This is a genomic window from Sphingomonas sp. VDB2, assembly GCF_047946695.1.
Taxonomy (GTDB): domain Bacteria; phylum Pseudomonadota; class Alphaproteobacteria; order Sphingomonadales; family Sphingomonadaceae; genus Sphingobium; species Sphingobium bisphenolicum.
In genome coordinates, this window is the sequence record NZ_CP159616.1 from 117,844 (window position 1) to 579,216 (window position 461,373).

Genomic DNA, 461,373 nt, shown 5'->3' on the forward strand with positions numbered 1-461,373 from the left:
ATACCGATTTCGGCTTCAACCTGGCGCCTGCCAACACCAACCTGGCCAGTTACAAGTCGGAATCCAAGGCCTTGTTCGCTCAGGTCAACTACAGCCTGACCGAACGGCTGCGGGTGACGGGTGGATTCCGCTATACGTGGGACAAGCGTTCGATCAACCGCATGGGCTATATCGGCGGGATACCGGGCTTTTCCGGTTCGTTTCTCTCCAACGGCCAGCTGGTCACGCTCCCTGCTACAGGACTATGCGCCGTGGGGGCCAATGCGAATCTGGTAGCCCCTGGCCCTGATTGTATTGACCCCGTCACCGCCAAGTTTGATTATCCCGCCTGGCTGGCCAGCGTGGACTATGATCTGGGAGATGGAAAACTCGTCTATGTAAAGACAGGCGGCGCTGCATTGGCCGGTGGTCTCAATTCGCGACCCACTCCGCCTGATGCCAGTTCCTTTGCGCCGGAAAAGGTCAAGGACGCCGAAATCGGTTTCAAGGGCGACTTTTTCGACCGGCATCTGCGAACCAATTTTGCGGGTTTCTACATTTGGCGGGATGGCGCGCAGAATGTCGTCAATGCGCTGGTTGGCGCCAATCTAACGCAGTTCGTCCAGAATGCTGGAGACGTGAAAGCCTATGGCGTCGAGTTTGAAAGCACCCTCATTCCTTGGCAGGGCATGGAAATCAGCGGCGCCATATCCTGGCTGAAAGCCAAATATGCTGCGGGATCGTTCACGGCGGCAGGGCTGGGCGGCACAGTGGATCGCAGTGGTGAAGTCGTGCCGCGCGCGCCGCGATGGACATGGAATGTCGGCGCAACGCAGCGTTTCCCCGTCAAGGGCGGCGAAATCGCGGTACATGCCGATTATGCCTACACATCTGCCGTTTATCAGGACTATGCCACCGCGGATTTGACGACGCCTGGGCTTAACGACGGCGTCAACGACGCGGCGGAGCGTGCGGCGGCGATCAGCTTCATCGATACCCAGAACAGCTTCAGTCGGCTCAAGGCCTATGGGGTGCTGAACGGGAGCGTGAACTTCAAGCTCGACGGCGGAATGGAGTTCACCCTTTGGGGCCGCAACCTGACGCGAGAGAAATATTATAACGCGATCTTCAACGGCTATGGGACTTTCGGCACCGCGATCGGCTTTACCGCAGCGCCGCGCACATGGGGCGCAACGGTTTCCTATCGTTTCTGACATAGGGTCATGGGTGAGGTGGCGTCGTCCACTTCACCCATAGACTGGATCCGGCCTGCATGGACGATCCTATCTTTCGTCAGGGGTTCCATCGCTGATTTACCGCATAACTGGCCGTTCACGAGGCGGACGGTCATGCCGTGTTTCAACGTTCAAGGTCGAAAAATGGATATCAGTCAATCGGTGGACAGTGGCGACAAGGCTATGATCATATTGCAAAGCTTGGTCTGCTATTTGCGTGAAAAGAACATTCTTTCACGATGCGATATCGAGGAATTGTGCGAGCGCGTCGAGGCGCGCGAAAAGGAATTTCCCTGCGATCAGCACCAGGCTGCGGCAGCGGCGAAGGATATGCGCGACCTGGGCGAATATTGCGGGAAGCGGTATGGCGGGAAGCGGCGTCGCTGCCTTTAGGTCGCTGCTCGACGGGTCATGATGGGGTTCTGCATTACGCGATTTTACCAAACGGCCGCCCGCAGATCGAAATAGCGGAATCGGGGGCTGCGATCATCGTCAATCGTCCGCTTTGCCTGTGTTTGTTGTGCAACATTCGGGGAATGGATGGGGGAGGCATATAGGAAAGGAATATGTCTCGTGCGCGACATATGTCGTCCCGGCGATAGTCGTGGCGGGGGCATGGGATGCGCTGTTGGCTTAGCCTTCGTCACAGTGGATAAAAATGAAATAGGATGAGTGATGCGCAATCCGTCAATAATGGATGCCGGTCCGCAAGCGATACCGGAAAACGCATCGCTTTCCGCCGATGGGCGATCGCTGCTTTCGTGGACAATTGTCGCGCTGTTTCTGCTCAACTGCCTCAACTATATTGACCGCCTGTTATTCTCGGTCGCCCAGGAAATGATCAAGGTCGATCTCCATCTTAGCGATTTCCAACTGGGCCTGATTGGCGGACCCGCGTTCGCCATACTGTACACCGTTTTCAGTTTCCCGATCGCGCGGGCTGCAGACCGCGGTCGACGGGTGGGGATCATCGCCATTTCGCTGACATTGTGGAGCGCAATGACGGCCTTTTGCGGAATTGCGGCCAATTTCGTCCAGATGCTCATCGGGCGCGCCGCCGTCAGCATTGGCGAAGCGGGATGCACGCCAGCCTCGCATTCTTTGATCTCCGACGCATTCCCCGCGCAACGTCGAGCGACTGCCATCGCCATCTTTGCGGTTGCCGGTCCCTTTGGCGCAATCGTCGCAGCGGTGGGCGGAGGCGCTCTGATTGCCGCTTATGGTTGGCGCACGGCTTTCGTCATCTGCGGGATGGCCGGTATCGTCATGGCCCTGCTGTTCCGCACCACCGTAGCGGAACCGCCGCGCAGCCAAAACCGACCGCACCATTCCGCGTCGTTCGTCGACACGGTCCGCCAGTTGCTGGCCCGGCGCAGCTTCGCCCTGGTGGCTATAGCGGGGGGCATCGCCGGGATCGGCTCCTACGCCAATCAACAATATATGGTATCCTTCCTCATGCGTGGGCATGGTCTGTCCCTCGCCAATGCGTCGGCGTTGATGGGGCTGGTGATTGGTGGCGTCGGCATCGTCTGCACGCTGCTGGGCGGCCCGATGATGGATCTGGGCGCGCGTCGCTACCCCCGGATCAAAGCCTGGCTGCCTTCCTTCGGCTTGCTCTGGTGCGGGGCGCTATATGCCGTCGCATTTCAGCTTCCGACGGTTGGGCTTGCGGTGGCGTTGATGGTGCTCGGGTCCATGGGGCAGCATTTCTACATGCCCGCCATGTATGCCCACGGACAGGATGTGGCCCCCCCGCATATGCGCGCCATGGCCTCCGCCATGATTATCGCCACAAGTTCCATATTGGGCTATGGATTGGGCCCACCGCTGATCGGTCTTGCCAGCGATATATTGGGGGAAAGCGCGCGGGTGTCGGCAGGCCTCAGCCTGGCCGATTGCGCCAAGCGGGCAGTCGCGGCCTGCGAGGCGGCAAGCGCACAGGGGTTGCGCCTGTCGCTCAGCCTGGGATCCTGCTTCTTCATCCTGGCCGCCGGTCTGTTTGCATGGGCGAGCCGATGGATAGTCGCGGACGTGCACGATGATGATCGGCACTGACTTGCCATTCGCGATCTACAGGGAAATAATGATCCTGCACCTTAGGATCGAACCGAGATTCGATCGGGGGCGAGGAGGTTGAGGATGCGACCTGAAGCCGACCTTGGTCTGCCGCTCTGTGCCCCGCACACTGCGTCGCACTTCCATGTCGAACGGCGGTTCCATACGAATGGCATTTTCGCCGATATCCGTCACTTCGGATGGACCCAGAGCAGCCGATCTGTTTTTCGACCCGATTCCTACTATCTGGATTTTTCCATCGGCCCGCGTTGCCCCACGGCGCGTTTCTTCAACAGCGAACGCCAACTGGCGGATCCGCCAGGCGACGTCGTCTTTCTGCCCAAGGGCGGCGCATTTGCGACCCTGAGCGAACCGGGCGAGCACAGCCTGCTGTGCCTGACATTTGAAAATGATCGGGCGATGCAACTGTTCGAGGATGACAGCGTCGCCGATCTGGCGGCATGTCAGGATGTTCAGATCGGTCGGGTGCGCCAGGGCCTTGCCCGGCTGGTGGAGGAATTGCGCAATCCGGGCTTTGGACAGGATATATTGCTCGAAAGCATGGCGCTGATGCTCGTCGTCGAACTGTGCCGGCATTTTCGCCACGCCCAATATGATGACCGCAGCGGACATGGACAGATGCCCGGCTGGCGCTTGCGTCGCATCAAGGATAAAATAGAGGCCGATCTGGCTGAGATGCTTTCGGTCGCCGATCTGGCTGCCGAAATTCGCACCAGCCCACGTCACTTGATCCGGACTTTCCGGGCCACCACCGGCATCACGTTGACCGATTATATCGCCAGCCGCCGGATCGCGCGTGCGCAAGACCTGCTTGTCCGTGACGAGGCGATGATCAAGGTGATCGCCGGCAATTGCGGCTTCCAAAGCGCTGCCGCTTTCTCGGCCGCCTTCCGGAAGGCGACCGGCATGACACCTCGAGAATATCGCGAAGAGCGTGGTGCATCGCGTTGAACCAGTTCTACGTTGGATAGCCTATCCGATATGATGTGAAGCAGCGTGCTTCATGTCCGCCTGACGATGTTTGGGCGTTCCGGCTGTAGGCATCGGCATTGCGGGAAATGCCCCGCCGCCGTCACAATCCGTCCCATCAAGAAGGACGGATTTTCTCATGAGCAGCTATCTCGATCGACTGATCGCCGATCCTACCAGTTTCCACGACGCGCCCTATGCACAGGCCTTCACGCTCAGTCGCGAAGAGATCGACCGGCTGCATCTGGAAGGCGCGCGCAAGCGCTTTGCCGAATTGCGGCCCGGCCTGTCCGTGCTGGACAAGCTGGCGCGCGAGCAGGGTATCGACGCGATCAAGACGATCGACGATCTGGCGCCGCTGCTGTTTCCGCACACCGTCTACAAATCCTATCCGATCAGCTATCTGGAGCGCAGCCGCTTCGACAAGCTGACCAAATGGCTCGCCGGCCTGACGACCAGCGACATTTCCCATGTCGACGCCAGCGGGGTCGAGACGATCGACGACTGGATCGACCTGCTCGACGCGGAAACCGACCTGACCGTCCAGCACACGTCCGGCACTACCGGTAAGCTGAGCTTCGTCCCTCGCAGCAAGAAACAGTGGCGAGAGACGATCGTCCATTCCGGGGTCATCATCCGCGACTGGTGGCCGGACCGGGGGCCAGACATCGTCAAGGACGGGATGCCAATCATCATTCCGGGCTATCGCTATGGCGCTGCCGCGATGCAGCGCGGCAACGGCATCCAGGTCGACCTCTATGCAAAGGGCGAAGAAAACACTCTGTTCCTTTACCCCAACGCCCGGTTCAGCGCGGACATCGCCTCGCTGGGCGGTCGCCTGCGCGCGGCGGAGGCGCGGGGCGAGGCCGGCATGGTCGACATTCCGCCGGTCCTGCTGGAACGGCGGGAGGCGCTGCTGGAACTGGAGCGTCGCCGGCCCGACGACCTCAAGCATTTCTTCAGCGAGGCCCAGCGCCGCTTCGGCGGGCGCGACGTCTATGTGACGGCGATGTGGGCGATCCTCTACGACTGGGCCGAGGAGGGGCTGAAACGCGGTCTCAAGAATGTCTTCGGCAAGGGCAGCGTGCTGCTGACCGGCGGCGGCAAGAAGGGCAAGGAACTGCCCGACGACTGGCGCGAGCGCGTGATCGAATTTCTGGGTTTCGATACGATCTATGAAATGTATGCCACGTCCGAGCAGATGGGTCTGTCGATGATGTGCGAGCATGGCCATTATCACGTCCCACCCATCCAAATCCCCTTCCTGCTCGATCCGGCGACCGGAAAGCCCCTGCCGCGCAAGGACGGCCTGACCGGCCGCTATGCCTCGTTCGACCTGATGCCCAACACCTATTGGGCCGGACTGGTGACGGGGGATGAGATCACTTTGGCAGGCTGGGAAAAGCCCTGCGCCTGCGGCCGCACTGGGCCGCACGTCATTCCGCCGGTGCGCCGCTACAGCGAGCAGGAAGGCGGCGATGACCGCATCGTCTGCGCCGGCGCGCCCGAAGCGCATGACCGCGCCCTCGAATTTCTTGCCGAACTGTCGATGTGAGTAGAGCGATGACCGATCCATTCCGTGTGCCCCTGATCATCCGGGGCCAGATTATCGATGATGCCGACGTCGACTATGGTGGCCGCCGGGGCGGCGTCAGCTTCTCGGCGCCCGACATCGCCAAACATGTGGCGCGCCTGCCGCTGCGCACGCCTTCGGCCATGGCCGATCTCTATGCGCTGAGCTTTGACGAGATACTCGATTTCCTCGTCGCGCTGGGGCAGCGGCTCGATTTTGGTCAGAACCGGCATTTGCAGGAAGCGTTTCGCCTGTCCTGCCAGACCTCCGGCCTGTCCGAGAGCATATTGCGCGTCCATTTCCAGCATATCGGCGCGGCCTTCGATCGCACCGAAATGCGCCGGATGATGGAACGCTCCTGCGGCGTCGATTATCTGGAAGGCTGGGTCGATCAGGGGGCCGGCAGATTTCCGGGCCTGACCGCCCGCACCCGCGCCTTCGGCGCGCGGACGGTCCATGTCATCGCCGGAAATGCGCCTATCGTGTCGATCCTGACGGTGATCCGCAATGCGCTGACCCGGTCGGACGCGATCATCAAGTTGCCGTCCAACGATCCGCTGACGGCCGCTGCGTTGGTGCGAACCATGGTCGAGATGGACCCCGATCATCCGCTGTCGAAACATGTCTCCGTCGCCTATTGGAAGGGCGGCGACGATCAGGTGGAATTGGCGATATACGATCCGCGCGGCGTCGAGAAGATCGTCGCCTGGGGCGGGTTCGATTCGGTCAAGCATATCACCCGCTATCTGCAACCGGGCATCGACCTCATCACCCAGGATCCCAAGCTGTCGGGGACGATCATCGGTCGCGAAGCCTTCGCCGATGACGCGACGCTGGGGCAGGTGGCGCGTCGTCTGGCGCTCGACATCGGCGCGCAGAATCAGGAAGGCTGCGTGTCCGCGCGGGTCATCTATGTCGAATGCGGCACGGATGACGTCGGGCTGGAACGGGCCAACCGATTGGGGCAGATGACCTTCGACGCGCTCCAGCGCCTGCCCGATCATCTGAGCACGCCGCACAAGGCGTTCGACGGCGCGCTTAAAGCCGAGATCGACGGCATCCGCCTCAATGACGAGGATTATCACATCTTCGGTGGTCGGACCAACGAGGGGGCGGTGATCGTCAGTCAGGAAGAATATCCGGTCGATTTCTCCCGCGCTCTCGCCTGCCGCGTGGGCAATATCGTGCCCATCGACAGCAGGGAAACGGCCGTCAGCGCAGTCAACGCCTATACCCAGACGATCGGCATCTTTCCCGAAAGCCTCAAGGACGAACTGCGCGACCGTCTCGCCTTTCAGGGCGCGCAGCGGATCGTGTCGCTGGGCGGTGCGGCGACGATGCAGCATAATATGGAACGGCAGGATGCGATCGAGCCGGTCCGCCGTATGCTGAAATGGGTGACGGAAGAACAGGCATCGGGCGAGATGCTGGCCGCGCTCGCGGGCTGAGAGGAGCCAGGGACATGGTGGAAGCTGATCTGGTGATCCGTGGCGGCACGATCGTCGATGGGCAGGGCGGTGAGCCGTTCGAGGCGGACATCGCCATCATGGATGGCCGGATCGCGGCGATCGGTGCCGATGTCGGGCGGGGCCGCGAGGAGATCGATGCCTGCGACATGCTCGTCACGCCCGGCTTCGTCGACGTCCATACCCATTATGACGGGCAGGTCACCTGGTCGGACAGCCTGGTGCCGTCCGCCGACCATGGCGTCACCACCGTCGTCATCGGCAATTGCGGCGTCGGCTTCGCCCCGTGCCGGCCGGACGATCGCGAGGCGCTGGTCAATGTCATGGAGGGGGTGGAGGACATTCCCGAAGCGGTGATGGCGAAGGGCCTGCCCTGTTGGGGTGGACGGCTCCCAACGGCATCGCAATGTGCCAGAGTGAGTGCGTTGCAAGACTCAATCAAGGGAGCCGCCCGTGGAGCAAATTACCCGCATAGGCATGGATACGTCAAAGAACGTTTTTCAACTGCATGGCGTCGATGCAGCGGAGAAGGCAGTGCTGCGCAAGAAGTTGACGCGCCGGGAAATGGTTCGGTTTTTCGAAAAGCTGCCACCCACCGTCGTCGCTATCGAGGCATGCGGCAGTTCACATCATTGGGCTCGTCTTCTCGGATCGCTCGGGCATGACGTAAGGTTGATCGCGCCGCAATTAGCGAAGCCCTACGTCAAGCGCGGCAAGAACGACGCGGCGGATGCCGAAGCTCTCTGCGAAGCGGTGAGCCGCCCAACAATGCGCTTCGTTCCAGTAAAGACTGCAGAACAACAGGCGGCGCTCATGTTGGTCGGGGTGCGCGAAAGGCTCATCCAGAAGCGCACCCAGCTCGTCAACGCTATACGAGGGTATGGCGCGGAGTTCGGCATCACTGCGGCGACGGGTGCATGTCGCGTCGTACCGCTTCTCGAGCGCATCGCGGCAGATGAAACGATACCCGAATTGGCGCGCGAACTTTTTGCCCTGCAGGGAAAGGAATATGCGCAGCTCCAGTGCGAGATCGAACGGATCGACGCGAAGCTGATGGAATGGCATCGCAACGACGAATGTAGTCAGCGACTGGCCAAAATTCCCGGCGTTGGGCCTATCGGCGCGACCTTGCTCATGATGAAAACGCCCGATCCGCATCTATTCAAATCCGGTCGGGATTTTGCGGCATGGATGGGCCTGACCCCTAAAGATCACTCGACCGCCGGCAAGACAAGACACGGCGTTATCACTCGCGCTGGTGATGAGCTTCTCAGAAGCACGCTCGTGGTCGGAGCTACCGCAGTCGTTCAGCACGCCCGCAATGGGCGAGGTAGGAATCTCACACCATGGCTTATCGGCTTGATTGGACGAAAATCACCTAAGCTCGTTGCGGTTGCCGTTGCTAACAAAGCCGCACGTGTCGCGTGGAAACTCATGGTGAGCGGCGAGCGATACCAATGCGTCGCGCCGCCCGCCCTTACTGCGGTAGCAGCATAAGAATTAGCCAGGAGCGATGAGCAGAATATCAATGCTATCGTACTGAGCTGATCCGTGATCTTGCATGAAGAGAGCAGATGGTGCGATCGATCGATCCGAGGCGTGTGACACTCCGTCAGTTCCAGTGGCCATCACAGGCCGCTGCCGTGTTGGGAACACACACCGCGGAAACCATCTTGGCCAGCGGTCACGTGCGACCGCACCGAAAGGCCGGACATATGGAAGCAAGCGATCCGATCAAATTTTCCGTTCAGCCCTTGCAAGAGGGAGCCGTCCACATATGGAACTGGGAGAGCTTCCCCGACTATCTGAAATCACTGGAAGCGCGCGCCTGGGACGCCGATGTCGGCGCCTATATTCCCCATTCGCCCCTGCGGGTCTATGCGATGGGCCAGCGCGGGCTGGACCGCGAACCGGCGACCGCGGCGGATGTCGCGCGGATGGCGGAGCTGGTGGCGGAAGGGATGGCGGCCGGCGCTCTCGGTTTCGCGACGTCGCGGTCGCTGGTGCATCGCCGCGGTGACGGCGCCTTCATCCCTTCTTTCCAGGCGGACAGCGACGAACTGGTGGCGATCGCCCGATCGGTCGGGGATGCCGGGCGCGGCGTGCTGCAGATGATCCCCAATCTCGACACCGCCGACTGGGCCAGCGATTTAGAATTGATGAAGCGCATGACCAGCGCCTCGGGCCGTCCGCTGACCTATTCGCTGGCTCAATGGTCGACCGATCCGCAGGGCTGGCGGCGGACCATGGATGCGCTGGCCGAGCATAATCGCAGCGGTGCGGGGCCGGTGCTGGCGCAGGTATTCCCCCGGCCGATGGGCGCAATGTGCGGCCTGTCGACATCGGCCAACGCGTTCAGCCATTGTGCGAGCTATCGCGCGATCGCGGACCGGCCGTTGGCGGAAAAGGTCGCCATCATGCGCGATCCCGCTTTTCGCGCGCGACTGATCGCGGAGGAGCCGGACGAGACGCCGACGCCGCTGCATCGCTTGCTGCGCACCTGGGGCAATATCTATCCGCTCGGCGCCGAGCCGGACTATGAACCTTCACCCGACCAGAGCATCGCCGCGCTGGCCGCAAAGCGCGGCGTTAGTCCGGTCGAGCTGGTCTATGACCTGATGCTGGAACAGGACGGGCATGCGCTGATCCTGATGCCATTTTCCAACTATGCGGAAAAGTCGCTGGACCCTGCGCTCGCAATGATGCGCGATCCCTACAGCATCGTGGGACTGGGTGATGGCGGCGCGCATTATGGCATCATCTGCGATGCCAGCTATCCGACGACGATGCTGGCCTACTGGACCCGCGATCGGGCTGGCGAGCAACTGACGATCCCGGCGGCGGTCAAGGCGCTGAGCGCGGACAATGCCGATTTTCTGGGTCTGCGCGACCGGGGACAGCTGAAACCGGGGTTGAAGGCCGACATCAACCTGATCGATCATGGCGCGCTGCGCCTGCATACCCCCCATGTCGTGCATGACCTGCCCGGCGGCGGGCGTCGCCTGGCGCAGCAGGCCACCGGCTATCGCGCCACGATGGTCAGCGGGATCATCACCCGGCGGGACGGCGCCGATACCGGCGCGCGTCCCGGAAGGCTGATCCGCGCCGCCTGATCAGGCGCGCGGCCGGATGTTCGTGCCGCCCGTCAGTCCGTGGCGGATGAAGGGTGAGGCAAGGAAATCATGCGGAAAGCCGAGCGGTGTACGGCTCACTGCATCCAGCCGTTCCAGTTGCGCGGGCTCCAGCGTGACGCCAAGCGCGGCGACATTGTCCGCATATTGGCGCATCGTCCGTGCACCCAGCAGCGGCGATACGACTGCTGGATTGGCAAGGGTCCAGGCGATCGCCACTTGCGCCGAGGTGACGCCCATCTCGTCGGCGACGCCCTTGACCGCGTCCGCAATGGCCACCACGCGCGCATCGATGCGGCCTCCCGCTTCGAGCAGAGCACCGCGACCGCCAGTCTCGCCGGCTTGGGCGCTGCCGCCGGTCGCATATTTGCCCGACAACATGCCGCTCGCCAGCGGCGACCAGGGCATGACGCCGATACCCAGCGCCTTGGCGGCGGGGATGAGGTCGCGCTCGGCCGTGCGCTCCACCAGATTATATTCGGACTGCAAGGCCACCAGCTGGCTCCAGCCACGCAATTCCGCCATGGTCTGCAACCGGGCCATCTGCCAGGCGGGGGTGTCCGACAGGCCAAGATAGAGGATCTTGCCCTGTCTCACGAGGTCGTCGAACGCGCGCAATATCTCGTCTGCGGGCGTGGTGTCGTCCCAGACATGGAGGAAGAACAGGTCGATCCGATCCGTCTTCAGCCGCTTGAGGCTCGCTTCCACCGTTTGCACCATATTGCGGCGGCTGTTGCCGGCGGCATTGGGGTTGCCGACCGAATGAGTCAGCGAATATTTGGTGGAAAGGACCAGCCGTTCGCGCTTCGCCTCCGCGAACTTGCCCGTCAATATCTCCGACGCGCCGTCGGCATAATAGCCCGCCGTGTCGATAAAATTGCCGCCCTGATCGACATAGCTGTCGAAGATGCGGCGGGATTCCTGTTCGTCGGCGCCCCATTCTTCGCCAAAGGTCATGGTTCCCAGCGCCAGCGGCGAAACGCGCAGGCCCGAGCGGCCAAGCAAGCGATAGCTGTCGAGCGACAGCGGCTGAGTAGTCGTCTGTGTCATGATCTGGTTCAATCTTTCGCTGCTTCCGTTACGACCCAGTGCATCATCTCGTGCACGGGCCATCCCCCGTCGTGCGGCAGGCCGCCGAACTTTCCGGTGTTGATGTTGCCGAGGCCGACGATGCGCTGGGCGCCCGCCGAGGAAAGCCTGTCGCGCACCTCGGCAATGCGGAAGGGGGGATAGACCCCGACCGACTGGGTCGCGACGGTAACATGCTGGATCGCATCGGCCAGCCGGTCCACTGCGACGACGTTGACGAGCTTGCCGCCCGGATTGAACGACACCGGTTCGCTGGAGCGGATGACCATGCCCCGGCCATCGGGACGTCCGAACAGGCGGTAGATGGGCTCCAGATTGCCCAGCATGTCCAGTTCGTCGATCAGCATGGCGGGCGGCAGCGGGCCGTCGGGACCGGAGCCATAGCGGATGTCCTGGCCCATCGCCTCCACCAGCGCTTCGCAATAGCGGTCGACCTCTTCGTCCGATCCCTCGATGAACTGGAAGCGGGCGCAACTGCACGCATCCTGGTTGAAGGCGATGATGTCGGCTGCGCTCCTCTCGGCGATGGTCGCGAGGGGCACGCCGTCGAACGCTTCGCGACCGATCAGCGAGATGGACACCTTAGGATCGAAGGACATGATCTCGAAGCCCGGTGCGGCATATTGCATGGCATGGCGTACCGCCGCCTCGCCGCCCCAGACCGCGAGCTTGTCGAAATATTGCGAGCGCAGGATGTGATTTTCGATGCTGACATCGCCGCCGCGCCAATAGGCGGCGGAGAAGGAGCGCGTCACAGGATGGTTGGGGCCGACATCCGCCATCGTCCGTAGCAGGGCGGTCGCCGTGAACATGTCGTTGGACGGCATCTTCAGCAGGTGGACGCCCTTGCTGATCGCCCCTCGCACGATCGTGACCGGCGGCACGATCGGGGCGTTGCCGGCCAGAACATGCACCATCCGCGGCGGGAAGGCGCGGATGTCGAAGGCCGTGCCCTGAATATCGCGCCGCGCCCAGCCATCCAGCACGTCGAGCGATCCCAGCGACTGTTCGGCTTCCGCCTCGAGCGCCTCGCGGGTGAAGAACCAGGCGATATCGCGGTAGCAATTCTCCAGGATGCGGGCGCCCAGACTGTTGCAGCGCAGATTATAGGCCGCGGCTTCCTGGAGATGGATGTTCCGGTCGAAATCGAGCGCCTTGCCGACTTCGACGAGAAAATCCACGATCTCTGCAAGCGGCGTGTCGAAGGCGGGACCGGGCTGGCTTCGCGGCCAGATCAGCGAGTCCAGATCGATCGACGGGGTCATGACCGTCGAGCCGCTGGCCCGCGAACGATGCTCCACGGCGGCGTCGAGTTGGACCACGCCCTTGATCACATGGGGAACGAGCAACCGGTCATTATCGGCGATGATTTCATGCAGCATGTCTGTCTCCTGTCGCTCAGGCCGCGACGGGCTGAGGTGCGGTGATCGATCCGCGCACATAGGAATTGATCGATCCGGCGCAGCTCAGCTTGTCCTCGCCCTCCTCCAGATCGGCGTAACGGGCGATCGCGTGAACCACCGGTGTTTTTACGCCCTCCAGGCCGGAGCCGAACTCCACCTGCACCTTGTCGCCGGAGATGATGCCGCCCCAGCGGCCGTCGGCCAATATGTCGAAAAATGCCATGCGGCCTTCGACCCGACCGATATCCCTGGTCGTGCCCAGCAGCGTTTCGCCCGGCTTGTCGAGGATGAGGGGGATGATCCATGGCGGCACCGCATAGGATTGGGTCGGCTGGATTTTGGCGCAGAAGCCGCTCATTTCGACCATGGCATAGGAACTGGTGATGCGGTCCGGTGTGACGCCGAAAAAGCCCATAATCTGTTCCTTATAGTCGGCCGGCACAGCCGCCCCCTTGGTGCCGCCGCCAAAGCTCATCAGCGTGTCGGGATGGAAATCGCCGTCCTTGATCCCGCGCGCGCGCAGGGCCTGCACGATCTGCCAGGCGACGCCATACATGACGCCGATATACAGCGGGCGATCCCGGCGGCTGACGAGCAGGTCCATCCAGGCGTCGAACTCGCCGGCCCGCGTCTGCTGGCGCGCCTCGACCTCCGCCTCATAGGCGGCGACCTCGCCGGGACCGACCTTGCCCGCCGCCAGCAGGCGGCGTAGCTGCGCGGGGCGCATGGCGTCGAAGGCGCGCATCGGATAGTCGCTCAGGCGATGAAATTCGCCCGGCGCGGCCCAGCGCGGGAAATGGACGTTGCAGAAGTCGATCATCTTGTGGGTGCCGCGCGGCGGCATCATGGTGAAGACCGAGCGGCCATGATCGGGGACATAGGCCGGTGTCGACAGGTCGGCGGCCGCCAGACAGGCGGCGAGCGACAGGTCGCGGTCCTGCGTCGACTGGTTGAGGAAGGAGGATTTGCCCGAGGTCCCGCTCGACGCGAAGACATGGTGGCCCGCCGCCCTGGCGCGGTCCAGCCATTCGTCGATGTCGCGCACATCCGCAACGTCGATATTGTCGGTGGCATGGCTGCTCAGCGTGCCGAGCCACATGTTCATATGCTTCCACTGACCATTGTCGACGAAGGCCTCGGGATAGCTTTTATAATTGGTGTGGGCGAACAGGAGCGGGACGAGGTCGGCCAGGCTGTCGATGCTGTCGATACCGGCTTCTTTCGCCCGCTTGTCGAGAACCCTGATCTGCTGGCGGCGCTCCACGAAGCGCTCGCGCGCCGCTTCCAGTTGCAATTCGGCCAGATCGTCCGGGGCATTACGGAAAGGATCGGGCGACCGGGCAAGGGCGATCAATTCGTCAACGGCGCTCATCAGTGAAAACTCCTCTCAGCTTTGCCGGGAAGTATAGGCGACGCCCGATATTTGGCCGCTCGATTCACTGTTATGGGAAGGACATACTATTCTCAGCATGACCTTTCTGCCCGATGACGTACCGCTCCCCGTCAAAATCAGGCTGCTATCTTTCGGCAGGGCAGAAGGCCGACTCCCCGCGCCATGATGCCCGCGCAACACAGGAGCAGGGGGTGACATGCCCGGTCCACTGGACGAAGCATTGGCGTTTTTTCGGGAAAGCAGCGGCGCACGCGAAGATATGCTGTCCGCCATGGAGCGCCGGTTCACGGTGGATACGCGCTGGGAAAATGTCGGCGTGGCGACGACCGTCGGGATCGATCAGGCAAGGGCGTTCGTCGAGGGCTTTCTGGGCCGGATTCCTTTCGAACGCTGCGCGGTCGTGGTCCATCATGCGGCGGCCGCGGGCAATGTCGTCCTGACCGAGCGCAGCGATATTTTTTACGGGCCGGACGGGCAGGAAATATTCTCGCTGCGGCTGATGGGCACGCTGGAAATGGACGGCCCCCATATCGTCGCCTGGCGCGACTATTTCGACACAAGCGGTTTTTAAAAGGGGATGGCATGACCGATCGCAAGGCTGTCTGGGCGCAGATCGTCCCGATGCCGGGGGCCAATCTGTCGGCGCTGGCGCAGAGCTACGAAGCAGCGGGTGTGGAAGGGGTATGGGCGCCCCAGATGTTCGGCGCGCCCTTCACGACGCTGGCCGCCGTCGCGCCCGCTACGCAGCGCATCAAGCTGGGGACCGGCATTGCGCTGGCCTTTGTGCGCAGTCCGCTGGAGACAGCGTGCAGCGCCATCGATCTGGACCTCATCAGCAATGGTCGGGTGGTGCTGGGGCTGGGATCCAGCGCGCAGAGCCAGATCGAGGGATCGTTCGGCAGCGCCTATGGCAAGCCGCTCGCCCATATGCGCGAGATCGTGGGCATGATCCGCGCGATCGTGGCGCGCGGGCATACGGGCGAACTCACCGAATTGGCGGGCGACTATCACCGGCTCGACCTTTCGCACTTCCGCCTGCTGCACAAACCGGCGCGCGGCGACATTCCCATCGTCCTGCCGGCGGTGTTCCAGAAGGCCTGTGCGCAGGCGGCGGAAATTGCCGATGGGCTGCTGGGACATCCGCTTTGGAACGATGCCTGGATCGAGCGGGAAGTGGCCGCCCATGTGAAGGCTGGGCTGGATCGGGCCGGGCGCGCGCGCAAGGATTTCTCGCTCAACATTTCGATCTTCACCGCGATTTCCGACGACAGGTACGAGGCGATCGAGGATTGCCGGGGGACCGTGGCCTATTATAGCCAGTCACCGCAATATCTGCGCTATTTCGAGGAAATCGGTTTCGGCCGCGAGGCCTCGGCGATCCAGGCCGCTTTTGCGCAGGGCGACATGGCGGGCATGGCGACGGCTTGCACCGACGAGATGGTGGAAAGCATCGCCGTGGTCGGTACGGCGGACGAGGTGCGGGGGCGGGTCGCGCGGCGCGCCGCCCTGGCCGATGCGATCACGCCGGTGATCCCGCATTATGGCCTGTCGCCCGAAAAGAGCGCGATCTACACGCAGCGCATTGCGGAGACATTCTATGGCTGATCCCACTGCTGTCGCGGCCATGGCGGGGGACGGACTCTACAACCGGCATTCGGGCCTGCAACAGGCCAATCTGCAATCCGCGCTCCCGCTGCTGGAGGATGCGGCGCGGGCCGTCGGCGACGGTTCGGCTGGTCCTGTCACTATCGTCGACTATGGCGCGTCGCAGGGGCGCAATTCGATGGCGCCGATGGCGACGGCCATCGATCTGGTGCGCGCGCATGACGCGCGGCGGCCGGTGCAGGTCGTGCATACGGACTTGCCCTCCAACGACTTCACGTCGCTATTCGGCCTGCTGGACCGGGACCCGGCCAGCTATCTGAACGGCCGGCAGGGCGTCTTTCCGTCCGCCATCGGCCGGTCCTATTTCGATACGATATTGCCACCCGCCAGCGTGGATCTCGGCTGGTCCTCCAACGCGCTGCACTGGATGAGCCGCAACCCGGTCGACGTCGCCGATCATGGCTGGGCGATCTTCAGCCGATCCGCGCAGGCGCGGGCCGCCGTCGAGGCGGTGCTGGCGGATGACTGGCTGGCCTTCCTGAAGGCGCGCACCGTCGAATTGCGACCGGGAGGGCGCCTGATCTGCCAGTTCATGGGCCGGGGCGCCGACAGCCACGGATTCGAATGGATGGCCGGAAACTTCTGGCAATCGATCGTCGCCATGGAAGGCGAAGGACTGTTCAGCGCCGACGAGACGCTGAGGATGACGGCGCCCTCGGCGGGGCGTTCGATCGATCAGATACGCGCCCCTTTCGATGCCGGGTTGGTGCCAGAGCTGGAACTGGAGCATCTCGCAGCGATCCCATCCCCCGACCCCTATTGGGACGCCTATCAGCGGAGTGGCGACGCGGCCGAACTGGGGCGACAATGGGCGACCATGATGGGCGCGGCCAACGGTCCTAACTTCCTGGCACGGGTCGATGCATCTCGTGATCGGGACGCCTTGCTGGCCAGTCTGGTCCAACGGGTCGCAGACCGGGTCGAGGCCGATCCGCAGCGCAGCCGTGCCTTCATCCTGATCCTGTCGATCCGGAAGGCGGTTTGAGGCGCGACGGGTGCCGATCAAAGCGGCGGGATCGCCCCCCCCGTCAATGAACCATAAGTGAGAGGACGCTGCATGACCCGACTGGCCGACAAAATCTGCATCATCACCGGCAGCGGGAGCGGCATCGGACGCGCCAGCGCGCTGATGTTCGCGCGGGAAGGAGCGACGGTGATCGTTGCGGACATCCGCGCCGAAGCTGCCGAGACGACCGCACAGGCCGTTGCCGAGGCCGGCGGATCGGCGCGCGCGATGACCGTCGATGTCGGCGAACAGGCCGATCTGGAGAAGATGGTCAGCCAGACGATCGCCGACTTCGGTCGCATCGACGTACTCTTCAACAACGCCCTGTACGTCAACCAGGACCACGCCATGCGCGACATGGATTTCCTGGCCTTCGACCCCGACATCTTCCTCGCCAATCTGAGGGTGAATGTATTGGGCGCGGTTCTGGCGAGCAAGCTTGCCATCCCGCATATGCTGGAGCGCGGCACGGGGTCGATCATCTCCACCTCGTCCGGCAGCTCCATGGGCGGGGATATCACCGCCTACAGCTATGGATCGTCCAAGGCCGCGCTCAACTGGTTCGTGCAGGCGATCGCCGCCACCTATGGCAAGCGGGGCATTCGCAGCAATGCGATCCTACCCGGTCCGACGCAGACGCCGGCCAAGTTGCAATGGTCCACGCCCGAGATGGACCGGCTGTTTCTGGAGGTGCTCAACACCCCCTTCATCGGCGAGCCGGAAGACATTGCTGCCATGGCGCTGTTTCTGGCGTCCGACGAGTCCCGCTACGTCAACGGCATGTTGTATCCCGTCGATGGCGGTCAGAGCTGCACCGTGCCGTTCATCGGCGTGACGCGGGCACTGTCTGCCGGATGAGTGGCAAAATCAGGCAAGATAGCACAGGAAGAGGAGAGAATGATGGGCGTCGAACTGGAACGGAAGGTGCGGGAATTTTGCGATGCCTGGGGCAACGGCAGCGACGCCAGCAGACCGGACGTCGAAAAGATTCTGTCGATGATGGCGGAGGAGGCCGAATGGCAGCTCTGGGTTCCCGGCGGTCCCGTCGTGAAGGGCAAGACGGCGTTGCGCGAAGAGATCGAGCGACAAATGGCCTTCGCCACCAACAACAAATGCAATGAGGTGAATATTCTCTCCAACGACCGGATGGTGATGCAGGAGCGGTCGGATACCGCCATCATCATGGGACGGCCCTGTCCGCACCAGATGGTCGCCATCTACGAGTTCGACGATGACGGGCTGATTGCGCGCTGGCGCGAATATCTCGATATGGCCGACCTCACGCGCAAGATGGGCATAGACGAGGCCGCCGCCGGCGGGACGCAAGTGCCGGCCTGATTGCCTCAGGCGCGGAACAGGGCGATCAGGATCAGGCAGGTCAGGATCGCCCAGCTCTGAAATCCCCAGAGCAGCCAGCGCGGCGCGTGCCGCAACTCCATGAACTCGCGCCCGACGAGCAGAACCTTCGTGAAGGCGATGACGAGGATGGCGGAGCGCAGCAGAAAGGCATTGCCCAACGCCATCGTCTCGAACGACAGAAAGGTCGCGGCGATCAGCATCGCCCAGACCCATGTGATGCGGCTACGCCAGATCATGGCCATGAAACAGCTTTCCTAGAGCAGGTAGAGGAGGGCGAAGAGGATGATCCAGAGCAGGTCCACCAGATGCCAGAAGGCGCCGCTGCCCTCGATCAGGGCGACGCCGCCCTGCATCCGGCCGGACCGGTCGAAGCGTGACAGGGTGAAGCACAACACGCCCAGCCCGATCAGCACATGCACCAGATGGATGCCCGTAAACATATAATAATAGATCGAAAAACTGTTGCTGTTGAGCGTGAAGCCCTGCGCGATCTTGGCCGAATATTCGAACGCCTTGACGACCACGAAGCCGCTGCCGAGCAGGATCGCCCCCAGCAGCAACCGGCGCGCCCTGTCGTCGCCCCGGCGGACCGCCGCAACGGCCTGCGCGACGAAGCAGCTGCTGGTCAGCAGCAGCAGCGTGTTGAGCAGGCCCAGGCGCCGGTCGAGCAGCGCCTGCGCACTTTCGAACAGCGCCAGTTCCTGCTGCCGGGCGAGCGCATAGGTGACGAAGAAGACGGCAAAGACGATGAGATCGCCGCCAATGAACACCCATACGCCTTCCTCACCCGGCACATGGCCGCGCGGAGGCGAAGCGGCGGCTTGCGACGCCGCCATCATTCGCCGCCCAGCGCGTCGCGCTTGATCGCGCCGAGCATGGCGACAATCATCAGGTTGAACCAGATACCGAACACGACGGCAGGCATCCAGAAGGCCAGGGCGCCATTCCAGGCGAAGGGGCCGGTCTTGAACAGGCCAATCGCCAGCCCGGGCAGCAGCAGCACACCGGTCCACAGGTTCATATAGCCCAGCCAGCGCGGCAGGATGGGTTGCGCGCGGCGATCGCCCAGAATGACGAAGCCGGTCAGAAGATTCTGCACGAAAGCGGGCACGGCCGGCATGACGAACAGCAGAAAGGCGATATCGCTCAGCGCGCTGACGACGGCGTCCGGCCGGTCGAGCCGATAGGCGGCCGCCGTGAAGATCAATCCGGCGAAGAACAGCGTGACGAAGCCGAAGGCCACGACCATCACGAAGGCCCAGGTCAAAGGCGAAACCGGGCCTTCGATCTTCTTCATGAAGGTGGCGACCGCCGCGAGGAAAGGGAAGAACAGCACCGAGGAAGAGGCGATCAGGATGGCGCCCGCCAATATGCCGATCTGGTGGCTGCGATAATAGGCTGCGACCTCTGCGGCGGGCATGGACGGATCCAGCGGCGGGAACATGTGCGCGACCGGCCATATGCCGACGAACATCATTGTCCCGGCTATTGCGCCCATATAGGTGCATAGCTTCATCGTCATGCTCTTGGTCGTCATGCGCTCTCCCCCTCCACTTTCTTGTGCGAGCGAAGATTGTGGAGCGATCGCGACGAGGCCACCCGCCCATGGATAGGGTTCCTGACGGCGGTCCCACCTGCACAAGGGCAATCCACGGCCATGGACCTGGAAGCATCGGAGAGGGTGATGAGCGATATCGAAGCGAACAAGGCGGTGGCCCGCCGCTATATGCGGGCCGTGGAAGAGGGCGATGTCGAGATGATCGAGGCGCTTCAGCATCCCGATTGCCAGTGGTGGATATTGGGCCATGGTGATATGAGCCGGGCCGACTTCATCGCCAGCGTGAAGGGCGGCTTGCTGAGCGCCCAGAAGCGCACGGCCGAGGTGATCGCGATCACCGCCGAAGGGGACCGGGTTGCGGTGGAAGTCCAGGGCGAGATGGTGTTTCCGGACCGGGTCTATCGCAACGCATATCATAATCTGCTGATCATCCGGGACGGACAGATCATTTCGGGCAAGGAATATATGGACACCCGCGCCGTGGCCGAGGCTTTTTCGGCCGGGGAGCGCGCGCAGTGACAAATGCCGCGCCGCTCAACAATTATGATGATGCCGCGGTCGGCCGGATTACCGCCTTTGTCGAACAACTGACCGGCGGCAAGGTCGTCGGGCTTGAACGCCTCGTCCGCTGGCGTCCCTCCTGGTTCGTCGAGGTCGAAACGGAAGGGGCGGTTCGCCGCCTGCACCTGCGCGGCGACCGGGGCGGCGATGTGTCGATCTTCCCCAACCTCAAGCGCGAGGCGGACGTTATCGCCGTGCTGCACGGCCATGGGCTGCCGGTGCCGGAGATTTACGGCTATCTCGCCGATCCGCCCTGCATCGTGATGGAGGCGATCGAAGGGACGCGCGATTTTTCGGCGCTCGATGCCGCCACGAAAAGCGCTATCGGCCGAGTTTATATGCGGGCGGTGGCTGCGATGCACCGGTTGCCGGTGGAACCCTTTATGGCTGCCGGCGTGCATCGGCCCGAGGGCGCCGAGGCGATCGCGCTGGTCGGTCTCGACGCCTATATGCCGCATTACCGGCGCACCAAGAGCCGGCCCGAGCCGTTGCTGGAATTCGTCATCGGCTGGCTGCGCCGCAATGTGCCCCGGCACCGTGATCGCGCCAGCTTCATCCAGTTCGATTCCGGGCAATATCTGGTCGATCAGGGCGCGATGACCAAGCTCTATGATTTCGAATTTTCCATGATCGGCGATCCGCTGGTCGACATCGCTACCATGGGGATGCGCAACAGCTATGAACCGTTGGGCGCACCGCTGCCGGAACTGGTGCGCTATTATGAGGAAGCGACGGGCGAGCCGGTCGATCATGACGCGGTGGTGTTCCACGTCCTGCAATTTTCCCTGCTCGGCACGATGCAGTTCACCGGGACGGTCGGCAAGCCATGCCCCGGCGATCCGCATTCGGTCTATCTCATGTTCGATCTTGCGCTGCGCCGCTCCATCCTGCTGGCACTGTCGCACCTGACCGGCGATCCGCTGCCCGACCTGCCGCCGCTGGAGCAGCGCAGGGGCGACAATGCACCGCTGCTTGCCAAGCTGGTCGATACGCTTGGAACGCTGCCGGTAACGGGGGAGGCGGCGGAAGCGCACAAGGCGCAGGTCGCCGAACTGATCGAATGGGTGCAGCGCGCCGACGACCATGGGGCGGAGATGATCGCGCGCAACATTGCGGATGTCTCCGCGCTTCTCGGCCGCCGCTTCGACCGCTGGGCCGATGCCGCCGAAGCGCTGGAGGCGCATATCCTCAAAGCGGGTCCGGAGGAGGACGCCGTGCTCATAACGCTGCTTGCGACCATCGAGGAGCGGCGGCTGCAACTGTTCGGGCCGACGAAGCTGGGCGAGGCGGCGTGTCATGTCGTCCTGCCGGCGACTCGTCCGGACTGACGGGCACCGCGCTCTTGGTGTCGGACAGGTTACGTTCCTGTCTGTCATGCCGATAATGTGGACAGGAGAGGGATATGAGTGACAGAATAGTGCTGGTGACGGGCGCGACGCGCGGGCTGGGACGCGGCATGGCGCGGGGTCTGGCTTCTCGGGGCCATGTGGTGGCGGTCACCGGGCGCGACCAGGCGCAACTTGCCGCAGTCGTGGAGGAAATCGAACAGGCTGGCGGCAAGGGCATCGCGCTGCTGTGCGATCATCGGGATGATGACGCGGTCGAAAGGGCGTTCGCACATCTGGCGGAGCGGACGGACGGCAGGCTGGACCTGCTCGTCAACAATGCCGCCGCTGTCTACGGACCGGAACTGGTCGCGCCGGGCGGCTTCTGGGAAAAGCCGCTGAGGCTCGCGGACATGATCGCGGTCGGCCTGCGCTCCAGCTATGTCGCGGCCTATCATGCCGCGCCGTTGATGGTGGCGGCGGGCAGGGGGCTGATCGCCAGCATTTCCTTCTATGGCGCGGTATCCTATTTCCACGGGCCAGCCTATGGCGCGGCCAAGGCGGGAACGGACAAGATGACCGCCGACATGGCGGTCGATCTCGCGCCGCACGGCGTGTCCGTCGTATCCTTCTGGCCGGGCTTCATCCTCACCGACGCGGTGAAAGCCATGCCGCCTGAAATGATCCCCGAAGAGTTGCGCGCCGCCATGCCCCATTGGGAAACGCCGGAATTTTCGGGCCTTGTCCTAGACCGCCTCGCACAGGACCCGGAACTTCCCGCCTTGTCGGGCCAGGCGCTGATCGGCGCGGAACTGGGGGAGCGCTACGGTATACGGGATACGGACGGCAAGCAGCCCCTGTCCTATCGGGCGACGATGGGCGCGCCGACGCCCTTTATGTCGCCCGTCCGGCACGGCTGAGAGGATAGCAAGAGAGGAGAGGCAAAAGAGATGATCGATGCCGTGCTGGTCGTTCTGACCAAAGCCGTTCCGGGCCGGGAGGCCGATATGGAGGATTGGTACAGCAACATCCATATTCGCGATGCGCTGCGTTTCCGGGGATCGGTCACGGCGCAGCGTTTCCGACTCGCCGGGAAGCAGCCCTGCACGCTCGAAGGCTTCGACTGGCAGTATCTCGCTCTCTACGATGTCTTCGATCCGGTGCGCTTCAGTCGCGAGCATCTGGACAATGCGCTGACGTCGCGGATGCAGGTGTCGGACGCCATTGATGATGGCGTTCTGTATGACTTTCACTATTATCCGCTGTTCTTTCAGGACAATGATCCGGATGCCGCGCATTCTGGCGGCGTCATCCTGGAGGAATTGAACCCGCCTGCGGACTGCGACGACCGTTTCAGAACATTGTATGCGGAAAGCTATTTCCGTGAAGCCGCTGCCCGACCCGGCGTCAAATCGGCCGCTTTCCTGACCTTTCGCACCTTTGGTCAGATGATCCCGGTGACGCCCGACTATCGCTATGTCGCGATCTACAAGATCAACGATCCGGCGGCGGCGCATGAAGCATGGCGAGGGGCCGACGCCCTGCTGGCGAACAGCGGCCTGTTGCAACCGGATGGGCTGCGTATAACCCAATGGGATTGCGTGACACCGCGTCTCACCAAGGACGATGTGCAGCATCCGACCGCCGCTGGCCTGGCGGAGGAGGAGCGCGCCCGCGCCCATATGGGCGACCGGGTCCGCACCGGCGGCGCGGAAAAGCTGGCGATGGCCTGATCCGTCAGGCGGTCGGGGGGCGATCGACAATGGCGCGCATCCGGCGATAGGCCGGGCGCGCCGCCATCCGCCCGACATAGGCGGCGATGTTTGGATGCCCCTCCACGTCGACGGACATGAACAGGCGCGTGGTGGTGAAGGGAAAGGTCATCATGATGTCGGCCGCTGTGAATCGGTCGCCCGCCAAATAGGGGGCATGCGCCAGCCGGTCATTGACCAGTGTCAGCAAGCGCGCCGCATGAGACCGGCCTGCGACGCGGGAAGGGTGATCCTGCGCGATGCCTGCGCGTTCAGCCATGATCTCTGTCACCAACGCCGGCATCAGGGAGGATTCGGCGAAATGGAACCAGAAAAGATAGTCCGCATAGTCCGCGTCGCCGGGATCGGCGCGGAGCGCACCGTTCGCCTGCGTCGTGGCGAGATAGTCCATAACCGCCCCGCTTTCGGCGATGCGTTGTCCGTCGGCCTCGATCACGGGTGACGAACCCAGCGGATGCAAGGCCTTGTAGGCCGGTTCCGCCGCGAGCGTTTCCAGCCGTGCAAAGAAGCGAATGTCATAGGGACACTCCATTTCCTCCATCAGCCAGACAGCACGTTCGGAGCGCGACCGGTCGAGTTGAAAGATGGTGACGCTCATGAAGGGCTCTCCGCTTGAGGAGCGCCATAGATGCGCTGCTTATCAATTCCACCAAACCTATCTTTATCTAGGTATGTCCGGACGCCTGCCGTGGCAGCGATCCGACGCGGCGGAAGTCCGGCTGCCCCCGCGCCCATGAGAAACAGGAGAGAAATGTCCATGACGGATCTATCGGGACGCGTCGCTATCGTCACCGGATCGGGCGCCAATATCGGGGAAGCCTGCGCGCGAGCTCTGGCAAAGGCCGGCGCGACGGTAATCCTGGCGGATATAGCGGCCGAACGGGCAGAGGCCGTCGCGCGGTCGATCCAGGCATCGGGCGGGCAGGCCCAGGGGATGGCGCTCGACCTTGCGCAGGAGGACAGCATCACGGCGCTGGTTGCAGATGTGATGCGGGAACATCAGCGCATCGACATCCTCCACAACAATGCCGCCGACACGCGGCTGGAGCAGATGGCGGCCGATGGCTCGCTTCTCGATCTCGACGCCGCAACCTGGGATCGCGCCTTCCATGTCAATGCGCGGGGCACGATGCTGATGATCAAGGCGGTCGCGCCGCACATGATTGCGGGCGGCGGTGGCTCCATCATCAACACCTCGACCGGCGTAGCGCTGACCGGCGACATCAACAATCCGTCCTATTCCGCGTCGAAGGCCGCCGTGAACGCGCTGACCCGCAATGCGGCGGTGCAGTTCGGCCGGTTCAACATCCGGGTCAATGCGGTCGCGCCGGGCCTCGTGCTGTCCCCACTTGCCCGTGAGATGATGACCCCCGATCAGATCGCCATGGTCCAGCGGCATGTCCTTCTGCCGCGCGAGAGCGTGCCGGAGGATATTGCCGGTGCGGTGCTGTTCCTGGCATCGGATGGCGCGGCCTTCATTACTGGTCAGGTGATCGGCGTGGATGGCGGAATCGTTCACCACACGCCCTATGTCGCCGATATGCTGGAAGGCATGAGCAGGGCGCACTGAGCGGATAGAAAGCGCGATGGGCATCTTCACGCATGTCTGCCTTGGCAGCGACGATCTGGCACGATCCGCCCGTTTCTACGATGCAGTGCTTGCGCCGCTGGGGATCGTCAATCTCGGTCCGTTTCTGGATCAGGGCATCGGTTATGGGCGACGGGTGCCCGAATTGCTGATCCTGCGCCCACTCCAGGGCCCGGCAGCATGCGGCAATGGTGCGACATTGGGATTGAAGGCGCCGGATCGCCGTGCGGTCGATGACTTTCATCGCGCGGGTTTGGCGGCGGGCGGGGAAGATGCCGGACTGCCGGGCCCCCGTGGAGCGGTGCCCCACGCCTATGGCGCCTATCTGCTGGACCCCGACGGTAACAAGATCTGCGCCTATTGTTTCGATCCGCCCTAGGCGGCTAGGTATCGCTGGTCGGCGCCCAGCGTTTGTCAGGTGGATAGAAGGAGGCGGAATGGTGGAATCTTTGGACGGTCGCGTGGCGATCGTGACGGGCGCGGCGCAGGGCATCGGGCTGGAGGTCGCGACCGTGCTGGCGGAAAGGGGCGCGACCGTGATGCTCGCCGACATCTTGGCCGATCGGGTGGAGGCGGCGGCGGATTCGCTGCGCGGCAAGGGGCTCAGGGCCGAGGCGGAGACGTTCGACCTGACCGACGAGGACAGCGTTTCCGCCGCTGTCGCGCGGATCGCAAGCAGGCATGGCCGGATCGACATCATCCATAATAATGCCGCCTATCAGACGGTCGAGCAGCGCGGGCTCGACCGGGATGTCGTCCATCTCGACACCGGCGCCTGGGACAAGGCCTTTGCCGTCAATGCGCGAGGTCCGATGCTGCTGTGCAAACATGCGTTGCCGGTCATGATCGCGGGCGGCGGCGGATCGCTCATCCATTCCGCGTCCGGTTTCGGCCTGTTGGGGGAAATGACGCTGACGGCCTATGGCGCGTCCAAGGCGGCGCTCATAAACCTCAGTCGCTTCCTCGCGACCCAATATGGCAAGCAGGGCATCCGGTCCAATGTCATCGCCATCGGCTTCGTCCTCAGCGACACAGCCGTCGAGACGACGCCGCAGGTGGTCAAGGACGTGCTGCTCGACCATCATCTCAACCCGGAGCTGGGCAGCCCGCGCGACATCGCCCATGTCGTCGCCTTCCTGGCGTCGAACGAGTCCCGTTTCATCAACGGCGCGATGATCCCGGTGGACGGCGGCTTTACCGCGCACCAGCCCACGATGGTCGATTTCCAGCGGCTGTTTGCGGCATCGGGGAGCAATCAGCTATAGCTGGTCAACGCGCTGTCAAAACAGTGCGTCGACCAGCTTCGCGGTTTCGAGATCCTCATAGGCGGTGGTCAGTCGCAGATGGTTCATGACGTTGATCTCCCAGCCATAGTTGACGACCGGGGTGGTCAGCCAGCCGATATAGACGCCCCATATCAGGGTCCGCCGATATTCGTCCCAGGCGCTGTCGAAGGCGGGCGGGCGCGCGACGCCTTCCTGTCCCAGGCGGTCCAGATAATAGCCCAGAAGATCGCGCTCATGCGCTCGCCGGTCCGCGACGGAAAGGCCGGTGGTCACGATATAGTTGACGTCGTGCATCGCATAGCCGCGCACCATGAGCTGCCAGTCAAGTAGGCCGGCCGTGCCGTCGGGCAGGCGATAGCTGTTGCCAAGATGCGTGTCGCCATGCAGCAGCGTCTGGGGCAGGGTAGATTGATGTCGCTGCACCGCCTGTACGCCTGCCAACAGCCTGTCCGGCGTGGTGCGCAGCCGCTGCACCATTTCCCGCTTGAAATTCTCGGTCTCGACCTCATGCGCGATATAGGCGGGCGCGAGTTCGTTCATCATCGTTGCGACCGCGCCTTCGACATGGGTTTCGACCCAGGCCAGATCCGCGCTGAACCGGGGCGACTGCCAGAAGCGGGCGTGCAGCCGGGCCAGTTGATCCAGCAAGGCCCGCACATCGTCCGGCCCGGTCCGCACGGTCGTATTGGGGAAGGTCGCTCCCCGCACGCCCAGATCTTCGAGCAGCAGGCCGAAATGCGTGGTGGCGGCATCAAAGTCGCCGCCGAAACAGCGCGGCGCTTCCATCGCGAGTTCCGGTCGGATGCCCCGGTAGAAGGCCACTTCATTGGCGTAGAAGGGGGCCATGATCTCATCGACCGCCCGGGTCAGTTTGAGCACCAGACGGGTGGGCAGGTCCGGGGACGTGTCATCGCGATAATCGACCTCGATCGCCACGCGACCCGCCGTCGACACCATCTGCTCGCCATAGGTCTTGGCGTCGATGATGCGCAAGGCGGTGACGGTCGCCCCCTTGCTCGCCGTGGCCAGTAGCTGGTTGATATAAGCGACCGTGATTCCGTCCGTGGATGTGGGATGTTTCAAGACCATAAGCATACTCATCGGGACAGAGGGCGATCAGCTTGCCGGGACTGTGACAGTGACGACCCTATCCAATTGCAGGTTCCGTGAACCGTGACGTGGCCAGTGTGACGGAAAATGAGCCTGCGGGCTTCTGAGACAGGAGAGAGCTATGCGTGAAGCTGCGTTGGAATTGCTCAACCGGACGATGGACGAGCAGTTGAAGCGATCCGAGCATCCCAGCGATTTTCCGGCCCTTCCACCGATTCCCGCCGGCCGCTACACCGACCCGCGTTTCGAGGCGCTGGAGAAGGACAGGCTTTGGAACCGCACCTGGCTGCTGGCCGGCATTGCATCGGACCTGCCCACGCCGGGTTCATACCGGCTGTTTCAGCATCTGGACCGCTCGGTCATTCTCTCCCATGGCAAGGATGGCCGGATCCGGGCCTTTCACAACGCCTGCCGGCACCGCGGTTCTCCGCTCCTGCTCGAACCGCAGGGGCGCGCCATGCGCTTCATTTGCCCATATCATGCCTGGGGCTACGACCTTGAAGGCACGCTCAAATCAGTCCCCAGCCAGCATGATTTCGCTTGCCTCGACAAGGCGGAAAACGGCCTGATCGAAGTGCAGTGCGATACCTATCGCGGCTTCGTCTTCATCAATTTCGATGATGATGCAGAACCGCTGCGGGACTTCCTGGGGGAATTCGTGGCGCTAACCGAAGGGTATCCGCTCGAACGCATGGTGGTGAAAGATCATTTCTTCGTCGAAATGGCGTGCAACTGGAAGATCGCCTATCACAACTTCCTAGAAATCTACCATGTGAACACGGTTCATCCCACGACGCTGGCGCCACATCTGGATTCGCGCAGTTTCGTGATAGCGCTTTACGAAGGTGGTCACATGCGGTTCGGGACCCGGAAGAAGGGCGGGGAGTCGCTGTTCAAGACGCCGCCGGTCAAACCGGACGACATCGCGCCGGTTTTCCTGGAAAATACGGTTGCGCTGCCGACCTTCCCCAACACATTTTTCTCGCTCGATCCGGTGGGATTCAACCTGCAATGTTTCTGGCCGATGGGGTCCGACCGGTCTGTCATGGAAGTGCGCCAGATGGGATGGGCGACCGACAGCGAGGAGGACAAGCTCTACTGGCAGGAGATGCGTGCGGCGACCGAGCATATCTTGTCCGAAGATCTGTGCCTGTTCGAAAATATCCAGCAGTCGCTGCGCAACGGGACGATCCCGTCGATCTGGGCGGGCTATCAGGAGCGCGCGCTTTACTGGTTCGAGGAAGAAATCGATCGGCGCATCGGGCCGGACCGGGTGCCGGCGGACTTGCGCGTTCAGCCGCGTATCGCGTCCTTCATGGCGCCGCGCAGCGCATGATCGCGCCGGTCGAGGCGGGGCAGCAGCGTTAGAATCGATCGCCCCCTGCCGCGACCCGTGCGCGGCAGGGGGCCATGACCGTCATTCACCCAGCAGTTTCCAGCTACCCAGGTCCTCGCCAGCAGCGAAGAACCGCTCGTTCATCGGCAGGCCGTTCTGGCCCCAATGGTCCATGTTCGCCACCCAGGCCTGGATCCCATACATCACCCAGCGCGGCACCTGTTCGTTCCAGATGGTGTCGAGATCGATGATGTTGGTCGCGCCTTCCCTGATCAGGCAGTCGCGATAATGGGCGATCAGGTCGCGATGATTTTGGCGGCGCTCCTCGATCGTCAGCGATCCGACGGTGAAATAGGTGAGGTCGCGCCATGGCCGGCCGCGCCGGCCCAACTGCCAGTCCACCCACATGCGCTCGCCATCGGGCTGGATATAGGTGTTGCCCTGGTGGCAGTCGCCCAGGATGATGCAATAGGGGGCGTCAAAGGCGCGTTCGAATGTGACCAGCCGGTCATAGGCGCGCTCGACCCGTCGCGCGTCGTCCAGATAATGTCTGGGCGCGATGGCGCGGAAATTGGGGTCTTTCAGATTTTCCTCGATCCAGTGCCACATGATGCGGACCTGGTCATAGTCGACCGGCACCGCCATGGATGTCGGTAGCCAGGGCGCAGCTTCGGGCGTGATCACAGGACTTTCCCACAGGCCGGCATGCAGCTTTGCCAGGTCCGCCAGCGCTGACGCGACACCGTCGACACCGGCATGTTGGGTCGAGTGGCCGAACTTGCCGCCCCGATCGATGAGATCCTCCAGCACGATGACGCCCCGCGCCGATCCGTCATCGTCCCAGTCTGCATAATAGCAGGTGGCCGTGTTGGCGGTGAGCTTGTTCGTCAGGAAATGGTAGAAGCGCGCTTCGAGCGCATGGATGTCGACATCGTCGAACATGCCCGACCAGTTCGACTTGATGCACAGATTGCGGGGCAGCCCGGCCGCCTGTCCGGCCTCGTTCCAGTCCACCGCGACACGCAATTTCGTGGTGTGGCTGTCGAACAGCTGCACGACCTCCATCGATTGCGCGACGACGCCCGGATATTTGTGGGCCAGCAACGATCCCAGCCACGCGGCGTCCGGCGTAAACCGGCCATGAGGCAGGGACACGGTGCGGGCGGGATAGGGGCGGGGAACAAGATGCCGGTCGATGACGGCAGGGGTGGCGACGGCGGGCTCGCTCATGCACTATCCTCTCTCTCTTGTGGGCTGCGTCGCCGTCCTGCATCGGTGCAGTCATCCGGCACGATCCCGATACGAGGGCGATTTTGATCGACGGAAGACAAATCGAGCCTGCCGCGCGATAGGTCGATTGCGAGAGGCGCTACCCTTGCATCGCGCTGAAGCAGGCCCGCAATTCTTCGACGAACAGCGCCGGCTGCTCGAAGGCCGCGAAATGGCCACCGGCGTCCAGCTCGTTCCAGTGAACGAGGCGCGGGTAGCTGCGTTTGGCCCAGCGCCGCGATGGCCGGAAAATCTCCTGCGCGAAGATGCTGACGCCGACCGGAAGGTCCAGCTTGCGCGCCTGAAAGGCATTGGCGCTTTCCCAATAAAGCCGCGCGGACGACGCGCCGCTGTTGGTGAACCAGTAGAGGCTGATGACGTCCAGTATTTCGTCTCGCGTCAGGGCATCTTCCGGTACGCCCCGATTATCGGTCCACGCCTGGAACTTCTCGTAGATCCAGGCGGCTTGCGCCACCGGCGAGTCCGCCAGCCCATAGCCGATCGTCTGCGGTCGGGTGCCCTGCAGCTTGGCGTAGCCGGAATCATGCTCCTGATAATATTGCATGCGCTCGACCGTTTTGGCCTCGGCGGGGGTGAGGTCGGCGAAATCGCTTTCCTCCGGAAAGACGAGCGGCATGTTGAGATGGACGCCGATACATTCGGGTGGGGCGGCCATGGCGATGGCGGTCGTGACCGCCGCGCCCCAATCGCCGCCCTGTGCGGCGAAGCGGTCATAGCCAAGGCGCCGCATGAGCTGGATCCAGCTCTGCGCGATCGTCTCGACGCCCCAGCCCGTGGCCGTCGGCTTGCCCGAAAAGCCGTAGCCCGGCAGCGAGGGGACGACGAGATGGAAGGCCGGCGCGTCCGTCGCGCCATGGGCGGCGGGATCGGTCAGCGGTTCGATCACCTTCAGAAACTCCAGCACCGATCCCGGCCAGCCGTGGGTCAGGATCAGCGGCAGCGCATCCGGTCGGGGACTGCGCACATGGATGAAGTGAATGGACAGGCCATCGATCGCGGTGGTGAACTGGGGCAGGGCATTGAGCGTCGCCTCACACCGCCGCCAGTCATAGCCGTCCGCCCAATAGTCGCACAGATCGCGCAGCGCCGTGAGCGGGACGCCCTGGCTCCAGTCTCCAACCGTCTGCGGTTCGGGCCAGCGGGTGCTGCGCAACCGGAGGCGCAGATCGTCCAGTGCCTCCTGCGGAACTTCGGCGCGAAAGGCGGTGATGGCGTCGGTCATCCGATCATCTCGTCATCAAAATTGGACGCCGAGCGCGGCGACCGTGCCCAAATCCTCGCCCGCGACGAAAATACGCTCGACAATGTGCATGCCCTTCTGGCCCCATTCGTCCATGTTCGCGATCCACGCCTGCATCGCATAGGGCGGCCAGCGGCGATAATATTCCCATAGCGTGTCGTCGTCCGGGACGCCGAGCGCCCCCGTTTCGACCAGGCAGTTCCGATAATGGCGCAGCAATTCCCGGTCATGGGCGCGCCGTTCCTCGATCGTGAGGGCGCCCAGTACGAAATAGGTGAAGTCGCGGATCGGCCGTCCCTTGCGGACGAGCTGCCAGTCGAGCCAAACGCGCTCGCCATCGGGGCGGACATAGCTGTTGCCCTGATGGCTGTCGCCATGGACGAGGCACCATGGCCCCTGTTCCTTGGTCTGCGCGAAATCGATCAGGGCATTGTAGACGCTATGCAGGCGCGAGAGATCGCCCTTGATCCAGCCCGGCAGGAAGGCCTGATAGTCGGGCTTGGCATGGTTCTGCTCGGCAAAGCCGTACATCATGGTCAGTTGCTGCGTGTCCACCGGCGTCGCCATGGAGACGGGTAGCCAGTCAGCCGCGTGAAGGACGGGGCTGTCCCAGAAGGCGCCATGAATGCGGGCGAGGCTGGCGACCGCGCGCGCCGCTTCCTCCACGCCCATATGGTCGGTGCTGATGCCGAAATGACCGCCCTCAATGGACAAATCCTCCATCACGACCAGCCCCTGACCGCTGTCGGAGCGTGGATCCCATGCCTCGAAATAGGATCGCGGGGCGGGGAAGGCGACGTGGCGGCGGAAATCCTCATAGAAACGCGCTTCGAGACGGCAGATGCCTTGGCTGTCGAACTGCGCCCAATTGGCCTTGAGGCAGACATTGTCGGGAATGCCCGCTGCCTTGCCCACATCGTTGAGGGCCAGCTTCACCTGATATTTGGTGGTGTGGCTGTTGCGGAGGAACACCTGCTCCATCCCCTCGACCACGATGCCGGGATAGCGCGGCTGCATGATCTGCGTCAGCCATTGCGCCGTCACATCGTCCAGATGGGCGGGGATGCCGACGGGATTGGGTTTGCTCGACATCGCTTATTTGATCTTCTTGAGTTCACGCAGCGCGCGGTTGGCGGCGATCCGCCCGGCGATGCCGGATACGCCCCCGCCCGGATGCGCGCCCGCGCCGCCGATCAGGAAGCCGGGGAAGGGCGGCTTGGGGCCGCCGAAACCGGTGGCGGGGCGATGGACGCCCGAACGCAGCGCGCCGAAATCGACATGGGTCACGCAGCCATTGGTGACGTTGAGCCGCTTCTCGCGTTCCCGCGCGGTCTCGACGAAGCGGCCGACTTCCGTATCCAGACCGTCGTAAAATTCACCCAGATGGGTGATGACGGAGGCCATTGTCCGGTCCTTGAGCGCAGGCGACCAGCCCTCCCGCGCGTCCACGGCGACGCCGGGCAGATAGACATAGGCGAGCGATCCGCCCGGAGGCGCCTGCGTCGGGTCGGAATTGGACAAGGGGCTGAGCGACATGGCGTGCCGATCGGGAATGTCGCCGCGCCGCGCCATGGCGAAGGATTCGCGCACCTCCTCCGGCGTGCCGATCAGGCCGACCGCCTTGTTGAGATCGGCGTCGTCATGCCGCAGATCCTGATGCTTCTTGAGGCTGAGCGGCCCCGACATGGCGATATTCGCGAGGAAGGGCGCGGCGTTCGACCGGTTCGCCGGCGCATGTTCGATCCGCTGGGTCAACGCCCGCGGCACGCCGCCGGGCGTCGTGAGGCGCATGGCCGTGCGGGGATCGCAGGTCGCGATGACCATCTTCGCGCGGATGACCCGGCCGTCCTCCAGTCGCACGCCCTTCGCCGCGCCGTCATCGACGATGATCTCGGCGACGGGCGCATTGAGTTCGATCGTCGCGCCGGACGCCTCAATGCTGCGCGCGAGCGCGTCGGAGAAGGATTGCAGGCTGCCGATGGGCTTGCCGGTGCCATATTTGTGGGTGACGGCGAAGATCATATAGGCGGCGGCATTGCCGTCGTCATCGACCGGGCCTGCGCCTGCCGCGATGCCCAGCAGCAGGGCGATCGTCGCAGGATGCTCGAACCGTTCGCAGGCGATCTGGTCGGCCGTCGCCTTTGACATGGCGATCAGTTCGTCCTTCAGCCGGACATTGCGGACCGCGCTGCCGATCATCTTCGACAGGTTCTTGACGTCCGGCCGCCCCGGCTCGGCCATCATCAGCGGAAAGCCGATGTCCATCATGACGTTCAGTGTCTTCATGAAGTCCAGATATGCTTTACCGTCATTGCGGTTGATGCGGGCAATATCCTCCGCCGTGCGATGATAGTCGTAGAAGAGCGCGATCGAGCTGCCGTCGGGATGGAGATAGGCGTAGGTCGGATCGGGATCGACCGTGCGCAGGCCATATTTGGGCAGGTCGAAATCTTCGATGATGCCCGATTTGCGGGCGAACAGCAGTTCGACCGCGCAGGGCGTCACCAGATGCTCGGGCGCTTCGGGGATCATATAGCCCGAGCTGGTCATGCCGCCGACCTTGGCCAGACGCTCGACCACGACGACCTTCTTGCCGGCCTTGGCCAGATATCCGGCGGCAGCCATGCCATTATGTCCTGCGCCGATGACGACGACGTCGACCTGATCCGTCATTTCCTCTTCCCCTTGTTTGTGCCCGGTCAGCCGTTCGCGGCGGCGGTATAGGCCTTGCCCCATTCGGCCAGCGCGACCAGGCGGGTCTTTCGATCGGCCTGGATCTGCGGGATTTTCTCTTCGTCCGGGCCATCGGGAACGATCACCAACGGTTCCTTGCCTAGGCTGGCGAGAGCGAGCGCGCAGACATCGGCCGGATCATAGGCCATGGAATAATCCATCCCCAGCCCTTCGGTCGCGCGGCGCAGGGTCGGCGTATCCATGATCGGGGCGGCGACGCCGACGATATCGACATTCTGCCCATCCAGTTCGGCCCAGAGCGATTCGACGAAATTGAGTTCGAACGCCTTGGTCGCGGAATACATGACCAGCCAGGGCTGCCCGCCAAGGCCTGCGCCGGACGACATGACGATAACGCCACCCTTGCCGCGCTTGAGGAAGCGATTGCCAAAGCCATGCACTGCTTCCAGCACATTGGCCGCATTCATGGTGAGCAGCCGGAGCGAGCGATCAACGGGTTCGCCGAAGAAACTATTGCCCGCGCCGTCCGCGCCAGCATTGGAAATATAAAGGCCAATGTCGAGATCGGCAGTCGCCTCGACCAGCCGGCCTCCTGCGCCCTGTTCAGTGAGGTCGGCGGTGATGGCCCGATATTCGATGCCATGTTCGGTTGCCAGCCGCTGGCCGAGCGCATCGAGCGCCTCCTGCCGGCGCGAGACCAGCACCAGATGGATGCCCATGGCGGCGAGTTGCTCCGCATAGCAGGCGCCGGTGCCTTCGGATGCGCCGGCGATGATGGCCCAGGGGCCATATTTGTCGGCGAAAACGGCGCGGTCGAAGGGCGGAAGGTCGATTTTACGCATCGGTGCAAGTCCTCTCTTGGAGCCGGCCTTATCGGCGCTGTCGGCGATTGCGCGGACCCTAGAAGAGGAGCGCTCGCCGACAGCCTATCGGGAGGCAGGGCGTGTCGAAACGATAATGCAGCGATCCGCAGGAAGGTGGGGCGGGCAGGCGCGCCCGGATCATGCTTGCCACATAATGACAATAACGTCATTATATTTGGAAATAGTGAGGAGGGATGATTCGGATGCGATCTGAAACGGTAGAAAAGCACCCGGCGCACAAGCAGCCTGTGGCCTTCGTTGCCGATCCCATAGGTGTCGCGTCGTCGTTGCTGCCCTTGCTGGAGCACCATGCCGCCGCCTGCGAGCGGGAGCGGCGGATCGTTCCTCCGGTGATGGAGGCGCTTCGCGCGTCCGGCCTGTTCCATATCACGGCGCCCGAACGGGCCGGTGGGCCGGGACACAGGCTGACCACCCATATCGCGACCGTCGCCGAACTGGCCAAGGGCTGCGTCGGCACCGCCTGGGCCTATGGTCTGCTGTCCGGGATTACTGGAACGGCGTTCGCGCTGCCGCCGGCCATGACGGAGCGGCTGTTCCAGACCGGCGAGGAACTGTTTTGCAGCGCCTCTGCGCCTTCGGGCAAAGCCGTTGCGGTGTCGGACGGCTATCGCGTGTCGGGGCGCTGGGGCTATGGATCGGGGTGCCTGCATGCCGATTGGGCGCTGAACGGCGTCATGGTCGATACGGATCGGGGTGTTGAACCCGCTTTGGCATTTCTGGATCTGCGCGACCCGGCCTGCTCGATCGAGGACAATTGGCATGTTGCGGGCATGGCCGGTTCCGGCAGCAACATGATCGTCGCGCAGGATCTGTTCGTGCCGGACGAACTCATCCTCTGGACGTCGCGCACGCCGCCTGCCGAGGCTATCCTGGCGATGGAGGGGCTGGAGCCGCGCGACCGCTGGCCGATGGAGCCGCTTTTTCCGCTGGGTGTGCTCGCGCCGATGCTGGGCGCGGCGACGGCGCTGCTCGAAGGCGTGGTGCAGGCGATGCCCAGGCGACAGGTGGTGGGCTGGACCTATGGCGGGCAGAGCGGTTCGGAGGCGTTGGTCGGCATGACTGGCCGCGCCGCGATGGAGATCGATTCGGCCTGGCTGCATGTGCGCCGGGCCGCCGGGATGCTGGACGAAACCGCGCAACGCCGCGTACTCACAGGCTTCGACAAGGCGCAAATCCAGGCCGATTGCGGCTATGCGATGGAATTGCTGCGCGCGGCAGGCAACCGGTTGATGGACGTCGCCGGGCCGGGCGCCTTCGCCCTTTCCAGCCCCCTGCAGCGGATCTGGCGCGATCTGAGCGTCGGCACCCGCCACAATGCGCTGAACGGGCAACTTTCGCTGGAGCTTTATGGCCGGGCGATCACCGGCCTGCCATCCAATATCGCCCTGCTGCCCGACATCATGCCAGCACCGATCTGGGCGGAACCGAAATGACAGGAGAAGGAGATATCATGACACAACCGACCACGCAGGAAATCGCGACATTCCTGAAGACCCAGGCCGACATGTTCAGCGAGGGCCGTATCGACGATTTCATGGCGGCGTTCCGCGCGATCGCGCCGGGCGGATTCAAGGTGCAGGATCCGGCCACCGGCCCGGTTCAGGAAGGCTGGGACAAGCTGGAGGCCCTGTGCGCGCAATATGTCGGGTGGAAGCTGTTCGTCGAGGATGTGAAGGTGAGCGGCAACGAAGCGGTCATCTATGTCCGCAACGAAGGCGAATATGACGGGCATCCTGTATGCGTATACAGCATCGAACATTATATATTCGGGGAGGATGGCAGCCTGCTTGCGCGCTATTTCCACCCGATGCAATAGGGAGGCGATGTTCGACGCCGCGCCTGCTCCCTCCGCTGTCGATCCGCGCACGGCTGCGGCGGCGATCAGGCGCGCCCGGATGCGCGATCGGCTGCTCGACGCCGTGCTCGACCTCTATCAGCCGGGGCAGGGCAGCGGCAGTCTGGTGATCGATGATGTGATCCGCGCGGCGGATGTATCGCGCGGCAGCTTCTACAAATATTTCGACTCCCTCGACGCTGCGGTGAATGAACTGGGCGAACGGATGACGGCGGACCTGATCGCCGATTTCCGCAGGCTGTTCGACGATGTGGCGGACCCGCTGGTCCGGGCGGTCGGCGGCGCGGCGATGGCGATGGCGCGGGCCTGGCATGATCCGCGCTGGGGCGGTTTTACCTGCCGTGTCGACTATGTCGATTATTTCGCGCGAGCGAGCATGTTCGACCTGTTGGTGCGCGACGCGCTGGAGGCAGCACGGGACGGCGGGCAGATGACATTCCGGTCGCTCGACGTGGCGGTGGACCTGATCGTCGGCATGACGATCGAGGCGCGGCGGCGCCTGATGCTCCGCTCGGTTGAGCCGCGTACCTATATCGACGAGATGATCGAGCGCACCTTCGCCGGTCTGGGTGCGGACCCAGCCGCCATCGAAGCGGCGGGAGCGCAGACATGGGATATGATGATAAGGGCCGCACCCGGCCTTGGCTGGTGGCGGAACGGGGAGGGGTTCGGCTTACAGTCGGACCCGGACTGAAATCGGGTAGCGTTGGCTCCCGGAAAGGCCGGCGCCCTAGAGCCGGGTCCAGCAGGGCGTTCCGGCCTTGTCCAGCGGACCGCAGTTGGCAATGCGTGTCGCGCCGTTGGACGCGATCAGGACCAGCCAGTCGCCGCTATCCTCGCAGCGTAGCGCCCAAGCCGCGTTAGGGCCGATATCCCCCCTGAACAGGGACTTCGACGTGCGCGTGCATGTTTGCCCCGCGTCATGCATGAGTTTGGCGAAGGCGACGCTACGGCCGGCCGCATCCTGGGTTTCGATAGCGTTGCTGTAGATGTTACGGCTGCTGCCCTGTCGCGTGATTTCGGCATAGGCGATCCTGCCGAGCAATAGAGCCGCGATGATCGATGTGGGTATCAAGGTCCACAGCATCGCGCGGCGAGCATTGCCGCCAGCATGGCCGCAAGCGCGACACGATCCGCCATAGCCGTCCTGTGGCATTTTACATTTCGGGCATTTCATGCGGCCGCTCTATAGCGGTTCGCCAACTCGGCACCCTATCCTTGGAGAGGAACGCATCGTTCCATTCTGTTCCATTCTATAGAATATGGAATCGCAGGATACACTATCCATCGCTTATTGGGGATCGGCCCTTGATCGGCTTGATTCGCCAGAGATTTTGCAATCTCCCGCGACGCGGCGCCAGGCCGTGGCGGCGGCGTTAAGATCAAGGATCGTGGCGGGCGTCATTCCGCCCGGCACGCTGCTGCGGGAAACGGCGCTGGCACAGGATTTGAATGTAAGCGCGACGCCGGTCAGGGAAGCGCTGGCCATGCTGGCCGCCGAAGGGTTGGTCGAAGTCGAAACCCACCGGCTGAAGCGGGCGACGCCGATCGACCTTCATGTGACCCGTGATCTGATCCGCGTGCAGGCCGAACTGTGGCGACTGGGCTACAACTGGGGCATGGCCCGCATCGGCGCGACGGAGATCGCGGCGCTGGAACGGGCGATAGCGCGCTATCGGGCCGCAGTGGAAAGCGGCGAATATATGGCCGCGGTCATGGCCGGCCTCGATTTCCATACGATTTTCATCAAGGCATCCGAGAGCCGCGAACTGTTGCGCTCGACACTTGATCGGCGCGGGCTGATCGCCCGCTTCATTTTTCTGCACGGCATCGCCACCCTCCGCGAAAACGGTCTCCGCCAGCATGAAGCGATATTGCAAGCCTTTCTGGCGGGCGATCGGGACGGCGTACTGGCCTGCTTGGACCGGATGGCAGCGCGCCTGATTGGCCTGTGCGACAGCCAGGCAGGGTCAGACGGCAATCAAGACCAACACCAAAAGGACTGACAATGGATTTCGAACTGCCCGAAGAATATCGTTCCTTCCGCGACATGGTGCGCCGTTGGATCGACAAGGAAGTGCCCAAGGAATGGGCGCGTGCGCTCGAAAAGGACGAGCATAATTATCCCTTTACCCTTTGGGACAAGTTCACCGAAGCCGGATTCCACGGCGTTGGCATAGCCGAGGAATATGACGGGCAGGGCGGCGACGTGGTCATGCAGATGCTGCTGGCGCGGGAACTGGCACGCTCGCTGGGCGGGCTGGCATGGATATGGGGTATCACCAGCTTTGCCGGGTCCAAATCCATCGGGCTTTATGGGTCGGCCGAACAGAAGGCAAAATATCTGCCGCTGATCGCGACGGGCCAGTTGAAGGCCGCGATCGCCTTTACCGAGCCGGGCGGCGGCACGGACTTGCTGGGGGCGATGGCCACCACTGCAGACCGGGTCGATGGCGGGTGGAAACTCAATGGCGAGAAGATCTGGTCCTCCTCCGCCCATGTAGCCGATTATCTGCTGGTGATCGCGCGCAGCGACAGGACCGTCGAGAAGAAGCATCAGGGTCTGACCCTCTTCTGGGTGCCGACGAAGACCCCGGGTGTGAAGATCACACCGCTGGCCAAACTGGGTATGCGGTCGATGGGCAGTTGCTCCGTTCATTTCGAGGATGCGTTCGTCGCGGACGATCATGTTCTGGGTGAGCCCGACAAGGCCTGGTATATGTTGCTGCCTACGCTCAACAATGAGCGCATCATGGTCGGCGCTTTCTGCCTGGGCGTCATCGACGGCGTGCTGGAAGACGCGCTCGACTATATGAAACAGCGCAAAGCCTTTGGCGGGATCATCGGCCGCTTCCAGAGCTTGCAACATTATGTCGCTGACATCGCGACCATGCAGAAGACGACCGAACTGATGCTGCATTGCTGCGCCGACAAGCAGAGCCGGGGCGAGACTGTCGGCGTCGAGGCCAATATGCTCAAGCTCATGGCGTCCGAAAACGCCAATGCCGCGGCCGATATGGGTATCCAGATATTGGGCGGCATGGGTTATTCGGCGGAAACCGACATGCAGCGCTACTGGCGCGACAGCCGCCTGTGGCGCATCGGTCCCATCACCAACGAAATGGTGCGCAATGGCATCGCGGAGAGTTTGGGCCTGCCGCGATCCTTCTGAAAGACAGGTGATTGGCGGGTGGACGTGTCCCAATGTCCACCCGACATTCCCAGTAATAATTCACGGTCAAAGGTTCAAGGAGAGTAAGTGCGATGATGTTTCCGGAGCAGCCGATCCCCGATCATGTGCCGCCCGAGCTGGTGAGCAAGGATTTTCCCTTCATCTTCGGCGTGACGACGGCAAAGGACCCGTTCGACGAGCTGGCGATGCAGGTGCATGAGGGACCTGACATCATCTATGCCGCCCATGCCTATCCCGGCGGAACCGGCGCCTGGGTGCCACGGCGCATGGCGCATCTGCGCGAAATCTATCTCGACACCGATCATTTTTCCTCAACCGACTTTTCGCCTTTCTCCAAGCTGGTGGGGGGAAACTGGATCAATTCCCCAGCGGAACTCGATCCGCCCGCTCACGGCCCGTTCCGCCAGATGGTCAATCCGGCCTTCACGCCCAAGGCGATGGCGGCCCTGGAGGACAAGATCCGGCACTATGCGGTGGAATATATCGACGCTTTTGCCCCGCGCGGCGAGTGCGAGTTCATGGGCGATTTCGCCTTTGAATTTCCGATTAAGGTGTTCATGGAACTCATGGGCCTGCCGCATGACCGGATGAGCGAGTTCATGGCGTGGGAAATGAACCTGCTCCACAATCACGACCTGTCCAAGATTGCGGAGGCGACCCGCAGCGTGCTCGCCTATCTGGGCGGAGAGATCGAAGACAGGCGGGCCAATCCGCGCAACGACCTCATCAGTTTTGGCGTGCAGGGGCAAATCAATGGCCGGGCGTTGACCGACGACGAACTGCTGGGCTTCATGTTCAACCTGTTCATTGGCGGGCTGGATACGGTTTCGACCAATATGGGCTTGCACTTCCGCCATCTGGGCAGCCACGCCGAGGATCAGGCCTATCTGCGCGCCAATCCGTCGGAAATCCCGCACGCCATAGACGAGCTGATGCGGGCCTATGGCGCGGTGACCACCTTCAGAACCTGCAAGAAGGAAACGGAAGTGGCCGGCATCCGCTTCATGCCCGGCGACAAGGTGGCGATGTCGACCACGCTCGCCGGTCGCGATCCGGCCGAGTTCGACGCGCCTGCCGAGGTTCGGCTGAACCGGCGACCGCGGCATGTCGGCTTTGGCTTCGGCATCCATACCTGCGTCGGCATGCATCTGGCGCGGCGCGAGCTGCGGATCGCGATGGAGGAATTTCTCGCGCGCATTCCCGACTTCCGCATCGCACCGGGCCATCAGGTGGAATGCCATCTTGGGATGATCCAGCCGGTCGCCCTGCCTTTGGTCTGGACGCCCGCAAGCTGAACGGCGGGAGGCGTTCGCCTTGTGGCGGACGCCTCGCCCCGCATCACAGGTCGAGGCAGGCCTCTTCGAAATCGAGCCGGGGGTTGCGCGGAAAAAGCCCGGCCGGGTCGCCATAGCCGATATTACACAGGAAATTGCTCTTCCACCGGCCGTTCGGGAAAAATTCCGCATCGGTGCCGCCCTGGTCGAAGCCCGACATCGGCCCGCAATCCAGGCCCAGCGCCCGGGCCGCCATGATCAGATAGGCGCCCTGGAGTGTCGAAGAACGCGCCACGGTGTCCGCGATCAGCGCGTCTTTGCCCTCGAACGTGCCGCGCATGTCGCGCGACGGGAAAAGCTTGCCGTAAAATTCGTAGAAGCGCGTGTCGCCCGCGATGATCACGGTGCAGGGGGCCTGCATCACCTTGTCTATATTGCCCGCGCTCAGATGCGGTTTGAGGCGCGCCTTGGCCGCGGCGGAACGAACGAAGACGAAGCGGCCCGGATTGCTGTTCGCCGTCGTCGGACCCCATTTGGCGAGATCGTACAGGCTTCGGACGGTTTCGTCCGTCACCGGCCGATGGCTCCATTGGTTATGGGTTCGGGCGTCGCGGAACAGCAGGTCCAGCATGGCGTCTTTGGCAATATCGGTCGTGTCGGGCATGATCGCTCTCCTATTCTGTGGCGGCTTCGCCTATACCCCGTTCATTCCAGCCACCGGCTTCGCGTGCAAGGATATCGTCGGCCTCTTCGCCCAGCTTCGCCATGTCGGCACTTTCCCATATGCGATGGTCGCCGGAGGCGTAGGCGCGTCCATTATCCCGATACAGCAGCGCATCGACTATGTTCGCACGCAGCTTGTCGATGCGGCGGACGACACGGCCGGGCGTGCCCATGACAAGCGAATGCGGCGGGATCACGCTGTCGGGCGGCAGGAAACTATGTCCGGCGATGATGGATCCGCGCCCTATGACGCAGCGCTCCATGATAGTTGCGCCGATGCCGATCAGGCAGGCGGGCCCTATGGTGCAGCCATGGACCACTGCGCGGTGGCCGATCGTGCAATAGTCGCCGATGATCGTGGGATCATCCCAGCCGATATGGACCATCGCATGATCCTGTACACTGGCGCAGCGCCCGATCGAGACATGCGCTCGTTCGGAACGCACGACGGCATAGGGCCAGAGGCTGCAATCGTCGCCCAGCCGTACATCGCCGAACAGGCGGACGGTGGGGTCTATATAGACGGGAATGCCCATGGGATCAGCAGGTGATGACAATCTTGCCATGGGGACTGCCGGCCTGCGCTGCCCAGGCGTCGGCGGCATCCGCAAAGGCATAGCGGCATGTGTCGACGGTCAAACCCTGCGTCATCGCCATGGCGACCAGCCGGTCATAGGCGGCGCGGCGCTCGCTGGCCGGGCGTTGCCCGGTGCCGACGCCGACATGGCTGCGAAAGACGAGATCGCGCAGGGACAGCGTGACCGTTGGCCCGGCCTGCACGCCGATGCTCATCATGCGCGCGCCGGGTCGGGTAGCGCGCATCGCCGCTTGCGCGGGTGGGCCATAGATGATGTCCAGAACGACATCATAGCCGCCTTGCGAAACCGCCTGCAGCGTCGCCTCGTCATCGCCTTCGCCCAGCAGGGCGATCGCATCGGCATGACCGGCGGCCTGCATCGCCTCCAGCCGGTCGCGGCTGCGCGCCGCCGCCACGACGCGGCCCGCGCCCAGCAGCCGCGCGACCTGCGCGCCGATCTGCCCGACCGGCCCGGTCGCGCCGAGAATGAGGACGGACTCGCCCTTGGCGATCCGCGCCTCTTCCAGCGGGATCAGCGCGCCGGTGCCGGAGATGGCGAGGGCGATCAACTGGTCGTCCGAAAGGCCGTCGGGGGCAGGCCAGATTTCCTCTTCCGCCACCAGCGTGCGTTCCGCGATCGCGCCGAAGGGCGCTCTGCTATGGCCGAAATAGACGCGGCTGCCGTCATCCAGCCGGCCGACCCCCTCGCCGCCCGGCACATAAGGCGCATCGACGGGGCCGAAAAAGCCCTTCGCGCGCATGAGATCCGTCGGGCCGATTCCCGCGGCCGCAACGTCAACGACGCGATAGCCGGGCTGCGTAGCAGGCTCGGGATGATCGGCCAGCGCGAAGCCGCCATCGCTGTCGATCAGGGCGGCCCGCATGGTGTTCCCCCTTTTAACTGTCCTGAATGCGGCAGGGCCGCGAAAAGGGGAGGGCCACCCGCTCGTCCGGGGCGACCCTCCCTTCGCCCTCAATAGGCACCCGGCGGCGAGATCGGATCGGCCCCGGCCAGGTTGCGGCCATAGATTTCATAGCCAATGGTGGGGATATTCTGGATGTGCCGCAGCGCCATGGAAATGTCGCGCCAGTAGCGGTTGATCGGCTTGTCCAGTGCGAAGCCCGACGAACCGGCCTGGAACATAAGCGACTCGCTGGCGCCATGAACCAGTTCGATCATCTGCGCGCCGCCTGCGCGCTGCTTCGCCTTTTCCGCAAGCGTGAACTCTTCGCCCAGACCGACGCGATCCAGCTTGGCAGTCAGGTCGAACAGGATCAGCTTGGCGGTGTCGATCATTGCCGCCGCTTCGCCCAGATCGCGCATATAGGCGCCTGACTTGATGCGCGGGCCGATAATCGTCGTCAGCACCGGCTTCTTGGGGGCTTCGGCGGTGACGATCTCCAGCATGGCCTCGACCGCGCCGATCAGTTGGGCGATGCCTGTGGTGCGGACGACGGGCACGGCGGGCAACAGGTCGGAGGGGGCGCCGAAATGGCGCTTGGTCCGGTCGATCTGACCGGCGCGCTCATCCATCAGCACCATCTGGGCTTCGGGAATGAAGACATCCTTGGCGATCGCCGTGTCGGACCCGGTGCCCTGCATACCGGACACGAACCAGGTGTCCTGGATGGTCATGCTGTCCATCGGCAGATAGCACATGCTGATGCCGGGGACGACGGGGCCGTCATAGCCCTCCAGCACCACACCCTGCTGCGCCCAGTTCGACTGCCGCGACCCGGACATATAGGGCCAAGTGCCGTTGATGATCCAGCCGCCGTCGACCTTGCGGGCCTTGCCGGGCGGGTTGTAGGCGCCACAGACCGGCTGCGGTCCGTCGCCGAACACAGCCTCCTGCACGCCGTCGGGTGCAAGGCTGGTGATCCAGCTCGTGCCGTTGATGATCTGGATGACCCAACTGATCGCCGGATCGCCCTTGGCGATTTCCATCTGCACGCGGCAGAAATCCGTGGGGGACAGGCCCATGCCGCCCAGCCGTTGCGGCAGCAGCATGCGCAGGAACCCCTCTTCCTTCAGCATCTTGTCGACGGCGGGCGTAGGGCTGCGCCGTTTTTCGCCCTCGGGCGCTTCGCCCTGCAGGAACGCGCGGAAATTGCGTGCCTTTTCCACCATCGCGTCGGCGACGGCCTTTTCGGCGAAGCCGCACTGGATCTCATTGTCCACCTTGGGGGCAGTAGCCATCAGTTCATCCTTTCTTATGGTCGCTATGGTGTCCGGCGATCTGTAAAGCCCAGTCGCACAAACGATCCGGCGCGCTGTTCCAGATCGCCAGCCACTCCGCGGTGGCGGGAATGATAAGGGTGCTCAGTTGCAGGCGAACCATCGTGTCGCAAAACGCATCGCGGTTGATTCGATGACCAATGAGGTTATCGAAATGATCGAACACGGGTTCGAGCGCATGCTGGACAGCGGCTTTATGCCGGCCGAAATGGCTGCGCAGGAAATTGAGATGGAAGGCGGGTTCGACCTCGAAAATGCCTTCGGGCGAGCGCTCGATCGTGAAGCGGCCGTAAAAGCGCATCACCGCGCGGAAGCGCTCGATCGGTTCGGCAATGCCTTCCCCCGATTCCACAATGCCCTTTTCGAAACTGCTGCACACATATTCGCTGAAGGCCGCCAGCACTTCCTCCTTGGAGGCGAAGTAACGGTAGAGCGTACCGCGCGACACGCCACTGCTCTCGCTGATGTCGCTCATCGACAGTCGGCGCGCACCGATGGAATTGATCGCGCGCAACGTGCCGTCCATGATCTTCTGGACGCTGCCCGACTGATCCGTGGCGGCAATTTCGTTCCAGTCGGCGTGCGGCATCAGCTTCATGTCTGAGCTTCCATTTCTGCCAGATTATGCGGAACGCTTACATAGCCCGGCAGATGCTGACCGCCATCCACATTGATCAGCTCGCCATTGACGAAGCGCGACATCTCCGACGCCAGGAACAGGACGACGGGGCCAATGTCCTTCTCCGGATCGCCCGCGCGCTTGAGCGGATTGCTGGCGGTCGCCATTTCGAGAAAGCCGGGAACGTTTTCGGCGAGTTCCGCGAACACCTGTCCCATGCCGGTCGGTGCGATGGCGTTGGTGCGGATGTTGAAGCGGCCCCATTCGACCGCCGCGGTCCGGGTCAGCCCCAGGATTGCGCCCTTGTTCATATTATAATCGGCGTGGAGCCAGGCGCCGGTCTGGGCGTCGATCGAATAGAAGTTGATGATCGAACCGCCGCCGCGCGCCTTCATATGCGGGAAGGCGGCGCGCATGGCCCACCAGCTGCCCCAGGTGCCGATCTCGAGCGTCCGCTGGAGCATCTCGTCCGTCTTCTGTTCGAGGAGGACGTTGGGCGAAAGCTGCGACGCATTGTTGACCAATATGTCCAGCCCGCCAAATTCGCCGACGGCGCGCTCGATCATCGCCTCCACTTCGGTCTTGACGCCCATGTCCGCGGACATGCCGACGGCGCGGACGCCGAAGCTGTGCGTGATGTCCGCCGCGACCGCTTCAGCGGCAGCGCCATCCCGGCCTGTGATCAGGAGATGGGCGCCTGCCTCGGCAAGGCAGCGGGAAATACCGTAACCCAGACCCTTCGCGCCGCCCGTGACGATTGCGACCTTGTCCTTCACCAATCCCGTCACGCTACCGCTCCTGTCATCTGCTCGCTCAGGGCACGGTCCATGTCCATGCGGTCCTGGCAATAGTCTTTCGTGAAAACATAGCCGCGGATCGCCCCGTCGGCGTCGTGATAAAGATATTTCAGCCCGCGCTCGTCATTGGCGACTTCCTGCCATTGCCCGTCTACGCCGACAGGCGCGGGCAGCAGGACGACGGGATAGGCGGTGGTCTTCACCTGCACCGACAGCGGCGGAAAGCGGATGTCCGTAGGCGTGCCCAGCGCGCTGGGCGCGATGGCGCGTGCGGCCGCCATGATCGGGGTGACATAGGCGGCAAGTCCCTGCGGATATTCGGCGCAATCGCCGATCGCATAGATGGCGGGGTCGCTGGTGCGGCCGGTCTGGTCGACCTTGATGCCGCGCGCGACCTCCAGCCCGGCCTCCTGCGCAAGCGCGATATGCGGACGCAGCCCGACGGCGGACAGGACCGCCGCCGCCTCGATCACCAGGCCGTCGTCCAGTTCGGCCCGGATGCCGCTTTCGCCCTTATGGATGGCCAGCACCTTGCGGCCCAGATGCCATTCCACGCCCTTTTCGGCCAGCGCGTCGCGGATCATCTGGCCAACGCCCGGCGGCACGAGCTGGGCGAGGGGGTGACCAAGCATATCGACGACCACCGGCTGATAGCCGCTTGCCGACAGATCGTTGGCGAATTCGGTGCCGACAAGGCCCCCGCCCATCACCAGCACGCGGGCGCCGTCCGGCAATTTTTCGCGGAACTCGCGATAGTTGTCGAGGTTGTTGACTGCGAGCGCACGATGCGCGGCATCGCCGTCGATCGGCGGGCGAACCGGATCGGCACCCAGCGCCAGCACCAGCCGATCGTAGAAGATCGGCCCGCCAGTGGTGAGAACGGCCTTGTCCTCCCGATCGATCGCTTCGACGATGCGGCCGGCGCGCAGGTCGAGCTTTAGCTGCGCGACCATCTTTTCCGCCGGCGTGGTGATCAGCGTATCGGCCACCTTGCCCTTGGCGAGCGCGGTGGACAATGCCGGCTTGGAATAGAAATGGCCGTCATCCTGCGTGACCAGCGTCAGCCGGGCGTCCGGCGCAAGCTTACGGAGCTCGCGCAGGACGCCATAGCCGGCGAGGCCGCTACCGACGACCACGATATGCGGGGTTCCCGTCACCAGAAAGGGTCCGTTCAGAGGAAGATGGCGAAGTTGGACATGCCCAGCGTCGACTGGTCGACGATGATCTCCCGGCGCGCCAGCTTGTACGCGCCGTCGACCAGCCGCCAGACGTCGCGGCGTTCGGCGCTGATGGTCTCATTCTCGGGATTGTCCATGCGGCTGCGCTCGACATAGAGGTAGCTCACCACCTCATATTCGCCGGCGGTCTCGCTTTCGGCGACGCGGACGTTGGTGACGAAGCGGCGCGTGCGCGAAGGCGGATCCTCGGCCCAGGCGCTCTTCGCCAGGCGGCCGGTCCGCATCAGGATGGAGCCGTAATTCTCGTCGAAATGCTTCATCGTGCGCACCACGTCCCGGTCCTTGTTGGGACCGTTTCGCGTCAGGCGCAGGGGGGCGGTGTAGATGAGATCCTGTTCGAGATAGGCCACCCAGTCGTCGAACCGGCGCTCGTCGAGGGCGGCGGCTTCGTCATAGAGGGTTTCGAGCAGGCGGTTATAGACTTCCGAGCCGAGCGGCACGCGCTTGGTGGAGACAAGGCCGCGCATGACGCTGGTTTTGTCGATGGCGGCGGTCGCGTAGTTCACCATGATATCTGTCCTCTCTCGTCGCGTCGGCTCAGGCGTCGGCCATCATGTTGTAATAGGCCATCCACCACGCCCATTGCGTATCGTCCTTGGTGAAACCGGGATAGAGATCGCCGCCGCCGACCCAGCCTTCGGGACGCTCATGGCCATGCAGCGCCTGATATTTGAGCGTGATCGTCTTGCTCATATGGCCACGCGAATTGCGCATGATCTGCGGCCAGGTGTCGGCATCGTCCTGCTCGATCGTGCCCGACGTGCCGGTCGACCAGATGGCGTTCTGGAGCATGTCGCGCTTCACATCTTCCGGCGCATCCTTTTCCGCGAAGATGAAATTCACGAACTCCACCTTGTCGGGTCCCTTGGGCACATAGGTGTGCAGCGACAGGGCGCCCGACGCGCCGCCATCCATGCGGGGCGCGAAGATGAACGCGATCAGGATATTGGGGAACATGCCGCCGACCTGGGGCGGAATGTTGGCCAACTGCTTGACCTGGTCCTCCGACAGATTCTTGAACAGCTGCGGGATCAGATCCTTGGTGATGCCCGGCGGCGGCAGCAGGTTGAGCCGCTCTTCGGTCGATTTACCCTCGAAGCTGACGTCGGCGAACATCTTGAAGGTCTGGGCCGCCTCCAGGCAACGCAGCGTGTGGCCCTGCGGCACCGAGAGGTCGACGCCGTACATGCCCGGCGCAGTGTCGTAGATCGACTCCGCCGTGCCGCCCATGATGCCGCCTTCCATCAGCGAACGGTGCAGGGTGAGGGTATGGAAACCATCCGACCCGGACTGTTCGCCCGGAATCTTCCAGTTGCACGGCAGCACGAAGCGCTGCGGCGGGCCAAGCATCTCAAGGCCATTGTCAGTACGACAGAAAAGCTGGTCGAGATAGAATTTAGCGTCGCCCAGATAATCCTCGAACGACAGATCCTTGTTCCAGGTGGCGAAGATCAGGCCGCCATAGAGGTGGACGCGAGCTTTTTTGAGCCCCAACTCGTCCTTGGACCGCTTGTTGCCGTGCATCTGCTCCTTTTCGATCGGCGCGCCTATGAAGCTGCCGTCCGCGCGGAAGGCCCAGCCATGGTAGATGCAGCGATGGGCGTGGGCATTCCCCGCTTCGGCCGTGCAGACCTTCATGCCGCGATGGGGGCAGACGTTCAGCATGACGTGGATTTCGCCGCTACGGTCGCGCGAGACGATCACATTGTCTTCGGCCATGTCGCGCATGACATAGTCGCCGGCCTTGGGAATTTCCGACTCATGGCCAAGGAGGAGCCAGGTCCGGGCGAACACGCGCTCCATCTCCAGCTCATACAGCTCCTTGTCATTCATCACGCGCAGCGACACTTCGTTCATGTCGCGGTTGATGAGGTCGTCAAGCGTCGTTCCGTCGCTCAGCGTCAGCCCGGCATTGTGCAGCATCTTGCTCTCCTGGAGATTTCCTTGATTGAGTCGAGTTATACATATTGAACTAAATCTGTTCAAGCTGTAATGTGATCGAAATAGGAAGGAGAGGCCGGATGAGCCAGAAACTGAAAGTGGTGATCGATAAGGCGGCGTGCTGCGGCTATGGCGTGTGCGCCGAAATTTGCCCCGAAGTGTACAAGCTTGACGCCAATGGCATCGTGTATGTTGACGACGAAATCGTCCCTGAGGGACTGGAGGAGCAGGCCAGGGAAGGCGCCGAGGCCTGCCCGCAGTCCGCTCTTGCCGTCGAAGCCGCCTGAGTCGATCCGACCATGTGCGGGGCCGGGGTGTGGATGTCCTGTCACAGGATAGGTTTTCGGCCCCCCTCCCCTGACGCACGGTCTTTTGACAGGCAGAGGAGAGGATTGCTTTGATGGGGCAGGCCGAGATTTTATATACGCCGTTCACGATGGGCGGGTTGCATCTGCGTAACCGGTTCGTAATGGCGCCGATGACCCGCAATTTCTCGCCCGGCGGAATCCCCTCGGACGGCGTGGCGGGCTATTATCGTCGGAGGGCCGAAGCCGATGTGGGCCTGATCATTACAGAGGGCGTGGGTGTGGACCATCCCTCGGCCGTGGGACGCGAAACCATGGGCGGCGGCGCTTCGCCTGTCCTGCATGGCGACGAAGCGCTGGCGCGCTGGCGCGACATCGTGGCCGGCGTACATGCGGCGGGCGGCCTCATCATCCCCCAGCTATGGCATCAGGGCGTCATTCGTGTGCCCGGTACGGGCTATCATCCCGAAGCGCCCTCGGCCCGCCCTTCGGGCATATGGGGGCCGACCGACAAGGCCATGGTCGCGCCCGATTATCTGGAACAGGTGCGCACGCCCACCGCGCCGCTGACCGATAGCGAGATCGGCGACCTGATCGCCGCCTTCGCCCGCAGCGCGGCCAATGCGAAGGCGGTGGGCTTCGACGGCTTGGCTCTGCATGGCGCGCATGGCTATCTGATCGACAGTTTCCTGTGGCGCGATACCAATATGCGGGACGATCGCTGGGGCGGCGGGATTGCCGAGAGGGCGCGCTTCGCGGTCGAACTGGTGCGGGCGATCCGGGCTGCCACCGCACCCGACTTTCCGGTCATTTTCCGCTTCTCCCAGTGGAAGCTGCAGGATTATGACGCGCGCAACGCGGAGACGCCCGCCGAACTGGAAGCGATGCTGACCCCGCTCGTCGATGCAGGTGTCGATATATTCGACGCCAGCACCCGCATTTTCACCGCGCCAGCCTTCGAGGGTTCCGACATGGGGCTGGCGGGTTGGATCAGGAAGCTGACTGGCAAGCCGACCATCGCGGTCGGCGGCGTGGGCCTCAGCAAGGATCTGCAATCTTCCTTCGCGCAGCCCACCGTCATGACCGACAATCTGGCGCTGGTGGCCGACAGGATGGCGCGGGACGAATTCGACCTGATCGCGGTCGGCCGCGCCCTCCTGATGGACGCGCAATGGGTGGCGAAGATGCGCGATGGCGGCGCCATCAATCCGTTCCGGCTGGACGCCTACGCCACGCTTGATTGATCACAGGGCGCTCCGGCTCCGGCCGGGGCGTCAATGGCTGTCGGCCGCGGCATAGACCTGGATGCGCGCGATGTTGGTGCGTTCGGATTGCCGCGCGATGGTGGCAACGGCGTCGGCGATGTCGCGGGGTTGCATCGGCGGGATGAAGCTGTCCCAGGACGGCTGCCCCCTAGCCTTCATATCCTCGAAAATCTCGGTGCTGGTCGTGCCAGGCGCGACGATCCCCACCTTGACGCCCGATCCCGCAAGCTCGACGCGCAAGCAATCGGTAAAGGCCTCCAGCGCACGCTTGAGGCCGCCATAGACGCCCACGCCGGGGACGGTGATGTTCGCGCCGATGCTGGATATGTTGATGATCTGCCCTCTGCCCGCCGCCTTCATCGTTCGCGCGAAAAGGGTGCTGGCGCGCACCACCGCCTCATAGTTGATCGCGATCATGGGACGGAGCTGGTCGAGGTCGAATGCATCGATCGATGCGGCATGCAGCATACCGGCATTGTTGACGAGGATATCGGCGCGGCCGAAGCGGTCGAGGACGAAATCGTGCAGCCTTTGCGGCGCGGCCGGATCCGCCATGTCCGCCGCGAAGGCCGTGCTGCCACGCCCCAGTTCTTCGGCCAGTGCGGTCAGGCGGTCGGCTCGGCGAGCGACCAGCACCAGCGTCGCCCCCGCTTCGGCAAGCGCACGGGCGCTGGCCGCGCCGATGCCCGACGAAGCGCCGGTGACGATGGCGATTTGCCCTTCCAGATTGTCCATGACGTGGTGTCCTCTTCCCAGATCAGACGAGACGGATGAGCCGCTTGCCGTCATTTTCGCCGCGATAAAGACCGGCGAGCGCGTCGGGGCAGGCCTCGATCCCGTCCAGTATGTCCTCGCGCCATGTCAGGCGGCCCTGCGCGATCCATGTTCGCAATTGGGCCGTCGCTTCGGCATAGTGATCGACATGGTCGAAGATGACGAAGCCCTCCATGCGGGCGCGCTTGACCAGTAGATGCCGTTCGACGCGCGGCCCCATCGGCCAAGGGTCCCAACGGTCGATCGATGCCGTCCCGCACACGATGACGCGTCCGCGCTGGGCCAGGTGGGGCAGAACAGAATCGCTTATCGCACCGGCGACATTGTCGAAATATATGTCGATGCCTTCGGGCGCATGCTCGGCGATCGCCGCGCCTATGTCGTCGGTGCGATAATCGATGGCGCGGTCATAGCCATAGTCCTCCACGCAGCGCCGGACCTTGTCGGGGCCGCCGGCTATGCCGATCGTGCGGCAGCCAAGGATGCGGGCGATCTGGCCGACGGCCGAACCGACGGCGCCGGCCGCCGTGGATACCGCGATGGTCTCGCCCGCGCGGGGCTGGCCGGATAGTGTGAGCGCCAGATAGGCCGTCATGCCGTTAATGCCCAGAATGCCGAGCGATGCCCGCATCTCGGCCGCGGTGGTGCGCTGGACGACCTGATCGGTCGCGACGCAGGCATAGTCCTGCCAGCCGAACCAGCCGGACACATGCTCGCCGACCACATAGCCGGGATGTGCAGAGGCCACCACCTTCCCCGACGCAAGGCTGCGCATGACCGAACCAATGGCGACGGGCGTGGCATAATTGCCCGCATCGGCGATCCAGCCGCGCATGGCGGGTTCGACCGAGAGATAATGATTGCGCACCAGAATCTGGCCCGGCGCGGGCTGTCGGACCGGCGCACGCCCGATCGCGAAATTTTCCGCCTGCGCGATTCCCATCGGACGCGACGTCAACAGGACCTGGCGGTTGAACTCAGCCATCCAGCCCTGCCTTGACCATGGTGAATTTCCGACGGGAAATCTTCCAGCCGTCCGATGTGCGAACCAGGCAATCGTCATAATAGCCGGTCGCACGATGGGTCACGCCGCCTTGGGCCGCCTCCGGCAATATGGCATCGACATAGCTGCGCGCGTGGACCTGGTCACCACGCTTTTCTATCACGATATTGGTGATGCGGTGCAATGTCGGGCCCATGTGGCGGTGGGCATCAGCCATATATTCTGCAATCTCGCGGGGGCCGCGCCAATGTCCGAAACTGCCATAATCGGTCTCGCAATCCTGGGCGAAGCAGGTCCGAAAAAGCGGCCAGTCCCGTGTGTCGATACCGGTGGCGTAACGTAGCAGCACATGTTTGATCGCCCGTTCATCATCGACACCGACAGGCAAGCGTCTCACCAGGCTGCAATGTGCAGGCATGTTCTTCCTCCCCTTGTTGTCCGGAGAAACATAAAGCCGCGCCGCCCAATCTTGCCCGCCAAAGGATAGGATCGGGCGGCCTCTTCCCGCTATTTGTCGCCTTTGCCGGGCTGGCGCGAGACGTAGGCGCCCCGCCGCAGGTTATTGCTTGGGCAGGGCATAGGCGATCAGCGCGTCGCTCGCGCCTGACAGCATGGCACCGTGTCCGCCCGCCGCGATCACCACGAACTGGCGTCCGCTGGCATTCGACCAATAGGTCGTCGGAGAGGCGTTGCCGCCTGCCGGCAAGCGCCCCTTCCACAGCAGCCGACCGGTCGTCGTTTCATAGGCGCGGAACATATGTTCCTGCGTCGCGCCGATGAAGGTGAGGCCGCTCGCGGTCGCTACCGATCCGCCGATATTGGGCACGCCCATGGGGATCGGCACGAAGGTGGGCAGCGCCAGCGGGCCGCTGTCGCGCGAGGTGCCGAATAGGCGGCTCCACACCAGCTTGCCGGTCCTGAGGTCAACCGCGTTGATGCGGCCATAGGGGGGCTGCTGGCAAGGAATGGCGAGCGGAGAGAGGAATGGCGCGATATGGGCGGCATAGGCCACCCCCATCTGGGCGACCGGCCCGCCGACATCGCTCATATGGGCGGCGTTCATCGGCCTGATGCCCTGGCGGTCCGCGACGGCGCGAGGGATCAGACGGTTATAGTTGCCGACCTGATTGTTGTTTACGATCATCAGGCCGCGCCGGGGATCTACCGATACGCCGCCCCAGTCGACGCCGCCCAGATAGCCAGGCCAGGTGAGAGTGGGATGCTCGGTCGACAGCGGCGTCATGTCGCCGTCGAAGCGGGCCTGTCGGAAGCGGATGCGGCACATCGCCTGATCGATCGGCGTCAGGCCCCACATGCCCTTTTCCGTCGGACGCGGACCGCCGAAACTGGGCATGCCGACCGAGTAGGGCTGGGTCTTCGACAGGCGTTCGCCGGGCACGGTCCCTTGCGGGACGGGGCGCTCCTCCACCGGCAGGATGGGCTTGCCGGTCGCGCGGTCGAGGAAGAATATCTCCCCGCGCTTGGTCGGCTGGAGCAGGCCGCGCACGCCGCCGGGGAGGTCGACCAGCGTGGGCTGGGCGGGCACGTCATAGTCCCACAGGTCATGATGGGTCGTCTGGAAGGACCAGCGCACCGAACCGCTTTCTGCGTCGATGGCCAGAACGGCGCTGGAATAGCGATCGTCATTGGCGGTGCGATGTCCGCCGAAATAGTCGGGTGTCGCGTTCCCCGTGGGCACATAGACGAGGCCCAGCCTGTCGTCCGAACTCATCGGTGCCCAGCTATTGGGCGTGCCGGGCGTGAAGATGCCGCCGGGCGGTGGCGGGCCGTGATCGTCGGGGCGGCCGATGTCGAAGGCCCAGGAAAAATCACCCGTGACGGCATCGAATGCCCGGATGACACCGGAAGGCTCTCTGATTTTCTGACCGTCCATGACCCAGCCGCCCAGAACGAGGCGGCCGCGCACGAGAGCGGGGGGCGAGGTCACGAAATAATAGCCCTTGTCGACCGTGCCCAGTCCCGCTTTCAGATCCACTTGACCGCCCTGTCCGAAGCCGGGGCACAGCCTGCCGGTGGCGGCATCGAGCGCGATCAGCCGGGCGTCGAGCGTCGCGGTGTAGATGCGCTCGGCGCAATAGCCATGGGCCTGCGGGACGCGATAATAGGTGACGCCACGGCAGACGAGGCCATAGACGCCAGCGAGGTCGGTCTTTGGCTGGTGCCGCCATAATTGCCGGCCCGTTTCGGGATCGAGCGCGATTACGTCATTATTGCCCGCGCACAGGAAAAGGCGATTCCCCACTTTGAGCGGATTGACCTGAAAGGCGGTGCCCTGTTTGCCATCGGTCAGTTTGCCGGTGTGGTAGGTCCATGCCCTTTCCAGGTTGCCGACATTGGCGGGCGTGATTTGCGCCAGTGGCGAGTAGCGCGACCCGCCCCGGTCGTTGCCATAGGCGACCCAGTCGCCATCGACTGCCCGTGCAGGCCCGGCGCCCCAGACCGCGCCGGGCGCTGGCGGCGAACGATCCGTCCAGAAAGCGCTGCCGACTGCGCCTATGACGAGCAGTAGAAGACTGGGCCAGAGAACGCGGGCGCCAGGCAGGGGACGGCCAAGCCCGACATGCTGCCGATAAAAGGGAGTAGCCATGTAGAGGCCCATGGCGACGGGCATGGCCAACCGGGGCGCCAGCGCCCAGCCGTCCAGCCCCACTTCCCAGAGTGACCAGCCCAGATTGGCCACGAGAAAGGCCCAGAAGAGGGTGGTCGAGAGTGGCGAACGGCGCCAGCCGAGAAACGCGGTGACCGTCATGACGAGGCCGGACACGCAATACCAGATCGATCCGCCGAGCAGCGCGAGTTGTCCGCCCAGCCAGAGCAGCGACAGGCCCGAGAGAAGCAGAAGCAGGACGAAAAACATGTTCAGAAAGCGGCGCATCGGGCTCCCCCTCAGAATCCGGAAAGGTTTGGCAGGTAATCAGGCGGGCAATTGGGCCGCGAGCCAGTCCGGCACATTGATGCGGTAGCAGTTCTGCTCATAGAGGCGGCTGATCTTCCAGCCTTGCGCTGTGCGGACGAATTCATGATGGTACCAAAGGCCGAAAACCAAGGTATCGGTCGTTTCGCCATTGCTGACCGTCATCGGGTTATAGCAGGCGGTTTTGGTCTGCGCCCGGTCGCCCGCGATCTGATATTGGGTGGTGGACACGGCATGTTGAAAGGCCAGGATCGGCGTCAGGCTTGCCGAGAGGAATGCCTTGATTTCCGCAAGGCTACCGACGACGCCCACCATTTCGGAATAGTCGATCACGGCATCGTCAGTAAAATAGCGGTCCAGCGCGTCCCAGTCGCGCGTATCCACCGCATAGCAATAGCCCACGATCAGGTCCTGAATTTCGAACCGATCCGACATTTCCTGCAGGGTCATTGTCATTGGCCTCTCCTCCGTCTCACGACATTCTATAGAATGTCTGCTGGCACAGTGTTGGAGGCGCGCCGCCTTCCATTAGGTAGGTGTCGAGCGCGGTGGCTATGGGGAAGAAACCACAGCCCTCGGGACCGATCCCGCGGACCGTTTTTGATCAAGGAGACTATTATGGGCCTCGCCCCGTTCACGGAAGCCGATTTCGTCCTGTCCAAGGAGAAGCGGGCGGACATCACAGCCGGGCTGACCGAGCGGCAGGCGTTCATGGTCAATCACTGGATGGACCTGCATGAAGTCATCAATCGCGGCGATTGGGATGGAATGGACGCATTCTTCAATACCGACACGATGACCTACGACAATCCCAACCGGCCCGACCTTGGCACCTATCATGTGTGGAAGACCTCGCCGCAGGGCCTCTACAAGACCTTCCCGCCCAGCATCTATCGCACGCTGAAGGCCTGGGGCCGCGGCGAGGACGAGATTTGCGTGCTGTGCCATCATCATGGCAAGCACAGCGGCGGTCCCTATATGGGCGTTCAGCCCACCGGTAACGACCTCAACGTCCTCTGGTTCTCGTGGCTGCGTTTCCGGGGCGACAAGATCGATCACATCTATTCGATCTCCGACGTGCTGACGATGCTGAAGGATCTGGAAGTCATCAACGTTCCCCAACCCGTCGATCCCTATAAGTGACCGACAGGCCGAGCCGGCGCAGCGATGGTGCGCCGGTTCGGCGAAGGGGGACGGCGGTGTTTGGGCCGGAAGGAATGGCAAGGGCATGAAGCGCGCAGTCGAACTGAAGATCGATGTCAGCGAGGCGGCGGCTCTCGGCATGGCCGCCCATCTGGCGATTACGGTTCATCTTCCGGATAGGACGGAATTGGCCCATCCCACGACCGTCTGCTTCGCTTTTCCCGGCGGGGGCTATTGCCGACGCTATTACAGCTTCGACATGCCGGATGGGTCGGGCGGCGGGGAAGCGGGTTTCCATTGCGAACGCGGATGGATTTTCGTCGCCTGCGATCATCTGGGATTTGGCGATTTGACGATTCCCGACGGCAATGTCCTTAATCTCGACAACGTCGCGGCCGCCAACGACGCCATGGTGCGCGAGGTCATGGCCCGGCTGGAAGCGGGCACGCTCGTCGACGGACTGGCCCCGATCGTCGACGCCACATGCCTTGGCATCGGCCAGTCGATGGGCGGATGCTTCACGGTCGTCGCGCAGGGCAGTCACCAGACATTCCATGGCATCGGCGTGCTGGGCTATAGCGGCGTCCATACCGTCGTGCCGACCCGGCCGGGACAGCCGCCTGCCGCATGGCCCTGGATTTCGCGCCGCTCATCGCTCGATGCGCCGCATGTCCTGAACGCGGCGGCGCTGGCGCAGGCGCCGGGCTTGACTCTGGGCGACGCTGAAGTGCTCCAGGCGGCGGCAAGGGCTGGCGAGCATCCCTTCCAATGGTCCTTCCACCATGATGACGAGCCTGAAGATATCGTCACGCTCGACATGATGGCGTCCGCTGGGCTGGTCGATCCGCTACCCGAATGGCGTTCGGCGACCACGCCGCCCTGTGGCGTCTACATGGTGGCGCCGGGCGCGGTGGCGCTCGAAGCAGCGGTCGTACGCGTCCCCGTGCTGATCGCCATGGGCGAGCGCGACGTTGTCCCCGATCCCTTGGGCGAGCCTCGGGCCTATAAGAGCGCGGAAGATATCCAGCTCTTCATATGTCCCCGCATGGCGCACATGCATAATTTCGCGCCGACCCGCGTCCGCTTCTGGGAGCGCATTCACAATTGGGGCGATGGCGTTGCGGCGCAGCGGCGGATGGGGTGAGCGCAGCCGTCGACTTCAGAGGCTGAAGCCGCCATCGACGATCAAGGTCTGCCCGGTTATATATTGCGCCTTGTCCGAAGCCAGGAAGGCCACGGCCTCGGCAATATCCTCGCCGCGGCCGAAGCGTTGCAGGGCGATGCGTTTGCGTTGCGTTTCCCAGATGTCCGGCGAATAGAGCGAGGTGAGGAACTCGGCGCCAAGCCCGGCGTCGATGATGCCAGGAGCGACCATGTTCGCCCTGATGCCGTAACGGCCTTCCTCCTTGGCGATGGCGCGGCCCAGTGCTTCCATTCCGGCCTTGGGTACGGAGGACAGGGCGTCGCCGGGCGGGAAGCAATAATTTGCGACCGAAACGACGGTGACGAAATTGCCGAAACCCTGGGCACGGAAATAGGGCAGGGTGGCCGACACGATACGGGTCAAGCCCATCAGTTCGATCTCGATGACTTCGCGCCATTGCTCTTCGCTGATCTGGCTGACGAAGGGTTGGGCTATATCGACCCCGCTGGCGAAGACCATCGTGCCGACGGCGCCGAATTGCTCGACCGTCTCGCGGATGCCATCCGCTATCGATGCGCGATCGGAAAGATCGCAGGCCACCGGAAATGCTTTGCAGGCGCTGTTCGGCAGTTCGGTGGCTACCGCCAGCGCCTTTTCCCGGCTGGATCGGTAGCCGATGGCGATTTGATCCCATTCGGTCGACAAGCGTCGGCAGATCGCGCTGCCCAGTCCGCCGGTTCCGCCGACAACGAAGGCCGCGCCTTTCGTCATAGCGGCAGATGACGGGCCAGGTGGTGGAGCAGACGATCGGCAAAGGCGTCATTGCGGTCGCCGGTGAACATATGGCCGACGCCGTGGGCTATCTCGACCTCCAGTTGCGGGGCGAGCGCCCGAAACTGCCGGACGCTTTCGTCCGAGACGATCTCGCTCAGTTCCGCTTTGACGACGACGAGTGGCGACCGCGCGCGGCGCGCTGCGGCGATGAGCGCTTCTCCTTCCGAAGGGGGGTGCAGAAATTCCGGCGCCGTCGTGCGGGGATCCCAGTGCCAGAACAGCCGTCCATCTGCTTCGCGCATCGATTTGGCGAGGCCCGACACGTCGGGCAGGCGGGGCTGTCCGAGATGGGCATGCAGCGCATCGGCCGCTGCTTCCAGCGACGCGAAACCGGAGTCGCTGGCGCGGAAGAAGTCACGAATGTCATCAACGCCGTCATCCACCATATAGGGCGCGACGTCGGCGAGCATGATGAGGCGCACCAGATCGGCATGGCGCGACCCGCCGACCAGCGCGGATTGGCCGCCACGCGAGGCTCCTACCAGCGCGATCGGTCTGTCGAAGGCCCGGATAATGGACTCGACGTCGCGACCATAGGCTTCCAGCAGATAGTCGCCGTCGGCGGCCCATCCGCTGTCGCCATGGCCGCGCAGATCGAAGGTCAGGCCGTAATAGCCGGCCTGAGCCACCCGCCTGGCAGACCCGGCCCAGGACCGACGGCTCTGGCCGCCGCCATGGAAGAAGCAGACGGGCGGCGCGGCAGGGTCGCCATAGGCATCCGCAACCATCTCCAGACCGTCACCCGGCAGGATTGTCCTTATGGGGATCACCACGCCGGGCGCCTGCATTACTCGGCGGCGACCGGCGGGACGATGTCGGCGAAGGAGGGATGCTCGCCTGGGCCCTTGTAGGCAAACTTGCCGGGCGCATGGTGCCACTTGCCATCGTTGCGGCTCTCATAGGGCGAGGCGACCTCGATCAGCGCGCCATGCGTGCTCTTGTGGCCGACCCAGCTCCATTTCTGCCAGGTCATGTCCGGATCGTTGAACGTCTGGCCACCGCCGGGCAGGTGCAGCCCTTCGGCCCGCAGCTTTTCCATCGCGCCCGGCACATCGTCGGTCGCATAGCAGAGGTGATGGACATGTTCGCCGACCTTTTCGAGGCGATCGCCCATGGGCGTGCCCGGGGCCGGCTGAATGAACTGGATTTCCGTGCCGCCATTGTTGACGAAGGTCGCCCACTTCATGCCGGCGTCGTCGCCGCTGGAAAATTCGTCATATTTCACGAGACGTTCTTCCAGCGAGGCCGGATCGAGCACGCGCAGGATCTTGGTCCAATCCTCGATCGCCTTGTCCAGATCGCGCACGACCATGCACACATGGGCAAAAGGTCCGCTAGGCATTGATATTCTCCTCTGATTTTTTAGATTTCAACCGTCGCCGTGCCGGAATTGACCGTGCCGCGGCCATCGACATCCAGCGAGAATTCGCAGGTCACGGCATTGCCTTCGATCGCCGCGATCTTGCCCGTCACCACTGCCCGGTCGCCGCCATAGACGTTGTCCAGAAAGCGCGAATCCATCGCTTTGATCCGCCCGCCGGGAAAAGCGCGCATCAGCATGTTCATCATATAGGCGACGTTGATCGGACCCTGGTTGATGACCCGGTCGCCCAGTCCCTTCGCCTTCACAACCTCGACATCGAGATGAATGGGATTGGGATCGGCAAGGAACACGGCCCATTGCTGCATGGCTTGTGGGCTGACGCTCTCGATCGTGAAGGGCGGCAGCATGTCTCCGACGGCATGGCTCATGCGGCGAACTCCTTGCGGGGCAATACCCACACATTATCGGTTTCCAGCACCTGCGTGCCATCGAGCAGGTGCAGGCGCAGGCGATAGGTCAGCACGTCCATGACGCCCAGCTTGCGGCTGCGCTTGCGGACGAGGCTGAGTATCTCTCCCGTCACTCTGTAGTTTTCGCCCACCTTCAGTGACACATCGAACCGCACGCCGCTGCTGCCCATCATCGGGCCATCCTCGACATCGAATTCGCACGCTTCGCAGACGCCCGCCACCGTCTTGCCCATCGCGACCTGGGTGGCGATATAATAATAGATGGGATGTGCGCTGCCATCGGCGGCCGGCTCGATCCCGGTCGACCGGCATAGCGCGGCATTCTCCTCCGCAGTGATGGTGAAGACCTTGTCCCCGTCCAGCGATGTGCCGGCGGCGTCGGGGGCAGGGGGTAGATCGTCGAGATCGCTCATCGCTTATAACCCTTAGAAGGAACGCGGCAGGCCGAGGCTTTCGGCAATCGTGTTGCGCACCATCTCGTTGCTGATCGGCGTCATCCGCAAGATGCGGTGATCGCGCCAGTAACGCTGCATGTCGGTCTCCGCCGAATAGCCCATGCCGCCCAATATCTGGATGCCGAGGTCCGCGGCCTTCACCGCATTTTCGGTCGCGACCATCTTGAGCATGTTCGCCTCGACGCCGCACGGCATCCCGTTGGCCTGCATCCAGGCGACATTGTTGAGCAGCAATTCGGTCGTTTTCTGCCAGGTCGCGATGTCCGCGACATAATGCTGCAGGATCTGGAAGCGGCCAATGATGCCGCCGAACGCCTTGCGTTGCAGCATATATTCCAGCGCGTCTTCCAGCACGCCGTCGATCGCGCCCAGGCATTGCGCGCCGACCATGATCCGCTCATTATTGAGCGTGGGCAGCATCGCGTACCAGGCCTGTCCGGGTTCCCCAAGCACATCCTCGTCGGGGACGAAGACATCCTCATAATGGACCTCGCAGGAGCCCATGGCGCGCATGCCGAGCTTGGGCAGAAGCGAGGCGGTGATGCCGGGCGATTTGGCGTCGACAAAGAACATGGTGAGGCCATGATGCTTCTTTTCGGCATTTTTATCGGTGCGGGCGAGGACGAGCAGCCTGTCGGCCGCCTTGGCGCCGGTCGTCCACATCTTGGCGCCGTTCAGCTTCCAGCCGCCCTCCACCTTTTCGGCGTGGGTCTTCATCGCGCCCAGAACGTCGGTGCCGCCGTCGGGTTCGGTCATGGACAGCGAAACGCGCAACTTGCCCTGCGCCATGGGGCGCAGCCAGCGATTTTTCTGTTCCTCCGTGCCGACCGCGCCGATCGTCTTCGCGCCGCCGAAGGAGGTGAGGCCCCATACCCACAGCAGGCCGCCGGCCGTCCGCGCGAATTCACGGGCGAAGATCATCTGCATCATGACGTCGCCGCCCAGCCCGTCATATTCCTCGGGAATGCCTATCCCGAAAAATCCCTGTTCGGCGATCTTGTCCCACAAAGCATAGGGATAATTTTCTTCGTCGGCCTCCAGCGCGCGCATCCAGTCCTTGGGCGCTTCCGCATCGACCCAGCGGCGGACGATATCCCTGAACGCCTGCTGTTCCTCGGTGAGTGAAAAATCCATCGTCGTTCCCGTTAGTGGTGCCGCCGACTAAGCGCCCGTGCGACGCATTGCGAACCTATCCAACTATAGGGGAAGCCGTCGGCGCAAGCTGGGCTACCCGTCGGCCACTATCTTCAGCCGATCGGGAAAGGCGCGTGTTCGATAGGGTCGCCTTTCCCGTCGACGATGTGGATGGATATGCTCGGCATCACGCGTCGCCCGCGCCCGGTAGAGGAATAGTTGCTCATGGTGCCGCCGATAGCGACGACCATGAAGCGGACTCACATCAGATAGATAATCCACCTTCGACCGGGATGACCGATCCGGTGACATAGGCGCCCGCGCGCGAAGCGAGATAGATGGCTGCGCCCGCCAGATCCTCCGGCGTGCCGACGCGGCCGCGGGGCACCATTGATTCCACCATCTTGCGCATCTCGTCGGATGTGATGACGGTCATTTCGGATTCGAAGAATCCGGGCGCAATGACGTTGACGGTGATGTTGTCGCGGCCCAAGCGTTTGGCGAGGCCCTTCGCCATCCAGTGAATGGCGCTCTTCGACGCCTGATAGGCGTAGTTTTCCTTGGGGCCTACCTTGAGCGCGCCAACCGAACCGATGTTGATGATCGACGCGGGGCGTCCCGCCGTGCCGCCCGCGCGGAGCATAGGCAGGAATTTCCGAAGCGTGAAAAAGGGGGCCTTGAGGTTCAGGTCGATGACCGGATCCCATTCGTCCTCGCCATAATCATCGATGGGCGCGTCTGCCATCGTCCCGGCGTTGTTGACGAGGATATGCACGGCCTGCTCCCGCGCGGACACCGCAGCAACCAGAGCATCGATCCCGGCGAGCGTCGACAGATCCGCGACAAGGCCGATGCAGCGACCGCCGGTCGTGGCGGAAATCTCTGCCGCCGCTGCCGTCACCTTGGCCTCGGTCCGTGCGCAGATATAGACTTGGGCGCCCGCTGCGGCCAGGCCGGTCGCGATATGGCGGCCGATGCCGGCCGACCCACCGGTGACGACCGCGACACGGTCCTGTACCGAGAACAGCTCAGCCGCATTCATGCCAGGACTCCCGCGCCGGAGATTTTGAGAATGAGGTCGGTCGTGCCTTCCGGGTCGCCCACCAGCAAGGCGTGATCGCCCGGATGGTCATGGATGGTCCAGCCCAGTTCGCGCGCCCGGTCGTGCATCGCCGTCATCACCGTAACGGCGGCCGCGATATAGTCGACGGGACGGTTGATCGTCTCGGCTCCCACGGGGATGACGCAGGCGGTCGCCTTCATCGGCTGATCCGACAGATTATCGAGCAGCCATTTTTCCCGTGCCGGGTCCATGAGATGGGGGTGGTCCTTGGCCGCGGCGCGCTGCATTTCGTGCACGCCCGACCCGACTGGGCCTTCGCCCGCCTCAAGCATCGCATCCAACGCGGCGAGCTGGTCTTCGGGCACATAGCCCATGAGGGATGCGATCCGTTCCCCCGACCGGGGCACGATGGCGTCAAGATAGATGATGGAGGCGATCCGGTCGCCCACCTCGGCGATCACGCCGGGCGCGACCGTGCCGGCATAGCTGTGCGCCACCAGCACGACGTCGCGCAGATCTTCATACTGGAAGACATTGACAATATCGCGCACATGGGTCGCATTGCCGACATTGCGGCCGATCAGATGCTCACGCTCGCCAAAGCCGGTGAAGGTCGGCGTGTAGACCTTGTGGCCCTTGGCCTCCAGAATTTCGCGGACATATTTCCATGTCCAGCCGCCCATGCCGCCGCCATGGAGAAGTAGGAATGTGGTCATGACGATCAGGCCTCCGCCGGTTCTGTGTTCTGGATGAATTCGGGGAATGGGTCGGGTCCCCACAGGAACATGCTGTCCTCCGGCGCATGGTTGGCGGCCGGCCAGTCGACATCATGCGGGATGAAGTCGATATCGGCCGAATATTCGCTGAAGCTGCCCCACGGATCGCGCACATAATAGAAATAATTGGCGCCCAGCACATGCTGGCCTAAACCCCAGTTCGGGCCATAGCCCGCGCGCGCCATGGTCGCGCCGCCCAGGCCCACTTCCATTACCGAGCCCACGTCCCAGCTATTGTGATGCATGCCCCGTCGATCGGACAGGACGAGGGCCAGCAGATGATGATCGCTGCCATGAGCGCCGTGGAGGAAGGCGACGGCCGGTTCGCTCTTGTCGGACAGGCGCAGGCCGAGCGTCTTTTCATAGAAGTCGATCGCTGCATTCACGTCGGTCGTGAAGATCGCGAAATGCGAAAGGCGGCGAGGGTGAACCTTTGGCGCCTTGCTGTTGGGGATCGCGCCGGATTGGCCCGGCGCCGCGCTGACGAAGGTGAACTCGCTCTTTTCCGACGGCGTCGCCTTGTCGGCAACGCGGACATTGATCGGCAGGCCATCGAAGCCCGCGAACCAGATGCCGTCGGCCTCCGCGCCTTCGGGCGCTTCGATCCGGGTGACGCCGCAGCCGTCGAGATGGGCGGCGAAGGCATCCGCCTCGTCGGGATAGACGCCAAAGCTCAGATAGCGCAGCCGCTTGGCGTCGCCGCCCTGGCTCAGCACCGCCCAGCGATGCGGATTGTCGACCGCATAAAGTTCCAGCGTGTCATTCTGCTCGCGGACGTCGAGCCCGAAGAGCGTGTAGAATGTCCGCGCGGCTTCCAGATCGGGCACTTCGACCGCGAAATGATCGATGGAATGGACGCCCAAACTATTGGTGCGACGTCCCGACGGGCTGTTCTGGTTCATCCTTCCCTCCTTGGCTGGCCGGGCACCGACGGAGCGGCGCCCGGCCTGTCGATCATGCTGCCTTGATGGGGTTCACCAACAGGCCGATTTTTTCGATTTCCACTTCGCACACATCGCCATCCTTCATGAACAGCGGTGGCTTGCGGGCAAGGCCGATGCCCGACGGGGTGCCCATAACCAGAACGTCGCCCGCTTCCAATGTGAAGCAGGTGGAGAGGAGGGCGACCGTGTCGACGACATCGAACACCATGTCCGAGGTGTTCGCGCTCTGCACCACCTGGCCGTTGAGGCGGGTTTCGATCTTGAGGCCGGCGCCACCCGCAGGCAGTTCATCGGCCGTGACCAGCCAGGGGCCGAAGGCGCCGGTGTCGTCGAAATTCTTGCCGACCGTCCACTGCGGCGTCTTGAGCTGATAGTCGCGGATCGAACCGTCGTTGAACACCGAATAGGCGACGATATGCGACAGCGCGTCGTCCTTGCTGATATCCTTGCCACCCTTGCCGACGACCGCGACCATTTCCGCTTCATAATCGAGTTGATCGGAACAGTTCGGCTTGATGATCGGCGCGCCATGGCCGATGAGGCTCGAATTGAAACGGCCGAATACCGTCGGGAATTCGGGTACGGTAAATCCGCCCTCAGCCGCGTGATCCTTATAGTTGAGACCCAGGCACAGTATCTTGGGCGCCTTGACGAGGGGCGGGAGGAAAGTGAGGTCTTCAATCTGCACGTCCTCGCCCTCTGCGCTGACTTTCGCGCCGGCGTCCGTCAGGGCGCTGCCGCCGCTGGCGATCAGCGCATCCAGATCATAGAGGGCAGCGTCGCCGAACAGCGCCTTGACGCCTGCGCCCGTGTCCACTGCCACACCGACCGCGCCATTCTTCGTTACCTTGGCCAACCGCATATGCAAACCTCCTGAGAATCTGTCCCACCGACTGAGCCTACGGCATGGGAGTGAATGAAATATATTTCAAGTTACAAAATACATTTTGTCGAATTGCCACGTGTGGCGAAGCTGATATAGTTGCTTTGATGATCAAGAAGCTGAGCCTGACCGAACGCGCCTACCGGCAATTGCGCGACGATCTTCTGACCTGTCGGCTGGTGCCCGGCGCGAAAATCAACATCAAGGATATCACGGAAACGCAGGGCTTCAGTCTCGGGGCGGTGCGCGAAGCCCTGTCGCGGCTCACGTCCGAGGGGTTTGTGACGCAGGATGATGCGCGGGGTTTTCGGGTGACGCCGATATCGATCGGTGACCTGACCGATCTGGTCAGGGTCCGCAGCGAGATTGAAGGGCAATGCCTCCGGCGCGCCATCGAGAAGGGCGGCCTGGACTGGGAAGCCTCGATCGTCAGCGCGGCCCACAGGTTGAGCAAGACCCCGACCCGCGACCCGCGGGAAGCTGCCCGTCTGAACGAGGATTATGCCGCCGCCCACGCGGCCTTCCACCACGCGCTGGTCGTGGCGTGCGACAGTCCATGGCTGCTCAAGATGCGCGACTGGCTCTATGCCCAGTCGGAGCGCTACCGTTATCTCACCGTACCCTTGGCCCATAGCGACCGGGATCTGGTTCATGAACATGCGCAGATCGTCGACGCGGCGCTGGCGCGGGACGCCGACCGCGCCGTGACGCTGCTGACGGCCCATTTGATGGCCACGGCGCAGTTGCTGATCGACCCGCAAAATGCGCGGAGCGGGACCGATGCCGAATGGACGGCTGGCGTGGATCGGGCCCCGTGATGCCATATCAGCTCTGCCGATTCTGACCGGTGCCACCGCCGCTGGCGGGCATCAGCATGTTGCTCATGCCGCCATCGACCAGCAGGTCGACGCCGCTGATATGGCCGGCATGGGGACCGATCAGGAACAGAATCGCCTGCGCGACATCCTCGGCCACGCCGAGCTTGCGCAGGGGAATATTGGCTTCCCGCTGATCCCGCCGCGACTGGTCCTTATATCCTGCAGCCGTCATCGGCGTGTAGGTGGGGCCGGGCGACACCGTATTGCATCGGATACCATCCGGACCCCATTCGATACTGAGCTGGCGTATCATCATCAGCAAGGCGGCCTTGCTGGATGAATAGAAGCCAAGCCCGGGCGTAGGCTGGGTGGCCGACATGGACGCGGTCGCGACGAAAGCACCCTTGCTCTTCCTGAGGTGAGGATGCGCCGCCTTGCCCAGCAGCCAGGAGGAGCGCGTGTTGATGGCGAAGATGCGATCGAAATCGCCAATCGGCAGTTCGACCAGCGCGCCGCCCATGATGATGCCGGCATTGCTGATGACGGCGTCGATGCCGTCCATATGCGCGAGCGCCGCAGCCACGATCCGGTCGCCGCAATCCGGTTCGGCCAGATCGACCACGCAGGTCGCGGCGGCGGGGCCGACCGCATCGGCCACCACCTGAAGATTGGCCGCGTCGCGATCCGCGAGCAGCATCTTGTGTTCGCCCGGAATCACGGACCCGGCCGCCAGCAGTTCGGCGCAGGCCCTGCCGATGCCGCTTGCAGCACCCGTGATGATCACCCGCATATTACTCTCCCTAAATTTCCATGGCGTCGACGCGCCATGCTTCAGTCTTTCAGGCCCAGTTCGTCCATCAACGCGCCGCGCAGCTTGAACTTCTGGATCTTCGATGCAGACATCGGCCATTCGTCGATGAAACGGATATGCCGCGGAACCTTGAAGGAAGCGAGGCGCTGGCGGGTGAAGGCGATGAGTTCCTCCGCTTCGACCTCGACCTCGCCTTCGCGTTCGACATAGGCGGCTGGAATTTCCGCCAGCCGCTCGTCCGGCAGCCCGACGACCTGCGCCAGGCGAACCGCCGGATGGGTGGCCAGCACTGCCTCGACCTCGGCGGCGGCGACGTTTTCCCCGCCCACTTTCAGCATATCCTTGAACCGGCCATGGAACATGACATGGCCCTGTTCGTCGATCGAGCCGATATCAGCGCTATGATACCAGCCTTCGGCGTCCAGCGCCTCCGCCGTCTTTTCCGGGTCCTTGTAATAGCCGTCGAACAGATTGTAGCCACGAATGAGAATTTCGCCGCGTTCGTTCACGCCCTTTTCCGCGCCGGTTTCGGGATCGACGATCTTCATCTCTATGCCGGCCAGGGGAAAGCCCAGCTTCTTGAAGCCCATTTCCGGGTCCATCGCATAGCCGCCGGTGGTGACGATGCCGGTCGCCTCGGTCATGCCCATGGTGCCCACCTGCAGCATGTTCGGGGCCTTTTCCCGATAGGCCTCGCCCACGCGATCCGGCATGAAGGCGAAGCAGCTATTTTGCAGGCGCACCGACGACATGTCGGTCTTGGTCCAGTCGGGATGGGTGATCATGGCCTGATGGAAGGTGACGAAGGGCAGGAACATCATCGTCACGCCTTCATCCTCGATCTGCCGCAGACTCTCCCCGGCATCGAAATGCGGCTGGCCGACGAAGGTGCCGCCCACGTCCATCGCGCCCAGCATGCAGAGCATGGCGGCGATATGGAACAGCGGCAGCGGCGACCAGGCGCGCTCGTCGGGCTGGAAAGACCAGCGATAGCGGGCGAGATTCGATGCCTCCCGGGTGACGGCCTCATGGCTGAGCAGGCACCCCTTGGGATTGGCCGACGTCCCCGACGTATAGAGGATCATCGCGGTGTCGCGGACCCTGACGGTCAGGCGGGACGCGTGAATTTCCGCTTCCTCCACCTGCTGCACTGCCGCTTCGAAGGTCGCCTGATCGACGAAACCGGGGATAGAACGGCCGCCCAGCATGATGATCCGCTTGAGCATGGGCGCGTCGGCAAGCGTAAGGGCAGAGGAATCGGCGGCTTTGGGCAGGTCGGGGAAAGCCTCCACCAGCCGGCGACCGAAATCGATGTGCTCGCTAACCATGTCATTGGTGATGATCGCCGCCAGATCGGCATTTTGCGCGACATAGGCCATTTCCGGCGCCTTGTATCGCGCGTTCATCAGCACCGAGACGGCGCCGCACATCGCATTGGCGAACAGGGTTTCGACAAATTCGATGCTGGACGGCAACAGGATGCCGACATGGTCGCCGCGCCGGATGCCCAGCGCCTTCAGGCCGCGCGCGCGTTTCAGGACGCTTTGTACGACGTCGTCATATGTCTTGCGTTCTCCCGGGAATACCAATGCTTCCTTGTCGGATGCCTTGTCCCACCCTTTGAGAAGCAGATCGCCCAGGGTGGTTGCAGAAATACGGAATGGGGCGCAATCTTCGCCTTGTGTGACCACGGATGTCCGCTCCTAAAAATGCCGGTCAGCTCTTGATGGCGATCAGATTGCAGCCATCGCCTCTGTCTGCGCCTTTCGTTGGATAGGTGCAGCTTTGCCTTCCGGCTCCAAGAGCAAGGACAGAGATTTTGTATCACTGGTCGGGAATTCACGATGGAAGCCTATGTCTACGATCATGTCCGGACGCCGCGCGGCAAGGGCCGCCCCGATGGCGCGCTGCACGAGATCACCTCTGTCGAAATGGCGACGCAACTGCTGAAGGCGCTGCAGAGCCGGAACGATCTCGACACCGGGTTGCTCGACGATGTGATCATCGGCATGGCCCAGCCGGTCGGTGAACAGGGCGGCGTGCTGGCGCGCGCAGCAGTGTTGCAGGCGGGCTATGCGCAGACGGTCGCGGGCCAGCAGATCCATCGTTTCTGTGCCACCGGTCTTGACGCGGTCAGCCTGATCGCGGCGCAGGTCCATTCCGGCATGATCCAGGCCGGCATCGGCGGCGGCGTCGAGTCGATGAGCCGCACGGTCATGGGTTATGATTCGGGCGCCTGGACGTCCGATCCGTCGGTTGCCTTCAGCAATTATTACGCGCCGCAGGGCATCGGCGCCGACCTCATCGCGACGCTGGACGGCTACACGCGCGAGGATGTCGACAATTTCGCCGTCGAAAGCCAGCGCAAGGCTGCCCATGCCTGGGAACAGGGCTATTTCAAAAATGCGATCGTGCCGGTCAAGGATGTGCTGGGCGACGTGGTGCTCGACCATGACGAGCATATGCGCCCCGGCACCACGGTGGAGAGCCTGGCCAAGCTTAAGCCCGCCTTCGAAGGTTTCGGCAAGGCCGGGTTCGAAGCGGTGGCGAAGGCCAAATATCCCGAAATCGAAGAGCTGACCTATGTCCACCATGGCGGCAACAGCTCGGGCATCGTCGACGGCGCGGGGCTGGTTCTGGTCGGATCGAAGGAATTTGGGGAAAAGGCCGGGCTCAAGCCGCGCGGCCGCATCCGGTCCTACGCCAATATCGGGTCGGAACCCACGATCATGCTGACGGCTCCGGCGGCGGTGTCGCGCAAGGCGCTCAAGGCAGCCGGCATGACCGAGAAGGACATCGATCTCTGGGAACTGAACGAAGCCTTCGCCAGCGTGGTGATGCGCTTCCAGCGGGAACTGAACGTCCCCGACGACAAGATCAACGTCAATGGCGGCGCGATCGCGATGGGCCATCCCTTGGGCGCCACCGGCGCCATGATCCTGGGCACCGTACTGGACGAATTGGAGCGGCGGGACGCGGAAACCGGCCTCATCACCCTGTGCGCGGCCAATGGCCTGGGCACGGCGGCCATCATCGAGCGCGTCTGAGCGCATACCGAACTATAGAGCGGGACATCCCATGAAGACTATGCGACTGGAAAAGGCCGAAGACGGCTTTGCTATCCTGACCCTCGACGCCGAAGGCTCGATGAACGTCGTCAACGATGCTTTCATCGCCGATATGGAAGTGGCGACGAAGCAGATCATCGAGGACGACGGCATCAAGGGCGTCATCCTGACGTCCGGCAAGAAGACCTTCATGGCCGGCGCGGATCTCAAGCAACTGGTGAACGGGTTCGGCACACTGACGCCGCAGGAGGCCTATGCCTTTGCGAAGCGCGCGACCGACATGCATCGCGCCATCGAGCGATCGGGCAAGCCTTGGGTGGCGGCGATCAACGGCCTGGCGCTGGGCGGCGGTTTCGAACTGGCGCTCGCCTGTCATCGCCGCATTCTGGTGGATGATGCCAAGGCGCAGGTCGGCCTGCCCGAAGTCAATGTCGGCCTGCTGCCCGGATCGGGCGGCACGGTGCGGCTGGGCATCATCGCGGGCATGAAGACCGCGCTCGACCTGCTGCTGTCGGGCCGGTCGGTCGGGGCGCAGGAAGCACTCAAGCTCAAGATCGTGGATGAAGTCGCTCCGGCGGACAAGCTGATCGACGCAGCCAAGAGCTGGCTCGCCACCGGCCCCGATCCGGTCAAGCCCTGGGACGTGAAGGGGTGGACGCCGCCGCAGAAAAAGGGCCTGACCGTGCCCGAAGATTCCGGCGCCTACATGATGTATACCGGCGGCCTCGCCAAGGTCGGCTACAACCAGCCCGCACCCGCCGCGATCCTGAACGCGGTCTTCCACGGTATGCAACTGCCCTTCGACAAGGCGCTCGCGGTCGAGGGCAAATATTTCGCCAAGCTGCTGACCGATCCGGTCGCGCGCAACATTATCCGCACCACCTTCATTTCGAAGCAGGCGGCCGAAAAGGGGGCGCGTCGCCCCGAAGGCTTTCCCAAGTTCGAAGCCAGGAAGGTCGGGGTGCTGGGCGCCGGCATGATGGGCGCGGGCATCGCGTTCGTGTCGGCCAATGCGGGCATCGACATCGTGCTGATCGACCGCGACGTCCCGACGGCGCAGAAGGGCAAGGACTATTCGGCCAAGGTGCTGGGCAAGCTGGTTGAGAAGGGCAAGCTGACGCAGGACAAGGCGGACGCCGTCCTCGCCCGCATCACCCCGACCGACGACTTCGGGCTGCTCGATGGCTGCGACATGGTGGTCGAAGCTGTGTTCGAGGATACGGCGATCAAGGCGCAAACCACGAAGAAGGCTGAAGCGGTGCTGCCGACGCAGGCCATTTTCGCCTCGAATACTTCGACCCTGCCGATCTCGCAGCTCGCCCAGGCGTCGCGGAGCCCGGACCAGTTCATCGGTCTGCACTTCTTTTCGCCGGTCGACCGCATGGGTCTGGTCGAGGTCATCATGGGCCAGCAGACCAGCAGGGAAACGCTGGCCAAGGGGCTCGACTTCATCGCCCAGTTGCGCAAGACGCCGATCGTCGTCAATGACAGCCGTGGCTTCTACACGAGCCGCGTGTTCCAGATGCTGATCCACGAAGGCGCTGCCATGCTGGCAGAGGGCGTGCCCCCCGCGGTGATCGAAAACGCCGCCAAGGCGGTGGGGATGCCGGTCGGGCCGCTCGCGCTGCTGGACGAACTGACCCTCGACTTGCCGCTCAAGATCGTCGACCAGGCGATCGCCGAGGAAGGCGACAAATATACGCCGCCGGCCGGCACTGCCGTGATGCGCCGCATGAAGGACGAGATCGGTCGGTCCAGCCGGAAGGCGGGCGGCGCCTTCTACGACTATCCCGAAGGCGGCAAGAAGCATTTGTGGAAGGGGCTGGCCGATCATTTCCCGGTCAAGCAGGACTGGGATGTCGAAGAGCTGAAGAAGCGCTATCTCTATGCGCAGGCGATGGAAACCGCCCGTTGCCTGGAGGAAAATGTGCTTGAAACACCGCAGGATGCCGATCTGGGCGCAATCTATGGTTGGGGCTTCCCGGCATGGACCGGCGGGACGATCAGCTACATCGACACGATCGGCCTCAAGACGTTCGTCGAGGAATCCGACCGGCTCGCGCAACTTTATGGCCCGCGCTTCCTGCCATCGGCATGGTTGCGCGACAAGGCCGCCAAGGGCGAGGATTTCTATGCGCCTGCGAGCGAAAGCACGGTCAAGGAGCCGATGCCGGCATGAAGCGCCTGATCTTCGAGCCGGAACATGAGCAGTTCCGCGACTCTGTCGTCAAGTTCATGACGGCGGAGGTGGGTGCCCATGCCGAGCGCTTTCGCGAACAGGGCATGGTCGATCGGGAGCTGTTCCTGAAAGCCGGTGAGCAGGGCCTGCTCTGCACCTGGGCGGACGAGAAATATGGCGGAGCCGGGATCGACGATTTCCGCTTCGAACAGATCATCATCGAGGAGAATATGCGCCACGGCGACATAGGCTTCTACATCAACCTGCATAATGATCTGGTCGCGCCTTATATCGCCAAGCTCGGCACCGACGAGCAGAAGAACCGCTGGATGCCTGGCATCGTGAGTGGCGAGAAGATTCTGGCCGTCGCGATGACCGAACCGTCGACCGGCAGCGATCTCGCTGGCATGCGCACCAGTGCGGTGGACAAGGGCGACCATTGGCTGCTGAACGGGGCCAAGACCTATATTTCCAATGGTATCCTGGGCGACCTGATTGTGGTTGCCGCGCGAACCGATCCCAATAGCCGCCACGGTCTGGGCCTCATGGTCGTCGAGCGCGGGATGGAAGGCTTCGAGCGCGGGCGCAAACTGGCGAAGATGGGCCTGAAGGCGCAGGACACGGCCGAACTTTTCTTCAACGACGTCAAGGTGCCTAAGGAGAATGTGCTGGGCGATCCGACCCAGGGATTCAAATATCTGGCGCGCTTCCTGGCGCAGGAGCGGCTGGTCGCGGCCATCGGCTTCATGGCGACGGCGCAGACCGCGTTCGACATCACGCTCGATTATGTGAAGGAACGCCGGGCGTTCGGAAAGCCGATCGGCGCGTTCCAGAACACCCGCTTCAAGATGGCGTCGATGCGGGCCGAACTGGATGCGCTCCAGACCTATGTTGACCAGTGCGTGATGCTGCTCAATGCAGGCGAACTGACCCCCGAAGATGCGTCCGCCGCCAAACTGCTGACCAGCGAGTTGGAAGGCCGGGTGATGGACGAATGCGTACAGCTCCATGGTGGTGCCGGCTATATGGAAGAATATCGCATCAGCCGCATGTATACCGACGCGCGCATCAGCCGCATTTTCGCCGGAACGTCGGAAATCATGCGCGAAATCATCGGTCGCGGACTGGGCCTGGACGAGCGCAAGCTGTCCTGACCGCCAACCGGGGATGAGTCGAATGCTTGACGTCGAACGATTGCGGGGCTTCCGGGTGCCGGAGGCACAGGATGTCTGCGATCCGCGCGGGGCGATTCTCTATGCGCTGGGTGTTGGCGCTGGTTTGGGCGCCATAGATGAGCAGAATTTGATTTTCGAACGCGATCAGGTCGTGTTGCCGACCATGGCGCTGATTTTGGGGACACCCGGCTTCTGGCCCATGGCGCCGGAACTGGGCTGGGACTGGCCGCGCATTCTGCATGGCGAACAGACGCTGAAATTGTTCCGGCCGCTCGAACTGGGCCAGTTGGTCAACGGCCGGATCGAGATAGTCGGTCTCGCGGACAAGGGGGCAGGCAAGTCTGCGCTCGTGCGGGCAAAACGCGTGATCACTACGCCGACGGACCGGCCGATCGCCGAGATGGAGGAAGTGTGGGTCTTGCGTGGCGCGGGCGGTTTTGGCGGGCCGCGTGATCTTCACGGACCAGCGCCGGTCGTCATGCCGGATGTGCAGGCGGATGCATCTCTCGACCTGCCGACAGCCTCCAACCAGGCGATGCTCTATCGTCTGACCGGCGATCGCAACCCTCTGCATATCGATCGGGGCACGGCGCAGGCGGCGGGTTTCGATCGGCCTATACTGCATGGCCTCGCCACCATGGGGCTGGCGGCGCGCGCGCTGGTCCATCTGTGCTGTGACGGCGATCCGGGTTTGTTGACGGATATGCGGGTGCGTTTTACCGCGCCGGTCTGGCCGGGCGAAACGGTTCGGACGGAAATCTGGCGCAGGGGTGACACCATATCGTTTCGGGCGAGCGTGCCTGACAGGAACAGCATTGTCATCGATGGCGGCGAGGCCCGCATCGGTGGTTTCAAGGAAGAACGGGACGCATTGACGTGAAGATATTGGATGGCAAGGTCGCACTGGTGTCCGGTTCCGGGCGAGGTATCGGGAAGGCTATTGCGCTGAAACTGGCTAGTGCCGGCGCCCATGTCGTGGTGAACGACCTGGACGAGGATGTGGCAAAGGCGACGGCGAGCGAAATCGAAAGTCTGGGCGTCCGCGCCGTGGTGTGTGTGGGCGATGTGACGGAGGCCGATTTCGGCGACAAGTTCGTGGGAGCGGCGGTCGCCAATTTCGGCACGATCGACATCATCGTCAACAATGCGGGCTATGCCTGGGATTCGGTGCTTCAGAAGACGAGCGACGAACAGTGGATGGCCATGCTCGACGTGCATCTCAATGCCCCTTTCCGCATTTTGCGCGCCGCGCAGCCGGTGATCGCAGCCGCGGCCAAGAAGGAAATCGCGGAACATGGTCGGGCCACACGCCGGACGGTCATCAATATATCGTCCGTGGCGGGTCTTGGCGGCAATGCCGGTCAGGCCGGCTATGCGGCGGGCAAGGCGGGGATCGTCGGTCTCACCAAGACGGTGATGAAGGAATGGGGGCGCTATAATGTCACCGTCAACGCCGTGGCTTTCGGCGCGATCATGACCCGCATGACCGCAGGCGAGGCGGGCAGTTCGACCATCAGCGTCAAGGGGCGGGACATCAAGGCCGGCGTCAGCGACGAAATATTGGAAGCCATGGAAAAGGGCATTCCGCTGGGCCGCGCCGGCACGCCGGAGGAAGCGGCGGGCGCCGTCTATCTGCTGTGCCTGCCCGAAGCCGATTATATCACCGGCGAGGTCATCGTCGCGGGCGGGGGCTGGAAACTCTGACGACAGGATAGGCGGGTCTTGGCGCCCGCCTTCGGTCAGGCGGGCCAGCCAGGCGTGCGGCCCTGCATGGCCTGGAAGATCGGGCGCATGGGATCAGGTACGGATCCGGCGCCGATGCCGGTGCCGAAATTGATCCCCCGCCGCTCATATATCCGCCATCCCTCGGCCGTGCGCCGCAGCCTGTCCTCATAGCCGCCCACGGCCAGAAGGTCGGTCGGGCGCAGCGGGTCGGCATCGGGGATATCGAACCACTGCCAGGCCATGACGCGGCTGGCTGCGCGCGCTTCGTCGCCGTTCACCTCTATCACCAGGTTGGTAATGTTGTGCGAACAGCCCATCAAAGCGCCCTGATAACCGATGCACTGGGCATGGATGGCCTCGCGCCCCACGGAACGCGCGCTGCCAAAGTCGATCGATCCGTCGTCCGTGAACACTTCCTCCGCGATGCGATGAAACTGCATCGAATCGACCAGATGGGCATAGCGATAGAGGCATTCCTCGATCGCGATACGATCCGATAGCATGGCGAGGTCGATCGTCATGGCAGATACACGCCTTTGCTGCTCGCAAGAGCAGTCGTGATGTCCCACAATCGTTCCGCCTCCTGCGTGGGGAGGTCGAAGGGGGCCGGTGTGAAACTCTTGGGATTTTTGAAGATGGCCGCTTGCATGGCCGGGGGTGCTTCGTCGAGCAGCAGTCGGGTGGCGTTGACGGCTGATTTCTCGGCCGTGGTGCCAAACCGGCCCATGATCCGCATGATGAGGGGCATTGCGGGGTCAAGCATGGCTTTCGTCCGAGTGGATCCCACGCCGGTCGCATAAAGTCCGATCTGTCGGTCCGCCCAGCGTCGCGATGCCTCGTCCAGGAACAGGAATCCCTGAACATGGGTTGTCAGGATCGCTTTGAAAAAGCTCCATTTACGCCGCTCGAACTGCAGGTCGTCGAGATCGGGCGCCGCCATCCGATATGGAACGGCGCCAGCCAGATGAATGATGCGCCCGTCACCCGATGCGGCCAGCGCATCGGCGCACAAGCGATTGACGATAGCGCGTGCGAGATATTGGAGAGCGAATGCAAACTCCAACCCGTCGGTCGTCACGGTCTTGCCCGAAAATGCGCTCATCGCGCTATGCATCAGGCCGTGAATGGCGGGACGCCAGAGTTTGATGCCTTGCGCCGCGGCTGCGGCGCCCGCGATCGTCGAGAGATCAGCCTTCAGAAAGGCCGCGTCTCGCGCGCCTGCGTCCAGCATCGCGTCGACCGCGGCCGCGCCGCGGTCGTCGTTTCGTGCGACGAGGAGGATCGACGAACCGTGCCGCGCTACGTTCAGCGCCGCGGCGCGACCTATGCCGTCCGTGCCGCCGACGAAAACGAAATTGCCGCTTCTCGCCATTACTGAACTTTTCCCCTCAGCCGCAACCGACTACCCCGCCGTCAACCGGGATTTCCGCGCCGGTGACATAGGCGCCCGCGCGCGAACACAGGAATATGACGATGCCGGCGATATCGTCCGGCGACCCCAGCCGTTTGAGCGGAATATGCGCCAGCAGGCCGGGATCGACCTGATCCTCGTCCCGCATATGCGCCGTCATCTTCGTCGGGAAGAAGCCGGGAATGACCGCGTTGACGGTGATGTTGCGTTCGGCGAGATCGCCGGCCAGATCGCGCGTCATCATATGGACCGCAGCCTTGCTCGCGGCATAACTGTATGCGCTGAGCCGCGCCGTCTTCATCCCCGCGACCGAACCGATGTTGATGACCCGGGACGGATCGCCGGGCGTTCCGGCCGCGCTGAGTTCGGGCAGAAGTTCCCGGACCATGGTGAAAGGCGTCTGGACATTCACCGCCATCACGCCGGGCCAGGCCTTGTCGGGGAAGCTGTCGATCGGCCCGCCCCAGGTCTTGCCCGCATTGTTGATCAATATATGGCATTCGCCAACGGCATCGCGATAACGCGCGACGAGGTCGACCGCCGCCTCGGGCGTCGACAGGTCGGCGGGGAAGGGGATGCACGATCCCAGCGTGGCCATCTCCCGGGCGGCCTCTTCGCAGATGTCGGCCTTGCGCGATGTGATGGCTACCGTCGCCCCGGCCCGCAGCAGACCTTCGGCAATCATGCGGCCCAGACCTTGCGCGCCGCCGGTGACCAGCGCCTTCTTGCCGGCCAGGCTGAACAGATCGCTCACATCGTCACCACGACTTTGCCGAACTTATGCTGGTCGCGCAGATGCAGAAGGGCCTCTTTCGCCTGGGCAAGCGGATAGGTCGCCTCGATCACCGGCTTGATGGCATGTTGCTCGGCAAAGGCGAGCATTTCCTTGAAGTCCTGCGGATCGCCGACCTGGCTGCCGACGATGCTCGCGCTCTTCAGGAAGATGTCGGTGGCGTTGAACTTGATCTCGTTGCCGGCGGTAGACCCGTAGATGACGATCCGCGCGCCCGGATTGATGGCGCGCACATAATTGGCGAAGCTGGGCGAGGGCGCCCCGTCCAGCACCACGTCGATGCCGCCGGTCAGCTTGCCGACCTGCTTGCGCCAGTCGGGATCGGTGTAGAGCAGGCCGCCCTTGGCCCCCATCGCCACGGCGCGATCGATCACGTCCTGATTTTCGCCGGTGACGTAGACATTGGCGCCCTTGGCGACCGCGAAAGCCAAGCCGAAGGTTGCTACGCCGCCGCCCACGCCACTGATCAGCAGCGTCTCTCCTGCTTCCAGCCGCCCCTTGAACATCAGCGCGCGCCAGGATGTCAGTGCCGTCAGCGGCATGGCGCCGGCTTCCTCGAAGCTCATGAAGGCCGGCTTGGGCGCCAGATTGTCGACCGGCACGCAGATATATTCGGCGATCGTGCCGGCGAAGGGCATGCCGAGCAGGCCGAAATCGGCGGCCGGCGCATGGCGGTTGGGGCCCCAGTTGCGCGCGGGATACAGCACGACCTCATCGCCCTCGCTGACCCCGGTCACGCCATCGCCGATCATGTCGACGACACCCGCACCGTCGCAGCCAAGCGTGGTTGGCACGGTCATGCCGGGATATTGCCCATGGGTGATGAACAGTTCGCGATGGTTGATCGATGCCGCCCGCAGCGCAACGCGTACCTCTCCAGGACCGGGCACCGGCGTGTCGACGTCCGCCACCACGACGGATTCGGGGCCGTCGGTCCGTTCGAGATAAAGGGCCTTCATGGTCAACCTTTCCTAATATCCTGCTCGGTGCCGCAGTCTGTATGGCAACGCTGGTTGCATAGCGACCTTGGCTTGTTCGGTGCGAAGCTGGACATTTTTCTACCTCACTGGGAACCTATCTGCCGATAGGAAAAAGGGATTGCGTTATAGATTCATCGCGCAGAATATATTTCGCATAACAGAACGAATCGCGCCAAGCGCGCGTCAGGAGAGAACAGCATGACCGTTGTGCCCACAGCTATCTTGCCGCCACGATCGACTCATATGCCGATCCGGCGGGCTGCATTGGCGGCGCTGACGGAAAGAGTGGCGCAGTCGCGAATGACCGCGGTATCCGCACCAGCCGGCAGCGGGAAAACGACCGCGATGCTGTTCTGGGCCGATGAACTCAGGGCGCAGGGACGCCCCGTTCTCTGGCTTGCGGCCAGGGCAGGAATAGAAAGCAAGCGGTCGTTCCTCCAGGCGCTCAAGGCCGCGGGCCTGTCTGCTGGTCTGCCGTGGGATAATTTGGACAGCGACGCTTCCGACGCAAACTGGCTATCCGTCCTCGCGACGATGGGCAGCGTAAAACCGGTTATCATCGTTGACGACGCGCAATTTCTGGCGAAGCCGGTTCTGGAATTTTTGGCTCAGTTGTCATCAAGCGCGCGCGATGCATTGACCATCATCATCGCCGCGCGCGGCACGGTCGGTCTGTCACTGGCGCGTATGCGAGCGCTCGGATTTCTGGTCGAAGTGGGGGTCGCAGATCTGTCTTTCACCTTGGCGGAAGCGACGGAGTTGGTCACGCGGTCCATCGGAACGCCGGTGGACTCGCGCGACCTTCAGGATATTGTGGGCGATACCCAAGGCTGGGTTTCCGGTATCGTCATCGCGTGCGACATCTATCGTCGGCCCAGCGACAGCGCGGCCAAGCTCCGGCTGACGGGCCTGCGCCCCGAATTCGCCGAATATTTTCATGACGAAGTGGTGAGTTTGCAGCCGGACGACGTCCGCCGCTTCCTCGTAGACACGTCGATCCTCGACGAACTGACGCCTTCTGCCTGCGCCGCGGTAACCGGCGACGAAAATGCGCGCGCGATGCTGGACCATGTCTTTCGCGAAGGTCTGTTTCTGAACGCGATTGATCAGGAACATAGCCGTTATGCCTATCACCGGCTGTTCCGCGAAATGGTGCTGGGCCGGCTCATTGATCGGGCGCCCGACCGCGCTGCCGTCATGCATCGGCGGGCGAGCGAATATTTTGCCGAAACCGGCCAGCTTGCCCTGGCGATCGAACATGCGCGGCTGAGCGGGGACAAGGCGTTCCTTGCAGACCAGCTGGATCGTCTGGCTGAAGGACTGACCTATTCGGGCTATCTCTATCGCATCGACGAACTGGGCGCGGAACTGCCCTGGCCGATCCTGGCCGAACGACCTAACCTGCTCTTGGCTCTGGCTTGGAGGCGCATCCGCCAACTGGCCTTTTCATCGGCCGACAGACTGATTTCCGCCGCGCGGCAGGCCTGTGACGCGAAGCGCGAGGCGCAGTCCCTGCCCGCGCACGAAATCGAGCAACTGGACCTGCTGATTCGCCATCGCTTCGTCATGCTCGCGGCGGCGCGCGACGACATGATCAGGGTCGAGGCCGATTCCGAGCCGCTGCTCGCCGAACTCGCCGACAGCCATGCCTATCTCAGTTGCACCTTGCTGGCGCAGCTCATGTCGGCGCGGCGCGAGCTGTATCATTTCCAGGATATGCTCAAGCTGGAGGCGGAAACCAGCCGTGCTCTGTCGCGTCCCGGCTCCGCCTTCGCCTCCATCGCCCTGAAGGCTTCGGTCGCGCCGACCATGATGGCGCAGGGAAAGATTCCCTTGGCGCAACGCTTTCTGGAAGAGGCCTTCGCGTTAGCGGTTGAAATCCATGGCGCAGGTTCCGGTCTGGCCGCGCTCCCGGCGCTGCCGCTGGCCGAGTTGCTCTATGATGCGGGCGATCTTGAACAGGCGTCGCAACTGGCGGAACAATATCTGCCAGTCGTGCGGCAATGGGGATTTTCCGATCAGATGGCATCGGGCTATCTGGTCAGCGCGCGGCTGTGGGCGGCGAGGGGCGATCTGCCCAGCGCGCTGTCGACGCTTAACGATGCGCATCTCGTGGCGATCGAATGTGGGCTTGATCGCCTGCGCTCCTTCATCGTGGCCGAGGAAGTGCGGCTTTTGATCAAGGCGGGGCAGATCGACGAGGCGGAGCAGCATTTTCTGGCGGGCGATCCGCAACTGGACGGTGAACCCATTCCGACCCTGCACCCAACGCGGCGCAATGAGAATATCGCGATCGCATGGCTCAGGATCGAGATGCAGCGCCATCGGCTGGGCCGGGCGCGCAAGGTCGCCTATCGGTGGCTGGAATTCGTCAAGCGCGCGGGAGCGATCCGGTCCGCGGTGATCTTCGAATTGTTGCTGGCGGAAATCGCGGTGCTTCAAGGTAACCGGTCCGAAGCGCGCAGGGCCGTTCGCGCTGCCGTAGAGATGGCCGAACCGGCCGGTTGGGTGCGGGTCTTCGTCGATGAAGGAGAGGTCATCGCGTCTCTCATCATCGAAGCCTATTCGCAGGGTCCTGAACTGGAAACGCCGGCCGATCGCTTCGCCGTTCGCCTTGTGTCGATGCTGCGGCGGGGGCCGCAGATCGAAGCGGATGAAGAGGATGACGATGATTTCGGCCTGACCGGGCGCCTGGCCAATCGGGAGGTCGACATTTTGACGATGGTGAGTGGAGGCCTGCGCAACCGGGAAATCGGCGATCGTCTCGGCCTGACCGAAGGTACGGTCAAATGGTATATGCAGCAAATCTACGACAAGCTGGGCGTGCGCCGTCGGCCGCAGGCGGTGCTGCGGGCGCGGCAGCTCGGCATTTTGCCCTGAAGCGCGCGCCGCTTCCTATCGAAGGATAGATTGCACCGATCGCGCAACCTGCGACCGGCGCAATCTGCGCGAAAGGAACTATCATGGCAAAACGCAAGGTCATCATCAGCTGCGCGATTACAGGCGCAATCCACACGCCCTCCATGTCGCCCTATCTGCCGGTGACGGCGGAAGAGATTGCGGAATCGGCGGTCGGCGCGGCGGAGGCGGGCGCCGCCATTATCCATCTGCATGCGCGCAATCCCGTCGATGGGCGGCCGGACCAGAATCCCGACCTGTTCGAACCCTTCCTCAAGGTCATCAAGCAGCGTACCGACGCCGTGTTGAACCTGACGACCGGCGGGCACCCCTCCATGACGGTGCAGGAACGCATCCGTCCCGCCCAGACTTTCGCGCCCGAAGTAGCCAGCCTCAATATGGGAACGATGGGCTTCGGCCTGTTTCCGATGCTGGACCGGTTCAAGACGTTCAAGCATGAGTGGGAGCCGCTGGCGCTCGAAGCGTCGCGCGATCTGGTGTTCAAGAACACCTATGCCGATATCGAACATCTGCTGACCACCTTGTCGCCACTGGGCACGCGTTTCGAATTCGAATGCTATGACACCAGCCATCTCTACAATCTGAAATATTTTCTCGATCGCGGCCTCGTAAAGGCGCCGCTGTTCATCCAGACATGCTTCGGCATATTGGGCGGCATCGGCAGCCATCCCGACGATATCATGCATATGAAGCGGACGGCCGATCGGCTGTTCGGCGACCAATATGAGTGGTCCGTGCTGGGAGCGGGCGCGCGCCAGATGAGCATCGTCGCCATGGCGGCGTCGATGGGCGGCAACGTCCGCATTGGTCTGGAAGATTCGCTGTGGGGCGGTCCGGGGCGGCTGGCCGAGACCAATGCGGAGCAGGTGAAGACCGCGCGGCAGATCGTTGAGGGCATGGGGCTTGAAATCGCCACGCCGGACGAGGCGCGCGCCATGCTGGACCTCAAGGGCGCAGACCGGACGAATATCTGATGACGAAAAAAAGCGGGCCGCTGGCCGGTGTTCGCCTGCTGGAGATCGACGCGATCGGCCCAGTGCCGCTCGCGGCGATGCTGTTGGCCGATATGGGCGCCGAGATCGTCCGCATCGCCCGGCCGCCATCGGCCACGGCGGGGGATTGGGACGATGTCGGTGGTGACATCCTGCACCGCAGCCGGGCCGTGGCCTATCTCGATCTCAAACAGGAGGCTGATCGCGAACAGCTGCTCGCACTGGTCGAGCGGGCGGACGGGCTGATCGAGGGATATAGGCCCGGCGTCATGGAACGGCTTGGCGTCGGTCCCGATGTCTGCTTGGCGCGCAATCCACGGTTCGTGTTCGGACGCATGACGGGCTGGGGCCAGTCGGGGCCGCTGGCGCTGAGGGCCGGCCATGACATCAACTATCTGTCGATCACCGGCGCGCTCCACGCGATGGGAGAGAAGCAGGGAACGCCGCCAGTGCCGCTCAATCTGGTGGGCGATTATGGCGGCGGCGCGATGTTCCTGATCTTTGGCCTGTTGAGCGCACTGCTGGCGGCGCAACGGACAGGCCGGGGGCAGGTCGTCGACGCCTGCATCACCGACGGCGTCGCATCGTTGATGAGCCTTTTCTACGCATGGCAGCCGAAGGGTCTGTGGGACGATGCGCCGGGCTCCAACCTGCTGGACGGCGCGGCGCCCTTCTATCGCTGTTATGAATGCGCCGATGGGCGGCATGTCGCGGTGGGATGCCTGGAACCGAAATTCTTTGCCCAGATGGTGGACGGACTGGGTCTTTCCGACCGGCGCTACGACCAGAACGACCGTAAAGGCTGGCCCGCGATGCAGGCTGAATTGGCCGCGGCATTTCTGAAGAAGAAACGGGATGAGTGGGCCGCTCTGTTTGCCGCGAGCGACGCCTGCGTGACGCCCGTTCTGTCAATGGAGGAAGCGCCACGGCACGCGCATAATGAAGCACGGGGGACTTTCATCCAGCGCGATGGCATAGCCCAGCCTGCTCCTGCGCCCCGGCTGTCCCTTGACACCGGCACCATTGGCGAGCCGTCGGTCGCAACCGTTGCGGATTTGATCGCGGCTTGGTCTTAAGGTGCGGATCGCGCCAGAACGAAGACGTTCACCTCCGTAAAAACCTGCTCTGGATCAGGGCAGGAGGTCTGCCGGGGCACTTGGCCGTGTCGAACGGCAAGGCCGCAGCGCCGTGACTGGTCGCGGCGCTGCGGCGCAAATGCAACACCGGGATCAATTATGTTTGATCCGGCCAAACCCTGTCGAACGATAGGTGGTAAATGGCGGCCAATGCCGATTTTGCCGCAAGCGATCATGCCTGCGCGCAGCGCGGGCCATACCGATAAATGGACTAAATGAGAGGATTTTTATGCGATTGACCGCACTGAAGTTGGCATTGGTTGCGAGCACCGCAGCAATGGCATTTCCCTCATGGGCGCAGTCCGTCGCTTCGACCGCGCCGCAGGTGGATGATGCGAATGCTGGCGACATAGTTGTCACGGCTCGTCGCCGGGAAGAACGACTGCAGGACGTTTCGGTTTCCATTTCCGCTTTCTCGTCAGAGGCGCTGGAACGCAGCACCGTCCAGACGGTAAGCGACGTCAAGACGATCGCGCCCGGCTTCACCTTCTCGTCCGAAGGGGGTAAGGACAATGTGGCGCTGACCCTGCGCGGCATCGGTCAATTGCCCCTGGGCGAAGTGACGCCAGGCGTCGTCATCTATCTCAACGATACTCCCTTGCCGTCGGTCGGCTCGAACGTGCCGACCTACGACATCGGCAGCATTCAGGTGCTGAAGGGGCCGCAGGGCACATTGTTCGGCCGCAACACATTGGGCGGCGCGGTCGTGATCGGCAGCCAGAAGCCGAGCTACAACTTCGAAGGCTATGTCGAGGGCACCTATGGCCGCTTCGATTATCGCGAACTGGAAGGCGCGGTGAATATTCCGATCATCGAGGACAAGGTCGCCTTCCGCGCTGCGGGCCAGATCCGTCGTCAGGATCCCCGTACCGTCGCGTTCGATGGCGGCCCCGGATTCGACAATATCCATCAGGACGCCTATCGTCTCTCGCTGCTGGTCGAACCGTTCGAGGGCCTCAAGAGCACCACCATCTATGAATATTTCAAGGGTGATGAACTCGCCGGCGGCCTTTATCTGCTGCGCGAGAATTTCCCCTTTGCTGCGCTGGGTCTGGGCGTCGTCGAACCACAGGTACAGGCGGCTTTGCAGGCACAGAAAGCCAATCGCCGCGGTTCGTTCGACGGCGGCATCGATGGTGGCGCGGCCTATCGCAAGACCACGTCGATCACCAATGATACGTCCTTCAGTTTCGGCGATCTGACGCTGCGCAACATTTTCGGTTACCGGAAAAATTACAGCTATCAGTTGATCAACACCGGCGGGCTGCCGCAACTGCAAATCCCCACGGGTCTGCCGGCTCCCGCGCCATCGGCCGTGCCGTTCACCTTGTTCACGGCGTCTTCCGTGCTGGACCGGCAATATCTGACGAACGAAACCCAGTTGCTGGGTGATTTTGGCTCCTTCAACTTCATTGTTGGCACTTTCTACAATAATGACAAACCTGACGGTGCCAGCGGATCGCAGTTCACGGCATTTTCCGTGGGCGGTGTCCCTGCACCTGCGGTGACGTCGCATGTCCGCAACAAGAACTGGGCGGTCTATGGCCAGATTGGTTATGAATTCACCGATAAGCTGAAGCTCAATCTGGGCGCGCGCTATAGCTGGGACAAGGTGTCGGCCTGCGGCGGCACAATCGGCACGACCTATGTCGACGAATCCACCTGCCTCAGCACGGCAGCCCTGGGTCTCGCGGACGGCGTCGGCACCGTATCCAACAAGGGCGAGGAGCCGAGCTGGACCATCGGCCTCGACTATAAGGCGACCCCGGACTGGCTGCTCTATATCGTGTCGCGGCGCGGCTATCGCGGCGTCAATGTGAACACGCCACTATTCGAAACGCCGTTCACCACCGGCGGCACGGATCCGGCCTGCGTGGCGACCGGTGGCGTCTGCGCGGACCTTCGTCCTTTCCAGAAGACCGGGGAGGAAACGATCACCGACGTCGAAATCGGCTCCAAATATGACTATCATGTCGGATCGGCGCGCGGGCGCCTCAATATCGCCGCCTATTACAGCAAATATAAAAATGCGCTTCAGTTCCTGAATACGCAGACGACCGTCCCCAACGGCACGCCGGATTCGCCGACCAACGGGTCGCTGGCCGCCAATGTCGCCGATCTGCGGATCTGGGGCGTCGAATTGGAAGCCTCCATCAGCCCCGTGCGCAGCCTTACCGTCGGTTTCAATGCCGCCTATACCAATGTGAAGGTGGAAAGCCTGACCGTTCCTGCAGGCCTGCCTTCGACGATCGTGCTGGGCGAGGGCCAGATCAACAAATATTCGCCCAGCTTTTCCGGCACCGCCAGCGTGAGCTGGACCCTGCCGATCCGCCCGGCTGACGGCGACGTGGTGGTCAACGCCGACCTGTTCATGACCGACGATTTTGGCGGTCAGAACGGCGAAAAGCTGCCGGGTTACCAGTTGGCCAACGCGCGTTTGGACTGGCGCGGGATCGGCGGCACGGGCCTTGATCTTGGCATTTATGTGAAGAACCTTTTCAACGAGAAATATTTCTCGGCTTCCAGCGTTCTTCTGCCGTCCTTCCCAACCAGTTCGGTTTATGCCGGCGATCCGCGGACCTGGGGCATCATGGCAAAATATACGTTCTGATGCGGCCATGGGACGGGGAAGGTGCGCGATCTGCGCGCCTTCCCCTCTACAAGGACAGGTTTGCAGCGAGACGGCAGGGCGTAGGAAGTTCCCGAGAGGATGACCATGAAGCTCGGCATATGCAGTATGTGGGGGGACCGGCTGGAAAGATTTCGCGAAGAGGTCCGTCTTGCCGCCGATCTCGGTTTTGAGCTGATCAGCGTAGGCGATTCGCCGGCGGGTTGGCACGAACTCTATGTGTCGCTGACCCTCGCCGCGCTTGACGCCCCGAAAGCGACTTTGGCGCCACTGGTCACCTCGCCCTTCATGCGGCACCCGCTGGTGACGGCCTCCGCCCTGAGCACGATCGACGATCTCTCCGGTGGGCGCGTGGCGCTGGGCCTGGCGACTGGCGGCAGCACGGTTATGGCGATCGGGCGGCCGCCCGCCACGCAACGAGAAATCCGCATGGAACTGGCGGCGCTGCGCGATCTGTTCGCCGGACGGCCCACGCATATGGACGGGGCGCAGATCAAGCCGCTGCGCTTCGCCCGCCCGATTCCCATCTATTATTCCGCCTTCGGTCCCAAGGCGTTGGCGCTGGCGGGCGAGCAGGCCGACGGCGTCATATTGTTCGCGGGCGAACGCCATCTCGACGCGCTCAAGGACCGGATCGATACCGTCCGGGCCGCGGCGCAGGCGTCCGGGCGCGATCCCCTGTCGATCGATATCTGGGTCGTTTCCTTCGCCTCGATCCGTCCCACACGGGCCGAGGCTATCGAGGATCTCAAGGCGTTCATCGTCGTCAATGGCATGGCCTTTCGCACGCCCGAAACCCTGGCGCGTGTCCCGACGCAGTTTCGTGGAAAGATCGATGCGTTGCACGCGCGCTATGATCCGACCGAACATGTGGTCGTGGGCGGCAGGAATGTGGCCCTGATGGAGGAATTGGGTCTGACCGAGTTTCTGGCGGACTTCGATACGCTGGCCGGGCCGGTCGATGCGGCCGTGGATATGCTGCGGCGCATCGAGGCGATGGGTGTCTCGACCTTCATCGCGGCCTTGCCTGGGCACGCTGCGCCGCTAGAAACCATTCGCGGGCTTGCCCGAGCGCGGAGCATGATGTGACACTGGATCTACTGCATCTGAGCGAAGACGAAGCAGCGGGCATCGCGGCAGTGCTGCGATCCCGGTCGCTTGGCGACATGATGGAGGCGGCGGAGGCGATGACGGTGGCGGCGCATGGCCGTCGCGTGACCTACTCCCGCAAGGTTTTCATTCCACTCACCAAATTATGCCGCGACGTGTGCCACTATTGCACTTTTGCTACCACGCCGGCCCGCGCGGGTGACGCCTATCTCAGTCGGGACGAGGTTCTGGCCATCGCCCGCGCCGGCGCGGCGGCTGGCTGCCGGGAAGCCCTCTTCACGCTCGGCGATCGACCCGAGGCCCGCTATGCCGCTGCGCGCGAGGCTCTTGCGGGGCTTGGGCATGACTCGACCCTGTCCTATCTGGCCGAAATGGCGGAGACGGTGTTCCGTGAGACCGGCTTGCTGCCGCATCTCAATCCCGGCCTGATGGACAGCGAGGACTATGCGCAGTTACGGCCGCATGCCGCTTCCATGGGCATCATGCTGGAAAGCAACTCGGATCGCCTGTGCGCGCGGGGCGGCCCGCATTTCGGCTCGCCCGATAAGCAGCCGGCCCTGCGATTGGCCGCCATCGAGGACGCCGGACGGGCGCGCGTGCCGTTCACGACCGGCCTGCTGATCGGCATCGGCGAAACCCGCGACGATCAGGTGGAGGCGCTGGTCGCCATTCGCGATCTGCATCGCCGCTACGGCCATGTTCAGGAAGTCATCATCCAGAATTTCCGGGCAAAGCCGGGAACGCGCATGGCGGATCATGCCGAACCGTCGCTCGACGATCATCTCTGGGCCATCGCCGCCGCGCGGATCATCCTGGGGCCGGAGATGACGATCCAGGCGCCGCCCAATCTCCACGACCGCGTCGATCTGGCGCCGCTGATCCGGGCCGGCGTCAATGACTGGGGCGGGGTGTCGCCCGTGACGCCCGACCATGTAAACCCGGAGGCGCCCTGGCCGCATCTGGAGATATTGGAAGAGGCCACCCGGTCCGCAGGCCGCCTATTGATGCAGCGGCTCGCCATCGGCCCGCGCTATGCCCTTGCCGCGCGCGATTGGGCGGCGCCGGCCATCGCCACGCAAATCCTGCGCGCCATCGACGGACGGGGATTGCCCAAGGTCGATGACTGGTTCGCGGGGCATGGCGATCCCGCGCCCGACACCATGGTGGTGGAACCGATTCTCGCCTCCCGATCGATCCTGTCGATCCTTGATGCCGCGGAGGAAGGCGAACGGCTGAGCGAAGCGGACATCGTCACCCTGTTCGATGCCGAGCAGGATGATTTCGCCGCCATTGTCGATCGGGCCGACCGGTTGCGGCGGCAGGCCGTCGGCGACACGCTGACCTATGCGGTCAACCGCAATATCAACTATACCAATATCTGCCTCTATAAATGCGGCTTCTGCGCCTTTTCCAAGGGCAGCACCAAGGCGATGCGCGGGCCTGCCTACAGGCTGGACATGGAAGAGGTTGGACGCCGCGCGGCAGAGGCCTGGGTCCGCGGCGCGACCGAAGTCTGCCTGCAGGGCGGGATTCATCCCGACTATGACGGGCATACCTATCTCAATGTCCTCAAGACGGTGCGCGAGGCTGCGCCGGATATTCATATCCATGCCTTTTCGCCGCTCGAAGTGACGCATGGCGCCCGCACGCTCGGCCTGCCGCTGGAGGATTATCTGGCGCGGCTGAAGGAAGCGGGGCTCTCCACGCTGCCCGGTACGGCGGCGGAGATACTGGACCCCGAAGTTCGCGATATCATCTGCCCGGACAAGGTGACGGCGGACGAATGGATCGAGGTGATGCGCGTTGCGCATGGCGTCGGCCTGCGCAGCACGGCCACGATCATGTTCGGCCATGTCGAGGAATATAAGCATTGGGCGCGCCATCTGATCCGCATTCGCGGATTGCAGGAAGAGACCGGCGGCTTCACCGAATTCGTGCCGCTGCCCTTCGTCCATATGGAATCGCCGATCTGGCGCAAAGGGCTGGCGCGATCGGGGCCCAGCTATCGCGAAGCGGTGCTGATGCACGCCGTGGCGCGCATCGTGCTGCATCCCGTGATCCCCAATATCCAGGTGTCCTGGGTGAAGATGGGACCGGAGGGAGCCGCGGCGATTCTGAAGGCGGGTGCCAACGATATGGGCGGCACGCTGATGGATGAATCGATCACCCGGGCCGCCGGTGGCGTCAACGGGCAGGAATTCGGCCCCAGGGAAATGCAGGCCCTGGCGGTATCCGTCGGGCGACCTGTGCGCCAACGCACCACGCTTTACGAGCCGGTGCGCGCGCGTCGCGCCGTCTTGGCTGAACCATCGTGACCGATCTGTATCATTGATCGCCCGCTCAATTGAAGGACAATATATGACTCTTCCCGCCATTGCCGTCGTCGGCGGCACCGGTAATCTGGGCGCTGCGATCGCCTGGCGGCTGGCGCGTGCCGGCTATCCCGTGACGATCGGATCGCGGAACGCGGAAAGCGCGGAAAAGGCCGCCGCTGAATTGGGGCATGGCTTGCGGGCCGGCGCCAATGTGGATGTCGTCGCGCATGCGGACATCATCATCGTGACGGTGCCCTTTGCCGCGCAAGAGGCGACGCTTCGCGACATCGCGCCGCATGTCGTCGGCAAATTGGTCGTGGATACGACCGTTCCGCTCGTTCCACCCAAGGTGATGCGGGTCCAGTTGCCGGATGAAGGCTCCGCCGCCCAAAAGGCGCAGGCGGTGCTGGGAGAGGGCGTGACGCTCGTGTCCGCGTTCCACAATGTCGCCGCGCACAAGCTGGCCAGGGACATCGATGTCGGCTGCGACGTGCTGGTCTTCGGCGACGACAAGGATGCGCGCGGTCGCATCGTGGCGCTGGCCGATGCCATGGGATTGAGGGGGCTTCACGGCGGCGCGCTGGTAAACTCGGCGGCCGCCGAAGCGCTCACGTCGATCCTGATTTTCATGAACAAGACCTATAAGGTTGACGGCGCGGGCATTCGTATCACAGGAGATTTGATCCCGCCCGAGGCTTGAGGTGTATTCGATGATCGAGATCGTACCGTTGACCGGAATTGGAGAGGTCAGACCGGGCGATGATCTGGCGGACATTCTGCATGTGGCGCTTGATCGGTGCGGTATTGAACCCCGCGTCGGCGACCTTCTGGTCGTGACGCAAAAGATCGTGTCCAAGGCAGAGGGACGTTTCGTGTCGCTGGCTGATGTGGAGCCGGGGGAAGAGGCGCGGCGCCTGGCGGATATCACGCGCAAAGATGCGCGGCTGGTGCAACTGGTGCTGGACGAATCTAGCGCCATCCTGCGTGCCGTGCCGCACGTCCTGATCGCGCGGCACCGGCTGGGTCATGTCATGGCGAATGCCGGGATCGATCGTTCCAACATCGGGGCGGGGGAGGGCGATCGCGCCTTGCTCCTGCCGGTCGATCCCGATGGAACGGCGTCGCATCTGCACGCCCGACTGGGCCTGCCCGTCGTCATCTCGGACAGTTTTGGCAGACCCTGGCGGATGGGTGTGGTGGCGGTCGCCATCGGCGCTGCCGGATTGCCGGCGTTGCAGGATCGCAGGGGCGAACTGGATCGCGATGGGCGGACGCTCGAAGTCACGCAGGTCGCTCTGGCCGATATCGTCGCGACGGCCGCCTGCCTCGCCACCGGAGAAGGCGCGGAAGGCATACCGGCGGCTCTTGTGCGGGGCTGCCCGTTGACCGGCCCGGAACGTCCCGCCGCCGATCTGGTGCGTCCCGTTCATGAAGATCTGTTCGCATGAAGCGCGTCGTTGTTCTCACCGGCGGCGTGGGCGGCGCGAAGCTGGTTCTGGGCCTTTCACGCCTCATCGCGGGCGACGGGCTGACAGCGATCGTCAACACCGGGGATGACTTCCGGCATCTGGGGCTGCATATATCGCCTGACATCGACACCCTGCTCTATACGCTGTCCGGCAAGGCGAACGGCGCGCAGGGCTGGGGGCGGGAAGGCGAAAGCTGGGGCTTCATGGCGGCCCTGCGCGAATTGGGCGGGGATGACTGGTTTCAACTCGGCGATGGCGACCTGGCGCTGCATGTGGCGCGGACCCATGCCCTGGCACAGGGGCAGACCCTGTCGCAGATCACCGCGCGATTTGCCGACCGGTTGGGCATAGCGACCCGGATATTGCCCATGAGCGACCAGACAGTAGCCACGATATTGGCTACGGACCAGGGACGGCTTGAGTTTCAACGCTATTTCGTCGAACAGCGTTGCGCGCCGGCCGTGCGACACATCATGTTCGTGGGCGCTGCGCACGCCGTTCCCGCCCCCGGCGTCATCGAGGCGATCCAGTCGGCCGACGCTGTATTACTGGCCCCATCCAACCCATTTCTCAGTATCGATCCGTTGCTTGCGGTGCCCGGTATGCGCTCGGCGATCGAACAGGCCAAGGCGCCCGTCATCGCCGTATCTCCGCTCGTCGGCGGCACGGCGGTCAAAGGCCCGACCGCCAAGCTGATGCAGGAATTGGGCATGGCGGTCGATAATGACAGCATCGCACGGCATTATGCCGGGCTGATCGACGGTATCTTGATCGATAGCGGAGACCGTTGCGAGGCGCCGGACATCGTCGTTGGGCGTTGCGCGACCCTGATGACGACCCTGGATGACAAGATACGCGTGGCGCAGGCGGCGCTCGATCTCGCGATCGCCCTTCGTCCGTGACGGACTGGGCTGCTCTCGTCCCTTTGAAACAGGGAGTGGAAAGTAAATCGCGGCTTCGGGACGCGCTGGAACCAGCCGAGCGCATGGCGCTGGCGTCGGCGATGGCCGCACGGGTCATGACCTGCCTGTCCAAAGCGGATGCGATCAATTCCCTATATTTGCTTGCGCCGACGGTCGTGCCTGAATGGCCGTCGCATTGGTTGCCCGACAGCGGCAGAGGCCTCAATCCAGAGTTGGAGGGCGCGCGCGCACAATTGGGCAACCGCCCCTTGCTCGTGATCCATGCCGATTTGCCGCATCTCACGGTGGAAGATGTCCAGGTCTTGCTGGCGGCCGCAGACGACTGCGGCTGTGCCTTCGCGCCGGATCGGCACGGACGCGGTACAAATGCGGTGGCAATCCGGGATGCCAACCCTTTCCGCTTCGTTTTCGGTGAGGATAGTCTGATGTCCCACAGACAGCAGCGTCCGGCAGCGGCGATCGTGGAACGGGCCGGCCTTGGCTTCGATGTCGATACGCCTGCCGATTTGGCTGAGCTTCATGATATGTTCTCGGCAAGGCAAGACTGAAATCTTGACCTGCGCTTTCCTTCCCAAGGAAAGGTGTGGTCGAAACGATCCCCGCCATTCTGCCCGCCAATCTGAAAATCAGGGAGGATCGGTCGATGAAACTGAACGTGGGCGTGCCCAACAGCATGCATGTTGCGGCGATGACGCAAGCTTGGGAATATAGCCTGACCGGGGACGACATCGGACAGGCGATGGCGATGGCCGATCAGCTTGGCTTTAACAAGTGCATGTTGGGCGAACATTTCATCATTCCGCAGGAGCATATCGGCCTGTCGGGCGACCATTATGTCCATGGCACGGTTGCCCTCTCCTTCCTGGCCGGCCGCACCAAGACGATGAAATTGAGCTCCTCGGTGTCGATCCTGCCGCTACAGAGCCCGATCGTCCAGGCCAAGGCCTGGTCGACGCTCGACTGGCTGAGCGGCGGTCGCGCCACGGCACTGTTCGGCGTCGGCTGGCTGAAGGAAGAGTTCGACATGCTGAATGTCGACTTTCACCAGCGTGGACGCATGGCCGATGAATATATCGCCGCGATCATCGAATTGTGGACGTCGGAAAAGCCCGAATTTGAAGGCGAGTTCGTTCAGTTCAGGAATGTCGGTTTCGCGCCCAAGCCGGTGCAGCAACCCCGCTTGCCGATCTGGCTCGGGGGAGACGCCGAACCGGTGCTCCGCCGCGTGGCGAAATTTGGCGACGGCTGGTCGCCCTTCCGCACGCCGCCGGAGAAATTTCCCGAATGCCTCGACTTCATCCGTTCGCAGCCCGAATATGACGGACGGCCGATCGACCTGTTCTTTGCGCTGGAAATGCTCAATGTCGGTGCGCATCATGAGATCATGGACGACCCGCGCGCGCCCGGAACGCGGGATGCGCAAAAGGTCATTGATCAGGTGGGCTGGCTGAAGGAACTGGGGGTCAATGAAACCATCGTTCCGCTGCCGCCGGGCATATCCGGGCTGACCGAATATCTCGATCGGCTCCAGTGGGTGGCAGAGGAAATCATGCCCAAAATCTGAAACCTGCCGGGGGAAAGGCGCGGGCGGCTGCGATTTTCCCCCATGGATATCGAAAGAAGGATCGGGAGGACGTGATGGCCCAATATGATGTTGTGGTGGTAGGGTCGGGCGCGGCCGGCATGACGGCGGCGATCAGGGCCGCGTCTGCCGGGCTGTCGGTTCTCGTGCTGGAAAAGGCGGAACATTTCGGCGGCACCACATCGGTTTCGGGCGGCGGCATCTGGATCCCCGACAGCCCGCAGGCCAGGGCGGCGGGTGTCGAGGACAGCCGCGCCGTGGCGCGCCAATATGTACTGGACGTGATCGGACCGACGGCCGACCCCGCGCTGATCGACGCCTATCTCGATGCGGGTCCGGAAATGGTGGAATGGCTGGACAAGAACAGCCAGGTGCATTTCCTGCTCTCGCCGCCCAGCAGCGACTGGTATCCGGAAATCGCTGGAGCGTCCGATCATGGCCGTCTGCTGTCGCCGCAGGAGTATGACGGCAAGAAGCTGGGCGATCATTTCGCCGAGCTGCGTCCCGCACGCGAGGAGTTCAACGCGCCGGGTGGCTTCATGATCGATCTGTTCGATCTTCCCTATCTGGCGGACATGCCCTCGCCCAAGTCGCTGTTCCATTTCGGCAAGCTGGCCGCGAAGTTCGGCCTGGACAAGGTGCGTCGCTATCCGCGCGGCACGCGGCTGACCATGGGGAATGCGCTGGCGGCGCGGCTGATCCGGTCGGCTATCGATGCCGGTGTCACGCTGCGCAAGGACGCGGCCGTCGACCGGCTGTTGGTGAAGGCCGGCCGCGTGACCGGCGTGCGCGTCAATGGTGAGGATATTGCGGCCAAGCTGGGCGTCCTGCTGGCGTCGGGCGGCTTTTCCGCCAGCGAGCAATTGCGCAAGGCCTATATCCCCTATGCCGAGGAGCATGTCTCGATCCTGCCCTATGAAAATACCGGCGACGGGATGAATATGGGGCTGGAGGCCGGCGCGTCGCTGGACGGCGAAAACCTGGTCAACGCCGTCTGGGCCGTGGTGTCGAAGATGACGCGGCCGGATGGCTATGTCGCGCGCTACGCCCATCTGATCGACATGTCGAAGCCCGGCTGCATCGCGGTCGATGCGAAGGGCGAGCGGTTCGGGAATGAAGCCTCTGTCCATTTCGTGGAGGCCATGCATAAGAGCGGCACCGTGCCCGCCCACATCATCGGCGACGCCGCCTTCATCAAGAAATATGGCATGGGCATGGTCTATCCCGGCGGTGGCGGCCTGAAGAAACTGATCGCGGCGGGCTATGTCATAGAGGCGCCCAGCCTGCGCGAACTGGCCGGCAAGATCGGGGTCGATGCTGACGGGCTGATGGCCACGGTTGCGAAAATGAACCGCTATGCCGAAACCGGCAAGGATCCCGACTTCGGCAAGGGCGACACGCAGATCGACATCGAGATCGGCGATCCCAAACATAAGCCCAACCCATGCCTGGGCCGGGTGGAAACCGCGCCCTTCTACGCCATCAAAATCTATCCGGGCGACGGATCGACGACCGTGGGCCTCAAGATCGACGCGCAGTGCCGCGTGATCGGCACCGATGGCGCGCCGGTGGAGGGATTGTTCGCAGCAGGGCTTGACGCCAATTCCATCTGGCGCGGCAAATCACCGGCCCATGGCTGCAATGTCGGCCCGGCCATGGTGACTGGCTTCATCGCGGGCAAAGCCATGGCCGAGACACTCGTACCGGCCTGACACTTTTTGGGTGGGGCGAAACGGCGGAAGCCGGGATCAGGGATAATCCCCGATCCCGGCTTCCGCCGTTTCAACGCTTGAGATCGCCGCTGGCTGCTATGCCGGTTCGGCAACCATGCCCGCGCGCGCCCGGGCGGTCGCCACCAGTTTGAACAGGCCCGCATTATAGTCGGTCAGTTGCTCCATGGTCAGGTCTCGATAGGGCGTCATCGGACAGAGCGAGTCCACCACGTCCCAGAAGGGCTCGATCTTTTCGAGCACTTCGTCCACTGGCCCGCAGGTCACGAAGGCCTCGACCATCTCGTCGGAGACATTACCGATAACCTTGCCGATGTCGCCATGCTCGCCCAGGCTGAGCTGGCAGGCGCGCGCCTGATCGCCAAAGCCGATTGCCTCGAAGAAGGGCTCATATTCCTTGTAGCCGGAATAGGCCGCGACGGTGGCGCGGCTGTCGTCGATCGCCTTCTGCTTGTCGTCATTGACCGCGATCCACGGCCAGGCGTTGATTTCGATATCCTCGCGCTTGCGGCCATATTTGGCGAGCGTGTCGGTGATGAAGGGCAGCCGGCTCCTGGTATAGGCGGCCGACCATAGGGCATGGACCATCAGGCCGTCACCGACCTCCAGCGCCAGCGCGGTCATCTTGTCCTGCAGCGCGGCGATCCAGATCGGAATCTCTTCCCGCACCGGGGGGGCGGTCAGCATCATCTCCTCGAAATCGGCGGAGAAATATTCCCCCGTGACCGGATCGAGTCCTTTATGCGCGTTGGCGATGACATAGCGGATGACCTTCACGCTTTCGCGCAGGTGGGACAGCAGTTTGCGTTCCGGCTCCCCATACATGCCCGTGACGCAGCTCTTGATGCTGGAACCCAGTCCCAGCACGAAGCGGCCGCCGGAAATACGATCTACGTCCATCGCCGCATAGGCGGTCTCGACCGGACTGCGCGTTCCGGCGATGGCGACGCCCGTCCCTACTTTCAGGCTGCTGGTCAGCGCGGCCGTGGCGGCCATCGGTACGAAGGGCGGCCCGTAGATCTGCAGCGAAAAGCAGCCTTCGAAGCCCGCCTGTTCCATCTGCTGGCCGATACCCGCCATGGCGGGGGCGGGCAGGGTAGGCATGACGGCCCACCAGCGGCGTTCGCCGCCGACAGCATTGACCAGCTTGGACATGGCGTCTCCGAAAAAGAAAAAAGAGCGGACGTTGCCGTCCGCCCATGGGGAAGATCAGAACTGGAACAGTTCCTTGCGCAGACCGATGATGTCGCTGCAATCGGCGCTGACATTGTCGCGATAGGCGAAATCGCCCTTATCCTGCCGATCCGCCAGCTCCATCATCGCCATACGATAGCGCTGCCCGGCCTGGTCGAACTTGCTGTGCAAATCCTTGCGGTCGGTATGGCGCATGTAGCGCGGGCTTTGCGGGGACGTCATATAGCTGTCCTGCCGCGACACCTTGTAGCCCGCCTTGGGCATGACATGGCGGAACATCAGGCCCGCATTGGACGTGTTCATGACCATTTCCATCCGCGTGCGGTCCCGCGTTTCGGGCGTGCAGGGGTGGAACAGCGGGACATCGTCGCCGGGGCTGAACCGGCCATAGGCGATGGCGCAGTGCGAGCGCAGATAGATGCGGATCACCTGCCGCACATTCTGGGTCGGCTGCTTGATACCGCTGAAGAACTTCATCACCGGGGCGACCGACTTGTTGACGCAGGTGCGGACCATCGTGACGGTCTCGCTGTCGTAGAAGGTTTCCACGGTTTCGCTGTCCGACCGTTCGTCGCCGACGACGTCGGCGTGCAGGAAGTCGGCATGGGTCAGGTCGATCAGGTTTTCCAGGCTGATCGGCGCCGAGCTTTCGAAGCGGACGGTCGCGGTCATGTGGCGCGGCAGGCCGCCCTTGGGCGGGAGGAAGGGCAGGCTGGGCAAATGGCGGGGATCGGCGGCCAGCGGATTGCCGAACCATACCCAGACGACGCCATAATGCTCCATCACCGGATAGCGGCCCTGGGCGTTGGTGAACTCGCTTTTGTCACGGGCGATCCGCTCGTTGGGATGGAACTCGCTCGCCACGGCCACGCCATTGTCGCGCCACAGGAAGATGGGGTGCGAATAGATGGCGCGACGGACGGGCTTGCCGGTCACGGAATAATCATGCGCTACCGGAAACCAGCTATCGCGCATCACCAGATTATGCGGCACCCAACGGTTGATGGCGTTTAGCGCGATCGGGCTGCCACCCGATGGCGCGGTGGAGTTATCGTCGTGCGAGACGGGACGATCGGCGGTTTCGAGCATCTTCAAATCCTCCTTCAGGCCGCTACGGTCTGATCATGGGTCGCGGGCGTGGTTTCCAGCATCACCTTGCGCAAATCCTCGCCATGCAGCGAGACGGTGGGCTTGGTGGCGCGCAATTTCGATCCGTCGACCGATGCGAGCACCGACAGCGGATTGATCCCGCGCAGCACGGCGCCGCGCACGCCCGGATGGCGCACGCCCAGCTCGGCGCGCCAGCGTACCGCCGTCACGCCCCGCGCCGAGGGCACGGGCGAAAGAACGGCATGGAGCAGGTCGTTGAACTGGTCGTCGCGCAGCGTCAGTTGCGTTTCGCCGGTCAGCGGATGGGTGCGCGTCAGCAGGGTGAGCGGAAATTCGGCCACGAAATGCGACGGCCAGTGCAGTGGATGCCACTGGCAGTTGCGCTCCATCACCAGCAGGCCGTCTTCCTCGTGCAGTTCCGACATCAGATAGGGGCTGAAGCGGACGCCGCGGATCGACAGGATCAGGCCGGGATCGTCATAGAGCGCGTTCAGATATTCCTGATGGCTGCAACTGACATTGACCGTGCCGACATAGGTATATTTCGGGTCGGCGCTGAGCGGCGCCTGCGCCTTGGGATTGAGGCAGACCCGCACGAATCCGGCCTGTTCGGTCACGGCAAAGGCATTGGCCTTGTAGATCGGCGGGAATTTCTGCTGATCCTTCATGTTCGGGATTTCCTTGAGGCGCCCCGTCTCGCCGTCATAGCTCCAGCCATGATAGCCGCACTGGATCAGGCCATTATCGCGGATGCAGCCGAGCGACAGCGGCGCGCGACGATGCGGGCAGCGATCCTCAAGCGCGCGGGCGATGCCCTGATTGTCGCGCCACAGCACGACCGGCTGATCGCCGATATCGACGGACAGGGGCTTTTGAGAGGTCACTTCCTCGGACCGTGCGACAGCCCACCAAAGATCAGAATCGAAACTCATAGCGCTATCCACTCTCCTTTCGATTAAATTGACGGATGACAATTTATATGTCAACGTCTTTTCGCTATGGATTTGCTGATGCTCGATCGCCCCCAGCGCACACGCGGCCGCCCCGCGCTCAATGCCGTCGAGGCCGTGGACGAGGACAAGTTGCTGGGTCTGGCCTTCGCGACTTTCGCGGAACGCGGATATGAGGGCACGACGCTGCGTGATCTGTCGAAGCGGCTGGGTGTCAGCCACAATCTCCTGAATGTCCGGTTTGGCCGGAAGGAGGATTTGTGGATACGTGCGGTCGACTGGCGTATGGCGCAGGCCTCCCCCTTCGTCGAAGCCGCCTTTGACGAACCGGCCGATCCGGAAGTGCGGCTGCGCCACCTGATCCAGCGTTTCTGCCTCTGGGCGACGAACAATGGCGACATCGTGTCGCTGACCAATGTGGAAGGCTGTCGTTCGACCTGGCGGCTTGACCATATCGTCGAACATTTCGTGCTGCCGTTCCAGCGGCGGCTCGACGGCCTGCTCGACGCGGTGCGGCTCCAGCGGCCGGTGCATGGCTTGTCGACGGCCGCATTGATGGCGCTGCTGGTGCAGGGGGTCGGCTATTATTTCTGCGCCGTGCCGATGCAGGAACGGCTGGGGGCCGGGCGGGAAGTGGATGATATCCATGCCGCCGAACATGCGGACAGGCTGGCCGCCTTCCTGCTCGCTGCCCTTCTTCCGCCGGTCGCCTGACCAGAGCGAAAGAAGGGCAGTAGCACATCTGCTTACTTGTAGGGATCGACCGGCTGGGGGACTTCCACCACGCCGATGTCCTTCAGCATGGTCAGTACGTCGGAAATGCTGAAGATGCTGACGATCTTGTCGTCCTTGAACTTGACGATCGAGAACCAGTTGACCTGAAACGCGTTGCCGGTCGGCTGCACGCCCATATAGGGTCCGCCGACATGCTTGCAGTAGTGGGTGGCGTAGATCCAGATTTCATCCTCGCCCTTGCCGACCGCGTCGATCGTCTTGTAGGCGGCGGGGAAGAAGGTCTTGTAGAGCGCGACCGGCGACGTCTTCCACTGTTCATAGGTGCCCAGATCCGGCCGGTTGGGGTTGCCGTACCGGAAATCGGGATGAAAAAACCGATCCATGCCGTCAAAATCACCGGCATTCAGGGTTTCCTGCAGGTCGGTCCAATGCTTGACCATCTGCTTCTGCTTGTCTGTCAGTACGGTCGAACCCGACACGTCCAGCTGTTCACGAATATCTTCTTTCCAGGCCACGATAGTCCTCTCTCATACATTCAGGATTGATATTATGCTCAGTCTTCAGGAGCGATGGTGATCGTGAGGCCCGAAAGGGCTTCCGTCATCATGACCTGACAGGACAGGCGCGAATAGTCGTTGCGGTGCGGCGATCCATCCAGCAGATCGTTTTCGTCGTCCGATACCGGGGGCAGGGAAGCAGCGAAGGCCGGGTCGACATAGACATGGCAGGTCGCGCAGGAACAGCAGCCGCCACAAAGCGCCAGCAACTCATCGAAACCGGAATCGCGTATGGCTTCCATGACCGAGCTATCGGCGGATGCATTGATCGTCTGCTGTGCGCCGTCACGGGTAATGACATTCAGTTCGGGCATGACATTCCTCTGCTGGAATCGGAAGCGATGGCCCCTCCTAATCGGGGGAAGCTCGTTTCCCGCCTGTCGAAAGGCAGGTCGTGAACGCTGCTATTTCACCTCGACCTGCACCGGGAACCGATCGAAATAGAAAGCGAAGGGACGGCGCAATTCCTCGCCGGTCACATGGAAATCGCGTTCCAGATCGTAGACGATCTTGCCTTTGGTCTGCTCGCCATGCTCGGCCAGATAGTCGTGCAGATCGGCCAGAGCCTCATCGGTCAGCGGGATATCGGCAATGCGATAAATCTCCTTCAGGATCGGATCGGGATTTCTGATCCAGTCATGGAAATAGACGTCGATCGTCTGGTCGGGGGGCAGGATGTCGCGATCCCGCACGCAGGCGCGGAGCAGCTTCTCATAGCGGTCGGGCCAGTAGCCGAGCGGTTCCTGGATATCGACCGTCTTGCGCAACATGCGCGCCGCATAGCTGTACATGGTGAGCTGTGACCGGATCGACCCGACCGGATCGCGATGGGTCAGGACGAAGGTGGCATCGGGAAAAGTCTTATGGAGGGCGGGCAACTGCTCCATATGCTGCGGGCATTTGATGACCCAGCGGTTCGGTCCGTTCAGGAAGGTCAGGACCTGAAGCCCCTTCTTCAGATAGGCATAGGTGCCCGACTGGTCGTGGCTCAGATAATAGTCGCGCCAGCGCGGCACATGCGCGAGCCACTCGATCAGATAGGAGGAGAAGTCGACCGCCTGAAGCTCGATATCCTCGCTGATATGATCGGGCGAAAACTCGTGCATGATCGCCATATAGGGCAGGATGGATTCCATCATGCGCCAGCCCTGTTCTGCCTTGGTCCAGCGCGGATTGCTGTCCTGGTCGGTCGGAGTTTCGTCCGGGGCGGGAACCGGCGCGATCGCTTCCCACCAGGGCAGGGACCGGAACCGGCGATCGGCCGACAGCAGGCCGAGCAGATGCGTCGTGCCCGATCGGGGAAGGCCCGCGACGATGATCGGCCGGTCGATCTGGATCTCCAATATCTCCGGATGGCGCTTCACCATGTCCTCGATCCGCAGGCGCGTCGCGGCAAAGCGGATCATCATCTGGAACAGATTGGCGCGCGTGACCGCAGAAGCGTTGGCATCCTCGTCCACCGCCTGGCACCAGACGGCCAGCCGCTCGCGAAAATCCTCCGCGCCGAAATCCGACAGCCCGGTCTGCGCCTGCGCCGCGGCCAGGATGACCTCCGGCTTCAGGATTATCTGACCCGCCGCCGCTTCGGCCCCGGCCATCACCTGCTTCTGGACATCGGTCAGCACGGGGTGATGCAGGTCGGTAATGTCGATGATGTTACGGCGCGCGGCCTCTTCCTGCACGGCACTGCCCATGTCGCTCTCCTTTTATCGATGCGCCATCTAAAAGCACGGACCCTTTCTTCCGCAAGGTGCGCAGCCATCGCCGCTGCGCCAAATGCTCCGCAAAAGCGCCATGCCATGCAGCGATGGCATCGCGGCGGGCGAAACTGTTCGGAGAGGTTGGATGAACGCTGTTTCCCAGGTCTATGATCTGCCCGTCACGCCGGCCATGGAATGCACGGTCCGGGGTCGGATCGCGCTGCCCGGCGTCGTGATGGAATTGCATCATTACCGCTTCCGCGGCCAGCAGGGCGGGGTCTTTTCGTCGCCGCGCAGCTTTCTCGATCTCGCGCTATCCCCTCGGCCGGGTCGTCCCTGCGGCGGCTATGGCGGGATGAAGGAGGGGAGGGCCAGCGCTCTGGGCGACGTACTGTTCGTCCCGGCCCGAAGCGAACTGCATACCGAGTGGGGCGAGGGCGAACAGACATCCATATGCTGCGGCTTCGACGGGATGGGCTTCGATCATGACGGGCCGGACCTGTCGAAAGACGCCTTGCAGGCTTCGCTCGACGTGCGCAGCCCAGCCGTGCGCGAGGCGCTGCGCCGCATTGCCGGCGAGATTGCGCAACCCGGCTTTTGCAGCGAGATGCTGACGCAAGCGATATGGCTCCAGGCCGCGATCGAATTGCAGCGCTATCTGCACGGTTCGGCGCGCGATGGCGGAACGGGCGTCGGCGGCATGACGCGAACCCAGCTTCAACGCATCGGCGATCGTGTCGAGCAGCCGGGCAAACCCCCGACCGTCGCCGAGCTGGCGGCGGAATGCGGCCTGTCCACCCGGCATTTCTTCCGACAGTTCAAGATCGCCACGGGGCAGACGCTCACCCGCTATGTCGCCGACCGCAAGATCGACCGCGCAAAGCAGTTGCTGCGCCAGGCCCGTCCGGCGATCAAGGTCATCGCCTGGGATTGCGGCTTCGACAGCGCGGCCGCCTTTTCCGCCGCCTTCCGCAAGGCCACCGGACTGACGCCCCGGCAATTTCGCGAGGGCGCGATGCATTGAAGCCAGGGCCGTTTCGCGATGGCATTGGCACGATCGCGAAACTGGGGCCGCTTGTCCATCGGTCCGGTCGCCAGCAATGTTGCGCCAAAGCGCCGCCGCCGTTCGAGCGGCCATCGGGAGAATGGACGTGCCGGAAAATCTGTTCGATCTGAGTGGCAAGGTGGCGCTGGTCACGGGCGCCAACTCGGGCCTCGGCTTTGGCTTTGCCCGCGGCCTTGCCCGTGCCGGCAGCGACGTCATCCTCTGGGGTCGGCGCACCGACAAGAATGAAGAGGCGGCGGCGGCGTTGCGCGCATATGGGGTGCGGGTCTTCGCCGATGTCGTCGACGTGTCCAGCGAGCCTGCGATCGTCGCCGGCTTCGCCCGTGCGCTCGATGCCATGGGCCGGGTCGACACGGTCGTCGCCAATGCCGGCATCGCCAGTCGGGTGCCGTTCACGGATATGGACGTCGCCACCTATCGCAAGCTGATCGACGTCAATCTCGACGGCGCCGTCTTCACCCTGCGGGAGGGCGCGCGGCACATGAAGGCCCGTGCGGAAGCCGGCGACCCGGGTGGTTCGCTGATTATCTGCGGCAGCGGCTCGATCTTCCAGGGCGTGCCGACCATGGCCCATTACGGCATCGCCAAGGGCGCGCTCAACGCCCTCGCCAAGGCGCTGGCGGCCGAACTGGGCCCGATCGGCGTGCGTTGCAACGTCATCGCGCCGGGTTTCATCGAAACCGAAATGACATTTGCCGATCCGGAGGTCGGCAGGATGATCGCGGACGTGGTCGCCGCGAAGGCTCCGCTCGGGCGGGCGGGCAAGCCGGCCGACCTGGAGGGCGCCGTCGTCTATCTCGCGAGCGATATGGCGGCCTACCATACCGGCGACACGCTGGTCGTGGACGGGGGAAAGATGTCCGCCAACTGACCGAGCGGCAGGTGCCGCGCTGGGCATTTACGGCCTGACTGTCGATTTTAGCAGGAGATACGCATGTTCGCCCGGCCCAACAGCCATCATTGTCAGGTCGCCTATGTCACCAACGATCTCGACGCGGCGATGGCCGCGCTCAAGGACGCCTATGACACGCCCGGCTTCTTCGAATTGTCGAACATCCAGCCCGGCGAAGACCCGACCGGCAAGCCGGTGCTGAAGATCGCGCTGGCGGTGGTCGGCGGCGTCGAGGTCGAACTGATCGAACCGGTGGGCGACACGGCCCCCTTGTTCAGCGATTCTCTGCCCGAGGGCGACGAGCTGGCCATTCGCTTTCATCATGTCGCGACCCGGATAGACGGACCGCTAGAGCATTGGGACGCCCATGTCGCATCGCTCGACCTGACCCGGCACCCGGTCGTGTTCGAAGGCGCGCTGGGCGACGCGCTGCGCTATATCTACACCGACGAACGCGCGACGCTGGGCCATTATGTCGAGCACGTCTGGATGGCGCCCGACCTTCTGGCGCAGATGCGCGCCGTCGTTCCCGCCTATCCGCCCGTAAAGGACTGACTGCATGACCATAGCCCTGTCCCGCCTCAATTTCCGCGACATAGGCGGCCTGCCGACCGTGGGGGGTGGACAGGTCCGCTCCGGCATCCTGTTCCGGTCCGAAGGCCCGGCCAGTTTCTTCGAGGATCATCATGCGGAACTGTCGGACCTGGGCTTTCGCTCGGTGGCGGACCTTCGATCGACGATCGAAAGGGACGCGGCGCCGCATGGCTGGTGCGGCCCGGACTGCCGGATGCTCGACCTTGACATGAACACCGACCTGCGCGCGCAGGGGGAGGACATGTGGCTCTCGCTCGGTCGCGAGCCGACCGCCGCGCGCGCCGTCGCGGTGATGTCGCATAATTACGGCCTCATGCCGCAGGCCTTTCTGCCGCATCTGTCGCGGATGGTCGATGCGCTGCTGGCGCAGGACACGCCGATGCTGGTCCATTGCACCGCCGGTAAGGACCGGACTGGCGTCGTCGTCGCCCTGTTCCTCGACTTGCTCGCCGTGCCGCGTCCCGCGATCATGGAAGATTATCACAAGTCCGACATATTCGGCCAGAATCTGCGCGTGTCGGGGCATCTCAAGCGCGATCTGCAAAAGACCTTCGGCTTCGTGCCGCCCGACGACATGGTGGCCATCCTGATCGGCGTGCAGGATGATTTCCTCCTGAGCGCGCTCGCTATGGTCGCGACGCGCTGGGGCGGCATCGAGGGCTATTTCGAGGCGGCAGGCATCGACGCGGAACGGCGTGCTGCGCTGAAACAATTGCTTGCCACAGACTAGGCGGGAAATCTGCGCGGGCGTGTCCGCCACCCTGGCCGGGCTTCTGCTGCCGGGCGGGATCGCCGGGGCGTCCGCCGTCAACCGGAAGAAAATGGTGGAGAATGAGATGAGCGACAACGGCATTTTCGAATGGGAAGAGCTGCTCGACCAGCTTCGCCCGCTGGGCCAGTTGATGCGCGACCGTATCCCGGAAAGGCTGCGCAGCGACCCGCGCGTCATGCAGGAATCGATGCGGCTGCTGCTGTCGGGCGTGCTGCGGACCACTAACGACGCGATCATGCATGATCGCAGTCACCCGATCTTCGTCCCCGAACTCAATATCTGCCAGAATATCTTTCAGCCCAATGCCGACACCATCTACAAGGCGGCGCTGATCGAAAAGGGCGGCACGTATCGCATTAGGGGCGATCGCGGCACGACGCGGATGATGATCCTGGCCCAGCTCGGCCCGGACACGCTGCGCACCGGCCAGCATCATCCCGCGCAGGACGCCAATGATTTCAACGATCTGCATATCGGTGCCGACGGGGCCTTCGATGTCATCCTCTCGCCGACCCGGCCCGCCGGCTATGAGGGCGACTGGTGGGAACTGAAACCCGCGACCGAGAAGCTGATGATCCGCATCGTCGCCTGCGATTGGGGCGTCGAGCGGGAGCCGCGCTTCGGCATCGTGCGCCTGGACGCCGATCACGCCGCCAAAGGGCGCCCCACGCTGGCGCAACTGGCGCATCGTTTCGCCGAAATTCCCGCAACGGCGACCGTCTGTGCGCTGGCCTTCCCTGACAAGGTGCAGAAGCTGCGCGACGAAGGGCTGGTCAATACGCTCAAGGTCGTCGACTTCTCTCAGATGACGGGTCTTGCCCGGCAGTCCTATTATGAGGGTGCCTATGAACTGGCGGATGACGAGGCGCTGATTACCGAGGTGCAGATACCGAAGGAAGTCGACTACTGGTCGCTGATCCTGACCAACGAACTCTATGAGACGACCGACTGGTATCACAACCAGTCCAGCCTCAATGCGGCGCAGGCCGTGCTCGATGGCGATGGTTATTTCCGCGCCGTCATTTCCGCGCGCGATCCGGGCGTTCACAACTGGCTCGACACGTCGGGCTATGCCAGCGGCGCGGTGCAGGGGCGCTGGTTCAACACCGACGAGCGGCCAACCCCGACGATGAAGAAGGTCAAGCTGGCCGACGTGCGCAGCCATCTGCCCGCCGACACCGTGCTGGTGACACCGGACGCGCGCGCGCAGGCGATCCGCGAACGCACTCTGCGCGCGCACACGCGCATCATCTGGTGACGGAGGGAACGATGAGCGACGAACTGGCCAGGCTGCTCGACTATGAGGCGATCCGCAACGTGAAGGCGCGCTATTGCCGCTTTCTCGACACCAAGGACTGGGATGGCTTTCTCTCTCTGTTCACGCCGGATGCGGTGCTGGACGTCCAGGAGGATACCGGCAATCCTCCGATGAGCGGGCACGCCGCCATATTGGAACAGGTGCGCTCCGCGGTCATCGATGCGCGCTCGGCGCATCAGATCCACTCGTCGGAGATCGACCTGCGCGGCGACGAGGCGGAGATGATCACGGCGATGCAGGACCGGGTCGTCTGGGCGCCGGGCAAATGCCCTATCCCCGGCGGCCAGTCGATCACCGGTTTCGGCCACTATACCGAACGCTATGTGCGCCGGGACGGGCAGTGGAAAATCGCCGCGCTCAAGCTCACGCGCCTCTATGTCGAAGTGCATCCCGGACCTGTCGTTTGACAGGTTGCCAATGGTCCTCCCAACGGCAATGCAGTGGCATATATTTGAGAGGATATGGGAATGACGGAAGCGGTGGAACCGGGCGCACAGGCACTTTTCGACAAGTTCGGCACCTATATTCTGCCCGGCCGCGTCAACGATCCGCGTCGCGGCATAGACGAAGCGAAGGAGGCAGAGCGCATCGGCCTTGGCTGCGTGTGGATTTCCGAACGCTATGCGCTGAAGGAACCGGCGGTGCTGGCGGGCGCTGTGGCCGAGGCTACGTCGAAGATCCGCATCACCGGCACTATGTACGCGACGATGCGCCATCCGCTCGTCACCGCCAGCGTCGCCGACATGATGCAGGCGATGAGCGGGGAGCGGTTCCGCCTGATGTTCGCGCGGGCGGTGCCGGCCTATATGAAAATGCTCGGTTCGCCGCCGATCACCATGGAGCGACTGGCCGACCTGATCTCGATCTGCCGACGCCTCTGGGCGGGCGAGAAGGTCGATTATGAGGGCGTGCTGGGCAAATTCCCCGCCATAAGCCTGACCGATCGCCATGGCGGCACGCCCCCGCCGATCATTTTCACCGCGATCGGGCCCAAGAGCCTGGAATTTGCCGGCGAACATTGCGATGGCGTGCTGCTGCATCCCTTCGTGTCGGCGCAGGGGGTGAAGAACAGCGCGAAGATCGTCCGTGACGCGGCGGAAAAGGCCGGGCGCGATCCCATGTCCGTGCGCATCTATCACAACATCATCGTGGCTCCGGACCTGCCCAAGGAGGAGGAAGAGGCCGTCGTCGGCGGCCGCGCCATCACCTATTTCGAACTGCCCGGCTTTGGCGACCTGATCGTCGACATCAACGGCTGGGACAAGAAGGTGCTGGAGGATATCCGCGCTCATCCCAAGATTGCAGGCCTCAACGGCAAGCCGGCTGATCAGGCCTATACGCGGCAGGAACTGGTCGATGTCAGTCGCCTCATTCCGCAGCAATGGCTGGACGAGGGCGCTGCGGTAGGAACCGCGGCCCAATGCGCCGACCAGTTGATGGCCTTTCTGAACGCCGGCGCCGATGAAATCCTGCTTCACGGCTCGTCGCCCAAGGATATGGGGCCGCTCACCACCGAACTGAAGCGCGCTCTGGCGGGGAAGGGGCTGTAAATCATGGAATTGTTGACCCCCGATCGCATCACCGTCCAGTTGCAGGACTGGCTGGCGGCCGAAAAGCCCGACTGGCGCGACATCCGCGTTCGTCCGCTCGATGTGACGCTGGGCGCGGGCTTTTCTGCCGACATCTTCTTCGTCGACGTCGATTATGTCGATCCGGCTGGTCCCCAGAGCCAGACGCTCGTGGTCCGCCGTCAGCCGATGGATCTGGAAGTGGTGTTCGGCAGCAGTCTCGCGCTGCAAGGCAAGATGATGGCGGCGCTCGATGCGCGCGGCGATCTGCCCGTCCCGCCATGGATCGGCATGCATCTCGATCCCGATATTCTCGGCCTGCCTTTCCTCGTGATGGGCAAGGTGGAAGGGGAATGCGCCAAGCAGAAGCCCAACTATAATGTCGAAGGCTGGCTGGTCGAGATGACCCCGGCGCAGCGGCGGCAAAGCTTCACGAACGCCATCAACGCCTTTGCCAGCCTGGCGACGATCGACTGGCGCGATGGCTTTGACTTTCTCGCTCAGCCGGAAAATGGGCGACCGGGTCTGGATCAATATGTCGGCGCGCTCGAAGCGTGGCACAAGGCGGCCGGACGGGGTCGCGCGATGCCCATCGTGGATGCAGCCATGGCCTATGTGCGCGCCAACATGCCGACCGATGCGGGGGTGAATGTGCTGTGGGGCGATCCCACGCCGTCGAACGTGATGTTTTCCGCCGACGGCCAGGTCAACGCGCTGATCGACTGGGAACTTGCGGCGCTGGGACCGACGGAGCTTGACCTCGCCTGGTGGCTCTATTTCGACGATTTGTTCGGCCGCCGCTTCGGCATCACCCGGCTGGAAGGCCTGCCGAGCAAGGACGAGACGATCGCTATCTGGGAAGCTGCGAGCGGCCAGAAGGCCGGACATCTCGACTATTATGACATCGTCGCGGCGCTCCGGATGGCGCTCGTGGCCGTGGGCGCTTTCGACCGACAGGTCGGCATCGGCAATATCCCTGCCACCAACAAATCGCTCAACGACAATTTCATGACCCTCTATCTGGCGGAAAAGCTGGGGTTGCCCATCCCTGAACTCGGACCCGATTTCGTGGCCTTCATGAAGAATCTGACGCCGGTGGAAGACAAGGCGGCCTGAAGCGGCACGCACCGTGCAAAAATGCATTGCTCGCTTGACCAACGCCTCATCCAATAAATATACAGTGTGGAATAATAAAATGGAGAGGTGAGTCATGCGACATCGGACGGTCGAGGGGCATCGATGAACGGCGCTGTCGCAGAGCGCGTGCCGCTTGCCGCCGATGCGCTGATCGCGGAGGCGCGCGCCGCGACCGGACTGTCGGACTTCGGGCCGGACCTGTCCTTCATGACCGGCTTTCGTCGCCTGGTCGACGCGGTCGAAGCGATGGACCCGCCCGCCCAGTTGCGCGAGACCGCGCATCACAAGATCGTCGGCCTGCTCGCGACCCGGCTGCGCTTTGCCGAAGACGAACGGCTGCATCCGGACATCGTCGCGCAGGCTGTGGGCGACCCGTTGATCGTCTGCGGCCTGCCGCGCACCGGGACGACCATCACTTACGACCTGCTCTGCCTCGATCCGGCTGCCCGCGCGCCGCGCGAATGGGAGTGGTATATCCCCTGGCCGGCCCCGGAAGAGGCGAGTTTCGACAGCGATCCGCGCATCGCGCAGGTGCAGGCCATCTATGAAAACTGGCTGAAGCACGCGCCGCAACTGGCCGATATCCAGCGTATGGACTGCACCCAGCCAGGCGAGTGCAACCATGGCATGATGCTGCATTTCGCCAGTACCAATTTCCCGGCGGAACTGGGCGTTCCCGCCTTCGCCCGCTGGTTGCAGGACGTCGTGCCGGAAGGGCAATATCGCACGCACAAACGGATGCTCCAGCATTTCCAGTGGAAAGGGCCCAAGGGCCGCTGGACGCTGAAATCGCCGCAGCATCTCATGGATCTGCCGGGTCTGGTGGAGGCCTATCCGGGCGCGATGCTGGTGTGGACGCATCGCGACCCGGTGCTGACCCTGTCTTCGCTGTCCAGCATGATCGCCGGCTTCCTGGCGGCTGTGGGCGGCGCCAATGATCTGAAGGCGATCGGCCGGTCCGTGGTCGATACCTGGTGTGCTGGGATGGCTCGAGCAACCCAGGCGCGCGCAAGTGATCCGGCGATCGAGGACCGCATCCTCGACCTCGCCCATCGCGATATCGTCGTCGATCCGATGGCGACGATCGGGCGCATCTACGACCGCTTCGGCCTGCCCTTCACCGATGCGCATCGCGCCCGCATCGCCGCCTTCCTGACCGACAATCCCGCCGCCAGCCGCCTCGGCAAGCACCGGCACAGCCCCGACCAGTTCGGCATCGATCCGGGCGAGGTGCATGAACGGCTCGCCGGCTATTATGCGCGCTACGGCCATCTGTTCGACCGCGCCTGACCCCGATCTTTGGGAGTATCCAGCATGAGTGTTCTCGATCGTTTCCGCCTGGACGGGCGCACCGCCATCCTGACCGGGGTAGGGCCGGGCGTGGGCGAACATGTCGCCAGGGCCTATGCCGAACTGGGGGCCAATGTGGTTCTCTCCGCCCGCTCGCAGGACCGGCTCGACCGGATCGCGGCAGAGATCAATGCGGCCGGTGGCGGCCGGGCGATCGCCATCGCCGCCGATGCGGGCGAGAAGGCCGATCTGGAACGGCTGGTGGCGGGCGCGCGCGAAGCCTTCGGTCCGATCCATATCCTGTTCAACAATGCGGCGGCGGGCGTGGTCTATGCCGCCGATGGCGGGCTCTGGGCGAACACGGACGAGGTCTGGAAGACGGCGATGGACGTCAACGTCATGGCGACCTGGCGCCTGACCGAATTGACCGAGGCCGATATGAAGGCACATGGCAAGGGCAGCATCATTTCGGTCCAGAGCTGCGGTGGCTTCACGCCGATCCCGCCTGCCGTCGCCTATGGCGTGTCGAAGGCGGCGCTGCTCTTCCTGGTGCGTGAGTTGGCCAAGACGCAGGCGCCGCACACGCGGATCAACTGCCTGTGTGTCGGATCGATGAGCCCGGACGGGCGGGAGGCCGATATCCACAAGGGGTTGGGCCTCGCCGAGCGCAACGCGATCAAGCGCTTCGGCGCGGCGGACGAGGCGGTTGGGGCGGCGATATTGCTGGCGGGAGACGGCTCCAGCTACACGACCGGCAGCACCATCTTCACCGAAGGTGGCCGGGTGGGGACGATTTCATGACCCCTAACCCCCTCTGGACCGACGATCAGGCGGCGGCGGAAAAGCTGGCGCTGCGCCTGATCGAACGGGCCGACATCCGTACCGCGCGCGAAGAAGCGCGCCGCCTGCTGCTCGCCGACCCGATCGCGGGCACGCTCGATGGAAGGCTGGGGCTGGATCGGGCGCTCGATCAGTGGGTGCTGGGCCTCGCCATGCGCGAAGCTAATGGCGATCCCGCCGATCCTAGGGTCGTCTGGAATATCAGCAACGCCCCGCGGCGCTGGTTCGGCCATATCTATGCGGGCGCGGCGGTCGCGATCGACAATCCCGATAATTTCAACCGCGAAATTCCGATCGATGGCGATGGGCATTATGCCGTCGATATCCGTTTTTCCGCCGATCCGCCGCAGTTCAGCATCGTTGCCGAGGTCGAGCCGCCGCATCATGCGGGACTTGGCCGCAATCTGGGCGCGTTGACACTCCAGCAGCTTGCGCCCTTCTGCGACGCCGACGGGCGGGTGACGGTGACGGTCGGCCCGCAAGAGGGCGGCGCGACCCATTTGCGGACCGAACCGGGCGCACGGATTCAGGTTTATACCCGCGACAGCCAGCGCGACTGGCGTCAGGTGCCGGCGCAGGTCGGCGTCCGTCGCCTCGATCCGCCAGCCGACCCGCGCCCACGCGACGAGGAGGATATCGCCCGCACCGTCATTACCGACCTGCCGGCCTGGGTCGCCTTCTGGTCTGGGTTCAAGAATGATTTTCTCGGTCATCCCGAACCCAACCGGCTGATCGGACCCAATGGCCGCGATGGGGGCTGGGGCTATCTGGCCGGCGGCCGCTTCGCCCTGGGGGAAGGGCAGGGGCTGCTGCTGACGATCGATCCGGCGGGCAGCTATTATACCGGCATCCAGATCGCCGATCCGTGGACCATCTCGCCCGATCCGATGCTGCGTCTGGTGAGCCTCAACAGCGCCCAGGTCACGCCAGCGGCCGACGGCACGATCAGCTATGTGGTGGCGGGCGTCGATCCGGGCGTGGCCAACTGGATCGACACGGCGGGCCTTGAAGAAGGCTGGGTGTTGCTGCGCTGGCAGGGCGTACCCGAAGGCGCCGATCCCGCCCGCTTCATCCGCGACGTACGCGTCGTCGATCTGGCCGCCATTGACCGCGACGTGGACGCAACTGTTCCGCGGATCGATCTCGCCGCGCGCGGACAGCAGTTGCGCGACCGCGCCCGCCTGCATGGCCTGCGAACCCATGCCGCGACCTGGGGAGACGCATGATGCAGCCCAAGGGCTCGATACTGGAATTGTGCCAGGTGGTGCGTGACATGGAACGCGCCCTGGATCACTGGACGCGGGTGATGGGCGCGGGGCCGTTTTTCGTCTTCGACGTGCCCGTGCTGCCGGGTCAGATCTATCGTGGCGAACCGACGCAGGTAGCGATGAAGGTCGCCTTCGGCTTTTCCGGCGGATTGCTGATCGAACTGCTTCAGCAGACCAACGATGGTCCTTCGGTCTTCACCGAAATGCTCGACCGTCATGGCGACGGCTATCATCATGTCATGCTGCGCATCCCTTATGATGAGGGTGTGGAGCGGCTGTTCGGCGAAGGCTATGCCATGGCCTTCAGCGGCCAGATGCCGTCTGGCGAACGTTTCGCGCTGTTCGACACCCGTGCAGGGAATGGCGGCTATGTCGAACTGATGGAGATTTCGCCCGCGATGGAGGCGTCGCTCAGCCGGATGCACGCTGCCCATCGCGCCTGGGACGGGATCGACCGCCCCGTCCGGTCCATCGCAGACCTCGGCTGAGTCTGAAGCTCAGGCCGTGCCCGCGACGGCGCGGATTGCGCTCAGCAACATGTCGGTCGCGCGGGTGAAGGCGGCTTCCACCACATCGCGCTGCATCGCCAGCCGGTCGTCATTGTCGGTCAGGCTTTCCGCAACCACGACATTGCCCAGCACGATGACGGAAAAGATCACCAGCATTTCGTCACTTTGCGGTTGCGTCAGCCCGGCCTCGGCCAGCGCCGCGAAGATGGCGCGGCGGATCGCCAGCGCATTGGGCTGCTCAAGCCGGTTGGCACTGCGCGACAGAATGAAGGCGGCGGAGCCTGGGAAATCCCGATAAGCCATATGCACCGCGCGGGCGATGCTGCGCAGGCGGCTTTCCCAGTCGGGCGCCGATAGATCAGGCATCCGGCCGCGCAGGATTTCGTCGGTCAGCAGACCGAGCATTTCCTCCTTGTCACGGACATGATGGTAGAGCAATCGCGGCGACACGCCCAGACGCCGTGCGACCGGGCGGATATTGAGCGCCTCGATCCCGCCCGACCGCGCCATGTCCAGCAGCGTCGCGACCAGTCGCGCGCGATCAAGCGCCGGCCCTTCGCACTGCGGCGGCCGGCCGCGCCGCGAAATCCGTGCAGGCGGTTGCTGATCTGCCCTCATGCGTCCGCTTTAAGCGCAGGATCGGCACTGGTCCATGCCCCACAGTCCTGCAAGACCGTGGGGCAAGGGATTACAGCTTCTTCAGTTCGGCATTCGACAGACTGGTCGTCACGCCCTTCTCACCCGCGCTCAGCGTGGCGGCGGGAATGGCGATGAACTTGCCGCGATAGATGACGCGAACGGCGGACACCGCTCCGTCGGCCGCGGTGACGACGCGATCGACCTTGCCGATCTTGGTCCCGTCGGCGGAGTAGATCGCCTCGTTGCGATCCACCGCAGGCGCCTGGGCAAACGCAGGCGCGGTCAGGCCCAGAGCAGTGAGCGCGATGATGATCGTCTTCATATGCTGAAATTCCTTTGTCGAAGATGGCGATCTGTTGGCGCAGTCCCTAGATGGTTTCAAGAGAAAACCGATACACATAGAAAAGAATCTGTTCTATCTGTCCTATATGCAGAATGAAAACAGCCGGATGGCGGTGGGAGGGGCGATGAAGGGCGGAGAGGGGTTTCGGCCGCGAGATAGATGGTTCCTGCTGCTGCTGGGCGCGATCTACATGTTCAATTTCATCGATCGCACGATCATCGCCGTGGTTGGCGAAGCGATTCGCCACGACCTGCGCCTGAGTGATCTCCAGCTCGGTATGCTCGGTGGGCTCGCCTTCTCGATCTTCTATGCCGTACTGGGTATCCCGCTGGCGCGACTCGCCGAGCGCTACAGCCGGGTGCGGATCATCGCCATGGTGACCATGCTTTGGTCGCTGATGACGGCGCTGTCCGGTGCGGCGGGAAGTTATGTCCAGCTCCTGCTCTGCCGCATGGGTGTCGGCGTCGGCGAAGCAGGCTTCACCCCGGCGCTCGTTTCGATGATTTCCGACCGGTTCGATGCCGGGCGCCGCGCGGTCGTCTTTTCGCTGATTGCGATGGGGGTGCCGCTGGGCGGCGCCATCGCCGCGATTGCGGGCGGCGCGGTGGCGCAGGCATTCGGCTGGCGGCTTGCGCTCGTGGCGGTTGGCGTACCCGGCCTGTTGCTGGCGCTGCTGCTGCTTGCGACCATTCCCGAACCTGAACGGAAAGATGCCGGGCAGAGTGCGGATACGCCCCCCTTCGCCATGGTGCTGCGGCGGCTCGCCCGTTCGCCTTCCTTCCTGCACCTGACCTTCGGCAGCGGCTTCGTCGGGCTGGTGGGGTTCGGTACCAACCTGTTCCTCATTCCGTTGCTGGTCCGCCGCTTCGATCTCCCGCTGGCGCAGGCGGGTCTGGTGTTCGCGCTGTCGTTCAGTCTCGCAACGATGGTGGGACAAGTCAGCGGCGGCTATCTGATCGGACGGCTGATCCGGCGGGACATACGCTGGGGTGGCTGGGCGCCCGCGATCGCGGTGGGGCTGGCTCTGCCCCTCTATCTGCTGGCGATCCATCAATCGGACTGGCGGTGGCTGGTCGCCTTTCTCTTCGTCGCGACAACATTGCTCTATGCGTTTACGCCCGCGATCATGACCATCACGCAGTCGCTGGTTGAACCCCGTATGCGGGCGTCCGCCGCCGCGCTTCACTCCTTCGGCCAGACCGTCGCCGGGCTGGGGCTGGGATCGGTGGTGCTGGGCTATCTCAGTGATCGCCTCGCTGTCTTTCTCTACAAGGGCAATTATGCCGCCGACTGCCTCGTTTCGGGCCAGGCATTGCCGCCCGCCGCCTGTCTCTCGGCGGCGGCGAGCGGTCTGCAACTGAGTATGCAATTGTCGGCATTCGTGCTCCTGATCGCAGTCCTCCATTATAGCTTGGCTGCCAAAAATCTGCCGCTGGAGGCAAATGCATCGTGAAGGACGGTAAAGCTGTCGCGGTTCGGCCACGCAGCGCCGGACGGGATGACGCCGCGGCCCAGGCTATGCCACCCTTGCGGCCTGGCTATGACAGGACCGCGAGCAAGCGGCGGAAAGGATGATGAGGATGGGAAGAGCAGGGGTTATCGGCCTGGGGCAGATCGGCGCGGGCGTCGCCATATGCCTTGCGCGGACACAGCAATTGGCTGCGGTCTACGACATTCGCGCCGATGCCGCCGACGCGCTGGAGGGCGTGCCGCCCGTCGTCGCCAATCCGGCGGAACTGGCTGCGCAGTCCGACGTCGTCATTATCGCCGTCGTCAACGCAAAGCAGACGATCGATGTGCTGTCAGGCCCCGACGGCGTGCTTGCGCGCGCGCGGTCGGGCATGATCGTGGTGCTGGTGGCGACCGTCTCGATCGAGGATCTGGACGCCATTCGCGCCCTGACCGACGCGGCGGGCGTGGAACTGGTGGATTGCGGCGTGACGGGTGGCCCCAAATCCCGCGAACACGGCCTCGTCTGCCTCGTCGGCGGTACGGATGAAACCGTTGCGAAGGTGCGCCCGGTTCTGGACGGCTTCGCCAAGCTGGTGGCGCATATGGGTGGCCCCGGCGCGGGCATGGCGGCGAAGATCGCCCGCAACGTCATCGTCTTCGGCTGCCTGCGCGCCGGTTATGAAGCGTCCGTATTGTGCCGCAATGCCGGGGTGGATGTTCGCCAGCTTGCGCATGTGATCGACGCCAGTTCGGACAGCGTGGGTGGCCCGCTGATGCTGGCGGTGCGCGACGATCCCTCGTCCAGCGAGCAGGAAGCGGCAGTGCGTGAATATACCCGCGGCCTGATGGTCAAGGATCTGGATGCCGCCATCGATCTGGCGCGCAGCTACGGCATCGCGCTGCCCTTGGTCGAATTGACGCGCCGAACCGATCAGACGGTCGTGGGCCTGGAAAATGTAATGGGAGAAAAGGCATGAGCATCGACGAAGCGCAGTGGCAGAAGGGACTGGAAGTCTTCGACAAGGTTTACGGACCGGGATCGTCGGAAATGACCCTCCCTTATCGCGAATCGTCCTTCAACCAGGAAATCGTGGGCAACCAGTTCGCCAATCTGTGGGCGAGCGACATCTTCTCGATGCGGGAGAAGCGCCTGCTGGTTCTGGGCGCCACGGCCATGCTGGGCCGCGCCGATCTCGTCGAGATCCAGATGAACGGCGCGCTCATCAACGACGAATTCACCGACGAGGAGCTGGATTTCCTGCCGCTCTTCGTGCTCTTCTACGCCGGGGCTGGCAATACCACCACCGTATTTCGGGGGATCGAAGCCGCCAAGGCGCGACGCAAGGAACGCAACGCCGCGAAGTGATGGGGCGTGCAGGATGAAGGGCGGCCTGGTCGAAAGACCGGGCCGCCCTTTTCTTATGCTTCGCCGCTACCCCCGGCGCGCCGGATCGCCCGCGACGCCAGCAGCAGCAATATGCCCCCGGCGAATGTGAACAGCATGGCGGTGCCGATTCCCCAGGCGACGCCGGCCGTACCCCCGACAAAGTCGCTGACCACGCCGATCAGATAGGTGCCCGCGCCCACGCCGATCAGGTTCGCGCCCAACTGCACCAGCGATACCGCCAGGCCCCGCAGGCGCGGCCCGGCGATCGTCACGATGACGGCATAGATCGGGCCGTTATAGGACGCGCTGAGGAAGCCGCAGGCCATCAGCAGCGCCAGCATCAGATCGACGTCGTGGAACAGAACCGTGCCCACCCCGGTCACGGCCGTCAGCAAGGGGATCACCGCGCCGAACAGCGATGTCCTTGCCGGATCGAAGCCGCCCCGTCGCCGGTTGACGAGATCGATCACCCACCCCGCGAGGAATCCGCCCAGAGAACCAAGGCCGCCATAGGCGATGGCGATGAGGATGCCCGCCTTCGCGATGGGCATACCGTGGACCCGGATCAGGAAAGTGGTGAGCCATGTGCTCATGCCGTAGATGCCCGCCGCGATCAGGACGATGGCGAAGATGCAGTATAGCAGTCCCGGCCGCGCCGCGAGCAGGCGGATGCGTTGCAGCAGCGTCAGCGTTTCTTCCTGCTGCGGGGCCGGCCCGTCATGCGCGCCGCGCACGGGTTCCCTGACCGTGAGCAGCAGCAGCGGCGCCAGCAGCAGCCCCGGCACGCCGGCGGCGACGAAGGCCCAGCGCCACCCTGCGCTCTGCACGATCGCGCCGCCCACGATGAACGCGATGGCGAGGCCGATGCCTGAACTCAGATACCAGATGCCGATGGCGGTCGCGCGCCGGTCTTCACCGAAATAGTCGCTCAGCAGAGACATGCCGGTCGGGGATCCTCCTGCTTCCGCGGTCCCCACGGCGGCGCGGCCGATGACCAACGTCCAGAACCCTGTCGCCAGGCTGCACAAGGCGGTCGCGCCGCTCCACAGCGTCAACGCGGCCGCCATCAGGTTGCGGCGGTTCCAGCTATCCACGGCCACGCCGAAGGGCAGGGCGGCGAGCGCGAAGAATATGCCGTAGGCGAAACCCGCCAATATCCCCAACTGTCCGTCCGAAAGTGCAAATTCATGCCCGACCGGCGCCAGCACAAGTCCGATGATGGCGCGATCAATGCCATGGCAGGTCTGCGCCAGCGTCAATATCCCCAGCACATACCAGGGATAATGGCCGATGGCGGCTGGTTTGTCCGAGAGCGCTCTCATGGCGTCCGCGGCTGCAAGAGCGGTGCGATGGACATTGAGCGCCTCCTGTTTGTGGGTATCGAACCGGGCGCATGGCGAATGTCTCGCCTATGGTCCCATGCCGCGCCTCGATCGGGCGCAGCCAGGGATGTGCCCGCACATGGAGCCTTGACCACCTATCCGAAGATAGAAGTAAAAGCGCATGGTGCGCCTATTTCGGGGGCATCGAGAGAATAGAACCTGGCAGAGGTAGAGATGTTTCGTCCGGAGAGCGATTGGACCGGCCAAGGTAGGGCTGGCGTCCAGAATTTCTACATCGAAGCGGCGGCAAGCGTGCGTGACGCGCATGTGGATGTGCGGCATTTCGACTGGGTCCAGCCCAGCAGCGGCATTTTCAGCCCGGAAAAACATTATCTGGATTATTCGCTCGACGGTCAACCGCGGCGCAGCATGGTCAGTATGGGCCGCCCGGACCGGCGCGCCGCATCGGGGGACATCCTCTACATGCCGCCCCACCGCCAATATTTCGGCGAGCCGGCGCTTCAGGAGCGGCATCTCGTCTGCGTGGCGCTTGGGGAAGAATTTCTGGAGGAATTGTTCGACGGGGAGCAGCCGCTGAGCAAGGTGGAGCCGTGCGCAGACATTCAGAATATCTCTATGCGCCGGCTTTTTGCGGGGCTGGCGGCGGAATTGCGGACGCCGGGATTTGCCAGCCAGACGCTCGTTGAATCGATGCTCATGGGCCTTGCGGTCGAATTGGCCCGGCACATGGTTCCGCGCGAACGGGGCTGCCTGCATTCGCGTAGCCCGCGCCAGGTCCAGAACATCATCGACTATGTGATGGACAATCTCTCTGCGCCTCTTGGCGTCGCCGATATCGCGCGCGACTGCAACATGAGCGTGCGTCACGTCGCCCGCGTTTTCAAGGAAGGGACCGGCGTCAGCCTCGGCGAATTTGTTGCGCGCAGCCGGATCGCCTTGGCAAAGGAACTGCTGCACAATGACGGCGCCCGCATCAAGGAAATCAGCTGGCGATGCGGCTTCAATAGCACGTCGGCCTTTTCTGCCGCTTTTCGATCCGCGACGGGCCAAACGCCCAAGGCTTTCCGGTCGACATCACCGCAGGTCCACTGATCGGGCGAGCTGGAAAATATCGATGAGCGGCCAAATTCTATCGCCGCGCAGTCAATCGTTGACCGGCCACTATGGCGCCGATCGGCTCCAAGTTAGACGGGCTTCTTATGTGCAAATCGAAGCAAGATAAAATGATGGGGAGGAAGATATGAGCAAGAAGGCCGTCACTCTGGGTGCGATCGGCATGGGTGCGCTCGTCGCCGCCATGGCGCAGCCCGCTTATGCGCAGCAGCCGCAATCGGGTGCCAGCGAGGGCATTCAGGATATCGTCGTCACAGCACGGCGCACGGAAGAAAGTCTTCAGACGACCCCGATCGCCGTCACGGCGCTTACTCCCGAGGCCTTGGCGACGGCCAAGGTGGAAAATGTCGTCGATCTTCAGCGCACCGCACCTGGCCTGGTCATCGGCCGCGGTTCCGCGGGCGGCGACGGTATCGTCTTCGTCGCCATCCGCGGCCAGGGCAATCTCCAGCCTATTCTCGCCAACGATCCGGCGGTCGCCACTTATATTGACGGGATTTACATCCCACGGCCCTCGACGGGCATGACTGACATTCAGGACGTGCAGCGGCTCGAGGTGCTGCGTGGACCACAGGGTACGCTCTTTGGCCGCAACACGACCGGCGGCGCGATCAACATCGTCACCAACGATCCCAACGACCAGCTCAGCGGCACTTTCAAGGCGGAGTTTGGCAATTACAGCACGCTGGGTGCGCAGGCCAATATCAATGTGCCGCTCGCAGAAGGCCTCGCGGTCCGCCTGAGCGGTGCGATCAACGAGCGGGACGGCTATGGCGACAATCTCGCCACCAACCGCGATTTTTCCGACAACAACAGCAAATTCTTGCGCGGCAAGCTCAAATATGAAGGCAATGGCTGGGACCTGACCCTTTCGGGCGACTGGAACCGCCAGTCCAACCATGGTCAGCAGATCGCGCTCTGGGCCTTCAATCCGGCGATCGTCCCCGCCGCCTTCCAGCCGGGCCTCACGGCCGGTCTGCTGACCAAGGATCATTGGTGGGGCAACACCGCGACCGGGACATCGACCCCGGCCACCATCGGCGCGCTCACCCCGGAGGCGCAGGCCCTCTATGGCGTGAAGCCATTCAATACGCTGGAAGTATATGGCTTTTCCGGCACGCTCAACGTCGAGCTGGGCGGCCTGAACTTCAAGTCGATCACGGGCTATCGTCACTCGATGAACTATGGCCAGAACGACACCGATGGCACCGCCGTCCCGCTGCTGGCGACCTTTGCGGGGTCTGGCTCCTATTATGTTTCCCAGGAATTCCAGCTCTCCGGGAACATCACCGACAGTCTCAGCTTCATTACGGGCGCCTATGCCGGCAAGGAAAGCGGCTATGAATTCAGCCGGTCGCAGATTTTCGGCGGATTGATCCGCGATTCCAATGCCGATGTCACCAACAAGACCTTCGGCCTGTTCGCCCAGGCCTATTATGAACTGACCCCGACGCTGCGCGCGGTCGGTGGCTTCCGCTACACGTGGGACACGCGCGACAGCGTGCTGCACAATGCGCAGGTATATGGCCTGCCCTATGACGTCGCCGTGGCGGGCACGCCGACCGGCATCAACTGCACCGTTACACCGACTGAACCGGTAACGGCCACCACCTGCAACCAGGAGCAGAATGCCAAGTTCAACTATCCGGCCTGGAACCTGGGCCTGGACTGGCAGGCGAGCGACAATCTCTTCCTCTATGTGGCGACCCGCGGCGCGGCCAAGGCCGGCGGCTGGAACCTGCGCGCCGGCGGCCTGCCTGCCTTCTCTCCCGAAAAGGTGAAGGACGTCGAGGCCGGTTTGAAGGTCGATCTGTTCGATCGCCGCCTGCGCTTCAACACGGCGATCTTCCACACCTGGAAGGATGACAATCAGGCGATCGTCAACAGCTTCGTGACCGGCATCGGCGTTACCCAATATATCCAGAACAACGGCAAGGTCCGCATCTGGGGCATGGAAAATGAAATCACGGCCGTGCCTTGGGAAGGCATGACGCTCAGCGTCAATGGCTCGCTGCAAAACGGCAAATATGTGAAGGGTAGCTTCAGCGAAATCCAGGTGGTGGCCGGCAGCGGCTGCACCAACAGCGCCGGGGTCGTCAATGGCTGCGTCGTCGACCTGAGCGGCTTGCCGCTGCTGCAATTGCCCAAGAAACAGCTGAACGTCAGCGCCACGCAGAAATTCCCGGTGGGTGGCGGCACGCTCGCCGTCACTGGCGCCTATTCCTATGTCGGGGGCCAGCATTTCGATGCGGTCCGGGCGGCGCAACAGGCCTCGGCGGCGACCAAGGCCGCCTATGAGACGGAAAACCGCCTCGGCTTCGTGCCCGGCTATGGCATTTTCAACGGGCGTATCGCGTTCCAGCTTGAAAATCCCAATGTCGAAGTGGCGGTCTATGGCCGCAACATCACGAACAAGAAATATCTGCTGCGCCGTTTCCCCGATCTCTATCGGACATTGGGCATCGCCGCCGCCTATGTTGGCCAGCCGGCCACCTATGGCGTTGAAACGACGTTTAAATTCTGATCGGCCAAGCGGCTGGCGGGATGAACTGCAATCCATGCAGCTTTCTCTCGCCAGCCCATCACCGGGGATGCGCGCATGATGACGAGGTTGGTAGACAGGGTAGCGATCGTCACGGGCGGCGGCGGCGGTATCGGCGCCGCGGTCGCGCGACGCCTGGTCGCGGAGGGCGCGCGCGTCGTGATCGCCGACCTGTTCGAGGCTGCTGCCGTCCGCGCAGCGGAACCGCTGGGCGATAAAGCGTTGCCGGTCCAATTCGATGCCGCCGATCCGCAGTCGGTGAAGGCGATGGTGGATCGCACCATCGGCCATTTCGGCAGGCTGGATATCCTGCACAATAATGCGGCGATGACCGATCCGGACAAAAGCCCGCAGGACACCACGGCCGTCGATATCCCGATCGGCATCTGGCGCGAGATTCTCGACGTCAATCTCACCGGCTATCTGCTCGGATGCAAATATGCCATCCCGCATATGGTCGCGGGCGGCGGCGGTTCGATCATCAACACCGCATCCAATTCGGGCAGTGCGGGGGATCTGGCGCGCATCGCCTATGGTTCCTCGAAGGCGGCGATCATCGGGCTCACCAAATATGTGGCGACCCAGCATGGGCGGCAGAATATCCGCTGCAACAGCATCGCGCCGGGCGTCGTGCTGACCGAAGCCCTCGAAAAGACCGTGCCGGGGCTGAAGGACATCATCCAGCGGCACATATTGACGCCGGAATTCGGTACGCCGGATGATATCGCGGCGCTGGTCGCCTTCCTGGCTTCGGACGAAGCGCGCTACATCACGGGTGAAAATATCTCGATTTCGGGCGGTGGCCTCGTCCACCAGCCCCATTATGCCGATCTGCTGGCCTTCATGCAGGCGAAGGACTGAGCCATGTCCAGCGCCTGCACGTCGGAACATGGAAGGTTAGTGGGCGGTCCGATGAAAATAGCGGATCGTCAGCCGGCCATCGGCGGCCTTGTAGGTTTCGAGACTGGGCAGAGTGACAATGCCATCTTTGGTTTGCAGGCGGTTGGCGACGTAAGCGGCGCCCTCGGTGCCGTTGACGATCACCTCCAGCGGTTCCGTCGTGCATTTGCCGCCATATTCCGCCCACATGTCGGCCATCGCTGCGTCGCCGTCCACGGCAGGCGAACCGACATATTCGATCGTAAACCCCTCTGGCCCCAACGCCCGGAAAAGGCGATCGAGTTCGTCGCGCTTCCCTTCGTTCCACAGCCGGTAATTGTCCCGGATCGCCTGTTCCAGATCCAGCACGTCTGCCTCGCTCATGTGCATCGCCTCCTGTCATTGCGGATCGTCCGCATGGTCGCCAGTCTCGGACGGACGGCCACGACCGCACCTGTCTTTGGCAAGGGTGGAATTTATCTCTTTTTGCTTCGGAGACTATGATGACCCAAGTCGCACAACAGCCCCTGCCGGATCATGTGCCACCTGAACTGGCGATGGCGCTGCCGCTCTTTTCGCGGAAGGTCATCTATGACAACCCGCAGGAAGTGCTGATCCCCGCGATGCATGCGGACCTGCCGCCGATCACCTATGTGACCAACATCTTCCCGGGCGATCAGCCCGGCTGGCTGCTCAAAAATGCCGAGGATGTGCAGGCGATGCTGCGCGACGCCGACAATTTCACCAAGAATGGCATGGGCAAATGGGCGCAGAATATCGGCGAAAATTGGCTGGTCATTCCGACCGAGGCCGATCCGCCAGTCCACACCGGCTATCGCAAGGCGCTGAACAGCCATTTCGCGCCGCAGAAGATGTTCGCGATGAAGGAACAGGTGCGCGAGCGCGCGCAGGCCTTGATCAATGCCTTCAAGGATCGCGGGCAGTGCGATTTCATCGATGAGTTTTCGGAAAAATTCCCGATCTACATCGTCCTCGATCTGCTGGGTCTGCCGCAGGAAAGAATGACGCAATTCCTTAAATGGGAAAAGGAAATGCTCCATTCCAACGACTGGCAGGTGCGCGGCAACGCCGTGCGCTGCGTGAAGGATTATCTGCTCGAAGAGATCGAGGCACGGCGCCAGCAGCCGCGCGACGACTATATCAGCAAGGTGCTGACCTTCGAGGTCGATGGCCGTTTGTGGAATGACGACGAGGTGTTCGGCCATTGCTTCAACCTGTATATCGGCGGCCTCGACACGGTTACGTCCCTGCTCGGCAACATCTTCAACTATCTGGCGTCGCATCCGGACAAGCAAAACGAATTGCGCGCTGACCCGTCGCTGATCGTCCTGGCGGTTGAGGAATTCCTGCGCGCCTTCGCGCCGGTTACGGCCTTCCGTATCGCCACCAAGGTCATCGAGATTCAGGGGCAGACGATCATGCCCGGGGATTATGTGGCGTTCAGTTCCCCCGTGGTTGGCCGCGATCCGGCTTTCTACGAGGATCCCCAGGCGATCCGCTTCGATCGCAAGGCGCCGCATATGTCGCTGGGCAGCGGCATCCACAAATGCCTGGGCATGCATCTGGCACGGCTGGAATTGCAGATCGCGGTCGAGGAATTCGTCAAGGCCATACCGGAGTTCCGGATCAAGGACGGTTTCCGGGTGCCCTATTATGTCGGCAATATCCTGCATGTGCCGGACCTCCACCTGCAATGGGGCTGAACAGGCCCGGCGCCTAACCGTCTGAAACTGGGATATGGAGCGGGTGTCCGATGATGCCGGGCATCCGCTCGGGCACACCGCCCGTTTTCGGCCGAAAGGCGAGGGGCCGAGCCGCCAGCCATGGCGCTCCTGCAATGGTTTGGCAGTCAGGCAGACCCCGTTTGGGATTTACGAAGGACGTTCGGAGTGATTAGCTCGCTCGCGAACTTGGAGAAGGCCTCAGGGATATTTCATGACGGATAATATCAGGAAAATTGGCTTCATCGGTCTCGGCAGCATGGGTGGCGATCAGGCGCGGGAATTGGCCAAATTGCCGCTCGACCTGACCGTTTACGACCTGTTTCCCGATGCGCTGGCGAAATTTGAAGGCCGCGCGAAGCTCGCCGCCTCCATGGCGGCGGTCGGCGTGGATGCCGACGCCGTAGGCATTTGCGTGCGCGACGATACGCAGGTGCTGGAATGCGTGGATGCGCTGCTGCCCGTGATGAAGCGGGGCGCGACCCTGCTCATTCACAGTACGATCAAGCCGAAGACCGCGCAGCAGATCGCCGAACGCGCCGCCTCCGTGGGTGTAGACGTCATCGATGCGCCGGTCACGCGCACCGAAATGACCAAGGACGGTCCGTTCGTCTTCTGCATGACCGGCGGCGATGAAGCCGTCGCCGCGCGCGTGCAGACCGTGCTCGACGCCTTTTCGACCAACAGGATGCATATCGGCCCGCTCGGATCGGCCATGGCGCTCAAGATTTGCAACAATCTCGTATCCTGGTGCGGCATCATGCTGGGTGTCGAAGTCGCCAATGTGGCGGAGGCGTCCGGCGTGCCGATGGACAAGCTGCTGACCGTGATGAAGCGCAATGGCAATCTCACCCCGCCGATGGCGGGTTTTATCGACTTTCGCAATAATCCGGGAGACGCCGCCCGGCGCGCCTTCTTCGCCAGCCAGGCGGGCATAGGCGAAAAGGATCTCGCGCTGGCCGAAGAACTGGCGGCGGGCGCCGATGCGGCATCGCCGATCACCAGTCACACCAAGACGCTGCTGAAGAAGACGTTGCTCGCCATCTGCGAGGGCTAGGCTGCCGCCTCGTTGAATGGACCAGAATTCAATCGAGCCAAGGCGTGCTGCGCGGCGAATAACGCCCGACCCTATCTGGTCCTACTCGCAAAAAGCCATTTCCGGGGTTTTTGCGTCTGACGCGTCGCGTGTGTCGGTGGGCGCATGCAGCTCGATCGGAAAGTCGAGGTGGATGGTCGCGCAGCGTTTGATCTTGTTCCACTACAGGCGCCTGCCGCATGCGCGATCCGGCATGGCGTATCGAGGATCGGTGAGGAAAGCCGCATCGGTCAGGCTTTCAAGAAAGGCCAGCAGGGCAGGGCTGGCGTCTTCTGACAGGATCGCGCCATGGCGCGCGATCGCCGCCGCCAGGCTCTTGGCTGTGCCATCATGCAGCCAGGGTCCGGTGACGGCGACATTGCGCAACGACGGCGTGCGGAAACGGCCTGCATCCGATGCCAGTCCGCTGGCCTCGGCCAGGCCCTCATCATGGGGGTCTCTGCCTCTCACGGCATGATAGCGATCGTCCGTCAGATCGCGCCCTCCGTGACAGGCGGTGCAACCGAGCGCAGCGAACTGGGCTGCGCCTTGTCGCGCCAGCGGCGACAGGGCATCCATCTCGCCCGCGCGATAGCGATCCCAGGGACTGTCGAGCGCAATCATCGTGCGCTGAAACGCAGCCAGGGCGGCGCTGACCGTGCCCGTATCGATCCGGCCCATTCGTCCGGGAAAGGCGCGGGCGAACATGCGGACATAGCAGGCATCCCTGCCCAATCGTCGCGGCAACTCGGCCTCCAGCGCCTTCATCCCCATTTCCACAGGCCGCTCGCCCAGCAGCGGGATGATCGCCTGCGCTTCGAGCGTCGTCACGCGCGGATCGCCCCATGTCAGCACCGGTCGCCAGGCGACATTGGCCAGCCCCGGCACGTTGCGTCGGCCGGGGTCGCCATGAACGCCGGGGCGGGTCGCATTGCCATCGGCAAAGCCGCGCTTCTGTTCATGGCAGGCCGCGCACGCCATCGTCCCATTGGCCGACAGGTCCGCGTCGTAGAACAGCCGTCGTCCCAGCTCGACCTTGATCGCGCTCATTGCGTTGTCTGCAGGCACTGGCGGCGCTTGGACATCCGGGGGGAGCCGCCAATGCCACCGCGCCGTGCCGGCGCCGAGCAGCAGCACCGCACTCGCCAGCAGCACTACGGCCTGAAACACCGGCCTCACGGCAGGCGCGTCACCAGCAATGGCAGGCTGTCGGTGCCGTTCGCCGCCACCTGCAGTACATAGTCGCCGGGCTGAAGGTCATAATCGACCATCTTGCGGATGCCCGAACAGTCCGGTCCATGGCCGTGCGCGACCGATGTCATGGCCGCCTTGCCCTTGACCACATCGACCCAGGCGCCAGATCCCAGCGCTACCCGCCATGTCCCGGCCTTGTCCACCGTGAAGCGCGCCACGCCGCCATAGCTGACCGACCCGCCGGGTTTGGCCGGGCGGACAGGATATCGCACGTCGGGCGTCGGCAGCAATTCCATCGTCAGCGCCTGCCCGGCCACCAACGCAGGGCCACTCCCGGCGGCCGCACCGCTTCTGGCCGTCACGGGATTGCGCCAGGTGGCCATCGCGTCGGGCAGATCGGCCGGCGCGTCGCAACTCTGGGTCATGGGCGTATCTGCCATTTGCGCTGCAGCAGGGACGGCTCCACTCAGCGCCAGCAACGATATGGTCCGAAAAATCGATGGCGTGCGCATGGGGGTTCCTTTCGCGGATCCTGTCTATATACGCTCGGATATAGCGAGTCGAACGACCGTGAACAGGGGAATATCTATGCGCCGACACTATCTTGCCGCTTTGCTGGCCTTCGGCATGTTTGCGTCCGCTCTTTCCTGCGCGAGCGCCCAGACGGCGGCGCCCGACGCCGATGCACCGGACGCGCGTTTTTCGCTCGGCCAGATCATCGTGACGGCACCCCGGACCACGGGCATCGAGATCGACGGCGCTACGCTTTCGTCCGAAGCGATCTACACGTTCGGTCGCAACGCGCTCGACGACGCGGTCAATCTGATGCCCGGCGTGTCGGCCGGCAATAGTGGGGGGACACGCAACGAACGTCTTGTCTTCGTGCGCGGTTTCGACCGGTTCCAGGTGCCGCTGTCGATCGACGGCATCCGCGTCTATCTGCCTGCCGACAACCGGCTCGACTATGGCCGCTTCCTGACGACCGACATTGCCGAGGTTCAGGTCGCCAAGGGCTATGCCTCCGTCCTTGACGGCCCCGGCGCGATGGGCGGCGCGATCAACCTCGTCACCCGCAAGCCGACCAAGGCGCTCGACATCGACGTGCGCGGGTCGGTCAATTTCGACAATGACACCGACTATGCCGGCTACACGACGTCGGCCATGATCGGCACGAAGCATGACAAATGGTACGCACAGGCCAGCTATGCGCGCAGTTTCACCGATCATTGGGATTTGCCCAATGATTTCACCCCGCGCGTCCCTGCGCTGGAGGATGGCGGCGCCCGCGACTTTTCCCGGACGGAGGATTGGCGCGTCAATGCAAAGGTCGGCTTCACCCCCAATGCGACCGACGAATATGCGCTCAGCTACACCTATCAGAAAGGGTCCAAGGGCGCGCCGCTTCACATCAGCGACACGGTAACGACGCCGCGTTTCTGGGACTGGCCGCAATGGAATATCACCAGCGTCTATTTCCTTTCGACCACGGCGCTGGGCGATCGCGCGACGATAAAGACGCGCGGCTATTACAACCAGTTCGATTCGATCCTGCGGTCCTTCGACACGCGCGCCCAATCCAGCCAGACCCGGCCCTTCGCGTTCGACAGCCCCTATGCGGACAAGGCGTGGGGCGGATCGCTGCAACTGGATTTCCGCGCGACCGACGCGGATACGCTGCGGCTGGCCTACCATTATCGCCACGACAAGCATGTGGAGTTCCAGACCAGCTTCTCGACGGCCGGGGTGGGGACGACCGAACCGCGTCAGACCCAGGCCGAAGACACCTATTCGGTCGCGCTGGAAAATGAACTCAAGCTCTCGCCCGCGCTGACCTTCACCCTGGGCGGCAGCTTCGACTGGCGCAATCTGGAACAGGCGCAGGAATATGGCGCGCCGTTGGGCACGTCGGGCGTGCCATCGGTCATCTATCAATATCCCCGCCGCGACAGCGACGCGTGGAACGCGCAGGGTCGAATGGACTGGCGGGCGACCGATGCCATCCAGTTGTACGCCAGCCTGTCCTCGCGCACCCGCTTCCCGACCATCTTCGAACGGTTCAGCCAGCGCTTCAACCAGGCGATCCCCAATCCGGACCTAAAGTCCGAACGGGCCACCAATGCGGAAATCGGCGGTAGCTGGAGCGACGGCACGATCCGGGTCGAAGGTGCCGCCTTCTACAGTTGGGTGCGCAACGCCATTTTCGGCATTCTCACGCCGGCCTATCCCTGCACGGCATCGACCCTGCCGCCTGCCGTTCCCACGGCGGGGTGCGCGTTGCGCAACATGACCCAGAGCCGCAATGTCGGCAAAGGCGAATATTATGGCGTCGAACTGTCCGTATCGGCGACGATCACGTCCGGCCTCGACGCCGGTTTCAACTATACCGGCATCAAGCGCGACCTGACGGACCCCACAAACGCGCTCTTCCGGCCGACCGGCGTGCCGACGCACAAGGGGTTCGCCTATCTCGACTGGTCGCCGGTCGCCGCGCTGCATATTGTGCCCAGCGTCGACCTCGCGTCGAACCGCTGGACGATCTTCACCGCCACGCCAGCGACGCAGCCCGCGCGCTACTACCGTACCGGCGCTTACGTCAATGCAGCTATTCGGGTCGACTACGCCATCCGTCCCGGGATCGAGATCGGCGTCGGGGCACGCAACCTGTTCGACGACTATTATATGCTGACCGACGGTTTCCCCGAACCAGGTCGCAGCCTGTTCGCCAGTATCAGGGCGAAATATTGACGCGGATGTCCGGTGCGCTTGCCTGCAAAGACGCACACGGCAAGTCGAAGGTAAGGCGCGATATGGCGGGGTATCTTCGTACCGGATCGCCGCACCACCCGGTCGCTGGGGGCGGGAGCGATCGACTTGTGCGCTGCCCAGAAAAGGGGTGGATCGGCTTGCCTCCCAAACTGACATGGAAACACGATAATATATATTATGTTAAATATTGTCGCCCGCTGCGTTCGGCGTACAACTGTCCAGCTCGCTGTCGCAGCGCCCCCCGTCAGGCGATCGCCAGCACGCTGCTCAGAATGATCCGCACCAGCTCGGCCTGGCCGCGCGCACCCATCTTGGCGTAGATTTTCTTAGAATAGTTGCGCGCCGTCTCGACCGTCAGTCCCAGATTGGCGGCGGCCTGCATGATTGGAATGCCCTGGCCCATTTCCCAGGCGAGCCGCGCTTCGCTGGGCAGCAATCCGAACAGATCGACCAACTGCTCGCACCGATCCGCCTGCGACGATCGATCGCCGCTCAGATAGACGATCGCCACCGGAGCGCCGCCCGCCGCCATCGACTGTCCGCGGAACGGCGCGACCAGCATGTCCATCCATGGATCGCGGCTCAGGTTGATTGCGCGCGGACGCGCCTCCGCATCCTGGGCGAAGGTCTTGACCAGCGCGGTCAGTTCGCGGTCCAGCCCCGGCGATGTCGGGGTCAGTCGGTCGTACCGCCCTCGCCGCAGGATGCTGTTGCGCTGGAACAGTTGCTCGACATGGGCGGTCATGTCGAGGATGCGGCACTGGGCGTCCAGCGTCAGCCAGCCGAAATTGAGTCGCCCGAAGGCTTCGGAGGTCAGGGTCGATCGCAATTTCTCTCGCTCAAGCGCCACGAAGCCGCGCAACGCCGCACGCAGATGTGGTGCGAGCGCGGTCAGCAATGCCGTCGCCGATGACGATATGCGTGGGCCCGCGCAACTCAGCCAGGCATCCACCCCGCTGCTTTCGGTCACCCGAACGGATCTTATATCCTCCACGCCCAGGCCACGTAGAAAATCGTTGCGATAGGATTGCAGCTCGACATTGTCTGGCGGGACCAGCTCGGACAGCGAATAGACCCGTCCTTCCCGCATGTCCCGATAAGGTAAGGGATCGCGCGCGAATTTCTCGGCAAATAGCCGGTCGAGATGCGGTGGAATCGCGGGGCCGGCGTAAAGCTCCACGATGCTCTTCTCATCAATCGGACGGAAAGCGAGGCTGGCGTAACGGACCTGCATCCGGCTGCGCAGCCGTTCGAGAAAATCATGCCAGAGAGGCTGCTGGAACATGCCCTCGTTCAGGCTCACCAGCAGGCCGGAATCATCCAATCGCATGGGTCGATCGTACACCCTCCCATATGGGAGGTCCAATGTTAGTTGCTTGCTGCCAGAGCTGCACGCAAGAAGATTGCGAGGATCTATGATGGACGCGAAGACACTGACCCATCTTGAGCGGCTGGAGGCCGAGAGCATCCACATCCTGCGTGAGGTTGTGGCGGAGGCCGAGAAGCCGGTGATGCTCTATTCCGTTGGCAAGGATAGCGCCGTGATGCTGCATCTGGCGCGCAAGGCGTTCTACCCTTCGCCACCGCCCTTCCCGCTGCTGCACGTCGACACGACGTGGAAATTCCAGGAAATGTACAAGCTGCGCGACCGAATGGCGCAGGAAAGCGGCATGGAGTTACTGGTCTATCGCAACCAGGAAGCGATGGACCGCGGTATCAACCCGTTCGATCATGGCGCGCTGCACACCGACATGTGGAAGACGGAAGGCTTGAAGCAGGCGCTCAACCTCTACGGTTTCGACGCGGCGTTCGGTGGCGCGCGACGCGATGAGGAAAAGAGCCGGGCCAAGGAGCGCATCTTCTCCTTCCGCACCGCGTCGCACGGCTGGGATCCCAAAAATCAGCGGCCCGAATTGTGGAACCTCTACAATGCGCGCAAGAACAAGGGCGAGAGCATCCGCATCTTCCCGATCAGCAACTGGACCGAGCTGGATATCTGGCAATATATTCATCTCAACGATGTGCCGATCGTGCCGCTCTATTTTGCGGACGAACGCCCGACGGTGGAGCGCGATGGCATGTTGCTGATGGTCGATGACGATCGCTTCCCGTTGCAACCGGGCGAGACGCCGGTGATGCGCTCGATCCGCTTCCGCACGCTGGGTTGCTATCCGCTGACCGGTGCGGTCGAAAGCACGGCCAAGACCTTGCCCGAAGTGATCCAGGAAACGCTGCTCACCACCACTTCGGAACGGCAGGGCCGCGCGATCGACAAGGATGCGGGCGGCGCCGGCATGGAGAAGAAGAAGCAGGAAGGCTACTTCTGAACCTTCACGCTCCCATCATTCGCCCTGAGCCCGTCGAGGGCTCGGCCGACCGACGGGGGAGCACTTCGCTTCGCTCAGTGGAGAGCTTCGACAAGCTCAGCCCGAACGGGGAATTTAGATTATGACCGACACCATCGCCGATCCCATCTACAAGACCGACGCCCTCATCGCGCAGGATATCGACCAGTATCTCAAGGTGCATGAGCATAAGACGATGCTGCGCTTCATCACCTGCGGATCGGTGGACGACGGCAAGTCGACACTGATCGGCCGCCTGCTCTACGACAGCAAAATGATCTTCGAGGATCAACTGGCCGCGCTGGAAGCGGACAGCAAGCGAGTGGGTACGCAAGGGCAGGAGATCGACTTCGCCCTCTTGGTAGACGGCCTCGCCGCCGAGCGTGAGCAGGGCATCACCATCGACGTCGCCTATCGCTTCTTCGCGACCGAAAAGCGCAAGTTCATCGTCGCCGATACGCCCGGCCACGAACAATATACACGCAACATGGTGACGGGCGCATCGACCGCCGACCTTGCCGTCATCCTGATCGACGCGCGTAAGGGCATCCTGACCCAGACCCGCCGTCACAGCTATCTCGCGCACCTCATCGGCATTCGCAACATCGTGCTGGCGGTGAACAAGATGGATCTGGTCGGCTACGATCAGGCGGTATTCGATCGGATCGTGAGCGACTATGCCGAATTCGCTCGATCGATCGGCATCGAACATTTCGTGCCCATGCCGATTTCCGGCTTCAAGGGCGACAATATCACCGGCCCGTCGGACAATACGCCCTGGTATCAGGGGCCTGCGCTGATCGAGCATCTGGAAACGGTGGAGGTCAACAGCGCGGCCGATGCCGACAAGCCTTTCCGCATGGCCGTGCAGTGGGTCAACCGCCCCAATCTCGACTTCCGCGGCTTTTCCGGCCAGATCGCGACCGGATCGGTCCGGCCCGGCGACGCGGTCCGCGTCCTGCCCTCGGGCAAGACCAGCACGATCACGCGTATCGTGACGCTCGATGGCGACCTTGACGAAGCCGTGGCCGGCCAGTCGGTCACGCTCTGCTTCGCCGATGAAGTCGACTGCTCGCGCGGCGACGTGATCGCGACGTCGGACAACCCGCCCCAGGTCGCCGACCAGTTCGAGGCGACGATCGTGTGGATGGCGGACGAGGAAATGCTGCCGGGCCGTTCCTACTGGCTCAAGATCGGCACCCAGATGGTGACCGCCACGCTGCAGCAGCCCAAATATCAGGTCAACGTCAACACGATGGAGCATCTGGCCGCCAAGACGCTGGAGCTGAACGCCATCGGCGTCGCCAACCTGTCGACCGACAAGCCGATCGTGTTCGAATCCTATGCGGCCAATCGCACGCTGGGCGGCTTCATCCTGATCGACAAGCTCACCAATGCCACCGTGGCGGCGGGTATGCTGCATTTCAGCCTGCGCCGCGCGCAGAATGTCCACTGGCAGGCGACCGATGTCAGCCGCGATTTCCACGCCAATCTGAAGAACCAGAAGCCGGCGGTGCTGTGGTTCACTGGACTGTCTGGCGCGGGCAAGTCGACCATCGCCAACATCGTGGAAAAGAAGCTGGCGCGGATGAACCGTCACACCTTCCTGCTTGATGGCGACAATGTCCGTCACGGCCTGAACAAGGATCTGGGCTTTACCGATGCCGACCGGGTGGAAAATATCCGCCGCGTGGGCGAAGTGGCGAAGCTGATGACCGACGCGGGCCTCATCGTCATCACCGCCTTCATCTCGCCCTTCCGCGCCGAGCGCGACATGGTGCGCAGCATGATGCAGCCGGGCGAGTTCGTGGAAGTGCATATCGACACGTCACTGGCTGATGCGGAAGCGCGCGACGTCAAGGGGCTCTACAAGAAAGCGCGGTCGGGCCAGCTCAAGAATTTCACCGGCATCGACAGCCCCTATGAAGCGCCCGAAGATCCGGAGATCAGGATCGACACGGCGGAGATGACCGCGGAAGAAGCGGCCGAGGCGATCGTCGCGAGGCTGATTCCATGAGCGTCGCTCTATCGGACGCCGCACTCGCCTCCTATCTCGCCGAGATAGCGGGCCGGCTGCTGCTCGACGTGCGCGCGTCGGGCCTGTTCAGCCCGAAGGCGCTGGGCAAGGCGGGGGATCAGACCGCCAACCAGTTTCTCTGCCACGCCCTGCGTGAGCAGCGGCCCGACGACGGGCTGTTGTCCGAAGAGGAAAAGGATAATGACGACCGCCTGGCCAAGAGCCGGGTGTGGATCGTCGATCCGGTCGACGGCACCCGCGAATATGGCGAGGAGCGGGCCGACTGGGCGGTGCATGTGGGCCTGGCGATCGACGGTCAGCCGGTGATCGGTGCGGTCGCACTGCCGGGGCTGGACCCTGAAGGCCGGGGTCGGGGCATGGTGCTGCGCTCCGACGAACCGCTCCCGTTGCCACCCGCGCCCGAAAAGCTGCGCATGGTGGTCAGTCGCACCCGCCCCGCCGCCGAAGCGGTCGCGGTCGCGGCGGCGCTGGATGCCGAACTGGTGCCGATGGGATCGGCCGGCGCCAAGGCGATGGCGATCATTCTGGGGCAGGCCGACATCTACCTCCATAGCGGCGGCCAGTTCGAATGGGACAGCATGGCGCCCGTCGCTGTCGCACTCGCCCACGGCCTGCATTGCTCCCGCATCGACGGCTCGCCCCTCGTCTACAACCAGCAGGACGTATATTTGCCTGACCTGCTGATCTGCCGGACGGAACATGCCGAAGCCGTGCTGGGCCATGTTGCCCGCCTCAAACAGGACGCGATCGAGGCCTGACAAGGCAAGGCACAGGATTCTGCGCGGTCAGAACTGATCGCGCAGGGTTCGCATGACCTCGTCCAGGAAATCGACCACCGCCCGGACGCGGGGCAATCCCTCCAGATCGGCGTGCATCACCAGCCAGTAGCTGCGTTGCGCCGCCATTTCTTCCGGCATAATCCGGATCAGCCGCTCGTCCTGTGCGGAAGCGAAGACATGGAGCATCCCCAGTCCCATGCCGGCCGCGACCGCGGCATGTTGCGCTGCGCTCGAACTGGCGCGAAAGCGTATATCTGCGCCTGGCAGCAGTTCATCGAGAGCGATCATTTCGGGAAATCCGGCCAGATCGTCGATATAGGAAACAAAGCCGTGCCGGGCGAGGTCGATGCGGCTTTCTGGCACCCCTTCCCGCTCCAGATAGTCGCGCGATCCATAAAGGGCGAGACGATAGTCCACCAGCTTGCGTGTCACCAGCCGTCCCCGAGGCGGCGGATTCAGCATCACCGCAATGTCCGCTTCGCGTTTCGAGAGGCTCGCGGCACGGCTTTCCGACGCCAGTTCCAGCGTCAGCCGGGGATGGCGCGCGCGTAACTTCGCGACATGGGGTGCAACCAGATGCGCCGCGCAGGCTTCGGGCGTCGCCAGCCGCACGGTGCCTTCGACATCGCGGTCGCGCCCCTCCACGCTGCTGATCGCCGCCAGCAACTCGCTTTCGATCCGTTCGGCATGACCGACCAGGGCGAAGGCGGCGGGCGTGGGCATCACGCCGCGTGGCGACCTATCGAACAGCCGTGCGCCCAGCGTGCGCTCCATATTGGTCATGCGCCGGGCGACCGTGCTATGATCCACGCCGATACGGCGCGCGGCGGCGAGCATATTGCCTTCGCGCATCACCGCCAGGAAGAGGCGTAGTTCGTCGGAATTCAGCATGGGCAAATCTGCACAATCATTGTGTCATTGCCCCTGTATATCTGCAAAGCCGGCGGGTCTATAGCGCTGGCATTGCATCGTCTGGAGAGGATCAAAAACCATGCGTTCCATCAGCCATTTCATTCACGGGAAAAGCGTGTCCTTCCCCGGCGCGCGCCTGTCGGACGTACTCGATCCATCGACCGGCGCGGTGCAGGCGCAGGTCGAACTCGCCACCCCGTCGCAATTGCAGAAGGCTATGGATTCGGCCCTGTCGGCGCAGCCGGACTGGGCCGCCACCAACCCGCAGCGCCGCGCCCGCGTGATGTTCCGCTTCAAGGAACTGATCGAGGCCAATCTGGACGAGATGGCGCGGATGCTGTCGTCCGAACATGGCAAGGTGATCGCCGATGCCAAGGGCGACATCCAGCGCGGTCTGGAAGTGGTGGAATTCGCCTGCGGTATCCCGCATCTGCTGAAGGGCGACTATACCGAGGGCGCAGGCCCCGGCATCGACGTCTATTCGGTGCGCCAGCCGCTGGGCATCGTCGCGGGCATCACGCCGTTCAATTTCCCCGCAATGATCCCGCTGTGGATGAGCGCGATGGCGATCGCCTGCGGTAACGCCTTCATTCTCAAGCCGTCCGAGCGCGACCCGTCGGTGCCGGTGCGTCTCGCGGAGTTGGCGCTGGAAGCGGGTCTGCCTGCAGGCATCCTCAACGTCGTCCATGGCGACAAGGAAATCGTCGACGCCATCCTCGACCATCCCGATATCAAGGCGGTCAGCTTCGTCGGATCGTCCGACATCGCCAATTATGTCTATCAGCGCGCCGCGGCGAACGGCAAGCGCGCCCAGTGCATGGGCGGCGCGAAGAATCACGGCATCATCCTGCCCGATGCGGACATGGACCAGGCGGTCGCCGACATCGTCGGCGCGGCCTATGGTTCGGCGGGCGAACGCTGCATGGCGTTGCCGGTCGTGACTCCGGTGGGCGAAGCTACGGCGGAAATCTTCCGCACCAAGCTGATCGCCGCGATCGAGACGCTGCGCCCCGGCATCCCGAGCGATCCGGATGCGCAATATGGCCCGCTCGTCACCGGCCAGCATAAGGCAAGGGTGGAAAGCTATATCCAGATGGCAGCGGACGAAGGCGCGGAAATCGTGGTCGACGGGCGCGGCTTCCAGCTTCAGGGCTATGAGGATGGCTTCTACCTCGCCCCCACGCTGATCGACCGGGTCACGCCGCAGATGAAGAGCTATCAGGACGAGATTTTCGGCCCGGTTCTCCAGATATTGCGCGCCGAGACGTTCGAGGAAGCGCTGAGCTATCCGAGCAAGCATCAATATGGCAATGGCGTCGCCATCTTCACCCGCAATGGCGATTACGCCCGCAAGTTTGCGGCGCAGGTCGAAGTCGGCATGGTCGGCATCAACGTGCCGATCCCGGTGCCGGTCGCCTATCACAGCTTCGGCGGTTGGAAGCGCTCGGGCTTCGGCGATCTCGATCAATATGGCGAGGACGGCGTGCGCTTCTACACCCGCACCAAGAAGATCACGCAGCGCTGGCCGACCGGCGGCGCAGTGGTGGACCAGAGCTTCGTCATTCCAACGATGAAATAAGGTTCGCGCGCACTATCGGGAAAAGGGGCCATGGTCGTTGCAGCAACGATCATGGCCCCTTGTTCATGCGGCCATCCTGCTATTGCGCTCCAAAGCGGATGCGGCGCAGAAAATCCAGCACGCCGTCGCTGAAGGTGTCATTGCTGTCGCCTGCGACCATATGGCCGGCCTCCGGGACGCAATATATTTCGGTCTGTGGCACCAGCCGGACGAGTTCGGCCACGCCTTCGTCATCGACGATGTCGCTCTTGCCGCCGCGCACCAGCAAGGTCGGGATCGACACCCGCCCGCTCACCGCCAGCAACTCCTCGGTCCAGGTGGGCGGTTCGGCGCTGGGCCGTGCCGCCAGCATCCTTGGATCCCAATGCCAGTAGAGACGCCCGTCGTCGTGCAGGCGCAGATTTTTCATGATGCCGGATGCATCGCGCTGCGCCTTGCGTTGCGGATTATAGGCGATGACAGCCGCAAGGGCATCATCGACGCTGGCGAAGCCGCCCGCATGGGCTTGCATGAATCGCTGGATTTTGTCCACGCCGGCCGGTGCCGGACGCAGCACGATATCGACCAGCACAAGCGCGGTCGCCTGTGGCGCCTGGCCCATACCGACCGCGTAGAAACTGGTCATGCCGCCCATGGATGCGCCGACGAGCGCGACCGGGCGGCGATCGCCGATGGCCGCCTGCAAATCCGCACCGCGCGCCGCGAGCGAATAATCCCCCTCTTCCGACCAACTGCTGTCGCCATGCCCTCGCGCATCGAAATTGATGACATGATAGCCCTCCCCGATCATCCGGCGCATCGCGCCCGACCAGCTATGGCGGGTCTGCCCGCCGCCGTGCAGCAGCATGATCGTGGGAGCGTCGATCGGACCGCCGACATCGCCGACCAGCGTCAGTCCATCGCGGGTCGCAAATTCGCGGCGGGATATATCCATCGTCGAGGCATGTTCCGTCATGCGTCCTGCGCTACAATCTTTCCCGCGGATATGCCAGCACGCCAGGCCGGCGCCCCGGCCTGTTTACAAAGGCCGTCGACATTGGCCGTCCGATCGGCATGATCCAACTCATCGCGCAGCCCTGCGCCAAGGAGTTGATTATGCTGTTCTCTTCATCGTTCGCCCGCCCGTTGATGCTGGCCGGCCTGCTCTCCACATCGGCGATCGCGCTGGCGGCGCCGCCCAGCTTCGACGTGGCCCGTGTCAGCGCCGACATCAAGACGCTGGCGAGCGACGATTTTGAGGGGCGTGGCCCGGCCACCCGCGCCGAAGTGAAGACGATCGACTATATTTCCGCGCAGATGAAGGCGGCGGGGCTGAAGCCGGCCGGGCCCAAGGGCAGCTGGTTCCAGGATGTGCCGCTGCGCATGTCCAACATTACCGGCACACCGACCCTGTCGATGACCATCGGCGGCAGCGCTCAGCCACTGACGCAAGGCGGCGAGATCGCGGTGCGCGCGGCTGAAACGGGCCAGTCCTCGGTCCAGTTCACCGACCTGCCGCTGGTCTTCGTCGGCTATGGCGTGAAGGCGCCGGAACGGGGCTGGGACGACTTCAAGGGCGTGGACCTGAAGGGCAAGATCATGGTCGTGCTGGTCAACGACCCGGATTTCGAGGGCGGTGAAGGCGATTTCGGCGGCAAGCTGATGACCTATTATGGCCGCTGGACCTATAAATATGAGGAAGCCGCCCGGCAGGGCGCGGCCGGCGTGCTGGTTGTGCATGAAAGCGAGCCGGCCTCCTATGGCTGGGCCACGGTCAAGAACAGCAACACCAACACCATGTTCGACATCGTCCGCGCCGATCCCAAGGCGGCGCATACGCAGATGGAAGGGTGGGTGCAGAAGGATCTGGCGGCCAAGCTGCTGGCGGCATCCGGCGTGGATTTCGAGGCGGCCAAGGCTGCGGCGCGCAAGAAGGATTTCAAACCCATCCCCATGAAAGCCACGATGAGCGCCGACTATGCGGTGAAGTCGGAGATCATTACCTCGCATAATGTCGCGGGGCTGGTGCAGGGCGGCACATATCCCGACGAGACGGTGATCTATTCGGCGCATTGGGACCATCTGGGCATCGGCGCGCCCGATGCGAAGGGCGACACCATCTATAATGGCGCGAAGGACAATGCGTCGGGCACGGCTGCACTGCTGGAGCTGGCCCGCGCCTATGCCAAGGGGCCGAAGCCCGAGCGCACGGTGCTGTTCCTGGCGGTGACGGCCGAGGAAAAGGGGCTGCTGGGGTCCGAATATTATGCCGACAATCCGCTGCGACCGTTGGCCACTACGGCGGGCGTCGTCAATATGGACGGGCCGTTCGGCATGGAGAAGACGACCAATTTCAGCATTTCTGGCGCGGCGAAGCTGGACCTGCTGACGACGCTGACGCAGGAAGGCGAAAAGCTGGGCCGCCATTACACGCCGGACGCGCGACCGGAAGCGGGCAGCTTCTACCGCTCCGACCATTTCCCGATGGCCAAGCGCGGCGTGCCTGCCATTTCCTTCAATCCGGGCCGCGAGCTGGTGAATGGCGGGGCCGAGCGGGGCAAGCTGTTGCAGGACGCTTATACCAAGGATCGCTATCACCAGCCGGCGGACGAATATGACGCCAATTGGGATACGAGCAGCTGGGTCGGCGACCTGACCCTGCTCTATAATGTCGGGCGGCGCGTGGCGGACAGCCATGACTGGCCCAACTGGTCGGCGGACAGCGAATTCCGCGCAACCCGCGATGCCACGGCGGCGCAGCGGAAGTAGGATGGTATAACCATAAGCTATGCCCCGGTCAGTTCGGCCCGATTGCCGATGCTGACCGGGGAGAGGATCATGGCGGCTCTGCCGAGGAGCCGCCATGACCATTGCCCGATCCCTGAACGCCATCGCCACCGTATCGCTGCGCGGGACGCTGGAGGAGAAACTGAAGGCGGCGGCTGCTGCGGGTTTTGCAGGGGTCGAGATTTTCGAAAATGATCTGGTCGGGTCAGCCCTGTCGCCGAAAGAGGTGCGGGCGATGCTGGACGACCTCGGCCTCGCCTGCATGCTCTATCAGCCCTTCCGCGATTTCGAGGGGTTGCCGGGCGACCTTCGCCGTCGCGCCTTCGACCGGGTGCGGGCCAAGTTCGACCTGATGGCGGAGCTGGGGACCGACCGCATCCTCTTCTGTTCCAGTTGCCATCCCGCCGCATTGGGCGAACGTGACCGGATCGTCGATGATTTCCGCGAACTGGGCGGGATCGCGCTGGAACGCGGCATCATCGTCGGCTATGAGGCGCTGGCCTGGGGCCGGCATGTCAACGACCATCGCGACGCCTGGGCGATCGTGGAGGCGGTGGACCATCCGAATATCGGTATCATCCTCGACAGCTATCATTCGCTGTCGCGCCAGATTCCGAGCGAGAGCATTCGGGCGATACCGGGTAACAAGATCGCTTTCGTGCAACTGGCCGACGCGCCGCTGCTCGACATGGACCTGCTCTACTGGAGCCGTCATTTCCGCAACTTGCCGGGACAGGGCGGGCTGGATGTCGCGGGCTTCGTGGCGGAGATATTGCGCACCGGTTATGACGGGCCGCTGAGCCTGGAGATCTTCAACGATCGCTTCCGGTCCAACGCCGCGCGACTGGTGGCGGAGGATGGGCATCGCTCGCTCGACTATGTCCGCGATACCGCGCAACGGCTGATCGCCCAGCCGACCGCCATGCCCGCACCGCAGCCGGTGCTGGGCTGCGAGTTCGTGGAGTTCACCGCCGATGGCAGCGATGCCGCGCGGCTGGGAAGTAGCTTCGCGTCGCTAGGCTTTACGCTGGTGGGCGAGCATCGCCACAAGAAGGTGACGCGGTGGCGGCAGGGCGGCGTCAACCTGATCGTCAATGCCGAGCCGAAGGGCTTTGCCAGCGCCTATCGCGCGACCCAGGGCACGGCGATCTGCGCCATCGGCGTGCGGGTGAAGGACAAGGCGGCCGTGCTGGCCCGCGCCGCCGCGCTGGGGATCAAGGCCTATAGCCCCGAAGGGCGACCGGGCCGGATGGCGATGCCGGCGCTGCGCGGGGTTGGCGGCAGCCTCATCTATCTGATCGACGATCATGAGGTGGAGGGGCTGTGGGCGCGCGAGTTCGACGCGGTGGAGATGGATGCGGATGCGATCGGTGCGGATGTGCGCGGCATCGACCATCTGGCCGCCGTCGTCCATAATGACGAATTCCTGTCCTGGCAGCTATACTGGCGTTCGCTGTTCGGGCTGGAGGCGCGCGGACCGCAGGATGTGATCGACCCATCGGGACTGGTCCATAGTCAGGCGTTGCAGTCGGCGGACGGCGCGTTCCGGGTGACGATCAATGCGTCCGACGCGCGGGAAACCTTGTCCTCCCGCTTCCTCGACCATGGCTTTGGCGGGGGGTATCAGCATGTCGCGCTGACCACAGACGATATTTTCGCGACGGCCAGGGGCTTGCGGGACAATGGCGCGGCGATGCTGGAGATACCGGCCAATTATCATGCCGACCTTGCCGCGCGGTTCGATCTGGACGCGGCGACGGCGGCGCGGATGGCGGCGGACGGCGTCCTCTATGACGAGGATGGCGATGGCGCGGGCTTCTGGCAGATGTATAGCCGCGCCTTCGACAAGCTGTTCTTCTTCGAATTCGTCCAGCGGGCGAAGGGCTATGCGGGCTATGGCGCGCCCAATGCCGGGGTACGGCTGGCGGCGCAGAACCGGTTCCGGCCGGACGCGATCCCGGCGGCGACATTGTAGGAATATGGGCGCTTAACTTCGCATATTTCCCGCTGAATGCGACATTTCAGAATAAATGTTGGAAATTATCGAACAATGTCCGTTCGTCCTGAGCCTGTCGAAGGACCGTCCTTCGACAGGCTCAGGACGAACGGCAAATAGCATATTACGGGTTACGGGCGCTGTAGGACAGCGCCCTGCCCTTACAGGATGAGCTTGATCGTCGCCCCCGCCACCACGGCATCAGGATAACGATCGGTCGCGCCGACGCGGTGGATATATTGGAGGTTGGGGCGCAGCAGCAACTGGCGGGTCACCTGCCAGCCATAGAAGATTTCGCCGCTCATTTCATGCGTCTGGACCGCGACATCCTGCCCCAGCAATAGCTGATCGCGCTGGCGATCGGTGATGCGCGGGTTGACGCGGGCATAGACGAGGCCGAGGCCGAAATTATCCTTGGGCCGGCTGTCCCACAGGCCACGTGCGACGAAACCGCCGCTGATGAAGGTCGGCACCCGCGCGGTGTGGCGATCCGACAAAGTGAGCGTGCCGAACAGGCTGAGGCCGCGATCGCCCGGCCCGAAGCGGACGATCATCTGTTCGCCCATGACCCAGGCGCTCCACCGTTCCTGCCGCATGGCGGGCGACAGGCCGGACAGGACATAGGAATCGCCGTTGATATCGTCGCGTACATCGGCGCGGTCGGTGGTGTCGACCAGCCCGCCTACGCGAAACAGGCCCGGCAGGCCGCCTGGCTTCTGCCCTGTCTTCAGCCCCAGCTCGACCGGAAAGACGAAGCTGTCGAAGCGCGGCGCCAGTTTCCACCCTGCCCCGGTCTGGGCGCGGAAAGCGTTGACCTCGAAACCCGCGACAGTGACGCTGAGGTTGGGCGCAATCTCCTGCCGCACGCGCAGACCCCAGCGCGGGATCGGAAAGCCCGAAAAGCCGCTATTATAGAAAAGCGTGGTCGGGCGCGGACAGAAGGCGAAATTCTGGAACTGGCAACCGCTGGGCAAGGTCGCGAAATCGTCACCGGTATGATAAAGGCCGAATTTCACCGCGGTCTTGCCGCCGTTCAACTTCTGTTCGTAGCTGAGTTCGGCCGGACGCAGATCCTGACCGCCGCCGAACAATTCCTGCACTTCGAACAGGTTGCCGAGGCGGGTTGCGGTCAGATCCTCCCCCTTGCGATGGATGATCGTCGCGATGATCTTGCCGCCATTGAGGCCAAACGCCTTGCCGGTGTCGATCGAGGCGGAGGCGAGCAATTGCTGGGTATAGGCCGCGCCGCCATCCCGCCCGCCGGTGAGGCTGGCCGCGCTTTCGGAGACATAGGAGAAGGTGAGATCGACGCCCTTGTCCTTCAGCCGCGTGCGCCAGCCGGGCTTGTCGGCCGGGGCGGCTGGCGGCGGTGTCTGGGGCCCGGCGGATGGTCCCTGCAACTGCGCGGCTTTTGCCAGCACGACCGGCGCAGGCACGACGATGGCAGGCGGGGTGTCGGCGATCATGCAGCGGCTCCTGCGCTGGCGCGGTCGAAATCGCGGAGCATCCGCGCGGAATCCGGTTCGGTTCCCGTGAACAGGGCGAAGGCGTGGGCCGCCTGCATCACCGCCATGCCGCCGCCGGTCAGCGTCGCGCAGCCTTTCGCCTGCGCGGCGGCGAGCAATGCGGTCTGGAGCGGGAAATAGATGATGTCCGACACCCATTGATCGGCGGTCAGCAAATCCGGATCGAAGGGCAGGCCGGGATGGCTGAGCATGCCGATCGGCGATGTCTGGACCACGCCGTCGGCGCCGCTGATGGCAGCCTGCGCCGTGGGGGCGGCCCTCACTTGCGCCGCGGGGAAGAGCGCGGCGAGACGATGAGCCAGCGCCTGCGCGCGGTCTTGTGCCGGATCGAACAGGGTCAGGCGGGTGGCGCCCAGGTCGAGATGGGCATAGCCGACCGCCGCCGCCGCGCCGCCTGCGCCGATCATCGCGACATGGGCGCGCTTGTGCTGGCCAAGGCCGGCGAGGAAGTGGGCGCGGTAGCCGGACCAGTCCGTATTGTCGCCATAGGTGCGGCCATGTTCGAACAGGATGGTGTTGACCGCGCCCAGCGCCTTGGCCGCAGGCGACAGGCTGTCGAGCAGTGGTATCACATCCTGCTTGAAGGGATGGGTGACGTTGATGCCGTCGAAGCCCATGGCCCCCAGCATGGGGATGAGGCGTGGCAGGCCCGCCGCGTCATAGCCCATCACTTCGCCGTCGAGGATGCGATAGACCATCGGCAGGCTGAGCGCGCGGGCTTCGCCTTCATGCATTTGCGGGCTGCGCGATCCGGCGATGCCGCTGCCGATCAGGCCGCAGAGGATGGACGCGACCGGTCGGCCCGTATCCGATACGGGGGTCTGGAACATGGGATTTGTCCTTGGTCGAGAGGTTCAGGCGGCCTTGGGCAGGCGGATGAGCGCGGCGCATAGGCCCGCCAGCACCACCGGCACCGCGAAAATGCCGAAGATCACCGGCAGCGACACTTTCGCCGCGAGCAGGAAGCCACCGAGCATCGGGCCGATCACCGCGCCAATCCGGCCGACGCCCATGGCCCAGCCGATGCCAGTGCCGCGCGCTTCGGGCGGATAGAGGCTGGCGGCGAGCGGATAGCAGCCGTTGAAGCCGCCCTGCACGAAGACGCCGATCAGGAAGGCGGTGCCCAGTGTCGCGGCGAGCGGCATGGCGACCGACCCGAAGACCGTGAGCGCGGCGGCGGCGAGCGTCATATAAAGCAGGATCAGGCGGCGCAGGTCGAAGCGCATGGCGACGAGGCCGATCGAGGAGGTGCCGATGAAAGCACCGATATTGTAGATGGCGCCGGCATAGATGGCGTCCTTGGCCGGAAGGCCGGCCTCGACCGCCAGCTTGGGAATCCAGCTGATGACGAAATAGAGCGTCATGAAGCTGAAGGTGATGGCCAGCCAGAGCAGGATGGTGCTGGGCGCGCGGCCTTCGCTGAGCAGGCCGCGCACGCCGGCATGGCGGGTTTCGCTGGTCTGCTGCGCGGGCAGCGCGTCCAGTTGCGGCTGGCCGATCGAGGCGAGCAGCTTGTTCGCTTTCGCCAGCGCGCCCTTGGGCTGGCGGCTGAGCAGGAAGGCGATGGATTCGGGCAGCAGCAGCCAGACCAGCGGGATGGCGATGGCGCAGAGAGCCGCCGCGCCCAGCAGCATCGCCTGCCAGCCATGGGTGGTGACGTGGCTGGCGACGACGAAGCCGGTCAACGTCGCGCCGACGGGATAGCCGGCCTGCAAGAAACCGACCGCGAAGGTGCGATGCTTTTCGGGGGCATATTCGGCGGTGAGCGCGGCCATGCTGGCCAGCACCGTACCGATGCCGATGCCGACGACGAAGCGGCTGGCAATCAGTTCGGGGATGGAGGTGGCGATGCCCGATGCGAACATCGCGGCGGCCATCATGATGAGCGAGGCGAGGATCAGCTTGCGCCGGCCGAAGCGGTCGGCCAGCGGCGCGATGAGCAGGCCGCCCGCCGCCATGCCGGCAAGGCCCGCGCTGAACACAACGCCCAGGCTTTCGGGGCTGACCTGCCAGTCGGACGACAGCGCAGGTGCGATGTAGGAGAGGATCAGCACATCCATGCCGTCGAGCATGTTGAGGATGAAGCAGGTCGCGACGACGAGGATCTGGCGGGCGGTCCAGACGCTGTCGGACGCTGGGGCCGATGCGTGCGTGGACGGCGTATCCACGGTCACATAGGGCCGCACGGACACGGTGCCGCTGGCGGAATAGCTGGCCATCGAAAAAACGCCTTTCATCCTCTCGCGGGGCGGACCATGCCCCATAGCTCTAACCAACCCGGTGCCGTATCTGGTTCTATTCTGCGGGTCCGGCTACCATGTTGCGATCGTTCCTTTCTTTCCAGCGTTTCAAACGCGCTTTGCCATGCCCTTATGTTATGGCTTTGGCCGAGGAACGCCCAGCAATATGGTGCGGGCGATCTCTTCGAACGTTTCGCCGATGATCGCGCGCGGCGATTCCAGATTGCGGTTGATATAGACCGGCAGCGTCCCCGGATCGTCGAACTCCAGGAAGCGCACGGTTTCGGCATGGGCCTGCATCGCGGTGAAGCTGTCCACCAGCGCCACGCCCATGCCGTTGGCGACGAAGGCGACTGCGGTTTCGGCGAAGCGGATATAGGTCTCTACCTCCAGCGCCTGCCCCGCCCGCGCGAACATGTCGGCGATGATGCGGCCGTGCGGCGTGTCCGGGCGAAAGGATTGCAGCTGTTCGTCGGCGATGTCGGCCACGCTGATCTGCGTCCGGTCGGCCAGTCGATGGCTGGCGGGCACCGCGCAGACCATCCGCCCGGCCCCGATCCGGCTGGACAGGATATTGGGATGGTCGATGGGGAAGACGCTGAGCGCATAGTCGCCCCGCTGCAGCGCCAGATAATCGGACGCCTGTTCAACCGACAGGATGTCGAACTGGATGGTGAGGCCGGGATAGTTGGCGGTCAGCCGGGCCAGCATCCTGGGCACCACCGAATGACCGAGCGAAGGTGACGCGCCGACCCGGAAAGTCCGGTCCTCTCCCTTGGCCAGCCGTTTGATGACATGGTTGAGATCCTCGAACCCCTTGTAGACATGTTCGACTTCCTGGAACAGCACGCGCGCTTCATGGGTCGGCACCAGTCGGCCGCGCGTCCGGTCGAACAGCCGGAAATGCAGCTTGTCCTCCATATGGCCGAGCATCCGGCTGAGGCCCGGCTGCGACGTGCCGAGCATTTGCGCTGCGGCGCTGATCGTCTTGGCGATCATGATGGCGCGGAATATTTCGATCTGGCGCAGGGTGAGCATGTCGCCCTGTAGCATCATTTCAGCGCCTTGGCGCGGGCTTGCGCGGACGCTTGAACCAGAAGGACCAGACCGCAAGCGTGCCGAGCAATGCCATGGCGAGGCCCGAAAGGCTCATCACCAGCCGATAGGCGAGACCGCCGACCTTGGCGGCATGGAGCGGATAGAGCATATTGTAGCCCCGCACCGTACCGGGCAGTTGCGCCGCGTCGCGCGCATCGACGAGGGCGCCCGTGTCGGCAGCGAACCAGAGGGTGGTGCGGCCATTGGGCAGCCATTCCTGCGGTCGCTTCATGCGGATGGTGATGAGACCGCTCTTCTTGCGCGGCAGCGACAGGCTGCGCAACTGGGCATCGGGGAAACGGGCATGGGCGGTGCGGATCATCGCCGCCCAGTCCAGATCTTTTCCCAATGTCGCGTCGCGCGGCGGCGGCGCGGCGAGCGACCGGTCGATCTGCGCGGATGCGCCCGGACCGAACAGGATCGCGGCCATCGGACGGAATATCAGGATCGCGCCTGTCATCAGAGATAGCAGCAAGAGCGGCGCGACGACGATGCCCAAATCGCGATGGTGACGCACGATGGAGGAACGGCTCATCCGCGCCGGCCACAGACGAAAGGCAAAGGTCTTGCGCGTCCGCCACCACAGCAGCACGCCGGTGACGACGAAGAACAGGCCGCACAGCGCCGCCAGCCCGATCACGGTGTCGCCGACCTCACCCATGAAGAGATGATGGTGCAGGTCGAACAGCCACAATTCGGGCCGCTGCCACTGGCTGTCCCATTGCATCACCAGCGCACCCGCCTGATCGGCATAGGCGCCCTTCCCGCCTTTATAGGCCAGGCGCAACAGGCCGAAATCGTCGGAGGCGTAGGTGATCGATTGCGGCATGGGACCGGTCGTCATCAGATGCTGCGTCGTTGCCGCCAGCGACCCCATGTCGGTCACCCGGACGTCGCCGGCATGGGGCGCAAAGGTCAAACTGTCGCGATGCACCAGAAACAGGCCGGTCAGGCCCAGCACCGCCAGCAGCAGGCCGACGATGCCACCGGTCCAGCGATGCAGGCTGTCGAGCAGTCTCATTAGAAGCGATAGTCCCAGGACAGGGTGACATTGCGCCCGCGTCCGGCGAAATAATGGGCATTGTCGTTGGGACGGACGGTCTGGCTGTAATAGTCGATATAGAAAGTATCGAAGATATTCTGCGCCGCCAGCGTCAGCCCGCCGAAGCCGGTCTGATAGCGCAGCGACAGGTCGGTCACGTCATAGCCATCGAACCGGTAGAGCGGGTTGTAATTGCCCGGCGCGCGTTCGAACTGGCGGGCCAGGAAGAATTGCGTCTGGATGCGCGCCGACAGCGGGCCGTGCACATAGCTGGCGGCGAGGTTGAGGCGATCGGGCGAGATGTTGGCGCCGTCCAGATCGCGATCGACCTTGTCCACGCCGTCCGTCGCATTGCCGTCGGTGCGGCCGATCAGATGGGCATAGCCGGTCGATAAAGTGAGGCCCGGCAGCGGCGTCTTGACGCTGAGATTGAGTTCGAGGCCCTGAATTTCCACGCGCTGCCGCTGGATTTCGAACGGCGCGCCGATCGCGGTCTGGACCAGCAACGATCCATTCTTGCTGGTCGACCAGAAATAGGCGGCACTGGCATCGAGCGGGCCGCGCTTCACTTCCACGCCGACTTCGCGGTTGTTGGATACGATTGGTTCGATATTCACATAATCGTCGATATCGACCCCGGCCTGACCCACGGCGCGGGCGATGCGACCGACGTCCGGCACGGTATAGCCTTCTGCATAGCTGGCATAGGCGCGGATGCCGGCCCAGGGCTCCAGGATCACGCCGCCATTGACCAGCGTATCGCTGAAGCGCGGCGTGCCGCCCGATACCGCAAAGCCGCCATAACTGGCGAGCGTGGTATAATCGTCGATGCCGATCTTCACATCTTCATGACGGATGCCGGCGGCGATGCGCAGCTTCTTGTCGAACAGGGCCAGGTTTGCCTGCGCGAAGGGCGCGATGCTGCGATAGTCGGTCGGCGGCACCCAACTGCGACCGGTGGCGATCAGCCTTTGTTCGGTGAGGTCGTACAGCGCATCGACGCCCACGATCGCGGTCAGGGCCTCGAACCCCGGAATGCTGCGTTCATAGCTGATCTTGCCGCCATATTTGCGGCTGCGATTCTGCGACTGGTCGAACAGCGCGCCGATCGGCGCGAGCGCCGCATCCTGGAAGGTCGCAATCGGCGCAATTTCACCGCCATAGGTGTCGCGCGAGCGGTTGAAGAAAATCTGGGCGATCAGATTGCCGCCGGCCAGGTCCGTGTCGGTCAGGGTCAGCGCCGCGCTTTCGGTGCGGCTGGTGGCCGGCACGCCCGGTGGCGTCCCGCGCACGGAGCTGGTCGGCCGATCAATGCGATAATCGCCGTTGGACGCGATATAATCGCCCTCGCCCTTCAACTGGAACCGGCTCATGGTCAGGTCGAGGCGTGCCGTGTCGCTCAATGCATAGCCGAAGCGGCCGAACAGCGACCAGCTGCGGCTGTCCTGGGTTTCGCCCTGGGTCAGGTCGGTGCCCATACGGTTGCCATGGCCATCATAGAAGACGCCCCGCTTTTCATAAGCCGCCCCGACCATCGCGTCCCAGCGCCCGCCGCGCCAGGCCAGCAGACCAGCGACCTTGCCGCCGACTCCGTCGCCATGGAATCCGGTGTCGGCATTGCCCTGCATCAGCATACGTCCCGACAGGCCATCGCTCTTCGGCGGCGACACCGTCACCTGGTTGACGATGCCACCGGTGCCGCCAATCCCCTGCAAGGCGTTGGAGCCATAAATCAGCTCGACCCGATCGACGAAGAAGGGGTCGATGGTGAAACCGTCGCGCGCGCCGTCGCGCAGCGGTGCGGTCTGCGGAATGCCGTTGATGGCATAGAGCGGCGATCGGCCACGCAGCGTTTCGCCCGCGCCCGACAATTTCTGCCGTGTGGGAGAGAAGGAGGGCGTCAGCGCCGACACTGCGTCCACGATGGAACCGCCAATGGCGACCTGCTGATTGAGCGTTTCCTGGTCGATCACGTCGATCGTCAGCGGCAGGGCGTTGGCCGGCAGTACCGAGCGCGCGGCCGTCACCACGATCGGATCGCTATCCTCGGCACGCGCGGCGGTGGACGCCATCGCGGCGAGACTGGCGAGGGACCAGGCTGCGCGGGAAAGCGCGGTGCCGTTGAACAGGATTGCGGCGCGGGTATTCATAATGTCCCCCAGAGTGACGCGCCGCTCCGCTAGACCAGTGGCGAGGCTGTTGCAAGTCATTAGCATCGCAAGCCGCCTACGCTATACAGTCGATCGTTGAGGGGGCACGCGGGGGCTCAGGGATGTCAGCAGCCTAGAGCTTGATGACCTCAGGTCGCCCCGCCTTGCCAACATATACACTCAATGGCGGCGCGTTTATCTCAGGCCATCAGCGCCTCGACCGCCGGCAGGCGGACCTGGAAGACGCTGCCTTCGCCGGGCGCGCTATGCTTGAGCGAGAGCGCGCCGCCGTGCAGCGCCACCAGTTGGCGAACAAGGGCCAATCCGATGCCAAGGCCATCCTGCGCATCCCCGGTCGGCCGCTTGATCTGCGCGAACAGGTCGAAGATCCGGGCCTGCATGTCCGGCGCAATGCCGATGCCGGTGTCCGCCACCTCTATCTCCGCCCAGCCATCGACCGTCCGAGCGGTCAGGCGTACTTCGCCGCCCGGCTGCGTATATTTCGCCGCATTGCTCAGCAGATTGCTGACGATCTGGACGACGCGCGCATAATCGGCATCGAGTTGAATCGGATCGTCGGCGATATCGATGACGAGCCGGTGCTGCGCCGCCTCGATCGTCGGCTGGCAGGTTTCCACGGCGAAGGCGAGGACATCCTGCAGCACGATGCGCTGGATCTTCAGCGAAATCTTGCCCTGGTCGATGCGGGCGATATCGAGGATATCCTCGATCAGACGGGACAGATGATGGACATGCCGGTCCATCCGGCCGCGAATGTCGTGCGCGGCCTCCGTTCCTTCGCGCTTCTCCAACAAATGCAATCCGGCCGCCAGCGCCGCGATCGGGTTGCGCAATTCATGTCCCAGGATTGCGAGAAATTCGTTCTTGCGCCGGTCCGCCGCCTGCAACGCGCCGGCCAGCGTCGCCAGTTCGTCGCGCTGCGCGATGATCTGACGACGCTGGTCGTGCAGATCGAAGAAGATGGCGGCCTTGGACCGCAATATGTCCGCCTCGATCGGCTTCTGGATGAAGTCCACCGCGCCCGCCTCATAGCCGCGGAAGCGGCGCTGCCGGTCGGCGCTGCCGGCGGTCACGAAGATGATCGGGACATGGCGCGTGCGTTCGTTGCCGCGCATATATTCGGCCAGTTCGAACCCGTCCATGCCGGGCATCTGGACGTCCAGCAAGGCGAGCGCGACATCGTGGACCAGCAGCAGTTCCAGCGCTTCCTCGCCCGAACGGGCCTTCAGACAGATCAGCCCGTCGCGCTGGAGCAGCGCTTCGAGCGCCAGCAGATTTTCCTCAAGGTCGTCGACCAGCAGGCAATATAGGGGATGCGTGTCGCTGGTCATGTCGCCGCCAGTGTCAGAAGATAGGAAATGATGTCGTCCAGGGTCATGGCTTGCGCGGATGGACAGACTGCGAGCGCGGCCGCCGGCATGGTCGGCACCTGTGCATCGGCCGGTTCCTGCGCGATCGCGACGCCGCCGACATCTGCCACCGCCGCCAGGCCCGCCGCGCCGTCATGATTGGCGCCGGTCAGGACGATCCCCACAAGAGCTGGGCCATAAGCGTCGGCCGCGCTTTGCAGCAGCACGTCGATCGCCGGGCGGCTGTGGTTCACCTGCTCGTCCCACGACAAGGCGAGCGATCGGTCGGCCTCCACCAGCAGATGATAATCGGATGGCGCGAAATAGATCGTTCCCGCCGAGATCGGTTCCTTATCTTCCGCTTCCTGAACCGGAAGCGGGCATTTGGACCGGAACAGGTCCACCAGCGCATTGTCGCGGTCGGGCGGCACATGGACGACGATCAGCACCGGCAGCGGGTAGGCGGCAGGCAGCGCCGGTAATATCCGCAGCAACGCCTGCACCGCGCCGGCCGACGCGCCGATCGCGATCGCCTGGATCGGCTGCGCCGTCATGGCTCCCGCCTCTGGTAGATTTTCTCCTCGCGCACGAAATCGGCGAAGGACGGCGCGTGATCGGAAAAGCGCAGGCTCTCCTTCGACCCCAGGCCCAGAAATCCCTTGCGTGCGAGGGAGTCGCGGAACAGGCCGAGCGCCCGATCCTGCAGGTCGCGGTCGAAATAGATAAGGACGTTACGGCACGAAATGAGATGCATTTCGGCGAACACCGCGTCGGTCACCAAGCTGTGGTCGGAAAAGACGACCTGCGATCGCAGGCTCTTGTCGAACACGGCGCGGCCATAATCCGCCGTATAATAGTCGGACAGCGAAGACCGTGCGCCCGACTGCTGATGGTTTTCGGTGAACTTGCGGATCTGTTCTAGCGGATAGACGCCGGCTTCCGCGGCCTTGAGCGCGTCGGGGTTGATGTCGGTCGCGTAGAAGAGCGTCCGCTGGTCCAGCCCTTCCTCCCGGAACAGGATCGACAGCGAATAGAGTTCTTCCCCGTTGCTGCAGCCCGCGACCCAGACCTTGAGCGAGGGGTAGGTCCGCAGATGCGGGATCACCTTTTCCCGCAGGGCGCGGAAATAGCCGGGATCGCGGAACATCTCGCTGACCTGCACGGTCAGATAGTTGAGCAGGCGCGGCAGCGTCGCGGGATCGTGGAGCAGATGGTCCTGCATGGCGGAGAAACTGGCAAAGCCCAATTGCCCGCGCGCCTGCACCAGGCGGCGCTTGATCGACGCGCGCGCATAATGACGAAAGTCATAATGATAGCGTTGATACAGCGCCTCCAGCAGCAACTGGATTTCGATATCCTCGACGCCCGCCTGCATGGAGCCTTGCACTAGCGCGGCATCCATACACGCACCAGCGAGAGCAGTTTGTCGACGTCGATCGGCTTTGCCATATAATCGTTGGCACCCGCTTCCAGGCAGCGCTGCTGGTCGTCCGGCATCGCCTTGGCCGTCAACATCAGGATCGGCAACCCCGCCCAGCGCGGATCGCCGCGCAGTGCGCGCGTGGCGGTGAGTCCGTCCATCACCGGCATCATCACGTCCATGAGGACAAGGTCGATGCTTTTTGCTGGATCGTCCAGCGACGCCGCCAGCGCATCGATCGCCTCCTGCCCGTTGCGCGCGATCTGGACCGCCGCGCCGCGCGGCTCCAGCACGCTGGTCAGCGAGTAGACGTTGCGGACGTCATCCTCGACGATCAGGATGCGGCGCCCTTCCAGCGCGGCATCGCGATTGCGGGCCTTCTGGATCATCTTGCGCTGTTCGGGGGGCAGTTCCGACACGACCTGGTGCAGGAACAGCGACACTTCGTCCAGCAGCCGTTCGGGCGACTTGGCGCCCTTGATGATGATCGAGCTGGAATAGCGGCGCAGGCGCTGCTCGTCGTCGGGCGACAGGTCGTGGCCGGTATAGACGATGACCGGCGGGAAGCCATGATCCCCCTCCTCGCTCAGCGTCTCCAGCAAGGCGAAGCCCGATGTGTCGGGCAAGCTCAGGTCCAGCACCATGCAATCGAACGTCTGCTGGCGCAGTTGTTCGAGACATTCGGCGGCGGTGCCGACGCCGACCGTTTCGACATCGTCGGTCAGCAGCAGCCGCGCCACCGCATCGCGCTGGACCGGGTCATCCTCAACGATTAGGACGCGCCGTACCCGCGTCGCCAGCTTGGCGTGCAGGCTTTCCAGCACTTCGGCGAGCTGTTCGCGCTTCACCGGCTTCACCAGATAGCCGACCGCGCCGAGCGACAGCGCAGCCTGGCTGTGGTCGGACGCCGAGACGACATGGATCGGAATATGGCGCGTCGCCTCATCATGCTTGAGCCGATCGAGAACGGTCAGCCCCGACTGGTCGGGCAGGCCGAGGTCGAGCACAACGGCGCTGGGCATATAGTCGCGCGCCAGCCTGATCGCCTCTTCCGCGGTGCCGGCGATGATGCACTGGAAACCCATGTCGCGCGACAGGTCGCACACGACCGAGGCGAACACCTCGTCATCCTCGATGATCAGCAGCAGGCGGCGCCCTTCGGCGATCGAGGCGCGGTCGTCCTCCACGATCCATTGGGGCTGGACCGGGACGTGTCTGGGGGGCGCGGGCGTTGCCGGCGCGACCGGCGCAGGTTCGACGCGGGCTGGCGCCGCGACGGGGCGGGACCCGACCGTCGCCGGATCATAGGCCAGCGGCACGATCAGGGTGAAGCGGCTGCCCTCTCCCGGCTTGCTCTCCAGGCTGATGTGGCCGCCGAGCAGGCGGGCGAGCTGGCGCGAGATGGACAGGCCGAGGCCAGTGCCGCCATAGCGCCGGCTGATCGTACTGTCCGCCTGATGGAAGGCTTCGAAGATATGCCCCTGCTGTTCGGTCGACATGCCGATGCCGGTGTCGGTGACGGCGAGCGCGATCCGGTCCCCCTCCGCCGGCGACAGGGTCAGGCGCACGCTGCCTTGTTCTGTGAATTTGAAGGCGTTGGACAGAAGGTTCTTGAGGATTTGTTCGATCCGCATCCGGTCGGTTTCGATCGCGCGGGGGCAGTCGGGAGCGACCTCTATTTCGAACGCCAGATTGCGCGTTTCGGCGACGGGCTGGAACAACTGGCGGATATCGCCGACCAGCCGCTGCAGCGGCACCGTTTCGGGCTGGACCTGGATATGCCCGGCCTCGATCTTCGACAGATCGAGAATGTCGTTGATGAGGGTGAGGAGATCATTGCCCGACGATTCGATCGTCCGCGCGAACTTGACCTGATCGTGCGATAGATTGCCTTCGGGATTGTCGCCCAGCAGCTTGGACAGGATCAGCAGCGAATTGAGCGGCGTGCGCAGTTCATGCGACATATTGGCCAGGAAGTCCGATTTATACTGGCTCGCCTGTTCCAGTTCCCGCGCCTTGGACTGCAATGTGCCGGTCGCGCGCTCCAGTTCGTCGCGCTGGTTTTCCAGCGTCTGGGCCTGCTCTTCCAACTGGCTGTTGGTCTGTTCCAGTTCGACCTGCTGCTGTTCCAGACGAACCTGCGATTCCTTGAGCGCGCGGCCCTGCTCCTCCAGCTCCTCGTTGGAAACGCGCAGTTCCTCGCTCTGCGCCTGCAACTCGCCCGACTGGCGCTGGGTTTCCTCCAGCGCATCCTGCAGCCGCGCGCGAAAGCGGGCCGATCGCAGGGCGATGCCGATCGCCGGCGATGCATGGTCGAGAAGGTCGAGGACGGCGGGGCTGACCGGCTGGAAAAATCCCAGTTCCAGCACCGCGTTGACGACCTCGTCCGCCTTGGCCGGGATGATGACCAGATGCCGGGGCCGGTCCCTGCCCATCGCCGATCCGATCGTCAGATAGCCGTCTGGAATATCCTGCAGGACGAGCGGCGCGCCTTCCGCGGCGACCTGACCAAGCAGTCCTTCTTTGATCAGGAAACTGGCGGGCAGGTCCGCGTCTGCCGGTATGCCGAGCGTAGCGGCGCGCTGGAAGCGGCCCCCTTCGCCCTTGAACAAGGCGCCGCCCTGAAAGCCGAGATAGCGGGCCAGGAAGGCAAGGATCGCTTCGCCCAATTCCTCGACCGACTTTTCTCCCCCCATGGCCGTCGACAGGCCCAGCTGGCCGGCCTGCAACCATTGCTGACGGGCGCGGGCGCGGTTGCTTATCCGCATGAGAATGAAGATGACGAGGGTCAGGCCCGCGCCGATCAGGCTGGTGATAATCCCGGTGGTGATTGCCGTGCGCGACGCCGCCGCCATGTCGTCCATGCGAACTTGGCGCAGCCGCAACTCTTCCTGCGCCATGCCGTTCAACTGCGCCCGGATCGCGTCCATTTCGATCTTGCCACGGTCCGTGGCCACCACGGCCAGCGCGGCGCCAACCCCCTTGGTCCGGCGCAGATCGACCGTTTCGCGCAATTCCGCCACCTTGGCGTCGACATGCCGTTTCAACACGGCAGCATTGGCCTGCTGCGTCGGATTGTCGCGGGTCAGCAGAATGACCGCCTTCATGCGTTCGGCGAGATTCTGCACCGCGCTGTCATAGGGTTCCAGATAGGCCTGGGTGCCGGTCAGCAGATAGCCACGCTGCCCGGTTTCGGCATCCTGTGCCGTCGAGAGCAGATCGTCGAGCGCGATCAGCACGCTGTGGGTGTGGCGGATCGCTTCGTCGCTTTCGCGCAGGCTCTGGATATTGCGATAGGCGATCGTGCCGCTGACGAGGAAAAAGGCCAGGCCGACCGCCAACCCCAATGCTGCCCAGATCGACGCGCGCGACAGCGGGCTGCCCGCAAAAGCTGTTTTTCCGATTGCCATGGACGTTCGCGTAAAGGGGTCTCAGCCATCCGCCAAGCAATTGTTTTGCCGGATAAGCCGGGATTGCGCCTGCGCGCCCCGCAAAGCTGATCTGCATCAACATCGGCTGGCGACGGCCGCGCAATGCCCCCTGGAGATCCATGCCATGTCGGTCCTGGGTCGCCTTTCGCCGAGGATATTGTTAGAAGGCGCATGTGATTGTCGGAGCGGATATGACCCATGGCTCATCGTCGGCGGACCCGGATGCGTCGGGTGCCCAGTCCTTCCTGATCGAAGCGAGCGAGCAGCTGGCTGCCGCCCGGTCGATGGCGGAAGTCGTCGATGTCTTGCGCCGGACGGCGCGGTCCGCGATCGGTGCGGAAGGAATCGCCATCATCCTCAAGGATGGCGACCTGTGCCATTATGTCGCAGAGGATGCGATCGGCCCCTTGTGGAGCGGCAAGCGCTCCCGGCCGATAGCTGCGTGTCGGGTTGGGCGATGCGCCATGCCCGGACCGTCGCCATCGCCGACATAGAGAGGGACGATCGGGTGCCGCAGGACGCCTATCGCCCGACCTTCGTCCGCAGTCTGGTGATGGCGCCGATCGGCAGGCCTGCGCCGGTGGCGGCCCTGGGCGCCTATTGGTCGCAGGCAGGCGAGCATGACCAGGCGACCATCGCCCGGCTGGAAAGCCTGGCGCACCTGTCGGGCATCGCGATCGAAAACGCGCGTCTGATTCATGAGATGGAAGAAAGCGAACGCCATCGCGAGCTGATCCTGGCAGCCGGTCGCATGGGTAGCTGGACATTCGACACCGCCACCGGCGTGCTGGACGCATCGGGACTATGTCGCCGTAATTTCGGCCGCGATCCGGCGCTGCCCTTCAGCTATGCCGATCTTCAGGCGGCCATTCACCCGGAAGACCGGGATTGGGTCAATACCGCAATCCGCGACAGTTTGACGAGCGGGCGCGACTATGACGTCGAATATCAGGTGATGACGCCCGATGGCGAGGTTCGCTGGATCGCAGTAAGGGCTCAGCCGACCCGGCTGGCGGATGGCACTGCCACCGGGCTGGCCGGCATATCGATCGACGTCACCGATCGAAGGCGAATGGAGGATGCGCTGCGGACGTCCGCAGCGACGCTGGAGCATCTGGTCGAGGAGCGGACACGCGAACTGGTGCGGACGCAGGATGCGTTGCGGCAGTCCCAGAAACTCGAGGCGATGGGCCAGTTGACCGGCGGCGTCGCACACGACTTCAATAATCTTCTGACCCCGATTATCGGCAGCCTGGACTTGCTGCACCGACGGCAAGTGGGCGGCGAACGGGAACAGCGGCTGATCAGCGGCGCTTTGGATTCGGCCGACCGGGCGCGGACGCTGGTCCAGCGGCTGCTGGCCTTCGCCCGCCGGCAACCGCTCAAGCCCGAGCCGGTCGACCTGTCGACGCTTATCCTCGGCATGGCCGAACTGATCGGCACGACGCTAGGCCCGCAGGTGCAGGTGCGGCTGGACCTGGCGGCGGACCTGCCCTTCGCCCAGGCCGACGCGCATCAGGTCGAGATGGCGCTGCTCAATCTCGCGGTCAATTCCCGCGACGCGATGCCGGCCGGGGGCGAATTCACCCTGTCGGCGCGCTGCGTCGAACAGACAGAAACGCCGGCCGAAGGCGTGACGCCGGGACGCTATGCCGTGGTGTGCGTAACCGATACCGGCACTGGCATGGATGCGGAAACCCGGCGGCGGGCGATCGAGCCTTTCTTTTCCACCAAGGGTGTGGGCCAGGGCACTGGCCTTGGCCTGTCCATGGCCCATGGCCTGGCGCTGCAACTGGGCGGCGCGCTGACGATCGACAGCGCGCCGGGACAGGGCGCGTCCATCGCCCTGTGGCTGCCGGTGAGCGAACAGACGCACCCGCCCGGCAGGGCGGCTTCAGCGGCACCGTCCTGCTGGTCGACGATGAAGATGTGGTGCGGGCCAGCACTGCGGACATGCTCGCCGACCTCGGCTTCGACGTGCTGGAGGCGCGCTCCGGGGGCGAAGCGGTCGAGCATCTGCGACAGGCCGATCACATCGACCTTGTCGTGACCGACCATATCATGCCGCACATGACCGGCGTCGAACTGGCGCAGGAAATCGCGCTTATCAACCCCACCTTGCCGGTGCTGATCGTATCGGGTTATTCCGACGCTGTCGGGCTGGCCGCAGGCCTGCCCCGGCTGGGCAAGCCGTTCCGGCAGGCCGACCTGGCCGCCGCACTGGCGAGCATCCGGCACCATCCGCTGTTCGCACCGCTCAGCATAGCGACGGAGACTCGTGCGGACTGACCCGTCAGATCAGTCCGCGGTCCAGCCCCCATCCACCACCAGGCTGGTGCCGGTCATCAGCGCCGCCGCATCCGAGGCGAGAAACACCACCACGCCCATCAGATCCTCCACTGTGCCCAGTCGGCCGAGCTTGATCTTGTCCAGCACGCTGGCGAGGAATGCCTTGTCCTCGAAAAAGAGTTTGGTCATCGGCGTTTCGATGAAGGTCGGGGCGATGGTGTTGGATCGGATGCCATGGGGCGCCAAATCGAGGGCCATCGCCTTGCTCAATCCCTCCAGCCCCCATTTGGATGCGCAATAGAGCGAACGACGCGGACCGCCGACATGGCCCATCTGCGAGCCCATATGGATGATCGACCCGCGCACCCCCGCATCGATCATCCGCCGCGCCGCGCTCTGGGCGACGAAGAAGGCAGCGCGCAGGTTGAGGCCCAGCACGGAGTCATAATCCTCTTCCGACACGTCGGTAAAAGGCTTGGGCCGGTTGGTGCCGGCATTGTTGAGCAGTATGTCGAACGGCGCGACGCCGTCGAGCGCCTGCGCCGTGCCAGTCACGTCGTTGACGTCGAGCAGCAGCGCGTCGGCCTGGCCGCCCGCCGTGCGGATCGCCTGCGCGCCTGCCTCGACCTCGCCATGGCTGCGGGCGGCGAGGGTGACATGCGCGCCCGCCTGCCCCAGCGCCGCCGCGCAGGCGAGGCCGATGCCCCGCCCTGCCCCGGTCACCAGCGCCCGCTTGCCGTCCAGCCGGAAACTCGGCGTCGTCGGTAGTGTGTTCATGCTCAGGCGGCCGTCGCCGGGGTCGGTTCCGCCATGCCGGCATAGGGCACGTTGCGTCCGCCGTAACGGCGCACGCGGATATTCGCCTGTTCGCCATGGCCGGCGAAGCCCTCCAGCCCGCACAGGCGGCTGCAATATTCGCCGACCAGTGCAGATGCCGCATCGGTCAGCACTTTCTGATAGGTGCAGGTCTTGATGAACTTGCCGACCCACAGCCCGCCGGTATAGCGGGCCGACTTCCTGGTCGGCAGCGTATGATTGGTGCCGATCACCTTGTCGCCAAAGCTGACATTGGTACGCGCGCCCAGGAAAAGGGCGCCGTAATTGGTCATGTTCTGCAGGAAATAATCGGGGTCTGCGGTCATTACCTGAACATGCTCTGAAGCGATCGTATCCGCAATCCGCACCATTTCGGCATCGTCTTCCGCCACGATCACTTCGCCATAGGTCTCCCACGCCTTGCGCGCATAATCGGCGGTCGGCAGGATCATCAGCAGGCGTTCGATTTCCCGCATCGTCTCGCGCGCCAGCTTTTCCGATGTGGTGAGCAGCACCGCCGGGCTGTCCGGCCCATGTTCCGCCTGCCCCAGCAGATCGGTCGCGGCCAGTTCCGCGTCGCAGCCAATTTCGTCGGCGATCACCAGCGTCTCGGTCGGGCCGGCGAACAGGTCGATGCCGACCCGGCCGAACAACTGGCGCTTGGCTTCTGCGACGAAGGCGTTGCCCGGTCCGACCAATATGTCGATCGGATCGATGCTCTGCGTCCCCAGCGCCATGGCACCGATCGCCTGGATGCCGCCCAGCGCATAGATGGCGTCGGCTCCGGCCATGGCCTGCGCCGCCACGATGGCCCGCGCGGGCTGCCCCTGGAAGGGCGGCGCGCAGGTGATGACCCGCGGCACGCCCGCCACCTTGGCGGTGATGACCGACATGTGCGCGGATGCGAGCAACGGATATTTGCCGCCGGGCACATAGCAGCCTGCGGCGTTCACCGGCAGATTCCTGTGTCCCAGAATCACGCCCGGCAGCGTTTCCACCTCGACATCGTGCATCGATGCGCGCTGAATCTGGGCGAAATTGCGCACCTGCGTCTGCGCGAATTCGATATCCTTGCGCTCCTGCGGCGTCAGGCTGTCGACGCAGGCGTCGATTTCCGCCTGGCTGAGCCGATAATCGTCGCGGTCCCAGCCGTCGAACTTGATCGACATCTCCCGCACGGCGGCGTCACCGCGCATTTCGATGTCGGCCAGCGCCGCCTCGACGATGTCGCGCACCTTGCGGTCCGCATCCGCTTTCGCTTCGGCGGTTGCGCCACGCTTCAGATATTGAGCCATATTGCTGATCCTCGTTTAAAAGCCATTCACCGCCGTCTCGACATGATCCACGTCCGGCGGTGTGATGAAAAATGGGCCGACCAGCGCGCGCCACGCCTGATAACCGGGCGAATTGCGGAAGCCGTCGACATGCGCGGCGACGGTGTCCCAGCCCACGACCAGTCGATAATGACCCGGCCGATCCACCGACCGGTCGAGCCGAAAACTGCGGCACCCGTCCGCTGCGCGAAAATGCGGGGTCGCCAGCGCGACCGCGGCCTCGAAGCGCTCCGCATCCGCCGGATCAATCTCGATCCGCGCCACTTCCCTGATCATGCCAGTCTCTCCCCGAATCGCGATATTTATTGCATACTTATGCATTGCGATTCTCGCAACGTTCTTAGCGGAAATAATGCTGAATCATAAGGTAACGGTCGAAACATGCTTGCAATCATATTCAATAAACATGATCGGCGGTTGCTCATTCCTGCAACTCTTGCGAAGAAGGGCCGTGACCATCAGCGACCGCTCCTTCATCACCGCCCATGACGTCGCCCGCGCGGCCGGGGTGTCCCAGTCCGCGGTGTCGCGCGCCTTTACGCCCGGCGCCAGCGTGGCCCCCGACACGCGCGCGCGCATCATGGACGCCGCAACGCGGCTCGGCTATCGCCCGAACCTGCTCGCGCGCTCGCTGATCAGCGGCCGCTCCAACATCGTGGGCGTGGGCGTCGGCGATCTGTCCAACCCCTTCTTCGTGGAGACGTTGCAGCTATTGTCGCGAACGCTCGATGAGGCCGGGCTTAGGCTGCTGCTCTTCCCGGCCGAGGCCCACGGCGGCGGCGAGCCGTCCATCAACGAAATCCTGCATTATCGCCTCGATGCACTGGTGCTGCTGTCCGTCGGCCTGTCGTCTGGCCTGGCGGAAGAATGTCGCAAGGCGCAAGTGCCCGTGGTCCTCTACAATCGCACGACGCAGGACCATGCCGCCTCCAGCGTGATCGGCGACAATGGCATCGGCGCACGCACCATTGCGGCCCATCTGCTGGCGGGCGACCACCGCCGCATGGCCTTCATCGCCGGCGCGGATGGTTCATCCACCAACATGCAACGCGAAAAGGCCTTTTTCGGCTATCTTGCCGAACAGGGCGCAACTGCGCCCCTTCGCGCAGCCGGCGACTATCGGACCGAGGTCGCCACCGCTGCAACGCGCCAATTGCTGGCCGGCCAGGATCGGCCCGACGCCATCTTCTGCGCCAATGACAATATGGCGATCGCCGCGATCAATGTCGCGCGGCATGAATTTGGGCTGGATGTCGGCAGGGAAATCTCGATCGTGGGCTATGACGATGTGCCGATGGCCGCATGGCCGGCTTTTTCCCTCACCAGCTATGCCCAGCCTGCGCAGCGCATGGTCGACGAAGTGTTGCGGCTGATCCTGGCCCTCCGCGACGATCCCGATCGGCATGAGGATGTGGTGGTCGATGGTGGACTGGTGGTCCGTGGCAGCAGCCGGACGATCCGTCCGCGATGACCGCGATCATCGAGGGATAGACGCCCGCTGCCTGCCCGTTGCGATCGCCGCCCGGTTCAGTCCAATATGCCCGGCAGGTCGAGGCCCTTTTCGCGCGCGCATCTCAGGGCGATGTCATAGCCCGCGTCGGCATGGCGCATGACGCCCGTCGCCGGGTCGTTCCAAAGCACCCGCTCCAGCCGCCGCGCCGCCGCTTCGCTGCCGTCCGCGACGATCACCATGCCGCTATGTTGTGAATAGCCCATGCCGACCCCGCCGCCATGATGCAGGGACACCCATGTCGCGCCGCTGGCGGTGTTGAGCAGCGCATTGAGCAACGGCCAGTCGGATACCGCATCCGATCCGTCGCGCATGGCTTCCGTCTCGCGATTGGGGCTGGCGACCGATCCGCTATCCAGATGATCCCGGCCGATCACCACCGGGGCCTTCAGTTCGCCTGTCGCCACCATCTCGTTGAAGGCCAGTCCCAGCCGGTGGCGGTCGCCAAGGCCCACCCAACAGATGCGCGCCGGCAGGCCCTGGAACCGGATTTTCTCCCGCGCCATGTCGAGCCAGCGGTGGAGTGGCGCGTTGTCGGGCAGCAGTTCCTTCACCTTGGCGTCGGTGCGATAAATATCTTCGGGGTCGCCCGACAGCGCCGCCCAGCGGAACGGGCCGATTCCGCGGCAGAAGAGCGGGCGAATATAGGCGGGGACGAAGCCGGGAAAGTCGAAGGCGTTCGCTACGCCCTCATCCTTCGCCACCTGCCGGATGTTGTTGCCATAATCGACGGTCGGTACGCCTGCCGCCTGGAAATCGAGCATCGCCTGGACGTGGATGGCCATCGACGCCTTGGCTGCCGCCGCGACGGTTTCAGGCGCGCGTTCGCGCTGTTCGATCCATTGCGCGACTGTCCAGCCGGAGGGCAGATAGCCGTTGACCGGATCATGGGCCGACGTCTGGTCGGTCAGCAGATCGGGCCGGATGCCGCGGCGGTAGATTTCGGGCAGGAGGTCGGCGGCATTGCCGAGCAGGCCGACCGAAACGGGCGTCTTTGCGGCATTGGCTTGCTCGATGATCGCCATCGCCTCGTCGATCGTGTCCGCCGCACGATCGAGATAGCCGGTGCGCAGGCGCATCTCGATCCGGCTGGGCTGGCATTCGATCGCCAGGCAGGAGGCCCCCGCCATCACCGCGGCGAGCGGCTGTGCCCCGCCCATGCCGCCCAGGCCCGCCGTCAGCAACCAGCGGCCCGACAGATCGCCGCCATAATGCTGGCGGCCCATCTCGACGAAGGTTTCATAGGTGCCCTGCACAATGCCCTGGGTGCCGATATAGATCCAGCTACCCGCCGTCATCTGGCCGTACATGGCCAGCCCCTTGCGATCTAGTTCGTTGAAATGCTCCCAATTCGCCCATTTTGGCACCAGATTGCTGTTGGCGATCAACACACGGGGGGCATCGGCGTGCGTGCGAAAGACGCCGACCGGCTTGCCCGATTGCACCAGCAGGGTCTGGTCGTCCTCAAGTCCGCGCAGCGCTTCCACGATCTTGTCGTAACTCTCCCAGTCGCGCGCGGCACGGCCGATGCCGCCATAGACGACCAGTTCCTCCGGCCGTTCGGCGACGTCGGGGTGCAGGTTGTTCATCAACATGCGCAGCGGCGCTTCGGTCAGCCAGCTTTTGGCGGACAATGCGGTGCCGGTGGCGGGGTGGATGATGCGGCTGTTGTCGAGGCGGATCATGGCGATACTCCTTCAGGCGCGGGCAAAGGCGATGCACGCCGCGATGATGGTTTTGAGGTCGGCGATCAGCGGGGTCGCAGGATCGAAAGGCGGTGGCCAGTTGCCGGGCGATGGCCGCGCCGGCTCGACCAGATAGCCGCCCATGGCGAGTTCCATCTGGATCGCATGATAGCCTTCCGCCGGTCGGCCATAGTGACGCGTCGTCCAGCCACCCCGGAAGCGCCCGTTGAGGACATGGTTGCGCCCGATCGCCCCGACCGTGCCGACCACGGCCTCCTCCAGAACGGGATCGCAGGTCGTGCCGCCATCCGTGCCGATATTATATTGCGGCAGTTGGCCGTCGAACAATCGGGGTACATGGCTGCGGATCGAATGGGCGTCGTACAGCACGACCTTCCCATGCAGAGCGTGAAGCCGATCGAGTTCCGCCGACAAGGCCGCATGATAGGGGTTGAAATAGGCGGTGCGCCGATGCGCAATCTCCATCTCGTCCGGCTCCTGGTCCACATGATAGAGCGGTTCGCCGTCGAATGTTTCGGTCGGGCACAGCCCTGTCGTCGTCTGTCCTGGATAGAGCGACTGGCCGGACGGATCGCGGTTGCAGTCGATCACGCTGCGCGACAGGCGGGTCCGCACCATCGTCGCCCCCATGTCGGCGGCGAAGGCGTAGAGCCGGTCGATCCACCAGTCGGCATCCTTGCGCGCCAGCCAGGGCGACACGAAACGATTCTCCAGCTCCGCCGGAATATCGGTCCCCGTATGCGGCAGGCCGATCACCAGCGGCGCATCGCCGGATATGATGTCGATCCAGTCGGTCATGACAGGCCCGGCAAGTCTATGCCCGCCGCTGCGATCAAGGCGCCCGATCGAATGATGGCGTTGGCCGCCTCCATATCCGGGTGGAAATGGCGATCATCCTCCAGCATCGGCACGTCGCGGCGCAGGCGGGCGCGGGCGCGCTCCAGCGAGGGGCTGGACGCCAGCGGCGCATGGAAATCGCACCCCTGTACTGCCGCCAGCAATTCGATACCGATGACGGCGCCCGCATTGCGCGTCATGTCCAGCAAGCGTCGGCTGCCATGCGCGGCCATCGACACATGGTCTTCCTGATTGGCGGAGGTTGGCAGGGAATCGACGCTGGCCGGAGTCGCGCGCTGCTTGTTTTCGGACACCAGGGCCGCGGCGGTCACTTGCGGAATCATGAAACCGGAATTGAGTCCCGGCCGCGGCGTCAGGAAAGCGGGCAAACCGGACAGGGCCGGATCGACCAGCATCGCGATGCGCCGTTCGGTGATCGACCCGATTTCGCAAATGGCGAGCGCGAGCATGTCAGCGGCGAAGGCGACCGGTTCGGCATGGAAATTGCCGCCGGAGAGTGCCTCGTCCGTGTCGGGGAAGATCAACGGATTGTCGGATACGCCATTGGCCTCGATCGCCAATGTCGTCGCAGCCTGGCGCATCAGGTCCAGCACCGCCCCCATCACCTGCGGCTGGCAGCGCAGGCAATAGGGGTCCTGCACCCGCGCATCATTTTCCAGATGGCTCGCGCGGATCGCCGATCCCGCCGTCAGTTCCCGCAGCGCCCTGGCGGTTTCGATCTGGCCCGGCTGGCGGCGCAAGGCATGAATGCGCGGATCGAAAGGCGTGTCCGATCCCTTCGCCGCTTCGGTCGCGAGTGCGCCGGTGATCAGCGCGCACTGGAACAGATTTTCCGTTTCGAACAGGCCCGCGAGGGCGTTGGCGGTCGAAAACTGAGTGCCGTTGAGCAGCGCCAGCCCCTCCTTCGGGCCAAGCGTCAGGGGAGACAGGCCGGCCCGCTCCAGCGCGGCGCCAGCGGGCAGGCGCTGGCCATTCATATCGATTTCGCCGACGCCGATCATCGCCGCGGCCATATGCGCCAGCGGCGCAAGATCGCCGCTCGCGCCCACCGACCCCTGCGACGGCACGACCGGCGTCAGGCCGTGCTGCAACAGGGCTTCGAGCATCGCCACCGTTTCCGGCTTCACGCCCGACGCGCCCTGAGCGAGGCTGACGAGCTTGAGCGCCATCATCAGTCGTATGATCGGGACCGGCGAGGGCTCTCCCGTGCCGGCCGCATGGCTGAGAACGATATTGCGCTGGAGCGTCGCCAGATCCCCGTCGCCGATCCGGACGCTCGCCAGTTTGCCGAAGCCGGTGTTGATGCCATAGACCGGCTGATGTCGCGCCAGGATGCGCGCGACCGCCAGCGCGCTCGCCACGATCGCCGGCGCGCTGGCAGGATCGATATAGGGCGTTGCGCCCCGGTAGATGGCGCGCCACTGGCTCAGGCTGGTTTCGCCGGGGGTAAGAATGATCTGGCTCATAGGCCCTTCCAGATGCGGGCATGGAGCGGATTATGCCCCATGCGATAAACGAGTTCGGCCGGACGTTCGATGTCCCAGATGGCAAGGTCGCAGCTCTTCCCCGCCTCGATCGTGCCGGTTTCGTCGCTCGATCCCAGCGCGCGGGCCGCGTGGCGCGTGACACCCAGCAGGCATTCCTCGACGGTCAGGCGGAACAGGGTCGCCCCCATGTTCATGACGAGAAGCAGCGACGTCAGCGGCGACGTGCCGGGGTTGCAATCGGTCGCGAGCGCGATCGGCACGTCGGCGGCGCGCAGTCCCTCGATCGGCGGCAACCGGGTTTCGCGCGTGAAATAATAGGCGCCCGGCAACAAGGTCGCGACCGTTCCGGCCCGCGCCATGGCGGCGACGCCTTCCGTGTCGAGATGTTCGAGATGATCGGCCGACAGCGCGCCTGCTTCGGCCGCCAGCCTGGCGCCGTTAAGGTTGGAAAGCTGTTCGGCGTGCAGCTTGACCGGCAGCCCTAGCGTGCGCGCGGCGCCGAATACGCGGCCGGTCTGATCGGCCGAAAAGCCGATCCCTTCGCAAAAGGCATCGACCGCGTCGACCAGGCCCAGACCGGCGGCGGCGGGCAGCATGTCCTCGCAGACCAGGTCTATATAGCCGTCGGAATCGCCTGCATATTCGGGTGGGACGGCATGCGCGCCCAGGAAGGTCGTGTGAATGGTGACGGGCCGTTCCTTGCCCAACGCGCGGGCGGCGCGAAGCATCTTGATCTCGTCGTCGCACGTCAGGCCGTAGCCGGACTTGATCTCGACCGTGGTCACCCCTTCGGCGATCAGCGCATCCAGCCGGGGCATGGCGCTTCCGACCAGTTGCGCTTCGCTGGCCGCTCGCGTCGCGCGCATCGTCGACAAAATGCCCCCGCCCGCCCGCGCAATCGCCTCATAGGAGGCGCCGGCCAGCCGCAGTTCGAATTCCTGTGCGCGATTCCCGGCATGGACCAGATGGGTGTGGCAGTCGATCAGGCCGGGCGTTATCCAGCGCCCGTCGCAGCCGATCACCTCGTCCGCTTCGAAGGTGGGCGCGTCGGCGGCGGAGCCGACATGAATGACGCGCCCGTCGACAGCGGCGATCACGCCATCGTCGATGACGCCCAGGCCTTCGCCCGCCATCGTCGCCAACCGCGCATCCCTCCAAAGTCGATCGCATTGCATGTCGAATCTCCCTGCCCTCCGAGCATTGCACCGATGAATAATAATGTATAGACATAATATCGGAGGCCAGCCGATGAATGCGAACGCAAGCCATTTCGTGCATTTCGCCACGGCCCTGCTGCCAGAGGGCTGGGCGGATGATGTGCGGATCGCCATCAGCGATGGGGTGATCGCCTCGATCATATGTGGCGCCCACGCCCAGACCGGTGACGATCGGCACGGTATCGCCCTCCCCGGCCTGCCCAACCTGCACAGCCACGCCTTTCAGCGCGGCATGGCCGGTCTCGCGGAGGTTCGCGGATCGACGAACGACAGTTTCTGGACCTGGCGCGAAACCATGTATCGCTTCGTCGATCGCGTGACGCCCGACCAGCTTCAGGCGATCGCCGCACTCGCCTATGTCGAGATGCTGGAGGGCGGCTTTACCCGCGTCGGGGAGTTTCACTATCTCCATCATGACCGTGACGGTCGCCGCTTTGCCGATCCCGCGACCATGAGCGCCGCGATCGTCGCGGCGGCGCAGGACAGCGGCATTGCACTCACCCATCTGCCGGTCTTCTATGCCCATGCCGGCTTCGGCGGCCTGCCGCCCGGCGACGGACAGCGCCGCTTCCTGCATGACATGGGCGGTTTTGCTGCGTTGCTCGACCGGCTGCGCACCGGCCTTTCCCTTTTACCGGATGCGATATTGGGCGTCGCTCCCCACAGCCTGCGCGCGGTGACGCCGCCACAACTGAGCGCGCTGGCCGCACTGAGCGACGGGCCGATCCATATCCATGTCGCCGAGCAGGTGAAGGAGGTGGAGGATTGCGTCGCCTGGAGCGGCGCTCGCCCGGTCGAATGGCTGTTGGCCAATATGGCGGTCGACAGCCGCTGGTGCTTCGTCCATGCGACCCATATGACCGACACGGAAACGCAAGCGCTGGCGACAAGCGGCGCCGTGGCGGGCCTCTGCCCGATTACCGAGGCCAATCTGGGCGACGGCCTGTTCCCGGCCGCCGGATTCCTGGCGGCCGGCGGCGGTTATGGCATCGGGTCGGATTCCAACATATTGATCGACGCGACCGAAGAACTGCGCCTCCTGGAATATGGTCAGCGGTTGGGCGCGCACGGTCGTAATGTCATGGCGTCGGCGGGCGGATCGACCGGCGGCGCGCTCTTTCGCGGCGCGTTGCAGGGCGGGGCGCGTGCGCTTGGCGCCCCGGCCGCCCTGGCGAAGGGGGCATCGGCGGATTTTCTTACGATCGACGGCGATCATCCTTCTCTGGCCGGGCGGCAGGGGGATGCGATCCTCGACGGGTTGATCTTCGCCGCAGGTCGGTCGGCGATTGACGGCGTCTGGCGGCGCGGTCGCCGCGTCGTCGAGCAAGGCCGGCATATCCATCGCGACCGCATTGCCGCGCGCTATCGGCGCGTGCTCGCAGATCTGCTCGCATGAAGCCGGCGACGCTGCACGATCGCATCCGCCAGGATATAGAAAATCGGATCATGGCGGGTGTGTGGGAGCCGGGGCACCGCATTCCGCCGGAGCATGAATTGATGGCCGAATATGCCTGTTCGCGGATGACCGTGAACAAGGCCATATCCGCCTTGACCGAACGCGGCCTGATCGACCGGCGCAAGCGCGCGGGCAGCTTTGTCGCTGCACCGACGATGCATCGCGCGATGCTGGAGATTCCGGACGTGGCGGTGGAGGTCGAACGACGGGGGCGCAGGCATAGCATAGAAATATTGGAGCGAATCGAACGGGAGGGCGATAGCGATGATCGTCGCCTGCTGGCGATGACGGCGGGGCCGGTACTCGCCTTGCGTGGCATCCATCGCGCCGATGGAACGCCCTTCGCGCTGGAAGAGCGACTCATCAACCTTGTCATCGTCCCTGCCGCCGCGGATATAGACTTTACGCGCGAAAGCCCCGGCCGCTGGCTGCTCGGCCATGTTCCCTGGACGGACGCGCAGCATCGCATCACGGCGACGGCCGCGACCGCCGCCCAGGCGGCGCATCTGGACCTGCATCCAGGCGCGCCATGCCTGTCGATCGAACGCGCCACATGGCGCACCCAAGAACGCATCACGCATGTCAGACTGCTTTATCCGGGCGATCATGCATTGAGCGCGCGCTTCATCGCCTGATCGCCGCCGCGCCGGCCTTTCAAAGCATGGGAAACCGGCCGTATTCGGCCGGAAAGGGAACCTGCCATCTGGGGCACGGGTTATCGCGCCAAAGGAGAAGGCGATGGATGAGACTGGGAACAAAGAGGAAAGCGTCACCCATGTGACGACGACCGACGCGCGAAGTGGCTCGCGGACGCGGGTTACCCGTAATATCCTTGCGGTCAGCCTGCTGCTGATCGTCATCCTTCTGGCGGTGGCAGTCGGGTTCGGCTTTTTCGAAACGGGTCAGTCCGGTGCCGACAATGTGAATGTCGACAACAGCGCGCAGCAAAGCGGTCATCCATCCAATGGCGGTTGATGCCGGGCGGCTTGTCGTTCGGAGGGGACGCAGAGATCGTCGGCACAGGGGGCAATTCGATTGATCTTACTTCCTTGTCCACTCAGCCGACCGCCGACCGCCTTCGCGGGTTGCTGTTCGGCTTTTTCAAGCAAAATCAATGGCTAGGCAAAAATTGGCCGGTGGCCGCGTTAACCATTTTTTCACAAATATCGACAAGATTCGGGGATGCTCGACCTGATCGAGAACAACTGCGCCGAAAAATCGACGCTTTCGCTGCTAAAGGAATGTCGCGATGACAGTCGATAAATTGGCCTTCAGATTTGACCGGAGGCAACATCCGCGCTTCGTCACCGCTTTCGAAGCCGAATTGCTCGAAGGCGATGAAGCGCGCATGGTGATCGTCGGCGATATCTCGGCGGGCGGATGCCTGCTGGAAGAAGGTCGCGGATTAAAGGTCGGTAGTCGCGTGCAGCTCCGCGCCAAGGGGCTGGACATGGCATCGCGTATCAGCTGGGTTCGCGACGACCTGTGCGGCGTGCGCTTCACCCAGATGGTGGACCCGCTACAGGTCATTCAGGATAATATGACGAGCGTTCCAAGCCTGACGGATATGATCGCGAAATTCTCGCGGGACCGCCTGGACGGGGCCGAATTACGGCGTTGAAATTCCGTCCGGGATGCCGAAGCGGACCGGCCGGAACCGATCAGCTTCATAGGACAGATCAGCTTTTCGCCTTGTCCAGATCATAGCTGCCCAGCCCCGGCTTGAATGTCTTTTCGTCGATAAACTGCCGGGTCGCTTCCTTGCGGCCTTCGCTGTCGAAAAAGCCGGCCGCTTCCTGCGCGCGCACCAGATAATCCTCCGCATTATGGTAGGTCATTTCGCGCACGCGGCGGATGGCCCATTTCGTGGCGCGCAGAGCTTCCGCATTCTTGCCCAGCAACACGGTCGCGATTTCCGTCACGCGCGCTTCAAGCGCGGCGGCCGGCACGGCTTCGTTCACAAGGCCCCATTCCGCCGCCTGCGTGCCGGTCAGGTTCTCGCCCATCATGGCGTGATACATCGATCGCCGGAACCCCGTCAGTTCGGTGATGATCTTGCTCGCGCCGCCGCCGGGCAGGATGCCCCAGTTGATTTCGGAAAGGCCAAACTGCGCATCTTCCGCCGCGACAGCCAAGTCGCAGGCAAAAAGCGGGCCATAGGCACCGCCGAAGCACCAGCCGTTGATCATCGCGATCGTCGGCTTCTGATACCAGCGCAGCCGTTCCCACCAGCCATAGGCCTCTCTTTGCGCCTTGCGCGTCGCGTGCAGGCCTTGCTGCTCATTTTCCCGGAAATATTCCTTCAGGTCCATGCCGGCGGACCAGGACGTCCCTTCGCCCGTCAACACCAGCACTCCGACATCGTCCCGAAATTCCAGCTCTTCCAATATCCGCATCATCTGCCGGTTGAGCTTGGGGCTCATGCAGTTGCGCTTCTCCGGGCGGTTGAACCACACAGTGGCGATGCGGTTTTCGACCTTGAAGCCGACAGTATCTTCTTCTGCGCGATCAGACATGGCATTCCTTCCCGGATTGACTAAAGCTTGCTATGATAGATAGCATAATTTAATTGCTATGTACAATAGCATAATGGAGCCTTGATGCACGATCCTCTTGCCCATCTGCCCGGCTACGCCCTGCGTCGGGCGGCGCATGTGATGATGGACGACCTTTCGACGCGTCTGCAGGCGATCGACCTGAAATTGTCCGAGGCGTCGGTTTTGCTGCTGATCGACGGGCGGGACGATATTACGTCGAGCGAGATCGGGCGCGTCCTCGACATTCAGCGCGCGAACATGGTGCCGCTGCTCAATCGTCTGGATGCGCAGAGGCTGATCCGGCGCAGGCCGCTGGATCGCAAGTCGATGGCGATCATGCTCACCGAGGAGGGGCAGGAACGGCTCGTGCGCGCAAAGGCCATCACCGAAGCGTTCGAGGCGGACCTGTTGGCGCGCATTCCCAGGCAGCATCGGGATCATTTCGTTCCGGCGCTCAATGCCCTTTGGATGACGGCGCCGTAGCCCGATTGCGGCGGGGCAACGGACAATGACCGGCGCCCTACGCGCCGCCCAAAGCCAAGCCCGGCGTCATCGCCTATCCGCCTGGTGACAAAAGAGACTCGTGCCAGCGCCGCTCATTTCTGCTTGCATACCGGATCGTCTCCACCCTTGCGCAGCGCCGGATTTTGAAATTGAAGCGACTTGTGCTAAAGCCACTTTGCTGAACGTCGCGTTTTGACGGATATCGGGCCGCTTCGGCTCTCCTTTGTCCCCATATTTGCCTCTAAAAGCCGGGATGCGCGAATTGTCGCGTATGCCCGTGGACTTGCGACAAGGAGACTTCGTTATGATCACCGGAACCGTCAAATTCTTCAATGCCGACAAGGGCTATGGCTTCATCGCTCCGGAAACCGGCGGCGACGATGCTTTCGTCCATATTTCCGCCGTCGAACGCGCCGGCCTGCGCACGCTCGATAAGGACCAGCGCGTGACCTACGAACTGGAAAAGGACCAGCGCGGCAAGATGTCGGCAGTCAATCTCCAGGCGGCCTGACAAGGCTTTATCGGGGGGCTTGGCCGGGCGGCTCCATCGCCTGGCCCCTTCCCGCCTGCATTTGGAACAACAGGATATTTCTCTGCATGAAAAGATATAAGGAACCACAGTTTCAGGAGCGCATAGCTGCGGCGGCGCGCGCCCGAACGGCGGTTCTCGAGCAACTGCGTGACAAGCCTCCGGTCGATGAGGCCGCGGCGGCGGAACGCGCCGAACGGCGTCTCGCAAAGGAAGCGGCTGCGCGGGAAAAGCGTCAGAAAGCGCTTCTGGCGGCCAAGGAAGAAAAGGCCGCCAAGCGGGCGCTGGCCCTGGAAGCCGCGGCGGCAAGCGCCGCACGCCAGAAGCCGGTGCTGACGGAAGCCGAACGCAAGGCCGCGCGCGACGCGCGCTATCTGGCCCGGAAGAACCGGGCCTGATTTTGAAGAGGCATGGCGCATTTCCACCGTCAGGCGGCGATCCGGGGATTAACGTCCCGACGGCGCGCCCTGCGGGAGGATCATGCGCCTTTCGCCTGCAAACAGAACGCGGCACAGGCCGCCAGGATTTTACAATGAATATTACTCCCGAAACCCGCGGCCGCCCGGCCCTCCGCCTGCCTTATGGCCGGTCGGCCGGACGACCGGCCACGCCGGCAGCAGCAATATTGTCGAGCTGCGAATTGAAGCAGATCGTCGCGGCCGTGCTGGGCTGAACATCGCAGGCCGGGAGGACATATGTCCTGCCGGCCTCCCAATATTATAAGGAACACCCATGAGCCGAGAAAAAATCCGCCCCTTTTTGATTACCAAGGATGAGGAAGGGAATTTTCGGCTCACTGTTCGCGAAACCCGCTATAATTCCCAGGGCTATCCGCTCGTAACATCTCAGTTGCAGGATGAAGTGTTCAAGTCGGCAGCGGCCGTGCGCAATTTCGCGCGCGACACGTTCAAGGCTCAACCCGGACAATATGCCACGCAATAACAGCGCATCAAGCCAATGAAGGGGCATGTTTTTGGCCATAACTGCTGAAGTTGCGACAGTTCCGGTGGAACTGATCGACACGGCCGATCTTCCCGATGGCGGGACATTGCGCCTGTTGCGGCGCGGCGACGATTATTCGATCCGCTTTCGCGACACGGAATTGATGGGCAATCAGGTTCGGCAATCCGAAGAGGCACTGGCCATTTTGACATGCCAGCGGCTGGCGCATTCCGACAGCCGCATCCTCATCGGCGGGCTGGGCATGGGCTTTACGCTGGGGGCAGCGCTCAAAGCGCTCCCGGCGACTGCCGCCATCACGGTGTCCGAACTCCTCCCGGCGATCGTGGAATGGGCGAAAGGGCCGCTGGCCCACCTGTTCCACGACTATCTGAACGATGACCGCGTGTCGCTGAAGATGGGCGACGTCCATGATGCCATCGTGCAGGAGACGGTCGGATATGACGCGATCCTGCTGGATGTCGACAATGGACCCGATGGGTTGATCCACATCGCCAACGAACGGCTCTATTGCAACTGGGGGTTGCGTGCGGCCTATGCGGCGTTGCGACCCAGGGGCATTCTGGCCATATGGTCGGCCTATCCCGACGACGATTTCGTCATAAGGCTGGAGCAGGCCCTTTTCGATGTCGAAGAGGTTGATGTGGCGGTGGTGATCGACGGCGAGCCCGCTACCCACACCATCTGGTTTGCGACCCGACGGGAATGATGCCACGACCGGGATGGTCGTTTATTCGTCTGGTCCATATCAGTCCCCATGATGGCGCGGCACAGCGCCACAGCAGCTTCTCGTCCCTCCCCTGTTCATCCATGCCATGAGTCGTCGCTTCTGATCCCGGCGTGACATCAATTCCACCGTCAGCCGGGAAGACGCCTGTCATCTCGCTCCAGACGCGACCATAATCCGCTGGAGATTGACTTTTTCACGATCACCTTTGGCGAGACGTCGGACGAACATTCGCAAGAATTGCAGCTCAACCTCAATATCGACGGAAACAAGCTGGTCATCGGTGCCTGAGCGCATCGAGGGTGGCGATGTGACGGGGCGTCTCCTGCTTAAGGCAGCAGGACGGCCTTGATGCAGCCGCCCTCATGTTGAGCAACGACAGCGGCATTGATTTCGGCCAGCGGGAAGGTCGCGATCAGGCGGTCGAACGGGAAGCGACCCGCGCGATGCAGCGCCAGCAGTTCCGGAATGAAGCTGTCTAGGTCGCTGTCGCCCTCGACGATGCCGATGATCCTGTGGCCATAGGTAATGACCGACGCCAGGTTGATGGCGATGCTGCTTTCGGGCCGGGGCGGAACACCGACCAGCCCCAGCATGGCGTGGCTGGCGAGACTGGCGCGCGCGGCTTCGACCACCGTCTCGCGCCCGCTCGTTTCCAGCGCGAAGTCCACGCCGTCGGGCAGGATGGCGCGGATCGCCGCGGATATGTCTTCAGATGCCGGGCCGCTGGCCGGGTCGATGACATGGGTCGCGCCCAGCTCCAGCGCCATGGCGCGGCGGCTCGCGATCGGCTCGACCAGAATGATGGTCGCGCACGCGCGAATGACGGCCGCCATCACCGCCGCCAGTCCGACCGGACCGCCGCCGAAGATCGCGATGCTGCTTCCCGGCGGGCAGGCCATGGATCGCATGACGGCGCCCGCGCCCGTCTGCAGGCCGCAGGCGAGCGGACCGAGGGTTTCGAGCGCAATCCCCTGTGCATCGACGCGCACGACATTGCGCTCATGGGCCAGGGCGTGGCTGGCGAAGGAAGATTGGCCAAAGAAGCTGGCGGACAGGCGTTGCTCGCCAAGGCTGAGGCCGGAACTGCCGTCAGGACGCGCGCCGGTGTAGTTGAGCATGGGGAAGTCGCGACAATAGGACGGCAGATGCTCGTCGCAGCGGGCGCAATGGCCGCAACTGCTGAAGCCGATGACGACGGCGTCGCCGACCTGCACCTTCGTTACGGCAGAACCGATCGCCTCAACGATGCCCGCGCCCTCGTGGCCAAGCACGGCGGGCAGCGGGATCGGAATGAACTGGTCGCGCGCGACGAGGTCGGTGTGGCACAAGCCGACCCCGGCGATCCGTACCCGTACCTCATTGGGCCGGGGCGTCTCGATCTGCACCGTCTCGACCGAGAAATCCCCGTGCGCTTCGCGCGCGATCGCCGCCATGATGTCCACTGGCCCTGTCCTTTCCGTGCGCGATCAGGCGGCCGTATAGCCGCCGTCGGCGATAAATTCCGATCCGGTGATGAAACCCGCCGCGTCGCTGGCGAGAAATGCGATCAACGGCGCGATGTCCTCGGCCGTGCCCAGCCGGCCCATCGGAATCAGCCGTGACCAGGCGGCCAGCGCCTGCTCCGGCGGGATGAGGTTGCCGTCCGCATCGCGCGGCGGCTCCCAGTCGGCGCTGAGGTTGGTCGCGACCGGCCCCGGCAACACGGTATTGACGCGAATGCCGGTCGCCGCCAGCTCGGTTGCGACCGCCTTGGACAGCGCGCGCACCGCGCCCTTGGTCGCGCTATAGGCCGCATATTCCGCGCCGCCGACCTTGCCATAAATGGACGAAACATTGATGATCGCGGTCGTACTCGCGCCTTGCGTCAGGGCCGCGCGCATCAACGGCAACACACCCTGCATGCCCAGATAGACGCTGTCGACATTGACCCGCTGCTGTTTGCGAAGCAGGTCGATTCCCGCTTCGGCAAAGGGCCGGGCGATCATGATGCCGGCATTGTTGACCAATATGTCGATCCGGCCATATTTCGCCTCCACTGCCGCGAACACAGCCGCCCAGTCGGCCTCGTTCGACACGTCATGATGCAGCGTCACCACGTCGTCCCCCAGCATCGACGCCGTCTGCGCCAGGCTGGCGTCGTCGATATCGGTCAGGACGAGGGTGGCGCCCAGCGCATGGAGCAGCTGGGCGGTGCCCCGGCCTATGCCGGATGCGGCGCCGGTGACGAGGGCGATCTTGCCGTCCAGGGCAAATAGGGGCTGGCTCACTCACTCTACTCCGATATTCGATCCGGGGAATTGCTGCGCGTCGGGCATTGTCGGCAACCATGGCACACGATTGTCGCAATAGACTTCCATGACCGGGACATGCCGGTCGAAATCGTCCAGCGTGCCCGCCTTGATGAGCACGAGTCCCGGCAACACATCGGCGATCGAGGCGATCGGCGATCCGCATGTGGGGCAGAAATGTCGCGCGACGGCCTGACCGCTGTCGCCGGTGTCGGCGAAGACCTTCGTCTCGCCCTGTTGCGTGAAAGCATCGGCCGGCACCGCGACGACGACCGAAAAGGCGCTGGCGCCCTGCCGCTGGCAATGACGACAATGGCAGACCGCGGTCAGCAGTGGCGGGCCGGTGAAGCTGTAGCGAACCTGGCCGCACAGGCAGCGGCCATGGGACAGAGGCCCGCTCATAGCGCCACCACCACGGATTTGGGTTCCAGATAGGCGTCCAGCACTTCCATTCCATTCTCCCGGCCAAGGCCCGATTGCTTGAACCCGCCAAAGGGAAAGGCGGGGTCGGCGACCATGATGCAGTTGATGAAGACCGTCCCCGCCTCGATCCGCGCGGCGGCGCTATGGGCGGTCGCCAGGTCGCGGGTCCAGACATGCGCGGCGAGGCCATAGGCGCTGTCATTGGCCAGCGCGATCGCTTCATCCAGATCGTCGAACGGCGTTGCGGCCAGCACCGGGCCGAATATTTCCTCGCGGGCGGCCTCGGCATCGGGGGATACGTCGCGCAGGACGGTCGGCGCAAAATAATGCCCTTGGTCGGGGAGAGCGATGTCGCCCCCTACCCGTTCGATTCCGGCGCGGTGGGCGCGGTCGACGAAGCCGCTGACCTTGTCATGCTGCCGGGCGCTGATGAGCGGGCCAAGCTGGCTCGCGCGATCGCCGCTCGGCCCGATCCTCTGCGCCGCGCCGACCTGCGCAATCCCTTCGAGCGCCTGATCGTAAACGGAGCGATGAACGTAGAGCCGCGTGCCCGCATAGCAGACCTGTCCCGTGTTGAAGAAACAGCCCATCGCCGCCTGGGGGATGGCGAGCGACAGGTCGGCGTCGGCGCAGATGATCGAGGGCGATTTGCCGCCCAGCTCCAGCGTGACCCGCTTGATGGCGGGGACCGATGCGGCCAGGATCGCCTGCCCGGTGGCGGTGGAGCCGGTGAAGGCGACCTTCGCGACATCCCGGTGGCCGGCCAGCGCCGCGCCGGTGCGGCCGTCGCCCGTGACGACCGAGAATACGCCGGGCGGAAATCCCACGTCGCGGGCGATCTCGGCCAGACGCAGCGCCGACAGCGGCGTTTCCGGCGCCGGTTTCAGGACCAGCGTGCATCCCGCCGCCAAAGCCGGCGCGATTTTCCACATGGCGAGCACGATCGGGAAATTCCATGGCGTGATCGCCGCTACGACGCCGATCGGTTCGCGTCGCGTATAGACATGATAGCCACCCGGTGTCGCGGCGAGCGTCCCGGCCCTGCCCGCAAGTTTGCTCGGCCATCCGGCATACGTGCGCAGCCATGCCACGGCGGCGGGAATATCGACGGCTTCGGCGATCGCGACCGGCTTGCCCGTATCGAGCGATTCCAGAGCGGCAAGGCGCTGGATGTCGGCCTCGATCGCGTCGGCGAAGCGGTGTAGCAACCGCTCGCGCGCCAACGGAACCAGATCGCGCCAGGCCGGGTCGCGCAGCGCCGCCTTCGCCGCCGCGACGATTGCATCGACATCAGCGTCGCTGGCGACCGGAATATCGGCAAAGGCCTGACCGGTGCAGGGATCTTCATCCGCCGCCAGCCTCGTTACCGGCAGTATGTCGTCCCCGGCCCGCAGCTGCAGGTCGGGCAGGTTCAGCCCGGCAAAGCCCGCCTGCATCGTCCCCGCTTGCATCGTCATTGCATCATCTCCCGTCCGCGCTTGCGGAAGTCGCTGGGGGTTTCGCCGGCATATTGACGAAAGGCGCGCGTAAAATGGCTCTGGTTGGTGAAGCCGAGAAATTCGGCGATCGTCGCCAGCCCCATGTCCGACTGGGTCAGCATCTGCCGCGCCCGGTCGAGCCGGGTCTTCATCACATATTGATGGGGCGACATGCCCGCCGCTTTGCGAAACACGCGGCAGAAATGCGACGGGGTAATGCCGGCCTGCGCCGCCATTTCCTCCAGGCTGTGACTGGCCTGGGGCCGTTGCTGGACCGCGTTCATGACGTGATGCAGGCGATAGGCGGAGAAGGCGGCGGTCGGGATATCATCGCCGCTCGCCGAAATCGGTCCGCGCAGCATGTGCGCCTTCAATGCATTGACCATGGCGCCGACATAGATGTCGCGCGCGGGCGATGGCGGGGCGTAAAGTTCCGCCAGCACTTGCCGCGTCAGCGCTACCCCCAGCGGGTCGGTGAAGGCGAAGCGCAGCCGCCGGAACTGGTCTGCGACGGGTGCGACCTTGAGGATATGGGACGAGACGCTGAGCGTCACGACATCCAGTTCGCCATTGACCAGCCAACCGGTTTCCTGCCCCGAAGGAACGATCGTGGCACAGCCGGGCATGGAACTGAGTTCGCTCCACCCGTCGCGATCCCAGGTCTTCACCTGCGGCTTGCCGGCGATATGGACAGTGAAGACCGGATCGGGCAGCGCCGGCAGGGTATAGGTGCCCACGAACTGGCGCCAACGACATAATTGCCAGCCATCATCGTCCGAGCCAAGCTGGATGTCCGGCATCCGTCCGAGCGCATCGATGATGATGCTCTCGTTCGTGCCCACCTTGTTGCGGGGAGGCATCCACGCGGTCATGCGGATACCAGCCGGGTATCGAGATTCTTGAGGCCATTGATGAAATTGGAGCGGAAACGGCGCGGTGGGCCGGTCACCTCGAAGCGGCGGACTCGTCCCGCCAGCAGTCCGAATGCCACCCGCAACTGCATTTCAGCCAGGCGCGATCCGACGCAGACATGCTGGCCGCTGCCGAACGCCAGATGCTGGATATTACCCCGGCCGATGTCGAAGCGGTCGGGATCGGCGAACACCGCCTCGTCGCGATTGGCGGCGATATACCACATCACGACCTTCTGCCCCCGGCGGATCGCCTGCCCGCCAATCTCCACATCGGCCATGGCCGTGCGCCGCATGTGCATGACGGGACTGGCATAGCGGACCATCTCGCGCACGCCGTTCTTCAACAGCTCACGGTCCTCGCGGATGCGATCCCACTGGTCGGGATTGTCGGAAAAGGCGACGATCGAGTGACTGAGCGAATTGCGCGTCGTTTCATTGGCCCCGACCAGCGTCAGGATGAGATTGCCCAGAAATTCGTTGAAGGTCACCGGCACGCCATTGACCTGCATCGTGGCCAGCAGGGTGGCGATGTCGGTCCCCGGCGTCGCGCGCCGATCGGTGAAGAGCTGCTGGGCAAAGGCCATGAACTCGCCCATCACCGCCGCCATGGCCTCCGGCGACTGGCGGAACTCGGGATCATCCTCGCCGACGAAAGCATTGGTCCAGTGATAGAGCTTGATCCACATGTCCGGCGGCAGGTCGAGCAACTCGGTCAGCGTCAGCAGCGGCAGCGGCGCCGACAGCAGCGGGACGAGATCGACCGACTCATCCAGTGCGATCTTGTCCAGCAGCGCCGCGCATCGCGCCGTGATCCGTTCCTCTATGCCCGCCAGCCGCCCCGGCGCGACGGCGGGCATGATGAACTTGCGATATTGGGTGTGCACCGGCGGATCGAGCGAGATGAACGGCACGCCGATCGCAGTCTCTCCCGCGCCGGTCAGGCCGACCTCATTCTCGTTGAAAATCCGGTGCCCGCCATTGTCATGGGCCGACGAAAAGAGATCGGGCCGCTTCGACACCTCGACGATATCGGCATAGCGGGTCAGCGCCCAGAAACCGCTGCCGTCCGCCTCCGGGTTCCAATAGACCGGCTGGTCCCGCCGGAGCCGGGCGAACACCTCGTGCGGCGCCCGGTCGAGATAGAGGTCGGGGTTCTTGAGATCGGGACCAGTGGTGGCGGTCATGGTGCTGCGCTCCCTCTTAGAAGCTCACCCGCGCGGTCACGCCATAGGTACGCGGCGTGGACGGAACGAGGAAATTATAGGGGAAGCCGGCGCCGCGCAGGTCCAGCCCATAAGCATAGACCTTTCGATTGAAGGCGTTGTTGATCCAGCCGCGGAGCTGGAGATTGTCATGCACCCAGATCAGGCTGGCGTTGACCTTGGCATAGCCGGCCTGTTGCAGTTCGGAATTGATCTGGCCGGTGCCTGGCGCATTCTCGCTGTTGAAGGGCGAGAAATATTGGCGGCTGAAATAATTGATCGTCGGCGAGAAGGTGACGGTATCGCTGCCGGCATCGATGATCTTCCAGTCGATGCCCGCCTGCGCCGTCCAGTGTGGCGCGAACGGCAGGTCGTTGCCCGCGAGATTGACGCCCTGCAGCGCCAGTTCCTTGTACCGGGCATGGAGATAGCCGGCCGACGCGTTGAGCGTCAGCGCGGATATGATCCGCAGGCTCGCTTCGACCTCGCCGCCATATACTTCCGCTTTGGGCGCATTGACCAGAATGTTGACCGGCCCGGCGCGCAGGTCCTGTACCTGCTGGTTCGTATAGTCATAATAGAAGCCCGCGGCCGAGAAGGTCATGCGATTGTTCAGCGCGCGCCCTTTCAGGCCCAGTTCATAGGCGTTGACCCGTTCGGGATCGACATAGTTGATCCCCGACGAGGAGGTATAGCTGCCGCCGTTGAAGGCGCCCGAACGATAGCCGCGATTATAGCTGGCATAGGCAAGCAGGCCATTGTCGAACGTGTAGCTGAGCGCCACGCGGCCGGTCAGCGCATTGTTGCGCCCCTTGAGGATGAAGATCGCGGCAGGATCATAGGCGCAACTGCCCGGCGCGCCGGCGCAGGGAACCGTCGTCGCGATCGGCGTTTGCGGATCGGTGACGCTGCCCGCGAACAGATAGGCATAGCCGTCGTCATAGTGACCACGATCGGCGGTATAGCGCGCGCCCAGCGTCAGGATCAGCTTGTCGGTCAGATTATAGTCGCCCTGAAGGAAGGCGGCATAGGAACGGCGGGTCTGGCGGTAATGCTGGAAGAAGCCGCCATCGACGCCCGGCGCCAGAGCGCTGCCGATATAGAAGCTGTTGTCGGTGACGATCCGGTCCCAGCCGTAGAACACGCCGCCGACCAGCTTGAGCTTGTCCGATTCATAGTTGAGCCGGACTTCCTCACTGAACTGGCGGAACGTCGACCGCCAGTTGATGTTGAGCACGTCTATCGGGGCGCCATCCGAGGATTGCTGGAGGTTCTGCTTGCCGCCATCATAGGAAGTGATCGAGGTCAACGTCACGGCGTCGCTCAGTTCCAGGCTGATATTCGCCGCGACACCCCAGGCGTCGGTCTGGTTTTCACCGACACGGCTTTCATTCACTTCGAAGAAGCCAAGGCCCGTACGGAATGGCTCGAGCCCGTGGATACCCGCTTCGGTACCGCGATTCTGGCCGGCATAGGCGCGGATTTTGATGTCCAGCGGGCCGTTGCCGGGCCGGATGCGCAGTGATGCCCGCCCCTGCCAGGTGTCCACGCCGCCCGGATCGCGCCCGCCCGGCGCCACATTGTGGAACTGGCCGTCGCCCTTTTCATAATTGCCCGCGATGCGGATGCCCAGTTCGTCCTCGACCATCGTGGTTTCGACCGCACCCTGCACCTTGAAGGTGTCGAAATTGCCGTAGCCGGCCTCCAAATAGCCTTCCGTCCCTTTGAGCTTCGGCCCCTTGGTGATGAAGTTGATCGCGCCGCCGGTGGTATTGCGACCGAACAGCGTCCCCTGTGGCCCGCGCAGCACTTCGACGCGGTCGAGATCGAACAGGCCCATGCCGTGACTGGTGCGCGCGGCGATATAGACGTCATCGATGTAAACGCCGACTGGCGACGCCTGATTGGCGTTGAATTCATTGGCCACGCTGATGCCGCGCAGCGAGAAATTGGGCTGGGTGCTGCCATAGGGGCTGCTGACCTGCAAATTGGGTACCGCGGTCGCCAGCGCCGCGGAATTACTGATCCCCTTGGTGGCCAGCGTTTCGTCGCTCAGTGCGGAGATGGCGAGCGGGACCGACAGCAATGATTGCGACCGGCGCTGCGCGGTGACGACGATGTCGGGAATTCCGCCGCCATCGGCCTGCGATGCGGCAATCGCCGCACCCGACGCGTTCGCCTCCTGCGCCAGAGCCGGGGCCGCAGCGCCGCACATCAACGCGCCGACGAACATGTGCCTCGCAAATCCGAATTCCATAACCTCTCCCTTATCTGTCGGCCTTTTTTGCCGCCGAAGTTGTGCATTCGGTCTAGGGGATTGGAGGTCGGAAGGCTTTACACGGACCTGCTCTCGTTTTTTACATTTCTTGCGCAACGGCGCGCGCAACAATGCGCAAGCCGACGGATCATGTGGTGGCCGCCCCGCAATATCGCTCAGTCGAGCCGGCGCTTGCGGAAGCTTGAGGGCGTTTCCCCGGCAAAATTGCGAAAAGCGCGGTTGAAATGGCTCTGACTGGTAAAGCCGAGCATGTCGGCGATCTGGCTCATCGGCGTCTCCGACTGGCTCAGCATCTGCTGCGCCCGCTCCAGCCGGGCCTTGAGCACATATTGATGCGGGCTCATGCCCGTCGCGCGTTTGAAGACGCGACAGAAATGGGACGGCGTGATGCCCGCCTGCGCCGCCATGTCCTCCAGGCTATGCTCCGCTTCGGGACGTTCGGCCACCGCATTCATCACATGATGGATGCGATAGGAGGAAAAGGCCGAGGTCGGAAACCCACTGCTCGCGGTGGTGGCCGGACCGCGCAGCATATGCGCCTTGAGCGCGTCGATCATCGCCGACACATATATGTCGCGCGCGCCCGATGCGGGGCGATAGAGTTCGGCCAGTATCTGCCGCGCCAGGGCAGCCCCCAACGGATCGGAAAAGGCGAAGCGCATCCGCGAGAACTGGTCGAACACCGACGCAGCCCGCAAATCCCCGGAATCGATGCTGAGCGTCACGACGTCCAGTTCCCCATCGACCAGCCAGCGCGTCGCCATGGTCGCGGGCACGATCGTCGCGGCGCCGGGATAGGAAGCGGTCTCGCTCCACCCGTCCCGCTCCCAGGTTCGTACATTGGTCTTGCCCGCCAACTGGACGACGAACATCGGATCGGGCAGCGCCGGCAGGGTATAGCTGCCCACAAACTGGCGCCAGCGGCTGAACCGCCAGGCGCCGTCGCTGGACGCAAGCTTGACCTCCGGCTCCCGCTTCAGCGTATCGGCGATGATCGCCTCGGCGTGCCACTTGTGCTGGTGCACGATCCCTGTTCCTCTCACCATGCGATCGATATCTGCCGATGGAGGCGGCCCGTCGCCATCAAAGGATGGAGAGCATGACGGCCGCGCACAAGAGGCGAAGAGAGGAAACCGCGCAAATCGGCGCATCGGCACGAGAGGCGCGCGCCATGCAGGCCGCCCCTGCCACGCGCGGCCGACGCGTCGCTCTTCCCGTCACGCTATCGCCCGGTCCAGCGCGGCGCGCGCTTTTCGGCGAAGGCCAGCGGTCCCTCGACATGGTCCTGCGACGCCAGCATCCGCCGCATGGCGGGATAATCCCACTGCGCGACGATCGCCTTGTCCACCGGCTCGGTCAGACCCTTGCGCACCGCCTCCTTGGTCGCCTGCACCGACAGCGGGCTGCAGGCCAGTATCTCGGCCGCCCAACGCCGGGCCACGTCCATGACGTCGCCTTCCGCGACCTCGTTGACAAAACCCAGCTCCGCGCCTTCTCGCGCACTTACCCGGCGGCCCGTTAAAACCATGCCCATCGCATGGTGCAGCCCGATCGCGCGCGGCAGGCGATGCAGCCCGCCCGCCAGCGCCGCAATCCCCACCCGCGTTTCGGGCAGCGCGAACATGGCATGGGTGGACGCGACGACAATGTCGCAGGCCAGCGCGATTTCGAACCCGCCGCCCATCGCCACGCCGTTGACCGCCGCGATCACCGGCTTGTTCAGGTCGAACCGGGCGGTCAGGCCGGCAAAGCCGCTCGGCGGCGTTGCCATGCCGCCACCCGACGCCTGCTGCTTCAGGTCGTGCCCGGCGCAAAAGGCCTTTTCCCCGGCGCCGGTGATGATGGCCACCCATTGGTCGTCATCGGCGGCGAAATCGTCGAATGCCGCGGCCAATTCTTCATGGGCTGCCGTATTGAGCGCATTGTGTGATGCTGGGCGGTTGATCGTGATGATCGTCAGCGGGCCTTCCCGCTCCACGCGGATATAGTCCATCCGGGTCATTTCGCCGCCATCCGGATCGCGCCGTCCAGCCGGATCACCTCCCCGTTGAGCATCGGGTTGCCGATGATATGCTCGACGAGCGCGGCAAATTCTTCCGGCTGCCCCAGGCGATTGGGAAAGGGCACCTGGCGTCCCAGCGAATCCAGCGCTTCTTGCGGCAACGTCGCGAGTTGCGGGGTCCAGAATATACCCGGCGCGATCGTCATCACGCGAATGCCGTGGCGGGCGAATTCGCGCGCGATCGGCAATGTCATGCCGACGATGCCGCCTTTCGATGCGGCATAGGCCGCCTGACCGATCTGGCCATCATAGGCCGCGACGCTGGCGGTGTTGACGATCACGCCGCGTTCCTCCCCCAACGCATCGGCATCATGGATGCGCGCGGCAAATTTGGACAGGACGTTGAAACTGCCCGCCAGGTTGACCGTCAATATCTTACTGAAATGGGCGAGCGACATCGCATTGCCGTTGCGATCGATGATCTTTTCCGGCGCGCCGATACCCGCGCAATTCACAAGGATACGGGCCTTGCCATGCCAGGATTCCGCCTGGTCCAGCGCTGCTTCGACAACAGGCTCGTCGGCAACATCCAGGGCAATGCTCCGCCCGCCGATCGCCTTGGCATGGGCTTGGCCCAAGTCGGCGTTGAGATCGAAGATGGTGACCCTGGCACCGGCGCGTGCGAGCATTGCGGCGGTGGCGCCGCCCAGCCCGGAAGCACCGCCGGTCACGATCGCTGCCAGCCCGTCAATCAGCATGGGACATGTCTCTTCCGGCCTTATGGAGCGGGGATGCTGCATATGTAATGACGCATCTAGCGGTGGGGGCGACGGTCGCGCCTGGCTGTGCCGGATATCGCAAAATCTCTCCTCCTTCGGACCTTGATGGTCGCTGGCTTGTCTGGCGGTTTAGTCGAAGCGCGCTCGTCAGGCTTTACACAGAGATGTTCTGCTTTTTGACATTTCTTGCGCATCGCTTGCCTCCCGCGGCACGATACGGCTTTTCAGGTTCGACAGACGCACGGAAGGCGACAGCTCGACGGCGCCATAGCGAGGCAGCGGACTCCCGAAGGGCGGTCGCGCCCGACAGGAGAGGCCGACATCCATGCACCCCATGCACCATGCCCTTGCATATCCCGACAAGCCTGCCTGCATCATGGCCGAAACGGGCAAGGTGCTGAGCTATCGGGCGCTCGACGCGGCATCGAACCGCTGCGCGCATATGTTGCGGCGACTCGGCTTGCAGCGGGGCGATGTGATCGCGGTAATGCTGAACAATGAAATGGCGGTGTTTCCCATTGCCTGGGCCGCACAGCGCGCAGGTCTCTATCTCACCAGCATCTCGACCAAGCTCAGCGCCGACGATCTCGACTATATCATCACGGATTCCGACGCCCGGCTGCTGATCGTTTCCGATTCACTCGCGCCGCTCGCGCAGCAGGCGCTTGCGGCCAGGCCTGCGCTTGCGGCCTACAGCGTCCATGGCGAGGCGGGCGGCCTTCCCGGCTGGATCGCGGCCTGCGCCGCTTGCCCCGCCACGGCGATCACCGACGAAAGCGCAGGCACGGAGATGCTCTATTCTTCCGGCACCACCGGCCGTCCCAAAGGCGTGAAACCGACCCTGCCCGACGGGCCGCTGGACGCGGAAATTCCGCTCGTCGCCATGGGGCGCACCCTTTACGCCATGGATGAGGACATGATCTATCTGTCCACTTCCCCCCTTTATCATGCGGCGCCCCTGCGCTGGGCGATGACGGTGCAGCGTTTCGGCGGCACCGTGGTCCTGATGGACCGCTTCGATGCGGAGGCTGCGCTTGCCCATATCCAGGACTATCGCATCACCCATGCGACCTGGGTGCCCACCCACCTGATCCGCTTGCTCAAACTGCCGGAGGCGGTGCGGGGGCGCTATGACAGCGGCTCGCTGGTGGCGGTCATTCACGCCGCAGCCCCCTGCCCGGTGCCGGTGAAACAGGCGATGATCGATTGGTGGGGACCGATCGTGCATGAATATTATTCCGGCACGGAAACCTGCGGTATCACCGCCTTGTCGTCCGCCGAATGGCTGGAACGCCCCGGATCGGTCGGACGAGCGATATTGGGGACGGTCAAGATCCTCGATGCCGCGGGCCGGGAACTGCCCCCCGGCGAAACGGGCGACGTCTATTTCGCCGACGGCCCGCGCTTCGAATATCATAATGACCCGGACAAGACCGCCAAGGCCTATAATAGCCGGGGTTGGGCAACGCTGGGGGACATCGGCCATGTCGATGCGGACGGCTATCTCTATCTGACCGACCGCAGGAATTTCATGATCATATCGGGTGGTGTTAACATCTATCCGCAGGAAATCGAAAATTGCCTGATCACCCACCCCAAAGTCGCGGACGTGGCGGTCATCGGCGAACCGAACGAGGATCTGGGCGAGATGGTGATCGCGGTCGTCCAGCCCGCGCCGGGCGTGACCGGCGATAACAGCCTGTCCAGCGAGTTGGCGGCCTATGTCCGCAAGGCGCTGGGTGGCGTGAAGACACCGCGGCGATTCGATTTCCGCGATCAGCTTCCTCGCGAACCCACGGGCAAATTGCTCAAGGCCAAACTGGTTGCCGAATATCGGCGACAGGCCAGGACGGCGTCACCATAGCCGCCGTGCCCGCACCAGATGCAGGAGGAAAACGGGGACGCCGAGGAAGGCGGTGAGGACACCGAGCTTAAGTTCATTATAGGTCGGGATCAGGCGCACCGCGATGTCCGCCAGCGTCAGCAGTGCCGCCCCCGCCAGCAATGAGGGCAGCAGGATCGACGAGGGGCTGCGATCGGTCAGCGGCCGCACCAGATGAGGCACGATCAGCCCCACAAAGCCGATCGAGCCGGCGACCGCCACCGCGCCGCCGACACCGATGCCGACGCCCAGCAACAGGCGCAACCGGGTGCGCTGCAGGTTGACGCCGAGCGCCTGCGCGCCCTCCTCCCCCAGTGTCAGGGCATCAAGTGCGCGGGAGTCGAGCAGGAGCAGCACCGCGCCGCAGGCGATGCAGGGCAGCGCGATCCAGACATGCTCGACCGATCGGTTCTCGATCGATCCGAGCAGCCAGGCGGTGATCTCCATGGCGGCGAAGGGATTTTCAGACAGGTTGAGGGCGAGGCTGATGCCCGCGCTCGCCAGCGCAGAGATCGCGATGCCGGCGAGAATGAGGCTGAGCGGGCTTTCGGCGCGCCCCGCCAAGGCGAACAGCAGCAGCAGGGCGAGCAGGCCGGACCCGATCGCCAGCAATGGCAGAAGCAGGATATGCAGTTCGGACAGCCCGAAATAGAGGGCGCCGACGGCCCCCAGCGCCGCGGCGTTGGATGCGCCCAGCACCGACGGTTCGGCCAGCGGGTTGCGTAAATAACCCTGCAACGCCGCGCCTGCGAGGCCGAGCATGCCGCCCACGGCCAGGCTGAGCAAGACGCGTGGCAGCCGCAGGGTGAACAGGATCGCGGTCGCGATCCGGTCGCCATGGCCGGTCGCTGCCGCCAGCAGCCGCGCCGGATCGATGGCCGCCGATCCCACGCCCAGCGAGGCGATGCCGGCCAGGATCGTCAAGACCAGGAGAATGAGCAGTAGCACGCGCCGGCGCGCGTCGAACGGGTGGAAGTCGGACAATGGCACCTCGCAGTGGATCGGTGGTCCCCGTCACGCTTGTGTCCCGGGGTCGTGTAAGTCATGGGGCGGCTATGATACTGGGACTAAGGAAATCCTCGTCCGCCGCACTGGCGGCGATTTTGTTCGCGCTGGCGGCGGGCAGTCTTCTGGCTGGTTCGGCGCCCGCATCGCGAACCGGGGACACCGCCGCACCGCAGCGGATCGTGTCGCTGAACCTGTGTGCAGACCAATATCTGATCGCGCTGGCCGATCGTGCGCAGATTGCGGGTCTGACCCGGAACGCTAACAATGCGGCCATGTCCGCAGCCGCGGCGCAAACGCGCGGCCTGCCCATCCTGACAGGTTCCGCGGAAGAAGTTCTGGCCATCGATCCCGATCTGGTGATCGGCGCGCCGGCCAGGCGCGGCGGGATGATGGCGGCGCTGTCGGGCGCACATTATCATACCCTGGATCTGAAGCCCGCCGGCAGCTACACCGGCATCGTCACGCAAATCCGCGCCGTCGCAAAGGCGGTCGGCCATGTCGATCGCGGCGAGGCGCTGATCGCGCGGATGGACCGGGATCTCGCCGCCATCGCCCGTCCCCGCCGGTCCGGCGTCGCGGCCTATTATCAGCGGCGCGGTTTCCTGACCGGGACGGGCACGCTGATCGACGACCTGATGACCCGCGCCGGGCTGGTCAATCTGGCCGGCAAGCTCGGCAAGCCGGTCCTGTCGCAACTCACGCTCGAAGAGTTGATGGTCGCCCAGCCCGACTATCTGCTGATCGAAAGCGGCTCCGAACATGTGGTCGATCAGGGTACGGAGATGCTGCGCCACCCGCTGTTGAAGGACATCAAGCGGCTGCGCCTGCCCCAGGCCTGGACCGTCTGTGGCGGGCCGGCTTATGTCGATGCCGTTCGCAGCCTGGTGAACCAGATCGACCATCGGCTTTAAAATTCGATGCCGGGCTGCGCCTTGACGCCCTGTTCGCGAAACGGATGTTTCACCAGCGTCATCTCCGTCACCAGATCGGCGGCTTCGACCAGCGCTTCGGGCGCGTTGCGGCCGGTGACGATGACATGCTTCATCTCCGACCTGCCCTTGAGAACCGCCAGCACCTCGTCGAGGGGGAGATAATCGTAGCGCAGGACGATATTGAGTTCGTCGGCCAGCACCAGATGATAGGCCGGGTCGGCGATCATGCGCTTGACCTGATCCCAGGCTTTGCCTGCCGAAGCAATGTCTTGCGCCCGGTTCTGCGTATCCCAGGTGAAGCCGTCGCCCATGGCCATGAATTCGACCTGATCTGGGAAACGATCGAACACGGCCTTCTCGCCCGTCTCCATCGCACCCTTCACGAACTGGACCACGCCGACCTTCTTGCCATGGCCGATGGCGCGCACCACCATGCCCAGCGCCGCGGTCGTCTTGCCCTTCCCCTTGCCGGTGTGGACGATCAGCAGGCCCTTTTCGACCGTCTTGCCCGCGACGATCCGGTCGTGCGCGGCCTGCTTCTTCTTCATCTTTTCGGCATGTTGTTCGTCGGTCCGTTCGGCCATCGTCATCCTCCTGCAAGCTGGGCGAGCAACAGGCCCGCGCTGTTCGATCTGGGTTTCCACATGCCGCGCTGCAGCGCTTCGGCCAGGCGTGCCGCGGTTTCGCGCAGCGCGGCCGGATTGGCCTCCGCCAGGAAGGCACGCACGGCTTCATCCTCGATGAAGGCGGCATGGACTGCGTCGAAATGATGATCGCGCACGGCATGGGTCGTGGCGGCGAAGGCGAACAGATAGTCGACCGACGCGGCGATCTCGAACGCGCCCTTGTACCCGTGGCGCATCACGCCCGCGATCCATTTGGGATTGGTGACGCGGGCGCGGACCACCCGGCCGATCTCGTCCTCCAGCGTGCGAACGACAGGGCGCTCGGGCCGGCTATGGTCGTTATGATAGGCGCGCGGCCGCTTGCCCGACAGATGCTCGACGGCGGACGCGATGCCGCCCTCGAACTGGTAATAATCGTCGCTGTCGAGCAGGTCATGCTCGCGATTGTCCTGATTCTGCACCACGGCGTCGGCCTGGGCCAGCCGCGTGGCGAACAGGTCGCGCGCAACGTCGCCCTCCACCCCTGCCCCATAGGCATAGCCGCCCCAGTCGAGATAGACGTTGGCGAGATCGGCGCGGTCGTGCCAGATTTTCTCGTCGATCATCACCTGAAGGCCCCCGCCATAGGCGCCCGGCTTCGATCCGAACACGCGAAAGCCCGCGCGCAGGGCGGCCGCCTTCGCGTCATGGCCGGCGTCGATCAGTTGCGCCGTCTCACGGCGGTGGCGGGCGGCGGCGGGATTGTCCTCGTCCGGCTCGTCCAGCGCCATCACGGCGCGCGCTGCGGAATCGAGCAGGTCGATCTGTTCGGGGAAAGCATCGCGGAAGAAGCCGGAGACGCGGAAGGTGACATCGACGCGCGGGCGGTTGAGTTCGGCGATCTTCATCACCTCGAAACCGATCACGCGGCCCGACGTCCAGTCCCAGCGCGGCCGCACGCCCATCAGCGCCAGGGCCTGGGCGATGTCGTCGCCGCCGGTGCGCATATTGGCCGTGCCCCAGGCGGACAACGCCATGGCCCTTGGATATTCGCCTTCGCGCTGGAGATAATCGTCCACCAGCAGTTGCGCCGAGCGGCGGCCAAGCTCCCATGCCGTGGCGGTCGGCACGGACCGGGTGTCGACCGAATAGAAGTTGCGGCCGGTCGGCAGCACGTCGGGGCGCCCGCGCGTGGGCGCGCCGGAGGGACCGGGCAACAGGAAACGCCCGTCCAGGCCAGCCAGCAGCGCACCCTTTTCGGCGGGGCCGCAACGGTCCACGCGGCCGGCGAGATCGCCCCGCAGCGAACGCATAACGGTCTGCGACGCCGGGCCGGGCGCTGTCGCACCCTCGACCAGCGCGACGGCCAGCAGTTCGAGCCGTTCGATCGTGTCGCCATGGCTGCGCCAGGGCGCATCGCTCACCGCTGCCAGCACGGCCGGTCGGGGGCCGGTCCAGCCGTCGCCCATCCGGCAATCGAGCGGATCGAAGCCAAGGTCCAGATCGTCGGCCATGGCGCGGAGCAGCGACGCCTGGCTCGCCTCGTCATAGCCGCGCGGGGTGCGGGACAGGGCGATGAGCAAGTCCGTACGCAGCCGGCCGGTCGGCGATCGCATGAAGATGTGCAGCCCGTCGCGTATCTGCATCTCCTTCAATTCGCACAAATAATTGTCGAGAGCCGCGAGCGCGTCATCGCCATCCCCAACGGCCCCGGCATCGGCGTCCAGTCCCTGCGACCGGGCGAGATCGAGAATTTCGGCTTTCAGATGCTGGATGCGGCGCGGGTCCATGCCGGCGGCGAGATAATATTCATCGACCAGCGCTTCGAGCGCCTTCAACGGGCCATAGCTTTCCGCGCGCGTCAGCGGCGGGGTGAGATGATCGATGATCGCCGCGCCGATGCGGCGCTTCGCCTGCGTTCCTTCGCCCGGATCGTTGACGATGAAAGGATAGAGTTGCGGCACCGGCCCGGCGCAGATTTCCGGGAAGCAGGTGTCGGACAGGGCCAGCGCCTTGCCCGGCAGCCATTCCAGATTGCCATGCTTGCCGACATGGACGACAGCCTGCGCGCCGAAATCCTGGTTCAGCCAGAAATGAAAGGCCAGATAGCCATGCGGCGGGACCAGCGCCGGGTCATGATAGCTGGTCTTGGGATCGATATTATACCCGCGCGCGGGCTGCACTGCGACGACGATATGGCCGAAGCGATGGGCGGGCAGATGAAAGGCGTCGTCGCGCACGAACGGATCGTCGGCAGGCGCGCCCCATCGCGCCGTCACCGCGTCACGCACCGACGCGGGCAGCGCATCGAACATCCTGCGATAATCGCCAACGGGCAGGCGGACTTCGGGCAGGCGATCCAGCGACGCGCGGGCGTTGGTGACGCCGCCGAGCAGGATCGCCATCAGCCCCGCGCCGTCCACGGGCGCATCGCCGACATGATAGCCCGCTTCGCGCAGGGCGGCGAGAATCGCGGCTGCGCTGGCCGGCGTGTCGAGGCCGACGCCATTGCCCAGCCGACCGTCGCGATTGGGATAGTTGGCGAGAATGAGCGCAACGCGCCGATCCGAGGCGGGCGTGCGCCGCAATGCCGCCCAATTGGCGGCAAGATCGGCGACGAAAGCGACGCGATCAGGGGCAACGCGCGGCACCACGATGCCGCATTGGGTCCGGGCATCGAAACGCTCGGCCGCCTTGAAGGCGACGGCGCGGGTGAACAGGCGCCCGTCAATCTCGGGCAGGGCGACGTTCATCGCCAGGTCGCGGGGGCCAAGGCCGCGCGGACTGTCGGCCCAGTTCGCCTGTTCGACCCCCGCGAACACGGTCTGGAGGATCGGACAATCCGCGGTTTCGAGGACCGACGGCGTCCGCCTGTCGCCGGGCGAGGAAGCGGCGAAGGCGGTGGCGTTCAGAATGATGTCGGGCCGGATTTCAGCGATCAGGCTGCGCAGCCAGTCGATCGCGAACGGCTCGCGCAGCGCCCGCACATGGACGGCGACGACGTTCAGCCCGCGTCCCTTCAGCGCGGCGACGAGCGCATCGACGGCATCGAGCGTACCGGCGATCATCAGCGCGCGATAGAAGCAGAGGAGCGCGACGGGCTGTCCCGCGCGCCATCCTGTCCGCACATCGTCCAGCGTAGGCCGTTCCATACCCGCCAGATAGAGACCGGCGTCGGCGACCGGCACCGGATCGTCCGGCACGCCGATATCCGCGCCGATCAGCCGCGCGGCATGGCGCAGGAAGCCGACCGCATTGGCGACGCCGCCCTGCCGCAGATAGTCGCGGAGCCGTTCGCTGACCGCCACCGGCAGCGTCGCGGCGGCATCGAGCGACGGATCGGGTTCGCGCCCATCGGCGATCGCGGCGAACGCAATCCCCCTTTCGCGCGCCACCCGCGCGATCTCGTCGACGCCATAGGACCAGTAGGCCTTGCCCCCCAGCAGCACCACGCACACGAAACGCGCATGGGCGATCACCTTTTCGACGTAGAGATCGACCGAATAGGGATGCTTGAGCTGGAGCAGGTTGGCCAGCCGGATCGACGGCGCATCCTCACCCAGCAGGGCCGCCGCTTGGGCGAAACAGGCCAGCTCGCTGTCCGCCACGGTCAGGAACACGATCTCGCCCGGCGATTGATCGAGGTCGATCGCCTCCTCGCCATTGGAGACGGTTCCCGGCGTAGCGGCCAGCAAATGCATCAGGCGAAGGCCGCGCGAAGGGCGCTGTCGATGGCGGCCTGATTCAGCCCCTTCTGCCCGATCACCACCAGTTGTGACAGGCGCGACTCCTCCGCTTTCCAGGCGCGGTCGAAATAATGCTGGATGCGGGGACCGACCGCCTGGACGACCAACCGTGCCGGGCGCCCGGCGACGGCGACCATGCCCTTGATGCGCAGGATATCATGCGCCTCGATCAACGGGGCCATGGCCTGCACCAGCGCATCCACGCCCGCAATCTCGCCGCCGGTGACGACGAAGCTGTCGAAATCGTCATGGTCATGATCGGGGTCGCCGTCATGGTGCGATGGCCGCGCGTCGATATCCTCTTCCGCTTCGGCGAACAGGCCGAGCAGGACGCCGGCATCGATCGCGCCATGATCGGTCCGCACGATCTTCACCCCACTACGGATATCCTTGCCTATGTCGCCCTCGATCCGGGTCAGCGCGTCAGCATCGACCATGTCGGCCTTGTTGAGGATGACGAGGTCCGCGCAGGCGAGCTGGTCTTCGTATAGTTCCTCCAGCGGACTGTCATGGTCGAGCGAGGGGTCGGCCGCCCGCGCCAGCGCCAGCGCGGCTTCGTCGGCGGCGAAGCGCCCGGCGGCGACCGCATCGGCGTCGATCAGCGCCACGACGCCATCCACGGTCGCGCGGGTGCGGATTTCGGGCCACTGGAACGCCTTCACCAGCGGCTTGGGCAGCGCCAGGCCGGACGTTTCGATGATGATATGGTCTGGCGGATTGGCGCGGTCGAGCAGCTTGAGCATGGTCGGCAGGAAATCGTCGGCCACGGTGCAGCAGATGCAGCCATTGGCCAGTTCGACGATATCGTCCTCCGGGCACGCCTCGTCATTGCATCCGCGCAGCAGCGCGCCGTCCACGCCGACATCGCCGAACTCGTTGACGATCAGCGCCAGCCTGCGGCCCTTGGCATTGTGCAGCAGGTGCCGGATCAACGTCGTCTTGCCCGCCCCCAGAAAGCCTGTGATGACGGTGGTCGGGATCTTGCTCACGCTTCTTCTCCTTCAAGCGCCATGGGATTCATGCGCGCGAAGGGGCGATCGGCATCGCCGAGCCTGATAATGGCCATGTCTACCCCCGCTGCACCTGAGCGATATCTCGGGCGGGGGCGTGCCGGACGCGAACGAACGGTCGATGCGCGGCGACGAGCAGGCGCATGGAGCCCGTCAGCGCGCACCGATGCGGCCCCAGCCACATGGGTTCGTCGCTCAGACGGCGTTCACCGTGCCCCGGCCATCCCCTGGACCAAAGCAAGAGCGACCAGACGCCGGCAGGTCTCCTGGCTCGCGGGTCATCGCTTGATGCACGCCTTCCCAGGCCTCGCAGGATTTAGCGTCCGGCCCAGTGGCTGCTCCCCTGGAAAGGGAGCGATGTGCATCGCGCTCGCCGCTTACAGTTGCAGGGACAGCTGCGGATTTGGATGAGCGCCCTCGTCGAGGGACCGCCACCCGCACCGCCTTCCCATTTTAATCCCCTTGCGGGGAACCGGCGCGATCAGTCATCGAAGGGGGCTTGCGGCTCCCCGGATGCGGTCGGCGATACCGGCTGCCGGGGCCGTCCGCAAGCCCTCAGTGCGGTGCGATCGCCTGAAGCCGCCAGATGCGGTTGAAGGACAGGCGAACGGCGGATAGCGGCGCAATGTCGATGGCAGGCGTCGTCACGAGCGGAAAGCCCAGCGCGTGCGCCAGCGCGGCGCGGATCGTCATGGCATGGCTGATGGCGCAGACGCATCCGGGCGACTGCGCGATTCCGTCCAGCCAGCCGCCTACCCGCTGTCGCACCGATTCCATGGTCTCACCATCCGCGGTGCCCTGCGTCGGATCGGCGATCCAGTCGGACAGGGCGGCCGGTTCGGCGGCGAAAAGGTCGGCAAACGACCGGCCCGACCAGCGCCCGGCATCCATGTCCACCAACGCGACCTCGACCGAGGCGTCCAGCCCCATCGCCTGGGCAGTCTGCGCGGCGGCGCGGGACGGGCTGCAAAGGACATGGTTGTCGAAACCCGGCGGCAGGCGGCAGGCGGCGGCATCATGCGCGCCGCGTGCGTCCAGGCCCTCGTCCAGCGCCGGAAAGCCGCCGATCCGGCTGGACGGCGTGGACGCCGCGCATAGGAGAAGGAGGGATGTAGCCAGCGGAACCTCCGGGAGATGTTGACGTCGCGCCATCGCGCACCCTAAACAGCGCGGGCATCAGGAAGAAGAAGCCGGTGAGATTCCGGCGCGGTCGCGCCACTGTTATCGACGTACAAGGTCGAGAGCCAGACCTTCTTCCTGAACATATTATCTCTCGCGGGACGCGCAATCCCCTATAGGAGTACGGATCATGGCAACCACTGCCGCACTGCTCGACGACCATTTCATTCCTGTCCAGGGTGGCTCCGCCATCCCGATCGAGGACATCGCGCCCTGGGCCGTATTCGGCACGCTGATCGCGCTCATCTTCCTCTATTTCGTCAGCACCGAACAGGGCGCCTTCGCCTTGTTCGGCGGCATGTATGTGCATGAATTCGTCCATGACGGGCGCCATCTGCTCGGCTTCCCCTGCCACTGATCGCCGGCGATGACCAAAAGTCTTTTGTGGCGCGGAATGCTGGCCGGCATTCTCGCGGCCCTCGTCGCGACGATGTTCGCGCGCGTGATCGCGGAGCCCCAGATCGATCTCGCCATTGGCTATGAGCATGTCCATGCGGCGCATCATGCGGACACACCTGCGAATGGGCAGGAAGAGGAGCTGGTAAGCCGGGCGACGCAGAAGGGCGCGGGCCTCCTGACCGCGCTGGCGCTTTACGGCGCGGCGGTCGGCGGCATTTTCGCACTCATATTCGCCTATGGTTATGGACGCTTCGGCCGCATTGGCCCGCGCAGCTTCGCCCTGTTGCTCGCCGGGATCGCCATTCTGCTGATCGTGATCGTGCCGGGGATCAAATATCCCCAGACGCCGCCGGCCGTGGGCCAGCATGACACTGTGGGCCTGCGCACCGCCGCCTATTTCGCCATGATCGCCCTGTCGGTGGGCGGCGCGGTGATCGCCGCGAAGATCCGAAGCGCGCTCGCTCGATCCTGTCGTGGCATCGACGCGATGTTGCTCGCAATGGCGGCTTATGTCGCGATGGTCGTGCTGGGCCAGTTTCTGCTGCCCAGCGTCGATGAAGTACCAGCCGATTTCCCGGCGACCTTGCTCTGGCATTTCCGCCTCGCCTCGATCGCGACCCAACTGATCCTGTGGGCCACGATCGGGATCGTCTTCGGCCTGTCGGCGGAACGGGTCATGATTCGCCGATAATCATGTCGCCAGCATCTGGCCGATAGACGTATCGAAATGGCGGTCGATCGCGGCGGCGGCGGCGGTGGGGTCGCGGTCGACGATCGCCTGCGCCAGGTCGAGGTGACAGGCGATGATGTCCTGCCGCTGGGTATCGGTCCGGCGGGTTTCCCAGGCGCGCGGCACCGCCGTTTCCATCAGCGGCGCGAAGGACCGCATGATCTGCGCGAAGAGCAGGTTCGACGCCGCTTCGGCAATCGCATTGTGGAGCGCGATATCGAGCCGGGTCACCTGCGCCATGTCGTCGCACTCCTGCGCCATCGCCTGCGCTATGGCCAAAATCTCGGCAGCCTGCGCGTCGGTGCGGCGCTGCGCGGCAAGCGCGGCGATCCGCAGTTCGAGCGTGCGCCGCACGTCCCACACATCGGCGACGCTGACCTGCTCGGTCGATACCGCATGGTCGAGCGAAGCCCCCATCACCGATCCATCGATGGCCCCGACCCGCGCGCGGCGGCCATTGCCAACGTCGATCAGGTGCAAGGCGGCAAGCGCTCCAAAGGCTTCCCGCATCACCGCGCGGCTAACCCCCAGGCTGGTGGCGAAGGCGCCTTCGCCCGGCAGCGTGTCGCCGACCCGCAGGCTATGGGCGCGGATATGGTCGCGCACGGCCTGGATGGCGCGTTCGACCAGCGACCCGCCATCGTCGATCGCCCGGCTGGTCATGCCGCCAGTCGCTCCGCACGATACAGCGTCGGCGCGACGCCGAAATGGCGGGCGAAGGCGCGGGTGAAGCTGGCATTGTTGAGATAGCCGCAACGATAGCCGATCGACGACACCGGCAATTCGGTCGCCACCAGCATTTCCCCCGCCCGGTCGAGCCGCTGCGCCGTGATGGCGTCGGCGACCGAACTGCCGAACATGTCGCGGAAGCCGCGGGTCAGCTTGGCGCGGTTGAGGCCGCAGGCGCGGGCGATGCCGTCCAGCGTCAGCTTTTCCGCCCAGCGATCCTCGATCATGCGCCGCGCCGTCAGCAGCCTTTCGCTGTCGGCCCGCGACAGCAGCGCATCCTGCCCGATCGGCACGAACCCGTCTTCGCGCCCGGCGCGCAGAAGCTCGCAGAACAGTTCGATGCTCTTGGCCAGCCGATAGGGCGCGGCGGCCGCGTCGTGAAGGCGGCAATCGCGGATGGCGAGCGCGATCGCGCGGAGCGGCGAGGGCAGATAATAAGCAACGCCCGGCGCGAACGGCACCGCCCCGTCGGCCACCCGCGCGCAGGCGTCCGGCGCGACCAGCAGGATCAGGCGGCTGCCCGGATCGTCGTTCAGGTCGGCGAGCGTGGGATGCTCGACCAGCCGGACCGACGCCGAGTGCCCCACCGCGCCGAAACCGAGCAGGAAAGCTACGGAGAGGCCCGCATCATTGGCCAGCGTGGCGATGCCTGGCCCGACCAGCGCGATCATCTCGGGCGACACACTGATTCGATCCATGGCCATCTTCTCCTTGCTCACATACTGACCTATCAGACAGCTTTTGGCAATAGCTATCAGATAGGTCTGTCCGGCGCGCGACGCATAGCCCGCCAGAAGGCGGTGACCGAGACGATGCTGACCGACACGCCGACCGTCGCAAGGCCTCCGCCCAGATGCGCTTCGCCGCCGAGCAAGCCGCTGATCGCCGTCACCAATGTCGGCGCGACGCCGAAGCCGATCAGGCCGGCGATGGCGATGAAGGCGCCGATGCACAGGCCGCGCAATTCGTTAGGCAGCAATACCGTGAGCGCGACGGATGTGATCAGGCCGGTGACGGTGCCGCACAGCATCAGCGCACCCAGCGCCACGGCGAAGGAGGGGATTCCGGGCATGATCGGGAAGAGCGCGGCCGGGATGCCCAGCGCCGCCGCGATCACCGCGCCGATCAGCAGGCCGCCGCGCCGCCCGCTCTTCTGTCCGATATCGGCCGCCACGCCACCCAGCACCGATCCTGCGACTCCGGTCAGGAATATGAGGCTGCCCATCCAGCCGGCAAAGTCGGGCGGCGCCAGGCCATAGCTGCGCGACAAGACGGGCGACGCCCAGATCGCGGCCGCCGCATCGGCCATCACCACGCTGACCTGGCCTACGAACAGCGGGCCAAGAAAGGCGCGGCGCGACCAGAATTCCTGCAGAACCACGCGCCAGGGGGCATGGATGCCCGCCGCCGCCTCCCGTCGCGCCGGTTCGCGCAGCAGGAATAGGGGCAGGATCAGCGCAGCGCTGATCGCCGCAAGCGCGAAATGGGTGGCGCGCCAGGGGGTGACGCCAGCGAAAAGCGTGTCGGCGGCTGGATGTAGGAACACGCTAAGCAGCCAGCCCGCCAGCGCAAACGCCCCCGCCTGCCCCAGCGCCTTGCCCAGGGTCACGACCAGCAGCGCCCTACCCCGCTGGTGCGGCGGGCACAGGTCGGCGCAGAGCGACAGCGCCGCCGTCAAAGCGCCGGTAGTGCCGATCCCGGCGAGCATTCGCGCCATGAACAGGGTGGAGACGCTCTGCGCCACAGCGGTCAAAAGGGTGCCCATCGTCCAGATCAGCGCCAGACAGATGAGCAGGCGCAGACGATTGGTGCGATCGACCAATAACCCGATCGGCATGGAAAAGAGCAGCAGTGGCACCGCGGCGGCCACGCCCTGCACGAGCGACAATTGAAAATCGCTCAGGCCCATTTCGGCCTTGGCGCCTTCCTGCACCATGCTGAACGATCCCATCATGGTGAAACCGGCCGCCATTGCCAGCGCCAGGATCAGCAGCGGCGGCAACAGGCGCAGAAAGGATGGGGAATGAGTGAGTGTGGCGGTCATCGGGACGAGCCTTTCTGCGGCATGGCCGGTCATGGCCATGCCCCTGTCATGATGCCCGGCCGCGCCAAGGGGAGTCGACGCGGCCGGACAGTTTAGCCCCCCGGCTAAACGGCGTGATGTCAAAGGGTGAAAATCTTGCCCGGATTGAACAGGTTCTTTGGGTCGATCGCGCGCTTGATGACGCGCATCAGATCGACCGCCTCGCCCAGTTCCTCGACCAGGCAATGCTGCTTGCCGATGCCGATGCCATGTTCGCCGGTGCAGGTGCCGTCCATCGCCAGCGCCCGGTCCACCAGCCGCTGGTTGAGCGCCTCCACCTCTGCCATTTCCGCCGGTGCGTTGGGGTCGATCGAGAAGATGACGTGGAAATTGCCGTCGCCGACATGGCCCAATATCGTACCCGGCACGCTGGCGGTCGCCAGGTCCGCCTTGGTCCGGGTGATGCATTCGGCGAGGCGACTGATCGGCACGCATACGTCCGTCGCCCAACCGATCGCGCCGGGACGCTGGTTGACCGCGGCATAATAGGCCTCGTGTCGCGCCTTCCACAATCTGGAGCGTTCCTCCGGCAGGTTCGACCAGCGAAATTGCCCGCCGCCGTGCATCGCGGCGATCTCCTCCACCGTGCGCACCTGTTCCTCGACATAGGATGGCGAGCCGTGAAATTCGAAGAAGAGCGTGGTCTGTTCGGGATAGTCGAGTTTCGACCAGCGATTGACCGCGCGCATCTGCGCGTCGTCCAATATCTCGACCCGCGCCAGCGGCACGCCGATCTGGATCGACTGCACCACCGTATCCACCGCCCCTTCCAGACTCTCGAAGCTGCACACGGCCGACGAGATCGCCTCCGGGATGGCGTGGAGGCGCAGCGTCACTTCGGTGATGATGCCCAGCGTGCCTTCGCTGCCGATCATCAACCGGGTGAGGTCATAGCCCGCCGCCGACTTGCGCGCGCGCCGGGCGGTGCGGATGTCGCGACCGTCGGGGGTCACGACGCGCAGCGACAGGATCGCCTCGCGCATCGTGCCGTAGCGTACGGCATTGGTGCCCGATGCGCGGGTGGAGGCCATGCCACCCAGCGTGGCATTGGCGCCGGGGTCGATGGGGAAGAACAGGCCCTGGTCGCGCAGATGCTCGTTCAGTTGCTCGCGCCGCACGCCGGCCTGCACGGTGCAGTCGAAATCCTCGACATTCACCTGAAGGATGGCGTCCATCCGGCTGAGATCGACCGTCACCCCGCCCTGCACCGGCAGGGTGTTGCCCTCGATCGAGGTGCCAGCGCCGAAGGGGATGATCGGCACGTCGGCGGCGACGCAGAGCTTGACCAGTGCGACGACATCCTCCGTCGAACGGGCGAAGACCACAGCGTCGGGCAGGACGGGCGCGAAATGCGTCTCGCTCTGCCCATGCTGGCTGCGCACCGCCTCCCCCAGCGCCAGATTGTCGCTAAAGGCGGCGGCAAGCTGGTCGAGAACGCCGTCCGGCAGGGCCTTGCGGGGTGGGAAGGCGGGCGCGCGCATCGGATCAGAACCGGAAGCTGGCGCGCACGCCATAGCGGCGCAGGTCGCCGATGATACCCAGATCCGATGCGGGCAGGCCGGCCAGTGCCAGCGTCGTCTTCTCGATATAGGAGTCGAAATATTTCTTGTTGAACAGGTTGGTGCCGAACAGCGCCAGTTCGATGCCGTCGGTGCGGTAGGTGATCGACCCGTTGGCCAGGACATAGGATTTCAGGATCGTCGGCGTCGTCTGGTTCAGCGTCGCGGCCAGCCGCTTGCCCTTGCCGGTGAGGCCGGCGTTGAAGGTCAGGCTGCTGTCATCGCCGAGCGGCACGACATAGTCGCTCGACAGGCTGACCATCCAGTCGGGCTGGAAGGTCAGCCGATCGCTCGACAGGGTGCGGCCGGTGACGGCGGTATAAGCCGAACTGTCGGTCAGGCGGGCGTGCATGTAGGTCAGGCCGCCCGATAGCGTCCATTGCTCGACCGGCTTGAAGGCAAATTCGATTTCGGCACCATAGCTTTCGACGTCGCCGCTGTTGAGATCGACGGTGACGAGGCCGCCGGTGGAGGCCGGGGCGATCGAATTGAGGCCGATATAATCCTTGTAATCGCTGTAGAATATGTCGCCCGACAGGGTCACCCGGCGATCGGCCGACGCATATTTGGTGCCGATTTCATAGGTCCAGGCGGAATCGCCCTTATAGACGCGGATCGGCGCGGTCACGGCGTTGAAGCCGCCGCCCCGATAGCCACGCGCGACCGAGGCATAGGTCATGAGTTCGCGGTTCCAGTGGCGGGTGACCGACAGGCGCGGTTCGACCTCGTTGGACTTGAGGCCCACCCGCGACGGCGCGCCGCCATTGACGATGCCGACGGATTGCCGGTCCTCATGGTCGTAGCGCAGGCCGAGCGCCACTTCCCAATCCGCATTGGGTTTCCAGAAAGCGGTGCCGAAGGCGGCATAAGTGTCCGCCTTGGTCGCGTTCTGGGCACGATTGTTGATCGCAACCGGAAACGGCCCGGTCGGCAGCGGCAAGGTAAGCTGGATGTTGGTGAGCTGGTTCGCTCGCGTCGTCTCCCGGCTGTAGAACAGGCCGACGAGCGTTGAGAACTGGTCGCTATATTCGGTGTCGAAACGCAGTTCGAGCGTCTTGGTGCGCAGGCGGTCGGTGCTGCTCTGGCGCACGGCGGGGACGGCGGTGGTCGCGTCGCTGGGGCCGAAATCGCCGTCGGTGTCGGGCGCGCTGGTGTCGCGCGCGTCGTAGGCGGCCTGTAGCGACAGCTTGGTGTTGATCGCGTCGATCGGGGTTTCGATGCGGGCGTTGACGCCGCGATATTTGTAGGTGGTGGTGCCCAGCGTATCGAACTGGTTGTCGCGCGAATAATCGGTCGGGCCGGTGACGCGGGCATAGGGGACGTTGGCGCCCTTCACCCAGTCATAATAGCCGTTCACGATGATCGTCAGGTCTTCGCTGGGCGTGGCGCGGATGGTGCTGCTGAGCGAGTCGGTGTTGAACCGGTTCGCCTTGCCGCCGATATTGCTGTTGTTGATGAAGCCGTCCTGCTCGCGATGCGACCCGCCGACGCGGATCGCCAGCTTGTCCTGCACGATCGGGGCGGACACCGAACCAGACACCAACCAGCTATTGTCAGGCCCGGCATAGCTGGCCGCGCCGCGGGCCTCGAAAGCATTGCCCGGCTGGCGGGTGATGACGTTGATCGCCCCGCCCAGCGTGTTCTTGCCATAGAGCGTGCCCTGCGGCCCGCGCAGCACCTCGATCCGCTCGACGTCGAGCAGCGGGTTGTTGAGATAGGCGGTGTTGGGACGATAGATGCCGTCAACGAACAGGCCGACGCCGGGCTGCACCGACTGGACCAGGGTGACGCCCACGCCACGGATCGAGACGAAGGCGCGGCCTGCACCGTCGCTGGAGATGTTGAGGCCGGGGGCGAGCGCGGCGGCTTCGCGCACCGAATTGATGTTGCGCCGGGCGAGCGTGTCGCCGCTCACCGCGGTCACCGCGACCGGCACGTCGAGCAGCGTTTCCTGCCGCTTGCGCGCGGTGACGATGATGTCGGATGATCCCGCGTCGGCGGCGGGCGCCTGCTGCGCCTGTGCTGCGCAGGGCAGAGGCGCCGCGATCGCGACACCGGCAAATAAGAGGGCCTTCAACGTCATCCTGTCTCTCCTCCCGGCGTCCGGTGGAATCATGTCCTGCGGATCGCCCATGGGCCTATCTGATAGGTACAGCTTTCAGATAGGTTTGAGGAGATAGACCACTATGCCGTCCGGGTCGATCGCTTCGCCGATCGGATTGGCCATAGCGCAGAAACTGTCTGACTCGCCGTCTCCTTCATGCCTTACCAGCAGCTATAACCGCCGTCGGCCAGCACGATGCTGCCGGTCATCAGGCTCGCCGCGTCGGATGCCAAGAAGGCGACGACCGACGCCACTTCCTCCACTTCGCCCAGCCGCCCCATTGGCGTCGAATCGATCCAGCGCCGAACCATCGGCCCTTCCTTGTCGGCGAAAGCATTCAGCGGCGTGCGGATATAGGTAGGCGCGACCGCGTTGACCCGCACGCCGCGGTCCGCCCATTCCGCCGCCAGGCTCTTCGTCAATTGATGCACCGCCGCCTTGGACGCGTTGTAATAGCTTTGCGGCTGCGGCCGGTTGACGATGACGCCGCTCATCGATCCGACATTGACGATGCTGCCCCGGCCCCGCTCCAGCATGAAACGGCCAAAGGCGCGCGCACACCAGAAGGTGCCGTTCAGATTGACGTCGATGACATTATGCCAATGCTCGTCCGCCACCGCCTCCGCCGGCGTATCGCTGCGTGCGACGCCGGCATTGTTGACGAGGATGTCGATCGCGCCGATCCGATTGGCGGTCGCCGTCACCGCATCACTGTCGGTCACGTCCATCACCACGCCGTCGACCGACAGCCCCTTCGCCGTCATCGCCGCGACAGCCACGTCGATCGTGGCGGAATCGAGGTCCGCGATCGTCACCGCCGCGCCCATTTCGCCCAGCGCCTCGACACAGGCCAGGCCGATGCCGCTCGCGCCACCGGTGACAAGCGCGCGCCGGCCGTCCAGTTTCAGTCGCTCCAGATACATGGGCAATCCTTCAGGGCAGATAAGGCGCGCAGGGCATGGGTGGTTCATAAGCTGCCTCCCCTTCCGCAAGTCGATAGACCAGCCGATTGTCGCGCGTGAACGCATCCCAGGGCAGGCGGCCGTCGGTGGCGAAATCGACCCAGATGCGATGGACCCGGTCGGCCAGCGCTTGCGGCGGCGCTTCGCCGCACAGCCCTTGGGGGCCGGTAACGCTGGCCAGCGTGTCGAAAACGAAAGGCAGTTCCATCGCATGCGCCGCGCCCAAACCGTCGGATCGGGGGCCGCCGAACAGCGGCGACCGCCATGCGAACTCATACATATGCGTACGCCCGCGATGCTCCTCGGCGAAACGACGGGCGGGCCAGCGGAACACCAGATCGTGCAGGGCATCGGTGAAGGCGTGGCCGGGCTTCACGCCCTCCGCGCCCATGCCATAGGCCTTGAGCAGCTTGCGCGCCTGCAGCTGATGCTTGTGGACGAACCAGGTCGCGAGCAGGCGGCCCAGCTTCTCCCGCACGCCGGTCGGCACGAAATAGAGGTTCATTTCCTCCGCATTGGTGCCGATCAGCAGGTCGACCTGCGCCCCTGCCCCGGCCTTGAGCGCGTCGAGCGGTTTTTGCGGCAGGACATCGTCGCCATGGACCGGGACGAAGCGGCTGATGCCGAACACCGGCTCCCGCCCGTCGGCGTCGCGCAGGTCGAGCCGCGCGGTCGGCAGGCTGACCTTCTCCATCGCGTCCAGCATGTCGCCCGGTGCGACCGACCGGAATCCGGCGGCGTCGGGTGCGATCTTCACCCGCTTCGCCAGCGCCTTCACCAGGCGTTGCGCAACGCCGATGTCGCGGGTCATCGCGCCATGGCCGCTTTGCGCGATGGCGCGGCGGAACAGCCCTTTGGCTAGCGGCGAGGCGATCAGGTTCGCGACCGACATGGCCCCGGCGGACTCGCCGAAGACGGTGACGTTGGCGGGATCACCACCAAAAGCCGCGATATTGTCCCGCACCCATTGCAACGCGAAAATCTGGTCGCGCAGGCCCAGATTTGTCGGGATCCCGGGAATAGGCAGGAAACCTTCGATCCCGAGCCGATAATTGATCGCCACCAGCAGCACGCCGTCGCGGGCGAAGGCGCTGCCGTCCTGCACCGCTGCGTCCTTGCTGCCCAAAACGAAACCGCCGCCATGGATGAAGACCATGACCGGCAACGCGGTCCGATCGTCAGCCGGTTTCCAGATGTTGAGGGTCAGATAATCCTCGCCGGGAAGCCAGCCCTTGCCCACCAGCGCCTCGACATCGACGCCCGGCACGCCGCGCACCCGCTGCGGCGCGCTGGCGCCGGGTGCCTGCGCATCGCGCACGCCGTCCCAACATTCGGGCGGTTGCGGCAGGGCGAAGCGGCGGTCGCCGATCGGCGCGGCGGCATAGGGGACGCCCAGAAAGCGGGCGACGCCACCGACCATCGCGCCGCGCACCAGGCCGGCCCCCGTCGGCACGATCATCTCCATTGCATCCGCTCCTCTCACTCTTGCGCGGCAGCATAGGGTGCGGATGATGCGGCATGGAGCGAAAAGCCTTTGCCGCACCGCACGCCCATGGTGCCGAACGGCTGGACACAGAAGCCGGAGAGGCGCCGCAACATCGCGAGATAAATAGGCAATAATTGCTAATGCGATTGACTCGCATTCTACATTTCGGATAACGGCCCGGTCATACCGCCAAGGACCATGCCATGCCCGTTCCCGCTCGATCCGCCCTTTTCGCCAGCGCCATGTTGCTGCTGCCTCTCCACACCGCGAAAGCGGCCGAAGCGGATGCTTCGGTAACGGAGAAGAGCGAGATCATCGTCACCGGCATCGCCGATCATCAGACCAGCAGCGCAACGGGCCTGGCCCTGACGCCGCGCGAAACGCCGCAGTCGATCACCATCATCAATCGCGAGCGGATCGAGGATTATGCCCTCACCAATGTCAACGATCTGCTGGCGCAGGCGGTCGGCATCAATGTGGAGCGGGTCGAAACGGATCGCACGCAATATAACAGCCGCGGTTTCGACGTGACTAATTTCCAGATCGACGGCATCGGCCTGCCGCTGATTTCGGGCATCCAGTTCGGCGACATGGACACCGCCCTCTTCGAAAATGTGGAAACGATCCGCGGCGCCAATGCGATCATGACCGGGATCGGCAATCCGTCCGCAACGATCAATTATGTGCGCAAGCGGCCGCTGGATGAATTCCGGGCGACAGTCTCCGCGCAGGCGGGATCGTGGAACCAGTGGCGGCTGGAAGGCGATGTGTCGGTGCCGCTGACCGACACCATGTCTGCCCGGCTGATCTACGCCCATGAGGAGAAGGACAGCTATCTCGACTATAATCACGTCAACCGCGATGTGATGGGCGGTATCGTCAGTTGGCAGGTGACGCCACAGCTCAAAGCGACCATCGGTTATGCGCGGCAGGAAAATAACGCCGATGGCGTACTGTGGGGGGCGTTGCCTCTGGTCTATAGCGACCTTACCCAGATCAGCTATCCGCGCTCCACCTCCACCAGCGCCGACTGGACCTATTGGAACACGACCGACCAGAACGCCTTTGCCGAACTGGCCTATGGCTTCGACAATGGCTGGTCGGTCAAAGGCGTCTTCACCTACAAGCAGTTCGACGAGCAGGCAAAGCTGCTCTACGCCTTTGGCACGCCGGACAAGCAGACGGGCCTGGGCGTCTATGGCATGACCGGCATTTATCCGTCGGCCTTCAAACAATATCTGGGCGATTTCTATGCCTCCGGCCCCGTCACCCTGCTGGGCCGCGAACATAGCGTCGCTTTCGGCGTCTCGACCGCCTCCGCCCATAGCAAGGAGTGGGAAGGCTTTTCCGCCGATCTGCTGGAATATCCCGCCATCGGCCAATGGGACGAGGGCCTGTTGGCCGAGCCGGCCTATCCCGATCCCTATCTGGCGTCCGACTATAAGGACCGCCTGACCCGCGTCTATGGCGCGGCGCACCTCAAGCTGACGGACAAGCTCAAGGCCGTGGTGGGCGGCAGCCTCATGTGGCTCAAGACAACCGGCACCGCCTATACGGTCGATCAATATCGCAAGGATAGCAAGTTCAGCCCCTATGCCGGCCTGATCTTCGATCTCGACAAGCATGTCTCGCTCTATGCGAGCTACACCGACATCTACAATCCGCAGCCCGAAGTGGATGTGGACAACCATCGTCTCGCTCCGGCCAAGGGCACCAGCCTTGAGGCGGGAATCAAGAGCCAGTGGTTCGACGGTCGCCTCTACGCCACCGCCGCCGTCTTCCGCGCCAAGCAAAGCGGCCTGGCCGACTATGCCGGCACGTTCGAGGATAGCGTGCGCAGCTATTATATCGGCGTCGATACGACCTCGACCGGGTTCGAACTGGAGGTCGCCGGCAACATCACCGACCAGTGGAGCCTGAGCGGGGGCTATACCCATCTCGACATAGAGGATGACGACGGCGACGACACCCGCACCTGGCTGCCGACGCGCACCCTGAAATTGTCGACGACCTATATGATTCCCCAACTCAGCGACCTCAAGCTGGGTGGACAGCTGCGATGGCAGAATGCAATCAGCACGGAAGCGGACGGGGCCACCGTCCGGCAGAAGGGATATGCCGTGCTGGACCTGATGACGAGCGTGAAGCTGGCCGCGCATGTCAGCGCCAGCGTCAATGTGCGCAACGTCACCAACTCGCGCTATCTCAACAGCCTGATGTGGGGCCAGGCCTATTATGCCGCGCCGCGTAGCGCGCTGGCGACCATGAGGCTCGATTTTTGAGCAAGGTTTCCGCTCGCCCGCTGCGCAGTGGTTGGCGTTATCGCGCCAATGTGGCTTTGCGCACGATCGCCGGGACGGTCGGCGCCTATGGCGTGGCGGCGCTCGCGGCGGCGGCGCTGGCGCGCACTTTGCCGATGGCACGGGTTGAGGCGGTGACGATCGCGACCCTGATGGCCTATATGGTGGCGCCCGCCGTTACGATCTGGGCCTTTCTGGCGCGCGGGCCGTGGCGCGCGATCGCTGGTGTCGCGCTGGCGGCGGCGGCGCTGGGCGGCATCGCCTGGATCGCGGGGCAACCGGCATGAGCGGGACGAGCGCGATGGTGCGTGACGGCGCCCGTCAGGCGATGGCCTGGCTGCATGGCTGGACCGGGCTGCTGTTCGGACACATCCTCTTCATCATGTGTCTGGCGGGCACGTTGAGCGTATTCAAGCCGGAGATCAGCCGCTGGATGCGTCCGGAGGTCAGCGGGCAGGCCGATCCTGTCCGGGCGATCACTGCGGCTACCGACTGGCTGTCGGCCAACACGACCGGATCGACCGGCTGGTATCTGGCTGCGCCGGACGGCCGCTCCAATGTCGTCGAAGCGTCCTACGACAGTGGCGGCGCCTATCTCAGTCGCGCGCTCGATCCGGTGAGCGGCGCGCCGGTGGCGCGCGACACGCTGGGCGGGGAATTTTTCTATCGCCTGCATTTTGAACTGGAACTGCCCTATCCCTGGGGCCGGTTGCTGGCATCGCTGGCGGCCATGCTGATGCTGGTGGCGATCGTCACCGGCGTCATCGCGCACAAGCGCTTCTTCAAGGACATCTTCACCTTCCGCCCGGCCAAGGGGCAAAGATCGTGGCTGGACGGGCATAATGCGCTGGGGGTGCTGTCCCTGCCCTTCCACGTCATGATCACTTTCACCGGCCTGCTCACGCTGGCGTCGCTCAACATGCCCTGGGGCATGACGGCGGCCTATGGCGATGATCTGATGGCGCTTTACAGCGACCTGACCCCCGGTGCGGTGACGAAGGCGCCGACCGGGACCAAGGCAACGCTCGCGCCGATTGGGCCGATGCTGGCGCGGGCCCAGCGCCATTTCGCAGGTGCCCCGGTAAATCGGGTCTACATCTTCAATCCGGGAGATTCCGGCGCTGTGGTCACCGTCTACCCGGTCGAGACGGCATCGATCGGCTATCTGCCCGCAGAGATCAGCTTCGACGGCGCGACCGGCAAGGTGCTGAAGGCCTGGACCGAAAAACGCGCGGGCATCCGGACCTACCAGACCATCTATGGCCTCCATATGGCGCATTTCGCGCCGCTCTTGACGCGCTGGCTCTATTTTCTGGGCGGCGCGATGCTGACCCTGGCGATCGCCAGCGGCATGGTTCTCTGGATCGTCAAGCGACGCGAACGCGCCCCGCTGTCGATCGGCAACCGGCTACTGGAACGGCTGAATGTCGGCGGGCTGGCGGGCGTACCGATCGGTATGGCGGCGTTCCTGGTCGCCAATCGTCTGCTGCCGCTAGGCCTGGCGGCGCGCGCGCAGCAGGAAGTGTCGGTGGCGCTATGGAGCGCAGGCGCGGCGCTGCTGCTCGGGCTGGTCCTGCCGCCCGCGCTTGGCTGGCCGCTGTTGCTCGGCTTGCTGGCGGCGCTGTGCGCCCTTGCCGCTGCCCTGGGACCGATCTGGGCGGGGGACGTGACGGTCATGGCCGGCAATATGCTGCTGACCGCAATGGCGGTTGCGCTGGCCCTGCTGGTCTGGAAGCAGTTGCGCCGCCGCAGCGCCCCGACGCCGGTGCGTCGCCGGATGGCGCCGGCATGATGCTCACCATCGGCCTCCTCTACCTCGCCCTGTTCGCGCTGGCGGGACGGATGCAGCGGCATCGGCCGGTTTTGCTGGATATATGGCAACGTCGTTCCTGGGTCGCCCATCTGGAACTGGCGGGCTGGACGCTGCTGGGTCTGTCGCTGCTCAGCCTGTGGCTGTGGACGGATGTCGGCATGGCTCTGGTCGCCTGGATCGGCCTGCTGCCGCTGCTGGGCAGCGTTCTGGTGCTGGGCATGACCTATCGCCCGGCGGTGCCGCGTGCGGGCGTAGCGGCGGCGGCTGTGCTGACGATCGCCGGGTTGCTGATCTAGGCCTTCATGTCGATGGTGGCGATCAGGCCGCCATCCTCGGCGTTGCGCAGCCGCACCGAAGCCTCGAAACTCATCGCCAGCGACCGGCTGATGGTGAGGCCGATGCCGGTGCCGTGGCGCCCGCCCGGCTGGCTGCTGGCGCCGCGGGTAAAGGGTTCGAACATCTGGTCTAGCTGATCGGCGGGAATGCCGGGGCCATGATCGCGCACATGGATCAGCAACCTGCCGCCCGATCGCGCGCAGCTAATTTCCGCGCTGCCGCCATAGCGCACGGCATTGTCGACCAGATTGGCGATGCAGCGGGTCAGCGCATTGGGCTTGACGCGCACCGTGCCGCCGCACCCGCGCAGGAAACGAACAGGCGCGCCCAGTTCCTCGGCATCCTCCGCCATGCTCGTCAGCAGCGAATCGATGTCGAGCGCCGACCATTCCTCGCGCGCCTCGATACTGCTGGCGAGATCCAGCCCTTCGCGCACCAGGGTCTGCATCGCCTGATGATCCTGCAACAGGCGCGCGCGCAGTTCTTCATTCTCGACCAGTTCCAGCCGCAGCCGCAGACGGGTCAGCGGCGTCTGGAGATCATGGCTGATCGCAGCGAGCAGTTGGGTCCGTTCGGCAAAGCCCGCGCGCGCGCGGCGCTGCATGAGATTGAAGGTGGACAGGGCGGCGCGCACTTCCTCCGGTCCGCGTTCGGGTATCTCCTCCGGGTCGAGCGAGACGGAAAAGGCCTCCGCCGCCTGTTCCAGCCGCCGCAGCGGTTTCGACACGATGCGCGCAACCAGAATCGCCAAGCCAGCCGAAGAGGCGATGATGACGATCAGGTAGAGCGGGTTGAAGATGGTGCTGGGCGGCTTGGCGAGACGCGGGAAGCTGAGGGCGATCGCCCGGCGCTGGCCGATACCGTCGGTATAGCGCACCACCCAGCAATCCGGGCGCGGCGCATCGACAAGCCCCGCCACGAATTCCTTGGATTTGTAGCGATCGGGGAAGCAGAGGCCGGCAGGCACCTGGCCCGCTTCCGGCTGGGATTGCGGGCCAAAGCGCGCACGCAGAAGGGATTCGAGGTCGGAATCCGGCTCGTTCAGGCTTATGCCTTCAGGCGCGGGCGCTACGCCGATGATGCTGTGCGTCGCCATCATCTTTTCGATGCGCTTTGGATCTCTGCGGAAACGATCGGCGACATCGACCGCGCTGGCGATGACACGCTGGCGGCGCACCCGTTCGAAGTCATGCCGGCGCGTCTGTTCCGCCACCAGCAGCGCGATGATCGCGGCGACCGACATGCCCAGCGTCAGGATCAGGAAAATCTGTCCCGCCATCGACCGGAAGAAAGCGCGCGCGCGCCCGAACGCCTTGCCGATCATGAATGCTCCACCGAACAGGCGAGGACATAGCCTTCGCCCCGGACCGTCAGGATCAGATCCTCGCCACCCGGCAGCGTCGAAAGCTTGTGCCGCAACCGACTGATCTGCAGGTCGATCGACCGGTCGAACGCGGCGGTGGCGCGCCGTTCGGGCAGCAATGTCTCCCGGTCCAGCACGACATTGGGTTCGTCGATGAAACGGCTGAGCAGTCGAAATTCGGCCGAGGACAGCATCACCAGCCGGTCGTCGGGGGCGACCAGCCGGCGCTGCACCATATCCACCCGCCACGGGCCGATATGGGCGTAGCGCGTGGTGCCGGCGCGTGCCGCGACCCCGCTGCGCCCGCGCCGCAGCAAATTGCGGATGCGCACCAGCAGTTCGCGCGGCTCGAACGGCTTGGTCAGATAATCGTCGGCGCCCAGTTCCAGCCCCAGCACCCGGTCGATCGCGCTGCCGCGCGCGGTCACCATGATGATCTGCACGTCCGATCCCTCCGCCCGCAGTTCGCGGCACAGCGACAGGCCATCGCCGTCGGGCAGGTTGAGATCGAGGACAATGAGGTCGACCGCCTCGTCGCGCAGCGTCTGGCGCAGGTCGCCGAGACTGGCGGCGGCCAGCAGGCGATAATTTTCCTGCCGCAACTGCCCGACGATCAGGTCGCGAATATCGGCGTCGTCATCGACCACCAGCACCGTGGCGGGACGGAAGGATGCAGCATCGACCATGGCCTGTCCTAGCGCGCGACGGGTTAAAAGTCTGCGCTTCTTCGCGCCTGATACAGGCCGATACAAAGCGATACGAAGTTGCGCGCTCATGCAACGCGTCGTCGCATTCCGAAAAACAGTCGCTCTACCATGAGACGGGCAAAGCCGCGAAGAGGGCCTTGTCGGCTCCCCTGCCGACGCCAACGGAGTCCTTGCGATGCCTAACCCTGCCATCCTGGCTGGAAACCCGGTGCAACGGCCCGAATCGGTCGCGCACGTCCCTCCCCCCTCCCCCTCGTGCGCCCGGTCCGGTCTCCTCCATGCATCGGCAGGCATCGCAGGGATCTGTCCGGCACGCCTTCGAGGATAAGCGTCAGACCATGCTCATTTCCGCCACCCTGCGCAGCCTTCGGGTCGCACCGATCGCTCTTGGCCTGTCGCTTGCGGCATGTGGCCAGCAAAAGCCGCCGCAAAAAGGGCCGGTGGAAGTGGGCGTGGTCACGCTGAGCACGCAGGACGCCACCGTGTCCAGCGAGCTGCCCGGCCGCACCGTATCGACCATGATGTCGGAAGTGCGGCCGCAAGTGGCGGGGCTGATCCAGAAGCGGCTGTTCACCGAAGGATCGATGGTCAGCGCCGGCCAGCCGCTCTACCAGATCGACGCACGTCTCTATCGCGCGTCGCGCGACGAGGCGCAGGCCAGTCTGGCCAGTGCGCAGGCGACCGCCGCAGCGGCGCAGGCCAAGGCGCAACGCTATCGCAGCCTGGGCGATACCGAAGCGGTGAGCGCGCAGGACCGCGACGATGTAATCGCGACCGCGCGCCAGGCGAGCGCCGCGGTGCAGCAGGCGCGCGCCAGCCTTCAGACCAGCAGCGTCAATCTCGACTTCACACTGGTCCGCGCGCCGATCAGCGGTCGTATTGGTCGCACCCTGTTCACCCCCGGCGCGCTGGTGACGACCAGCCAGACCGACCCGCTGACCACGATCCAGCAGCTCGACCCCATCTATGTCGACGTGACCCAGTCCAGTTCGCAGATTTTGGCGCTGCGCCGGTCGCTGGCGGCGGGCAAGACGCTGGCGGCCAGCGCGACCATCCGCCTGAAACTGGAAGATGGCACCGACTATCCCCAGGAAGGCCGGATCGAATTCGCCGAGCCGATCGTCGACGTCAACAGCGGCACGGTGACGTTGCGCGCGCGCTTTCCCAATCCTGACGGGCTGCTGATGCCCGGCATGTTCGTCCGCGTGATCGCGCCGCAATCGGTGGTGCCCGGCGCAATTCTGGCGCCGCAACAGGGCATCAACCGCGATCCCAAGGGCAATGCCACGGCGCTGGTCGTGAACAAGGCGAACAAGGTCGAACGCCGTATCGTCACCGCCGCTCAGGCGATCGGCGACAAATGGCTGATCACCGCGGGTCTCAAGGCCGGCGACCGCCTGATCGTCGAGGGCACCGACAAGGTGAAGGCCGACGACGTCGTAAAGCCTGTCGCCATCAAGACAGCGCAATAGGAGCCGGCCCTTGCTCAGCCGCTATTTCATCGAACGGCCGATTTTCGCCTGGGTCATCGCCATCGGCATCATGCTGGCGGGTCTGGGCGCGATGCTGTCGCTTCCCATCGCCCAATATCCCGACATCGCCCCGCCCGGCGTCGGCATCAGCGCCACCTATCCCGGTGCCTCGGCCGAAACCGTGGAAACCAGCGTCACGCAGGTGCTGGAACAGCAGCTGACAGGCATCGACGGCCTGATGTATTTTTCCTCTTCCTCGACCGCTACGGGGCAGGCGCGGATCACCGTCACCTTCCAGAAGGGGACCGATCCCGACACCGCGCAGGTGCAGGTGCAGAACCGGGTGCAGCAGGCGCTCAGTCGCCTGCCCAATGCGGTGCAACAGCAGGGCCTTTCCGTCACCAAGCAGCAGACCGACTTCCTGATGCTGGTCGGCCTCTACGACGAGACGGACACGGCGACGCAGGCGGACATCGCCGATTATCTGGTCAATAATTTTCAGGACCCGATCGCGCGCATCGACGGCATCGGCGCAACCCAGATTTTCGGCTCGCAATATGCGATGCGGGTGTGGCTGGACCCCTATAAGCTGGCCGCCGTCAAACTGATGCCGTCGGACGTGCAGAGCGCAATTTCGGCGCAGAATGTCGAAGTGTCGGCGGGCCAGATCGGCGCCGACCCGGCGCCCGCCGGGCAGCAGATCAACGCAACCGTGACGGCGCGCGCGCGTCTGCAGACACCCGAACAGTTCCGCAACATCATCGTCAAGACCCAGACAGATGGATCGATCGTCCATCTGTCCGACGTGGCGCGTGTCGAATTGGGCAATGAAAGCTACACCACGGCGGCGCGACTGAACGGCCACCCGGCTTCCGGCGTCGCTTTGCAACTGGCGCCGGGCGCGGACGCGCTCAAGACCGCGGAACTGGTCAAGGCCAAGGTCGCGGAACTCTCGTCCAGCCTGCCGCACGGTTACAAGGTCGTCTTTCCGCGCGACACGACACCCTTCATCAAGCTGTCGGTCGAGGAGGTCATCAAGACGCTGCTCGAAGCGGTCGCGCTGGTCGTGGTGGTGATGTTCGTTTTCCTGCAAAGCTGGCGCGCGACGCTGATCCCGGCGATCGCGGTGCCGGTGGTGCTGCTGGGCACGTTCGGCATTCTCGCCTTGTTCGGCTATTCGATCAACACGCTGACCCTGTTCGGCATGGTCCTGTCCATCGGCCTGCTGGTCGACGACGCGATCGTCGTGGTGGAAAATGTCGAGCGCATCATGGAGGAGGAAGGTCTCTCCCCGCGTGAGGCGACGATCAAGTCGATGGAGGAGATCGGCAGCGCGCTGGTCGGCATCGCACTCGTCCTCTCCGCCGTATTGCTGCCCATGGCCTTTTTCGGCGGATCGACCGGCGTCATCTACCGCCAGTTTTCCATAACTATCGTGTCGTCGATGCTGTTGTCGGTGGTCGTCGCGCTGATCCTGTCGCCGGCGCTGTGCGCGACCATCCTCAAATCCGCGAGCGAGGAACATCGCGACAGGGGCTGGGCCGGCAAGTTCAACCGCTGGTTCGAGCGACTGACCGGCGGTTATGTTCGCCGCACGGAGCAGGTGCTGGGCCGCCGCAAGCTGTTCTGGGGCCTGTATGTCGTCGTGCTGGCGCTGCTGGTGCTGCTCTTCGTGCGCCTGCCATCCAGCTTCCTGCCGGTCGAGGATCAGGGACAGGTGATGGTGCAGGTCACGCTGCCCGCCGGCGCCAAGTCCAGCCGGACCGCCGCTGTCATCGACCAGGTGCAGAATTATTTCCTGAACGATGAAAAGGACAATGTCGCCTACGCCTTCATCATGACCGGATTCAGCTTCCAGGGCCAGGGCGAGAATGTCGGCCAGGGCTTCATCAACCTAGCGCCATGGGACGATCGCAAGGGGGCGGCGAACACGGCCGGGTCTATCGCCGGGCGCGCCACCAAGCAACTTGCCGCGATCCGCGACGCCAGGGTGCTGGGCATGACGCCGCCGGCCATCCGTGGCCTGGGCCAGTCGAACGGCTTCACCTTCGAACTGCTCAACAATGGCAGCCTCAGCCGCGCGCGTTTTCTGGAGCTGCGCAACCAGTTGATCGACGCGGCGTCGAAGGATCCCTTGCTGGCCGGCGTACGCGCCGCTTCGCTGGAGGATACGCCGCAGCTCAAGGTGGATATCGACAATGAGAAGCTGGCCGTTCTGGGCCTGACCCAGAGCAGTGTCGACAACGTGCTCAGTTCCGCCTGGGGCAGCACCTATGTCAACGACTTCGTCGATCGCGGTCGGGTGAAGCGCGTCTATATGCAGGCGGATGCGGCCTATCGCGCGCTGCCGACCGATATCGACAACTGGATGGTGCGGTCGAGCAGTACCGGCGAAATGGTGCCCTTTTCCGCTTTCGCGACCACCCATTGGACGATGGGACCGAGCACGATGGCGCGCTTCAATGGCCTGTCCTCCTTCGAGATTCAGGGCCAGGCTGGCGCGGGCGCCAGTTCGGGCGAAGCCATGGACCGGATGGTCGAACTGCAGAAGCAGCTGCCCGCCGGCACCAGCTATGCGTGGAGCGGCCTGTCCTATCAGGAGCAACTGTCCGGCGGTCAGGCGCCGCTGCTCTATGGCCTGTCGGTGCTGGTCGTATTCCTGTGCCTCGCCGCGCTTTATGAAAGCTGGTCGATCCCGCTGGCGGTGCTGCTGGTGATCCCGCTCGGCCTGGTCGGCGCGGTCATCGCGGTGTGGGCGCGCGGGCTGGAGAATAATATTTTCTTCCAGGTCGGTTTGCTCACGACCATGGGCCTGGCGGCGAAGAATGCGATCCTGATCGTCGAGTTCGCCGAACTGGCGCACAAACAGGGCAAGGACGCGCTGTCCGCAGCGCTGGAAGCGGCACGACTGCGCTTCCGCCCGATCCTGATGACCAGCCTCGCCTTCATCGCCGGCGTCATCCCGTTGGCGATCGCGACGGGCGCAGGCGCACAGAGCCGTGTTGCAATCGGTACGGCGGTGGTCGGCGGCATGACGACCGCGACGGTGCTGGCTATCTTCTACGTACCGCTCTTCTTCGTCACCATCGCCAGCCTGTTTGGCGCTAGCGAAGGGAAGGCCGCGCCGCCTGCCCCGGCGCCCGATGCAGGAGTTCCGGCATGATCCGCCTTCGCTTGTCGACCGTCTCGCTATTGGCGCTCGCCGGATGCAACATGGCGCCGACTTATGTGCGGCCGGCGGCGCCCGTGCCGCCAACGCTGCCCAGCGGCGAAGCCTATGCGCCAGGCCAGGCGGGACAACAGGCCGGGCTGGCCTGGACCGAGCTGATCGGCGACGCAAAGCTCCGCACCGTCATCGACCGCGCGCTCGCGAACAATCGCGATCTGCGCGTCGCGCTTGCGAACATCCAGTCGGCGCGGGCGCAATATGGGGTGCAGCGCGCCGCCCAGTTGCCCACCATCACCGCCGACGCCGGCGCCAGCTTCACGCGCCAGAATGACAGCAGGCAGAATAATTACAGCGCCGATGTCGGTTTCAGCGCGTTCGAGATCGATCTGTTCGGCCGCGTCCGCAACATGGCCCAATCGGCGCTGGAAACCTATCTGGCGACCGAGGAAGGCGCGCGATCGACCCGGATCACGCTGATCGCCGAGACGGCAACCGCCTATGCGACGCTGGCGGCTGACCGGGAACTGCTGGCGGTTTCTCGCCAGACGCAGGCGAGCGCCCAGCGCACGCTGGACATCACCCGCAAGCTCAATGGCGCCGGCCTTACCGGCAAGCTGGACGTCCATCAGGCCGAGACGACGGTAGAGCAGGCGGCGTCGGACGTCGCCGCCAACATCACCCAGGTCGCCCAGGATCGTAACGCGCTCGACCTGCTGGTGGGCGCCCCGGTCGAAGAGGCATTGCTGCCCGGCTCGCTCGACAGCCTGATTGCCGGCATCGCCAAGGTGCCGGCCGGCCTGTCGTCGGACGTGCTGCTTCGGCGGCCCGACGTGCTGCAGGCGGAGCATCAGCTCAAGGCCGCCAATGCCGATATCGGCGCGGCGCGCGCTGCGATGTTCCCGACGATCAGCCTGACGTCGGCGATCGGCGTGGCGAGTTCCGCCCTCTCGTCGCTGTTCACCGGCAGCGGTTTCGCCTGGTCCGCCAGTCCGTCGGCCAGCCTGCCGATCTTCGGCGGCGCGAACCGCGGGAATCTGGACTATAGCAAGGCGCAGCGCGATCTCTATGTCGCCCAATATGAAAAGGCGGTCCAGACAGCCTTTCGCGAAGTCGCCGACGGGCTGGCGCGCGAAGGCACGATCGACGCGCAACAGGCGGCGCAGCGGCGGCTGGTGGCGGCCAGCCAACGGGCCTATGATCTGGCGGACCAGCGCTATCGCTCGGGGATCGACACGTTCCTGACCGCGCTGACCAGCCAGCGCGTGCTCTACAGCGCTCGGCAATCGTCTATTTCTACCGACCTTGCCCTGGTGAGCAACCGGGTGCTGCTCTATCGGGTGGTCGGCGCAGATCAGTAAGCCGCCATGTCCCTTTCTTTCCCCTTCTCCCGCGCCACGAATCTGTTATCATGCGCGGATAATAAGGGAGAGGAACCATGCTGCTACTGGCACGGTGTCTGGATTGGCTCTGCAAGTTATTTGCGTCGGGCGCGCAGGATGAAGTGCGCCTCAACGAATTGATATCGCGCTGCGGCGCGCGCGACCACATGCCGCGCCGCCCCTGACGGCGTCAGGCTAGCGCGGCAGGCCAGTGCGCTCGGACGACGCCAGCCGCTTGGCCGTCGTCAGCGTCTGACCGATGAACAGCAGCACTAGAATCGCGCCGATTATTCCCACGAACAGGTCGAACCCCGACACCGCGCCGAACCAGCCGGGGGCATAGCCCAGCAACATCATCGCGATCGTCAGCCCGATCAGCAGCAATCGCAATTCGGTCGGGCCGGCCGCCAGATAGGATAGTTTGAATTCGCCCAGCACCCGCGCCGACAAATAGGCGTGGATCGACAGCAGCAGATAGCCCGCCAGCGCGACCAGCGCGACGTCCATGCGGATATAGGGGCTGGCCCCCATGCCCGCGAGGATCAGCAAGGTGGCCAGGCCATCGCAGCTATGATCGATGAAATAGCCGTAGGACGGCCGCTCGATATGGCGGAACCGCGCCAGGCTGCCGTCCAGGGAGTCGCCGAACCATTGCAGCGCATAGCCTGCGATCGCGAGCCATAGCCAGTCGACGCCCCAGTTGCTGGCGGCATAACCGGCGAAAATGGCGAATGCGCCGACCATGCCCAGCGCGGTCAACATGTCGGGCGTAACCCAGCGCGGCATATGGGCGCACAGCCAGTTGAGCAGGCGCCTTTCCGCCACGGCGAGAACATTCTGCTGGATACGGGCGATGGGCGGGGCCGACTGGCCGGATGGCAATGACATGGGGCTTTATGACGGAAGGATGACGAATAGACAATATTCGTTGCGCCGCACCGATTAAGCCCATTGCCTGTTCCTTGGCTTCCGGGCCAAAGGCGCATGATCGGGCGGGACGCCCCGTGGAGAAGCATATGAGTAAGGACCGGCCCCAGGATGTGCGCGATATCGTGGTAAGGATGGAACAGAGGCCATCCAATCCGGTCCGCCGTGCGCGGCTGATGGTGGAGCAGGAAGTGCCCCCGGCCCGCCGTGGTCCGGGATGGGACCGGCATTGGCGCGAACTGGAGGCCTATCTGGACGATGGCGTCGCCTGGAAGATGCCGCAGGGTCTGGACGACACGCTATCCGAATCCGACGAAGACAAAAAAAGAGCCGATCCGAAGACCAGCTCGTAAAGTTTTAGGAGAGGATGCCTGAAAGGCAGCTTCTTTGTGTACCAAATGGTGAGTTTTTGCAAGTGCGAACGGTGCGCTCGCAATTGCAAAAACTGCATCCCTGGCGCGGTACAGCCATTTCCGTAGCGGAATCGCGCAGGATGGCGTGGTGGAATTCCTCTGATATCCGTCGTCATGTGCCGCTCGAATTGCTGCGCCGGCTCACGCTCTGATCCGCAATGTCGCCAGCGCCGCCAGCAGCAGCGTCCCAGCGGCGAAGGCCATGGTCCAGATCGGGTCGCCGGGGAAGAAGGCCTTCATGACCGATCCCATCGCCGTCGCCACCAGCAACTGCGGCAGCACCACGAAGATGTTGAACACGCCCATATAGACGCCGAGCTTGGCCTGCGGCAGGCTGGAGGCGAGCATGGCATAAGGCATGGCCAGGATCGAGGCCCAGGCGATGCCGACCCCCACTTCGCTCAGCAACAGCAGGTCTGGATCGCGCACGACCAGAAAGCTGGCGAAGCCAGCCGCGCCCGCGACCAGGCACAGCGCGTGGGTCGGCGCCTTGCCGATCCGCCCCGCAAGCCAGGGCAGCAGGGTCAGGGCCGCAATCGCGGCGACGCCGTTATATACCGAAAAAAGCACCCCCACCCAATTGCCACCGGCCTGATAGGCGGCGCTGGCGGGATCGGCCGACCCGAACATATATTGGGCGACGACCGGCGTGGTGTGAATCCACATGATGAAGAGCGCCGACCAGCTGAAGAACTGGATCAAGGCCAGTCGTCGCATGATCGGCGGCATACCCCCGATATCGCCCACGATATGCGCCAGCATATGCGCGCTTCGCCCCGTGCGCGCCAAGTGGATCGCGATCAGGCTGGCCAAGCCATAGCCCGCCAGCAGCGCGGCGAGCAGATAGACTTCCTTTTCCATCGCCCACAGAGCGACCAGCAGCGCGACGACCGCGCCCGCGCCGATCCAGGCAAAACATGGACCGATGGCGCGGCTTGCCAGATCGGGCGCTGGGGTGGCTGTTTCGTCGGCATCGGCAAAGGCGCGCATCTGGTCCGGCGCATATTCTCGCGTCGTCGATACCGTCCAGAGCACAGCGGCCAGCAATGCGGCGGCGCCCGCCCAAAAACTGTAGCGAACGGTGTCGGGCACCTGTCCCGCCGCCGCGACATTGGCGACCCCCAGATGGTCGAGCAGATAAGGGAAGAGCGACCCCACCACCGCGCCGGCGCCGATGAAGGCGGTCTGCACCGCATAGCCGATCGTGTGCTGATCCTTGCGCAACATGTCGCCTACAAAGGCGCGGAACGGCTCCATCGAGATATTGAGGCTGGCGTCGAGCATCCACAGCAGCAACGCCGCCATCAACAGCCCGTCGCTCTGCGGCATTCCCAGCAACGCCAGTGCAGAGAGGATCGCGCCGGCCAAAAAATAGGGACGGCGACGGCCGAGCCGACCGAGCCAGGTGCGGTCGGAAAGATGCCCGACGATGGGCTGAACCAGCAATCCGGTCAGCGGTGCGGCCACCCATAAGGCGGACAGGTCGTCGATGCTGGAGCCCAGCGACTGGAAGACCCTGCTCATATTGGCGTTTTGCAGCGCGAAGCCGATCTGGATGCCGAAAAAGCCGAAACTGATGTTCCACAATCCGGCAAGGCCCTGTCTCGGCTTGTCCATAGCTACCCCTCCCGTCGCCGCGGCCGGCTCGCCACCCGCCTGCATCAAACCGCGAGCGGTCGCATGGCATGATGGACAGGACAAGCTGCGTATACGAATTCATTCCGGATCGCCATTTCGCCCTGAAGCCAAGCTGCGGAAATCGCTTGCCAGCCTTCAAATCGGTCGTGTTTACAGTCGGTAGATCGGGAAAATATTGGCCAGTCGATCCTATCGGGTGGCGACAGCATGATGATCGCGCGCTCCGGCGCAGCCCCGCGCTCGACCGCCTTGCCCGGTTCACGGCCGACCTGTCCCGCATCGTGACGGTTCCTGTCCTACAGGCCGCGCCGATGCTATGCCCGTTACGGCTCTTTCCCATCGTCGTCGCCCTGCCCAACGGCGCATCCGGGTTCTTCGCCTGTAAACTGCATCTAAATTCCGCACATGCGACATGAACGAAGTTCCGGAAGTTCCGGATTGACCCCCACACCTCATATGAAACAAAATGTCGAATCCAGGACATTAATATCAAGCCAGCGGAAGATATGCGACGTTAAGCGCCAAGCATCCCTCCCTCACCCTATCCGATCGGCGGTGGCATTGCGCAGTTGTTCGCGAAACCATGTAAGGCCGGTGTCTGCCGCCCGCGCATGATGATATTGCAGCATTTCCCGCATGATCGGTAAATCAACGGGCGCATCCACGATGCGCAACGGCAATCTTGACGCCATTACCTGAGCCAGCCTTTCGTGCATCAGCGCCAGTCTGGTCGTTCCGGGCAACATCCAGGCAGCCTGGCTAAAGGCCGCGCAAATAATCTCTATCCGGCGGCGATCACCATTCTCCCGCAGGTGATTTTCGATGAACGTGCCATCGCGTGAAACGCTCACCGCGACGTGGCCGGCGCTGTAGTAAAGTTCTTCCGTGAGAGGCTGGTCCAGCAACGGATTGCCCGACCATCCTACAACCACATGCCGTTCTTCAAACAGAAGTTCGCGCGGATGCGGCCCTTCCAGAAAGCGCTCGGGCGCGACAATGAAATCGAGTTCGCCATCCTCCAGCCGTTCGTGAATATCGTTGCGCGGCAGCGTGATCTCGATCCTGATGCCCGGCGCCGACTTCTGCAATCGCTCGAGCATCGGGCCGATCAGAACCGTCGTGACATAATCGGACGCGACGATCCGAAAAATGCGCTGGCTCTGTGATGGATCGAAGCTGAGGCCACGCGCGATTAGGCTGCGCAGATCCGCCACTACCGCGGAAATTTCCGGTGCAAGAGACAGAGCCGCCGCGGTTGGAATCATCTTCTTGCCATGCTGCACCAGGATCTCGTCGGCAAAGGCTTCCCGCAGGCGGCGTAGCGCGGCGCTCATTGCCGATTGCGTCAGGTTCAGGCGCCTGGCCGCACGAGTGACGTTCCTCTCCTCCACCAATATGTCGAATGCCACCAGCAGGTTGAGGTCAAACCGGTCCAGCCTCATAATCATCAATCCTATTGATCGTTTTCAACATATATCATCCATTTTACTGCTTTTTTAAATCATGTCACCTCGCGTCCATCCCGCACAGATCGGGCTTAAAGGGAGGAAGCATGAAAAGCATTTTTTGGAGCGCGACGATGTTGGCCGGCGTGATCGCGCCACAGGTCGCGATCGCGCAGGATGCGGATACGCAATCCTCCGACGGTGGACTGGAAGAAATCGTCGTGACCGCCCAAAGGCGCGAGGAAAGTCTGCAAAAAGCCGCCATCGCCGTCACCGCCGTCACAGGCGATGATCTGACCCGGTCGGGCATCACCGAAACGTCGAACCTGGGCAAGCTGGTGCCGGCCCTCGTCGTGCAACCCACGGGCGGAACGACCAGCTTCTTCCTGCGCGGCGTCGGCACCAATTCGCAGAACAGCTTCTCCGAAAACGCGATCGCCTTCAATTTCAACGGCGTCTATGTCGGCCGCCCGACCGCACCCGCCGGCGTCTTCTACGATCTGGAGCGGGTCGAGGTGGTCAAGGGACCGCAGGGCACGCTGTATGGCCGCAACGCCACCGGCGGCGCGATCAACGTCCTGCCCAAACAGCCGATCCTGGGTAAGTTCGGCGTCGAAGGGCTGGCCGAATATGGCAATTATGACAGCAAGAAGGGCTTTCTGGCGGTCAACGTGCCCATTGGCGACATCGCCGCGCTGCGTGTCGCGGGCCAGGTGGTAGATCGCGACGGCTATATTTCCGACGGCTATGACGATGACAAGGGCGAGGCGGTGCGCGCATCCTTCCTGCTCAAGCCGTCGGACATCTGGTCGATCAACATCGTCGGCGACTATTATCATCAGGGTGGAAAAGGCGGCGGTGCGGTACTGCTGCCCAGCAAGGCCTTTGCGGTGCCGTCGGTCGACGACCGGGTCAGTATTTCCGATCCCCGCGCGATCGCGGCGATCAACGGCTATGCCTCCACGCTGTTCGCCCCGCCCTTCTGCGCAGGTGGTTTCATCGCCAGCGGCTGCATCGAAAATGCCGGCAGCGACGGCTATCTCGACAATCATTTCTATGGGCTGAGCGCGCAGGTCGATGGCGACATGGGCTTTGCCACGCTGTCCGTCATCCCCGCCTGGCGCAAGTCGGAAGCGAATTTCCGCACCTATCTCCCCGGTTTTCGGGGCGAGATACAGGATAATGCGGAACAAATGTCGCTGGAAGCGCGGCTGACATCGGCCTCCGACCAGCGTCTGCGCTACGTGCTGGGCGCCTTCTTCTTCAACGAGCAGCAGGACACGCTCAACTATTTCCGTCAGGGCCGGATTTCCACCACCCGCTTCACCCCCCGCCTCAAGACGCAGAGCCTGGCCGCCTTCGGCCAGTTGACCTTCGACATCAGCGACGATCTGCGCCTGATCGGTGGCGGGCGCTATACGCGGGAAGACAAGTCGCAGTTGACCGCGTCGGTTGGCGGCGGATTGCCCGGCCCTGTCGATCCGCCGCTGGGCGCACCGATCACCGGCGACCTTACCTTTACCAAATTCACCTGGAAGGCCGGGGTCGAATATGACGCCGGTCCCGCGTCGCTGGTCTATGCCAATGTCGCGACCGGCTTCAAATCGGGTGGCTTCTTCGTCGCGGCCCCGCCGAGCAACAGCTTCGCGCCTGAAAGCCTGACCGCCTATACGGTCGGGGCGAAAAACCGCTTCTTCGGCAACAAGCTCCAGCTCAATATCGAAGCCTTTTACTGGGACTATAAGGACCAGCAGGTGACCTTCGTGGGCGGCGTGCGGACCGGCAACGGCCTGTTCGCGCAAGGATCGCTCACCGCCAATGCGGGCAAGTCGCGTATCTTCGGTACGGAAGTGGAGGCGCGCTTCGCCCCCACGCGCGACGATCTGTTCAACGTCACCGTCCAATATCTGAACGGCAAATATAAGAGCCTCCAGACCGCTAATTTCTCGCCCACCGGCGCGCCCGTCACGACTGGCTGCACGATCACGGGAACGCGGCTCGCCAATCCCGGCATCAATAACGCGCGCTTCTACGACATCGATTGTTCGGGCAAGCCGACCGTCAATTCGCCCAAATGGGCGATCAACCTGGGCTATCAGCACAGTTTCCGCATCGGCGGGGACATGGCGCTGGTCGCGGGCGCCCGGTCCAGCATCGAATCCAGCCGCTTCCTGAACTCCAACTTCCGGCAAGAGGAAAAGCAGGGCAGCTTCATGATGTCCGACGCGTTCCTGACGCTGGAAGGGCCGCAGGACAAATGGAGCGTCACCGCCTTCATCAACAATATCGAGGACAAGGAAGTGCTGGCCCGCGCGGGCACGCGCCCGATCCTCGACTTCCCCGTGGGTACGCTGCGTCCGCCGCGCACCTATGGCGTGCGCCTGGGCTTCAACCTGTGAGGACCATGTCCGCCCGGATCACCTGTGCGGCGCTATCCGGCGTGCTCGCCCTGCTGGCCACAGCGGCGGCGGCCGCGCCGCCGCGCACCGCCTTCGTCACATTGGGGACGATGGGCGGTCCGGTGCCGGACGGGCATCGGTCGCAACCCGCCAACGCCATTGTCCGCGATGGGAAAACCTACCTGGTCGATACCGGAGACGGCACGGTGGAGCAGATGGCGCGGGCGGGCCTCCCTCTGCCGACGGTGCGCGCCATTTTCCTCAGCCACCTGCATGTCGATCATATCGGCGGACTGGCGGCTATATTGGGATTGCGCAACCAGACCGACGCGCGCGACGTGCTGGCCATCTATGGCCCGCCCGGCACGCGCGAACTGGTGGCCGGGCTGATCGCCGGTCTCCAGCCGTCGGCCAAGGCGGGCTATGGCATTCCCGGCAAGTCCTGGACCCCGCCCGAAAACACCGTGTCGGTGATCGAATTGCGCGACGGCGAAACCATCGACGTGGACGATATGAAAGTCGGCGTCGCGCAAAATACCCATTATGACTTCGCGCCCGGCAGCGTGGAGGATCGCAACTACAAGTCCTTCGCACTGCGGTTCGACCTGCCGGACCGGTCCATCGCCTATACCGGCGACACCGGACCCAGTACCGCCGTCGAACGGCTGGCATCGGGCGCCGACCTGCTGGTCAGCGAAATGATCGACATGGGCGCCACTATGGATCGCGTCGCACGCACCAGCCCCAACATGCCCGCCAGCGTCAAGGCGACGATGGTCCAGCATCTGACCACCCATCACCTGACGCCGGAAGAAGTCGGCGCTTTGGCCGCACGGGCCAAAGTGAAGGCGGTGACGGTCACCCACATGGCCGGTGGAACGCCCGATGCCGCACGGACCCGCGCCTATGTCGCCACCATCGGCAAAAGTTTCACCGGACCGGTCGCGATCGCCAACGATCTCGACCGCTTTTGATTGCCCTTCCGCCCCCTTCTCATGAGGCTCTGAACCGACCATGGACAACTATAATATCCTCATCATCGGCGGGGGCATAGGTGGTCTCACCTCCGCGATCGCCCTGCGCGGGAAGGGGTTCGACGTCACCGTCATCGAACGCGATCCCGACTGGTCGGTTTATGGCGTCGGCATCATCCAGCAGTCCAACGTGCTGCGCGCCATGGCGCATCTGAACCTGCTGGACGAATATGTCGCGGCCGGCGCAGGCTTCGACACGGTCGAAATATTCGCGCCCGACGGTACGAAGGTCGCGCGCGTCCCCTCCCCGCGTCTGGTCGAAGGCTATCCGGCCAATCTCGGCGTCGGCCGCCCTGCCCTGCACAAGGTTCTGGGCGATCGCACGATCGCATCGGGGGCCACGGTGCGGCTGGGCGTCACCGCGACCAGCATCGATGATCAGGGCGATCGGGTGGTCGTGCAGTTTTCCGACGGCACGCAGGACAGCTTCGATCTGGTCGTGGGCGCGGACGGCGTCTATTCGCAGACCCGCACGCTGCTGTTCCCCGACGCGCCGTCGCCGCACTATACCGGCCAGGCGGTCTGGCGCTACAACCTGCCCCGCACCGAAGGCATGGACTCGCTGCAAGCCTATAATGGCCCGACCGGCGTCGGACTGGTGCCGATTTCGCCCAGCCTGATGTATATGTTCGTGACCACCGCCGAACCGGACAACCCTCGTTATCCGCGCGAAGGACTGGCCGCCGCCATGCGCGCAAAGATCGCCCGTTGCTCGCCCGCCATCCAGGCGCTGGGCGACCAGATCACCGACGATGACGGCGTGGTCTATCGGCCGCTCGAAGCGTTCATGCTGGACGGTCCCTGGCATAAGGGCCGCGTCGTCCTGCTGGGCGATGCCGTCCACGCCACGACACCCCATCTGGGTCAGGGCGCGGGCATGGCGATCGAGGACAGCATCGTGCTGGCGGAAGAACTGACGAGCCATGCCGATCTGGACGGCGCGCTGACCGCCTATCGCGACCGGCGCCACGATCGCTGCCGCTATATCGTCGAAAAATCGCTCGAAATCTGCATGGGCCAGCTCGGTAAAGGCGCGCCCGTCGACAATCATAAAGCCACCGCAGAGATGTTCGCGATGGTATCCCAGCCGATCTGAAGGAAGTCATAATGAGCCGCGTTACAGAAATTCGCTACATGGGTTACGCCCTGCCCGATCTGGAGGCCGAACGCGCCTTCTACGCCGACCAGTGGAAGCTGGTCGAGGCTGGGGAAAAGGATGGCATGGTCTATTTCGCTGCCGATGGTGGCGATGAACATCATGTCGTGCGCCTGCGTCAGGCCGAAGAACAGCGTATCGACGTGATCGCGCTGGCCGCCGACAGCCGCGCCGATGTCGACGCCCTGCATGACAAGGTCGTCGCCTCGGGCTGCCGCATCATCTTTGCGCCCAAGGATCTGGATTCGCTGGGTGGTGGCTACGGCTTCCGCTTCTTCTCACCGGACGGCCTGACCTTCGAAGTGTCGAGCGACGTCGCCCGCCGCACCCCGCGCGACCTGGTCCGTTGGGAAGGCGTGCCGCAGAAGATCAGCCACATCGTCCTGCACTCGCCCGATCACAAGGCGATGGTCGAATGGTTCTGCGACGTGCTGGGCTTCAAGGTCAGCGACTGGCTGGGCGATTTCATGTGCTTCCTGCGCTGCAACAGCGCGCATCACCGCATCGCCTTCCTGCCCGGACCGCCCTGCCTCAACCATGTCGCCTATGACATGCTGACGATTGACGACATGATGGTCGGCGTCAACCGGCTGCGGCTCAAGGGCACCGACATTCGCTGGGGTCCGGGTCGTCACACGGCGGGCAACAACACGTTCAGCTATTTCACCACGCCCGCCGGCTTCGCGGTCGAATATAGCTCCGAACTGGAGGATGTGGACTTCAATGCCCATGAATCGAAGGTCCATGCCCCCGCACCCGGCATTATGGACCAGTGGGGCATCGGCGTCGGCGGTCCCCAGACCATGCCGCATGCCGCGCCCGACAAGGGTCTGTTCCAGGCTGTGGAGGTCTGAGCTATGGCTTTGTTCGAATATTTCCCCAACTATATCTGGAACCTGTCGGTCGCGATCGCGATGGAGAGCGGCGGGCGCATCGGCGAGATCGTCGACATGTGCCAGCCGATCAAGGATGCAGCCGCCTCCGGCGCGGACGCGGGCACGCCCATGTTCATGGCGCAGTGGGTCGCGATGGCCGACAAGCTGATCGACCTGGCGGCGGAGGATGAGGCGCAGGGCCGCGCCTTCTCCGCCTCCGACAAGCTGGAGCGCGCGTCGCTCTATCTGTTCAATGCAGAGCGGATGCAGGGCCACGGCCATCCCGGTCGCCAGGCCACCTATGCCAAGGCGCGCGACACGTTCGACCGCTCGACCGCGCTCGGCCAGATCAACCGTCGGCGCGTGGACATTCCCCTCGCCACCGGCACCATGCCCGCGCTCTACACAAGCGCGCCGGGGAATGGCCCCCATCCGGTCGTGGTCTATTGCAACGGCCTCGACAGCTGCAAGGAACTGCTCTACTGGTCGCGTCTACCCGAAGCGCTGGCGCGTCGTGGTATCTCGACCCTCTGCGTCGATCAGCCCGGATCGGGCGAAGCGCTGCGCCTCCAGAATCTCCCTGTCGATCCGCACAGCGAAAACTGGGCAAGCAAGGCCGTCGACTGGCTGGAGCAGCAGGACGATGTCGATCCCAAGCGGATCGGCATGACCGGCATTTCGCTGGGCGGCCATTTCGCCCCGCGCGCCGTCGCCTATGAACCGCGCTTCGCCAGCGGCGCGGTCTGGGGCGCGAACCATAATTGGGCCGAGGTCCAGCAGAAGCGCATGAAGCGCGAGGGCGAGAACCCCGTCCCCCATTATTGGGCGCATGTCATGTGGGCCTTTGGCGCGAGCGACATGGACGACTTCCTGGCCAAGGCGGAGGGCATGAACCTCAACGGCCATATGGACGGGATCAAGGTGCCCTTCCTCGTCACCCATGGCGCGAAGGATCGGCAGATCAGCGTCGATTATGCGCATGACTGCTACGACCAGCTCGTCAACAGTCCCCGCCGCGCGCTCAAGCTGTTCACCGAGCGAGAAGGCGGCGTCGAACATGTCGGCGCGGACAATATGTCCTATGGCCGCGACTATATCGCCGACTGGTTCGCCGACACGCTGGGCGGCAAGACCGCGTGAGGACTGCGGAAGAACAGTTGGGCCGCATCACCCCCTATATCGCGCGGGAGACGATCGTCAGCGCTGTGATCAACGGGGTGATCGGCGCGCTGTTCTTCTTCATCATCTTCGGCTCGGCGGACCATATTGCGGTGGGAGAATGGCACTATGCCGTCGATTTCCTGTGGCAAAGCGTCGCCGTGGCGCTCATGGCCTGTCTCGTACCCGGCCTGATCGCGCGGCGCGCCCAACTGACGGGGCGGCTGGGCATCCGGAGTGGCAGCCCCGCTACAATCCAATGGCTGTTGAGGGCCGCCTTCCTCTCGATCCTGTCGGCCCTGATGCTGGGCGCCGCAATCGCATTTCTCTGGCTGGTCAGCGACGTCGCCACGCTGCACTGGCGATACGCCCTTGGCATCAAGATCATCTACGGCGCCGCCCTTGGCGCATGGGTCACCTGGCGCGTGCTGCGACGCATGGTCGGCGGCGCGCCCCTCATCTAGGAAATATGCTCATGGAATTTGCATCCGTTCGCCGCATCGTCACCGGTCATGACGCCGCCGGTCGCGCCATCATCCAGGACGATGGTCCGGTCCAGCGCGTCCAGCGTGTCGGTGGCGACATCGGCCCCATGTTCCACGAAGTCTGGAACACCCAGGCCACCCCCGCCCCGCTCGACGCTGCTTCGGGCGAACCGGCCGAAACCGGCATCATCCTGGCCCCGCCCAGGAACGGTACCCGCATCCGCGTGCTCGACATCCCGCCCGAAGGCGACGGCATCCGCACCATGTCGCCCGAAGAGGCCCGCGCCCATTTCGCCGAAGTCGGTGCGCATGACGCGTCCGCCCATCATGGCGAAGGATCGCGACACGCGCTGATGCACCGCACCGAAACGATCGACTATGGCATCGTCGTGGAAGGCGAACTGGTCCTGATTATGGACGAAGGCGAAACCACCGTGCGCGCAGGCGACATCGTCATCCAGCGCGGCACCAACCATGGCTGGTCCAACCGATCGGACCGCAACTGCCGGATCGTCTTCATCCTGATCGACGGCGCATTTGACGACGATCTGAAGCGCTAAGCCTTGGCCCGGCGCGCGGCGTAACCCGCGCGCCGGCATCCTACGATATTATTGGAAGGAAGCGGACCCATGCGTTTCGCAACGCGCGCCAACGGCACGGCCGACGGAGAATTGATACTCATTTCGCACGATGGCGCGCGCTGCCTCCCGCTGGGCGCGCGCTGGCCCAACCTGTTGCATGCGATCACCGATTGGGACGCGCTGCTGGATGACGCCGCCGCCCTCTCGACCACGCTGGAGGAAGGCGGCGGCGAAAGCCTCGATCACGCCACGCTCCTCGCCCCGCTGCCGCGCACCTGGCAATGGCTGGACGGGTCGGCCTTCGCCAATCACGGCGTCCTGATGGAGCGGGCATTCAACCACCCGCCCATCGAAACCGACCTCCCCCTCATGTATCAGGGCATGAGCCATCGCTTTCTGGCCCCGCGCGAAGATGTCGCCTTCCCCACCGAAGCGGACTGCATCGATTTCGAAGGGGAATTCGGCATCGTCACCGACGATGTGCCGATGGGCTGTTCGGCGGACGAGGCGATGGGCCATATTCGCCTCATCCTGCTCATCAACGACTGGTCGTTGCGCGCCGTGGCTCCGAAGGAAATGAAGACCGGCTTCGGTTGGATACAGGCCAAGCCTGCCTGCAGCGCCGCGCCCATCGCGATAACGCCGGACGAACTGGGCGACCGTTGGCGCGATGGCCGGGTCTGCCTGCCGCTTCGCGTCGAAATCAATGGCGACTGGTTCGGCCATCCTTCGGGCGAAGCTATGGAATATGGTTTCCACGAATTGATAGCCCATGCCGCCCGGACGCGGCACCTGTGCGCTGGAACGATCATCGGCTCGGGGACGGTTTCTGATGTCGATTTCAACAGGGTGGGGTCGACCTGCATTTCGGAGCGTCGGGCGATCGAAATGATCGCACAGGGCCAGCCCGTCACACCCTTTCTTCGTTTTGGCGACAGAGTAAGGATGTGCGCGGGGACAGACGAAAATATATTCGGCGAACTTCATCAGACGGTCGCGGCATATATCAACGTCGGCCTGTAATCCGATGTCGATACAGAATTGGAATTGGACCGCAGCGATCGGCGGGTGACCGGCGCCACCTCACCATTGTTCAGATCGGCCCTGGAAGAGGATTAGTCGTCGAGCGCACGAACGACATCGCCCCCCTTCATCACGAAGGCCATGGTTTCGAGCGCACGGATATCACGCAGCGGATCGGCTTTTACCGCGATTATGTCGGCCGCCTTGCCGGTGCTGATCGAACCGATCTCCTTGTCCAGGCCGACATGGGCGGCCGCCCATATGGTGGCGGCGCGGATCGCATCGATCGGCGGCAGGCCCGCCTGTACCATCAGCGCGAATTCGCGGCCATTGTCGCCATGGGCAGACACGCCGGAATCGGTGCCGAAAGCCATGTTCACGCCCGCTGCCCGCGCGCGGCGCACGGCATCGATCATCAGCGGACCGACGATGCGCGCTTTGGCGCGGACGGTGGCGGGCATCCAGTCGGCCGTTTCGGCCTGCCGCGTCACCGTGTCGCCGGCGAGCAGGGTCGGCACCAGATAGCTGCCCTTCGCCTTGAACAGCCGGATGGATTCGGCGTCGAGATAAGTGCCATGCTCGACCGAGTCCACGCCCGCGCGCAAGGCGGCATTAACGCCGTCCGTCCCGTGTGCATGAGCAGCGACCTTGCGGCCCAGCCGGTGCGCCGTCTCGACGATAGAGGCGAGTTCGGCGTCGCTCATCTGCTGACCGAGTCCCGCTGCCGTGTCAGACATGACGCCGCCGGTCGAGGCGGTCTTGATGACATCCGCGCCCTGCTGCACTGCCTGCCGCACCGCGCGGGCGCAATCGTCGGCGCCTGAACACAGGGTCGTCGGACGGAACAGGTCCAGTATCTCCTGCCGATAGCCATGGACGTCGCCATGGCCTCCATGCGCCGCGACAACGCCTGCGGCCAGAATGCGCGGGCCGACAACTTTCTTCTGCGCGATCGCATCGCGCAGGGCGTTGATCGCTTCGGGATCGGAACCGAGATCCGCAACGGTGGTGAAGCCTGCGCGGACAGTGCGCTTTGCATAGACGATGCCGTCGAATGCCTGCGCTGTGGTCGACTTCGTCACACCGTCCAGCCGGCTGTCAGGGCCGGACTGCGACGTCAGATGGACATGGCTGTCGATGAAGCCGGGCAGCACGAAGCTGTCGCGCAGGTCGATCACCTTGCCTTCACCAACGAAGCCGTCTCGGATTTCCAAGACCTTGCCGCCTTCCACCACGATCGTCTTGTTCGTGTCGACGCGGCCGCTGGCCGGATCGGCAAGCAGGCGACCGGCCTGAATATAGGTGCGAACGCCGGACGCCCCGCCCTGCGCCACTGCGGGGGACGCCAGCATACTGGTCGCCATCGCCATCAGGATTATCGTCTTCATCGCTTCAATCCTCCCCAATCGCCGTTTCAGCCGTTGCAGCCATGGCGCAATATGACGCCGGCCTTCGCGCCATTATGCTGGCCACCCTCCACCGTGACGACGCCATTGACCAGCACGGTATCGATGCCGGTCGGCAACGCCGTTGGCTTTTCCCAACTCGCCACATCGTCCAGTTTGTCGAGATCGAAAATGATGATGTCGGCGCGCATCCCGTCGCGGATCAGCCCGCGATCCGTGAGGCCCATGCGCTGCGCTGGCCAACCGGTCATCTTGCGCACCGCATCCTCGAGCGAAATCACCGGGCGGCGCTGGGAATATTCGGCGATGACCCGCGGAAAGGTGCCGTAGGCGCGCGGATGCGGCAGGCCGAGCGCATCCATCTGGCCCAGTTTCTCCGACGCAGCGGCATCGCTGCCGATGCTGACCCAGGGCTGGTGCAGCGCGGTTTCGATATCACCCTCGTTCATCATGAAATAGAGCGCGACGGAACGGTTCGGCAGGCCTTCCAGCAATATATCCCATGCCACGTCGGCCGGATCACGCTTCAACGCGGCGCCGATCTTCTCCAGGCTCTGGCCGTGATAGGGGGCGTATTTCTTACTGAAGCCATTGGCGAGGATGACGTTGCCAAAGCCACCCGACGCCTGGACCAGGTTCGACCAGCCGGGCATGGAGCCGGCAGCGACTTCCTTCTTCATCCGTTCGCGTAGCTTGGGATCACGCAGGCGCTCGATGCCCTTCTGCACGCCGTCGGCCCAGACCCAGCTGGGCGCGATGATCTCCAGCCCGGTGCCGCCAGCCGTGTAGGGATACAGGTCAGCGGCCACGTCGACGCCGCGCGCGCGCGCCGCATTTATCGCGGCGATGGCCTGTGGCATAAGCGCGCCCCAACCGGGGGCGAAGGCGGCCTTGAGGTGAAAAATTTCGACCTTCGCGCCCGATTTTTCGCCGATCTCGATCGCTTCATTGACCGCCTTGACCAGATCGGCGCTCTCATCGCGCATATGGGTGGCGTAGAAACCGCCGCACTGTGCCGACACCTTCGCCATCGAAATGAGGTCCGCCGTGGTGGCGAAGCTGCTGGGCGGGTAGATGAGAGCGCTGGTCACGCCGAACACGCCTGCCTCCATCGCGGTGCGCACTTCCTTGCGCATGATGTCCATCTGCGCGTCGGTCGGATTGCCGGCGCCATCGCCCATCGCCTTCACCCTGGCCTGGGTAGTGGAATAGTAAGAGCCGAAATTGACGGAAATGCCCTGCTTTTCCAACTGGGTGAAATAGGCCGGGATTTGCGACGCCTCGACCGGCGTCCCGCCCTCGCCCGCGATGACGGTGGTGACGCCCATCTTCAGCTTGTTCTCGGCCGCGCCATTTTTGATCAGGACACCGCCGGACTGGTCCATCATGTCGATGAAGCCGGGGGAGACATAGCGGCCTTTGGCGTCGATCTCCTTCGCGCCATGGCCGCCGACCTGCCCGATCCGCACCACGCGTCCATCCTTGACCGCGACATCGGCCCGGACCCAGGGATTGCCCGCCCCGTCCAGCACGCGACCGCCGCGGATCACGATGTCATAATCCGAAACCGAGGGGTCCGGAGAAGGCGCGTTCGCAACGAGCAGCAACGACATGGCGCTGCATAATAGGACATGCTTGATCATGGTTTTCCCCCTTGCTGAAGGCCCTGCCTGTGCGCCTCATCGGCGCGAACGGCGTCTACGACCCGATCGACCGCAGCGATCACCATATCGGGCCGGTCGATCTGGATATAATGGCCGGCATCCGGCACGATCAGTTGGTGTCCCCGGCTCGACATGGCGGTCATCTCGTTATGGAGCGCCTTCCATATCTGCTTCATTCGCGCGCCATCCTGCGACGTCAGATCCAGCCCTTTCAATTGCGCAGGCGTAAGAGGCGCCATAGCGGTCATCACGACGAGCGGCCGGTCGCCGAAACTGCGGACGCTGCGAGCCTGGTCCATGGTCCGGTTGAAACCTTCCAGTTCCGCCCGCGCGCCCCTGATCGAAACGCTGGTATAGGCTGCGATCTTCGCCCCCGCCTCGCGGGGCAGGTTCGGCACATCTTTGCCGGTGAGCAGGCGGACGACACCGGTCCATGACAAGCCGGTCGCGATGCGCATCACGCCCAGCATCCTGGTCGGATCGACATTGGCCTTTATGACCTGAGCGAAGCGCGCCACCTGATCGGGATGCGATGCATCGACCATGACCAACCCGGCCACCTGATCGCCATAGCGAGCGGTATAGACGCGCGCATAGGGGCCGCCGATCGAATGGCCCGCCAGGACCAGCGACCCGCGAATACCCACCGCCGCAAGGGTGGCGTGAAGATCCTCCGCGACGGCGGCGGCATTTTGCGGACCGGGCTTGGGATCGCTCCACATGATGCCGGCGCGGTCATAGGCACAGGTGCGGGTATGGCGGGCAAGCGCATCATGGACGCGCGCCCAGTCCACCGATCCACCCGAACCGAGACCGGATTCCAGGATCACGGTCGGAGAGCCGGTGCCACGGCAATCGATATGGATGCGGCGGCCGCCGATATCGACCAGCTTGCCCGGCGGTGGATAAAGCCGCGCGGCGCTGTACCGCCCCCAGGCTTCGTAGAGCGCGCCCGCGATGAGAAGGCAGAGCAGCAGCGCCACAAGGCCCAGCATGATCCGCAGCGTCCATCGCCGGGTGCGCGCCCATCCGCCAGGCCTGGGGGGGCTGGCGGTCATGACAGGCAGTTGTCGATCAACTGGTCGAAGGCTGCGCCGCGACGGATGGGATCGGCGACGGGCAAACCCAGTCGGCGGCTTTCTTCCGCCATCAGCGCAACAGCCTCGCCCTCATCGAGGTAAGCGGTGTTGAAGGCGATGCCGGCGCACCGGATGGCGGGATTGGTCCGTCCTCCGACCCGCAGGTTGAGATCGATCGCCTCTTCGACGCTCGGCAGCGCATAGCCCGGTGTGCCGAGCATTTCGGTGCGGCCGGGGTGATGACACACGATGATGCAATCAGGCTGGCTGCCATGGAGCAGGCCCATGGAGACGGCGGCATAGACGGGATGGAACAGCGATCCCTGCCCTTCGATCACATCCCAGTGATCAGGCGCGGAGTCGGGACTGAGCATTTCTGCGGCGCCGGCTTCGAAATCGGAAACCACCGCGTCCATCGGGATGCCCCCGCCCGCGATCATGATGCCGGTCTGGCCGGTTGCGCGAAAATCACTGTCGACGCCACGGTCCGCAAAGCCGCGGGCGACGGCCAAAGCCGTATATTTCTTGCCCAGTGCGCAGTCCGTACCGACCGTCAGCAGACGCTTGCCGCTGCGCTTGCGCCCGGTTCCGATCTTTATGTCGTGGGGCGGATGGCGCACGTCGATCAGTCGTCGGCCAAGACGCGCCGCGGTGTCCGCGAGGATGGGCGATTCCGCGAGCCGCATATGGAGGCCGCTGACGATATCCAGGCCCGCTTCGAGCGCTTCCACCAATGCCGGCAACCAATTGTCGGGCAACACCCCGCCGCTGTTGGCGACGCCGATCAACAGCGCGCGGGCACCCGCCTGATGCGCCTGCGCAGGGCTCATGGCCGGCAGGCCGGTCGTGACGGTCGCGCCCGGCAGCGCATATTCCGCCGTGCATTTTTCAGGCGCCCAGTCGCGCAGGCCAAAGGCAGTTTTGGCGAAGCCCGGCTCGACCGTATCGCCAAGGAAGAGCAGATAGGGCTGGGGCAGGGCAGTGGCCCCGGCGGCATCGGATATGGTCTGAAGAAACACCTGTCTCACCTGTCAGTGGATGCCGGCATGAGGCGCGCCCGCATCGCGACTCTGCATCATGGCCGGCATCGTTCATCTTTCACTACCATATTTTCTATTATGGGAATTTCAACCAATAAATTCTCTAATTAGAAATTCACGCTGAAGCCGATCAGGTGGAAGCCGATCGCGATCCACAACAAGATGGCCGCGTTGACGATCAGCACCAGACTCCAGCCTTTCGCAAATCGGCCGCCGCCACGCCGCCAGGTCAACCCGGCATTCCAGAGGGCCGCGCCGAACAATCCCGTCAGGACCAGCGGCGTCGCCACCTGCAGCGCGATCAACGCCCAATCCAGTTCACCGTTCATCGACGAAAAATCGCCAAGCAGGACGCTGCTGAACCAAAGCCAGCAGACCAGAAGCGCGATGGCGAGTCCGGCAAAGCCGCGCGTTGACCGATAGGCGCGCCATTGAGCGATAGTGAGCATTGGCTGAACCCCGTAACGCCGCCGCACCAGCGCGACGATCGGCCAGGACAAGGCCGTGAGGAACAGGGTGACAAGGCTGACCAGCAACGCCGGCGTCAGCCACGCCGACGACAGATACCAGGGTGCTGGCTCGAACAGCAGATAGGGCGACGAACTGTCCAGGCCGAAGCGCACGACCTTGCCATTTTCGACCTGCGCGGCGAGCCGAGTTTTGCTCATGCTATCGCGCCAGACGAAGGGAGCGATCTCGATCCAGGTGCGGGGCTGCCCGGCCAGTCCTGGCGCGGCCTTCACGAGCAGGCCGCCCTGCGCATCCAGCCCCACCTTGATCTGGCTGCTCAACTCCATCGCTTTAAGGAAACTGTTCTCCAGTCGACGCGTCTTATTGTAGGTGCCCACCATCATGCGCGCATGGGCTTTGGCGGTTGCGGCGTCGACGCGACCGTCCTTCTGATCGAACGGAAAATATCGGTCGGCGAAGGCGTCGAACAAGTAGTTGCGGATCGGCCCCGAAACCTTGTCCGTACCCGCCGCATTCATCGACATGTAAATGCCGACATTATCGTCCGGCAAAAGCCACAACTGGCTGTGGAAGGTCAATGTGTCCCCGGCATGAGAGAGCGCGCGGCGGCCGTTGATATTCTGTTCGTAAAAGCCGAGCGCCATCCCGTTGAGGGGCGGAATGGCTTTCAGGATCGTGTCGTGCATTTGCCGCGCCGTTTCCGGCCGCAGCAGCACGCCGCCATGATCCAGATGGGCGATCATGAAACGGCCCATGTCGACGCCGGATGCACTCATGCCGCCGGCCGGCCAGAAACTGTTCAGTTCCAGACGGGTAGGCTTGCCCGATCCGCGACCATAGCCGTTCGCCACCAGCGACTGTAGGTCGATGGGCAGACGCTGGCTGAGGCTGGAGCGCACCATGCCCGCCGGTGTGAAGATGTGCCGTTGCGCATAGGCATCGAACGGTTCGCCCGATACGCGCTGCACAATATAAGCCGCCAGCGTCGTGCCATAGTTGGAATAGGCCGGCGTCGTACCTGGCGGGAAGATGCGCATCGGGATCTGTCGCTTCAACGCGATGTCGAGCGGAGGTACATCTTTGATGTCATAGCTGTTGAGGCCGCGCTGGACTTCCTCGAAGCCACCACGATGGGTCATGAGGTTACGCATCGTGACGGGCTTGCCGAAACGGTCGGGGATCTTGAAATCCAGATAGGCGTTCACGTCCCTGTCGAGGTCGATCTTGCCCCGCTCCACCATCTGCATCACGGCGGTCCAGGTGATCAGTTTGGAGATCGATGCCTGACGGAACAGGGTCATGTCCGGATCGACGGGCCGACGCGTCGCGACATCGGCATAGCCGAAGCCGCGCTTGGTCAGTATCTTGCCGTCCTTGACCACCACGACGACCGCCCCGGCGGCATCGCCACGCTGCAACGCATAGGGCATATAGCCGTCCAGCCAGGCATCGACATCGGATTTGTCCAATATATGCGCGACGGGGCGCGACGACTGCGGCGTTACCCGTGATGCATGCACCGCGTCGGGCTGCGCCATCGCCTGTCCCGCCCATGCCAGCATCGCCATACCGATCCACCCGCATAGTCCGCGCATGATATCCCCTCTCGCCGCCCGCCTGCGCCGGATACGGCGCGATAATTTCCATTATGGAAAATTTTTCCAATCTGACAATATCAGTGCAATATTGTCAATAGGCCGGATATGACGGCTCGCCCGGCTCACACGTGCGGCGGGGGAAGTGACGACGGGGATGAAGGCTGGCGTGCGACCGACCGTCCTACGGCCTGTCGCTCCCGGTCGGGTGCAGATTCGACTTAAGTTCGCTATCCTTCGCCGAACAGATGCACAGCACGCGGCAGGGCTCTTCCCCTACCGCGACATAGGCATGTCCCATGGAGGCGTCGAAATAGATGGAATCCCCAACCTTCAACACAGAGGGCGCGTAGATGTCGCTGTGAAATTCGCACTGCCCCTGGATGACGAAGGCATATTCTTCGCCAGGATGTCGCATCAGGTTGCCGAATTCCTCAATCGACCGGGCCGCCACGTCCAGGATCATCGGATTCAAACGCTTGTTCAGCAGATCCGCCGACGGATAGGTGTAGGTATAGGCGGCAGTCTCGATCGTCGGCCCCGCCCCCGCCAGCGTAATGCTGCGACGACCCGATGGCACATGGGTTACCGGCGCCACGGATGTGGCGGCCGAGAAAAGCTGGGCGATATCGATACCCAGCCCGGCGCTGACCTTCACCAACTTCTCGTAGCTAAGCGACATCTTCCCGGTTTCCACCTTGGACAATGTCGAGACTGGAAGGCCGGTCTTGCGGCTCGCCTCTGCCAGCGTAAGACCATTGGCGATCCGGAATTCCCGCAGAAAAGCGCCAGGATTATTGTCGACACCAGGCTTGGGAATGCGTTTCATCCGTATCCGCTTAATTCCGATCCGACCCGAGATATGGGCGCGATTTTCTCGATTAGCATAAATTTTCCATCCTGTCTCGTAAGCGGTTATGGCGTCATGGATTGCAAAGGAAATGCCTGTTGATCGCTACAGCATGCTTGTCCTGTCAGGACTTATTTTTCGATGGCCGAATGGATCTCGCCCATGTTCGCCGCGTTCGGTGTACGATGGTCCCGCCATCGAAGATTAGCATGCCTGGCAGGAAGTAACGCAGCGCTGTGACAAGCGCTGCGCGCATTGCACATTGCGGCGCGACGATGCTATTACGGGTGCAGTTTTTCCGAATAGGACATGAAAGTCCATTCGTGCAGGGTGAGATACAGGAGCGATTTGAATGGCAGGCGGTCGACGGACCCTGGGCGCGGTGATTACGGATCTGCGTACCCGCAATGGCTGGACTTTGAAGGAAATGAGCCAGCGGTCCGGTATCCCCGTATCCACCCTGTCCAAGGTGGAGCATGACCGGCTGTCGCTGACCTATGACAAGCTGCTGCAATTGAGCGAGCGGCTGAACATCAGCATCGCCGATCTGTTCGTGGAGGCGGACGCGACCCTGCCGGCCGCCATCATGGGTCGCCGAAGCGTCGGGACGCTCGACAATGCGGTGCGCGTCGATACGTCCAACTACGAATATTATTATCTCTGCACCGAATTGCGGCAGAAGCGGATGGTGCCGGTCGTCACGCGCATCCATGCCCAGACGATCGAGGAGTTCGGCCAACTTGTCCGTCATTCGGGTGAGGAATTCATTTATGTGGTGGAGGGCGCGATCATCGTCCACACGGAATTTTACGACCCGATCGAGCTAAAAGCCGGCGAATCCATCTATATCGATTCCGGCATGGGTCATGCCTATGTGTGTGCGCCGGGCTATAAGGAGACACTGACCATCGGCGTGATGTCGAGCGCGGAAGAAGATCTGTCGAACCTGATGCATGACGCGCATCATCATGTGACCAAGGGTGAGGTCAAGAAGCGCGCGCCGCGCAAAGGCTGATGCCGGCGATCACGGCTGGACAGGCGTAAAGAGCAAATCCTGATAGTCATAGCTGAAGTCGGCAATGGGCGAGGCCGGTTTCATCGTCACCCGCTCCACCTTGCCATCCGCATCCAGCCCGAAGCTGACATAGGCCGGCTCAATCGTCTTGTCGTCGAAGCGGGTCAGGAAGCTGTCATACTGGAAATGGGTGAGTCGCCCGCCCATACGCGGTGTGGAGCGGAAGTCGATGGTCAGCCCTTGCTTGTCCTGCCCGACGATGATGTCGCCATACCAGGCGTCGCGATACGTGCCTGCATAGCGGGCGAGCGGCAATGAGGGGCCGGATTGGGCCGGTGCGGCGCCCTTGGCCTTGAACGCGGCGAGGCCGTCGGCGACTTTCCTGGCCTTGAAGGCACGGAATTTCGCAGGCCAGTCCTGCGATGGATAGCCGAGATAATGGTCGAGCAGTTCATACACCAGCCCCTGGACGAGTTCGCCATCCTCGCTGTTGATCTCGACCGCAAATCCGACATCCTGTTCAGGCATGAGCACGACCATGGTCTGGAAACCGAAGACCGCGCCGCCATGCTGGAGAATCTTCGCACCGCGATAATCCTGCACCATCCAGCCCAGCGCATAGCTGTAGAATTTAGGCTGGGTCAGCGCCAGTTCGGGCGGCTTGGGCGCGATCGGCATCAACGTGGTCGGCCGCCACATCTCCTGCGCCTGGGCAGGGCTGTAAAGCTGGCCACCATCCGGCAGCTTGCCCTGGGCCAGTTGCAGCGCCAGCCATTTCCCCATGTCCACCGGACTGACCGCCAGCCCGCCCGCCGGCGCGGCGTTGCGGGCGAGGCCGTCGCGCTCGTCCAGCACTTCCTGATCGCCCGCGCCGCGCAGCCCGCTGTTCATGCGGGCATGGGGCTGGGCGCGATCGGGGCTGGCGAAACGGTCGGGATCGTCGCTGACCGAATCCGTCATGGCCGCAGCCTTGAAGACATGGTCCTTGACATAGGCTTCCCATGTCTTGCCCGTAACCGTCTCGATCAGCCGGCCTGCGACCATATAGAGGATATTGTCATAGGCATAACCGCTGCGGAAACTGGTAGCCGGCTTGATATAGCGCAGTCGTCGCACGGCCTCTGCGCGCGACAGGTTGCTGCGCGGCACGAACAGCAGGTCGCCCGCACCCAGTCCCAGGCCGGAGCGGTGGACCAGCAGGTCGCGGATCGTCATTTCGCGCGTGACCCAGCTATCCCACATCTGAAAGCCGGGCAGATGGTCGATCACCTTGTCGTCCCAGCCGATCCGGCCCTGATCCACCAGGGTCGCCAGAGCCGCCGCCGTCACAGCCTTGCCAGTCGATCCGGTCGCAAAGAGCGTGTGCGGCGTCACCGCATCGGACGATCCCAGCCGTTTGACGCCATAGCCCTTGGCCAGGACCGTCTTTCCCTTCTCCACGATGGCGATGCCCAGGCCGGGAACGCCGGTCGCCTGACGCAGCGCCTCGACGCGGGCGTCGAAATCGGCCGGCGGAGCGGCATGGGCTGACGTGGATGCAAGGGCGAAGGCGATCAACAGGCGCTTCATGCGACTTCCTCTTGAGCAACGAACGGCGGGACGGCGCGCCGCCGGCGCGCCAGTCGGACAAGGCCGATGGTCAGTAGCGGCAGGACGTAGACGGTAAGGAAGATATAGGCGAGGGCGCGGTAGCCGGTAGCGATGAGCGCCACCAGGCCGACCCGGTCGGCCACCAACATGCAGCCGGTCAGGATGACGAGCGCGATGCCCAGCCGCGCCGGACTGCCCAGGACTGCGCCGCGCCGAATATGCCAGGCCTTGGCGATGCGTTCATTGACGGCATGGACCGCGCCGGTGCCGCTTTCCAGCAGTGCGGCGAAGATCATCAACTGGAAGAGCAGGTGGAAGGTCGGGCTGCCGAGCTGGCCCAGCAGGAAATCGGACGGCAGCACTTCCTGTGCGATACCGGGGTAGAAGGCGATCATGCAAATGAAGAAGGCGATCGCCGGCGCCATGGCGAGCGGCCCGGCGATCAGGCCGGCCACCACCGCGTCGCGATCTGAGCGCATGTGTCGGAGTACCGGCAGGATCACGACCGCGCCGATGATATTATAGCCGGCATAGGTGAGTCCACCCAGAGCCCAGCCATCTGCCGGGGCCGGCACCGCAAAGCCTGCTCCGATCCGGTCGCCGAAGCCGGACAGTGCCAGGATCAGGAACAGCGCATAGACGCCGTAGAGCAGGAAGGAGACCCATTTGAACAACTGCTCTACCGAGGCGTTGCCGAAGGTCGCGAACAGGCCGATGCCCGCCATCAAGGCCAACGTGCCGACGATCGGCGCGGCGCCGAACGCCACCTCTGCAATCGCCCCGGCGGCCGCGCCGAAGACCGCCAGAATCAGGATGATGAAGAGCAGATAGCCAATCTCGAAGATGAACCAGGCCCGGCCCAGCAGAGCCTCGAAAAAGCTCCGATAGTCGCGCGCGCCGACCATACGGGCGAAGAGGAAGGTCACGGCGGCGACGATGCTCCAGATCAGCATCGCCAGAATCATCCCGGCCAGCCCGCCCCAGGGGCCGCTTGGCAGGAAGAATTCCGCCAGTTCCCGCCCGGTCGCATAGCCGCCACCGATAATGACCGCCTTCAGCGCGAAGCCGGGCAGGAGGAAGCGCTGGAACCAGCTTGCGCCCCGTGCCCCCTGCGCCTGCGCTTCTCCCGCGCCGCTCATGCGAGGCAGGCATCCAGCAGCCGCTCGAAGGCCGCACCGCGCCGGATCGGGTCTGCGACCGGATAGCCAAGCTCGGTCGATAGCCGATCGATTTCGGCTGCAGCGCCGACGGCATCGAGCGACGAGGTATTGAGGCTGATCCCCGCGCAACGGATCGCCGGATTGGTAAGTCGGCCCATGACGACGGTCTGCTCGATCACTTGAGGAATGGAGGGCAGGCTATATCCGCTGACACCCAATATTCCGGTGCGGCCGACCTCATGACAGACAATGAAGACGTCCGGCTGGCTACCATGCAGCAAGCCCAGAGATACGGTAGCATAGGCGGGGTGGAACAAAGACCCCTGACCTTCGATCACGTCCCAATGTTCCTGTGGTGCATCGGGACTCAGTATCTCGGCTGCGCCGGCAAGGAAATCCGAAACCACCGAATCCATCGGCATGCCCGATCCCGCAATCATGATGCCGGTCTGGCCGCTGGCGCGAAAATCGGCATTGACGCCGCGCGCCTTGAAGCCATCGGCGATGGCAAGGGCCGTATATTTCTTGCCCAGCGCGCAGTCGGTGCCGACCGTCAGCAGCCGCTTGCCGCTACGCTTGCGCCCGGTCGCGATCGGAATACCGGACGGAGGCGTGCGCACGTCGATCAATTGCCGTCCAGCCTTTGCGGCCGCATCGGCAAGGCGCGGGAAGCTGGCGAGTTTGGCGTGCATACCGCTGACCAGATCGAAACCGGCGTCCAGCGCTTCGACCAGTGCGTCCATCCATTGATCGGGGATGACCCCACCCACATTGGCCACGCCGATCACCAGCGCGCGAGCGCCCTTGCTCCTCGCTTCGGCCGGCGTCAGCGGCGGCAGGCCGGCAGTCACGGTGCAGCCTGGCAGACCATATTCCCCTAAGCACAGATTGGGCGCCCAGTCCGCCAGACCCAGCGCGGTCTTCGCGAAACCACGTTCAGTCGCATCGCCTAAGAACAGCAGATAGGGGCGGGGCAGAACCAGCGTTCCCATATCAAACCCGCCTTGCCGCATCGTCATATCAAATATCCAACTTTTGCTATTCAGGACATTATGATCCTGATTGGAGAATAATCAACTTATTTATCGGTCCAGTTGCGGTCGATGCGACGAATGGCCGGATCGAGCAGCCGGAGCAGAATGGCGGCCAGGCAAGCGAGGGCGGCCAGCAGGACGAAATAGCTGCCATGGGCCATATGGCTCCACAGCGTGCCGACCAGCCCGGCGCTCAGGCTGCCGGCAAAGATGGTGAGATACCAGGCCGCTACCGTGGTCGCGCCGAGGCGCGGCGGTGCGAGGCGCGCGAACAGACCCAGACCCGATGGCAGGATGAACAGTTCGCCTACGGTGAAGATGAGGAAGAAGAGCGCCAGCCACAACCAGGCCGCCTGTCTTTCCCCTGCCTGCCAGGCGACGAGCGCCAGCAGAACATAAGCGAGCCCGACCAGAAGAGCGCCCTGCGCCATGCGGCGCGCTGGCGCGCCATCTCGCCCCGCCGCCGCCTGCCGCCGCCACAGCGCCAGCAACGGCGGCGTCAGGAGCATGACCAGCAGGGGATTGAGCGACTGGAACCAGGTCATGGGGATGGCGACATCGCCAACGCTACGGTCCACCCCATTGCCGGCCCAAAGCGCCACGGTGTTGCCCACCTGCTCATAAGCGCCACGAAAGATGGTGACGCACAGGCCCACCGCCGCCAGCACCAACCAGAGTTGACGATTATTCCCGGCTGATACGGTCATGCCATCCTGCACCACAATCGGCGCAACCTGCTCGGACGGCAGATGCTTCTGCCCCAGCAGATAGATGGCAAGACCCGCGAACATGCCGATCCCGGCCGCGCCGAAGCCATAATGCCAGCCGTAAATTTCGCCCAGCGTCCCGCAGATCAGAGGCGCCAGGAAACCGCCGATATTGATGCCGACATAATAGACATTATAGGCCCAGCCGCGCCGCGGATCGCCCGGCGCATAAAGATCGTTGATCTGGCTCGGCAGGCTGGGCAGGAACAGTCCGTTGCCCAGCGCGATGGTGGCAAGCGCGAGGTAGAAGAGCGGTTCGAACGCCATCATGAAATGACCCGCCGCCATGACGGATGCGCCGATCGTGACCGCGCGACGCTTGCCCAGCCAGCGATCCGCAACCACCCCGCCGACGATCGGCGTGAAATAGGCGCATGCGGTATAAGCGCCATAGACAAAGGACGCCTGCCCCTGCCCCAGCATCAGTTGCCGGGTCATATAATAGACCAGCAACGCCCGCATGCCGAAATAGGAAAACTGTTCCCACATGTTCGTCAGGAACAGGATGGTGAGCCCTGGCGGCTGGCCGAACCAGCTGCGCTCCGCCTGCGCACCCGTCACTGGTCGAAAATCCCGGCGAAGGTCATACCGCGTCCGGGCTTTCCCTGCCCCACATGCGTTCGTCGCACCAGGCCATGCCCTCGTCATAGCTTATGGCGGGATCGCGGTCGGCGCTCAGAAAGATCGGGCCGTCCAGATCGCAAATGTCGCACAATTGTCCCAGCAGGAAGCTGGGCGCCATGCTGAGCGTGGAGCCGCCCATATTGCCCACCATCACGCCCAGCCCGGCGGCCTTCGCAGCCTTGGCGATCATCAACCCTTCGGTCAGGCCGCCGCATTTGTCGAGCTTGATATTGACCACGTCGAAGCGGCCGACCAGTCCCGGCACATCCTCCAGTGTCAGCGCGCTTTCGTCCGCCGCCAGCGGAATGGGCGAGCGATAGCCGTCCAGATCGGCCTCCCGCCCACGCGCCAGCGGCTGTTCGATCAGGGAGACATTGGCCGTCACCATCGCGGCCACCAAGCTGTCCAGCTCGTTGATCGCGAACCCCTGATTGGCATCGACCCCCAACCAGACATCGGGCCGCGCGGCGCGGATCGCGGCGACGCGGGCAATGTCCAAATCCAGCTCGCCGGTCAGCTTGATCTTGATGGCGCGCACCGGACCGAAGGCAACCGCGGCCTGCGCCATCTTCGCCGGATCGTCCGCACCCAGGGTGAAGGTGGTGACGACGGGCTTCGGCGCGTCCAGTCCGGCCAGTGCCCAGATCGGCGTGCCGTCGCGTTTCGCTTCCAATTCCCATAGAGCAGCATCGACAGCATTGCGCGCGCCGCCGGCCGGAAGGATCGTGCGCAACTCCTGGCGGGTCGGCCCGGCCTCGATCGCCGTCCGCGCCCGCGCCAGTTCAGCCAGCATATGGGGCTGTCGATCGTCCAGATAATAGACGCCATCGCCTTCGCCGCGCCCGCTATGCCTGCCATCCGACAGGGTTGCGATCACGCAGTCCAGCCCTTCGAAAACATAACCCGAAATGCGAAAGGGTGCTTTGAAATCGAGCCGCTGGGCTTGCACGTCGAGTGTCAGAGCGGTGGTCACAGTAAGAACTCCTGAAGCGTTCGGGCGCAAGTCGCCCGGCACCCGCGCATTGCTCGCGGGTGAAAAGAGGGATTGTCGGGAAGTTTGGCCGAGGCCGGGCGACGCGGCGTCGCCCGGCCTCGGCCCGCCATTACCAGTTGGCGCCGAAGCTGATGAGATGGAAGGCGAGCGCCACCCACAGCATGACGACGGCGGCGCCGAGCAACAGCACGCTCCATAGCCTGCCGAACCAGCCACGCTTGTTCCTGAAGGCCAAACAGGCGTTCCAGCCGGCGACGCCGACGAAGCCGAAGAAGAGCAGCAGTCCGGCGATCTGGTTGAACCAGATGAGACCGGCCGACGTCACATAATCGCTCGCTATGACCACCACAGCGACCCAGCTGCCGAGTAGCCCCAGCATAGCCCAGGCGCAGGCGGGCACGACGCGATGCAGCGCCAGGTCACGACCCGTCAGTTCCAGCTTCGCGCCATAGCGCTTGCGGTTGATGGCGCCGACGGGCCAGGCGAGCGCAGTCAGAACCAGAATGGCCAGCGCCCCGATCGCCAACGGCTTAAGCCAGGCGCTATTCTTGTACCAGGGTACCGGATCCCACACCATGATCGGTGCGACCGGGCCGTAGAAGACCCGCGTGACCTTTCCATTTTCGACACGTGCCGCGAATTGGTCGCCATCCTCGGTCGATTGCCAGACATAGGGCGAGACCTCGACCCATTTGCGCGGCGCACCGCCGATGGTCTTGAATGCGGGTACCGACAGCTTGCCGTCCTTGTCCGTGCCAACGTCCATCTGGCTGAGAAAACCCATCATCGCCGCCCAGTTCTCGACCGGCGCACGGCTGGTGCCATAGGTGCCGGCAACCTGCGCCGCATGGGCCTTGGCCGTCGCCAGTTCCTTGGGCGCGGGCTTCGGCGCGGGAAAATAGCGGTCGGCGAACTGCTTGAAGAAACTGTTGCGGATCGGACCGACCGCGCCGTCTTTCCCCATGCTGTTCAGCGAGATGTAGATGCCGACATTCTTGCTGGGAAACAGCGACAGATCGGAATGGAACCAGCGCGTATCGCCGCCATGGGCGATGGCGCTGATGCCGTTGATCTTTTCCTCATAGAAGCCGAGCATCATGTGGTTGAGGCCCGGTAGCGGCTCGTTGGCGGGCGAATGCATCAGCTTGGTCGTTTCAGGCTTCAACAGCGGACCGCCATCATTAAGGTGCGCGATCATGAATTTCGCCATGTCGGCGCCGCTGATGGACGAACTGCCGGCCGGGGCGACCGAGACGATCTCGAACGGCTTGCCCTCGCCCGATCCCAACTGATAGCCTGTGGCCATGTGCGGCTGGAGCGCGGCCGGCAGAGGCTGGCGGAAGCTCGCATATTTCATGCCGAGACGCTGGAAGATATTGCGTTCGATATAGTCGTCGAACGGCATACCGCTGACCCGTTGCACGATATAGCCGGCCAGCGCGGTCGCGTAGTTGGAATAGGCCGGCGTCGATCCGGGCGCATAGACACGGTGCGGCGTCCAGCGCTTCAAGGCGACTTCCAGCGTCGGAATATTATCGCTCTTGCCGATCAGGTCGCGGCCCGCTTCCTCGAACCCGGCCGTGTGCGTCATGATGTTGCGCAGCGTGATCGGCTTGCCATCGAAAGGCGGAATCTTGAAGTCGAGATATTGATTGATGTCGGCGTCGAGGTTCAGCTTGCCTGCCTCCACCTGCTGCATCACCGCCGTCCAGGTGTAGAGCTTCGACACCGAACCGGGGCGGAAAAGGGTGGTGGCCGGATCGACCGGCCTGCGCTTGGCGACATCGGCATAGCCGAAGCCGCGCTGTGTCAGCACCTGCCCGTCCTTGACGATGACGACCACGGCGCCGGCAACATCCCCCCGTGCCAGGGCATAAGGCAGGAACCCGTCGAGCCAGGCGTCGGCATCCTGTTTGGTCAGCATATGCTGCCCATCGAGCACGGGCGCAATCGGCACGACGGCGCCGGGCCTCGCGGCTGGCTGCGGCAGCAGCGAGGGCGCATCGAGGGGCGCCTGTTGCGCCACGGTAACGCCGCCGGCCAGCGCCAGCGCGCCGGCGGCCAGATATTTCATCCATCGCATGATGCTGCGCCCTTCCCTGTTGAAGCTGTGTGAAGATTGTCCCGTCATGGTTGTGCCAGCCCGCTGCGGATGGCCTGTCCGGGGAACTGGCCGTCGATTACCCGCCCGTCGCGCGCCATTAACGTGCCGCCGACCAAGACGTAGCGGATGCCGACCGACGCCTGCATCGGCTTTTCGAATGTCGCACTGTCCTTGATCTTCGCCGGGTCGAAGACGGTGATGTCCGCATCGGCGCCCACAGCGAGGCGTCCCTTGCGCGCCATCTGGGGCGATATCTTTTCCAGCCTGCGGGCCGGCATGATCGTCATCTTGGCGATCGCGGTCTTGAGGTCGAGCAGCTTGCGATCGCGGACATAGACGCCCAGCACTCGCGCGAAAGTGCCCGCACCGCGCGGATGCTCGCCCGATGTGGTCCAGGGTACACCGTCCGATGCGATGCTAACCACAGGATCGGTGACGGCCAGATCGACGATGTCGCTGGGGATGACGTGGATGATGACGGCGGCGTCTGGCTGTTCCTTGCGGTAGCGCTCGAACGTCGCCTGCGTCAGCCGCTCGCCGGTGGCGGGCCACTGAACCGCTTCATAACTCACGCCGTTGCGCTGCTCCCATCCGTCCGAAAAGAAGCTGGAGCCGATGGCGGTGCTGCCGGCGGTATAGGGATAAGCCTCGGTCGTAATGTCGATGCCATGGGCCTGCGCGCCCTTCACCAGTTCGAGCAGCGTCGGCACGTCGCCAAGGCCGGTCGAGGCGATATGCACGATCTGAAGCGACGCCCCGGTGGTCGCCGCGTCAGCAATCACTTCCTGCACGACCGCGATCGGCACGCCGCTCGCCTTGTCGAGCGGACGACTGCGGACATGCGTGAAGACCGGCGCCCCAGTCTTGCCCGCCGCCTGGAAAATGCGGAAAATCTCGCGCCGTCCGGCGCCCGGCACATATTCTATGCCAAGGCCATAGCCGAGCGCGCCGGCCTTCACGTCCCGGTCCATCAGATCGGCGATCTGCCTCTCCTGCGTGGGGTCGGCGCTCTTGGCCAGCATCGCCGGATCGGCCGCAACCTGATGTGGACCACTTTGCGCGCAGGACTTGGCCGACAGGACCTGCAACCGCGCACAGATGTGGGAGGCAGACGCGCCAAAATTGATGAGAGCCTTGCCCCGCATCCGGGCGTGGAGATCGGCGACCGGCAACGTGCCGATCTCCATGTCGATCGCCGTGGTCACGCCGTCCAGCAGTTGCAGTCGCTCCGCCACGGGATCCTGTCCATGGGCGTGCAGGTCGATGAAACCAGGCGCAACCACCATGTTCCTGGCATCGAGCCGCCTCCCCCCGCCGAGCGATGCCGTCGAGATGGCCGCAATACGTCCATCCTTGATAGCGATATCGGCGATTTCGTCCCGGCCGCTATCCGGATCGATCACCCGCCCGCCGGCCAGGATCAGGTCATAGCCTGGGGCAGGAACAGCAATCGCTTCTCCCGCCAGCAGCAGTCCTGCAACTACCGCCGCTCCATGCCGGAAGGAAGAATAGGCAGCGCGCATCTTCAGATCCTTTCATCAAGAATGCCGGACGACGACGGGCAAGGACCCCATCGCCGTCCGTATCGCTGTCGGGCGATCAGAAGTTCAGCTTCACGCCGCCGGAGAAGTAGCGGCCGATCACATCGTAATTCGCGTTGGTATATTGCGACAGCGGCGGATCGCGATCGAACAGGTTGTTGACGTTGCCGTAGAGGGTGAAGGCGCCCACCTTGAAGCGGACGGCAAGATCGACATAGGTGCGTCCGCCAATGTCGTTGTTGAGCGGCAACTGGCCGTTCGGACCGGGCACATAGGTATATTTTCCACCGCTGACATGCCGGACGCGCAGGTCCGCGCCGAAATGTGGGTCATCATAGCCGACCGACGTCGTCACTCGCCATTTTGGCGTGGAGAAGGCCGTATCGCCTCCGACGATACCCGCGCGGTCGGTGGTGGTGACGCCGTCGTCGATCAGCAGTTCCATGACATGGGTCGCCAGCGACCGGACGGTGACGCGCCCCGCCCCTACCGGCACCTGATAGGCGGCTTCAATATCCAGCCCTTTGGTCTTATACTGGGCGAGGTTGCGATAGGTGCGCAGAACCGAGACGAGGCCGCCATTGGCGTCACGCTCGATCAGGCCACCGCACAGATTGTCGTTCGGATTCTGCGCAGCGCAGAGGTTCAGCACGTCCTGAGGTGCAAGCGTGACGATTACACCATCAATCTTGATCTTGTAGAAATCGACCGACAGGCGCAGTCCCGGCACGAAGTGCGGCGAATAGGAGCCGCCCAAAGTCAAAGTGTGCGAGATTTCCGGGTCGAGCGCCGGATTGCCGCCCGTATAGCTGAATACGTTCAGCGCTACCGAATTATTGCGGAACGGATCCTGCATATTGCCGATGTTGGTGGCACGACCCAAATAATATTCGTTGATGCTGGGCGAACGGATGTCACGTGAATAGACGGCACGCAACAGCAGATCGTTGACCAGTCGAAGAGTACCACCAGTCTTCCACGACCAGATGCCACCGCTTGTGCTGTAATCGGAATAGCGGGCCGCGCCGTTCACTTCCAGTTTGGCCGTGTCCGCTACGTCGAGTAGCGGTATCGCGACTTCAGCAAAGAATTCCTTGACGTTGAAGCCCCCATTGGTGGGCGCATAGTTGAGCGTAGCGAAAGCGCGGGTCGCCGACAGCGCGTCGATCGAGTTGGTAACGAATTCTTCCCAGCGGAAATCGCCGCCCACTGCAATGTCGACCGGACCGGCCCAGGTGGAGAAAGGCTGGCCACTCACGCTGAAGCCTGCCGCGTCCAGCTTGGTGGTGCTGGTCGAGGAGGCATCGCCAAAGGCATAGGCACGGCCGGCATCGCTGATCTTGCCATTGCCAAGAATGTCGATCGGCACGCAGGCGGCGTCGTCATTGGCCGTGCTGGCATCCGCATTGACACGGCAGACCGGGCTGCCATTGACCAGCACTGCGTCGATCGCTTTGTTGAAGCGCGCCGCGATACGCTGATTGCCCAGCGTCTGGCGGTTTCGCAATTCGCCATGGTCATAATAGAGCTTGTAACTCCAGCCATTGCCGAAGCTGCCGTCCAGCCCGATCGCCCCTTCCAGATTGCGGCGCGCATAGTTGAATCGCAACATGCCGTCCGGCCCGACATCGTCCAGGATACGCCCAAGGATGAAGGGGCCGGTGACGCCTGCCGCCGCCAGTTGCGATCTGGCGGTTGCGGTCAGGAATGCGTTATCTTGCTGGATGACGGAAATCGGCGTTTCCGGAAAGAAGCTGAAGTCGCCCGCCATGCGGTTATAGCTGCCTTCGGCCCAGATTTTCAGATTATCGGTCAGGTCGTAGCTGATACGGGCGAAAAGATTGGTTCGTTCATAGGGGGTGCTGACCGACAGATAATCATAGATGCTCTGTCCGCCGCCGCCGATGGTCTGCTGGCCAAAGGTTTCGCTGCCCAACGGTAGCGGGCCGACCGATCCGTCCGGGTTGAACACAAGATTATAGGGAACCGCGGAGGTGCTGAGGATCGATCCACCACGATTGAGAATGGTATAATTGACGTCATCCGTCAGCACGAGCTGGCCGTCGGCGCGCTGGAACAGCCCGCCGTTCAGGTTCGGCCGGGAATCGCGATCGAACGCGCCCTTGCTCTTGAGATATTCGCCGCCGACCATGATATGGCCGCGATCACCCGCGAATTTCGCACCCCAGGCCATGTCGCCGCCGAAACGGTAGCCATCACCCCGCGACGAGATGCCGGTGTTGGCGCCCATTTTCCAGCCGGTCAGATCATCATCCAGAATGACGTTGACGACACCCGCGACCGCGCCGGAACCCCAGGCGGCCGATGCGCCGCCCGTCACCACATCGACCCGCTTGATCAGATTCTGCGGCACGCTGTTCAGATCGGCGCTGCCGGTAAAGCGATGTCCGTTAAGGAGCGTCAGCGTGCGCACCGCGGTCAAGCCGCGCAAATCGGCGGGTGAAGCAGCGGCAGTGGTGTTGCCGGTGGTGGTTTCCGGGGTCGATGTCGGCCGGAATTGCGGGATGTCGTTCAGCGCCTGGGCCAGGCTGGGCCGGTCGCCCTGCTGTAATTGTTCTACCCCCAATATGGTGGTAGGCGTGGGCGCATCGAACCCCTGCCGCTGGATGCGCGATCCGGTTACGATGATTTCGGATTCTGCGACCTGTTCCGCCGGCTGTTGCGCCATGGCGGGCGACATGCCTGCGATCCCCGCCAACGCGGTGCCCGCAAGCCACAACAAATGGTTGGACTTCATGCTCATACCCCTTTGCACCCATCGAAGGGGCGCAGCACGCCAAGGCCGTCCGCTTATACTTCGCCTATTTCTCGCCTGACGTAACCGCTTCCTCCGATTCAAGTGAGAAGGATAAGAACATTAATATGAGGACAATTCAATCCTAAATGAGATAAAATTGTCATATCAGAAAAATAAAGCCGCCGGTCGAGTTGATCGGCGGCGTGGGATCGAGTCATTTCCCGGCGGACGGGACCAGATGATAGGTAACGTGCGGCTGGGAACCGAAGGAAAGGCGAAGATCGTCCGGCGCGCCGTAGAACAGCAGCCGGTCATAGGGGCCACCCGCTCGTGCGCCGGTCACTTGTTCATAGAGCGTCGGCCCGATCTGCTCCCAATAGCTTTTGCGTCCCTGCGCCTCGACCAGCAGGCCATGTTCGCCCTGAATTGAAAGCTTGAGATCGCCCGCCGGATCGGCCGGCTTGGCATAGTCGCGACGATTGACGCGGTAAGCGCCGACCGGTGGCGCCGCGCCAGCCTGCGTCCAGCGCGTTGCAGGGGCCTGCGGGAAGAGGCGCCCGACGATCGCGTCGCTCAGTTCGGTGCGAGCCCCATAGCTCCCTTGCCCGCCCGTCATCGACACGAAGAAACCAAAATCCGCTTCGGGCGCAAGCAGCAGATAGCTGTGAAAATCCATGGTGTTGCCGCCATGACCAACCAGGCGAGGCCCCGCTTCGCGCGCGACCATGAAGCCATGGGCCATGCCCGGTAGCCCCGGCGCGTTAGCGATCGAGTCGCTTTCGAGGAAATGAACCGATTCCGGCTTCAGGATGCGCGCCGCACCCAGCGCGCCATTGCCCAACATCGCCAGCATGAAGCGCGCCATGTCAGGCGCCGTCGCCGCGGCCGATCCGGCGGGCATGATCTTGTCATAGCGCTCATAAGGCTTCGCCTTGTAACGCCCATCCGCAAAGGCATAGCCCAGCGCCATATGGGCGGCATTGGCACCCGTCAGCGGTTCGCGGAACGTGCTGGTCGTCATGCCAAGCGGCTTGAAAATATGGCGTTCCACATAATCCGGGAAGGGTTCGCCGGACACGCGCTCGACGATATAGCCGGCCAGCGCCGCACCATAGTTGGAATAGGAAATCTCTCCGCCGGGCGCCCAGAGCCGCTGGGGAATATGAGTCTTGAGGAAGGATTGATAGGCCTCCTCCTTTTCCCATTCCCCTTCGGCGTAAGACAGGTCGCTCATCCCCACAGCGTGGGCGAAGAGATAGCGAACCTTGATCGGCTTGCCTTCAAACGGCGGAATTGCATAATCGAGATAGCGATTGACGTCGACATCCAGGTCGACTTTGCCGGCCTCCACCTGCTGCATCAGCGCCGCCCAGGTGAAAAGCTTTGATACCGATCCTGGTCGAAACAGCGTGTGCTGCCCATCCACCGGGATGGCGCGATCGACATCGGCGAAACCATAGCCGCGCGTCATCACCACCTTGCCACGATAGACGACGGTAATGACAGCCCCCGCCACTTCGCGCTGCGCGATCTGCTGCGCCATAATGCCGTCGATGAAATCCGGCAGCCCCACGATGCGACTCCTGTCGAGGGAGACGGGCGCCGATGCCTGCGGCGCCTTCGCCAACGCCATATTGCCGGACGGCGCCAGCAGGAGAAGGGCCGCGGCACCGCGCAAGGCGAGCCTCCACCCGCGCCTGTCATGATGGTCGAGATGCATCATTTCCGCCCCTCATATATTCTCGTATCAGGAATTATTTCTCTATACAGGACGAAACATAATCGGCAAACTCTTTTCCAATTCGACAAAAGGGGATTGGACATGGACAAGATAAACAGCGTTTCGCGGCGGCAATTGCTGGCCGGCACGGTCACAGCCGCGGCACTGGCTTTTCCGATGATCAATGGCGGCCTCTATCAGGCCTGTGCGGCTTCACCGCGCCGTTATTCGAAGCGAGTGACCGATCTGGTGAAAGGGTCGCTCATCATCGACATGCTGGGGCCGTTGACGCTCGACTTCCGCCCGGACGTCTATGCCGAGCCGGTGAGCGAAAAATGGGCGGCGGATTTCCGCGCGAGCGGCATTACCGCTTTCCACAACAGCATCGGCATTGGCGGGCCGAACGCGCGCTCTGAAACGCTGCAATGGCTACTGGCCTGGACCGGCTTCGTCGCGCGCAATCCGCATCTGTTCCAGGGCATAGGGTTGGGTGTCGACCTCGATCGAGCAAAGGCGGACGGCCGGATGGGAGTCATAATGGGCCTTCAGAATAGCGACCATTTCGAAACATTGGCGGATGTGAAGACATTCTATCAACTGGGACAGCGCGTGTCGCAGTTGACCTATAACAGCCAGAACAGAATAGGATCGGGCTGCACCGATCGTATCGACGGCGGCCTGTCCGACTATGGCGTCGCGATCGTCGCGGAGATGAACAAGGTCGGCATGGTGGTCGACGTGTCCCATTGCGGCGACAAGACAACGCTGGACGCCATCGCCATGGCCAGCGGCCCCATCGCGATCACCCACAGCAATTGCCGGGCGCTCAACAACCATCCCCGCACCAAGACGGACGAGGCGATCAAGGCACTGGGCGCCAAGGGCGGCGTGATGGGCATTACAGGGGTGCGCAACTTCCTCACCGCGCAGGAGCCGACGACCATCGCCAATCTGGTCGACCAGGTCGATCATGTCGCCAAGCTGATCGGCATCGACAAGGTCGGCATCGGGTCGGACGCTGACATCTACGGTTATGACGATATGGAACCGACCGCCTATGCCAAGCTGAAGGCCGGCTACAAGGGCAGTTACGCCTTTCGCGACAAGATCGACACGGATGGATTCGACGACCCGCTGAAGATGTATAATCTGGTAGAGGAAATGGTGCGCCGCAATTATTCCGACGATAATGTCCGGGCGGTGCTGGGTGGCAATTTCCGCCGGTTGCTGGGCACGACCTGGAAATAATATCGACGGAATATGGCGGCGGGGCGATCAAAATGCCGCCGCCGCCATCAGATCGGCAGTTCGTTCGTCGATTTGATTTCCGACAGGGCCACCGTCGAATTGATTTCCTGCACGCCCGACAATTTGCTCAGGCGCTCAAAGAAGAAACGCTCATAGGCGTCGATGTCCTTCGCCACGATCCGCAACATGAAGTCCATCGTGCCCATTAGCACATAGGCATCCAGCACCTCCGGAAAGCCCCGGATGGCTTCGCTGAACTCATCGAGATTGGCGCGACCATGCGCATTGAGCTTCACCTGTGCGAAGACATGGGCATTCAGCCCGACCTTGCGTCGGTCGATCACCGCCACGCGCTTGCGGATAAGACCCTCCCGTTCCAGCCGGTCGATGCGACGCCAGCAAGGCGATGGCGTCAGTCCGACCTTCTCGGCGATTTGCGCCGTCGTCTGACTCGCGTCACGCTGCAATTCGCGGAGAATCTTCCGCTCGAAATTATCGAGATCGATCATATTATCCACATTATAGCACAGTGTCGGATAAATCATCCCACCATCCTCGGATTGACCGGAAAATGAGGCAAGTTTCTTCTCGCGCGACGGTGGATAAGCCGGGCGGCAATCCCAGAGGAGAAAATCATGGTCGTCCGCCCTGCCCGCCTGAACCCGCCGATGCAATCAGTGCGTCTGCTCGATCCCGAAAACGGCCTGGACGGGGTCATCGCCATCCATTCAACGGCCATCGGTCCGGGGGCGGGCGGGTGCCGTTTCTGGCACTATCCCGATCTGGAATCGGCCTTTGACGACGCCTGTCGCTTGGCCGAAGGCATGAGCTACAAGAATGCGCTGGCCGGCCTTCCCTTTGGCGGCGCCAAGGCGGTGTTGCGCCGCCCCGAAGGGGCGTTCGATCGTACCGCGCTGTTCCGTGCCTTCGGCCGCGCGGTCGAGGCACTGGATGGCCTGTACGTCACCGCCGAAGATGTCGGCACGACCGTCGCCGACATGCGCGACGTATCGTCCGCGACGCGTCATGTCGCCGGGCTGGATTCATCGGACGATCAGGCTGGTGGCGATCCTTCGCCCTGGACGGCGCTGGGGGTGTTCGAGGCGATGCGGGCCGCCGCCCGCCTGACATTGGGCGCCGAACTGTCGGACCTGACCGTGGCGGTCCAGGGAACCGGCAATGTCGGGGCCAGCCTGTGCCGCCGCCTGGCCGATGCGGGCGCACGGCTGATCATCGCCGACATCGACCCGCGTCGTCGCAATGCATTGAGCGCCGTCCTCGACGCCCATATCGTCGATGTCGAAGACATCGCATCGGTCGAGGCGGACATTTTCGCGCCCTGCGCTCTGGGCGGCGCGCTGACGGTGCAAAGCGTGACGGCGATGCAGGCCAGGCTCGTCTGCGGCGCCGCGAACAACCAGCTCGCCTCGCCCGAAGTCGCCGACCTGCTGCTGGAACGCGGTATCGCCTATGCGCCCGACTATGTCGTCAATGCCGGCGGCATCATCAGCGTGTCGGCCGAATATCTGGGCGAGGATCGCGCGAGCGTCGCGGCTCGCGTCGACCAGATCGGTCCGCGCGCCGGCGAGATACTGGATCTCGCCCGCCGCGAAGGCCATTCCCCCGCATGGGTGGCGGACGAGATGGCCGAACGGATCATCACCGCCGCCAGCCGTCAGGCTGCTTGAACCGACCTCACCATCTAAGCGCCGCGCGGGCCAGGATCAGGCTGTTGCCTGCGCGGCGATACGGGATGCTGTGCGGCGGCAGCGGGATCGTTTTCGCGCCTTCGGGCCACTGGTCCCGGACTTCGATCAACTGGATGTCCATCTGGCCCGGTCCGGCCGCATCCATGCTGACATGCACCGGATCAGCTCCGCTGGCGTGGAACGTCATAGACGACCAATCGCCCGCCTTGATCGGCCCTGACACCGGCTGATCCATCAGCCGCAGGTTCCGCAATTCCACCGAAGGCTTGAAAAATAGGCGCATGAACCGCCCGCCATTGCGATTGGCCGCGACGAGGTTGATGCGATGCCCATTACCGGCGGACGTCGCAGTCAGTCGCAGCACCGGCCGGGCGTAGGCGGCGGGCTTTGCCGGCGCGATCCAATGATCGTCCTTGGCGATTGGCGCGATCGACCCCAGCCGAGGCACGCCGCCATCCTGCGACAGCGTGCGCCGGACCCAGCCGCCGCGATCCAGCCTGGCGCTCACCCAATTGGCGCGCGCGCTGTCGATGTCGGCGATGTAGAAGGCTTCGACCATGTCCGGATTGTCCGCCGTCGGCGTTCGCGCATCAATGGCCGCGGCAACGAAAAGGCCCAAGCCGGCGACCGAGCCGATCGAGGCGACGCGCAGGAGATTGCGCGACGACCAGAGCAGTGGCGCCAGCGCAAGCAGTGTCAGCAGGATGAAGGGGGTTACGATGGCCGGGAGCGACACCCCGATCATCAGGAAGAAGTCATAGCCCGCACGAGCCATCAACCCCGCGATCAGGATGGCCGGCGCCGTCATCGCCAACAGTCCCAGCGGCTGAAGGGTGCCAGTGGGCGCGAACAGGAGCATCGCCAGCGGCAATGCGAACAACAGCAGCGGCCATAGGAGAATATGAGCGCCATTGGGCAACATGATCTGGAACGCAAGCGCCAGCAGCCCGACCAACGTCATAGCTCCTGCAAACCAGCCGCTCAACGATACAGGTCGTCGCATATTGGCGAAAACCAGGAGAGCAGCGCCGCCGCCCAAAATCAGCGGAATCGCGCTGAAGCTGCCGAGAAAGCCTGTCGCCAGACCCGCTATCCCCAGCCCCAGGGCCGCGACCTTGGGCCTTGCCGTCATGGCGACGCCGAGCAACAGCAGACCGAAGCTGATGCCCAGCAGGGCCGTGGCCGCCAGCAGCGCGCCAAACTGGCCGATCAGCGCATAGGGGGTCGACAGGTCGCGCACGATCAGGTTGGCCAGGCGCAGCGCGAGCATCAGCATCGTCGCGATGCCCAGCAGCAGAGCCAGCAGACCGCCCGCGCCAGCCAGCATATCGCGCCAGTCGATGGTGCGCCGGGCCAACGCGACACCCGTCATGGCGAAAGTCGCGCCGATCGTCGCAATCGCCAGCACCCACCCCAGCCATGACGGGTAGGCGATCAGAAACAGGCCGAACAGGTCGGAAAAGATGCTGTCATCCTGCGCCCGGTCGAGGCTGTCCGCCTGAGCGAACAGGCGGACAGCCGGCAACACCTGATCCCCCATATGCTGAATGCTGCCGGCATTCAGCCGGTCGGGCGTGGACAGCGCCGTGTGATAGGCCATCTGATGCCCGACAAAGGCGAAATTCAGGCCAGCAAGCCCCTTGTCGAGCGCCGCCGTGAGGTCGGTGTCGTTGGGCATGTGTTTGTAGATCGTGACGAGCAGCGAGTCGGTCGCAGGCGACGGGACGGCCTGTCGATAGACATCGATCAGGCGACTGTTTCCGGCGCTGGTCTGGAACATCAGCGCCCTGCCGCTGTCGCCCCGCGCTTCCAGATTGATGACCAGCCCGATGCGTCGGCGCAGAGGGTCGCTTGCGAAAAAGGCGGTCGATCCCAGCAGGCCGGCTTCTTCGCCATCGGTGAAGAGGAAGATCACCGATCGCCGTAACGCACCCGCCGCTTTGAGCGCGCGCGCCACTTCCAGCGCAACCGCCACGCCCGACGTATCGTCCCCCGCCCCCGGCGACAGCGCCGCGGTGTCATAATGCGCCATCAGCAGCACGGCAGGCAATGTGGGATCGATTCCCCGATATTCCGCCACGATATTCTGCATCCGGCCGGCCAGGGCGACATCGTTGAAATAGCGTCGCGCCGAAATGGCGGTTTGCGTGCGGAGCAGCGGATTTAGGCCTAGCGCCTGGGTCTGCTTCATCAGGTAACGCCTGGTGTCGTCTATCTCCGGCGATCCGGTCGGATGCGGGCGGGTGGCGATGGCGCGGACATGTTGCATGGCGCGATCGGCGGAAAAGTCGGTCGTCGGCGCGGTGGCGGATTTAGGCGCGGGCAAGCGGTTGGCCATGATCCCAAGCGCGACCCCGCAGGCAATGACGAGCAGGGCGAGCGCCCAACGCGACAGCGAGTTGGACAGTTGATTGACGGCTTCGTCAGCAGAAATTTTCTTCATGGACATTTATTGTCCTATTTGTAGAAAATAATCAAATTAGGAAAATGATTCCGTCCGTTTTCCTGCCTCAAAGCAAAAGGGCTTGCGGGGGATGGGGGCATATGAACGCACGCGAGCGAAGCAATTGCAGAAAAGATCAGGGGAAGCCCCGCCCCGTCATGCCAGCATGGCTCTCAGCGCCTTTTTGTCGATCTTGCCGACGCTGGTGCGCGGCAGCGCTTCGACCAGCAAAAGCCTCTCCGGAATGGCGTAGCGGCTGATGCGACCCGATGCGACATGCTGCTGGAGCTGCACGCATAGCAGATCCATATCGGGCGGCGTTGCCCCCCGGGCCGCGACGATGAAGGCGACAGGCCGCTCGCCCCATTTTGCGTCCGGCATGGCGATGACGCCCGCCTCCGCCACCCCAGGCAGCGCAACCAGCAAATCTTCAAGATCCACCGAGGACACCCATTCCCCTCCAGACTTGATGACGTCCTTCAGCCGATCGACAATGCGCAGCGCGCCATCGCCATCCAACGCCGCGACGTCACCCGTATGCATCCATCCGTCTGCCCACAATGTGTCGGAATCCGGCTGCGTGGCATAGCCCTGCGTCAACCATGGCGCGCGCAGCAGCAGTTCGCCACCCTTGTCCACGTCGATCCGGGCCTGGACCAGGATAGCGGGGAAGCCGGCACGGCAACATTTTGCCACGTCCGGTTGTAGTCCCCGCGCCAGCGCCACCACCGGACCGGTTTCGGACATGCCATAACCGGCCAATATCGTGATGCCAGCCATTTCGGCCTCCTGCGCCAAAGCAGCCGGCAGTGCCGATCCGCCGATGACGAAGGTCCAGGGCGCCAGACTGTCTCCGCCGGCTGCATTGGCGTCCAGCAGCATACGCAGGATGGTCGGCACGCAATGGGAAAAATCCACGCCCTCCCGACGCTTGAGCGCCAGCAAGGTCGCGGGATCATAGCGACCGGGATAGACTTGTTTGACACCCAGCATCGTCGCGACATAGGGCATTCCCCATGCGTGGACGTGAAACATCGGCGTCATCGGCATGTAGACATTCGTCCGCCGCATTCCCTGCCCGTCGGGCTGGTTCGCCAGCGTCGCCGCCAGCGCGATCGTGTGCAGGACCAACTGCCGGTGGCTGAAGAAGACCTGTTTGGGATCGCCCGTCGTCCCGGTGGTGTGAAAGGTGGTGGCGATCGCATTCTCGTCGAAATCGCCGAAGATGAAATCGGGGCTGGCGGCGGCGATCAGCGCTTCATAATCATTGTCTTCGTCCGCCCCGTCCATGACGATCAGGCCCCCAATCTGCGGCAGCGCCAGCAATAGTTGGGCGCAGAGGGGCGCGAAATCGGCATGATGGAGGAGGAAGGATGCGCCCGACTGGCGCAGCGTGAAGTCGATCTGGGCGGGCGACAACCGGACATTCACCGTTTGGAGGATCGCGCCCATCATCGGAATGGCGAAATAGCATTCGAGATAGCGGTGGCTGTCCCAGTCCATCACCGCCACCGTATCGCCGGCCCGCACGCCGCGCGCCGTCAGCAAGGCCGCCAGCCGCGTTACACGATCAACGAACGCACGATAGCCGAAGCGCAGCTCGCCACTGACGATTTCCGCATCCGTCTGGTTCGCGACATTGGCGAGCAGATGGCGGATCAGTAGCGGATAGGCATAGGCGTTCGCGCCAGGCGTCGACAGAATTCTGGGCGTGTTCACCCGATCGCCTCCGGCATGCCGGGGACAGGACGACAAAGTGGAGCGACGACGCACATCCTCGACCGCGACATCATGATGGGAAGTTAAGGCTTTGGTCGGGTGAAGAGCGCCGCCCCAACGCGACGCCGGCCATGCGGCTACACATGACGGGCCATGCAGATGAAGGGATCATATGCCACCTTTTCAGCTGGGCCTATGGCTGCTGCCATCGCCCTTCCTTCTCCAGGCGCCGAGTGTCTTCGCTTCCCGAACGCAATTCAAGTATTTTTCAAAAAAAGAAATATTTTTTCACTATCGATCATGCCGATGATGTTTTCCTATCCCGAGCTTTTGCAGTCGCCGTAACCCGCTATGCACCCGCGCTTCGGCGCACCACCAGCCGCGCGGGCAACATGCTGGCCGGCCGATCCTTTCCTTCTATCTGCGCGACCAGCGTGTCGATCAGCAATTGCCCGGCCCCCTTCATGTCCTGCATGATGGTGGTGAGCGGCGGGGTGGTCAGGCTGGCGGCGGGGATATCGTCGAAGCCGACGATGGCGACGTCGTCCGGAACCGACAGGCCCGCCTCGGCCAATGCGCGCATCGCGCCGATTGCGATCAGGTCGCTCGCGGCGAAGATCGCATCGAAAGGCCTGCCCCGCGCGATCAGCGTCCGGGCGGCGGCGTGCCCGGCATCCTCTGCGGTCAGCGCATCGACCTGCAGCGCCGGGTCGGGCGCAATGCCTGATATCGCCATCGCGTCGCACAGCCCCCGGTAGCGGTCGGCAAATTCGGGATAATGTTCGTCCGCCTGTCCCAGAAAGGCGATGCGCCGCCGACCGATCCCCAGCAGATGCTCACCCGCCAGTCGCCCGGCGCCGATATTGTCCGACCCCACGGTCGGGCCGATCGTCGCCTCTCCGACCGATCCCCAGCGGACAAAATGCGTGCCGTGATCGACCAGTTCGGTCAATCGCCGGGCATAGAGCGTATAGTCGCCATAGCCGAGCAGGATCAGGCCGTCGGCGCGATGGCTGTCCTGATAGCGGACATGCCAGTCATCCTCCATCTTCTGGAACGAGATGAGCAGATCCAGTCCGCGCGCGCCGCATTGCCGCGTGATCGATCCCAGCATGGCGAGGAAGAAGGGGTTGATGTTCGATTCGTCGGGGGTGGGATCTTCGAAGAACAGCAGTGCGATCGTGTTCGACCGCTGCGACCGGAGCGACGAGGCGTTCTTGTCCACCGAATAATTGAGTTCGCGGGCGATCGCCTCGATCCGCTGACGCGTGGCGAGGCTGACCGATCGCGATCCGCGCAGCGCCCGGCTGACCGTGGGCTGCGACACGCCGGCCAGATAGGCGATGTCGAAGCTGGTCGGCTTGCTGCTGGGCTGGCGCCCCATATCCTTCTCCCGGCGCGGTCGATACGCCACAGCCATGGTAGGGCGAGCTGCAAAGCAAGGCAATCGTGGCCCTGGCGACCATGGCCCAGTGGCATCACGGCCACAGTCGGGCGGCGCGCATATTATGCGTATACGTATGCCTTATGGCCGGGCCGCGCGAACGGGGCGTATGACCGGCCTACCCGCAGGAACGTGGCGCTGCACAGCCACGCCTGCGGCCAGGGTTCCAACATCGGCCAATAGTCTGTCCGATGTTCATGGGGGAGAGGATAATAGTGGCTCAACATCATCATCGCGTCCGTTTGTTCGGCGCATCGCTTCTGGCCATCATGGCGACGGCCGCCATCCCCGCCTTCGCCCAGGACGCCCCGCAGGCCGACGCCGCGCCGCAGGATGCAGCCAACGACACGATCATCGTCACCGGCTTCCGCGCCGCGCTGCAGAGCGCCGTCAATGTGAAGAAGAACGCCGCGCAGATCGTGGAATCGGTGTCAGCCGAGGATATCGGCAAGCTGCCCGACGCATCGATCGGCGAATCCATCGCCCGTCTGCCGGGCCTGACATCCCAGCGCCTGTTCGGCCGCGCCAATTCGATCGCGATCCGCGGCGCCAGCGCCGACCTGTCTTCGACCACGCTCAACGGCCGTCCGCAAACCTCGACCGGCGAACAGCGCAATGTCGAATTCGACCAATATCCGTCTGAAGTCGTCAGCCGCGTCGATGTGTTCAAGTCGCCCCAGGCCAACCTCATCAACCAGGGTCTGGCCGGTACCGTCGACATCCGCACCATCCGTCCGCTCGACTATGGCAAGGAATTATTCTCGGTCGGCGCGCGCGGCGTCTATACCGATCTTGGCAAGGTAAATGCCGACAGCAAGGACAAGGGCTATCGCCTGACCGGCACCTATGTCGGCCAGTTTGCCGGCGACCGGATCGGCGTGTCACTCTCCGCAGCCTATAATGACGAGCCCTATCAGTCGAAGGAGTTCGAGGCCTGGGGCTATGCCGACGGGCCGAATGGCGACAAGGTGATCGGCGGCATCAAGCCGTTCGGGGTATCCACCCAACTGAAGCGCCTGGGCATCCAGGGTGCGGTGCAGGTGCAGGCGACCGACACGCTGCTGCTGACCTTCGATGGCTTCTATGGCGACTTCAAGGAAAAGCAGATCAAGCGCGGCGTCGAATTCCCGCTCTACTGGAGCGGCGCGAGCCTGGTTCCGTCCAGCATCGGCACCGACGGCGACTTCATCAACAAGGGCACGTTCACCGGTGTCGAGGCCGTGGTCAACAATCATGGCTATGAGCGCAAGTCGAAGATATTCTCAGGCGGCTTCAACGCCAAATATACCGGCGACGATGGCTGGTCGGCCAGCTTCGACTTCGGCTATTCGCGCACCGATCGCAACGAACTGTCACTCGAATCCAATGCCGGCACCGGCTATGGTCCCGGCAATGGCGCGACCGATACGCTGGACTTCGTCAGCGACGGCAAGGGCACCCATTTCACCAGCCACCAGCTCGACTATAGCGATCCCAATCTGATGGTGCTGACCGATCCGCTCGGCTGGGGCGGCGGCGCGCCGCTCGGCCATCAGGAAGGCTATTATAACAACCGCATCATCGACGACGAGATCAAAAGCTATCAGGTCGAGTTCGGCAAGGAGATTGAGGGCAGCTTCCTGTCGAAGATCACGGCGGGCCTGGGCTATGTCGACCGCACCAAGTCGAAGACGCCGGAAGAATATGTGCTGAACCTTGCGAACGGCGCAACGTCGCTGGTGCTGCCCGAGCAATATCGTCTGGCGGCGACCGACCTGAGCTTCATCGGCGTCGGCCCGATCCTGTCCTACGATCCGTTCAAGCTGCTGGCGGACGGCGTCTATATCAAGACGCTGAACCCCAGCAAGGATGTGCCGGCCAAGGCCTATTCGGTGACGGAGCGGGTAATGTCGGCCTATCTGATGGCTAATATAAAATCCGACATGGGATCGGCGGAGCTGAGCGGCAATTTCGGCGTGCTGGCGCAAAATACCGAACAGAAGTCGCGCGGTTTCGTGAATCTGGCGGCGGCTTCGCTCGTGCCGACGACGCGGGGCGATAATTATTGGGACATCCTTCCCAGCATGAACATGTCGCTGCGCTTCCCCAGCGACTTCGTCATCCGTCTGGCCGCCGCGCGTGAAATCCAGCGTCCCCGGTTCGAGGATATGAAAGTCAGCCTGGATTATGGCTATAACACCGCCAGCGGCGTCATCACCGGCACCGGCGGCAACCCCTATCTTCGTCCCTATCGCGCCTGGGCGGCGGACCTCAATTTCGAGAAATATTTCGGCACCAAGGGCTATGTCAGCCTGCAACTCTTCGCGAAAAAGCTGCAAAGCTATGTCTATCGCGAGACGGCGGCGTTCGACTATACCGGCCTGCCGGTGGTTCTGCCGCCCGGCGTCACCGATCCCGACGGCACGCTGACCCGTCCCGTCAACGGCAAGGGCGGCAAGCTTTACGGCTTCGAAGTCGCAGGCACCGTACCATTGGACATCGTCACCCCGGCGCTCGACGGCTTCGGCCTGACCGGCGGCGTGGGTTATACCAAGACCAGCATCAAACCAGGCGTCGGCGCGGCGTCGGAAGACCTTCCCGATTATTCGCGCTGGGTCGCCAACGGCACGCTCTTCTTCGAAAAATGGGGTTTCAACGCCCGCGGTTCGGTGCGCTACCGTTCCGCCTTCGTCGGACAGTTCGTCGGCTTTGGCGGCGAGCGGGAGTTGCGCCGGGCGCTCGCGGAAACCATCGTCGACGCGCAGGTCGGCTATGATTTCCAGAAGGGCAGCGCGCTCGAAGGTCTGTCGGTGTTCGTGCAGGGCCAGAACCTGACCGACGAACCCTTCGTCTCGGTCGATACCGGCGCGTCGATCCAGATCCGCAACTATCAAAGCTATGGCCGCCGCTTCATGGCGGGCTTCAACTACCGCTTCTGATGTGTAGAGTGGCCCGGCGGCCTTGTCGTCGCCGGGCCTTTATCCAAGGTTCAAGCAAAGGGGTGCCCGTAATGGGTCGAACGGCCACGAAATTCTTCGTGACAGCCGCCGGGATCGGCGCGGCTCTCCTGGGCGTGCCGCTGGCGTTAGCCGACACGCTGAGCGACCTGCGGGCGCGCGGGCCGGAGCAGGAAATCGTCTATTTCGTGCTGCCCGATCGTTTCGCCAATGGCGACCCCAGGAACGACCGTGGCGGCCTGAAGGGCGGCCCGCTCCAGACCGGCTACGACCCGACCTCGCGCGCTTTCTATCATGGCGGCGACCTCAAGGGGCTGACGGCGAAGCTCGACTATATTCAGGGCTTGGGCGCGACCGCGATCTGGCTGGCGCCGATCTTCAAGAACAAGCCGGTGCAGGGCGCCAAAGGGCAGGAAAGCGCGGGCTATCACGGCTATTGGGTGACCGATTTCACGACCGTCGATCCGCATTTCGGCAGCGACGCCGACTTCAAGGCGCTGGTCGATGCCGCCCATGGGCGCGGCATGAAAGTCTATATGGACATCATCGCCAACCATACGGCCGATGTGATCCAATATATGGAAAGCCCCACCGGCGCGGCGTCCTATCGTAGCAAGGCCGACTATCCCTGGTCGCGCCGGGGTGGCGCGGCGGGCGAGCCGATTAACGCAGGCTTCGCCGGCGACCGAGACGGCGCCGCCGCCAATTGGGCTAAGCTGACCGATCCGTCCTTCGCCTATACGCCGGTCGTGCCGAAGGGGGAGGACAAGATCAAGGTCCCCGCCTGGCTCAACGACCCCATCTATTATCACAATCGCGGCGACACCGACTGGAAGGGCGAGAGTTCGCAATATGGCGATTTCGTCGGGCTGGACGACCTCGCCACCGAAGACCCGCGCGTGGTCGAAGGATTCATCGCCATCTACAGGGGCTGGATCGATCGGTTCGGCATCGACGGCTATCGCATCGACACGGCACGTCATGTGAACCCGGAATTCTGGCGCGCCTTCATCCCCGCCATCCGCGCGTATGCGGCGGCGAAAGGCATTCCCAACTTCCATGTCTTCGGCGAAGTCGCCACCGACGCTTACGACCCTGCCTTGCTGGCAAGCTGGACCCGCAACGCCGCCTTCCCCGCCGTGCTCGACTTCGCCTTCATGCGCGCCGCGGTCGATGCCGCCAGTGGCAAGACCGGCACCGACATGCTCGGCCGTCTCGGCGAGGATGATGCACTCTATGAAGGCGGCAAGTCGGCGGCGCTGCAATTGCCGACCTTCCTCGGCAACCATGATGCCGGCCGCTTCGCCTTCTTCCTGCGTCAGGCCAATCCCGGCATGAGCGCGGAAGAGGAACTGGCCCGTGACATATTGGGCCATGCGATGCTGCTGACGCTGCGCGGCGTGCCGACCCTCTATTATGGCGACGAACAGGGCTTTGCCGGCACCGGCAACGACCAGCAGGCGCGGCAGGACATGTTCGCCTCGCATGTCGCGGAATATAATGTGGACAGGCTGGTCGGCACGGCATCGACCACGGCGACGGACAATTTTCGCACGGATCACCCGCTCTATCGCGCCATCGCGCACCTGGCGAAGATCCGCCGCGACACGCCGGCCCTGTCGCGCGGCGCGACTCTGCTGCGCGCCAGTTCGGACAAGCCCGGCATTTTCGCCGTGTCCCGCATCGATCCCGATACGGGCCGCGAGATAGTGGTCGCCTTCAACACATCGGCCGCGCCGCTGTCGGGCCATATCGCGGTCGATCCGGCCAGCGGCGGCTTCACGTCGCTGGCCGGCGCCTGCCCGGCCGCCGCCCAGGCGCCGGGCAGCCTTTCCCTCTCCCTCCCCGCCTTCGGCTATGCCGTCTGCGCCGCTCACCCCTAACCGCCGGAACGCCTTCATGACGCTAGCGACGACATCGACCGATCAGCCCTGGTGGAAGGGGGCGGTGATCTACCAAATCTATCCGCGCAGCTTCCAGGACAGCAATGGCGACGGCGTCGGCGACCTCAATGGCATCACCGCGCGCCTGGCGCATGTCGCGAAACTGGGCGTGGACGCCATCTGGATATCCCCCTTTTTCACCTCGCCCATGCGCGATTTCGGCTATGACATCGCCGATTATTGCGATGTCGATCCGATTTTCGGCACGCTCGCCGACTTCGACGCGCTGGTCGCCCACGCCCATGACCTTGGCCTCAAGGTCACGATCGATCAGGTCTACGCCCATACGTCCGATCTGCACGACTGGTTCGCACAAAGCCGGGCCAGCCGGACGGGCGACAAGGCTGACTGGTTCGTTTGGGTCGACCCCAGGGAAGACGGCACCCCGCCCAACAACTGGCAGTCGGTCTTCGGCGGCCCGGCCTGGACCTGGGACGGGCGGCGTGGCCAATATTATATGCACCAGTTTCTGAGCAGCCAGCCGCAGCTCAACCTCCACAACCCGGCGGTGCAGGATGCGCTGCTCGACGCGATGCGTTTCTGGCTCGACCGCGGGGTGGACGGCTTCCGGCTCGACGCGCTCAACCATTCGATGCACGACCCGCTGCTGCGCGACAATCCGGCCGCGCCCGATACGGGCAAGCCGCGGACCCGATCCTTCGATTTCCAGATCAAACGTTACAGTCAATCGCATCCCGGCGTCGTCGATTTCATCGAACGCATCCGCACGCTCTGCGACGAATATGGCGCGATCTTCACCGTGGCGGAGGTGGGCGGCGACCTGTCCGAGACGGAGATGAAGGCCTATACGGCGGGCGAAACCCACCTCAACAGCGCCTATGGCTTCAACTTCCTCTATGCCGACGCGCTAACGCCCGCGCTGGTCGCCGAAACGGTCGATCGCTGGCCCGACGAGCCGGGCATGGGATGGCCGAGCTGGGCGTTCGAAAATCATGACGCGCCGCGCGCCCTGTCCCGATGGTGCACGCCCGACGATCGCCCTGCCTTCGGCCGGCTGAAGGCGATGCTGCTGGTCGCGCTGCGTGGCAATGCCATCCTCTATCAGGGCGAGGAACTGGGCATCACCCAGGTCGATATACCGTTCGAGCGGCTGCAAGACCCCGAAGCCATCGCCAACTGGCCGCTGACCCTGTCACGCGACGGCGCCCGCACGCCGCTGCCCTGGTCGGCGGAAGCGCCGCAGGCTGGTTTTAGCGATGCCGAATCCTGGTTGCCGGTGGGGGACGAGAATCTCCCGCGCGCGGTGGACGCGCAGGAGGCGGACGCCCATTCGCTGCTCAACCACACCCGCGCCATGCTGGCGCTGCGCAAAGCGAACCCCGCGCTGCGCCATGGCAGTCTGGAAATCGTGATCGCCGACGAGCAGCGGCTGCTGTTCCGTCGTGCGGCGGATGGCCAGTCCCTGCTCTGCCTGTTCAACCTGTCGGCCGAACCGGCGGCCTGGCCCGAAGAAATCGCACCGACCAACAAGCTGCTGTGCGCCGTCAATGGCGCCACGCCTGGCGCCCTGCCGCCCTTCGGCGCGCTGATGATCGAAGAATAAGGAGAAGCCCCATGCTGAACACGACGCTGCGCGCCTGCGCGCTGGCCCTTCCGTTCGTCCTGACGACTCCGGCTTCGACTCCGGCCTTCGCGCAGGAAGTCCGGACCGCCGTCACCGCCGCATCGCCCGATGGCTCGATCGTTCTCACCGTCTCGACCGACAATGACAGCCGCCCGACCTGGTCGCTCTCGCGCAAGGGCAAGCTCCTGATCGCGCCGTCGAAGCTGGGCTTCATCCTGACCGACGGCCTCAACATGGTGCGGGGCTTCTCGATCACCGGGTCGGACAAGAGGCAGGGCAACGACCGCTGGGAACAGCCCTGGGGTGAGCGCCGCTTCGTCACCGACCGCTATAATGAAGTGACGGTCCGCTTCCGCCAGTCGGACGTGCAGGGCGCGCGCCTGATGAACGTGCATTTCCGCCTGTTCGATGACGGTGTCGGCTTCCGCTACGAACTGCCGGAGCAGCCGGGCCTCAAGACGATGAAGATCGCCGACGAGACGACCGAGTTCGACATCGCGCCCAAGGGCACGGCCTGGTGGATTCCGGGCGGCGAATGGAACCGGTACGAACAGGTCTATCAGAAGACGCCGATCGACGCCGTCTCGACCGCCCATACGCCGATCACCATGCTGCTGGACGACGGCACGCATCTCAGCTTCCACGAAGCCGCGCTGGTCGATTATGCGGCCTATTGGCTGAAGCGCGCGTCTGGCCAGACCTTCCGCACCACGCTGTCGCCCTCGTCGCAGGGCGCGCGGGTGATCCGCGACCTGCCATTCAACACGCCCTGGCGGACCATCCGCATCGCCGAAGACGCGGCGGGGCTGGTCGAAAATGATCTGGAACTCAACCTCAACGAACCCAACAAGCTGGGCGACGTCAGCTGGTTCCAACCCGCCAAATATATCGGCATCTGGTGGGGCATGATCCGGGGCGACTGGAGCTGGGCCGAAGGGCCGAAACATGGCGCCACCACCACCCGCACGAAGCAATATATCGATTTCGCCGCCAAACATGGCTTCCGCGGCGTGCTGGTCGAAGGCTGGGACAAGGGCTGGAATGGCGACTGGTTCGGCCATGGCGACGACTTCAGCTACACGCAATCGACCCCCGACTTCGACCTGCCGGGCCTTGCCGCCTATGCGAAGAAGAAGGGCGTCCACTTGATCGGGCATCACGAAACCGGCGGCAATATCGCCAATTATGAAGCGCAGTTGGACGACGCGATGAAGCTTTATGGCGGTCTTGGCGTCGATGTCGTCAAGACCGGCTATGTCGCCGACGCGGGCGGCATCATCGCGCCGGGGGACAAGCCTGGCGAAACGCATATGGAATATCATGACGGCCAGCGCATGGCCCAGCATCATCTGCGCGTCGTGGAGACGGCCGCCAGATATCATGTCGCGGTCAACGCGCATGAGCCGATCAAGGACACCGGCCTGCGCCGCACCTACCCCAATTGGGTCGGGCGCGAAGGCGCGCGCGGCATGGAATATAATGCCTGGGGCGCCTTCGCCAACGGCCCGGATCACGAGCCGACCTTGGTCTACACCCGAATGCTGTCCGGCCCGATGGACTTCACGCCGGGTGTGCTGAGCCTGGAGGGCGCGGACCATGCCCCGCTGGCATCCACATTGGCCAAGCAGCTCGGCCTCTATCTCGCCCTCTATTCGCCGATCCAGATGGCGGCGGACTTCATCGAAAATCTCGCAAAATATCCCAGCGAGCTGGACTTCATTGCCAAGGTGCCGGCCGACTGGAGCGAAAGCCACCTGATCGCGGGCGAAGTGGGCGATTATGCCATGTTCGCGCGCAAGGATCGCAACAGCGAGAATTGGTATGTCGGCGGCGTCAACGACGCGACCGCGCGGACGGTGACGTTGAACTTCGACTATCTGGAACCGGGCAAGACCTACAATGCCACCATCTACAAGGATGGCGAGGGCGCGACCTATCTTAGCGACGCCCGCCACAGGATCGCCTATGAGACGCGGACGTTCCGCAAGGGCGACCGCTACGATCTGTGGCTGGCGCCGGGCGGCGGCGCGGCGATGCGACTGGTAGCGGCCAAAAAATAACCCTCCGTCCGCGTGACGCGAACGGAGGGCAAGGGCCTTCCGAATCCGGCCTTGGAGGCCGGTCTCCCCCGCCCCCGGACCGGACTGCACGCCGGGCCGGGGGCTTTTTTCCTAGCGCGGCGCCATACGGATCGCGCCGTCGAGGCGGATCACTTCGCCGTTCAGCATCGGATTGCGGACGATGCTTTCCACAAGCTGCGCATATTCGGCGGGTTTTCCCAGACGGCTGGGGTGCGGCACCTGCGCGCCCAATGCATCCTGCACATTTTGCGGAAAGGCTTCCAGCATCGGCGTCAGGAAGATGCCGGGCGCAATCGTCATCACGCGGATCTTGTGCTGGGCCAGATCGCGGGTAATCGGCAGGGTCATGCCGACGACGCCCCCCTTGGACGCGCTATAGGCGGCCTGACCGATCTGCCCGTCATAGGCCGCGACCGAGGCGGTGTTGACGATGACGCCGCGTTCGCCGTCCACCTCTTCTGCCGCCGCAAGGCGGGCCGCAAATTTCGAAATGACGTTGAAGCTGCCTATCAGGTTGACCGTCACCGTCTTGGCGAAGGTATCGAGCGGGTGTGGCACATTCTCCTTGCCCACGGTCTTCACAGCAGGCGCGATGCCGGCGCAATTGACCAGGATACGGGCGACGCCATGCGCCGCTTCGGCCGCGTCCAGACCCGCCGAGACGCTGGCGTCGTCGGCCACGTTGACAGCGACATAGACACCTCCCAGCGCCTCCGCCGTCGCCCGACCGGCGTCCTCATTCAGGTCGAAGATCGCGACCTTCGCCCCCTGCTGCGCCAGCATCGTCGCTGTTGCCTTGCCCAGCCCCGACGCGCCGCCGGTGACGATCGCCGCTACGCCTTTGATGTCCATCTCGCTGTCCCCTTCAGATTAATTCGACGGCCATCGCCGTGGCTTCACCACCGCCAATGCACAGGCTGGCCACACCACGCTTCAGGCCGCGCGTTTCCAGCGCCGCGATCAAAGTCGCCAGGATGCGCGCGCCCGATGCGCCGATCGGATGACCGAGCGCGGTCGCGCCGCCATTCACGTTGATCCGGTCGTCCGGAATGCCCAGTTCCTTCGCGGCGATCATGGCGACCACGGCAAAGGCTTCGTTGACCTCGAACAGATCGACGTCCGCGACAGACCATCCGGCCTTTTTCAGCGCCTTGCGCATCGCGGGCACCGGCGCAGTGGTGAATTTGGACGGCTCATGCGCATGGCCGGCGGTCGCGATGACCTTCGCCACCGTCTTGAGGCCCAGCCTTGCCGCCACGCTGGCGCGAGTCATGACCAGCGCCGCCGCGCCGTCCGAAATGGACGAGGCATTGGCCGCAGTGATGGTGCCGTCCTTGACGAAAGCGGGCTTGAGCGACGGGATCTTGTCGGGCTTGGCCTTGCCCGGCTGCTCGTCGGTATCGACGATCGTGTCGCCGCCCCGGCCCTTGACCATCACCGGCGTGATCTCACGCACGAAAGCGCCGCTGCCGATCGCGGCATTGGCGCGGTCGAGCGAGCGGATGGCATAGGCGTCCTGATCCTCGCGCGTGAACTGATAGTCGCGCACCGCTTCCTCGGCAAAGACGCCCATCGCCTTGCCGGGTTCATAGGCGTCCTCCAGGCCATCCATCATCATCGTATCGATGATGCGGTCATGGCCGATGCGCGCACCGCCGCGATGCTTGGGCAGGGCGTAGGGCGCATTGGTCATGCTTTCCATACCGCCCGCGATCACGATGTCGGCCGCGCCGCAGCTAAGCGCTTCATGCGCCATGATCGCGGCCTGCATGCCCGAACCGCACATCTTGTTGACGGTCGTAGCCTCCGTATTGAGGCCAAGACCCGCGCCCAGCGCCGCCTGTCGCGCTGGCGCCTGGCCCAGGCCAGCCGGCAGGACGCAGCCCATATAGATGCGGTCCACGGCATCGGCCGCCACGCCCGCGCGCTCGACCGCGGCCCTGACCGCCGCCGCGCCCAGATCGGTGGCCTTGACCGACGACAGTGCGCCCTGGAACCCGCCCATCGGCGTGCGGGCATAGCTGGCGATTACGACAGGATCATCCTGCATGTTCACTCTCCATCCTGACCTTAAAGACTGCGCGCGATGACCATGCGCTGGATATCCGACGTACCTTCGTAAATCTGGCAGACGCGGACATCGCGGTATATTTTGGCGACGCCATATTCCTCCAGATAGCCATAGCCGCCCAGAGTCTGTAGCGCACCGGACACGATCGCCTCGGCCGCTTCGGACGCGAACAGCTTGGCCATGGACGCTTCGGCCAGGCAGGGCAGGCCCGCATCCTTGGTCCGTGCCGCGTGCAGGACGAGCTGCCGCGCCGCTTCCAGCCGGGTGACAAGGTCGGCAAGGCGAAAGCCCACCGCCTGATGATCGATGATCGCCTTGCCGAAGCTCTTGCGATCCTTGGCATAGGCGACCGCGATCTCCAGCGCGGCCTGCGCCATACCGACACATTGGGCGGCGATGCCGATGCGGCCCGTCTCCAGATTGGCGAGCGCGATGCGATAGCCCTGTCCGGGCGGGCCGATCAGCAGCTCATCCTCGACGAACATGTCGTCGAAACGCAGCGCGCAGGTGTCCGACGCGCCCTGCCCCAGCTTATGCTCGACCTTGTCCACGCCATAGCCGGGCCGGTCGGTCGGCACGAGGAAGACCGACAGGCCCTTCTTGCCGGCGTCGGGATCGGTCACTGCGACGATCATGACCAGGCCGGCGATCTTGCCCGATGTGATGAACTGCTTGGAGCCGGTGATGCGCCAGCCGCCGTCCACCTTGGTCGCGCGGGTGCGCACCGCCGAGGCGTCGGACCCTGCATCGGCTTCGGTCAGCGCGAAGGCGCCGATCATGCGCCCGCCGATCAGGTCCGGCAGGAAGCGCGCCTTCTGCGCATCGCTGCCGTCCTTGAGCAGGCCGGACACAAGGATCGAATTCTGGATCGAAACGATGGTGGAGAGCGCGCCGTCGGCCGCCGCGATCTCCATCAGCGCCAGCGCATAGGATACGGCGTCGGCTTCCGCCCCGCCAAAGGCTTCGGGCGCCGTCATGCCCCACAGGCCCAAGCCCGCCATCTCCCGGAACAGTTCGGGCGGATAGCCGCCTTCCGATTCGAAGCGGGCGCTGTGGGGGCGGATCGTCTCCTGCGCGAAGTCGCGCACCGTGTCGCGGATGGCGGCCTGAATCTCGGTCAGCATAAACTCACTCGTATTTTCTATACTCATAGGTATATTGATTGTCCGGCAGTTTCTTGTCAATGCTCCCGGCTTGCAAGGAGATGCCGTTGCCCAAATCTGCCGTTCCCGTTTCAGCCGCCGCCATTCCTTCCCCCTTCCGCAGCAAGGCGGAACGCGAGCATGACCGGGCGGAAAAGCGCGAAGCCGTGCTGCTGGCGGCGGTGCGGATGTTCAATGCGCGGGGCTATCATGCCACGTCGCTGGACGATGTCGCGGGGAGCCTGGGCGTCAGCAAGCCGACCATCTATCATTATCTGGGCAATAAGGAGCAGGTGCTGGTCGAATGCGTCTATCGCGGCCTGTCGATGCTGCGCGAGGCCGCGGATGCGGCGGCCGGCGCGCCGGGGAGCGGCCATGACCGGCTACGCGCCTTCCTGCTGCGTTATGCCTGCATCAATATGGACGATTTCGGCCGCTGCGTGATCCGCACCAATGAGGAGGTGCTGTCGATGGACAGCGCCATCCGCTTTCGCGCGCGCAAGCGGGAGATTGACGATGCGGTGCGGGGGCTGATCGCAGAGGGAGTCGCCGATGGGTCAATCGCGCCGGTCGATGTCCGCTTTGCCTCCTTCGCGCTGGCGGGTGCGCTCAACTGGCCGGCGCGCTGGCATGATCCCGATGGGCCGCTCAGCCCGGAAGAGGTCGCGGAGAAGCTGGTCGATATCGCGCTGGGCGGCCTCACCCCGCGCCGCTGAGGATCAGATGTCGGGCAATGCCTGCGCAGCGAAGCCCCAGCCCTTGAGGCTGGCCGCGCGTTCGACCAGCCTCGCCGCGTCGCCGATCGAAAAAGGATGCGCGTCCTTCATTCCGTCCAGCTCGTCCCAGTCGATCGGGATCGCCACCGGCGCGCCAGCGCGGGCGCGGGCCGAATAGGGCAGCACGGCGGTGCTGCCGCGCTGGTTACGCAGCCAGTCGATGAAGATCTTGTCCTTGCGCCTGGCCTTGCTCATGGTCGCGACGAAGCGATCCGGCTCGGCCGCACTCAGCGCCTGGGCGAAGCGAGACGCGAAATCCTTGTGCGTCTCCCAATCATGGCCCGGCGTCAGCGGCACCACGACATGCACGCCCTTGCCCCCCGACAGCATGGCGAAGGAGACGAGGCCGATATCGGACAAACGTGCGCGAATGTCCTGCGCCGCGCCTTTCACCCGATCGAAATCCATACCCTCATCGGGATCGAGGTCGAAGATCATCCGGTCGGGCCGCTCCACCGCATCGGTGCGGCTGGCCCAGCCGTGAAATTCGATCGTGCCCATTTGAACGCAGGCGAGCAGCCCTTCGGCATCCTCGACATAGATATAATCCTCGCTGCCGCCGTCCTTGTCGCGGATCGGCACCTGCCGCACCGCCTGGCCGAAAGCGCCGCTGTCATGTTTCTGGAAGAAGCATTTCTTCGCCCGCCCTTGCGGACAGCGGACCAGGCTGATCGGCCGGTGCGCGGCGAAGGGCAGCATCAGCGGCGCGACCGTGACATAATAATCCGCCAGTTCGCCCTTGGTCTGGTCGCTTTCGGGGAAGATGACGCGGTCGGGGTTAGTGATGCGGACAGCGGGAGCCGCTTTGGGCGCTGCGGCGGGCTTTTCGGGTGTGACCGCCTTCGCCGGCTTGTCGGTGCGCAGGCCTAGGAAGCTGGCATGGCGCACCCGGCCGTCGGCGGTAAATTCGGCAAAGGCGATTTCGGCGACCAGCCTGGGTTTCAGCCAGGTCGCGCCGCGCGCTTCGGTCCGCGGCACGTCGACCGGCGCCTTGTCCGTTTCCAGCGGGGTCATCGCCTTGTCGAGCGTGGCCATCAGGTCCGCGTCGAAGCCGGTGCCGACCTTCCCCTTATAAACAAGCGCCTTGCCCTCATGCTGCGCCAGCAGCAGCGAGGCGAAGGGGCGCCCGCGCGCAGTGCTGGCGCTGCGGCCGATGATAACGAACTCCTGCCGGCGGGTGCATTTCACCTTCACCCAGTTACGCGTGCGGTCGCCGCGATAGGGCGCGTCGATGCGCTTGGAGATGATCCCTTCCTGTCCGGCGTCACAGAGGGAGCGATATAAGGCTTCTCCCGCGCCGATCACATGGTCGGCAACCTGGACGGGTGGCTTCGCCGCTTTCAACAGGGCTTCCAGCCGTTCCTTCCGCTCGATCTGCGGCAGCGCCTTCATGTCCTGCCCCTCCAGCGCAAGCAGGTCGAAGGCGAAGAAATGAAAGGGCGTATCGTCCCGCTGCGCGCCATGGCCGCGCTTGAGCACAGACTGGAGCGCGGAGAAGCTGGGATTGCCGTCTGGACCGAAGGCGACGATCTCCCCGTCGATCAGGGCGGGGGGAAGGTCCAGCGCCGCAATCGCCTTCACAAGCGGCTGGAACTTGGCGGTCCAGTCGAGCCCGTTGCGGGTGAAGATGCGTACCTGCTCCCCCGCCACCGCGGCGAGCGCGCGATAGCCGTCGAACTTGATCTCGTGCAGCCAGTCATTGCCCGCCGGCACATCATCCACAAGGGTTGCGAGCTGGGGCCTGGCGAAGGCGGGCGGCTTGGCTGCGGTCTTGCGCGGCTTGGTCACAACTTTTGCATTATGATCGCGCGCCGCCTGCATCTTGCCGGCAAAGGCCTTGCCCTTGACCCCGGCGAGCGACTGGGCACCCGCCTTGTCCGCCGCGATCTCCGCCATCGAACGTCCGGTCAGCACGCTGGTCAACGCCCGTTCGACCAGTTGGTCGCCTTCGCCTGCCTCCGCGTCATCGATCTTGCGGAGCAGCCAGTTTTCGCGCTTTTCCTTTGGACGCCCTTTCATGCGGACGAGCAGCCACTCGCCTTTCATCCGCTCGCCATCCAGGGTGAAGTGCAAATGGCCTTTTTCCAGATCCTTGGCGCTCTTCCCTGCGATCGGCTGCCAGGTGCCGCGATCCCAGAGCATCACCGTGCCGCCGCCATATTCGCCTTCGGGTATCAATCCCTCGAAATCGCCATAGCTTAACGGATGATCCTCGGTCCGCACCGCAAGGCGCTTGTCCGACGGGTCGATGCTCGGCCCCTTGGTCACGGCCCAGCTTTTGAGCACCCCGTCAATCTCCAGCCGGAAGTCCCAGTGCAGCCGGGTCGCATCATGTTTCTGCACGACGAAGCTGTTGCCGCCCGTGCTGGCCATTTCGCCCTTCGGCTCGCGGGTGCGGGCGAAGTCCCGCTTGGCGTTGTAGGCGTCGAGCGGATTGCGAGCCATGGGTCAGGCGCTTTTGCGCTTCGCGGACGTGCGGGTCCTGGTCGCGGCCGCCTTGGCCGGCGCTTTTTTCGCGGGCGCAGCCTTCCCGCCGTCCCCGACCGATTTCTTGAGCGCGGCCATCAGATCGATGACATTGCCGCCCTTTGCACTGGCCGGTTCCTCGACATCCTCGATGACGCGCTTGCCCCTGGCCTTCTTCTTTTTCTCGATCAGCCGCTGGAGCGCATCGACATAGCGGTCGTGAAACTCCTCCGGCTTGAACGGCGCGGTCTTCTTTTCGATGATGGTGGTGGCGAGGTCGAGCAGGTCGGCGTCGGCCTTGTCATCGGGCAGGTTGCGGAAATAGGTCTGGGCGCGCGTCACCTCGTCGGCATAGCGCAAGACTTCGAGCACGAGACCGCGTCCGCAGGGCTTCAAGGAGACGAGCTGTTCGCGTCCGCGCACCGACAATTGGCCCAGCCCCACCTTCTTGGTCTGGCGCAGCGCGTCGCGCAGCACCGCATAGGCTTCTTCGGCCAGATCGTCGGCCGGGACGACGAAATAGGGTTTTTCATAATAGAGGACGTCGATCGCGTCGGATTCGACGAACTGCACCAGCTCCAGCGTCTTGCGGCTCTCGATCTTGACCGCCTCGATCTCTTCCTCTTCCAGCAGGACATAATTGCCCTTGGAGATTTCGAAGCCCTTGAAAATTTCGTCCCGGTCCACCGGCCCCACGCCCTGCACCACCTTCTCATAGCTGATCGGCTTGCCGGTCGGCTCATGGATTTGGCGAAAGCTGATCGCCGCGCCGGACCGGGTGGCGGGGTAGATTTCGACCGGGATCGATACCAGGGCGAGCCGGATCTGGCCCTGCCAATATGCGCGTGCTGCCATGTGACCACCTCCGCCGGCATCAGCGCCCGGTCAAGGCGGAAGTTCCTTAAGACGCTGTGGCGATCGGCGTCATCACCCCGCCTTCCACTGATATTATCGATCAGACAGAGCGATATTCCCGGCTTTGTTCGACTGGGCTATGCTCCTACAAAATGCCGCAGGGACTTGAAGCAGGAGAGAAGACATGGATGCCAAAACCTCTGATCCGCTAGGCTGCCCGATGAAGGAGCCCGCGGCGCGGCGCACTTTGCTCGGCCGCACCAATCGCGACTGGTGGCCCAACCAGCTATCGCTCGAAATCCTCCAGCAGAACGGCCTGTCGGGCGATCCTCTGGGCCATGATTTCGATTATGCCGCGGCGTTCAAGTCGCTCGACTATGATGCGGTCAAGGCGGACCTGACCGCGCTGATGACGGACAGTCAGCCCTGGTGGCCGGCCGATTATGGCCATTATGGCCCCTTCTTCATCCGCATGGCCTGGCATAGCGCCGGCACCTATCGGACCGGCGACGGGCGCGGCGGCGCGTCCTCCGGGTCGCAGCGTTTCGCCCCGCTCAATAGCTGGCCGGACAATGGCAATCTGGACAAGGCGCGCCGGTTGCTGTGGCCGATCAAGCAGAAATATGGCCAGAAGCTAAGCTGGGCCGACCTGATGATCCTGGCCGGCAATGTCGCGATCGAATCGATGGGCGGCCCCGTCTTCGGCTTCGGCGGCGGTCGCGCCGATGTGTTCGAGCCCGAGAAGGACATCTACTGGGGCACCGAGGAACAATGGGTAGGCCAGGACGGTAACGAAACGCGCATCCAGCCCGACAAGGAGATGGTGCTGGAAAGCCCGCTGGCTGCGATCCAGATGGGCCTGATCTACGTCAATCCCGAAGGACCGGGCGGCAATCCCGACGCGCTTCAATCGGGCCGCGACATTCGCGAAACCTTTGCGCGGATGGGCATGAATGATGAAGAAACTGCGGCGCTGACCGCCGGGGGCCATACGTTCGGCAAGGCGCATGGCGCAGGCGACGCATCGCTGGTCGGCGCGGAACCCGAAGGCGCGGACATCGCGCAGCAGGGGCTGGGCTGGCAGAGTGGGCATGAAAGCGGCATGGGCGACCATACCATCACCAGCGGAATCGAAGGCGCGTGGACGCCAACGCCGATCACATGGGACATGAGCTATTTCGACATGCTGCTGGACCATGACTATGAGCTGGTGCGCAGCCCGGCGGGCGCCAAGCAATGGCAGCCGGTCGGCAATCCGGAAGAGACGCTGGCGCCCAAGGCGCATACGCCCGGCGTCAAGGTGCCCACGATGATGACCACCGCCGACATGGCGATGAAGATGGACCCGGCCTATCGCGCGGTGATGGAGAAATTCCGGGCGGACCCCGCCTATTTCGCCGACGCCTTCGCCCGCGCCTGGTTCAAGCTGTGCCATCGCGACATGGGGCCCAAGACCCGCTATCTTGGCCCCGAAGTCCCGGCCGAAGACCTGATCTGGCAGGACCCGATTCCCGCGGCGACCGGCCCGGCGCTGGGCGAGGCGCATGTCGCCGCGCTCAAGCAGAAGATCGCCGCGTCCGGCCTGTCGGTGCAGGATCTGGTCAAGACGGCCTGGGCGTCTGCCGTCACCTATCGCCGGTCGGACCATCGTGGCGGCGCCAATGGCGGTCGGCTGCGCCTGGCTCCGCAGAAGGACTGGGACGTCAACGAACCGGCCGCATTGGCGCGAGTGCTGGCGGTCTATGAAGGCATCGCCAGCGATAGCGGCGCGTCGGTCGCCGACCTGATCGTGCTGGGCGGCAGCGTGGGCATCGAGCAGGCGGCGCAGGCGGCCGGCCACGACCTGACCGTTCCCTTCACGCCCGGTCGTACCGATGCGAGCGCCGAGCAGACCGATGCCGACGGCTTCGACGTGCTGGAGCCCAAGGCGGACGGCTTCCGCAACTATCTCCAGACGCGCTATAATGTGCCGACGGAGGAGCTGCTGGTCGACCGGGCGCAACTGCTGGGCCTGTCGGCGCCGGAGATGACCGTGCTGGTCGGCGGGCTGCGCGTGCTGGGCGCCAATCATGGCGGGTCGAAACATGGCGTCCTGACCGACCGCGTCGGGCAACTGACGAACGACTATTTCGTCAACCTGCTCGATATGGGCACCGCCTGGAAACAAGTGGACGATACCAGCGACGAGACGTTCGTCGGGACCGACCGCGCCAACAACGTCGAGAAATGGACGGCGACGCGCACCGACCTGGCCTTCGGCGCCAATTCTCAGCTACGCGCCCTGGCTGAAGTCTATGCCTCCTCCGACGCGGGCGACAAGTTCGTGAAGGACTTTGTGGCCGCCTGGACCAAGGTGATGAATGCAGACCGGTTCGATCTGAAGGCCTGATTGAGACAGGGAGTTGGACAGTTCGCAGCGCTTTTACGGCGCTGCGAACTGTTCCATTTTATCGAACATTTTGATTGATTTTATCGGTCTGAACAGGAAAGCTGGCAAGCGCTAGACAGGTCTTCAACAGGGCGACGCCATCCCGGCGACCTCCGCCCCATGAGGAGACAGACAATGATCGAACTACGCCCCTTCGACAGTCTCGGCGGCGACAATCATGGCTGGCTGAACGCCAAGCATCATTTTTCCTTCGCCGGCTATCATGATCCTGCCCGGATGCACTGGGGCAATCTGCGTGTCTGGAACGACGACACGATCCAGCCCCACACCGGCTTCCCGCCGCATCCGCATCGCGACATGGAAATCATCACCTATGTCCGCGAAGGCGCGATCACCCATGAGGACAGCCTGGGCAACAAGGGCCGCACCGAGGCCGGCGACGTCCAGGTGATGAGCGCAGGCACCGGCATCCGCCATTCGGAATATAATCGCGAAGATGTGACGACGACGATCTTCCAGATCTGGATCGTCCCGACCCGCCAGGGCGATGCGCCCAGTTGGGGCGCCCGCCCCTTCCCCAAGGGCGAACGGTCCGGCCAGTTCGTGACGCTGGCGTCAGGCTACGACAATGACGACGACGCGCTGCCGATCCGCACCGATGCGCGGGTGGTCGCCGCGACGCTGAAGGCCGGCGAGAGCGCCGACTATCCGATCGGCGCCGACCGCAAGGCCTATCTGGTCCCGGCGACCGGCGCGATCGAGATTGACGGGCAGCGGGTCAACGCCCGCGACGGCGCGGCGATCAGCGACCTGGCCGTCATCCGCGTGACCGCGATCGAGGATAGCGAGATCGTGCTGGTCGACGCCGCCTGATATCAGGCCGGCAGGGGCGCCATGGCCATGACGGTGGCCATGGCGCCCTTGTCTTCGAGACTCGACAGATGCGCGGTCAGCAGGTCGGCGAACACGGCATCCCTCCGCAGCGCCGGGGGCATCACGGCGTCGAGCGACAGCATCGCACGCACCCGGCCTGCCGCGTCGCCCTGCCCGGCCAGCAACGCTGCGATCCGGTCGGCAAGCGGATCGTCCACGACATGGGGCTGGCCCAGATCGTTCACCCCAGCCTGCCATCTGATCCAGGCGGCGACGCCCAGCGCCAGAGCGCCGACCCCCTGCCCCACCGCGCGGCGGTCCGCGATCGTCGCCAGCAGCCGCTGGGGGAGTTTCTGCGACCCGTCCATCGCGATCTGCCGGGTGCGATGCATCAAAGCCCCATTGTCGAAGCGCGCCATCAGGTCGCGGCGATAGGCGGAGACATCCAGTTCAGCCGGCGGCGACAACGTGGTTTCGGCTTCGTCCCACAGCCGCTCGACATAGGCGCGCATCGCCGGCTGTTCGAGCGCTTCATGGACATGGGCGATGCCGGCGAGGCCGCCGAGATAGGCGATGGCGCTATGCGCGCCGTTGAGCAGGCGCAGCTTGGCTTCCTCCCATGGCGCAACCGCCATGGCGATCTGGACCCCCGCGCCGAAATCGGGGCGCGGGCCGCAAAACTTGTCCTCGATCACCCATTGGGTGAAGGGCTCTGTCTTGACCAGCGCCTGGTCGGTCAGGCCGCAATCGCGGGCGAAGGCGGCGACATCCTCCGCCGTCGTGGCGGGGACGATGCGGTCGACCATGGTTTCGGGGAAAGCGCACTCCGTCGCGATCCAGTCCGCCAGAGCGGGATCGTGCCGCTGCGCCAGGGCGATCACCGCGCCGCGCAGCCTGTGGCCGTTGCGCGGCAGATTGTCGCAGGAAATGGCGGTGAAGGGCCCCAATCCCCTGGCCCTTCGCTGCGCCAGCGCCGCCACCAGGAAACCCGGCGCAGTGACCGGCGCGGCGAGGCTGGCGAGATCGGCCGCCAGATCGGCATCGTCCGCCAGCAGCGCGCCAGTTGCGGGATCGAGCTTATAGCCCTTCTCGGTCACGGTCAGCGTCACGATATGGGTGTCGGCAGCGGCCAGCATCGCAACCACGGCCGCGGGGTCTTCGCGCGCGACCGAGACATCCAGCACGGCACCGATCAGGCGCGTTGCGACATCGGCGCCGTCGCGCACCAGCAGATGATAGAGGCCGTCCTGCGGCGCCATCTGGTCGCGCACGCCCGGCGAGCGAAGCGATACCGCGCGGATGCCCCAGCGCAGGTCGCCCGCGCCCAGCACATCGTCGAACATCACCGCCTGATGCGCGCGGTGGAACGCGCCGATGCCCAGATGGACGACGCCGGCTTTCACCTGCGCGCGGTCGTAGGCGGGGAGCGCGACGGTAGCCGGCAGTGTCCCCAGCGTGGCAGACGACAATCGGGTCATGGCATGATCCTGCAATTAGGTCAGAGGGTGACGCCGCGCTTCCAGATAGCGATGTCGCGTTCGTCGTTTAGTTCGTTACGCGCAGGTTCGCCCGACGCGATGGCGCAGATGCGCGCCATCAGGACATCGGTCGTGGCATCCAGGCCATCATCGAGCACCTGCGCCGCGTCGAAATCGATCCAGCCGGGCTTGCGCCGGGCGAGATCGTGGTTGGTAGCGAGTTTCAGCGTCGGGATCGGGCTGCCCAGTGGCGTGCCGCGCCCGGTGGAAAAGAGCGTCATCGTCGCCCCGGCCGCCGCCAGCGCGGTGGTCGATACCGCGTCATTGCCCGGCGCCTCCAGCAAGGTCAGGCCCGGACGGCGCAAGGTTTCGCCATAGGCCAGCACGTCGGTGACGGTCGCATGGCCGCCCTTCTGCACCGCGCCCAGCGATTTTTCCTCCAGCGTGGTGATGCCGCCCGCGACATTGCCGGGGCTGGGATTTTCGGAGATCGGCTCGCCATGGTCGATGAAATAGCGTTTGAAGCGGTTGACCAGCGCCACCAGTGCATCGAACACCGGCTCGTCCGCTGCGCGCTGCATCAACAGGCGTTCCGCGCCGAAAATCTCCGGTATCTCGGTCAGGATCGCCTGCCCGCCCGCCGCCGTGACGACATCGGCGGCGCGGCCGATCAGCGGGTTGGCGGTAATGCCGCTCAGCCCATCGGAGCCACCGCATTTGAGGCCGAGGCGCAGCGCGCCGATATCCACGGTTTCGCGCCGGTCCTGCGCCGCGATGGCCACCAGTGCATCGATCGCGCTTTCCGCCGCCGCATATTCGTCGGCACTGATCTGCGCGCCGACGCTGCGGACGCGGTCGCGCCGTTCGGACGGAATGCGCTCCAGCAGCGCCGCAAGCTGGTTCTCTTCGCAGCCCAGGCCGATCAGCAGCACGCCCCCGGCATTGGGATTGGACGCCAGCGCGGCCAGCAGCCGCGCCGTGCCGTCCAGATCGTCGCCGAGCTGCGAACAACCCAGCGGATGCGGGAAGGCCAGTACGGCGTCGACCCGCCCGGCATGGCGATCTCCCGCCTGTTTGGCGATCCGTTCCGCGGTACGCGCGACGCAGCCGACGGTAGGGATGACCCATATCTCGTTGCGGGTGCCAACGCTGCCATCGGCACGGCGATAGCCGTCGAATCGCCAGCGTGTGTCGGAAGGCGCCCGGTCGCCCGTGGACAGAGGAACGAAGCTGTACGGCTCCTCGACCTTCAAATTGGTGCGTAGATTATGGCTGTGGACGTGGCTTCCCGTCGCAATCGCCTGAGTCGCGCTGCCGACAGGCCAGCCATAGCGGCGGACCGGTTCGCCCGCCGCGATCGGGCGCAGGGCGAATTTGTGCCCCCGGCCGACGGAGTCGATGAGGGTGACGACCTGTCCCGCTACGGCGATCGTTTCGCCTGCGTCCAACGCGCGCAGCGCGATGGCGACATCATCCTGCGGGGCGATGCGGACGGCATCGGGCAGGGTGTCGGCGGGCGGATCAAGGGTAGGTGCGATCGTCTCCATTGCACCGTGATAGCATTTGTGCCAACGCTGGCACAAGTCCCAAGGAGATGCTGTCATGACCCATCTTTCGCTCGATCCGAACCGCCTCTTCCCGGCGGATCCCGGCACGCGCGCGATCGCCCGTTCGCTCTATGACAGTGTCGCCGCGCTGCCGATCGTCAGCCCACATGGCCATACCGATCCCGCCTGGTTCGCGACCAACGATGCATGGGATAATGCGACCGCGCTGCTGCTGGCGCCGGACCATTATCTCTACCGAATGCTCTACAGCCAGGGGGTGAAGCTGGAGGATCTGGCCGTGCCGGCCCATGGCGTGCCGGGCGACGCCGATCCGCGCGCGGCCTGGCGTATCTTTGCGCGCAACCAGCATCTGTTCCGCGGCACGCCTTCCCGGATGTGGCTCGACCATGTCTTTGCCGAGGTTTTCGGTTTCGACACGATTCTGTCCGAAGCGACCGCCGATCATTATTATGACCGGATCGGCGAACTGCTCGCCACCCCGGCCTTTCGCCCGCGTGCGCTGTTCGACCGCTTCCATATCGAGTTGCTCGCCACCACCGAAGGCGCGCATGAGCGGCTGGACCATCATCGGGCGATCCGCGAGTCGGGCTGGGACGGGCAGGTCGTGACCGCCTATCGCCCCGACGCTGTGGTCGATCCGGAACATGAGGATTTCCACGCCAGCCTGGCCGCCTTCGCCGAGCTGACCGGCGAGGATGTGCTGACATGGCGCGGCTATCTACGCGCCCATGCGCGGCGGCGGCAGGATTTCATCGCCATGGGCGCGACCTCCACCGACCATGGCCATCAGAGCGCGCGGACCGCGAACCTGTCCGACGCGGACGCCGCCGCCCTGTTCGACCGCATCGTCGGCAAGGACTGGACCGCGCAGGATGCCGAACTGTTCCGCGCCCAGATGCTGACCGAAATGGCGCGGCTCAGTCTGGATGACGGGCTGGTGATGCAAATCCATCCGGGCGCCTGCCGCAACCATAATGCGTGGCTGCACCGCGTCTATGGCCGCGACAAGGGCGCGGACATCCCGGCGCGCACCGATTATGTGGGAGGATTGAAGCCGCTGCTCGACCGCTTCGGCAATGAAGCCGCGCTGTCGATCATCCTCTTCACCCTGGACGAAAGCACCTATGCCCGCGAACTGGCGCCGCTGGCGGGCCATTATCCCTGCCTGAAGCTGGGGCCGGCCTGGTGGTTCCATGACAGCCCGGAAGGCATGATGCGTTTCCGCGAGATGACGACGGAGACGGCGGGCTTCTACAATATGGTCGGATTCAACGACGATACCCGCGCCTTCCTGTCGATCCCGGCGCGGCACGATGTCGCGCGACGGGTCGATTGCGCCTTCCTCGCGCGGCTGGTCGCCGAAGGGCGGCTGCGCGATTGGGAGGCGCAGGAACTGGCGGTGGACCTGACCTATAATCTGGTGCGCAAGGCCTATCGCCTGCCCGATGCGCCGCCGCGACCATTGGCCAGCGCGGCATGATTGTCAGGGCGCGCGCGCTCGCATAGAGCGGGAGCGTCCCGACGTCGCCAGGAAAGCCGTCATGCCCGATAATGACCCCAGCACTGGCGGCAACGAACCGACGATCGTCGATGTGGCGGCGCTGGCGGGCGTATCGATCCGCACCGTGTCGCGCGTGCTCAACCAGTCGCCCAAGGTCAACAAGGAGACGCGCGCGCGCATCCAGGACGCGATCGATGCGCTCAATTTCCGACCCAGCCTGCGCGCCCGCGCGCTGGCCAAGGGGCGCTCCTTCCTGATCGGCATGGTGCATAATGATCGCAACGCGCTGGTTCTGGACAGCGTGCAGCGCGGCGTGGGGCGCGAGGCGACCCGGCGTGGCTATGAAGTGATCTGCCACAGCGTGCCGGTCGGCGATCCGGGTGCGGGACAGGATGTGCTGGGATTTTGCCGGCGCGCGCGGGTCGACGGGCTGGTGGTGATGCCGCCGGTGTCCGACATGGCCGGGCTGCCGGCCGCGCTACAGGCCGACCATATCCCTGCGGTGGCGATTTCGGCGGTGCCGATCGAGGGTTATGGCGCGGTGCTGCTGTCGCAGGAGCGGCAGGCGGCGGGCGATGTCGCGCGGCATCTGCTGGCGCTGGGGCATCGGCGCATCGCGATGATTACCGGGCCGCAGGACATGATCTCGGCGATCGAACGCCGCGCGGGCTTTGTCGAGGCGCTGGAGGAGGCGGGCGTCGGGCCGCCGGTCGAGGTGGAGGGCGACTATAGCCTGGCCGCGGGCATGACGGCGGCTAGCCGGCTGCTCGCCATCTCCCCTACCCCGACCGCCATTTTCGCGGCGAACGACATCATGGCGGCGGGCGTACTGAAGATCGCCGCTGCGCGCGGGATCGCGGTGCCGGACGGGCTGTCGGTGGTGGGCTTCGACGGCAGCATCGTGGCGGAGATGCTCACGCCTTCGCTCACCACCGTCGCCCGGCCCTTCGGCGAGATGGCGGAAATGGCGACACGCCACCTGATCGATCTGATCGAGGGGCAAACGCCTTGCGATCTGGACAGCCCCGTTCTGTCGCTGGTGCCGGCCCAGTCCAGCGGGCCTTCGACCGATCCTAGCGATAGCGGCCCATCGTCACCTTGATCCACACCGGATGGTCGATCAGGTTCAGCCCATAATCGGTCTGGTCGCCATTCCAGATGCGGTCCATGACCCAAGCGCCCTTGTCGAAATGCCCCTCCTCGACCTTGACGATCATGCCGCCCGGCGCGCTGCCGTCCCGGGGGGCGAAGTTCAGGCGGACATGGTCGCCGGTCAAGAGAAATTCATCGGCTGACAATTGGGCGACGACGGTGCCGCCGGTCGGCTCGCTCGCCCAGGCGGGCAGGTCGGCCTTGGGGAACCATTCGCGCTGGCCGAACTGCCACTGGCCGAAGCTGGCGGTGATCGTCCAGTCGCCCATCGTCGTGCCGACGGCCGCGCCGTCATCGGGCCTGGCCGCGCCCCAGACCGGATGCTCGAACGCGATCCTGGCCCAGGGCGCCGACGCCACGACCCGATATTTGGCGGCGAAGACGTCCAGCGTCCTGTCGTCGAAGCCTTTGGCGCCCAGCGGATAGTTGAAATAGCCGGTATCATCCATGCCGAAGGGCGCGAAACCGATCGCCCCGCGCCCCAGCGCCGCCCAGAAATAACGGGCATATTCGGCGGCATTGCCGATTTCCGGCACCATCAACGCATTGTCGGGCCTTGTGTAGAGGTCGAGATGCCGGAAGACGTTGCGGCTGGCGCGATCGTAAATGTCTGGCGCGGCGAAATCGATCGAGGGCGCCGCCACCTTCCAGATGTCGATCACATCGCCCTGCGGCCCACCGCTCGACAGCGCCATCGGATCGGGCTTGGCGAAGGGGTCGCCCAGCGCCGCGTTCACATACATGGGCAGCGGCTTGATCGCCTTGCCGGCCTTTGCCAGTTCCTCGATATAGCGGGCGGTGTGCCAAGTGTTGAAGGCGCGATCGGCCTGGTCGCCGAAGACGGTCGCCCAGTTGCCGGCCGATTTCTTCAGCATCTTGGTCAGTGCCGCCGGCACCGGGCCGTCAAACAATTTCTGCGCGGCGGGGCTGTAGTCGCGCGGATTGCGGTAGCTGCCGACTTCATTTTCCGGCTGGACCAGAATGACCGTGTTCTGCGTGTCATGGTCGCGAATATAGGCCATCAGCGCCAGGAATGCGCGCTTGTCCGCCGCCAGTGTCGCCACGCCATGCGGCGACAGGACGCCATGATCCGCACCATCCTTCGTCTTCATGCGCGGAAAACGGCGATTATCGAGCTTCACCCAGTCGGGCGTATAGGCGAGGCCGGTATTCTTCCACGCACCGAACCACAGCAGCACGATGCGCTTGTCATGCTTGCGTGCTTCATCCAGCAGCGTCTGGACGAAGCTGTAGTCGAACTGGCCCTCCTGCGGCTCCAGTTGCTCCCAGGCGATCGGCGCCTCGACCGTATTCGCGCCGATCCGGTCGAGCGTCGCCCAGACCTTTTCCAGCGGCGCGGCATAATTGCTGCTGTTGTTGATCTGCCCGCCCAGCATCAGGAAGGGCGCGCCATCCACGATCAGCGCATGGCGACCGGCCTTGGTTTCGATATGCGGCGTGTCGCCCTGCGCCAGCGCGGGGCGCGCGATCAGCAGGGAAGCGGCGATCAGGGTCCGGGTGAGGATCATGGAATGGCCTTTCATGGCTGTTCGTCGAGGGAGAAGATGCGGGTCGTTTCGGTCCATTTCGCGCCGGGCACGGCCCAGGGAAGCGGGCGCTGGACGCCGTCCATCTGCGCTTCCCAGGCCTGCACCGCCGGATCGGCCGCATCCGCCGCCGCCTTGGCCGCCGGGTCGAAACCGGGGCCGGTTTCCATCAGCATGACCAGCCGGTTGCCGCTGCGATAGATGTCCATCGCGATCACGTCCGCCGTCCGGATGCTCGCCCCGATCGCGGGCGGCAGCGCGCCGGCGGCGTGCCATGCTTCATAGCTGGCGATGGCGTCGGCCTCGTCGGCCAGGTCGATCAGCAGGACATGCCGCATCAGTTGACCCAGCCGCCGTCGATCACATGCACCGCGCCGGTTGTGAAGGACGCTTCGTCGCTCGCGAGATACAGCACCAGCGCCGCGATCTCCTCTGCCCGGCCGAGACGGCCCATCGGCTGGCGCGCTGCGAACGCGGCCTGCGCAGCGGCATAGTCGCCCGTATCGTGCAGGCGTTGTTGCAGCGAGGGCGTATCGATCGTGCCGGGGCAGATGCAGTTGCAGCGCACCCCCTGCCCCACGAAATCGGCGGCCACCGCCTTGGTCAGGCCGATCACCCCCGCCTTGCTCGCGCCATAGGCGAAGCGGTTTGGGATGCCCTTCACCGAACTGGCGATGGAGGCCATGTTGACGATCGATCCCGCGCCCTTCTCGACCATGCCGGGCAGGAAGGCCCGGATCGTGTGATACATGGCGGTCATGTTGAGCGAGAGGGCGAAGTCCCAATCTTCCTGCGGACATTCCAGGATGTTCCCGGCATGGACCACCCCCGCGACATTGGCGAGGATGTCGATCGGGCCGACCTCCGCCGCCAGCGCCCGCACCGCAGCCCCGTCGGTCGCGTCGAGCCTGCGCAATTCGCAGCCGTCCAGCCCCTCCAGCGCATCACGGTCCCGGTCGGTCGCGATCACGCGCGCGCCCTCCGCCACGAAGCGCTGCGCACTCGCCCGGCCGATGCCGCGCGCCGCCGCCGTGATCAGCGCGACCTTGCCTTCCAGACGCCCGCTCATGCGCGCGCCTTCGTGGGGAGACAGTCGGGGCCGATGGGATCGAAAGCCTTGTAGGTCAAAATAAACTCCTGATGGCCAAGGGATTCGGAAACACTGCGCTCACCCGCCGCGACGGCCAATAGCTTGTCGTAGATTTCCGTGCCGACTTGCTCCAGCGTCGCTTCGCCTTCCAGGATGCGCCCGGCATTGACGTCCATGTCGGCCGCCAGCCGGCGGCCGGTATCCGGGTTCGCGCAAATCTTGATGACCGGCGAAATGGCCGATCCGACCACCGATCCGCGCCCAGTCGTAAACAAAGTCAGATGCGCGCCGCAGGCGATCAGCTCGACGATCTCCGCATTGTCGGAGATATTGGGGAAGCCGAAGCGCGGTTCGCCGTCAGGCACCACGTCGAGCAGATAGAGGCCGCCCGTCGGCGGCACATCGCCCGGCTTCAATATACCGTCGATGGTCGAGGCGCCGGATTTGGAATAGGCGCCCATCGACTTTTCCTCCTGCGTCGTCAGGCCGCCCTCCGCGTTGCCGGGCGCGAAGCTGCCGAACCCCATGATGGTGTAGTAGCGTTCGGCCTTGTGCACGCACTCTTCGATCGCGGTCGCCAGTTCGGGCGTGCGGGCGCGGTCGGCCATGATCTTTTCGCATCCGACCAGTTCGCCCGTCTCCTCGAAGATACAGGCCGCGCCGTCCGCCACCAACCGGTCGAAAGCGCGGCCGACCGCCGGATTGGCAGTGATGCCGCTGGTTCCGTCCGATCCGCCGCAGATGGTGCCGACGATCAGTTCCTCGACGCCCATCGGCCCGCGCGGGACGTCGGCGATGGCGGCGCGCACGCGCGCCACCGCCTCGACGCCCGCCGCGATCGTCGCCGCCGTGCCGCCCGTCTCCTGGATCACCAGCAGTTCGGCGGGCCGTCCGCTCGCCCGCGCCACCGCCAGCAGCCGCTCGCGATTGAAACTCTCGCACCCCAGCGACACGATCACGAGGCCGCCGACATTGGGATGGGTGGCGATCGCCTCCATCACCTTGGCGGCATAGGCGTTGGGATAGCAGCCGGGAAAGCCGATCAGTTGCACATCGGCATCGTCCGTCCTGTCCACGATCCGCCGCGCGACATGATGTGCGCATTCCACCAGATAGGCGACCGCGACGACATTGCGGATGCCCTTGCGCCCATCCTGCCGGAGCCAGGCCTGGATCATGCCCCCTGCTCCAGCGCGGTGCGCGTATGGCTGCTGATATAGTCGCTCTTCATATTGTGCATATGTATCCAGTCGCCGGTCGCGGCATCGGCGGTCATCGACCCGATCGGCGCACCATATTTGATGATCTTGTCCCCGGCGCGGAGCGGCGCGCGGGCGATCTTGTGCCCGATGGATATCCCCTCGCGCGCGGGGATCGTGCCGCCCGAAACGGGGAGAATGTCACCTGCGTCGATCGGACGGACACAGATCAGGACATTGTCGTCGGGGTGCAACAGAATCAGGCGCGCATCGTCCTGCAACATGGAAGCATCTTTCAGGGCGGCATCGAGCGCAGGCCAGAGCGCGTGGGGCAGGGGCGCCGAGCGGCGGGTCATGCTGTCGGCGACTTGATCCGGCCCGACCAGGCCGGGGATGACGCTGACGACCGCAGGATGGCGGAGCGGAAATTGCAGGGCGGCAGCGGGCAGCGCTACGTCGAAGGCGACGCAGGCGTCCGACAGGCGCTGCGCCCTGCCGACGATGTCGGCACTGGGAGCAGTATAGTCGAAATGCAACGGGCCGCCGAGGTCGCGCGCCAATATGCCGCTATTATAGGGGCCACCGACGATCACTTGCACGCCCAGTTCGGCGCAGCGCGCCAGCAACCGTTCCGCGCTGCGGTCCAGCAGCGTGTAGCGCCCGGCGAGCAGGATCATGTCCAGCGCGACATGGTCGAGCAGTTCGTCGCAGATCGCGACTTCATTGACGCCGATGCCGATCGCGCCGATCGCGCCCGCTTCGCGCAGGTCGCACATCGCCCGATAGCCGCCGTCGAGAAAGGCGCGCAGGTGGCGGTCATGATCGTCGCCATGGGTCGCCCGGCCGAGATCATGGGCGAGCAGCAGGTCGATCCGATCGCGGCGCAGGCGCGCGCAACTCCCTTCGAAGGATCGCAGTACCGCGTCACGACCATAGTCGAAGACTGGTTCGAACGGATCGGCATCGACGAAACCGTGGCGTTCGCCCCGCGCGTCGGTCGGTATGAGCAGGCGCCCGACTTTGGTCGACACCGCCGCTTCGTCCGCCGGGTCGCGTTCCGCCAGCATCGCGCCCAACCGCCGTTCGGCCAGGCCGAAACCATAATGGGGCGCCGTGTCATAATAGCGGATGCCCGCATCCCAGGCGGCGTCGAGCGTGGCCCGCGCCTCCGCCTCGCTCACGGCGCGATAGAGATTGCCGATCGGCGCGGTGCCCATGCCCAAATCGGGGATCATGCCCCCCCCTCCCGCCGCGCCGCCCACGCATAGAGCCCGACGACCGCGAAGCAGAGCGCGGGCACGAGCATCGCCGTGCGGATCGTCCCGGTCAGGTCGGACAGCAGCCCCATCGCCATCGTCAGCACCGCGCCGCCGATGATCGCCATCACGATCATCGACGCGCCCGCCTTGGTCAGCGGTCCGAGGCCGCGCAGCGACAGGACGAAGATGGTGGGGTACAGGATCGACATGAAGAAGCTGGTCGCCACCAGAGCGGCAAGACCGACCACGCCCCCCGTCACCGCCACCAGCGACAGGACGATATTGATCCCCGCGAACAACGCCATCAGTCGCGCGCCATCGAACCGCGACAGCAAGGCCGCGCCGATGAAACGCCCGACCATGAACAGCGCCAGCGACAAAGTGAGCAGCCAGGCCGCCTTTTGCGCGCCGATGCCCGGCACGACGCTTTCCGCATAGCGGATCAGGTAGCTCCAGATGCCGACCTGCGCGCCGACATAGAAGAATTGCGCTGCCACCCCCGCCAGATAGCGCGGCCGCCGCAACAGCGCGCCATAGCCCGCGAAGATCGGGCCGGTCGTCGCTTCCGCCTGCGTGGCGGCACGGGGAAAGCGCGTGAAGGCGAGCGCCGCCGCCCAGCCCAGCACCACCAGCGCGATGCCGAGATAGGGTAGCTGCACCGCCGCGGCGCCTGCAGCGCCCCGCCGGGGGGCGTCGGACAGGATCAGGGTCGCGCCCAGCGCCACGCCGGTGATCGATCCCAGCGGATTGAAGGCCTGCGCCAGATTGAGCCGCTGCGCCGCCCCCTCCGCCGGCCCCATCACCGCGACCATCGGATTGGCGGCGGTTTCGAGGAAGGCCAGGCCACTCGCAATCACGAACAGCGCGAAGAGGAAGAAGCCGTAGCTGAGCTGTGTCGACGCTGGCAGGAACAGCAGCGCGCCGCCGCCGAACAGCAGCAGCCCCAAAATGACCGTCGCCTTGTAACCCAGCCGTTCGGCCGCCAGCGCGGCGGGAATCGCGAAACAGAAATAGCCCAGATAGAAAGCCGACTGAACCAGCCCCGACTGAAAATCCGACAGCGAAAAGACATGCCGGAAATGGGCGATCAGCACATCGTTGAGGTTGTTCGCCACCCCCCACAGGAAGAAGAGGCCCGTGGTCAGCACCATCGCAGTCCGGCTGCTCCGTCCGGACCTGCTCCGTTCAGTGCCGGCTCCCTGCCTATGCATCAGGCCATCCTCTCTCTTGTCCAAAATGGCAGACCGGCCGCATCGCGGTCCGGTCTGCCAGGGGAGGGACGCTAGAAACGCCCGTACGCCGGATCAATAGGTGATGCGGGCGGTGATGCTGATGCGACGGTCGTTGAGCACAGAGGACTGCGGACGGCTGGGGATGCCGTAATAGGTCTTGTTCTCGGTGTCGGTCAGGTTCACGCCATCGACGGTCAGCGCGAAATTCTCGTTGACCGTATAGGTGAGCGATGCATCGACCTGACCGCGCGCGGCGTTGAAGATCGGCAGATTGCCGCTGCCGTTGCCGCGCGTCGTCACGACATATTTGCTGCGCCAATTATAGGCGACGCGCGCCGAGAGCGGTCCCTTGTCGTAGAAGCCGACCAGATTATAGCTATATTTGGACAGCTGCTCCAACGGCACGAATAGCTGGTTGCCTTCATTGTCGAACGCATTGGGACTGGGCGCCTTGCTGTCGACATAGGTGAAGTTGGCCTGCACGCCGAAGCCCGACCAGAAGCCCGGCAGGAAGTCGAAGAAGGTATTGCCGCCGATTTCAGCGCCCTTGATCTTGCCATTGTCGCCATTGACAGGACGCGTCACATCGACGTTGAAATTGCCATGGCCCAGGTCGAACGTCTCGGTGTTGGTCACATTGGCGATGAACCCGTCCACCTTCTTGTAAAAGAGCGCGCCATAGAGCGAACCCGTTCGCGAGAAATACCATTCGAGCGAAGCGTCGAACTGCTTGGCTTCCAGCGGCCGCAGATCGGCATTGCCCGACGATGCCGTGCGCAGGCCCGATCCCGCATTGAACTCCACGATATTGATGTTCGGATTGAGTTGCGAGAAATCGGGCCGCGTCAGCCCCTTCGACGCGGCCAGGCGCAGTTGCAGCTGGTCGCTCAGGTGGAAACGCAGGTTCAGGCTGGGCAGCGCGCGGGTATATTCGGAATCGCGGCCGATCGGCACGAAGCTGATTGGGCCGTTGCCCGGAATGACGTTGCCATTGGCGTCCTCGGCCTGCGGCGTCTGGACGGAAAAGCCGCTCGTCGACACCTTGGTCTTGACCACGCGAACGCCGATATTGCCGTCGATCCGCACCGGCAGATCGTCAAAGCCGAACTTGACCAGACCATAAGCGGTATAGGTCTTCTCGCCCTGCGTATTGCGGTCGCTCGGCTGATAGCCGACGCCCTTGAGCAGCGCCGCCGGATCGCCGGTATAAGGTGCAAGCGCCGCGCGGGTGGCGTCATAGTCCAGCACGAGGTCACGATTGACGAACACTGCGCCATCGGGAACGCCCTGAAAGCCGCGATACAGGTCGCCGCGGAACTTACGCACTTCCAGCAGGCTCGACGGCAGGCTGCTCAGACCATAATAATTATAGGTGCTGCTGTCGGTGACGGCGGAACGATCCGTATAACGCAGGCCGAATTTGAGCGACCGCAGAACGCTGTTGTCGAACCTATATTCTGCGTCCACGCGACCGGCATATTCGGTACCGACCGAATGCTCGATATGATCGAGATAGCCCGCGCCGCTGGCATAGTTGGCCGGGTCGGTGACGAGGCCGTTGCCGTTGGTCGGGTCGTTGTCGGGCGAGATGATCATCGTCGGCACGCCATTGCCGACTTCCTGATAGAGGCGTTCGGCCGTCGAAGAGAGGATGACGATCGAGCGCTGGCCGTCGGTCACGCCCTTGATATATTGGAAGTCGCCCGTGACGCTCAGCCGGTCGGTCGGCTTCCATTTGGCGTTGAAGGAATAGTCACTGGTCACCGAATGGCGGGTTTCCAGGCTGGTATTCGCATTGATCGGCAGGTTAACGAAGGTGCCGCTGCGGAAATTGCCCTGATCGTCGAAGGTGAAGGGCGCACTATAGTCCGGCGTAATATCGCTGTCGCCGGTATAGGCGAAGAAGCTGTAGTCGCCATAGCGGAACTTATAGTCCGACCGAACATATTCGGCGGTCAGTTCCAGCGTGTCGCTGGGGCGCCACTGGACGGCGGCGTCGATGCCCAGGCGGCGGCGGTCGCCCAGATACTGGCCGATGCCCACGCCATGGGGCAGATAGGTTTCCTTGCCGGTGCGGCCCAGACCTGCGAGGGTTGCCGCATCGGCGGTGTCGGCGGGATCGAGGCGATAGAAGGGCTGACTGCTGATCTGGTCCTGACGGAAGGCGGTCTTCTGATAGCCGACATCGACCATCACGCCGATTTCGCCAAGGCTTGTGTCCCAGCGATCCGACAGGAGCAGGTTCGCCTGCGGCTTCGACTTGCCGTACAGGTCGTAATAATTGACGCTCGCGCTGGCCGAGGCCTTGAAGCCATCGAAATCGAACGGCTTGCGGGTCCGCAGGTTAATGAGGCCGCCGATGCCGCCCTCGATCAGGTCGGCCGACGGGTTCTTGTAGACGTCGATGCCGGACAACAGTTCGGAGGGCACATCCTCCAGGCTGAGCGTGCGACCGCCATTGGCGGTGAACACGTCGCGACCGTTGATCTCGGTCCGGACCTGACTGAGGCCGCGGATCGCGACCGATGTGCCTTCGCCATAGCTGCGCTGGATCTGGATGCCGGTGATGCGCTGCAGCGCTTCGGCGACGTTGCGGTCGGGCAGCTTGCCGATGTCTTCGGCCACGATCGAATCGACGATGACGTCGCTGTTGCGCTTGATCGTCTGGGCGCTGGACAGGCTGGCGCGCACGCCGGTGACGACGATGTCGCCCTCGCTCGCGGCGGGCTGCTGCGGGGCCTCCTGCGCGTGGAGGCTGCTCCCCAGCGCGATGCTGGCGATCGAAATGCCGGCCAGCAACGCGGCGCGACGCGGCATATGCGTGATCTTGGTCATGAAACCCCTTCCTCTCCCTTGGCCCCTGAACGGAGCGCTCACCTGATTCGCGGCTGAAAACGGCCGGAACATTTCCCTTTCATGTCTCCGTCCCCTCCTGGGAGCGGTAACAAGGCAAGGCTCCATTACTCCCACATTTAGAATTATGAAATATAAAAATTGATTTCATATGTGGACGGTGCTTAGAAGGAGGCACCTGCAAGGCGGCGCCAATAACCGGCAGCATGGGCGAGGGGAGGACTGGAATGACCGGGAAGTCGCGCTATCAGGCGCCCGCCCTGACCAAGGGGCTGGAAATATTGGAACTGCTCGCCGCCGCCAGCGATCCGCTCATCATGTCTGACATATCTGCCGCGCTGGGCCGCTCGGTCAGCGAGATATTCCGGATGCTGCAGGTTCTCGAAGAACATGGCTATATCGCCCGTGCCGAGGAAGGTTATCGCCTGACCAACCGGCTGTTCGCGCTGGGCATGAGCCAGCCGCCGATTCGCGACCTCGCTTCCACCGCCCTGCCGGTGATGCAGGATCTGGCGCGCAAGGCGGGGCAGAGCTGCCATCTGGCAGTCGCATCGGGCGCGGAAATGGTCGTCATCATTGCGATCGAGGCGCCCGGCCTGTCGGGCTTTGCCGTGCGCGTCGGCTATCGCCGGCCAATGCATCGCTCCAATTCCGGGCGTATCCTGCTCGCCTTCCAGCCGCCCGAAGCGCGAGCGGCGATGCTGGACGATATTCGCGCCGCCGGCGAGGCGCTGGACGAGGCCGAGCTGACCGAACGACTGGACGCGGCGGTGGCCAATGGCGGCGCGATTGCGCCCAGCCCGATGCTGACCGGCATCACCGACCTGTCCGCACCGATTCTGGCCGGCGGGGTCGCGCGCGCCGCGCTGACCATGCCGTTCGTCGACGGCGCGGCCAACCGGGCGACCGTGGAGGCGTGCAGCCAGCTAGTGCGCGATGCCGCCGCCGCGATCGGCAGCGCGATGTCGCCGATCATGCTGGTGCCGCCGCGCGGGACGGAGGGCGAACAATGACCGGAATGGACCGGCGTGCCGCCTTGCTGGCGGCGGCGGGACTGGCGGCGCTGCCAGGCCTGGCCAACGCCCAGACCAGCGCCAGCGACGAGGTGATCGACCTGTGGCCCGGCACGCCGCCGGGCGGGACCGGCGCGCGCATCGTCCGCAAGATCGAAGATCAGGCCAGGCCCGGTGGCGAACCGGACCGCTGGGTGACGGGCATGGATCGGCCGATGCTGGTCGTACGCCGCCCCGCCCGCCCCAATGGCGCGGCGATGCTGGTGCTGCCCGGCGGCGGCTATGGCTTCCTGTCCTACGACAATGAAGGCACCAGCCAGGCCAACTGGCTGAACGCGCGCGGCATCACCGCCTTCATCCTGCTCTATCGCCTGCCCGGCGAAGGTTGGGCGCGGCGTCAGGATGTGCCGTTGCAGGATGCGCAGCGGGCGATGCGGCTGATCCGCGCTGGAGCCGTCCAGCTCGGCGTCGCAAAGGACCGGATCGGCGTGCTTGGTTTTTCCGCCGGCGGGCATCTGGCCGGATCGCTGGCGACGCGTCATGGCGAGACGGTCTATGATCCCGTCGATGCGGCCGACCGGCAGGACGCCCGCCCCGACCTTGCCGCCCTGCTCTATCCCGTGGTGAGCCTCGCCGCGCCCTTCACCCACGGCGGATCGCGGGACAATCTGCTGGGGCCGGACGCGTCGGCAGCAATGCGCCGCGCCCGATCGGTAGAATTGCGCGTCGATGCCGCGACCCCGCCGCTCTTCCTGGTCCATGCGACCGATGACGGTTTGGTGCCCCCCGCCAACAGCATCGCCCTGTTCCAGGCGATGGAAGCCGCCAAGCGTCCGGTCGCGCTGCATATCTTCGAGGATGGCGGCCATGGCTTCGGCACCCGTCTGCCCCAGACGATGCAGGCGTCAGCCTGGCCCGCCTTGTTCGCGACCTTTGCCGCGAAGCACCGATTGATCCCGGCATGAAACGCCTGATCGCCCTGATGCTGGCGCTCAGCGCCGGCACCGCGCTGGCCATGCCCGTCGAGTATCACAGCGCGCCCGAACGGCGCATCGTGACGGAAAAGGATTGGGGGCCATGGCTCGGCCCGTTCCGCGCCACCCTGATGCCCAGCCTGATGCAGGATTTCGGCGAGCGCTATCTCTACGCGCCCGCCAATGCCGCCTTGCCCGCGCCTAAACCTGGCGAGCAGCGCGTGGTGTTTCTGGGCGATTCCATCACCGACCGCTGGAACCTTGCCGCGAGCTTCCCCGGCAAACCCTATGTCAACCGCGGCATCGGCAGCCAGGTGACGGCGCAGATGCTGCTGCGCTTCCATCAGGACGTCGTCGCGCTGAAGCCGGAGGTCGTCGTGATCCTCGCCGGCATCAATGACGTGCAGGGCTTCCTGCAACAGGAAACGCCCGAACAGATCGAAGCGAACTGGGAAGCCATGGCCGACCTGGCGCGCGCGCATGACATCAAGGTCGTGTTCGGATCGCTGCTGCCAGTGAATGATTATAGCGACGCTGCGAAAGATGTCGTCAGGGAGCGCAAGCCCGAAGAATTGCGCGCGCTCAACGCCTGGCTGCGCGGCTTCTGCACCCGGCGTGGACATGTCTATGCCGATTATGCGGCCGCCATGGTCGACGCCAAGGGCCTGATGGCCGCCGCCTTCACGCGGGACGGCGTCCATCCGCTCGACAATGGCTATGCCGTGATGACGCCGATCGCGCAGCGCGCCATCGACCGGGCATTGGCCGGACAATGAAAACGACACGATGAAAGGGAAGAGGATGCGGCATCTTATCGCCTTCTGCTGCGCGCTGGCGCTGACCGGCCCGGCCCTTGCCGTCAGCAAGGTGCCGGGCGATCCCCATGTCGATGATCCGGTCGGCATCGTCGCCAGCCCCTGCCCGGCCCATCCCAAACCGACCAGCGAGGCGGAATGGAAGATGTGGAACCTTCACATGCTGACCCGCGATTTCGGGCAGCTATGCCGTTATGCCGCCGACAACAAGGCGCTGGAAGGCAAGACGGTTCGCGCGGTGTTCATGGGCGACTCGATCACCGACAACTGGATCAACCTCGATCCGGAGATGTTCGCGGACGGGCTGGTCGATCGCGGCATCAGTGGCCAGACCACGGCGCAAATGCTGGTGCGCTTCCGCAACGATGTGATCGCGCTGAAACCGCAGGTCGTCCACATCATGGCGATGACCAACGACATTGCCGGCAATACGGGCGCAGCGACGATGGACACGGTGCTGGGCAATATTCAGACCATGGCCGAACTGGCCGATGCCCATGGGATCAAGGTCGTCCTCGCCTCCGTACCGCCCGCCGGCGCCTTCCCCTGGAGCCCGGGTCTGCAACCCGCACCGCAGATCGCCGCGATCAACAGGTGGCTGGCCGACTATGCCCGTAGCCGGGGTTTCACCTATGTCGATTATCATGCCGCCATGGCGCAGCCCGACGGCGCGATGAAGCCGGGCCTGTCCACCGACGGTGTGCATCCGACAGCGGAAGGCTATGCGATCATGCGCCCGCTGGCGCGGCAGGCGATCGACAAGGCGTTGAGGGCAATCCAATGACGATGCTGGGACGCCGGTCCTTCCTGGCGGGCACCGCTGCGCTTGGCCTTGCCCGCGCGGCGCGCGCTGCCAGCCCCATGGGCACGATGGGCGGGCCGGTGCAGGCCAGCTGGTCTTCGCTCGTTGCCCATTACCGCTATCCCGACTGGTTCCGCGACGCGAAGCTCGGCATGTGGTCGCACTGGGGGCCGCAATCGGTGCCGGCGCAGGGCGACTGGTATGGCCGCTTCCTATATATGCAGGGCCACCCGATGTATGAGCATCACCGCAAGACTTACGGCCATCCGTCGGTCGCGGGGATGAAGGACATCCAGAATCTCTGGACCGCCGACAAATGGGAACCCGACGCACTGATGGCCCGCTATCAGAAGGCCGGCGCCAAATATTTCATGGCGCTCGCCTGCCATCACGACAATCTGGACTGCTACGACAGCCGCTATCATGCCTGGAACAGCCTGCGCGTCGGGCCGAAGAAGGACATCGTCGGCATTTGGGAAAAGGCCGCGCGCAAGGCCGGCATGAAGTTCGGCGTGTCCAACCATGCCGCCCATGCCTGGCACTGGTATCAGCCCGCTTATGGCTATGACCCCGTCGGCCCGAAAAAGGGTGTGCGCTACGATGCTTATACGCTGCGCAAGGCCGATGGCGTCGACAAATGGTGGGACGGCCTAGACCCGCAGGAACTTTATACCGGCGGCCATGCCGTGCTGCCCGACGGCATCGACACGATCGAGGCGATGGACAAATGGCACGACGTCCATAACGGCCAGTGGATCGAGACCGGGCCGAAGGACGATCCGGCCTATGTCACTCGCTGGCTGCTGCGCCAGACCGATCTGGTTGCGAAATATAAGCCCGACATGGTCTATATGGACGATCATGAACTGCCTTTCGGCCCGGTGGGGCTGGAAGCAGCGGCGGACTATTATAACCGGTCGATCGACTGGCACGGCAACATCGACGTGGTGCTGACCGGCAAGCAGCTCAAGCCCTAGGCGCGCTTCGGCATGGTGCAGGATGTGGAGCGCGGCTTCACCGACCATCTATGGGACGAACCCTGGCAGACCGACACCTGCATCGGCGACTGGTTCTACAATGAAGCGCGCCTGCACGACAAAAGCTACAAGAGCGCGCAGGAAGTCATCCAGCGCCTCGCCGATGTCGTGTCGAAGAACGGCAATCTCATGCTCTCGATCCCGCAGCCCGGCGATGGCTCCATCGACAGCGAGACGGAGAAGGTGCTGGACGGCATGGCCGGATGGATGGAGCATGGCGGCGAGGCGATCTTCGGGTCGCGGCCCTGGCGTGTCTATGGCGAAGGGCCGACGCAACTGATCGCAGGGATGCAGAATGAGGAGAAGGCCAAGCCCTTCACCGCGCAGGACATCCGCTTCACCACCAACAAGGGGGCGCTCTATGCGCTGTTCCTGGGCCGGGCGCAGGGATCTACGACCATCCGCTCACTGGCGCGGGGTCACGTGGACGGCACAATCAGCCAAGTGACACTGCTCGGCGGTGGTCCGGTCGCCTTCCGTCAGGATGGCGCGGGCCTCCATCTCACCATGCCGCATGGCGTCCATTTCGTGCCGGTCGTCCGCATCGACGGCCATGGCCTCGTTTGAAATACAGGGATTTACAGGGATGATCGCAAAGAGCTTCAAATGGATCGCACTGGGCGCATCCTGCCTCACCGCGCCGGCGCTGGCCGATCCGATGGCGCTGCTCGACCGCCATGGCAGCCGGGTGGCGGTCGAACCCTATGCGCCCAATATCGTGCGCGTGACGATCGCGATGGACCCCGACCTTGCATCGGCCGCGCCGGGCGAAGGCCCCAATGCGAAGGCGGATGCTTCAGGCTGGACCCATCGCACCGATGCGAGCGGCGATGTCTTCGCCTCTGCCGCCCTGACGTTGACGATCGATGCCAAGCCATGGCCCAAGGCGCCCACGCAGATGGAGCGCTATTTCGCGCCTGCCCTGCCCCCGGTCAGCCTGTCGGTGAAGGATGCCGGCGGCAATATCCTCACCAGGATGACCGGCTGGGAAATGGCGCCGGTGACGGTCAATGGCGAGAAGACCTTCAAGGTCGGCGCCAGCTTCGACGCGCCGCTGGACGAGCATTATTACGGCCTGGGCCAGAATCAGGAAGGCTATATGGATCTGCGCGGCAAGCAGATCGACTGTTCGCACAGCTATGACGCCCCGGCCGGCGAAACGGTCTGCGTGCCCTTCCTCGTCACCAACAAGGGCTATGGCATCGTCTGGGACAATCCGGCGCGCACGCTGGTATGGCCGGGCCTGCACAGCACGACCCGCTTCCAGAGCCAGGTCGGCGAGCGCGTCTCCTTCTTCGTCATCACCGGCAAGACCACCGACGAACTCTATGCCGGCTATGCCAGGCTGACCGGCGCGACGCCGCTGCCGCCCAAGGCCGGTTTCGGCCTGATCCAGAGCAAGGCGCGCTATGAGAGCCAGCAGGAACTGCTCGACATCGCCAATGGCTATCGCCAGCGCAATCTGCCGCTCGATATCATGGTGCTCGACTGGTTCTACTGGACCCGGATGGGCCAGCTCGACATCGACCGCAGCTATTTCCCCGATCCCAAGGGGATGAACGACCAGTTGAACGCCATGGGGATGCGGTCGATCATCAGTGTCTGGCCACGGTTCGAGCGCGAGGGCCGCTATTTCGAGCTTCTCAAGGCCAAGAACTGGTTCCTCCACGACAAGGACGGCAACCCCATCGACGGCCTGCCGATGCGGTCCGACCGGGCCGGTGCGCTGATCGACAGCACCAATCCGCAGGCGCGGACATGGTTCTGGGGCAAGATTCGCGACAATATCGCATCACAGGGGTTCGACTGGTTCTGGCTGGACGAGACGGAACCGGACCTGATCCCCGACGGCTATGAATATTCGATCGGATCGGGCGACCGCTATCACAACCTGTTCCCGCTGGTGCACACCACGGGTGTCGCCGAAGGATCGGAGCGCGACCGCCCCAATTTCCGCAACATGATCCTGGCGCGCGCCGCCTATCTGGGGTCGCAGCGCAATGGCGGCCTGTTCTGGTCGTCGGACGTCAAGTCGACCTGGGAAGCGCTGGAGCGGCAGGTGCCCGCCGGCCTCAACTTCACCGCGTCGGGCCTGGCCTATTGGGGCAGCGACATTGGCGGCTGGCAGTGGCCGAGCGGCCCCAAGGCGGAAAAGCCGATTCTGGTCGATCCGGCCGGCGCGACGGCGATGGGCGCGGACTATCCCGACTATCCCGAACTGTTCGTCCGCTGGTTCCAGTATAGCGTCTTCACGCCGACGCTGCGCATCCATGGCCAGCGCCCCGGCACGGCGCTGTGGGAATATGGCAAGGCGGCCGAACCGATCCTGGCCGACTGGCTGCGCCTGCGCTACACGCTGATGCCCTATATCTATGCGCTGGGCCGCCACACCTTTGACACCGGCGCGCCGTTCATGCGCGGCCTGTTCATGGACTTCCCGAACGATCCCAAGGTGTCGGACATCGGCGACCAATATATGTTCGGCCCCGCCTTCCTGGTCGCCCCGGTGACCAAGCAGGGCCAGACCAAGCGCCCGGTCTATCTGCCGGCCGGCACCGCCTGGTATGACTACTGGACCAACCAGAAGTTCGAGGGCGGCCAGACGATCGACGTGGATACCCCGATCAATCGCATCCCCCTGTTCGTGAAGGCCGGGTCGATCGTGCCGATGGGCGTGCAGGTGAAGAGCACGGCGGAGAAACAGGCGCTGGAAAACATCCGCGTCTATCCCGGCGCCGATGCCCGCTTCACCCTCTATGACGATGACGGCACGACCAATGATTATCGCAAGGGCGGGATGAAGGCCGAGCTGGTCTGGGACGACAAGACAAAGACGCTGACGAGCAAGACGAAGCTGCCCAGCGGACAGGCCATCAGCGGCCTGGTGCAGATCGTCGGTCAATAAGGAGACAAGAAGACATGACGGGTATCAACCGCCGCCAACTGGGCATGGGGCTTGGCGCCGCCGCGCTGGGTGCGGGCCTTGCCGGCTCGACAGGCGCCCATGCGCAGGCCGCCGCCGCTGGCGCGCCGCAGGGCAGCCTCGCCTTCCCCCCCGACTTCCTGTGGGGCTGCGCCACAGCCGCCTACCAGATCGAAGGCGCCGTGAACGCCGACGGCCGGGGCCAGACCAACTGGGATGTGTTTTCCCATACCCCCGGCAAGGTCGCCAATGGCGACACCGGCGACATCGCCTGCGACAGCTATAACCGCTATCAGGACGATATCGCCCTGTTGAAGGCTTTGGGCGTCAAGGCCTATCGCTTCTCGATCGCCTGGTCGCGCATCTTCCCCAATGGCCGGGGCAAGCCCAATGCCAAGGGGCTGGACTATTATAACCGGCTGGTCGACGGGCTGCTGGCGGCGGGCATCACCCCGCATGTCACCATGTTCCATTGGGATCTGCCCCATGCCCTGCCGGGCGGCTGGCAGAATCGCGACACCAGCTACGCCTTCGCCGACTATGCCGGCTACACCGCCGGCAAGCTGGGCGACCGCGTCAATCACTTCATGACGCTCAACGAACTGCGCTGCTTCACGGACCTCAGCTACATGACCGGCGGCAAGGCGCCGGGCCTGAAGCTGCCGATGAAGGAGGTCAATCAGGTGCGCCACCATGGCGTGCTGGCCCATGGCCTGGGCGTGCAGGCGATCCGTGCCGCGACCAAATCGGGCACGCAGGTCGGCATTGCCGACAATCCCAACATCTATGTCCCCGCGATCGAGACGCCCGAACATATCGAGGCGGTGAAGAAGGCCGTGCGCGAGGAAAACGCCATGTTCCTCACCGCGATCATGGAAGGCCGCTATATCGACAGCTATCTGACCGCGCAGGGCAAGGATGCGCCGGTGGTCAAGGAAGGCGACATGAAGCTGATCGGCGCGCCGCTCGATTTCCTGTCGGTCAATGTCTACACCGGCAACACCGTCCGCGCCGACGAGACTGCGCCGTCGGGCTACAAGATATTGCCGCATCCGGGTCAGGCGCCGCGCATGCCCTCCCCCTGGCTCTATGTCACGCCGGAGGTCATCTATTGGGGGATGCGCGCCATAGCCGAGAACTGGAAGCCCAAGGGCCTCTATATCTCCGAAAATGGCTGCTCGGCGGACGACAAGGTGGCCGACGACGGCAAGGTCTATGACACCGACCGCGTCATGTATCTGCGCAATTACCTGACCCACCTTCAGCGCGCGACCCGCGAGGGCATTCCGGTGAAGGGCTATTTCGTCTGGAGCCTGATGGACAATTTCGAGTGGGAGGATGGCTATACCAAGCTGTTCGGCATCCACCATGTCGACTTCAAGACCCAGAAGCGCACGCCCAAGCTGTCCGCCGACTGGTATCGCGAACTGGTGCGCACCAACAGGCTGGTGTGACGGGACACGGGGCGGTCCCGATGGGCCGCCCCATTCCCAATTCAGCGTTTCGCGCCGATCTCCACCTGCGTTTCGCCCAAGCCTTCGGCGCGGGCGCGCAGGATGATCCGGCCGGGCCGATCCGCCTTCACGATCGCCAGCGCCAGGCCGTTGAAGGCGGCGCGATTCGCCGACGGGAAAGCGGTCAGGTCAGTCGGGTCGCCATTGTCGGTCGCGACGATCTCCCCCGGCCCCTCGATCGAGAAGGCGATCTTCTGCCTGGCCGCAGGGACGACATGGCCGTCCTTGTCCAGGACCTTCAGCGTCACGAAGCTGAGGTCGCGGCCATCATCGGCGATGGTCGACCGGTCGGCGGTCAGCGACAGTTTCGCCGCCTCGCCCACGGTGCGGACGATCTCGGTCGCCCAGGGCTTGCCGTCCTTCCAGGTGACGACCTTCACTTCGCCCGGTGCATAGACGACATAGTCCCAGCGGAAGCGATATTCATAGTCGCGCTTCTTGATCTTGCCCTGCGACTGGCCGTTGACGAACAGTTCCGCCTCGTCCGCGGAAGAGAAGACATGGACCGGCGTGATCTGGCCGACGCGATCCGGCCAGGTCCAGTGCGGCAGGATATGGGCGAATTTCAGGTCCGGCCTCCAGCGCGCCTGATAGAGCCAGAAGCGGTCCTTGGGGAAACCGGCGAGGTCGACGATGCCCGAATAGCTGCTGCGCGATGTGTAATAGGGCGTCGGTTCGCCCAGATAGTCAAAGCCCGTCCAGACGAACTCACCCGCGACATAGGGATTCTGGTCGTCCGCCGCCCAGACGCGGTCGGGCGAAGAGCCGAAATCGGCCGCGTGCAGTTCATAGGCCGACACCTGATGCGTGTCGGGATTGCCGCCAGACCATGGCCGTACCGGACCGCTGATCGCGCCCGCAACCGGGAACATATATTCGCCCCGGCTGGACAGCGCCGACGCGCTTTCGGTGGACAGGATGACCTTGTCGGGGAATTTGGCGCGGAAGGCGGGATATTGGCCGATGATGCCGCGAATACCTGCACCCTGATAGTTGAGGCTGATGACGTCGACCGTGGTGGGCAGCAGCATATCCGCCTTGGCGAAGTTCATCGCTCCTGTCGCCAGCCGCGTCGGGTCTTCCTCATGCGCGATGGCGACCAGTTCGCGCCCGATCTTCGCGCCGGCTTCGCCATCATATTGTTCGCCGACCTCGTTGCCGACGCTCCACAGGATGATCGAGGGATGGTTGCGGTCGCGACGCAACATCGACCGCAGGTCCGCCTCATGCCAGTCGGGGAAGATCAGGTGGAAGTCGTGTGGCGTTTTCTTCTTTTCCCAGCTGTCGAATATTTCGTCCATGACGAGGAAGCCCATCTGGTCGGTGAGTTCCAGCAGTTCGGGCGCGGGCGGATTATGGCTCATGCGCACGGCGTTGGCGCCCATGTCGCGCAGGATTTCAAGCTGACGCTGGGCCGCGCGACGATTGAAGGCCGCGCCGATCGCGCCCAGATCATGATGATTGTTGACGCCGCGCAGCGGAATGTGCTCGCCATTGACGATCACGCCCTTGTCGGGATCGAACCGGATGTCGCGCACGCCGAAGCGGGTTTCGTAGGTGTCGATCGTCTTGCCGCCCTGGCGCACGGTGGAGATGGCGACATAGCGGTTTGGCTGTTGTGTCGGCGGCGGCCCCCAGAGGCGGGGGTTGGTCAGGATCGTGCTGCCGTTCAGCACCGCCTTGGCGCCGGGCGCGATGCTGGTGGACTGGCGCGGGATGCTGGCGACCGGGCGGCCGGTGCGCTTGCCGTTGGTGTCGAGCGCGTAGAGCGCGGTCGCGACTTCGACCTGCGCCACTTTGTCGCCGTCATTGTCGAGGGTCAGGCTGAGGTCGATGGTCGCCTGTGCCTTGCTCACCTGCGGGGTGCGGACCGTGCCGCCCCACTGGCCGACATGGACCTTGTTCGCGGTGGTCAGGTAGATGTCGCGATAGAGGCCGCCACCTGGATACCAGCGCGCCGAAGCCTGCGGATTGTCGAGCCGGATGGCGAGCTGGTTCCTGCTCCCCGGCACCGCATAGGGGGTCAGGTCAAGGCGGAAGCTGTTATAGCCATAAGGCCAGCCGCCGACGAGCTTCCCGTTCAGCCAGACGGTGGCGTAGGACATCGCCCCTTCGACATCCAGGAAGATCGACTGGCCCCTGTCGCTCGCCGGAATGTCGAGCGTCTTGCGATACCAGCCGATGCCCCAGCTGGGCAGGCGGCCCATGCCGCCATAGGGGCCGTCCTTGATGAAGGGACCGGCGATCGCCCAGTCGTGCGGCAGATCCACCTTGGTCCATGCGCTGTCGTCGAAACCAGCCTGCACATAGGGCAGGTCGCCACCGGGATTGCCCGCCGGGCGGACATGATGTTTGGCCTGGTCCTTGATGAAGGGATTGGCGCTGGGGAGTATCCAGGGCTTCAATATCTGCGCGCCGCCGCCGTCCACCTTCACGGCTTCGTCAGGACGGGTATCGGCCAGCTTGCCGTCGCCCGCATCGTCGATCGGCGGGCGCACGTCATAGCGCAGGTCGGTGGTGATGCCGACAGGGTCGCCCTTGATAAAGCGCCAGTCGCGGCTGATCGATACGCTGTCCGCGGCCAACGCGGAGGAGGCACCGCCCGCCACGCCCAGCGCGGCCAATGCCGTCATGGCCAGCGCCTGTCGCTTCACGGAACGTCCTCGCGACAACGAGATGGACAGTTGCACCATTTTCTCTCTCCCGACCTTCCGCAATCTGGTAGCGTTATCATTACTCTGAGCGATAGAATGGCCCTTGGCAAGAGTGGAAGTCGTGATCGCCACGGCTTCCCAGTCGCCGATCGCCATTCTAGAGTTGGTGTAACGATATGGGAGAGGGACGATGCAAAGGATATTGGCTGCGACCGCGGCATGTGTGCTGGGGGTCTTGGCGACCGGGGCCATGGCAAAAGCGCCGGCCGACTGTCCGCTGCGCGATGCGCCCTTTTCCACCCAATCGCCGATTGTCGACCTGTTGCTGAGCCCGCCCGCCAAGGCCGCGATCGAAGCGGGCGCGCCGCAAGTCTTCGCGGCGCTGCCGCCGCGCTTCTTTTCCACGCAGGCGCCGACCTTCGCATCGATCCTGACGTTGCAGGCGCTCAGCAAGATGAAGGATATTCCTGCCGACCGGATGGCCGCGCTCGACGTGACGCTACGCGCCATCCCGGTGACGCCCGCCGACAAGATCGCGCGGTGCGCCCGCTATGACGATGATCGTCCCGGCGTCACCCTGCCCAAGGGCAAGCCGCGGCTGCTGATCTTCGAAAAGATAACCGGCTTTCGCGACGGCCCCTCGGTCGATGCCGCCCGCACCACGTTCCAGGCGATGGCGCAGCGCAAGGGCTGGGCCGTGGTCGTCAGCGACAAGGGCGGGGCGATGACGCCGTCGGTGCTGCGCCATTTCGACGCGGTCGTGTGGAACAATGTCAGCGGCGACGTGCTGACCCTGTCGCAGCGCGCCGCGTTCAAATCCTATGTCGAACAGGGCGGCGGCTTCGTCGCGGTGCATGGGTCGGCGGGCGATCCGGCCACCTTCTGGGACTGGTATGTCGATACGCTGGTCGGCGCGCGCTTTGCCGGCCATCCGATGAACCCGCAATTCCAGGATGCGAAAGTCGTGGTCGAAGGGCGCGGGCAGGACATTGCGGCGGGCCTGCCGGACGAGTGGGTGATGCAGGATGAATGGTACAGCTTCACCGACAATCCGCGCGCCCATGGTTCAACCATCCTCGCCACGCTGGACGAGGGCAGCTACAAGCCGGGCGCGCTGGCGATGGGCGATCATCCGATCGCCTGGACCCGCTGCGTGGGCAAGGGCCGGTCCTTCTATTCGGCGATCGGCCATCGCCCCGAAACCTATGCCGATCCCCATTATGTGAGGATGCTGGAAAATGCCGTGGCCTGGGCCGCGTCGCGCCGTTCCCCCTGCCCTACCCCGGTCACGCGCCCAGCCGATTGACCGGCAGGGGCGCGACGGGCAGCACTATGTCGCCGGGCATGGCCGGGGGCAGGCTGGGCCCGCCAGCACAGCGCAGCAGCCCGTCGAAATAGGCGATGGTGTGGACCAGCCCCTCGCGCAGCCGCACCGTCGGTTCCCAGTGCAGCGCGGCGCGGGCGCGGCCGATGTCCGGGCGACGCTGGCGCGGATCGTCGGCGGGCAGCGGCCGCATCACGATGGGGGAGGATGATCCGGTCAGCGCGACGATCATTTCGGCCAGTTCGACCATCGTGAATTCGTCGGGATTGCCGATGTTGATCGGCCCGGTGGTACTGTCGTCGCTGGCCATCAGGCGCAACAGCCCCTCGATCAGATCGTCCACATAGCAGAAGGACCGGGTCTGCGCGCCGTCGCCATAAAGGGTGATGGGCTGGCCGAGCAGCGCCTGGCAGATGAAGTTGGACACGACGCGCCCGTCCGCCGGGTCCATGCGCGGGCCATAGGTGTTGAAGATGCGCGCGACCTTGATCCGCACCCGCCCTTCGCGATGATAGTCGAAGAAGAGGGTTTCGGCGCAGCGTTTCCCCTCATCATAGCAGGCGCGCGGGCCGATCGGGTTCACATGGCCCCAATATTCCTCCGTCTGCGGATGGACTTCGGGGTCGCCATAGACTTCGCTGGTCGACGCCTGGAGGATCTTCGCGCCGGTGCGCTTGGCCAGGCCCAGCATGTTGATCGCGCCATGGACGCTGGTCTTGGTCGTCTGCACCGGGTTGATGCGATATTGCAGCGGCGAGGCCGGACAGGCGAGATTGTAGATTTCGTCCACCTCCACATAGAGCGGGAAAGTCACATCGTGGCGCATATATTCGAAATTATGCCGCCCCATAAGCTGGACGAGATTGCTCTTCGACCCGGTGAAGAGATTGTCGACGCACAGTATGTCATGCCCCTGCGCCACCAGCCGGTCGCATAGATGCGATCCCAGGAACCCGGCCCCGCCGGTCACCAATATGCGTTTGACGCCCTTGTTCATGACTGTTGCTCCTTTGCTGGACGGCGCGGATTTCGGGTGAAGATGGTCGCGGCCATGACGCCGAGATAGCGGCGGCTGAAGCGCGCCATGGCGTGATAGTCACGATTGGGGCGCAGCAGGCCAAGCAGGCTGAAGCCCAGCCAGCGGCTGGCGTAGCCGGTAAAGAGGATCGCGTCATAGGCCGCCCGCGCGATCGGGCCGCGACCCTGGCGGAAGAAGAAGCGCGGCCCCTTATAGACGCTGGCCAGCACCTCCATCGAGGATTGGCGGGCGAAACTCGCGCCGTGATGATGGGTGATGCTCTGCCGCGCGGAATAGAGGACGCGCCAGCCCGCCTGCGCGACGCGGTGGCACAGCTCCATATCCTCGCCGAACATGAAATAGGCGGGGTGGAAGATGCGCGCGCCGACGGCGGCGCGGCGGAAGGTCAGCGAGGCACCCGATACCCAGTCGATCGGCCGGACGCCGGGCGGGTCGCCGTCCAGATAGACGGCGGGCGGCGCCCAATCGCGCGGCAATATCTTGTTTAGAAACAGATAGTTCCATGCCAGATTGCGCAATGTGGGGAACGCGCCGCCCGACGCGCGCTGGAAACTGCCGTCGCTGTTGCGCAGGCGGGAACCGAGGATGCCGATCCGATCATCGCCCTCCATCTGCGCGAGCATCGCAGCGATCGCGTCGGGGTCGACCAGCGTGTCGGGATTGAGCAGCATGACGAAGGGCGCTTCGGTTGCTTCATAACCGAGCTGGCATCCCTTGGCGAAACCCAGATTCGCCCCGCTTTCGATCAGCCGGACCCAGGGGAATTCGGCCTGCACCATCGCCGCACTGCCGTCGGCCGAGGCGTTGTCGATCACGATCGTATCGACACTGAGCGGGCGCAGGCCGGTGCTGGCGGACACCGCCGCCAGACAATCGCGCAGCAGGTCGCACACGTTCCAGTTGACGATGATGATGGCGAGCGTCGGCCCGCATTGTGTAGACGGGGTCATCGGGTCATGCTCCGGTAAAGGTCGGCATAGGCGGGCCGCAGCGCCGCCCAGTCATAGGTGGCGCGGGCATGATCGCGCAGGATGCGGCGTGTCCGCTCGGCCGGGTCGGCGGTCATGCGCGCCAGCAGCGCCGCCAGCGCACCGGGCGCTTCCATGTCTATCCAGTTATCGATATTGGGCAGCAGCCAGCGGAAATGCGGCGCATCATGGGTGATGACGGGCAGGCCCGTCGCCGCCGCCTCCACGATGGCGAGGCCGAAGGCTTCGAAAGTGGCGGCATGGGGCATGACGTCGGCCAGCGCGAACAAGTCCGCCACCTCGCCGGTCGGCACATGGGTCACGCGCACCCGCTCGCCCAGCCGGGCGCGGGCATAAGCGGGCAGGTCCGGGTCGCCATGGTCCAGGCTGCCGTCAAGCCAGAGCAGCGGATCGCCGTCCATGCGCGCGACCTCGTCGATCAGATGATGGGTGCGCTTGTGCCCGCGGTTGAGCGCGGCGATCGAGAGGATGACGAATCGATCGGGCGCGATGCCGTGCCGGGTGCGCAGCGTGGCGCGGTTTGCGCTAGGCGTGAAACGCTCCGGCCGGTAACCGCAGGGGATGAGCGTCATATGGGCCGGGTCGTGGCCCTGCGCGACGGCATCGGCCAGCGTCGCCGCCGATATCTGGTGCAGCCGGTCGCAGGGCGGATAGTCGCGCGGCGGCATCGCCGTCCCCTCGGTGTAGAGCAGACGGAAGTTCAGGCGCAGTACGCCGCGCAGATGGAACAGCAGGCGCGCCAGCGGCGGGTCGATCACATGGACGATGTCGTAGCGGCCGCCGATGAGGTGCGGCAGCAGCGCCAGCGCGAAGGTCAGGCATTCGGCGTGCATCGGCGTGCGGCCCATCAGCCGGTGGAGCGGCAGGTAGCGGATCGTCCGGCCGCCCCGCGCCAGGAAGGGCAGGACGATCTCGTCTGGACGCCTCTCCCCGCCGCCCTTGAACAGGGTCATGGGGAAATCGCCGCGCATCTCGTCGAACAGGTCGCGGAACAGCCGTTCGAACCCGCGCTGGACCAGCCCGATGCCGGGGCAGGCGATAGCGACGCGGGGGGCGATGCGGGACGCGTTCATGCCGCGCCTCCCGCAAGTTGTCGCCAAAGCGGCGCATCCCGGCGTCCGATCAGCAGCAGCGCGCACAGCAGGATCAGCCCGCCCGCAAGCCCGCCCGCAAAGCTGCCGGCGATTGGGGTGGCCGCGACCAGCAGCGTTGTGGCGACGGCGCTGCCCAGCAGTATGGCGACCGGCCGCCAGTCGATCGTCAGGCCCGTCACTCGCTGGGCGATCGCGCTGACCGCTACCGTGCCGAGCAGCAATTCGACCAGCAGGCACGCCAGCGCCGCGCCGGTCACGCCCATGTACGGGACCAGCAGGAACAGCGCGGCGCACTGGCCCGCCAGCGAGAGGAGGGTGAGCAACATCGCCCGCCCCTGTCGCCCGGCGATGACGATCAGGGGCGCCATGGCGGTGGTGATCGCGCGCGCCAGCAGCGTCCAGGCCATGAGTTGCAGCAGCGGCGCGCCCGCCGCGAAGTCTGGCCCCATCAGCCCCATCAGGAACAGCGCGCCACCATGGATGCCCGCGAACACTAGCGCCGCCAGCGCAGTCGACAACAGCAGCGCGCCTTGCTGCGTCCGGGCGAAGGCGGCGGGATCGCGCCGCCAGTCGCGCGCGATAAGCGGGAATGCGGCGCTGTTGATAGCCTGCACGGCGACCAGCACCGGCATGATGAAGCGCGCCGCCGCGGCATAGAGCGCCACCGCCCGCATATCCAGCAGCCGGGCGAGCAGCAGCGGCGCCAGCGCATCATAGAGCAGCACGAGAAGGCCCGCGCAGCCGAGCGGCAGCGCCTGCGTGGCGAGGCGCGCGGGCGTGAGGCGGGCGCTCCTCTGCATTGCCACCAGTCCGGCCCAGTGCGCCGTCAGCGCGGCCTGCACCAGCCGGGCGACGGCGAAGCTCGCCACCAGCAACGGCAGCGGCGCGAGATGGAGGCAGGCCAGCGCCAGCAGCGGCAGCATCACCAGCACGCCGGCCAGCTCCGCGCCGACATCCCGGTCCATCCGCAACGCCAGCCGCAGCGCTGCCCGCGCCGGTTGCAGCCAGGCGGTCGCCAGCACCGCGACGCCGCCCGCGCAACCCGCCAGCACGACCGCGCGATCCTGCCCGGCGACCAGCAACAGCAGCGGCAACGCCATAGCGACCGACGGTCCCTGCACCCTTTTCACCCGCGCCAGCGCGTCCAACACCGCCGCCCGGCGTCGCGGCCGCCGCGCCGCATCGCGTACGCCGATGTCGGTCTGGCCGAAATCGGCCAGCCATTCGGCCAAGCCCGTCAGGCTCAGCAGCAACGCATAGGCGCCGAATTGCTCCCCCCCGCCAGCCGCGCGACGATCAGCGCCGCGCCCATGCGCAGGCCCGACAGCGCGACCCGCCCGACGACCAGGCGCGCGCCACTGTGCAGCAGGCCGTTCATGCCGGTCGCTCCGCGCTGTTGCGCCGTTGCCAGACGTCGATCGCGACGATGATCGCGGCGATGATCCAGAACAGCCGCGCGCCGGGCATCTGGCGCAGGAAGAAGCTGCCGAAGCCGTCGAGCAGATTGGCGCACAATCCGGCCAGCGCGCCGACATTGAGGGCATGGAGCCAGGGATCGGCGCACCGTGTCGCGTTGCGCCAGCCCGTCCGCAGCAGGCCGATCAGCAGCAGCAGGAAACAGGCGAAGCCGATCGTCCCCTGCTCCGCCCAGATCAGCAGGTATATGTCATGCACCACCGGCCAGTTCGCGCCGAAGGTGCGGGTCAGCGCCTCCGTCCCGCCATAGGCGGTGCGGCCGGGCAGATGCTGGACGAAGCTGTTGAGGCCAACACCCAGCAGCGGGTGATCGCGCACCATGTCCCAGGCGACGCCCATCCACTCCCAGCGGAAATCGACTGCGCCCGGATCGCTCTGGGTGAAGCGGCGCAGGATCGCCGGGGCGGCGGCGAGCGCGGCGATCAGACCAAACGCCAGCGCGACCAGGGAACCCGCCAGCGCCCGCCGCCGCGATCGCCGGTCGCGCAGCATCAGCCCGATAACGATCGGCGCGGCCAGCGCAAAGGCCAGCCAGCCCGATCGCGAGAGCGTCAGCAGCAGCGCCAGCAGCGCCGCCGCCAGCACCGCACCTATCGCCGCCTTCCGGCCGATCGGCAGGCGCGTCATCAGCAGCGCCAGCAGCATCGGCGCGCCCATGGCGACGAAGCCGGCGAGGATATTGGGATGGCCCAGAAGCCCGCCGATGCGGAAGGTCGCGCCGCCATCCATATAGGTCGCGCGATTGGCATATTCGAGCGTGGTCATCGTCGCCTCGCCCAGAAATTGCAGGCCGATATCGCCCTTCTTCGCATATTGGGCGATGCCGACCGCCGCCTGGAGCAGCAGGCCGCAGCAAAGCGATGCGAAGAGGTGCATGAAGCGCCGCACCCGCGTCAGTTCGCCCAGCAGCAGCAGGAACAGCGCCAGCGACTTGGCCATCTGGACCGCCTCCACCAGCGCAAGCTGGCGATAGGGGCCGGTGATGGCGTCGAGCAGGCCCAGCAGGATCATCGCGATCCAACAATAAGCGAGGCCGGGGATGCGATGGCGCGTCCCGCCGTGCAGGGTGTCGCGCCACTGGAACAGGAACAGTGCCAGCAGGAACAGGTCGACGACCTCGATCGTGTAGGCCCCCGCCCCGCCCATATGCGGCATGGGATGGAACCGCTTGGCGATGCCGAGCGGCGCCGTCAGGCCGACGCCCCAGAGGCAGGCGAGCCGGGGATTGCCGCTGGCCCAGATCAGGCCACCCAGCCCCAGCGCGGCGACCGCTGCCAGCGCCGCGCCGCGCCCGGACGACAGGCCCGCGACGATCAGCGTCGCGCCGCCCGCTGCGCCGATCGCCAGGAGAAGGCCTCCGCCCGATCCAGGCAAGACGCGCGCCTCAGCCGCCATGGGTTGGCACCGTCAGGATCAGGCCGACATCGGCGATGCCATTGGCGTGGAACGCGTCGCGCGCGGCGGCCAGACGCGCCATCGGCGATCGCCCCTCCTCCGCCAGCGCCCAGATCAGGTCGGCGCGTGTCGCCAGCGCCAGATTGCGGCTGTCCGCCATGATCGCGCGCTGCTGGATCAGGATTTGGTCGAACCGTTCGGCCAGAAAGGGCAGCATGGCGGCGACAAGGTCGGGCCGACCGGCGGCGGGGCGCTGCCCCGCGCCCAGCAGGATCATCTCCGGCCGGGCCAGTAGCTGCATCACTTCTACCGCCGACCAGGGATCGTCGGGCCGTATGTCCGACAGGCCCGGCTGGCCGCCTGCGCCGAGCGGGACGCTCAGGCCAGCGTCGTCCAGCGTCGCGTCGATCAGCAACAGCCGTCCGCCCCGCTCCGCCTGCAGCATCGCGGCGAGCAGCAGCAGCGTGTCGTTGGCCGCATCGGCATCGCACAGCGCGCTCAGCAGGATCGTCCGCGCGCTGCCGATCCGCTGCGCCAGATAGCGGTAGCTGCGGGAGGCATGGTCCGTCGGGGCGTGGAAGCGGTCCAGCGTCCGCCCTGCGGCTGCGCCGATCCGGCGTGCGCCGTCCGCCAGCCGGGCGAGTGGAAAGCTTGTCGTGCGGGCAGGAACCTGGCCCGCCAGCGCAGGCCGCTCCGACAGCGGCCGCCAGACCACCGCATAGCCGCGCGGCACCGGAGTCCAGCGCGCGCCGGGCCGCTGCACCAGCTCCACGCCGCAGCCCAGGCAGCGGGAAAAACCGATGCCGTCATTCCAGGCCGCCGCCGGATCGGCGCGATGATAGCCCCCTATGCAGAACATCCGTCCGCGCGCTCCTTTCCCGGCCAGCCTCTTGCCGCCGTTCGATCCTGTCGACCGAATCGCAGTACATGGAATGAATGAAATAATAGATAGGAAGATATATTCGGCAATATGATCAAAATGCGATGTCACAAATTGGCACATTAAATATTAACGTGGTTAACCCCACTATGACTCTTCTTTCAATTTTGATTTTATCGATGAGTGATTCGACAGATTTAGCCAATAAATACATAAATTGTGATATTTATCATTATAGCATTACGTAGTTTACATAGATTTTTGGATATTTACTTCAGGCGGGAGCGCTGAGGCGATGCAGACCCCTCAATGGCATGCGGATTTCAGGACGAGCGGGATGTTCCAGCAGTTCGGCGCGCTGTTCGTGCGCCTGTGCCGGCTGGTCGACACGGCGCTGATCCTGCTGTGCATGGCGCTGACCGCCACCGCGCTTTCGCCCCGGTCGGCGATCATCGACGCGCTGCTGTGCGTGGCCGTGCTGGAATTGGTGGCGTCCTTCTTCCATCTCAGCCGGTCGTGGCGGATCGTGCGGCTGCGCCATGAGCTGGCGGACCTGACCGCCCATTGGACGATCAGTTTTACCGGCGTCATGACGCTGTTCTGGCTGTTGGGCGACCTGCCACTGGCGCGCGCCGCATTATGGGCGCCGGCCGCCGCGCTCTGGTACGGGACGTCGCTGGGCGCGATCATCCTGTTCCGCATCGCGGTGCGATTGGCCCTGCGCTTCTGGCGCAGCTTCGGCCACGACCATCGCAGCGCCGCCTTCATCGGCGCCACGGAAACGGCGCAGCGACTGGGAGACGTGTTCGCGCGGCAGCGCTGGATGGGCATCCGGTCGCTCGGCGTGTTCGACGATCGCCGCCCGTCGGACGATCGCACCGTCGCCCTGCCCGATCAGGCTTTTGGCGGGCCGGTGGACCGGCTGTACGACCTAGCGCGGTCGGGCACGGTCAGCCGCATTTACGTGACGCTGCCGATGGCGGCCGAACAGCGGATCAAGGCGATCCTCGACCGGTTCGGCGACACCACCGCTTCGCTTTATTATTGCCCGCCTTTATTCCGGCTGGATCTGGTCGGCGCGCGCTGGGACGATGTCTATGGCCAGCCGGTCGTCAGCATCGTGGAATCCCCGTTCGAAGGCTATTCGCGGCTGGTGAAGCGGGCGGAGGATGTCGCCCTCACCCTGATCGCCCTGCCCTTGATCCTGCCGATCGCGCTGCTGACGGCGATCGCGATCAAGCTGGATACGCGCGGGCCGGTCCTCTTTTGCCAGACCCGTTATGGGCTGGACGGTCGACCATTCCGCATCTGGAAATTCCGGTCGATGCGGGTGACCGATGATGACGGCTTCGTCCAGGCGCGGCGCGGCGACAGCCGGGTCACGCGTGTCGGTGCGTTCCTGCGCCGCACCTCGGTCGACGAACTGCCGCAATTCATCAACGTCGCGCTGGGCAGTATGTCGGTGGTCGGGCCGCGCCCCCATCCGGTCGCGCTGGACGATAATTTCCGGCCGCTGATCCATCGCTATGCCGTGCGGCACAAGATCAAGCCGGGCATCACCGGGCTGGCGCAGGTCAGCGGCTGGCGCGGCGAGACGGATACGCATGACAAGATGGCGCAGCGCGTCGTCCACGATATCGACTATCTGCGCCGCTGGTCGATCTGGCTGGACCTGCAGATATTGGCGCGCACTTTGCTGGTGCCGTTCGTCCAGCGGAATGCCTTCTGATGCGGGGGATAGCCGCCTCCCTCACGTTGGCGCTGCTGGCGGCATGTGCCAATCCCGCGCCGCCGCCGGACCTGCCGCGCGCGATGCCGGGCTGGACCGTCAGCCGCGCCGCGCCGGTGATCCCGGCGGGATCGCTGCGCCGGCAGGGGTTGTGGAACGATCCCAGCCCGCTGCGTACCGCGGACGGCTATGTCCTCTACATGACAAGCAGCACCAGCGCGCCGTTCAAGCCGCCGGTCCTGCCCTTCCGCGCGGTGTCGCGCGACGGCGAACATTGGACATTGTCGCCCGCCGCGCCTTTGCTCTCGCCTGCCGACGGCCCCTATGCCAGCATCGAGACGCCCAGCGTCGTGCAGTTCGCGGGACGCTACTGGATGGCGTTCACCGGCGTCTATGCCAGCCCCGATCCGTCGCCCATGGCGATCGGCCTGGCCGTTTCGCCCGATGGCGTGGCGTGGCACGTCGCCAACTGGACGCTGTTGCGGGCGACCGGCGGCGCGACCGACTGGAACGGCTATCTGGTCGGCGAGCCGGGCGCGGTGGTGTGGGGCGGCGAACTGCTGATCTATTTCTCCGCCCTCGGCGCACGCCCGGAAGGCGGGCCGCCGCGCCAGTCGATCGGCCTGATCCGGTCACGCGATGGCGTCAGCTTTACGCCGCCGGTGCAGGTGCTGGGCCAGGGGCCGCTCTATCCGGCGCGCCAAGGCTATGCCGGCTATTCCTCGCCCGCTGCATTGGCCGATGGTCAGGATATCGACCTCTTTTATTCGGTCGCGCATGTGCAGAAGGGCGCTCACCCCGAATGGCAGCAGGTGGCCATCCACCACGCCCGATCCGCCGATGGCGTCCATTTTCGCGAAGATGCCGCGCCGCTGCTGACCCGTGCGAGCACCAACTGGACCGATGGTGAAATCCTCGCTCCCGGTCCGCTGCGCGACGGCGACCATGTCAGCCTCTGGTTCGGCGGCCATGTCGCCCATCCCCGACTTGCCCCGCTGATCCAGCGCGGCGTCGCCGGGCCGGAATTCGGCATCGGCCTCGCCACCCTGTCCCTCGACCAGTTCACCCGACCCAAGACGAAAGGAACCGACCGATGAAAGTCGTGATATTGTGCGGCGGGCAGGGCATCCGCGCCTTTCCCTTCACCACCTATCTGCCCAAGCCCATGCTGCCGCTGGGCGGTACGCCGGTGCTGGTCCATGTCATCAAGAATTTCATCCGCCAGGGATATCGTGAATTCATTCTGGCGGCGGGCTATCGGCAGGATGTCCTGCACGATTATTTCGAGGGGAAGGATATCGGCGCCAGCGTCCAGATCGTGGATACCGGCGAGGATGCCGACACCGGCCGCCGCATCTGGAACTGCCGCCACCTGATCGATGGTCCGTTCATCGCCACCTATGGCGACGGCCTGTCGGACGTGCCGCTGGACGCGGTCGTCGCCTTCCACCGCGCCCATGGCGCCCGGCTGACGATCACATCGGTGCCGATGGTTTCGCAATATGGCGTGTTGTCGGTGGAAGAGGATGGCGCGATCGCCCGCTTCGCCGAAAAGCCGCTGATCGCCGATTACTGGATCAACGCCGGCTTCATGGTGATGGACCCGGCGATCTTCGCCGACTGGCAGGGGGAGAATCTGGAGCGCGACATCATCCCGCCGCTGATCGCGCGCGGCGACGCCTTCACCTACCGCCATGACGGCTTTTTCAAGTCGTTCGATTTCTACAAGGATGTGGTCGAGATGGACGAGACGCTCGCCGCCGGCGGGCCGCCGCCCTGGATCGCGCCCGCGCTGCCAGAGGAGCGCGCGGCATGAGTGGGCAATGGAAAGGCCGGACCTGCCTCGTCACCGGCGCCACCGGCTTCCTGGGCGGCAGTCTGGTCGCGGAACTGCTGGCGCAGGGCGCCGAGGTCGTGGCGCTGGTCCGCGACATGGTGCCGCAATCGCGCTTCCAGGCCGACGGCCTCGCCACCCGCGCCAAGGTGGTGCGCGGCGCGCTGGAGGAGTATGACGTCATCGAGCGCGCACTCAACGAATATGCGGTCGACACCGTCTTCCATCTGGGCGCGCAGGCGATCGTCGGCGTCGCCAACCGCAATCCGCTGTCCACCTTCGAAGCGAATATCAAGGGGACTTGGGTGCTGCTGGAGGCATGCCGCCGCGTCGCCACGGTCGAGCGGATCGTCATCGCCTCCTCCGACAAGGCCTATGGCGAGCATGACACCCTGCCCTATCAGGAGGATTTCGCGTTGCAGGGCCGCCACCCCTATGACGTATCGAAAAGCTGCGCAGACCTGATCGCGCTCAGCTACGCCCAGACCTACCGCCTGCCCGTTGCCATCACGCGGTGCGGCAATCTGTTCGGGCCGGGCGACCTCAACAGCAACCGGATCGTGCCGGGCACCTGCCTCGCCGCGATCGACGGGGAGCGGCCGGTGATCCGGTCGGATGGCTCCCCGGTGCGCGACTATGTCTATGTCGAGGATATCGTGCGCGGGTACCTGCTGCTCGCCGAACATATGGGCGACGACGATGTGGTCGGCCGCGCGTTCAACTTCGGCACGGGGGAGCCGGTGAGCGTGCTGGATCTGACCCGCCGCACCCTGGCTGCCGCGGGTCGCGCCGACTTGGCGCCCGACATACGCAATAACGCCCATGGCGAAATCCAGGCGCAATATCTCTCGTCCGCGCTGGCGGCAGACAAGCTGGGCTGGGCGCCGGGCGCGGGGCTGGACGAGCGGCTGCGCCAAACCTTCCTCTGGTACAAGGCGCATCGCCATTTCTTCTGAGCGCATCTTCGTTGGGCTGCCCACCTATGACCGCCCCGATTTTGTGCGGGAGGCGTTGGCCAGCCTGCGCGCCCAGAGCCGGCGCGATTTCCGCGCCGTGGTGAGCGACAACGCCTCGCCCGGCGGTGGCGGCGATATGGTGCGCACCTTTGTCGAAAGCCTGGGCGACTCCCGCATCACCTTCGTGCAACAGGCGGAAAATGGCGGCGAATATGGGCAGGGCCGCTATTTCTTCGAACAGGCGGGCGATGCCGAATATTTCTGCATCCTGCATGACGACGACCTGTTGTCGCCCGCCTATTTCAAGCGCGCGGTCGCTGCGCTCGACGCCGCGCCGGACGCCGCTGTGTTCGTCGCCAATCCGTGGCTGTTCGACGCGGAGGGCCGGCCCTCCGACGCGCAAAGCCGCGCCTATCGTCGCACGCATCGGCGGGCCCGGCGGCGCGGCCGCTTCCCGATCCTCGACACCCATATGGCCAGCGGCTTCACTCCCATTTCCGGCACGCTGTTCCGCACCGACGCGCTGCGCCGGTCGGGCTTCGTCGATGCCGATTGCCACGGAAATTTCCCGTTCGAACTGAACATCTTCACCCGGCTGGGCGATATCGGCGCGGTCGGCTGGTTCGATCCCGACATATTGCTGGGCTTTCGCTATCATCCCGGCCAGTTGCGCAACACGCTCGGCCTGATGGCCAACCCGCAGGTGGTCGCCACCATGCTGCGGATATTGGAGCGCCGTCGCTACGGCGGCGCGCCCGAACGCCGCCGCCGCGCCATCGTCGCCCGGCTGCACCGCGCGCAGGCGCAGATGGCGCTGGCGCAGGGCGATACCGCCGCCGCCCGCGCGGCGCTGGCGCAGGCCTGCGCCGCCAACCCGCTCTCCCCCAGCGCCTGGGCGATGCGCGCGCACCTCCGCCTGGCAGGAGCAATGACATGATCGTCCCGCCCCGCACCAGCCTGCTCACCGCGCTGCTGCTGCTCATCCCCATCCTGCTCGGCGCCTGCTCGACCAGCCTGACCGCGCCCCTCAGCATCGACGCCGCGCCGGACGTCATCCGATCGGCCGCCCGCTATGAAAGCGCCTATCTGCTCGGCCCCGGCGACCAGTTGGAGATAGCGGTCGACCGGATGCCCGAACTGTCGCGCAGCGCGACCGTCCGCCCCGACGGCATGGTGACCCTGCCGCGATCGGGCGACATCGCCGTCGCGGGCCTCACCCCGATGGCGGCGGCGGCGGCGGTGCGGCAGAGGCTGCTGGCGCGGGTGCGCGATCCGGTAGTCAGCGTGGCCGTCGCCAATCCGCGCGAGAACAAGATTTTTGTTGCGGGCGAGGTGAACCGCCCCGGCGCGGTGCCGCTACGCGACGCGCCCACCGCCGCGCAGGCGCTCATCCTGGCGGGCGATGCGGGCAAGGCCGCCGCCCTATCCAATGTCGCGCTGATCCGGCTGGACGATGACGGCCACCTCAATGCGCATATCCTGCGCAGCGGCGCGCGCGGCCATGCGGGGATGCTGCTGACGCTCCAGAATGTGCCGCTGCGTCCCGGCGACATCATCGTCGTGCAGGAAAGCGGCGGCGCGCGCTTCGCCCGCTTCCTGCAAAATTACGTCAATGCGCCGCTGGGCGGCCTCAGCGCGCTGATGGCCCCCTACGTTCAGCTCCGCCTGTTGCAGGAGATCGACCGATGAGCGAGGCGGTGCCCTATCGCCCGGAGGCGGACAGTTTCGATTTCCGCCGCGCGGGCAGGATGGTCGGCTTCGCCGTCGCCGGCCATCGCCGCCTGATCCTGACGGTGACGGCGCTGACACTGGCGCTGGTGGGCCTCTACATCCTCGTCTGGCCGCCGGTCTATTCGGCCAGCGTCACCCTGTCCGCCGTGTCGGACGATGATCGGCAGCGGGAGAATTTCTACGACGACTGGGCGGTGTTCCGACGATCGGCGCTGAAGGACGAGATGATCCTCGCCACCTCCGGCCCGGTGCTGAAACAGGTGATCGCCGACCTGAACCTTGGCTATCGCGATGTCTATCATCCGCCGCTGCGCTACCTGACCTGGCTCTGGACGCAAAGCTGGCCCGGCCGCGCTTGGCGGGGGACGAAGGCTACGCTGTTTCCGCGCGCGCCATCGCCCTATGTGGCGACGCCGCAACAGATCGAGAGCGCCCGCACCCTGGACGATTTCCGTACCGGGGTCGCCATGACCCAGTTGCCCGACAGCCATATCGCCCTGCTGAGCGTGCGCGGCCCCAGCCCCCGCGTCGCGGAGATCGCCGATGCGGTCGCCGCCACCTATATCGCCCAGCGCCGCGCCCGCTTCGCTACCGAAGCGCGGCAGGCCTATGCTTCGCTCCAGATCGAGGCGGATCGCGCCCGCACCGACTTGCGCGCGCTCGAAGCCCGGATGGAGCGCTATTATACCCAGAACGACATGCTACTGATGTTCGAGAAGGACAAGGTCGAGATCGGCCAATTTCTGGGGCAGCAGGGCGAACTGGACGCCAAGCGCACCGCCATCGCCGCCGCGCAGAGCGAACTGGCCGCCGTCACCGCCCAACTGGCGCGCGAGCCGCGCGACATCCTCGCCAGCCGGCTGGTGCAGGATAATCCGGTCGCGGCGCAACTGAAGCAGGAACAGGCGAAGCTGGTCGCCGCGCGCGACGCCCTGCTCGTCCGCTATCGCCCGGATTCGCCCGATGTGCGCGACATGGACGATCAGATCGCGGCGATCGGCCGGCAACTCGCCGCCCAGCCCCAGCGCGGGGTGCAGCAGAGCAGCATCGCCCGCAATGGCGGCTATGACGCGCTGCGCGCGCGCCGGGCTTCGCTGGAGGCGCAACTGGCGGGCGATCGCGCAGGGCTGGCCACGCTGTCGGCCGAAGTCGGGGCGCGGCGCGCGACGATCGACCGCATTCCGCAGAAGATGAAGGACAGCCATGATCTGGGCCGCAGCCACGACATGCTGGAAAAGACCTATCTGGCGCTACAGGACAAGTTGATGACCGCCGCGGTCACCGCCGCCACCGCCCAGTCCGCGCCCTCGGCGATCCAACTGGTCGAAAGCGCGGCGCTGCCCGACAAGCCCGATGCGCCGCAGACCAAATTACTGCTGATTGCCGCGCTGATCGGCGGCCTGTGCGCCGGGGTGGCCGCCGCGCTACTGCTCGACATCCTCCAGAACCGCGCCAACCGCTTCCGCCTGACCCAGCCGGACGCGCCTTTTCCCCTGATCGCCATCGTCGGACAGGACCGGGCCTATGCACTGCGCCTGTTCGACCGCGCCCCGCCCAATGCACCTGAAGAAAGGCACCGGCCATGAAATATCACATCCTCAGCGCCACCCGATCGCTCGGCCTGCTGCCCATGTTCGATCGCATGGCCTTCCTGCGGAAACGGGCGCGGGCGGCGCGCAGCAACCGCGCCTTCCTCGCCCGCCATCCCGGCTTCGCGGTGCCGCCGGAGGATCTGGCCTTCGACGCCTATAACAAGGTCGACTGGGCCGACTATCATGACGTCGGGCTGGCCCATGCGGCGCTGTTCGCGCGGCTCGTCCGCACCCACCTGCCCGATGCGCAACCCTTGCGCGTGCTGGAATGGGGCTGTGGGCCGGGCCGGCTGATCCGCCATATGCCGGCACTGCTGGCCGGTCGATCGCCGCAGATCAGCGGCGCCGATTATAATCCGGCGACGATCGACTGGTGCCGCGCGCATCTGCCGGGCATCGATTTTGCGTTGAATGGCCTCGCGCCGCCCTTGCCCTTTCCCGACAATAGTTTCGACGCGGTCTATAATTTCTCGGTCTTCACCCATTTGTCGGCGGCCATGCATCGCGACTGGACCGCCGAACTGCACCGGATTTTGCGACCCGGCGGACTGATGATCGCGACCACCCATGGCGATCATTATCGCTATCTGCTGACCCAGAAGCGCGAAATCGACGCCTTTGATCGCGGCGAGCTGGTGACGCAGAAACGGTTCGAGGAGGGGAAGAAATGGTATTTCGCCATCCATCCGCCCGTCTGGGTGCGTAATTCTCTGCTCGCCGCCTTCGATCGGGTCAGGCAGGTCGCGCCCGGCCCCGACGCGGGCATGACGCAGGATGTGTGGACCGGGTTCAAACCCCATGGCTGACGCGGCCAGCCCTTTGCGTCCCTTGCGCATCGCCATTATCGGCGATCGCGGCATCCCCGCGCGCTATAGCGGCTTTTCGACCCTGGTGGAGGAACTGGCGGTCGGGCTGGTGCGCAGCCATGGCATGGACGTCACCGTCTATTGCCGGAACCAATATTATGAGGCGCGCCCGCCGGCCTGGCAGGGGGTGCGGTGTCGTTACCTCCCCGCGCCGGGCGGCAAGAGTTTCGAGAGCATCATCCATAGCAACCTGGCCCTATGGGACGCCGCCTTCCGCCGCTTCGATTTGGTCTTCGTCGTCGATCCGGGCAATGGCCCCTTCATCCTGCCGCTCCGCGCGCTGGGCGTGCCGGTGGTGATCCATACCGATGGCCTGGGCTGGCAACGCCGCAAATGGAATGACTTGCAGCGGACTTATTATAAATGGTCCGAATGGGTCAGCGCGCGGCTTGCCACCTGGCTGGTCACGGATTCGCGTGCGATGCAGGATTATTATGCCCGGGAATATGGCGCGGACTCCACCTACATCCCCTATGGCGGTGCGGTCGGGGAGGCGCCCGACATCGACGCCTTGGCCCAATATGGCGTCACGCCCGGTGCCTATTATCTGGTCGTTGCGCGGATGGAGCCGGAAAATAATGTCGATCATATCATCCGCGAATATCGCGCATCCGGCGTCACGAAACCGCTGATCGTCGTCGGGTCGGTCCCCTATGACAGCGCCTATGCCCGCGCCGTCGCGGCCGAGCATGACGGGCAGGTGCGCTGCGTCGGCGGCGTGTTCGACTCTTCCGCGCTCAACGCGCTCTATCGCCATTGCGCCGCCTATCTGCATGGGCATGAGGTCGGCGGCACCAACCCGAGCCTGTTGCGCGCGATGCACTGGGGGGCGCCCTGCGTGCCGATCGACGTGATCTTCCACCGGGAAAATGTCGGCCCCGACAATGTCTATTTCAGCAAGGATGACGGCGCGCTGGCGACCATCCTGCGCGATCTCGATCCCGATCCCCCCCGCCGCGCCGCGCTGGGCCAGGCGGCGCAGGCTCACGCCGCCGCCCATTTCCGCTGGGACGCGGTGATCGACGGCTATGCCGGCCTGTTCCGTCAACTGGTGGCGCTGAAGGCGTCCGGGCGGCGACCGACCGGGGCGCTGATCGGCGAAACTTACCGCCCGGAACTTCTCGCGCCTGCGCAGGTCGCATGAAGATCCTGCATGTCTTCAACCGCCACCGGGGCGGCGGCGGGGCCGACAATGCCTGGGACGCGACCATCGCCCTGTCACGAAGACGGGGTCTGGATATCGCTATATTCGAAAGGGATAGCCGCGATCTTTCAACAGGCATGGCAGGCAGGATTAGCGCCTTCGCCAATGGCCTCTATGCTCCCGGTGCGCTGCGCGCCTTCGCCGCCCGACTGGAGCAAGACCGGCCCGATATCGTTCACACGCATGAACTGTATCCACTCCTGACCCCCTGGCTGTTCGAACATTGCACCCGCGCCGGCATTCCGATCGTCCATAGCTGCTATGATTTCCGCATCACCTGCCCCATCGCCACCCATCATGATGGCGCGGCCGTGTGCACCCGTTGCGCCGACCATGGCGCGCATCATGCGCTGCTGCGCAACTGCCGCGAGAATTTGCCGGAAAGCGCCGCCTTCGCCTTGCGTCATGCGGTGGCGGGCTGGCGCGACTTCTATCGCCGCCATGTCAGCCGCTTCATCGTCCTGACCGACTTCAGCCGCGACTGGCTCCATGCGCAGGCCGGCATCCCGCTCGACCGCATCGGCGTCAACGAATGCACCATCCCGGCTTCCCCCGATCCGGTCGATCCGGGACAGGGCGGCTATTTCGCCTTCGCCGGCCGCTTCGTGCCGGAAAAAGGACTGGACGTGCTGATCGCGGCAAGCCGCATCACGGGCCTGCCGATCCATATCGCCGGCCCCTACGGCAGCGACCCCGCGCCGCTCGTGGCGCAGGGCCTGCCGGTGACGATCACGAGCAGCCCGCAATCGCTGGCGGCCGTCTATCGCGGCGCACGGGCGCTGGTCGTGCCCAGCCTCTGGTTCGAAACCTTCGCCATCGTCGCGGCCGAAGCGATGGCGCATGGCGTCCCGGTCATCGCATCGCGCATCGGCGCGCTGAACGACACGGTGCGCGAGGAGCGCACCGGCCTGCATTTCGTCCCCGGCGATGCGGCCGATCTCGCCCGGCAGATGCGGCGCCTGTGGGACGATCCGGCGCTATGCCGTAACCTCGGCGCGACAGCCCATGCCGATGTCCGCACGCGTTTCAACGAAGACATTCATTTTCAAAGACTTATGGATGCCTATGAACAGGTGCTGTTCAGCTTGCGCCGATAAGACACCGGTATCATAACGGTCACCCATCAACCGGCTGCAGGCCGTGCCACCGACCCCCGACGGATCAGCATCGAACTGAACATCGAAGGCGCACCGACCTCCGCGTCCTCGCCGGTCGCGGCACCGATCAGCTTCAGTCCGGCGGCGCGGCCCATGGCCACGGTCGGCCAGCGCACGGTAGTCAGTGGCGGCCAGACCCGCGTCGTGATCGGCGTGTCGTCGAAGCCGACGATCGACAATTGTTCCGGCACGGCGATGCCCCGCAGGCGCGCGGCATAGAGCACGCCCGCCGCCATCTCGTCATTGGCGGCGAAAATCGCGGTCGGTCGCGGCGACAGGTCGAGCAGGCTTTCACACGCCGCCAGACCCGATTCGAACGTATAATGGCCATCCGCTACCAGACTGCGCGGCAGGGCGATGCCGGCTTCGGCCAGCGCCAGTTCGAAACCGTCGCGCCGTTCCTGCGCCGACCGGAAGCCATGCGGCCCGGCGATCAGGCCGATCCGTCGATGCCCTTGTGCAATCAGATAGCGCGTCGCTTCGGCCACCGCGTCGCGATCGTTTGACGCCACCATATGGTCGGCATCGTCCCAGGTCGCCGATCCTATGCGGACATAGCGACAGCCTTCTTCATCCAGCATCCGGGCCAGCGCATCATTTTCAGACAAAGGCGGCACGATGACGACGCCGAACAGGCGCTGGCGCGTCACGAAGCGGCGGATATCGTCCATCACCATAGGCGAACCGCGGTCGACCGGCCGGATCACCAGTTCGAATTCGGTGCCGTGCAGCGCCTCCAGCACACCGCGCTGCATACTCAGGATCGTCTGGAGATTGGGATTGTCGTAGACAAGGCCGATCAGGAAATTGCGCCCCAGCGCGAGCGCCCGCGCCTGCGGGTTGGGAACATAGCCGGTCTCCCGGATGATCGCCTCCACCTTGGCGCGCGTCTGGCGGTTGAGCAAGGGCGACCGGTTGATGACGCGACTGACCGTTTTCTTCGACACGCCAGCCATGCGGGCAATGTCGTTGATGGTCAGTTTGGGCGCCGGTCCCTCTTCCTGCTGCTGCTTCGCCATTGCCGTCTTATAGCGCACAAGCGAGGCCGCGCCAGACGCATCGGCTTGTAAATGACACCGGTTTCCAATAATGCGGAAACCGATCCCGGAAAAGGATGTTCGATGAGAGGAAATGACCAGGCAGGGCTGATAGCGGATCGCTTTCTCGCGGCGCGACGCGGCGCGACCGGCCTGGCCGATTATCCCGGTCCCCCACCCGCGACGCTGGAGGACGGCTATGCCATTCAGGCCGCCGCGATGGCGCGGAGTACCGATCCGGTGGCGGGATGGAAGGTCGGACGCATCTTGCCGCCGCTGGCCAAACGCTATGGCTGCGACCGTCTGGCAGGACCGATTTTCGCGGCCTCACCGGGCGCGGCGGACGGGGATGCGACCGGCTTCGTCTTCGACCACGGCTTCGGCGCGGCGGAGGCTGAGTTTCTGTTGCGCATCGGCCATGCGCCAGTAGCCGGCCAACGGCATTTCACGCTGGAGGAGGCCGCGGCGCATATCGACGCCGTGCATATCGGCATCGAGATCGCCAGTTCGCCGTTCGAGGGCATCAACGACCATGGCCCGGCCGTGACGATTTCCGACTTCGGCAACAATAATGGCTTGCTGGTCGGGCCAGCCGTGCCGGACTGGCGCAGCGGCGCCTATATCGAGCAGGCCGTTGTCACCCGGATCGACGGGGTCGCGGTCGGCACGGGCACGGCGGCGGCCTTTACCGATGGCGCGATCGGATCGGTGCGCTTCCTGCTGGAACATCTCGCAGCGCGCGGGATGGCGCTCGAACCGGGCTGGTGGATATCGACCGGGGCCATCACCGGCGTCCATCCCGTCAGGCCGGGACAGGATGTGGAAGCCGATTTCGGACCGTTCGGCACTCTAAGATGCAGGATCGAAGCCCAAAAGCCGCGATGAACAGCGGACGCACGGGCCGCAACAGGAGCAGGAAGATGAAGGACATGGCCATCGGGGATCGCCCGCCGACCCGCTATCGCTGGGTCGTGGTCGGGCTGTTGTTCGCGGCGACCGCGATCAACTATGTCGATCGCCAGATGATCGGCGTGCTCAAACCCACGCTGTCGGCGGAAATGGCCTGGTCGGAAACCGATTATGCCAATGTCGTCTTCTGGTTCCAGGCGGCCTATGCCGTGGGCTATCTGGGCTTTGGCCGGATCGTCGACCTGGTGGGCGCGCGCTTCGGCTACGCCATAGCGGTCGTCATCTGGACCATCGCCCATATGGCGCATGGCGGCGTCCATAGCGTCACCCAGTTCGCCATGGCGCGGTTCGGCCTGGGCGTCGGCGAGTTGGGCAATTTCCCGGCAGGTATCAAGGCCGTCACCGAATGGTTCCCGCAGAAGGAGCGCGCCTTCGCCATCGGCCTGTTCAACGCGGGCGCCAATATCGGCGCGATCGTGACGCCGCTGCTGGTCCCATGGCTAACCGTCGCTTACGGCTGGCGCGTCGCCTTCTACGCCACCGGACTTTTCGGGATAATCTGGCTGATCGCCTGGCTGGTCTTCTACCGCAAGCCGGAGGATCATGCCAAGATTTCGCCGGAGGAGCTGGCCTATATCCGCCAAGACCCGGCCGATCCGGTTCAGTCGATCGGCTGGGGTCGACTGATCACCGTCCGCGAAACCTGGGCCTATGCGATCGGCAAATTCTGCATCGACCCGATCTGGTGGTTCTTCCTCTTCTGGCTGCCCGGCTATCTGGGCACCCGCTACGGCCTAGACCTGCTCAGCTTCGGGCCGCCGCTGGTCGCCATCTATCTACTGTCGGACTTGGGCAGCGTCGCGGGCGGCTGGATGTCGGGCCGGCTGATGAAGGCGGGCAGGAGCGTCAACGCCGCGCGCAAACTCACCATGTTGTTGTGCGCCTGCGCGGTGCTGCCGATCTTCTTCGCCCAGTCGATCGACAATCTGTGGCTTGCGGTGCTCGTCATCGGCGTGGCGACGGCGGCGCATCAGGCGTTTTCAGCGAATCTCTACACCTTGCCATCGGACCTGTTCCCGCGCGGGGCGGTAGGATCGGTTGTCGGCATCGGCGGAACATTGGGCGCGGTGGGCGGCATGGCGATGGCCAAATATGCCGGTTATATCCTCGACGGCATCGGCAGCTACACGCCGCTGTTCGCCGTGGCGGGGAGCGCCTATTTCGTGGCGCTGGCGGCGGTCCACATCCTCTCGCCGCGGCTGGAGAGGGTCAATGTGCCGATCGCCGACTGAGGAGAAGAGGAAGCCCGCCATGTCGTCCGGCAGGCTCCCCCGGCGGTCCGCAAAATAGGAAATGGCCGTCCTAACTTCGCATATTTCCAGCACGTCCCGCAATTTTGGTGCCGCGATAGGATAGTATATTGCGAGCACCGACCCGGCCCGCCCTGTCCGACAGATCGGACTATAGCCCGCTCCGGCGGCTGTAGGACAGGGTCTAAGCCGCCATTCCCGCCGGGACCGGCGCGCGGGCGTCGATGAGCCCTTCGTCCCGCAACGCCAGCCAGAAGCCCGCAGGAACAGGCTGCGCCATTTGCGCGATGGCGCTGCGCAGATGGGCGGTCGTTCCGATGCCGGGGATGACGCTCGCGACGACAGGATGCGCCAGCGGAAATTGCAGCGCCGCCGCGCCCAGCGTCACGCCGAATCTGTCGCATTGTTCCTCGATCCGGCGGACCCGGTCCACGATCGACGCGGGGGGATCGCCATAATCATAATGGACCGGCCCGCCATGCCGCACGCCTTGCGCCAGGATGCCCGAATTGAAGGGACCGCCCAAGATGATGCGTACCCCCCGTGCGGCGCAGAGCGGCAGGAGGCTGTCGAGCGGCGCCTGCTCCAGCAGCGTATAGCGCCCGGCCAGCAGGATCAGGTCGATATCGGCATGGGCCAATATCTCTTCGCAGACCGCCGTTTCATTGACGCCCAGGCCGATCGCCTGAACCGCGCCGGTGCGGCGCAATTCCTCCATCGCGCGAAATCCGCCATCCAGGAATTCGCGCATCCGCGCTTCATGCGCGTCGCCATGCGCAAACCGACCGATATCATGGACATAGAGGATGTCGATGCAATCCCGTCTAAGCCTGCCCCGGCTTGCCTCATAAGAGCGCATGACGGCGTCATAACTATAGTCGAAACGGCTTTCATAGGGTTCTGGGGACACGAAACCCTGCCGCGCCTGCGACAGATCCGCGTCGAGCGTCGGATCGAGCCGCCGCCCGACCTTGGTCGAGATGATCGCGCGCCGGTGCGGATCAATCTCCGCCAGCGCCGCACCCAGGCGCTTTTCGCTCAGCCCGAAGCCATAATGGGGGGCGGTGTCGAAATAGCGTAGCCCGGCTGCCCAGGCCTGATCGATTACCGCCCGCGCATCGGCGTCCGGGATCGCGCGATAGAGGTTGCCGATCGCAGCGGCCCCGAAACCCAGTCTGCCGAAATCCAGCGCCACATTCTTCTCCTGTTATGCAAGGCCGTAGAAGGCGCGCGCGGCGCCCTCGAACAGGCAGGCGCTTCGCTTCGCGTCCAGATCGCCCGCCAACCGGACCGCATCGTCGACCCAGTCGTGATAGGCGTCCCCCATGTGCAGCAGCACCGGCCAGTCGCTGCCCCACATCGTCCGGTCGCCGAAGCAGGCGAGTATATGCGCGACATAGGGCGCCAGCGCGTCGGCCGATTGCCCCGACGCCTGTTCGGTGCGGAGGCCCGACAGCTTGCACCAGATATTGGGATAGCGCGCGAGCGCGGCCAGATCGTCCCGCCAGGGATCGATGATATGGTCCGCCACAGGCGGCTTTGCGCCATGGTCGATCACGATCGGCAGGTCGGGCCAGCGTTCGGCGAAACGGGCGAGGACGGGCAGGTGGCGCGGCTGGACCAGCGCGTCGAAGCGCAGGCCATGCGCCAGCATCGCCTGGATCGCCGGTGCGAGATCGGCCCGCAATATCCAGTCGCTCGCCTCGATGCTCTGGAGCATGGGGCGCAGCCCGACGCTTTTGGGCCGGGCGGCCAATTGGGCGATCCGCGCGGGCGCGTCGTCCGCCTCCAGCGCGACCCAGCCGACCACGCCCAACACAAGCGGATCGTCCGCCACCAGATCGAGCATCCAGTCGGTATCGCGATCGTCCGGTTGCGACTGGACCAATATGGTGCCCGCCAGATCAAGCCCCGCGGTCGCCGCACGCAGATCGTCGGCCAGGAAATCGCGATGGATCAGCGGCCAGCCGGCGTCCGGCCACGCCTGACCCGGCCCGCCGATCCGCCAGAAATGCTGGTGCGAATCCAGGATGCGGGGTCGCGTCACGCCTTTACCTCGCGCATGTCGATTCCCGCCTCTCCCATATCCTCGCACCTTGTTTTTCCCACAAACATAAGACATCATACAATATGATACGCGGCTGTCCATGCCGCTTCATGCCATGCCATAAGAAAGGACGTTCATCATGAAATTATGCCGCATCGGGGAAGCGGGCCAGGAAAGCCCCGCGCTGGTCGATGCCGACGGCCGACTGCGCGATCTGTCGGCCCATGTCGCCGATCTGGACGGCACGGCGATCGGACCCGACGGTCTGGCGCGCCTGGCGGCGATCGACACGGCCACGCTGCCGCTGGTCGAAGGGCCGGTTCGTTATGGCCCGCCCGTCGCCGGCACGCGCCAGTTCGTCGCGATTGGCCTCAACTATGCCGATCATGCCGCCGAATCCAACCTGCCGATCCCGGAGGAACCGGTCGTTTTCAACAAATGGGTCAGTTGCATCCAGGGGCCGAATGATCCCGTCATCATTCCCTTCGACTCGCGCAAGACCGATTGGGAAGTCGAACTGGGCGTCGTCATCGGCACCACCGCGCATCGTGTCAGCGAAGCCGACGCGCTGGCCCATGTCGCGGGCTATTGCGTCATCAACGACGTGTCCGAACGCGAATGGCAGACCGAACGCGGCGCGACCTGGGACAAGGGCAAGGGCTTTCCGACCTTCGGCCCTGTCGGCCCGTGGCTGGTGACGGCCGATGAAGTGGGCGATCCGCAGGCGCTGTCCATGTGGCTGGACGTCAATGGCGTGCGCAAGCAGGACGGCAGCACGCAGACGATGATCTTCACCGTCGCGCAGATCGTCGCCTATCTCAGCCAGTTCATGACGCTGCTGCCCGGCGACATCATCACCACCGGCACCCCGCCCGGCGTCGGCCTAGGGCAGAAGCCGGAGCCTTGGTATCTCAAGCCCGGCGATGTGGTCGCGCTGGGCATCGACAAGCTGGGTGAGCAGCGACAGTCCTTCGTCGCCGCCAATTGACAGCCCTCCATCATCCTGCTTAAACATCATACATATTATCTAAATATGGAGCAGGATGATGGGACGTCTGGCAGGCAAGACTGCGCTGGTGACGGCGGCGGGTCAGGGGATCGGCCGCGCCACGGTAGAGGCTTTCGTCCGGGAAGGCGCGCGCGTCATTGCAACCGACGTGCGCGCCGAGGCGCTGGCCGATATCGACGGGGTGGAGGCGCAGGCGCTGGACGTCACCGATCCGGCAGCGGTGCAGGCGATCGCGGCGGCGCATCCCGATATCGACATCCTCTATAATTGTGCGGGCCGGGTCCATGCCGGGACGATATTGGAATGCGACGAGGCGGAATGGCGCTTTTCCAACAGCCTGAACGTCACCGCCCAATATCGCATGATCCGCGCCATGCTGCCGGGCATGATCGCGCGCGGCGGCGGATCGATCATCAACATGTCGTCCATTTGCTCCAGCATCAAGGCCGTGCCCAACCGCTTCGCCTATGGCGCGACCAAGGCGGCGGTGATCGGCCTGACCAAGTCCGTCGCCATCGATTTCGTGACCAAGGGGATACGTTGCAACGCCATCTGCCCCGGCACGGTGGAGACGCCCTCGCTGATCCAGCGGCTGCACGACACCGGCGATTTCGACAAGGCCTATGCGGAGTTCACCGCGCGCCAGGCGATGGGCCGCTTCGGCCGGGTCGAGGAACTGGCGGCACTGGCCGTCTATCTGGCATCGGACGAGTTCGCCTTCACCACCGGCACGGTCAATGTGATCGACGGCGGCTGGGTCAACTGAACCGCATAAGCGCCGACAAAAGAGCGCGAACCATGGAGAGACGATGATGAAGCGCAGCCTGATATTCGGGGCGGCATTGGCGGCGATAATATCGCTGTCGGCCGCCGCGCAGGAGGGACCGCTGCTGGTCCATGTCTCCCCTGCGGGCGACGATCGCGCGCCCGGCACGCAGGCGCGCCCGGTGCGCTCGCTGACCCGCGCGCAGGCGCTGGTGCGGCAGGGCAATGCCCAGCGCGACGTCGCCGTCATCCTGGCCGACGGCACTTACACGCTCGAAGCGCCCTTGCTCTTCCGCCGCGCCGACGGGGGGCAGAACGGCCATAGCGTGATCTGGCGCGCGGCCGATGGCGCCCATCCGATGCTGTCGGGCGGGCAGGTGGTGAGCGGCTTCAAGCCGTTCGATCCCGAACGTCGCCTCTATGTCGCTGACGTACCCAAGGGCATCGATGCGCGGCAGCTCTGGGTGGACGACACGCTCGCCGAACGGCCGTGGATCGAAATCCGGCCGTCCGACCTGACGTTCAACGCCACGGGTTTCGAGATTACCAATCCCGACCTCACATGGATTGCGGGCGTGAAGCGCGCCGACCGGATGGAGTTGGAGGCGACCGGTTTCTTCACCGATCGCGTGTCGCCGGTGCAGGCGATCGCGGGCGGAAAGGTTACCATGGCGCAGCCCGCCTGGGACAATAATAGCTGGGGCTATGACACGATCACCAAGCCGATCTTCCCGCAGGACAGCCGGCTCTTCCTCGTCAATGCGCTGGAATTCGTGGACAAGACCAACGAATGGCACAGCAAGCCCTATCAATGGGTGGTCGATCCGCAGGCGGGCAAGCTGTACCTGCGCATGGGGCTGGACGAGGATATCGCCAAGCGCCGCGTTGTCCTGCCCCGGCTGGAGACATTGGTGTCGATCAGCGGCACGCCCGACGCGCCGGTCGAACGGCTGCGGTTCGAAGGGTTGCGTTTTTCTCATAGCAGCTGGCTCGGCGCGTCGCGCGCCACCGGCTACGCCAATCAGCAGAGCGGGTCGTTTCTGGCCGAAACCTCGCCGATCCGCCCGGCGGATGCGTGGAAGACATGCGGCTGGGGTTGCGTCGCATTCGAATCCATGCGCCAGAAATGGAACCAGATGCCCGCCGCAGTGCAGGTGTCGGCGGCGCGCGACATCGTGTTCGAACGCAACCAGTTTTCACAACTGGGCCAGATCGGGCTTGGCATCGGCAATGACGCCAACGCCAACCTGTCGGGCGTGGGCCTGGCCGCCAGCAATATCCGCGTGGCGCGCAACCGCTTCGCGATCCTGTCGGGCAGCGCGATCATGGCGGGCGGTATCCGGGTGGAGGCGCATCATCCCGACAATGCGGCGCTCGTCAACCGCGACATCGCGATCGAGGACAATGTCGTCGCCACCGTGTCACAGGATTACAAGGATAACGCCGCGATCCTGACCACCTATGTCAGCGGTGCGCGCATCGTCCATAACGACATCAGCGACGCGCCCTATGACGGCATCGCGGTCGGGTGGGGCTGGGGCTATAACGACGCCGGCGGCAATCCCAATTATGACGAGAACGCCAAAGGCTACGTCCATAATATCAAATATACGACGCCCACGACGCTGCGCGACACGCTGGTCGAGGGCAATCGCATCCATGGCGTGAAAGGCTGGTTCATGGATGGCGGGGCGATCTACAATCTGTCGGCCAATCCCAACGCGATCGTGCGCGGCAACCATATTTTCGATATCGGTGACAAGATCGGCCTCTATCTGGACGAAGGCTCCAAACATTTCCGCGTGACCGGCAATGTGATCGAGACGCGCGGCAAATGGCTGAACATCAATACCGCCGGCAAAATGTACAAACGCCGCATCTCGACCGACAATGTCGCGACCGGCAACTGGCATAACTCCAACAGTACGGGCGGGCGCTGGCTGGAGGAGATCGGCAATGTCGCGCGGGACAATATCATCCTGCCCAATCGGGACTGGCCGGCCGATGCGCAGAAGGTGATCGATCAGGCGGGGGTGCGGCCATGAGCCTGATCAAACGTCGCACCTTGCTCAAAGGCGCTGGCGCGCTGGCTGGCCTGCCCGCCTTCGCCGCGAAGGCTCAGGAGGGCGGCGACCTGCGTATCACCGATCTGCGCGCTGAAGGGCTGGTCGATCCGATCGGTCTGGACCGGCAGGATATACGCCTGTCCTGGCGGCTGGAGAGCCGCGACCGCGCGGTGCGCCAGGCGCGTTGCGAAGTGCAGGCGGCGAGCAGTCGCGCGCTGCTGGAGGCGGGCACCCCCGACCTGTGGCACGCGGGCGAAGTGCTGACCGACAAGAGCATGGACATGGGCTGGCTCGGCGCGCCGCTAAAGTCGCGCCAGCGTGTCTGGTGGCGCGTGCTGGTGCGCGACGATCGCGGCATGCGCGCCACCAGCCCGGTCGCGAGTTTCGAAATGGGGCTGCTCGACCCCGCCGACTGGCAGGCGCAATGGATCGAGGCGCAAACTGATCTGGAGCGCGCCGACCGGGCGGCCGGGCTGCATTGGATGCGCGGCGACAGGCCCGCCGACAAGGCACCACGCCAGTTCCGCCTGTCTTTCGACTTGGAGAAGGCGGGCGACGTCACGCTCTTTTCCATCGGTAATTTCCGTGCGCCTTTGGTCTGGATGGACGGCGAACCAATCGCCCTCCCCCCCGCGGCCCCCATCGCTTCGGCGCCGAGCCGATCGCACAGACGCAGCACAGCCTGTCCGCGGGCCGCCATGTCGTCGCGATCGAGGTCACCGATCCCGCCGGTTTCGACGAACCGCGCATGCATGAAATCGCCGCCGCAGCGATGATCCGCGCGGGCGACAAGCGCATCACCTGTCAGGATATGCGCACAGCAACCCACGCACCCGAAGGCTGGCAGTCCAGCGGCTTCAATGACGCGGCATGGGCAAAGGCGGAACGCTCCGCCAATCAGCCGCAGGCATGGCCCCGCGCCGGCGCCTATATGCTGCGCCGAGACTTCAGCCTAAAACACCCAATCCGGCAGGCACGGCTGCGCGTTACGGCGCTGGGTTCCTATATCGCGCAGATCAACGGCCAACGCGTCGGCGATGCCCAGCTCGCACCGGAAAGCAGCGACTTTCGCGAAACCGCGCTGGTGCGCACCTATGATGTGACCGCCCTGCTCCACCCAGGCGCGAACGCGATCGGCGCGCTGCTGGGCGAGGGCTGGTATGGCAGCTATCATGCGCCCGCCGGCCGCTACGCCTTTGGCGATCCGCCGCTGCGCCTGTTCGCGCAACTGGAGGTCTTGGCTGACGATGGCAGCCTGTCGATCGTCGTCACCGACGACAAGTGGCAGTTGCAGACCGACACGCCTATCACCCAGGCGGAAATCTATTATGGCGAGGATTATGATGCCCGGCGCGAACAGCCCGGCTGGTCCAGCCCCGGCTTCAAGGCGCGGGGCTGGACGCCCGCCCGTATCGGCCAGACCCCGCCCTGCCGCCTGCGCGCCCATGTCGCCCCGCCGATCCGCGCGATCGAACGGCGAGAGCCCGTCGCCATCCGCAGTTTCGACGGCGATCGCCACGTCATCGACTTCGGCCAGAATTTCGCCGGCTGGGCCGAACTGAAGGCGAAAGGCGCGGCCGGGCAGACCATATCATTGCGCTTCGCCGAAATATTGCACTCAGACGGCACGGTCGATGTCGCCAACCTGCGTGCCGCCCGCGCGTCCTGCCTCTACACCTTCCGGGGCGACCCTGCGGGCGAAAGCTACCAGCCGCATTTCACCTATTTCGGCTTCCGCTATGTCGAGGTGAGCGGCCTTGGCCGCGCGCCGACCCCGGATGAAGTCACCGGCATCGTCCTGTCGAGCGCGCTCCCCGAAACCGGCAAGCCGCTGGTGGAAAGCCGCATCATTCAGGGTCTGTGGCAGAATAGCCGCTGGAGCCAGCGGTCCAATTTCTTCGGCGTGCCGACCGACTGTCCGCAGCGGGACGAGCGGCTGGGCTGGACCGGCGACGCCAATGTCTTCTGGGACGCGGCCGCCTTCACCATGGACGTCGGCCCCTTCACCCATCGCTTCATGGGCGACCTGCGCGATGCGCAGGGGCCGCGCGGCGAGTTTCCCGACTATGCGCCGACCGGCTGGCGCGACCTGTCGCTGGGCGCCTCGCCGGGCTGGGCGGATGCGGGCATCATCCTGCCCTGGACGGCGTGGCAGCGCTATGGCGACACCGCGATCGTCGATCGCAACTGGGCGTCGATGACGCGCTATATGCGCTTCCTGGCGGAGCATAATCCCGACCATATCTGGCGGAATCTGCGTGGGTACGACTATGGCGACTGGGTCGCGCTCGACGCCAAGAAGCCGAGCGACGAGACGACCCCCAAGGATCTGATCGCCACCGCCATGTGGAAACATTCGGCCGACGCCATGGCCGACATGGCCTTCGGATCGAAACGCCAGCCGGAAGGCGAACGCTACCGCCAATTATCGCGCGACATCGCCACCGCCTTCGCCAAGGTCTTCGTGCGTGCCGACGGCAGCGTCGGCAATGGATCGCATTGCGGCTATATTCTCGCGCTGCGCTTCGGGCTGGTGCCGAAATCGCTGCAAGCCGCGGCGACGGCGAAACTGGCGGCGGATATTCGCCGGCGCGGCACGCTCATCTCCACCGGCTTCCTCGGCACGCCCTATAGCCTCGATGCACTGGCCGATCAGGGGGAGGAGAGCTTGGTCTACGACCTGTTGCTGCGCACCGCCTTCCCGTCCTGGGGCTATATGATCGCCAAGGGCGCGACGACGATCTGGGAGCGGTGGAATGCCGACATGGTCGATTCCGCGATGAACAGCTATAACCATTATGCGCTGGGCGCGGTGGCGGGCTTCATCTTCCGCCGTGTCGCCGGAATCGATCCGATCTCGGCCGGTTTCCTGACCTGGCGTTTCAATCCGGTTCTGGACAAAAGGCTGGAACGCGGCGGGGCCAGTTACGACAGCGTGCTGGGACCGATCCGCACCGACTGGCGCAACGGGCCGGACAGTTTCGCAGCGGATATCAGCGTGCCGGCCAACAGCCGCGCGGAAATCTATCTGCCGACCGCCTCCAGCGATGCGATCCGCGAAGGTGGGCAACCGATCGGCGCGATAGTAGGGCTTCGTCTCATCGGCCTGCGGGGCGACCGCTTCGTGCTGGAGGCCGGATCTGGCGACTATCGCTTCACCGTCGCGCGCTGACCCCCTGTCCCCCACTGGCCGCCCACTGCATCGGGCGGCCATTTTTTTCGTCAGGGCCGCGTCGTCCATATCCAGCGCACCGCATCGGTCAGCGCCGTGCCGCCCGCCTGCGCCCGCGCCTCGATCCTGTTCTCGCCCTTGGCCAGATCGATATCCCAGCTGGCGATATGGTCGTCCACCGGCACGCGGGTCCATACTCCGTCATTCAGGCGCAGCTCGACCGCCGGTTGGTTGGAAAAGACCTGCACCTTCACCCGCTGCGTGCGCTTGGCGACGTCGCGGCGACTGGCGATGTGCAGCATTGGCGCGTCCGACCAATTGGCCTGATACCAATAATAGGCATCCTTGCGGACCTTGCGATCCTCGCTCACCAGCCCCTTGTCGTTGATCGCGGGACGATCACCCTCATTGCGCTTGAACGACGGGAAATCGATCCCGACCCAGACGAAGGTCGACCAGAGGAAGGGCCGCGTCTTCATCTCGCGCCAATGTTTGATGTGGAAATCGGTCTGATATTGTTCGGGATGCCAATAGCCATTGGATTCCGGCCGCTTCATCACCGGGTCTTCCTGATGCAATATGCTCGCCCCCGCGCCATATTCGCTGACGCCGATCGGACGCCCCGGTAGCTTCGCGTGCAATTCGTCGGCCCAGGGACCAATGTCTTCCGACTTGGTCCAGTACCAGCCGAAATAGCGATTGTAGGATACGGTGTCGCTATGCTGTGCGATCGGGTCGCTATCCTCCAGACAGCAATGGGCATAGGTGGTCGGCCGGGTCGGATCGAGCGCCTTGGCGGTCGCCTGCAACGCCGCGAGGATGCGGTTGGACGCCGCATCCGACTTGCGGATTTCATTGCCGATGCCCCAGAGCGCGACCGAAGGATGATTGCCCGTCTGCGCGATCAGTTCGCGCATCTGCTCGACCAGATTTTCGCGAAAGGCATCCGACGGGTCATGATCGTCGATCAGCGGCACTTCGGTCAGCAGCAGCAGGCCCAGTTCGTCGGCCCGTTCATAGACGCGCTGGGGATGCTGCATATGGGCCAGCCGCAGCGCGGTCGCGCCCATATCGGCGAAGATCGCCAGATCCTCGTCAATCTCCGCATCGGTGACGATCGGCCCGCGCCCGAAGCGGGTCGGATGCTGGAGGTTGACGCCGCGCATCGGATAGGGCGCGCCGTTGAGCAGCACCGTGCCATCGGGCTTGACCGTGAGGGTCCGCACGCCCAGCGGCACGCTCTGGCTGTCGATGATCGTGCCGCGCTCCACCACATCGGTGACGACATGGTAGAGATAGGGCGATTTGCGCCCTTCCCAGAGATGCGGATTGGGCAAGGTCACAGACTGCCTCACCGCCTCCCGCGCGCCAGCCGCCAACGTTGCGGGCGCGACATGCCGGGCCACGACCTTGCCGGCCGCGTCCACGATCCGGCTGGCGATAGTGAACTGCGCGGGCGTGGCGCGGTCGTTGCGTAGCGCCACGGCGACATCGATCGTGGCGCGGCGCGGCTGGAGCGCGACCGTGCGCGCCTGCACCCCCGGCCCGGCATGGTCGAGCCGGTCGATCGCCAGCGCATCGCTCTTGATCAGCGACACGCTGCGATAGAGGCCGCCAAAAATGTTGAAGTCGCCATTCAGCGGCGCGATATGGGTATCGCGGCTATTGTCGACCCGCACCGCCAGCAGGTTGCGCCCGGGCTGGAGCGCGTCGGTCGCATCGACACGAAACGCGGCATAGCCGCCCTGATGCGCGCCCAGCTTCCGTCCGTTCAGCCAGATGTCGGCCTGCAGCGTTGCGCCGCCGAAATGCAGCAGATAGCGCTTGCCCGGCTCCGGCTGGTGATCGATTTCCAGCCGATACCAGGCAGGGCCGCGATAATAGACGCCCTCCGGCTCACCGCGCGCCTTGGCCCCGCCGACGCCGCTATCTTCAGCGTTATAGCTGTGTGGCACGTTGACCGGCGTCCAGGCGCGATCATCCAAATCGGGCGTTTCCGCTCCGGCCGCATCCGCCTTGACGAAACGCCAGCCCGTCGCGAGCGGCGTTTCGGTGGCGGCCTGAGCAACGCCAGGCAGCAGCAGGGCAAGCGCGAAATCATGGCGCATCGTCATTCCTTTAGCTCAAAGTCTGGATATCGCCGATCTGGATGCCGCTGCTCGCGGTCGACCGAATCGCCGTGTCGCGGGCATGGCGGGACCGCAGGCCATCTACCATCGCCCCCTGCACGTCGTCGAACAGGATTGCGGGGCGCGCATCCGCCGCCTCCACGTCGAAACTGACGTCGCGCAGGCTGATGTTGCGGGCGTGGCGCACATAAAGGCCGTGTGCGGGGAAAGCGCCCATGAAACTGGGCTCCAGGCTGCTGGCGGGCCGTTCGGGGATAGTGCGGCGCGCATCCGCCTCGCTGCCGCCGCCGGCCGAACGGACATGGACGTTGGAGAAGCTGACATCCTCAATCGGTTCGCCGGGATTGCCGACGATACCACAGGCATAGGGGCCGGATGCGCCGGAGACATTGATGTCGGAAAAACGCACCCTGCGCACCTTTGACGGACCCGTGCCACGCGGAGAACGGTTGCGCGCCGCCAGTCGCACGAAAATCGGATGGTTGACCGGATTGCGCAGGTTGATGTCGCTGAAGGTCACGTCTTCCAGCACCCCGCCGTCGATCGCGCCTAGTTGCAGCCCGCGCGTATGGTCGCAGGTGCAGCCCGATATCAGGATGTTGCGAAAGCCCGTGGCGGAATCGGTGCCGAGCTTGATCCGCCCCAGCACGCCGACATCGTCGACCGAGCGATAAGGCGAGGGACGATAGCTGCCAGCGACGATCGATCCCAGATCATAGCCGCTGGTCTTGCAACCGATGATGGTGACATCCTCACAAAAGACCGGTTCATCGAGCGCATAGCTGCTCTTGAGGACGATTGCGTCATCCTTGGGCGCGTTGACGATGCAGTTGCTGATCCGCACGTCGCGGCAACAGTCGATATCGATCCCATCGCGGTCGGTGTCGACCGTCAGATTGTCGATCGTGACATTGGTCGATCCCAGCACATAGCAGGCGAAATGCCCGCCCTGCAGGATGGTGAAGTCGCGCAGCAGCACATTGCGACAGCGGCGCAGCGCCACCGCCTTGTTGCCACGCCCCTCATAAGCCATTTCGCGCGGGATCGCCCGGCGCGCCGCGTCGGCGGACAGGCCTTGTTCCCTGGGCGCCTTCCAGCCCTCTATGCCATGCCAGCGCGGCGCCGGCCCTTCCCGGTCCAGGCCGATGCCGTGGATCAGCCCGCGTCCGACGATCGCCACGTCGGTGACACCGTCGCCATAAAGGAGGGCGTTGTGGAAATGGGCAACGCCATAATCGACATATTGTTCGTCATAGACGCCTTCGGGCAGGTCGTAGCGCCCCTTGTGCCGGCGCGGATCGGCGGCCTCGATCAGGCTGCCGGGCATCAGCAGCAAAGTGATGTAGCTTTTCAGGCGGATCGAAAAGCAGAGATAATGGCCCGGTGGCACCACCACCGTCCCGCCACCCGCCGCGTTCGCCGCCTCGATCGCGCGGTTGAAGGCATCGGAATCGACGGCGATGCCGTCACCCTTCGCGCCATGGTCGCGGACATTGTGGAAGCCGCCCAGCGAGCCGGTGGCGCGGACGGGCGATGCCGCCAATGCGAAGGCCGCGCCCAATCCCAAAGTCATGGCGCGACGGCTGAACATCGCGCGGTCGATCACGCTGCTCATGCTGCGATCCTCTCATTATGTTGTATGACGTATTACATAATGAGGAAGATGTGCCAACCCTAAACCAGCGAGCTACTGTCCAACTCGCTGACGCTTTTTGCGCCGCTCAGCGCCATCGACACCTTCATCCCCTGCGCGATCAGTTCCAGCAGACGGGTCACGCCCGCCTCTCCCTGCGCCGCCAGCGCGTAGATATAGGCGCGGCCCAGCAGCACGCCGCGCGCGCCCAGCGCCAGCATCCGCACCACGTCCAGTCCGGTCCGCACGCCGCCATCGACCAGCAGGGTCAGCTCGTCGCCCACTGCATCGGCGATGCCGGGCAGGGCGCGGGCGGTCGACACTGCGCCGTCGAGTTGCCGCCCGCCATGGTTGGATACGACGATGCCGTCGGCGCCGAAACGCACCGCATCGCGGGCGTCGTCCGGATCGAGTATGCCCTTCACGATCATCTCGCCCTTCCACACGTCCCTGATCCATTCCAGGTCGGACCAGGTGATGGACGGATCGAAATTCTCCCCCAGCCATCCGATATAATCGGCCAGGTTCGTAGGCTGTCCACGATAGGCGGAGACATTGCCCAGATCGTGCGGCCGCCCTTGCAACCCCACGTCCCACGCCCAGCCCGGACGGCCCATCGCCTGCAGCATCCGGCGCAGCGGCGCATTGGGGCCGCTCATGCCCGAATGGGCGTCACGATAGCGCGCGCCGGGCAGCGGCATGTCGACGGTGAAGACCAGCTTGGTGACGCCCAGCGCCTGCGCCCGCTCCAGCGCGTGCCGCATGAAGCCGCGATCCTTGAGCACATAAAGCTGGAACCAGACCGGCCGGCCGCAATCCTCGATCACTTCGGTCACCGAGCAGACGCTGACGGTGGAGAGGATATAGGGAATGCCAGCGCGACAGGCGGCCCGCGCCACCTGCAATTCGCCGCGCCGGCGCATCATGCCGCCGAGGCCGATCGGCGCGAGCAGCAGCGGCATCGCCATCTTCTCGCCGAACAGCGTGGTTTCAAGACTCAGCGCAGACACATCGCGCAGCACCCGCTGGCGCAGCTTGATATCCGCCAGGTCGGCGCTATTGGCCGCCATCGTCTCTTCCCCGAACGCGCCGCCATCGACATAATCGAACAGGAAACGCGGCAGCCGCCGTCGCGCCGCTTCGCGATAGTCGAGCGGGGAGGAGATGATCATGCTGTAGCCCCTGGCTGGCGGTTATGGTCGAGTTGGAGCGTGAGATCGGCTCGGCCGGGCATTTCCGCCAATATATGCCGGGTCAGCCGCTCATAATGCTGGACGAAGCGATCGAGCTGCGCAGCGTCCATCGCGCCGCTCGCCTTGCTGGCCCACAAGGTCTCCTCCTGCTCGCCGCGCCAGTCACGCACAACGCCGAAGTCCGGCGCGGCGAGCAGAGCCAGCCGGTCGATGCGGGCGAACAGTTCGGCATAGATGCCCCAGAGCTGGCGATTGACATGGCGCCGCCAGACCATGTCCGGGTCTTCGATCCGCTCCAGCGCATTGATCGGTGCGGCGAGCGCCGATTCCGCCTGCGGCCGCGCGCCGACGCACCAGCCTTCGAAGATCAGGAGATCGACGGGCCCGGCCGCCTCCTCCCGATCGAACGGCTCGTCCCGCCCCTTGTCGAACCGCGGCAGCAGCAGCGCCCCGCCAGCCTTGACCGAATCCAGAATCGCGATCCCCCGCAACGCATCATGGGTGCCCGGCACGCCGCGGGTGCGCAGCAGCGGATGCACCGTATCGGCCAATTGTGCCCGCGCCGTGCCGCTCAGATAGAGATCGTCGAGCGACAGGATCGCCGTCCGCCGCCCCTCCGCCTCCATCCACCCTTGCAGGCCGGCGGCGAGCGTCGACTTGCCCGAACCCTGCGCGCCGCACAGGCCCAGAATCAGCGGCCCGTCGGCCGCCGCAAGCCAGCCCCGCGTCGCCGCTGCGATCCGGTCAAGCGACGGGGTCAAGCAGCGGCTCGCCGGCAAAGAAGCGATCGAGATTGTCCGCAACCTTCATCCCCATGGCGGTGCGCGCCTCGATCGTGGCGCTGCCCAGATGGGGCAGCAGCACGACATTGGGCAGGTCGATCAGGGTGGGATGGACCTGCGGTTCGTTTTCATAGACGTCCAGCCCCGCCGCCGCAATCCGCCGCTCCGCCAGAGCCTCCGCCAGCGCGCCTTCATCGACCAGCGACCCACGCCCGGTATTCACCAGCACGGCATGGGCCGGCATTACCGCCAGCAACGCGGCATCGACCATGTGCCGCGTTTCCGCCCCGCCCGGTGCATGAAGCGACAGGACATCCGCCTGCTGCGCCAGCGCCCCCAGATCGGCGTAATAGGCGTCGGCCGGCATGTCAGCCGCAGGACGGCGGCTGTGATAGGCGATGCGCATCCCGAATGCCTGCGCCCGCCTGGCCACCGCGCGGGCGATCCGGCCGAAGCCGACCAGCCCCAACAGCTTGCCATCCAGCGACTGGCCGACAAGATGGGTCGGTCGCCACCCCGTCCAGTCGCCGGCGCGCAATTCGCGCTCACCCTCGGCCGCCCGGCGCATCGCCATCAGCATCAGGGTGATGGCGATGTCCGCGGTGGCTTCCGTCAACACGTCGGGCGTATTGGTAACGGCCAGTCCCGCTTCGCGCGCGGCGGCGAGGTCGATATGCTCATATCCCGCGCCATAATTGGCGATGATCCCTACCCGCCGTCCTTCGACGAGCAATATGTCGCGCGTCACCCAGTCGGTAACGGTCGGGCAGAGCGCATCATGATCGCGCATCGCCCGGACCAGCGTCGCTGCGTCCATCGGCCGGTCGCCTTCGTTGAAGGTCACATCATAGGATGCGGCCAGCCGCTGTTCGACCGCTGCCGGCCAGCGCCGGGTGAGAAGAACGCGGGGGCGAGCGCTCACAACAGGCCTCGCTTTGCCAGATTGCGCATCAGCGCCCCTGCACCAAAGGTCCATGGTTCGACCCGATCGGTCGCCGTCACCCGATTCACCAACGTCCCCAGTTCATCGCAGCCGATGCGCACCTCGTCTCCTTCCGCATGGGTGAAGCCCCGTCCCGGCTCGCCCCGGTCCTGCGTCGGCGCGAACAGCGTACCGAGATAGAGGATGAGGCCGTCGGGATAGGGATGATGGGCGTTCACCGCCTGCGCCGCAAGCTCTGCCGGGGAACGGCTGATTTCCGACATCGCCGACCGTCCCTCCATGATGAAGCCGTCGGGACCATGGACCGACAGGGTGACGGTGATCGCCTCCACCACCTTGAGGTCGAACCCACCGTCGAATAGCCGCACGAAGGGGCCGACTGCCGCCGCACCAACATTGTCCTTGGCCTTGCCCAGCAGCAGAGCGGATCGCCCCTCGACATCGCGCAGATTGACGTCATTGCCCAGCGTCGCGCCGATGATCCGCCCGTCCGATGCTATCACCAGCACGACTTCGGGTTCCGGATTGTTCCAGACCGATGCGGGATGGACGCCGATGGCGCTGCCCGCTCCGACGGTGGCCATCGGCTGCGCCTTGGTAAAGATTTCGGCGTCTGGGCCGATCCCCACCTCCAGATACTGGCTCCAGGCGCCAGCCTCGATCAGCGCCTGCTTGAGCTGCGCGGCCTGCGGCGATCCCGGCTGCAGATCGCGCAGATCGTCGCCCACCAGCGCGCGCACCTGTTCGCGGATCTGCACCGCGGCTTGCCGGTCGCCGCGCGCCTTCTCCTCGATCACCCGCTCCAGCATCGAGGTGACGAAGGTGACGCCCGCCGCCTTCACCGCCTGCAGGTCGATCGGCGAAAGCAGCCAGGGTCGCGCCGGATGGCGGCATTCCGATGGGGTGTTGGCGAGGATATCGGCAAGGGCGCCGGCATCCTCGCCCGTCGCGTCGCGCAACGCCTGCGCCGGGGAGGCGCTTTCGCACAGGTCGCGCGCGGTCGCGAAGCGAGTGGAAATATCGGTCAGCCGATCGCCATCGACCCGCACCAGCGATGGCCCGTCGCGGTCGGGTCGCCAGATGCGGCCGAACAGCAGCGCGTCGGGATCGGCCGGCAGGATGGCGGCAGGGGTCATGTCCATGGCTCAGCGCCGCTGGAAGTCGGGCGCGCGCCGCTCGGCGAAGGCCACGCGGCCCTCGACGGCATCGGCCGTGGCGAAACATATCGCCTGCAGATCGCGCTCATAGTCGATCGCCTTGTCATAGGGCATCTGGTGCGCGGCGCGCAGATTGAGCTTGGCGGTTTCGGCGGCGATCGGGGCGCGCTCCGCGATGGTCGCGGCGATCGCCTGCGCCCGCGCCAGCAACTGGTCGGGCGGTGTGACTTCGCTCACCAATCCCCATGCCAGCGCCTGCTCGGCGCTCACCATGTCGCCGGTGTAGAGCATCAGCGCGGCGTTCGACATGCCGATCGAATGGGCCAGGCCCACCGCCATGCCGCCGCCGCCGATCCAGCCCAGCTTGATCTCCGGCGCAGCGAAGCGGGCATTGCTCGACGCGATGCGGATGTCGCAGGCCATGGCGGTTTCCAGCCCACCGCCCAGCGCATAGCCGTTGATCGCCGCGATTACCGGCTTGCGGCAGGCGCGCAGCGCGTCGCAATAATCCTGACGATTGCGAAAGTCCCAGGGGGTCGCATAGGCGTCCAGCGTCGAAATATCGGAGCCGGCGGAAAAGGCCTTTTCGCCCGCCCCGGTGACGACCAGCACGCGCACCGCGTCGGAACTGTTGCATTCGCTGACCGCAGCGACCAGCGCCGCCGCCATGTCGGGCGTCATCGCGTTGAGCTTTTCCGGGCGATTGAGCGTGATGGTGGCGATGCGATCGGCAATGTCGAAGCGCAGTTGGGCGCTCATAATGGGGTTCCTTTGCGGTGATGGCGGTGGAAGGCCGCTTCGATGGCGTCCAGCACGGGATCAGCGGGGTCGCCATCGATCAGGGCGGCGCGGAGGCGGGTGGAGGCTTCGGTCTGGAAGGGGATGGCACCGTCATGGCGCGGGCGCAGGCTGGCTGCCTCCAGCGTATCGCGCGTACCGCTGTAGAAACCGCCCCAGCGGGCATCGACTTGCGGATCGGCCCAGGCGGTACGGAGCGAGGGCTGGCCGTCCTGCGCTGGAATGAACTGGCGCTGGGCCTCTTCGCCCATCAGCCAGAGGAGGTGCGCCTTGAGCGCCGGGGTCATCGCGCAACGTTTCGACACGGCGATCCCGGTGCCGCCCAGGATCGATCCGATCCCTGCCGTCCCGCGTGGCGCATCGGCGAAACCTACGCGACCGGCGGCGGCATAGTTCACATAGCCGTAGATCAAAGGGACGAGGGCGATATCCTCGCCGGTCGCCATCGCTTCGAGCAACGCGATGGGATTGGCTGCAACAAACGCACGGCTTGTGGAGCCTGTGAGCCCCGCCATGATGGCATAGGCTTCGCGCCCGATCCGCCGATCGACAAAGGCATCCGCCGGGCGAACGCCGCCCAGCGCGGCAACGATCGACTGGAAGGAGAGGATGGCGTGCGGCCCGGCGAGCGACAGCGCGACCGGCTGGCTGGCGGCAAGGTCGATCACTGCATCCCATGTCGTGGGCGGTCGATCGATCCGGTCGCGGGCATAGGCCATGACCTGCGTCGCCGCGTCGAGCGGCAGCGCCCAGTGCGCGTCGGCATAATGATAGCTGGCGAGCGAACGGCCGATCGCCGCCGTCTCCAGTTCCGCGAGCATCGTGGCGTCGAACAGGCTTTCCATCGGCAGCAGGCAGTCCTGCGCCACCGCCTCGCCGACATGGGGATGGTCCAGAACGATCAGGTCGTAGCGATCGGCGAGTTCCGCAATCGACGCGGCTTCGAACCCTTCCAGAGAATGGCGGTCCCAGGCGATGGTCAGCCCCTGCCCAGGCGCTATGGAGCACGCGGCCGCCTCCAGCGCGCGATAGCCGCGCGGATGATCCCAGGTCAGGCCGCGATAATGGGGCAGGCTCATATATGCTGGCGCACCACGCCGGATTCGATCAGTTGCGCGATTTCCGCTTCGCTGCGGCCGATTTCCGCCAGCACGTCGCGGCTATGTTCGCCGACCAGCGGCGCGCCACGGGTGATGGCGGACGGCGTCCTGGAAAAGCGGATTGGAAAGCCCGGCACCTTTACCCGGCCTTCGGTCGCATGGTCATATTCGACGAAGGTGCCGTTGTGGCGGATCTGTGGATCGTCGACCAGGTCGGCATAGCCATAGACCGGCCCGCACCAGATATCGGCGGCGCGGAACGTATCCAGCCAATGCGCCGTATCGCGGGTGACGAGATGCGTCTTCACCTGGGCGAAAATGGCGTCGCGCTGGGTCCAGCCGTCGCGTTCCTCGTCCAGCTCGGCGAAGAAGGGATCGTCCAGCACCTGCCCCAGCGTCTTGAGCGACGCCATCGCCAGCGTCATATAGCCGTCGGCTGTCGCGAACACGCCATAAGGCGCGCGGATATAGCTGTGCGCATGGGGCTGCGCCGATCGCGTCTGCGCCTTGCCGCCGACGGTGAAGACCGACAATTCCTGCATCTGGAGCGTAGTGATGGCGTCGAGCATATTGACCTGCACCAACTGCCCCTCCCCCGTCCGTTCGCGGTGGAAAAGGGCGGCGAGCGCGCCTTCAAAGGCGGTATAGGCGGTCACGGCGTCAACCAGATATTGTCCGGCGGGCGATGGCGGCGCGCCGTCCGCCCCGGCCGAAAGCATCGCGCCGGACATGCCCTGAAGCAGCAGATCCTGCCCCGGATAGAGGCGGTAGGGACCATCCTCGCCATAGCCGGACATGGACACATAAATGAGGCGCGGGTTGATCGCCGACAGGGTCGCATAATCAACACCCAGCCGCTCGGCGACGCCGGGACGGTAATTCTGGAGAAAGATGTCGGCATCCTTCACCAGGTCGAGCAGCACCGCCTTCCCCTCGGGCGATTTGAGATCGATCGCCAGCGACCGCTTGTTGCGGTTGAGCGAGAGGAAGGAGACGTTGATGCTATTGCCGGTGGCGCCGCCCGCCGAAGCATGGCGCTGCCATTCGCCGCTGGTCGGTTCGACCTTGACGACGTCGGCGCCCATGTCGCCCAATCGCTGCGCCGCGAACGGCCCGGCCATGGCGATCGAACAGTCGAGAACGCGAATATCCTTGAGAATGGTCATTGATGGTCCTTCAGGCCATGACCCAGCCGCCGTTGACGTGCAGCGTCTGGCCGGTGATGAAGCCCGCCTCGTCGGCGGCGAAAAATCCGATGGCATGGGCGATATCGGCGGCGACGCCCCGGCGTTTGACCGCCTGCGCATCCAATACCATGCGGTTATACCCGACCGGGTCGGGGTGGATTTTTTCTGCGTCGGTCGGAAAGGCGCCCGGCGCGATGGCGTTGACGGTAATGCCGTCGGGACCGAATTCCCGAGCCCAGGCGCGGGTCAGGCCGACCAGCGCGCCCTTCGATGCGACATAGGGCGACAGGTTCGCCCAGCCGCCCGACAGGGTAATGCTGGCGATATTGACGATCCGACCGAAGCGCCTGGCCCGCATCCCCGGCAGCGCCGCCTGCACCGCGACGATCCCGGCATCGACATTGATCCGCTGGACCAGTTGATGCTCCTCGATTGAAAAATCCTCGAAGGGCCGGGACGGATAGATGGCGGCATTGTTGATGACGACATCGAAACCATCATGCTCAGCGAGCAGATCGTCGAGCGTTGCGCGGAAGGCAGCAAGGTCCGACAGGTCGGCGGTCGATACGACCAGCCGCCCCGGTCCCTTGCACGCCGCCGCTTCGGTCAGCCGCGCCACCTTGGCCGGGTCATTGTCTACCGCGATCACGGTCGCGCCGCCTTCGATCAGGAGCAGCGTCGTTTCGAGGCCAAGCCCGCCCGCCGCGCCGGTATAGAGGATCGTCCGGCCCTTCATGCCGCATTCCCGATCGGCGGATAATGGCCCGAAGGCATGGGATATTCGTCATCCGGCTGACGCTGGACGCCCTCGATCCGCGCCACTGCGGCCGATACCGCGGCGGCGTCGGGCAGGACGCGCAGGATCGTGTCGTAGCGGCGCTCTTCGCCATGCTCCAGTTCGATCAGTTCGCCCCGTTCGCGCGCGAAATCCTTGCCCAGCACATGGTTGGTCGACGGCTCGATCCCCACCGCATAATGGCCGGCGTGCAAATTTTGCCATTCGAACATGGCGGGAAACTGGTCCTTGCGGGTGACGACCGAGAAGCCGAAGCCCAGCGCTTCGTTGACGATACCGACCTCGACCCGGCCGTCGGCGTCGGGCGCCATGTCATGCTGCCACACCTGTTCGTGGAAATTGACGATCGGAGCGGGCAAGGTGCGATATCCCACGCCCTGCGCCTGATAGGCATCGGCATGAGCGGCCCACAGCACGTCGCGGATCGGCGCAACATAGCGCGCACCTTCCGCGACCACCGGATGACCGACGTTGATATGATAGCAGAACATGTGCGGCGTGCGGTAGAAGCCGTGATTGACCACGCGGTCGGTCAGACGGATCTCGTCGCCGCCCAAATCCGCCTCGATCCGGCGGATGAGATGCAGATCCTCGCCGAAGACGGTCGACTGGCGGACGACGCCTTCCGCCCAGAAGGTACAGGCGTCGCCGTCCCATTGCTCGCCATAGCCGGTGAGTTGCGCCGGAATGGTGCCGATGCGGCCGTGCAGCGAAGAAGACACCGTCTCTCGCGGGCCATAATGATAATGGCCGGCGGGATCATCGTGCATGAAGAGGATATGGTCGAGGCCGCAGGTGATATTGAGACCGGACATGGAGCGGAACCAACCAAGCCCGCCCTCCCCTTCATACTCATGCAGGCCGGGATGGCGGAAGCCCGACGGCGAGTGCCAGCCGACGGCGCGCCCGGCATGGTCGCATTCGGCGATGTCCATGGCGCGGTCGACCAGCACGGTGAAGGCAAGCCCTGAGCCGGTGCGGAATTGCAGCATCCGCACGCCGCGCTCCACCCCATCCCCCAGGGTCATCAATCGCACGCCGGCAAATTGCGACAGCGCGCCGGATCGTTCGGCGATATGTCGTTTGGACACTTCGCCGCCATAAAGCCGGGCCATGATCAGCCTCTCCATCTTGTAAGACATATGATGAATATCTACACTGGACGGACTCGTCAACCGGGAGAAGGACATTGGGTGAGATTGTGCGACGTTGCTTCATGGTCGACCTGGTGGACGAGCCGGATTCGATAGCGCGCTATCGCGAATGGCACAAACCCGGCGGCCCACCGCAAGCGGTGAGCGATGCGATCCGCGCCGATGGCGTGACGGACCTGCAAATATGGATGATCGGCGACCGAATGGTGATGATCATGGAGCAGGATATCGCCCTTGCTCCCGACGGCGCAACCAAGAGGGCGCAGGATGCCGCCAATCCGGATGTCCAGGCCTGGGATGCCCTGATGCGAACGTTCCAGCGCCCTCTCCCATTTGCGCCGAACGTCACCTGGGCTGAAATGGAGCGAATCTACGCGCTCGACGAACAACCCTGAGCCGTGCGCTATGTCTCGACGCGGGAACTGCGCCGTTTTGCCCAGGAAGATTCTATATGCTCGCGCATCGCACGGGCAGCCGCCTCCGAATCGCCAGCGACGATCGCGTCGTGGATGCGCCGATGCGCCGCCTGGGTATCGCGCACATGCGCGACGCTCAGCTTGCCGGCATAGCCATGGGTGTTGAGCGCCTTGCCTTGGATGCCGTCGATGATCGCCTTGCTCAGCCGGTCGCCCGACATGCGCATGATGATGTCGTGGAAATGCACATCCTCATGCACATAGGCAGCAGGCATGTCGACCAGCCCTTCCAGCTTGTCGATCTGCGCCGTCAGTTCCGCCACGCTTTCGGGAGTCGCCTTTTTCGCCGCCTTGGCCGCCATCGACGCTTCAAGCGATGAGCGGATTTCGGAAAGATTGTCGAGATAGGACAGGCCGTCCTCGCGCCGGAACAAGGCCGCCAGGATCATCGGGTCCAGCAGGTTCCAATCGCGCGAATCGCGCACGATCGTCCCGCGTCCCTGCTGCGATACCACCAGTCCCTTCTCGGTGAGCGCCGTCGTCGCTTCGCGGACCACGGTGCGGCTGACGCCATAGAGGTCGCAGAGCATGTTTTCCGGTGGCAGCGCGGTGCCGGCGGGGTACATTTCCGTCACGATCGCATTGACCAGGTCTTCGACCACGGCCTCGGCCAAGCGGGGACGCCGCCGCACCCGCTGCGTTGCCGCCAAAGCCCCGCCGCCCAGTCTATCCTGCATGTATCTTCACGCCTTTTGTCATGCCTGCGCCCTGCACGACGCTAATTTCCAGCGTGGACCCGATTGACAAGCGCCGTCAAGACTTGTCAAACAACATAGATAATACATAATATGACTCGTGGCCGGTAACACCGGAAGGGTAGAGGACATCCCGATGAAGATTACAGGCTATCGCAGCCTCACAGCCTATCATGACTGGCGGCGGCCGGTCGGCGACGTGAACGGCGTCGTCGAATCCGGCATTACCGAAGTCCCGGTCCTGCTGCTCGAAACCGATGGCGGTTTGACCGGCATCGGCCTTGGCCAGCATGGCGAGATCGACCGGCTGTTTCCCGCGGTCGAGGGCGCGGACCCGCGCGCGGTGTCGAGCCTCTATGATTCGATGCTCGCCCACGTGTTCAAGAGCGGCCACGCCGGCGCCACCTTCGGCACAATCGCGGCGATCGACATGGCATTGTGGGATCTGAAGGCGAAGATGGCGGAAGAGCCGCTGTGGCGCACGCTGGGCGCGGGTGACCGGTTCGTGCCGGGCTATGCCTCCGGCCTGTGCTACGGCCTGGAGGACGATGCGTTCGCCGGTCATTATGGCGCCTGGGCCGATCGCGGCTTTACCGCAGCCAAGATCAAGGGCGGCCGCGATCTGGACCGTGACATCGGCCGGCTGGAAACGGTGCGCGACATCCTGTCGCGGAACAGCCACCGGCCCGCGCTGATGCTGGACGTCAACGAAGCCTGGAATTGCAAGCAGGCGATCCGGCACCTGGCCGAGATCGAAAAGAGGATCGACCTGACCTGGATCGAGGAGCCGGTGCGGCGATGGGACGCGGCGGGCCATGCCGCCATATCGCGCGCCGTCAAAACTGCGGTGGCGACGGGCGAAAATCTCTCCGGCCTCGAACAATATGCGCCGTTGTTCGACGCCTGCGCCGTCGACATCGTCCAGACCGGAAGCGTTTGGGGCATCACCCATTTCCACCGGGTGGCCATGGCCGCCCATGCGCGTGGCCTGCCCGTCTCGCCGGTCGCCTATAACGCCAATCCGGTCGCCCATGCCGCCGCGGCCGTACCCAACATGATCGGCATCGAAGTGCAGGATTTCGCTTTTCCCACGGGCTTCGACGTCGATCAGCAGATTGCCGATGGCGGCATCATATTGGGCGACCGGCCGGGACTGGGCATCGTGATCGACGAGGCGGCGATCGCGCAAAGCGTTGCCGGCAACGGCTGGAACGTGCGCGGGGGGCCGCATCGCAGGCCGCGCAATGCGGGGCTGCGCCTGGTCCCGGAAAGCCGGGCGGCCAACTGATGCACAGCCTCCCCGCCCCTGCCGACCAATCATCACCGGTCTGGGTGACCGGCGCGGCGCGCGTCCGGCTGCAATTGTCGCTGATGGTCAATTTCTTCCTGCTGATGGCGCTCTACAGCGGCGTGCTGGGCGTGCTTCTGCCCAATCAGATCGCAGAGCTGTCGCCCGGTGCGAAGGAGAACAACCTCGCTTTGCTGTTCGCCATCACATCGATCTTCTCGACCCTGGCGACGCCGATCGCGGGCGCCCTGTCGGATCGTACGCGTAGCCGCTGGGGTCGCCGCGCGCCCTCGATCGCCATCGCATCGCTGATCGGATCGCTCTGCCTGTTCGGCGTGTCGCTGATGACGAGCTTCTGGTCGCTGATGATCCTCTGGGTGATGGCCGCGATCGCCTATAACGCCATGCAACCGGCGATGACGACGCTGATCGCGGACCGGTTCGCGCCGGTGTCGCGCGGCGGCGTATCGGGTATCGTGGGCGCGGGCATGACCGCGGGGTTGACGGCGGGCACGGTGGTCGCCGGCTATCTCGCCGGGGAGCGGGTGCTGGCTTATGGGCTGTTCGCGGCTGCCATCGCCGCCTCCTGCCTCGCCTTCGTCGCGCTCAATCGCGAACCGCCGAGCGACACGATGCCCCGCCGCCCGATCCATTGGGGCAGTTTCTTCAAGAGCTTCTGGATCAGTCCGCGCGCGCACCCCGATTTCGCCTGGGCCTTCGCCAGCCGCTTCACCATCTATATGGGCTATCAGGCGGTCGCCGCCTATCTTCTCTATATATTGCGCGACTATATCGGCCTGGCCGACGGCGCGTCGAACATCGCCATCGCCAACATGGCGCTGCTCACCCTGGTCTGCCTGGTCGCTTCCTCCTTGATCTCGGGATGGCTGTCCGACCGGTGGCAGCGACGCAAGCCGTTCGTTGTTCTGGGCAGCCTGATCATGGGTGTGGCGATGACCGCCCCGCTGCTGGCGCCCTCGATGACCGGCATGTGGGTTTATGCCGGCGTGATCGGCATCGGCTACGGCATGTTCATGTCGATCGATATGGCGCTGATGACGCAGGTGCTGCCGAAAAGCGCGCCGGGCGACGAAGGCAAGGATCTGGGCGTGCTGACCACGGCGGTCAATATTCCCCAGATTCTCAGCCCCGTCATGGCCGCCATCCTGCTCGGCATGTTCGACAATGACTATCGCGCGATCTTCATCGCGGCGCTGCTGTTCGTGTTCGGATCGGCGCTTTGCGTGCTGCCGATCCGCTCGGTGCGCTAATTCATATTATGTATTACGTCATTTGACATATGCTGTGCGGAGCGCCATAAACACCGACAATAAACATAGGGAGAGTGGAAGATGACAAAGGTGGGTAAGGTCCGTCTTGCGAGCATGGTGGCGGCGTCGGGCCTGGCGCTGACGATAGGCAGCGCAGCCTGTGCCCAGGACGCCGCGGCACCCCAGGGCAGCGATCCGGCGACGAGCGAGGACATCATCGTCACCGGCATCCGCGCCAGCCAGAAGGCGTCGATCGACATCAAGCGCGACTCGATCGGCGTGGTTGATTCGATCGTGGCGGAGGATCTGGGCAAGCTGCCCGATCAGAATGTCGCCGAATCCCTGCAGCGCGTCGCCGGCGTCACCATTGAGCGCAACCGCGGCGAGGGTCGCTACATCACCGTTCGCGGCTTCGGTCCGAAGTTCAACGCCGTCACCGTCAATGGCCGCACGCTGGCCACCGACAATAATGGCCGCGAATTTTCCTTCGACGTGCTGCCGTCCGAAATCATCGCCGGCGCCGATGTGTTCAAGTCGCCCCAGGCGAACCTCAACGGCTCCTCCATCGGCGCGACGGTGGACGTCCACACGCTGCGGCCGATCGACCAGAAGGAACAGTTCGCCTTCAGCGGCTCGGCCGGGCAGATGTGGGCTGAACTGGCCGACAAGTTCAATCCGGAAGTCTCCGGAGTCGCGTCCTGGCGCAATGCGGACCGGACCATCGGCCTGTCACTGTCGGGCGTCTATACCAAGCGTCAGACCCGCAACGACGAATTCACGATCGGCGCGGGCCATGTCCGCCGGTCGAGCGGCGACTCCTATTATCGCGCCAATGGCGTGAATGGTGGGCGTATCGGGCCGGACGTTGCGCCCTTCAGCAATGTTTCTATGCCATCGAACCTGTCGCCCTTCTTCTTCGAACGTGGCCTGGAGCGCTATGGCTTTTCCGGTTCGTTGCAGGTCCGGCCCACCGATACGCTCACCGTTACGCTCGATGGTCTCTACTCCAAGGCCAAGTTTACCGAGCAGCAGACCGGCTTGGCCTACGACTTTTCCGGCGGAACCTTGGTCGAACAAGTCGTCGAGGATGGCGAGGCCGTCTATCAGCGTTATCAGGGCGGCTTCGTCGACCAGATCCTGCAATATGACCAGCGCAACGTCACGACCGACCAGTTTGGCGTCAATGTCGAATGGAAGCCGGCCGACAATTTCAAGCTGAAGCTCGACGCTTCGCGGTCCAAGGCCGAGCGGCGCGGCAAGGAGAATAATCTCTTCACCACCATCCGCCGCAAGAATATCGACCTCTGGTATGATCGGCGCGGCGACAGCCCGATCTATGATTATGGCTTCACCAGCCCCAACTATCCCAATGCCGCGACCAATCCGCAGGGGATCACCGCCCATTATTATATCTGGGGCGGCGGCACCGACGTCGACGACAAGATCAGCGAATATCGTGCCGATACCGAATGGAAGGCGACGTCGAACCTGACCCTCTTCACCGGCGGCATGATCGCCAATCGCAAGAAGCGTCTGACGTCGGACGAAATGCCCTTTGGCGAGCAATGCGCCTATTGCGGGTCCGACCGGTTGCTACCGACATCCCTGTTTAGTTCCACCAACCGCAATTTCTTCCAGGGCACCGGGCCGGACAACATCATTCGCGACTGGGTGATCTACAATCCGCAGCAACTGGTCGGCGTGATCGACCAGTTTGCGACGGAGGATGGCAAGGCGTTCAACCCCGCCGTCTTCTCACCCTCCGCCTCGTCGGTGATCGATGAGAAGGTGAAGATCGGCTATGTCATGGCCAATTTCGAGACAATGCTGGGATCGATGCCGCTGACCATCAATGCCGGCCTGCGCTACGAAAACACCGACTATACCTCGTCTGGCGCATCCCGCACGATTTTGAGCGCCAAGCCGCGCCTGGATGCCAATGGCAATCCCACCGGCCAGAACGACATCGTCGTATCGGGGGTGGTGCCCATCAGCTTCCGCGGCAAATATGACGACTGGCTGCCGTCGCTGAACATCAAGCTGGAGGCGGCCGATGATCTGATCCTGCGCCTGTCCGCATCGAAGGTGATGACGCGTCCGACCCTGACCGACCTGTCGCCGCGCCAGTCGATCCAGACCAATCCGGGCAATGAGACGATCAGTCGCGGCAACCCGGACTTGCAGCCGTTCCGCGCCAAGCAGATCGAGGCCGGCGTCGAATGGTATTTCGCCGATTCCTCCCTCTTGTCCTTCGCCGCCTTCTACAAGAAGATCGATTCCTTCGTGGCCCTTTTCACCACCCCGCAAAAGGTCGATCAGGTGACGTTCCAGGTAACGGTGCCGGGCAACGGCAAGGGCGCGACGGTCAAGGGTTTCGAAGTCGGCTATCGCCAGGCCTTCACCAGCCTGCCCGCGCCGTTCGACGGCCTGGGCGTGCAGACCAGCTTCAACTATACCCAGTCCAACGCCAACTATACCAATGCCGTCGCCAACGTTTCCTATGGCCTGGAAGGCTTGTCCAAATATAGTTACAGCCTTGTCGGCTTCTACGAGAAATATGGCGTGCAGGCGCGCGTTGCCTACACTTGGCGCGACAAGTTCCTGCAGGTGGCAGTGGGCCGCAACGGCGAACCGGAATATTTCGACGCCTATGGCCAGCTCGATGCCGGCCTGTCCTATGAAGTGACGCCGAACTTCACCGTCTTCGCCGACGCGCTCAACCTCAACGACGCCAAGGAGTTCATCTACTCCGTCAGCGCGGACCGGACGAAGGAATATCGCAAGACCGGCCGTCGCCTGTCCGCCGGCGTCCGCGTCCGCTTCTGACCCTGGAGGGCGGGGCCAGACCCCGCCCTCCGCCGCATCGAGGACGATCATCGATGAAACTCGGTTCGGTCGCGATCCTTTGCGCCCTGATGCTGACCGCCCTGCCGTCAGCCGCGCCGTCCCGGCCCGCGCCGCTGGCGGAAAACAACCTCCCCCGCTCGCGCGTCATCGTGCTGACCGATGTCGGGTCGGACCCCGACGATATGGAGTCGATGGTCCGCTTCCTGCTGTACGCCAATGATTTCGACATCGAAGCGCTGGTGCCATCCACGTCGCGACACCTGAAGGATAGCGTCCATCCCGAGCAAATCCTGCGTCGCATCGACGCCTATGCGCAGGTGCTGCCCAATCTCAAGGTTCATGCCGATGGCTGGCCGAGCGCCGACGCGCTGCGCGCCGCGGTCAAGCCCGGACGCGCGGAATATGGCATGGCGGGGGTCGGCGCGGGCAAGGATACGGCCGGGTCCGCAGCGATCATCGCCGCGGTCGACAAGCCCGATCCCCGCCCCGTCTGGATCACGGTCTGGGGCGGCGCCGTTGATCTGGCGCAGGCGCTATGGAAGGTCCGCGAAACCCGCACGCCCGAAGAGGTGGGGAAGTTCGTGGGGAAACTGCGCGTCTATTCCATTTCCGATCAGGACAATGCCGGCCCCTGGGTCAGGCGCATGTTTCCCGACCTGTTCTGGATCGTGAGCCTGACCGCGCACCGCCATTATAACCTGTCCACCTGGGGCGGCATATCGGGCGATCGCATGTATTATTTCGACGGGCCGGACTTCACCACCGTGTCCAAGGAATGGCTGCGCGAAAATGTGCAGATCGGGCCACTGGGGTCGCTCTATCCCGATTATCAGTTCATCATGGAAGGCGACACGCCCAGTTTCCTGTACCTGATCCCGAACGGCCTGGGCCACCCGGACCATCCCGATTATGGCAGTTGGGGCGGCCGCTATGGCAAGGTTTCAGAGTGGGACGGCGTCTGGACCGACACCAGCGATCTCGTGATCGGCGCGGACGGCCGCACCCATCAGACCAACAAAGCGACCATCTGGCGCTGGCGCGACGCCTTCCAGCATGATTTCGCCGCGCGCATCCAATGGTCGCTTCAGGCGAACTACAAGGGCGCCAATCATGCCCCGCAACTGGTCCTCAACGGGATCGCCGGCAATGCGCCGGTCGAGATGGCGGCCAAGGCCGGCGACGTCGTGCATCTGTCCGCCGCCGGATCGCGCGACCCCGATGGCGATCGGGTTGATTATAGCTGGTGGCAATATCGCGAAGCCGAGGCGGTCAATCGCAATCCCCGCATCGAATTGCAGCGCGGCGATCCGCTGGACACGCGCTTCGTTGCGCCGCAAGTCGAGGAGAAGACCCGCTTTCATGTCATTCTGGAGGCGCGCGACCTGGGCAAGCCGGCTCTGACCAGCTACCGGCGGGCCATCATCACCGTCACGCCCTAACCCAGAACGCAGACCATTGTTGCTACGCTGCCGCATATATGTGGTGGCGCCATTCGTCATTCCCCCGGCCCGTGCGGCCCTCAATCTCATTTTCATGAAATTTCGTATCTATGAATATTTCATCTATGCGAATTTAGTTCGATGCTCTAGGAAGAATCGGGAGAGGCAAGGTTGAAGGGGATAGGATATGCCGGTCATTCATCCGAACTGGGAACGGCCACCCGTCAACATGGTCGATGGCTATTCGCTGGAAATGACGGCGAAGGACGTGGACTCCCTGCGTGATGCAGCGCCGTCCATCGCGCCCGAAACGCCCGTGGCCGTCACTTTCCTGCCCGGCGAGGATTTCGCGGCTCGCATCGCCGCGACCAAGCTGGTCCGTAGCCTAGGCTTCGAACCCATGCCGCATTTCTCCGCACGGCGGATCACATCGACTGCCGAGTTCGAGGATTATCTGGCGGCGGCTGTAGCCGAAGCGGACGTTAGGCGCTGCTTCGTGATCGCCGGCGACCCGTCTGAAGCCGAAGGCCCCTACGACGACAGCAGCGCGCTGATCGCCAGCGGTGCGTTCGAACGCGCGGGCATCCAGGCCATTGGCATCGGCGGGCATCCCGAAGGCCATCCCAACATGACGCCGGACCAATGCTGGTCGGTCCTGCTCGACAAATGCACCGAGATCGAGCGCCGCGGCATGGCGCCGCTGATCGTGACGCAATTCGTGTTCGACGCCGATGCCGTCCTGGCCTGGCTGACCGAGTTGCGCGCGCGTGGCATCGATGCGCCGGTGCGCATCGGCGTGCCGGGACCGGCCGGCATCAAGACGCTGATGCGCTTTGCCGCGCGGTGCGGCGTCGGGGCGTCCGCTTCGGTGCTCGCAAAATATGGTATTTCGATTACGAAGCTGCTCGGCACCGCTGGTCCCGACAAGCTGGTCGAGACGTTCGAACGGGCGCTGGGCGAGGAGCATGGGCGCGTAAGACTGCATTTTTATCCCTTTGGCGGCCTGGAAAAGACGGTCGCCTGGATCAACGACTATGCCCGCGCGCATTGACGCAGACGGACAAGTGGGAGGATTGACGTGACGACTATCTATACGCTGCGATTGCAATGCGACGACAAGCCCGGCCTGGTGGCGAAGGTCGCCGGCTATCTGGCCGGACATGGCTGCAACATCGTAGATGCGCAACAGTTCGACGATGCGATGAACAACACCTTCTTCATGCGCGTCGCGTTCAAGCCCGGCGCGGGCGAGACGCTGGACGCGCTGCGCGACGGTTTCGCTCCGATCGCCGCGGAAGCAGGCATGGAATGGTCGATGGCGGACCAGGCCACGCCCAAGAAGGTCGTGCTGATGGTGTCCAAATGGGACCATTGCCTGGGCGACCTGCTCTATCGCCAGCGTATCGGCGAATTGCCGATGGACGTGGTCGGGATCATCTCCAACCATCCGCGCGACGTGCTGCATACGTCGCTGATCGGCGACATGCCCTTTTTCCACTTCCCGGTGACCAAGGACAGCAAGGCGGCCCAGGAAGCGCAGATCAAGCAGGTCGTCACCGACACCGGCGCGGACCTGGTGGTGCTGGCCCGCTACATGCAGATTTTGAGCGACGACCTGGCCGGCTTCCTGTCGGGCCGCTGCATCAACATCCATCACAGCTTCCTGCCAGGCTTCAAGGGGGCCAAGCCCTATCACCAAGCCTATGAGCGCGGCGTCAAGATGATCGGCGCGACCGCCCATTATGTGACCGCCGACCTGGACGAAGGCCCGATCATCCATCAGGATGTCGAGATGATCGGCCATGCCGACGTGCCCGACGAACTGGTCCGCCGCGGCCGCGACATCGAGCGGCGGGTGCTGGCCGAGGGGGTGCGGTTGCACCTGCAGGACCGGGTGTTCATGAACCAGTCGCGCACCGTCGTCTTCCGGGGCTGATCCATGAGCGAGATGATCGACGGGCGGGCGATGGCGCGCGCGCTGTCGAACCGGACGGCCGCGGATGTCGAGCGGCTGAAGGCGGACGGCGTCGATCCGACGCTGGCGGTCGTGCTGGTCGGCGCCGATCCCGCGAGCGACATCTATGTCCGGCGCAAGATCAGCGAATGTCGCAGGGTCGGCATGGGATCGATCGAGCGGCGCATGGCCGCCGATTGCGGCGAACAGGCGCTGCTCGACATGATCGATGCGTTGAACCGCGATCCCGGCGTGCATGGGATATTGGTGCAATTGCCGCTGCCGCCGGGCATCGATGCCGGGCGGGTGCTCGATCGCATCGCGCCGGCCAAGGATGTCGACGGCTTCCACCCCGTCAATGTCGGGCGATTGTCGATCGGGTCGGAGGGTCTGGTGCCCTGCACGCCGCTGGGCATCATGATGCTGCTCGACAGCGTGATCGAAGATTATCGCGGCCTGAACGTGGTGGTGATCGGCAAGTCCAATATCGTCGGCAAGCCGGTGGCGATGCTGCTGCTGGAGCGGGAAGCGACGGTGACGGTCACCCATATCGAGACGCGCAACCTGCCCGATATCGCGCGCGCGGCCGACGTCATCGTGGCGGCGGCGGGCGCGCCGCATCTGGTGCGCGGCTATTGGGTCAAGCCCGGTGCGGTCGTCATCGACGTCGGCATCAGCCGGATGGTGGATCATGACGGGAACAGCCGGATCGTGGGCGATTGCGCGACCCATGAACTGGACCATGCCAGGGCGGTGACGCCGGTGCCGGGCGGGGTCGGGCCGATGACCATCGCCTGCCTGTTGAGCAATACGGTGCTGGCCGCACAGAGGAGCATAGCCTGATATGGCACGCGTCACCACCAAGGTCCGGGTCAAGGAGTTGCCGCTGCTGGCCGATATCGGCATCAACCCCGATGAGATCGGCCGTCGCCAGCCGCTGGTCATCACCGTCCAGTTGCTGCTGTCCGGCGGCGCGGTCGAGGGGATCGGCGAAACCATCGACTATCGCCGGATTGTGCGCGCGGCCGAGGCGTTGTCGGAAGTGCATATTCCGCTGATCGAGACATTCGCCCACCGACTGGGTGAGGAATGCCTGGGCTGGCCGGGCGTGGTGGAGGCCTGCGTCAATGTCGACAAGCCCTTCGCCCTGACGCGGGGTTTGGCAGGGGTCGAGGTTATCGTTCGCCGCGACTGATTATCTGCTGCGCCTGTTTGAGGTGCGGCCGGTCGATCATCTTTCCATCCAATTGCAACGCGCCCGCGCCGGGATTGGCGGAGAAGGCGGCGATGATTGCGCGCGCATGGGCCAGTTCGTCGGCTGTCGGGGTGAAGCCCGTGTTGATCGTCGCGACCTGCGCCGGGTGGATCGCCATCATGCCGGTAAAGCCGTCGCGGCGCGCGCGGGCGACATAATCGGCCAGGGCATCGGGCGCATCGATGCGGGGGAAGACGGTTTCGATCGCGGGCACATGGGCGGCATGGGCGCCGAACAGGGTGAGCGCGCGGACCATTTCATAAGGCGCGGTGTAGCGGCCATCCGCATCGCGCGAGGTCGCTGCCCCGATCGCGGCGGGCAGGTCTTCGGCGCCCCATGTCAGGCCGGCGAGATGCGTGGTCGTCGCGGCGTAGCTGCCCAGTTGGAAGATCGCGGCGGGAGTTTCGGTCGCGATCGGCAGGATCGGCGGCGGGTTCTCGCCGATCAGCGCCAGCAAGGCCCTGACGCTGGCCGCGCCCTCCGCCTTGGGCAGGACCAGGCCGTCGGGACGACCCGGCAGGACCGCAGCGAGATCGGCAACGGTCTGGTCGCCGTCGAGCGGATTGACGCGTACGAAGCCGGGGATCCTCCGATCCTCCGCCAGCCAGTCGGCGACGGCGGCGCGCGCCTGCGCCTTGCGTTCCGGTGCGACCGAATCCTCCAGGTCGAGGATCAGCGCGTCGGCGCCGCTGGCGGCGGCCTTGGCGAAGCGATCGGGGCGGTCCCCCGGCACGAAGAGCAGCGAGCGCAGCGTCATGCGTCGGATCGTTTGAGCAGGGCCATGCGCAGGCATTGGCAGACGATTTCGTCGCGCTGGTTGCGCAGGCGGTGGGTGAAGGTGACGATGCCTGCGCCGGGGCGGGAACGGCTGGGCTTGAGGTCGGTCACTTCCGTTTCGCAGCGCATCGTGTCGCCGATGAAGACCGGATGGGGCATGACCAGCTTGTCGTAACCCAGATTGGCGACCAGCGTGCCGAGCGTCGTGTCCCCCACCGACAGGCCGACCATCAGCGCGAAGGTGAAGGTGCCGTTGACGAGGATCTGGCCGAACTCGCTGGCCTTGGCCGCTTCCGCATCGAGATGCAGCGGCTGGGGATTGTGGGTCATCGTCGTGAAGAGGAGATTGTCCGTTTCCGTCACGGTGCGACGGATGTCGTGGACGATCATGTCGCCGATGGTCCATTGATCGAAATAGCGTCCCGCCACCCGTAACTTCCCTTCCCGAACTTCGCGCATATGCGCACTATATATTTTTTCAAAAGTCTTGCGATTACAGTTTATTATATCGACCCGTACTTCTGTAGGACAGCGTAAAGGCGGGTTTTTCAGTCCTCCGCCGTGGCGATCCGGGCGAGCAGCGCCCCTTCGCTGACCTGTCGGCCTTCGGCCGCGTTGAGTTCCGCGACGACGCCGTCGAACGGGGCAACAAGGCTGTGTTCCATCTTCATCGCTTCCAATGTCAGCAGCTTCTGCCCCTTGGTCACGCTGTCCCCCGCCGCCGCTGCGACGGCGATGATGCGGCCGGGCATGGGGGAGAGGATCGCTCCGTCGGAGGCGGCGCTAGTTATTGAAGTGGCGGGAGCAGCACTATTGAAAAACCAGCTTTGCCCCCCTTCTGTGACAACAATCGTTCCGTCCGGTTCGAAATCCGACGACAGCCCGGTGACAACATTATCACTCGCAACATCTACGGTAACGTGCGTGCCGTTGATTTCGTACAGGTCAACCGTCTGTCGCGCCGGGGCATTGAGCCTGAAACCGAACAGATCCTCTTTCATCGCGCGGTCGTTACAATCCTGATAGGTGAGCCAGTCGCGCCTGAAGCGCCGACCTGCGGTCAGGATCGCTAGCGAAGACGGCCAATCAATCTGCGTCAGCGCATCGCCTTCGCGTTCAATCAAGCCGGTATCCAAAACACCATCCTGAAAATTTGACAACGAAAGGCAGGCGTGAAGGAAGGCTTTATTCGTCTTCAATGGGCCGATATAACTCTGGTTCATCCATTGCAGCAGGCCAGTGCGCGCCTCCTCCCTGTCCGATCCATGACAAATGACTTTGGCGATCATGGGATCGTAGAATGAACTGACGATGTCGCCTTCATCGACGCCAGTCTCTACCCGTGCTCCAAGGTTGAAGACATAGCGTTCGATCCGTCCCGGACTTGGCAGGAAGCCCTTTGCCGGGTCTTCCGCATAGAGCCGCGCTTCCATGGCCCAGCCGTTGATCGACAGGTCTTCCTGCGCCTTGGGCAGCGGTTCGCCCGATGCGACGCGGAGCTGCCATTCGACCAGATCGACACCCGTGATCTCCTCGGTCACCGGATGTTCGACCTGAAGCCTTGTGTTCATTTCCATGAACCAGATGCGGTCGGCGCGCAGGCCTTCCGATCCGTCGGCGATGAACTCGATCGTGCCGGCGCCGACATAGTCGACCGCTTTGGCCGCCCGCACCGCGGCGTCGCAGATGGCGGCGCGGGTGACGGCGGTCATGCCCGGCGCGGGGGCTTCCTCGATCACCTTCTGGTGGCGGCGCTGGAGCGAGCAGTCGCGTTCGAACAGATGGACGACATTGCCATGGGTGTCGCCGAAGATCTGCACCTCGATATGGCGCGGGTTGGTGATCCATTTTTCGAGGAGGACATGGTCGTTGCCGAAGCTGGACGCGGCCTCGCGCCGGCAGGAGGCAAGCGCGTCGGCGAAGGCGTCGGCGCTGTCGACCTTGCGCATCCCCTTGCCGCCGCCGCCCGCGACCGCCTTGATGAGGACGGGGTAGCCGATGGCGTCGGCTTCGGCGGCAAGGCGTTCGAGGCTCTGGTCTTCGCCCAGATAGCCGGGCGTGGTCGGGACGCCGGCGGCCTGCATCAGTTTCTTGGCGGCGTCCTTCAGGCCCATGGCGGTAATGCTGGACGGGTCGGGGCCGACCCAGATGAGGCCGGCGTCGATCACCGACTGGGCGAAGGCGGCGTTTTCGGACAGGAAGCCGTAGCCCGGATGGATCGCCTGCGCGCCGGTGGCTTTGGCGGCGGCGATGATCTTTTCGCCGACAAGGTAGGATTCACGCGCCGGAGACGGGCCGATATGGACGGCTTCGTCGGCGTCGCGGACATGGAGGGCGTTGGCGTCCGCGTCCGAATAGACCGCGACGGTGCGGATGCCCATCGCCCGCGCGGTGCGGATGATGCGGCAGGCGATTTCGCCGCGATTGGCGATGAGGAGGGATTGGATCATTTCGGCTCTGCAGTTCCAAAATAGGTGTTCGCGACGCGCCTTGATCGACACAGATAGAGCGTCAATATCGTCGCTACGACCAAACTGAACATTATGGGGATTATGATGGTTGAAACATCAAGTGTGCCAGTTGTGAATCCCGCAATTATGTACGGGCCTACGAATTGGTTGACGGGGCCTGCCAGCCAGATCGCACAAACAACTAGTCGTACTGTTGATATTTCTCTTCGAAAAATTAGCAAAAATGCGGATGCAATGTAAAGTGATCCTGATAATATGATCCCACCCCATACAACCGTTTTAACATTCTGCCACGTCGGCCCAAAATCGGGGTACTTCGCCTCAAAAGCCGCGTTACTAAGTATAGTATGGATCGTCGCGTAAATCGGGGTAAAAATAAGCATCGCTACCAGGACCAGCAGCCATCCACCGATGCCGGATGGGTCGTTGGATATCTCGCGCGCTCTAACCATCACATCCGAAACACGCCGAAACTGGCGCGCTCCCCAACCGGCGCGTTTAGTGTCGCCGCGAAGGCGAGGCCCAGCACGTCGCGGGTCTGCGCCGGGTCGATGACGCCGTCGTCCCACAGCCGTGCGGTGGCGTAATAGGGGTTGCCCTCCGCTTCATATTTCGCGCGGACCGGGGCCTTGAAGGCTTCCGCCTCCTCCGGCGTCCACTTGCTCGCATCGCGATGCACCGTCGCCAGCACGGACGCCGCCTGCTCCCCGCCCATCACGCTGATGCGGGCATTGGGCCAGGTGAAGAGGAAGCGCGGGCCATAGGCTCTGCCGCACATGCCGTAATTGCCCGCGCCGAAGCTGCCGCCGATCAGCACCGTGATCTTGGGCACCTGCGCGGTGGCGACGGCGGTGACGATCTTGGCGCCGTTCTTCGCGATCCCCTCCGCCTCATATTTGCCGCCGACCATGAAGCCGGAGATATTCTGGAGGAACAGCAGGGGGATGCGCCGCTGGCAGGCGAGTTCGATGAAATGCGCGCCTTTCATGGCGCTTTCGCTGAACAGGACGCCGTTATTCGCCAGAATCGCGACCGGCATCCCCCAGATATGGGCGAAGCCGCAGACGAGCGTGGTGCCGTAGAGCGCCTTGAACTCGTGGAACTCGCTGCCGTCGACGAGGCGCGCGATGATTTCGCGCACGTCATAGGGCGCGCGGACGTCGTCGGGGATGATGCCGTAGAGGTCGGCGGCGTCATATTTCGGCGGGCGGGAATCGCGCAGGTTGAGGTCGGGTTGGCGATCGGGCTGGAGCGTCGAGACGATGTCGCGGACGATGGTCAGCGCATGATCGTCGCTTTGCGCGACATGATCGACCACGCCCGACTTGCGGCCGTGCAGGTCGCCGCCGCCTAGATCTTCGGCGGTGATGACTTCGCCCGTTGCGGCCTGCACCAGCGGCGGGCCGGCGAGGAAGATGGTGCCCTGGTTGCGGACGATCACGGTTTCGTCGGACATGGCGGGGACATAGGCGCCGCCTGCGGTACAACTGCCCATGACGCAGGCGATCTGGGGGATGCCCCGCGCGGACAGGTTCGCCTGATTGTAAAAGATGCGGCCGAAATGATCGCGGTCCGGAAAGACCTCCGCCTGGTTGGGCAGGTTCGCGCCGCCGCTGTCGACCAGATAGATGCAGGGGAGGTTGTTTTCGAGCGCGATTTCCTGCGCGCGCAGATGCTTCTTGACGGTGAGGGGGTAATAGGTGCCGCCCTTCACCGTGGCGTCGTTGCAGCCGATCATCACCTGGCGGCCGGAGACGCGGCCGATGCCGGCGATAAGGCCCGCGCCGGGGACTTCGTCGTCATAGAGGCCGTTGGCGGCGAGCTGGCCGATTTCGAGGAAGGGCGAGCCGGGATCGAGCAGCCGTTCGACGCGGTCGCGGGGGAGCAGCTTGCCGCGCGCGACATGCTTGCCGCGGGCGGTGGCGGCGCCGCCCTGGGCGGCGCTGGCGACTTTGGCGCGCAGGTCTTCGGCGAGCGCCCGGTTGTGCGCGGCGTTGGCGCGGAAGCTCTCGCTGTCGGCGGCGAGCTTGGTGTCTAAAATCGGTGCGCTCATTTTAGCCTTCTGCCTTGCGTTTGGGGCCTGCCACTCCACCACCCGGCCAGGCCGGGCGGTCCCCCTCCCCGAGCCAGCTCGGGGAGGATTATGCGCCGATCAACTCGCGGCCGATTAGCATCCGGCGGATTTCGTTGGTGCCCGCGCCGATGTCCAGCAGCTTGGCGTCGCGCATATAGCGTTCGACCGGCCAGTCCCTGGTATAGCCCGCGCCACCCAGCGCCTGCACGGCTTCCAGCGCGACCTTCATCGCATTTTCCGACGCCAGCAGGATCGCGCCGGCGGCGTCGAAGCGGGTCGTCTTGCCGGAATCGCAGGCGCGGGCGACGGCGTAGACATAGGCGCGGGCGCTGTTGAGCGCGACATACATGTCGGCGACCTTGGCCTGCATCAACTGGAAGGCGCCGATCGGTTTGCCGAACTGCCTGCGCTCGCGGATATAGGGCAGGATGGTGTCGAGGCAGGCCTGCATGATGCCGAGCTGGATGCCCGCCAGCACGGTGCGTTCATAGTCGAGGCCCGACATCAATATGCCGACGCCGCCGTTGAGCGGCCCCATGATATTCTCCTCCGGCACGGCGCAATCGTCGAACACCAGTTCGGCGGTGGGGGAGCCGCGCATGCCCATCTTGTCGATCTTCTGGCCGATGGAGAAGCCCTGCATATCCTTTTCGATCAGGAAGGTGGTGATGCCTTTCGACCCCTCGCCGGTCTTGGCGTAGACGACCAGCGTGTCGGCGTAGGTGGCGTTGGTGATCCAGAACTTGGTGCCGTTGAGGATGTAGCGGTCGCCCTTCTTTTCGGCCTTCAGCTTCATCGAGACGACGTCGGAACCGGCGCCCGCTTCCGACATGGCAAGGGAGCCGACATGCTCGCCGGAGATAAGCTTGGGGAGATATTTCGCCTTCTGTTCGGCATTGCCCCAGCGGCGGATCTGGTTGACGCAGAGATTGGAGTGGGCGCCATAGCTGAGACCTATGGAGGCGGAGGCCCGGGCGACCTCCTCCTGCGCGACGACATGTTCCAGATAGCCCAGGCCCAGGCCGCCATCTTCTTCCGACACGGTGATGCCGTGCAGGCCGAGTTCGCCCATAGCCGGCCATAATTCGCGCGGAAACCAGTCCTTCGCGTCGATTTCGGCGGCGAGCGGGGCGATGCGGTCGGCCGAGAAGCGGGCCGCGCTGTCGCGGATCATGTCGGCATTGTCGCCCAGCGCAAAATCGAAATCGGTCATCGGCGTCTCTCTCCTGTTGGTCCGATCATAGCGCGGGCCGGTGCGGCTGGAAAATTGACAGTTGCATATCAGTGTATAGATGGAAGCTATGATCGAACGCTATCTTCTCCGCTATTTCCTGGCGGTGGTGGACCAGGGCAATTTCTCCCGCGCGGCGGTCCATTGCAACGTGTCGCAGCCCACGCTGTCGGCCGGGATCGCCAAGCTGGAGAACGCGCTGCAACGGCAACTGTTCAGCCGGACGAACCAGCGGGTGCAATTGACCGAGTCCGGCACCCGCTTCCTGACCCATGCCCGGCGGATCGAGCGGGAGTTCAATGCCGCGCTGGGGGCGATGGCGGACACCGCGCAGGAACGGCCGGTGCGGATCGGGGTGCTGAGCAGCATTGCGGGCGCGACCGTGGCGCGGGCGGCACGGGCCTATCGGGCGGGCGGCGGCGGGCCGGTGGAGATCGCCTTTGCCAGCGAGCGCGAATTGTCGGCAATGCTGGCGCGCGATCGACTGGACGCGGCGCTCACCATCCTGCGACCGGGCGCGCAGGCGCTGGCGCAGCTTGTGGTGGGAGAGGAAGGCTATGCGATGGTGATGGCGACCGATCATCCGCTGGCCGGCCGGGCGCAGGTCGATGCCGAAGATCTGCGCGACGAGACGATGATCGTGCGGCGGCATTGCGAATTGCTGTCGCAGACCAGCCGGCATTTTCTGGAGCGCGGGGTGCGGCCGCATTTTTCGCTGCGCACGACCAATGACGAGCGGGCGTTGCAGATGGTGGGCGCGGGCATGGGGGTGACGGTGATGCCCGACTGCTATCGCAGCGCCGATGTGGCGCATGTGCCGCTGGCCGGGTTCGACCATCGGCGGACATTGGGCTTCGTCCTGGCGGACGAGAGCGTGGCGGACCATGGGCTGCTGCGCGCGCTGGCGGCGGCGTTCGGGGAACGGACGTGAGCTTCTATGCCGATCGGCAATTTGATGGGGCAAGGTCGGGCAGGAACTGGAAGGATGGTGCGCGCCCGCCTATGAGGGGCGGAATTTTCCTGTCCGGGGCATAGCGCATCATGTCTTTCCGTCCTTTCCTCCCGAGCGCCGCCGCATGAGCGCCCTGCCCTATCTGGCCGGTGTCGAACTGGGCGGGACCAAGATATTCGTGCTGCGGGCCCGCGGGCGGGAGATTGTCGAGCGGGTGTCGATCCCGACCACCACCCCCGCCGAGACGCTGGGCGCGGCGGCGGCGCTGTTGCGGCGCTTGCATGAGGCGGAACCGTTTGCAGCGCTCGGCATCGGGTCGTTCGGGCCGCTGCGGCTGGATCGGGCGGCGGCGGATTTCGGCCATATGCTGCCGACCCCCAAGCCGGGCTGGACCGGGGCGGATATCTATGGCGCGCTGGCCGGCGTGCTGCCCTGCCCCGCCGCGATCGACACCGACGTCAATGGCGCGGCGCTGGCGGAGCTGCGCTGGGGTGCGGGGGCCGAAGGCGGGACGCCGTCCGATTGCCTCTGCTACATCACCATCGGCACCGGCCTGGGCGCCGGTTTCGCGATGCAGGGCCGGCCGTTGCATGGTGCCATGCATCCGGAACTGGGGCATATATTCACCCGCCGGGCGCCGGGCGACGGCTTTGCAGGCGCCTGCCCGTTCCATGGCGACTGTATCGAGGGGCTGGTGGCGGGACCGGCGCTGGCCAGGCGATTCGGCGTGCCGGGCGACCGGATACCCGCCGACGATCCGCGCTGGGACGACGTCGCCCATGATATCGCGCAAATGGTCGGCACGATATTGCTGACGACGGCGGCGCGGCAGGTGCTGATCGGCGGGGGCGTGGGCATGGGGCGGACCGACCTGCTCGACCGCGTGCGGACCAGGCTGGTGGCGCAACTGGCGGGCTATCTGTCCTTCGTCACCAAAGACACGGTGGGCGCGATCGTCCGTCCGCCTGTGCTGGGCGATCAGGCCGGGCCGCTGGGCGCGGTGGCGCTGGCGATGGATGCGCTGGAGGGCGCCGGGCGGGTCTGATGCGACAAGGAGTGCGACAATTATAGCGTGTTTTCCAGTCAGTGACGCCTTATAACATATTGAAAATAATATATATTTTTTGAGCGTATCGAAAGTGTTGATCGACAAAATCCATATTACCGTTATTTATCAATTACTTATATGCATTTTCACGCATCTTTCGGCTTGGCGTCATGCCGTGATATCGCCTGGAGGATAACGGCGCGGAAGGCCTGAGCCGTCGGCGGCAAATCATCCTTGTGGATCATCCACAGGCGCGTCCTGACCTGCGGGAAGAGCGGGCGCAGGATCAGTTTTTCGACATGCAGGCGAGACAGCGACCTAGCGAGAATAGTCGCGCCGAAGCCTGCGGAGACCAACCCCAGCAAGGTCGCGAAGCTACCGACTTCCAGCGTGACATCGGGCTTGAACCCCGCCTGATCGCACAGGGCGAAGAAATGGTCGTTGAAGTCGGCGCTGCTGGTGGTGGCGTAGAGGACGACGGGGACGCCGGCGAGATCGGCGATGCCGGGATCGGCGGTCCGCCGGGCCAGTTCATGGTCCTGCCGTACGGCCAGCAGCATCTCTTCGTCCAGCAGGCAGATGGCCTGGAGGCCCGGCGGGAGCGAAGGCGGTTCGACGCCGCGAATGATACCGATGTCGAGATCGCCGCGCTCGATCCGCGCGACCTGATCGTCGCGGCCGAGTTCGTGGAGTTTGAGGTCGACCTGTGGAAAGTTTTGACGGAAATCATACAGGGCGTCGGCGATCTGCGGCACGAACGGCGCTGAGGCGGTGAAGCCCATGGCGAGCCGGCCCAGATGGCCATTTTGTGCCTGACGCGCGACCTGCGCCGCATGATCCGCCTGGGCCAGCGTCTTGCGCGCTTCGGGCAGGAACAGGCGGCCCGCTTCGGTCAGGGCGACGCGGCGGCTGGTGCGATCGAACAGGCGGACGCCCAGTTCCTGCTCCAGCGCCCGGATCTGCTGGCTGAGCGGCGGTTGCGACATGCCCAGGCGCTGCGCGGCGCGGCCGAAATGCATTTCTTCGGCCACGCAGAGGAAATAGCGCAAATGTCTCAGGTCCATCGGATCAGGTCGCCATCGATATCAATCATGCTTTATTATATATTGGACACGAAATAGACAACTGCGCATAGGCGCGGATCAAGGGTGGCGTTTCGAAACTAGAATCCAACGCCTCCGCAGAGCATGGCGGGAACGATATGGCGGTTTGATCGCCGCCCCCCGTTGTGCCTCTCGCGACCCTTTCCATGGGGGGAGGCAGGCATCAAGCATCCGGCGGCGGGCGCCGGCGCGATGAAGGCGGGAGTCGTGGATTGATCGGTATCGTCAAGGTTGCGCTGCATCGGCCGCTGACCTTCATCGTCATGGCGATATTGATCGCGATCGTCGGCCTGATGGCGGCGATCCGCACCCCCGTCGACATTTTTCCCAATATCCGCATCCCGGTGATCGCGGTGGCGTGGCAATATTCCGGCCTGCCGCCCGAAGATATGGGCAACCGGATCATCAGTCCCTATGAGCGGGTGCTGACCACGACGGTCAACGATATCGAGCATATCGAAAGCCAGTCGATGCAGGGCATCGGCATCGTGAAAATCTATTTCCAGCCGGGCGCAGACATCCGCACCGCCACCGCGCAGGTGACATCGGTGTCGCAGACCGTGCTGCGCCAGATGCCGCCCGGCATCACGCCGCCGCTGATCCTGAACTATAGCGCGTCGACCGTGCCGATCCTGCAACTGGCGCTGTCGGGCAAGGGACTGTCCGAGCAGCAATTGTTCGACCTGGGCCAGAACCAGATCCGTCCGCCGCTCATCACTATTCCGGGCCTCGCCATGCCCTATCCTTCGGGCGGGAAGCAGCGGCAGATCCAGATCGACCTCAATCCGGTCGCGCTCCAGTCCAAGGGGCTGACGGCGCAGGATGTCGGCACGGCGATCGCGGCGCAGAACCAGATCAACCCGGCCGGTTTCGTCAAGATCGGCGCGACCCAATATAGCGTGCGGCTGAACAATGCGCCCGGCACGATCGAGGCGCTGAACGACCTGCCCGTCAAAGTGGTGAACGGCGCGACCATCTATATGCGCGACATCGCCTATGTCCGCGACGGCAACGGGCCGCAGACCAATGTGGTGCATGTCGAGGGGCGGCGGTCGGTGCTGCTGACGGCGCTGAAGAACGGCGCGACATCGACGCTGGCGATCGTGGACGGAGTGAAGGAAGCCCTGCCCAAGATCAGTGAAACATTACCCGAGAGCCTGAAGATATTGATGATCGGCGACCAGTCGATCTTCGTCAAGGCGGCGGTCGAGGGCGTGATCCATGAAGGCGCGCTGGCCGCGGCGCTGACGTCGCTGATGATCCTACTGTTCCTGGGATCGTGGCGGTCGACCGTCATCATCGCCTTGTCGATCCCGTTGGCGATCCTGTCGGCCGTGGCGGCGCTGGCCATGTTCGGCCAGACGCTGAACGTCATGACGCTGGGCGGGCTGGCGCTGGCGGTCGGCATATTGGTCGACGACGCCACGGTGACGATCGAAAATATCAACTGGCATCTGGAACAGGGCAAGGGCGTCGTGGAGTCCATATTGGACGGCGCGGCGCAGATCGTGACGCCGGCCTTCGTGTCCTTGCTGTGCATCTGCATCGTGTTCGTGCCGATGTTCTTCCTGCCCGGCGTCGCGGGATTCCTGTTCGTGCCGATGGCGCTGGCGGTGGTGTTCGCGATGATCGCATCCTTCATCCTGTCGCGGACATTGGTACCGACGATGGCGATGTATCTGCTGAAGCCCCATGTCGAGCATGGCGACGCGCACATGGCCGGCAGCGCCGGATCGCGGAACATCTTCGTGCGGTTCCAGCGCGGATTCGAGAAGACGTTCGAGACGATCCGCCATGGCTATGTCGGGTTGCTGCGCCGGGCGCTCGATGCGCGCAAGCCCTTCCTGCTGGGGTTCATGGGGCTGGTCGTCCTGTCCTTCGGGCTTCTCCCGATGCTGGGCAGCAATTTCTTCCCGGCGGTGGATTCGGGCCAGATCGCCATGCATGTCCGCGTGCCGGTGGGCAGCCGGATCGAGGATACGGCCGCGCGGTTCGAGCGGATCAGCCATATGGTGGAGCAACTGGTTCCGGCCGCCGAACTGGAGGCCATCACCGACAATATCGGCCTGCCCGTCAGCTCGATCAATACCGTCTACAATAATAGCGGTACGATCGGCCCGCAGGATGGCGACATGCTGATCGCGCTGAAGAAGGGGCATCGCCCGACCGACGAGATCGTCGCGACGCTGCGCGAGGAATTGCCGCGCCGCTTCCCCGGCACGAGCTTCGCCTTCCTGCCCGCCGACATCACCAGCCAGATCCTGAATTTCGGCGCGCCCGCCCCGATCGACATCCAGATCGCGGGCAAGAACGCCGCGGCCAACCGCGCCTATGCGCAGAAGCTGCTGGCGAAGGTCGCGACCATCCCCGGCCTGGCCGATGCGCGCATCCAGCAGCCGGGGCGATCACCGCAGCTCGACGTCGATGTCGACCGGTCGCGCGCGGGCCAATATGGGCTGACCGAGCGGGACGTGACGACCAGCCTGGCCAGTTCGCTGGCAGGCACGGCGCAGACCGCGCCGGTCTTCTTCGTCGATCCCAAGAGCGGCGTATCCTATCCGGTGGTCGCGCAGGCGCCCGAATATCTGATGGGGTCGATCAGCGACCTGTCCAATGTGCCCGTGTCGGCCGCCGCGGGGAGCAATGGCGCGGTGCAGCCGCTGGGCGGCCTGGCCACGATCGCGCGGTCGAGCACGGTGCCGGTGGTGTCGCATTATAATATCGCGCCGGTGCTGGACATTTATGCGACCGTGCAGGGCCGCGACCTGGGCGCGGTGGCGGGCGATATCAACGCCGCGATCAAGGCGCTGGAGGGCGAAGTGCCCAAGGGCGCGACCGTTACCATGCGCGGTCAATATGCGACGATGAACACCGCCTTTTCCGGGCTGGGCTTTGGCCTGGCGGGCGCGATCGTGCTGATCTACCTGCTGATCGTCGTCAATTTCCAGAGCTGGGTCGATCCCTTCGTCATCATCACCGCCCTGCCCGCCGCATTGGCCGGGATCGTGTGGATGCTGTTCGTGACCGGCACCACCCTGTCGGTCCCGGCGCTGACCGGCGCGATCATGTGCATGGGCGTCGCCACCGCCAACTCGATCCTGGTCGTGAGTTTCGCGCGGGAGAAGCTGGCCGAGCTGGGCGACGCGACCAAGGCGGCGATGGAGGCGGGGCTGGTGCGGTTCCGCCCGGTGCTGATGACCGCGCTGGCCATGATCATCGGCATGGGTCCGATGGCGCTGGGCCTGGGCGAAGGGGGCGAGCAGAATGCGCCGCTGGGCCGCGCCGTGATCGGCGGGCTGGTCTGCGCCACCATCGCCACCCTCTTCTTCGTACCCGTCATCTTCGCCTTCGTCCACCGCCGCCAAAAAGCCACCGATCCCCAGATGGAATATCAGCCCAGCCATGCATGACAGTCAGCCTTCGCAAGATATGACCGCGAGCGGTCCCGACAGCCGGATGCTGAAGCGCGTGGGCATCGGCGCGGGTGTGATCGCCCTGGCGGTCGTGGCGGTCGGCGCAGCGACGCGGATCAACGCGACCAACGATCTGCGCGACACAGCACAAAAGGCGTCCATCCCGGCGGTCGCGATCGTGTCGCCACAGAGCGACGCCAAGGGCGGGGCGCTGGTGCTGCCGGGCAATGTCCAGGCCTATAACAGCGCGGCCATCTATGCGCGGACCAACGGTTATGTCAGCCGCTGGCTGGCCGATATCGGCGACAATGTGCGGGCGGGCCAGTCGCTCGCGGTGCTCGATGCGCCGGAGATCGACCAGCAACTCGCGCAGGCGCAGGCCGATTACCAGACCGCGCTGGCGAACCAGCGGCTGGCGGGGACGACGGCCAAGCGGTGGAGCGCGATGCTGGCCAAGGACGCGGTGTCGCAGCAGGAATCGGACGAGAAGGCCGGCGACCTGGCGGCCAAGTCGGCGCTGTCCAACGCGGCGCTGGCCAATGTGAAGCGGCTGCGCGCGCTGCAGGGCTTCACCCGCCTCGCCGCGCCCTTCGACGGGGTGGTGACGAGCCGCTCGGCGCAGATCGGCGCGCTGGTGGTGGCGGGCAATGCGGCGTCGCAGCCCTTGTTCACCGTGTCCGACATCCACCGGATGCGTATCTATGTGCGCGTGCCGCAGGGCTATTCGTCGCAGGTGAAGGTCGGGATGCCGGCCAAGCTGACCCTGCCCGAATTTCCCGGCCGCAGCTTCACCGCAGCGCTGACGCGCAGCGCTGGCGCAGTCGATGCCCAGTCGGGCGCGGTGCTGGTCGAATTGCAGGCCGCCAATCCCGACCGCGCGTTGAAGCCGGGCGCGTTCGCCCAGGTCCGCTTCGATGTCGGGCAGGGCGGCGGCAATGGATTGAGTTTGCCAGGTAGTGCGATCCTCTATGGCAATGACGGTCCGACCGTCGCCGTGGTCGGCCGCGACAGCCGCGTGACCGTGCGGCCGATCAGCATCGCCCGCGACGAAGGCGCGACGGTGCTGGTGGCGAGCGGGATCAAGCCCGGCGAGCGGGTGATCGATTCTCCGCCGGATTCGATCCAGTCGGGCGACAAGGTGAGCGTGCAGAGCGGCGGCAAGGGTGCGGCTCATGCCGGCTAGGGCCGCGGCGCGCGCGGGGGTGTGTCTGGGGCTGGCGCTGCTGGGCGGCTGTTCCATGGCGCCCGCCTATCAGCCGCCGCAGATCGCCGCGCCGCAAGCCTATAAGGAGATGGCCGGCTGGACCGTCGCCACGCCGATGGATGCGGTCCCGCGCGGGCCGTGGTGGGAAGCGTTCGGCGACCCGGTGCTGAACGAGCTGGAGACGCGCGCGCAAGCGGCAAGCCCGACGCTGGCGGCAGCGCTGGCCCGCTACGACCAGGCGCGCGCGGTGGCGCGGGTCGAGGCGTCGGACCTGCTGCCGACCGTGGGCGTGGGCGGCGATGCCGCGCGCCAGCGCGTGTCGGGCAACCGATTCCAGGGCAATGGCGATGCGCGGACTTACAATGATTTTTCGATCGGCGCAGCGCTCGACTATGAGCTGGACATGTGGGGTCGCATCCGCAACAGCGTGACGGCGGCGCGGGCGGACGCGCAAGCGAGCGAGGCCGACCTGACGGCGGCGCGGCTGAGCCTGCAGGCGGCGGTAGCCGACGCCTATGCGCGGCTGCGCGGGCTGGATGCGCAGGCGGACCTGCTGCGCCGGTCGGTGGATGCATTCGAGCGCGCCTATCAACTGACCAGGACGCGGCATGACGGCGGCATCGCATCGGGCATCGACGTCAATCGTGCGCGCACGACATTGAGCAACGCCAGGGCGCGGATTTCGGCGGTGGCGAATGATCGCGCCGCGACCGAGCATGAACTGGCGGCGCTGACCGGGGCGGTCGCTTCCGACTTTTCGATTCCCGCGCGTGTGCAGACGCTGAGCGCACCCGCCATTCCGACCGGTGCGCCGTCCACCCTGTTGCAGCGACGGCCCGATGTGGCGGCGGCGGAGCGGCGCATGTTCGCCAACAATGCCCGGATCGGCGTGGCGCGCGCGGCCTTCTTCCCCTCGCTCACGCTGGGGCTGAGCGGAGGATGGCAGACGACGCACGGCCAGTTGCTGACCACGCCCAACAGCGTGTGGGGCCTGGGGCCGCTGGCCGCGGCGCTGACCCTGTTCGACGGTGGCAAGCGGCGGGCACAGGTCAGATTGTCGCGCGCGGAATATGAGGAGCAGGCCGCGCTCTATCGCGACACCGTGCTGGGCGCGTTCCGGCAGGTGGAGGATGGCATTGCGGCACTACACCACCTGTCGGTGCAACTGGTCGACCAGCGCGATGCGGCGCAGGCGGCGCAGCGCACGAGCGACCTGGCCTTCACCCGCTATCGCGACGGCGCGTCCGACTATCTGGAGGTCGTCACCGCCCAGACCGATGCGCTGGATTCGCAGAGCGCGCTGCTGACCGCGGAGATCGAACGGATGCGGGCGAGCATCGCACTGGTCAAGGCGCTGGGCGGATCGCCGGCCGCCGCCTGAACGGATGAAATACGGGCGTCGGACCAATTGAAGTAGAGGTCCAGTCGTTGCAAGACTAGCAGGGGATCGCGACCGTCCCAATGACCATCTTGACCAGTGTTCGTCCACGACGAGATGCCTTGCACGCTGTGCCGCGAGCCATGCTTTTGACAAAAGCGCCGGGGGACGGCAAAAGGGCAACCGGGCCAGCCAATCCTACGCCCCGGCCCGCCCTTTTCTGGATAGGATATTCCCATGGCCGACATCGAACAGCCCGACTATACGAGCCTGACCGTCCAGTTGTTGAGCGCCTATGTCGCCAACAACACAGTCGCCAGCGATGACCTGGCGGGGCTGATCCAGTCGACGCGCGCGGCGTTGATCGCGGAGACTGCGCCCGCGCCGGTCGAGACGGTCGAACATGTCCCGGCGGTGAGCGTGCGCAAGAGCATTGCGTCGCGCGAGCATATTCTGAGCCTGATCGACGGGCGGCCGTACAAGACGCTCAAGCGGCATCTGGCCACCCATGGCCTGACCCCGGCCGATTATCGCGAACGTTACGGCCTGCCCGCATCCTATCCGATGGTGGCGCAGGCCTATTCCGACCAGCGCCGCGCAGTAGCGCAGAAGCTGGGCCTGGGCCAGCGCGGCACGCAGGCGCGCGCGGCAGCGGCCGCTGCGGAGGCTGCATCGGCCGCGCCCGCGCCAAAGCCGGCAAGCGCAGCGAAGGCAGCGGCGCCCAAGCCCAAGGCCAGCCGCAAGAAGCCCGCCGTTGCGGCCACGCCCGCCCCTGCCGCCGCTACGCCCAAGGCAAAGGCAGCACCCAAGGGCGACCGCGTCCCGGCCGGAGCGGACGTCGAGACCGCGGCGACGCCGAAACCGGCCGCCAAGAAGCCCGGTCGCAAACCCAAGGCGGTGGCCGCGCCGACGATTTCTACGGTCGAAACGCCCATAGCGGCGGCGGAGCCGGTCAAAGCGAAGAGCCCGGCCAAGGCACCGCGCAGGAAGCTGGGCATCAAGGCGGCCAAGAGCGAGGCGGTCGACGCCACGTCCTGACAGACGAGCGCGCCGTCCGGATGGGCGGCGCGCCGCGCGGCGATCATTCCGGATCGGTCGCCGCCTTTTTATAGCGTTCCTGCGAGGCGAGGCGAATGCTGGCATTGGGCGCGCCATAGCCCTGATACCTGTCGCGCTCGACAAATTCGAAAAAGAAGCGTTTGCGGAACGCGCGACTGTAGAGTTGCAAATATTCGCCGGTGCCATCTGCATCGTATAATATATTCGCCTGCGCCAAGGCTGCCATGCGCTGGTCGTCCAGGCCGAAGCGGGCGGCGATATCGTCATGATAATTGGGTGGGATCGGCAGGATATCGGCGCCCTTTACGGTCATGCAGCCGGCGGTCGCCAGCAGATCCGGCGTGGACAGGGCGATATGCTGATAGCCGCCGCCCAGATTATGTTCGACGAAGCGCGACGACAAGGTGCCGAGCGCCTCCGAGGCATTGAGCGTCACACGCAGCGCGCCGTCCGGCGACTGGAGCGGCTGGCTCAATACCAGCCCGGACGGATCGATGACATCGGCCTGGAAACTTTGTTGCAAGCCGAAGAGCGAGCGCCAGTAGAGTTGCCAGGACAGATATTCCTCGATCCGCACGACCGCGGCGAGATGATCGATCGCGAGCGGGGATGCGTCATAGGGCGCGCCGGTGGGCGTGAATTCGCCGGCCCACATGGCATCGGCCTCTCCCTCCCCGATCAGATAGACGAGACTGCCGCCGATGCCGCGCAGCGCCGGGAAGGCGAGGTTGCCCGGCGCGTCGCTATCGTCCACCGCCCGGATGCCCAGATGCGCGGCGCGCGCGGCGACCGCATCGCGATCCGGCACGACGAGGCCGACGGCGCAGATGGACGGGCCGTGGACGCTATGAAAATCATGGCCGAAGCCATGCGGTTCGGCGTTGATGACGAGGTTGACCGACCCGGCCTGCCAGCGGCTGACCGCCTTGGCCGGGTGGATGCCGGTGCGGATGAAGCCGAGCGATCCGAACATTGTTTCGAGCGCCGGGACATCCGCATCATCGACGGCGAATTCGACGAATTCGGGGCGGACATGGGACGGCGGCGATGGGGCGACGGTCGGGCGGTCGAGCAGGCGCAAGGCGGAATCCTCGACATGGCGCAGCGCGCGCAGTCCGTCGGCGGCGATCAGGTCGGCCGACCAGCCGCGGAACCGATCGTTGAAGATTTCGAGTGACAAGGGGCCGCTATAGCCGGTCGCCAATATTTCCGCGACATAGGCTTCAACCGGCAAACCGCCTTGCCCCGGAAAGTTGCGGAAGTGGCGGCTCCAGTAGAGCAGGTCCATATCCAGTTTCGGTGCATCAGCCAATTGGACGAAGGCGATCTTGTCGCCCGGAATGGAGCCGATGCTCTCGCTGGGGATGCCGCGCGACAACGAGTGGAAGCTGTCGAGAATGATGCCGATATTGGGATGATCGACCGCTTCCACAATCGCCCAGGCGTCGCGATGGTCGAAGACATGGCGGCCCCAGGCGAGCGCTTCATAGCCGACGATGATGTCGCAGGTGGCGGCGAGGTCGCCCAGTTGCTGGAAGTCGGCGACGATGCGATTGCGTTCGCCCAGCGCGTGCGGCGAGCAGTTGGAGCAGACAAGGATGTGACGGGCGCCCAGTTCGCCCATCAGGTCGAACTTCGCCACCGCCCGGTCGAAGGCGCGCTGGCGCATGGCGCCGGGCATCCCTTCGAAATCGCGGAAGGGCTGGTAGAGCATGCAGGCGAGGCCGAGATCGTCGAGCATCGCACGGACTTCGCGCGGGCGCAGCGGCGAGGCGATCAGGTCGTTTTCGAAAATCTCGACGCCGTCGAAGCCCGCGGCGGATGCGGCGCGCAGCTTTTCCTCCAGCGTGCCGCTGAGCGAGACGGTGGCGATGCCGCATTGCAGGCTCATAATCGCATATCCTCCCTCTATGTCAGCTTTGCAGCGCGGCGCGGAAACTGCCGCCCATGCGGACGGGATCGGCGCTGCGGCCGGTGAAATGCCGGAAGGCGCCGATAGCCTGGAAGATCGTCATGCCGCTGCCGTCGAGCGTGGTGCAACCGGCGGCGCGGGCTTCGCGCAGCAACTGGGTTTCGAGCGGGAAATAGACGATGTCGGTGACCCATAGCCGGGCGTCGAGCAGGTCGCGGGGGATCGCCGAGCCGGGATGCACGGCCATGCCCATGGGCGTGGCGTTGACGATGCCGTCGGCCAGCGCGATGGCCGCAGACAGATCATGGCCGACGACCGCCCGGCCGATGCCATGCACGCCGCAGAGCGCGTCGCAGAGCGCGGTGGCGCGGCCGGTGTCGGAATCAAACAGGGTGAGTTGCGTCACGCCCAGATCCATCAGCGCATGGGCGGTGGCGGCCCCTGCCCCGCCGGCGCCCATCTGGACGACGCGGGTCATGGCGGCGCCCTGTGGCAGGCCGGAGCGGAGATTTTCGGCGAAACCGCTGACGTCGGTGTTGTAGCCGATGCGCCGCCCGTCGCGGAAGACGACGGTGTTGACGGAACCGATCTGCGCCGCCTGGGGCGAAAGTTCGTCTAGATGGGCGATGACCGCCTGCTTATAGGGATGGGTGACGTTGACGCCCGCGAAACCGGCGAGGTGCAGCGCGTCGAGCAGGCGCGGCAGGTCCGATCCGGTCATGCCGTCGGCGGCGAAATCGAACAGGCGATAGATGAGGCGGATGCCCTGCGCATCCGCTTCGCTTTCGTGCAGGCGCGGCGTCAGCGACGCCTGGATGTCGCGGCCGATCAGGCCGGTAAGGTAGCGCGGGACGGAGCGTGACTGGGTCAAGGGATGGCGATCCGAATAAAAGGGTGGTCCCCGTCAGAGTATGACGGGGACCGGGGGGAGATCAGAATTTGAACTTCGCGCCGACATAGAAGGACCGGCCGACCATGTCGTAAGTGCCGGCATCCGTGCCGTTCTGCGAACTGGCGACGAAGGGAATGCCCTTGTCGAACAGATTGGTGACGCCGCCGCGCAGTTGCAGATTGTCGTTGATGTCGACGGTCGAGAAGATATCGAACAGATTATAGGGCTTGACCCCCACCTGTTCGGCCGCGGGCGAGGTGATGGCGCTGATGTCGCGCAGCTTGCCCTGATAGCGCCAGCGCAGGCCGATGCCGAACACGTCGGAGCTGTAGCCAACGGTGGTCAGCGCCTTCCATTTGGGCAGCGGACGGCCCGGCGTGCTGGTGCCGACGAAATCCTGCGCCGCCGAGCCGGGCAGGGTCTGGACCTTATAATGGTTCAGCCAGCCGATGGCGGACGAGGCGTAGATCTTCCCCGACCCATCGCCGATGCCGGCGTCCGACAGGCGCAGCGACCAGTTGACCTGCACATCGACGCCATCGGTGTCGAGCGCGCCGAGGTTGAGATAAGGCTGGGCGATGGCGACGAGCTGACCGGTCGGGTCGCGCTGGACCAGCTGGCAGAATTCGTTGCTGTTCGAATAGCTGCTGTTCGATCCATCGAGATTATAGCATTTGGCGAGGACCGTCAGACCATTGATGGTCGAGATGACGTTGCGGATCTTGATATTATAATAGTCGACCGAGAAGGAGAAGCCCGACAACCAGGGCGACGAGAATTTGGGATTGTAGACGAAGCCGACGTTGAAGGTGTTCGCCTTTTCCGGGGTCAGGGCACTGTTGCCCTGGATATTGCCGCCGGTGGCGGTGGTGGCGAACTGATAGGCGTCGATCGCGGCGGCGGGAATGCCCTGCGCCAGGCAGAGGCCGCGGACCTGCGCGCCATTGGCGCCGGTGCGGGCCGCCGAACGGACGTCGCAGGGATCGCCGATGGCGAGCGGCGGCGTTCCGATGGCGAGCTGCGAGCCGGTGACGGGCGAGAAGAGTTCGCCGATATTGGGCGCACGCACCGCGCGCTGGTAGCTGCCGCGGATCAGCAGCGACTGGACCGGTTGCCAGCGGGCGTCGAATTCATAGCTTTTCACGCTGCCGCTGGGCTTATAGTCCGAATAGCGGAAGGCCGCGCCGACGCCCAGTTCGTGGAAGAAGGGCGTGTCGGACAGCAGCGGCACGTCGATCTGCGCTGCGAATTCCTTGACGCTGATCTCGCCCCGCGCCGGGTTGGAGCCGACGACACCCTCGACATTGTTGGAGACGAGGTCGGAGCTGGGGTCATATTTATACGTGTTCTTGCGATAACCGGCGAGCAGCGCGAGCTGGACCGGGCCGGCCGGCAGGTCGAACAACGGACCGTTGACCTGGCCCTGGACCTGGGTCTGCGTCAGCCGTTCGCGGCTGTTGATCGTCGCGGTCATATATTGCTGGCATTCGCGCGACAGGCTGGTCGCGTTGGCGATGCCGAAAGGATTGAAACCGCCCGCGCAGAGCGAGGCGCCGCCATCGGGCGCGTTGAGCAAGGTCTGCACCCGCGATTTCAGCACCGCGTTGAACATCGACTGGTTATGGACGGTTTCGTCATAGGAGGCGAAGGCGTCGAACTTCCACGATCCGGCCAGCGTACCCTTCAGCCCGCCCAGATATTGCTGAACCCGGTAATTCTCGTCCCAACCCTTGTCGCCGATGCCGACATAGCGGGCGCTCCAGCGGAAGGGCGCGGCCGGGTTGGCGCGCGACGCCAACAGGGTGGCGAGATCGGTCGGGATGAAGGGATTGGTGACGGGAATGGTGGTGAAGGGCGCGAACTGCGTCAGGCTGCCGCCGCTTTCGGTGGTGACGGTGGAGTCGACATAGAGGAACTGGCCATAGGCGGTCAGCGCGTCCGTCAGGTCATATTCGCCCTTGGCGAAAGCGGATTTGCGTTCGAATGCGTTGAGGATCTGAAGCTGCGGGCCGACCGGCATACGCACATTGCCGCCGACCACGGCATAGGCGCCGGTCGTCGGCCCCTTATAGTTGATCGCGCCGGTCTGGACGAACAGCGAGCCGTCATTGTTGAAGCCGAGATTGAGCGTCGGGTTGATCGGCGTGGTCGCGCCATAGCTGGCGAACAGGCCGTTGAGCACGGCTGCGTTCGGCAGGTTCAGCGCATTGGGGACGAAGGTGCCGGTGCCAATGAAGGACGATGGCACCTTGTCGTTGAAGAAGCTGCGCTGCGAACCGGAGAGCGGATCGCGCTGGCCATAGCTCAAGGCCAGCATCAGGCGGCCACGATCGTCGGCGAATTTGGTGCCGAGCGCCAACGACGCGTTGAACTTGCCATAGTCGCCGCGGAAGCTGTTGCCGTTCTGGATGTCGCCGCGAATGCCGTCGAAATATTTGTCGGTCTTGAAATTGACGACGCCCGACATGGCGTCGGACCCGTAGATCGCCGAGGCGCCGCCGGTGATGACATCCACCGAGCCGATGATCGATTCCGGCAGGATGTTGATGTCGACATTGCCGTTGATGTCGGACAGCGGCAGGCGGCGGCCGTCGAGCAGGACGAGGTTGCGGTTGGAGCCAAGGCCGCGCAGGTTGAGCGTGGCGCGACCGCCCGCCCCCTGGCCACCGGTGCCGGCATTGCCCGAAGGGGTGAAGCCGGGCAACTGGTTCAGCGAATCTTCCAGCGTGATCTGGCCGCTCTGCTGCACCAGTTCATCCGAGACGGTGACGATCGGGCTGACCGCGACATTGTTCGGGCGGGCGATCAGCGATCCGGTGACGACGATGTCGGCGGTGGCCGGCTGGTCGGCGGCGGCGGCGTCGCCGGCCTGCTGCGCCGGGGCGGCCTGATCCTGCGCCCAGAGCGGTGATGTGCAGGCGCCGAGCGCCAGTGCGGCCAGCGATCCGCCGAGACGAAGCTGCATGGTGAAACCTGTCTTCATTTCATCCTCCCGTTTTTATTACTAACTAGTTCGTACATAAATTGATGCGACCCGAGGCTTTGCCCCTGTTTTTGCGTGACCTTCCTGCCCCTATATTCGTCAGTCCAGTTCGAACCCGGCGTACATCCCCTACGATGAAAATATAGGCCGCGGCCCCGACCAGCGCGAGTATGCCGATGAAGGCGAGCGCGAAGTAGAAGGAGCCGGTCTGCCCCACGATCAGCCCGACCACGATCGGCGTGACGATGCCGGCCAGATTGGCGCAGAGATTGAAGACGCCGCCGGTCAGGCCGATATATTGGCGCGGGGCGACGTCGGAAATCAGGGTCCAGCCCAGATTGACCATGCCCTGGCCGAAAAAGGCGATCGACATGATGGCGATGACCAGCGTGTTGCTCTGAACGAAATTGGCCGCGACGATGGTGGAGGCCAGCAGCAATCCGGCGACGATCGGCAGCTTGCGCCCGATATTAGCGGAGCCGGTGCGGCGGATCAGCATGTCGGACACCTGCCCGCCCAGCAAGACGCCGGCCGAGGCGGCGATATAGGGCAGGACGGCGAAGGTGCCGGATTTGAGCCAGTCCATGCCGCGCTCGGTCGCCAGATAGGTCGGGAACCAGGTCAGGAAGAAGACCAGCGTCGAATTGCCGCAAAACTGGCCGATCGACGCGCCCAATATCTGGCGCTTGCCCATCAGCTTGCGGACATTGGCCCAGGAGAAGGGGATTTTTTCGTCCTTGCCGGCGATGGCCACGCCCCCGCCCGCCTTGATATAGGCGAGTTCGGCGGCGTTGACGCGGCGGCTGTCGGCCGGATCGCGATAACGGGCATACATGAGCAGGCCGAACGCCATGCCGAGCGCGCCGGCGATCAGGAACAGGGCGCGCCAGCCGAAGCTGCCCACCACCCAGAAGAGGACGGGGCTGAAGAAGGCGAGACCCGCATATTGCCCCACGGCATAGACGGAGTTGGCCCGCGCCCGTTCATCCTGCGGGAACCAACTGCTGAGAATGCGGCTGTTGCACGGGTAGCAAGGTGCTTCCGCCATGCCCAGCGCCAGGCGGAAGCCGAACAACATTGCCACATTGCCGGCTATGCCGTGGAGCAAAGTGAAAAAGGACCAGAGGATCAGCGACCCGGCATAGGTGATGCGCGTGCCGAGCCGGTCGAGCAGCAGGCCGCCGGGGATTTGCGACGCGGCATAGGTCCAGGAGAAGGCGGAGAAGATGAAGCCCATCATTTCCGGCGAGATATGGAGTTCCGCGGTCAGCGAGGGGGCGGCGACGCCCATGACGGCACGGTCCATATAGTTGAGCAAGGTGGCGACGCTGATGAGCGCCAGCACGCCGATGCGCGCGCGGGTGGGGCGGAGCAGTCCGTCGGAATGTGCGGACGCCCTCATGCCGGCGTCGATGCGCAAGGGGCCATGACCGCAGTGTCGGACGGACGGGCGTTCGGACGATAGATGCTGCACTGGGCCGTCACTGGCCGATCCTCCCCATCAGTCGGGATATGTTTCCCGATCTTGCAGATTCGCTTCTATGCCAAGCCGGATGTTTCGGCAAGAGAAATGTACGAACTAGTTCATACAAATTTACGGCAACAGATAGGACAGGCGCCGAATCGCGATCCGGTCCGCCTGATAGGAGCCGAGCCACAGATCGTCGCCCAGCATCACCGCCGCCGATACGCCGTTGAAGACCGGGTCGGGCGGACCATAGGCGACCAGAGAAAAGCGGCGGGTTTCCGGGTCGAGCTGTGCCACGGCATAGCCGCGATGGCACAACATGCCATCGGCCACGCCATTGACGATTTTACGCAGGCCGCCGCAGGCCGGTTCTTCGCGCACCATGCCGGCGAGCAGCAGCCGGTCGCCGTCCCAATGGATATTGTCGGGCATGAATTCGGGCGCCTGCGCGCGCCAGAGCGGCTGGCGCGTATCGTGGCGCGCATAGGCGACCACATCGCGCAGGCCGAAGGCGATGACATAGAAGCCGCTATCGTCACGCGCCGTTTCCAGCCCGTTATTGCCGGGCAACTGCGTGCCGGGCAGCAGGCGGAAGGCGCTGTCCTGCGGGCCGCGTTCATAGACGCCGCCGGTGATGCGACCAAGGACGAAATCGGTGATGCTGGTGCCGGGGCGCGTCAGCACCGTGGCGATGACCGTGCCATCGGCATAGGAGGCGACGGCATTGGCGACATGGCCCGGCGGCATGGCGAGGCAACCCTGCCAGCGCAGGGTCGGCGCACCCTCCCCGCGCGCGTCGATCGCGAAAACCTCGATCGCTTCGCGCCCGCCATGATTGACGACCAGCAGCCGCCCCTGCCCCGCTTCAGTCATGCGCAGGCTGAGGCCGCGGGCGGTGAACAGCGCGGGATCGGGCGGCGTGGCGCAATCGGGATAGCGGGGGTCGGGCGTGACCTGATCGGAAGAGGCCGTGAACCAGAGGCTGGCGCGGCGGGTGCGGCTGTCGATCAGTTTCAGCCCCGATCCGGTCGCAAATCCGCTGGCGATCACCCAGGGGGTTGCCGGGATATGGGCAAGGTCTTCGGGCTTGTTCGCGCCGCAGACGAAGCTGAACTGTGCGGTTGGGGCGCAGGCGGTGGTGGATGGTGGCGCGGGCGATGTCGTCGCGCAGCCCGCCAGCGCCAGCAGCGCCGCACCGGCGAGGATCGAACCCCGCCTCATGTGACGCGATAGACGCGGATGCGCACAGACGGCTTGGGCGCGTCTTCGGGCGGCGGGCCGAGCGTGCCGATGAAGATCGCCTGGTTGAGCCAGTCGTGCGGGCCGGTGGGCGCTTCGAAACTGGGGACGGTGCGCAGATAGCGGCTGGGGGCGCCGGAGACGCGGCTGTTGGTCAGGCCGACATTGCGGACATGGATCGGCGTGCCGTCATCCGTGCGCATCATGTAATCGGCTTCTATGACCGTCCAGTTATCGGCGCGTTGCAATTGCCAGTCCGCGCCGCCTGCCAGAACGACGCCCCGGATGCGGGGACCGGCGAAGGTGCCGCCGGTGATGGGGATGCGCCTGCGGGTGCCGAGCGGAGTCGGGCCGAACTCTTGGGTGGGTTCCAGCGTGACGATGGCTTCATAGACGAAATCCAGGCCCGGCGCGTCGGTCGTCGCCCATGCCCTCGCCGGCAGAGCGGATGCTGCGATCACCCCGCCTAGGCCGGTGAGCACATACCGTCGGTTGATCATCGCCATCAGTCCCTGATCCGCGGACGATCGGCCGGCGGCGGGGCGTCGCCGAACAACGGCCAGTCGGCGAAATGCGGCCAGGGGATGACGGCGCGCGTGTCGCCCAGTTCCAGCGCCTTGGGCCGGGCGCGCGTGAAGGCGGGCCAGTTCGGGCCGGGGTCGCCCGTGCGGGCGAAGGCGATCAGGCGATCCATCATCTCGGTGGACAGGCTCTGGTCCACCGCGGTCCAGTCGCGGGTGATGCGGAAGCGGTTGAGGCTGTCCAGCGTGCCGAGCCAATAAGGGATGTCCGCCGAATGATAGGCGCCCACGGTCGTGGGATCATGGTCGGCGAAGGAAACGCCGGGGCGATAGGGATGAACGCGGGTGAAGAACCAGGCGTGGACCGGCGCCTTGGCGGTGGCGGCCTGCGCCAGCGCCCATTGCGCCATCTGGGCGTTGAGGGTGGAGTCGCGTTCGATGTCGCGCGCCTGCCGTCGCGCTTCGTCCGGCGTGCGCGCGGGATAGCGTTGCAGGATCGTCGTGGCATTGGCCGGAAAGGCGCGGCGGACGGCGGATTCATAGTCCGCTACGGTGGCGACCGGCCCCAGCGACCGGAAGCTTTCGTCGCGGGTGAAGCCAAGCAGCAGCGGCACGTCATTCTGGCGTCCGGCGGCAAAGGCGCTGGCGGGGGTTTCCGCCACGACGTCGCCGTCGATCACGATCGGACGGCGGCGCACCGGCGCGGCGCGGGCGATCAACTGGTCAGCGGGCAGGTCGCGCATCTGTTCGATCGACTGCGCGCCCAGCGCCTGTTGCAGCGCGAGGCCTTCGGCTTCGGCGTCCTTGAGCGGGACGGGCGTTCCGATGCCACCAAATGCGCCGCCACTCATGCCGACGGCGCGCTGGAACAGGCCTTTGGTCGCCGGGCTGGCTTGCAACAACGAGACCGACATCGATCCGGCGGACTGGCCCGCGATCGTCACATTGCCCGGATCGCCGCCGAAACCGGCGATATTGGCCTTGATCCACTGGAGCGCCGCGACCTGATCCTTCAGGCCGTAATTGCCCGACTTGCCGCCATTTTCGGCGCTGAGTGCGGGGTGGGCCAGGAAGCCCAACGGCCCGACACGATAGGCGATGGCGACATAGACGACGCCCTTGGCCGCAAGGGCGTCGCCCGCATAATTGGCCATGGAGGCCGAACCGATGTTGAAGCCGCCGCCATAGATCCAAGCGACGACCGGATAGCCGCCTGCGGGCGCGGGGCCGGGCGGCGCCCAGATGTTGAGGTAGAGACAATCCTCGCTGGTCGCTTCCTCCCCGAAGTAATGGTTGATATTGCGGGCGCGCAGCGGCTGGATGCATTCCGGCGCAAAGCGATCGGCGTTCCAGACGCCGTCCCAGCGCGCGTGCGGCTGCGGCGCGCGCCAGCGCAGATCGCGCACCGGCGGCGCGGCGAAGGGGACGCCCAGCCAGGCACGCACGCCCGACGCCAGCAGCTTGCCCGCCACCAGGCCATCAGTCGTGCGGATGGGGTCGCCGGCGGACCGATCGACGATCTGGGCCGAAGCGGGCGCGGAAAGCAGAAGCCCCAGAGCCAGCAGCAAGCGGCGCATCATTTCTTGCCCTTCAGTTGCGTGTCGAAGAAGCGGAAGGTGAGGTCGAGCGCGCGCAGCGAGGCGGCGCGGGTCGCCGCCGCATCCGCGCCGATCCAGCTATGGCCGACGCCGGGGATGATCTCCAGCGTGACGGGGACATGGGCCGCCTTCAGCGTCGCGGCGAGCTGCTGCGACTGGGCGGCGGGCACGACCTTGTCGTCGGTGCCGTGGATCAGCAGCATCGGCGGGTCTTTGGCATCGACATGGGCCGCGGGACTGGCGGCTCTGACGCGATCGGCCGGGCAATCGGGCTTCACGCAGTCGAGATAGGCGTTTTCCGCGCCGGCGATCGCCTGCGGCATAGTGGCGAAATCATAGACGCCGTACCAGCCCGCCCCGGCTTGCACGCAGTCGCTCTGGCCGGGGTTGCTCTTGTCCTCGCCGGTCGGCGCGCTGCCGCACTGGAGCGCAGCAAGCGCCGCGAGCTGGCCGCCAGCCGATCCGCCCCAGACGGCCACCTTGCCCCCGTCCAGCCCGAAGCGCGCGGCATTGGCGCGCAGAAAGCGAATGGCGGTGCGGACATCGTCGATCGCGGCGGGGAACGGCGCTTCCTTCGACAGGCGATATTCGAGCGAGGCGACGATATAACCCCGCGCCGACAGGTCGGCCAGCACCGCGGGGAAATCGCTGAATGCGCCGGACTGGCGCGTATGGCCGTTCGCCCAGCCGCCGCCATGGATGTAGAGGACGAGCGGCAGCGGGCCGCTGGCGGCGGACGGGCGGTAAAGGTCGAGCGTGATCGGACGGTAGCCGGGAATGACGGAATAGACGATGTCCGCATTGACCGTGACGCCGTTGGCCAGGGTCAGAATACGGTCGGGCATCGGATCGCCCAGCGCCGGTTCGGGCGCGGTGGCGGGGGATGGTGGCTGGGCAAGGAGCGGCCCCTGCGCCGCCAATAGCGCCAGACCCAAAGATAGCGTGATCCGCCTAAGCATAATCCTCTCCCGTTCACGATTCTTGTGCTAACTATTTCGTACATTGATATCATCGGGGATTGCGATGGCAAGCCCGATGACGATGCGCATCATCATGGAGCGAGACTGAACCATGGCCGCCTGTGGGGGAGCGGCAATCGACGCTGTGTTATCCCGCCTGACGCATTGCAGCGCAGCTAAAGCATCATGCCGAAAAGTGCGAACCGGTTTCCCGCTAAAAACGATGCGAAAAAACTGGAGCGTGCGTCTTGCGTCCGGTTAGACGCAGCCCGCTCCAGATACCGTTCAGCATGTCAGTTTCAGACGGCGGCAAGCCACCCACTCAGGCCCGGCACCAGCTTTCGATGATGTCGATGACATTGGTGCGCCGCCGCGCCAGCACCTTGGGCGCGGTGACGTCGCGTTCGAAACCGTAGGAGACGGTATAGCGATTCGAGACATTGTAGAAGCAGAGCGCGCTGATCGTCATATGCAGTTCCAGCGGGTCGATGCCTTCGCGGAAATGGGCGCTGGCGACACCGCGCGCCAGGATGTTGCGCAACTGTTCCACCACCTTGCGATTGCGTTCGCGGATGCCGGGAATCTCGCCGATATGCGCGCCGCGCAGGATATTCTCGTTCATCACCAGCCGCACGAATTCGGGATGCTGGTGGTGATAGTCGAAGGTCGCGCCGACCACATCGCGCAAGGCCGCGTCGGGGGCCAGGTCGCTGCGCGTATTATCCGCATCGATCTCCCGCACCGCGGTGTAAGCGCGCTCCAGCACGGCGCGGTACAAGCCTTCCTTGCTGCCGAAATAATAATAGATCATCCGCTTGGACGCATCGGTGCGATCGGCGATCTCGTCTATGCGCGCGCCGCTCAACCCCTTGTCGGCGAACTCCAGCGTGGCGACGTCCAATATGTTGAGGCGAGTCTCCTCCGCTTCACCAGCCCGTCCGCCCGCCTTGCCCTGCATGTTCGTCGGCGATTTGGCCACGCATCATCCTTCCCTGTGTCCCGCAAGGCATAGCTTGGCAGCGACGCGTCCTTCAAGAGAGGATGCAGGCGCGCGCTACTTATGTGGCGGAGGCCAGTTCCTGTCGTAACATGGTCGCGGGCTGTGCGCCGGACCGCTCCAGCGCGTCGAGCGTCGCTATCGCCATGGCACGATAGGCGGGGAGCAGGTGCGGGCTGTCAGCCGACAGCGCGGCCAGATGACTGGCGATGGTGTCGCCGTCGCCCCGCAGCAACGGCCCGGACAAGGCGGCCATGCCCCGGTCGAGGCCGTTGTCGAGCGCCGCGCGAACGAGCGGACCGAGGAGCGCGCCGGGGTCGGCGATGCCGGCCGCCGTCAGCGCGTCGCCCGCGCCGGCGATCAGCGTCACAAGATGGTTGGCGGCATGGCAAAGCGCGGCGTGGTAGAGCGGGCGCTGCGCCTCCCCCACCTGCTCCGCCACGCCGCCGAGCAGGGCGACCAGAGCCTGTGCGGCCAGGATCGCCGGGTGCGTGTCTGCGGTGATGACGAAGCGGGCGCCGACCATGCGGGCGACTTCCCGTTCGGGATCGCCGGTGAAGGTCATGGCCGGATGCACCGCCGCAGTCAGGGCGCCGCGCTGCGCCAGTGGCGCAAGGAGCGCCGCGCCGCTGCCGCCGCTGAGATGGAGGATGAAAGGCGTGACGTCTTCGGACAGTTGCTGCGCCAGGGCCTCGACCAGATCGGGAATGGCGTCGTCCGACACGGCGATCAGGATCACGTCGCAGGCGGACGCGATCGTCGTCAGTTCATGCGCGGCCTGGGCGTGGCCGATCCCGGCGACCATGGCGTCGCGCCGGACCGGGTCGCGGCCCCATACCAGCATCGGATCGGCCGTCCGGGCTTGTAAGGCCCGCGCCATGGCGCGGGCGACGCGGCCGGTGCCGATGATGCCGATCCGGCGATGGGGTGGGTCGCTGCGCATGGCGGATGCCTAGACCATTCCGAAGTCGGCCGAAACAGCCGACGACTTGCAGAATCGCAAAGAAGATCGGCGCGTCTGCGGCACGGCGATCGGGCATCATGGGCAGCGCACAGGCTCGTCACAGCGCATGTTCGTCCGCCTCGCTGATTTCGGCGAGCTTGCCGGTGACCGGCAGTCGCCCGGGGCCGGTCTTGCGAAAGGGTTCGAAACTGGCGCGGTCCGCGTCGAAAGCCATGTCCCAAGGGATGTTGTCGCCGCGGAAGATGGGCGGGGCATTGTTCGACCAGAGCAGCGAGCCGAAACGAAAATCCCAGGCGCGCGGCACCCAATTGTCATCCAGATAATCGGTGTCGGCGTGATATTCCGCCTCCCCCGCCTTCCCCGGCATGTCGCAATAATAATAGATGGCCGACGAGATGCGGTGGCGCGAGATCCCGCCGCTGCTGTTCATCGTCTGGTTCTTCCAGCCCTTCGCGTCCATGATGTTCGCGCCGAGCATGACTTCGTCGATATCGTCCATGCCGAAGGCGATGTGCATGAACTTGAAATGATCGGGCGCGATCGGCAGGTCGCAATTCACCCAGAAGATGGAATGATGTTCGAAGGTGCCGGGCGCACGGGAAAAGATGCCGGTGCCCTTGCTATGGTCGACATAGCGGAAACCCATATGGCGTTCGTAAAATTCGAAACTGCCGACATAGTCGGGCGAGAAGAAGACGACATGGTTGATCGTCTTGGGAAGGGCGCGGCGGCGCCAGATGCGATGCTGGTTGAAGCGGGGATAGTGGCCGGGCGTGTTGACCGGACTGGCTTCGCTGACCACCGGGCGCTTCGCCCATACCCGCAGGCCGATCGGCTGGCCGTCGGGGCAGGTGCAATGGACCGTCCCGTCGGCGTCGCGGCGGACATCGACTTCGGTGGCGAGGCTGGCGGCGACCTGCTCCAGCGCCTGCGCACTTTCAACGCCCCATATGGTTTCCTTCAATCCGTCGCCGGGGAAGGGATCGGGCGCGGGCAGGCGCGGATCGCCATGGCGGTAGAGGATGACGCGCGAGCCGGACGCCAGGCGAAATGTCGCCTCATCTTCGCTCGCCATCTCCACCGGCAGGCCGAAATCGGTCCAGAACCGCGTATGTTCCGCCAGGTCCGCCACCCCGAAAATCGCGCTTTCGACGCCCAATATGCTCATGACAACTCCCTCATCCTGATCGTCACTATGCGGACGGGGGCTGTCGCCCGGAAACGCATTTCATGGGAGGCTGCTATCGGCCCCGCCAATAGCAGCCGCCCAAGGGTTCAACCCTTGCGGAACACTATCGTCAGCAGGAACAGGATCGTGCGCCAGTCGAGCAGCCTGAGCGCGGCGCGCGCCTGTGCCGGGGTCAGTTTGGCGACCATCGGCATCGCGCCGAAAATCTTGCCGCGGATGATGAGGGCGTCGCCCTCCCGCTCGATCTTGCGGACGGTCATCAATTCCTTGTCCTGCGCGTCGAGGATTTTCATGACGGGGGCCTTGCTGGTTGCGTTCGTCATTGCACGGCTCCTGCGCAGACCTTGTCATAATCGATACCCATATCGTCCATCATCTGGATCGCGGTCGCGCGGCCCGCGCCGAAGACGCCGCCGCCCGGATGCATGAAGGGGCCGACCAGATAGAGGCTTTCGATGCCCGGCACCCGGAAATGGCCCAGATCCGGCGTGGGGCGATGCCCGACCGTCTGGTACATGAAGGGCGCGCAGCCATGGATGTCGCCCTTGACGAAGCTGGCCGGGCTGTCGCGTTCATGGTCCAGCGGCGAGCGGACCAGCGTGCCGATGATATTATCCTCGTCCAGGTTGCTGTAGAAGAGGCGATATTGCGCCAAGCTTTCCTGTGCGATCTCCTCCTTCATCCGATCCCAGGCGGTCGGGCCGCCTTCGTGCAGGTCGTAGGGCGCGAAGGTCACGCCGTAGAAGACGCCGCCACCTGCGGGCGCGCGGCTGGGATCGTTGGACGTATTGTCGCCGCCCGCGATCAGGCGGCGGGGCGGCACGACGCCCCGGCGCAGATGGTCATAGTCGAGCAGCATGTCGCGCATGGTGTGGGTCTGGAGCAGTTCGGTCATCACCCCGCCCTCCCCTTCGGCCCAGCGCAGCTTGGCCTTCTCCTTCAACGCCATGTGCAGCAGGTTGATCGAGAAGGTGGACGGCGTGACCCGCTCGGCCCGTTGCAGCACGGGTTCGGGCGTCTCGCTGACGAAGCGGCGCAGCACATGCGGATGGATCGCGCCGATCACGCCGTCCTTCGCCATGATGGTTTCGCCGTCGGTCATCTCCAGCCCGACCGCCTTGCCCGACGAAACGATGACCCGCTTCACCTCCGCATCGCAGCGGACTTCGCCGCCCATATGTTCGATCGCGCGGACCAGCGCCTTGCTGAGTTCGCCCGATCCGCCCCTGGGCATCGACACGCCATAGGTGTGGATGATGCCGGGCATCAGCAGCACGCCCATGCCGGTGCCCAGTTCGTCCGGCATCTGGAGATTTTCGGTGATGAGGCGGACGATGTGGATCTTGAGCCGGTCGCTTTCGAAATATTGGTTGGCGACGTCGAGCGCGGAGCGCTGCATCACGTCGAGCAGGAAGCGGCCCTCGTCCGACTGGTCCATCATCGCGACGAAGGCGCCCATCGGGAAGGGCGGCGCGTAAAGGCCCGACATGAACATCGGCAGCACGCTCTGGCTGATGCCGACGAACCTGCGATAGGCTTCGGCGTCGCGCGGGCTATATTGGGCGATCTCCTGACAGGTGCGGTCGAGATCCTTCCAGGTCCGCATCACCGTGCCGTCGTCCCAGATGCTGACGTGGGGCAGTTCGGGATAGATATATTCCAGCCCGAATTTCGACAGCAGGCCCAGTTCATCCTCGCGGATCATGGGATTGCCCTGGATCATGATATGCACATTGCTGTGTTCGTCATGCCAGTAGCCGGGCGCGATCAGTTCCCGCGTCGATACGCCGCCACCGAAATGCGGCTTGCGTTCGAGGACCAGCACCTTCTTGCCCGCCTTGGCCATATAGGCGGCCGCGGTCAGGCCATTATGGCCGCCGCCCATGACGACGATGTCGTGGATGCTCATGCGTGATCTCCGAGAAAGGCGCGGAATTGGGCGATGCCCGGCACATGGGAGGCGCAGCCGCCATCGGCGACCAGCAACTGCCCGGTGATGTTGCGCGCGGCATCGGAGGCGAGGAAGGCGACCGCCTCGGCAATATCCTCCGGCGCGCCCAGACGGTCGCGCAGCGTTTCCGCTTCCACCGCAGCGCGCAATGCCGGCGGGAAGGCGTCGCGCAGCGCGGGCGTCATCGTCATGCCCGGCGCGACCGCATTGCAGCGCACGCCATGCGCGCCATGGCTGGCGGCGATCGATCGGGTCATCTGGATGATGGCCGCCTTGGACGAGCTATAGGCCGCCTGGATCAGATGGCCCTGGAGCGCCAGATTGCTGACGGTGTTGACGATATTGCCGCGCGTGGCGCGCAGATGCGGCAGGGCGGCGCGGCAGGCGATCATGGTGCCGCGCACATTGACGGCATAGCTGCGGTCCCACAGGGCTGTGCCCATATGTTCGATATCGCCATCCAGCCGGGCGATGTCGGGGCCGAGCAAGGCGGCATTATTGTGCAGAATGTCGAGCCGGCCGCATTGGGCGACCACGGCGGCGACCAGCGCCTCGATCGACTCTTCGCTTTCCAGATCCAGCGGGATCGCGATGGCGCCGGGCAGGCTGTTGGCCAGCGCCTGCGCCGCGTCCTGCGCGATGTCCGCGATCACGACACGCGCGCCGCGATCGGTCATCAGCCGCGCCGTCGCCGCCCCTATGCCGCCGGCCCCGCCGGTGACGATCGCCACTTTTCCGTCCAGACGGATCGCATCGGACCCCATCGCCCTCTCCTGTGATTGATCTTCTGGAAAAGCATCATAATATGGTCGGCAGAGGGGAGAAGACGGCACTTTTTTGTGCCGTCATAATCTGTTGACCGATGTCCGATTTCGACGATTTCGATCCCGCCTGCCGCGACGGCCTGACCATGCTGGCCCGCGACATGGCGGAGCATGGGGCGGAGCGCGATGCGCCGATCCGCACGGTGTTCGGGCTGCTGGGCGATCGATGGTCGATGCTGATCCTGCTGCTGCTGGCCATCGCGCCCTTCCGCCATGCCGAATTGCGGCGCCTGCTCGACCGGCTGAGCGCGGAGGGAAAGATTTCGCAGCGGGTGCTGACGCTCAAGCTGCGTCAACTGGAGCGCAACGGCCTGGTGGCGCGATCGGTGAGCGCGGACGTGCCGCCCAGGGTCGGCTATGCCTTGACGCCGCTGGGTGACGGGCTGGTCGGGGAAGCGCGGCGCCTGCTCGCCTGGGTGCAGGCCAGCGGCACCGCGATCGAACAGGCGCGCGCCGCGTTCGACAGCGCGGACTGATCGGTCAGCCGCGCCCCTTGGGCGTGGAATCGCTCAGGAACTGGGCGGCCAGTTCCTGCCGCGCGATGCGGGCTTCGTCGAGCGAGAGGATGCCGTCATCCCTGACTGGCACGGCAGGCGCCTGCGCGCCGGCGACGATCCGTTCCACCACCCAGCGGATCGCCGGGTCGTTGTTGCTGGAGATATGCCACTGGATCGCCTCGCGGATCGGCGGGATGTCCATCGGTACTTCGTGCAAAGTGAGCGGCAGATAGTCCGCCATTCGCGTCGCCAGTCGCCGGTGCATGGTGGCGATGCGGTTGGAGCCGATGACGAGGCCGGGCATCGACAGGAAGCTGTGGGTCACGATTTCGATGCGGCGCTGGCGCTTCTGCCGCCGCACGAACCAGTCTTCGAACGCGGACACGCGCGCGCGGCCGAAGCGGGCGGTGACATGGCCCAGCTCGAAATAGAGTTCCTTGGTCATCGGCCTGGCCATGGCGGGATTGCCGTTCCAGCCGACGACGACATAATCGTCCTCGAACAGGATCTGGCTGGGATGATCGGCGGAGATCGCATAGTCGATGGTGACGAGCAGATCGACCGCGCCGCGCTCCAGCGATTCCAGCAGGACTTCGGTCAGCGACTGGATTTCGAAACGCATCCCCGGCGCTTCGCGTTGCAGGTCGGTCATCGCCGACGCCAGCAGGACTTCGGTGATATAGTCCGACGCCATGATGCGAATGCTGCGGTCCGACGTCGCGGGGTCAAAGGGCGGCGGCACGGCGATGGTCGAGCGGATCTGCTCCAGGACCGCGCGCACCGGATCGACCAGCCCTTCGGCACGGGCGGTCAGGACCATCTGCCGCCCCTTCTGCACCAGCAGGTCGTCGGCGAAATATTCGCGCAGTCGCCCCAGCGCCGACGAGGTGGCGGATTGCGACAGGCAGATGCGATCCGCCGCCAGGCTGACGCTGCGTTCGCTGAGCAGCGCGTCGAGCGCCACCAGCAGGTTGAGGTCCAGCCGATCGAACCGCATCGTCTCTCTCCTTCAGCCTGCCGCTATGACCGCCAGCGCGTTGGCGACCAGCGTAGCAGGGTCGCCGTCATGGGCAAAGCCCGCGCGGTCGGCAGCCGGCGTCGCGAGCGGCGGGTGCGATCCGAAGGCGGCTTCCAGCGCCGGGTCGGGGCGATAGGCGACCAGGTCGGTCGAGACGGCGCATTGGCGGGCGATTTCGGCGGCGAGGTCGCCCATCGCGATGCGCTGCGCCGGCAGGGTAACGACCCGCGTCGGCGGCATGAGCGCCGCGTCCATCGTCAGCGCATGAACCAGATTGTCGGCACAACGGCTGACCGATTGCGCCCAGATCGTCGCCTCCGCCGATACCGGGCAGACGAAGCTCTCTCCCGCCCGCAAGGCATGGAACAGATCGCTCATGAAAGCGGACTTCATGCCCGACGGCCCCTTGGGCCGGGCGAGGATGCCGGGCAGGCGGACGCTGACGCCCTCGATCTCGCCGCGATGATGCATCATCGCGACGGCGACCTCCATCATCGCCTTGTGCCCGCCATAGATCATGCGCGGCGCGAGCGGCGTGTGGTCGTCCACGCCCGACACGGGCAGCGGATCGCCGAATACCGCGATCGAACTGGCGTAGATGATGCGCGGCCGGTCGCCCGCGGCCTTGGCATCGTCCAGCAGGTCGTACATGGCGTCAATATTGACTCGGCGCGAGGCGGCAGGATCGGCCTCCGCCGCGCCGCCGGGCACGGTGGCGAGATGGACGAGCGCGCGGCACCCGTCGCGCAGCGCCTCCGCCCGCACCGCGGCCGAGCAGATGTCGCCCACGACCGCGCGCGCGCCAGCCGGGATACCGCCCTGCGCGCTGTCCATGCCGACGACAGCCTCGCCAGCCGCCAGCAGCCGCTGTACCAGCTGTCGGCCGACGAAACCGCCGGCGCCCGTCACGATGATGGTCATGGCTTAATACCGATCCGCATAATGGTCCCGCACATCCTCGCTGAAGCTGCCCAGCGGATAGGGCAGCATCTGTGCGTTCCATGCGTCCCATTGCAGCCGCATCGCCTGAAGCCGGGCCGGATCGTCGCTGGCATGGTCTGCGCGCTCCCGTTCATCCGCGGCCAGATCGAAGAGATGCTCCTTCCCGCCCAGTTTGAGATATTTCCAGTCGCCTGCACGCAGCGCGGCCTGGCCATTGCCCTTGTATCGCCAGTAGAGCGAGCGGGTGAGCGGCGATGCCTGCCCCTTGAGTTGCGCCGACAGGTCGACCCCGTCGAACGTGCCGGCCTTCGCCACATCGCCGCCCGCCATCGCCAGCAACGTAGGCAGGAAGTCCATCGAGATCATGACCTGATCGGATTGCGAGCCAGCGGCGATCGCGGCCGGCCAGCGTAGCATCAACGGCACGCGGATGCCGCCTTCCAGCAATTCCCCCTTCACCCCGGTAAAAGGCCAGGTTTCCGAAAAACGCTCGCCGCCATTATCGCTGGTGAAAATGACGATCGTGTTGTCGGCCTTGCCGCTGCGGTCCAGCGCGGCCAGCAACTTGGCGACATTCTGGTCCATCGCCTCCACCATTTCCCTATATTTGGCGAGGCTGCCGCCATTATAATGGAAGGATGCGCCGAGCGTCGACGCGACGGCCGCATCCTCGCGCCCTTCCCATGGCCAGTGGGGCGCGTTGAAATGCAGGCTGAGGAAGAAGGGCTTGTCGCTTTCGGCCTCGATCGTTTTCACCGCCTCGTCCCCGAACAGGTCGGTGAGATAGCCATTGCGTTCGATCGGCGTGTCACCCTGCGCCAGGCCGATGCCGACATCCTTGCCGCCCATCACCATATGATGGCGGAAATAATCGGCCGCGCCTTCGACGATACCGAAAAATTCGTCATAGCCATGATGCAGCGGGCTATGTTTGGGCGGTTCGCCCAGATGCCATTTGCCCACCAGCTTGGTGCGATAGCCCTGCGTGCGCAGCACCGAAGCGATGGTCGGGCGGTCGAGCGGGACACCGATCCCCGCCGGCGCAGCGGGACCAAGCGGTTCTTCGATTCCTATGGGGAAGCGATATTGATAGCAGCCGGTCAGCAGCGCGGTGCGGGTCGGCGAGCAGATCGAACTATTGGCATAGCCCTGCCGCAGCATGATGCCCTGCGCGCCGATGCTGTCGATCGCGGGGGTGCGGATATGATGCGATCCGGTGCAGGACAGGTCGGCATAGCCCAGATCGTCGGCCATGATGAAGAGGATGTTGGGGCGCCCCGCCCTGGCCGCGGCCGTGGCCTCGCCCGCTACCGCCAGCGCGCCCAATGCACCGGCGCCACCCATGAATGACCGTCGATCAACCTGCATCCTGCTTCCTTTCCAATGGGCTAAGAGCAGGACCACAGGCCCTGCCCTTTTCCTCTTATGCCGTTTGATGTCAGAAGTTCGCCGAGAAACGCACCCCATAGGTCTGCGGCGCGGTATAGCGGGCGACCGCCATGCCGATCGGCGAGCGTTGCGGCGTGGCGATGCGGCGCTTGTTTTCCAGATTGTAGAGGAACGCGCCCAGCGACCAGCCGCCGTCAGACGCGCGCAGCGTCAGGTTGAGGTCGGTCTGCCAATAGGCGCGGATATGTTCGAAATCGAGATATTCGAACGCTCCCCACTGGTCGTCACGCCAGGCGGTGGCGACATTGCCGACCAGTTCGAGCGAACGGCCCAGCGGCACCACCTGTTCCGCGCCCAGATTGACGGTCCATTTGGGTGAGTAGAGCAAGGGTTTGCCCGAACAGTTGAAGTCCTTCACCGGCGCACCACCTGCGGTCGCGCCGGTCAGGGTGAAGGGACAGGCGATATTGTCGCGGGGCGAGGCGGTGTAGAGATGCAGGTCGTCATAGGTGGCCTTGAGATATTGCACCTTGGCGTTGAGCGTCGTGGTCGGCGTCGCCTTCACGATGGCATCGACGTCGAAGCCCTTGATCGTCGACTTGCCCGCATTTTCGTTGGAATTGATGAGCGTGCCACTGGTGTCGACGGTGAAATAGGTGATCTGCTGGTCTTTATATTTCCAATAGAAGCCCTCGACGTTGAGCTGCACGCGGTTGTTGAAGAAGCGGTTCTTCGATCCCATCGTATAGGCGGTGATGAATTCGGGATCATAGCTCGACTTGCCCTCCGCCAGCTGGAAACCGCCGGCGCGATAGCCGGTTTCGACCGTGGCGTAGAGCAGGTTCGCCGGGCCGAGATCGAATTCCGCCGAGGCTTTCCACGTCACCCGTGAATAGGTGCCGCTGTCCACCACCGGATTATAGGTTTTCAGGATGGTGCCGACACCGTTCAGCAGCGGGAAAACCTGCGGATTGGCCTGGTCGGTGCTGCCCGCTGCGATCCAGCCGTTGCTGGCCAGCCAGTTGACCGTGTCGCCGGTGGTCAGGAGATTGGGATAGCGCGGCAAGCCATTGGGCGCAGCGCATCCGGCGGCGAAGGACGCCGGCGGGGTGATGTTGGCGGGCGGCAGGCCGCCGCAGAAGGTGATGAAATTGTTGATGATGCCGTCCATCGACTTCTTGTCGCGGGTATAGCGCGCGCCGCCGACAAGACGGAATTGATCGCTGACATGGGCGGTCAATTGACCGAAGGCGGCCCAGCTTTTGGTCTTGTGCGTGTAGGACTGGATCGGCAGCACGAATTCCTGATTATATTCATTCTGCGCGTCGATCGTCTCGTTGAAATAGAAGCCGCCGAGAACATAGTCCATCATGCCGACGGAACCGGCCAGGCGGGCCTCGAGACTGTATTGCTTGTCGGTTTCGGCATTATAGGCGGTGTTGAAGGCGGGGCCATAGAAATAGCTTTCGCCCGTGGACTTGCGAAAGGCGGGCACCAGCGTGAAGGTGCTGATGTCGGTCTTCCAGTTCAGTTCCGCATTGATGCCCCAATAGGTGAAGTCAGTCGAGGCGTCCTGGTTCATGGCGTTGAGGAAACCGAAGCCCGGCGCGCCGATCAGCGTCTGGCGATAGGCGTTGGCGGCGTCGGTGTTGAACCCCTCCGACCCGTCGAAACCACTGGGGGTGAAAGTGTAGCCCGACGGGCCGGGCGTGTAGGCGCCGATATAGCTGCCGCCGGGACCGACGCCGCCCACCTTGGTCCAGTCCGCGCCGACGCGCAGTGAAATATCGTCGCTGGGTTCGATCAGGAACTGGCCGCGCAGGCCGGTGCGCTTCAGGTCGTCGCTGCCGTCGCGGTTATAGCCGTCATGCACCTGGCGCGTGGCGGCGAGGCGCAGGGCGCTGGTGTCGCTGGTGGCCAGGTTCAGATAGCCGTCGACATTGACCGCGTCATAATTGCCGAAGGAGACGTTGAAGCCCGCGCCATTCCTGCCCAGCTCGGGACGCGCGGGGATGATGTTGACCGCGCCGCCGGTGGCATTGCGGCCGTAGAGGATGCCCTGCGGCCCTTTCAGCACCTCGACACGGGCGAGGTCGTAGAAGGCGGAACCGAAAGCGCCCGCCGCCCGGCCCAGCACGACGCCGTCATAGCTGGGGGTGACGGCGGGGTCGTTATAGCTGCTCGACGTGATGTTGCCGACGCCGCGGATGAAGATGGATGTGTTGGACCCGCCCCCATTGGTGATGGTGATCGCCGGAACGCTCTTCGTGATATCCTCCGCCTTGCTGATGCCCTGCTGGACCAGCGTGTCGCCGGTGACGGCGTCGATCGCGATCGCGGCCTTCTGCGCGCTTTCCGACTTGCGCTGCGCGGTGACGACGATTTCGTCCAGCCCGGCCGAAGCCTGCGCGCCCTGATCGGCGGTCTGCGTCAGGCCCGGCGTCGGCGCGGTCGCCATCATGCCGGCGATCGCGGTGGTGGCCAGCAACAAACTACGCATGTCTCTCTCCCCTATGATTTGATTTTGGCCAATTCTGGCCTGCGGGGCGAAAAAGTCACATTGATTTGCTGGATTCGACCTATCTGCGCCACGCGGACGAGTCCGAAACGATCGCCGCTGCTATCCACACTCCCGATAGCAACTATTGAGGCAAAGCGTTTTCCGCCTGCCCGCGCCGGACCGATAGCCAGAACGAAGAAGATGGCGCGGAGAGGGTGGCATTCATGATTTCGGGCATGGTTTCGGGTTGGGTTTCGGGCAAGCGCATCCTGATCGTGGGCGGCGGCATCGGCGGCATGGCGGCAGCGATCCGCTTTGCCGAACAGGGCGGGCAGGTCACGCTGATCGATATCGACCCGCAATGGCGCGTCTATGGCGCAGGCATCACGATCACCGGCCCTACATTGCGCGCCTATCGGCGGCTGGGCCTGCTGGACGCGATCAAGGAACAGGGCGCGATCGCGGAGGGAGCGACGATCTTTCGCTATGACGGCACGCGCCTGCACGATCTGGACGAGCCGGCGCTGGAGGAAGGCTTGCCCGCGACCGGCGGGATCATGCGCCCGGTATTGCACCGGATCATGCAGACGCGGGTGCGGGCGCTGCCGATCGCCATCCGACTGGGCCTGACCGTCCGTGCGCTGGCCCACCGGGACGACGGCGGCGTGGACGTGACCTTCACCGATGGCGCGCAGGCGGATTTCGACCTGGTCGTTGGCGCGGACAGCATCTATTCGGGCGTGCGGCGGCTGGCCTTCCCGCACATGGGCGAAGCGCAGCCGACCGGCCAGGGATGCTGGCGCCTGTCCATCCGTCGCCCGCCGACGCTCACCAAGGGCGAATTTTATTTCGGACACCGGGTGCCCGCTGGCATCAACCGGTGCGGCGCAGAGATGGTCTATCTGTGGATGCTGACCCCGCACGTCCATCGCGCGCAACATTTCACCGACGAGGAGCTGTTCGTCCAGTTGCGCGACAATCTGGCCGATTTCGGCGGCAATGCCGGATGGGTTCGCGACCATATGACGCGCGACGACTGGATCAACTATCGCCCGCTCGCCGCGGCCTTGCAGCCGGGGCCGTGGCATGACGGCGCGATCGTACTGCTGGGCGACGCCGTCCATGCCACCACGCCGCACATGGCGTGCGGCGCAGGGATGGCGGTGGAAAGCGCGCTGGTGCTGGCCGAGGAACTGGACCGGGCCGACACCGTCGGAGCCGGTCTGGCCGCCTATCAGGCGCGCCGCTTCGACCGGTGCCGCCATGTGATCGACACCAGCATCAAGGTCGGCCGGATGCAACTGGACGGCGACTCGCCCGATGCGATCGGCGCGGCGATCGGCGCGGGGTTACACCGGCTGGCCGAGGAATATTGACGGGGTGCCGGGATCAATCCGCTACCAGGCGGTCGCCCCGGCATCGACGGCGATGTCGGCGCCGGTGACATAGCGCGCCTCGTCCGACGCCAGCCATACCGCGCACCAGCCGATATCGTCCGGCTCGCCCAGATATTGCAGCATATTCTTGCCCAGCACCTTCGCCTCAAACGCCGGGTCTGCGGCCAGGTGCCGCGCCGTCGCGGCGGTGCGGATGAAGCCCGGCGCGATGCTGTTGGCGCGGATGCCGTGCGGCGCGCCTTCCATCGCGAGTTGGCGGGTCATGGCCAGCACGCCGCCCTTGCCCGCGCAATGCGCCAGGGCGGGCGATCCTTCCAGCGCATGGCGCGCATTGGCCGAACCGAAATTGATGAGCGACGCGCGCCCGCTGGCCTTGAGCCAGGGCCAGGCTGCGCGGGTGGCGAGGAAGAGGATGTCCAGTTCGCCCGTCAGCGTCGCTTTCCAGTCGGCGTAGGATAGCGCTTCGATCCAGTCGAAATGCGCGAAGGCGGCGGCATTGACCAGGATGTCGATGCGGCCATGTTCCGCGCCGATGCGCTGGAACAGCGCGTTGGTCGCCCCCTCGTCCAGCAGGTCGCAGGCTTCGTCGGCGCCGCTGCGATCGACGCCGATCACGGTCGCGCCCTCCGCCGCGAACAGCCGGGCGCAACCCTGGCCGATGCCGTTGCCCGCGCCAGTGACGACCGCCAGCTTGCCCGTCAGCCGGTCAGCCATGGACGATCGCTCCGCCCACCGGCTGCTCGCCGCGTCGGAAGGGCGCGACCAGCGCGGCCACCGCCCCCGCCAATGCGCCCAGCGACAGCAGGACGAAGGCCCCGGCGAGACTTCCCGCCTGTTTGGACAGCAATGTCACGATGACGGGGCTGAGAAACTGACCGAAGGCGAAGGCGCTCTGCCACAGGCCCGCGCCCCGCCCCCGTATCTCGAAAGACAGCAGACTCATCGCCCAGACCAGCAGCGTCGGCAGCAGCAGGCCGGCACCGAGCTGGTTGAGGAAGCAGCCGATCAGGAAGCCGGCAGGCGCATGGGCCAGCCCCATGACGCAAAAGCCCGCGGCCAGCAGCGCAAATTCGAGCAGCAACAGCCGCCCGATCGGCCAGCGCCCGATGCGCGAATAGAGGAAGGTGCCTAACGGCACGCCAATGCTGGCGACCGACGTGAGGAAGCCGATGCGCGCCGGATCGCTGAGGCCCAGCGCGTGCAGCCCCGACGACGCCTGGATCTGCACCGTGTAGAAGAAGACCGAGCCGTATACGGTGATGGCGAGAATCATCGCCATCCGCCGCCAGGGGAAGCCGGCCCAGCCGTTGCCATCGCCCACCACCGTCGCCCGCGCAGCCGCATCGCCACGCGGTTCCCAGGTGAAGCGCAGCACCAACGCGAACATGACAAGCGCGGAAGCATAGGCCCAGAAGGGGGTGCGCCAGCCAAAAGCGCCCAATTGCCCGCCCAGATTGAAGAAGAGCAGCGCCGAGAGCGACGCGAAGGCAGTCTGCGCCGCCAGCCATTTGTCGCGCGCAGCGCCCCTGTAATAATCGCCGATCATCGTGGTCGACAGCACCATGATCGCGGCTTCGGCGAGGCCCACGCCAACGCGCGACAGCAGGATGGCGGGCAAGCTCTTCAGGAAGATCGGCGCAATCCCCACCAGCGCATAGAGCAGGAAGGCGAGCAGCAGCAGGCGGCGGCGGCCGAAGCGATCGCCGAGCATCCCCGCCAGCGGCGAGAAGAAGGCGACGCACAGCGCCGGGATCGTCAGGATCATCGGCACCCAATATTCATGGGCCGGCACCGTGCTGAAATCGGCCAGCAGTTGCGGCAGGATCGGCGCCAGCAGGACGATCGCCATGGTCGACAGGGTGATCGGCAGCAACAGCGAAAAGCCGGTCAGAAAGCCCGGCGCGGGATCGCCGTCCGTGGCGGCGCTATGGTCTGTCATGCGGCTTGCTCGTCAGCCATATTGCCGGCCCTCTCCTTGTTATGCAGGCAGGTTAAGGCCGAGCGCCGGGACGGGGTCAAACCGAAAGCATCGAACCGACCTATTGACCGCAGCGCAGGCGCGGTTCAGCCATCGGGTTCCTCGACAAATTCGATGAGATTGCCCGCGCAATCCCGCAGGAAGCAGCCCTTCCCGAACGCCTCGCGCACGACGAAGGCGATGTCGGCCTGCTTGGCCGCCATCTCGATCAGGAAATCCTCCAGGTCCGCGACGCGAAAGGCGACATGCTTGTTGCCATGGGTCTTGAGGTCGGACGGCGGGTGCCGCCGATCGTCCGGCAGGGGCGCCGCGCCCTCCACCTCGAACAGTTCGAAGCGCAGCGGCCCCTTGCGCAGCATCGCCGCCTGCGCCCGCGCCGCCGCAATGGGGAAGCGTTTTTCGACCGTGAAGCCCAGCACGCGGCCATACCAGTCGATCGCTTCGTCCAGGCTGGGCACGCTGACGCCGCCATGGTGGAAGGTGAAGTCAGCCATCCACCTTCTCCCGCGCGATCATCGCCTCCACCAGCCGCCGCGCCCGCGTGCCGCCCTGGTCGATGCCCAGCGACAGCGGCTTTTCCGCCCAGAAGTCGCAACCGGCCATATTGGCATAGGCGGCCTCGATCATCGGCTTGTCCTCCTGATCGAAGGCTTCGCCGAACAGGCGGAGCAGCGCGGCGTCGGTTTCGGGCGAATCCAGCGCATCATAGCGGGTAGAGGACCAGAAATAATGGCTCTGATGATCGTTGGCGGGGGTCAGGATATGCGCCTGGGGTACTTCGAACCCGGTGTCGCGTGGGCCGCCATGCGGGCAGACGCCGACCATCAGCCGCATCGAGGCGGGGGCGTTCCAGCGCATCTCCAGCCAATGGTCGACCACCGCATCGTCAGGCACATGGCCGCGCGCGACCGACGGCGGCGCGATGCCGGGCATCCACCAGTCGCTGTGCAGCGTATCGCCCTGCATATGCGCCTTGTGCCGCCCGGCGAAGATCACCCCCTGCCCGGCGAACGTCCCCTTATGGACGAATTCGATATGGCTGAGGTCGAGGAGATTGTCGGTGCCATATTCATATTGCGCCTGCATCAGCGTGTAGCCGCGCACAGTGCGGCTGGCGTGCGTGTCGGGGATGAAGCCGAAGTCCGGGATCAGCGTTTCGTCCGCATCCTGCCGATCACCGCCCCAGAGCCAGAGGATGCCGTCGCGCTCGACCAGATGAAAGGCGGGGACGGACGCGCCGGCGGGAATCCGGTCGGCGAAGGGATTATGTACGCAGCGTCCGTCGGGCGCGAAGGCCAGGCCGTGATAGCCGCAGACCACCCTATCGCCATCGCGCGTCCCCAGCGAGAGCGGCGCGAAACGGTGGGGGCAGCGGTCGCGCAGCGCCGCCACGCCGTCTGCGGTGCGAAGCACGAACAGGCGTTCGCCGCGGATCTCGCGCGAGAAACCGCCCTCCCCCAGTTCGTCCGCCCAACCCGCCATATACCAGCAGCGTTGCGGATAGTCCGCCATCCTCTCCTCCTCTGTCCTTGTCTTTATCCCGGCATGGCGGCGAACGTCTCCGCACACCAGTCGGCGATATAGTCGCGCATGCCGGTGCCATTGTCAGCGCCGCAATGTTCGACCTCGAAATCCGCCTTGGTGAACATACGCAGCGTCCGTTTGGGGCTGTTGATCGCCTGATCGTAGCTCAGTTGCGCGTTGAAGGCGGGGATTTGCCGGTCATTCTCGCCATGGGTGACCAGGAACGGCACCCGTATCTTCTCGACCTGTCCGTCGAGCGTGATCTGGTCGGCATAAGCCAGGAAGGCGTCGCGCCCGCCATTGTCGGCGTCGAAGCCGAACACCCACATCACATGGTCCCAATAATGGGGCACGGGATTTTCGCCTTCATTGGCCAGCCGCTCGCGCTGGCGCCGGCCCCAGACATGGTTCGCGCCCATCACCGCACACAGCGCATAGCGCGGGTCGTTGGCGGCGATGCGCGGGGCGTGATAGCCGCCGAAGGACAGGCCGAATATGCCGATCTTCGACGCGATCACATCCGGCCGGGTCAGCAGATAGTCGAAGGCGGGCGATCCCCAGCGTTCCGCATCATAGACGGCGGTCAGGCCGCGCTTGCGCAACGCCTCCCCGGTACCCGGCTGGTCGATGAACAGCGTGTTGATCCCGCGTTCCAGATTGGCGGCGCCATGGCCCGCCATATTGACCTGCTCCTTCATCGAATCCAGGCCATTGACCGACACCAGCGCCGGGCGCGGCGTGCCCGACCCGTCATGGACGAAGAGGGCGGGAAAGGCGCTGCCTTCATAGGGGATTTCGACGAAATCGACATGCAGGCCGCGCAGCGCCACGCCCTTGGCATATAGCGCCAGCCCGCGGTCATAGGCGGCCCAGCGCGGCGCATAGTCGCGGCTCTGCATCCGTTCGGCCGCCAGATAATAGCCCGATGCGCGCAGATATTTGCTGCCGGCGGACAGGGCATAGCCCGCGGCCTCGTCCGCCGCCGCATTGGCCGCAACCTGGTCCGCGACGCGCAGCCAGCTATCGAACATCCGGGCGCTGCCCGCGTCCGCGCCGCCTTTGGCCGCATCCATGATCGGCCGGTTCGCCTCGTCAATCTCGCCATGATTGCCGCCGCACACCAGCGCCAGGTTGGTCGCGAGATTCCAGACATAATTGCCGGGGAAGGGTTCGAACATGCCTGCGTCCTCATCGTTGATCCGCGTCTTGATCCGCCGCGCCAGCCGGGCGGGCGCGCATCCTCATTCCGCCAAAGACCGCCCGACCCGGTCCAGATCAAATCGAAATTATGGAAGCCGGCTATCGATAGATTGGCTTTGACGGACAGGGCGTGCGGCCGCATCGCCTGAACCCAAGAGATATGAGAGGGAGAGACTATGCGACTGGCGACGCGCAAGGATGGCAGCAGGGACGGGCAGTTGGTGATCCTGTCGCCCGATGGCGGCCATTGCGCGCCCGCGCCGGTCCGCACCTTGCAGGAGGCGATCGAGCATTGGGACGTCTTCGCCGCGGAGGCGCTGGCGATCGACGCCTTTCCCGATGCGTTGAAGCCCGACGCACTGGCCGCGCCCCTGCCCCGCGCCTGGCAATGGCTGGACGGGTCGGCATTCGAAAGCCATGGCGCGCTGATGGACAAGGTGCTGGGGATCACCCCGGAAAAGACCGGCCGGCCGCTGATGTATCAGGGTCTTTCGGATCGCTTTTACGGCCCCACCGATGACATCCCCATGCCCGACGAAGCGCTGGGCATCGATTTCGAGGGCGAATATGGCGTCATCGTCGACAATGTGCCGATGGGCATCGATGCGGACGCCGCGATGGCGCATATCCGCCTGGTCGTGCAGATCAACGACTGGTCGCTGCGCGCGCTGGCGGGGCCGGAGATGAAGACCGGCTTCGGCTGGGTCCAGGCCAAGCCCGCCTGTTCGATGGCGCCCTTCGCCGTGACGCCGGGCGAACTGGGCGACCAATGGCGCGACGGGCGCGTATGCATGGATTTGCTGGTGGACTGGAACGGCGTGCGCTTCGGCGCCGCCAATGGCGCACCGATGGGCTTTGGCTTCCACGAACTGGTCGCCCATGCCGCCCGCACCCGCCATCTGCCCGCCGGCACGGTGATCGGGTCCGGCACCGTGTCCAATCCCGATTTTCGCGAAGTCGGCTCGTCCTGTATCGCCGAACGGCGCGGGATCGAGATCGTGGACGAGGGCGCGCCGCGCACCGCTTTCATGTGCTTTGGCGACCGCGTCCGCATGGAGGCGCGCACCGAGGACGGGCGCACGCCCTTCGGCGCGATCGACCAGCGCGTCATCGCCTATCAAGGAGTCTGACCATGACTGACCTGAGCGATTCCGGCCTGCCGTCCGTGCAGCGCGTCGTCACCGGCCATGACGCCGATGGCCGCGCCATCTTCAAGTCGGAAGATGTGACCCCGACGAAGATGATCCCGTCGGGCGACGCGTCCTTCCTGTTGATCTGGACCACCGAGACCGTCCCGGCCGACAATAATGACGAGACGGACGGGCGCGCGCGCGACGCGGGGCTGACGCTCAACAAGGGATCGGTGATCCGGATCGTGGACATGCTGCCGGGCAAGCAATCGCCGATGCATCGCACCAACAGCATCGACTATGGCATCGTCATGGCGGGTGAAGTCGAGCTGGAGCTGGACGACGGCCGAGTGACCACGGTGCGTGAAGGCGGCATCATCATCCAGCGCGGCACCAACCATCTCTGGCGCAACGTCACCGACAAGCCTTGCCGCATCGCCTTCATCCTGATCGAGGCGCCGGCCTATCTGCATGACGGGCAGCCGCTGGCGGAGGACAAGCCGGAAAATCAGACGCAAGCGGCCCAATGAAACTGTTCGACCTGAGCGGCAAGGTGGCGATCGTCACCGGATCGACGCGCGGCATCGGACTGGCCATCGCCCGCGCGTTGCAGGACCATGGCGCGCAGGTCACCCTCTCCAGCGAGAATGCGGAGGATTGCGCGCGCGTCGGGCGCGAACGCGACATGCTGGCCATCCCCGCCGACGTGGCCGACGACACGCAGCTTGCCGCATTGGTCGACGGCGCTGTCCGGCATCATGGCGGGCTGGACATCCTGGTCTGCAATGCCGGGATCACCGGGCGACCCGGTCCGTTCGCCAGCATCGACATGGACGATTACGACCATGTCATGGCGATCAACCTGCGCAGCCAGGTACGGCTATGCAATCTGGCCCTGCCCCATATCGCCGCGCGCGGCGGCGGAACGGCCATCCTGCTGTCCAGCCTGTCGGGCCTGCGCGGCAACGGCGCGATCAACGCCTATGCGCTGGCCAAGGCGGGGGTGGCGCAACTGGCCCGCAACCTGGCGGTGGAATGGGGACCGCGCAACGTGCGGGTGAACGCCATCTCACCCGGCTTCATTCGCACGGCCTTGTCCGCGCCGCTGATCGCGGACACAGCCTTCATGCAGCGGCGCATGGCGATGACGCCGCTGCGCCGCCCCGGCGAGGTGGATGAGGTGGCGGGCGCCGCCCTGTTCCTGGCCGCGCCCGCCGGGGCCTTCGTCACCGGCCAGAATCTGGTGGTGGACGGCGGCACGCTGATTTCCGACGGGAGTTGAACGGCGCGACGCCTTCAGCCATTATCAGGCGCGTGCGGCGGTGATGATGATTTCGACCTTATAGTCTGCGGTCGCGAGCCTGGCTTCGCCGGTGGCGCGGGCCGGGGCGGCGACGTCGGCAATCCAGGCGTCCCAGACGGCGTTCATTTCGGCGAAGTCGGCCATGTCGGCCAGCCAGATGGTCGCACGCAGGATATGCGCCTTGCTGCTGCCGGCGAGGGCCAGCAGGCGGTCGATCTCGTCCAGCGCGAACCGGGTCTGGGCGGTCACGCTGTCGCCTTCGCCGACCTGGCCGGCCAGATAGACGGTATCGCCATGGATGACCGCTTCGCTCATACGCGGGCCGGTTTCGATGCGGGTGATGGTCATGCTTTGTCTCCGTGAATTCAGTGCCGATAGCGCGAGAGCGCCAGGTCGGCGGTTTCGATGTCCGGCCTGGCCCCGCCGATGATGTCGGCGATCACCCGCCCCGATCCGCAGGCCATGGTCCAGCCCAGCGTGCCGTGGCCGGTGTTGAGGAACAGATTGTCGATCGTCGTCGCACCCACCACCGGGGTCGAGTCCGGCGTCATCGGCCGCAGTCCACTCCAGAATGTCGCCCGCGAAAGGTCGCCAGCGCCGGGAAAGAGCGTACCGACACTATGGTCCAGCGTGTCGCGGCGCGCCTGCGGCAGGTCGTTGGTATAGCCCGACAGTTCGGCCATGCCGCCCACGCGGATGCGGTCGCCCAGCCGGGTGATCGCCACCTTGTAGCTTTCGTCGAGCAGGGTCGACACCGGTGCGGCGTCCGGCTGCACGATCGGCACGGTGATCGAATAGCCCTTTACCGGATAGACCGGCAGGCGCAGGCCGAGCGGCGCGACCAGCAAGGGCGAGAAGCTGCCCATCGCGACCAGATAGGCGTCGCCGCTGACCATGCCCTGATCGGTGACGACATGGCGGATGCGGCCGGCGTCCGTCGCCAGCGCCTGAATATTGCGGCCCAGCAGGAATTGCACGCCCCGCGCCCTGGCCATGTCCGCCAGCGCATTGGTGAATTTGAAGCAATCGCCGGTTTCGTCATTGGGCAGGCGCAGCCCGCCGACGATCGGCGACCCGCTGGCCGCCAGCCCCGGTTCGGCGGCCAGGCAACCGGCGCGGTCCAGCACTTCGAACGGGACGTTGTCGGCGCGCAGCACCTCGATATCCTTGGCGATGCCGTCGAGCTGCTTTTGTTCCCGGAATAGCTGGAGCGTGCCCCGGCTGCGTTCGTCATAGGCGATGCCGGTTTCCGCGCGCAGCGCGATCAGCCGGTCGCGGCTATATTCCGCCAGCCGGACCATGCGCCCCTTGTTGATGCGATAATCCCGCGCGTTGCAGTTGCCCAGCATCGCGACAATCCAACGCAGCATCGCCATGTCCACATTGGGCCGCAGGATCAGCGGCGCATGGCGCATGAACAGCCAGCGCAGCGCCTTGGCCGGGATGCCGGGCGCCGCCCAGGGCGAGGCGTAACCGGGAGAAATCTCGCCCGCATTGGCGAAGCTGGTTTCCTGCGCCACGCCGGCCTGGCGATCGACGACGACCACCTCATGCCCCGCCTGCGCCAGATACCAGGCGGATGTGACGCCGATCACGCCGCCACCCAATATGACGATCTTCATGCCTTGCTCCTCTGGTCGGCGACGGCAGCCGGCGCGGGCAAATAGCTGCGCGCATAGCGATGGCCGAGCCGGGTCAATATCTCGTAGCTGATCGTATCCGCCTGCGCCGCGACCGCGTCGATCGTCTGGTGCGGGCCGATCAGTTCGACCGGCGCGCCGGGGTAGAGCAGATGATCGGCGATATCGGTGACGTCGATCGCCATGCTGTCCATCGACACCCGCCCCACGATCGGCGCGCGGACGCCGCCGATATAGGCGCTGCCGCGACTGCTGAGGTGACGGGGCCAGCCATCGGCATAGCCCACCGAAATGGTCGCGATATGCGACGGACGATCGCAGCGATGCGTCAGGCCATAGCCGACGCCCGCACCCGCCGGCACGGTCCGCAATTGCACGATATAGGCGTCGAGCGCGATCACGGCCCGCATAGGATGGGGATGGGGATCGCCATGCGGCGCGCCGCCATAGAGGGCGATGCCGGCGCGGACCAGATCGCCATGCCGCACGCCCGTCGCCATCGCCCCGCCCGAATTGTCGAGCGACCGCGGCACGCCGGGAAACTGGCTGGCGATCGCGTCGAACCTGTCCCGCTGCTCCCGATTGAAGGCGTCATCCGGCTGGTCGGCGCAGGCGAGATGGCTCATGACCAGGCGCAGGTCGATGCCGTCCAGCAGGTGGGGCTGGTCGCGCAGGATCGTCAGTTCGCCCGGCGTGAGGCCAAGGCGCGCCATGCCGCTATCGACCTGGACGACACCGGGCAGCGCGCTGTCCAGCGTGCGGGCGGTCGCGGCCCAGCCATCGATCTGCGCCAGCGAATTGAGCACCGGCACGGCGCCGAGCGCGGCACAGGCAGCTTCGGCGCCGGGCGGCAATCCATTGAGGACATAAAGCGGAACATCCGCCGGCAGATGCGGCTTCAACGCCGCCGCCTCGCACAGATGCGCCACGAAAAAATGGCGGCACCCAGCCCCCAACAGGGCATGCGACACCGGAACCGCGCCCAGGCCATAAGCGTCCGCCTTCACCACGCCGGCCACGCTGGCGGGCGCGACCTGACGCGCAATCAATGCATAATTGGCCACCAGCGCGCCCAGATCGATGCGCAGGGTCGCCGCCGTCCCACCGTCCATGCCATATCCTTTCGACGAGACCATAGTAGATCACGTTTCTTCGAATATCCATTTTATATGCAGGACATTATTCGAACATTTTGGCATGAAGTAACGAATATTCCGTTGGATTCGAACGAATGACCGCCACCCTGGACAATAGTGATCGCGCCATATTGCGCTTGCTGAAACTCGACGCCCGACGCTCCAATGCGGATATCGCCGCGCAGATCGGCCTGTCTCCATCCGCCTGCCACCGGCGCATCAAACAGTTGGAGGCCGGTGGTTATATTCGCGGCTATACGCTCGTCGCTGGCGGGCGCGACGAAACCGCCATGGTGAACGTGCTGGTCCAGGTGACGCTGGACCGGCAGACCGACGATTTTCTCGCCCGGTTCGAACATGCGGTACGGCAATGTCCCGAAATCCGCGAATGCTTCCTGATGACAGGTGCGGTCGACTATTGGTTGCGGGTGGAGGCCGACAGCGTCGACGCCTATGAGCGCATCCATGGCGAAATCCTGTCGCGCCTGCCCGGCGTGACCCGGATCAATTCCAACATCGCCATGCGCGACGCGCTCCGCCCCCGCCGCAGCAAGGGATGATGCGGGGACTGACAGACCGGCCGGCGCTAACGCGCGTCTATGACCATCATGGCTGCGGTCATGCACAGCGCCACCGGGCAGCCTGTCCAGACAATGAGCTTCGGCCGGACGACCCTGCCTCTATGGCCCAACACCGGGAAACCGGCGAAGGGGGCACCGCCGGTCCTGTCCGTACCGCAAGCCCGCGCCGGGCCTGTTCGTCGCGCCGGTCGAGATGTGGATCACGTCCAGGAGGTGAACAGTCACACCACTCCCGACGCGTCCCACCTCGACCCGGCCCGCAGGTCTTGCGACTATCAACGCTGCGCGAATTGCGCCGCGGGCTTGTGGCTGATGGTGAGGCCATCCTGCGCCCATTCGCCCTTGCTGCGGCACCGGATGACGGGGATCAGCGAACCGGTTACGGTTTCCTTGAAGCAATAGCGATCGGTCCTGGCATCGTAGGTCACCTTGGCGGCGCCGAAACTGCCCTGCGCCTGCGCGAACGCGGGCGTGCTGGCGGCCGAAACGGCGACGGTGGCTACGGCGACGGCGGCGATGAATGCGATGGTTTTCATGATGATGTCCTTCCCTGATTTTCTGGCAGGAACCTGCTTGCACGCCCTGCCCACCACTTTGCAGAAAGCGTGCCAATTCAGGGAAAGCGCTGAAATTGTGCCTCGTCCCGGTCGCCGTCGGGATTGAAGTTGTTAAATAAACCCGTTTATTGGGATTTATCGTCAATCTTTCGGTAATTTCGCAATGATCCTGAGCATTCGCCTGTTACGCGACCGCGCGACTATCATCCTGCACATCGTCGGGACCGCAAAATTGCACCTGCGCTTTCCCTTTGGCCTTGGATCGATAAAGGGCCGCGTCCGCACATCCCATCAACCTTTCCAGGTCAACGCCATGCTGGGGCGCCAGGGCGATGCCGATGCTGACGGAAATGCGCATCGGCGTCCCGCCGATGACATAGGGCTCGCTCAATTGCCGGATCACCCTTCGCGCGAGCAGTTCGGCCTGATCGACATGTTGCACATGGGACTGGACAAGGAGAAATTCGTCGCCGCCCAGCCGCGCTGCGACATCCTCCGTCCGGATGGCCGAGGTCAATCGATCGGCGACCTCCACCAGCATCCTGTCGCCGACGGGATGGCCATATTGATCGTTGATCGCCTTGAACCCGTCCAGGTCGAGATAATGAATGGCGAGTTGGCTCGTCGCATGGGCAACCTTGAGGCTGGCCTGCTTGAGGCTGGCCTGAAAGGATTCACGCAGGAGCAGCCGGTTCGGCAGGCCCGTCAGCGGATCGAAGCGCGCGAGCTTGGCCAGATCATGCTTGGCTGTGAGATGTTCGACCGAAGACCTGTAAAGGTGGCGCGCCGACGCGAGACTCATCGACCCCACCATGATGAGGAGCAGGCCTTCGAGCGCGAAAAATTCCGCGTGCAACCTCTCGCCATAGGCGCTGACGGAATGGGCGAACATCGCCGCGGCGACGGGCAGCACCGCCAGCGACACGCTGATCGCGCATAAAGTCGGCCGGCTGGCGTTGCGCGACACGATGCCCGCACCGAAGGTGAAGACCAGGCTGACCGTCGCAAGATGCACGATCGGTTCGTGCGCCACCAAGGCGCGCACGTTCAGGGCGGCGATCAGCAGCGCGAAAATATAGGCGAGGATGGCGTAACGCCCTTCCCAGCGTGACAGTTGCGCGACGTCCTGATCTGCGCCGCCAGCGCCGTGATAGGCGCGGATCAGCAGAACGCGCCCGACGGTTACGGCGATTGCCGCGGCGGTCAGGATGAATATCCACCCATCCTGCCACTTGATGTAGATGAGCACCCCCACCAGCGCATAGAGAATGCCAAAGCCTATGATCGGCGCAGTCATGGTGAAAAGGGTGGAGACGAGGTCGCGATAGACCGCATCAGGCAAAGCGGACACGGCTGCATGGCCGAACAAAGTCCGCGCCGGTCGCCTGCCGCCCATCTTCCGCCTTCTCTCCATCCCGCCCTTCTTCGACAGGAAAGTTAATAGTTCCCTATCTATACGACGAGACGAGGCCGACACCGGCCATAGAGGCAGCGATGCTTTCCGCCATCGGCGACCGACGGGCCGCGTCAGGTTCCGGCGCGATGCATCGCTTCGGCCCGCAGCTTCAACGCCTTTGCGGTATCGTTGAAAGCGCGCGTCACCCATGGTCCGCAAAACCGCATGACATGGATGCCATTGGGACCGGTGAAAGCATCGGTCGACTGGTAGCGGCAGGAATCCGGCCCCAGCGGCGTAATCATCTGGTCTCGCCGCGCCGGATAGGGCCAGGCTTCCGTATCCGGCAATTCCCAGGACAGCAGCGCACCTGGCTCGAACGCACAGATATATTCGCAATTGGGCGCCAGGCTGCCGGGGTCGGGATAATTCACCAAGCGCATATGGACCGCAGCGCCCATCTCCAGCGTCGATTGCGCCCAGACACAAAAGGGGTTCCATTCGCCATAGCGCGACATGTCGGTCAATATGTCCCACACCAGCATTGCCGGCGCCGCTATCTCCACCGGGTCGGATGCCACCAGGATCGACGGATCATAAAGGGCAAAGGGATTGTAAGGCGGCGCCATCTTCCTGCTCCGATTTTATGTCATTTTTTGATTTATTGCTGTTGATATACATATAATTTAGTATCATCCAATACGCATATTGAAAATATGTTCCGGCTTCATGCATCAATCGAAACAGCATTGCCAGCATCTGCGATTTCCCGGTGGCGGGCGCCAGATAGGCGGCGCCACATGCTCGCTACCCCTGTCCGGTTCACAGGGCCGCGGATAGTCGATGCACGGCTCATGCCGCGGGTGCCCGGACGGGCATATCCATGCAGGCGATCGGCATGATCTTGCGAACCTCATGAAAAGACGCATATATATGAATATATATTCATATTAATCAATATTGCGTATTATAATGATATTTTTATCACGCATTATATCAATTAATTCTTGCGCACATCTTGGGCGATCGGCTAGGCAGCGCGATATCAAGGCCAAAGATGGCAGCGATGGGAGAGCGGACATGACGGGACGGATGCAGGGCAAGGTGGCGATCGTCACCGGTGGCGCGCGGGGCATGGGCGAGGCGACCTGCCGCCTTTTCGCCAGGGAGGGCGCGATCGTCGTCGTCGCCGATCTGCTGGAGGCGGAAGGCGCCGCGCTGGCGGCCGACATCGGCGGGGATGCGATGTTCGCGCGGCTGAATGTCGCGGAGGAGGGTGACTGGATCGCGCTGGTCGATGCCGTTCTAGCGCGCCACGGCCGGGTCGATGCGCTGGTCAACAATGCCGGGGTCGCCGCCTTCGCGCCGCTGGAAGCGCTGGAGGTCGCGGATATCGACCGGGTGCTGGCGGTCAATGTGAAGGGACCAATGCTGGGCCTGAAACATGTCGGCCGGGCGATGCGGGAGGCCGGGCGCGGCGCGATCGTCAACATCGCATCGGTGGACGGCTTTCGCGGGGTCAATTCGCTGGGCCTCTACAGCAGTTCAAAATGGGCGGTGCGCGGCCTTACCAAGACGGCGGCGCTGGAATTCGGCCCGCATGGCGTGCGCGTCAATTCGGTCCATCCCGGCGGCGTGGATACGGTCATGGGGAATCCGCAGGGCCAGCAGGGCGCCGAACGCAACGAAAGCTATGGCCGCGTACCGTTGCAGCGTATCGGCGAACCGGAAGAAATCGCCGCAGCCAGCCTGTTCCTCTGTTCCGACGAGGCCAGCTATATCAGCGGGGCGGAACTGGCGGTCGATGGCGGCTGGGCCGCTGGCTATTATCACCATTTCCTGCCCGGCGCGCCGGCCGGCCTTTCGGCCTGACCCACCGCGCCCGACCATATCCTTGGGCGGCAGCTTTTCAACGCGGCCATTTGAAAGCCAGGTCAGATGGCGCTTTGGCTCATGCCGATGCGGTGCCCACCGAAGCCAATCGAAGCGGCATACACATGCTGCCGACGATCTGCTCCATCGTATCCTCCAATGCATCCGGGAAGGATTCGCCGAACGCGGCCTCATCGGTGCCATGATGGCGCATGAGAATGTTGAGAAACATGAGACTGACGCTGATCAATCGCCGTTGCGCCACATAGGGCGGCAAATAATCGACCCGCTGCCGCATCAGCCGCAACGCCGCCGTCAGATTGGGCGGTTCCGACCCGCCAAAGTCGCCAAAGTCCGGCGATCGGCTCTGCAACAGATATTGGCTCAGAAAACTCGCATAAGAATGGTTGCCGTCCGCATCCTGCAAGTCGAGCTGGGGCAGGAGAATGATTTCGAGGATGGTCCGTGCGTCCTTCAGCGCACCCGTCATCCGGGCCCGGTCGAGCATCGCACCGCGCTCCGGCTCCATCTGCTCCATGCGATAGTCGAAGATGGCGCGAACCAGCCCCTCGCGCGAACCGAAATGATATTGCACGGCCGCATGATTGCCCTGCCCCGCCTTGGTCGCAATCTCCCGCATCGAGGCGCCGTTGATGCCATTTTGCGCAAAAAGCTGCTCTCCCGCCAGGATTAGCCGCGTTTTGCCGTCAATCGCTTCGCTCACCGGCAGGACTTGCATTTCAATTTCCCGCTTCGCCACTGCAATATCCTAAAACAAGTGTAATATTTCTGCATCGCGATGGATCGGCGCAACGCGCCACGAATCTGCCGGACAATTGGCATGAGGGCCAGAAAATATCAAGATCATCGCGATCTTCGAGGAAAGACGGATTTAACACGCCGTCATTACCCGGCCGAAAATCGCGCTGCCCGTTCCGTCAATTTACACTTGACTTAAATCTGCCTTAGCGACTATTCCCTAATCGTCATTAGACAGCCTGTGCCGGACCCGCGCCAAGACGGTCGAAAAATCGGCACGAAGCAATAGACGCTCAAGGAGAGACTCGCATGGCGATGGAAACCGGCCTCATCTTTCACCCCTATATGCGCCCCGGACGCACGGCCAGGCAGACGTTCGAATGGGGGGTGCAAAATAGCGTAGCTTGCGATAAAGCAGGCTTCACCTCGATGATGATCTCCGAACATGCGTCGCAGATCTGGGAAAATATTCCCAATCCGGAACTGATCATGGCCGCAGCCGCGCTGCAGACCAGCCAGATCCGGTTCGCGCCGATGGCGCACATCCTGCCTCACCAGCATCCCACCAAGCTCGCCGTGATGATCGGCTGGCTGTCGCAAATCCTGGAGGGACGCTATTTTCTGGGAATCGGCGCAGGCGCCTATCCGCAGGCGTCCTACATGCACGGCATCAAGGATGCGGAACCGCAGATGCTCAACGAGATGGTCCGCGAGTCCTTGACCATCATGGAGAAGATCTGGAAGCGCGAGCCCTTCTTCTATGAGGGCAAATTCTGGGACGCGGGTTTCCCCGAGGAAGCGCCGGCCGAAACCGAAGATGACGAGCAGCATATGCTCGCGAATTTCGCGCCCTATAACGGCGCACTGCCGGAAATCGCGGTGACCGGATTCAGCGCCAACTCCCCGTCGATGAAGCTGGCCGGCGAGCGCAATTTCAAGCCGGTCTCGATCTTTTCGGGCCTGGACGCCCTCAAACGTCACTGGGAAATCTATTCCGAAGCCAATATCAAGGCCGGATTTACCCCCGATCGCCAGCGTCACGCGGTATCGCAGACCGTGTTCTGCGCCGATACGGACGCGGAAGCCAAGCGGCTCGTCATGGAAGGCCCGATCGGCTACTGCTTCAACAAATATCTGATCCCGATCTGGCATCGCTTCGGCATGATGGATGGCTTCGCCAAGGATGCGGGGATTGATCCGGCCGATGCCGACCTCGAATTCCTGGTCGACAATGTGTTCGTCGTCGGTTCACCCGATACCGTGGTCGACAAGTTGAACACATTGTTCGAAGGATGCGGCGGCTGGGGCACGCTGCAGGTCGAATCCCACGATTATTATGATGACCCCGCCCCCTGGTGGAACTCGCTGGAACTGATCTCCAAGGAAGTCGCGCCGCGGGTCAAGCTGCCCGGCGCCGCAGCCGCAGCCGAGCGCACGGTAGCGGCCTGAAAGGCGGTAGCCATAGGGGCTGGGGGAATGAAAATCCCCCCAGCCCCCATGCGCAGCTTACATGGCGCCGGGCCTGCTGCCGGCAAACCCGTGCAGCAACAGGTCCGCCGCCTGTTCCGCGATCTGGGCCGGTGCCAATTTCCCCGGCCGATACCAGGACGAGCAGGAATCCAGCATGGCGATCAGGAATTTCCTGACGACGGTGGCATCCAGCGCTGCGCTGGCGCTGCCGTCCGCCTGCGCGGCGACGATGAGATCGCGCCAATAATTGTCGAAGCTGGAATAGGCCGCCAGCACGCGTCGCCGCATCTCGTCCGGCAGATCTTCGAACACGCGGGCGACGGCGGAGGAATAATCGTCGCCTGACAACAGAAAGTCGATATGCGCCACGATGGCGGCCCTGAGGCGGACCATCGGCGCGGCATCCGGCCCCAATACCTCGACCCTGGCCACGATATGGCGGCTATTGCGGTAAATACCTTCCATCATCACCTGTTCGACCAGATGATCCTTGGAGGGGAAATGATGATAGATACTGGGCGCCAACATGCCGGCGCCCTTCGCTATTTCACTGAGCTTCGCGCCTGCCAGTCCCTTTTGCCGGAGCGCTGTCGCGGCGGAATCGAGAATGCGCGTTCGGCCATTATCTACGTGTGCCATAATCTCCCTTAGCAAAAATATAAGGGAATGACAGCCTTATGGGGAGCGGCCGCCCCCTAGCCGGCATAAGGCACGTTAGGGACGCCCGGTGCGGGCGGGCCCAGTATCTCGAACAGCCCGCCTGCAAGCGGTTGCCGGGCGAACGTTTCGGCGGAAAACCCTTGCGACCCGGTGATAAGAAACAGGCGGCCATGGCCGCTGCCGCCAAAAGCCGGACGCAGGCCGCGGCGCACCGGCAGACGGCGCTCCTCAAGCAATGTCGCGTCCGGGGCGAAGCGCCGCAGCATCCAGCTTTCATAGAAGGCCATCCAGATACAGCCTTCGACATCCACCGCCATGCCGTCGGGATAGCCGTCTTCCGGCTTGAAGTTCAGGAAGTCGCGGCGGTTCGACAGGATACCGTCGTCCGACACGTCATAGGCCCAACTGACCAGCGGCATGGAATCGTTCACATAGGCGGTCCGTCCGTCCGGGCTGAAGGCGGGGCCGTTAGCCGTCACGATATTGCGTTCCTGCGTGCTGACGGCGCCATCGGCGTCCAGCCGATAGAGCTCGCCAGTATTGCGGACATCGAGCTTGCCGAGCGTGCTTTCCTTGTCGTCCACGGTCGTGCTTTCATCCCATTGGCTGGAATCGCATGAGCCTGACCAGTAGCGTCCCATGCGATCGGTGACGCCGTCGTTCAGCCGGGCAATCGCGGGATTGGGAATCGGATGGATGAACGGCGCGTAGATCTGCCTGTGGGGATCGACATGGGCAAAGCCGTCGGCGCAGGAGGCGACGAAGCCTCCACTGGCCCGAGGCGCGATCGCACTGATCCAGGCCGGCGCATCCCAACGCCCCGTCCGGCCACTGTCGAGATGAAACCAGTTGATGCTGGGCGCTTCGATATCGACCCAGTAGATGCAGCCGTCCCGATCGTCCCAGACCGTGCTTTCGCCCAATATCGCCTTGGCGTCCCACAGACACCGCCAGCCTTCGCCTTCCATCATCGCCCGTTCCTATCCGTTGTCACAGTTTGATTATCGGATCGCCAAAGGGTTCGTCGCGCTGGCGCACTGCTTCCTTCAGTCCTTCGCTGCGCACCGTCTCGTTGAACCGCGTGCGGCTGGCGGCCAGATGCCCGCGCGCGTCCATCTCGGCCGACATGCGCTGCAATGTCCGGGCGCCCATCAATTCCAGGCCGATGTTGACGATCCGCTTGTTGGCGCTCAGCAGGTCGGCGTCGATCAGGGCGAGGCGGGCTGCGAGCGCCGCCACCTCCGCGTCGAGCTGATCGGCAGGGACTGCTTTCAGCACCAGCCCGATTTGCGCCGCATCCACGCCCCGGATCGAATCTCCGGTCAGCAGCAGCCGCTTGGCCCATTGCGGACCCACCAGATACAGCCACATATGGCTGGGAAGGGAGCCCTGGGAGCGGGCCGGCGGAAAGCCGAACAAGGCGTCATCGGCACAAATCACCATGTCGCATAACAGCGCAAGATCGGTCCCACCCGCCAGGCAACGGCCATGGATTTGCGCGATGACCGGCTTGTGCATGTCGAAAAGCGCCATCCGCAGCCGCTGCGCCTTTTCCTGGTGCCAGCTATCATCGTCGAATTTCGCACGCCCGCGCCTGTGATCGACCTGCCCCGGTATCGGCTGATCATATTTCTGAAGGTCGTAGCCGGAACAGAAATCCGGCCCCGCCGCCTTCAGGACGACGGCGTGCACGCGATTATCTTCGTCGGCCTCCCACAACAGAGCACTGAGCCGCTCCTGCAACGGCTCGCTCAGGGCATTGCGCTTTTCGGGCCGATTGAGCGTGATCCAGGCCGTTCCATCCCGGATTTCGTAAAGCAGCTGCTGCGCTACATCTTCCATGTGCATCCTCTCTCATTCCCGCAGCGGCGTCTTGCGCGCCGTGGCGGACAGTAGCAGTTCAGGCCACCGTTTGCAGCGGGGTGGGCGACACGGCCGGGGCGGAAACATCTATGGCCTTGAGGTGCGGCAGCACTTTACGGGCGAAAAGCTCGTAATTGTCCCGGCCGACGTCGAACGGCATGTCCCCGAACTGGGTGTAGATGATGAAGCTGCCGACATCGAAGCGCTCGACCATAGCCTTCAGTTTTTCCACGACTTCTTCTGGGCGCCCCCATATCTGGAGATCAGCCAGAAAGTTGTTGAACTTGTCGATACCATGTTTCTCGACGCTGTTGGCCAGGGCGCCGTAATATTCATAGCCTTCTATCTTCTCGAACTCCTTGTTCCCGAACTGATAGAAGAACGAGGTCGATCGGGCATATTCGACCAGATATTTGTCGCGCATTTCCTGCGCCTTGGCGGCATCCTCGTTCACCGCGACGAACGCCACGACCACGGGCTTGGGCGCCGGGCGCCCCTGCATGGCGAAGAAGCGATCGCGATAGCTGGCCACATCTTCGGCGACGCGGTCCCAGGGCTTCTGGGCAATGATCATCAGGCCGACATCCAGATTGGCCATCAGCTTGACCGATTCCGGCGACACCGCCGATGCGAATACCCGGCCGCGATAGCTGGCATAAGGCCGCGGCCGCAGTTCGACGCGCGGCTGTTGCAGATATTTGCCGTCATATTCCATGACCCCGGTTTCCAGCGCATCCAGCAGCGCCTCGGCATATTCGCGGAACCGGTGACGCGCTTCGCCCATCGGCACCTGGAACCCGTCAAACTCGCCCTTGCCCAACCCCCGGCCGATCCCCAGGATGGCGCGACCTTCGGATAACTGGTCCAGCAGAAGGAAGCTTTCGGCGATGCGGACCGGATTCTGCCAGGGCAGCACGGTCACCGTCGTGCCCAGCTTGATCCGACTGGTCTTGGCGGCCACCCAGGACAGGAACTGGGGCACGTTGGGCGTCATCATATAGCCGGTGAAATGATGCTCCGGCGTCCAGACGGAGTCAAAGCCGCGGTCTTCGGCTCCGGCGGCAAGCGCAAGCTCGTGCCTGAACACCTCGATATCGCTGACCTGATCCTTCAGATTTTGGAACGTCAGCCCCAGACCCACATCCATATATGCCTCCAAAATATTCCATCGAAGTTAAACTAATCAAAATTAGGTTGCTTTGGCAAGCCCTCGATCGAAACTTTAGCCTGGAACCGACCATACGGTCCGACATCAGGCCCTATGATCAAATTCTTTCAAAAGATTTATATCATTTGATATCAGTTATTTATAATAATTAACGCCGATTTTCGACGGATGGATTCCTGCGCGCGTGCGCAATTGAAATGGGAACCATGCTTGACGCAAACCGACGCAGACGGCATATTAATTGATATTAGGTAGAGGAGATGCCCCGGTGATCGAGGCCATAGCAGAACGGCGACGGGCGATGTCCGATCGGCACCCCGTGTGGGAAGAGACGACGCTGGACGCCTATCTGGCGCACGCGCAGCGCCATTTCGCTGCGAAGCCCCTCGTCATCACCGATGCCGAAACGCTCGATTATGCCACGGTCCACATGCAGGCGGAACGGTTCGCCGCAGCACTGTCCGCGCTTGGCATCTGCCGGGGCGACCGGGTCGGGCTGCTGCTGGCCAATTATCCGATTACGGTATCGCTGATGTTCGCGATCTGGCGGACAGGCGGAGTCGCTGTGGCGATCAATACCCTCTATGCCCCCAGGGATCTGGAATATGCCGTTCGGGAAGCCGGCTGCAATTTCCTCATCAGCATGGCGCGCTTCGGGTCGCGCCGCTACGATCTGGAGCTCGACGCCCAGGCGCCGGGCTGGCGGAGTGGCGCGTGCGCCGCCTTACCGGAATTGCGCGGCGGGCTGGTCTATGACGCAGAAGCCCCACAGGAGTTTCTCGCCGCCCTGCCCGTTGGCCCTTTGCCGGCAAAGGGCGCCGAACCACATGATCCGGCCGTCATCATGTTCACGTCAGGCACCACCGGATCACCGAAAGGGGTCATGCAGACCCATGACAATCTGTTGCGGGCGGCCTATGCCGGCGCTTATCATCAGGCCTTCGAAGAGGGGCGGCGCGCCGTATTCTCGCTGCCGCTCTATCATGGCTTCGGCCTGGTCGTCGGCCTGCTGTCGGGCATGATCGTCGGGGGATCGATCGTCCCCCTGCTCCGTTTCGATGCCGATGCGCTGCTGACGGCGACGGAACGCCATCGCGCCACCTATCTGATGGGCGTGCCCACCATGACGATCGCGATGATGGAGCAGGCGAAAGTCAAATCCTACGACCTCGGCTCGCTCACCGCCGTCCACAGCGCGGCGGCGCCGACCCCAAGCTGGGTGTGGCGGGACATACAGGAGACATTGGGATGCCGCGAAATTTTCACCAGCTACGGCCAGACCGAAGCGACGGCGACGATCGTCTGCACCCAGCCGGGTGATCCGATCGACATCGTTGCCGAGACGCAGGGCTGCATCGTGCAGGCGGGCGTCGCCGGTATCGCGGAGCAGGACGGCCGTATCTGCGAGTTCAAGACCATCGATCCCGTCACCGGAGCCGATCTGCCACCGGGCGTCGCGGGCGAGCTCTGCACGCGCGGTCCGATGAACAGCCTGGGCTATTTTCGCCGACCGGAAGACACGGCAAAGCTGTTTCTGCCCGGCGGCTGGCTGCGCACGGGCGATCTGGGACAGTTCCGGCCGGACGGCAACCTGTTCCTGACCGGACGATCGAAGGAATTGTACAAGAGCCGCGGCGAGCTGGTGTCGCCAAAGGAACTGGAGCAGCTCGTCACCACCCATCCCGCGATCGGCCAGGCCTTCTTCATCGGGATGCCGGACGATCGCTGGGGCGAGTGCGGCTGCGCGTGGATCGTCCGCATCGAAGGCCAGGCCGTGTCAAAGGACGACATTCTGGCCTGGCTGAAGCCGCAGGTCGCCGGATACAAGCTACCGCGCGACATCTGGTTCATCGCGGAGGGGGACTTGCCAAAAACCGGCACGGGCAAGGTCCAGAAGAATATTTTGAAAGAGATGGCGCTGGCCCACATCGCCGCACAACGGGGCGCGGCCTGAACGCGCCGCCAGAATATGGAAAGACGGATCGATGAGTAGCGAAGGCATTTCGTCCATAGAGGACATTATTCAGGACGCGATAAACGGGCTGCCCTATATTCTGGTCGATGCCGACGATCGCGAGAATGAAGGCGACGTCATCATCCCCGCCCAGTTCGCGACACCGCGCCAGATCAACTTCATGGCCAAACATGCGCGTGGCCTGATCTGCCTGGCGATGACCAAATCACGGGCCGATCAGCTCAAACTGCCGCCCATGGCCGTCAACAACCAGTCGGGGCACGGCACCGCCTTCACCATATCGATCGAGGCGCGCGAAGGCGTCACCACCGGCATTTCCGCGCAGGACCGTGCACACACCATCGCCGTGGCGGTCGATCCGACCAAAACCCCGTCGGACATCGTGTCGCCGGGGCATGTCTTCCCGCTGACCGCGCGCGACGGCGGCGTGCTGGTGCGGGCCGGCCATACCGAGGCAGCCGTGGACATCTCCCGCCTTGCCGGGCTGACCCCGGCCGGGGTCATCTGCGAAGTCATGAATGACGATGGCAGCATGGCGCGCCTGCCCGAACTGCTCGTCTTCGCCCAGGAACATGGGTTGAAGGTGGGCACGATCGCCGACCTGATCGCCCACCGGCGACGGTTCGAAAAGCTGGTCGAACGGGTCGCGAGCGCGCCTTTCCACAGTTTCTACGGTGGCGACCTGACCATCCATGTCTATCGCAATCTGGTGGATGGCGGCGAGCATGTCGCCTTGGTCAAGGGCGAGGTCCGGCCGGACCGCGATACGCTGGTCCGCGTGCATCAGGTCGATATCGCGACGGACATGCTCGGATGGTCCCAGGCGCATCCCGACTATGTGCCGCAAGCGCTCAAGGCGATTGCCGCGCACGAGGGTCAGGCAGTCGCGGTGTTCGTGCGCGATCCCAGCCCGGACTCCATCTCGAAGCGGATCGAGGGCGGGCGCAAAAGCTATCATGAGACCCATGCCACGCGCGATTATGGCATAGGCGCGCAGATATTGCTGGACCTGGGCGTACGGCAGATGACGTTGCTGACATCGAGCAAAGCGAAGCTGGCTGCGCTCGAAGGGTTTGGCCTGACGGTGGTCGATCGAATGCCTCTGCGCGATACCGACGACGCGACCGCGCACATAGTGGCCGATTGAAACGGAGGGCGGCTTTCGTCGCCCTCGCTCGCAGCGTCACAACAGAGGCGAAACTTTCCCGTATCGGCCCTTGTGGAACAACAAGGGCGCGCCGGGATGGTGGATATCGAGGGCATGGACTTCGCCGACGGCGATATAATGATCGCCGGCCTCGTGGATCGCATGGAAGGAACAGTCGATCCAGGCCAGAGCGCCGTCCAATATCGGTGCGCCACGCGCCGACAGATGATGCGGCACCCCGTCAAATTTGGCCGGGTCTTTGGACGCCAGCGTCCGGCAAAGGCCCTCCTGATCGTCGGCCAGCACATTCACGCAAAATCCGCCGCAGGCTTCTATCTTGGGCCAACTGGATGACGCCTTGTCCGGGAAGAAGGCGACCAAAGGCGGATCGAGCGACACGGACGTGAACGACCCGACGATCATCGCGGCAGGCGTCCCGTCCCGCTGCGTCGCGGTAATAGCGCACACGCCAGTCGGATAATGGCCCAATATCTGCCGGAAAGTGGCGGCGTCGGCGACTATGGACATGCTCTTCTTCAAACCTTCCAGACCAGCGGGATATTTTCGAACGGCCGATACGATTCCGGCATGATAGACGGGCGCCGCGCCTTCCTCCAGAGCAAAATGCGGAATGCGGGCCAGCCATTCCTGCAACATGACCAGCACTTCCATGCGCGCCAGATGCATACCCGCACAACGATGCGGCCCCTGCGCGAACGTCGAATGCGCGACGTTGCGGCGGGACAGATCGACCTTCATGGGGTCGTCATGCTGGCTATCGTCCAGGCCGTGCAACGCCGTGGGCAGCAGGATCAGATCGCCCGCCCTGAGCTGCGTACCGTAATATTCCATATCCTCCACCACATAGCGCGCATCGGATACGACGGCGAAGCGACGGAACATCTCTTCCACGCCGCGCTGAAGTTTCATCGGATCGGCGATCATCTCCTCGACCGTCTCGGGATGGCGGGCGAGGTAGATCATCATGAAGCTGAGGAAGTTGACGACGGTATCGAGCCCGCCCAGCAACAGCAGCGAGACGAGGCCGAGCATCTTGTCCTCGGGCATCGGCGCACCGTTGATTTCGCTGTTCACCATCTGCGTGATGAGGTCGGTGCCCGTGCCGCCGCGCCGCTGCGCGATGATGGGCGCCACATAGGCGAAGAAGCCCGCATTCGCCTCTCGCAAGGATCGCCCCTGTTCTTCGGGCGTATTCCCGGATGGACGGGTCATTTCCTTGGCCAGCGCATTAAGACCTGCGGCATCCTCCATCGGCAGGCCAGCAAGCGCCAGGAAGACCTTGACCGGGAAGATGTTGGCGAAATCCCTGGCGAAGTCGCAATGGCCCTGTGCTGCAAACCCCTCGATCAGGTCGATCGCGACGGCCCGCACATCGCTTTCGACCTTGCGAATCTGGGCCAGGTTCAGCCCCTTGTCGATCGCCTTGCGATAGGGCGTATGTTCGGGCGGGTCCATCTTGGTGGGCACCATGTCATAGGCCTCGCCGGCTTCGCGCGGCACCCAGATGACCCGGCTCGAAAAACGGTCGGGACTGCGATAGATTTCATCGATCAGCGTGCCGCGCGTCGCGATCCAGTGACCGCCGGTAAAAGGCGTCCAGACCAGCGGTGGGGTATCGGGCTGCTGCACCTTCTTCCAGGCTTCATGCACGCCCTCCTCGATGCCATCCAGATCGTAGATGTCGATATCGCGCACCAGTGGCGCGGGCACATAATCGGGAATTGGCATCCGGTGCTTGGCGGATGGCGGGGCGATCGTATCGACGGTCATGCCGGCGTCCTTTCAGCTGATGGTGGGATCGATGACGGCCTTGGTGGCGACGCCATTTTTTGTGACGGTAAGGGCCTCAGCCGCCTGGCCGATGCCGAAGCGATGGCTGACCAGTGCGGCAAGCGGCACCTGGTTCTGCACCCGCGCCGCAAACTGCATCCCTTGATAATAGTTTTTGGGGGCCGGGAAGGAGGCGCCGCCGATGGTCAGGTTTTTCAGCGTCAGGTCGCGCGGGGAGATGGGTTGCGTGCCGATCGCACCCCACAGGCCCAATATGATGTAGCGGCTATGGATGCCGCTGATGTCCACGCCCTCCGGGAAGGCGGGCAGCGCACCCGCCGCCTCTATGACGATGTCCGGCCCCTGTTTGCCGATCCGGTCGTAGATCATGCGCTTGCGCTCGTCGGGCGCCAGGCTGAGCGATACGGTCGCAGTCGCGCCCAATGTCATGGCCGCGTCCAGACGGGCTTGTGCGCCGTCGATGACGATGATCTCGCGCGCGCCGGCCTGCGCCGCGACGAGGACGGCGGACAGGCCGACCGGCCCCGCGCCCTGGACGACCACCGAATCGCCGAAGCGAACCGGGCCGCAACGGTCGAACCCCCGCAGGACGGTTGGCAGCGCACAGCCGAGCGCCGCGATCGCTTCAGGCTGCGCGCCGTCGGGCAGGCGATAGAAGGGCATGTTGTTGGGCAGCCATGCATAGTCGGCATAGCTGCCCCAGTTGGGCTTGGCGGCATCCTCGAAATATTGGCTGTTCTCGCATGGCGTCTGCTCCAGCACGGTGCAGGAATAGCAGCGATGGCACAGCGCGATCGGCGACCAGATGACCAGATCGCCGGCCTTGACGGGGACGCCCGCATAATCGGTGGAGACGCCGGCGCCCAACTGGGTGATCTCACCGACGCCTTCATGTCCCAGAATGATCGGGAAGGGCATCTCGCCAGCTTCGCCGGTCAGGATATGAACGTCGCTGCCGCATACGCCACCCAATATCGTACGAACGAGCGCGCCGCCCGGTTCGGGCGCATGGACTTCGACATCCCATGTTTCGAGTCGGTTCTTTTCAACGAGCACTGCGGCTTTGCCGTACATGGCCTATCCTCTCGATAACGACCCGATTTTGTCCCCGCCATCTCGCTATGACGGCGTCCGCCCGGCTTGCTCAAGCCTGCGATATATCAAACTAATCGAAATTAGATAAACTATGCAACAGCAAATTCTTTCGACACATCCCGGCTTGGGCATTATCCAGAATGTAGTGGCAGGCATAATAAATTTATATCATTGTTTTTATTGATTTAAATATATGTTCTTGTCCAGCATCATGCGCGGAGAAAGGGAGCGACATGCAGGTGGTCCTTGACTTTCCGGTCACGTGGCGTTTTGTATAACGAAAATTAGGTTAACGCCAAACGGCTGGGCATAGGAGAGAATATGGGTCGCCTCACGGGAAAAACCGCCATCATCACGGGCGCGGCGCGCGGCATGGGGGCATCACACGCCCGCCTGTTCGTGCAGGAGGGCGCCAACGTCATCCTGACCGATCGCAATGTCGAAGGCGGCGAAGCGCTGGCCGCCGAGCTTGGCGAAGCGGCGACGTTCGTCGTCCATGACGTCACCCAGCCGGAATCATGGAACGATGTCATCGCGGCCGCCGTGAACAGCCGTGGCACGATCGACATTCTGGTCAACAATGCCGGCATATTGGGGCCGATGGCGACCACCGTCGACCTGACCGAAGACGGCTATGATCAGGTGTGCGCGATCAACCAGCATTCCGTCTTCTACGGCATGAAGGCGGTGCTGCCGGTGATGGTCAAAGCCGGACGCGGGTCCATCGTCAACATATCCTCGATCGCGGGAATGGCCGCGAACTACGGCTTCCCCAGCCTGGCCTATGTCGCGAGCAAATTCGCGGTGCGCGGCATGACCAAGGCGACGGCGATGGAATATGGGAAACATAATATCCGGGTGAATTCCGTCCATCCCGGCTTCATCCAGACGCCAATGATGGTCGAGGCGACCGATGAGGTCGGCGGTGAAGCGCTTGCCCAGATTCCGCTGGGTCGCATCGCCGAGCCGATCGAGGTTTCAAACCTCGTCCTGTTCCTGGCCTCCGATGAATCCTCTTACATCACCGGGTCCGAACATCTCGTCGATGCCGGCATGTTGGCGCATTGAGCGCCGGACGGAGCCAAAGCTCATGGCATCGATCGCATTTGAGGTCCGGGGAAAGCTGGCCGAGGTTCGCCTCAATCGGCCTGCGGCCCTCAACGCGATCGATGCGGAGATGGACGCAGCGTTGGCCCGCGCATGGGCGCGGATCGACAGCGATCCTGATATTCAGCTCGCGGTTCTTACAGGTGCAGGCGACCGGGCCTTTTGCGCAGGCGCCGATATCTCGAACCCGCCCGCGGGAGAAGACGGGCGTTCTTTCGGCGGCGGGCTGACTGGCATCGGCGGCCGGCTGATACCGTTGCAGAAACCATTGATTGCAGCGGTCCACGGCCATGTCCTTGGCCTTGGCTTCGAACTGGCGATGTGCGCCGATATCCTGATTGCAGCGGACGATACCCAATTCCGCTTGCCAGAAGCGCGGGCGGGATTCATCGACCATTGCGGGGTCGTGCATCGCGCCATCCGTCAACTGCCCCACCATGTCGCGTTGGCGATGATCATGGCGAGTGAACCGCTCGATGCCGCCCGCGCCCTGCAATTCGGCCTGGTCAATGAGACCGCGCCGATGGCCGATCTTGCGGCCGCGACCGAACGGTGGAGCGAGAAGCTCCTCGCCTGCGCACCCCTGGTATCCCAGGGCGGCAAGCAAGCCGCTATGTTGGGTCTGGAACATGGGCTGAGGGACGCGCTCGAACGACGCTATCCGCTCATCGATGCCTATGCCGCGACGGAAGATTGCGTCGAAGCCGCTTCGGCCTGGAAGGAAAAGCGCGTGCCGAGGTGGCGGGGCCGGTGACGCGCGCGAGTCGATGCGCGGCGCCCCTCCCCTGGTCGCGGACATAGCCCCGATGGAAAATCCGTTGCAGCGCTGCTGCTTGAAGAAAGGTGCTACTCATATGGAACTGCACGGCAAGAAGATCATCGTGACCGGCGCGGCGCAGGGCATCGGGGCATCCGCCCTTCGCGCCTATGTCGCAGCCGGCGCGCAGGTCGTCGCGATGGACATCGACGTGACGCAGGGGGAGGCGATCGCCGCCAGCGCAACCGCCAAAGGGCCAGGCGCCGCTTTCTTCATCAGATGTGACGTAGGCGATCGCGCGGAAGTCGACGCCGCTTTCGATGCGGCCGCAGCGCGACTGGGGGGCCTTGATGTGCTGGCCCATATCGCGGGCGTCCATCGCCATGCCCCCACGCATGACGTCCCTGACGAGACGCTGGCCTGGCTTTTCAACGTCAATGTGAACGGCACCATCTATACCAATGGCGCCGCCTATCGGCACATGCCGCAAGGTGGCTCGATCATCAATTTCGGGTCGGAATCCGGCCTGACCGCCGAAATCAACAATGCCGTCTATGGCGCATCCAAGGCGGCGGTCCACGCCTGGACCCGCAGCGTCGCGCGCGAATGGGGCAAAAGGAACATTCGCATGAATGCGGTGCTGCCCTATATAGTGACGCCGATGTACGCGCGCTTTCGCGACGCCTTGTCCCCGGAAGACCTGGCCGCCCATGACAAGGCGACCGCCGAGCAAATCCCGCTGGGCGGGAAATTCGGTGATGCCGACACGGATCTGGCCCCGGTGCTGCTGTTCCTGGCCAGCGATGGCGCCCGCTTCATCACCGGGCAACTCATCCCGGTCGATGGCGGACTGATATCCGTTCGGTAATCCCGACGGGGATCGACAGGCACGCTACCGGACGGGCTATGCCATGCGCTCTACCACCATGGCGATGCCCTGTCCGCCGCCGATACACATGGTGATCAAGCCGTAGCGGCCCTTGATGCGCTCCAGTTCGTAAATCGCCTTGACGGTCAATATCGCGCCGGTCGCACCGACCGGATGACCCAGAGCCACGCCGGACCCGTTCGGATTGACCTTCGCCGGATCGAATTTCAGGACTTTGGCGACGGCGCAGGCCTGGGCCGCGAAGGCTTCGTTCGATTCGATCACATCCATCTGGTCGAGGGTAAGACCCGCCCGCTCAAGCGCGATGGGAACGGCCTTGACCGGGCCGATGCCCATGCGGTCCGGTTGCACGCCGGCATGACCCCATGCGACGATCCGGGCCAGCGGTCTCAGATTGCCTGCGTCCACGGCCGCCTGCGACGCGAGAACCAGGGCGGCAGCACCGTCGTTGATCCCCGAAGCATTGCCGGCGGTTACGGTACCGTCCGCCTTGAAGGCGGGCTTCAGACCGGCAAGCTGTTCTGCGCTGGCATCCGCGCGAACATGCTCGTCGGTGTCGAACAGCCTCGTCCCTTTCCGATCCTTGACCGTGATCGGCAGGATTTGCGACGAAAAGCGTCCTTCGCGCTGGGCACGGGTCGCCCGGTAGTGGCTTTCGACGGCCAGGCGATCCTGATCCTCGCGCGAGATGGCATGATCTGCGGCCACATTTTCAGCAGTCACGCCCATATGCATGCCTTCGAACGGGTCGCTCAACACCGCGATCAGGGCATCGACCATCTTGACGTCGCCCATCTTCTGCCCGAACCGGGCCGCGGCGACATGGTGCGGGGACCGGGTCATCGATTCCGCGCCACCGGCGACAGCGAAATCGCATTCACCCAGGGCCAGCATCTGCGCGGCGGAGATGATTGCCTGAACGCCCGAACCGCATAGCCGGTTCAGCGTGAGGGCGGGCGCCTCGATCGGAATGCCGGCTTCGACCGCAGCCACCCGCGCCAGATAGGCGTCCTTGGGTTCGCTGGGGATGACGTTGCCCATGACGACATGGCCGATCTGATCGGCCGCGACACCGGACCGTGCGATCGCTTCGGCTATGACCGCGGCGCCCAGTTTCGCCGGCGGATAATCCTTCAGGCTACCGCCAAAGTCGCCTATCGCAGTACGAACGCCCGCCAGAATATATGCAGGTGTCATAAGCGCTCCTTAAACTGGGTAACGAGATACAGGCGGCGAACATCATGTGATCGGTGGTGTCCGCTATGGCCGCGTGGATAGCCGTCGATGCGGCATATGTGCAAGCCGCAACCGGCCCGCATCATGCAAGTTCGAAACCCTCATAGCCGCCATAGGCGACCTCCTCGCAACGCTTGCGATATTCCGGGCCACCACCGACATAGACGAGGGTGCGGCGCACGGTGGTGCCATCCGGCTTGTGCGTCACCTTCACCCACCAGGCATTGGTGTCGGCCATCAGCGTCCTGGCAAAATCCGCATAGACCGCGTCGGTCCACTGTTTTTCGGCTGCCTGCGAGGGCTGCGAACGGCTATAGTTGCCAGCCTTCATATAGCATAGCATCTGCGTGACCCATTCGGCCTGCAGCGCGCCGCACACCCCGACATTGCAAAAGGCCGAACCATTGTGCGGGCCGACCAGCGTATAGAAATTGGGAAATCCGCGAGCCTGGAGCCCCAGATAGGTGGAAGGGCCATCGGCCCAGGCGTCGACCAGACGCAGGCCGTCCTGACCACGGATATCGATCCGGTCGAGCGATCCGGTTATGCCATCGAATCCGGTCGCAAAGATGATGACGTCCAGATCATAGATCTGGCCGTCGATCTTTGCGCCGCGTGCGACGAACTCGTCGATGGGCGTCGTCTTTATGTCGACCAGATGGACGTTGGACTGGTTGTAGCTTTCATAATAGTTGGTTTCCATGGGCACGCGCTTCGCACCGAATGGATGGTCGACCGGAATGAGCTTTTCGGCCACTTCCGGATCATTGACCCGCTGCCTGATCTTGTCGGCGACAAAATCCGCCAATATCTTGTTCGATTCCTTGCTCAGCAACAGGTCGCGAAAGCTGCTCAGCCAGATGCCATAGCCGGGACGATCATAAAGCATTTCAAAAAATGCGCTTCGCTCCTTTTCCGGGACTTCGGATGTTTTGCGCGTATCGCGATGATAGGGGAAGGCGGTGGGCGTCGTCTTCACATATTCGAGTATGGTGGGGAAACGCGATTTGATGAGATCCATTTCCGCGTCGCTCAGAGCCGAATTGCCAAGCGGCGTGCACCAGTTGGGCGTGCGCTGGAAGACGAACAGTTCCTGTGCCGTTTCCGCGACGATGGGAATGATCTGGACGCCGGTGGCGCCGGTGCCGATCACGCCGACGCGCTTGCCGGCAAAGTCGATATCCCTTGGCTTCCCTTCCGCGTCTGTCGGCCAGCGCGACGAATGGAAGGCTTCGCCCCGGAACAGGTCCAGCCCCTTATAATAGGGCATGCTGGATGCCGACAGCGGACCGGTGGCCGATATCAGATAGCGGCAGGTCAGATCGGTGCCGTCGTCCAGCCGGACATTCCAGACATTGGTCTCATCGTCATAGTGCGCGGCCAAGACCTTCGTCTTGAACTTGTAGAACCGACGGATGTCCATCTTGTCGGCCGCAGCATTGACGTAACGCAGCATTTCGGGCTGACCTGCGAAATTCTCGCTCCATCGCCATTCGGGCATGATGCCCTTGAGCGCGAAATAGCCATAGGCGTAGCTTTCCGTATCCAGTCGGCATCCCGGATAGCGGTTCCAGTACCAGGTACCGCCGACATCTCCGGCGGCATCGACACCCAATACGCTCATCCCATTCTGGTCGAGCAGATAGGTTTGATAGATGCCGGTGATGCCCGCACCGATCACGACCGCGTCATAATCGGGATTGCTGATAGTCGGCATGTCCTGTGATTTTCCTGGCGCGAGGGTTGATGGGACGTCGCCGACCGATATGCGATGGGTGCCTGGACATGGGAGATGGAGGGCAGGGACCATTTTCCCCTGCCCTCCAAGATGCGATTTCAGAAGCGGTAGGTCACTTCCGCGCCGAACGTCTGGGGCTCACCCCAGATCGCCGTATTGAAACCGCCGCTGCCGCCTTCGACATAACCCGAATTATAGTAGAATTCGTTCGAGCAGGTTCTTGGCATAAGCCGCGACCGAGAATTTACTGCCCATAACATCGTTCCAGCTCAGCCGGACATCGACGGTTGCATAGCCGGGCAATTTGGTGCGGGGCGTGATCGAGCCTTCATTGTTGGAGAAATGGGTGGACGTCTGGCCGAACACGTCAGTGCGCAGTTTTACCTTACCGATGTCTTCCGACAGCGGCATGGTGATCTCGGCAAAGACCGAACCTGCCCATTTGGGCGCGTCCGAATAGGTATCGAACGGAATGATCGGCCCGCCCAGCGGCGCGAGATCAACGATGTTCTTGGTGAACTTCGCATCGGTATAGGCGCCCGATATGCCCAGTTCCAGCCAATCGCTCGGCTTGATGTTCGCGTCGAATTCCACGCCCTGGATGCGCTTTTCAGGCACGTTGACGGTGAAGGCCGACGGGCCTGCGCCCAGATCGACGAACAGGGAATGCTGGGCGTGTTTCACGATCTGGCGGTAGAGGGCCAGATTGATCCGTGTCGGCATCGACCCCAGATAGTCGTTGAACTTGTAGCCCAGTTCGAAGTCGTAGGTGTTTTCGTTGCCGAAGAAGTTGGCATTGTTGAACGGACCGACCGCACCATTGAAACCGCCGGCGCGGAAGCTGCCACGCTGGGCGAAATAGACCATGTTGCCGGAATTGATCTGATACTGGATATTGAAAGTCCAGCTTGGATCATGGAGCTTGGCTTCCTGTTTGAGAGGCGTGGAGCCACTGAGATTGAAGAGACTTCCGGCCTTCTGGCGAAGGCTCACCGTTTCCCAGCTATAGCGTCCGCCAGCCGTCACGCTCAGCTTGTCGGTCACAGCATAGGTCAACTGGCCGAATACCGCTTTCGACTCGTTCCCGACTTGATAATTATAGGCGATGTCCGCGAGCGGCGTCGGCAGTTCCGCGCCGACAATGACAGGAATATATTCCTGCTTGGTGGTGTCGGAGTAGAACACGCCGAGGATATATTCGAGACCGCCGGTTTTACCCTGCAACTGCAGCTCATTGGAAATCCGCTCGGTCTTGAACACTTCGCCACCGGGAGGGCCGTTGCCGAGACCGGAGCGATTATAGAGGCTCAATGAACCGAAGGGCGAACCTGTCAGAATGCCCGGCGTGCGCGCGAAGGCATCTGCATAGTTGAAGATGTTCTTGAGCACGACGTCGTCGCCGATTTCCGCCTCGACGGTGTTGGTGATGAACGCGGTGTGCGCCTTGTGGGGCAGGTCGTAGCTGAGCCAGACCTTATAGGGGTTGGCCTGCTGCCATGCCAGATAGCCCGCCACCGCGCCTGGCCATGTGCCGTCGCCCCGCGGCCCATCGCCGATCAGCGGCGCGAAGGGACTGTTCGTCCCGTACAGCGTGTCGAGCGTGCTGTTGAGGACATAGCCATTATTGACCTCGCCCACCTTATGATAGGAATAGAGGCCGCCCGCGCCTTCCGAGCCGCCGAAATCGCTATATTGCGCGACGGTCGTCATCTTGAAACCATCCCGCGGCTCGAGCACGACCGTGATACGACCGGACAGAGAATCGGTATCGCCCAGCGTATTGCCGGTCTTGACATTGCGAATATAACCGTCCTGCTTGTTATAGTCGCCGGCGACACGGACCTTGATGATATCGGAAACAGGAATGTCCACAGCGCCCTGAACCTGGATATAGTTGCGCTGCCCTCCCTTGACGGTCAGGAAGCCGCCGAAGTCATCACCAGGCTTGGTGGTTTCGTACAATATTGCGCCTCCGGTCGCATTGCGACCAAACAGCGTTCCTTGCGGTCCCTTGAGCACCTGCACGGAACTGAAGTCGAAAAAGGCCGTCGACGTGTTGCCTTCGGTTGCCGGCGCTTCGTTGATATAAGTGAGAACGGCGGGGCTTGAGCCGGAAAATGGGTCGAGCGTCTGGCCACGCAGCGTGAAGTTGAGCTGGTTGGAATTCTGGCCGCTCTTGACCACCAGGCCGGGGACCAGAGCCGCAAGGTCCTGCTCGCTGGCCACGTTGCGCGACTGAAGCGTATCGGCATTGAACGCCGAGACCGCGACCGGAACCTTGGACAGGGATTGTTCCCGCCGTTGCGCGGTGACGACGATGTCGGCCGGGGACGCGATTTTTTCGTTGCTCTGGCCTTCGTCCCCTGCCCCCGGGGCATCCTGGCCAAATGCAGGCACCGCAGCCAACAGCCCTATAGTGGCAATGCCGCAAGCCAATTGTCGCTTACCATTCATGACGCTCTCCCATTTTGCCGTGCCCGTCCAGGCATCTTTGAGAACCTCAAACTAACTTTGATTAGGCAAATGTCAACCGGCAAGCGTGGCCAGCGGCGGTTTATGCACGCAAATGGGAAAGTACGGGCCGTCCGCTACACTGATATCTATATTTTATCGTTTTTTAACAGATATTTATAGAATTATCATTTCCAGTAAATCCTTCTTTGATTTTCGAACGAGCGAGGATTTCCGCATACCCACATGTCTTGCAAAACAAATATAAATTAGGTTGTATTGAGAGGAGTCGTCGGGGGCTGCGCCGGCTTCACGGCGGAGTGCAAGGGCAAGAGCATCAGATGCCTGTCCAGCGAGATGGCGTTGCGACGGATCCGATAGCCGCTTCCGCTCGGCCGCGTCCGCGGCCAGACCCTGCTGCGGATCGAACATAGCTTGGCGATTCTCGCCCGATGGTCCGGCCCCACCTGACGACAGGCCCAAGGCAGCGCAAGCGGGCGCGCGTCGGCGATGCCTCAATGGGGCGAGGCCACTCATCACCCCATCCTCACCTTTCGAGCGGAAGGACTGGTCATGGCGCCGCGGCGCTATTTGCTGCTGGAATTTATGTCGCCCGCATCTGCAAGCGCCGGATCGATGTAAACCGCCCCATCCCATTGCCCATCGGGATCAGGCGCCTAGCCCGCTGCAAGCCTCTGGAGCAGGATCATCACAAACACGCCAGTGGCGCAGCCAAGCAGGAAACTGGGCGAGTCACGCATGGTGAAGCGGATGACGCGCGGGCCGGGTCGCGATCTCCATGACCCCACCGGTCAGGCGACGATCGCGGGATGGGCTATGCGCGGATCGCCCAGCATCGCCCGATAGGATGGCGGGGTACGCCCGCCGCTTTCGGTGATGCCGTAGCGCGCGGCGATTTCGGCGGTGATGAAGGTCTGGCCGTTGAGTGCATCGCGGTCCGGATCATCATGGATCGCCGCAATCACTCGCCCGTTAAACTCGGGCGTTTCAGCGTCCGCCATGAATTTTGCATATTGGTCTGGATGATCGGACAGGGTCTGGGCGCTGCGCTCGGTCAGCAGCGGCCCCATCCATAGCGCGACCGCGGTGACGCCGGTGTCGCGGAAATCCACGCCCATGTCGGCGGCAAATTTGTCCACGCCCGCCTTCTGCGCGCCATAGGCCGCGCCATGCATATAGCAGACCGAGCCGAAGGAGGAGGTGAAGGCGATCAGTCCGCTGTTCGCCGGCACCATCATCCGCGCCGCGTGCCAGCTCGCCAGATAATGGGAGCGCAGCCCGACATCGAGAATGCCGACCAGATCGGTCGATTTTTCCCAGAAAGGGCCAGGCTTGACGAGGTCGTCGTGCAGCGCCGCGACGTTGTTGACGAGGATGTCGAGGCGGCCGCTTTCCTGCGCGACGCGATCGAACAGCGCGGCGATCGCGGCGGCATCGCCATGATCGACCTGCACCGCCCTGCCCTCGCCCCCGGCCGCATCCACCTGCGCAGCCGTCGCGCCGATCGTGCCGGGCAAGGGCGCCTGCCCGTCGCGCACGGTGCGGCCGGTCACATAGACGCGATAGCCCGCTCCCCCCAACGCCACTGCGATCCCGCGGCCCGCACCCCGGCTGGCGCCGGTGACGATCGCCACCGGACGTTCACTCCGTTCCATCATGCTCTCCTTCAGGCCGCGGCGCTGGACTTGCGCTTGTCGAGCGTCACATAGAGGCCGTTGGTGCGCTTATGCGCGTCCGGCGCCTGGTCGCGCGGGTTGTAGAATTGCTTGTACCAGAGGCGAACCTTGCCATAGGGGCCGTCATTGGGAACCACCAACGGGTTGAGGCAGGCGCGCTTGTTCTGCCAGATTTCGACATCCTGCGCGAAGGCCAGGCGGCTGCCCTCCTGATATTCCAGCGCGGCGGCGCGCAGATCGTCGGTGATCGGCGTGGAGCCGTCATTCACCTGCACCATCAGCCCGTGCCAGACGCGGATCCTGCCATCCTCGATCGGGGTATGGGTGATCATGATGAAGCTGTTGAACGCGCCCTCCATCTCCGACTGCAGGATCGACGGACCGGCATACCAGGTATCGAGGGTCAGCACGTCCTCGGGATTGAGTGTCAATGTCCGATGTCCGGCGGCATAATATTGATGAACGACATGGTCCTTGAACTCATTGGCGAAGTAGACGAAGTCCTTGGCGCCATGGATCGGGACGAAATGGCCATAGTCGGCCATATTGTCGACCACTTCGATCGGGTGGATGTCGAGGTCGCCCATATAGTCGACCTTCCAATGGACCCAGCCGGGCTGGTCCCAATGGCCGCCAAAGTCAGGCAGATCGAAATCGGGCTCCAGCCCTTCGGGATCATGCCACAGCCACAATATGCCCGCGCGCTCGATCACCGGAAAGCTTTTAAGCTTCGCCGCCTTGGGCACGAAGTCGGAATAGGGGATATGGTTGCACTGGCCGTCGGGGCCGTAGCGCCAGCCGTGGAAAGGGCAGCGGATCGATTCGCCCTCCACCTGCTCGCCGTCGCGCACGATATAGCTGGTCGTGTTCTTCGCCAGATGCGCGCCCATATGCGGGCAATAGGCCTCCACCACATAGGGCTGGCCGCTTTGCCCGCGATACAGGACCAGATCCTGCCCGAAATAGCGGATCGCGCTGGGCGTCGATGACGCCTCCGCGCTTTCGCCGATCATGAACCAGCCGCGTGGGAAGTCATATTCACCCAGACGATAATCCGACGACGTAGCCATATATATATCCTCTCGCTCCGCATCCTGTAGCACGGATGGTCCCCGCACGCCATAGCGAATGGCGCGTCATCGTCGCCATATCCGCAATCATTCTACGCAAAGTACAATTATAAATTCAATATAGTTATTGATTGCGGATATAATTGCCGGATATGTCCTGCGTCAACCCGACAGGGAAATGCCCTGCGACAACCGAACGGGCGAGAACCCCGCGGACCCGGCAGGAAAAGGAGAGAGAGATGCTGCTGCAAGACAAGGTGGTGATCGTCAGTGGCGTAGGCCCTGGCATGGGGCAGGCGCTCGCACGGATCGCAGCGGCCGAAGGCGCCAGCGTCATACTTGCGGCCCGCAACGCGGCGTTCCTGGAGGAGGTTCGCGCCGACATCGTGGCTGACGGTGGCCAGGCCATCGCCGTCGCCTGCGACGTCGCCGACGCGGCCCAGTGCACCGCGCTGGCCGAACGCGCCGCAGCGGCCTTTGGCGGCCGTGTCGATGGGCTGGTGAACAGCGCTTATTATCATGGCGACTGGAGCTTCATCGCCAATGCCGATCCCGCCGACATGGCCAAGGCGTTCGACGTCAATTGTCTCGGCGCGCTGCGGCTGACGCAGGCCTGCACCCCCTATTTGCGCGACGGCGGCGCGGTGGTGAACGTGTCCACCATGGCGACGGTGCGCCCCTTTGGCGGCGAGCATGGCATGGAGATGGGTTATGCGGTGGCGAAGGGCGCGCTCAATACGCTGACCAAATATATGGCGAGCGACCTTGGCCGCGTCGGCATCCGGGTCAATACCTGCCGCATGGGCTGGATCCATGGCGCACCGGTGGAGCAGCATATCCAGACGCAGGTCGATGCGGGGCAAGCGCGCGACGCAGTGGTCGCGGGGATCACGCGCGACATCCCGATCGGCATCATTCCGCCGGAGGACGATTGCGCGCGCGCGGTGCTGATGATGATTTCCGACTATGCGCGGGTCGTCAGCGGCGCGACGCTCGACGTCAATGGCGGCCACTGGATGGCGCCGTGACCCCGCGCTTTGCCGGCAAGTCCGCGATCGTGACCGGGGCGGCGTCTGGGATCGGCCTGGCGGTCGCCAAGCGGCTGGCGGCGGAGGGCGCGCGGGTGGTGATCGGCGACCGCAATGTCGAGGGATTGGAAGCGGCCGCGCATGACATCGGCAACGCGGCTACTGCTGTCGCACTCGATGTCGCGGATGCAGCGTCCTGCCGGGCGATGGTCGACCGGGCGGTGGCGCTGAACGGCGGGCTGGACGTGCTGTGCAATATCGCCGGCATATTGGATTTCGGCCGGCTGGCGGACGTGGACGAAGGCCGCTGGGACCGGGTGATCGCGATCAATTTGAGCGGCGTCTATCATATGGTGCGCGCGGCGATGCCGCATCTGGTCGAGCGGCGCGGGACGATCGTCAACATGGCGTCGGCGGCGGGCCTGGTCGGCGTGCCGTTCAACGCGGCCTATAGCGCGTCGAAACATGGCGTTATCGGCCTGACCAAGGCGCTGGCGCTGGAATTTTCGAAGGAAGGCGTGCGGGTCAACGCCGTCTGCCCCACCGGGGTCAAGACGCCGATGGTCGCGCAGGCGTCCCGTGCGGACATCGACTGGTCGATGGCGATGCGCGCCGCGCCCTGGCTGGACGACGGCGCATTGTGCGACCCGGAAGATATCGCCGACGCCGTCGCCTTCCTTGCGTCGCACGAGGCGAAACGAATCACCGGCACGGCGCTGGCCGTCGATGGCGGCCAGACCGCCGGCTAACCCAAGATGAGTCAGGAGAAGATGGAAATGGCCACGCAACCCGAAGATATTGCTGCGCCGCCTCTCGACCGCGAGACGCTGTTGCAGCAGGCGCGCGAACGGGCGCAGCTGGCGGACTTTGGCGACCTGTGGTTCCTGGAGCCGATGGACCAGTTGATCGCCGCGTCCAACCGCGAAGGGCGCCTGACCGCCGACGGCCATGCCGCGCAAACCGAATCGATCGTCAAGGGCCTGACCAGCCGGCTGCGCATGGTGGAGGACATCAGGCGCCATCCCGAAATATTGGACGAACAAGTCGAGGTCGCGGGCATCATATTGGGCCTGCCGCGCACCGGCAGCACCATTTTCCAGCGCCTGCTCGCCAGCGCGCCGGGAATGACCGGCATCCGCTGGTATGAAGCGCAGAATTTCGCGCCCTTCCCCGGCGAGGAACGCGGCCATCCGGTCGAGCGGCGCGCCTATGCGCAGGCGATGATCGACGGCTGGCTGCAAGTCGCGCCGGAACTGGCGTCGATCCATCCGCTCGATCCCGACGCGCCGGACGAGGAGATACTGATCCTGGGCCAGATGTTCGTCAGCACCATGGTGGAGGCGATGAACTTCGTGCCGGACTTCGCGGGGTGGCTGAACGACTATGACCAGTCAAAGGGCCATGCGGACCTCAAGACGATCCTGCAATATCTGCAATGGCAGGACCCCGCCCGGCGCGGCCGGAAATGGATACTCAAAAGCCCGTCCAACCTGCCCTATGCCGAGATGGCGGCGGCGGCCTTTCCCGACGCCCTGCTCATCATGACGCATCGCGATCCGGTGCAGACCGTGCCATCCTATGTCTCGATGCAGGCCGCGCTCTACAAGTTGAGTGCGACCGTCAGCGACCATGAGGTCGGCGCCTTCTGGTTCCCGCGGCTGGTCGACTGGATGCAGCGGTTCGAGGCGGCGCGGGCGCGGATCGGCGAGCAACGCTTCGTCGACATCGATTACCGGCAGGTCGCGCGCGAACCGCTGGCGCAGGCCGAGCGGGTGTTGTCGCGCATGGGCATCGCCGTCGATGCCGGCATGGAAACGGTGCTGAACGAGTTTCTCGCGGGGAACAAGCGCGAGCAACGGCCGACGCACGATTATGCGCCGGAGCGTTTCGGCCTGGACGAAGAGGCGATCAAGCGCGCCTTCGCCGCTTATCGGGCGCGCTATATCGGCTGAAGCCCGTCCAGTCCGCGCACCGGCACCTGCAACCGTTCCAGCAGGGGCAGGCTACGCACGATATGCCCGGTCCATTCGGCAGCGGGGCGATGGCAGAGCTGCAATGCGGCTTCCGCCATCGCCTCGACCGGCTCGATATGGTCGCGCGCATCCCAGCCGCCCATCGCCATCGCCCCTTCGCTGGCGACCGCACCGACAGGAGCCAGCGCATTGACCGCGATCTTCTCACGCGACAATTCCGCCGCCCAGCCGGCGGTCAACCGGTCGAGCGCAGCCTTGGTCGTGCCATAGAGCGTCGCGTGGCCATCGCGGTTGAAGCGGACATAGCGATCGTCGGGGTCGTAGGGCGCAGGCGGTGGCCGGTCAGCGGTGGCGCTGGAGATGTTGCAGATCCAGCCTTCGCCCTGCGTCCGGAAATGCGGCAGGGCCTGCTGCGACAAGGCTTGCGGGGCATGGACATTCATCTGGAAGGCGAGATCGACATGGCGGGATTGCGCTTCCCAGATCGGCAGGAAGCGCGACCAGGCGGCGTTGTTGACCAGAATGTCGAGCCTGCCGAAATGCGCGACCGTTGCCGGCACGATGCGGGCGCGGTCGACAGGGTCGGCCAGATTGGCAGCGATCATCAGGCATTGGCCGCCGGCAGACCGGATACGCTCCGCCGTTTCCGTCAGCGATCCCGCGAGGGGGCCGCCTGGCGCTACGGTGCGCGCGACGATTGCGACCGCGGCTCCTTCGGCCGCGAATCTGCGCGCGATGGCGGCGCCGATGCCGCGACTGGCGCCGGTGACGATAGCGACGCGACCTTCCAGCAATTTCATCGACCTCTCCCCTGATCCAGCAGCAAATGCATCCGGCCGGTGGCGATCGGCCTGTCCCGGTCCGCCTGCCAGCAGATCGCATCGGCATTCACGACATGCCGCCCCACCCGGCTGAGCCGCGCCTGCGCAAATGTCTCGACCATCAATCCGCCGCGCAGGAAGTCGAAGCTGATGTTGATCGGCCTGGGCCGGGGACCATCGCTGTCCCGTTCCTGCGTGATCGCCTCCAGACAGGCCAGTTCCAGCAGACTGGCGATGACGCCGCCATAAAGGAAGCCCTGCCGCCCTTCCAGTTGCGTCGTAGCGGGCATCATCAGGCCGACCGTGCCCGGTTCCGAGGCGATGCTGGCGATGCCCAGCATCCGCGCATAAGGCGTGTCGGCGATCATGGCGCATCCGTGAAGAAGAAGCTGGCGGTGGCGAAGGCGATCGGGCTGGCGGGATCGCCGTCATGCACGTCGCAGCGGGTGAAGGCGACCTTGCGCGTCACATGATGGCAGGTGGCGCGCGCATGGAGGCTTTGCCCAGTCCTTGCGGGGCGCAGATTGTCGATATGCAGGTCCAGCGTCGCCATGCCGCGCCATTGCCGGGTCCGTGCGATGATCGCCGCGCCCGCCGCCGCATCGACCAGCGATATGACCGGTCCCGACGCCACCAACCCGGCATCGGGATCGATCAGGAAGCCGGGGGCGAAGGGGCAGGCCAGCTCGGCCCAGTCCGGCCCATTATCGACGGTGTAGATGCCCAGCAGGGCGTGATGCCCGCGCGGCGGCAGGTTTTTCAGCCGCTCGAACGGGTCATCCTCCTCCACCGCTCAGGCCGCGCCGCGGGGTTCGCGGGGCAGGCCCAGACCGCGTTCCGCGATCAGGTTGCGCTGAATCTGGTTGGTGCCGCCATAGATGGTATCGGATCGCGAGAAGAGGAACAGATTGGGCAGCGTATCCCACTCATAATCCGCCTGATCGCCGATCTCGCCGCCCTGGCCCAGAACGTCCATCGCCAGTTCACCCAGATTGCGGCGCCAGCTCGCCCACTGGATCTTGTAGGTCAGCGCCGCGCCGTCGATCTTGCTATGGTCGGTCTGCGACAGCATCCGCAACGCGCCATAGCGCATCAGACGCAGGCCGATTTCCGCTTTGGCGATCCGCTGGCGGATGAGCGGGTCATTGGCGGCGCCATTGGCCTTGGCGGCCGCGATGATCTCGTCCAGTTCGTTGCGGAAGCCCATTTGCTGGCCCAGCGTCGAAACGCCACGCTCGAACGCGAGCAGCCCCATGGCAATGCGCCATCCGTCGCCCTCCGCGCCGATCAGGCTGTCCGCCGGACAGCGTGCATCGGTGAAGAAGGTCTCGTTAAACTCGGCATCGCCGTTGATCTGGCGGATGCCGCGTATGTCGATGCCGGGCTGGTCGATCGGCATCATCAGGAAGGTCAGGCCTTTCGGTCCCTGCGACCCCTCCCGGGTGCGGGTAATGACGAAAATCCAGTCGGAAATATGCGCCAGGCTGGTCCATATCTTCTGGCCGTTGACGACCCATTCGTCGCCTTCCAGCCGCGCCTTGGTGCGCACGCTGGCGAGGTCCGACCCCGCATTGGGTTCGGAAAAGCCCTGGCAAAAAATGGTCCTGCCTGCCGCGATGTCGGGCAGGAAGCGTTGCTTTTGTTCCTGCGTGCCGAAGGTCAGGATCGTCGGCCCGGCCAGTTCGATGCCGATATGGTTGACCCGGCCCGGCACGCCGGCGCGGGCATATTCTTCTGCGAAGATCACCTGTTGCGCCAGCGTCGCGTCGCGCCCGCCCCATTCGACCGGCCAGCCGATGCAGGACCAGCGATGGGCGGCCAGTTGCCGTTCCCATTCCTTGCGCCGTTCGGGGCTGCCGGTCAGCTTCGTGACGCCCTTGATGTCGCGAAATTCGCCGGCCATCTGGCCGTTCAGCCAGTCGGCGCATTCCTGCCGGAACAGTTCGTCGGCGGGAGAAAAACCCAGTTTCATGCTGCTTCTCCCAGGATCATCGTGGCGATCGCTTCGCGGTGCCCATTGCCATTGCCCAGCATCGTCTGGAGCGACCGGGCGCGCTTGAAGAAGAGATGCGCGTCATGTTCCCAGGTGAAGCCGATGCCACCATGGAGCTGGATCATGTCCCCGGCGCAGCGGAAATAGGTGTCGGCGGCGAAGCTCTTGGCCGCATGGATCGCAAGGGGCGCGTCGTCCGCGCCCTCATCCACGGCGCAGGCCGCCCAATAGACGGCCGATCGGGCCTGTTCGATCTCGATCATCATGTCGGCGAGGCGATGCTTATAGGCCTGGAAGGAACCGATCTGGCGGCCGAACTGCACCCGCTCTTGCGCATAGGCGACAGTGCGGTCAAGGCAGGCCTGCGCGCCGCCAAGGGCTTCGGCGGCGACGGCGATGCAGGCGGCGCGATGGGCTGCGGCAAGCGCTGATGCCGGATCGGGGAGCGGTTCGCCCGGCGCGTCGGTCAGCACGATATGGGCCATCGGGCGGGTCTGGTCCATGCTGGTCTGGGCCGTGACGGCGACGCCCGGCGCATCGGCACGCACGATCCAAGCCCGTTGCCCGTCCGTGACCAGAAACAGGTCAGCGCTGGCGCCATGGGTGACGAAGCGCGAACCGCCGGTCAACCGGTCACCAGCGACATTGAGTGTCCCGTCAGCAAGATGGCCCGCTATCTGATCGCCCGACAGCAGGGCGGGAAGCCATGTCGTGCGCTGGGCATCGCTGCCGCCGGCGGCGATCGCCTGCCCCGCCTGCACCAGGCTGCCCAGCATGGGTAGCGCCGCGACCTGCGCACCGGCCGCTTCCGCGACGATCGCCAGTTCGACCATCCCCAGCCCTGCACCGCCCGCGCTTTCCGGCAGCCCGATGCCCGACAGTCCCAGTTCCTGGCAGAAGGCCCGCCACAACGCGCGGTCGATGCCGTCGCCCGCCGCCATCGCCTGGCGCGTGCGCGCGCTGGTCGCATGTTCCGTGAAGAAGGCGCGTGCCGTCTCCGCGATCATCTGCTGTTCGTCGGTAAATGCGAATTCCATTGCAGGCCGCCCTCAAAATCCCGTGGGGGAGCATGGCGGCACACGCCGCATTGCTTGCAGCGCATGACCGGACATGATGATGAGCCGCCTCTGGGGACGGGCGCATCCGCTCCTATCGCTGGCGGGCTTTGGCAATTTTCGCCGAAGCTCCCGCCTTCCATTCTGCTATATCATGCAGATTTGGGTTTCAAGCGGCGATTTGCGGAATATTACAAATAATTATTTCCGAATATCGATGCAGTCAACTTTAGTCGGCGTTTGCGCTCGCGCCATCGGTGATCCGCACGACGCGGTTGCTGAACTTCACCGTCCGGACCGCGAGCGAGGTTTCGATATGATAGACGCCGTCCATCGCGAGGATCTGCCCCGACGTCACGGTATGGAACCTGTCCAGATCGTCGTACAGGCAGGTCGCCATGATGTTGAACGGCCCCAGCATGATCATGACCGACTGAACCATCGGGATATGCGCGATGTCGCGGGCGATCTGGCGGACATGGCCGGCTTCGGCCTGGACCGCTACGAAACCGATATTGGTGGCCTTTTCCAGCTTGAGACTGGTGAGCGCGGTAAAAGCGATCAGGCGATCCTGCTGCAACCGCTTGATCCGGCCCCGGATCGTGCCTTCATTGACGCCCAGGTCGCTCGCGATCTTGCGGTTGGAGACGCGCGCGTCCTGCGCCAATATGTCGATCAACTGGTGGTCGAGATCGTCGAGATCGGGCCGGTTCATGCGAGCCTCCGGCTGTCGATCGGGGCGGTGTCGAGGCCATATTTGACGATGTCGAGGCCGATCGCAGGGGTCATGGCGCGCACGCCGGGCACCTTGGCCAGCTTGTCGGTGATGAGCGGCGACAGTTCGTCCATGTCCCGCAGGGTCAGGAGCAGACTGATCTCATAGCGGCCGGTGACCAGATGGGCGGCGAAAACTTCACGAAAGGACGCCAGTTCCTCGGCGACGTCGAGCGCGGGACGGCCGCTGACCTCCACCGCCAGATGGATGAGGACATGATAGCCATGGACCGCGAAATCGGAGACGGCGACGACGCGGAGCATCCCGGCATCCTCCATCCGCCGGATGCGGGTGGATACGGTGGACGCAATCAGACTGAGGGTCTCGGCGATCTGCTGGTTGGTCGCCCGGCCGTTATGTCGCAGATATTCGACAATCTTGCGGTCCGTTTCGTCAAACGCGAAAACCTCACTCATAGGATTGCTCTATCCCCTTTCCTGCTCCGGTCTTGCCAGCAAAGGATCAGCAGGTCGAAATCGAAACCGCGTGGTGCAGCATCGTCCGATCCCGCTCTACGCGGGCGCCCGCGGCCCAGCCGAGCAGCGCGGAGAGGAAGCCGAAGGGGATGATGAACGACAGCGCCATGCGCAGCGCCGCGGCGTCATGCCCCAGCATCTGGCTGAGCGCCCCCGTCGCCCAGGGCCCGACGAAGAAGCCGAGCAGGGTCGTGACGGCGAGGAACAGCGCGGTCGATGCAGCGCGGATGCGCGGCGGCAGCATATATTGCAGGGTCGCCATGAAGCCCACAGACCAACCACCCCCCAAAAGTCCGGCCGGGATGGCGGCGAGGCGCGCCATGTCGAAGCTGCCCGCCCAGGTCGCAGCCAGGATGGCACAGGTCGCCGCCCCCAGCGCCAAGGCGGACAGGCGCGAGGGCCAGACCATGCTGCGCCGCGCCAGCCGGTCTGACAGCGCGCCGAAGAGCAACATGCCGACCAGCCCGGACAGGCCGAAATTGAGCGCGAAGGTCATCTTCACCGCCACCGGATCTAGCGCGAAGCCGCGGGTGAACAGTTCCGGCCCCCAATAGCCGAAGGAAACCCCCGACAGCACGCCGAAGCCGAAGGCGAACATCATGCACAGATAGGCCGGGCTGCGGATCAGGCTGCGGATCAACTGGCCGAACGGCACGGCGTCAATCGGTGCAGCGCCGCCGGCCGGACCGCGGCGCGGCTCGCGGATCACGGCGAGCGCGGCAAAGCCCAGCAGCACGCCCACAGCGCCGATGCTGTAGAAGGCCATGCGCCAGTCATGATGCGCGGCGATGGCCGGACCACCTGCCTGCCCGCCGATCTGGCCGATATAGGCGGCAAGGCCAAGGATCGCGAACGCCAGGCCGCGCCGTTCGGGCCGGAAATAATCCGACAGCAGTGAATAGGCGGGCGCAACGAAGGCAGCCTCCCCCACGCCCACTGCAACCCGCGCCAGCGTCAAGCCGACCGGGCCGATGGCGAGGCCGGTGGCGATGGTGGCGATGCTCCACAACACGCAACCCGCCGCGATGATCTGGACCCGCGAGGTCCGGTCCGCCAGTCGCGCGAACGGGACGCCAAGGACGACGTAGAGAAAGACGAAGGCCGGTCCCATCAACATGCCGACCATGGCGTCGCCGATGCCGAACTCCGCCTTGATCGGCCCGATCAGCCCGGTGATCAGATAGCGGTCGGCATAGTTGACGATATAGATGAGCAGCAGCGTCACGAGGACAAGCCACGGATTGGACGTTCTCTGGACGGGGGCGTCAGTCACGCAGCAGTGACCCGCCATTGACGTGCCAGAGCTGGCCATTGACCCATTCGCCATCGTCGGACGCGAGGAAGGCGACAGCGCCGGCGATGTCGTCCGGCTGGCCCAGCCGCTGGTGCGGCAGGCTGTCCAGCATCGATGCGACATAGTCCTCGGTCAGATGCTGGGCCACCGCTTCGGTGAGGACGACGCCGGGACAGATGCCGTTAGCGCGAATGCCCTGCTTGCCGAACTTGCGCGCGACATGGCGGACAAGGGCATGCAGCGCATTCTTGGTCATGGGATAGGCGACCTGCAACGGATTGCCGGAAATCGCCGCGCCCGAAGAGGTGTAGATCATGGCGCCGCCGCCGCGCTCGATCAACACCGGCAGGGCGGCCTGCGTCGCCAGGAAATGGCTCTTGGCGTTGATGGCGAAGGAACGGTCAAGCACCGCTTCGCTGCAATTAAGTATGTCGATATCGCCTTCTGTCCCACCCGCAAGATTACTGTGGTAGAAATCGAGGCGGCCAAATTCGGCCAGCGCTGCTTCGACGATAGCGGCCTGCGATGTCGCTTTGGTCCCATCGAGCGCCACGCCGATCGCCTTGCCACCTTCCGCGCAGATGATGCGGGCGGTTTCTACCGCCCAGTCGCTCTCGATGTCGCCGATCACCACCGACGCACCTTCGGCCGCCAGCCGCCGCGCCGTCGCCGCGCCGATGCCACGTCCGCCGCCCGCAACAATTCCTGTTTTCCCCGCCAATCCGCGCATCATCATCTCCAGATATCTTATGGTGCCGGACGCCGGTCTTTCCACGGCGCGGCCTTTTCCAGCTGCCCCGCCAGACGGAACAGGGTTGCCTCGTCGCCATAGCGCCCCATGAACATGACGCCGACCGGCAAGCCATTCTTGGCCATGCCCAGCGGCACCGACATGGCTGGCTGACCGGTCATGTTGGCAATCTGGGTGAAGGGCGAGAAGGCCGCGGTCCGCTGTCCCCAGGCCATGAAATCAACATCGGGGGTCAGGTTGATCCGGCCCAGCTCCAGCGGCGGCGCCGCCAGCGTGGGGGACAGGATCACGTCATACTGCGTCATGAACTGCGCCATTATAATGGCGGCGGTTTGCAGCGTGTTGTTCGCCCGCGCGAAGTCCATGCCGGTCGTTTTTTGCCCATAGCCGACAAAGCCCAGCGTGATCGGCTCCAGAACGTCAGGGCCGATCGCGATCCCGGTTGCCTTGGCGCGGTCCAGCATATCGGCGGCCACGGACGCACCGACCAAAACGAAGCTCGCCGCGCCGATCGCCGCGACATCCAGTTTCGGCGCGGCTTCCTCCACATGATGGCCGAGCGTTTCGCACAGGCGCGCGGCCCGGCGGGTGGCTTCGATACAGTTCGGATCGACCGGCGCGCCCGACGGGGCATTGAGCATCAGCGCGATACGCAGGCGGCCGGGCGCCTTGCCAACCTGCGACAGGAAGCTCTCGGCCGGGGTCGGCGCTGCATAGCGGCCCCCCGGTTCCGGACCTTGGGTCGCGTCGAGGATCGCGGCGGAATCGCGCACGCTGCGGGTGATGGCGTGATGCACCGACAGCCCGCCCCAGCCTTCGGTGCGGGGCGGCCCCATCGGCACCCGGCCGCGACTGGGCTTAAGGCCGAACAGGCCACAACAGGAAGCCGGGATGCGGATCGACCCGCCGCCGTCGGTCGCATGGGCCGCGGGCAGCACGCCCGCCGCCACCGCCGCCGCCGCGCCGCCCGACGATCCGCCGGTGATATGGGCGGGGTTCCACGGGTTGCGCGTGTCGCCGGTCAGTTTGTTTTCGGTCGTACCGGTAAGCCCGAGTTCGGGCACGGTCGTCTTGCCGAAGATGACGAAGCCCGCCGCCTCGATCCGGCGCACCAGTTCGGACGTTACGTCGGGCTTGTAGCCTCTGAAAAAGCGGCTACCATTTTCGGTCGCCAGGCCGGCGATATAGGTGTTGAGATCCTTGAGCAGCCAGGGCACGCCGCTGAACGGTCCCTGCGGCAATCCCTTGGCGATCGCCGCGTGGCCATAGTCATAATGTCTCTGCGCCAGGAAGTTGAAGCGCGGATTGAGCGCCTCCGCGCGGCCGATCGCCGCGTCCAGCAATTCGGTCGCCGAAACCTGCTTGCGGCGGACGAGGTCGGCCAGCCCCATCGCGTCATGGGTGTCGAGCGGGCCGGAGGACAAAGCGGCCGCCCGGGCCGTCCCCGCCAGACCGGCTAGCGCCGTGGCGCCCGCCATGGCTTCGCGCCGTGTCATATCCATGCGAACCTCTCCTGCCCTTATCATTGTAATTGGCTTGATGGATGTCAGTCAGCGCTCTGATCGACATAATAGCGCTGATAATATTTGCGGAATTGCGGGATCGGGCCGTCACCGTCGCAGATGATCGGATTGGGTTCGAACTTCTGCCGGTCCCACACCACCTTGTCCTGATCGAACTGCTTGCAGATGTCGCGGATGATCGCCTTGGCGACGCCGGCCCGCTCGCCCTCCGCCTGCGCCTTGGGCTGGGTGAAGCAGAAGCGGACATGGACATGGTCCAGTTCGACCGGGGCCAGGCAGGCCATCAGCAGCGTCTCCGAAATGCCGGTGAAGCGCGTCCAGCTTTGCCCCGGCCCCATCGTGTCGTAACTGATAAGGCCATCGACTTCGCCCCAGGGCGTGCCCATCTTCGCCTTCACGTCCGCGCCCCGGCCCCATTCGCCCCAGCGCAATTCGCCCAGTGGCACATTGGCAGTGCCATGGATGAAGCGGAAATGCGCAACGTCGACGCCATTTTCGGCCATGTTCTGGATCGATCCCCAGACATTCCATTCATGCACGTCGAAATCGGTCCATTCGGGGTCGGTCGCTTCGGGCAGGATCGCGACGTCGAACAGGGGCGCGACGTCCTGCGGATGATACCAGGCCCAGATCCAGCGGTTCGCTTCGGTGATGTGCCAGTTGCGGGTGCATTTGCGCTTCACCTGGGGCGGGATATTGCGGGCATAGGGTACGTCCTTCACTACCGCCTCGTCCCCGTCATAACGCCAGGCGTGGAAAGGACATTCGAGCAGATTGCCATGCACCTTGCCACCATGGCCCATATGGGCGCCCAGATGCTTGCAATAGGCGTCGAGCATACGAACCTGGCCGTCTTCGCCGCGCCAGATCGCCAGATCCTGCGAGAAGTAGCGCAGCGGCTTGACTTCGCCCGCCGCCAGTTCGGACGACAGTAGCAGCGGATACCAGCCGAAGGGGATGCCGATATCGAGATTGCGCTCCGCAATCGAAGCGCGACCCTCCACTTCCGCCAGGCGCCAGTCGCTCAGATCCTGGCCGCGCAGCTTTTCGAGAACTTGCCAGACGGCAACAGGCGGGGTGCGCGCATCGGTGGCCTTGGTGGCGGCGGTGTCGGTATTGGCTTGGGACATGGGAACCTCGCGGATCATTGCAGGTCGAAGACCTTGCGCGCGTTTTCACGCAGGAATTTGGGCCAGACATCGTCCTTGAACGGGACATTTTCCATATCGCTGAAGATACGGTCCAGGCTGAGACCCATCGGAAAATAGCCGGCATAGATGATCTTGTCGGCGCCGCGCGTATTGGCGTAGTCGATGATCGCCTTGGGATAATGTTTGGGTGCGAAGGCGCTGGTCGAATAATAAAGGTTGGGCCATTTCAGCATCAACTTGACCGCCAGCGCCTCCCACGGCTCAGCGCCGTGGCGCATGACGACTTTAAGGTCGGGGAAGAACCAGCAGACTTCGTCCAGATGCTCGACCTTCTGCGTTTCCATCGGGATGCGCGGACCGGGGATGCCGGCATTGAGCAGAACAGGCAGGCCCAGTTCCGCAGCACAAGCGTAGAGCGGGAACATATATTTATGGTTGATCGCCACCTGCGGCAACGTGCCGGCCGGGAAGATGCTGATCGCGGACAGACCGACATCGCCATGAATGCGCTTGATGCGGCGTATTTCCTCCATCCCGTTATTGGGGTCGCAGGGCAGGTCGAAGAAGAAGCGGTCGCCGAACATCTCCTTGGCGCGATAGGACGTCGCATTGTCGTTCCAGCCGACCAGCGCCTTGTCGATATTGTGCCGGTCCATCTGCTCGACGGTCCAGGAGACAAAATCGTCGGCCTTGCCGGTCTGCGGAATGTCCTTGAACATATATTGCGCTGGCATGGCGAATTGCTGGAGCGTCTGCTGGTCCTTGATCAGCGGGCGGAAGGGGGCGAACCATGCGGAACGGTCCTCGGCCTCCGGTATGCCCAACATGCAGTCAATGATCTTGATATCCTTGGGAAACCCCATGGAAACTCTCCTGTTCAATAGTTCGCGACCAGTTGCGGCCACAGCGCCCGAAGCGCGATCTTGTCGATTTTTTCGGCATGGTTGCGCGGCAGGGGTGCGCGCGAAAAGGCGACATGGGCGGGCGCTTTGTAGGGCGCGAGCCGCCCGGCAACCCAATCGATGATGGCGCGTTCGTCCAGGCCATCGGCCTGCACGACGGCGACCAGCGCCTCGCCCAGGCGATCATCCGCAATGCCGAAGGTCGCGCATTCGGTGATTTGCGGCATTTCGCTCAGCACCCGCTCGACTTCGGCACAGTAGATATTCTCACCGCCGGAAATGACCATGTCCTTCGACCGATCGACGATGAAGATATAGCCATCCTCATCCTGATAGCCGATGTCGCCGGTGCGCAGCCAGCCATCGGACGTGAAGCTGTTGGCGGTATCTTCGGGGCGGTTCCAGTAGCCGCGCATGACCATGGCGCTGCGCACGACGATCTCGCCGGTTTCCTGAGGGCCGCAGATCTTTCCGTCCGCGCCCTCGATCCGCAGATCGACCAGCGGCAGCACCCGGCCAGCCGAAGCGCGCGCGCGCAGGAAATCCGCGCCCACCGCCTGGGCGATCGCGCCCGACGTTTCGGTCATGCCATAGCCCACGCCCATCAGTGCATGGGGGCAGAGCGCCCGCACCTCCTCCAGCAGGTTGAGGGGCAGCGCCTGCCCGCCCGACCCGATATTGCGCACGGAGCTGAGATCCGCATCGGTCAGCCGCGCGCGATTGACCATGTCCCACAACATGGTCGGCACGGTGGCCAGTTGCGTCACCCGTTCACGGGCGATCAGGGCGACGGCTTCCTCCGCATTCCAGCGGCGCATGATGACGATCTTGCCGCCCGACAGGAAGGGCGCGAGGAAGCCGGCGCCCAGCCCGGAAATATGGAAGAGCGGCGAGACGAGCAGGCTCGCCTGCGGCGGCATCTGCGCCGTCAGCGCCTCCACCGACAGGCCATGGTCGCGCGCCATATTGTGCAGCACCATCGTGCCGGTAAGCTGGGTGCCCAGCAGGCCCGTGATCAGGCTGCGATGCGATAGCACCGCGCCCTTGACGCGCCCGGTGGTGCCGGAGGTGAAGAGAATGGCGCAGGGATCGTCATGGTCAGCGGTCATGCCGTCTACGAAGGGGACGTCCGCAGCCGCGAGCGGCGCGATCAGGTCCAGCAGACGGCCCTGATAGCCCGCGTCACGCAGCGCGGCGGCGCGTTCGCTATCGGCCAGCACGAGGGCCGGCGTCACTTCGTCCACCATCGCGCGCGCTTCCGCCGCCGAGCCGCGGCTGTTGAGCAGAACCGCAACCCCGCCCAGCCGGATGACGGCAAGAAACGCCACAATCCATTCCGCCCGGTTGCGCATGGCAATGGCGACGCGGTCGCCGCGCCGGATGTCCAGATGCCCCGCCAGCCGGTCGCGCCAGGCGAAGATGTCCGCGAAACTCAGCCGGCGTTCCCTGCCCGCCTCGTCAAAATCGACGATACAGGGCCGGTCGCCAAAGCCGCGCGCCTTTTCGATGAGCTGGTTGAGATCGGACGGCGCGTGGGCGAAAAAGCGCAGTCCGTCCTGTTCGGCGATCTCGAACGGGGTGCCGGATGCGGTGACTGCCGCGAAAATGGGGTCGATCTTGCTCATGGCGTTCCCGGATCAGTAAACGGCTGCAGGGTTTTTGGGCCGTGGACTGCCCAGCATCTCGCGATAGGAAGGGCGGTCGTTGCCGCGATCCTGCACGCCCAGTTGGCGCCCGATTTCCGCGCCGATCAATGTCTGGCCGGACAAGGCCTCCCGATCCGGCGCGCAGTCGATCGCGTCGATGATATGCGCGGTGAATTGCGGATTTTCCGCGCTTTCGATGAAGTCGGCATATTGTTCGGGATTGGTGTCGCGCGCGATCAGCGACCGTTCGGTAACCAGTGGCCCCATCCAGATCGACACCGCGATCACGCCGGTTCCGCGCAGATCATGCTCCATGTCATGGGCGAATTTGTCCACGCCCGCCTTTTGCGCGCCATAGGCCGGGCCGTGCATGTAGCAACTGCCGCCAAAGGACGAACCAAAGGCGATCACGCCGCGCCCCTGCGGCACCATCAGCCGCGCCGCGTGCCAGCTTGCCACATAGGCGGAGCGAAGACCGACATCGAGGATGCGAACTGCGTCCAGATCCTTTTCCCAAAAGGGCTTTTTCTCGATCAGTTGGTCGTGGATGAAGGTCGCGTTGTTCACCAATATGTCGAGCCGCCCCGCTTCCGCCGCAATCCGGTCGAACAGCCCTGCGACCTGGGCATCGTCGCCATGGTCGCAGACCAGCGGAATGCCCCGGCCGCCCGCCGCATCGATGGCAGCGGCGGTTTCCGCCACGGTTCCGGGCAGCACCGAGCCGTCCCAGCCCCGCGCGCTGCCCGCCTGGATCGTGCGGCCGGTCACATAGACGGTATAGCCCAATTCGCCGAAACCGACCGCGATGCCACGGCCCGCTCCCCGACTGGCTCCGGTGACCAGGGCCACCTTGCTGTCCGGCATCCCACTTCCCTCGATTCGTCGTTTTTGTCCTGACCCAACTCTATCCCTCTATTCGCGTAATTCAACAATTATATTTTTACGCATATCCAGATTTGACAGATTGCCCGCGCGATCGGCGAATTTCCGCATATACATACGATTTTCTGCGCGTATTGATAGTTATTCGACGCGCACTCAGGCGCTGTATTCGTATTTTTATGATTTACAAATTCCGCATTATGCTCACATATCGCCGTTGAGACGTCGTCCTGAAACGCAAATGCGCAAGGCGACCTTCGACACATGGAGAGGTGATGGCGAATGACCGATGATTTTAAAGGGCGCATTGCCGTCATCACCGGCGGCAGCGATGGCATCGGCCTGGCGACGGCCGCACTGTTGGCGCGGCGGGGCGCACAGGTAGTGATTTGCGGGCGGCGGCAAGAGTTGCTTGATCGCGCGCGTAGCCAGATCGACGCGGATGGGGGACAGAGCGAAGCGATTCGGCTCGACGTCACCGATGATGTCGCCCTCACCGCGATGATCGAGACGGTAGCCGCGAGCTATGGCCGGCTCGACATGCTGGTGAATAACGCGATGTCGACCCATTATGCGCCTATCAGCCGATTGACGCTGGACCATTGGCGCAAGGACTTCGCGGTCAACGCCGATGCCGTCTTCGTCAGCACCAAGGCAGCGATGCAGGTGATGGCGACGACGGGCAAGGGCGCGATCGTCAACATCGCCTCCACCTGCGGCATCCGCGCCACCGTCAACATGGCGAGCTATTCGGCGTCCAAAGCGGCGCTGATCCATTTCACGGCCGTTGCCGCGATGGAAGGCGCGCCGTTGGGAATCCGCGTCAACGCCATCATTCCCGGTCAGGTG

The 461,373-nt window shown here is 64.2% G+C and carries 404 protein-coding genes, 4 pseudogenes and 2 riboswitches (2 of these 410 cut by a window edge); of the genes and pseudogenes, 184 read left to right on the forward strand and 224 right to left on the reverse strand.

Annotated elements, in window-relative coordinates; translation table 11 throughout:
• The 9 genes and pseudogenes from ABT375_RS19035 to ABT375_RS19075 all read left to right on the forward strand — a co-directional run.
• On the forward strand, positions 1 to 1,193 hold the 3' portion of the coding sequence (locus tag ABT375_RS19035; RefSeq protein ID WP_416465489.1) for a TonB-dependent receptor. It extends 1,159 nt beyond the left edge of the window; 1,193 of the gene's 2,352 nt are visible here — the last part of the coding sequence; the start codon falls outside the window, past its left edge; it ends in the stop codon at positions 1,191 to 1,193.
• A gap of 165 nt (positions 1,194 to 1,358) precedes the next feature.
• Positions 1,359 to 1,607 carry a hypothetical protein gene (locus tag ABT375_RS19040; protein WP_261937500.1) on the forward strand — a complete coding sequence of 83 codons (249 nt, stop codon included), beginning with the start codon at positions 1,359 to 1,361 and terminating at the stop codon, positions 1,605 to 1,607.
• 282 nt (positions 1,608 to 1,889) lie between these two features.
• Positions 1,890 to 3,269, forward strand: coding sequence for a spinster family MFS transporter (locus ABT375_RS19045; RefSeq protein WP_416465491.1), 1,380 nt, complete (start codon positions 1,890 to 1,892; stop codon positions 3,267 to 3,269).
• An 84-nt stretch (positions 3,270 to 3,353) separates the two neighbouring features.
• Complete coding sequence (locus ABT375_RS19050) at positions 3,354 to 4,241, forward strand: helix-turn-helix domain-containing protein (RefSeq protein ID WP_416465493.1); 888 nt, start codon at positions 3,354 to 3,356, stop codon at positions 4,239 to 4,241.
• 157 nt (positions 4,242 to 4,398) lie between these two features.
• Entirely contained in the window at positions 4,399 to 5,814 is a 1,416-nt protein-coding gene (locus tag ABT375_RS19055) for a hypothetical protein (RefSeq protein ID WP_416465495.1), read from the forward strand.
• Between the two features lie 8 nt (positions 5,815 to 5,822).
• On the forward strand, positions 5,823 to 7,280 hold the full coding sequence (locus ABT375_RS19060) for an acyl-CoA reductase (protein ID WP_416465497.1): 1,458 nt from the start codon (positions 5,823 to 5,825) through the stop codon (positions 7,278 to 7,280).
• Between the two features lie 14 nt (positions 7,281 to 7,294).
• A pseudogene (locus ABT375_RS19065) lies at positions 7,295 to 7,672 on the forward strand (amidohydrolase family protein); the annotation flags it as partial.
• A gap of 79 nt (positions 7,673 to 7,751) precedes the next feature.
• On the forward strand, positions 7,752 to 8,795 hold the full coding sequence (locus tag ABT375_RS19070; RefSeq protein WP_010336579.1) for an IS110-like element ISShsp1 family transposase: 1,044 nt from the start codon (positions 7,752 to 7,754) through the stop codon (positions 8,793 to 8,795).
• 218 nt (positions 8,796 to 9,013) lie between these two features.
• Positions 9,014 to 10,411, forward strand: a complete 1,398-nt coding sequence (locus ABT375_RS19075) for an N-acyl-D-amino-acid deacylase family protein (RefSeq protein WP_416465499.1) — start codon at positions 9,014 to 9,016, stop codon at positions 10,409 to 10,411.
• Here ABT375_RS19075 and ABT375_RS19080 read toward each other — a convergent pair whose 3' ends face one another.
• Genes ABT375_RS19080 through ABT375_RS19090 form a run of 3 tightly spaced genes read right to left on the reverse strand, consistent with a single transcriptional unit; the run spans position 10,412 to position 14,293 of the window.
• Positions 10,412 to 11,491 (reverse strand): aldo/keto reductase, encoded by a 1,080-nt coding sequence (locus ABT375_RS19080; protein ID WP_416465501.1) that lies wholly within the window; start codon positions 11,489 to 11,491, stop codon positions 10,412 to 10,414.
• Positions 11,488 to 12,900: an acyl-CoA reductase gene (locus ABT375_RS19085; protein ID WP_416465502.1), complete on the reverse strand. Its 1,413-nt coding sequence runs from the start codon at positions 12,898 to 12,900 to the stop codon at positions 11,488 to 11,490. Before ABT375_RS19085 ends, ABT375_RS19080 begins: the two co-directional genes overlap by 4 nt.
• A gap of 16 nt (positions 12,901 to 12,916) precedes the next feature.
• The gene (locus tag ABT375_RS19090) at positions 12,917 to 14,293 is read right to left on the reverse strand and encodes a hypothetical protein (RefSeq protein WP_416465504.1); all 1,377 of its coding nucleotides are present in this window, start codon (positions 14,291 to 14,293) and stop codon (positions 12,917 to 12,919) included.
• 217 nt (positions 14,294 to 14,510) lie between these two features.
• Between ABT375_RS19090 and ABT375_RS19095 the strand changes: the two genes are divergently transcribed.
• The 5 genes from ABT375_RS19095 (at position 14,511) to ABT375_RS19115 (ending at position 18,323) form a co-directional block, all read left to right on the forward strand.
• On the forward strand, positions 14,511 to 14,885 hold the full coding sequence (locus ABT375_RS19095; protein ID WP_261937140.1) for a limonene-1,2-epoxide hydrolase family protein: 375 nt from the start codon (positions 14,511 to 14,513) through the stop codon (positions 14,883 to 14,885).
• 11 nt (positions 14,886 to 14,896) lie between these two features.
• Complete coding sequence (locus ABT375_RS19100) at positions 14,897 to 15,919, forward strand: LLM class flavin-dependent oxidoreductase (RefSeq protein WP_416465506.1); 1,023 nt, start codon at positions 14,897 to 14,899, stop codon at positions 15,917 to 15,919.
• Positions 15,912 to 16,964: a hypothetical protein gene (locus ABT375_RS19105; protein ID WP_416465508.1), complete on the forward strand. Its 1,053-nt coding sequence runs from the start codon at positions 15,912 to 15,914 to the stop codon at positions 16,962 to 16,964. Before ABT375_RS19100 ends, ABT375_RS19105 begins: the two co-directional genes overlap by 8 nt.
• 72 nt (positions 16,965 to 17,036) lie before the next feature.
• Positions 17,037 to 17,843: an SDR family NAD(P)-dependent oxidoreductase gene (locus tag ABT375_RS19110; protein ID WP_416465510.1), complete on the forward strand. Its 807-nt coding sequence runs from the start codon at positions 17,037 to 17,039 to the stop codon at positions 17,841 to 17,843.
• A gap of 39 nt (positions 17,844 to 17,882) precedes the next feature.
• Positions 17,883 to 18,323 carry a nuclear transport factor 2 family protein gene (locus tag ABT375_RS19115; RefSeq protein WP_416465512.1) on the forward strand — a complete coding sequence of 147 codons (441 nt, stop codon included), beginning with the start codon at positions 17,883 to 17,885 and terminating at the stop codon, positions 18,321 to 18,323.
• Positions 18,324 to 18,328: 5 nt separating this feature from the next.
• Here the strand turns inward: ABT375_RS19115 and ABT375_RS19120 are convergent, their stop codons facing one another.
• The 3 genes from ABT375_RS19120 to ABT375_RS19130 are packed head-to-tail and all read right to left on the reverse strand — an operon-like array spanning position 18,329 to position 19,881.
• Positions 18,329 to 18,586: a cytochrome C oxidase subunit IV family protein gene (locus ABT375_RS19120; protein WP_416465514.1), complete on the reverse strand. Its 258-nt coding sequence runs from the start codon at positions 18,584 to 18,586 to the stop codon at positions 18,329 to 18,331.
• Between the two features lie 12 nt (positions 18,587 to 18,598).
• Positions 18,599 to 19,183 carry a cytochrome c oxidase subunit 3 gene (locus ABT375_RS19125; RefSeq protein WP_261937146.1) on the reverse strand — a complete coding sequence of 195 codons (585 nt, stop codon included), beginning with the start codon at positions 19,181 to 19,183 and terminating at the stop codon, positions 18,599 to 18,601.
• On the reverse strand, positions 19,180 to 19,881 hold the full coding sequence (locus ABT375_RS19130; RefSeq protein WP_261937147.1) for a hypothetical protein: 702 nt from the start codon (positions 19,879 to 19,881) through the stop codon (positions 19,180 to 19,182). Before ABT375_RS19130 ends, ABT375_RS19125 begins: the two co-directional genes overlap by 4 nt.
• A gap of 147 nt (positions 19,882 to 20,028) precedes the next feature.
• On the opposite strand from ABT375_RS19130, the gene ABT375_RS19135 reads away from it, so the two are divergent.
• From ABT375_RS19135 to ABT375_RS19150, 4 genes are all read left to right on the forward strand, one after another.
• A complete protein-coding gene (locus ABT375_RS19135) occupies positions 20,029 to 20,421 on the forward strand; it encodes a nuclear transport factor 2 family protein (RefSeq protein ID WP_416465516.1) in 393 nt (130 codons plus the stop codon).
• Positions 20,418 to 21,791, forward strand: a complete 1,374-nt coding sequence (locus tag ABT375_RS19140; protein ID WP_416465518.1) for a phosphotransferase — start codon at positions 20,418 to 20,420, stop codon at positions 21,789 to 21,791. Before ABT375_RS19135 ends, ABT375_RS19140 begins: the two co-directional genes overlap by 4 nt.
• Before the next feature lie 74 nt (positions 21,792 to 21,865).
• Positions 21,866 to 22,708: an SDR family NAD(P)-dependent oxidoreductase gene (locus tag ABT375_RS19145; RefSeq protein ID WP_416465520.1), complete on the forward strand. Its 843-nt coding sequence runs from the start codon at positions 21,866 to 21,868 to the stop codon at positions 22,706 to 22,708.
• A 30-nt stretch (positions 22,709 to 22,738) separates the two neighbouring features.
• Positions 22,739 to 23,521 (forward strand): hypothetical protein, encoded by a 783-nt coding sequence (locus ABT375_RS19150; RefSeq protein ID WP_416465522.1) that lies wholly within the window; start codon positions 22,739 to 22,741, stop codon positions 23,519 to 23,521.
• A gap of 4 nt (positions 23,522 to 23,525) precedes the next feature.
• Here ABT375_RS19150 and ABT375_RS19155 read toward each other — a convergent pair whose 3' ends face one another.
• On the reverse strand, positions 23,526 to 24,158 hold the full coding sequence (locus ABT375_RS19155; RefSeq protein ID WP_416465524.1) for a glutathione S-transferase family protein: 633 nt from the start codon (positions 24,156 to 24,158) through the stop codon (positions 23,526 to 23,528).
• Positions 24,159 to 24,317: 159 nt separating this feature from the next.
• On the opposite strand from ABT375_RS19155, the gene ABT375_RS19160 reads away from it, so the two are divergent.
• Genes ABT375_RS19160 through ABT375_RS19170 form a run of 3 tightly spaced genes read left to right on the forward strand, consistent with a single transcriptional unit; the run spans position 24,318 to position 26,413 of the window.
• Positions 24,318 to 25,130, forward strand: a complete 813-nt coding sequence (locus ABT375_RS19160) for an SDR family NAD(P)-dependent oxidoreductase (RefSeq protein WP_416465525.1) — start codon at positions 24,318 to 24,320, stop codon at positions 25,128 to 25,130.
• 16 nt (positions 25,131 to 25,146) lie between these two features.
• Positions 25,147 to 25,527: a VOC family protein gene (locus tag ABT375_RS19165; RefSeq protein ID WP_261937154.1), complete on the forward strand. Its 381-nt coding sequence runs from the start codon at positions 25,147 to 25,149 to the stop codon at positions 25,525 to 25,527.
• 58 nt (positions 25,528 to 25,585) lie between these two features.
• Positions 25,586 to 26,413 carry an SDR family NAD(P)-dependent oxidoreductase gene (locus ABT375_RS19170; protein WP_261937155.1) on the forward strand — a complete coding sequence of 276 codons (828 nt, stop codon included), beginning with the start codon at positions 25,586 to 25,588 and terminating at the stop codon, positions 26,411 to 26,413.
• 15 nt (positions 26,414 to 26,428) lie between these two features.
• Here the strand turns inward: ABT375_RS19170 and ABT375_RS19175 are convergent, their stop codons facing one another.
• Positions 26,429 to 27,523, reverse strand: coding sequence for a phosphotransferase (locus ABT375_RS19175; protein WP_416465527.1), 1,095 nt, complete (start codon positions 27,521 to 27,523; stop codon positions 26,429 to 26,431).
• Positions 27,524 to 27,665: 142 nt separating this feature from the next.
• Between ABT375_RS19175 and ABT375_RS19180 the strand changes: the two genes are divergently transcribed.
• The gene (locus ABT375_RS19180) at positions 27,666 to 28,880 is read left to right on the forward strand and encodes an aromatic ring-hydroxylating oxygenase subunit alpha (RefSeq protein WP_416465529.1); all 1,215 of its coding nucleotides are present in this window, start codon (positions 27,666 to 27,668) and stop codon (positions 28,878 to 28,880) included.
• A gap of 81 nt (positions 28,881 to 28,961) precedes the next feature.
• Here ABT375_RS19180 and ABT375_RS19185 read toward each other — a convergent pair whose 3' ends face one another.
• The 5 genes from ABT375_RS19185 to ABT375_RS19205 form a co-directional block, all read right to left on the reverse strand.
• Positions 28,962 to 30,110 (reverse strand): aminoglycoside phosphotransferase, encoded by a 1,149-nt coding sequence (locus ABT375_RS19185; protein WP_416465531.1) that lies wholly within the window; start codon positions 30,108 to 30,110, stop codon positions 28,962 to 28,964.
• A gap of 139 nt (positions 30,111 to 30,249) precedes the next feature.
• Positions 30,250 to 31,392: an epoxide hydrolase family protein gene (locus tag ABT375_RS19190; RefSeq protein WP_416465533.1), complete on the reverse strand. Its 1,143-nt coding sequence runs from the start codon at positions 31,390 to 31,392 to the stop codon at positions 30,250 to 30,252.
• 15 nt (positions 31,393 to 31,407) lie between these two features.
• Positions 31,408 to 32,502 carry a phosphotransferase gene (locus tag ABT375_RS19195; protein ID WP_416465534.1) on the reverse strand — a complete coding sequence of 365 codons (1,095 nt, stop codon included), beginning with the start codon at positions 32,500 to 32,502 and terminating at the stop codon, positions 31,408 to 31,410.
• A gap of 3 nt (positions 32,503 to 32,505) precedes the next feature.
• A complete protein-coding gene (locus ABT375_RS19200; protein WP_416465536.1) occupies positions 32,506 to 34,083 on the reverse strand; it encodes a phytoene desaturase family protein in 1,578 nt (525 codons plus the stop codon).
• Between the two features lie 26 nt (positions 34,084 to 34,109).
• Positions 34,110 to 34,946: an SDR family NAD(P)-dependent oxidoreductase gene (locus tag ABT375_RS19205; protein WP_416465538.1), complete on the reverse strand. Its 837-nt coding sequence runs from the start codon at positions 34,944 to 34,946 to the stop codon at positions 34,110 to 34,112.
• 224 nt (positions 34,947 to 35,170) lie between these two features.
• Here ABT375_RS19205 and ABT375_RS19210 point away from each other — a divergent pair, with 224 nt between their 5' ends.
• From ABT375_RS19210 to ABT375_RS19220, 3 genes are read left to right on the forward strand one after another with little or no spacing between them, the layout of a single operon-like run.
• The gene (locus tag ABT375_RS19210) at positions 35,171 to 36,421 is read left to right on the forward strand and encodes an acyl-CoA dehydrogenase family protein (RefSeq protein WP_416465540.1); all 1,251 of its coding nucleotides are present in this window, start codon (positions 35,171 to 35,173) and stop codon (positions 36,419 to 36,421) included.
• Between the two features lie 17 nt (positions 36,422 to 36,438).
• Positions 36,439 to 36,804, forward strand: coding sequence for a hypothetical protein (locus ABT375_RS19215; protein ID WP_416465542.1), 366 nt, complete (start codon positions 36,439 to 36,441; stop codon positions 36,802 to 36,804).
• 7 nt (positions 36,805 to 36,811) lie between these two features.
• Positions 36,812 to 37,537: a TetR/AcrR family transcriptional regulator gene (locus ABT375_RS19220; RefSeq protein ID WP_416465544.1), complete on the forward strand. Its 726-nt coding sequence runs from the start codon at positions 36,812 to 36,814 to the stop codon at positions 37,535 to 37,537.
• Positions 37,538 to 37,573: 36 nt separating this feature from the next.
• On the opposite strand, the gene ABT375_RS19225 is transcribed toward ABT375_RS19220, so the two are convergent.
• On the reverse strand, positions 37,574 to 38,020 hold the full coding sequence (locus tag ABT375_RS19225) for a hypothetical protein (protein WP_416465546.1): 447 nt from the start codon (positions 38,018 to 38,020) through the stop codon (positions 37,574 to 37,576).
• A gap of 85 nt (positions 38,021 to 38,105) precedes the next feature.
• On the opposite strand from ABT375_RS19225, the gene ABT375_RS19230 reads away from it, so the two are divergent.
• From ABT375_RS19230 to ABT375_RS19240, 3 genes are all read left to right on the forward strand, one after another.
• A complete protein-coding gene (locus tag ABT375_RS19230; protein ID WP_416465548.1) occupies positions 38,106 to 38,849 on the forward strand; it encodes a GntR family transcriptional regulator in 744 nt (247 codons plus the stop codon).
• Between the two features lie 2 nt (positions 38,850 to 38,851).
• Positions 38,852 to 40,015, forward strand: coding sequence for an acyl-CoA dehydrogenase family protein (locus ABT375_RS19235; protein WP_416465550.1), 1,164 nt, complete (start codon positions 38,852 to 38,854; stop codon positions 40,013 to 40,015).
• 92 nt (positions 40,016 to 40,107) lie between these two features.
• On the forward strand, positions 40,108 to 41,331 hold the full coding sequence (locus ABT375_RS19240) for a cytochrome P450 (RefSeq protein ID WP_416465552.1): 1,224 nt from the start codon (positions 40,108 to 40,110) through the stop codon (positions 41,329 to 41,331).
• Between the two features lie 43 nt (positions 41,332 to 41,374).
• On the opposite strand, the gene ABT375_RS19245 is transcribed toward ABT375_RS19240, so the two are convergent.
• The 9 genes from ABT375_RS19245 to ABT375_RS19285 all read right to left on the reverse strand — a co-directional run bounded on the left by ABT375_RS19245 (position 41,375) and on the right by ABT375_RS19285 (position 49,426).
• Positions 41,375 to 41,974, reverse strand: a complete 600-nt coding sequence (locus tag ABT375_RS19245; RefSeq protein WP_416465554.1) for a malonic semialdehyde reductase — start codon at positions 41,972 to 41,974, stop codon at positions 41,375 to 41,377.
• A gap of 10 nt (positions 41,975 to 41,984) precedes the next feature.
• Complete coding sequence (locus ABT375_RS19250) at positions 41,985 to 42,599, reverse strand: gamma carbonic anhydrase family protein (RefSeq protein ID WP_416465555.1); 615 nt, start codon at positions 42,597 to 42,599, stop codon at positions 41,985 to 41,987.
• Positions 42,574 to 43,494: a quinone oxidoreductase family protein gene (locus tag ABT375_RS19255; protein WP_416465556.1), complete on the reverse strand. Its 921-nt coding sequence runs from the start codon at positions 43,492 to 43,494 to the stop codon at positions 42,574 to 42,576. The genes ABT375_RS19250 and ABT375_RS19255 overlap by 26 nt, the downstream gene beginning before the upstream one ends.
• 89 nt (positions 43,495 to 43,583) lie before the next feature.
• A complete protein-coding gene (locus ABT375_RS19260; protein WP_416465558.1) occupies positions 43,584 to 44,810 on the reverse strand; it encodes an acyl-CoA dehydrogenase family protein in 1,227 nt (408 codons plus the stop codon).
• A gap of 4 nt (positions 44,811 to 44,814) precedes the next feature.
• Complete coding sequence (locus ABT375_RS19265) at positions 44,815 to 45,447, reverse strand: TetR/AcrR family transcriptional regulator (RefSeq protein WP_416465560.1); 633 nt, start codon at positions 45,445 to 45,447, stop codon at positions 44,815 to 44,817.
• Positions 45,444 to 46,256: an SDR family NAD(P)-dependent oxidoreductase gene (locus ABT375_RS19270; protein ID WP_261937175.1), complete on the reverse strand. Its 813-nt coding sequence runs from the start codon at positions 46,254 to 46,256 to the stop codon at positions 45,444 to 45,446. Before ABT375_RS19270 ends, ABT375_RS19265 begins: the two co-directional genes overlap by 4 nt.
• Positions 46,253 to 47,422, reverse strand: a complete 1,170-nt coding sequence (locus ABT375_RS19275) for an NAD(P)/FAD-dependent oxidoreductase (RefSeq protein WP_416465562.1) — start codon at positions 47,420 to 47,422, stop codon at positions 46,253 to 46,255. Before ABT375_RS19275 ends, ABT375_RS19270 begins: the two co-directional genes overlap by 4 nt.
• Positions 47,423 to 47,436: 14 nt before the next feature.
• Positions 47,437 to 48,012 (reverse strand): aromatic-ring-hydroxylating dioxygenase subunit beta, encoded by a 576-nt coding sequence (locus tag ABT375_RS19280; RefSeq protein WP_416465564.1) that lies wholly within the window; start codon positions 48,010 to 48,012, stop codon positions 47,437 to 47,439.
• A 28-nt stretch (positions 48,013 to 48,040) separates the two neighbouring features.
• On the reverse strand, positions 48,041 to 49,426 hold the full coding sequence (locus ABT375_RS19285) for an aromatic ring-hydroxylating dioxygenase subunit alpha (protein WP_416465566.1): 1,386 nt from the start codon (positions 49,424 to 49,426) through the stop codon (positions 48,041 to 48,043).
• 98 nt (positions 49,427 to 49,524) lie between these two features.
• On the opposite strand from ABT375_RS19285, the gene ABT375_RS19290 reads away from it, so the two are divergent.
• Positions 49,525 to 49,731, forward strand: coding sequence for a ferredoxin (locus tag ABT375_RS19290; RefSeq protein ID WP_009823769.1), 207 nt, complete (start codon positions 49,525 to 49,527; stop codon positions 49,729 to 49,731).
• A gap of 113 nt (positions 49,732 to 49,844) precedes the next feature.
• Complete coding sequence (locus ABT375_RS19295; protein WP_416465568.1) at positions 49,845 to 50,993, forward strand: NADH:flavin oxidoreductase; 1,149 nt, start codon at positions 49,845 to 49,847, stop codon at positions 50,991 to 50,993.
• Between the two features lie 30 nt (positions 50,994 to 51,023).
• On the opposite strand, the gene ABT375_RS19300 is transcribed toward ABT375_RS19295, so the two are convergent.
• The 5 genes from ABT375_RS19300 to ABT375_RS19320 all read right to left on the reverse strand — a co-directional run bounded on the left by ABT375_RS19300 (position 51,024) and on the right by ABT375_RS19320 (position 56,182).
• Complete coding sequence (locus tag ABT375_RS19300) at positions 51,024 to 51,749, reverse strand: SDR family oxidoreductase (RefSeq protein ID WP_416465569.1); 726 nt, start codon at positions 51,747 to 51,749, stop codon at positions 51,024 to 51,026.
• Positions 51,750 to 51,771: 22 nt separating this feature from the next.
• A complete protein-coding gene (locus ABT375_RS19305) occupies positions 51,772 to 52,773 on the reverse strand; it encodes an NADP-dependent oxidoreductase (protein WP_416465571.1) in 1,002 nt (333 codons plus the stop codon).
• A complete protein-coding gene (locus tag ABT375_RS19310) occupies positions 52,766 to 53,209 on the reverse strand; it encodes a nuclear transport factor 2 family protein (RefSeq protein WP_416465573.1) in 444 nt (147 codons plus the stop codon). The genes ABT375_RS19305 and ABT375_RS19310 overlap by 8 nt, the downstream gene beginning before the upstream one ends.
• Positions 53,210 to 53,350: 141 nt before the next feature.
• Positions 53,351 to 55,687 carry a membrane-bound PQQ-dependent dehydrogenase, glucose/quinate/shikimate family gene (locus ABT375_RS19315; RefSeq protein ID WP_416465574.1) on the reverse strand — a complete coding sequence of 779 codons (2,337 nt, stop codon included), beginning with the start codon at positions 55,685 to 55,687 and terminating at the stop codon, positions 53,351 to 53,353.
• 39 nt (positions 55,688 to 55,726) lie between these two features.
• Positions 55,727 to 56,182, reverse strand: coding sequence for a nuclear transport factor 2 family protein (locus ABT375_RS19320; protein WP_261937183.1), 456 nt, complete (start codon positions 56,180 to 56,182; stop codon positions 55,727 to 55,729).
• A 162-nt stretch (positions 56,183 to 56,344) separates the two neighbouring features.
• Here ABT375_RS19320 and ABT375_RS19325 point away from each other — a divergent pair, with 162 nt between their 5' ends.
• Both ABT375_RS19325 and ABT375_RS19330 read left to right on the forward strand, forming a co-directional pair.
• Positions 56,345 to 56,869, forward strand: a complete 525-nt coding sequence (locus tag ABT375_RS19325) for an ester cyclase (RefSeq protein WP_261937184.1) — start codon at positions 56,345 to 56,347, stop codon at positions 56,867 to 56,869.
• 85 nt (positions 56,870 to 56,954) lie between these two features.
• On the forward strand, positions 56,955 to 58,013 hold the full coding sequence (locus tag ABT375_RS19330; RefSeq protein WP_416465576.1) for a hypothetical protein: 1,059 nt from the start codon (positions 56,955 to 56,957) through the stop codon (positions 58,011 to 58,013).
• Positions 58,014 to 58,028: 15 nt separating this feature from the next.
• Here the strand turns inward: ABT375_RS19330 and ABT375_RS19335 are convergent, their stop codons facing one another.
• From ABT375_RS19335 to ABT375_RS19385, 11 genes are all read right to left on the reverse strand, one after another.
• The gene (locus ABT375_RS19335) at positions 58,029 to 58,784 is read right to left on the reverse strand and encodes an SDR family NAD(P)-dependent oxidoreductase (protein WP_416465578.1); all 756 of its coding nucleotides are present in this window, start codon (positions 58,782 to 58,784) and stop codon (positions 58,029 to 58,031) included.
• Entirely contained in the window at positions 58,781 to 59,620 is an 840-nt protein-coding gene (locus ABT375_RS19340; RefSeq protein ID WP_416465579.1) for an alpha/beta fold hydrolase, read from the reverse strand. Before ABT375_RS19340 ends, ABT375_RS19335 begins: the two co-directional genes overlap by 4 nt.
• A gap of 14 nt (positions 59,621 to 59,634) precedes the next feature.
• Positions 59,635 to 60,189, reverse strand: coding sequence for a VOC family protein (locus ABT375_RS19345; RefSeq protein ID WP_261937188.1), 555 nt, complete (start codon positions 60,187 to 60,189; stop codon positions 59,635 to 59,637).
• A 20-nt stretch (positions 60,190 to 60,209) separates the two neighbouring features.
• On the reverse strand, positions 60,210 to 60,599 hold the full coding sequence (locus ABT375_RS19350; protein WP_416465581.1) for a MaoC family dehydratase: 390 nt from the start codon (positions 60,597 to 60,599) through the stop codon (positions 60,210 to 60,212).
• The gene (locus ABT375_RS19355; RefSeq protein WP_416465583.1) at positions 60,596 to 61,054 is read right to left on the reverse strand and encodes a hypothetical protein; all 459 of its coding nucleotides are present in this window, start codon (positions 61,052 to 61,054) and stop codon (positions 60,596 to 60,598) included. The genes ABT375_RS19350 and ABT375_RS19355 overlap by 4 nt, the downstream gene beginning before the upstream one ends.
• Before the next feature lie 12 nt (positions 61,055 to 61,066).
• Positions 61,067 to 62,230, reverse strand: coding sequence for an acyl-CoA dehydrogenase family protein (locus tag ABT375_RS19360; protein WP_416465585.1), 1,164 nt, complete (start codon positions 62,228 to 62,230; stop codon positions 61,067 to 61,069).
• Positions 62,231 to 62,343: 113 nt separating this feature from the next.
• Positions 62,344 to 62,481, reverse strand: coding sequence for a hypothetical protein (locus ABT375_RS19365; protein WP_416465587.1), 138 nt, complete (start codon positions 62,479 to 62,481; stop codon positions 62,344 to 62,346).
• Positions 62,482 to 62,495: 14 nt separating this feature from the next.
• Positions 62,496 to 63,272, reverse strand: a complete 777-nt coding sequence (locus ABT375_RS19370; protein WP_416465589.1) for an SDR family oxidoreductase — start codon at positions 63,270 to 63,272, stop codon at positions 62,496 to 62,498.
• Positions 63,269 to 64,009, reverse strand: coding sequence for an alpha/beta fold hydrolase (locus tag ABT375_RS19375; RefSeq protein ID WP_416465591.1), 741 nt, complete (start codon positions 64,007 to 64,009; stop codon positions 63,269 to 63,271). Before ABT375_RS19375 ends, ABT375_RS19370 begins: the two co-directional genes overlap by 4 nt.
• 5 nt (positions 64,010 to 64,014) lie before the next feature.
• Entirely contained in the window at positions 64,015 to 64,971 is a 957-nt protein-coding gene (locus tag ABT375_RS19380) for a VOC family protein (RefSeq protein ID WP_416465592.1), read from the reverse strand.
• 52 nt (positions 64,972 to 65,023) lie between these two features.
• Complete coding sequence (locus ABT375_RS19385; RefSeq protein ID WP_416465594.1) at positions 65,024 to 65,875, reverse strand: fumarylacetoacetate hydrolase family protein; 852 nt, start codon at positions 65,873 to 65,875, stop codon at positions 65,024 to 65,026.
• Positions 65,876 to 66,003: 128 nt separating this feature from the next.
• Between ABT375_RS19385 and ABT375_RS19390 the strand changes: the two genes are divergently transcribed.
• Positions 66,004 to 66,714, forward strand: a complete 711-nt coding sequence (locus ABT375_RS19390; RefSeq protein WP_416465595.1) for a GntR family transcriptional regulator — start codon at positions 66,004 to 66,006, stop codon at positions 66,712 to 66,714.
• A gap of 7 nt (positions 66,715 to 66,721) precedes the next feature.
• On the opposite strand, the gene ABT375_RS19395 is transcribed toward ABT375_RS19390, so the two are convergent.
• Both ABT375_RS19395 and ABT375_RS19400 read right to left on the reverse strand, forming a co-directional pair.
• Positions 66,722 to 67,504: an SDR family NAD(P)-dependent oxidoreductase gene (locus ABT375_RS19395; protein WP_416465597.1), complete on the reverse strand. Its 783-nt coding sequence runs from the start codon at positions 67,502 to 67,504 to the stop codon at positions 66,722 to 66,724.
• Between the two features lie 41 nt (positions 67,505 to 67,545).
• Positions 67,546 to 69,216 carry an AMP-binding protein gene (locus ABT375_RS19400; RefSeq protein WP_416465598.1) on the reverse strand — a complete coding sequence of 557 codons (1,671 nt, stop codon included), beginning with the start codon at positions 69,214 to 69,216 and terminating at the stop codon, positions 67,546 to 67,548.
• A 153-nt stretch (positions 69,217 to 69,369) separates the two neighbouring features.
• Between ABT375_RS19400 and ABT375_RS19405 the strand changes: the two genes are divergently transcribed.
• The 5 genes from ABT375_RS19405 to ABT375_RS19425 are packed head-to-tail and all read left to right on the forward strand — an operon-like array spanning position 69,370 to position 75,651.
• Entirely contained in the window at positions 69,370 to 70,572 is a 1,203-nt protein-coding gene (locus tag ABT375_RS19405) for an acetyl-CoA C-acetyltransferase (RefSeq protein ID WP_416465599.1), read from the forward strand.
• 40 nt (positions 70,573 to 70,612) lie between these two features.
• Positions 70,613 to 72,772: a 3-hydroxyacyl-CoA dehydrogenase NAD-binding domain-containing protein gene (locus tag ABT375_RS19410; RefSeq protein ID WP_416465872.1), complete on the forward strand. Its 2,160-nt coding sequence runs from the start codon at positions 70,613 to 70,615 to the stop codon at positions 72,770 to 72,772.
• Positions 72,769 to 73,926: an acyl-CoA dehydrogenase family protein gene (locus tag ABT375_RS19415; RefSeq protein WP_416465601.1), complete on the forward strand. Its 1,158-nt coding sequence runs from the start codon at positions 72,769 to 72,771 to the stop codon at positions 73,924 to 73,926. Before ABT375_RS19410 ends, ABT375_RS19415 begins: the two co-directional genes overlap by 4 nt.
• Positions 73,927 to 73,948: 22 nt before the next feature.
• The gene (locus ABT375_RS19420) at positions 73,949 to 74,827 is read left to right on the forward strand and encodes a MaoC/PaaZ C-terminal domain-containing protein (protein ID WP_416465603.1); all 879 of its coding nucleotides are present in this window, start codon (positions 73,949 to 73,951) and stop codon (positions 74,825 to 74,827) included.
• Positions 74,824 to 75,651 carry an SDR family NAD(P)-dependent oxidoreductase gene (locus ABT375_RS19425; protein WP_416465605.1) on the forward strand — a complete coding sequence of 276 codons (828 nt, stop codon included), beginning with the start codon at positions 74,824 to 74,826 and terminating at the stop codon, positions 75,649 to 75,651. The genes ABT375_RS19420 and ABT375_RS19425 overlap by 4 nt, the downstream gene beginning before the upstream one ends.
• Positions 75,652 to 75,686: 35 nt before the next feature.
• On the opposite strand, the gene ABT375_RS19430 is transcribed toward ABT375_RS19425, so the two are convergent.
• From ABT375_RS19430 to ABT375_RS19445, 4 genes are read right to left on the reverse strand one after another with little or no spacing between them, the layout of a single operon-like run.
• The gene (locus ABT375_RS19430; RefSeq protein ID WP_416465607.1) at positions 75,687 to 76,193 is read right to left on the reverse strand and encodes a nuclear transport factor 2 family protein; all 507 of its coding nucleotides are present in this window, start codon (positions 76,191 to 76,193) and stop codon (positions 75,687 to 75,689) included.
• On the reverse strand, positions 76,190 to 77,044 hold the full coding sequence (locus ABT375_RS19435; RefSeq protein WP_416465609.1) for an SDR family NAD(P)-dependent oxidoreductase: 855 nt from the start codon (positions 77,042 to 77,044) through the stop codon (positions 76,190 to 76,192). The genes ABT375_RS19430 and ABT375_RS19435 overlap by 4 nt, the downstream gene beginning before the upstream one ends.
• Before the next feature lie 16 nt (positions 77,045 to 77,060).
• Positions 77,061 to 77,837, reverse strand: a complete 777-nt coding sequence (locus tag ABT375_RS19440) for an SDR family oxidoreductase (RefSeq protein WP_416465611.1) — start codon at positions 77,835 to 77,837, stop codon at positions 77,061 to 77,063.
• Entirely contained in the window at positions 77,834 to 78,835 is a 1,002-nt protein-coding gene (locus ABT375_RS19445; protein ID WP_261937208.1) for a quinone oxidoreductase family protein, read from the reverse strand. Before ABT375_RS19445 ends, ABT375_RS19440 begins: the two co-directional genes overlap by 4 nt.
• Before the next feature lie 321 nt (positions 78,836 to 79,156).
• Between ABT375_RS19445 and ABT375_RS19450 the strand changes: the two genes are divergently transcribed.
• The 12 genes from ABT375_RS19450 (at position 79,157) to ABT375_RS19505 (ending at position 95,643) form a co-directional block, all read left to right on the forward strand.
• Complete coding sequence (locus tag ABT375_RS19450) at positions 79,157 to 81,736, forward strand: LuxR C-terminal-related transcriptional regulator (RefSeq protein WP_416465613.1); 2,580 nt, start codon at positions 79,157 to 79,159, stop codon at positions 81,734 to 81,736.
• Positions 81,737 to 81,819: 83 nt separating this feature from the next.
• Positions 81,820 to 82,749: a 3-keto-5-aminohexanoate cleavage protein gene (locus tag ABT375_RS19455; RefSeq protein ID WP_416465615.1), complete on the forward strand. Its 930-nt coding sequence runs from the start codon at positions 81,820 to 81,822 to the stop codon at positions 82,747 to 82,749.
• The gene (locus ABT375_RS19460) at positions 82,749 to 83,843 is read left to right on the forward strand and encodes a CaiB/BaiF CoA transferase family protein (RefSeq protein ID WP_416465616.1); all 1,095 of its coding nucleotides are present in this window, start codon (positions 82,749 to 82,751) and stop codon (positions 83,841 to 83,843) included. Before ABT375_RS19455 ends, ABT375_RS19460 begins: the two co-directional genes overlap by 1 nt.
• A 337-nt stretch (positions 83,844 to 84,180) precedes the next feature.
• A complete protein-coding gene (locus ABT375_RS19465) occupies positions 84,181 to 86,514 on the forward strand; it encodes a TonB-dependent receptor (protein ID WP_416465618.1) in 2,334 nt (777 codons plus the stop codon).
• 99 nt (positions 86,515 to 86,613) lie between these two features.
• Positions 86,614 to 87,621, forward strand: a complete 1,008-nt coding sequence (locus ABT375_RS19470) for an LLM class flavin-dependent oxidoreductase (RefSeq protein ID WP_416465619.1) — start codon at positions 86,614 to 86,616, stop codon at positions 87,619 to 87,621.
• Complete coding sequence (cofH, locus tag ABT375_RS19475) at positions 87,618 to 89,957, forward strand: 5-amino-6-(D-ribitylamino)uracil--L-tyrosine 4-hydroxyphenyl transferase CofH (protein ID WP_416465620.1); 2,340 nt, start codon at positions 87,618 to 87,620, stop codon at positions 89,955 to 89,957. Before ABT375_RS19470 ends, cofH begins: the two co-directional genes overlap by 4 nt.
• Positions 89,958 to 90,000: 43 nt before the next feature.
• A complete protein-coding gene (gene npdG, locus ABT375_RS19480) occupies positions 90,001 to 90,657 on the forward strand; it encodes an NADPH-dependent F420 reductase (protein WP_261937215.1) in 657 nt (218 codons plus the stop codon).
• Positions 90,658 to 90,667: 10 nt separating this feature from the next.
• Complete coding sequence (cofE, locus tag ABT375_RS19485) at positions 90,668 to 91,405, forward strand: coenzyme F420-0:L-glutamate ligase (protein ID WP_261937216.1); 738 nt, start codon at positions 90,668 to 90,670, stop codon at positions 91,403 to 91,405.
• The gene (cofD, locus tag ABT375_RS19490) at positions 91,402 to 92,328 is read left to right on the forward strand and encodes a 2-phospho-L-lactate transferase (RefSeq protein ID WP_416465621.1); all 927 of its coding nucleotides are present in this window, start codon (positions 91,402 to 91,404) and stop codon (positions 92,326 to 92,328) included. The genes cofE and cofD overlap by 4 nt, the downstream gene beginning before the upstream one ends.
• Positions 92,325 to 92,897 (forward strand): 2-phospho-L-lactate guanylyltransferase, encoded by a 573-nt coding sequence (gene cofC / locus ABT375_RS19495; protein ID WP_416465623.1) that lies wholly within the window; start codon positions 92,325 to 92,327, stop codon positions 92,895 to 92,897. Before cofD ends, cofC begins: the two co-directional genes overlap by 4 nt.
• A 95-nt stretch (positions 92,898 to 92,992) precedes the next feature.
• Entirely contained in the window at positions 92,993 to 93,913 is a 921-nt protein-coding gene (locus tag ABT375_RS19500) for a TIGR03619 family F420-dependent LLM class oxidoreductase (RefSeq protein ID WP_261937218.1), read from the forward strand.
• 74 nt (positions 93,914 to 93,987) lie between these two features.
• Complete coding sequence (locus tag ABT375_RS19505) at positions 93,988 to 95,643, forward strand: FAD-dependent oxidoreductase (RefSeq protein ID WP_416465625.1); 1,656 nt, start codon at positions 93,988 to 93,990, stop codon at positions 95,641 to 95,643.
• A gap of 96 nt (positions 95,644 to 95,739) precedes the next feature.
• On the opposite strand, the gene ABT375_RS19510 is transcribed toward ABT375_RS19505, so the two are convergent.
• The 3 genes from ABT375_RS19510 to ABT375_RS19520 are packed head-to-tail and all read right to left on the reverse strand — an operon-like array spanning position 95,740 to position 98,897.
• On the reverse strand, positions 95,740 to 96,816 hold the full coding sequence (locus ABT375_RS19510; protein WP_416465627.1) for an LLM class flavin-dependent oxidoreductase: 1,077 nt from the start codon (positions 96,814 to 96,816) through the stop codon (positions 95,740 to 95,742).
• 54 nt (positions 96,817 to 96,870) lie between these two features.
• Positions 96,871 to 97,944: an aromatic ring-hydroxylating dioxygenase subunit alpha gene (locus ABT375_RS19515; RefSeq protein ID WP_261937221.1), complete on the reverse strand. Its 1,074-nt coding sequence runs from the start codon at positions 97,942 to 97,944 to the stop codon at positions 96,871 to 96,873.
• Between the two features lie 14 nt (positions 97,945 to 97,958).
• Positions 97,959 to 98,897, reverse strand: a complete 939-nt coding sequence (locus ABT375_RS19520) for a Rieske 2Fe-2S domain-containing protein (protein ID WP_416465629.1) — start codon at positions 98,895 to 98,897, stop codon at positions 97,959 to 97,961.
• Between the two features lie 78 nt (positions 98,898 to 98,975).
• Between ABT375_RS19520 and ABT375_RS19525 the strand changes: the two genes are divergently transcribed.
• A complete protein-coding gene (locus ABT375_RS19525; protein WP_261937223.1) occupies positions 98,976 to 99,629 on the forward strand; it encodes a TetR/AcrR family transcriptional regulator in 654 nt (217 codons plus the stop codon).
• Between the two features lie 32 nt (positions 99,630 to 99,661).
• On the opposite strand, the gene ABT375_RS19530 is transcribed toward ABT375_RS19525, so the two are convergent.
• The 3 genes from ABT375_RS19530 to ABT375_RS19540 form a co-directional block, all read right to left on the reverse strand.
• Positions 99,662 to 100,165, reverse strand: coding sequence for an ester cyclase (locus ABT375_RS19530; protein WP_261937224.1), 504 nt, complete (start codon positions 100,163 to 100,165; stop codon positions 99,662 to 99,664).
• Positions 100,166 to 100,203: 38 nt separating this feature from the next.
• The gene (locus ABT375_RS19535) at positions 100,204 to 100,521 is read right to left on the reverse strand and encodes a 2Fe-2S iron-sulfur cluster-binding protein (RefSeq protein WP_261937225.1); all 318 of its coding nucleotides are present in this window, start codon (positions 100,519 to 100,521) and stop codon (positions 100,204 to 100,206) included.
• A gap of 90 nt (positions 100,522 to 100,611) precedes the next feature.
• A complete protein-coding gene (locus ABT375_RS19540) occupies positions 100,612 to 101,901 on the reverse strand; it encodes a sulfotransferase family protein (RefSeq protein WP_416465631.1) in 1,290 nt (429 codons plus the stop codon).
• Between the two features lie 151 nt (positions 101,902 to 102,052).
• On the opposite strand from ABT375_RS19540, the gene ABT375_RS19545 reads away from it, so the two are divergent.
• The 12 genes from ABT375_RS19545 to ABT375_RS19600 all read left to right on the forward strand — a co-directional run bounded on the left by ABT375_RS19545 (position 102,053) and on the right by ABT375_RS19600 (position 113,140).
• Complete coding sequence (locus ABT375_RS19545) at positions 102,053 to 102,931, forward strand: helix-turn-helix transcriptional regulator (protein WP_416465633.1); 879 nt, start codon at positions 102,053 to 102,055, stop codon at positions 102,929 to 102,931.
• Between the two features lie 121 nt (positions 102,932 to 103,052).
• A complete protein-coding gene (locus tag ABT375_RS19550; RefSeq protein ID WP_416465635.1) occupies positions 103,053 to 103,844 on the forward strand; it encodes an SDR family NAD(P)-dependent oxidoreductase in 792 nt (263 codons plus the stop codon).
• A 63-nt stretch (positions 103,845 to 103,907) separates the two neighbouring features.
• Positions 103,908 to 104,420, forward strand: coding sequence for a VOC family protein (locus ABT375_RS19555; RefSeq protein WP_416465637.1), 513 nt, complete (start codon positions 103,908 to 103,910; stop codon positions 104,418 to 104,420).
• 4 nt (positions 104,421 to 104,424) lie between these two features.
• Positions 104,425 to 105,189 (forward strand): tyrosine-protein phosphatase, encoded by a 765-nt coding sequence (locus tag ABT375_RS19560; RefSeq protein ID WP_416465638.1) that lies wholly within the window; start codon positions 104,425 to 104,427, stop codon positions 105,187 to 105,189.
• A 19-nt stretch (positions 105,190 to 105,208) separates the two neighbouring features.
• On the forward strand, positions 105,209 to 106,489 hold the full coding sequence (locus ABT375_RS19565) for a DUF1214 domain-containing protein (RefSeq protein ID WP_416465640.1): 1,281 nt from the start codon (positions 105,209 to 105,211) through the stop codon (positions 106,487 to 106,489).
• Between the two features lie 11 nt (positions 106,490 to 106,500).
• Positions 106,501 to 106,956, forward strand: coding sequence for a nuclear transport factor 2 family protein (locus tag ABT375_RS19570; protein ID WP_261937232.1), 456 nt, complete (start codon positions 106,501 to 106,503; stop codon positions 106,954 to 106,956).
• A 60-nt stretch (positions 106,957 to 107,016) separates the two neighbouring features.
• On the forward strand, positions 107,017 to 108,099 hold the full coding sequence (locus ABT375_RS19575; RefSeq protein WP_416465643.1) for a TIGR03857 family LLM class F420-dependent oxidoreductase: 1,083 nt from the start codon (positions 107,017 to 107,019) through the stop codon (positions 108,097 to 108,099).
• A gap of 3 nt (positions 108,100 to 108,102) precedes the next feature.
• On the forward strand, positions 108,103 to 109,233 hold the full coding sequence (locus tag ABT375_RS19580; RefSeq protein ID WP_416465646.1) for a phosphotransferase family protein: 1,131 nt from the start codon (positions 108,103 to 108,105) through the stop codon (positions 109,231 to 109,233).
• A 123-nt stretch (positions 109,234 to 109,356) separates the two neighbouring features.
• Complete coding sequence (locus ABT375_RS19585; protein ID WP_261937235.1) at positions 109,357 to 110,544, forward strand: sulfotransferase family protein; 1,188 nt, start codon at positions 109,357 to 109,359, stop codon at positions 110,542 to 110,544.
• Positions 110,545 to 110,568: 24 nt separating this feature from the next.
• Positions 110,569 to 111,345 carry an SDR family NAD(P)-dependent oxidoreductase gene (locus tag ABT375_RS19590; protein ID WP_261937236.1) on the forward strand — a complete coding sequence of 259 codons (777 nt, stop codon included), beginning with the start codon at positions 110,569 to 110,571 and terminating at the stop codon, positions 111,343 to 111,345.
• Positions 111,342 to 112,610 carry a hypothetical protein gene (locus tag ABT375_RS19595; protein ID WP_416465649.1) on the forward strand — a complete coding sequence of 423 codons (1,269 nt, stop codon included), beginning with the start codon at positions 111,342 to 111,344 and terminating at the stop codon, positions 112,608 to 112,610. Before ABT375_RS19590 ends, ABT375_RS19595 begins: the two co-directional genes overlap by 4 nt.
• Complete coding sequence (locus ABT375_RS19600) at positions 112,607 to 113,140, forward strand: VOC family protein (RefSeq protein WP_416465652.1); 534 nt, start codon at positions 112,607 to 112,609, stop codon at positions 113,138 to 113,140. Before ABT375_RS19595 ends, ABT375_RS19600 begins: the two co-directional genes overlap by 4 nt.
• Before the next feature lie 9 nt (positions 113,141 to 113,149).
• Here ABT375_RS19600 and ABT375_RS19605 read toward each other — a convergent pair whose 3' ends face one another.
• Positions 113,150 to 113,779 carry a TetR/AcrR family transcriptional regulator gene (locus ABT375_RS19605; RefSeq protein WP_416465655.1) on the reverse strand — a complete coding sequence of 210 codons (630 nt, stop codon included), beginning with the start codon at positions 113,777 to 113,779 and terminating at the stop codon, positions 113,150 to 113,152.
• A 70-nt stretch (positions 113,780 to 113,849) separates the two neighbouring features.
• On the reverse strand, positions 113,850 to 114,122 hold the full coding sequence (locus ABT375_RS19610) for a PRC-barrel domain-containing protein (protein WP_261937240.1): 273 nt from the start codon (positions 114,120 to 114,122) through the stop codon (positions 113,850 to 113,852).
• Between the two features lie 127 nt (positions 114,123 to 114,249).
• On the opposite strand from ABT375_RS19610, the gene ABT375_RS19615 reads away from it, so the two are divergent.
• The 3 genes from ABT375_RS19615 (at position 114,250) to ABT375_RS19625 (ending at position 116,961) form a co-directional block, all read left to right on the forward strand.
• Entirely contained in the window at positions 114,250 to 115,596 is a 1,347-nt protein-coding gene (locus ABT375_RS19615) for a spinster family MFS transporter (protein ID WP_416465658.1), read from the forward strand.
• A 127-nt stretch (positions 115,597 to 115,723) separates the two neighbouring features.
• On the forward strand, positions 115,724 to 116,572 hold the full coding sequence (locus ABT375_RS19620; RefSeq protein ID WP_416465660.1) for an NAD(P)-dependent oxidoreductase: 849 nt from the start codon (positions 115,724 to 115,726) through the stop codon (positions 116,570 to 116,572).
• Positions 116,569 to 116,961, forward strand: coding sequence for a carboxymuconolactone decarboxylase family protein (locus ABT375_RS19625; RefSeq protein ID WP_416465662.1), 393 nt, complete (start codon positions 116,569 to 116,571; stop codon positions 116,959 to 116,961). Before ABT375_RS19620 ends, ABT375_RS19625 begins: the two co-directional genes overlap by 4 nt.
• 53 nt (positions 116,962 to 117,014) lie before the next feature.
• On the opposite strand, the gene ABT375_RS19630 is transcribed toward ABT375_RS19625, so the two are convergent.
• Positions 117,015 to 118,304 (reverse strand): MFS transporter, encoded by a 1,290-nt coding sequence (locus ABT375_RS19630; RefSeq protein ID WP_261937244.1) that lies wholly within the window; start codon positions 118,302 to 118,304, stop codon positions 117,015 to 117,017.
• A gap of 234 nt (positions 118,305 to 118,538) precedes the next feature.
• Here ABT375_RS19630 and ABT375_RS19635 point away from each other — a divergent pair, with 234 nt between their 5' ends.
• The 3 genes from ABT375_RS19635 (at position 118,539) to ABT375_RS19645 (ending at position 122,841) form a co-directional block, all read left to right on the forward strand.
• Positions 118,539 to 119,417, forward strand: coding sequence for an AraC family transcriptional regulator (locus tag ABT375_RS19635; RefSeq protein ID WP_261937245.1), 879 nt, complete (start codon positions 118,539 to 118,541; stop codon positions 119,415 to 119,417).
• 148 nt (positions 119,418 to 119,565) lie between these two features.
• Positions 119,566 to 121,962, forward strand: a complete 2,397-nt coding sequence (locus ABT375_RS19640; RefSeq protein WP_261937246.1) for a TonB-dependent receptor — start codon at positions 119,566 to 119,568, stop codon at positions 121,960 to 121,962.
• Between the two features lie 75 nt (positions 121,963 to 122,037).
• A complete protein-coding gene (locus ABT375_RS19645; RefSeq protein WP_416465664.1) occupies positions 122,038 to 122,841 on the forward strand; it encodes an SDR family NAD(P)-dependent oxidoreductase in 804 nt (267 codons plus the stop codon).
• A gap of 36 nt (positions 122,842 to 122,877) precedes the next feature.
• On the opposite strand, the gene ABT375_RS19650 is transcribed toward ABT375_RS19645, so the two are convergent.
• Entirely contained in the window at positions 122,878 to 123,243 is a 366-nt protein-coding gene (locus ABT375_RS19650; RefSeq protein ID WP_416465666.1) for a hypothetical protein, read from the reverse strand.
• 116 nt (positions 123,244 to 123,359) lie between these two features.
• On the opposite strand from ABT375_RS19650, the gene ABT375_RS19655 reads away from it, so the two are divergent.
• Together ABT375_RS19655 and ABT375_RS19660 are read left to right on the forward strand one after the other, a co-directional pair.
• A complete protein-coding gene (locus ABT375_RS19655) occupies positions 123,360 to 124,583 on the forward strand; it encodes a cytochrome P450 (RefSeq protein ID WP_416465668.1) in 1,224 nt (407 codons plus the stop codon).
• Between the two features lie 232 nt (positions 124,584 to 124,815).
• Complete coding sequence (locus ABT375_RS19660) at positions 124,816 to 125,658, forward strand: NAD(P)-dependent oxidoreductase (RefSeq protein ID WP_416465670.1); 843 nt, start codon at positions 124,816 to 124,818, stop codon at positions 125,656 to 125,658.
• Positions 125,659 to 125,859: 201 nt separating this feature from the next.
• Here the strand turns inward: ABT375_RS19660 and ABT375_RS19665 are convergent, their stop codons facing one another.
• Both ABT375_RS19665 and ABT375_RS19670 read right to left on the reverse strand, forming a co-directional pair.
• Positions 125,860 to 126,855, reverse strand: a complete 996-nt coding sequence (locus tag ABT375_RS19665; protein WP_416465672.1) for a cytochrome-c peroxidase — start codon at positions 126,853 to 126,855, stop codon at positions 125,860 to 125,862.
• The gene (locus tag ABT375_RS19670; RefSeq protein WP_416465674.1) at positions 126,852 to 127,310 is read right to left on the reverse strand and encodes a hypothetical protein; all 459 of its coding nucleotides are present in this window, start codon (positions 127,308 to 127,310) and stop codon (positions 126,852 to 126,854) included. Before ABT375_RS19670 ends, ABT375_RS19665 begins: the two co-directional genes overlap by 4 nt.
• A 148-nt stretch (positions 127,311 to 127,458) precedes the next feature.
• On the opposite strand from ABT375_RS19670, the gene ABT375_RS19675 reads away from it, so the two are divergent.
• A complete protein-coding gene (locus ABT375_RS19675; RefSeq protein WP_416465676.1) occupies positions 127,459 to 129,615 on the forward strand; it encodes a TonB-dependent receptor plug domain-containing protein in 2,157 nt (718 codons plus the stop codon).
• Between the two features lie 265 nt (positions 129,616 to 129,880).
• On the opposite strand, the gene ABT375_RS19680 is transcribed toward ABT375_RS19675, so the two are convergent.
• Positions 129,881 to 130,966, reverse strand: coding sequence for a helix-turn-helix transcriptional regulator (locus ABT375_RS19680; RefSeq protein WP_261937254.1), 1,086 nt, complete (start codon positions 130,964 to 130,966; stop codon positions 129,881 to 129,883).
• An 85-nt stretch (positions 130,967 to 131,051) separates the two neighbouring features.
• Here ABT375_RS19680 and cysD point away from each other — a divergent pair, with 85 nt between their 5' ends.
• From cysD to ABT375_RS19695, 3 genes are all read left to right on the forward strand, one after another.
• Positions 131,052 to 131,963 carry a sulfate adenylyltransferase subunit CysD gene (gene cysD / locus ABT375_RS19685; protein WP_224546771.1) on the forward strand — a complete coding sequence of 304 codons (912 nt, stop codon included), beginning with the start codon at positions 131,052 to 131,054 and terminating at the stop codon, positions 131,961 to 131,963.
• Positions 131,964 to 132,084: 121 nt separating this feature from the next.
• A complete protein-coding gene (gene cysN, locus ABT375_RS19690) occupies positions 132,085 to 133,998 on the forward strand; it encodes a sulfate adenylyltransferase subunit CysN (protein WP_416465679.1) in 1,914 nt (637 codons plus the stop codon).
• Positions 133,995 to 134,777: a 3'(2'),5'-bisphosphate nucleotidase CysQ gene (locus ABT375_RS19695; RefSeq protein WP_416465681.1), complete on the forward strand. Its 783-nt coding sequence runs from the start codon at positions 133,995 to 133,997 to the stop codon at positions 134,775 to 134,777. Before cysN ends, ABT375_RS19695 begins: the two co-directional genes overlap by 4 nt.
• Before the next feature lie 27 nt (positions 134,778 to 134,804).
• Here ABT375_RS19695 and ABT375_RS19700 read toward each other — a convergent pair whose 3' ends face one another.
• On the reverse strand, positions 134,805 to 135,689 hold the full coding sequence (locus tag ABT375_RS19700; RefSeq protein WP_416465683.1) for a LysR family transcriptional regulator: 885 nt from the start codon (positions 135,687 to 135,689) through the stop codon (positions 134,805 to 134,807).
• A gap of 100 nt (positions 135,690 to 135,789) precedes the next feature.
• Between ABT375_RS19700 and ABT375_RS19705 the strand changes: the two genes are divergently transcribed.
• Positions 135,790 to 137,289 carry a CoA-acylating methylmalonate-semialdehyde dehydrogenase gene (locus tag ABT375_RS19705; RefSeq protein ID WP_224546777.1) on the forward strand — a complete coding sequence of 500 codons (1,500 nt, stop codon included), beginning with the start codon at positions 135,790 to 135,792 and terminating at the stop codon, positions 137,287 to 137,289.
• A 79-nt stretch (positions 137,290 to 137,368) separates the two neighbouring features.
• Here the strand turns inward: ABT375_RS19705 and ABT375_RS19710 are convergent, their stop codons facing one another.
• Complete coding sequence (locus ABT375_RS19710) at positions 137,369 to 138,244, reverse strand: alpha/beta fold hydrolase (RefSeq protein WP_261937257.1); 876 nt, start codon at positions 138,242 to 138,244, stop codon at positions 137,369 to 137,371.
• A 140-nt stretch (positions 138,245 to 138,384) separates the two neighbouring features.
• Between ABT375_RS19710 and ABT375_RS19715 the strand changes: the two genes are divergently transcribed.
• Both ABT375_RS19715 and ABT375_RS19720 read left to right on the forward strand, forming a co-directional pair.
• Complete coding sequence (locus tag ABT375_RS19715) at positions 138,385 to 140,037, forward strand: M28 family metallopeptidase (protein WP_416465685.1); 1,653 nt, start codon at positions 138,385 to 138,387, stop codon at positions 140,035 to 140,037.
• Positions 140,038 to 140,131: 94 nt separating this feature from the next.
• Positions 140,132 to 142,030: a bifunctional sugar phosphate isomerase/epimerase/4-hydroxyphenylpyruvate dioxygenase family protein gene (locus tag ABT375_RS19720; RefSeq protein WP_416465687.1), complete on the forward strand. Its 1,899-nt coding sequence runs from the start codon at positions 140,132 to 140,134 to the stop codon at positions 142,028 to 142,030.
• A 182-nt stretch (positions 142,031 to 142,212) separates the two neighbouring features.
• Here the strand turns inward: ABT375_RS19720 and ABT375_RS19725 are convergent, their stop codons facing one another.
• From ABT375_RS19725 to ABT375_RS19770, 10 genes are all read right to left on the reverse strand, one after another.
• A complete protein-coding gene (locus ABT375_RS19725) occupies positions 142,213 to 143,517 on the reverse strand; it encodes a carbohydrate porin (RefSeq protein ID WP_416465689.1) in 1,305 nt (434 codons plus the stop codon).
• Positions 143,514 to 144,407: a shikimate dehydrogenase gene (locus ABT375_RS19730; protein ID WP_416465691.1), complete on the reverse strand. Its 894-nt coding sequence runs from the start codon at positions 144,405 to 144,407 to the stop codon at positions 143,514 to 143,516. Before ABT375_RS19730 ends, ABT375_RS19725 begins: the two co-directional genes overlap by 4 nt.
• 24 nt (positions 144,408 to 144,431) lie before the next feature.
• The gene (locus ABT375_RS19735) at positions 144,432 to 145,796 is read right to left on the reverse strand and encodes an MFS transporter (RefSeq protein WP_416465693.1); all 1,365 of its coding nucleotides are present in this window, start codon (positions 145,794 to 145,796) and stop codon (positions 144,432 to 144,434) included.
• Between the two features lie 156 nt (positions 145,797 to 145,952).
• A complete protein-coding gene (locus tag ABT375_RS19740; RefSeq protein ID WP_224546791.1) occupies positions 145,953 to 146,873 on the reverse strand; it encodes a LysR substrate-binding domain-containing protein in 921 nt (306 codons plus the stop codon).
• A gap of 1 nt (position 146,874) precedes the next feature.
• The gene (locus ABT375_RS19745; protein WP_416465695.1) at positions 146,875 to 147,936 is read right to left on the reverse strand and encodes a PepSY-associated TM helix domain-containing protein; all 1,062 of its coding nucleotides are present in this window, start codon (positions 147,934 to 147,936) and stop codon (positions 146,875 to 146,877) included.
• Positions 147,936 to 150,029, reverse strand: a complete 2,094-nt coding sequence (locus ABT375_RS19750; protein ID WP_416465875.1) for a TonB-dependent receptor — start codon at positions 150,027 to 150,029, stop codon at positions 147,936 to 147,938. The genes ABT375_RS19745 and ABT375_RS19750 overlap by 1 nt, the downstream gene beginning before the upstream one ends.
• Before the next feature lie 278 nt (positions 150,030 to 150,307).
• Entirely contained in the window at positions 150,308 to 151,459 is a 1,152-nt protein-coding gene (locus tag ABT375_RS19755) for an ATP-binding protein (RefSeq protein ID WP_416465697.1), read from the reverse strand.
• Positions 151,456 to 152,031: a chemotaxis protein CheB gene (locus ABT375_RS19760; protein ID WP_416465699.1), complete on the reverse strand. Its 576-nt coding sequence runs from the start codon at positions 152,029 to 152,031 to the stop codon at positions 151,456 to 151,458. The genes ABT375_RS19755 and ABT375_RS19760 overlap by 4 nt, the downstream gene beginning before the upstream one ends.
• Entirely contained in the window at positions 152,028 to 152,852 is an 825-nt protein-coding gene (locus ABT375_RS19765) for a CheR family methyltransferase (RefSeq protein WP_224547085.1), read from the reverse strand. Before ABT375_RS19765 ends, ABT375_RS19760 begins: the two co-directional genes overlap by 4 nt.
• 11 nt (positions 152,853 to 152,863) lie before the next feature.
• On the reverse strand, positions 152,864 to 156,307 hold the full coding sequence (locus tag ABT375_RS19770; RefSeq protein ID WP_416465701.1) for a response regulator: 3,444 nt from the start codon (positions 156,305 to 156,307) through the stop codon (positions 152,864 to 152,866).
• A gap of 212 nt (positions 156,308 to 156,519) precedes the next feature.
• Here ABT375_RS19770 and ABT375_RS19775 point away from each other — a divergent pair, with 212 nt between their 5' ends.
• The 3 genes from ABT375_RS19775 to ABT375_RS19785 are packed head-to-tail and all read left to right on the forward strand — an operon-like array spanning position 156,520 to position 158,617.
• Positions 156,520 to 156,822 carry a hypothetical protein gene (locus ABT375_RS19775; RefSeq protein ID WP_416465703.1) on the forward strand — a complete coding sequence of 101 codons (303 nt, stop codon included), beginning with the start codon at positions 156,520 to 156,522 and terminating at the stop codon, positions 156,820 to 156,822.
• Positions 156,786 to 158,378: an ATP-binding protein gene (locus tag ABT375_RS19780; RefSeq protein WP_416465705.1), complete on the forward strand. Its 1,593-nt coding sequence runs from the start codon at positions 156,786 to 156,788 to the stop codon at positions 158,376 to 158,378. Before ABT375_RS19775 ends, ABT375_RS19780 begins: the two co-directional genes overlap by 37 nt.
• Positions 158,282 to 158,617 carry a response regulator gene (locus ABT375_RS19785; RefSeq protein ID WP_416465707.1) on the forward strand — a complete coding sequence of 112 codons (336 nt, stop codon included), beginning with the start codon at positions 158,282 to 158,284 and terminating at the stop codon, positions 158,615 to 158,617. The genes ABT375_RS19780 and ABT375_RS19785 overlap by 97 nt, the downstream gene beginning before the upstream one ends.
• A gap of 9 nt (positions 158,618 to 158,626) precedes the next feature.
• On the opposite strand, the gene ABT375_RS19790 is transcribed toward ABT375_RS19785, so the two are convergent.
• From ABT375_RS19790 to ABT375_RS19800, 3 genes are read right to left on the reverse strand one after another with little or no spacing between them, the layout of a single operon-like run.
• Positions 158,627 to 159,394, reverse strand: coding sequence for an SDR family NAD(P)-dependent oxidoreductase (locus ABT375_RS19790; RefSeq protein WP_416465709.1), 768 nt, complete (start codon positions 159,392 to 159,394; stop codon positions 158,627 to 158,629).
• A 2-nt stretch (positions 159,395 to 159,396) separates the two neighbouring features.
• Entirely contained in the window at positions 159,397 to 160,728 is a 1,332-nt protein-coding gene (gene hisD / locus ABT375_RS19795; protein ID WP_416465711.1) for a histidinol dehydrogenase, read from the reverse strand.
• Between the two features lie 15 nt (positions 160,729 to 160,743).
• Entirely contained in the window at positions 160,744 to 161,043 is a 300-nt protein-coding gene (locus ABT375_RS19800; protein ID WP_416465713.1) for a putative quinol monooxygenase, read from the reverse strand.
• A gap of 175 nt (positions 161,044 to 161,218) precedes the next feature.
• Between ABT375_RS19800 and ABT375_RS19805 the strand changes: the two genes are divergently transcribed.
• Positions 161,219 to 162,238, forward strand: a complete 1,020-nt coding sequence (locus tag ABT375_RS19805) for a LacI family DNA-binding transcriptional regulator (protein ID WP_416465715.1) — start codon at positions 161,219 to 161,221, stop codon at positions 162,236 to 162,238.
• A gap of 56 nt (positions 162,239 to 162,294) precedes the next feature.
• Here the strand turns inward: ABT375_RS19805 and hutU are convergent, their stop codons facing one another.
• Genes hutU through hutI form a run of 4 tightly spaced genes read right to left on the reverse strand, consistent with a single transcriptional unit; the run spans position 162,295 to position 167,503 of the window.
• Positions 162,295 to 163,962, reverse strand: a complete 1,668-nt coding sequence (gene hutU, locus ABT375_RS19810; protein WP_416465717.1) for a urocanate hydratase — start codon at positions 163,960 to 163,962, stop codon at positions 162,295 to 162,297.
• Positions 163,963 to 163,974: 12 nt separating this feature from the next.
• Positions 163,975 to 164,781: an N-formylglutamate deformylase gene (gene hutG / locus ABT375_RS19815; RefSeq protein ID WP_224546805.1), complete on the reverse strand. Its 807-nt coding sequence runs from the start codon at positions 164,779 to 164,781 to the stop codon at positions 163,975 to 163,977.
• Positions 164,778 to 166,307, reverse strand: coding sequence for a histidine ammonia-lyase (hutH, locus tag ABT375_RS19820; protein ID WP_416465719.1), 1,530 nt, complete (start codon positions 166,305 to 166,307; stop codon positions 164,778 to 164,780). The genes hutG and hutH overlap by 4 nt, the downstream gene beginning before the upstream one ends.
• Positions 166,304 to 167,503 (reverse strand): imidazolonepropionase, encoded by a 1,200-nt coding sequence (hutI, locus tag ABT375_RS19825; protein WP_416465721.1) that lies wholly within the window; start codon positions 167,501 to 167,503, stop codon positions 166,304 to 166,306. The genes hutH and hutI overlap by 4 nt, the downstream gene beginning before the upstream one ends.
• Before the next feature lie 73 nt (positions 167,504 to 167,576).
• Between hutI and ABT375_RS19830 the strand changes: the two genes are divergently transcribed.
• From ABT375_RS19830 to ABT375_RS19850, 5 genes are all read left to right on the forward strand, one after another.
• The gene (locus ABT375_RS19830) at positions 167,577 to 168,941 is read left to right on the forward strand and encodes a formimidoylglutamate deiminase (protein ID WP_416465723.1); all 1,365 of its coding nucleotides are present in this window, start codon (positions 167,577 to 167,579) and stop codon (positions 168,939 to 168,941) included.
• Complete coding sequence (gene hutC / locus ABT375_RS19835) at positions 168,938 to 169,636, forward strand: histidine utilization repressor (RefSeq protein WP_224546809.1); 699 nt, start codon at positions 168,938 to 168,940, stop codon at positions 169,634 to 169,636. The genes ABT375_RS19830 and hutC overlap by 4 nt, the downstream gene beginning before the upstream one ends.
• 103 nt (positions 169,637 to 169,739) lie before the next feature.
• Entirely contained in the window at positions 169,740 to 169,976 is a 237-nt protein-coding gene (locus tag ABT375_RS19840) for a hypothetical protein (RefSeq protein WP_416465724.1), read from the forward strand.
• Positions 169,976 to 170,254: a hypothetical protein gene (locus tag ABT375_RS19845; protein WP_416465726.1), complete on the forward strand. Its 279-nt coding sequence runs from the start codon at positions 169,976 to 169,978 to the stop codon at positions 170,252 to 170,254. Before ABT375_RS19840 ends, ABT375_RS19845 begins: the two co-directional genes overlap by 1 nt.
• Positions 170,251 to 170,622, forward strand: a complete 372-nt coding sequence (locus ABT375_RS19850; protein WP_224546812.1) for a PilZ domain-containing protein — start codon at positions 170,251 to 170,253, stop codon at positions 170,620 to 170,622. The genes ABT375_RS19845 and ABT375_RS19850 overlap by 4 nt, the downstream gene beginning before the upstream one ends.
• A 58-nt stretch (positions 170,623 to 170,680) precedes the next feature.
• Here ABT375_RS19850 and ABT375_RS19855 read toward each other — a convergent pair whose 3' ends face one another.
• Positions 170,681 to 171,517 (reverse strand): p-hydroxycinnamoyl CoA hydratase/lyase, encoded by an 837-nt coding sequence (locus tag ABT375_RS19855; RefSeq protein ID WP_224546814.1) that lies wholly within the window; start codon positions 171,515 to 171,517, stop codon positions 170,681 to 170,683.
• Positions 171,518 to 171,601: 84 nt separating this feature from the next.
• On the opposite strand from ABT375_RS19855, the gene ABT375_RS19860 reads away from it, so the two are divergent.
• From ABT375_RS19860 to ABT375_RS19885, 6 genes are all read left to right on the forward strand, one after another.
• Positions 171,602 to 172,021, forward strand: a complete 420-nt coding sequence (locus tag ABT375_RS19860) for a MarR family winged helix-turn-helix transcriptional regulator (protein WP_224546816.1) — start codon at positions 171,602 to 171,604, stop codon at positions 172,019 to 172,021.
• 325 nt (positions 172,022 to 172,346) lie between these two features.
• Positions 172,347 to 172,553, forward strand: a complete 207-nt coding sequence (locus tag ABT375_RS19865) for a cold-shock protein (protein WP_129927484.1) — start codon at positions 172,347 to 172,349, stop codon at positions 172,551 to 172,553.
• Between the two features lie 86 nt (positions 172,554 to 172,639).
• The gene (locus ABT375_RS19870; protein WP_261937277.1) at positions 172,640 to 172,969 is read left to right on the forward strand and encodes a DUF6481 family protein; all 330 of its coding nucleotides are present in this window, start codon (positions 172,640 to 172,642) and stop codon (positions 172,967 to 172,969) included.
• A 134-nt stretch (positions 172,970 to 173,103) separates the two neighbouring features.
• On the forward strand, positions 173,104 to 173,244 hold the full coding sequence (locus ABT375_RS19875; RefSeq protein WP_224546820.1) for a hypothetical protein: 141 nt from the start codon (positions 173,104 to 173,106) through the stop codon (positions 173,242 to 173,244).
• A 59-nt stretch (positions 173,245 to 173,303) separates the two neighbouring features.
• Positions 173,304 to 173,513 (forward strand): hypothetical protein, encoded by a 210-nt coding sequence (locus ABT375_RS19880; protein ID WP_082679199.1) that lies wholly within the window; start codon positions 173,304 to 173,306, stop codon positions 173,511 to 173,513.
• Positions 173,514 to 173,538: 25 nt separating this feature from the next.
• Complete coding sequence (locus tag ABT375_RS19885) at positions 173,539 to 174,240, forward strand: spermidine synthase (protein ID WP_416465727.1); 702 nt, start codon at positions 173,539 to 173,541, stop codon at positions 174,238 to 174,240.
• A gap of 347 nt (positions 174,241 to 174,587) precedes the next feature.
• Here ABT375_RS19885 and ABT375_RS19890 read toward each other — a convergent pair whose 3' ends face one another.
• The 10 genes from ABT375_RS19890 to ABT375_RS19935 form a co-directional block, all read right to left on the reverse strand.
• Positions 174,588 to 175,703 (reverse strand): NAD(P)-dependent alcohol dehydrogenase, encoded by a 1,116-nt coding sequence (locus tag ABT375_RS19890; RefSeq protein ID WP_416465728.1) that lies wholly within the window; start codon positions 175,701 to 175,703, stop codon positions 174,588 to 174,590.
• Positions 175,704 to 175,727: 24 nt separating this feature from the next.
• Positions 175,728 to 176,528, reverse strand: a complete 801-nt coding sequence (locus ABT375_RS19895) for an SDR family NAD(P)-dependent oxidoreductase (RefSeq protein WP_416465730.1) — start codon at positions 176,526 to 176,528, stop codon at positions 175,728 to 175,730.
• On the reverse strand, positions 176,529 to 176,951 hold the full coding sequence (locus ABT375_RS19900; protein WP_416465732.1) for a GFA family protein: 423 nt from the start codon (positions 176,949 to 176,951) through the stop codon (positions 176,529 to 176,531). It abuts the gene before it with no gap.
• A complete protein-coding gene (locus tag ABT375_RS19905) occupies positions 176,948 to 178,429 on the reverse strand; it encodes an aldehyde dehydrogenase family protein (RefSeq protein ID WP_416465734.1) in 1,482 nt (493 codons plus the stop codon). Before ABT375_RS19905 ends, ABT375_RS19900 begins: the two co-directional genes overlap by 4 nt.
• Complete coding sequence (locus ABT375_RS19910) at positions 178,426 to 179,322, reverse strand: helix-turn-helix transcriptional regulator (protein ID WP_416465735.1); 897 nt, start codon at positions 179,320 to 179,322, stop codon at positions 178,426 to 178,428. The genes ABT375_RS19905 and ABT375_RS19910 overlap by 4 nt, the downstream gene beginning before the upstream one ends.
• A complete protein-coding gene (locus ABT375_RS19915; RefSeq protein ID WP_416465737.1) occupies positions 179,319 to 180,548 on the reverse strand; it encodes a cytochrome P450 in 1,230 nt (409 codons plus the stop codon). The genes ABT375_RS19910 and ABT375_RS19915 overlap by 4 nt, the downstream gene beginning before the upstream one ends.
• Before the next feature lie 16 nt (positions 180,549 to 180,564).
• Positions 180,565 to 182,823 carry a TonB-dependent receptor gene (locus ABT375_RS19920; RefSeq protein ID WP_416465739.1) on the reverse strand — a complete coding sequence of 753 codons (2,259 nt, stop codon included), beginning with the start codon at positions 182,821 to 182,823 and terminating at the stop codon, positions 180,565 to 180,567.
• A gap of 176 nt (positions 182,824 to 182,999) precedes the next feature.
• Positions 183,000 to 183,869, reverse strand: a complete 870-nt coding sequence (locus tag ABT375_RS19925; RefSeq protein ID WP_416465741.1) for a helix-turn-helix transcriptional regulator — start codon at positions 183,867 to 183,869, stop codon at positions 183,000 to 183,002.
• Positions 183,870 to 184,066: 197 nt separating this feature from the next.
• Entirely contained in the window at positions 184,067 to 184,846 is a 780-nt protein-coding gene (locus ABT375_RS19930; RefSeq protein ID WP_416465743.1) for an enoyl-CoA hydratase-related protein, read from the reverse strand.
• Positions 184,843 to 185,604 (reverse strand): SDR family NAD(P)-dependent oxidoreductase, encoded by a 762-nt coding sequence (locus tag ABT375_RS19935; protein ID WP_416465745.1) that lies wholly within the window; start codon positions 185,602 to 185,604, stop codon positions 184,843 to 184,845. The genes ABT375_RS19930 and ABT375_RS19935 overlap by 4 nt, the downstream gene beginning before the upstream one ends.
• Before the next feature lie 346 nt (positions 185,605 to 185,950).
• Between ABT375_RS19935 and ABT375_RS19940 the strand changes: the two genes are divergently transcribed.
• Positions 185,951 to 187,489, forward strand: a complete 1,539-nt coding sequence (locus ABT375_RS19940) for an acyl-CoA synthetase (protein ID WP_416465747.1) — start codon at positions 185,951 to 185,953, stop codon at positions 187,487 to 187,489.
• Here ABT375_RS19940 and ABT375_RS19945 read toward each other — a convergent pair.
• The gene (locus ABT375_RS19945; RefSeq protein WP_411973986.1) at positions 187,481 to 188,431 is read right to left on the reverse strand and encodes a FecCD family ABC transporter permease; all 951 of its coding nucleotides are present in this window, start codon (positions 188,429 to 188,431) and stop codon (positions 187,481 to 187,483) included. The genes ABT375_RS19940 and ABT375_RS19945 overlap by 9 nt on opposite strands.
• Before the next feature lie 131 nt (positions 188,432 to 188,562).
• Between ABT375_RS19945 and ABT375_RS19950 the strand changes: the two genes are divergently transcribed.
• Complete coding sequence (locus ABT375_RS19950) at positions 188,563 to 189,426, forward strand: ABC transporter substrate-binding protein (RefSeq protein ID WP_416465748.1); 864 nt, start codon at positions 188,563 to 188,565, stop codon at positions 189,424 to 189,426.
• On the opposite strand, the gene cobO is transcribed toward ABT375_RS19950, so the two are convergent.
• The 4 genes from cobO to ABT375_RS19970 all read right to left on the reverse strand — a co-directional run bounded on the left by cobO (position 189,423) and on the right by ABT375_RS19970 (position 195,960).
• Positions 189,423 to 190,031 (reverse strand): cob(I)yrinic acid a,c-diamide adenosyltransferase, encoded by a 609-nt coding sequence (cobO, locus tag ABT375_RS19955; RefSeq protein ID WP_416465750.1) that lies wholly within the window; start codon positions 190,029 to 190,031, stop codon positions 189,423 to 189,425. The genes ABT375_RS19950 and cobO overlap by 4 nt on opposite strands.
• A gap of 2 nt (positions 190,032 to 190,033) precedes the next feature.
• Positions 190,034 to 193,753, reverse strand: a complete 3,720-nt coding sequence (gene cobN / locus ABT375_RS19960; protein ID WP_416465752.1) for a cobaltochelatase subunit CobN — start codon at positions 193,751 to 193,753, stop codon at positions 190,034 to 190,036.
• Positions 193,753 to 194,787 carry a cobalamin biosynthesis protein CobW gene (gene cobW, locus ABT375_RS19965; RefSeq protein ID WP_224546842.1) on the reverse strand — a complete coding sequence of 345 codons (1,035 nt, stop codon included), beginning with the start codon at positions 194,785 to 194,787 and terminating at the stop codon, positions 193,753 to 193,755. Before cobW ends, cobN begins: the two co-directional genes overlap by 1 nt.
• Before the next feature lie 259 nt (positions 194,788 to 195,046).
• A riboswitch (cobalamin riboswitch) is annotated at positions 195,047 to 195,300 on the reverse strand.
• Positions 195,301 to 195,363: 63 nt separating this feature from the next.
• On the reverse strand, positions 195,364 to 195,960 hold the full coding sequence (locus ABT375_RS19970) for a histidine phosphatase family protein (RefSeq protein ID WP_416465754.1): 597 nt from the start codon (positions 195,958 to 195,960) through the stop codon (positions 195,364 to 195,366).
• 24 nt (positions 195,961 to 195,984) lie between these two features.
• A riboswitch (adenosylcobalamin (AdoCbl) riboswitch) is annotated at positions 195,985 to 196,069 on the forward strand.
• 66 nt (positions 196,070 to 196,135) lie between these two features.
• Between ABT375_RS19970 and ABT375_RS19975 the strand changes: the two genes are divergently transcribed.
• Both ABT375_RS19975 and ABT375_RS19980 read left to right on the forward strand, forming a co-directional pair.
• The gene (locus ABT375_RS19975) at positions 196,136 to 196,345 is read left to right on the forward strand and encodes a CbtB domain-containing protein (protein WP_416465877.1); all 210 of its coding nucleotides are present in this window, start codon (positions 196,136 to 196,138) and stop codon (positions 196,343 to 196,345) included.
• Between the two features lie 9 nt (positions 196,346 to 196,354).
• Positions 196,355 to 197,077: a CbtA family protein gene (locus ABT375_RS19980; RefSeq protein WP_261937294.1), complete on the forward strand. Its 723-nt coding sequence runs from the start codon at positions 196,355 to 196,357 to the stop codon at positions 197,075 to 197,077.
• Here ABT375_RS19980 and ABT375_RS19985 read toward each other — a convergent pair whose 3' ends face one another.
• The 7 genes from ABT375_RS19985 to ABT375_RS20015 form a co-directional block, all read right to left on the reverse strand.
• Complete coding sequence (locus ABT375_RS19985) at positions 197,078 to 197,779, reverse strand: FadR/GntR family transcriptional regulator (RefSeq protein ID WP_261937295.1); 702 nt, start codon at positions 197,777 to 197,779, stop codon at positions 197,078 to 197,080. It abuts the gene before it with no gap.
• A complete protein-coding gene (locus ABT375_RS19990) occupies positions 197,776 to 198,543 on the reverse strand; it encodes a helix-turn-helix domain-containing protein (RefSeq protein WP_416465757.1) in 768 nt (255 codons plus the stop codon). Before ABT375_RS19990 ends, ABT375_RS19985 begins: the two co-directional genes overlap by 4 nt.
• Positions 198,544 to 198,599: 56 nt before the next feature.
• The gene (locus ABT375_RS19995) at positions 198,600 to 199,889 is read right to left on the reverse strand and encodes an MFS transporter (protein WP_416465758.1); all 1,290 of its coding nucleotides are present in this window, start codon (positions 199,887 to 199,889) and stop codon (positions 198,600 to 198,602) included.
• Between the two features lie 119 nt (positions 199,890 to 200,008).
• Positions 200,009 to 201,409, reverse strand: coding sequence for an FAD-linked oxidase C-terminal domain-containing protein (locus tag ABT375_RS20000; protein ID WP_416465760.1), 1,401 nt, complete (start codon positions 201,407 to 201,409; stop codon positions 200,009 to 200,011).
• A 4-nt stretch (positions 201,410 to 201,413) separates the two neighbouring features.
• Positions 201,414 to 203,570, reverse strand: coding sequence for a TonB-dependent receptor (locus ABT375_RS20005; protein WP_416465762.1), 2,157 nt, complete (start codon positions 203,568 to 203,570; stop codon positions 201,414 to 201,416).
• 182 nt (positions 203,571 to 203,752) lie between these two features.
• Complete coding sequence (locus ABT375_RS20010) at positions 203,753 to 204,514, reverse strand: SDR family NAD(P)-dependent oxidoreductase (RefSeq protein WP_416465764.1); 762 nt, start codon at positions 204,512 to 204,514, stop codon at positions 203,753 to 203,755.
• 10 nt (positions 204,515 to 204,524) lie between these two features.
• Positions 204,525 to 206,018, reverse strand: coding sequence for a carboxylesterase/lipase family protein (locus tag ABT375_RS20015; RefSeq protein WP_416465766.1), 1,494 nt, complete (start codon positions 206,016 to 206,018; stop codon positions 204,525 to 204,527).
• 224 nt (positions 206,019 to 206,242) lie between these two features.
• Here ABT375_RS20015 and ABT375_RS20020 point away from each other — a divergent pair, with 224 nt between their 5' ends.
• The 4 genes from ABT375_RS20020 to ABT375_RS20035 are packed head-to-tail and all read left to right on the forward strand — an operon-like array spanning position 206,243 to position 210,448.
• A complete protein-coding gene (locus tag ABT375_RS20020; RefSeq protein WP_416465768.1) occupies positions 206,243 to 208,321 on the forward strand; it encodes a TonB-dependent siderophore receptor in 2,079 nt (692 codons plus the stop codon).
• Entirely contained in the window at positions 208,318 to 208,626 is a 309-nt protein-coding gene (locus tag ABT375_RS20025) for a ketohydroxyglutarate aldolase (RefSeq protein ID WP_416465769.1), read from the forward strand. Before ABT375_RS20020 ends, ABT375_RS20025 begins: the two co-directional genes overlap by 4 nt.
• A complete protein-coding gene (locus ABT375_RS20030; protein WP_416465771.1) occupies positions 208,623 to 210,131 on the forward strand; it encodes a PepSY-associated TM helix domain-containing protein in 1,509 nt (502 codons plus the stop codon). The genes ABT375_RS20025 and ABT375_RS20030 overlap by 4 nt, the downstream gene beginning before the upstream one ends.
• Positions 210,128 to 210,448 (forward strand): DUF3325 family protein, encoded by a 321-nt coding sequence (locus ABT375_RS20035; RefSeq protein ID WP_416465773.1) that lies wholly within the window; start codon positions 210,128 to 210,130, stop codon positions 210,446 to 210,448. The genes ABT375_RS20030 and ABT375_RS20035 overlap by 4 nt, the downstream gene beginning before the upstream one ends.
• Here the strand turns inward: ABT375_RS20035 and ABT375_RS20040 are convergent.
• Together ABT375_RS20040 and ABT375_RS20045 are read right to left on the reverse strand one after the other, a co-directional pair.
• Complete coding sequence (locus ABT375_RS20040; RefSeq protein WP_224546866.1) at positions 210,445 to 211,812, reverse strand: ATP-binding protein; 1,368 nt, start codon at positions 211,810 to 211,812, stop codon at positions 210,445 to 210,447. The genes ABT375_RS20035 and ABT375_RS20040 overlap by 4 nt on opposite strands.
• Positions 211,809 to 212,537 (reverse strand): response regulator, encoded by a 729-nt coding sequence (locus ABT375_RS20045; RefSeq protein ID WP_416465775.1) that lies wholly within the window; start codon positions 212,535 to 212,537, stop codon positions 211,809 to 211,811. Before ABT375_RS20045 ends, ABT375_RS20040 begins: the two co-directional genes overlap by 4 nt.
• A gap of 359 nt (positions 212,538 to 212,896) precedes the next feature.
• On the opposite strand from ABT375_RS20045, the gene ABT375_RS20050 reads away from it, so the two are divergent.
• From ABT375_RS20050 to ABT375_RS20060, 3 genes are read left to right on the forward strand one after another with little or no spacing between them, the layout of a single operon-like run.
• On the forward strand, positions 212,897 to 214,030 hold the full coding sequence (locus ABT375_RS20050; protein ID WP_416465777.1) for an efflux RND transporter periplasmic adaptor subunit: 1,134 nt from the start codon (positions 212,897 to 212,899) through the stop codon (positions 214,028 to 214,030).
• A gap of 10 nt (positions 214,031 to 214,040) precedes the next feature.
• Positions 214,041 to 217,193, forward strand: a complete 3,153-nt coding sequence (locus ABT375_RS20055) for an efflux RND transporter permease subunit (protein WP_416465779.1) — start codon at positions 214,041 to 214,043, stop codon at positions 217,191 to 217,193.
• Positions 217,190 to 218,557, forward strand: coding sequence for an efflux transporter outer membrane subunit (locus tag ABT375_RS20060; protein ID WP_416465780.1), 1,368 nt, complete (start codon positions 217,190 to 217,192; stop codon positions 218,555 to 218,557). Before ABT375_RS20055 ends, ABT375_RS20060 begins: the two co-directional genes overlap by 4 nt.
• Positions 218,558 to 218,773: 216 nt before the next feature.
• Here ABT375_RS20060 and ABT375_RS20065 read toward each other — a convergent pair whose 3' ends face one another.
• On the reverse strand, positions 218,774 to 219,466 hold the full coding sequence (locus ABT375_RS20065) for a CDP-alcohol phosphatidyltransferase family protein (protein ID WP_224546870.1): 693 nt from the start codon (positions 219,464 to 219,466) through the stop codon (positions 218,774 to 218,776).
• 128 nt (positions 219,467 to 219,594) lie between these two features.
• On the opposite strand from ABT375_RS20065, the gene ABT375_RS20070 reads away from it, so the two are divergent.
• A complete protein-coding gene (locus ABT375_RS20070) occupies positions 219,595 to 219,858 on the forward strand; it encodes a hypothetical protein (protein WP_416465782.1) in 264 nt (87 codons plus the stop codon).
• Between the two features lie 14 nt (positions 219,859 to 219,872).
• Positions 219,873 to 220,070 (forward strand): hypothetical protein, encoded by a 198-nt coding sequence (locus ABT375_RS20075; protein ID WP_416465783.1) that lies wholly within the window; start codon positions 219,873 to 219,875, stop codon positions 220,068 to 220,070.
• Here the strand turns inward: ABT375_RS20075 and ABT375_RS20080 are convergent.
• Both ABT375_RS20080 and ABT375_RS20085 read right to left on the reverse strand, forming a co-directional pair.
• Positions 220,060 to 221,535: an MFS transporter gene (locus ABT375_RS20080; protein ID WP_261937312.1), complete on the reverse strand. Its 1,476-nt coding sequence runs from the start codon at positions 221,533 to 221,535 to the stop codon at positions 220,060 to 220,062. The genes ABT375_RS20075 and ABT375_RS20080 overlap by 11 nt on opposite strands.
• Positions 221,536 to 222,092: 557 nt before the next feature.
• Positions 222,093 to 222,998, reverse strand: coding sequence for a LysR family transcriptional regulator (locus tag ABT375_RS20085; protein WP_224546875.1), 906 nt, complete (start codon positions 222,996 to 222,998; stop codon positions 222,093 to 222,095).
• A gap of 110 nt (positions 222,999 to 223,108) precedes the next feature.
• Here ABT375_RS20085 and ABT375_RS20090 point away from each other — a divergent pair, with 110 nt between their 5' ends.
• The 8 genes from ABT375_RS20090 (at position 223,109) to ABT375_RS20125 (ending at position 231,712) form a co-directional block, all read left to right on the forward strand.
• Positions 223,109 to 225,400: a TonB-dependent receptor gene (locus ABT375_RS20090; protein ID WP_416465785.1), complete on the forward strand. Its 2,292-nt coding sequence runs from the start codon at positions 223,109 to 223,111 to the stop codon at positions 225,398 to 225,400.
• A gap of 5 nt (positions 225,401 to 225,405) precedes the next feature.
• The gene (locus tag ABT375_RS20095) at positions 225,406 to 226,374 is read left to right on the forward strand and encodes an MBL fold metallo-hydrolase (RefSeq protein WP_416465787.1); all 969 of its coding nucleotides are present in this window, start codon (positions 225,406 to 225,408) and stop codon (positions 226,372 to 226,374) included.
• 40 nt (positions 226,375 to 226,414) lie between these two features.
• Positions 226,415 to 227,530 (forward strand): FAD-dependent oxidoreductase, encoded by a 1,116-nt coding sequence (locus tag ABT375_RS20100; protein ID WP_261937315.1) that lies wholly within the window; start codon positions 226,415 to 226,417, stop codon positions 227,528 to 227,530.
• An 11-nt stretch (positions 227,531 to 227,541) separates the two neighbouring features.
• Positions 227,542 to 228,444, forward strand: a complete 903-nt coding sequence (locus ABT375_RS20105) for a VOC family protein (RefSeq protein ID WP_416465789.1) — start codon at positions 227,542 to 227,544, stop codon at positions 228,442 to 228,444.
• 3 nt (positions 228,445 to 228,447) lie between these two features.
• Entirely contained in the window at positions 228,448 to 229,605 is a 1,158-nt protein-coding gene (locus ABT375_RS20110; RefSeq protein WP_416465791.1) for an alpha/beta hydrolase family protein, read from the forward strand.
• A complete protein-coding gene (locus tag ABT375_RS20115; RefSeq protein ID WP_416465793.1) occupies positions 229,602 to 230,087 on the forward strand; it encodes a hypothetical protein in 486 nt (161 codons plus the stop codon). Before ABT375_RS20110 ends, ABT375_RS20115 begins: the two co-directional genes overlap by 4 nt.
• 11 nt (positions 230,088 to 230,098) lie before the next feature.
• Positions 230,099 to 230,668 carry a cupin domain-containing protein gene (locus ABT375_RS20120; protein WP_261937318.1) on the forward strand — a complete coding sequence of 190 codons (570 nt, stop codon included), beginning with the start codon at positions 230,099 to 230,101 and terminating at the stop codon, positions 230,666 to 230,668.
• Between the two features lie 69 nt (positions 230,669 to 230,737).
• Positions 230,738 to 231,712, forward strand: coding sequence for a fumarylacetoacetate hydrolase family protein (locus ABT375_RS20125; RefSeq protein WP_416465795.1), 975 nt, complete (start codon positions 230,738 to 230,740; stop codon positions 231,710 to 231,712).
• Positions 231,713 to 231,804: 92 nt separating this feature from the next.
• Here the strand turns inward: ABT375_RS20125 and ABT375_RS20130 are convergent, their stop codons facing one another.
• The 6 genes from ABT375_RS20130 to ABT375_RS20155 form a co-directional block, all read right to left on the reverse strand.
• The gene (locus ABT375_RS20130; RefSeq protein WP_416465797.1) at positions 231,805 to 233,100 is read right to left on the reverse strand and encodes an amidohydrolase family protein; all 1,296 of its coding nucleotides are present in this window, start codon (positions 233,098 to 233,100) and stop codon (positions 231,805 to 231,807) included.
• A gap of 26 nt (positions 233,101 to 233,126) precedes the next feature.
• On the reverse strand, positions 233,127 to 234,761 hold the full coding sequence (locus ABT375_RS20135; protein WP_416465799.1) for an N-acyl-D-amino-acid deacylase family protein: 1,635 nt from the start codon (positions 234,759 to 234,761) through the stop codon (positions 233,127 to 233,129).
• Positions 234,758 to 235,840 (reverse strand): alpha/beta fold hydrolase, encoded by a 1,083-nt coding sequence (locus ABT375_RS20140; RefSeq protein ID WP_416465801.1) that lies wholly within the window; start codon positions 235,838 to 235,840, stop codon positions 234,758 to 234,760. The genes ABT375_RS20135 and ABT375_RS20140 overlap by 4 nt, the downstream gene beginning before the upstream one ends.
• Positions 235,837 to 236,880, reverse strand: a complete 1,044-nt coding sequence (locus ABT375_RS20145) for a DUF1611 domain-containing protein (RefSeq protein ID WP_261937323.1) — start codon at positions 236,878 to 236,880, stop codon at positions 235,837 to 235,839. The genes ABT375_RS20140 and ABT375_RS20145 overlap by 4 nt, the downstream gene beginning before the upstream one ends.
• Positions 236,881 to 237,008: 128 nt before the next feature.
• The gene (locus tag ABT375_RS20150; RefSeq protein WP_416465803.1) at positions 237,009 to 238,967 is read right to left on the reverse strand and encodes a serine hydrolase domain-containing protein; all 1,959 of its coding nucleotides are present in this window, start codon (positions 238,965 to 238,967) and stop codon (positions 237,009 to 237,011) included.
• A 184-nt stretch (positions 238,968 to 239,151) separates the two neighbouring features.
• Positions 239,152 to 239,796 carry a helix-turn-helix domain-containing protein gene (locus ABT375_RS20155; protein WP_416465804.1) on the reverse strand — a complete coding sequence of 215 codons (645 nt, stop codon included), beginning with the start codon at positions 239,794 to 239,796 and terminating at the stop codon, positions 239,152 to 239,154.
• A 373-nt stretch (positions 239,797 to 240,169) separates the two neighbouring features.
• Between ABT375_RS20155 and ABT375_RS20160 the strand changes: the two genes are divergently transcribed.
• Positions 240,170 to 240,832, forward strand: coding sequence for a helix-turn-helix domain-containing protein (locus ABT375_RS20160; protein WP_261937327.1), 663 nt, complete (start codon positions 240,170 to 240,172; stop codon positions 240,830 to 240,832).
• A 9-nt stretch (positions 240,833 to 240,841) separates the two neighbouring features.
• On the opposite strand, the gene ABT375_RS20165 is transcribed toward ABT375_RS20160, so the two are convergent.
• The 9 genes from ABT375_RS20165 to ABT375_RS20205 form a co-directional block, all read right to left on the reverse strand.
• Positions 240,842 to 242,401 carry a serine hydrolase gene (locus ABT375_RS20165; protein ID WP_224546896.1) on the reverse strand — a complete coding sequence of 520 codons (1,560 nt, stop codon included), beginning with the start codon at positions 242,399 to 242,401 and terminating at the stop codon, positions 240,842 to 240,844.
• A complete protein-coding gene (locus tag ABT375_RS20170) occupies positions 242,398 to 243,561 on the reverse strand; it encodes a hypothetical protein (protein ID WP_224546898.1) in 1,164 nt (387 codons plus the stop codon). Before ABT375_RS20170 ends, ABT375_RS20165 begins: the two co-directional genes overlap by 4 nt.
• Positions 243,558 to 244,574, reverse strand: a complete 1,017-nt coding sequence (locus ABT375_RS20175) for a DUF1611 domain-containing protein (protein WP_416465807.1) — start codon at positions 244,572 to 244,574, stop codon at positions 243,558 to 243,560. The genes ABT375_RS20170 and ABT375_RS20175 overlap by 4 nt, the downstream gene beginning before the upstream one ends.
• 86 nt (positions 244,575 to 244,660) lie before the next feature.
• On the reverse strand, positions 244,661 to 245,944 hold the full coding sequence (locus ABT375_RS20180; RefSeq protein ID WP_416465808.1) for a peptide MFS transporter: 1,284 nt from the start codon (positions 245,942 to 245,944) through the stop codon (positions 244,661 to 244,663).
• Between the two features lie 22 nt (positions 245,945 to 245,966).
• Positions 245,967 to 246,980, reverse strand: a complete 1,014-nt coding sequence (locus ABT375_RS20185) for a dipeptide epimerase (protein ID WP_224546904.1) — start codon at positions 246,978 to 246,980, stop codon at positions 245,967 to 245,969.
• A 130-nt stretch (positions 246,981 to 247,110) separates the two neighbouring features.
• Entirely contained in the window at positions 247,111 to 249,084 is a 1,974-nt protein-coding gene (locus ABT375_RS20190; protein ID WP_416465810.1) for a serine hydrolase domain-containing protein, read from the reverse strand.
• A gap of 44 nt (positions 249,085 to 249,128) precedes the next feature.
• Positions 249,129 to 250,628, reverse strand: a complete 1,500-nt coding sequence (locus ABT375_RS20195) for an amidohydrolase family protein (protein WP_416465812.1) — start codon at positions 250,626 to 250,628, stop codon at positions 249,129 to 249,131.
• Positions 250,629 to 250,704: 76 nt separating this feature from the next.
• On the reverse strand, positions 250,705 to 253,404 hold the full coding sequence (locus tag ABT375_RS20200; RefSeq protein WP_416465813.1) for a TonB-dependent receptor plug domain-containing protein: 2,700 nt from the start codon (positions 253,402 to 253,404) through the stop codon (positions 250,705 to 250,707).
• A gap of 214 nt (positions 253,405 to 253,618) precedes the next feature.
• Positions 253,619 to 255,127 (reverse strand): serine hydrolase domain-containing protein, encoded by a 1,509-nt coding sequence (locus ABT375_RS20205; protein ID WP_416465815.1) that lies wholly within the window; start codon positions 255,125 to 255,127, stop codon positions 253,619 to 253,621.
• 99 nt (positions 255,128 to 255,226) lie between these two features.
• Between ABT375_RS20205 and ABT375_RS20210 the strand changes: the two genes are divergently transcribed.
• Positions 255,227 to 256,372, forward strand: coding sequence for a dipeptidase (locus ABT375_RS20210; RefSeq protein ID WP_416465817.1), 1,146 nt, complete (start codon positions 255,227 to 255,229; stop codon positions 256,370 to 256,372).
• Between the two features lie 47 nt (positions 256,373 to 256,419).
• Here ABT375_RS20210 and ABT375_RS20215 read toward each other — a convergent pair whose 3' ends face one another.
• Positions 256,420 to 256,881 carry an Lrp/AsnC family transcriptional regulator gene (locus tag ABT375_RS20215; protein WP_224547090.1) on the reverse strand — a complete coding sequence of 154 codons (462 nt, stop codon included), beginning with the start codon at positions 256,879 to 256,881 and terminating at the stop codon, positions 256,420 to 256,422.
• Positions 256,882 to 257,007: 126 nt separating this feature from the next.
• On the opposite strand from ABT375_RS20215, the gene ABT375_RS20220 reads away from it, so the two are divergent.
• Positions 257,008 to 258,060: a Leu/Phe/Val dehydrogenase gene (locus ABT375_RS20220; protein WP_261937335.1), complete on the forward strand. Its 1,053-nt coding sequence runs from the start codon at positions 257,008 to 257,010 to the stop codon at positions 258,058 to 258,060.
• A 7-nt stretch (positions 258,061 to 258,067) separates the two neighbouring features.
• Here the strand turns inward: ABT375_RS20220 and ABT375_RS20225 are convergent, their stop codons facing one another.
• Complete coding sequence (locus tag ABT375_RS20225) at positions 258,068 to 260,524, reverse strand: M20/M25/M40 family metallo-hydrolase (RefSeq protein WP_416465819.1); 2,457 nt, start codon at positions 260,522 to 260,524, stop codon at positions 258,068 to 258,070.
• A gap of 156 nt (positions 260,525 to 260,680) precedes the next feature.
• Positions 260,681 to 262,243 (reverse strand): long-chain-fatty-acid--CoA ligase, encoded by a 1,563-nt coding sequence (locus tag ABT375_RS20230; protein ID WP_416465820.1) that lies wholly within the window; start codon positions 262,241 to 262,243, stop codon positions 260,681 to 260,683.
• A gap of 153 nt (positions 262,244 to 262,396) precedes the next feature.
• Between ABT375_RS20230 and ABT375_RS20235 the strand changes: the two genes are divergently transcribed.
• Positions 262,397 to 262,588 carry a hypothetical protein gene (locus ABT375_RS20235; protein WP_416465822.1) on the forward strand — a complete coding sequence of 64 codons (192 nt, stop codon included), beginning with the start codon at positions 262,397 to 262,399 and terminating at the stop codon, positions 262,586 to 262,588.
• Between the two features lie 4 nt (positions 262,589 to 262,592).
• Here ABT375_RS20235 and ABT375_RS20240 read toward each other — a convergent pair whose 3' ends face one another.
• On the reverse strand, positions 262,593 to 263,627 hold the full coding sequence (locus ABT375_RS20240) for a LacI family DNA-binding transcriptional regulator (RefSeq protein WP_416465824.1): 1,035 nt from the start codon (positions 263,625 to 263,627) through the stop codon (positions 262,593 to 262,595).
• Positions 263,628 to 263,956: 329 nt separating this feature from the next.
• Here ABT375_RS20240 and ABT375_RS20245 point away from each other — a divergent pair, with 329 nt between their 5' ends.
• From ABT375_RS20245 to ABT375_RS20260, 4 genes are all read left to right on the forward strand, one after another.
• The gene (locus ABT375_RS20245; RefSeq protein WP_416465879.1) at positions 263,957 to 266,605 is read left to right on the forward strand and encodes a TonB-dependent receptor; all 2,649 of its coding nucleotides are present in this window, start codon (positions 263,957 to 263,959) and stop codon (positions 266,603 to 266,605) included.
• Positions 266,606 to 266,676: 71 nt separating this feature from the next.
• Positions 266,677 to 268,506 (forward strand): alpha-amylase family glycosyl hydrolase, encoded by a 1,830-nt coding sequence (locus tag ABT375_RS20250; protein WP_416465826.1) that lies wholly within the window; start codon positions 266,677 to 266,679, stop codon positions 268,504 to 268,506.
• Between the two features lie 16 nt (positions 268,507 to 268,522).
• Entirely contained in the window at positions 268,523 to 270,130 is a 1,608-nt protein-coding gene (locus ABT375_RS20255; protein ID WP_416465827.1) for an alpha-amylase family glycosyl hydrolase, read from the forward strand.
• 11 nt (positions 270,131 to 270,141) lie between these two features.
• Positions 270,142 to 272,211: a glycoside hydrolase family 97 protein gene (locus ABT375_RS20260; protein ID WP_416465829.1), complete on the forward strand. Its 2,070-nt coding sequence runs from the start codon at positions 270,142 to 270,144 to the stop codon at positions 272,209 to 272,211.
• Between the two features lie 111 nt (positions 272,212 to 272,322).
• On the opposite strand, the gene ABT375_RS20265 is transcribed toward ABT375_RS20260, so the two are convergent.
• From ABT375_RS20265 to ABT375_RS20275, 3 genes are read right to left on the reverse strand one after another with little or no spacing between them, the layout of a single operon-like run.
• A complete protein-coding gene (locus tag ABT375_RS20265; RefSeq protein WP_416465831.1) occupies positions 272,323 to 273,084 on the reverse strand; it encodes an SDR family NAD(P)-dependent oxidoreductase in 762 nt (253 codons plus the stop codon).
• Between the two features lie 13 nt (positions 273,085 to 273,097).
• Positions 273,098 to 274,282, reverse strand: coding sequence for an acetyl-CoA C-acyltransferase (locus tag ABT375_RS20270; protein ID WP_416465832.1), 1,185 nt, complete (start codon positions 274,280 to 274,282; stop codon positions 273,098 to 273,100).
• Between the two features lie 20 nt (positions 274,283 to 274,302).
• A complete protein-coding gene (locus ABT375_RS20275; RefSeq protein WP_416465834.1) occupies positions 274,303 to 275,427 on the reverse strand; it encodes an acyl-CoA dehydrogenase family protein in 1,125 nt (374 codons plus the stop codon).
• Between the two features lie 86 nt (positions 275,428 to 275,513).
• On the opposite strand from ABT375_RS20275, the gene ABT375_RS20280 reads away from it, so the two are divergent.
• Complete coding sequence (locus tag ABT375_RS20280) at positions 275,514 to 276,161, forward strand: TetR/AcrR family transcriptional regulator (RefSeq protein WP_416465836.1); 648 nt, start codon at positions 275,514 to 275,516, stop codon at positions 276,159 to 276,161.
• Positions 276,162 to 276,164: 3 nt separating this feature from the next.
• Here the strand turns inward: ABT375_RS20280 and ligD are convergent, their stop codons facing one another.
• Positions 276,165 to 278,666 (reverse strand): DNA ligase D, encoded by a 2,502-nt coding sequence (gene ligD / locus ABT375_RS20285; protein WP_416465838.1) that lies wholly within the window; start codon positions 278,664 to 278,666, stop codon positions 276,165 to 276,167.
• Positions 278,667 to 278,669: 3 nt separating this feature from the next.
• On the reverse strand, positions 278,670 to 279,542 hold the full coding sequence (locus ABT375_RS20290; RefSeq protein WP_416465840.1) for a Ku protein: 873 nt from the start codon (positions 279,540 to 279,542) through the stop codon (positions 278,670 to 278,672).
• 184 nt (positions 279,543 to 279,726) lie between these two features.
• On the opposite strand from ABT375_RS20290, the gene katG reads away from it, so the two are divergent.
• Together katG and ABT375_RS20300 are read left to right on the forward strand one after the other, a co-directional pair.
• Complete coding sequence (katG, locus tag ABT375_RS20295; protein WP_416465841.1) at positions 279,727 to 281,931, forward strand: catalase/peroxidase HPI; 2,205 nt, start codon at positions 279,727 to 279,729, stop codon at positions 281,929 to 281,931.
• Between the two features lie 174 nt (positions 281,932 to 282,105).
• Positions 282,106 to 282,804 carry a pirin family protein gene (locus ABT375_RS20300; RefSeq protein WP_224546931.1) on the forward strand — a complete coding sequence of 233 codons (699 nt, stop codon included), beginning with the start codon at positions 282,106 to 282,108 and terminating at the stop codon, positions 282,802 to 282,804.
• 2 nt (positions 282,805 to 282,806) lie between these two features.
• On the opposite strand, the gene ABT375_RS20305 is transcribed toward ABT375_RS20300, so the two are convergent.
• Both ABT375_RS20305 and ABT375_RS20310 read right to left on the reverse strand, forming a co-directional pair.
• Positions 282,807 to 284,282 (reverse strand): mannitol dehydrogenase family protein, encoded by a 1,476-nt coding sequence (locus ABT375_RS20305; RefSeq protein WP_416465842.1) that lies wholly within the window; start codon positions 284,280 to 284,282, stop codon positions 282,807 to 282,809.
• A 20-nt stretch (positions 284,283 to 284,302) separates the two neighbouring features.
• A complete protein-coding gene (locus ABT375_RS20310) occupies positions 284,303 to 285,829 on the reverse strand; it encodes a UxaA family hydrolase (protein ID WP_416465881.1) in 1,527 nt (508 codons plus the stop codon).
• Positions 285,830 to 285,884: 55 nt separating this feature from the next.
• Here ABT375_RS20310 and uxaC point away from each other — a divergent pair, with 55 nt between their 5' ends.
• The gene (gene uxaC / locus ABT375_RS20315) at positions 285,885 to 287,330 is read left to right on the forward strand and encodes a glucuronate isomerase (protein ID WP_416465844.1); all 1,446 of its coding nucleotides are present in this window, start codon (positions 285,885 to 285,887) and stop codon (positions 287,328 to 287,330) included.
• A 61-nt stretch (positions 287,331 to 287,391) separates the two neighbouring features.
• Complete coding sequence (locus tag ABT375_RS20320) at positions 287,392 to 288,453, forward strand: LacI family DNA-binding transcriptional regulator (RefSeq protein WP_416465846.1); 1,062 nt, start codon at positions 287,392 to 287,394, stop codon at positions 288,451 to 288,453.
• Here the strand turns inward: ABT375_RS20320 and ABT375_RS20325 are convergent.
• The 7 genes and pseudogenes from ABT375_RS20325 to ABT375_RS20355 all read right to left on the reverse strand — a co-directional run bounded on the left by ABT375_RS20325 (position 288,425) and on the right by ABT375_RS20355 (position 297,665).
• A complete protein-coding gene (locus ABT375_RS20325; protein WP_416465848.1) occupies positions 288,425 to 290,032 on the reverse strand; it encodes a DUF5597 domain-containing protein in 1,608 nt (535 codons plus the stop codon). The genes ABT375_RS20320 and ABT375_RS20325 overlap by 29 nt on opposite strands.
• 11 nt (positions 290,033 to 290,043) lie before the next feature.
• Positions 290,044 to 290,388, reverse strand: coding sequence for an L-rhamnose mutarotase (locus tag ABT375_RS20330; protein ID WP_416465850.1), 345 nt, complete (start codon positions 290,386 to 290,388; stop codon positions 290,044 to 290,046).
• On the reverse strand, positions 290,388 to 291,119 hold the full coding sequence (locus ABT375_RS20335; protein ID WP_224546940.1) for an SDR family oxidoreductase: 732 nt from the start codon (positions 291,117 to 291,119) through the stop codon (positions 290,388 to 290,390). Before ABT375_RS20335 ends, ABT375_RS20330 begins: the two co-directional genes overlap by 1 nt.
• On the reverse strand, positions 291,116 to 292,318 hold the full coding sequence (locus tag ABT375_RS20340; RefSeq protein WP_416465852.1) for a UxaA family hydrolase: 1,203 nt from the start codon (positions 292,316 to 292,318) through the stop codon (positions 291,116 to 291,118). Before ABT375_RS20340 ends, ABT375_RS20335 begins: the two co-directional genes overlap by 4 nt.
• Positions 292,319 to 292,632: 314 nt before the next feature.
• Positions 292,633 to 293,574 (reverse strand): annotated as a pseudogene (locus ABT375_RS20345) (aldo/keto reductase); the annotation flags it as partial.
• Entirely contained in the window at positions 293,571 to 294,749 is a 1,179-nt protein-coding gene (gene fucP, locus ABT375_RS20350) for an L-fucose:H+ symporter permease (protein ID WP_416465854.1), read from the reverse strand. The gene fucP and the pseudogene ABT375_RS20345, both read right to left, overlap by 4 nt.
• 153 nt (positions 294,750 to 294,902) lie before the next feature.
• Positions 294,903 to 297,665 (reverse strand): TonB-dependent receptor, encoded by a 2,763-nt coding sequence (locus ABT375_RS20355; RefSeq protein ID WP_416465856.1) that lies wholly within the window; start codon positions 297,663 to 297,665, stop codon positions 294,903 to 294,905.
• Between the two features lie 245 nt (positions 297,666 to 297,910).
• Between ABT375_RS20355 and ABT375_RS20360 the strand changes: the two genes are divergently transcribed.
• From ABT375_RS20360 to ABT375_RS20390, 7 genes and pseudogenes are all read left to right on the forward strand, one after another.
• Entirely contained in the window at positions 297,911 to 298,696 is a 786-nt protein-coding gene (locus ABT375_RS20360; protein WP_416465858.1) for an IclR family transcriptional regulator, read from the forward strand.
• Positions 298,693 to 299,661: an alpha/beta hydrolase gene (locus ABT375_RS20365; RefSeq protein WP_416465860.1), complete on the forward strand. Its 969-nt coding sequence runs from the start codon at positions 298,693 to 298,695 to the stop codon at positions 299,659 to 299,661. Before ABT375_RS20360 ends, ABT375_RS20365 begins: the two co-directional genes overlap by 4 nt.
• The gene (locus ABT375_RS20370) at positions 299,658 to 300,446 is read left to right on the forward strand and encodes a GDSL-type esterase/lipase family protein (RefSeq protein ID WP_416465862.1); all 789 of its coding nucleotides are present in this window, start codon (positions 299,658 to 299,660) and stop codon (positions 300,444 to 300,446) included. Before ABT375_RS20365 ends, ABT375_RS20370 begins: the two co-directional genes overlap by 4 nt.
• 25 nt (positions 300,447 to 300,471) lie before the next feature.
• Complete coding sequence (locus ABT375_RS20375; RefSeq protein WP_261937362.1) at positions 300,472 to 301,269, forward strand: SGNH/GDSL hydrolase family protein; 798 nt, start codon at positions 300,472 to 300,474, stop codon at positions 301,267 to 301,269.
• Positions 301,266 to 302,891: pseudogene (locus ABT375_RS20380) on the forward strand (alpha-L-fucosidase). The gene ABT375_RS20375 and the pseudogene ABT375_RS20380 overlap by 4 nt, the downstream one beginning before the upstream one ends.
• A gap of 19 nt (positions 302,892 to 302,910) precedes the next feature.
• A complete protein-coding gene (locus ABT375_RS20385) occupies positions 302,911 to 305,229 on the forward strand; it encodes a TIM-barrel domain-containing protein (protein ID WP_416465864.1) in 2,319 nt (772 codons plus the stop codon).
• Positions 305,230 to 305,243: 14 nt separating this feature from the next.
• Positions 305,244 to 306,701: a GH1 family beta-glucosidase gene (locus ABT375_RS20390; RefSeq protein WP_416464964.1), complete on the forward strand. Its 1,458-nt coding sequence runs from the start codon at positions 305,244 to 305,246 to the stop codon at positions 306,699 to 306,701.
• Positions 306,702 to 306,742: 41 nt separating this feature from the next.
• On the opposite strand, the gene galB is transcribed toward ABT375_RS20390, so the two are convergent.
• Positions 306,743 to 309,394 (reverse strand): beta-galactosidase GalB, encoded by a 2,652-nt coding sequence (gene galB / locus ABT375_RS20395; protein WP_416465883.1) that lies wholly within the window; start codon positions 309,392 to 309,394, stop codon positions 306,743 to 306,745.
• 271 nt (positions 309,395 to 309,665) lie between these two features.
• Between galB and ABT375_RS20400 the strand changes: the two genes are divergently transcribed.
• The gene (locus ABT375_RS20400; protein ID WP_416464965.1) at positions 309,666 to 310,721 is read left to right on the forward strand and encodes a ThuA domain-containing protein; all 1,056 of its coding nucleotides are present in this window, start codon (positions 309,666 to 309,668) and stop codon (positions 310,719 to 310,721) included.
• Here ABT375_RS20400 and ABT375_RS20405 read toward each other — a convergent pair.
• The 7 genes from ABT375_RS20405 to ABT375_RS20435 are packed head-to-tail and all read right to left on the reverse strand — an operon-like array spanning position 310,702 to position 317,591.
• Complete coding sequence (locus ABT375_RS20405) at positions 310,702 to 311,736, reverse strand: UDP-glucuronic acid decarboxylase family protein (RefSeq protein WP_416464966.1); 1,035 nt, start codon at positions 311,734 to 311,736, stop codon at positions 310,702 to 310,704. The genes ABT375_RS20400 and ABT375_RS20405 overlap by 20 nt on opposite strands.
• Complete coding sequence (locus tag ABT375_RS20410) at positions 311,733 to 312,728, reverse strand: glycosyltransferase family 2 protein (protein ID WP_416464967.1); 996 nt, start codon at positions 312,726 to 312,728, stop codon at positions 311,733 to 311,735. Before ABT375_RS20410 ends, ABT375_RS20405 begins: the two co-directional genes overlap by 4 nt.
• Positions 312,725 to 313,840: a glycosyltransferase family 4 protein gene (locus ABT375_RS20415; RefSeq protein ID WP_416464968.1), complete on the reverse strand. Its 1,116-nt coding sequence runs from the start codon at positions 313,838 to 313,840 to the stop codon at positions 312,725 to 312,727. The genes ABT375_RS20410 and ABT375_RS20415 overlap by 4 nt, the downstream gene beginning before the upstream one ends.
• Entirely contained in the window at positions 313,837 to 315,114 is a 1,278-nt protein-coding gene (locus tag ABT375_RS20420; RefSeq protein WP_416464969.1) for a lipopolysaccharide biosynthesis protein, read from the reverse strand. The genes ABT375_RS20415 and ABT375_RS20420 overlap by 4 nt, the downstream gene beginning before the upstream one ends.
• On the reverse strand, positions 315,105 to 315,239 hold the full coding sequence (locus ABT375_RS20425; protein ID WP_416464970.1) for a hypothetical protein: 135 nt from the start codon (positions 315,237 to 315,239) through the stop codon (positions 315,105 to 315,107). Before ABT375_RS20425 ends, ABT375_RS20420 begins: the two co-directional genes overlap by 10 nt.
• Positions 315,236 to 316,732: an O-antigen ligase family protein gene (locus ABT375_RS20430; protein WP_416464971.1), complete on the reverse strand. Its 1,497-nt coding sequence runs from the start codon at positions 316,730 to 316,732 to the stop codon at positions 315,236 to 315,238. The genes ABT375_RS20425 and ABT375_RS20430 overlap by 4 nt, the downstream gene beginning before the upstream one ends.
• A complete protein-coding gene (locus tag ABT375_RS20435) occupies positions 316,722 to 317,591 on the reverse strand; it encodes a hypothetical protein (RefSeq protein WP_416464972.1) in 870 nt (289 codons plus the stop codon). The genes ABT375_RS20430 and ABT375_RS20435 overlap by 11 nt, the downstream gene beginning before the upstream one ends.
• A 358-nt stretch (positions 317,592 to 317,949) precedes the next feature.
• Between ABT375_RS20435 and ABT375_RS20440 the strand changes: the two genes are divergently transcribed.
• Genes ABT375_RS20440 through ABT375_RS20485 form a run of 10 tightly spaced genes read left to right on the forward strand, consistent with a single transcriptional unit; the run spans position 317,950 to position 328,621 of the window.
• Positions 317,950 to 319,341 carry an undecaprenyl-phosphate glucose phosphotransferase gene (locus ABT375_RS20440; protein ID WP_416464973.1) on the forward strand — a complete coding sequence of 464 codons (1,392 nt, stop codon included), beginning with the start codon at positions 317,950 to 317,952 and terminating at the stop codon, positions 319,339 to 319,341.
• The gene (locus tag ABT375_RS20445) at positions 319,341 to 320,438 is read left to right on the forward strand and encodes a hypothetical protein (protein WP_416464974.1); all 1,098 of its coding nucleotides are present in this window, start codon (positions 319,341 to 319,343) and stop codon (positions 320,436 to 320,438) included. Before ABT375_RS20440 ends, ABT375_RS20445 begins: the two co-directional genes overlap by 1 nt.
• Positions 320,435 to 321,157, forward strand: a complete 723-nt coding sequence (locus ABT375_RS20450) for a sugar phosphate nucleotidyltransferase (protein ID WP_224546971.1) — start codon at positions 320,435 to 320,437, stop codon at positions 321,155 to 321,157. The genes ABT375_RS20445 and ABT375_RS20450 overlap by 4 nt, the downstream gene beginning before the upstream one ends.
• Entirely contained in the window at positions 321,154 to 322,131 is a 978-nt protein-coding gene (locus ABT375_RS20455; protein WP_416464975.1) for an NAD-dependent epimerase/dehydratase family protein, read from the forward strand. Before ABT375_RS20450 ends, ABT375_RS20455 begins: the two co-directional genes overlap by 4 nt.
• A 16-nt stretch (positions 322,132 to 322,147) precedes the next feature.
• Positions 322,148 to 323,068 carry a glycosyltransferase family 2 protein gene (locus ABT375_RS20460; protein ID WP_416465885.1) on the forward strand — a complete coding sequence of 307 codons (921 nt, stop codon included), beginning with the start codon at positions 322,148 to 322,150 and terminating at the stop codon, positions 323,066 to 323,068.
• Positions 323,065 to 323,820: a polysaccharide biosynthesis/export family protein gene (locus tag ABT375_RS20465; protein WP_416464976.1), complete on the forward strand. Its 756-nt coding sequence runs from the start codon at positions 323,065 to 323,067 to the stop codon at positions 323,818 to 323,820. The genes ABT375_RS20460 and ABT375_RS20465 overlap by 4 nt, the downstream gene beginning before the upstream one ends.
• Entirely contained in the window at positions 323,817 to 325,448 is a 1,632-nt protein-coding gene (locus tag ABT375_RS20470) for a GumC family protein (RefSeq protein WP_416464977.1), read from the forward strand. The genes ABT375_RS20465 and ABT375_RS20470 overlap by 4 nt, the downstream gene beginning before the upstream one ends.
• Positions 325,445 to 326,260: a class I SAM-dependent methyltransferase gene (locus ABT375_RS20475; protein ID WP_416464978.1), complete on the forward strand. Its 816-nt coding sequence runs from the start codon at positions 325,445 to 325,447 to the stop codon at positions 326,258 to 326,260. Before ABT375_RS20470 ends, ABT375_RS20475 begins: the two co-directional genes overlap by 4 nt.
• Positions 326,253 to 327,464 (forward strand): DUF1972 domain-containing protein, encoded by a 1,212-nt coding sequence (locus ABT375_RS20480; protein WP_416464979.1) that lies wholly within the window; start codon positions 326,253 to 326,255, stop codon positions 327,462 to 327,464. Before ABT375_RS20475 ends, ABT375_RS20480 begins: the two co-directional genes overlap by 8 nt.
• A complete protein-coding gene (locus ABT375_RS20485; protein ID WP_416464980.1) occupies positions 327,461 to 328,621 on the forward strand; it encodes a glycosyltransferase family 4 protein in 1,161 nt (386 codons plus the stop codon). Before ABT375_RS20480 ends, ABT375_RS20485 begins: the two co-directional genes overlap by 4 nt.
• A gap of 26 nt (positions 328,622 to 328,647) precedes the next feature.
• Here the strand turns inward: ABT375_RS20485 and ABT375_RS20490 are convergent, their stop codons facing one another.
• Entirely contained in the window at positions 328,648 to 329,700 is a 1,053-nt protein-coding gene (locus tag ABT375_RS20490; RefSeq protein WP_416464981.1) for a LacI family DNA-binding transcriptional regulator, read from the reverse strand.
• A 102-nt stretch (positions 329,701 to 329,802) separates the two neighbouring features.
• On the opposite strand from ABT375_RS20490, the gene ABT375_RS20495 reads away from it, so the two are divergent.
• On the forward strand, positions 329,803 to 330,603 hold the full coding sequence (locus ABT375_RS20495; RefSeq protein ID WP_416464982.1) for a 2-keto-4-pentenoate hydratase: 801 nt from the start codon (positions 329,803 to 329,805) through the stop codon (positions 330,601 to 330,603).
• Positions 330,604 to 330,638: 35 nt separating this feature from the next.
• Positions 330,639 to 331,919 carry an MFS transporter gene (locus ABT375_RS20500; RefSeq protein WP_416464983.1) on the forward strand — a complete coding sequence of 427 codons (1,281 nt, stop codon included), beginning with the start codon at positions 330,639 to 330,641 and terminating at the stop codon, positions 331,917 to 331,919.
• Positions 331,920 to 332,121: 202 nt separating this feature from the next.
• Here ABT375_RS20500 and ABT375_RS20505 read toward each other — a convergent pair whose 3' ends face one another.
• Positions 332,122 to 333,132: an aldo/keto reductase gene (locus ABT375_RS20505; RefSeq protein ID WP_416464984.1), complete on the reverse strand. Its 1,011-nt coding sequence runs from the start codon at positions 333,130 to 333,132 to the stop codon at positions 332,122 to 332,124.
• 12 nt (positions 333,133 to 333,144) lie between these two features.
• On the reverse strand, positions 333,145 to 333,984 hold the full coding sequence (locus ABT375_RS20510; protein WP_416464985.1) for an amidohydrolase family protein: 840 nt from the start codon (positions 333,982 to 333,984) through the stop codon (positions 333,145 to 333,147).
• Between the two features lie 139 nt (positions 333,985 to 334,123).
• On the opposite strand from ABT375_RS20510, the gene ABT375_RS20515 reads away from it, so the two are divergent.
• From ABT375_RS20515 to ABT375_RS20535, 5 genes are read left to right on the forward strand one after another with little or no spacing between them, the layout of a single operon-like run.
• Positions 334,124 to 334,972 (forward strand): fumarylacetoacetate hydrolase family protein, encoded by an 849-nt coding sequence (locus ABT375_RS20515; protein WP_416464986.1) that lies wholly within the window; start codon positions 334,124 to 334,126, stop codon positions 334,970 to 334,972.
• Positions 334,973 to 335,030: 58 nt separating this feature from the next.
• Complete coding sequence (locus tag ABT375_RS20520; protein ID WP_416465886.1) at positions 335,031 to 335,759, forward strand: SDR family oxidoreductase; 729 nt, start codon at positions 335,031 to 335,033, stop codon at positions 335,757 to 335,759.
• Positions 335,760 to 335,802: 43 nt separating this feature from the next.
• A complete protein-coding gene (locus tag ABT375_RS20525) occupies positions 335,803 to 337,803 on the forward strand; it encodes a right-handed parallel beta-helix repeat-containing protein (protein WP_416464987.1) in 2,001 nt (666 codons plus the stop codon).
• The gene (locus tag ABT375_RS20530) at positions 337,800 to 338,600 is read left to right on the forward strand and encodes a hypothetical protein (protein ID WP_416464988.1); all 801 of its coding nucleotides are present in this window, start codon (positions 337,800 to 337,802) and stop codon (positions 338,598 to 338,600) included. Before ABT375_RS20525 ends, ABT375_RS20530 begins: the two co-directional genes overlap by 4 nt.
• The gene (locus ABT375_RS20535) at positions 338,573 to 340,996 is read left to right on the forward strand and encodes a family 78 glycoside hydrolase catalytic domain (RefSeq protein ID WP_416464989.1); all 2,424 of its coding nucleotides are present in this window, start codon (positions 338,573 to 338,575) and stop codon (positions 340,994 to 340,996) included. The genes ABT375_RS20530 and ABT375_RS20535 overlap by 28 nt, the downstream gene beginning before the upstream one ends.
• Positions 340,997 to 341,046: 50 nt before the next feature.
• Here ABT375_RS20535 and ABT375_RS20540 read toward each other — a convergent pair whose 3' ends face one another.
• The 11 genes from ABT375_RS20540 to ABT375_RS20590 are packed head-to-tail and all read right to left on the reverse strand — an operon-like array spanning position 341,047 to position 353,829.
• A complete protein-coding gene (locus ABT375_RS20540) occupies positions 341,047 to 343,104 on the reverse strand; it encodes a glycoside hydrolase family 2 TIM barrel-domain containing protein (RefSeq protein WP_416464990.1) in 2,058 nt (685 codons plus the stop codon).
• 10 nt (positions 343,105 to 343,114) lie between these two features.
• Positions 343,115 to 344,740, reverse strand: a complete 1,626-nt coding sequence (locus ABT375_RS20545) for a glycoside hydrolase family 28 protein (protein ID WP_416464991.1) — start codon at positions 344,738 to 344,740, stop codon at positions 343,115 to 343,117.
• A gap of 59 nt (positions 344,741 to 344,799) precedes the next feature.
• Positions 344,800 to 345,930 (reverse strand): FMN-dependent L-lactate dehydrogenase LldD, encoded by a 1,131-nt coding sequence (gene lldD, locus ABT375_RS20550; protein WP_416464992.1) that lies wholly within the window; start codon positions 345,928 to 345,930, stop codon positions 344,800 to 344,802.
• Complete coding sequence (locus ABT375_RS20555) at positions 345,927 to 346,712, reverse strand: kinase (protein WP_416464993.1); 786 nt, start codon at positions 346,710 to 346,712, stop codon at positions 345,927 to 345,929. Before ABT375_RS20555 ends, lldD begins: the two co-directional genes overlap by 4 nt.
• Complete coding sequence (locus ABT375_RS20560) at positions 346,696 to 347,655, reverse strand: 2-hydroxyacid dehydrogenase (RefSeq protein WP_416464994.1); 960 nt, start codon at positions 347,653 to 347,655, stop codon at positions 346,696 to 346,698. Before ABT375_RS20560 ends, ABT375_RS20555 begins: the two co-directional genes overlap by 17 nt.
• Positions 347,652 to 348,818 carry a fumarylacetoacetate hydrolase family protein gene (locus ABT375_RS20565; protein WP_416464995.1) on the reverse strand — a complete coding sequence of 389 codons (1,167 nt, stop codon included), beginning with the start codon at positions 348,816 to 348,818 and terminating at the stop codon, positions 347,652 to 347,654. The genes ABT375_RS20560 and ABT375_RS20565 overlap by 4 nt, the downstream gene beginning before the upstream one ends.
• A 3-nt stretch (positions 348,819 to 348,821) precedes the next feature.
• Complete coding sequence (locus tag ABT375_RS20570; protein ID WP_416464996.1) at positions 348,822 to 349,592, reverse strand: enoyl-CoA hydratase/isomerase family protein; 771 nt, start codon at positions 349,590 to 349,592, stop codon at positions 348,822 to 348,824.
• The gene (locus tag ABT375_RS20575; protein WP_416464997.1) at positions 349,589 to 350,710 is read right to left on the reverse strand and encodes a carbohydrate ABC transporter substrate-binding protein; all 1,122 of its coding nucleotides are present in this window, start codon (positions 350,708 to 350,710) and stop codon (positions 349,589 to 349,591) included. Before ABT375_RS20575 ends, ABT375_RS20570 begins: the two co-directional genes overlap by 4 nt.
• Positions 350,707 to 351,897, reverse strand: coding sequence for a CaiB/BaiF CoA transferase family protein (locus tag ABT375_RS20580; RefSeq protein ID WP_416464998.1), 1,191 nt, complete (start codon positions 351,895 to 351,897; stop codon positions 350,707 to 350,709). Before ABT375_RS20580 ends, ABT375_RS20575 begins: the two co-directional genes overlap by 4 nt.
• A 10-nt stretch (positions 351,898 to 351,907) precedes the next feature.
• Positions 351,908 to 352,654 carry an SDR family NAD(P)-dependent oxidoreductase gene (locus ABT375_RS20585; protein WP_416464999.1) on the reverse strand — a complete coding sequence of 249 codons (747 nt, stop codon included), beginning with the start codon at positions 352,652 to 352,654 and terminating at the stop codon, positions 351,908 to 351,910.
• A complete protein-coding gene (locus ABT375_RS20590) occupies positions 352,651 to 353,829 on the reverse strand; it encodes an aldose 1-epimerase family protein (protein ID WP_416465000.1) in 1,179 nt (392 codons plus the stop codon). The genes ABT375_RS20585 and ABT375_RS20590 overlap by 4 nt, the downstream gene beginning before the upstream one ends.
• A 101-nt stretch (positions 353,830 to 353,930) precedes the next feature.
• Here ABT375_RS20590 and ABT375_RS20595 point away from each other — a divergent pair, with 101 nt between their 5' ends.
• Complete coding sequence (locus ABT375_RS20595) at positions 353,931 to 354,263, forward strand: L-rhamnose mutarotase (RefSeq protein ID WP_261937402.1); 333 nt, start codon at positions 353,931 to 353,933, stop codon at positions 354,261 to 354,263.
• Positions 354,264 to 354,271: 8 nt separating this feature from the next.
• On the opposite strand, the gene ABT375_RS20600 is transcribed toward ABT375_RS20595, so the two are convergent.
• Positions 354,272 to 355,021, reverse strand: coding sequence for a FadR/GntR family transcriptional regulator (locus ABT375_RS20600; protein ID WP_224547004.1), 750 nt, complete (start codon positions 355,019 to 355,021; stop codon positions 354,272 to 354,274).
• 154 nt (positions 355,022 to 355,175) lie between these two features.
• Between ABT375_RS20600 and ABT375_RS20605 the strand changes: the two genes are divergently transcribed.
• The 8 genes from ABT375_RS20605 (at position 355,176) to ABT375_RS20640 (ending at position 365,033) form a co-directional block, all read left to right on the forward strand.
• Positions 355,176 to 356,327 carry a mandelate racemase/muconate lactonizing enzyme family protein gene (locus ABT375_RS20605; protein ID WP_261937404.1) on the forward strand — a complete coding sequence of 384 codons (1,152 nt, stop codon included), beginning with the start codon at positions 355,176 to 355,178 and terminating at the stop codon, positions 356,325 to 356,327.
• Positions 356,327 to 357,598, forward strand: coding sequence for an MFS transporter (locus ABT375_RS20610; RefSeq protein WP_416465001.1), 1,272 nt, complete (start codon positions 356,327 to 356,329; stop codon positions 357,596 to 357,598). Before ABT375_RS20605 ends, ABT375_RS20610 begins: the two co-directional genes overlap by 1 nt.
• A gap of 81 nt (positions 357,599 to 357,679) precedes the next feature.
• A complete protein-coding gene (locus ABT375_RS20615; protein ID WP_224547007.1) occupies positions 357,680 to 360,424 on the forward strand; it encodes a TonB-dependent receptor in 2,745 nt (914 codons plus the stop codon).
• Positions 360,425 to 360,477: 53 nt separating this feature from the next.
• On the forward strand, positions 360,478 to 361,884 hold the full coding sequence (locus ABT375_RS20620; protein WP_416465002.1) for a nucleoside hydrolase-like domain-containing protein: 1,407 nt from the start codon (positions 360,478 to 360,480) through the stop codon (positions 361,882 to 361,884).
• Positions 361,885 to 362,071: 187 nt separating this feature from the next.
• Positions 362,072 to 362,935: a methylenetetrahydrofolate reductase gene (locus ABT375_RS20625; protein ID WP_416465003.1), complete on the forward strand. Its 864-nt coding sequence runs from the start codon at positions 362,072 to 362,074 to the stop codon at positions 362,933 to 362,935.
• 27 nt (positions 362,936 to 362,962) lie between these two features.
• Positions 362,963 to 363,820 (forward strand): formyltetrahydrofolate deformylase, encoded by an 858-nt coding sequence (gene purU / locus ABT375_RS20630; protein ID WP_261937409.1) that lies wholly within the window; start codon positions 362,963 to 362,965, stop codon positions 363,818 to 363,820.
• A 3-nt stretch (positions 363,821 to 363,823) separates the two neighbouring features.
• A complete protein-coding gene (locus ABT375_RS20635) occupies positions 363,824 to 364,681 on the forward strand; it encodes a bifunctional 5,10-methylenetetrahydrofolate dehydrogenase/5,10-methenyltetrahydrofolate cyclohydrolase (protein WP_416465004.1) in 858 nt (285 codons plus the stop codon).
• A gap of 1 nt (position 364,682) precedes the next feature.
• A complete protein-coding gene (locus ABT375_RS20640; protein ID WP_416465005.1) occupies positions 364,683 to 365,033 on the forward strand; it encodes a dihydroneopterin aldolase in 351 nt (116 codons plus the stop codon).
• Here the strand turns inward: ABT375_RS20640 and ABT375_RS20645 are convergent.
• The 6 genes from ABT375_RS20645 to ABT375_RS20670 all read right to left on the reverse strand — a co-directional run bounded on the left by ABT375_RS20645 (position 365,014) and on the right by ABT375_RS20670 (position 371,628).
• Positions 365,014 to 365,850, reverse strand: coding sequence for an HpcH/HpaI aldolase/citrate lyase family protein (locus ABT375_RS20645; protein ID WP_416465006.1), 837 nt, complete (start codon positions 365,848 to 365,850; stop codon positions 365,014 to 365,016). The two genes, ABT375_RS20640 and ABT375_RS20645, sit on opposite strands and share 20 nt — an antisense overlap.
• On the reverse strand, positions 365,847 to 366,299 hold the full coding sequence (locus ABT375_RS20650) for a MaoC family dehydratase (protein ID WP_224547014.1): 453 nt from the start codon (positions 366,297 to 366,299) through the stop codon (positions 365,847 to 365,849). Before ABT375_RS20650 ends, ABT375_RS20645 begins: the two co-directional genes overlap by 4 nt.
• Before the next feature lie 119 nt (positions 366,300 to 366,418).
• On the reverse strand, positions 366,419 to 368,320 hold the full coding sequence (locus ABT375_RS20655) for a biotin carboxylase N-terminal domain-containing protein (RefSeq protein WP_416465007.1): 1,902 nt from the start codon (positions 368,318 to 368,320) through the stop codon (positions 366,419 to 366,421).
• Complete coding sequence (locus ABT375_RS20660; protein WP_416465008.1) at positions 368,317 to 368,793, reverse strand: DUF2569 family protein; 477 nt, start codon at positions 368,791 to 368,793, stop codon at positions 368,317 to 368,319. Before ABT375_RS20660 ends, ABT375_RS20655 begins: the two co-directional genes overlap by 4 nt.
• Positions 368,793 to 370,394 carry a carboxyl transferase domain-containing protein gene (locus tag ABT375_RS20665; RefSeq protein ID WP_416465009.1) on the reverse strand — a complete coding sequence of 534 codons (1,602 nt, stop codon included), beginning with the start codon at positions 370,392 to 370,394 and terminating at the stop codon, positions 368,793 to 368,795. The genes ABT375_RS20660 and ABT375_RS20665 overlap by 1 nt, the downstream gene beginning before the upstream one ends.
• 88 nt (positions 370,395 to 370,482) lie before the next feature.
• Complete coding sequence (locus tag ABT375_RS20670) at positions 370,483 to 371,628, reverse strand: isovaleryl-CoA dehydrogenase (RefSeq protein ID WP_416465010.1); 1,146 nt, start codon at positions 371,626 to 371,628, stop codon at positions 370,483 to 370,485.
• An 88-nt stretch (positions 371,629 to 371,716) separates the two neighbouring features.
• Here ABT375_RS20670 and ABT375_RS20675 point away from each other — a divergent pair, with 88 nt between their 5' ends.
• Together ABT375_RS20675 and ABT375_RS20680 are read left to right on the forward strand one after the other, a co-directional pair.
• A complete protein-coding gene (locus ABT375_RS20675; RefSeq protein ID WP_224547019.1) occupies positions 371,717 to 372,577 on the forward strand; it encodes a LysR family transcriptional regulator in 861 nt (286 codons plus the stop codon).
• A 145-nt stretch (positions 372,578 to 372,722) separates the two neighbouring features.
• The gene (locus ABT375_RS20680) at positions 372,723 to 373,643 is read left to right on the forward strand and encodes an ROK family protein (RefSeq protein ID WP_416465011.1); all 921 of its coding nucleotides are present in this window, start codon (positions 372,723 to 372,725) and stop codon (positions 373,641 to 373,643) included.
• A 149-nt stretch (positions 373,644 to 373,792) separates the two neighbouring features.
• Here ABT375_RS20680 and ABT375_RS20685 read toward each other — a convergent pair whose 3' ends face one another.
• Positions 373,793 to 374,710, reverse strand: coding sequence for a LysR substrate-binding domain-containing protein (locus ABT375_RS20685; RefSeq protein ID WP_224547021.1), 918 nt, complete (start codon positions 374,708 to 374,710; stop codon positions 373,793 to 373,795).
• Between the two features lie 251 nt (positions 374,711 to 374,961).
• Here ABT375_RS20685 and ABT375_RS20690 point away from each other — a divergent pair, with 251 nt between their 5' ends.
• The 4 genes from ABT375_RS20690 (at position 374,962) to ABT375_RS20705 (ending at position 381,782) form a co-directional block, all read left to right on the forward strand.
• Complete coding sequence (locus ABT375_RS20690) at positions 374,962 to 378,159, forward strand: efflux RND transporter permease subunit (protein WP_416465012.1); 3,198 nt, start codon at positions 374,962 to 374,964, stop codon at positions 378,157 to 378,159.
• Positions 378,160 to 378,178: 19 nt separating this feature from the next.
• Positions 378,179 to 379,345 carry an efflux RND transporter periplasmic adaptor subunit gene (locus ABT375_RS20695; protein WP_416465013.1) on the forward strand — a complete coding sequence of 389 codons (1,167 nt, stop codon included), beginning with the start codon at positions 378,179 to 378,181 and terminating at the stop codon, positions 379,343 to 379,345.
• Entirely contained in the window at positions 379,335 to 380,747 is a 1,413-nt protein-coding gene (locus ABT375_RS20700) for an efflux transporter outer membrane subunit (protein ID WP_416465014.1), read from the forward strand. Before ABT375_RS20695 ends, ABT375_RS20700 begins: the two co-directional genes overlap by 11 nt.
• Positions 380,748 to 380,981: 234 nt before the next feature.
• Entirely contained in the window at positions 380,982 to 381,782 is an 801-nt protein-coding gene (locus ABT375_RS20705; protein WP_261937418.1) for a MucR family transcriptional regulator, read from the forward strand.
• Between the two features lie 43 nt (positions 381,783 to 381,825).
• On the opposite strand, the gene ABT375_RS20710 is transcribed toward ABT375_RS20705, so the two are convergent.
• The 14 genes from ABT375_RS20710 to ABT375_RS20775 form a co-directional block, all read right to left on the reverse strand.
• Positions 381,826 to 383,694, reverse strand: coding sequence for a bifunctional sugar phosphate isomerase/epimerase/4-hydroxyphenylpyruvate dioxygenase family protein (locus ABT375_RS20710; protein WP_416465015.1), 1,869 nt, complete (start codon positions 383,692 to 383,694; stop codon positions 381,826 to 381,828).
• Between the two features lie 22 nt (positions 383,695 to 383,716).
• Positions 383,717 to 384,586 (reverse strand): shikimate dehydrogenase, encoded by an 870-nt coding sequence (locus ABT375_RS20715; RefSeq protein ID WP_416465016.1) that lies wholly within the window; start codon positions 384,584 to 384,586, stop codon positions 383,717 to 383,719.
• Positions 384,587 to 384,647: 61 nt separating this feature from the next.
• Positions 384,648 to 387,590: a TonB-dependent receptor domain-containing protein gene (locus ABT375_RS20720; RefSeq protein ID WP_416465017.1), complete on the reverse strand. Its 2,943-nt coding sequence runs from the start codon at positions 387,588 to 387,590 to the stop codon at positions 384,648 to 384,650.
• Positions 387,591 to 387,615: 25 nt separating this feature from the next.
• Positions 387,616 to 388,992 carry an MFS transporter gene (locus ABT375_RS20725; protein ID WP_416465018.1) on the reverse strand — a complete coding sequence of 459 codons (1,377 nt, stop codon included), beginning with the start codon at positions 388,990 to 388,992 and terminating at the stop codon, positions 387,616 to 387,618.
• Positions 388,993 to 389,184: 192 nt separating this feature from the next.
• Positions 389,185 to 390,279, reverse strand: a complete 1,095-nt coding sequence (locus ABT375_RS20730) for a hypothetical protein (RefSeq protein ID WP_416465019.1) — start codon at positions 390,277 to 390,279, stop codon at positions 389,185 to 389,187.
• Entirely contained in the window at positions 390,276 to 390,797 is a 522-nt protein-coding gene (locus ABT375_RS20735; RefSeq protein ID WP_416465020.1) for a DUF3237 family protein, read from the reverse strand. Before ABT375_RS20735 ends, ABT375_RS20730 begins: the two co-directional genes overlap by 4 nt.
• Before the next feature lie 5 nt (positions 390,798 to 390,802).
• Positions 390,803 to 392,398 carry a carboxylesterase/lipase family protein gene (locus ABT375_RS20740; protein ID WP_416465021.1) on the reverse strand — a complete coding sequence of 532 codons (1,596 nt, stop codon included), beginning with the start codon at positions 392,396 to 392,398 and terminating at the stop codon, positions 390,803 to 390,805.
• Positions 392,395 to 393,375 carry an alpha/beta fold hydrolase gene (locus ABT375_RS20745; protein WP_416465022.1) on the reverse strand — a complete coding sequence of 327 codons (981 nt, stop codon included), beginning with the start codon at positions 393,373 to 393,375 and terminating at the stop codon, positions 392,395 to 392,397. Before ABT375_RS20745 ends, ABT375_RS20740 begins: the two co-directional genes overlap by 4 nt.
• A gap of 322 nt (positions 393,376 to 393,697) precedes the next feature.
• A complete protein-coding gene (locus ABT375_RS20750; RefSeq protein ID WP_224547046.1) occupies positions 393,698 to 394,354 on the reverse strand; it encodes a TetR family transcriptional regulator in 657 nt (218 codons plus the stop codon).
• 79 nt (positions 394,355 to 394,433) lie between these two features.
• Positions 394,434 to 395,315 (reverse strand): Rossmann-like and DUF2520 domain-containing protein, encoded by an 882-nt coding sequence (locus ABT375_RS20755; protein ID WP_416465023.1) that lies wholly within the window; start codon positions 395,313 to 395,315, stop codon positions 394,434 to 394,436.
• 118 nt (positions 395,316 to 395,433) lie between these two features.
• Positions 395,434 to 396,504: a VOC family protein gene (locus tag ABT375_RS20760; RefSeq protein ID WP_416465024.1), complete on the reverse strand. Its 1,071-nt coding sequence runs from the start codon at positions 396,502 to 396,504 to the stop codon at positions 395,434 to 395,436.
• Positions 396,505 to 396,611: 107 nt separating this feature from the next.
• Positions 396,612 to 396,848, reverse strand: coding sequence for a hypothetical protein (locus tag ABT375_RS20765; RefSeq protein ID WP_416465025.1), 237 nt, complete (start codon positions 396,846 to 396,848; stop codon positions 396,612 to 396,614).
• Entirely contained in the window at positions 396,845 to 398,434 is a 1,590-nt protein-coding gene (locus ABT375_RS20770) for a phytoene desaturase family protein (protein ID WP_416465026.1), read from the reverse strand. The genes ABT375_RS20765 and ABT375_RS20770 overlap by 4 nt, the downstream gene beginning before the upstream one ends.
• A complete protein-coding gene (locus tag ABT375_RS20775; RefSeq protein ID WP_224547053.1) occupies positions 398,431 to 399,240 on the reverse strand; it encodes an SDR family NAD(P)-dependent oxidoreductase in 810 nt (269 codons plus the stop codon). The genes ABT375_RS20770 and ABT375_RS20775 overlap by 4 nt, the downstream gene beginning before the upstream one ends.
• A 98-nt stretch (positions 399,241 to 399,338) precedes the next feature.
• Here ABT375_RS20775 and ABT375_RS20780 point away from each other — a divergent pair, with 98 nt between their 5' ends.
• Positions 399,339 to 399,776 (forward strand): winged helix-turn-helix transcriptional regulator, encoded by a 438-nt coding sequence (locus tag ABT375_RS20780; RefSeq protein ID WP_224547054.1) that lies wholly within the window; start codon positions 399,339 to 399,341, stop codon positions 399,774 to 399,776.
• Between the two features lie 4 nt (positions 399,777 to 399,780).
• On the opposite strand, the gene ABT375_RS20785 is transcribed toward ABT375_RS20780, so the two are convergent.
• The 4 genes from ABT375_RS20785 to ABT375_RS20800 all read right to left on the reverse strand — a co-directional run bounded on the left by ABT375_RS20785 (position 399,781) and on the right by ABT375_RS20800 (position 405,646).
• Positions 399,781 to 400,794, reverse strand: coding sequence for a LysR family transcriptional regulator (locus ABT375_RS20785; RefSeq protein ID WP_416465027.1), 1,014 nt, complete (start codon positions 400,792 to 400,794; stop codon positions 399,781 to 399,783).
• Positions 400,795 to 400,806: 12 nt separating this feature from the next.
• Positions 400,807 to 401,736, reverse strand: a complete 930-nt coding sequence (locus tag ABT375_RS20790) for an NAD-dependent epimerase/dehydratase family protein (RefSeq protein ID WP_416465028.1) — start codon at positions 401,734 to 401,736, stop codon at positions 400,807 to 400,809.
• Positions 401,737 to 401,739: 3 nt separating this feature from the next.
• Entirely contained in the window at positions 401,740 to 403,125 is a 1,386-nt protein-coding gene (locus ABT375_RS20795; RefSeq protein ID WP_416465029.1) for a sulfatase, read from the reverse strand.
• A 70-nt stretch (positions 403,126 to 403,195) separates the two neighbouring features.
• Positions 403,196 to 405,646, reverse strand: coding sequence for a TonB-dependent receptor (locus ABT375_RS20800; protein ID WP_416465030.1), 2,451 nt, complete (start codon positions 405,644 to 405,646; stop codon positions 403,196 to 403,198).
• A gap of 224 nt (positions 405,647 to 405,870) precedes the next feature.
• Between ABT375_RS20800 and ABT375_RS20805 the strand changes: the two genes are divergently transcribed.
• A complete protein-coding gene (locus tag ABT375_RS20805) occupies positions 405,871 to 407,022 on the forward strand; it encodes an FAD-dependent monooxygenase (RefSeq protein ID WP_416465888.1) in 1,152 nt (383 codons plus the stop codon).
• A 21-nt stretch (positions 407,023 to 407,043) separates the two neighbouring features.
• Here ABT375_RS20805 and ABT375_RS20810 read toward each other — a convergent pair whose 3' ends face one another.
• The 5 genes from ABT375_RS20810 to ABT375_RS20830 all read right to left on the reverse strand — a co-directional run bounded on the left by ABT375_RS20810 (position 407,044) and on the right by ABT375_RS20830 (position 411,723).
• Positions 407,044 to 407,757, reverse strand: coding sequence for an SDR family NAD(P)-dependent oxidoreductase (locus ABT375_RS20810; RefSeq protein ID WP_416465031.1), 714 nt, complete (start codon positions 407,755 to 407,757; stop codon positions 407,044 to 407,046).
• Positions 407,750 to 408,982: an MFS transporter gene (locus ABT375_RS20815; RefSeq protein WP_416465032.1), complete on the reverse strand. Its 1,233-nt coding sequence runs from the start codon at positions 408,980 to 408,982 to the stop codon at positions 407,750 to 407,752. The genes ABT375_RS20810 and ABT375_RS20815 overlap by 8 nt, the downstream gene beginning before the upstream one ends.
• A gap of 125 nt (positions 408,983 to 409,107) precedes the next feature.
• Complete coding sequence (locus ABT375_RS20820; RefSeq protein WP_261937439.1) at positions 409,108 to 409,515, reverse strand: VOC family protein; 408 nt, start codon at positions 409,513 to 409,515, stop codon at positions 409,108 to 409,110.
• Positions 409,508 to 410,533 carry a Rieske 2Fe-2S domain-containing protein gene (locus tag ABT375_RS20825; RefSeq protein ID WP_416465033.1) on the reverse strand — a complete coding sequence of 342 codons (1,026 nt, stop codon included), beginning with the start codon at positions 410,531 to 410,533 and terminating at the stop codon, positions 409,508 to 409,510. The genes ABT375_RS20820 and ABT375_RS20825 overlap by 8 nt, the downstream gene beginning before the upstream one ends.
• A 23-nt stretch (positions 410,534 to 410,556) precedes the next feature.
• Positions 410,557 to 411,723, reverse strand: a complete 1,167-nt coding sequence (locus tag ABT375_RS20830) for an alpha/beta hydrolase family protein (RefSeq protein WP_416465034.1) — start codon at positions 411,721 to 411,723, stop codon at positions 410,557 to 410,559.
• Between the two features lie 198 nt (positions 411,724 to 411,921).
• On the opposite strand from ABT375_RS20830, the gene ABT375_RS20835 reads away from it, so the two are divergent.
• Genes ABT375_RS20835 through ABT375_RS20845 form a run of 3 tightly spaced genes read left to right on the forward strand, consistent with a single transcriptional unit; the run spans position 411,922 to position 414,157 of the window.
• Positions 411,922 to 412,875: a fumarylacetoacetate hydrolase family protein gene (locus ABT375_RS20835; RefSeq protein WP_416465035.1), complete on the forward strand. Its 954-nt coding sequence runs from the start codon at positions 411,922 to 411,924 to the stop codon at positions 412,873 to 412,875.
• Between the two features lie 2 nt (positions 412,876 to 412,877).
• Positions 412,878 to 413,405, forward strand: a complete 528-nt coding sequence (locus ABT375_RS20840) for a cupin domain-containing protein (RefSeq protein WP_261937443.1) — start codon at positions 412,878 to 412,880, stop codon at positions 413,403 to 413,405.
• Positions 413,402 to 414,157 (forward strand): SDR family NAD(P)-dependent oxidoreductase, encoded by a 756-nt coding sequence (locus ABT375_RS20845; protein WP_416465036.1) that lies wholly within the window; start codon positions 413,402 to 413,404, stop codon positions 414,155 to 414,157. Before ABT375_RS20840 ends, ABT375_RS20845 begins: the two co-directional genes overlap by 4 nt.
• Before the next feature lie 24 nt (positions 414,158 to 414,181).
• On the opposite strand, the gene ABT375_RS20850 is transcribed toward ABT375_RS20845, so the two are convergent.
• Genes ABT375_RS20850 through alr form a run of 3 tightly spaced genes read right to left on the reverse strand, consistent with a single transcriptional unit; the run spans position 414,182 to position 416,930 of the window.
• Complete coding sequence (locus ABT375_RS20850; RefSeq protein WP_224547070.1) at positions 414,182 to 414,526, reverse strand: RidA family protein; 345 nt, start codon at positions 414,524 to 414,526, stop codon at positions 414,182 to 414,184.
• A gap of 17 nt (positions 414,527 to 414,543) precedes the next feature.
• Positions 414,544 to 415,800, reverse strand: a complete 1,257-nt coding sequence (locus ABT375_RS20855) for a D-amino acid dehydrogenase (protein WP_416465037.1) — start codon at positions 415,798 to 415,800, stop codon at positions 414,544 to 414,546.
• On the reverse strand, positions 415,797 to 416,930 hold the full coding sequence (gene alr / locus ABT375_RS20860) for an alanine racemase (RefSeq protein ID WP_416465038.1): 1,134 nt from the start codon (positions 416,928 to 416,930) through the stop codon (positions 415,797 to 415,799). Before alr ends, ABT375_RS20855 begins: the two co-directional genes overlap by 4 nt.
• Before the next feature lie 119 nt (positions 416,931 to 417,049).
• On the opposite strand from alr, the gene ABT375_RS20865 reads away from it, so the two are divergent.
• The gene (locus ABT375_RS20865) at positions 417,050 to 417,514 is read left to right on the forward strand and encodes an Lrp/AsnC family transcriptional regulator (RefSeq protein ID WP_224547073.1); all 465 of its coding nucleotides are present in this window, start codon (positions 417,050 to 417,052) and stop codon (positions 417,512 to 417,514) included.
• A 296-nt stretch (positions 417,515 to 417,810) separates the two neighbouring features.
• On the opposite strand, the gene ABT375_RS20870 is transcribed toward ABT375_RS20865, so the two are convergent.
• From ABT375_RS20870 to ABT375_RS20880, 3 genes are all read right to left on the reverse strand, one after another.
• On the reverse strand, positions 417,811 to 418,071 hold the full coding sequence (locus ABT375_RS20870; RefSeq protein WP_224547074.1) for a hypothetical protein: 261 nt from the start codon (positions 418,069 to 418,071) through the stop codon (positions 417,811 to 417,813).
• 205 nt (positions 418,072 to 418,276) lie between these two features.
• Complete coding sequence (locus ABT375_RS20875; protein ID WP_416465039.1) at positions 418,277 to 419,488, reverse strand: diguanylate cyclase domain-containing protein; 1,212 nt, start codon at positions 419,486 to 419,488, stop codon at positions 418,277 to 418,279.
• A 131-nt stretch (positions 419,489 to 419,619) separates the two neighbouring features.
• Positions 419,620 to 420,117 (reverse strand): SRPBCC domain-containing protein, encoded by a 498-nt coding sequence (locus ABT375_RS20880; protein ID WP_416465040.1) that lies wholly within the window; start codon positions 420,115 to 420,117, stop codon positions 419,620 to 419,622.
• A gap of 451 nt (positions 420,118 to 420,568) precedes the next feature.
• Between ABT375_RS20880 and ABT375_RS20885 the strand changes: the two genes are divergently transcribed.
• On the forward strand, positions 420,569 to 421,360 hold the full coding sequence (locus ABT375_RS20885; protein ID WP_261937450.1) for an SDR family NAD(P)-dependent oxidoreductase: 792 nt from the start codon (positions 420,569 to 420,571) through the stop codon (positions 421,358 to 421,360).
• A 79-nt stretch (positions 421,361 to 421,439) separates the two neighbouring features.
• On the opposite strand, the gene ABT375_RS20890 is transcribed toward ABT375_RS20885, so the two are convergent.
• Positions 421,440 to 422,120: a TetR/AcrR family transcriptional regulator gene (locus ABT375_RS20890; RefSeq protein ID WP_224548995.1), complete on the reverse strand. Its 681-nt coding sequence runs from the start codon at positions 422,118 to 422,120 to the stop codon at positions 421,440 to 421,442.
• 308 nt (positions 422,121 to 422,428) lie between these two features.
• On the opposite strand from ABT375_RS20890, the gene ABT375_RS20895 reads away from it, so the two are divergent.
• Positions 422,429 to 423,568 (forward strand): LLM class flavin-dependent oxidoreductase, encoded by a 1,140-nt coding sequence (locus tag ABT375_RS20895; RefSeq protein ID WP_261937451.1) that lies wholly within the window; start codon positions 422,429 to 422,431, stop codon positions 423,566 to 423,568.
• 57 nt (positions 423,569 to 423,625) lie between these two features.
• Here ABT375_RS20895 and ABT375_RS20900 read toward each other — a convergent pair whose 3' ends face one another.
• The 4 genes from ABT375_RS20900 to ABT375_RS20915 are packed head-to-tail and all read right to left on the reverse strand — an operon-like array spanning position 423,626 to position 427,259.
• Positions 423,626 to 424,228 carry a TetR/AcrR family transcriptional regulator gene (locus ABT375_RS20900; RefSeq protein ID WP_261937452.1) on the reverse strand — a complete coding sequence of 201 codons (603 nt, stop codon included), beginning with the start codon at positions 424,226 to 424,228 and terminating at the stop codon, positions 423,626 to 423,628.
• A gap of 56 nt (positions 424,229 to 424,284) precedes the next feature.
• A complete protein-coding gene (locus ABT375_RS20905; protein WP_416465041.1) occupies positions 424,285 to 425,220 on the reverse strand; it encodes an SMP-30/gluconolactonase/LRE family protein in 936 nt (311 codons plus the stop codon).
• Between the two features lie 19 nt (positions 425,221 to 425,239).
• Positions 425,240 to 426,097 carry a crotonase/enoyl-CoA hydratase family protein gene (locus ABT375_RS20910; protein WP_224548999.1) on the reverse strand — a complete coding sequence of 286 codons (858 nt, stop codon included), beginning with the start codon at positions 426,095 to 426,097 and terminating at the stop codon, positions 425,240 to 425,242.
• A 52-nt stretch (positions 426,098 to 426,149) separates the two neighbouring features.
• Entirely contained in the window at positions 426,150 to 427,259 is a 1,110-nt protein-coding gene (locus ABT375_RS20915; RefSeq protein WP_416465042.1) for an LLM class flavin-dependent oxidoreductase, read from the reverse strand.
• A 289-nt stretch (positions 427,260 to 427,548) separates the two neighbouring features.
• Between ABT375_RS20915 and ABT375_RS20920 the strand changes: the two genes are divergently transcribed.
• Positions 427,549 to 429,234 (forward strand): class I adenylate-forming enzyme family protein, encoded by a 1,686-nt coding sequence (locus tag ABT375_RS20920; protein WP_416465043.1) that lies wholly within the window; start codon positions 427,549 to 427,551, stop codon positions 429,232 to 429,234.
• Between the two features lie 31 nt (positions 429,235 to 429,265).
• A complete protein-coding gene (gene ribB / locus ABT375_RS20925; RefSeq protein WP_261937457.1) occupies positions 429,266 to 430,402 on the forward strand; it encodes a 3,4-dihydroxy-2-butanone-4-phosphate synthase in 1,137 nt (378 codons plus the stop codon).
• 36 nt (positions 430,403 to 430,438) lie between these two features.
• On the opposite strand, the gene ABT375_RS20930 is transcribed toward ribB, so the two are convergent.
• The 3 genes and pseudogenes from ABT375_RS20930 to ABT375_RS20940 form a co-directional block, all read right to left on the reverse strand.
• Entirely contained in the window at positions 430,439 to 430,930 is a 492-nt protein-coding gene (locus tag ABT375_RS20930; protein ID WP_224549003.1) for a flavin reductase family protein, read from the reverse strand.
• A gap of 168 nt (positions 430,931 to 431,098) precedes the next feature.
• A pseudogene (locus tag ABT375_RS20935) lies at positions 431,099 to 432,193 on the reverse strand (cytochrome P450); the annotation flags it as partial.
• Positions 432,194 to 432,205: 12 nt separating this feature from the next.
• Positions 432,206 to 433,288, reverse strand: a complete 1,083-nt coding sequence (locus ABT375_RS20940) for a zinc-binding dehydrogenase (RefSeq protein WP_224549006.1) — start codon at positions 433,286 to 433,288, stop codon at positions 432,206 to 432,208.
• 342 nt (positions 433,289 to 433,630) lie between these two features.
• On the opposite strand from ABT375_RS20940, the gene ABT375_RS20945 reads away from it, so the two are divergent.
• The 3 genes from ABT375_RS20945 to ABT375_RS20955 all read left to right on the forward strand — a co-directional run bounded on the left by ABT375_RS20945 (position 433,631) and on the right by ABT375_RS20955 (position 436,041).
• The gene (locus ABT375_RS20945; RefSeq protein ID WP_224549008.1) at positions 433,631 to 434,377 is read left to right on the forward strand and encodes an SDR family NAD(P)-dependent oxidoreductase; all 747 of its coding nucleotides are present in this window, start codon (positions 433,631 to 433,633) and stop codon (positions 434,375 to 434,377) included.
• A gap of 22 nt (positions 434,378 to 434,399) precedes the next feature.
• A complete protein-coding gene (locus tag ABT375_RS20950) occupies positions 434,400 to 435,170 on the forward strand; it encodes an enoyl-CoA hydratase-related protein (protein ID WP_261937460.1) in 771 nt (256 codons plus the stop codon).
• A gap of 100 nt (positions 435,171 to 435,270) precedes the next feature.
• A complete protein-coding gene (locus ABT375_RS20955) occupies positions 435,271 to 436,041 on the forward strand; it encodes an SDR family NAD(P)-dependent oxidoreductase (RefSeq protein ID WP_416465044.1) in 771 nt (256 codons plus the stop codon).
• A 36-nt stretch (positions 436,042 to 436,077) separates the two neighbouring features.
• Here the strand turns inward: ABT375_RS20955 and bktB are convergent, their stop codons facing one another.
• The 5 genes from bktB to ABT375_RS20980 all read right to left on the reverse strand — a co-directional run bounded on the left by bktB (position 436,078) and on the right by ABT375_RS20980 (position 444,254).
• Positions 436,078 to 437,259: a beta-ketothiolase BktB gene (bktB, locus tag ABT375_RS20960; protein WP_416465045.1), complete on the reverse strand. Its 1,182-nt coding sequence runs from the start codon at positions 437,257 to 437,259 to the stop codon at positions 436,078 to 436,080.
• A gap of 121 nt (positions 437,260 to 437,380) precedes the next feature.
• Positions 437,381 to 439,015 (reverse strand): flavin-containing monooxygenase, encoded by a 1,635-nt coding sequence (locus ABT375_RS20965; protein ID WP_416465046.1) that lies wholly within the window; start codon positions 439,013 to 439,015, stop codon positions 437,381 to 437,383.
• A 213-nt stretch (positions 439,016 to 439,228) separates the two neighbouring features.
• The gene (locus ABT375_RS20970) at positions 439,229 to 441,490 is read right to left on the reverse strand and encodes a TonB-dependent receptor (RefSeq protein WP_416465047.1); all 2,262 of its coding nucleotides are present in this window, start codon (positions 441,488 to 441,490) and stop codon (positions 439,229 to 439,231) included.
• An 809-nt stretch (positions 441,491 to 442,299) separates the two neighbouring features.
• Positions 442,300 to 443,166: an SDR family NAD(P)-dependent oxidoreductase gene (locus ABT375_RS20975; protein WP_416465048.1), complete on the reverse strand. Its 867-nt coding sequence runs from the start codon at positions 443,164 to 443,166 to the stop codon at positions 442,300 to 442,302.
• 8 nt (positions 443,167 to 443,174) lie between these two features.
• Positions 443,175 to 444,254 (reverse strand): Rieske 2Fe-2S domain-containing protein, encoded by a 1,080-nt coding sequence (locus tag ABT375_RS20980; RefSeq protein WP_224549015.1) that lies wholly within the window; start codon positions 444,252 to 444,254, stop codon positions 443,175 to 443,177.
• 239 nt (positions 444,255 to 444,493) lie between these two features.
• Here ABT375_RS20980 and ABT375_RS20985 point away from each other — a divergent pair, with 239 nt between their 5' ends.
• From ABT375_RS20985 to ABT375_RS20995, 3 genes are read left to right on the forward strand one after another with little or no spacing between them, the layout of a single operon-like run.
• Positions 444,494 to 445,282 carry an SDR family oxidoreductase gene (locus ABT375_RS20985; RefSeq protein ID WP_416465049.1) on the forward strand — a complete coding sequence of 263 codons (789 nt, stop codon included), beginning with the start codon at positions 444,494 to 444,496 and terminating at the stop codon, positions 445,280 to 445,282.
• Positions 445,279 to 446,031, forward strand: coding sequence for an SDR family NAD(P)-dependent oxidoreductase (locus tag ABT375_RS20990; protein WP_416465051.1), 753 nt, complete (start codon positions 445,279 to 445,281; stop codon positions 446,029 to 446,031). Before ABT375_RS20985 ends, ABT375_RS20990 begins: the two co-directional genes overlap by 4 nt.
• Before the next feature lie 27 nt (positions 446,032 to 446,058).
• Complete coding sequence (locus ABT375_RS20995) at positions 446,059 to 447,234, forward strand: sulfotransferase family protein (RefSeq protein ID WP_416465053.1); 1,176 nt, start codon at positions 446,059 to 446,061, stop codon at positions 447,232 to 447,234.
• Here ABT375_RS20995 and ABT375_RS21000 read toward each other — a convergent pair.
• The 14 genes from ABT375_RS21000 to ABT375_RS21065 form a co-directional block, all read right to left on the reverse strand.
• Positions 447,222 to 448,055, reverse strand: a complete 834-nt coding sequence (locus ABT375_RS21000; RefSeq protein WP_416465054.1) for an SDR family NAD(P)-dependent oxidoreductase — start codon at positions 448,053 to 448,055, stop codon at positions 447,222 to 447,224. The genes ABT375_RS20995 and ABT375_RS21000 overlap by 13 nt on opposite strands.
• Positions 448,052 to 448,444: a PaaI family thioesterase gene (locus ABT375_RS21005; RefSeq protein ID WP_416465055.1), complete on the reverse strand. Its 393-nt coding sequence runs from the start codon at positions 448,442 to 448,444 to the stop codon at positions 448,052 to 448,054. The genes ABT375_RS21000 and ABT375_RS21005 overlap by 4 nt, the downstream gene beginning before the upstream one ends.
• On the reverse strand, positions 448,441 to 448,866 hold the full coding sequence (locus ABT375_RS21010) for a PaaI family thioesterase (protein WP_416465056.1): 426 nt from the start codon (positions 448,864 to 448,866) through the stop codon (positions 448,441 to 448,443). Before ABT375_RS21010 ends, ABT375_RS21005 begins: the two co-directional genes overlap by 4 nt.
• A 3-nt stretch (positions 448,867 to 448,869) precedes the next feature.
• Positions 448,870 to 450,048 carry an acyl-CoA dehydrogenase family protein gene (locus ABT375_RS21015; protein WP_224549022.1) on the reverse strand — a complete coding sequence of 393 codons (1,179 nt, stop codon included), beginning with the start codon at positions 450,046 to 450,048 and terminating at the stop codon, positions 448,870 to 448,872.
• Positions 450,045 to 451,106 (reverse strand): acyl-CoA dehydrogenase family protein, encoded by a 1,062-nt coding sequence (locus tag ABT375_RS21020; RefSeq protein WP_416465057.1) that lies wholly within the window; start codon positions 451,104 to 451,106, stop codon positions 450,045 to 450,047. The genes ABT375_RS21015 and ABT375_RS21020 overlap by 4 nt, the downstream gene beginning before the upstream one ends.
• 247 nt (positions 451,107 to 451,353) lie before the next feature.
• Positions 451,354 to 451,839, reverse strand: coding sequence for an Lrp/AsnC family transcriptional regulator (locus ABT375_RS21025; RefSeq protein WP_261937471.1), 486 nt, complete (start codon positions 451,837 to 451,839; stop codon positions 451,354 to 451,356).
• The gene (locus ABT375_RS21030; RefSeq protein WP_224549026.1) at positions 451,836 to 452,315 is read right to left on the reverse strand and encodes an Lrp/AsnC family transcriptional regulator; all 480 of its coding nucleotides are present in this window, start codon (positions 452,313 to 452,315) and stop codon (positions 451,836 to 451,838) included. Before ABT375_RS21030 ends, ABT375_RS21025 begins: the two co-directional genes overlap by 4 nt.
• 46 nt (positions 452,316 to 452,361) lie before the next feature.
• On the reverse strand, positions 452,362 to 453,648 hold the full coding sequence (locus ABT375_RS21035) for a spinster family MFS transporter (protein WP_416465058.1): 1,287 nt from the start codon (positions 453,646 to 453,648) through the stop codon (positions 452,362 to 452,364).
• Positions 453,641 to 454,444, reverse strand: coding sequence for an SDR family NAD(P)-dependent oxidoreductase (locus ABT375_RS21040; RefSeq protein ID WP_416465059.1), 804 nt, complete (start codon positions 454,442 to 454,444; stop codon positions 453,641 to 453,643). Before ABT375_RS21040 ends, ABT375_RS21035 begins: the two co-directional genes overlap by 8 nt.
• The gene (locus ABT375_RS21045; RefSeq protein ID WP_416465060.1) at positions 454,417 to 455,922 is read right to left on the reverse strand and encodes an amidase; all 1,506 of its coding nucleotides are present in this window, start codon (positions 455,920 to 455,922) and stop codon (positions 454,417 to 454,419) included. Before ABT375_RS21045 ends, ABT375_RS21040 begins: the two co-directional genes overlap by 28 nt.
• Before the next feature lie 44 nt (positions 455,923 to 455,966).
• The gene (locus ABT375_RS21050; protein ID WP_416465061.1) at positions 455,967 to 457,073 is read right to left on the reverse strand and encodes a Rieske 2Fe-2S domain-containing protein; all 1,107 of its coding nucleotides are present in this window, start codon (positions 457,071 to 457,073) and stop codon (positions 455,967 to 455,969) included.
• 14 nt (positions 457,074 to 457,087) lie between these two features.
• Positions 457,088 to 457,957, reverse strand: a complete 870-nt coding sequence (locus ABT375_RS21055) for an amidohydrolase family protein (RefSeq protein ID WP_416465062.1) — start codon at positions 457,955 to 457,957, stop codon at positions 457,088 to 457,090.
• A gap of 14 nt (positions 457,958 to 457,971) precedes the next feature.
• Positions 457,972 to 459,621 (reverse strand): class I adenylate-forming enzyme family protein, encoded by a 1,650-nt coding sequence (locus ABT375_RS21060; protein WP_416465064.1) that lies wholly within the window; start codon positions 459,619 to 459,621, stop codon positions 457,972 to 457,974.
• A 12-nt stretch (positions 459,622 to 459,633) separates the two neighbouring features.
• A complete protein-coding gene (locus ABT375_RS21065; protein ID WP_416465066.1) occupies positions 459,634 to 460,506 on the reverse strand; it encodes an SDR family NAD(P)-dependent oxidoreductase in 873 nt (290 codons plus the stop codon).
• A 300-nt stretch (positions 460,507 to 460,806) separates the two neighbouring features.
• Here ABT375_RS21065 and ABT375_RS21070 point away from each other — a divergent pair, with 300 nt between their 5' ends.
• On the forward strand, positions 460,807 to 461,373 hold the 5' portion of the coding sequence (locus ABT375_RS21070) for an SDR family NAD(P)-dependent oxidoreductase (RefSeq protein WP_416465067.1). The gene runs 207 nt beyond the window's last position; only the first 567 of its 774 coding nucleotides appear in the window; it begins with the start codon at positions 460,807 to 460,809; its stop codon lies beyond the right edge, outside the window.

Coding starts and splice junctions, on each gene's coding strand:
- ABT375_RS19040 (WP_261937500.1), top strand. CDS start 1,359: ATGGATATCAGTCAATCGGTGGACAGTGGCGACAAGGCTATGATCATA.
- ABT375_RS19045 (WP_416465491.1), top strand. CDS start 1,890: ATGCGCAATCCGTCAATAATGGATGCCGGTCCGCAAGCGATACCGGAA.
- ABT375_RS19050 (WP_416465493.1), top strand. CDS start 3,354: ATGCGACCTGAAGCCGACCTTGGTCTGCCGCTCTGTGCCCCGCACACT.
- ABT375_RS19055 (WP_416465495.1), top strand. CDS start 4,399: ATGAGCAGCTATCTCGATCGACTGATCGCCGATCCTACCAGTTTCCAC.
- ABT375_RS19060 (WP_416465497.1), top strand. CDS start 5,823: ATGACCGATCCATTCCGTGTGCCCCTGATCATCCGGGGCCAGATTATC.
- ABT375_RS19075 (WP_416465499.1), top strand. CDS start 9,014: ATGGAAGCAAGCGATCCGATCAAATTTTCCGTTCAGCCCTTGCAAGAG.
- ABT375_RS19085 (WP_416465502.1), bottom strand. CDS start 12,900: ATGCTGCATGAAATCATCGCCGATAATGACCGGTTGCTCGTTCCCCAT.
- ABT375_RS19090 (WP_416465504.1), bottom strand. CDS start 14,293: ATGAGCGCCGTTGACGAATTGATCGCCCTTGCCCGGTCGCCCGATCCT.
- ABT375_RS19095 (WP_261937140.1), top strand. CDS start 14,511: ATGCCCGGTCCACTGGACGAAGCATTGGCGTTTTTTCGGGAAAGCAGC.
- ABT375_RS19100 (WP_416465506.1), top strand. CDS start 14,897: ATGACCGATCGCAAGGCTGTCTGGGCGCAGATCGTCCCGATGCCGGGG.
- ABT375_RS19105 (WP_416465508.1), top strand. CDS start 15,912: ATGGCTGATCCCACTGCTGTCGCGGCCATGGCGGGGGACGGACTCTAC.
- ABT375_RS19110 (WP_416465510.1), top strand. CDS start 17,037: ATGACCCGACTGGCCGACAAAATCTGCATCATCACCGGCAGCGGGAGC.
- ABT375_RS19115 (WP_416465512.1), top strand. CDS start 17,883: ATGATGGGCGTCGAACTGGAACGGAAGGTGCGGGAATTTTGCGATGCC.
- ABT375_RS19120 (WP_416465514.1), bottom strand. CDS start 18,586: ATGGCCATGATCTGGCGTAGCCGCATCACATGGGTCTGGGCGATGCTG.
- ABT375_RS19125 (WP_261937146.1), bottom strand. CDS start 19,183: ATGATGGCGGCGTCGCAAGCCGCCGCTTCGCCTCCGCGCGGCCATGTG.
- ABT375_RS19130 (WP_261937147.1), bottom strand. CDS start 19,881: ATGACGACCAAGAGCATGACGATGAAGCTATGCACCTATATGGGCGCA.
- ABT375_RS19135 (WP_416465516.1), top strand. CDS start 20,029: ATGAGCGATATCGAAGCGAACAAGGCGGTGGCCCGCCGCTATATGCGG.
- ABT375_RS19145 (WP_416465520.1), top strand. CDS start 21,866: ATGAGTGACAGAATAGTGCTGGTGACGGGCGCGACGCGCGGGCTGGGA.
- ABT375_RS19150 (WP_416465522.1), top strand. CDS start 22,739: ATGATCGATGCCGTGCTGGTCGTTCTGACCAAAGCCGTTCCGGGCCGG.
- ABT375_RS19155 (WP_416465524.1), bottom strand. CDS start 24,158: ATGAGCGTCACCATCTTTCAACTCGACCGGTCGCGCTCCGAACGTGCT.
- ABT375_RS19160 (WP_416465525.1), top strand. CDS start 24,318: ATGACGGATCTATCGGGACGCGTCGCTATCGTCACCGGATCGGGCGCC.
- ABT375_RS19165 (WP_261937154.1), top strand. CDS start 25,147: ATGGGCATCTTCACGCATGTCTGCCTTGGCAGCGACGATCTGGCACGA.
- ABT375_RS19170 (WP_261937155.1), top strand. CDS start 25,586: ATGGTGGAATCTTTGGACGGTCGCGTGGCGATCGTGACGGGCGCGGCG.
- ABT375_RS19175 (WP_416465527.1), bottom strand. CDS start 27,523: ATGGTCTTGAAACATCCCACATCCACGGACGGAATCACGGTCGCTTAT.
- ABT375_RS19180 (WP_416465529.1), top strand. CDS start 27,666: ATGCGTGAAGCTGCGTTGGAATTGCTCAACCGGACGATGGACGAGCAG.
- ABT375_RS19185 (WP_416465531.1), bottom strand. CDS start 30,110: ATGAGCGAGCCCGCCGTCGCCACCCCTGCCGTCATCGACCGGCATCTT.
- ABT375_RS19190 (WP_416465533.1), bottom strand. CDS start 31,392: ATGACCGACGCCATCACCGCCTTTCGCGCCGAAGTTCCGCAGGAGGCA.
- ABT375_RS19195 (WP_416465534.1), bottom strand. CDS start 32,502: ATGTCGAGCAAACCCAATCCCGTCGGCATCCCCGCCCATCTGGACGAT.
- ABT375_RS19200 (WP_416465536.1), bottom strand. CDS start 34,083: ATGACGGATCAGGTCGACGTCGTCGTCATCGGCGCAGGACATAATGGC.
- ABT375_RS19205 (WP_416465538.1), bottom strand. CDS start 34,946: ATGCGTAAAATCGACCTTCCGCCCTTCGACCGCGCCGTTTTCGCCGAC.
- ABT375_RS19210 (WP_416465540.1), top strand. CDS start 35,171: ATGCGATCTGAAACGGTAGAAAAGCACCCGGCGCACAAGCAGCCTGTG.
- ABT375_RS19215 (WP_416465542.1), top strand. CDS start 36,439: ATGACACAACCGACCACGCAGGAAATCGCGACATTCCTGAAGACCCAG.
- ABT375_RS19220 (WP_416465544.1), top strand. CDS start 36,812: ATGTTCGACGCCGCGCCTGCTCCCTCCGCTGTCGATCCGCGCACGGCT.
- ABT375_RS19225 (WP_416465546.1), bottom strand. CDS start 38,020: ATGAAATGCCCGAAATGTAAAATGCCACAGGACGGCTATGGCGGATCG.
- ABT375_RS19230 (WP_416465548.1), top strand. CDS start 38,106: ATGGAATCGCAGGATACACTATCCATCGCTTATTGGGGATCGGCCCTT.
- ABT375_RS19235 (WP_416465550.1), top strand. CDS start 38,852: ATGGATTTCGAACTGCCCGAAGAATATCGTTCCTTCCGCGACATGGTG.
- ABT375_RS19240 (WP_416465552.1), top strand. CDS start 40,108: ATGATGTTTCCGGAGCAGCCGATCCCCGATCATGTGCCGCCCGAGCTG.
- ABT375_RS19245 (WP_416465554.1), bottom strand. CDS start 41,974: ATGCCCGACACGACCGATATTGCCAAAGACGCCATGCTGGACCTGCTG.
- ABT375_RS19250 (WP_416465555.1), bottom strand. CDS start 42,599: ATGGCAAGATTGTCATCACCTGCTGATCCCATGGGCATTCCCGTCTAT.
- ABT375_RS19255 (WP_416465556.1), bottom strand. CDS start 43,494: ATGCGGGCCGCCCTGATCGACAGCGATGGCGGCTTCGCGCTGGCCGAT.
- ABT375_RS19260 (WP_416465558.1), bottom strand. CDS start 44,810: ATGGCTACTGCCCCCAAGGTGGACAATGAGATCCAGTGCGGCTTCGCC.
- ABT375_RS19265 (WP_416465560.1), bottom strand. CDS start 45,447: ATGAAGCTGATGCCGCACGCCGACTGGAACGAAATTGCCGCCACGGAT.
- ABT375_RS19280 (WP_416465564.1), bottom strand. CDS start 48,012: ATGGTGAACTACGCGACCGCCGCCATCGACAAAACCAGCGTCATGCGC.
- ABT375_RS19285 (WP_416465566.1), bottom strand. CDS start 49,426: ATGCTGCACAATGCCGGGCTGACGCTGAGCGACGGAACGACGCTTGAC.
- ABT375_RS19290 (WP_009823769.1), top strand. CDS start 49,525: ATGAGCCAGAAACTGAAAGTGGTGATCGATAAGGCGGCGTGCTGCGGC.
- ABT375_RS19295 (WP_416465568.1), top strand. CDS start 49,845: ATGGGGCAGGCCGAGATTTTATATACGCCGTTCACGATGGGCGGGTTG.
- ABT375_RS19300 (WP_416465569.1), bottom strand. CDS start 51,749: ATGGACAATCTGGAAGGGCAAATCGCCATCGTCACCGGCGCTTCGTCG.
- ABT375_RS19305 (WP_416465571.1), bottom strand. CDS start 52,773: ATGGCTGAGTTCAACCGCCAGGTCCTGTTGACGTCGCGTCCGATGGGA.
- ABT375_RS19310 (WP_416465573.1), bottom strand. CDS start 53,209: ATGCCTGCACATTGCAGCCTGGTGAGACGCTTGCCTGTCGGTGTCGAT.
- ABT375_RS19315 (WP_416465574.1), bottom strand. CDS start 55,687: ATGCGCCGCTTTCTGAACATGTTTTTCGTCCTGCTTCTGCTTCTCTCG.
- ABT375_RS19320 (WP_261937183.1), bottom strand. CDS start 56,182: ATGACAATGACCCTGCAGGAAATGTCGGATCGGTTCGAAATTCAGGAC.
- ABT375_RS19325 (WP_261937184.1), top strand. CDS start 56,345: ATGGGCCTCGCCCCGTTCACGGAAGCCGATTTCGTCCTGTCCAAGGAG.
- ABT375_RS19330 (WP_416465576.1), top strand. CDS start 56,955: ATGAAGCGCGCAGTCGAACTGAAGATCGATGTCAGCGAGGCGGCGGCT.
- ABT375_RS19335 (WP_416465578.1), bottom strand. CDS start 58,784: ATGACGAAAGGCGCGGCCTTCGTTGTCGGCGGAACCGGCGGACTGGGC.
- ABT375_RS19345 (WP_261937188.1), bottom strand. CDS start 60,189: ATGCCTAGCGGACCTTTTGCCCATGTGTGCATGGTCGTGCGCGATCTG.
- ABT375_RS19350 (WP_416465581.1), bottom strand. CDS start 60,599: ATGAGCCATGCCGTCGGAGACATGCTGCCGCCCTTCACGATCGAGAGC.
- ABT375_RS19355 (WP_416465583.1), bottom strand. CDS start 61,054: ATGAGCGATCTCGACGATCTACCCCCTGCCCCCGACGCCGCCGGCACA.
- ABT375_RS19360 (WP_416465585.1), bottom strand. CDS start 62,230: ATGGATTTTTCACTCACCGAGGAACAGCAGGCGTTCAGGGATATCGTC.
- ABT375_RS19365 (WP_416465587.1), bottom strand. CDS start 62,481: ATGGTCGTCGCTATCGGCGGCACCATGAGCAACTATTCCTCTACCGGG.
- ABT375_RS19370 (WP_416465589.1), bottom strand. CDS start 63,272: ATGAATGCGGCTGAGCTGTTCTCGGTACAGGACCGTGTCGCGGTCGTC.
- ABT375_RS19375 (WP_416465591.1), bottom strand. CDS start 64,009: ATGACCACATTCCTACTTCTCCATGGCGGCGGCATGGGCGGCTGGACA.
- ABT375_RS19380 (WP_416465592.1), bottom strand. CDS start 64,971: ATGAACCAGAACAGCCCGTCGGGACGTCGCACCAATAGTTTGGGCGTC.
- ABT375_RS19385 (WP_416465594.1), bottom strand. CDS start 65,875: ATGCGGTTGGCCAAGGTAACGAAGAATGGCGCGGTCGGTGTGGCAGTG.
- ABT375_RS19390 (WP_416465595.1), top strand. CDS start 66,004: ATGATCAAGAAGCTGAGCCTGACCGAACGCGCCTACCGGCAATTGCGC.
- ABT375_RS19395 (WP_416465597.1), bottom strand. CDS start 67,504: ATGCGGGTGATCATCACGGGTGCTGCAAGCGGCATCGGCAGGGCCTGC.
- ABT375_RS19405 (WP_416465599.1), top strand. CDS start 69,370: ATGGAAGCCTATGTCTACGATCATGTCCGGACGCCGCGCGGCAAGGGC.
- ABT375_RS19410 (WP_416465872.1), top strand. CDS start 70,613: ATGCGACTGGAAAAGGCCGAAGACGGCTTTGCTATCCTGACCCTCGAC.
- ABT375_RS19415 (WP_416465601.1), top strand. CDS start 72,769: ATGAAGCGCCTGATCTTCGAGCCGGAACATGAGCAGTTCCGCGACTCT.
- ABT375_RS19420 (WP_416465603.1), top strand. CDS start 73,949: ATGCTTGACGTCGAACGATTGCGGGGCTTCCGGGTGCCGGAGGCACAG.
- ABT375_RS19430 (WP_416465607.1), bottom strand. CDS start 76,193: ATGACGATCGACCTCGCCATGCTATCGGATCGTATCGCGATCGAGGAA.
- ABT375_RS19435 (WP_416465609.1), bottom strand. CDS start 77,044: ATGGCGAGAAGCGGCAATTTCGTTTTCGTCGGCGGCACGGACGGCATA.
- ABT375_RS19445 (WP_261937208.1), bottom strand. CDS start 78,835: ATGAAGGCCCTTTATCTCGAACGGACCGACGGCCCCGAATCCGTCGTG.
- ABT375_RS19450 (WP_416465613.1), top strand. CDS start 79,157: ATGACCGCGGTATCCGCACCAGCCGGCAGCGGGAAAACGACCGCGATG.
- ABT375_RS19455 (WP_416465615.1), top strand. CDS start 81,820: ATGGCAAAACGCAAGGTCATCATCAGCTGCGCGATTACAGGCGCAATC.
- ABT375_RS19460 (WP_416465616.1), top strand. CDS start 82,749: ATGACGAAAAAAAGCGGGCCGCTGGCCGGTGTTCGCCTGCTGGAGATC.
- ABT375_RS19465 (WP_416465618.1), top strand. CDS start 84,181: ATGGCATTTCCCTCATGGGCGCAGTCCGTCGCTTCGACCGCGCCGCAG.
- ABT375_RS19470 (WP_416465619.1), top strand. CDS start 86,614: ATGACCATGAAGCTCGGCATATGCAGTATGTGGGGGGACCGGCTGGAA.
- npdG (WP_261937215.1), top strand. CDS start 90,001: ATGACTCTTCCCGCCATTGCCGTCGTCGGCGGCACCGGTAATCTGGGC.
- cofE (WP_261937216.1), top strand. CDS start 90,668: ATGATCGAGATCGTACCGTTGACCGGAATTGGAGAGGTCAGACCGGGC.
- cofD (WP_416465621.1), top strand. CDS start 91,402: ATGAAGCGCGTCGTTGTTCTCACCGGCGGCGTGGGCGGCGCGAAGCTG.
- ABT375_RS19500 (WP_261937218.1), top strand. CDS start 92,993: ATGAAACTGAACGTGGGCGTGCCCAACAGCATGCATGTTGCGGCGATG.
- ABT375_RS19505 (WP_416465625.1), top strand. CDS start 93,988: ATGGCCCAATATGATGTTGTGGTGGTAGGGTCGGGCGCGGCCGGCATG.
- ABT375_RS19510 (WP_416465627.1), bottom strand. CDS start 96,816: ATGTCCAAGCTGGTCAATGCTGTCGGCGGCGAACGCCGCTGGTGGGCC.
- ABT375_RS19515 (WP_261937221.1), bottom strand. CDS start 97,944: ATGCTCGAAACCGCCGATCGTCCCGTCTCGCACGACGATAACTCCACC.
- ABT375_RS19520 (WP_416465629.1), bottom strand. CDS start 98,897: ATGAGTTTCGATTCTGATCTTTGGTGGGCTGTCGCACGGTCCGAGGAA.
- ABT375_RS19525 (WP_261937223.1), top strand. CDS start 98,976: ATGCTCGATCGCCCCCAGCGCACACGCGGCCGCCCCGCGCTCAATGCC.
- ABT375_RS19535 (WP_261937225.1), bottom strand. CDS start 100,521: ATGCCCGAACTGAATGTCATTACCCGTGACGGCGCACAGCAGACGATC.
- ABT375_RS19540 (WP_416465631.1), bottom strand. CDS start 101,901: ATGGGCAGTGCCGTGCAGGAAGAGGCCGCGCGCCGTAACATCATCGAC.
- ABT375_RS19545 (WP_416465633.1), top strand. CDS start 102,053: ATGAACGCTGTTTCCCAGGTCTATGATCTGCCCGTCACGCCGGCCATG.
- ABT375_RS19550 (WP_416465635.1), top strand. CDS start 103,053: ATGGACGTGCCGGAAAATCTGTTCGATCTGAGTGGCAAGGTGGCGCTG.
- ABT375_RS19555 (WP_416465637.1), top strand. CDS start 103,908: ATGTTCGCCCGGCCCAACAGCCATCATTGTCAGGTCGCCTATGTCACC.
- ABT375_RS19560 (WP_416465638.1), top strand. CDS start 104,425: ATGACCATAGCCCTGTCCCGCCTCAATTTCCGCGACATAGGCGGCCTG.
- ABT375_RS19570 (WP_261937232.1), top strand. CDS start 106,501: ATGAGCGACGAACTGGCCAGGCTGCTCGACTATGAGGCGATCCGCAAC.
- ABT375_RS19575 (WP_416465643.1), top strand. CDS start 107,017: ATGACGGAAGCGGTGGAACCGGGCGCACAGGCACTTTTCGACAAGTTC.
- ABT375_RS19580 (WP_416465646.1), top strand. CDS start 108,103: ATGGAATTGTTGACCCCCGATCGCATCACCGTCCAGTTGCAGGACTGG.
- ABT375_RS19585 (WP_261937235.1), top strand. CDS start 109,357: ATGAACGGCGCTGTCGCAGAGCGCGTGCCGCTTGCCGCCGATGCGCTG.
- ABT375_RS19590 (WP_261937236.1), top strand. CDS start 110,569: ATGAGTGTTCTCGATCGTTTCCGCCTGGACGGGCGCACCGCCATCCTG.
- ABT375_RS19595 (WP_416465649.1), top strand. CDS start 111,342: ATGACCCCTAACCCCCTCTGGACCGACGATCAGGCGGCGGCGGAAAAG.
- ABT375_RS19600 (WP_416465652.1), top strand. CDS start 112,607: ATGATGCAGCCCAAGGGCTCGATACTGGAATTGTGCCAGGTGGTGCGT.
- ABT375_RS19605 (WP_416465655.1), bottom strand. CDS start 113,779: ATGAGGGCAGATCAGCAACCGCCTGCACGGATTTCGCGGCGCGGCCGG.
- ABT375_RS19610 (WP_261937240.1), bottom strand. CDS start 114,122: ATGAAGACGATCATCATCGCGCTCACTGCTCTGGGCCTGACCGCGCCT.
- ABT375_RS19615 (WP_416465658.1), top strand. CDS start 114,250: ATGGCGGTGGGAGGGGCGATGAAGGGCGGAGAGGGGTTTCGGCCGCGA.
- ABT375_RS19620 (WP_416465660.1), top strand. CDS start 115,724: ATGGGAAGAGCAGGGGTTATCGGCCTGGGGCAGATCGGCGCGGGCGTC.
- ABT375_RS19625 (WP_416465662.1), top strand. CDS start 116,569: ATGAGCATCGACGAAGCGCAGTGGCAGAAGGGACTGGAAGTCTTCGAC.
- ABT375_RS19630 (WP_261937244.1), bottom strand. CDS start 118,304: ATGAGAGCGCTCTCGGACAAACCAGCCGCCATCGGCCATTATCCCTGG.
- ABT375_RS19635 (WP_261937245.1), top strand. CDS start 118,539: ATGTTTCGTCCGGAGAGCGATTGGACCGGCCAAGGTAGGGCTGGCGTC.
- ABT375_RS19640 (WP_261937246.1), top strand. CDS start 119,566: ATGAGCAAGAAGGCCGTCACTCTGGGTGCGATCGGCATGGGTGCGCTC.
- ABT375_RS19645 (WP_416465664.1), top strand. CDS start 122,038: ATGATGACGAGGTTGGTAGACAGGGTAGCGATCGTCACGGGCGGCGGC.
- ABT375_RS19650 (WP_416465666.1), bottom strand. CDS start 123,243: ATGAGCGAGGCAGACGTGCTGGATCTGGAACAGGCGATCCGGGACAAT.
- ABT375_RS19655 (WP_416465668.1), top strand. CDS start 123,360: ATGATGACCCAAGTCGCACAACAGCCCCTGCCGGATCATGTGCCACCT.
- ABT375_RS19660 (WP_416465670.1), top strand. CDS start 124,816: ATGACGGATAATATCAGGAAAATTGGCTTCATCGGTCTCGGCAGCATG.
- ABT375_RS19670 (WP_416465674.1), bottom strand. CDS start 127,310: ATGGCAGATACGCCCATGACCCAGAGTTGCGACGCGCCGGCCGATCTG.
- ABT375_RS19675 (WP_416465676.1), top strand. CDS start 127,459: ATGCGCCGACACTATCTTGCCGCTTTGCTGGCCTTCGGCATGTTTGCG.
- ABT375_RS19680 (WP_261937254.1), bottom strand. CDS start 130,966: ATGCGATTGGATGATTCCGGCCTGCTGGTGAGCCTGAACGAGGGCATG.
- cysD (WP_224546771.1), top strand. CDS start 131,052: ATGATGGACGCGAAGACACTGACCCATCTTGAGCGGCTGGAGGCCGAG.
- cysN (WP_416465679.1), top strand. CDS start 132,085: ATGACCGACACCATCGCCGATCCCATCTACAAGACCGACGCCCTCATC.
- ABT375_RS19695 (WP_416465681.1), top strand. CDS start 133,995: ATGAGCGTCGCTCTATCGGACGCCGCACTCGCCTCCTATCTCGCCGAG.
- ABT375_RS19700 (WP_416465683.1), bottom strand. CDS start 135,689: ATGCTGAATTCCGACGAACTACGCCTCTTCCTGGCGGTGATGCGCGAA.
- ABT375_RS19705 (WP_224546777.1), top strand. CDS start 135,790: ATGCGTTCCATCAGCCATTTCATTCACGGGAAAAGCGTGTCCTTCCCC.
- ABT375_RS19710 (WP_261937257.1), bottom strand. CDS start 138,244: ATGACGGAACATGCCTCGACGATGGATATATCCCGCCGCGAATTTGCG.
- ABT375_RS19715 (WP_416465685.1), top strand. CDS start 138,385: ATGCTGTTCTCTTCATCGTTCGCCCGCCCGTTGATGCTGGCCGGCCTG.
- ABT375_RS19720 (WP_416465687.1), top strand. CDS start 140,132: ATGACCATTGCCCGATCCCTGAACGCCATCGCCACCGTATCGCTGCGC.
- ABT375_RS19725 (WP_416465689.1), bottom strand. CDS start 143,517: ATGATCGCCGACACCCCGCCTGCCATCGTCGTGCCTGCGCCGGTCGTG.
- ABT375_RS19730 (WP_416465691.1), bottom strand. CDS start 144,407: ATGTTCCAGACCCCCGTATCGGATACGGGCCGACCGGTCGCGTCCATC.
- ABT375_RS19735 (WP_416465693.1), bottom strand. CDS start 145,796: ATGGCCAGCTATTCCGCCAGCGGCACCGTGTCCGTGCGGCCCTATGTG.
- ABT375_RS19740 (WP_224546791.1), bottom strand. CDS start 146,873: ATGATGCTACAGGGCGACATGCTCACCCTGCGCCAGATCGAAATATTC.
- ABT375_RS19745 (WP_416465695.1), bottom strand. CDS start 147,936: ATGAGACTGCTCGACAGCCTGCATCGCTGGACCGGTGGCATCGTCGGC.
- ABT375_RS19750 (WP_416465875.1), bottom strand. CDS start 150,029: ATGGCGTCCACCGCCGCGCGTGCCGAGGATAGCGATCCGATCGTGGTG.
- ABT375_RS19755 (WP_416465697.1), bottom strand. CDS start 151,459: ATGACCAGCGACACGCATCCCCTATATTGCCTGCTGGTCGACGACCTT.
- ABT375_RS19760 (WP_416465699.1), bottom strand. CDS start 152,031: ATGACGGCGCAGCCGATCCAGGCGATCGCGATCGGCGCGTCGGCCGGC.
- ABT375_RS19765 (WP_224547085.1), bottom strand. CDS start 152,852: ATGCAGGCGGGCGTCGAGGATATCGAAATCCAGTTGCTGCTGGAGGCG.
- ABT375_RS19770 (WP_416465701.1), bottom strand. CDS start 156,307: ATGGCAATCGGAAAAACAGCTTTTGCGGGCAGCCCGCTGTCGCGCGCG.
- ABT375_RS19775 (WP_416465703.1), top strand. CDS start 156,520: ATGACCCATGGCTCATCGTCGGCGGACCCGGATGCGTCGGGTGCCCAG.
- ABT375_RS19780 (WP_416465705.1), top strand. CDS start 156,786: ATGCGCCATGCCCGGACCGTCGCCATCGCCGACATAGAGAGGGACGAT.
- ABT375_RS19785 (WP_416465707.1), top strand. CDS start 158,282: ATGCTCGCCGACCTCGGCTTCGACGTGCTGGAGGCGCGCTCCGGGGGC.
- ABT375_RS19790 (WP_416465709.1), bottom strand. CDS start 159,394: ATGAACACACTACCGACGACGCCGAGTTTCCGGCTGGACGGCAAGCGG.
- hisD (WP_416465711.1), bottom strand. CDS start 160,728: ATGGCTCAATATCTGAAGCGTGGCGCAACCGCCGAAGCGAAAGCGGAT.
- ABT375_RS19800 (WP_416465713.1), bottom strand. CDS start 161,043: ATGATCAGGGAAGTGGCGCGGATCGAGATTGATCCGGCGGATGCGGAG.
- hutU (WP_416465717.1), bottom strand. CDS start 163,962: ATGATCCGCCTCGACAACAGCCGCATCATCCACCCCGCCACCGGCACC.
- hutG (WP_224546805.1), bottom strand. CDS start 164,781: ATGACCGACTGGATCGACATCATATCCGGCGATGCGCCGCTGGTGATC.
- hutH (WP_416465719.1), bottom strand. CDS start 166,307: ATGAGCCAGATCATTCTTACCCCCGGCGAAACCAGCCTGAGCCAGTGG.
- hutI (WP_416465721.1), bottom strand. CDS start 167,503: ATGCAATGCGATCGACTTTGGAGGGATGCGCGGTTGGCGACGATGGCG.
- ABT375_RS19830 (WP_416465723.1), top strand. CDS start 167,577: ATGAATGCGAACGCAAGCCATTTCGTGCATTTCGCCACGGCCCTGCTG.
- hutC (WP_224546809.1), top strand. CDS start 168,938: ATGAAGCCGGCGACGCTGCACGATCGCATCCGCCAGGATATAGAAAAT.
- ABT375_RS19840 (WP_416465724.1), top strand. CDS start 169,740: ATGGATGAGACTGGGAACAAAGAGGAAAGCGTCACCCATGTGACGACG.
- ABT375_RS19845 (WP_416465726.1), top strand. CDS start 169,976: ATGCCGGGCGGCTTGTCGTTCGGAGGGGACGCAGAGATCGTCGGCACA.
- ABT375_RS19850 (WP_224546812.1), top strand. CDS start 170,251: ATGACAGTCGATAAATTGGCCTTCAGATTTGACCGGAGGCAACATCCG.
- ABT375_RS19855 (WP_224546814.1), bottom strand. CDS start 171,517: ATGTCTGATCGCGCAGAAGAAGATACTGTCGGCTTCAAGGTCGAAAAC.
- ABT375_RS19860 (WP_224546816.1), top strand. CDS start 171,602: ATGCACGATCCTCTTGCCCATCTGCCCGGCTACGCCCTGCGTCGGGCG.
- ABT375_RS19865 (WP_129927484.1), top strand. CDS start 172,347: ATGATCACCGGAACCGTCAAATTCTTCAATGCCGACAAGGGCTATGGC.
- ABT375_RS19870 (WP_261937277.1), top strand. CDS start 172,640: ATGAAAAGATATAAGGAACCACAGTTTCAGGAGCGCATAGCTGCGGCG.
- ABT375_RS19875 (WP_224546820.1), top strand. CDS start 173,104: ATGAATATTACTCCCGAAACCCGCGGCCGCCCGGCCCTCCGCCTGCCT.
- ABT375_RS19880 (WP_082679199.1), top strand. CDS start 173,304: ATGAGCCGAGAAAAAATCCGCCCCTTTTTGATTACCAAGGATGAGGAA.
- ABT375_RS19885 (WP_416465727.1), top strand. CDS start 173,539: ATGTTTTTGGCCATAACTGCTGAAGTTGCGACAGTTCCGGTGGAACTG.
- ABT375_RS19900 (WP_416465732.1), bottom strand. CDS start 176,951: ATGAGCGGGCCTCTGTCCCATGGCCGCTGCCTGTGCGGCCAGGTTCGC.
- ABT375_RS19905 (WP_416465734.1), bottom strand. CDS start 178,429: ATGACGATGCAAGCGGGGACGATGCAGGCGGGCTTTGCCGGGCTGAAC.
- ABT375_RS19910 (WP_416465735.1), bottom strand. CDS start 179,322: ATGACCGCGTGGATGCCTCCCCGCAACAAGGTGGGCACGAACGAGAGC.
- ABT375_RS19915 (WP_416465737.1), bottom strand. CDS start 180,548: ATGACCGCCACCACTGGTCCCGATCTCAAGAACCCCGACCTCTATCTC.
- ABT375_RS19920 (WP_416465739.1), bottom strand. CDS start 182,823: ATGGAATTCGGATTTGCGAGGCACATGTTCGTCGGCGCGTTGATGTGC.
- ABT375_RS19930 (WP_416465743.1), bottom strand. CDS start 184,846: ATGACCCGGATGGACTATATCCGCGTGGAGCGGGAAGGCCCGCTGACG.
- ABT375_RS19935 (WP_416465745.1), bottom strand. CDS start 185,604: ATGCTGATTGACGGGCTGGCAGCGATCGTGACCGGCGGTGCTTCCGGG.
- ABT375_RS19940 (WP_416465747.1), top strand. CDS start 185,951: ATGCACCCCATGCACCATGCCCTTGCATATCCCGACAAGCCTGCCTGC.
- ABT375_RS19950 (WP_416465748.1), top strand. CDS start 188,563: ATGATACTGGGACTAAGGAAATCCTCGTCCGCCGCACTGGCGGCGATT.
- cobO (WP_416465750.1), bottom strand. CDS start 190,031: ATGGCCGAACGGACCGACGAACAACATGCCGAAAAGATGAAGAAGAAG.
- cobN (WP_416465752.1), bottom strand. CDS start 193,753: ATGCATTTGCTGGCCGCTACGCCGGGAACCGTCTCCAATGGCGAGGAG.
- ABT375_RS19970 (WP_416465754.1), bottom strand. CDS start 195,960: ATGGCGCGACGTCAACATCTCCCGGAGGTTCCGCTGGCTACATCCCTC.
- ABT375_RS19980 (WP_261937294.1), top strand. CDS start 196,355: ATGACCAAAAGTCTTTTGTGGCGCGGAATGCTGGCCGGCATTCTCGCG.
- ABT375_RS19985 (WP_261937295.1), bottom strand. CDS start 197,779: ATGACCAGCCGGGCGATCGACGATGGCGGGTCGCTGGTCGAACGCGCC.
- ABT375_RS19990 (WP_416465757.1), bottom strand. CDS start 198,543: ATGGATCGAATCAGTGTGTCGCCCGAGATGATCGCGCTGGTCGGGCCA.
- ABT375_RS19995 (WP_416465758.1), bottom strand. CDS start 199,889: ATGACCGCCACACTCACTCATTCCCCATCCTTTCTGCGCCTGTTGCCG.
- ABT375_RS20000 (WP_416465760.1), bottom strand. CDS start 201,409: ATGCGCGCGCCCGCCTTCCCACCCCGCAAGGCCCTGCCGGACGGCGTT.
- ABT375_RS20005 (WP_416465762.1), bottom strand. CDS start 203,570: ATGACGTTGAAGGCCCTCTTATTTGCCGGTGTCGCGATCGCGGCGCCT.
- ABT375_RS20010 (WP_416465764.1), bottom strand. CDS start 204,514: ATGTATCTGGAGCGACTGAAACTGGACGGCCGGCGCGCGCTTGTCACC.
- ABT375_RS20015 (WP_416465766.1), bottom strand. CDS start 206,018: ATGGAGATGATCGTGCCGACGGGGGCCGGCCTGGTGCGCGGCGCGATG.
- ABT375_RS20020 (WP_416465768.1), top strand. CDS start 206,243: ATGCCCGTTCCCGCTCGATCCGCCCTTTTCGCCAGCGCCATGTTGCTG.
- ABT375_RS20030 (WP_416465771.1), top strand. CDS start 208,623: ATGAGCGGGACGAGCGCGATGGTGCGTGACGGCGCCCGTCAGGCGATG.
- ABT375_RS20035 (WP_416465773.1), top strand. CDS start 210,128: ATGATGCTCACCATCGGCCTCCTCTACCTCGCCCTGTTCGCGCTGGCG.
- ABT375_RS20040 (WP_224546866.1), bottom strand. CDS start 211,812: ATGATCGGCAAGGCGTTCGGGCGCGCGCGCGCTTTCTTCCGGTCGATG.
- ABT375_RS20045 (WP_416465775.1), bottom strand. CDS start 212,537: ATGGTCGATGCTGCATCCTTCCGTCCCGCCACGGTGCTGGTGGTCGAT.
- ABT375_RS20050 (WP_416465777.1), top strand. CDS start 212,897: ATGCTCATTTCCGCCACCCTGCGCAGCCTTCGGGTCGCACCGATCGCT.
- ABT375_RS20060 (WP_416465780.1), top strand. CDS start 217,190: ATGATCCGCCTTCGCTTGTCGACCGTCTCGCTATTGGCGCTCGCCGGA.
- ABT375_RS20065 (WP_224546870.1), bottom strand. CDS start 219,466: ATGTCATTGCCATCCGGCCAGTCGGCCCCGCCCATCGCCCGTATCCAG.
- ABT375_RS20070 (WP_416465782.1), top strand. CDS start 219,595: ATGAGTAAGGACCGGCCCCAGGATGTGCGCGATATCGTGGTAAGGATG.
- ABT375_RS20075 (WP_416465783.1), top strand. CDS start 219,873: ATGCCTGAAAGGCAGCTTCTTTGTGTACCAAATGGTGAGTTTTTGCAA.
- ABT375_RS20080 (WP_261937312.1), bottom strand. CDS start 221,535: ATGGACAAGCCGAGACAGGGCCTTGCCGGATTGTGGAACATCAGTTTC.
- ABT375_RS20085 (WP_224546875.1), bottom strand. CDS start 222,998: ATGAGGCTGGACCGGTTTGACCTCAACCTGCTGGTGGCATTCGACATA.
- ABT375_RS20090 (WP_416465785.1), top strand. CDS start 223,109: ATGAAAAGCATTTTTTGGAGCGCGACGATGTTGGCCGGCGTGATCGCG.
- ABT375_RS20095 (WP_416465787.1), top strand. CDS start 225,406: ATGTCCGCCCGGATCACCTGTGCGGCGCTATCCGGCGTGCTCGCCCTG.
- ABT375_RS20100 (WP_261937315.1), top strand. CDS start 226,415: ATGGACAACTATAATATCCTCATCATCGGCGGGGGCATAGGTGGTCTC.
- ABT375_RS20105 (WP_416465789.1), top strand. CDS start 227,542: ATGAGCCGCGTTACAGAAATTCGCTACATGGGTTACGCCCTGCCCGAT.
- ABT375_RS20110 (WP_416465791.1), top strand. CDS start 228,448: ATGGCTTTGTTCGAATATTTCCCCAACTATATCTGGAACCTGTCGGTC.
- ABT375_RS20120 (WP_261937318.1), top strand. CDS start 230,099: ATGGAATTTGCATCCGTTCGCCGCATCGTCACCGGTCATGACGCCGCC.
- ABT375_RS20125 (WP_416465795.1), top strand. CDS start 230,738: ATGCGTTTCGCAACGCGCGCCAACGGCACGGCCGACGGAGAATTGATA.
- ABT375_RS20130 (WP_416465797.1), bottom strand. CDS start 233,100: ATGAAGACGATAATCCTGATGGCGATGGCGACCAGTATGCTGGCGTCC.
- ABT375_RS20135 (WP_416465799.1), bottom strand. CDS start 234,761: ATGATCAAGCATGTCCTATTATGCAGCGCCATGTCGTTGCTGCTCGTT.
- ABT375_RS20140 (WP_416465801.1), bottom strand. CDS start 235,840: ATGACCGCCAGCCCCCCCAGGCCTGGCGGATGGGCGCGCACCCGGCGA.
- ABT375_RS20150 (WP_416465803.1), bottom strand. CDS start 238,967: ATGCGCGGACTATGCGGGTGGATCGGTATGGCGATGCTGGCATGGGCG.
- ABT375_RS20155 (WP_416465804.1), bottom strand. CDS start 239,796: ATGAAACGCATTCCCAAGCCTGGTGTCGACAATAATCCTGGCGCTTTT.
- ABT375_RS20160 (WP_261937327.1), top strand. CDS start 240,170: ATGGCAGGCGGTCGACGGACCCTGGGCGCGGTGATTACGGATCTGCGT.
- ABT375_RS20165 (WP_224546896.1), bottom strand. CDS start 242,401: ATGAAGCGCCTGTTGATCGCCTTCGCCCTTGCATCCACGTCAGCCCAT.
- ABT375_RS20170 (WP_224546898.1), bottom strand. CDS start 243,561: ATGAGCGGCGCGGGAGAAGCGCAGGCGCAGGGGGCACGGGGCGCAAGC.
- ABT375_RS20175 (WP_416465807.1), bottom strand. CDS start 244,574: ATGGGAACGCTGGTTCTGCCCCGCCCCTATCTGCTGTTCTTAGGCGAT.
- ABT375_RS20190 (WP_416465810.1), bottom strand. CDS start 249,084: ATGCGATGGATGAAATATCTGGCCGCCGGCGCGCTGGCGCTGGCCGGC.
- ABT375_RS20195 (WP_416465812.1), bottom strand. CDS start 250,628: ATGCGCGCTGCCTATTCTTCCTTCCGGCATGGAGCGGCGGTAGTTGCA.
- ABT375_RS20200 (WP_416465813.1), bottom strand. CDS start 253,404: ATGAAGTCCAACCATTTGTTGTGGCTTGCGGGCACCGCGTTGGCGGGG.
- ABT375_RS20205 (WP_416465815.1), bottom strand. CDS start 255,127: ATGATGCATCTCGACCATCATGACAGGCGCGGGTGGAGGCTCGCCTTG.
- ABT375_RS20210 (WP_416465817.1), top strand. CDS start 255,227: ATGGACAAGATAAACAGCGTTTCGCGGCGGCAATTGCTGGCCGGCACG.
- ABT375_RS20215 (WP_224547090.1), bottom strand. CDS start 256,881: ATGATCGATCTCGATAATTTCGAGCGGAAGATTCTCCGCGAATTGCAG.
- ABT375_RS20220 (WP_261937335.1), top strand. CDS start 257,008: ATGGTCGTCCGCCCTGCCCGCCTGAACCCGCCGATGCAATCAGTGCGT.
- ABT375_RS20225 (WP_416465819.1), bottom strand. CDS start 260,524: ATGAAGAAAATTTCTGCTGACGAAGCCGTCAATCAACTGTCCAACTCG.
- ABT375_RS20235 (WP_416465822.1), top strand. CDS start 262,397: ATGCAGATGAAGGGATCATATGCCACCTTTTCAGCTGGGCCTATGGCT.
- ABT375_RS20240 (WP_416465824.1), bottom strand. CDS start 263,627: ATGGGGCGCCAGCCCAGCAGCAAGCCGACCAGCTTCGACATCGCCTAT.
- ABT375_RS20245 (WP_416465879.1), top strand. CDS start 263,957: ATGGCGACGGCCGCCATCCCCGCCTTCGCCCAGGACGCCCCGCAGGCC.
- ABT375_RS20250 (WP_416465826.1), top strand. CDS start 266,677: ATGGGTCGAACGGCCACGAAATTCTTCGTGACAGCCGCCGGGATCGGC.
- ABT375_RS20255 (WP_416465827.1), top strand. CDS start 268,523: ATGACGCTAGCGACGACATCGACCGATCAGCCCTGGTGGAAGGGGGCG.
- ABT375_RS20260 (WP_416465829.1), top strand. CDS start 270,142: ATGCTGAACACGACGCTGCGCGCCTGCGCGCTGGCCCTTCCGTTCGTC.
- ABT375_RS20265 (WP_416465831.1), bottom strand. CDS start 273,084: ATGGACATCAAAGGCGTAGCGGCGATCGTCACCGGCGGCGCGTCGGGG.
- ABT375_RS20270 (WP_416465832.1), bottom strand. CDS start 274,282: ATGCAGGATGATCCTGTCGTAATCGCCAGCTATGCCCGCACGCCGATG.
- ABT375_RS20275 (WP_416465834.1), bottom strand. CDS start 275,427: ATGCTGACCGAGATTCAGGCCGCCATCCGCGACACGGTGCGCGACTTC.
- ligD (WP_416465838.1), bottom strand. CDS start 278,666: ATGGCTCGCAATCCGCTCGACGCCTACAACGCCAAGCGGGACTTCGCC.
- ABT375_RS20290 (WP_416465840.1), bottom strand. CDS start 279,542: ATGGCAGCACGCGCATATTGGCAGGGCCAGATCCGGCTCGCCCTGGTA.
- katG (WP_416465841.1), top strand. CDS start 279,727: ATGGATGCCAAAACCTCTGATCCGCTAGGCTGCCCGATGAAGGAGCCC.
- ABT375_RS20300 (WP_224546931.1), top strand. CDS start 282,106: ATGATCGAACTACGCCCCTTCGACAGTCTCGGCGGCGACAATCATGGC.
- ABT375_RS20305 (WP_416465842.1), bottom strand. CDS start 284,282: ATGACCCGATTGTCGTCTGCCACGCTGGGGACACTGCCGGCTACCGTC.
- ABT375_RS20310 (WP_416465881.1), bottom strand. CDS start 285,829: ATGGAGACGATCGCACCTACCCTTGATCCGCCCGCCGACACCCTGCCC.
- uxaC (WP_416465844.1), top strand. CDS start 285,885: ATGACCCATCTTTCGCTCGATCCGAACCGCCTCTTCCCGGCGGATCCC.
- ABT375_RS20320 (WP_416465846.1), top strand. CDS start 287,392: ATGCCCGATAATGACCCCAGCACTGGCGGCAACGAACCGACGATCGTC.
- ABT375_RS20325 (WP_416465848.1), bottom strand. CDS start 290,032: ATGATCCTCACCCGGACCCTGATCGCCGCTTCCCTGCTGATCGCGCGC.
- ABT375_RS20330 (WP_416465850.1), bottom strand. CDS start 290,388: ATGCGGCATGTCCTGCTGATCGACCTGGCCGACGAGGCCGACGCCATC.
- ABT375_RS20335 (WP_224546940.1), bottom strand. CDS start 291,119: ATGAGCGGGCGTCTGGAAGGCAAGGTCGCGCTGATCACGGCGGCGGCG.
- ABT375_RS20340 (WP_416465852.1), bottom strand. CDS start 292,318: ATGATCCAGGCCTGGCTCCGGCAGGATGGGCGCAAGGGCATCCGCAAT.
- fucP (WP_416465854.1), bottom strand. CDS start 294,749: ATGGTGCTGACCACGGGCCTCTTCTTCCTGTGGGGGGTGGCGAACAAC.
- ABT375_RS20355 (WP_416465856.1), bottom strand. CDS start 297,665: ATGACCAAGATCACGCATATGCCGCGTCGCGCCGCGTTGCTGGCCGGC.
- ABT375_RS20360 (WP_416465858.1), top strand. CDS start 297,911: ATGACCGGGAAGTCGCGCTATCAGGCGCCCGCCCTGACCAAGGGGCTG.
- ABT375_RS20365 (WP_416465860.1), top strand. CDS start 298,693: ATGACCGGAATGGACCGGCGTGCCGCCTTGCTGGCGGCGGCGGGACTG.
- ABT375_RS20370 (WP_416465862.1), top strand. CDS start 299,658: ATGAAACGCCTGATCGCCCTGATGCTGGCGCTCAGCGCCGGCACCGCG.
- ABT375_RS20375 (WP_261937362.1), top strand. CDS start 300,472: ATGCGGCATCTTATCGCCTTCTGCTGCGCGCTGGCGCTGACCGGCCCG.
- ABT375_RS20385 (WP_416465864.1), top strand. CDS start 302,911: ATGATCGCAAAGAGCTTCAAATGGATCGCACTGGGCGCATCCTGCCTC.
- ABT375_RS20390 (WP_416464964.1), top strand. CDS start 305,244: ATGACGGGTATCAACCGCCGCCAACTGGGCATGGGGCTTGGCGCCGCC.
- galB (WP_416465883.1), bottom strand. CDS start 309,394: ATGACGGCATTGGCCGCGCTGGGCGTGGCGGGCGGTGCCTCCTCCGCG.
- ABT375_RS20400 (WP_416464965.1), top strand. CDS start 309,666: ATGGCAAAAGCGCCGGCCGACTGTCCGCTGCGCGATGCGCCCTTTTCC.
- ABT375_RS20405 (WP_416464966.1), bottom strand. CDS start 311,736: ATGAACAAGGGCGTCAAACGCATATTGGTGACCGGCGGGGCCGGGTTC.
- ABT375_RS20410 (WP_416464967.1), bottom strand. CDS start 312,728: ATGACCCCGTCTACACAATGCGGGCCGACGCTCGCCATCATCATCGTC.
- ABT375_RS20415 (WP_416464968.1), bottom strand. CDS start 313,840: ATGAACGCGTCCCGCATCGCCCCCCGCGTCGCTATCGCCTGCCCCGGC.
- ABT375_RS20425 (WP_416464970.1), bottom strand. CDS start 315,239: ATGAACGGCCTGCTGCACAGTGGCGCGCGCCTGGTCGTCGGGCGGGTC.
- ABT375_RS20430 (WP_416464971.1), bottom strand. CDS start 316,732: ATGGCGGCTGAGGCGCGCGTCTTGCCTGGATCGGGCGGAGGCCTTCTC.
- ABT375_RS20435 (WP_416464972.1), bottom strand. CDS start 317,591: ATGTTCTGCATAGGGGGCTATCATCGCGCCGATCCGGCGGCGGCCTGG.
- ABT375_RS20440 (WP_416464973.1), top strand. CDS start 317,950: ATGTTCCAGCAGTTCGGCGCGCTGTTCGTGCGCCTGTGCCGGCTGGTC.
- ABT375_RS20445 (WP_416464974.1), top strand. CDS start 319,341: ATGCGGGGGATAGCCGCCTCCCTCACGTTGGCGCTGCTGGCGGCATGT.
- ABT375_RS20450 (WP_224546971.1), top strand. CDS start 320,435: ATGAAAGTCGTGATATTGTGCGGCGGGCAGGGCATCCGCGCCTTTCCC.
- ABT375_RS20455 (WP_416464975.1), top strand. CDS start 321,154: ATGAGTGGGCAATGGAAAGGCCGGACCTGCCTCGTCACCGGCGCCACC.
- ABT375_RS20465 (WP_416464976.1), top strand. CDS start 323,065: ATGATCGTCCCGCCCCGCACCAGCCTGCTCACCGCGCTGCTGCTGCTC.
- ABT375_RS20470 (WP_416464977.1), top strand. CDS start 323,817: ATGAGCGAGGCGGTGCCCTATCGCCCGGAGGCGGACAGTTTCGATTTC.
- ABT375_RS20475 (WP_416464978.1), top strand. CDS start 325,445: ATGAAATATCACATCCTCAGCGCCACCCGATCGCTCGGCCTGCTGCCC.
- ABT375_RS20480 (WP_416464979.1), top strand. CDS start 326,253: ATGGCTGACGCGGCCAGCCCTTTGCGTCCCTTGCGCATCGCCATTATC.
- ABT375_RS20485 (WP_416464980.1), top strand. CDS start 327,461: ATGAAGATCCTGCATGTCTTCAACCGCCACCGGGGCGGCGGCGGGGCC.
- ABT375_RS20490 (WP_416464981.1), bottom strand. CDS start 329,700: ATGGCGAAGCAGCAGCAGGAAGAGGGACCGGCGCCCAAACTGACCATC.
- ABT375_RS20495 (WP_416464982.1), top strand. CDS start 329,803: ATGAGAGGAAATGACCAGGCAGGGCTGATAGCGGATCGCTTTCTCGCG.
- ABT375_RS20500 (WP_416464983.1), top strand. CDS start 330,639: ATGAAGGACATGGCCATCGGGGATCGCCCGCCGACCCGCTATCGCTGG.
- ABT375_RS20515 (WP_416464986.1), top strand. CDS start 334,124: ATGAAATTATGCCGCATCGGGGAAGCGGGCCAGGAAAGCCCCGCGCTG.
- ABT375_RS20520 (WP_416465886.1), top strand. CDS start 335,031: ATGGGACGTCTGGCAGGCAAGACTGCGCTGGTGACGGCGGCGGGTCAG.
- ABT375_RS20525 (WP_416464987.1), top strand. CDS start 335,803: ATGATGAAGCGCAGCCTGATATTCGGGGCGGCATTGGCGGCGATAATA.
- ABT375_RS20530 (WP_416464988.1), top strand. CDS start 337,800: ATGAGCCTGATCAAACGTCGCACCTTGCTCAAAGGCGCTGGCGCGCTG.
- ABT375_RS20535 (WP_416464989.1), top strand. CDS start 338,573: ATGCATGAAATCGCCGCCGCAGCGATGATCCGCGCGGGCGACAAGCGC.
- ABT375_RS20540 (WP_416464990.1), bottom strand. CDS start 343,104: ATGCGCCATGATTTCGCGCTTGCCCTGCTGCTGCCTGGCGTTGCTCAG.
- ABT375_RS20545 (WP_416464991.1), bottom strand. CDS start 344,740: ATGAGCAGCGTGATCGACCGCGCGATGTTCAGCCGTCGCGCCATGACT.
- lldD (WP_416464992.1), bottom strand. CDS start 345,930: ATGATCATCTCCTCCCCGCTCGACTATCGCGAAGCGGCGCGACGGCGG.
- ABT375_RS20565 (WP_416464995.1), bottom strand. CDS start 348,818: ATGGACATGACCCCTGCCGCCATCCTGCCGGCCGATCCCGACGCGCTG.
- ABT375_RS20570 (WP_416464996.1), bottom strand. CDS start 349,592: ATGAGCGCCCAACTGCGCTTCGACATTGCCGATCGCATCGCCACCATC.
- ABT375_RS20575 (WP_416464997.1), bottom strand. CDS start 350,710: ATGAGCCTGCCCCATTATCGCGGCCTGACCTGGGATCATCCGCGCGGC.
- ABT375_RS20580 (WP_416464998.1), bottom strand. CDS start 351,897: ATGACCATTCTCAAGGATATTCGCGTTCTCGACTGTTCGATCGCCATG.
- ABT375_RS20585 (WP_416464999.1), bottom strand. CDS start 352,654: ATGAAGGGCCGGACGATCCTCTATACCGGCGCGGCGGGCGGGCTTGGC.
- ABT375_RS20590 (WP_416465000.1), bottom strand. CDS start 353,829: ATGGCCCGGCTTTATGGCGGCGAAGTGTCCAAACGACATATCGCCGAA.
- ABT375_RS20595 (WP_261937402.1), top strand. CDS start 353,931: ATGGTCGACCTGGTGGACGAGCCGGATTCGATAGCGCGCTATCGCGAA.
- ABT375_RS20600 (WP_224547004.1), bottom strand. CDS start 355,021: ATGCAGGATAGACTGGGCGGCGGGGCTTTGGCGGCAACGCAGCGGGTG.
- ABT375_RS20605 (WP_261937404.1), top strand. CDS start 355,176: ATGAAGATTACAGGCTATCGCAGCCTCACAGCCTATCATGACTGGCGG.
- ABT375_RS20610 (WP_416465001.1), top strand. CDS start 356,327: ATGCACAGCCTCCCCGCCCCTGCCGACCAATCATCACCGGTCTGGGTG.
- ABT375_RS20615 (WP_224547007.1), top strand. CDS start 357,680: ATGACAAAGGTGGGTAAGGTCCGTCTTGCGAGCATGGTGGCGGCGTCG.
- ABT375_RS20620 (WP_416465002.1), top strand. CDS start 360,478: ATGAAACTCGGTTCGGTCGCGATCCTTTGCGCCCTGATGCTGACCGCC.
- ABT375_RS20625 (WP_416465003.1), top strand. CDS start 362,072: ATGCCGGTCATTCATCCGAACTGGGAACGGCCACCCGTCAACATGGTC.
- ABT375_RS20635 (WP_416465004.1), top strand. CDS start 363,824: ATGAGCGAGATGATCGACGGGCGGGCGATGGCGCGCGCGCTGTCGAAC.
- ABT375_RS20640 (WP_416465005.1), top strand. CDS start 364,683: ATGGCACGCGTCACCACCAAGGTCCGGGTCAAGGAGTTGCCGCTGCTG.
- ABT375_RS20645 (WP_416465006.1), bottom strand. CDS start 365,850: ATGACGCTGCGCTCGCTGCTCTTCGTGCCGGGGGACCGCCCCGATCGC.
- ABT375_RS20655 (WP_416465007.1), bottom strand. CDS start 368,320: ATGATCCAATCCCTCCTCATCGCCAATCGCGGCGAAATCGCCTGCCGC.
- ABT375_RS20660 (WP_416465008.1), bottom strand. CDS start 368,793: ATGGTTAGAGCGCGCGAGATATCCAACGACCCATCCGGCATCGGTGGA.
- ABT375_RS20665 (WP_416465009.1), bottom strand. CDS start 370,394: ATGAGCGCACCGATTTTAGACACCAAGCTCGCCGCCGACAGCGAGAGC.
- ABT375_RS20670 (WP_416465010.1), bottom strand. CDS start 371,628: ATGACCGATTTCGATTTTGCGCTGGGCGACAATGCCGACATGATCCGC.
- ABT375_RS20675 (WP_224547019.1), top strand. CDS start 371,717: ATGATCGAACGCTATCTTCTCCGCTATTTCCTGGCGGTGGTGGACCAG.
- ABT375_RS20680 (WP_416465011.1), top strand. CDS start 372,723: ATGAGCGCCCTGCCCTATCTGGCCGGTGTCGAACTGGGCGGGACCAAG.
- ABT375_RS20685 (WP_224547021.1), bottom strand. CDS start 374,710: ATGGACCTGAGACATTTGCGCTATTTCCTCTGCGTGGCCGAAGAAATG.
- ABT375_RS20695 (WP_416465013.1), top strand. CDS start 378,179: ATGACCGCGAGCGGTCCCGACAGCCGGATGCTGAAGCGCGTGGGCATC.
- ABT375_RS20700 (WP_416465014.1), top strand. CDS start 379,335: ATGCCGGCTAGGGCCGCGGCGCGCGCGGGGGTGTGTCTGGGGCTGGCG.
- ABT375_RS20705 (WP_261937418.1), top strand. CDS start 380,982: ATGGCCGACATCGAACAGCCCGACTATACGAGCCTGACCGTCCAGTTG.
- ABT375_RS20710 (WP_416465015.1), bottom strand. CDS start 383,694: ATGAGCCTGCAATGCGGCATCGCCACCGTCTCGCTCAGCGGCACGCTG.
- ABT375_RS20720 (WP_416465017.1), bottom strand. CDS start 387,590: ATGAAGACAGGTTTCACCATGCAGCTTCGTCTCGGCGGATCGCTGGCC.
- ABT375_RS20725 (WP_416465018.1), bottom strand. CDS start 388,992: ATGAGGGCGTCCGCACATTCCGACGGACTGCTCCGCCCCACCCGCGCG.
- ABT375_RS20730 (WP_416465019.1), bottom strand. CDS start 390,279: ATGAGGCGGGGTTCGATCCTCGCCGGTGCGGCGCTGCTGGCGCTGGCG.
- ABT375_RS20735 (WP_416465020.1), bottom strand. CDS start 390,797: ATGATCAACCGACGGTATGTGCTCACCGGCCTAGGCGGGGTGATCGCA.
- ABT375_RS20740 (WP_416465021.1), bottom strand. CDS start 392,398: ATGATGCGCCGCTTGCTGCTGGCTCTGGGGCTTCTGCTTTCCGCGCCC.
- ABT375_RS20745 (WP_416465022.1), bottom strand. CDS start 393,375: ATGCTTAGGCGGATCACGCTATCTTTGGGTCTGGCGCTATTGGCGGCG.
- ABT375_RS20755 (WP_416465023.1), bottom strand. CDS start 395,315: ATGCGCAGCGACCCACCCCATCGCCGGATCGGCATCATCGGCACCGGC.
- ABT375_RS20760 (WP_416465024.1), bottom strand. CDS start 396,504: ATGAGCATATTGGGCGTCGAAAGCGCGATTTTCGGGGTGGCGGACCTG.
- ABT375_RS20765 (WP_416465025.1), bottom strand. CDS start 396,848: ATGACGAACGCAACCAGCAAGGCCCCCGTCATGAAAATCCTCGACGCG.
- ABT375_RS20770 (WP_416465026.1), bottom strand. CDS start 398,434: ATGAGCATCCACGACATCGTCGTCATGGGCGGCGGCCATAATGGCCTG.
- ABT375_RS20775 (WP_224547053.1), bottom strand. CDS start 399,240: ATGGGGTCCGATGCGATCCGTCTGGACGGAAAAGTGGCGATCGTCACC.
- ABT375_RS20780 (WP_224547054.1), top strand. CDS start 399,339: ATGTCCGATTTCGACGATTTCGATCCCGCCTGCCGCGACGGCCTGACC.
- ABT375_RS20785 (WP_416465027.1), bottom strand. CDS start 400,794: ATGCGGTTCGATCGGCTGGACCTCAACCTGCTGGTGGCGCTCGACGCG.
- ABT375_RS20790 (WP_416465028.1), bottom strand. CDS start 401,736: ATGACCATCATCGTGACGGGCGCCGGCGGTTTCGTCGGCCGACAGCTG.
- ABT375_RS20795 (WP_416465029.1), bottom strand. CDS start 403,125: ATGCAGGTTGATCGACGGTCATTCATGGGTGGCGCCGGTGCATTGGGC.
- ABT375_RS20800 (WP_416465030.1), bottom strand. CDS start 405,646: ATGCGTAGTTTGTTGCTGGCCACCACCGCGATCGCCGGCATGATGGCG.
- ABT375_RS20805 (WP_416465888.1), top strand. CDS start 405,871: ATGATTTCGGGCATGGTTTCGGGTTGGGTTTCGGGCAAGCGCATCCTG.
- ABT375_RS20810 (WP_416465031.1), bottom strand. CDS start 407,757: ATGGCTGACCGGCTGACGGGCAAGCTGGCGGTCGTCACTGGCGCGGGC.
- ABT375_RS20815 (WP_416465032.1), bottom strand. CDS start 408,982: ATGACAGACCATAGCGCCGCCACGGACGGCGATCCCGCGCCGGGCTTT.
- ABT375_RS20820 (WP_261937439.1), bottom strand. CDS start 409,515: ATGGCTGACTTCACCTTCCACCATGGCGGCGTCAGCGTGCCCAGCCTG.
- ABT375_RS20825 (WP_416465033.1), bottom strand. CDS start 410,533: ATGGCGGACTATCCGCAACGCTGCTGGTATATGGCGGGTTGGGCGGAC.
- ABT375_RS20830 (WP_416465034.1), bottom strand. CDS start 411,723: ATGTTCGAACCCTTCCCCGGCAATTATGTCTGGAATCTCGCGACCAAC.
- ABT375_RS20835 (WP_416465035.1), top strand. CDS start 411,922: ATGCGACTGGCGACGCGCAAGGATGGCAGCAGGGACGGGCAGTTGGTG.
- ABT375_RS20840 (WP_261937443.1), top strand. CDS start 412,878: ATGACTGACCTGAGCGATTCCGGCCTGCCGTCCGTGCAGCGCGTCGTC.
- ABT375_RS20845 (WP_416465036.1), top strand. CDS start 413,402: ATGAAACTGTTCGACCTGAGCGGCAAGGTGGCGATCGTCACCGGATCG.
- ABT375_RS20850 (WP_224547070.1), bottom strand. CDS start 414,526: ATGACCATCACCCGCATCGAAACCGGCCCGCGTATGAGCGAAGCGGTC.
- ABT375_RS20855 (WP_416465037.1), bottom strand. CDS start 415,800: ATGAAGATCGTCATATTGGGTGGCGGCGTGATCGGCGTCACATCCGCC.
- alr (WP_416465038.1), bottom strand. CDS start 416,930: ATGGACGGTGGGACGGCGGCGACCCTGCGCATCGATCTGGGCGCGCTG.
- ABT375_RS20865 (WP_224547073.1), top strand. CDS start 417,050: ATGACCGCCACCCTGGACAATAGTGATCGCGCCATATTGCGCTTGCTG.
- ABT375_RS20870 (WP_224547074.1), bottom strand. CDS start 418,071: ATGAAAACCATCGCATTCATCGCCGCCGTCGCCGTAGCCACCGTCGCC.
- ABT375_RS20875 (WP_416465039.1), bottom strand. CDS start 419,488: ATGGGCGGCAGGCGACCGGCGCGGACTTTGTTCGGCCATGCAGCCGTG.
- ABT375_RS20880 (WP_416465040.1), bottom strand. CDS start 420,117: ATGGCGCCGCCTTACAATCCCTTTGCCCTTTATGATCCGTCGATCCTG.
- ABT375_RS20885 (WP_261937450.1), top strand. CDS start 420,569: ATGACGGGACGGATGCAGGGCAAGGTGGCGATCGTCACCGGTGGCGCG.
- ABT375_RS20895 (WP_261937451.1), top strand. CDS start 422,429: ATGGCGATGGAAACCGGCCTCATCTTTCACCCCTATATGCGCCCCGGA.
- ABT375_RS20900 (WP_261937452.1), bottom strand. CDS start 424,228: ATGGCACACGTAGATAATGGCCGAACGCGCATTCTCGATTCCGCCGCG.
- ABT375_RS20905 (WP_416465041.1), bottom strand. CDS start 425,220: ATGATGGAAGGCGAAGGCTGGCGGTGTCTGTGGGACGCCAAGGCGATA.
- ABT375_RS20910 (WP_224548999.1), bottom strand. CDS start 426,097: ATGCACATGGAAGATGTAGCGCAGCAGCTGCTTTACGAAATCCGGGAT.
- ABT375_RS20915 (WP_416465042.1), bottom strand. CDS start 427,259: ATGGATGTGGGTCTGGGGCTGACGTTCCAAAATCTGAAGGATCAGGTC.
- ribB (WP_261937457.1), top strand. CDS start 429,266: ATGAGTAGCGAAGGCATTTCGTCCATAGAGGACATTATTCAGGACGCG.
- ABT375_RS20930 (WP_224549003.1), bottom strand. CDS start 430,930: ATGTCCATAGTCGCCGACGCCGCCACTTTCCGGCAGATATTGGGCCAT.
- ABT375_RS20940 (WP_224549006.1), bottom strand. CDS start 433,288: ATGTACGGCAAAGCCGCAGTGCTCGTTGAAAAGAACCGACTCGAAACA.
- ABT375_RS20945 (WP_224549008.1), top strand. CDS start 433,631: ATGGGTCGCCTCACGGGAAAAACCGCCATCATCACGGGCGCGGCGCGC.
- ABT375_RS20950 (WP_261937460.1), top strand. CDS start 434,400: ATGGCATCGATCGCATTTGAGGTCCGGGGAAAGCTGGCCGAGGTTCGC.
- ABT375_RS20955 (WP_416465044.1), top strand. CDS start 435,271: ATGGAACTGCACGGCAAGAAGATCATCGTGACCGGCGCGGCGCAGGGC.
- bktB (WP_416465045.1), bottom strand. CDS start 437,259: ATGACACCTGCATATATTCTGGCGGGCGTTCGTACTGCGATAGGCGAC.
- ABT375_RS20965 (WP_416465046.1), bottom strand. CDS start 439,015: ATGCCGACTATCAGCAATCCCGATTATGACGCGGTCGTGATCGGTGCG.
- ABT375_RS20970 (WP_416465047.1), bottom strand. CDS start 441,490: ATGAATGGTAAGCGACAATTGGCTTGCGGCATTGCCACTATAGGGCTG.
- ABT375_RS20975 (WP_416465048.1), bottom strand. CDS start 443,166: ATGATGGAACGGAGTGAACGTCCGGTGGCGATCGTCACCGGCGCCAGC.
- ABT375_RS20980 (WP_224549015.1), bottom strand. CDS start 444,254: ATGGCTACGTCGTCGGATTATCGTCTGGGTGAATATGACTTCCCACGC.
- ABT375_RS20985 (WP_416465049.1), top strand. CDS start 444,494: ATGCTGCTGCAAGACAAGGTGGTGATCGTCAGTGGCGTAGGCCCTGGC.
- ABT375_RS20995 (WP_416465053.1), top strand. CDS start 446,059: ATGGCCACGCAACCCGAAGATATTGCTGCGCCGCCTCTCGACCGCGAG.
- ABT375_RS21000 (WP_416465054.1), bottom strand. CDS start 448,055: ATGAAATTGCTGGAAGGTCGCGTCGCTATCGTCACCGGCGCCAGTCGC.
- ABT375_RS21005 (WP_416465055.1), bottom strand. CDS start 448,444: ATGATCGCCGACACGCCTTATGCGCGGATGCTGGGCATCGCCAGCATC.
- ABT375_RS21015 (WP_224549022.1), bottom strand. CDS start 450,048: ATGAAACTGGGTTTTTCTCCCGCCGACGAACTGTTCCGGCAGGAATGC.
- ABT375_RS21020 (WP_416465057.1), bottom strand. CDS start 451,106: ATGGAATTCGCATTTACCGACGAACAGCAGATGATCGCGGAGACGGCA.
- ABT375_RS21025 (WP_261937471.1), bottom strand. CDS start 451,839: ATGAACCGGCCCGATCTCGACGATCTCGACCACCAGTTGATCGACATA.
- ABT375_RS21030 (WP_224549026.1), bottom strand. CDS start 452,315: ATGAGTGAGGTTTTCGCGTTTGACGAAACGGACCGCAAGATTGTCGAA.
- ABT375_RS21045 (WP_416465060.1), bottom strand. CDS start 455,922: ATGGATATGACACGGCGCGAAGCCATGGCGGGCGCCACGGCGCTAGCC.
- ABT375_RS21050 (WP_416465061.1), bottom strand. CDS start 457,073: ATGTCCCAAGCCAATACCGACACCGCCGCCACCAAGGCCACCGATGCG.
- ABT375_RS21055 (WP_416465062.1), bottom strand. CDS start 457,957: ATGGGGTTTCCCAAGGATATCAAGATCATTGACTGCATGTTGGGCATA.
- ABT375_RS21060 (WP_416465064.1), bottom strand. CDS start 459,621: ATGAGCAAGATCGACCCCATTTTCGCGGCAGTCACCGCATCCGGCACC.
- ABT375_RS21065 (WP_416465066.1), bottom strand. CDS start 460,506: ATGCCGGACAGCAAGGTGGCCCTGGTCACCGGAGCCAGTCGGGGAGCG.